392 protein-coding genes, 13 tRNA genes, 2 rRNA genes, 2 other RNA genes, 2 pseudogenes, 1 riboswitch and 1 other annotated feature are annotated in these 442,444 nt (G+C 54.8%); of the genes and pseudogenes, 255 read left to right on the top strand and 156 right to left on the bottom strand.

Translation table 11 applies throughout. From position 1 onward, the window contains the following. The first annotated feature begins 11 nt into the window (after positions 1 to 11). From rrf (P2R09_RS21580) to rrf (P2R09_RS21570), 3 genes are all read left to right on the top strand, one after another. Positions 12 to 127: ribosomal RNA gene (gene rrf, locus P2R09_RS21580) — 5S ribosomal RNA — on the top strand. A 14-nt stretch (positions 128 to 141) separates the two neighbouring features. After that, a tRNA-Thr gene (locus P2R09_RS21575) sits at positions 142 to 217 on the top strand. A 34-nt stretch (positions 218 to 251) separates the two neighbouring features. Then, positions 252 to 367 (top strand): 5S ribosomal RNA (gene rrf, locus P2R09_RS21570). 219 nt (positions 368 to 586) lie between these two features. Here the strand turns inward: rrf (P2R09_RS21570) and P2R09_RS21565 are convergent. The 14 genes from P2R09_RS21565 to msrP form a co-directional block, all read right to left on the bottom strand. After that, complete coding sequence (locus P2R09_RS21565; RefSeq protein WP_003855214.1) at positions 587 to 1,348, bottom strand: amino acid ABC transporter ATP-binding protein; 762 nt, start codon at positions 1,346 to 1,348, stop codon at positions 587 to 589. 8 nt (positions 1,349 to 1,356) lie between these two features. Further along, positions 1,357 to 2,457 carry an amino acid ABC transporter permease gene (locus P2R09_RS21560; RefSeq protein WP_275772814.1) on the bottom strand — a complete coding sequence of 367 codons (1,101 nt, stop codon included), beginning with the start codon at positions 2,455 to 2,457 and terminating at the stop codon, positions 1,357 to 1,359. 15 nt (positions 2,458 to 2,472) lie between these two features. Beyond that, positions 2,473 to 3,651 carry an amino acid ABC transporter permease gene (locus tag P2R09_RS21555; RefSeq protein WP_275772812.1) on the bottom strand — a complete coding sequence of 393 codons (1,179 nt, stop codon included), beginning with the start codon at positions 3,649 to 3,651 and terminating at the stop codon, positions 2,473 to 2,475. 67 nt (positions 3,652 to 3,718) lie between these two features. After that, entirely contained in the window at positions 3,719 to 4,744 is a 1,026-nt protein-coding gene (locus P2R09_RS21550) for an amino acid ABC transporter substrate-binding protein (RefSeq protein WP_275772810.1), read from the bottom strand. Positions 4,745 to 5,289: 545 nt separating this feature from the next. Next, entirely contained in the window at positions 5,290 to 5,586 is a 297-nt protein-coding gene (fis, locus tag P2R09_RS21545) for a DNA-binding transcriptional regulator Fis (RefSeq protein ID WP_003855228.1), read from the bottom strand. Between the two features lie 23 nt (positions 5,587 to 5,609). Then, positions 5,610 to 6,575, bottom strand: a complete 966-nt coding sequence (gene dusB, locus P2R09_RS21540; protein WP_275772808.1) for a tRNA dihydrouridine synthase DusB — start codon at positions 6,573 to 6,575, stop codon at positions 5,610 to 5,612. 367 nt (positions 6,576 to 6,942) lie between these two features. After that, a complete protein-coding gene (prmA, locus tag P2R09_RS21535) occupies positions 6,943 to 7,824 on the bottom strand; it encodes a 50S ribosomal protein L11 methyltransferase (protein ID WP_275772806.1) in 882 nt (293 codons plus the stop codon). A gap of 16 nt (positions 7,825 to 7,840) precedes the next feature. Next, the gene (panF, locus tag P2R09_RS21530) at positions 7,841 to 9,286 is read right to left on the bottom strand and encodes a sodium/pantothenate symporter (protein WP_275772804.1); all 1,446 of its coding nucleotides are present in this window, start codon (positions 9,284 to 9,286) and stop codon (positions 7,841 to 7,843) included. After that, positions 9,276 to 9,518: a YhdT family protein gene (locus P2R09_RS21525; protein WP_140916426.1), complete on the bottom strand. Its 243-nt coding sequence runs from the start codon at positions 9,516 to 9,518 to the stop codon at positions 9,276 to 9,278. Before P2R09_RS21525 ends, panF begins: the two co-directional genes overlap by 11 nt. 71 nt (positions 9,519 to 9,589) lie before the next feature. Further along, the gene (gene accC, locus P2R09_RS21520) at positions 9,590 to 10,939 is read right to left on the bottom strand and encodes an acetyl-CoA carboxylase biotin carboxylase subunit (protein WP_003855240.1); all 1,350 of its coding nucleotides are present in this window, start codon (positions 10,937 to 10,939) and stop codon (positions 9,590 to 9,592) included. An 11-nt stretch (positions 10,940 to 10,950) separates the two neighbouring features. After that, a complete protein-coding gene (accB, locus tag P2R09_RS21515) occupies positions 10,951 to 11,412 on the bottom strand; it encodes an acetyl-CoA carboxylase biotin carboxyl carrier protein (protein ID WP_003855242.1) in 462 nt (153 codons plus the stop codon). A 25-nt stretch (positions 11,413 to 11,437) separates the two neighbouring features. Further along, the gene (gene aroQ / locus P2R09_RS21510) at positions 11,438 to 11,890 is read right to left on the bottom strand and encodes a type II 3-dehydroquinate dehydratase (protein WP_008925813.1); all 453 of its coding nucleotides are present in this window, start codon (positions 11,888 to 11,890) and stop codon (positions 11,438 to 11,440) included. A gap of 232 nt (positions 11,891 to 12,122) precedes the next feature. Further along, a complete protein-coding gene (msrQ, locus tag P2R09_RS21505; protein ID WP_003855248.1) occupies positions 12,123 to 12,728 on the bottom strand; it encodes a protein-methionine-sulfoxide reductase heme-binding subunit MsrQ in 606 nt (201 codons plus the stop codon). Further along, positions 12,729 to 13,733, bottom strand: a complete 1,005-nt coding sequence (gene msrP / locus P2R09_RS21500) for a protein-methionine-sulfoxide reductase catalytic subunit MsrP (protein WP_275772801.1) — start codon at positions 13,731 to 13,733, stop codon at positions 12,729 to 12,731. It lies immediately after the preceding gene. Between the two features lie 284 nt (positions 13,734 to 14,017). On the opposite strand from msrP, the gene csrD reads away from it, so the two are divergent. From csrD to tldD, 8 genes are all read left to right on the top strand, one after another. Beyond that, positions 14,018 to 15,967 (top strand): RNase E specificity factor CsrD, encoded by a 1,950-nt coding sequence (gene csrD / locus P2R09_RS21495; RefSeq protein WP_275772799.1) that lies wholly within the window; start codon positions 14,018 to 14,020, stop codon positions 15,965 to 15,967. Between the two features lie 311 nt (positions 15,968 to 16,278). Next, a complete protein-coding gene (mreB, locus tag P2R09_RS21490; RefSeq protein ID WP_003855260.1) occupies positions 16,279 to 17,322 on the top strand; it encodes a rod shape-determining protein MreB in 1,044 nt (347 codons plus the stop codon). Positions 17,323 to 17,470: 148 nt separating this feature from the next. Continuing rightward, positions 17,471 to 18,490 (top strand): rod shape-determining protein MreC, encoded by a 1,020-nt coding sequence (gene mreC, locus P2R09_RS21485; protein WP_003855263.1) that lies wholly within the window; start codon positions 17,471 to 17,473, stop codon positions 18,488 to 18,490. After that, complete coding sequence (mreD, locus tag P2R09_RS21480; protein WP_003855265.1) at positions 18,487 to 18,975, top strand: rod shape-determining protein MreD; 489 nt, start codon at positions 18,487 to 18,489, stop codon at positions 18,973 to 18,975. The genes mreC and mreD overlap by 4 nt, the downstream gene beginning before the upstream one ends. Before the next feature lie 8 nt (positions 18,976 to 18,983). Next, positions 18,984 to 19,577: a Maf family protein gene (locus tag P2R09_RS21475; RefSeq protein WP_003855266.1), complete on the top strand. Its 594-nt coding sequence runs from the start codon at positions 18,984 to 18,986 to the stop codon at positions 19,575 to 19,577. Further along, positions 19,567 to 21,036, top strand: a complete 1,470-nt coding sequence (gene rng, locus P2R09_RS21470; protein ID WP_003855268.1) for a ribonuclease G — start codon at positions 19,567 to 19,569, stop codon at positions 21,034 to 21,036. Before P2R09_RS21475 ends, rng begins: the two co-directional genes overlap by 11 nt. A gap of 150 nt (positions 21,037 to 21,186) precedes the next feature. Then, positions 21,187 to 25,026 carry an AsmA2 domain-containing protein YhdP gene (gene yhdP, locus P2R09_RS21465; protein WP_275772798.1) on the top strand — a complete coding sequence of 1,280 codons (3,840 nt, stop codon included), beginning with the start codon at positions 21,187 to 21,189 and terminating at the stop codon, positions 25,024 to 25,026. Between the two features lie 64 nt (positions 25,027 to 25,090). Then, positions 25,091 to 26,536, top strand: a complete 1,446-nt coding sequence (gene tldD, locus P2R09_RS21460) for a metalloprotease TldD (RefSeq protein WP_275772797.1) — start codon at positions 25,091 to 25,093, stop codon at positions 26,534 to 26,536. 33 nt (positions 26,537 to 26,569) lie between these two features. On the opposite strand, the gene aaeR is transcribed toward tldD, so the two are convergent. Next, positions 26,570 to 27,487, bottom strand: a complete 918-nt coding sequence (gene aaeR / locus P2R09_RS21455) for an HTH-type transcriptional activator AaeR (RefSeq protein WP_275772796.1) — start codon at positions 27,485 to 27,487, stop codon at positions 26,570 to 26,572. Positions 27,488 to 27,719: 232 nt separating this feature from the next. Between aaeR and aaeX the strand changes: the two genes are divergently transcribed. The 5 genes from aaeX to P2R09_RS21430 all read left to right on the top strand — a co-directional run bounded on the left by aaeX (position 27,720) and on the right by P2R09_RS21430 (position 32,717). Continuing rightward, entirely contained in the window at positions 27,720 to 27,923 is a 204-nt protein-coding gene (gene aaeX, locus P2R09_RS21450) for a p-hydroxybenzoic acid efflux pump operon protein AaeX (protein ID WP_003855277.1), read from the top strand. A 7-nt stretch (positions 27,924 to 27,930) separates the two neighbouring features. Next, a complete protein-coding gene (gene aaeA / locus P2R09_RS21445) occupies positions 27,931 to 28,863 on the top strand; it encodes a p-hydroxybenzoic acid efflux pump subunit AaeA (RefSeq protein WP_008925808.1) in 933 nt (310 codons plus the stop codon). Between the two features lie 9 nt (positions 28,864 to 28,872). Beyond that, positions 28,873 to 30,825 (top strand): p-hydroxybenzoic acid efflux pump subunit AaeB, encoded by a 1,953-nt coding sequence (gene aaeB / locus P2R09_RS21440; RefSeq protein ID WP_275772794.1) that lies wholly within the window; start codon positions 28,873 to 28,875, stop codon positions 30,823 to 30,825. 113 nt (positions 30,826 to 30,938) lie between these two features. Continuing rightward, entirely contained in the window at positions 30,939 to 32,390 is a 1,452-nt protein-coding gene (locus tag P2R09_RS21435; protein ID WP_275772793.1) for an NAD-dependent succinate-semialdehyde dehydrogenase, read from the top strand. Positions 32,391 to 32,447: 57 nt separating this feature from the next. Then, positions 32,448 to 32,717 (top strand): hypothetical protein, encoded by a 270-nt coding sequence (locus P2R09_RS21430; RefSeq protein WP_003855285.1) that lies wholly within the window; start codon positions 32,448 to 32,450, stop codon positions 32,715 to 32,717. Between the two features lie 65 nt (positions 32,718 to 32,782). Here the strand turns inward: P2R09_RS21430 and yhcN (P2R09_RS21425) are convergent, their stop codons facing one another. The 4 genes from yhcN (P2R09_RS21425) to argR form a co-directional block, all read right to left on the bottom strand. Beyond that, positions 32,783 to 33,046: a peroxide/acid stress response protein YhcN gene (gene yhcN, locus P2R09_RS21425; RefSeq protein WP_003855286.1), complete on the bottom strand. Its 264-nt coding sequence runs from the start codon at positions 33,044 to 33,046 to the stop codon at positions 32,783 to 32,785. Between the two features lie 92 nt (positions 33,047 to 33,138). Continuing rightward, positions 33,139 to 33,405 (bottom strand): YdgH/BhsA/McbA-like domain containing protein, encoded by a 267-nt coding sequence (locus tag P2R09_RS21420; RefSeq protein WP_003855289.1) that lies wholly within the window; start codon positions 33,403 to 33,405, stop codon positions 33,139 to 33,141. A gap of 88 nt (positions 33,406 to 33,493) precedes the next feature. Then, the gene (yhcN, locus tag P2R09_RS21415; RefSeq protein WP_003855290.1) at positions 33,494 to 33,757 is read right to left on the bottom strand and encodes a peroxide/acid stress response protein YhcN; all 264 of its coding nucleotides are present in this window, start codon (positions 33,755 to 33,757) and stop codon (positions 33,494 to 33,496) included. 474 nt (positions 33,758 to 34,231) lie between these two features. Then, a complete protein-coding gene (gene argR, locus P2R09_RS21410) occupies positions 34,232 to 34,702 on the bottom strand; it encodes a transcriptional regulator ArgR (protein ID WP_003855293.1) in 471 nt (156 codons plus the stop codon). 440 nt (positions 34,703 to 35,142) lie between these two features. Between argR and mdh the strand changes: the two genes are divergently transcribed. Beyond that, positions 35,143 to 36,081, top strand: a complete 939-nt coding sequence (gene mdh / locus P2R09_RS21405; RefSeq protein WP_275772792.1) for a malate dehydrogenase — start codon at positions 35,143 to 35,145, stop codon at positions 36,079 to 36,081. A 49-nt stretch (positions 36,082 to 36,130) separates the two neighbouring features. On the opposite strand, the gene mscM is transcribed toward mdh, so the two are convergent. The 3 genes from mscM to rsgA all read right to left on the bottom strand — a co-directional run bounded on the left by mscM (position 36,131) and on the right by rsgA (position 41,595). After that, complete coding sequence (mscM, locus tag P2R09_RS21400; RefSeq protein WP_275772791.1) at positions 36,131 to 39,460, bottom strand: miniconductance mechanosensitive channel MscM; 3,330 nt, start codon at positions 39,458 to 39,460, stop codon at positions 36,131 to 36,133. Positions 39,461 to 39,474: 14 nt separating this feature from the next. Continuing rightward, positions 39,475 to 40,374 (bottom strand): archaetidylserine decarboxylase, encoded by a 900-nt coding sequence (gene asd / locus P2R09_RS21395; RefSeq protein ID WP_003855296.1) that lies wholly within the window; start codon positions 40,372 to 40,374, stop codon positions 39,475 to 39,477. A 171-nt stretch (positions 40,375 to 40,545) separates the two neighbouring features. Continuing rightward, the gene (gene rsgA, locus P2R09_RS21390; protein ID WP_275772790.1) at positions 40,546 to 41,595 is read right to left on the bottom strand and encodes a small ribosomal subunit biogenesis GTPase RsgA; all 1,050 of its coding nucleotides are present in this window, start codon (positions 41,593 to 41,595) and stop codon (positions 40,546 to 40,548) included. A 101-nt stretch (positions 41,596 to 41,696) separates the two neighbouring features. On the opposite strand from rsgA, the gene orn reads away from it, so the two are divergent. The 4 genes from orn (at position 41,697) to P2R09_RS21370 (ending at position 42,681) form a co-directional block, all read left to right on the top strand. Continuing rightward, positions 41,697 to 42,245, top strand: a complete 549-nt coding sequence (orn, locus tag P2R09_RS21385; protein ID WP_275772789.1) for an oligoribonuclease — start codon at positions 41,697 to 41,699, stop codon at positions 42,243 to 42,245. A gap of 154 nt (positions 42,246 to 42,399) precedes the next feature. After that, positions 42,400 to 42,475 (top strand) — tRNA-Gly (locus tag P2R09_RS21380). 28 nt (positions 42,476 to 42,503) lie between these two features. Continuing rightward, positions 42,504 to 42,579, top strand: a tRNA-Gly gene (locus P2R09_RS21375). Positions 42,580 to 42,605: 26 nt separating this feature from the next. Beyond that, positions 42,606 to 42,681 (top strand) — tRNA-Gly (locus tag P2R09_RS21370). Positions 42,682 to 43,030: 349 nt separating this feature from the next. Here the strand turns inward: P2R09_RS21370 and queG are convergent. Continuing rightward, on the bottom strand, positions 43,031 to 44,170 hold the full coding sequence (gene queG / locus P2R09_RS21365) for a tRNA epoxyqueuosine(34) reductase QueG (protein ID WP_275772788.1): 1,140 nt from the start codon (positions 44,168 to 44,170) through the stop codon (positions 43,031 to 43,033). Between queG and nnr the strand changes: the two genes are divergently transcribed. The 15 genes from nnr (at position 44,169) to P2R09_RS21290 (ending at position 62,466) form a co-directional block, all read left to right on the top strand. Beyond that, a complete protein-coding gene (gene nnr, locus P2R09_RS21360) occupies positions 44,169 to 45,689 on the top strand; it encodes a bifunctional ADP-dependent NAD(P)H-hydrate dehydratase/NAD(P)H-hydrate epimerase (protein WP_275772787.1) in 1,521 nt (506 codons plus the stop codon). The two genes, queG and nnr, sit on opposite strands and share 2 nt — an antisense overlap. Then, on the top strand, positions 45,686 to 46,162 hold the full coding sequence (gene tsaE / locus P2R09_RS21355) for a tRNA (adenosine(37)-N6)-threonylcarbamoyltransferase complex ATPase subunit type 1 TsaE (protein WP_275772786.1): 477 nt from the start codon (positions 45,686 to 45,688) through the stop codon (positions 46,160 to 46,162). Before nnr ends, tsaE begins: the two co-directional genes overlap by 4 nt. Further along, entirely contained in the window at positions 46,159 to 47,829 is a 1,671-nt protein-coding gene (gene amiB / locus P2R09_RS21350; protein ID WP_275772785.1) for an N-acetylmuramoyl-L-alanine amidase AmiB, read from the top strand. The genes tsaE and amiB overlap by 4 nt, the downstream gene beginning before the upstream one ends. Positions 47,830 to 47,875: 46 nt before the next feature. Continuing rightward, positions 47,876 to 49,741 carry a DNA mismatch repair endonuclease MutL gene (gene mutL / locus P2R09_RS21345; RefSeq protein WP_275772784.1) on the top strand — a complete coding sequence of 622 codons (1,866 nt, stop codon included), beginning with the start codon at positions 47,876 to 47,878 and terminating at the stop codon, positions 49,739 to 49,741. Further along, on the top strand, positions 49,734 to 50,684 hold the full coding sequence (gene miaA, locus P2R09_RS21340) for a tRNA (adenosine(37)-N6)-dimethylallyltransferase MiaA (RefSeq protein ID WP_033743148.1): 951 nt from the start codon (positions 49,734 to 49,736) through the stop codon (positions 50,682 to 50,684). The genes mutL and miaA overlap by 8 nt, the downstream gene beginning before the upstream one ends. A gap of 103 nt (positions 50,685 to 50,787) precedes the next feature. Continuing rightward, positions 50,788 to 51,102 carry an RNA chaperone Hfq gene (gene hfq, locus P2R09_RS21335; RefSeq protein WP_003855314.1) on the top strand — a complete coding sequence of 105 codons (315 nt, stop codon included), beginning with the start codon at positions 50,788 to 50,790 and terminating at the stop codon, positions 51,100 to 51,102. Between the two features lie 71 nt (positions 51,103 to 51,173). Then, positions 51,174 to 52,454: a ribosome rescue GTPase HflX gene (gene hflX / locus P2R09_RS21330; protein WP_003855317.1), complete on the top strand. Its 1,281-nt coding sequence runs from the start codon at positions 51,174 to 51,176 to the stop codon at positions 52,452 to 52,454. 225 nt (positions 52,455 to 52,679) lie between these two features. Further along, positions 52,680 to 53,918 (top strand): FtsH protease activity modulator HflK, encoded by a 1,239-nt coding sequence (gene hflK / locus P2R09_RS21325; protein ID WP_275772781.1) that lies wholly within the window; start codon positions 52,680 to 52,682, stop codon positions 53,916 to 53,918. Between the two features lie 3 nt (positions 53,919 to 53,921). Next, positions 53,922 to 54,926, top strand: a complete 1,005-nt coding sequence (gene hflC, locus P2R09_RS21320; RefSeq protein ID WP_003855319.1) for a protease modulator HflC — start codon at positions 53,922 to 53,924, stop codon at positions 54,924 to 54,926. Between the two features lie 56 nt (positions 54,927 to 54,982). Then, positions 54,983 to 55,183 carry a DUF2065 domain-containing protein gene (locus tag P2R09_RS21315; protein WP_010256126.1) on the top strand — a complete coding sequence of 67 codons (201 nt, stop codon included), beginning with the start codon at positions 54,983 to 54,985 and terminating at the stop codon, positions 55,181 to 55,183. Between the two features lie 164 nt (positions 55,184 to 55,347). Further along, positions 55,348 to 56,646: an adenylosuccinate synthase gene (locus P2R09_RS21310; RefSeq protein ID WP_008925795.1), complete on the top strand. Its 1,299-nt coding sequence runs from the start codon at positions 55,348 to 55,350 to the stop codon at positions 56,644 to 56,646. Positions 56,647 to 56,864: 218 nt separating this feature from the next. Then, the gene (nsrR, locus tag P2R09_RS21305; RefSeq protein ID WP_003855325.1) at positions 56,865 to 57,308 is read left to right on the top strand and encodes a nitric oxide-sensing transcriptional repressor NsrR; all 444 of its coding nucleotides are present in this window, start codon (positions 56,865 to 56,867) and stop codon (positions 57,306 to 57,308) included. Positions 57,309 to 57,324: 16 nt separating this feature from the next. Next, a complete protein-coding gene (gene rnr, locus P2R09_RS21300; RefSeq protein WP_003855326.1) occupies positions 57,325 to 59,814 on the top strand; it encodes a ribonuclease R in 2,490 nt (829 codons plus the stop codon). Between the two features lie 68 nt (positions 59,815 to 59,882). Next, positions 59,883 to 60,617, top strand: a complete 735-nt coding sequence (gene rlmB, locus P2R09_RS21295) for a 23S rRNA (guanosine(2251)-2'-O)-methyltransferase RlmB (protein ID WP_003855328.1) — start codon at positions 59,883 to 59,885, stop codon at positions 60,615 to 60,617. Between the two features lie 220 nt (positions 60,618 to 60,837). Then, entirely contained in the window at positions 60,838 to 62,466 is a 1,629-nt protein-coding gene (locus tag P2R09_RS21290; protein WP_275772778.1) for an isovaleryl-CoA dehydrogenase, read from the top strand. On the opposite strand, the gene bsmA is transcribed toward P2R09_RS21290, so the two are convergent. After that, complete coding sequence (bsmA, locus tag P2R09_RS21285; RefSeq protein ID WP_275772776.1) at positions 62,440 to 62,766, bottom strand: biofilm peroxide resistance protein BsmA; 327 nt, start codon at positions 62,764 to 62,766, stop codon at positions 62,440 to 62,442. The genes P2R09_RS21290 and bsmA overlap by 27 nt on opposite strands. Before the next feature lie 56 nt (positions 62,767 to 62,822). Further along, the gene (locus P2R09_RS21280) at positions 62,823 to 64,754 is read right to left on the bottom strand and encodes a methyl-accepting chemotaxis protein (protein WP_275772774.1); all 1,932 of its coding nucleotides are present in this window, start codon (positions 64,752 to 64,754) and stop codon (positions 62,823 to 62,825) included. A 159-nt stretch (positions 64,755 to 64,913) separates the two neighbouring features. Here P2R09_RS21280 and yjfP point away from each other — a divergent pair, with 159 nt between their 5' ends. Next, positions 64,914 to 65,663: an esterase gene (gene yjfP, locus P2R09_RS21275; RefSeq protein WP_275772773.1), complete on the top strand. Its 750-nt coding sequence runs from the start codon at positions 64,914 to 64,916 to the stop codon at positions 65,661 to 65,663. Between the two features lie 49 nt (positions 65,664 to 65,712). Here the strand turns inward: yjfP and P2R09_RS21270 are convergent, their stop codons facing one another. After that, positions 65,713 to 65,919, bottom strand: a complete 207-nt coding sequence (locus P2R09_RS21270) for a hypothetical protein (protein WP_003855333.1) — start codon at positions 65,917 to 65,919, stop codon at positions 65,713 to 65,715. Positions 65,920 to 66,323: 404 nt separating this feature from the next. Between P2R09_RS21270 and rpsF the strand changes: the two genes are divergently transcribed. Genes rpsF through rplI form a run of 4 tightly spaced genes read left to right on the top strand, consistent with a single transcriptional unit; the run spans position 66,324 to position 67,764 of the window. Beyond that, entirely contained in the window at positions 66,324 to 66,719 is a 396-nt protein-coding gene (gene rpsF, locus P2R09_RS21265) for a 30S ribosomal protein S6 (protein WP_003855334.1), read from the top strand. A 6-nt stretch (positions 66,720 to 66,725) separates the two neighbouring features. Next, positions 66,726 to 67,043: a primosomal replication protein N gene (gene priB / locus P2R09_RS21260; protein WP_010256154.1), complete on the top strand. Its 318-nt coding sequence runs from the start codon at positions 66,726 to 66,728 to the stop codon at positions 67,041 to 67,043. Between the two features lie 4 nt (positions 67,044 to 67,047). Then, positions 67,048 to 67,275: a 30S ribosomal protein S18 gene (gene rpsR / locus P2R09_RS21255; protein WP_002210155.1), complete on the top strand. Its 228-nt coding sequence runs from the start codon at positions 67,048 to 67,050 to the stop codon at positions 67,273 to 67,275. Between the two features lie 39 nt (positions 67,276 to 67,314). Then, entirely contained in the window at positions 67,315 to 67,764 is a 450-nt protein-coding gene (gene rplI / locus P2R09_RS21250) for a 50S ribosomal protein L9 (protein ID WP_003855506.1), read from the top strand. A gap of 82 nt (positions 67,765 to 67,846) precedes the next feature. Here the strand turns inward: rplI and P2R09_RS21245 are convergent, their stop codons facing one another. Beyond that, entirely contained in the window at positions 67,847 to 68,521 is a 675-nt protein-coding gene (locus P2R09_RS21245; RefSeq protein WP_275772614.1) for a LysM-like peptidoglycan-binding domain-containing protein, read from the bottom strand. A 220-nt stretch (positions 68,522 to 68,741) separates the two neighbouring features. Here P2R09_RS21245 and fklB point away from each other — a divergent pair, with 220 nt between their 5' ends. Then, positions 68,742 to 69,362: an FKBP-type peptidyl-prolyl cis-trans isomerase gene (gene fklB / locus P2R09_RS21240; protein ID WP_003855508.1), complete on the top strand. Its 621-nt coding sequence runs from the start codon at positions 68,742 to 68,744 to the stop codon at positions 69,360 to 69,362. A 44-nt stretch (positions 69,363 to 69,406) separates the two neighbouring features. Here the strand turns inward: fklB and P2R09_RS21235 are convergent, their stop codons facing one another. Next, a complete protein-coding gene (locus tag P2R09_RS21235; protein WP_275772611.1) occupies positions 69,407 to 71,350 on the bottom strand; it encodes a bifunctional 2',3'-cyclic-nucleotide 2'-phosphodiesterase/3'-nucleotidase in 1,944 nt (647 codons plus the stop codon). Between the two features lie 295 nt (positions 71,351 to 71,645). On the opposite strand from P2R09_RS21235, the gene cysQ reads away from it, so the two are divergent. Continuing rightward, positions 71,646 to 72,389 carry a 3'(2'),5'-bisphosphate nucleotidase CysQ gene (cysQ, locus tag P2R09_RS21230; RefSeq protein ID WP_275772609.1) on the top strand — a complete coding sequence of 248 codons (744 nt, stop codon included), beginning with the start codon at positions 71,646 to 71,648 and terminating at the stop codon, positions 72,387 to 72,389. Positions 72,390 to 72,445: 56 nt separating this feature from the next. On the opposite strand, the gene P2R09_RS21225 is transcribed toward cysQ, so the two are convergent. Next, positions 72,446 to 73,003, bottom strand: a complete 558-nt coding sequence (locus tag P2R09_RS21225; RefSeq protein ID WP_275772607.1) for a YtfJ family protein — start codon at positions 73,001 to 73,003, stop codon at positions 72,446 to 72,448. A gap of 314 nt (positions 73,004 to 73,317) precedes the next feature. Here P2R09_RS21225 and P2R09_RS21220 point away from each other — a divergent pair, with 314 nt between their 5' ends. Beyond that, the gene (locus P2R09_RS21220; RefSeq protein WP_003855513.1) at positions 73,318 to 73,524 is read left to right on the top strand and encodes a DUF1107 domain-containing protein; all 207 of its coding nucleotides are present in this window, start codon (positions 73,318 to 73,320) and stop codon (positions 73,522 to 73,524) included. A 178-nt stretch (positions 73,525 to 73,702) separates the two neighbouring features. Here P2R09_RS21220 and P2R09_RS21215 read toward each other — a convergent pair whose 3' ends face one another. Next, positions 73,703 to 75,025: a hemolysin family protein gene (locus tag P2R09_RS21215; protein WP_008925787.1), complete on the bottom strand. Its 1,323-nt coding sequence runs from the start codon at positions 75,023 to 75,025 to the stop codon at positions 73,703 to 73,705. A 491-nt stretch (positions 75,026 to 75,516) separates the two neighbouring features. Here P2R09_RS21215 and P2R09_RS21210 point away from each other — a divergent pair, with 491 nt between their 5' ends. From P2R09_RS21210 to P2R09_RS21200, 3 genes are read left to right on the top strand one after another with little or no spacing between them, the layout of a single operon-like run. After that, positions 75,517 to 77,256 carry an autotransporter assembly complex family protein gene (locus P2R09_RS21210; protein ID WP_140916440.1) on the top strand — a complete coding sequence of 580 codons (1,740 nt, stop codon included), beginning with the start codon at positions 75,517 to 75,519 and terminating at the stop codon, positions 77,254 to 77,256. Continuing rightward, a complete protein-coding gene (locus P2R09_RS21205) occupies positions 77,253 to 81,020 on the top strand; it encodes a translocation/assembly module TamB domain-containing protein (protein WP_275772603.1) in 3,768 nt (1,255 codons plus the stop codon). Before P2R09_RS21210 ends, P2R09_RS21205 begins: the two co-directional genes overlap by 4 nt. A 2-nt stretch (positions 81,021 to 81,022) precedes the next feature. Further along, the gene (locus tag P2R09_RS21200; RefSeq protein ID WP_275772601.1) at positions 81,023 to 81,376 is read left to right on the top strand and encodes a gamma-glutamylcyclotransferase; all 354 of its coding nucleotides are present in this window, start codon (positions 81,023 to 81,025) and stop codon (positions 81,374 to 81,376) included. Between the two features lie 60 nt (positions 81,377 to 81,436). Here P2R09_RS21200 and ppa read toward each other — a convergent pair whose 3' ends face one another. The 3 genes from ppa to P2R09_RS21185 form a co-directional block, all read right to left on the bottom strand. Further along, positions 81,437 to 81,967 (bottom strand): inorganic diphosphatase, encoded by a 531-nt coding sequence (gene ppa / locus P2R09_RS21195; RefSeq protein WP_003855519.1) that lies wholly within the window; start codon positions 81,965 to 81,967, stop codon positions 81,437 to 81,439. Between the two features lie 100 nt (positions 81,968 to 82,067). Further along, on the bottom strand, positions 82,068 to 82,517 hold the full coding sequence (locus P2R09_RS21190) for a DUF441 domain-containing protein (RefSeq protein ID WP_275772599.1): 450 nt from the start codon (positions 82,515 to 82,517) through the stop codon (positions 82,068 to 82,070). A 61-nt stretch (positions 82,518 to 82,578) separates the two neighbouring features. Continuing rightward, positions 82,579 to 82,989, bottom strand: coding sequence for a lysozyme inhibitor LprI family protein (locus tag P2R09_RS21185; RefSeq protein ID WP_275772597.1), 411 nt, complete (start codon positions 82,987 to 82,989; stop codon positions 82,579 to 82,581). A 168-nt stretch (positions 82,990 to 83,157) separates the two neighbouring features. Between P2R09_RS21185 and P2R09_RS21180 the strand changes: the two genes are divergently transcribed. Then, positions 83,158 to 84,717 carry a methyl-accepting chemotaxis protein gene (locus tag P2R09_RS21180; RefSeq protein WP_275772595.1) on the top strand — a complete coding sequence of 520 codons (1,560 nt, stop codon included), beginning with the start codon at positions 83,158 to 83,160 and terminating at the stop codon, positions 84,715 to 84,717. Positions 84,718 to 84,776: 59 nt separating this feature from the next. Here the strand turns inward: P2R09_RS21180 and fbp are convergent, their stop codons facing one another. Further along, the gene (gene fbp, locus P2R09_RS21175) at positions 84,777 to 85,784 is read right to left on the bottom strand and encodes a class 1 fructose-bisphosphatase (protein ID WP_003855523.1); all 1,008 of its coding nucleotides are present in this window, start codon (positions 85,782 to 85,784) and stop codon (positions 84,777 to 84,779) included. Between the two features lie 168 nt (positions 85,785 to 85,952). Between fbp and mpl the strand changes: the two genes are divergently transcribed. Then, positions 85,953 to 87,305 (top strand): UDP-N-acetylmuramate:L-alanyl-gamma-D-glutamyl-meso-diaminopimelate ligase, encoded by a 1,353-nt coding sequence (gene mpl / locus P2R09_RS21170; RefSeq protein ID WP_275772593.1) that lies wholly within the window; start codon positions 85,953 to 85,955, stop codon positions 87,303 to 87,305. A 130-nt stretch (positions 87,306 to 87,435) separates the two neighbouring features. On the opposite strand, the gene yjgA is transcribed toward mpl, so the two are convergent. Beyond that, positions 87,436 to 87,981: a ribosome biogenesis factor YjgA gene (yjgA, locus tag P2R09_RS21165; protein ID WP_003855525.1), complete on the bottom strand. Its 546-nt coding sequence runs from the start codon at positions 87,979 to 87,981 to the stop codon at positions 87,436 to 87,438. A gap of 102 nt (positions 87,982 to 88,083) precedes the next feature. On the opposite strand from yjgA, the gene pmbA reads away from it, so the two are divergent. From pmbA to P2R09_RS21110, 11 genes are all read left to right on the top strand, one after another. Further along, positions 88,084 to 89,436, top strand: coding sequence for a metalloprotease PmbA (pmbA, locus tag P2R09_RS21160; RefSeq protein WP_275772591.1), 1,353 nt, complete (start codon positions 88,084 to 88,086; stop codon positions 89,434 to 89,436). Positions 89,437 to 89,497: 61 nt separating this feature from the next. Further along, a complete protein-coding gene (gene cybC / locus P2R09_RS21155) occupies positions 89,498 to 89,884 on the top strand; it encodes a cytochrome b562 (RefSeq protein ID WP_275772833.1) in 387 nt (128 codons plus the stop codon). Between the two features lie 294 nt (positions 89,885 to 90,178). Then, the gene (locus P2R09_RS21150) at positions 90,179 to 90,514 is read left to right on the top strand and encodes a glycine dehydrogenase (RefSeq protein ID WP_275772589.1); all 336 of its coding nucleotides are present in this window, start codon (positions 90,179 to 90,181) and stop codon (positions 90,512 to 90,514) included. Positions 90,515 to 90,527: 13 nt separating this feature from the next. After that, positions 90,528 to 90,884, top strand: a complete 357-nt coding sequence (locus P2R09_RS21145) for an SFCGS family glycine-rich protein (protein WP_003855529.1) — start codon at positions 90,528 to 90,530, stop codon at positions 90,882 to 90,884. 2 nt (positions 90,885 to 90,886) lie between these two features. After that, on the top strand, positions 90,887 to 91,186 hold the full coding sequence (locus tag P2R09_RS21140) for a DUF4312 family protein (protein ID WP_008925781.1): 300 nt from the start codon (positions 90,887 to 90,889) through the stop codon (positions 91,184 to 91,186). Positions 91,187 to 91,313: 127 nt separating this feature from the next. Further along, positions 91,314 to 92,090 (top strand): DUF4311 domain-containing protein, encoded by a 777-nt coding sequence (locus P2R09_RS21135; protein WP_008925780.1) that lies wholly within the window; start codon positions 91,314 to 91,316, stop codon positions 92,088 to 92,090. A gap of 11 nt (positions 92,091 to 92,101) precedes the next feature. Continuing rightward, the gene (locus P2R09_RS21130) at positions 92,102 to 92,743 is read left to right on the top strand and encodes a DUF4310 family protein (RefSeq protein ID WP_275772583.1); all 642 of its coding nucleotides are present in this window, start codon (positions 92,102 to 92,104) and stop codon (positions 92,741 to 92,743) included. A gap of 43 nt (positions 92,744 to 92,786) precedes the next feature. Continuing rightward, positions 92,787 to 93,917 carry an amidohydrolase/deacetylase family metallohydrolase gene (locus P2R09_RS21125; protein WP_275772581.1) on the top strand — a complete coding sequence of 377 codons (1,131 nt, stop codon included), beginning with the start codon at positions 92,787 to 92,789 and terminating at the stop codon, positions 93,915 to 93,917. Beyond that, positions 93,901 to 95,022 (top strand): DgaE family pyridoxal phosphate-dependent ammonia lyase, encoded by a 1,122-nt coding sequence (locus tag P2R09_RS21120; RefSeq protein WP_275772579.1) that lies wholly within the window; start codon positions 93,901 to 93,903, stop codon positions 95,020 to 95,022. Before P2R09_RS21125 ends, P2R09_RS21120 begins: the two co-directional genes overlap by 17 nt. After that, positions 95,019 to 95,762, top strand: coding sequence for a KDGP aldolase family protein (locus tag P2R09_RS21115; RefSeq protein WP_275772577.1), 744 nt, complete (start codon positions 95,019 to 95,021; stop codon positions 95,760 to 95,762). Before P2R09_RS21120 ends, P2R09_RS21115 begins: the two co-directional genes overlap by 4 nt. A 104-nt stretch (positions 95,763 to 95,866) precedes the next feature. Next, positions 95,867 to 97,777, top strand: coding sequence for a PRD domain-containing protein (locus tag P2R09_RS21110; protein ID WP_003855534.1), 1,911 nt, complete (start codon positions 95,867 to 95,869; stop codon positions 97,775 to 97,777). A 4-nt stretch (positions 97,778 to 97,781) separates the two neighbouring features. On the opposite strand, the gene P2R09_RS21105 is transcribed toward P2R09_RS21110, so the two are convergent. Next, positions 97,782 to 98,681: a LysR family transcriptional regulator gene (locus P2R09_RS21105; protein ID WP_003855535.1), complete on the bottom strand. Its 900-nt coding sequence runs from the start codon at positions 98,679 to 98,681 to the stop codon at positions 97,782 to 97,784. A gap of 129 nt (positions 98,682 to 98,810) precedes the next feature. On the opposite strand from P2R09_RS21105, the gene P2R09_RS21100 reads away from it, so the two are divergent. After that, positions 98,811 to 99,515 carry a pirin family protein gene (locus P2R09_RS21100; protein WP_275772573.1) on the top strand — a complete coding sequence of 235 codons (705 nt, stop codon included), beginning with the start codon at positions 98,811 to 98,813 and terminating at the stop codon, positions 99,513 to 99,515. A 51-nt stretch (positions 99,516 to 99,566) separates the two neighbouring features. Here the strand turns inward: P2R09_RS21100 and dolP are convergent, their stop codons facing one another. The 4 genes from dolP to P2R09_RS21080 are packed head-to-tail and all read right to left on the bottom strand — an operon-like array spanning position 99,567 to position 103,142. Beyond that, positions 99,567 to 100,139 carry a division/outer membrane stress-associated lipid-binding lipoprotein gene (gene dolP, locus P2R09_RS21095; protein WP_275772571.1) on the bottom strand — a complete coding sequence of 191 codons (573 nt, stop codon included), beginning with the start codon at positions 100,137 to 100,139 and terminating at the stop codon, positions 99,567 to 99,569. Between the two features lie 14 nt (positions 100,140 to 100,153). Beyond that, positions 100,154 to 100,741 carry a DnaA initiator-associating protein DiaA gene (diaA, locus tag P2R09_RS21090; protein WP_003855538.1) on the bottom strand — a complete coding sequence of 196 codons (588 nt, stop codon included), beginning with the start codon at positions 100,739 to 100,741 and terminating at the stop codon, positions 100,154 to 100,156. Positions 100,742 to 100,755: 14 nt separating this feature from the next. Continuing rightward, on the bottom strand, positions 100,756 to 101,151 hold the full coding sequence (locus P2R09_RS21085; protein ID WP_140034121.1) for a YraN family protein: 396 nt from the start codon (positions 101,149 to 101,151) through the stop codon (positions 100,756 to 100,758). Continuing rightward, complete coding sequence (locus P2R09_RS21080) at positions 101,109 to 103,142, bottom strand: penicillin-binding protein activator (protein WP_275772567.1); 2,034 nt, start codon at positions 103,140 to 103,142, stop codon at positions 101,109 to 101,111. Before P2R09_RS21080 ends, P2R09_RS21085 begins: the two co-directional genes overlap by 43 nt. A gap of 62 nt (positions 103,143 to 103,204) precedes the next feature. Here P2R09_RS21080 and rsmI point away from each other — a divergent pair, with 62 nt between their 5' ends. Continuing rightward, the gene (gene rsmI, locus P2R09_RS21075) at positions 103,205 to 104,071 is read left to right on the top strand and encodes a 16S rRNA (cytidine(1402)-2'-O)-methyltransferase (protein WP_275772565.1); all 867 of its coding nucleotides are present in this window, start codon (positions 103,205 to 103,207) and stop codon (positions 104,069 to 104,071) included. Positions 104,072 to 104,104: 33 nt separating this feature from the next. After that, positions 104,105 to 104,483: RNase P RNA component class A (gene rnpB, locus P2R09_RS21070), an RNA gene on the top strand. 180 nt (positions 104,484 to 104,663) lie between these two features. On the opposite strand, the gene P2R09_RS21065 is transcribed toward rnpB, so the two are convergent. The 10 genes from P2R09_RS21065 to P2R09_RS21020 form a co-directional block, all read right to left on the bottom strand. Next, the gene (locus P2R09_RS21065) at positions 104,664 to 105,638 is read right to left on the bottom strand and encodes a glutathione S-transferase family protein (RefSeq protein ID WP_275772563.1); all 975 of its coding nucleotides are present in this window, start codon (positions 105,636 to 105,638) and stop codon (positions 104,664 to 104,666) included. A 91-nt stretch (positions 105,639 to 105,729) separates the two neighbouring features. Then, positions 105,730 to 106,125, bottom strand: a complete 396-nt coding sequence (locus tag P2R09_RS21060; protein WP_008925770.1) for a DoxX family protein — start codon at positions 106,123 to 106,125, stop codon at positions 105,730 to 105,732. A 202-nt stretch (positions 106,126 to 106,327) separates the two neighbouring features. Continuing rightward, the gene (locus tag P2R09_RS21055) at positions 106,328 to 106,612 is read right to left on the bottom strand and encodes a YqjK-like family protein (RefSeq protein WP_275772561.1); all 285 of its coding nucleotides are present in this window, start codon (positions 106,610 to 106,612) and stop codon (positions 106,328 to 106,330) included. Continuing rightward, a complete protein-coding gene (locus P2R09_RS21050) occupies positions 106,612 to 107,007 on the bottom strand; it encodes a phage holin family protein (protein WP_275772559.1) in 396 nt (131 codons plus the stop codon). The genes P2R09_RS21055 and P2R09_RS21050 overlap by 1 nt, the downstream gene beginning before the upstream one ends. 2 nt (positions 107,008 to 107,009) lie before the next feature. Continuing rightward, positions 107,010 to 107,315: a YqjD family protein gene (locus tag P2R09_RS21045; protein WP_275772557.1), complete on the bottom strand. Its 306-nt coding sequence runs from the start codon at positions 107,313 to 107,315 to the stop codon at positions 107,010 to 107,012. 35 nt (positions 107,316 to 107,350) lie between these two features. Continuing rightward, the gene (locus P2R09_RS21040) at positions 107,351 to 107,725 is read right to left on the bottom strand and encodes a DUF1090 domain-containing protein (protein WP_033743157.1); all 375 of its coding nucleotides are present in this window, start codon (positions 107,723 to 107,725) and stop codon (positions 107,351 to 107,353) included. Positions 107,726 to 107,916: 191 nt separating this feature from the next. Then, positions 107,917 to 108,264, bottom strand: a complete 348-nt coding sequence (gene mzrA, locus P2R09_RS21035) for an EnvZ/OmpR regulon moderator MzrA (protein WP_003850221.1) — start codon at positions 108,262 to 108,264, stop codon at positions 107,917 to 107,919. Further along, positions 108,264 to 108,938 (bottom strand): DedA family protein, encoded by a 675-nt coding sequence (locus tag P2R09_RS21030; RefSeq protein ID WP_275772554.1) that lies wholly within the window; start codon positions 108,936 to 108,938, stop codon positions 108,264 to 108,266. The genes mzrA and P2R09_RS21030 overlap by 1 nt, the downstream gene beginning before the upstream one ends. A 324-nt stretch (positions 108,939 to 109,262) precedes the next feature. Further along, positions 109,263 to 110,039, bottom strand: a complete 777-nt coding sequence (gene exuR / locus P2R09_RS21025; protein ID WP_275772552.1) for a transcriptional regulator ExuR — start codon at positions 110,037 to 110,039, stop codon at positions 109,263 to 109,265. A gap of 86 nt (positions 110,040 to 110,125) precedes the next feature. Further along, positions 110,126 to 111,430: an MFS transporter gene (locus P2R09_RS21020; protein WP_275772550.1), complete on the bottom strand. Its 1,305-nt coding sequence runs from the start codon at positions 111,428 to 111,430 to the stop codon at positions 110,126 to 110,128. 399 nt (positions 111,431 to 111,829) lie between these two features. On the opposite strand from P2R09_RS21020, the gene uxaC reads away from it, so the two are divergent. Genes uxaC through P2R09_RS21005 form a run of 3 tightly spaced genes read left to right on the top strand, consistent with a single transcriptional unit; the run spans position 111,830 to position 116,191 of the window. Further along, on the top strand, positions 111,830 to 113,245 hold the full coding sequence (uxaC, locus tag P2R09_RS21015; protein ID WP_275772548.1) for a glucuronate isomerase: 1,416 nt from the start codon (positions 111,830 to 111,832) through the stop codon (positions 113,243 to 113,245). Positions 113,246 to 113,247: 2 nt separating this feature from the next. Next, positions 113,248 to 114,696 (top strand): tagaturonate reductase, encoded by a 1,449-nt coding sequence (locus P2R09_RS21010; protein WP_275772830.1) that lies wholly within the window; start codon positions 113,248 to 113,250, stop codon positions 114,694 to 114,696. Between the two features lie 4 nt (positions 114,697 to 114,700). Then, positions 114,701 to 116,191, top strand: coding sequence for an altronate dehydratase family protein (locus P2R09_RS21005; protein WP_275772546.1), 1,491 nt, complete (start codon positions 114,701 to 114,703; stop codon positions 116,189 to 116,191). Between the two features lie 194 nt (positions 116,192 to 116,385). Here the strand turns inward: P2R09_RS21005 and sstT are convergent, their stop codons facing one another. The 3 genes from sstT to P2R09_RS20990 all read right to left on the bottom strand — a co-directional run bounded on the left by sstT (position 116,386) and on the right by P2R09_RS20990 (position 120,065). Further along, positions 116,386 to 117,618, bottom strand: coding sequence for a serine/threonine transporter SstT (gene sstT / locus P2R09_RS21000; RefSeq protein ID WP_275772544.1), 1,233 nt, complete (start codon positions 117,616 to 117,618; stop codon positions 116,386 to 116,388). A gap of 235 nt (positions 117,619 to 117,853) precedes the next feature. Beyond that, on the bottom strand, positions 117,854 to 118,822 hold the full coding sequence (locus tag P2R09_RS20995; RefSeq protein WP_078805000.1) for a TerC family protein: 969 nt from the start codon (positions 118,820 to 118,822) through the stop codon (positions 117,854 to 117,856). A gap of 256 nt (positions 118,823 to 119,078) precedes the next feature. Beyond that, positions 119,079 to 120,065, bottom strand: a complete 987-nt coding sequence (locus P2R09_RS20990; RefSeq protein ID WP_275772542.1) for a Gfo/Idh/MocA family oxidoreductase — start codon at positions 120,063 to 120,065, stop codon at positions 119,079 to 119,081. Between the two features lie 146 nt (positions 120,066 to 120,211). Between P2R09_RS20990 and P2R09_RS20985 the strand changes: the two genes are divergently transcribed. After that, positions 120,212 to 121,900 carry a chloride channel protein gene (locus P2R09_RS20985; protein WP_275772540.1) on the top strand — a complete coding sequence of 563 codons (1,689 nt, stop codon included), beginning with the start codon at positions 120,212 to 120,214 and terminating at the stop codon, positions 121,898 to 121,900. On the opposite strand, the gene P2R09_RS20980 is transcribed toward P2R09_RS20985, so the two are convergent. Further along, positions 121,897 to 122,400 carry a M48 family metallopeptidase gene (locus tag P2R09_RS20980; RefSeq protein ID WP_008925761.1) on the bottom strand — a complete coding sequence of 168 codons (504 nt, stop codon included), beginning with the start codon at positions 122,398 to 122,400 and terminating at the stop codon, positions 121,897 to 121,899. The two genes, P2R09_RS20985 and P2R09_RS20980, sit on opposite strands and share 4 nt — an antisense overlap. Before the next feature lie 83 nt (positions 122,401 to 122,483). On the opposite strand from P2R09_RS20980, the gene rlmG reads away from it, so the two are divergent. Further along, complete coding sequence (rlmG, locus tag P2R09_RS20975) at positions 122,484 to 123,602, top strand: 23S rRNA (guanine(1835)-N(2))-methyltransferase RlmG (RefSeq protein ID WP_275772538.1); 1,119 nt, start codon at positions 122,484 to 122,486, stop codon at positions 123,600 to 123,602. On the opposite strand, the gene P2R09_RS20970 is transcribed toward rlmG, so the two are convergent. Continuing rightward, complete coding sequence (locus P2R09_RS20970) at positions 123,603 to 125,621, bottom strand: NADPH-dependent 2,4-dienoyl-CoA reductase (RefSeq protein WP_275772536.1); 2,019 nt, start codon at positions 125,619 to 125,621, stop codon at positions 123,603 to 123,605. 243 nt (positions 125,622 to 125,864) lie between these two features. After that, positions 125,865 to 126,572 (bottom strand): polyphenol oxidase family protein, encoded by a 708-nt coding sequence (locus P2R09_RS20965; protein WP_275772534.1) that lies wholly within the window; start codon positions 126,570 to 126,572, stop codon positions 125,865 to 125,867. Between the two features lie 106 nt (positions 126,573 to 126,678). Here P2R09_RS20965 and P2R09_RS20960 point away from each other — a divergent pair, with 106 nt between their 5' ends. From P2R09_RS20960 to P2R09_RS20945, 4 genes are all read left to right on the top strand, one after another. Further along, positions 126,679 to 127,488, top strand: a complete 810-nt coding sequence (locus P2R09_RS20960) for a 5'-nucleotidase, lipoprotein e(P4) family (protein ID WP_008925757.1) — start codon at positions 126,679 to 126,681, stop codon at positions 127,486 to 127,488. A gap of 569 nt (positions 127,489 to 128,057) precedes the next feature. Beyond that, positions 128,058 to 128,693, top strand: a complete 636-nt coding sequence (locus tag P2R09_RS20955) for a carbonic anhydrase (protein WP_275772533.1) — start codon at positions 128,058 to 128,060, stop codon at positions 128,691 to 128,693. Continuing rightward, positions 128,690 to 130,165 carry a SulP family inorganic anion transporter gene (locus tag P2R09_RS20950; protein ID WP_275772531.1) on the top strand — a complete coding sequence of 492 codons (1,476 nt, stop codon included), beginning with the start codon at positions 128,690 to 128,692 and terminating at the stop codon, positions 130,163 to 130,165. The genes P2R09_RS20955 and P2R09_RS20950 overlap by 4 nt, the downstream gene beginning before the upstream one ends. A 269-nt stretch (positions 130,166 to 130,434) precedes the next feature. Further along, positions 130,435 to 131,856 carry a sensor domain-containing diguanylate cyclase gene (locus tag P2R09_RS20945; protein WP_275772528.1) on the top strand — a complete coding sequence of 474 codons (1,422 nt, stop codon included), beginning with the start codon at positions 130,435 to 130,437 and terminating at the stop codon, positions 131,854 to 131,856. 19 nt (positions 131,857 to 131,875) lie between these two features. Here the strand turns inward: P2R09_RS20945 and ddlA are convergent, their stop codons facing one another. Continuing rightward, entirely contained in the window at positions 131,876 to 132,973 is a 1,098-nt protein-coding gene (gene ddlA, locus P2R09_RS20940) for a D-alanine--D-alanine ligase (protein ID WP_275772526.1), read from the bottom strand. A 1,296-nt stretch (positions 132,974 to 134,269) separates the two neighbouring features. Here ddlA and P2R09_RS20935 point away from each other — a divergent pair. Further along, on the top strand, positions 134,270 to 135,574 hold the full coding sequence (locus P2R09_RS20935) for a site-specific integrase (RefSeq protein ID WP_275772524.1): 1,305 nt from the start codon (positions 134,270 to 134,272) through the stop codon (positions 135,572 to 135,574). An 893-nt stretch (positions 135,575 to 136,467) separates the two neighbouring features. Here the strand turns inward: P2R09_RS20935 and P2R09_RS20930 are convergent. Continuing rightward, a complete protein-coding gene (locus P2R09_RS20930) occupies positions 136,468 to 137,385 on the bottom strand; it encodes a hypothetical protein (RefSeq protein ID WP_275772522.1) in 918 nt (305 codons plus the stop codon). Positions 137,386 to 137,476: 91 nt separating this feature from the next. Between P2R09_RS20930 and P2R09_RS20925 the strand changes: the two genes are divergently transcribed. Next, on the top strand, positions 137,477 to 138,181 hold the full coding sequence (locus P2R09_RS20925) for a bacteriophage abortive infection AbiH family protein (protein WP_275772520.1): 705 nt from the start codon (positions 137,477 to 137,479) through the stop codon (positions 138,179 to 138,181). 242 nt (positions 138,182 to 138,423) lie between these two features. Here the strand turns inward: P2R09_RS20925 and P2R09_RS20920 are convergent, their stop codons facing one another. Beyond that, entirely contained in the window at positions 138,424 to 139,536 is a 1,113-nt protein-coding gene (locus P2R09_RS20920) for a hypothetical protein (protein WP_275772517.1), read from the bottom strand. 744 nt (positions 139,537 to 140,280) lie between these two features. On the opposite strand from P2R09_RS20920, the gene P2R09_RS20915 reads away from it, so the two are divergent. Then, entirely contained in the window at positions 140,281 to 141,282 is a 1,002-nt protein-coding gene (locus P2R09_RS20915) for a hypothetical protein (RefSeq protein ID WP_275772516.1), read from the top strand. An 83-nt stretch (positions 141,283 to 141,365) separates the two neighbouring features. Here P2R09_RS20915 and P2R09_RS20910 read toward each other — a convergent pair whose 3' ends face one another. Then, positions 141,366 to 141,497: a hypothetical protein gene (locus tag P2R09_RS20910; RefSeq protein WP_275772835.1), complete on the bottom strand. Its 132-nt coding sequence runs from the start codon at positions 141,495 to 141,497 to the stop codon at positions 141,366 to 141,368. A 5-nt stretch (positions 141,498 to 141,502) separates the two neighbouring features. Between P2R09_RS20910 and P2R09_RS20905 the strand changes: the two are divergent. Continuing rightward, positions 141,503 to 141,842 (top strand): annotated as a pseudogene (locus P2R09_RS20905) (IS3 family transposase); the annotation flags it as partial. Between the two features lie 15 nt (positions 141,843 to 141,857). Here P2R09_RS20905 and P2R09_RS20900 read toward each other — a convergent pair. The 11 genes and pseudogenes from P2R09_RS20900 to P2R09_RS20850 all read right to left on the bottom strand — a co-directional run bounded on the left by P2R09_RS20900 (position 141,858) and on the right by P2R09_RS20850 (position 154,388). After that, positions 141,858 to 142,634, bottom strand: coding sequence for a SprT family zinc-dependent metalloprotease (locus P2R09_RS20900; RefSeq protein WP_275772514.1), 777 nt, complete (start codon positions 142,632 to 142,634; stop codon positions 141,858 to 141,860). Further along, a complete protein-coding gene (locus tag P2R09_RS20895) occupies positions 142,634 to 145,915 on the bottom strand; it encodes a type I restriction endonuclease subunit R (protein ID WP_275772512.1) in 3,282 nt (1,093 codons plus the stop codon). Before P2R09_RS20895 ends, P2R09_RS20900 begins: the two co-directional genes overlap by 1 nt. A 64-nt stretch (positions 145,916 to 145,979) precedes the next feature. Beyond that, positions 145,980 to 146,663: pseudogene (locus P2R09_RS20890) on the bottom strand (YecA family protein). After that, positions 146,663 to 147,919, bottom strand: coding sequence for a restriction endonuclease subunit S (locus tag P2R09_RS20885; RefSeq protein ID WP_275772510.1), 1,257 nt, complete (start codon positions 147,917 to 147,919; stop codon positions 146,663 to 146,665). Before P2R09_RS20885 ends, P2R09_RS20890 begins: the two are co-directional and overlap by 1 nt. Continuing rightward, the gene (locus P2R09_RS20880) at positions 147,909 to 149,432 is read right to left on the bottom strand and encodes a type I restriction-modification system subunit M (protein ID WP_275772508.1); all 1,524 of its coding nucleotides are present in this window, start codon (positions 149,430 to 149,432) and stop codon (positions 147,909 to 147,911) included. Before P2R09_RS20880 ends, P2R09_RS20885 begins: the two co-directional genes overlap by 11 nt. 551 nt (positions 149,433 to 149,983) lie before the next feature. Further along, entirely contained in the window at positions 149,984 to 150,688 is a 705-nt protein-coding gene (locus tag P2R09_RS20875; protein WP_275772506.1) for a hypothetical protein, read from the bottom strand. A gap of 20 nt (positions 150,689 to 150,708) precedes the next feature. Beyond that, positions 150,709 to 151,803 carry an inovirus-type Gp2 protein gene (locus P2R09_RS20870; protein ID WP_275772503.1) on the bottom strand — a complete coding sequence of 365 codons (1,095 nt, stop codon included), beginning with the start codon at positions 151,801 to 151,803 and terminating at the stop codon, positions 150,709 to 150,711. Positions 151,804 to 151,919: 116 nt separating this feature from the next. Then, positions 151,920 to 152,138 carry a helix-turn-helix domain-containing protein gene (locus P2R09_RS20865; protein ID WP_071591677.1) on the bottom strand — a complete coding sequence of 73 codons (219 nt, stop codon included), beginning with the start codon at positions 152,136 to 152,138 and terminating at the stop codon, positions 151,920 to 151,922. Between the two features lie 102 nt (positions 152,139 to 152,240). Beyond that, complete coding sequence (locus P2R09_RS20860) at positions 152,241 to 153,077, bottom strand: hypothetical protein (RefSeq protein ID WP_275772500.1); 837 nt, start codon at positions 153,075 to 153,077, stop codon at positions 152,241 to 152,243. Positions 153,078 to 153,318: 241 nt separating this feature from the next. Continuing rightward, positions 153,319 to 153,394, bottom strand: a tRNA-Ile gene (locus tag P2R09_RS20855). A gap of 202 nt (positions 153,395 to 153,596) precedes the next feature. Then, positions 153,597 to 154,388, bottom strand: a complete 792-nt coding sequence (locus P2R09_RS20850; protein WP_275772498.1) for an SDR family oxidoreductase — start codon at positions 154,386 to 154,388, stop codon at positions 153,597 to 153,599. 136 nt (positions 154,389 to 154,524) lie between these two features. On the opposite strand from P2R09_RS20850, the gene P2R09_RS20845 reads away from it, so the two are divergent. Further along, positions 154,525 to 155,109 (top strand): TetR/AcrR family transcriptional regulator, encoded by a 585-nt coding sequence (locus P2R09_RS20845; protein WP_275772496.1) that lies wholly within the window; start codon positions 154,525 to 154,527, stop codon positions 155,107 to 155,109. Further along, entirely contained in the window at positions 155,106 to 155,624 is a 519-nt protein-coding gene (mug, locus tag P2R09_RS20840) for a G/U mismatch-specific DNA glycosylase (RefSeq protein WP_275772494.1), read from the top strand. Before P2R09_RS20845 ends, mug begins: the two co-directional genes overlap by 4 nt. Before the next feature lie 73 nt (positions 155,625 to 155,697). On the opposite strand, the gene rpoD is transcribed toward mug, so the two are convergent. The 3 genes from rpoD to rpsU form a co-directional block, all read right to left on the bottom strand. Next, positions 155,698 to 157,539 (bottom strand): RNA polymerase sigma factor RpoD, encoded by a 1,842-nt coding sequence (rpoD, locus tag P2R09_RS20835; RefSeq protein ID WP_003848431.1) that lies wholly within the window; start codon positions 157,537 to 157,539, stop codon positions 155,698 to 155,700. A gap of 371 nt (positions 157,540 to 157,910) precedes the next feature. Beyond that, positions 157,911 to 159,656, bottom strand: a complete 1,746-nt coding sequence (gene dnaG / locus P2R09_RS20830; RefSeq protein ID WP_039659379.1) for a DNA primase — start codon at positions 159,654 to 159,656, stop codon at positions 157,911 to 157,913. A gap of 118 nt (positions 159,657 to 159,774) precedes the next feature. Beyond that, positions 159,775 to 159,990, bottom strand: a complete 216-nt coding sequence (gene rpsU / locus P2R09_RS20825; RefSeq protein WP_001144069.1) for a 30S ribosomal protein S21 — start codon at positions 159,988 to 159,990, stop codon at positions 159,775 to 159,777. Positions 159,991 to 160,268: 278 nt separating this feature from the next. Between rpsU and tsaD the strand changes: the two genes are divergently transcribed. Continuing rightward, entirely contained in the window at positions 160,269 to 161,282 is a 1,014-nt protein-coding gene (gene tsaD, locus P2R09_RS20820; RefSeq protein ID WP_275772490.1) for a tRNA (adenosine(37)-N6)-threonylcarbamoyltransferase complex transferase subunit TsaD, read from the top strand. Between the two features lie 29 nt (positions 161,283 to 161,311). On the opposite strand, the gene plsY is transcribed toward tsaD, so the two are convergent. Further along, the gene (gene plsY / locus P2R09_RS20815) at positions 161,312 to 161,917 is read right to left on the bottom strand and encodes a glycerol-3-phosphate 1-O-acyltransferase PlsY (protein ID WP_003848436.1); all 606 of its coding nucleotides are present in this window, start codon (positions 161,915 to 161,917) and stop codon (positions 161,312 to 161,314) included. Positions 161,918 to 162,025: 108 nt separating this feature from the next. On the opposite strand from plsY, the gene folB reads away from it, so the two are divergent. Next, entirely contained in the window at positions 162,026 to 162,385 is a 360-nt protein-coding gene (gene folB, locus P2R09_RS20810) for a bifunctional dihydroneopterin aldolase/7,8-dihydroneopterin epimerase (protein ID WP_003848437.1), read from the top strand. A gap of 190 nt (positions 162,386 to 162,575) precedes the next feature. Further along, on the top strand, positions 162,576 to 163,394 hold the full coding sequence (gene bacA, locus P2R09_RS20805) for an undecaprenyl-diphosphate phosphatase (RefSeq protein WP_013359067.1): 819 nt from the start codon (positions 162,576 to 162,578) through the stop codon (positions 163,392 to 163,394). Between the two features lie 15 nt (positions 163,395 to 163,409). Here bacA and P2R09_RS20800 read toward each other — a convergent pair whose 3' ends face one another. Together P2R09_RS20800 and P2R09_RS20795 are read right to left on the bottom strand one after the other, a co-directional pair. Further along, positions 163,410 to 164,642: a multifunctional CCA addition/repair protein gene (locus P2R09_RS20800; RefSeq protein ID WP_275772487.1), complete on the bottom strand. Its 1,233-nt coding sequence runs from the start codon at positions 164,640 to 164,642 to the stop codon at positions 163,410 to 163,412. 158 nt (positions 164,643 to 164,800) lie between these two features. After that, entirely contained in the window at positions 164,801 to 165,421 is a 621-nt protein-coding gene (locus P2R09_RS20795; protein WP_008925741.1) for a TIGR04211 family SH3 domain-containing protein, read from the bottom strand. 272 nt (positions 165,422 to 165,693) lie between these two features. On the opposite strand from P2R09_RS20795, the gene P2R09_RS20790 reads away from it, so the two are divergent. The 3 genes from P2R09_RS20790 to hldE all read left to right on the top strand — a co-directional run bounded on the left by P2R09_RS20790 (position 165,694) and on the right by hldE (position 171,385). Beyond that, entirely contained in the window at positions 165,694 to 167,004 is a 1,311-nt protein-coding gene (locus P2R09_RS20790) for an inorganic triphosphatase (protein ID WP_275772484.1), read from the top strand. Positions 167,005 to 167,037: 33 nt separating this feature from the next. After that, positions 167,038 to 169,890, top strand: a complete 2,853-nt coding sequence (glnE, locus tag P2R09_RS20785; RefSeq protein ID WP_275772482.1) for a bifunctional [glutamate--ammonia ligase]-adenylyl-L-tyrosine phosphorylase/[glutamate--ammonia-ligase] adenylyltransferase — start codon at positions 167,038 to 167,040, stop codon at positions 169,888 to 169,890. Between the two features lie 70 nt (positions 169,891 to 169,960). Next, positions 169,961 to 171,385: a bifunctional D-glycero-beta-D-manno-heptose-7-phosphate kinase/D-glycero-beta-D-manno-heptose 1-phosphate adenylyltransferase HldE gene (hldE, locus tag P2R09_RS20780; protein WP_275772481.1), complete on the top strand. Its 1,425-nt coding sequence runs from the start codon at positions 169,961 to 169,963 to the stop codon at positions 171,383 to 171,385. A 40-nt stretch (positions 171,386 to 171,425) separates the two neighbouring features. Here the strand turns inward: hldE and P2R09_RS20775 are convergent, their stop codons facing one another. Next, positions 171,426 to 171,815: an accessory factor UbiK family protein gene (locus P2R09_RS20775; RefSeq protein WP_275772479.1), complete on the bottom strand. Its 390-nt coding sequence runs from the start codon at positions 171,813 to 171,815 to the stop codon at positions 171,426 to 171,428. Positions 171,816 to 171,985: 170 nt separating this feature from the next. After that, positions 171,986 to 172,143, top strand: a riboswitch (FMN riboswitch). A gap of 110 nt (positions 172,144 to 172,253) precedes the next feature. Here P2R09_RS20775 and ribB point away from each other — a divergent pair. After that, complete coding sequence (gene ribB, locus P2R09_RS20770; RefSeq protein ID WP_003848447.1) at positions 172,254 to 172,910, top strand: 3,4-dihydroxy-2-butanone-4-phosphate synthase; 657 nt, start codon at positions 172,254 to 172,256, stop codon at positions 172,908 to 172,910. A gap of 235 nt (positions 172,911 to 173,145) precedes the next feature. Then, positions 173,146 to 173,931 carry a 4,5-DOPA dioxygenase extradiol gene (gene ygiD, locus P2R09_RS20765; RefSeq protein WP_275772477.1) on the top strand — a complete coding sequence of 262 codons (786 nt, stop codon included), beginning with the start codon at positions 173,146 to 173,148 and terminating at the stop codon, positions 173,929 to 173,931. Positions 173,932 to 173,983: 52 nt separating this feature from the next. On the opposite strand, the gene P2R09_RS20760 is transcribed toward ygiD, so the two are convergent. From P2R09_RS20760 to tolC, 3 genes are all read right to left on the bottom strand, one after another. Then, on the bottom strand, positions 173,984 to 175,144 hold the full coding sequence (locus P2R09_RS20760) for a glutathionylspermidine synthase family protein (protein WP_275772475.1): 1,161 nt from the start codon (positions 175,142 to 175,144) through the stop codon (positions 173,984 to 173,986). 7 nt (positions 175,145 to 175,151) lie between these two features. Next, complete coding sequence (locus P2R09_RS20755; RefSeq protein WP_275772473.1) at positions 175,152 to 175,823, bottom strand: DUF1190 family protein; 672 nt, start codon at positions 175,821 to 175,823, stop codon at positions 175,152 to 175,154. 142 nt (positions 175,824 to 175,965) lie between these two features. Continuing rightward, positions 175,966 to 177,432, bottom strand: a complete 1,467-nt coding sequence (gene tolC, locus P2R09_RS20750) for an outer membrane channel protein TolC (protein WP_275772471.1) — start codon at positions 177,430 to 177,432, stop codon at positions 175,966 to 175,968. A 213-nt stretch (positions 177,433 to 177,645) separates the two neighbouring features. Between tolC and nudF the strand changes: the two genes are divergently transcribed. The 6 genes from nudF to P2R09_RS20720 all read left to right on the top strand — a co-directional run bounded on the left by nudF (position 177,646) and on the right by P2R09_RS20720 (position 183,096). Continuing rightward, positions 177,646 to 178,281 carry an ADP-ribose diphosphatase gene (gene nudF, locus P2R09_RS20745; protein ID WP_033761442.1) on the top strand — a complete coding sequence of 212 codons (636 nt, stop codon included), beginning with the start codon at positions 177,646 to 177,648 and terminating at the stop codon, positions 178,279 to 178,281. Beyond that, the gene (locus tag P2R09_RS20740) at positions 178,278 to 178,703 is read left to right on the top strand and encodes a DUF1249 family protein (RefSeq protein WP_008925735.1); all 426 of its coding nucleotides are present in this window, start codon (positions 178,278 to 178,280) and stop codon (positions 178,701 to 178,703) included. The genes nudF and P2R09_RS20740 overlap by 4 nt, the downstream gene beginning before the upstream one ends. A gap of 42 nt (positions 178,704 to 178,745) precedes the next feature. Continuing rightward, on the top strand, positions 178,746 to 179,573 hold the full coding sequence (gene cpdA, locus P2R09_RS20735; protein ID WP_275772468.1) for a 3',5'-cyclic-AMP phosphodiesterase: 828 nt from the start codon (positions 178,746 to 178,748) through the stop codon (positions 179,571 to 179,573). 3 nt (positions 179,574 to 179,576) lie between these two features. Continuing rightward, positions 179,577 to 180,158, top strand: coding sequence for an esterase YqiA (gene yqiA / locus P2R09_RS20730; RefSeq protein WP_003848456.1), 582 nt, complete (start codon positions 179,577 to 179,579; stop codon positions 180,156 to 180,158). 48 nt (positions 180,159 to 180,206) lie between these two features. Then, positions 180,207 to 182,102, top strand: coding sequence for a DNA topoisomerase IV subunit B (parE, locus tag P2R09_RS20725; RefSeq protein ID WP_003848457.1), 1,896 nt, complete (start codon positions 180,207 to 180,209; stop codon positions 182,100 to 182,102). A 94-nt stretch (positions 182,103 to 182,196) separates the two neighbouring features. Further along, complete coding sequence (locus tag P2R09_RS20720) at positions 182,197 to 183,096, top strand: LysR substrate-binding domain-containing protein (RefSeq protein WP_003848458.1); 900 nt, start codon at positions 182,197 to 182,199, stop codon at positions 183,094 to 183,096. 379 nt (positions 183,097 to 183,475) lie between these two features. Here P2R09_RS20720 and P2R09_RS20715 read toward each other — a convergent pair whose 3' ends face one another. Both P2R09_RS20715 and P2R09_RS20710 read right to left on the bottom strand, forming a co-directional pair. Then, on the bottom strand, positions 183,476 to 183,784 hold the full coding sequence (locus P2R09_RS20715) for a putative quinol monooxygenase (protein WP_003848459.1): 309 nt from the start codon (positions 183,782 to 183,784) through the stop codon (positions 183,476 to 183,478). 47 nt (positions 183,785 to 183,831) lie between these two features. Beyond that, complete coding sequence (locus tag P2R09_RS20710; protein WP_275772463.1) at positions 183,832 to 184,413, bottom strand: NAD(P)H-dependent oxidoreductase; 582 nt, start codon at positions 184,411 to 184,413, stop codon at positions 183,832 to 183,834. A gap of 167 nt (positions 184,414 to 184,580) precedes the next feature. Between P2R09_RS20710 and P2R09_RS20705 the strand changes: the two genes are divergently transcribed. The 4 genes from P2R09_RS20705 (at position 184,581) to ftsP (ending at position 190,163) form a co-directional block, all read left to right on the top strand. Further along, positions 184,581 to 185,345: a transporter substrate-binding domain-containing protein gene (locus P2R09_RS20705; RefSeq protein ID WP_192378086.1), complete on the top strand. Its 765-nt coding sequence runs from the start codon at positions 184,581 to 184,583 to the stop codon at positions 185,343 to 185,345. Between the two features lie 189 nt (positions 185,346 to 185,534). Further along, positions 185,535 to 187,808 carry a DNA topoisomerase IV subunit A gene (gene parC, locus P2R09_RS20700; protein ID WP_275772458.1) on the top strand — a complete coding sequence of 758 codons (2,274 nt, stop codon included), beginning with the start codon at positions 185,535 to 185,537 and terminating at the stop codon, positions 187,806 to 187,808. A gap of 45 nt (positions 187,809 to 187,853) precedes the next feature. Continuing rightward, entirely contained in the window at positions 187,854 to 188,591 is a 738-nt protein-coding gene (locus tag P2R09_RS20695) for a 1-acylglycerol-3-phosphate O-acyltransferase (RefSeq protein ID WP_003848465.1), read from the top strand. Between the two features lie 141 nt (positions 188,592 to 188,732). Continuing rightward, on the top strand, positions 188,733 to 190,163 hold the full coding sequence (gene ftsP, locus P2R09_RS20690; RefSeq protein ID WP_003848467.1) for a cell division protein FtsP: 1,431 nt from the start codon (positions 188,733 to 188,735) through the stop codon (positions 190,161 to 190,163). A 99-nt stretch (positions 190,164 to 190,262) separates the two neighbouring features. Here the strand turns inward: ftsP and dkgA are convergent, their stop codons facing one another. After that, positions 190,263 to 191,087, bottom strand: coding sequence for a 2,5-didehydrogluconate reductase DkgA (gene dkgA / locus P2R09_RS20685; protein ID WP_275772455.1), 825 nt, complete (start codon positions 191,085 to 191,087; stop codon positions 190,263 to 190,265). A 204-nt stretch (positions 191,088 to 191,291) separates the two neighbouring features. On the opposite strand from dkgA, the gene P2R09_RS20680 reads away from it, so the two are divergent. Continuing rightward, complete coding sequence (locus P2R09_RS20680; RefSeq protein WP_003848469.1) at positions 191,292 to 192,200, top strand: AraC family transcriptional regulator; 909 nt, start codon at positions 191,292 to 191,294, stop codon at positions 192,198 to 192,200. Between the two features lie 50 nt (positions 192,201 to 192,250). On the opposite strand, the gene P2R09_RS20675 is transcribed toward P2R09_RS20680, so the two are convergent. From P2R09_RS20675 to P2R09_RS20655, 5 genes are all read right to left on the bottom strand, one after another. Continuing rightward, a complete protein-coding gene (locus tag P2R09_RS20675) occupies positions 192,251 to 192,913 on the bottom strand; it encodes a DedA family protein (protein ID WP_275772452.1) in 663 nt (220 codons plus the stop codon). Positions 192,914 to 193,088: 175 nt separating this feature from the next. Further along, on the bottom strand, positions 193,089 to 194,279 hold the full coding sequence (gene metC, locus P2R09_RS20670) for a cystathionine beta-lyase (protein ID WP_275772450.1): 1,191 nt from the start codon (positions 194,277 to 194,279) through the stop codon (positions 193,089 to 193,091). Positions 194,280 to 194,412: 133 nt separating this feature from the next. After that, on the bottom strand, positions 194,413 to 195,699 hold the full coding sequence (locus tag P2R09_RS20665) for a TRAP transporter large permease (protein WP_003848476.1): 1,287 nt from the start codon (positions 195,697 to 195,699) through the stop codon (positions 194,413 to 194,415). Positions 195,700 to 195,712: 13 nt separating this feature from the next. Next, positions 195,713 to 196,219 carry a TRAP transporter small permease gene (locus P2R09_RS20660; RefSeq protein WP_008925730.1) on the bottom strand — a complete coding sequence of 169 codons (507 nt, stop codon included), beginning with the start codon at positions 196,217 to 196,219 and terminating at the stop codon, positions 195,713 to 195,715. 49 nt (positions 196,220 to 196,268) lie between these two features. Beyond that, complete coding sequence (locus P2R09_RS20655) at positions 196,269 to 197,240, bottom strand: TRAP transporter substrate-binding protein (protein ID WP_275772446.1); 972 nt, start codon at positions 197,238 to 197,240, stop codon at positions 196,269 to 196,271. Between the two features lie 350 nt (positions 197,241 to 197,590). Between P2R09_RS20655 and exbB the strand changes: the two genes are divergently transcribed. From exbB to P2R09_RS20640, 3 genes are all read left to right on the top strand, one after another. Next, a complete protein-coding gene (gene exbB, locus P2R09_RS20650; RefSeq protein ID WP_181162245.1) occupies positions 197,591 to 198,313 on the top strand; it encodes a tol-pal system-associated acyl-CoA thioesterase in 723 nt (240 codons plus the stop codon). Between the two features lie 6 nt (positions 198,314 to 198,319). Next, positions 198,320 to 198,742: a TonB system transport protein ExbD gene (exbD, locus tag P2R09_RS20645; RefSeq protein ID WP_008925727.1), complete on the top strand. Its 423-nt coding sequence runs from the start codon at positions 198,320 to 198,322 to the stop codon at positions 198,740 to 198,742. A gap of 236 nt (positions 198,743 to 198,978) precedes the next feature. After that, positions 198,979 to 200,304 carry an MFS transporter gene (locus P2R09_RS20640; RefSeq protein ID WP_275772444.1) on the top strand — a complete coding sequence of 442 codons (1,326 nt, stop codon included), beginning with the start codon at positions 198,979 to 198,981 and terminating at the stop codon, positions 200,302 to 200,304. Here P2R09_RS20640 and P2R09_RS20635 read toward each other — a convergent pair. Genes P2R09_RS20635 through P2R09_RS20615 form a run of 5 tightly spaced genes read right to left on the bottom strand, consistent with a single transcriptional unit; the run spans position 200,301 to position 205,561 of the window. After that, complete coding sequence (locus P2R09_RS20635; protein WP_275772442.1) at positions 200,301 to 201,278, bottom strand: spore coat U domain-containing protein; 978 nt, start codon at positions 201,276 to 201,278, stop codon at positions 200,301 to 200,303. The genes P2R09_RS20640 and P2R09_RS20635 overlap by 4 nt on opposite strands. Next, positions 201,275 to 203,722, bottom strand: a complete 2,448-nt coding sequence (locus P2R09_RS20630; protein ID WP_275772440.1) for a fimbria/pilus outer membrane usher protein — start codon at positions 203,720 to 203,722, stop codon at positions 201,275 to 201,277. The genes P2R09_RS20635 and P2R09_RS20630 overlap by 4 nt, the downstream gene beginning before the upstream one ends. A 7-nt stretch (positions 203,723 to 203,729) precedes the next feature. Then, positions 203,730 to 204,428, bottom strand: a complete 699-nt coding sequence (locus P2R09_RS20625; RefSeq protein WP_275772439.1) for a molecular chaperone — start codon at positions 204,426 to 204,428, stop codon at positions 203,730 to 203,732. A gap of 25 nt (positions 204,429 to 204,453) precedes the next feature. After that, on the bottom strand, positions 204,454 to 204,945 hold the full coding sequence (locus P2R09_RS20620) for a spore coat U domain-containing protein (protein ID WP_275772436.1): 492 nt from the start codon (positions 204,943 to 204,945) through the stop codon (positions 204,454 to 204,456). A 46-nt stretch (positions 204,946 to 204,991) separates the two neighbouring features. Continuing rightward, positions 204,992 to 205,561 carry a spore coat protein U domain-containing protein gene (locus P2R09_RS20615; protein WP_275772434.1) on the bottom strand — a complete coding sequence of 190 codons (570 nt, stop codon included), beginning with the start codon at positions 205,559 to 205,561 and terminating at the stop codon, positions 204,992 to 204,994. Between the two features lie 543 nt (positions 205,562 to 206,104). Between P2R09_RS20615 and P2R09_RS20610 the strand changes: the two genes are divergently transcribed. The 3 genes from P2R09_RS20610 to P2R09_RS20600 all read left to right on the top strand — a co-directional run bounded on the left by P2R09_RS20610 (position 206,105) and on the right by P2R09_RS20600 (position 212,013). After that, complete coding sequence (locus P2R09_RS20610) at positions 206,105 to 208,189, top strand: bifunctional diguanylate cyclase/phosphodiesterase (protein WP_275772432.1); 2,085 nt, start codon at positions 206,105 to 206,107, stop codon at positions 208,187 to 208,189. Positions 208,190 to 208,335: 146 nt separating this feature from the next. Continuing rightward, the gene (locus P2R09_RS20605; RefSeq protein ID WP_275772430.1) at positions 208,336 to 210,480 is read left to right on the top strand and encodes a bifunctional diguanylate cyclase/phosphodiesterase; all 2,145 of its coding nucleotides are present in this window, start codon (positions 208,336 to 208,338) and stop codon (positions 210,478 to 210,480) included. Positions 210,481 to 210,609: 129 nt separating this feature from the next. Further along, positions 210,610 to 212,013: a PLP-dependent aminotransferase family protein gene (locus P2R09_RS20600; protein ID WP_105099908.1), complete on the top strand. Its 1,404-nt coding sequence runs from the start codon at positions 210,610 to 210,612 to the stop codon at positions 212,011 to 212,013. Here the strand turns inward: P2R09_RS20600 and P2R09_RS20595 are convergent. Beyond that, complete coding sequence (locus P2R09_RS20595; protein ID WP_003848494.1) at positions 212,010 to 212,492, bottom strand: YlaC family protein; 483 nt, start codon at positions 212,490 to 212,492, stop codon at positions 212,010 to 212,012. The two genes, P2R09_RS20600 and P2R09_RS20595, sit on opposite strands and share 4 nt — an antisense overlap. 309 nt (positions 212,493 to 212,801) lie before the next feature. On the opposite strand from P2R09_RS20595, the gene P2R09_RS20590 reads away from it, so the two are divergent. Next, positions 212,802 to 213,413, top strand: a complete 612-nt coding sequence (locus P2R09_RS20590) for a cupin domain-containing protein (protein WP_275772427.1) — start codon at positions 212,802 to 212,804, stop codon at positions 213,411 to 213,413. Positions 213,414 to 213,685: 272 nt separating this feature from the next. Then, positions 213,686 to 216,535 carry a bifunctional diguanylate cyclase/phosphodiesterase gene (locus P2R09_RS20585; protein ID WP_275772425.1) on the top strand — a complete coding sequence of 950 codons (2,850 nt, stop codon included), beginning with the start codon at positions 213,686 to 213,688 and terminating at the stop codon, positions 216,533 to 216,535. A gap of 41 nt (positions 216,536 to 216,576) precedes the next feature. Here P2R09_RS20585 and P2R09_RS20580 read toward each other — a convergent pair whose 3' ends face one another. Continuing rightward, positions 216,577 to 217,641: a LacI family DNA-binding transcriptional regulator gene (locus P2R09_RS20580; RefSeq protein WP_275772423.1), complete on the bottom strand. Its 1,065-nt coding sequence runs from the start codon at positions 217,639 to 217,641 to the stop codon at positions 216,577 to 216,579. A 223-nt stretch (positions 217,642 to 217,864) separates the two neighbouring features. Between P2R09_RS20580 and P2R09_RS20575 the strand changes: the two genes are divergently transcribed. Next, entirely contained in the window at positions 217,865 to 219,175 is a 1,311-nt protein-coding gene (locus P2R09_RS20575; RefSeq protein WP_003848505.1) for an MFS transporter, read from the top strand. Between the two features lie 10 nt (positions 219,176 to 219,185). Then, positions 219,186 to 221,549 (top strand): glycoside hydrolase family 31 protein, encoded by a 2,364-nt coding sequence (locus P2R09_RS20570; protein WP_275772420.1) that lies wholly within the window; start codon positions 219,186 to 219,188, stop codon positions 221,547 to 221,549. Between the two features lie 60 nt (positions 221,550 to 221,609). On the opposite strand, the gene ftnA is transcribed toward P2R09_RS20570, so the two are convergent. Further along, complete coding sequence (gene ftnA / locus P2R09_RS20565; RefSeq protein WP_003848509.1) at positions 221,610 to 222,116, bottom strand: non-heme ferritin; 507 nt, start codon at positions 222,114 to 222,116, stop codon at positions 221,610 to 221,612. Positions 222,117 to 222,604: 488 nt separating this feature from the next. On the opposite strand from ftnA, the gene P2R09_RS20560 reads away from it, so the two are divergent. The 13 genes from P2R09_RS20560 (at position 222,605) to mrdA (ending at position 236,491) form a co-directional block, all read left to right on the top strand. Continuing rightward, complete coding sequence (locus P2R09_RS20560) at positions 222,605 to 223,273, top strand: nucleoside recognition domain-containing protein (protein ID WP_275772418.1); 669 nt, start codon at positions 222,605 to 222,607, stop codon at positions 223,271 to 223,273. Continuing rightward, the gene (locus P2R09_RS20555) at positions 223,263 to 223,736 is read left to right on the top strand and encodes a YjiG family protein (RefSeq protein ID WP_003848518.1); all 474 of its coding nucleotides are present in this window, start codon (positions 223,263 to 223,265) and stop codon (positions 223,734 to 223,736) included. The genes P2R09_RS20560 and P2R09_RS20555 overlap by 11 nt, the downstream gene beginning before the upstream one ends. Before the next feature lie 4 nt (positions 223,737 to 223,740). Then, positions 223,741 to 224,844 (top strand): M20 peptidase aminoacylase family protein, encoded by a 1,104-nt coding sequence (locus P2R09_RS20550; RefSeq protein WP_275772416.1) that lies wholly within the window; start codon positions 223,741 to 223,743, stop codon positions 224,842 to 224,844. A gap of 293 nt (positions 224,845 to 225,137) precedes the next feature. Next, entirely contained in the window at positions 225,138 to 226,724 is a 1,587-nt protein-coding gene (prfC, locus tag P2R09_RS20545) for a peptide chain release factor 3 (RefSeq protein WP_105099925.1), read from the top strand. A gap of 258 nt (positions 226,725 to 226,982) precedes the next feature. Then, positions 226,983 to 227,597 carry a molecular chaperone OsmY gene (gene osmY / locus P2R09_RS20540; protein ID WP_275772413.1) on the top strand — a complete coding sequence of 205 codons (615 nt, stop codon included), beginning with the start codon at positions 226,983 to 226,985 and terminating at the stop codon, positions 227,595 to 227,597. Positions 227,598 to 227,696: 99 nt separating this feature from the next. After that, positions 227,697 to 227,858, top strand: a complete 162-nt coding sequence (locus P2R09_RS20535; RefSeq protein WP_003848537.1) for a DUF1328 domain-containing protein — start codon at positions 227,697 to 227,699, stop codon at positions 227,856 to 227,858. Positions 227,859 to 228,077: 219 nt separating this feature from the next. After that, a complete protein-coding gene (locus P2R09_RS20530; RefSeq protein WP_008925707.1) occupies positions 228,078 to 229,130 on the top strand; it encodes a patatin family protein in 1,053 nt (350 codons plus the stop codon). Beyond that, positions 229,127 to 229,924: a TatD family hydrolase gene (locus tag P2R09_RS20525; protein WP_275772410.1), complete on the top strand. Its 798-nt coding sequence runs from the start codon at positions 229,127 to 229,129 to the stop codon at positions 229,922 to 229,924. Before P2R09_RS20530 ends, P2R09_RS20525 begins: the two co-directional genes overlap by 4 nt. 248 nt (positions 229,925 to 230,172) lie before the next feature. Then, positions 230,173 to 230,952: a deoxyribose-phosphate aldolase gene (gene deoC / locus P2R09_RS20520; RefSeq protein WP_275772408.1), complete on the top strand. Its 780-nt coding sequence runs from the start codon at positions 230,173 to 230,175 to the stop codon at positions 230,950 to 230,952. 61 nt (positions 230,953 to 231,013) lie between these two features. After that, a complete protein-coding gene (gene deoA / locus P2R09_RS20515; RefSeq protein ID WP_078804968.1) occupies positions 231,014 to 232,342 on the top strand; it encodes a thymidine phosphorylase in 1,329 nt (442 codons plus the stop codon). Between the two features lie 95 nt (positions 232,343 to 232,437). Then, a complete protein-coding gene (deoB, locus tag P2R09_RS20510; RefSeq protein WP_275772405.1) occupies positions 232,438 to 233,661 on the top strand; it encodes a phosphopentomutase in 1,224 nt (407 codons plus the stop codon). Positions 233,662 to 233,687: 26 nt separating this feature from the next. After that, positions 233,688 to 234,401: a purine-nucleoside phosphorylase gene (gene deoD / locus P2R09_RS20505; protein ID WP_003848553.1), complete on the top strand. Its 714-nt coding sequence runs from the start codon at positions 233,688 to 233,690 to the stop codon at positions 234,399 to 234,401. Between the two features lie 218 nt (positions 234,402 to 234,619). Further along, positions 234,620 to 236,491: a penicillin-binding protein 2 gene (gene mrdA / locus P2R09_RS20500; RefSeq protein WP_275772403.1), complete on the top strand. Its 1,872-nt coding sequence runs from the start codon at positions 234,620 to 234,622 to the stop codon at positions 236,489 to 236,491. 27 nt (positions 236,492 to 236,518) lie between these two features. Here mrdA and P2R09_RS20495 read toward each other — a convergent pair whose 3' ends face one another. Next, complete coding sequence (locus P2R09_RS20495; RefSeq protein WP_275772401.1) at positions 236,519 to 237,838, bottom strand: PAS domain-containing methyl-accepting chemotaxis protein; 1,320 nt, start codon at positions 237,836 to 237,838, stop codon at positions 236,519 to 236,521. Between the two features lie 223 nt (positions 237,839 to 238,061). On the opposite strand from P2R09_RS20495, the gene P2R09_RS20490 reads away from it, so the two are divergent. The 5 genes from P2R09_RS20490 to P2R09_RS20470 all read left to right on the top strand — a co-directional run bounded on the left by P2R09_RS20490 (position 238,062) and on the right by P2R09_RS20470 (position 241,830). After that, a tRNA-Phe gene (locus P2R09_RS20490) sits at positions 238,062 to 238,137 on the top strand. A gap of 312 nt (positions 238,138 to 238,449) precedes the next feature. After that, complete coding sequence (locus P2R09_RS20485) at positions 238,450 to 239,415, top strand: sensor domain-containing diguanylate cyclase (protein ID WP_275772399.1); 966 nt, start codon at positions 238,450 to 238,452, stop codon at positions 239,413 to 239,415. A gap of 749 nt (positions 239,416 to 240,164) precedes the next feature. After that, positions 240,165 to 240,329 carry a general stress protein gene (locus P2R09_RS20480; protein WP_004571242.1) on the top strand — a complete coding sequence of 55 codons (165 nt, stop codon included), beginning with the start codon at positions 240,165 to 240,167 and terminating at the stop codon, positions 240,327 to 240,329. A gap of 501 nt (positions 240,330 to 240,830) precedes the next feature. Beyond that, positions 240,831 to 241,313 carry a DUF892 family protein gene (locus tag P2R09_RS20475; RefSeq protein ID WP_004571241.1) on the top strand — a complete coding sequence of 161 codons (483 nt, stop codon included), beginning with the start codon at positions 240,831 to 240,833 and terminating at the stop codon, positions 241,311 to 241,313. 10 nt (positions 241,314 to 241,323) lie between these two features. Further along, a complete protein-coding gene (locus P2R09_RS20470; protein ID WP_275772396.1) occupies positions 241,324 to 241,830 on the top strand; it encodes a DUF892 family protein in 507 nt (168 codons plus the stop codon). 72 nt (positions 241,831 to 241,902) lie between these two features. On the opposite strand, the gene treF is transcribed toward P2R09_RS20470, so the two are convergent. Beyond that, entirely contained in the window at positions 241,903 to 243,561 is a 1,659-nt protein-coding gene (gene treF / locus P2R09_RS20465) for an alpha,alpha-trehalase TreF (RefSeq protein WP_275772825.1), read from the bottom strand. A gap of 356 nt (positions 243,562 to 243,917) precedes the next feature. Further along, positions 243,918 to 244,775 (bottom strand): SDR family oxidoreductase, encoded by an 858-nt coding sequence (locus tag P2R09_RS20460; RefSeq protein WP_275772394.1) that lies wholly within the window; start codon positions 244,773 to 244,775, stop codon positions 243,918 to 243,920. A gap of 97 nt (positions 244,776 to 244,872) precedes the next feature. On the opposite strand from P2R09_RS20460, the gene P2R09_RS20455 reads away from it, so the two are divergent. From P2R09_RS20455 to P2R09_RS20420, 8 genes are all read left to right on the top strand, one after another. After that, a complete protein-coding gene (locus P2R09_RS20455; RefSeq protein ID WP_004571237.1) occupies positions 244,873 to 245,253 on the top strand; it encodes a helix-turn-helix domain-containing protein in 381 nt (126 codons plus the stop codon). A 780-nt stretch (positions 245,254 to 246,033) separates the two neighbouring features. Next, the gene (locus P2R09_RS20450) at positions 246,034 to 247,446 is read left to right on the top strand and encodes a cytochrome ubiquinol oxidase subunit I (RefSeq protein WP_008925698.1); all 1,413 of its coding nucleotides are present in this window, start codon (positions 246,034 to 246,036) and stop codon (positions 247,444 to 247,446) included. A 1-nt stretch (position 247,447) separates the two neighbouring features. Beyond that, positions 247,448 to 248,452, top strand: a complete 1,005-nt coding sequence (gene cydB, locus P2R09_RS20445; RefSeq protein WP_275772391.1) for a cytochrome d ubiquinol oxidase subunit II — start codon at positions 247,448 to 247,450, stop codon at positions 248,450 to 248,452. 1 nt (position 248,453) lies between these two features. Then, on the top strand, positions 248,454 to 248,627 hold the full coding sequence (locus P2R09_RS20440) for a DUF2474 domain-containing protein (protein WP_004571235.1): 174 nt from the start codon (positions 248,454 to 248,456) through the stop codon (positions 248,625 to 248,627). 218 nt (positions 248,628 to 248,845) lie between these two features. Continuing rightward, positions 248,846 to 249,715: a helix-turn-helix domain-containing protein gene (locus P2R09_RS20435; protein ID WP_275772389.1), complete on the top strand. Its 870-nt coding sequence runs from the start codon at positions 248,846 to 248,848 to the stop codon at positions 249,713 to 249,715. A 223-nt stretch (positions 249,716 to 249,938) separates the two neighbouring features. Further along, positions 249,939 to 250,121: a hypothetical protein gene (locus P2R09_RS20430; RefSeq protein ID WP_275772387.1), complete on the top strand. Its 183-nt coding sequence runs from the start codon at positions 249,939 to 249,941 to the stop codon at positions 250,119 to 250,121. Between the two features lie 333 nt (positions 250,122 to 250,454). Next, the gene (locus tag P2R09_RS20425; protein WP_275772823.1) at positions 250,455 to 251,237 is read left to right on the top strand and encodes a siderophore-interacting protein; all 783 of its coding nucleotides are present in this window, start codon (positions 250,455 to 250,457) and stop codon (positions 251,235 to 251,237) included. A gap of 72 nt (positions 251,238 to 251,309) precedes the next feature. Beyond that, a complete protein-coding gene (locus P2R09_RS20420) occupies positions 251,310 to 251,849 on the top strand; it encodes a PadR family transcriptional regulator (RefSeq protein WP_275772385.1) in 540 nt (179 codons plus the stop codon). On the opposite strand, the gene P2R09_RS20415 is transcribed toward P2R09_RS20420, so the two are convergent. Next, positions 251,850 to 252,146 (bottom strand): SelT/SelW/SelH family protein, encoded by a 297-nt coding sequence (locus P2R09_RS20415; RefSeq protein ID WP_275772383.1) that lies wholly within the window; start codon positions 252,144 to 252,146, stop codon positions 251,850 to 251,852. A 490-nt stretch (positions 252,147 to 252,636) separates the two neighbouring features. Here P2R09_RS20415 and P2R09_RS20410 point away from each other — a divergent pair, with 490 nt between their 5' ends. Beyond that, positions 252,637 to 253,125 carry a CinA family protein gene (locus tag P2R09_RS20410; RefSeq protein ID WP_275772822.1) on the top strand — a complete coding sequence of 163 codons (489 nt, stop codon included), beginning with the start codon at positions 252,637 to 252,639 and terminating at the stop codon, positions 253,123 to 253,125. A gap of 36 nt (positions 253,126 to 253,161) precedes the next feature. Here P2R09_RS20410 and P2R09_RS20405 read toward each other — a convergent pair whose 3' ends face one another. After that, positions 253,162 to 254,145, bottom strand: a complete 984-nt coding sequence (locus P2R09_RS20405) for an MDR family oxidoreductase (protein WP_275772381.1) — start codon at positions 254,143 to 254,145, stop codon at positions 253,162 to 253,164. Positions 254,146 to 254,706: 561 nt separating this feature from the next. On the opposite strand from P2R09_RS20405, the gene P2R09_RS20400 reads away from it, so the two are divergent. Continuing rightward, on the top strand, positions 254,707 to 256,860 hold the full coding sequence (locus P2R09_RS20400) for an ornithine decarboxylase (protein ID WP_275772379.1): 2,154 nt from the start codon (positions 254,707 to 254,709) through the stop codon (positions 256,858 to 256,860). A gap of 898 nt (positions 256,861 to 257,758) precedes the next feature. Here the strand turns inward: P2R09_RS20400 and mltC are convergent. Genes mltC through mutY form a run of 3 tightly spaced genes read right to left on the bottom strand, consistent with a single transcriptional unit; the run spans position 257,759 to position 260,250 of the window. Continuing rightward, a complete protein-coding gene (gene mltC / locus P2R09_RS20395; RefSeq protein WP_003853410.1) occupies positions 257,759 to 258,838 on the bottom strand; it encodes a membrane-bound lytic murein transglycosylase MltC in 1,080 nt (359 codons plus the stop codon). A 54-nt stretch (positions 258,839 to 258,892) separates the two neighbouring features. Further along, positions 258,893 to 259,165, bottom strand: a complete 273-nt coding sequence (locus tag P2R09_RS20390; RefSeq protein WP_275772376.1) for an oxidative damage protection protein — start codon at positions 259,163 to 259,165, stop codon at positions 258,893 to 258,895. After that, the gene (gene mutY / locus P2R09_RS20385; protein ID WP_003853407.1) at positions 259,165 to 260,250 is read right to left on the bottom strand and encodes an A/G-specific adenine glycosylase; all 1,086 of its coding nucleotides are present in this window, start codon (positions 260,248 to 260,250) and stop codon (positions 259,165 to 259,167) included. Before mutY ends, P2R09_RS20390 begins: the two co-directional genes overlap by 1 nt. 154 nt (positions 260,251 to 260,404) lie before the next feature. Between mutY and trmB the strand changes: the two genes are divergently transcribed. From trmB to P2R09_RS20370, 3 genes are all read left to right on the top strand, one after another. Next, positions 260,405 to 261,124: a tRNA (guanosine(46)-N7)-methyltransferase TrmB gene (gene trmB / locus P2R09_RS20380; RefSeq protein WP_008925689.1), complete on the top strand. Its 720-nt coding sequence runs from the start codon at positions 260,405 to 260,407 to the stop codon at positions 261,122 to 261,124. Then, positions 261,124 to 261,450 (top strand): YggL family protein, encoded by a 327-nt coding sequence (locus P2R09_RS20375; RefSeq protein ID WP_003853403.1) that lies wholly within the window; start codon positions 261,124 to 261,126, stop codon positions 261,448 to 261,450. Before trmB ends, P2R09_RS20375 begins: the two co-directional genes overlap by 1 nt. Before the next feature lie 65 nt (positions 261,451 to 261,515). Beyond that, positions 261,516 to 262,232, top strand: coding sequence for a DUF2884 domain-containing protein (locus P2R09_RS20370; protein ID WP_275772373.1), 717 nt, complete (start codon positions 261,516 to 261,518; stop codon positions 262,230 to 262,232). A gap of 48 nt (positions 262,233 to 262,280) precedes the next feature. Here the strand turns inward: P2R09_RS20370 and hemW are convergent, their stop codons facing one another. The 4 genes from hemW to P2R09_RS20350 are packed head-to-tail and all read right to left on the bottom strand — an operon-like array spanning position 262,281 to position 265,302. Continuing rightward, on the bottom strand, positions 262,281 to 263,420 hold the full coding sequence (gene hemW, locus P2R09_RS20365) for a radical SAM family heme chaperone HemW (protein ID WP_275772371.1): 1,140 nt from the start codon (positions 263,418 to 263,420) through the stop codon (positions 262,281 to 262,283). Continuing rightward, complete coding sequence (locus P2R09_RS20360; protein ID WP_275772369.1) at positions 263,413 to 264,006, bottom strand: XTP/dITP diphosphatase; 594 nt, start codon at positions 264,004 to 264,006, stop codon at positions 263,413 to 263,415. Before P2R09_RS20360 ends, hemW begins: the two co-directional genes overlap by 8 nt. Positions 264,007 to 264,027: 21 nt before the next feature. Further along, on the bottom strand, positions 264,028 to 264,582 hold the full coding sequence (locus P2R09_RS20355; RefSeq protein ID WP_003853395.1) for a YggT family protein: 555 nt from the start codon (positions 264,580 to 264,582) through the stop codon (positions 264,028 to 264,030). Positions 264,583 to 264,594: 12 nt separating this feature from the next. Next, a complete protein-coding gene (locus P2R09_RS20350) occupies positions 264,595 to 265,302 on the bottom strand; it encodes a YggS family pyridoxal phosphate-dependent enzyme (RefSeq protein ID WP_008925687.1) in 708 nt (235 codons plus the stop codon). Between the two features lie 14 nt (positions 265,303 to 265,316). Here P2R09_RS20350 and P2R09_RS20345 point away from each other — a divergent pair, with 14 nt between their 5' ends. Then, positions 265,317 to 266,324, top strand: coding sequence for a type IV pilus twitching motility protein PilT (locus P2R09_RS20345; protein ID WP_275772365.1), 1,008 nt, complete (start codon positions 265,317 to 265,319; stop codon positions 266,322 to 266,324). Here P2R09_RS20345 and ruvX read toward each other — a convergent pair. From ruvX to P2R09_RS20315, 6 genes are all read right to left on the bottom strand, one after another. Further along, positions 266,318 to 266,737: a Holliday junction resolvase RuvX gene (ruvX, locus tag P2R09_RS20340; RefSeq protein WP_003853387.1), complete on the bottom strand. Its 420-nt coding sequence runs from the start codon at positions 266,735 to 266,737 to the stop codon at positions 266,318 to 266,320. The two genes, P2R09_RS20345 and ruvX, sit on opposite strands and share 7 nt — an antisense overlap. Continuing rightward, positions 266,737 to 267,300, bottom strand: coding sequence for a YqgE/AlgH family protein (locus tag P2R09_RS20335; protein ID WP_275772362.1), 564 nt, complete (start codon positions 267,298 to 267,300; stop codon positions 266,737 to 266,739). The genes ruvX and P2R09_RS20335 overlap by 1 nt, the downstream gene beginning before the upstream one ends. A gap of 87 nt (positions 267,301 to 267,387) precedes the next feature. Then, the gene (gene gshB / locus P2R09_RS20330) at positions 267,388 to 268,332 is read right to left on the bottom strand and encodes a glutathione synthase (RefSeq protein ID WP_003853383.1); all 945 of its coding nucleotides are present in this window, start codon (positions 268,330 to 268,332) and stop codon (positions 267,388 to 267,390) included. A gap of 87 nt (positions 268,333 to 268,419) precedes the next feature. Further along, a complete protein-coding gene (gene rsmE / locus P2R09_RS20325) occupies positions 268,420 to 269,151 on the bottom strand; it encodes a 16S rRNA (uracil(1498)-N(3))-methyltransferase (protein WP_179898512.1) in 732 nt (243 codons plus the stop codon). Positions 269,152 to 269,221: 70 nt separating this feature from the next. After that, positions 269,222 to 269,926, bottom strand: coding sequence for a deoxyribonuclease I (gene endA / locus P2R09_RS20320; protein WP_275772357.1), 705 nt, complete (start codon positions 269,924 to 269,926; stop codon positions 269,222 to 269,224). Positions 269,927 to 270,001: 75 nt separating this feature from the next. Next, positions 270,002 to 270,514 (bottom strand): SprT family zinc-dependent metalloprotease, encoded by a 513-nt coding sequence (locus P2R09_RS20315; RefSeq protein ID WP_275772355.1) that lies wholly within the window; start codon positions 270,512 to 270,514, stop codon positions 270,002 to 270,004. Here P2R09_RS20315 and P2R09_RS20310 point away from each other — a divergent pair. From P2R09_RS20310 to P2R09_RS20300, 3 genes are read left to right on the top strand one after another with little or no spacing between them, the layout of a single operon-like run. Continuing rightward, positions 270,513 to 270,671: a hypothetical protein gene (locus tag P2R09_RS20310; RefSeq protein ID WP_275772353.1), complete on the top strand. Its 159-nt coding sequence runs from the start codon at positions 270,513 to 270,515 to the stop codon at positions 270,669 to 270,671. The two genes, P2R09_RS20315 and P2R09_RS20310, sit on opposite strands and share 2 nt — an antisense overlap. Before the next feature lie 55 nt (positions 270,672 to 270,726). Then, positions 270,727 to 271,875: a glycosyltransferase gene (locus P2R09_RS20305; RefSeq protein WP_275772351.1), complete on the top strand. Its 1,149-nt coding sequence runs from the start codon at positions 270,727 to 270,729 to the stop codon at positions 271,873 to 271,875. Continuing rightward, on the top strand, positions 271,865 to 273,133 hold the full coding sequence (locus P2R09_RS20300) for an O-antigen ligase family protein (RefSeq protein WP_275772349.1): 1,269 nt from the start codon (positions 271,865 to 271,867) through the stop codon (positions 273,131 to 273,133). The genes P2R09_RS20305 and P2R09_RS20300 overlap by 11 nt, the downstream gene beginning before the upstream one ends. Positions 273,134 to 273,213: 80 nt before the next feature. Here the strand turns inward: P2R09_RS20300 and P2R09_RS20295 are convergent, their stop codons facing one another. Together P2R09_RS20295 and metK are read right to left on the bottom strand one after the other, a co-directional pair. Continuing rightward, positions 273,214 to 274,611, bottom strand: coding sequence for a sugar porter family MFS transporter (locus P2R09_RS20295; RefSeq protein ID WP_003853371.1), 1,398 nt, complete (start codon positions 274,609 to 274,611; stop codon positions 273,214 to 273,216). A gap of 534 nt (positions 274,612 to 275,145) precedes the next feature. Beyond that, positions 275,146 to 276,297 carry a methionine adenosyltransferase gene (gene metK / locus P2R09_RS20290; RefSeq protein WP_003853369.1) on the bottom strand — a complete coding sequence of 384 codons (1,152 nt, stop codon included), beginning with the start codon at positions 276,295 to 276,297 and terminating at the stop codon, positions 275,146 to 275,148. A gap of 840 nt (positions 276,298 to 277,137) precedes the next feature. Here metK and speA point away from each other — a divergent pair. The 3 genes from speA to P2R09_RS20275 all read left to right on the top strand — a co-directional run bounded on the left by speA (position 277,138) and on the right by P2R09_RS20275 (position 280,807). Continuing rightward, positions 277,138 to 279,114 carry a biosynthetic arginine decarboxylase gene (gene speA, locus P2R09_RS20285; RefSeq protein ID WP_275772345.1) on the top strand — a complete coding sequence of 659 codons (1,977 nt, stop codon included), beginning with the start codon at positions 277,138 to 277,140 and terminating at the stop codon, positions 279,112 to 279,114. Between the two features lie 170 nt (positions 279,115 to 279,284). After that, the gene (speB, locus tag P2R09_RS20280) at positions 279,285 to 280,205 is read left to right on the top strand and encodes an agmatinase (RefSeq protein WP_275772343.1); all 921 of its coding nucleotides are present in this window, start codon (positions 279,285 to 279,287) and stop codon (positions 280,203 to 280,205) included. A gap of 191 nt (positions 280,206 to 280,396) precedes the next feature. Beyond that, on the top strand, positions 280,397 to 280,807 hold the full coding sequence (locus tag P2R09_RS20275; protein ID WP_275772341.1) for a YidB family protein: 411 nt from the start codon (positions 280,397 to 280,399) through the stop codon (positions 280,805 to 280,807). A gap of 64 nt (positions 280,808 to 280,871) precedes the next feature. Here the strand turns inward: P2R09_RS20275 and P2R09_RS20270 are convergent, their stop codons facing one another. Next, a complete protein-coding gene (locus P2R09_RS20270) occupies positions 280,872 to 281,630 on the bottom strand; it encodes a M48 family metallopeptidase (protein ID WP_003853364.1) in 759 nt (252 codons plus the stop codon). Between the two features lie 271 nt (positions 281,631 to 281,901). Here P2R09_RS20270 and tkt point away from each other — a divergent pair, with 271 nt between their 5' ends. The 7 genes from tkt to P2R09_RS20235 all read left to right on the top strand — a co-directional run bounded on the left by tkt (position 281,902) and on the right by P2R09_RS20235 (position 290,339). Then, positions 281,902 to 283,896 carry a transketolase gene (tkt, locus tag P2R09_RS20265; protein ID WP_008925680.1) on the top strand — a complete coding sequence of 665 codons (1,995 nt, stop codon included), beginning with the start codon at positions 281,902 to 281,904 and terminating at the stop codon, positions 283,894 to 283,896. Positions 283,897 to 284,210: 314 nt separating this feature from the next. Beyond that, the gene (gene epd / locus P2R09_RS20260) at positions 284,211 to 285,230 is read left to right on the top strand and encodes an erythrose-4-phosphate dehydrogenase (RefSeq protein WP_275772337.1); all 1,020 of its coding nucleotides are present in this window, start codon (positions 284,211 to 284,213) and stop codon (positions 285,228 to 285,230) included. Between the two features lie 51 nt (positions 285,231 to 285,281). After that, positions 285,282 to 286,445, top strand: coding sequence for a phosphoglycerate kinase (gene pgk / locus P2R09_RS20255; RefSeq protein ID WP_003853361.1), 1,164 nt, complete (start codon positions 285,282 to 285,284; stop codon positions 286,443 to 286,445). A gap of 105 nt (positions 286,446 to 286,550) precedes the next feature. Beyond that, positions 286,551 to 287,630 (top strand): class II fructose-bisphosphate aldolase, encoded by a 1,080-nt coding sequence (gene fbaA / locus P2R09_RS20250; RefSeq protein ID WP_003852838.1) that lies wholly within the window; start codon positions 286,551 to 286,553, stop codon positions 287,628 to 287,630. Between the two features lie 208 nt (positions 287,631 to 287,838). Beyond that, the gene (gene mscS, locus P2R09_RS20245; RefSeq protein WP_003852840.1) at positions 287,839 to 288,720 is read left to right on the top strand and encodes a small-conductance mechanosensitive channel MscS; all 882 of its coding nucleotides are present in this window, start codon (positions 287,839 to 287,841) and stop codon (positions 288,718 to 288,720) included. A gap of 125 nt (positions 288,721 to 288,845) precedes the next feature. Beyond that, positions 288,846 to 289,469 (top strand): arginine exporter ArgO, encoded by a 624-nt coding sequence (gene argO / locus P2R09_RS20240; RefSeq protein WP_003852843.1) that lies wholly within the window; start codon positions 288,846 to 288,848, stop codon positions 289,467 to 289,469. 144 nt (positions 289,470 to 289,613) lie between these two features. After that, positions 289,614 to 290,339, top strand: a complete 726-nt coding sequence (locus P2R09_RS20235) for an oxidative stress defense protein (RefSeq protein WP_003852844.1) — start codon at positions 289,614 to 289,616, stop codon at positions 290,337 to 290,339. Between the two features lie 30 nt (positions 290,340 to 290,369). Here the strand turns inward: P2R09_RS20235 and P2R09_RS20230 are convergent, their stop codons facing one another. Beyond that, a complete protein-coding gene (locus tag P2R09_RS20230; RefSeq protein WP_008925678.1) occupies positions 290,370 to 291,275 on the bottom strand; it encodes a LysR family transcriptional regulator ArgP in 906 nt (301 codons plus the stop codon). A gap of 181 nt (positions 291,276 to 291,456) precedes the next feature. Here P2R09_RS20230 and rpiA point away from each other — a divergent pair, with 181 nt between their 5' ends. Together rpiA and serA are read left to right on the top strand one after the other, a co-directional pair. After that, positions 291,457 to 292,116, top strand: coding sequence for a ribose-5-phosphate isomerase RpiA (gene rpiA, locus P2R09_RS20225; RefSeq protein ID WP_003852846.1), 660 nt, complete (start codon positions 291,457 to 291,459; stop codon positions 292,114 to 292,116). Between the two features lie 279 nt (positions 292,117 to 292,395). Then, entirely contained in the window at positions 292,396 to 293,634 is a 1,239-nt protein-coding gene (gene serA / locus P2R09_RS20220; protein WP_003852850.1) for a phosphoglycerate dehydrogenase, read from the top strand. 344 nt (positions 293,635 to 293,978) lie between these two features. Here the strand turns inward: serA and P2R09_RS20215 are convergent, their stop codons facing one another. The 3 genes from P2R09_RS20215 to zapA all read right to left on the bottom strand — a co-directional run bounded on the left by P2R09_RS20215 (position 293,979) and on the right by zapA (position 295,216). Next, positions 293,979 to 294,572: a 5-formyltetrahydrofolate cyclo-ligase gene (locus tag P2R09_RS20215; RefSeq protein ID WP_275772820.1), complete on the bottom strand. Its 594-nt coding sequence runs from the start codon at positions 294,570 to 294,572 to the stop codon at positions 293,979 to 293,981. 92 nt (positions 294,573 to 294,664) lie between these two features. Further along, positions 294,665 to 294,847: non-coding RNA, 6S RNA (gene ssrS / locus P2R09_RS20210), on the bottom strand. 39 nt (positions 294,848 to 294,886) lie between these two features. After that, positions 294,887 to 295,216 (bottom strand): cell division protein ZapA, encoded by a 330-nt coding sequence (gene zapA, locus P2R09_RS20205; protein ID WP_008925677.1) that lies wholly within the window; start codon positions 295,214 to 295,216, stop codon positions 294,887 to 294,889. Positions 295,217 to 295,386: 170 nt separating this feature from the next. Between zapA and P2R09_RS20200 the strand changes: the two genes are divergently transcribed. The 8 genes from P2R09_RS20200 (at position 295,387) to P2R09_RS20165 (ending at position 305,429) form a co-directional block, all read left to right on the top strand. After that, the gene (locus P2R09_RS20200) at positions 295,387 to 295,965 is read left to right on the top strand and encodes a YecA family protein (RefSeq protein ID WP_003852855.1); all 579 of its coding nucleotides are present in this window, start codon (positions 295,387 to 295,389) and stop codon (positions 295,963 to 295,965) included. 46 nt (positions 295,966 to 296,011) lie between these two features. Next, positions 296,012 to 297,334 (top strand): Xaa-Pro aminopeptidase, encoded by a 1,323-nt coding sequence (pepP, locus tag P2R09_RS20195; protein ID WP_275772330.1) that lies wholly within the window; start codon positions 296,012 to 296,014, stop codon positions 297,332 to 297,334. Then, positions 297,331 to 298,509, top strand: a complete 1,179-nt coding sequence (gene ubiH, locus P2R09_RS20190) for a 2-octaprenyl-6-methoxyphenyl hydroxylase (protein WP_275772329.1) — start codon at positions 297,331 to 297,333, stop codon at positions 298,507 to 298,509. Before pepP ends, ubiH begins: the two co-directional genes overlap by 4 nt. Before the next feature lie 13 nt (positions 298,510 to 298,522). Further along, complete coding sequence (ubiI, locus tag P2R09_RS20185) at positions 298,523 to 299,725, top strand: FAD-dependent 2-octaprenylphenol hydroxylase (RefSeq protein WP_275772327.1); 1,203 nt, start codon at positions 298,523 to 298,525, stop codon at positions 299,723 to 299,725. A 432-nt stretch (positions 299,726 to 300,157) separates the two neighbouring features. Continuing rightward, positions 300,158 to 301,255: a glycine cleavage system aminomethyltransferase GcvT gene (gene gcvT / locus P2R09_RS20180; RefSeq protein ID WP_275772325.1), complete on the top strand. Its 1,098-nt coding sequence runs from the start codon at positions 300,158 to 300,160 to the stop codon at positions 301,253 to 301,255. A gap of 23 nt (positions 301,256 to 301,278) precedes the next feature. Next, a complete protein-coding gene (gene gcvH / locus P2R09_RS20175; RefSeq protein ID WP_275772323.1) occupies positions 301,279 to 301,665 on the top strand; it encodes a glycine cleavage system protein GcvH in 387 nt (128 codons plus the stop codon). Positions 301,666 to 301,745: 80 nt separating this feature from the next. Next, the gene (gcvP, locus tag P2R09_RS20170) at positions 301,746 to 304,619 is read left to right on the top strand and encodes an aminomethyl-transferring glycine dehydrogenase (protein WP_275772321.1); all 2,874 of its coding nucleotides are present in this window, start codon (positions 301,746 to 301,748) and stop codon (positions 304,617 to 304,619) included. A 66-nt stretch (positions 304,620 to 304,685) separates the two neighbouring features. After that, positions 304,686 to 305,429, top strand: a complete 744-nt coding sequence (locus P2R09_RS20165; protein WP_275772320.1) for an SDR family oxidoreductase — start codon at positions 304,686 to 304,688, stop codon at positions 305,427 to 305,429. Between the two features lie 30 nt (positions 305,430 to 305,459). Here P2R09_RS20165 and P2R09_RS20160 read toward each other — a convergent pair whose 3' ends face one another. Both P2R09_RS20160 and P2R09_RS20155 read right to left on the bottom strand, forming a co-directional pair. Continuing rightward, positions 305,460 to 306,899: a 6-phospho-beta-glucosidase gene (locus tag P2R09_RS20160; RefSeq protein WP_275772319.1), complete on the bottom strand. Its 1,440-nt coding sequence runs from the start codon at positions 306,897 to 306,899 to the stop codon at positions 305,460 to 305,462. A 115-nt stretch (positions 306,900 to 307,014) separates the two neighbouring features. Further along, complete coding sequence (locus tag P2R09_RS20155) at positions 307,015 to 307,734, bottom strand: MurR/RpiR family transcriptional regulator (RefSeq protein ID WP_275772317.1); 720 nt, start codon at positions 307,732 to 307,734, stop codon at positions 307,015 to 307,017. 169 nt (positions 307,735 to 307,903) lie between these two features. On the opposite strand from P2R09_RS20155, the gene P2R09_RS20150 reads away from it, so the two are divergent. Further along, positions 307,904 to 308,569, top strand: coding sequence for a hemolysin III family protein (locus tag P2R09_RS20150; protein WP_275772315.1), 666 nt, complete (start codon positions 307,904 to 307,906; stop codon positions 308,567 to 308,569). A gap of 49 nt (positions 308,570 to 308,618) precedes the next feature. Here P2R09_RS20150 and ygfZ read toward each other — a convergent pair whose 3' ends face one another. Beyond that, complete coding sequence (ygfZ, locus tag P2R09_RS20145; protein ID WP_275772313.1) at positions 308,619 to 309,605, bottom strand: tRNA-modifying protein YgfZ; 987 nt, start codon at positions 309,603 to 309,605, stop codon at positions 308,619 to 308,621. A gap of 226 nt (positions 309,606 to 309,831) precedes the next feature. On the opposite strand from ygfZ, the gene sdhE reads away from it, so the two are divergent. Both sdhE and P2R09_RS20135 read left to right on the top strand, forming a co-directional pair. Beyond that, positions 309,832 to 310,098, top strand: coding sequence for an FAD assembly factor SdhE (gene sdhE / locus P2R09_RS20140; protein ID WP_003852881.1), 267 nt, complete (start codon positions 309,832 to 309,834; stop codon positions 310,096 to 310,098). After that, positions 310,073 to 310,483, top strand: a complete 411-nt coding sequence (locus P2R09_RS20135; RefSeq protein ID WP_275772310.1) for a protein YgfX — start codon at positions 310,073 to 310,075, stop codon at positions 310,481 to 310,483. The genes sdhE and P2R09_RS20135 overlap by 26 nt, the downstream gene beginning before the upstream one ends. A gap of 79 nt (positions 310,484 to 310,562) precedes the next feature. On the opposite strand, the gene fldB is transcribed toward P2R09_RS20135, so the two are convergent. Continuing rightward, positions 310,563 to 311,081: a flavodoxin FldB gene (gene fldB, locus P2R09_RS20130; protein ID WP_275772307.1), complete on the bottom strand. Its 519-nt coding sequence runs from the start codon at positions 311,079 to 311,081 to the stop codon at positions 310,563 to 310,565. Between the two features lie 102 nt (positions 311,082 to 311,183). On the opposite strand from fldB, the gene xerD reads away from it, so the two are divergent. The 5 genes from xerD to lysS all read left to right on the top strand — a co-directional run bounded on the left by xerD (position 311,184) and on the right by lysS (position 317,405). Beyond that, positions 311,184 to 312,077 (top strand): site-specific tyrosine recombinase XerD, encoded by an 894-nt coding sequence (xerD, locus tag P2R09_RS20125; RefSeq protein WP_003852887.1) that lies wholly within the window; start codon positions 311,184 to 311,186, stop codon positions 312,075 to 312,077. Positions 312,078 to 312,098: 21 nt separating this feature from the next. Next, complete coding sequence (gene dsbC / locus P2R09_RS20120) at positions 312,099 to 312,812, top strand: bifunctional protein-disulfide isomerase/oxidoreductase DsbC (protein WP_275772305.1); 714 nt, start codon at positions 312,099 to 312,101, stop codon at positions 312,810 to 312,812. 3 nt (positions 312,813 to 312,815) lie between these two features. After that, positions 312,816 to 314,552, top strand: a complete 1,737-nt coding sequence (gene recJ / locus P2R09_RS20115; protein WP_275772303.1) for a single-stranded-DNA-specific exonuclease RecJ — start codon at positions 312,816 to 312,818, stop codon at positions 314,550 to 314,552. Positions 314,553 to 314,783: 231 nt separating this feature from the next. After that, positions 314,784 to 315,882 (top strand): peptide chain release factor 2 gene (gene prfB, locus P2R09_RS20110; RefSeq protein ID WP_099257461.1). Its coding sequence is split into 2 segments (ribosomal slippage): positions 314,784 to 314,858 and positions 314,860 to 315,882, totalling 1,098 coding nucleotides; the frame shifts between segments, so codons are not numbered across the junction. Positions 315,883 to 315,884: 2 nt separating this feature from the next. Continuing rightward, the gene (lysS, locus tag P2R09_RS20105; RefSeq protein ID WP_275772300.1) at positions 315,885 to 317,405 is read left to right on the top strand and encodes a lysine--tRNA ligase; all 1,521 of its coding nucleotides are present in this window, start codon (positions 315,885 to 315,887) and stop codon (positions 317,403 to 317,405) included. Between the two features lie 304 nt (positions 317,406 to 317,709). On the opposite strand, the gene P2R09_RS20100 is transcribed toward lysS, so the two are convergent. Beyond that, the gene (locus P2R09_RS20100) at positions 317,710 to 318,336 is read right to left on the bottom strand and encodes a serine protease (RefSeq protein ID WP_275772298.1); all 627 of its coding nucleotides are present in this window, start codon (positions 318,334 to 318,336) and stop codon (positions 317,710 to 317,712) included. Positions 318,337 to 318,696: 360 nt separating this feature from the next. Between P2R09_RS20100 and P2R09_RS20095 the strand changes: the two genes are divergently transcribed. Further along, positions 318,697 to 319,860, top strand: a complete 1,164-nt coding sequence (locus P2R09_RS20095; protein ID WP_275772296.1) for an MFS transporter — start codon at positions 318,697 to 318,699, stop codon at positions 319,858 to 319,860. Here P2R09_RS20095 and P2R09_RS20090 read toward each other — a convergent pair. Continuing rightward, positions 319,857 to 320,777 (bottom strand): LysR family transcriptional regulator, encoded by a 921-nt coding sequence (locus P2R09_RS20090; protein ID WP_275772294.1) that lies wholly within the window; start codon positions 320,775 to 320,777, stop codon positions 319,857 to 319,859. The two genes, P2R09_RS20095 and P2R09_RS20090, sit on opposite strands and share 4 nt — an antisense overlap. Positions 320,778 to 320,879: 102 nt before the next feature. Between P2R09_RS20090 and lysA the strand changes: the two genes are divergently transcribed. Beyond that, positions 320,880 to 322,136, top strand: coding sequence for a diaminopimelate decarboxylase (lysA, locus tag P2R09_RS20085; protein WP_275772292.1), 1,257 nt, complete (start codon positions 320,880 to 320,882; stop codon positions 322,134 to 322,136). A 3-nt stretch (positions 322,137 to 322,139) separates the two neighbouring features. Next, complete coding sequence (locus P2R09_RS20080) at positions 322,140 to 322,589, top strand: GNAT family N-acetyltransferase (protein ID WP_275772290.1); 450 nt, start codon at positions 322,140 to 322,142, stop codon at positions 322,587 to 322,589. Positions 322,590 to 322,629: 40 nt separating this feature from the next. On the opposite strand, the gene P2R09_RS20075 is transcribed toward P2R09_RS20080, so the two are convergent. The 4 genes from P2R09_RS20075 to mutH all read right to left on the bottom strand — a co-directional run bounded on the left by P2R09_RS20075 (position 322,630) and on the right by mutH (position 325,635). After that, a complete protein-coding gene (locus tag P2R09_RS20075) occupies positions 322,630 to 323,670 on the bottom strand; it encodes an NADP(H)-dependent aldo-keto reductase (RefSeq protein WP_275772289.1) in 1,041 nt (346 codons plus the stop codon). 140 nt (positions 323,671 to 323,810) lie between these two features. Beyond that, positions 323,811 to 324,029, bottom strand: coding sequence for a YgdI/YgdR family lipoprotein (locus P2R09_RS20070; RefSeq protein ID WP_003853956.1), 219 nt, complete (start codon positions 324,027 to 324,029; stop codon positions 323,811 to 323,813). A 118-nt stretch (positions 324,030 to 324,147) separates the two neighbouring features. Then, a complete protein-coding gene (locus tag P2R09_RS20065; protein ID WP_008925658.1) occupies positions 324,148 to 324,858 on the bottom strand; it encodes a TerC family protein in 711 nt (236 codons plus the stop codon). Between the two features lie 99 nt (positions 324,859 to 324,957). Next, complete coding sequence (gene mutH / locus P2R09_RS20060; protein WP_078804927.1) at positions 324,958 to 325,635, bottom strand: DNA mismatch repair endonuclease MutH; 678 nt, start codon at positions 325,633 to 325,635, stop codon at positions 324,958 to 324,960. A 684-nt stretch (positions 325,636 to 326,319) separates the two neighbouring features. On the opposite strand from mutH, the gene rppH reads away from it, so the two are divergent. The 12 genes from rppH (at position 326,320) to recD (ending at position 344,645) form a co-directional block, all read left to right on the top strand. Beyond that, positions 326,320 to 326,847, top strand: coding sequence for an RNA pyrophosphohydrolase (gene rppH, locus P2R09_RS20055; protein WP_275772285.1), 528 nt, complete (start codon positions 326,320 to 326,322; stop codon positions 326,845 to 326,847). Positions 326,848 to 326,859: 12 nt separating this feature from the next. Continuing rightward, positions 326,860 to 329,106, top strand: a complete 2,247-nt coding sequence (gene ptsP, locus P2R09_RS20050) for a phosphoenolpyruvate--protein phosphotransferase (RefSeq protein ID WP_003853951.1) — start codon at positions 326,860 to 326,862, stop codon at positions 329,104 to 329,106. Positions 329,107 to 329,248: 142 nt separating this feature from the next. Further along, the gene (gene lgt / locus P2R09_RS20045; protein WP_003853950.1) at positions 329,249 to 330,130 is read left to right on the top strand and encodes a prolipoprotein diacylglyceryl transferase; all 882 of its coding nucleotides are present in this window, start codon (positions 329,249 to 329,251) and stop codon (positions 330,128 to 330,130) included. Continuing rightward, positions 330,127 to 330,921: a thymidylate synthase gene (gene thyA / locus P2R09_RS20040; RefSeq protein WP_008925655.1), complete on the top strand. Its 795-nt coding sequence runs from the start codon at positions 330,127 to 330,129 to the stop codon at positions 330,919 to 330,921. Before lgt ends, thyA begins: the two co-directional genes overlap by 4 nt. A gap of 191 nt (positions 330,922 to 331,112) precedes the next feature. Next, a complete protein-coding gene (locus tag P2R09_RS20035; protein WP_275772282.1) occupies positions 331,113 to 331,583 on the top strand; it encodes a prepilin-type N-terminal cleavage/methylation domain-containing protein in 471 nt (156 codons plus the stop codon). Beyond that, complete coding sequence (locus tag P2R09_RS20030; protein ID WP_275772280.1) at positions 331,574 to 332,107, top strand: prepilin peptidase-dependent protein; 534 nt, start codon at positions 331,574 to 331,576, stop codon at positions 332,105 to 332,107. Before P2R09_RS20035 ends, P2R09_RS20030 begins: the two co-directional genes overlap by 10 nt. Beyond that, positions 332,104 to 332,508: a DUF2509 family protein gene (locus tag P2R09_RS20025; protein WP_275772278.1), complete on the top strand. Its 405-nt coding sequence runs from the start codon at positions 332,104 to 332,106 to the stop codon at positions 332,506 to 332,508. The genes P2R09_RS20030 and P2R09_RS20025 overlap by 4 nt, the downstream gene beginning before the upstream one ends. Beyond that, positions 332,459 to 332,794 carry a prepilin-type N-terminal cleavage/methylation domain-containing protein gene (locus tag P2R09_RS20020; protein ID WP_275772276.1) on the top strand — a complete coding sequence of 112 codons (336 nt, stop codon included), beginning with the start codon at positions 332,459 to 332,461 and terminating at the stop codon, positions 332,792 to 332,794. The genes P2R09_RS20025 and P2R09_RS20020 overlap by 50 nt, the downstream gene beginning before the upstream one ends. Positions 332,795 to 332,895: 101 nt before the next feature. Next, complete coding sequence (recC, locus tag P2R09_RS20015; protein WP_275772274.1) at positions 332,896 to 336,273, top strand: exodeoxyribonuclease V subunit gamma; 3,378 nt, start codon at positions 332,896 to 332,898, stop codon at positions 336,271 to 336,273. A 106-nt stretch (positions 336,274 to 336,379) separates the two neighbouring features. Then, on the top strand, positions 336,380 to 339,271 hold the full coding sequence (ptrA, locus tag P2R09_RS20010; RefSeq protein ID WP_275772272.1) for a pitrilysin: 2,892 nt from the start codon (positions 336,380 to 336,382) through the stop codon (positions 339,269 to 339,271). Then, a complete protein-coding gene (recB, locus tag P2R09_RS20005) occupies positions 339,268 to 342,807 on the top strand; it encodes an exodeoxyribonuclease V subunit beta (protein WP_275772270.1) in 3,540 nt (1,179 codons plus the stop codon). The genes ptrA and recB overlap by 4 nt, the downstream gene beginning before the upstream one ends. Then, positions 342,804 to 344,645: an exodeoxyribonuclease V subunit alpha gene (gene recD / locus P2R09_RS20000; protein ID WP_275772268.1), complete on the top strand. Its 1,842-nt coding sequence runs from the start codon at positions 342,804 to 342,806 to the stop codon at positions 344,643 to 344,645. The genes recB and recD overlap by 4 nt, the downstream gene beginning before the upstream one ends. A gap of 49 nt (positions 344,646 to 344,694) precedes the next feature. Here the strand turns inward: recD and argA are convergent, their stop codons facing one another. Beyond that, on the bottom strand, positions 344,695 to 346,023 hold the full coding sequence (gene argA, locus P2R09_RS19995; RefSeq protein WP_003853937.1) for an amino-acid N-acetyltransferase: 1,329 nt from the start codon (positions 346,021 to 346,023) through the stop codon (positions 344,695 to 344,697). Positions 346,024 to 346,255: 232 nt separating this feature from the next. Here argA and amiC point away from each other — a divergent pair, with 232 nt between their 5' ends. After that, positions 346,256 to 347,500 carry an N-acetylmuramoyl-L-alanine amidase AmiC gene (gene amiC / locus P2R09_RS19990; protein ID WP_003853935.1) on the top strand — a complete coding sequence of 415 codons (1,245 nt, stop codon included), beginning with the start codon at positions 346,256 to 346,258 and terminating at the stop codon, positions 347,498 to 347,500. 111 nt (positions 347,501 to 347,611) lie between these two features. Here the strand turns inward: amiC and P2R09_RS19985 are convergent. The 3 genes from P2R09_RS19985 to P2R09_RS19975 form a co-directional block, all read right to left on the bottom strand. Then, positions 347,612 to 347,688, bottom strand: a tRNA-Met gene (locus tag P2R09_RS19985). 54 nt (positions 347,689 to 347,742) lie between these two features. After that, positions 347,743 to 347,819: transfer RNA gene (locus P2R09_RS19980), tRNA-Met, on the bottom strand. A gap of 65 nt (positions 347,820 to 347,884) precedes the next feature. Next, positions 347,885 to 347,961 (bottom strand) — tRNA-Met (locus P2R09_RS19975). Between the two features lie 203 nt (positions 347,962 to 348,164). On the opposite strand from P2R09_RS19975, the gene mltA reads away from it, so the two are divergent. Then, on the top strand, positions 348,165 to 349,313 hold the full coding sequence (gene mltA / locus P2R09_RS19970; protein WP_275772265.1) for a murein transglycosylase A: 1,149 nt from the start codon (positions 348,165 to 348,167) through the stop codon (positions 349,311 to 349,313). Between the two features lie 48 nt (positions 349,314 to 349,361). Continuing rightward, the gene (tcdA, locus tag P2R09_RS19965; protein ID WP_003854645.1) at positions 349,362 to 350,174 is read left to right on the top strand and encodes a tRNA cyclic N6-threonylcarbamoyladenosine(37) synthase TcdA; all 813 of its coding nucleotides are present in this window, start codon (positions 349,362 to 349,364) and stop codon (positions 350,172 to 350,174) included. On the opposite strand, the gene csdE is transcribed toward tcdA, so the two are convergent. Next, entirely contained in the window at positions 350,153 to 350,608 is a 456-nt protein-coding gene (csdE, locus tag P2R09_RS19960) for a cysteine desulfurase sulfur acceptor subunit CsdE (RefSeq protein ID WP_275772263.1), read from the bottom strand. The genes tcdA and csdE overlap by 22 nt on opposite strands. 2 nt (positions 350,609 to 350,610) lie before the next feature. Beyond that, complete coding sequence (gene csdA, locus P2R09_RS19955; protein ID WP_275772261.1) at positions 350,611 to 351,819, bottom strand: cysteine desulfurase CsdA; 1,209 nt, start codon at positions 351,817 to 351,819, stop codon at positions 350,611 to 350,613. Positions 351,820 to 352,028: 209 nt separating this feature from the next. On the opposite strand from csdA, the gene P2R09_RS19950 reads away from it, so the two are divergent. The 4 genes from P2R09_RS19950 (at position 352,029) to rlmM (ending at position 355,042) form a co-directional block, all read left to right on the top strand. Then, positions 352,029 to 352,250 (top strand): YgdI/YgdR family lipoprotein, encoded by a 222-nt coding sequence (locus tag P2R09_RS19950; RefSeq protein WP_003854643.1) that lies wholly within the window; start codon positions 352,029 to 352,031, stop codon positions 352,248 to 352,250. 335 nt (positions 352,251 to 352,585) lie between these two features. Then, positions 352,586 to 353,503, top strand: coding sequence for a transcriptional regulator GcvA (locus tag P2R09_RS19945; protein ID WP_275772258.1), 918 nt, complete (start codon positions 352,586 to 352,588; stop codon positions 353,501 to 353,503). 50 nt (positions 353,504 to 353,553) lie between these two features. Next, positions 353,554 to 353,949, top strand: a complete 396-nt coding sequence (locus P2R09_RS19940) for a DUF423 domain-containing protein (RefSeq protein WP_003854633.1) — start codon at positions 353,554 to 353,556, stop codon at positions 353,947 to 353,949. Next, complete coding sequence (gene rlmM, locus P2R09_RS19935; RefSeq protein ID WP_275772257.1) at positions 353,942 to 355,042, top strand: 23S rRNA (cytidine(2498)-2'-O)-methyltransferase RlmM; 1,101 nt, start codon at positions 353,942 to 353,944, stop codon at positions 355,040 to 355,042. Before P2R09_RS19940 ends, rlmM begins: the two co-directional genes overlap by 8 nt. Before the next feature lie 24 nt (positions 355,043 to 355,066). On the opposite strand, the gene xni is transcribed toward rlmM, so the two are convergent. The 3 genes from xni to queF form a co-directional block, all read right to left on the bottom strand. Beyond that, on the bottom strand, positions 355,067 to 355,822 hold the full coding sequence (xni, locus tag P2R09_RS19930; protein ID WP_275772255.1) for a flap endonuclease Xni: 756 nt from the start codon (positions 355,820 to 355,822) through the stop codon (positions 355,067 to 355,069). A gap of 34 nt (positions 355,823 to 355,856) precedes the next feature. After that, positions 355,857 to 357,221, bottom strand: a complete 1,365-nt coding sequence (gene ppnN / locus P2R09_RS19925) for a nucleotide 5'-monophosphate nucleosidase PpnN (protein ID WP_003854629.1) — start codon at positions 357,219 to 357,221, stop codon at positions 355,857 to 355,859. 169 nt (positions 357,222 to 357,390) lie between these two features. Then, positions 357,391 to 358,236 (bottom strand): NADPH-dependent 7-cyano-7-deazaguanine reductase QueF, encoded by an 846-nt coding sequence (queF, locus tag P2R09_RS19920; RefSeq protein WP_003854628.1) that lies wholly within the window; start codon positions 358,234 to 358,236, stop codon positions 357,391 to 357,393. Between the two features lie 62 nt (positions 358,237 to 358,298). Between queF and syd the strand changes: the two genes are divergently transcribed. The 4 genes from syd (at position 358,299) to P2R09_RS19900 (ending at position 361,002) form a co-directional block, all read left to right on the top strand. Continuing rightward, entirely contained in the window at positions 358,299 to 358,847 is a 549-nt protein-coding gene (syd, locus tag P2R09_RS19915) for a SecY-interacting protein (RefSeq protein ID WP_110411046.1), read from the top strand. Between the two features lie 587 nt (positions 358,848 to 359,434). Then, on the top strand, positions 359,435 to 359,764 hold the full coding sequence (locus P2R09_RS19910; RefSeq protein ID WP_275772252.1) for a YqcC family protein: 330 nt from the start codon (positions 359,435 to 359,437) through the stop codon (positions 359,762 to 359,764). Beyond that, positions 359,764 to 360,543, top strand: coding sequence for a tRNA pseudouridine(65) synthase TruC (gene truC / locus P2R09_RS19905; protein ID WP_275772250.1), 780 nt, complete (start codon positions 359,764 to 359,766; stop codon positions 360,541 to 360,543). Before P2R09_RS19910 ends, truC begins: the two co-directional genes overlap by 1 nt. 12 nt (positions 360,544 to 360,555) lie before the next feature. After that, complete coding sequence (locus tag P2R09_RS19900; RefSeq protein WP_033763211.1) at positions 360,556 to 361,002, top strand: flavodoxin; 447 nt, start codon at positions 360,556 to 360,558, stop codon at positions 361,000 to 361,002. 67 nt (positions 361,003 to 361,069) lie between these two features. Here the strand turns inward: P2R09_RS19900 and garD are convergent, their stop codons facing one another. Then, entirely contained in the window at positions 361,070 to 362,629 is a 1,560-nt protein-coding gene (gene garD, locus P2R09_RS19895) for a galactarate dehydratase (protein WP_275772246.1), read from the bottom strand. Positions 362,630 to 363,203: 574 nt separating this feature from the next. Between garD and P2R09_RS19890 the strand changes: the two genes are divergently transcribed. From P2R09_RS19890 to P2R09_RS19865, 6 genes are all read left to right on the top strand, one after another. Further along, positions 363,204 to 364,565, top strand: a complete 1,362-nt coding sequence (locus P2R09_RS19890; protein WP_275772244.1) for an MFS transporter — start codon at positions 363,204 to 363,206, stop codon at positions 364,563 to 364,565. Beyond that, entirely contained in the window at positions 364,562 to 365,908 is a 1,347-nt protein-coding gene (locus P2R09_RS19885) for an enolase C-terminal domain-like protein (protein WP_008927116.1), read from the top strand. The genes P2R09_RS19890 and P2R09_RS19885 overlap by 4 nt, the downstream gene beginning before the upstream one ends. 10 nt (positions 365,909 to 365,918) lie before the next feature. Continuing rightward, complete coding sequence (gene gudD / locus P2R09_RS19880) at positions 365,919 to 367,250, top strand: glucarate dehydratase (protein WP_008927115.1); 1,332 nt, start codon at positions 365,919 to 365,921, stop codon at positions 367,248 to 367,250. A gap of 45 nt (positions 367,251 to 367,295) precedes the next feature. Then, positions 367,296 to 368,066 carry a 2-dehydro-3-deoxyglucarate aldolase gene (garL, locus tag P2R09_RS19875; RefSeq protein ID WP_003854622.1) on the top strand — a complete coding sequence of 257 codons (771 nt, stop codon included), beginning with the start codon at positions 367,296 to 367,298 and terminating at the stop codon, positions 368,064 to 368,066. A 19-nt stretch (positions 368,067 to 368,085) separates the two neighbouring features. Then, positions 368,086 to 368,970: a 2-hydroxy-3-oxopropionate reductase gene (garR, locus tag P2R09_RS19870; RefSeq protein ID WP_275772240.1), complete on the top strand. Its 885-nt coding sequence runs from the start codon at positions 368,086 to 368,088 to the stop codon at positions 368,968 to 368,970. Positions 368,971 to 369,044: 74 nt separating this feature from the next. Then, positions 369,045 to 370,184: a glycerate kinase gene (locus P2R09_RS19865; protein ID WP_275772238.1), complete on the top strand. Its 1,140-nt coding sequence runs from the start codon at positions 369,045 to 369,047 to the stop codon at positions 370,182 to 370,184. 180 nt (positions 370,185 to 370,364) lie between these two features. Here P2R09_RS19865 and barA read toward each other — a convergent pair whose 3' ends face one another. Beyond that, positions 370,365 to 373,094: a two-component sensor histidine kinase BarA gene (barA, locus tag P2R09_RS19860; RefSeq protein ID WP_275772236.1), complete on the bottom strand. Its 2,730-nt coding sequence runs from the start codon at positions 373,092 to 373,094 to the stop codon at positions 370,365 to 370,367. 94 nt (positions 373,095 to 373,188) lie between these two features. Here barA and rlmD point away from each other — a divergent pair, with 94 nt between their 5' ends. The 6 genes from rlmD (at position 373,189) to queE (ending at position 381,911) form a co-directional block, all read left to right on the top strand. Further along, entirely contained in the window at positions 373,189 to 374,505 is a 1,317-nt protein-coding gene (gene rlmD / locus P2R09_RS19855; protein ID WP_275772234.1) for a 23S rRNA (uracil(1939)-C(5))-methyltransferase RlmD, read from the top strand. A 29-nt stretch (positions 374,506 to 374,534) separates the two neighbouring features. Beyond that, positions 374,535 to 376,766 carry a GTP diphosphokinase gene (gene relA, locus P2R09_RS19850; RefSeq protein WP_003854613.1) on the top strand — a complete coding sequence of 744 codons (2,232 nt, stop codon included), beginning with the start codon at positions 374,535 to 374,537 and terminating at the stop codon, positions 376,764 to 376,766. A 158-nt stretch (positions 376,767 to 376,924) separates the two neighbouring features. Further along, entirely contained in the window at positions 376,925 to 377,713 is a 789-nt protein-coding gene (gene mazG / locus P2R09_RS19845) for a nucleoside triphosphate pyrophosphohydrolase (protein ID WP_008927113.1), read from the top strand. Between the two features lie 230 nt (positions 377,714 to 377,943). Beyond that, the gene (pyrG, locus tag P2R09_RS19840; RefSeq protein WP_003854607.1) at positions 377,944 to 379,581 is read left to right on the top strand and encodes a CTP synthase (glutamine hydrolyzing); all 1,638 of its coding nucleotides are present in this window, start codon (positions 377,944 to 377,946) and stop codon (positions 379,579 to 379,581) included. 76 nt (positions 379,582 to 379,657) lie between these two features. Continuing rightward, positions 379,658 to 380,953 carry a phosphopyruvate hydratase gene (gene eno, locus P2R09_RS19835; RefSeq protein WP_008927112.1) on the top strand — a complete coding sequence of 432 codons (1,296 nt, stop codon included), beginning with the start codon at positions 379,658 to 379,660 and terminating at the stop codon, positions 380,951 to 380,953. Positions 380,954 to 381,239: 286 nt separating this feature from the next. After that, positions 381,240 to 381,911, top strand: a complete 672-nt coding sequence (gene queE, locus P2R09_RS19830) for a 7-carboxy-7-deazaguanine synthase QueE (protein WP_033761597.1) — start codon at positions 381,240 to 381,242, stop codon at positions 381,909 to 381,911. A gap of 94 nt (positions 381,912 to 382,005) precedes the next feature. On the opposite strand, the gene queD is transcribed toward queE, so the two are convergent. Continuing rightward, positions 382,006 to 382,365: a 6-carboxytetrahydropterin synthase QueD gene (gene queD, locus P2R09_RS19825; RefSeq protein ID WP_013358878.1), complete on the bottom strand. Its 360-nt coding sequence runs from the start codon at positions 382,363 to 382,365 to the stop codon at positions 382,006 to 382,008. 298 nt (positions 382,366 to 382,663) lie between these two features. Here queD and cysJ point away from each other — a divergent pair, with 298 nt between their 5' ends. The 3 genes from cysJ to P2R09_RS19810 are packed head-to-tail and all read left to right on the top strand — an operon-like array spanning position 382,664 to position 386,921. Beyond that, complete coding sequence (cysJ, locus tag P2R09_RS19820) at positions 382,664 to 384,469, top strand: NADPH-dependent assimilatory sulfite reductase flavoprotein subunit (RefSeq protein ID WP_275772229.1); 1,806 nt, start codon at positions 382,664 to 382,666, stop codon at positions 384,467 to 384,469. Then, the gene (gene cysI, locus P2R09_RS19815) at positions 384,469 to 386,190 is read left to right on the top strand and encodes an assimilatory sulfite reductase (NADPH) hemoprotein subunit (protein ID WP_275772227.1); all 1,722 of its coding nucleotides are present in this window, start codon (positions 384,469 to 384,471) and stop codon (positions 386,188 to 386,190) included. Before cysJ ends, cysI begins: the two co-directional genes overlap by 1 nt. Further along, a complete protein-coding gene (locus P2R09_RS19810; protein ID WP_004571209.1) occupies positions 386,187 to 386,921 on the top strand; it encodes a phosphoadenylyl-sulfate reductase in 735 nt (244 codons plus the stop codon). Before cysI ends, P2R09_RS19810 begins: the two co-directional genes overlap by 4 nt. A gap of 71 nt (positions 386,922 to 386,992) precedes the next feature. On the opposite strand, the gene P2R09_RS19805 is transcribed toward P2R09_RS19810, so the two are convergent. Next, positions 386,993 to 387,277, bottom strand: coding sequence for a YciI family protein (locus P2R09_RS19805; RefSeq protein WP_275772224.1), 285 nt, complete (start codon positions 387,275 to 387,277; stop codon positions 386,993 to 386,995). Between the two features lie 9 nt (positions 387,278 to 387,286). After that, positions 387,287 to 388,300 carry an aminopeptidase gene (locus P2R09_RS19800; RefSeq protein ID WP_275772223.1) on the bottom strand — a complete coding sequence of 338 codons (1,014 nt, stop codon included), beginning with the start codon at positions 388,298 to 388,300 and terminating at the stop codon, positions 387,287 to 387,289. Positions 388,301 to 388,664: 364 nt separating this feature from the next. Between P2R09_RS19800 and cysG the strand changes: the two genes are divergently transcribed. The 13 genes from cysG to rpoS all read left to right on the top strand — a co-directional run bounded on the left by cysG (position 388,665) and on the right by rpoS (position 400,029). Continuing rightward, positions 388,665 to 390,080: a siroheme synthase CysG gene (cysG, locus tag P2R09_RS19795; protein WP_105099862.1), complete on the top strand. Its 1,416-nt coding sequence runs from the start codon at positions 388,665 to 388,667 to the stop codon at positions 390,078 to 390,080. A gap of 9 nt (positions 390,081 to 390,089) precedes the next feature. After that, complete coding sequence (cysD, locus tag P2R09_RS19790; protein ID WP_033733611.1) at positions 390,090 to 390,998, top strand: sulfate adenylyltransferase subunit CysD; 909 nt, start codon at positions 390,090 to 390,092, stop codon at positions 390,996 to 390,998. A gap of 11 nt (positions 390,999 to 391,009) precedes the next feature. Further along, positions 391,010 to 392,437, top strand: a complete 1,428-nt coding sequence (cysN, locus tag P2R09_RS19785) for a sulfate adenylyltransferase subunit CysN (RefSeq protein ID WP_275772219.1) — start codon at positions 391,010 to 391,012, stop codon at positions 392,435 to 392,437. Further along, positions 392,437 to 393,042 (top strand): adenylyl-sulfate kinase, encoded by a 606-nt coding sequence (gene cysC / locus P2R09_RS19780; protein ID WP_275772217.1) that lies wholly within the window; start codon positions 392,437 to 392,439, stop codon positions 393,040 to 393,042. The genes cysN and cysC overlap by 1 nt, the downstream gene beginning before the upstream one ends. A 54-nt stretch (positions 393,043 to 393,096) precedes the next feature. Further along, positions 393,097 to 393,417, top strand: a complete 321-nt coding sequence (locus tag P2R09_RS19775) for a DUF3561 family protein (RefSeq protein ID WP_003849111.1) — start codon at positions 393,097 to 393,099, stop codon at positions 393,415 to 393,417. A 169-nt stretch (positions 393,418 to 393,586) separates the two neighbouring features. Beyond that, positions 393,587 to 393,904, top strand: a complete 318-nt coding sequence (ftsB, locus tag P2R09_RS19770) for a cell division protein FtsB (protein WP_003849108.1) — start codon at positions 393,587 to 393,589, stop codon at positions 393,902 to 393,904. Between the two features lie 3 nt (positions 393,905 to 393,907). Further along, a complete protein-coding gene (ispD, locus tag P2R09_RS19765; RefSeq protein WP_003849105.1) occupies positions 393,908 to 394,624 on the top strand; it encodes a 2-C-methyl-D-erythritol 4-phosphate cytidylyltransferase in 717 nt (238 codons plus the stop codon). Further along, positions 394,624 to 395,106 (top strand): 2-C-methyl-D-erythritol 2,4-cyclodiphosphate synthase, encoded by a 483-nt coding sequence (gene ispF / locus P2R09_RS19760; RefSeq protein WP_008927107.1) that lies wholly within the window; start codon positions 394,624 to 394,626, stop codon positions 395,104 to 395,106. The genes ispD and ispF overlap by 1 nt, the downstream gene beginning before the upstream one ends. Further along, entirely contained in the window at positions 395,103 to 396,143 is a 1,041-nt protein-coding gene (gene truD / locus P2R09_RS19755) for a tRNA pseudouridine(13) synthase TruD (RefSeq protein ID WP_275772215.1), read from the top strand. The genes ispF and truD overlap by 4 nt, the downstream gene beginning before the upstream one ends. A 191-nt stretch (positions 396,144 to 396,334) precedes the next feature. Beyond that, entirely contained in the window at positions 396,335 to 397,096 is a 762-nt protein-coding gene (surE, locus tag P2R09_RS19750) for a 5'/3'-nucleotidase SurE (protein WP_003849099.1), read from the top strand. Beyond that, positions 397,090 to 397,716, top strand: coding sequence for a protein-L-isoaspartate(D-aspartate) O-methyltransferase (locus tag P2R09_RS19745; protein ID WP_003849097.1), 627 nt, complete (start codon positions 397,090 to 397,092; stop codon positions 397,714 to 397,716). The genes surE and P2R09_RS19745 overlap by 7 nt, the downstream gene beginning before the upstream one ends. A 162-nt stretch (positions 397,717 to 397,878) precedes the next feature. Continuing rightward, entirely contained in the window at positions 397,879 to 398,979 is a 1,101-nt protein-coding gene (gene nlpD / locus P2R09_RS19740) for a murein hydrolase activator NlpD (RefSeq protein WP_275772212.1), read from the top strand. A 57-nt stretch (positions 398,980 to 399,036) separates the two neighbouring features. After that, positions 399,037 to 400,029 carry an RNA polymerase sigma factor RpoS gene (gene rpoS, locus P2R09_RS19735; protein WP_003849090.1) on the top strand — a complete coding sequence of 331 codons (993 nt, stop codon included), beginning with the start codon at positions 399,037 to 399,039 and terminating at the stop codon, positions 400,027 to 400,029. 130 nt (positions 400,030 to 400,159) lie between these two features. Here the strand turns inward: rpoS and mutS are convergent, their stop codons facing one another. After that, positions 400,160 to 402,721, bottom strand: coding sequence for a DNA mismatch repair protein MutS (gene mutS, locus P2R09_RS19730; RefSeq protein ID WP_008927102.1), 2,562 nt, complete (start codon positions 402,719 to 402,721; stop codon positions 400,160 to 400,162). A gap of 304 nt (positions 402,722 to 403,025) precedes the next feature. Further along, the gene (gene narL, locus P2R09_RS19725; RefSeq protein ID WP_275772208.1) at positions 403,026 to 403,694 is read right to left on the bottom strand and encodes a two-component system response regulator NarL; all 669 of its coding nucleotides are present in this window, start codon (positions 403,692 to 403,694) and stop codon (positions 403,026 to 403,028) included. A gap of 295 nt (positions 403,695 to 403,989) precedes the next feature. On the opposite strand from narL, the gene P2R09_RS19720 reads away from it, so the two are divergent. The 7 genes from P2R09_RS19720 to P2R09_RS19690 all read left to right on the top strand — a co-directional run bounded on the left by P2R09_RS19720 (position 403,990) and on the right by P2R09_RS19690 (position 413,832). Further along, positions 403,990 to 405,381, top strand: a complete 1,392-nt coding sequence (locus P2R09_RS19720; protein ID WP_275772206.1) for a NarK family nitrate/nitrite MFS transporter — start codon at positions 403,990 to 403,992, stop codon at positions 405,379 to 405,381. Between the two features lie 101 nt (positions 405,382 to 405,482). Beyond that, the gene (locus P2R09_RS19715; RefSeq protein ID WP_275772204.1) at positions 405,483 to 409,244 is read left to right on the top strand and encodes a nitrate reductase subunit alpha; all 3,762 of its coding nucleotides are present in this window, start codon (positions 405,483 to 405,485) and stop codon (positions 409,242 to 409,244) included. Then, a complete protein-coding gene (gene narH / locus P2R09_RS19710) occupies positions 409,241 to 410,785 on the top strand; it encodes a nitrate reductase subunit beta (RefSeq protein ID WP_275772202.1) in 1,545 nt (514 codons plus the stop codon). The genes P2R09_RS19715 and narH overlap by 4 nt, the downstream gene beginning before the upstream one ends. Beyond that, entirely contained in the window at positions 410,782 to 411,510 is a 729-nt protein-coding gene (gene narJ, locus P2R09_RS19705; RefSeq protein WP_275772200.1) for a nitrate reductase molybdenum cofactor assembly chaperone, read from the top strand. The genes narH and narJ overlap by 4 nt, the downstream gene beginning before the upstream one ends. After that, positions 411,507 to 412,184, top strand: coding sequence for a respiratory nitrate reductase subunit gamma (narI, locus tag P2R09_RS19700; protein WP_275772198.1), 678 nt, complete (start codon positions 411,507 to 411,509; stop codon positions 412,182 to 412,184). The genes narJ and narI overlap by 4 nt, the downstream gene beginning before the upstream one ends. Before the next feature lie 149 nt (positions 412,185 to 412,333). Next, positions 412,334 to 413,416: a lytic murein transglycosylase B gene (gene mltB / locus P2R09_RS19695; protein WP_003849072.1), complete on the top strand. Its 1,083-nt coding sequence runs from the start codon at positions 412,334 to 412,336 to the stop codon at positions 413,414 to 413,416. A gap of 80 nt (positions 413,417 to 413,496) precedes the next feature. Continuing rightward, positions 413,497 to 413,832 carry a zinc ribbon domain-containing protein YjdM gene (locus P2R09_RS19690; protein WP_003849071.1) on the top strand — a complete coding sequence of 112 codons (336 nt, stop codon included), beginning with the start codon at positions 413,497 to 413,499 and terminating at the stop codon, positions 413,830 to 413,832. A 33-nt stretch (positions 413,833 to 413,865) separates the two neighbouring features. Here P2R09_RS19690 and P2R09_RS19685 read toward each other — a convergent pair whose 3' ends face one another. Then, on the bottom strand, positions 413,866 to 414,753 hold the full coding sequence (locus P2R09_RS19685; RefSeq protein WP_275772195.1) for a dihydrodipicolinate synthase family protein: 888 nt from the start codon (positions 414,751 to 414,753) through the stop codon (positions 413,866 to 413,868). Between the two features lie 166 nt (positions 414,754 to 414,919). On the opposite strand from P2R09_RS19685, the gene tam reads away from it, so the two are divergent. From tam to luxS, 14 genes are all read left to right on the top strand, one after another. Further along, positions 414,920 to 415,696, top strand: a complete 777-nt coding sequence (gene tam, locus P2R09_RS19680; RefSeq protein WP_275772817.1) for a trans-aconitate 2-methyltransferase — start codon at positions 414,920 to 414,922, stop codon at positions 415,694 to 415,696. A gap of 105 nt (positions 415,697 to 415,801) precedes the next feature. Further along, positions 415,802 to 416,296, top strand: a complete 495-nt coding sequence (gene pncC, locus P2R09_RS19675) for a nicotinamide-nucleotide amidase (RefSeq protein ID WP_110411058.1) — start codon at positions 415,802 to 415,804, stop codon at positions 416,294 to 416,296. Positions 416,297 to 416,391: 95 nt separating this feature from the next. Beyond that, complete coding sequence (gene recA, locus P2R09_RS19670) at positions 416,392 to 417,462, top strand: recombinase RecA (RefSeq protein ID WP_003849064.1); 1,071 nt, start codon at positions 416,392 to 416,394, stop codon at positions 417,460 to 417,462. Positions 417,463 to 417,586: 124 nt separating this feature from the next. Then, the gene (locus tag P2R09_RS19665; RefSeq protein WP_275772191.1) at positions 417,587 to 418,105 is read left to right on the top strand and encodes a regulatory protein RecX; all 519 of its coding nucleotides are present in this window, start codon (positions 417,587 to 417,589) and stop codon (positions 418,103 to 418,105) included. Positions 418,106 to 418,238: 133 nt separating this feature from the next. Continuing rightward, positions 418,239 to 420,866 (top strand): alanine--tRNA ligase, encoded by a 2,628-nt coding sequence (alaS, locus tag P2R09_RS19660; protein ID WP_275772189.1) that lies wholly within the window; start codon positions 418,239 to 418,241, stop codon positions 420,864 to 420,866. Positions 420,867 to 421,115: 249 nt separating this feature from the next. Continuing rightward, complete coding sequence (gene csrA, locus P2R09_RS19655; RefSeq protein ID WP_008927091.1) at positions 421,116 to 421,301, top strand: carbon storage regulator CsrA; 186 nt, start codon at positions 421,116 to 421,118, stop codon at positions 421,299 to 421,301. Positions 421,302 to 421,583: 282 nt separating this feature from the next. Next, positions 421,584 to 421,676: transfer RNA gene (locus P2R09_RS19650), tRNA-Ser, on the top strand. 8 nt (positions 421,677 to 421,684) lie between these two features. Continuing rightward, positions 421,685 to 421,761, top strand: a tRNA-Arg gene (locus tag P2R09_RS19645). 84 nt (positions 421,762 to 421,845) lie between these two features. Beyond that, positions 421,846 to 421,922: transfer RNA gene (locus P2R09_RS19640), tRNA-Arg, on the top strand. Positions 421,923 to 421,993: 71 nt separating this feature from the next. Then, positions 421,994 to 422,070, top strand: a tRNA-Arg gene (locus P2R09_RS19635). A gap of 595 nt (positions 422,071 to 422,665) precedes the next feature. Next, a complete protein-coding gene (yqaB, locus tag P2R09_RS19630; protein ID WP_275772185.1) occupies positions 422,666 to 423,232 on the top strand; it encodes a fructose-1-phosphate/6-phosphogluconate phosphatase in 567 nt (188 codons plus the stop codon). Next, on the top strand, positions 423,229 to 423,657 hold the full coding sequence (locus tag P2R09_RS19625) for a YqaA family protein (RefSeq protein WP_275772183.1): 429 nt from the start codon (positions 423,229 to 423,231) through the stop codon (positions 423,655 to 423,657). The genes yqaB and P2R09_RS19625 overlap by 4 nt, the downstream gene beginning before the upstream one ends. Positions 423,658 to 423,688: 31 nt before the next feature. Beyond that, the gene (gshA, locus tag P2R09_RS19620; RefSeq protein ID WP_003849050.1) at positions 423,689 to 425,296 is read left to right on the top strand and encodes a glutamate--cysteine ligase; all 1,608 of its coding nucleotides are present in this window, start codon (positions 423,689 to 423,691) and stop codon (positions 425,294 to 425,296) included. Positions 425,297 to 425,449: 153 nt separating this feature from the next. Beyond that, a complete protein-coding gene (gene luxS / locus P2R09_RS19615) occupies positions 425,450 to 425,965 on the top strand; it encodes an S-ribosylhomocysteine lyase (RefSeq protein ID WP_003849049.1) in 516 nt (171 codons plus the stop codon). Between the two features lie 61 nt (positions 425,966 to 426,026). Here the strand turns inward: luxS and P2R09_RS19610 are convergent, their stop codons facing one another. Together P2R09_RS19610 and P2R09_RS19605 are read right to left on the bottom strand one after the other, a co-directional pair. Further along, a complete protein-coding gene (locus P2R09_RS19610) occupies positions 426,027 to 427,313 on the bottom strand; it encodes an HlyC/CorC family transporter (protein ID WP_275772181.1) in 1,287 nt (428 codons plus the stop codon). A 15-nt stretch (positions 427,314 to 427,328) separates the two neighbouring features. Continuing rightward, a complete protein-coding gene (locus P2R09_RS19605; protein WP_275772179.1) occupies positions 427,329 to 428,129 on the bottom strand; it encodes an inner membrane protein YpjD in 801 nt (266 codons plus the stop codon). A 166-nt stretch (positions 428,130 to 428,295) separates the two neighbouring features. Here P2R09_RS19605 and ffh point away from each other — a divergent pair, with 166 nt between their 5' ends. The 5 genes from ffh (at position 428,296) to rplS (ending at position 431,807) form a co-directional block, all read left to right on the top strand. After that, entirely contained in the window at positions 428,296 to 429,657 is a 1,362-nt protein-coding gene (gene ffh, locus P2R09_RS19600; RefSeq protein ID WP_275772177.1) for a signal recognition particle protein, read from the top strand. Positions 429,658 to 429,799: 142 nt separating this feature from the next. After that, positions 429,800 to 430,048 carry a 30S ribosomal protein S16 gene (gene rpsP / locus P2R09_RS19595; protein ID WP_003849041.1) on the top strand — a complete coding sequence of 83 codons (249 nt, stop codon included), beginning with the start codon at positions 429,800 to 429,802 and terminating at the stop codon, positions 430,046 to 430,048. A gap of 18 nt (positions 430,049 to 430,066) precedes the next feature. Then, positions 430,067 to 430,615, top strand: coding sequence for a ribosome maturation factor RimM (gene rimM, locus P2R09_RS19590; protein WP_003849039.1), 549 nt, complete (start codon positions 430,067 to 430,069; stop codon positions 430,613 to 430,615). 35 nt (positions 430,616 to 430,650) lie between these two features. Next, positions 430,651 to 431,415 (top strand): tRNA (guanosine(37)-N1)-methyltransferase TrmD, encoded by a 765-nt coding sequence (gene trmD, locus P2R09_RS19585; protein ID WP_003849037.1) that lies wholly within the window; start codon positions 430,651 to 430,653, stop codon positions 431,413 to 431,415. A gap of 44 nt (positions 431,416 to 431,459) precedes the next feature. Further along, positions 431,460 to 431,807, top strand: a complete 348-nt coding sequence (rplS, locus tag P2R09_RS19580) for a 50S ribosomal protein L19 (RefSeq protein ID WP_003849035.1) — start codon at positions 431,460 to 431,462, stop codon at positions 431,805 to 431,807. Between the two features lie 95 nt (positions 431,808 to 431,902). Here the strand turns inward: rplS and P2R09_RS19575 are convergent, their stop codons facing one another. Continuing rightward, positions 431,903 to 432,439: a GNAT family N-acetyltransferase gene (locus P2R09_RS19575; RefSeq protein ID WP_275772168.1), complete on the bottom strand. Its 537-nt coding sequence runs from the start codon at positions 432,437 to 432,439 to the stop codon at positions 431,903 to 431,905. Between the two features lie 289 nt (positions 432,440 to 432,728). Here P2R09_RS19575 and P2R09_RS19570 point away from each other — a divergent pair, with 289 nt between their 5' ends. After that, positions 432,729 to 433,808, top strand: a complete 1,080-nt coding sequence (locus P2R09_RS19570; RefSeq protein ID WP_003849031.1) for a 3-deoxy-7-phosphoheptulonate synthase — start codon at positions 432,729 to 432,731, stop codon at positions 433,806 to 433,808. A gap of 5 nt (positions 433,809 to 433,813) precedes the next feature. Continuing rightward, positions 433,814 to 434,935, top strand: coding sequence for a bifunctional chorismate mutase/prephenate dehydrogenase (gene tyrA / locus P2R09_RS19565; RefSeq protein WP_010248465.1), 1,122 nt, complete (start codon positions 433,814 to 433,816; stop codon positions 434,933 to 434,935). A 32-nt stretch (positions 434,936 to 434,967) separates the two neighbouring features. Here the strand turns inward: tyrA and pheA are convergent, their stop codons facing one another. The 4 genes from pheA to bamD form a co-directional block, all read right to left on the bottom strand. Then, positions 434,968 to 436,143: a bifunctional chorismate mutase/prephenate dehydratase gene (gene pheA, locus P2R09_RS19560; protein WP_039660790.1), complete on the bottom strand. Its 1,176-nt coding sequence runs from the start codon at positions 436,141 to 436,143 to the stop codon at positions 434,968 to 434,970. Between the two features lie 22 nt (positions 436,144 to 436,165). Next, positions 436,166 to 436,290, bottom strand: a sequence feature (Phe leader region). After that, positions 436,242 to 436,289 (bottom strand): pheA operon leader peptide PheL, encoded by a 48-nt coding sequence (gene pheL / locus P2R09_RS19555; protein WP_197066373.1) that lies wholly within the window; start codon positions 436,287 to 436,289, stop codon positions 436,242 to 436,244. Its footprint overlaps the feature before it by 48 nt. An 88-nt stretch (positions 436,291 to 436,378) precedes the next feature. After that, entirely contained in the window at positions 436,379 to 436,714 is a 336-nt protein-coding gene (raiA, locus tag P2R09_RS19550) for a ribosome-associated translation inhibitor RaiA (protein ID WP_003849030.1), read from the bottom strand. A gap of 280 nt (positions 436,715 to 436,994) precedes the next feature. Further along, positions 436,995 to 437,726 (bottom strand): outer membrane protein assembly factor BamD, encoded by a 732-nt coding sequence (bamD, locus tag P2R09_RS19545; RefSeq protein WP_003849029.1) that lies wholly within the window; start codon positions 437,724 to 437,726, stop codon positions 436,995 to 436,997. A gap of 129 nt (positions 437,727 to 437,855) precedes the next feature. Between bamD and rluD the strand changes: the two genes are divergently transcribed. The 3 genes from rluD to clpB all read left to right on the top strand — a co-directional run bounded on the left by rluD (position 437,856) and on the right by clpB (position 442,260). Further along, the gene (rluD, locus tag P2R09_RS19540) at positions 437,856 to 438,833 is read left to right on the top strand and encodes a 23S rRNA pseudouridine(1911/1915/1917) synthase RluD (protein ID WP_003849028.1); all 978 of its coding nucleotides are present in this window, start codon (positions 437,856 to 437,858) and stop codon (positions 438,831 to 438,833) included. Next, positions 438,833 to 439,561, top strand: a complete 729-nt coding sequence (gene yfiH / locus P2R09_RS19535; protein ID WP_275772158.1) for a purine nucleoside phosphorylase YfiH — start codon at positions 438,833 to 438,835, stop codon at positions 439,559 to 439,561. The genes rluD and yfiH overlap by 1 nt, the downstream gene beginning before the upstream one ends. Before the next feature lie 113 nt (positions 439,562 to 439,674). Beyond that, positions 439,675 to 442,260 carry an ATP-dependent chaperone ClpB gene (clpB, locus tag P2R09_RS19530; protein WP_275772156.1) on the top strand — a complete coding sequence of 862 codons (2,586 nt, stop codon included), beginning with the start codon at positions 439,675 to 439,677 and terminating at the stop codon, positions 442,258 to 442,260. Positions 442,261 to 442,444 lie beyond the last annotated feature (184 nt).

Raw genomic sequence — 442,444 nt, 5'->3', positions numbered from 1 at the left:
AACAGAATCTGCCTGGCGGCTTTAGCGCGGTGGTCCCACCTGACCCCATGCCGAACTCAGAAGTGAAACGCCGTAGCGCCGATGGTAGTGTGGGGTCTCCCCATGCGAGAGTAGGGAACTGCCAGGCATCAAATTTAGTGTGCTGATATGGCTCAGTTGGTAGAGCGCACCCTTGGTAAGGGTGAGGTCCCCAGTTCGACTCTGGGTATCAGCACCAGTTAAGACACGAGTTCGGTAAATAAAAGAATTTGCCTGGCGGCTGTAGCGCGGTGGTCCCACCTGACCCCATGCCGAACTCAGAAGTGAAACGCCGTAGCGCCGATGGTAGTGTGGGGTCTCCCCATGCGAGAGTAGGGAACTGCCAGGCATCAAATAAGAGAGAGCCCTTCGCGTATGCGAAGGGCTTTTTTCGTTGTGGAAGTCCGCAATAAAACGCCCTCATAGCAGTCCATCACTCTTCACGTTTATCATCAGTGCATCAGTGCATCAGTACATCAGTACATCCACGCAATGAGCGCATTCAGACAGTTTTCAGGAAATAAAAAACCCGGCACCAGGCCGGGTTGTAAGATCACTGAGCCAGTAATCAGTGAATAACCTGCGATAAAAACGCCCGTGTGCGCTCCGATTTAGGGTTCGCAAAGAACTCCTGCGGTGGCGCAACTTCGACGATCTCACCCCGATCCATAAAGATCACCCGGTCAGCCACGGTTCGGGCAAAGCCCATCTCATGGGTGACGCACAGCATGGTCATCCCGTCTTCAGCCAGACCAATCATCGTATCCAGCACTTCTTTAACCATCTCAGGATCCAGCGCTGACGTTGGCTCATCAAACAGCATAATTTTAGGCTTCATACAGAGTGAGCGGGCGATGGCGACACGTTGCTGCTGTCCACCAGAGAGCTGGCCTGGAAATTTATGGGCATGCTCGGCAATGCGCACGCGTTCCAGATAATGCATGGCCAGTTCATCTGCTTCCTTCTTAGGGATCTTTCTCACCCACGAAGGTGCCAGCGTACAGTTCTGCAATACGGTCAGATGCGGGAAGAGGTTAAAGTGCTGAAATACCATGCCCACTTCGGTGCGCACGCGCTCAATGTTACGCACGTCATCGTTTAGGTGGATACCGTCAACAACAATGCGACCCTGCTGATGCTCTTCCAGATGATTAATACAGCGGATCGTCGTCGATTTGCCGGAGCCGGAAGGCCCGCACAGCACGATGCGTTCACGGGGTTTGACCTGCAGGTTGATGTCTTTCAGTACGTGAAACTGCCCGTACCATTTATTCACGTTCTCAAGCGAAATCATCAACGCGTCGGAAGTGTGTGTCATAGAGTCAGTCATGTAAAACCTCAGTGCGATGTACGCCCGGTGTGAAAGCGCTTTTCCAGATACTGGCTGTAGCGCGACATGCTAAAACAGAAAATCCAATAGACCAGTGCAGCAAAGACATAACCTTCAGTCGACATCCCCAGCCAGGTCGGATCGACCGTTGCCTGCTGGACGCTGCTGAACAGATCGAAAAGACCAATGATGATGACCAGGCTGGTATCTTTAAACAGTGCAATAATGGTGTTAACCAGACCGGGAATGGTGAGTTTCAGCGCCTGTGGCAGAATCACCAGCATCTGCGTCTTCCAGTACCCCAACGCCAGAGACTCGGCTGCTTCATACTGGCCTTTAGGCAGTGCCTGAAGACCACCGCGAACCACCTCTGCCACATAGGCGGACTGGAACAGAATGACGCCCACCAGTGCGCGCACCAGCTTGTCGATGTTAGTGCCTTCAGACATAAACAGCGGCAGCATCACTGATGACATAAACAGCACGGTAATCAGCGGCACGCCACGCCAGAACTCAATGAAGATAATCGACAGCGTGCGGACCACCGGCATACGTGAACGACGGCCAAGCGCCAGCAAAATACCTAACGGCAGCGCACCGGCAATACCGACCGAAGCGATAATCAACGTCAGCGTTAATCCGCCCCACTGACGTGTTTCGACACGCTCCAGCCCCAGATACCCGCCATACAGCAGGAACCAAACAATCACCGGATAGATCACTGCCCATGCCGCAATGTAGCGTCCACGATACGGCAGGCTCTTCAGGAACATCGGCACAATCGACACCAGGCCGATCACCAGCGCCAGATTAATACGCCAGCGCAACTCATGCGGATAAAGCCCATACATGAACTGGCCGAAACGCGCATGGATAAAGACCCAGCAGGCTCCCTCTTTGGTGCAATCGGCGCGCGTGGTGCCAATCCAGTTTGCCTGAAAGACCAGCCAGTTCAGCGCGGGCGGAATAACGTGCCAGATTACCCAGATGCAGAACAGCGTCAGTAACGCGTTAAACCAGCTGGAAAATAGATTTTTACGAGCCCAAAGCCAGGCGCGACTGACAGGCGTCGTCGGGACGGGGGGCGTTTCATGCGTAGTCACAGACATAGTTATCCCGTTCTCTTAACGCTCAACTAGCGCAATTTTGCGGTTATAGAAGTTCATAAGCATCGATATCAGCAGACTGATAATCAGGTAAACGCCCATCGTGATAGCGATCGTCTCAATAGCCTGACCGGTCTGATTGAGCACCGATCCGGCAAACAGCGACACCATGTCGGGATAACCGATAGCGGCGGCGAGTGAGGAGTTCTTTACGATGTTCAGATACTGGCTGGTCAGCGGCGGAATAATGACGCGCATGGCCTGAGGGATGATGACCTGGCGCAACGTTACCGGATTCGGCAGACCCAGCGATCGGGCGGCTTCATGCTGACCATGTGGCACAGACTGAATCCCTGAGCGGATCACTTCAGCGATAAACGATGAGGTATAGATCGACAGTGCCAGCGTCAGTGCCGCCAGCTCCGGTATCATCACCGAGCCGCCGCGGAAATTGAATCCACGCAGTTGCGGCACATCCCAGTGCATCGCTGCGCCAAACCCAAGATGCGCAAGCAAAGGAAAGAGAACCAGCATTCCAACGGCTGCGGGCCAGGTGCGACGTAACTCACCGGTTTTTAACTGGTGCTGGCGGTTAAAGCGGTATAGAGCATAGCTCACCGCTACCGCCAGAAGCAGTGCGATAACAAACGGCCAGCTGCCAGGTGCATAGGTCGGCCACGGAACATAAAGTCCGCGATTACTGACATACGCCAGATCAAACGCATTCAGCGCCTGGCGTGGGCCTGGCAGATTGCGTAATACCGCGAAGTACCAGAAGAAGATCTGAAGCAAAGGCGGGATATTACGGAAAGTTTCAATATAGATATTTGAGAGCTTCCGCAGCAGCCAGTTGTCAGACAGGCGGGCAAGACCGACCGCGAATCCGAGAATCGACGCGAAAACAATACAGAGCGCAGAGACCAGCAGCGTGTTGGTTAATCCGACCAGAAACACGCGCGCGTAGGTATCTCCCTCCGTATACTCGATAAGATGCTGAACGATGCCGAAGCCGGCAGTGCGTTCAAGAAATCCAAACCCCGATGTAATGCCGCGATTGTCCAGGTTAATAATGGTGTTATGCACCAGATAACCCACCACACCAAGCACCGCGACGACTGCTATGAGCTGATAAATCCAGGCGCGAACCGTGGGATTACCAAATGAAAAATCCCTTTTCACGGTTGGGCGTTGTGACATGTTGAAACCTCAATACGAGAGCTGGGGCAGGGCACCGCAGAATACGGTGCCCGATTGGTGAGGTCTGTTAACGTACCGGTGGTGCGTACTGGATACCGCCCTGATTCCACAACGCATTCTGGCCACGTGCGATCTTCAGTGCGCTATCTTTACCGACGTTACGATCGAAGCTTTCCTGGTAGTTACCTACCTGCTTAACGATGTTGTAGGCCCACTTATTATCCAGTTTCAGGTCTTTACCAAAATCACCTTCGGCACCCAGGAAGTGTGCCATGTCTGGTGTCGTTGGTTTGGCTGTCATCTGGTCGACGTTTTTCGAGTTAATCCCCATCTCTTCCGCATTCAGCATGGCATAGAGCGACCATTTGACGATGGTGAACCAGTCATCATCACCACGACGTACCAATGGCCCCAGCGGCTCTTTGGAGATCACTTCTGGCAGAACAATAAAGTCGTCAGGCTTGCCGAGCTTAATGCGTAAGGCGTAAAGCTGAGACTGGTCAGATGCCAGCGTATCGCAGCGTCCACTATCCAGTGCTTTCGCAGATTCATCAGAGCGGTCAAAGGTCACTGGCGTATATTGCATTTTGTTGGCTTTAAAGTAGTCCGCCACGTTCAGCTCGGTATCGGTACCTGACTGAATACAGACCGTCGCGCCATCCAGCTCTTTCGCACTTTTCAGACCGGCTTTCTTGTGAGTCAGGAAGCCGATACCGTCGTAATAGTTCACGCCCGCAAACAGAAAGCCCATGCCGCCATCGCGCGATGAAGTCCAGGTGGTATTGCGTGAGAGCACATCCACTTCGCCTGACTGCAGCGCGGTGAAGCGCTCTTTCGCAGTCAGCGGGGTATATTTCACTTTGGTCGCATCGCCAAACACAGCGGCAGCCGTCGCCCGACACACATCTACATCGATACCGGTAAACTTGCCACCCGCATCTGCGTAGGAGAAGCCCGGCAGGCCGTCACTGATACCACATTGAACAAAACCTTTTTTCTTTATCGCATCCAGAGTGGTGCCTGCGTGTGCTTGCTGAGCAATGCCAACCAGTGAGGCGGCGGCGATCAGCGTAGAGAGCATCATCTTTTTCATAAAGCATCCTGTGTGGCGGGATCATGTTGTTATGTTTGCGCACTTTAATGTGCGTTTTTTTCCTGTCTATGGCGGTCAGCCATCCACGACTTTGCAAAGCTGATGCCAGTTTTGCAGAATCCTGAATTCCTATGAAAGAACGGTTAATAATCGGAAGTACTTAGAAAGTTTCGCTAATATGGCGCACCAAAAGGAAGCAATGCGAGTCGACTCGATCACAATTAGTGCAAATAGTTTCACTATATGGGAGCAGTGTGAGCAATCGCTCATGCGTATATGTACGAAGGGATGGTATTGCTTTTTAATGCGTAGAAAGTCACATCCCCAGCACTGACGGGGATTGGGGCTGGGTGGTGCTCAGAAGAGAGATTAAGTCAAATCAGCACGAGCAAAAGCGAGAAGGTGAAATATCACGCCAGCGATTGCAACTATAGTTACCATATTACCTGCAAATGTTTCACTAGTCTGGCGGTGAATTTGTGTGAACAGGCACAAATAAAAACGCCAGCCCGAAGGCTGGCGTGATTAACAGACAGAACTAAAAATCAGTTCATGCCGTATTTTTTCAATTTCTTACGCAGCGTACCGCGGTTGATACCCATCATCAGGGCAGCACGGGTCTGGTTGCCACGGGTATACTGCATCACCATGTCCAACAGAGGCTGCTCGACTTCAGCCAAAACCAGCTCATACAGGTCGCTCACATCCTGACCATTCAGTTGAGCAAAATAGTTCTTCAGTGCCTGTTTAACCGAATCACGCAAAGGTTTTTGAGTTACCTGATCCTGTGAGTTAACGGTAGAAACGGTCAGTACGTCAGAATTTACGCGTTGTTCGAACATAGTTCTTTCAGCTCTTTATTTCGTTACGCAAGATTTTCGAAGTATGCCTCCAACGCCTCCAGCTGTTCGCTGGCATCCTCAATGGCGTTGAATGTGCGCCGAAACTGGTCATTAGGGGCGTGCTCCTGCAGGTACCAGGAGACGTGCTTTCGCGCTATACGGTATCCCTTGCCTGAACCGTAAAAGTCGTGCAGCTCACGTATATGCGAAACAAGCAAGCGCTTGACCTCTGCCATTGGCAGCGGGGCAAGCAACTCCCCAGTGTCCAGATAATGCTGGATTTCCCGGAAGATCCACGGTCTTCCCTGAGCAGCGCGTCCTATCATCAGAGCATCGGCCCCTGTATAGTCGAGCACCACTCTGGCTTTATGCGGGTCAGTTATGTCTCCATTCGCGATAATCGGAATGGAAACACTCTGCTTAACTGTCCGAATGCTGTCATATTCAGCTTCTCCGTTGAACAGGCAGGCACGAGTGCGACCATGTATCGTCAGAGCCTGTATACCGCAGCGTTCAGCCAATTGGGCAATCGCGACACAGTTCCTGTTTTCAGGATCCCAGCCAGTACGAATTTTCAGCGTAACCGGCACATTCACTGCATTAACCACTGCGGAGAGGATAGACTCCACCACGGTGGGATATTGCAGCAAGGCTGAACCCGCCATTTTGCGGTTAACCTTCTTGGCAGGGCATCCCATATTAATGTCGATAACCTGTGCACCAGCCTCAACATTAATGCGTGCAGCTTGCGCCATTTCACTGGGATCGCAACCGGCAATTTGCACAGCGCGAATGCCTGGCTCATCACTGTGAACCATGCGTAATCGGGATTTGTCGCTAGCCCACACTTCCGGGTTAGAAGACAACATCTCAGAAACTGCCATACCTGCACCCATTTCGTGACACAGCGCCCTGAACGGCCTGTCGGTAATACCGGCCATCGGTGCTGCAATCAGTCGATTTCTCAGCTGGAGGTTTCCAATACGCATGAAGTCAGAATGGCCATACTGTGTCTGCAAGGCGGCGTATATTACGCATTTTTGCAGGAAGATGAAAGGCCAAACTTTGAACAATCAGCAAGAAAGATCAATGAAATCCGGATGATGATCGGGGATTATGATTATTAACCTTAAATATCAGTCAGTTAATTTTTTATGCTGAAATTGTGAACAAAAGTTTTTCCAGAAAAGTACGTCAATTCACCAGATAAAAAACGTCACATAACGTGATTAACGATACAAGCATCCATTTCAAATCGCAAAATCCCGCAGCTTACGCTGCGGGCTGGTTGAATGTTCTGTTAAGGCACTGTGGGCCGGTCAGTGCGATATCAGAAGGGGTAGACAGGCGCCAGATTCAGGATTTAATCCCAGTAATTCGGCACCACTCCTCTTTAACGGCAACCGGGTCGAGTGTGAACTCGCTGACATATGCTTCACAGACGCTCTCAGCCTGGCTCTCCAGGACGCCCGAAAGGCCCAGGTGTCCACCAGACTTCGGCAGTACACTGATCAGCGGTGCCAGTTCACGTAGCGGACCGGCCAGAATATTCGCGACCACCACGTCAGCCTGCAGGTTGTCAGGTTGCTGGTGGGGCAGATAAAGTGACAGGCGGTCAGAGACGCCGTTGCGCTCTGCATTATCCCGGCTGGCCTGAATGGCCTGCGGATCAATATCAATGCCAATTGCCTGAGCCGCACCCAGCTTCAATGCGGCGATCGCCAGGATCCCCGATCCACAGCCAAAATCGATCACTGTTTTGCCGTCCAGATCCAGACCGTCAAGCCAGGTGAGGCAAAGTGAGGTAGTGGGGTGGGTACCCGTTCCAAACGCCAGTCCCGGGTCAAGCATCACGTTGACGGCATCGGGATCCGGCACGTCACGCCAGCTTGGGCAGATCCAGAGGCGTTCGCCGAAGCGCATTGGGTGGAAGTTTTCCATCCATTCGCGTTCCCAGTCTTTGTCTTCGATCTGTTCGATCCGGTGGCGAAAACCGGCGCCCAGCAGCGGATGCTGCTCCAGCTCGGCAGTAATGACAGCCATGTCAGTTTCCGCATCGAACAGGCCGATCACATCAGTATCACCCCACAGACGCGTTTCGCCTGGCAGTGGCTCATACACCGGCGTGTCATGGGTATCCTGAAAAGTCACTGAAACCGCACCGATGTCCATCAGCGCATCGCTCAGCGTTTCCGCATGTTCACCTGAGCTGTTAATTTTGATTTGAATCCACGGCATAACGTCTCTCTTTCCGTCAGTGTTGCGGCGCGTCGACCGCTTGCGGCGCGCGTCCAAACAGGTTGCCCACTAAAAATGCCAGCAGGCTCAAAAGCAGTGAGGGCACAATGGGGTGAAAACCCAGTATCTGCAGGTTAAGGCTCGCCAGAAAAGCGTAGCAGCCTCCCCCCACCACCATGCCGGTGATGGCCCCAGCGGCATTAGCGCGTTCCCAGTAGAGGCCCAGAACCAGCGGCCACAGGAAAACCGCCTCAAGGCCGCCAAATGCCAGCAGGTTGAGCCAGATAATCATATCGGGTGGATTCCATGCCGCAATCAGCAGCAGGAGACCCAGTGCGAAGGTAATGGTGCCAGATAACAGTCGTAGCCGCGTCTCATTTTCCAGCTGTTGCGGTGCAACACGCAGATAGAGATCTTTAATCAGCGTGGCTGAAGCCTGTAACAGCTGGGCATTAATGGTCGACATGATCGCGGCCATCGGTGCTGCCAGAAACAATCCGGCGGCTAACGGTGGCAGTACGGTAATCATCAGGACAGGAATAACACTATCCGGCACAGTCAGGTTAGGCAGAATTGCCCGGCCCAGCGCACCGGCCAGATGCATCCCCAGCATCAGAATCACCACCACAATAGTGCCGAGAATAATGGCACGATGTACGGCTTTGCTGTCTTTATATGAGATGCAGCGCACCGCAGTATGCGGCAGGCCAATTACGCCAAAGCAGACCAGCACGACAAACGAGCTGAGGAAGGTGGGTGTAATGATTTCGCCGGGCCCCTGCGGCGACAGCAGAGCAGGGTCGATGTCATGCAGTTTCTGCACGGCCGTGCTCAGGCCGCCAGCCTGATGAATCACCGCGAACAGCAGCAGAAAGGTGCCAATCAGCATCACAATGCCTTGCATCGCGTCATTCAGCACGCTGGCACGGAATCCGCCGAACGCAGTGTAAAGCGCGATAGTGCCGCCAAAAATCAGCAGACCAGTGTCATAGGGGATACCTGCGGCGTTTTCAAGCAGCCGCGCCCCGCCAATAAACTGCACTGTCATGGCACCGATAAAGGCGATCAGCAGGCTCAGGCTCGCCAGCCAGATCAGCAGCGGGCTCTGATAGCGGGCGTAGAGCATGTCATTCAGCGTCACCGCATTATGCTTACGCGCCAGAATGGCAAACTTTTTCCCCAGCACACCTAACGACAGCCAGACGGCGGGCACCTGCACCATCGCCAGCAACACCCATCCCAGCCCATATTTATAGGCAGCACCGGGGCCACCAATAAACGAGCTGGCGCTGATATAGGTGGTAGTAAGCGTCATTGCCAGTACAAACCCGCCCATGGAGCGGCTGCCAAGGAAATATTCCGTCAGGAAACTGCCTTCGCGTCTTTTACGAACGGCAAATACCGACAGCGCGGCAATGACGACAAGATAAATTAGCAATGGCAGGATAATTTCACTGTTCACTTTTATCCTCCAGCGGCATGTCGCGGAAAATGACCCGCACCATCATCCAGCACAGGAAAATGAACAACAGGGGAGCAAACAGGCAGGAGAGTTCGAACCAGCGCGGCAGACCGGTGACACCGATTTCACTGCCACCCAGCCAGGCAGAGAGCCCCCAGGCCGCGAGCCAGAGCAGGGTGAGCCAGAGCGACCAGCGCGCCTCTTTATGAGCCTGTACAAAACGAGCGTCCATGATTCAACCTTAACGCCAGCGGAAAAAGAAAAAGGCCGGATTAACCGGCCTCTGACTACTCAGCGTTGCGATTACTTCTCGTGCAGGCCGAGTTTTTTCTCCAGATAGTGGATATTGGTTCCACCGTGCTGGAAGTTTTCGTCGGACATGATTTTCATCTGTAGTTCAACGTTGGTTTTGATACCGTCGATGATCAGTTCCGCCAGTGCATTTTTCATGCGGGCGATGGCCACGTCGCGTGATTCGCCGTAAGTGATCAGCTTACCGATCATAGAGTCGTAATAAGGCGGCACGGTATAGCCTGAATAAATATGCGACTCCCAGCGCACGCCAAAACCGCCTGGCGCGTGGAAGCGAGTAATTTTACCCGGGCTTGGCAGGAAGGTCACGGGATCTTCGGCGTTGATACGGCACTCGACCGCATGTCCGCGAATGATCACATCTTCCTGTTTGATCGACAACGGCTGGCCTGCGGCGATACGCAGCTGCTCTTTGATCAGATCAACACCGGTGATCATCTCGGTCACCGGATGTTCCACCTGAATACGGGTGTTCATCTCAATGAAGTAGAACTCACCGTTTTCATACAGGAACTCAAACGTACCTGCGCCACGATAGCCAATTTCAATACAGGCTTTAGCACAGCGATTGCCGATAAACCGACGCTGTTCCTCAGTGATACCTGGGCCTGGCGCTTCTTCGACCACTTTCTGGTGACGACGCTGCATTGAGCAGTCACGTTCGCCCAGATAGATCGCGTTGCCCTGACCATCAGCCAGTACCTGAATCTCAATGTGGCGTGGATTCTCCAGATACTTCTCCATGTAAACCATGTCGTTGCTGAATGCCGCTTTGGCTTCCGCTTTCGTCATGTTGATGGATTGTTCCAGATCTTTGTCGCTGCGCACGACGCGCATACCACGACCGCCACCGCCGCCAGAGGCTTTGATGATGACCGGATAACCGATGCGCTTAGCAAAGGCACGGTTCTTATCCATATCATCGGTCAGTGAACCGTCAGAACCCGGAACGGTTGGGACGCCAGCTTTCTTCATCGCATTGATCGCAGAGACTTTGTCGCCCATCAGGCGAATAGTGTCTGCTTTCGGGCCGATAAAGATAAAGCCGGAGCGCTCAACCTGCTCGGCAAAATCGGCATTCTCAGAGAGGAAGCCGTAGCCTGGGTGAATCGCCACCGCGCCGGTAATCTCTGCAGCAGAGATCAGCGCCGGGATATTGAGGTAACTTTTAACTGACTGCGCCGGGCCGATGCAGACAGTTTCGTCTGCCAGCAGCACGTGCTTCAGGTCACGATCCGCGCTTGAGTGTACCGCGACAGTCTTAATGCCCAGCTCTTTACAGGCACGCAGAATGCGCAGTGCGATCTCACCACGGTTAGCAATAACAATTTTATCCAGCATGATCTGCCCCGTTACTCGATGATAACCAGTGGCTCGTCAAATTCGACCGGCTGACCGCTTTCAACCAGGATAGCTTTCACTACGCCTGACTTATCAGCTTCGATCTGGTTCATCATTTTCATGGCTTCGACGATGCACAAGGTATCGCCAGCATTCACTTTCTGGCCAACTTCCACAAAGGCTTTCGCATCCGGGCTCGGCGTACGGTAGAAGGTCCCTACCATCGGTGAACGCACGATGTGACCACTGATTTCAGCCGGTGCCGCTTCGGCAGCCGCTGCAACAGGGGCTACAGCTGTTGCCAGAGCAGGCTGTTGAACCGGCGCAGCGTAAGCCTGCTGCATCATCGGGTAACCCGTATTGACAGGGGCACGACTGATGCGAACGGACTCTTCACCTTCAGAGATTTCCAGCTCAGAAATGCCAGACTCTTCAACCAGTTCGATCAGTTTTTTAATTTTACGAATATCCATGAGTGGGGTTCCGTACTCAGTTTGATTAATGAGATTGAGACAGGCGTTTTACTGCCGTTTGTAAAGCCCATGTGTAGCCGTCAGCGCCAAGCCCACAGATCACGCCAGCAGAAACATCAGAAAGATAGGAGTGATGGCGGAAGGGCTCGCGGGCATGCACATTAGAGAGATGAACCTCGATAAACGGTATTTCTACCGCCAGCAGGGCATCACGCAGTGCGACACTGGTATGGGTAAACGCGGCAGGATTAATGATGATGTAATCCACATTGCCTTTGGCCTCATGAATGCGATCAATCAGCTGAAATTCAGCATTGGTCTGCAGGTGGCTCAACTCCACATTCAGCTGGTCTGCCTGACGCGTCAAATCGTCCACGATCTGACTAAGCGTGGTATGACCATACTTCTCAGGTTCACGTGTTCCCAACAGATTAAGGTTGGGCCCGTTCAAAAGCAGAATATGTAATTTATGCGCCATCGTGCTGCCATCTCCCGCAATCATTGAGGCATCGCGTAAAATACCTTGCGAATCTTCATTTGTCACCTTTCGGGGCTAAAAAGAAGACCCGACGAGCAATAAAGCCGGGCATTATATCCGTTTCGTGTCATTTCGCAGCAAAATACTGGTCTTATCTGCGAAGATGATCGGATGTAGCCTGCGGGCCACATCTTTTATCAGAAAACGGCAGAGGAAAACAACGGGTGAAGCGCTAGCGGGACCACCATTTGAGAAATTTTTTGTAACGCCAGGCTAACAGTATCGCAGCAAGCAGGGCATAGATAAGTGGCTGGGGTGACAGGATTTTCACCGACCAGATATAGTGAATCGGCACAAGGATCGCGACAAGATAGACCGCGTTGTGCAGGGTTTGCCAGCGCTTACCGAGTCTGCGCTGAGCGCGCTGGAAAGAGGTTACCGCCAGGGCCAGTAATATCAGCCAGCTGATAATACCCAGCGTCAGGTAGGGACGGGAGATCAGTTCGCTGCCCAGCAGACGCAGATTGTCCACGCCCAGCTCCAGCAGGTAATAGCTCAGCAGATGAAGGGACGCCCAGACAAAGGTCCATACGCCGAGCAGACGACGCGTACGGATTAACAGCGGCTGCCTGCCGTAACGTGCCAGCGGTGAAACCAGTAGCGTCCCCAGCAGCAGTTTCAGCGCCATGCGGCCGGTAAAATGCTGAATATCTTTTGCCGGATCCGCACTCAGTCCACCCTGCATTGCTGCCAGAATCAGATAAACCAGCGGCAACAGGGCCGCCAGATGCAGGATCACCTTGAGCCATGTGATCTGTTTTAGCGACAGGCGGACCACCTAGTAATTCTCCCGTAAATCCATGCCCCGGTAGAGTGACGCTACCTGTTCGGCATAACCGTTAAACAACAGCGTTGGCTGGCGTTCGACCTTCAGACTGCCGCCAGGGCCAATGAATCGCTCTGTCGCCTGCGACCAGCGAGGGTGATTAACATGGGGATTCACATTGGCATAAAAGCCATACTCGTCGGCAGCAATCTGATTCCAGGTCGTTGGCGGCTGTTTGTCGGTCAGCGTGATTTTCACAATCGACTTGATGCCTTTAAAACCATATTTCCACGGTACCGTCAGACGAATCGGTGCGCCATTTTGCGGCGGCAACGCTTTGCCATAGACACCGGTGGTCAGTATCGTCAGCGGGTGCATCGCTTCATCAATGCGTAAACCTTCTACATAGGGATAGTTGAGCCCGCCGCCAATAAAGCGATCTTTCTGGCCCGGCATCTGCTCCGGGTCGTAAAGCGTCTGGAAGGCGACAAAGCGCGCTTTGCTGGTGGGTTCCGCCAGCGAAAGAAGCTTATTCAGCTCAAAGCCTATCCAGGGCACGACCATCGACCAGGCTTCCACGCAACGCATGCGATAGATTCGCTGTTCCATAGCAAACCGCTTGAAGATGTCATCCATGTCCAGCGTCACAGGCTTAGCCACTTCGCCATCAATGGTCAGTTTCCAGGGGGCAGTTTTCAGCGTGCCTGCATTGGCAGCCGGATCGGCCTTATCCAGCCCGAACTCATAGAAGTTGTTGTAGCCGGAGACTTTATCCTCAGGTGTTAAGGTCAGTTCGGCCTGATATTTCGCCGGTTTAGTAAAGTCCAGCGCCCGGCCAGCGGGCGCGGGTGGACGGTCATTACCTTTAAACCAGCTAAGAATATCGGCATTCGCCACGCCCGGCATACCCATTGCCGCCGCGCTCAGTCCCAGCGTTTTCAGCACCTGGCGGCGCTTCAGGTTAAAAATGCTTTCCGGCGTTACGTCGGCTTCGGTCAGGTGGGATATGCGTTTCATTGGGCTTCTCCAGACAGGATGTCATCATCCAGCATGATGACTATCGCTGATATCAGCCAGTTTCGCTGTGAAAATGTGAAATTTCCTGGCTGAGCACGGCGATGAGAATGCACTGAAAGTTGCCGGGATTAACACCTGCGATGATATCCCGAGGATATACTTCGGCTTCATGCGTCCAGGCGCTGTCGGCAGGGGCAAATTATGCTATTTTGCTCGCGTTTTCGTCAGGCTAAGGGTACAAGGTCGGATGATCCGGTTATCACCGCAGTAATATAGGCACAGGGATGCGATTAACCACAAAATTATCTGCGTTTATTACCTTTTTAAGCTTGCTGGCAATGTCGTTGATGCTGGCTGGCTGCGCATTAAGTGTTTTCTGGTTCAGCCATCAGCGGGTTGAGCATCGGGCGCAGGTGCTGGCGACGGAGGTCGATCAGGCGATGTTCACTGAGTCGCCCGCAGCGTTGCACGGCTGGCTTACGCGTTTGATGCCGATAATGAATGCTGAGCAGATTTCTCTTCACGACGGCAGACAGACTTTTCTCACTCTCTCCCGACACGAAAATCAGATGCTGGAAGACGAGCCCAATCGTTTTTTTCAGGTCGATGTGCCGTTAATGCATCAAACCGGCTTACAGCTGCGGGTCGTTACCCTGGATCCTGCTAAAACCTGGCTACGTTCTATCACCGGAACCTACACGCTGGGCATCCTGTTTACCGTTGTGCTGGTGATGAGTCTGTTGTTGCTGATGATGCATCGCTGGCTCAGTCGGCAGTGGCGCGGCATGGAAAATTTTGAAGCACGGGCAGAGGCGATTATCAACGGTGAGCGTGGAATCGTGCCAGACCGTGGTACGGATGAGTGGCCTCCCAGGGCGAGCCGTGCCATGGATCTCTTGCTGGCGGATCTGCAGGAAGCGGGCGAACAGCGACTGCGTATCGACACGCTAATCCGCACCTTTGCCGCACAGGATGGGCGTACCGGTCTTAATAACCGACTTTTCTTTGACAACCAGCTCGCGACTTTGCTGGAGGATCAGGAAAATGTCGGCACTCACGGTGTTGTGATGATGGTGCGTCTGCCCGATCTGGACACACTGAAAGACAGGCTGGAGCAGGGACTGGTTGAAGAGTACCTGTTTAATTTCGTCAACATGCTCTCTACTTTTGTGCTGCGCTATCCTGGCGCTTTACTGGCACGCTATTTCCGCAGTGATTTTGCCGTATTACTGCCGCATCGCAGCCTCAAAGAGGCTAACAGTATTGCTGATCAACTTATTAATGCTGTCGATTCTCTGCCGCCGATGCGCATGGTGAATCGTGATGATCTGATCCACATCGGTATCAGTGCCTGGCACAGCGGGCAGACCGTGCCGCAGGTAATTGAAAATGCTGAAATGGCCACCCGACGAGCGGCACTGCTGGGCGGTAACAACTGGACTAACGGTGCTGGAAATCCTCAGGATGCCGGACGCGGAAGTGTGCGCTGGCGAACCTTGCTGGAGAACACACTCAGCCGGGGTGGCCCAAGGCTTTACCACAAACCCACCGTTAATATTGAAGGTAAAGTTCAGCATCGGGTGATGCTGACCCGCATCTTCGATGGCGATAAAGAGGTGCTGGCCGCAGAATATATGCCGCTGGTTCAGCAACTGGGGATGGCTGATGCCTGGGATCGCCAACTGATGACCCGCATTGCCGCACTCTCAGAACTCTGGCCGGAAGAGACGCTGGTCATCCCGGTGACAATAACCTCGCTCCTGCAGCGTCCATTTGTCGTCTGGCTGCAGAATATGCTGCTGCAGTGTCCGAAAGCACAAAGAAAACGATTTTTATTTGAACTTGCCGAGGCAGATGTATGTCAACACATCAACCGTTTAGCGCCAGTATTCCGCGCACTTAAAGCCTTTGGCTGCCGGGTTGCCGTCAATCAGGCGGGTCTGACTGTGGTCAGCAGCGCCTATATACGACAGCTGCCACTGGAACTGATCAAGCTTGATGCGGGTCTGGTCCGTAATATTGAGCGGCGAACAGAAAATCAGCTGTTTGTGCAGAGCCTGCTTGAAGTCTGTAAATGCACTGGCATTCAGGTGTTTGCAACGGGTGTTCGTACAAAGGCGGAGTGGCAGACATTAGTGGCGCTGGGTGTCGCAGGCGGACAGGGAGACTTTTTTGCCTCTTCGCTTCCGGTAAACAGTAACGTGAAGAAATATTCTCAACGTTACCGTATTTAATGAATTGCCGTCGTAACAGCGACAATTTGCGGTTTTTTTTAATGTTTAGCCGCATCTGAATCCCTGACCTTGCTGCCGGAAATGTTAGATTTTATGTCGGGCATGGCGCAGGGAAAACGCGTGAAAAGCAGTGCTGATGGCGTCTGGTCGGCATTCTGCTGTTGCAGATCGTCGGTTCAGATGACTTAAACGCAATCAGGCGTCTTTTTTCACCGAAGCAGAACGTTTTTGCGCCTTGTGGCAGCTTCGTGTGGTTGGTAAAGTAAGCGGATTTTATTTTCCGCCCCCAGCTTGCAGGATTATCCCTTAGTATGTTTAAAAAATTTCGTGGCATGTTTTCCAACGACTTGTCCATTGACCTGGGTACCGCGAATACCCTGATTTACGTAAAAGGACAGGGCATCGTGCTGAACGAGCCTTCCGTGGTCGCTATTCGACAGGACCGTGCCGGTTCGCCGAAAAGTGTCGCGGCCGTGGGTCATGACGCCAAACAGATGCTCGGCCGTACGCCAGGCAATATCGCAGCTATCCGTCCGATGAAAGATGGCGTTATCGCTGACTTCTTCGTGACCGAAAAAATGCTGCAACACTTCATCAAGCAGGTTCACAGCAACAGCTTTATGCGTCCCAGCCCACGTGTGCTGGTCTGCGTGCCCGTTGGCGCGACCCAGGTAGAACGCCGTGCGATTCGTGAATCGGCTCAGGGCGCAGGCGCGCGTGAAGTCTTTCTGATTGAAGAACCCATGGCTGCGGCGATTGGTGCAGGTCTGCCCGTTTCTGAAGCAACCGGTTCAATGGTCGTCGACATTGGTGGTGGTACAACAGAAGTGGCCGTGATCTCCCTGAACGGTGTGGTCTACTCCTCATCAGTCCGTATTGGTGGTGATCGCTTCGATGAAGCTATTATTAATTATGTGCGTCGTAACTACGGTTCACTGATTGGCGAAGCGACCGCAGAACGCATCAAGCATGAGATCGGTTCAGCGTACCCGGGCGATGAAGTCCGCGAAATTGAAGTCCGTGGTCGTAACCTGGCAGAAGGTGTACCGCGCGGCTTTACGCTGAACTCCAACGAAATTCTGGAAGCGCTGCAGGAGCCATTAACCGGCATCGTTAGCGCGGTGATGGTTGCCCTTGAACAGTGTCCGCCTGAGCTGGCTTCAGATATCTCGGAACGTGGCATGGTGCTGACCGGTGGTGGTGCATTACTGCGTAACCTGGATCGCCTGCTGATGGAAGAGACGGGCATTCCGGTTGTGGTTGCTGAAGATCCGCTGACCTGTGTGGCTCGCGGTGGCGGCAAGGCGCTGGAAATGATCGACATGCATGGCGGCGATTTGTTCAGCGAAGAATAATTGCCTCAACCGGCTGAGAACGCAATGATCATGCGAGGGAGTGGCATGTGAACCGGCGATATCTGTGCCGGTACAGTGCGTTCAGCCCAGGGAGGCACGGTTTTTTGCCGTCGCTTCCTCTCCTGTTGTCGAGGATCACGCAGATTATATGAAGCCGATTTTTAGCAGGGGGCCTTCCCTGCAGTTGCGTCTTTTTCTGGCGGTAATTGTGGCGATTGCCATTATTATTGCCGACAGCCGTGTGGGTTCTTTTACCCAAATACGCAACTATCTGGATACGTCGGTCAGTCCGTTTTACTTCCTGGCCAATGGACCACGTCAGCTGTTGGATGGCGTATCCGAGTCGCTGGCATCGCGTCAGCAACTGGAGCAGGAAAACAAAGCGTTACGTCGTGAACTCTTCCTGAAAAACAGTAACCTGCTAATGCTGGGGCAATATAAGCAGGAAAACGCACGTCTGCGTGAACTGCTGGGTTCACCGCTGCGTCAGGATGAGCAAAAGATGGTGACGCAGGTGATCTCCACCGGCACCGATCCTTACACCGACCAGGTTGTGATCGACAAAGGCAGCGTGAACGGTGTCTATGAAGGTCAGCCGGTCATCAGTGACAAAGGTGTGGTGGGGCAGGTCATCGCGGTCGGACAACTCACCAGCCGTGTTCTGCTAATCTGTGATGCATCTCATGCCTTGCCGATTCAGGTGCTGCGTAATGACATTCGTGTGATTGCCGCCGGCAACGGCTGTAATGAAGATCTTCAGCTTGAACATCTGCCGGGTAATACTGACATTCGTGTCGGCGATGTGCTGGTGACGTCTGGCATTGGTGGTCGTTTCCCTGAAGGTTATCCGGTGGGTGTGGTTTCCTCTGTGAAAGTGGACACCCAGCGCGCTTACACGGTGATTCAGGCCCATCCGACCGCCGGTCTGCAGCGTCTGCGTTACCTGCTGTTGCTGTGGGGCGCTGACCGCAATGGCGATATGCCACTGCCGCAGGATGAAGTGCACCGCGTTGCGAACGAGCGTCTGATGCAGATGATGCCGCAGGTTTTACCGCCTGCCGGTGAAATGGGCCCGCCAGCGCCTGCCGCTCAGATGGGACCGCCTGCTCCGTCTGCCAGCAGCAGCGGACAGAGCAACTCCTCGCGTTCACGCGGGGGCCAGCCTTGAGTCGATATCGTAGCCAGGGACGCTGGGTCATCTGGCTCTCTTTCCTGGTTGCGTTAGTCCTGCAAATCATGCCGTGGCCGGAAGAGATTTATATGTTCCGGCCCTCATGGCTGCTACTGATCCTCATCTATTGGGTTCTCGCACTGCCACATCGGGTCAATGTCGGTACTGGATTTGTGCTGGGTGCCATCATGGATCTGGTTGCCGGATCGACGCTTGGCGTGCGTGCGCTGGCGCTCAGTATCATCGCCTACCTGATTGCCTTTAAGTTCCAGTTATTCCGCAACTTAGCGTTGTGGCAGCAAGCGTTAATGGTTATGGTGCTGTCACTGGCGATGGATGTGATTGTCTTCTGGGCAGAATTCCTGGTAATCAACGTTTCATTCCGACCTGAAATTTTCTGGAGCAGTGTCGTCGACGGTATTCTCTGGCCCTGGCTATTCTTATTAATGAGAAAAATTCGTCGTCAGTTCGCTGTTCAATAAGGAAATTTATGGTAACCCTTTATCTTGCTTCCGGTTCACCGCGTCGTCGTGAGCTGTTAACTCAACTTGGCCTGACATTTGAGCGCATCGTGACTGACGTTGAAGAGCAACGTCAGCCAAACGAAGCGGCGGAAATTTATGTCCGCCGTCTGGCAAACGACAAAGCGCAGGCAGGTGTCAGACTGGCCGCGCAGGATCTGCCGGTGCTGGGCGCGGATACCATCGTGGTGCTGAATGGCGACGTGCTGGAAAAACCCCGCGATGCCGCCCATGCCCACGCGATGCTGCGCAAACTCTCGGGCCATACACATCAGGTGATGACGGCGGTAGCGCTGGCCGACAGCCAGCAGGCGCTGGATTGCGTTGTGACCACTGATGTGACATTCCGCACCTTAACGGAGACCGACATCGACGACTATATCGCTACCGGCGAACCGATGGATAAAGCAGGTGCATACGGTATTCAGGGCAGGGGAGGAAACTTTGTCCGCAAAATTAATGGAAGCTACCATGCAGTGGTCGGATTACCTCTGGTTGAGACAGCGGAGCTGATCAGCCATTTCCAGTCACTGCGTGCTGTAAGAGGTCAACATGACGGCTGAATTACTGGTTAACGTCACGCCTTCTGAAACGCGTGTAGCCTATATTGACGGCGGCATCCTTCAGGAAATACATATTGAGCGTGAAGCGCGGCGCGGCATTGTTGGCAATATTTACAAAGGACGTGTCAGTCGTGTTCTGCCCGGCATGCAGGCCGCCTTTGTCGATATCGGTCTGGAAAAAGCGGCTTTTCTGCACGCCTCTGACATCATGCCGCATACTGAATGTGTGGCGGGTGACGAAAAGAAAAACTTCATCGTGCGTGATATCGCTGAGCTGGTGCGTCAGGGACAGGATCTGGTGGTTCAGGTCGTCAAGGATCCGCTGGGTACTAAAGGTGCCCGGCTGACGACAGACATTACCCTGCCTTCGCGTTACCTGGTCTTTATGCCGGGCGCATCGCATGTTGGTGTCTCTCAGCGTATTGAGAGTGAGAAAGAGCGCGATCGGCTTAAAGCGGTGGTGGCTGACTACTGCGACGACCTCGGTGGCTTTATCATCCGCACCGCCGCAGAGGGAATTGGAGAAGAGGAGCTGGCGCAGGACGCGGCTTTTCTCAAACGTCTCTGGACCAAAGTCAGCGAACGTAAAAAGCGCAACCAGACCCGCTGCCTGCTTTACGGCGAGCTGGCGCTGGCCCAGCGTATTCTGCGTGATTTTGCGGGCGCTGCGCTGGATCGCATCCGGGTCGACTCCCGTCTGACCTGCGACATGCTGGTGGAATTTACCGGTGAGTATATCCCGGAAATGGCCGGCAAGCTGGAGCTTTACAACGGTAAACAGCCTATTTTCGACCTGTTTGATGTCGAAAATGAGATTCAGCGCTCGCTGGATCGCAAAGTTGAACTAAAGTCAGGCGGATATCTGATCATCGATCAGACCGAAGCGATGACGACTATCGATATCAACACCGGTGCGTTTGTCGGCCATCGCAATCTGGATGAGACGATCTTTAATACCAATGTTGAGGCCACTCAGGCGATCGCGCGTCAGCTGCGACTGCGTAATCTGGGAGGCATTATCATTATCGACTTCATTGACATGAGCAATGAAGACCACCGGCGCCGGGTACTGCATTCGCTGGAAAGCGCACTCAGTAAAGATCGGGTTAAAACCGGTATCAATGGGTTCTCGGCGTTGGGTCTGGTGGAAATGACGCGTAAGCGTACCCGTGAAAGCATTGAGCACGTTCTATGTCAGGATTGCCCGGTCTGCAAAGGGCGCGGCACGCTGAAAACTGTTGAAACGGTTTGCTATGAGATCATGCGTGAAATTGTCCGGGTTCACCACGCCTATGATTCTGACCGTTTCCTGGTCTATGTTTCACCGACGGTCGGTGAAGCGTTAAAAACCGATGAGTCTCATGCACTGGCTGAAGTTGAAATCTTTGTCGGCAAGCAGGTTAAAGTCCATGTCGAAGCGCTCTACACTCAGGAGCAGTTCGATGTGGTGATGATGTAGCACCAGTCCGAATACCGGTTTCTTCGGAAATCGGGCTGAAAAATCGCCCTTGTTTGAGATAAAATGCGCGCTTTTAACGCTTTCATCTGAAGACGGTCGGGTATTAAGAACCAACTATCCGTCGTTTACGGAACACAAGGAGAGGCGTGCGTGAGGCAGTTGCCGAGGATTTTGTTACTGCTGGTCGCGGCAATCATCGTGATTGTCGCGCTGCTGGTCAGCGGATTGCGTCTGGTGATGCCGCATCTCGACAGCTATCGCAGCAACCTTCTGCAATTCATCTCTGACCGCACGGGTGTGCCGGTTAACGCCAGCCAGTTAGAGGGCAAGTGGGAGAACTTTGGCCCGACTCTTCAGGTACGCGATCTCAACGTTGATCTGCAGGAGAACGGTAAACTCTCGATCAATCGCATCAATCTGGCGCTCGACGTCTGGCAATCCCTGCTGCACTGGCGCTGGCAGTTTCGCGATCTGACCTTCTGGCAGCTGCACCTCGAGACTAATCGTCCTTTACTCGACAACGACAAAGAGAAAAACAGCTTCCGTCCGGCGCAGATTAATGAACTCTTTCTGCGTCAGTTTGACCACTTCGACCTGCGGGATAGCACCATCCGTTTCCGCACCCCTTCCGGCCAGCATGCTGAACTGGCGATTCCGCGACTCTCCTGGGTCAATGAAGACAACCGCCACCGGGCCGAGGGTGAAGTCAGTCTGTCGAGCTTTACCGGCCAGCATGGCGTGGTTCAGGTGCGGCTCGATCTCAATGACAGCAACGGTTTACTCAATGATGGCCGCATCTGGATGCAGGCCGACGACGTCGACATGCGTCCATGGCTGGGCCGCTGGGTGCGCGATAACACCCGTCTGGACAGCGCCCGCTTCAGCCTGGCAGCCTGGGTCAACCTGCGTGATGGCGACATTTATGCCGGTGATCTGCTGTTGCGCAAGGGGGGCGCCAGCTGGCAGGGCGAGACCGGACGACACCGCATAGACGTCGATGGGCTGACCGCGCATTTGTCACGCTTCCAGAATGGCTGGGTCGTCAATGTGCCGCACACGCGGCTCAGCACTGACGGCCAGTCATGGCCCGCCGGCCACTTCTCTCTGTTATGGCGTCCTGAGGATAAACAGCTGCTGGGGCCGGATGGTCAGCCGGAAGTACGTGTTCGCGCGACACAACTGGTTTTGAGTCATATTGCACCTATCGTTCCGCTGTTTGCGCCGCTCTCTCCGGCGCTGTTTGAAAACTGGCAGACGCTGCAGCCCCAGGGCACCGTCGATGGCCTGGCGCTGGATATTCCCTTACAGCAGCCTGAAAAAACCCGCGTCCAGGTAAAGTGGCGTGATTTCAGCTGGCAGCCCTGGAAATTGTTGCCGGGCATCAGCCATTTAAGCGGTGAAGCGCGCGGCAGCCTGAGCAATGGTCAGGTCAGTGTAGATATGGGAGCGGCAACCGTTCCCTATGGCGATATGTTCCAGGCCCCCTTAGAGATTAAGCGCGTGACCGGTGCGGTGCGGTGGCTGCGTGATGAACATGGCCTCACGCTGGCGGGTGAAAACCTTGACCTGCAGGCTCGCTCGCTCTGGGCGCGTGGGGATTTCAGCTATCAGCAGAATAGCGGTGGTGAACCCCGTCTGGATATTCTGGCCGGTATCCGGCTTACCGATGCGGGCGATGCCTGGCGCTACTTCCCGGTACCGCTGATGGGTAACAGCCTGACGCACTATCTGAGTGGGGCAGTGAAGGGTGGCAGGGTGGACAATGCCACGCTGCTGTTTGCCGGTAATCCGGCGCTATTCCCGTTCAAGCACAATGATGGCATGTTCCAGGTCTGGGTGCCGCTTCGCCAGGCGACCTATGCGTTTCAGCCCAAATGGCCGGCGTTGAGCAATCTCGATATTGACCTTAACTTCCTGAACGACGGTCTGTGGATGAAAGCACCCATTGCCCGACTGGGCGAGGTGGACGCGCATAATGTCACGGCGGTGATCCCGGACTACCTTAAAGAAAAACTGATCATCGACGGGGATATCAGCGGCGAAGGCCCGCAGATCGCGGACTATTTCGATCAGACGCCGCTGAAACCTTCATTGGGTGCCGCGCTGTCGGAGCTGGAAATCAAAGGCCGCGTCGGGGGGCATCTGAATCTGGATATTCCATTGGATGGCCAGCAGGTGCACGCCCGTGGCAATGTCGATCTGAACAATAATTCACTGTTTATCAAGCCGTTAAAAACCACGATCAATAACCTTTCAGGCCGCTTCCGTTACGACAATGGCAATCTGGAGAGTGAGGATCTGCGGGCAAACTGGTTTGGTCAGCCGATGGGCGTCCGTTTCAGCACCAAAGAGAACCCGGACGACTTTGGCGTGAACGTCAAACTTCAGGGCGACTGGCAACCCGCTAAAATCAGCGAGGTCCCGGCAGCTGTCAGTAAGCAATTGGGCGGGCATCTCCCCTGGCAGGGCGACGTAAATATCACGCTGCCCCATTATGGCGGGGCGCGTTATGACGTGGCGCTGAACGGTAATGCCAAAGAAGTAAGTAGTCACTTACCTGCACCGCTCGATAAAAATGCCGGTGAGGCAATGCCAATTGCCATTCAGGCCAGCGGTGACCTGAACCATTTCGATCTCAGTGGCAGCATAGATGAAGACCACCGTTTTAACAGCCGCTGGTTGCTGGAGCCGACGTTGCGTGTTGACCGCGGCATCTGGCTGAATGATGCCCGGAAAACGCCTGCTCTGCCCGATCATGCTGGCATGGTGCTGAACCTGCCTGCGCTGGATGGCGAGGCCTGGGTCGCGATGATGGCTGCCGGAGGTTCTGCGGGGACGCGCGCATCAGGCGGCGGTAGCGATTTCCAGACGGGCGGCGTCACGCTGCCGGGTAACATCACGCTGCGCAGTCCGGCAGTCACGCTGGCCGGGCAGCAATGGCATGATGTTGAGGCGACACTGGCGCAGGGTTCAGCCGGCAATAGCCAGGTCAGCGTCAATGCGAAAGAGTTGCGTGGTGCGCTGCTAATGGCACCTAAAGCGCCGTGGCAGGTGAACCTGGATTACCTCTACTACAATCCGCAGTGGGGTAATGATGCAGGTGATGCCGATAAAGGCGGCAAAGCGTCTCCTCAGCAAGCCAAAAACATTAATTTCAGCCAGTGGCCCGCCCTGCAATTACGCTGTAAAGAATGCTGGGTGCTCGGCCAAAAATATGGTCAGGTATCCGCGGCGCTGCAACCTGAAGGAGATAAGTTAGCGCTTACTAATGGCAAAGTGGATACCGGCAGTTCGCAGCTTAAAATTAACGGTGAGTGGATTAACCGTCCCGATGACCAGCGCACCTCGCTGAAGGGGACGCTTAAAGGCCCGAATATCAATAACGCGACCAACTGGTTTGGTGTCAACACGCCGCTGCGCGATGCGCCATTTGATATTGCTTACGACCTGCACTGGCGCTCTGCCCCCTGGCAGCCCTCCGCAGAGACGCTGAGCGGTACCCTGAAGACCCACTTTGGCAAAGGCCAGATTGCGGATGTAAACACGGGCACAGCGGGAAAAATCCTGCGACTGGTGAGTTTTGATGCGCTGCTGCGTAAGCTGCGCTTCGACTTCAGCGACACCTTTACCAACTCGTTCTATTTCGATTCAATTAACGGCACCGCCTGGATCGAAAACGGCAGGATGCGCACCGATAACCTGCTGGTGGATGGGCTGGAAGCCGATATCGCCATGCAGGGCAATCTCGACCTGGTAAAACGTCAGATTGACATGGAAGCAGTGGTGGCGCCCGAAATATCCGCTTCAGTCGGCGTGGCAACCGCCTTTGCCATCAATCCGGTGATTGGCGCGGCGGTGTTTGCCGCCAGTAAAGTTCTGGGACCCCTTTGGAACAAGATATCGCTGCTGCGTTATCACATCAGTGGCCCCCTGGATAAGCCGGAAATCAATGAAGTGCTGCGTAAACCGCGTGAAACAGACAACAAGTGAATTTGACGCAGTACCGGAATTACCGCAGGCTATGATTATCTGAGCACATAATGAGTGAGAAACGATGACTCTGAACCTGGTAAGTGAGCAGTTACTGACTGCTAACGGCATTAATCAGCAGGACCTATTTTCCCTGTTAGGGCAGCTTTCAGAACGTCGTCTGGATTATGCCGATCTCTATTTTCAATCCAGCTTTCACGAATCCTGGGTGCTGGAAGATAAAATTATTAAAGATGGCTCATACCATATCGATCAGGGTGTGGGCGTGCGCGCGGTCAGCGGGGAGAAAACCGGCTTCGCCTATGCAGACCAGATCACACTGAATGCACTGCGTCTCTCCTCTGAAGCGGCACGTAGCATCGTACGTGAACAGGGAAATGGCAAGGCACACACGCTCTCTGCCGTAATGAACCGTTCGCTCTACTCTGCGGTCGATCCGCTGAGCAGCCTGACACGTGAAGATAAAATTGCCCTGCTCCATCGCGTTGATAAAGTGGCCCGTGCGGCTGACCCGCGCGTGCAGGAAGTCAATGCCAGCCTGACCGGTGTTTACGAGCATGTGCTGGTGGCCGCGACTGACGGCACACTGGCGGCTGACGTTCGTCCGCTGGTTCGCCTCTCTATCAGCGTTCAGGTTGAAGATCAGGGCAAGCGTGAACGCGGCGCAAGCGGCGGCGGTGCGCGTACCGGTTATACGTTCTTCCTTGAAGATGAAAATGGCGAAGTGCGCGCTGATGCCTGGGCGCGTGAAGCGGTGCGCATGGCGCTGGTTAATCTCTCTGCGGTGGCGGCACCTGCCGGCGCATTGCCGGTGGTGCTGGGTGCGGGCTGGCCTGGCGTCCTGTTGCATGAAGCAGTTGGTCACGGTCTGGAAGGCGACTTTAACCGCCGTGGCACCTCAGTATTCAGCGGTAAAATCGGTCAGCAGGTTGCGTCTGAACTCTGTACCGTGGTGGATGACGGCACGCTTGAAGGGCTGCGCGGTTCACTGGCGGTGGATGATGAAGGCGTTCCCGGCCAGTACAACATGCTGATTGAGAATGGTGTGCTGAAAGGCTACATGCAGGACAAGCTCAATGCGCGACTGATGGGCGTCAGCCCGACCGGTAACGGACGCCGTGAATCCTACGCACATCTGCCGATGCCGCGCATGACCAACACCTATATGCTGGCAGGCAAATCATCGCCGCAGGATATTATTGAAAGCGTTGAGTACGGCCTCTATGCGCCAAACTTTGGTGGCGGTCAGGTGGATATCACCTCCGGCAAATTTGTCTTCTCAACCTCAGAGGCTTATCTGATTGAGAACGGCAAAATCACCAAACCGGTCAAAGGTGCCACGCTGATTGGCTCCGGCATTGAAGCGATGCAGCAGATCTCGATGGTGGGTAACGACCTGGCGCTGGATAAAGGCGTGGGCGTCTGCGGTAAAGAGGGCCAGAGCCTGCCGGTCGGTGTCGGTCAGCCTACGCTGAAGCTGGATAAACTGACCATCGGCGGCACCGCCTGATGTGACCTCAACAACCCGCCACCTGGCGGGTTGTTAGCTTTTACGGTGCTGCTGATACTGTTCAGCCACCTGTTCAAAATAGCCGGTCAGGTAATCGATACAAACCTGCACCTTAAGCGGCAACTTATCCTTCTCGGTATAGAGCGCGTAGACCGGTCGCGGATCGGACTGATACTGCGGAAAAAGAATATCGATCTCGCCCGCGTTGATCTCATTAATCACCCACATCATTGGCACATAGGCGATGCCATTGCCCGACTTCAGCCAGCGGATCAGCGTCAGTGAATCATTCGTCACGAATCGTCCCTGCGGTGACAGGCGGGTCACCAGGCCTTCCGGCGCAATCAGCTCGAAATTGTTGTCGGGACGTACGCTATATTCCAGCCAGGAAAAATTATCGATGTCAGCTGGTTTCTCGGGCGTGCCATGCTGCGTCAGATAGCTTTTTGCAGCGCACACCACCATTGGCATGGCACCAAGACGACGTGAAAAGAGGCTGGAGTCTTTTAGTACGCCCACCCGAATCACCAGATCCAGACCATCTGCAATCAAATCCGGCGCCGGTACACCGGTAACCAGATTCACACTCAGTCCCGGGTATTCCCGCAGCATATCGCTGGTCATGCCGGCTAACACATTCTGCGCCATGGTTGAGGAACTGCCAATTCGCAGTTCGCCAATTGGCGTATTGTTAAACGCGTAGAGCTGCTCATGCACCTGCGTCGCTTCGGCCAGCATACGCCGACAACCCTGATAATAGATTTTACCCGCTTCGGTCAGCCCGATACTGCGGGTGCTGCGATTCAGCAGCTTAACCTGCAATGCATCTTCCAGTTTCGCGACAATCTGGCTAATTGATGAGACGCTAAGATGAAGCTGGCGTGCCGCGGCGGTAAACGAACCCAGTTCGACCACTCTGGCGAAGACAGACATGCCTTTCAGTCGTTCCATTATTTACTCTGGCTTAAAAGTGATTTAGATCACATTCTGTAGAAAACGTATAGTCAGGCGCGTTACTATATGCGCGCCGGGGTATTTCCCGGTGATTCTTCATTGCCTGATACCCTTCGATGATACGCTATTATTAAGCCAGCTGCGGTTCGGATAGCGCTGCCAGATGGTTTTCCCGCGACATCTGAAAAGGCAAAGGAGTATCCCGGCAAGGTCGAACTAAGGATTTTTGATGAGTGTGCTTCCGGTATTTGTCATGTTTGGGCTCTCTTTTCCGCCCGTTTTCATCGAACTTATTATTTCACTGATGCTGTTCTGGTTAGTGAAACGTGTGCTCACGCCGAGCGGTATCTACGATCTTGTCTGGCATCCGGCACTTTTTAATACAGCGCTTTACTGCTGTGTGTTTTACCTTGTCTCCCGTTTATTAGTCTGAGGTTGAAGTGAAAGCACTCATAAGAAAAATCGCGCGCTACGCGATCACTATTCTGCTGGTCATCATCGCTGTGGTAATCATTTTCCGCGCCTGGGTGTTCTACACCGAATCGCCCTGGACCCGGGATGCACGTTTCGCGGCAGACGTGGTGGCGATTTCACCTGACGTCACCGGCCTCATTACCGATGTTCCGGTACACGACAATCAGCTGGTTAAAAAGGGCGATACGCTGTTTGTGGTTGATCGGCCGCGCTATCAAAAAGCGCTTGATCAGGCACAGGCGGATGTTGAGTACTATCAGGCGCTGGTGAGTGAGAAACGTCGCGAAGCCGGACGCCGAAATCAGCTTGGCACCTCCGCGATGTCGCGCGAGGCTATCGAGCAATCCAATAACGATCTGCAAACCAGTGAGCATCAGCTGGCGAAATCGGTGGCAACACGCGATCTGGCGGCGATTGACCTTGAACGCACCACTGTAAAAGCGCCATCCGACGGCTGGGTCACTAACCTTAATGTCTACCAGGGTGAGTTTATTACCCGCGGTTCTGTGGCAGTAGCGCTGGTTCAGCAACACTCCTTCTATGTACTGGCTTACCTGGAAGAGACCAAACTGCACGGTGTTGAGAAGGGTTACCGTGCGGAAGTTACGCCGCTTGGCAGCAACATTGTATTGCGTGGCACGGTCGATAGTGTGGCGGCTGGCGTAACCAATAGCAGCAGCTCGGTCGACAGTAAAGGCATGGCAACAGTGGACTCTAACCTGGAGTGGGTCCGTTTGGCGCAGCGTGTGCCTGTGCGAATTCGGCTGGATGACCAGCCAGGTAACCGCTTCCCGGCAGGAACTACGGCAACGGTGGTGATAACGGGTCAGGTCGATCGTCAGCCTGAACAGGTGTCACCGATGATCCGACTGTTTAATCGCCTGCGTGAGTTTGGTTAAGAGGGCGATATGATCCAGTTTCTGCGTTTCCCGGTAAAACTCACCTTTGCGCTGGTGTTAGCGCTGATGGTGGGGTTCCACCTGAACCTTGAAACGCCACGCTGGGCAGTGATGACCGCCGGGATCGTGGCGGGCGGCACCGCGTTTGCGGCCGGTGGTGATCCCTATTCCGGGGCGCTGCGTTATCGCGGTGTTTTGCGTATTATCGGGACATTCATTGGTTGTATTGCCGCGCTGACCATCATGATTGCCACCGTTCGTGCGCCGGTCGTGATGCTGCTGCTGTGCTGCATCTGGGCAGGGCTCTGCGTCTGGCTTTCGTCGCTGATCAAAGTTGAAAACTCTTACGCACTGGGACTGGCGGGCTACACGGCGCTCATTATTGTGGTCACGGCCAACGCCAGCGGCGGTCTGACACTGGTGCCGCAATACGCCGTTGAGCGTTGCAGTGAAATCGTTCTCGGTATTTTGTGTGCCATTCTGGCCGACATGATCTTCTCGCCACGTTCAATCAAAAAAGTGATCGACGCCGAAGTCGATTCGCTGCTGGTGGCGCATTATCACCTGCTGCAACTCTGTTTCGCACATGGTGATAAAGAAGAGGTCGACAAAGCATGGGGAGCCCTGGTGCGTCGCACTTCAGCCCTGAACAGCATGCGCAGCCAGCTGATGATGGAGTCATCACGCTGGAAGAACAGTCACCGCCGCTTGCAGATGCTGAACACGTTGTCGCTGACGCTGATTACGCAGGCTGCCGAAACCTTCCTCATTCAGAATTCTCGCCCTGACTACATTCCGCCTCAATATCGTTTGATGGTTGAAAAGCCCGCGTCGACGGTTGAAGAGGTGCATAAGCGGATGAAAGTGATGCGGCGGGTGATCGGCGCCAGTGGCAAATCGACGCCGGTCACGCTGGCCAGTTGGGTTAGTACTGCCACTGAATATCTCCTGCTGCTCAATGGTATCAAAAGCAACAGCCGAATCACCTCGCTGGAAGAGGAGATTTTACAGCGGGAAGTGGTAATTCAGGCGCGTTCCGCTGAAACACATCATGCCATGATCAACGGTATTCGTACCTTCGTTGCCACCGCGCTGGGTTCACTGTTCTGGCTTTATACCGGCTGGACCTCAGGCAGTGGCTGTATGGTGATGCTGGCGGTAATCACCGCACTGGCAATGCGTATGCCTAATCCACTGATGATGGCCAAAGATTTTCTCTACGGCATGACAGTCGCGGTTCCGCTGGGTGCGCTCTACTTTATGTATGTTCTCCCTGCTACTCAGCAGAGCGCATTGCTGCTCTGTATCGCAATTGGCGTGCTGGGCTTTATCGCTGGCATCTTTATTCAGCGGCGTCAGATCGGCACCCTGGGCGCGTTAATTGGTACCCTCAACGTCGTGGTTCTTGATAATCCGATGCAATTTCACACCAATGTCTTTCTGGACAACGTGCTCGGACAGGTTATCGGCTGCTTTGTGGCGATGATGGTGATCCTGTTAATTCGTGATAAATCAAAGGCGCGCACCGGACGCAAACTGCTTAATCGCTTTATGTATGCGGCCGTCTCCGCCATGACCACCAATCAGGCGCGGCGGCGTGAAAACCATTTGCCAGCGCTCTATCAGCAACTGTTTTTGCTGCTGAATCTGTTTCCAGGCGATATCAATAAATATCGCATCGCTTTGACACTGATTATTGGCCATCAGCGCTTACGTGATGCAGACGTGCCGGTTAACGCAGACCTCTCTGCGTATCACCGACAACTGCGTTACACCGCAGATCGGGTGATCTCCGCCAGCAGCGACGACAAGCGCCGTTACTACTTTGAGCGTCTGCTGAAGGAACTGGATGTCTATCAGGAGAAACTGGTCCATTACGATGCACCCGTCAGCGTAACCGAACCCGTAAAACGACTGGCGATGATGCTGGATAAGTATCAGAACACGCTCATCCAAATCTGAAACTGGCCGCTGTCACCTGCAGCGGCCAGCGCAATCCCCGCCCGACACAAAATCTGTCGCTTTTGCCAACTATACTCTTCAGACGGAAGCGTAAAACTGACAGGAGCAAATCAATGAAATCACTGCAAGAGAGCGAACTGTTCCGAACCGGCTATTTAGCGGACGGTCAGTGGCATCAGGCTGCCTCCACTTTTGACGTCACTAACCCGGCAACCGGTGAGGTGATTGCACAGGTGGCAAAAGCAGGTAAAGCTGAAACGGAACAGGCAATCGCCGCCGCAGAACGTGCCTTTCCTGCCTGGCGGGCGAAGACCGCGAAAGAGCGCGCTGACATTCTCACTCGCTGGTATCAGTTGATCATTGAGAATAAGCGCTGGCTTGGACAGCTAATGACGACCGAACAAGGCAAGCCCCTGAAAGAGGCGGAAGGGGAAGTCGAGTATGCCGCCAGTTTTATCCAGTGGTTTGCCGAGCAGGCGAAACGAGCTAATGGTGAGATCATTCCACCCGCAAAACCAGGCTCCCGTATTCTGGCAACCCGCGAGCCGATTGGCGTAGTGGCTGCCATCACGCCGTGGAATTTTCCGATGGCAATGCTGACCCGCAAACTGGGCCCGGCTCTGGCAGCAGGCTGTACCGGCATTATCAAACCCGCCAACAACACGCCACTTTCCGCCTTTGCCTTGCTGGCACTGGCGGAGCAGGCTGGCGTGCCAGATGGCGTACTGAACGCGGTCGCGGGTGATACTCATGCTATCAGCGATGCAATCATGGCCAGCAAAGTGGTGCGCAAAATCTCGTTCACCGGCTCTACCCAGGTGGGCAAGCTGCTGATGCGCAATGCCGCCGAAACCATGAAAAAAGTATCGATGGAGCTTGGCGGGAATGCCCCTTATATCGTGTTCGACGATGCCGATATTGATGCTGCCGTTCAGGGTGCGATTGCCAACAAATTTCGTAATGCGGGCCAGGTGTGCGTCAGCGTTAATCGCTTTTACATTCACAATGCCGTCTATGATCGCTTCACACAACAACTGGTTGCCGAAGTAAACGCGCTGAAGGTGGGCAATGGGATGGAAGAGGGCGTCATTGTCGGCCCCTTAATTGAAGCATTAGCAGTGGAGAAGGTTGAGCAGCACGTTAAAGACGCGGTAGCGAAAGGTGGCAAACTACTGGCGGGCGGCGAACGTCATGCACTGGGCGGCAACTTCTGGCAGCCGACCGTAATTACCGAGGCACACGAAGGTATGCAACTCGCCCAGGAAGAGACGTTCGGTCCGGTGGCCGCCTGTTTCCGCTTTGATGACGAAGAGGATGTCATCCGCCGGGCCAACGATACGCCGTTTGGCCTTGCCGCTTACTTTTACACTCAAAATCTGCAACGGGTGTTCCGTGTTTCAGCGGCGCTGGAAAGTGGCATGATCGGTATTAATGAATGTGCTGTTTCAACCGAGCTGGCACCCTTTGGTGGTGTTAAAGAGTCGGGTCTGGGCCGGGAAGGCTCGGTACTTGGCATGGAGGAGTATCTGGAAGTCAAAGCGCTGCATCTGGGCGGTTTGAACTAGCGGACATGAACGGGGGCGGCAAAGGCCGCCCGCAGACGGAGCATGGGAGCCGTCAGCATGAAAATCGAGCGTTTTGATTTTAATGAAATTGTCGATCAGGCCCATTTTTTCCGCCAGTTCAGCGAGCGCTTTACGCTGGAGGAACGCCGCATCTGCGACCTGGATGGATTATGGGATGTCGTGACGAGCGATCTGTTACCCATGCCACTGGAGATTGAATTTATTAATCTCGGCAGGGGACAGCGGCGTCGCTATGGTGCGCTGATTCTGTTATTTGATGAAGCGGAAGAGGAGCTGGAAGGCAGGCTGCACTTTAACGTCAGATAAAACGTCAGATAAAAAAAGGCCCCGGCGAGCGGGGCCAAAGGGTTCGTCATAAATCTGACGAGGAATTACTTATAAAGCTGTGCGGTGATGTGGTAGTTGTCACCCGTGCGCGCTTCAATGACTTTGTAGGCGCTGGCACCTTGTTCATCCGCTTTCTGTGAAAGCGCGGCACGGTAATCCATTGGTGCACCCGCGGTTCCACTGATGCTTACGGTGCCCGCAGGCTGCAGGTTCTGCGTCTGATCGCCGGTTACCAGCTGCGCAGCAGATGCGCCGAACGCCATAACGGAAAGCAGACTGACTGTAGCGATGGTTGTTTTGATATTCATGATTATCTCCTCAATACAATCAACAACCTGCGGTTACTCATAAAGGCGGGTCGTCGATATTTTCATGCGCCTTCAGGCGCCATCACGGTTAATTATTTATAAAGCTCAGCGGTGACATGCCAGGTGTTATCCTGGTTGTTTTCGATGATGCGATAGTGGCTTGCACCCTGTGCGTCCGCTTTCTCAGACAGGACCTGACGGACATGCGTCTGGTCGCCGTTACGTCCACCAATACTGATGGTCTGATTCATTGATTGCAGGCCCTGTGCCTGCTCATTGGACACCAGGCTTGCAGCACTGGCACCTACTGAGAACAGTGAAGCCAGACTCAGTGCGGCAATTGCTAATTTCGTTTTCATGGTCAAATCTCCTGAATTATTTGCTTCAGCTCTCCGGAGCGCAAAGGGCGCGTCAGACGGAGAGCCACTGGCATTATGGGGCTACGCCTTAGTTATACAGTGCGGCGGTCGCGTGATAATTGCCGTTGTTGTAGGCCTCAATCACGCGATAGGCTTTTGCGCCCTGCTGATCGGCTTTGTCACTGAGTTGCTGCTTGATATCCATCGGTGAACCGGCAACGCCGCTGACACTGATGGTGCCGACTGCCTGCAGATCCTGTGCCTGAGAGGCATCGATAGATTCTGCGGCAACTGCACCAAATGAAAGGGCAGAGAGAATGCTCAGGGCAGCGATGGTAGTTTTTACGTTCATAGATATTTCCTCGTCGTCTATTTTTATCTTTTTAGTTAGTGTGATTTGCATCACGAAAAGAAGTATAGAACTAATAACGACAGAAATTAATACTCCGCTAATAATGTTTTTTTGTGATTCTTTATCCTTATGGCTACTTTTAATAACTTAACGTTATAAAAACGGGTTGAAAAGTAGACTTTGAGGGTTTTTTAATCACAAAAACAGTGAGATAGATCACTTTAACGTTTAGTGCGAAAGTTGGCGGGGATTGGACTGGAGTTTGATCTGGATCCGGGCAATGTTACCGGATCGGTGATGTAAAGCAGTGTAAAATAGCGCAAATAGTGAAGCAGAGTAAGCGATATGTCTGACGGTCAGGCGCATGAAAGCGGGCTTATGACATATTAAGCAGCGGAACAGTGTGATGTAACACGGTGAGAAGAGAAAACAAACTGACGACCTGGCACGGGAGTGCAGGTCGTCAGTCAGCAATCAGAGTTCCTGTTCAAACAGGTTCAGGATTGCGCTGTGGAGTTGCTTGACCGTGAAGTCGCGCGCACGGGTGATAAAGATCGTGTCATCGCCAGCAATGGTGCCAAGAATCCCTTCCGACTTACCCAGTGAATCCAGCAGGCGTGCAATCAGCTGCGCTGCCCCCGGGCTGGTGTGAATTACCACCAGCGCATCGTTGTAATCGATATCCAGTACCAGGTTTTTTAACGGACTTGTCGTGGTCGGCACACCCAGCTCAGCAGGCAGGCAATAGACCATCTCCATCTTGGCATTGCGGGTACGCACAGCGCCAAACTTGGTTAGCATGCGCGAGACTTTGGACTGATTGATATTTTCAAAGCCCTGATCCTGAAGCGCCTGAACAATTTCGCCCTGGGAACTGAATTTTTCTTCTTTTAATAAGGCTTTAAAAGCCTTGATCAGATCGTCTTGTTTCGATGGGTTTCGCATAGGTTACCAATAAATAGAGAGAATAACCGCGCAGCCGCCTGCGGCAGAGTAATGATTATGCATTTTAATGCATTTTTATGCAATCGGTCGATTGATGAGCAGGGTTCGGGCGGCTAGCGGGCGGCGATAATAGCAAATAAATACGCTCAGACCAAAACCCCCGTCACAGCCCCGGAAGGCGAAGGTTGCAAAGTTGTTATATTATTGGTGGTGTAGTAACAGAAATAGCAACAGAAAACGCTCACAGCCGTTCTCTGTCTGACGACGGCAAAGTTGTCGGTCATTCAGGCGCAATGATAAGTAACTTTTGAATCCGGCGATTAACTGTGAAAACACGTAGAATTAACAGCGGATATTTATCATCGCCTGAGCAGTTGATTAAGGTCTGACACAGATAGAATTTCGGCCCATCTCTGCCCCACCTTAATAAGGAGTTAAGAATGAAAGTTGCCGTTCTCGGTGCCGCTGGCGGCATAGGCCAGGCGCTCGCACTTCTGCTCAAAACCCAGCTTCCCGCAGGTTCAGAACTCTCACTGTATGACATCGCGCCGGTTACACCGGGCGTTGCCGTCGATCTCAGCCATATTCCTACTGCAGTGGCTATCCAGGGGTTCAGTGGAGAAGATGCCACCCCCGCCTTACAAGGTGCAGATGTGGTACTGATTTCCGCGGGTGTCGCACGTAAACCTGGTATGGATCGCGCAGACCTGTTTAACGTTAACGCTGGTATTGTTCGGAACCTGATCGAACAGGTCGCTACCACGGCGCCTAAAGCGTTGATTGGTGTTATTACCAATCCGGTTAACACTACCGTTGCTATTGCGGCAGAAGTCCTGAAAAAGCATGGCGTTTACGACAAAAATCGCCTGTTTGGTGTCACCACACTGGACATCATCCGTGCCAATACCTTTGTGGCAGCGCTGAAAGGCAAACAGCCAGATCAGATTGAAGTACCGGTCATTGGCGGTCACTCTGGTGTAACCATTCTGCCGCTCCTGTCACAGGTCAAAGGTGTCAGCTTCAGCGATCAGGAAGTGGCTGATCTGACCAAACGCATTCAGAACGCCGGTACCGAAGTGGTGGAAGCCAAAGCGGGTGGCGGTTCGGCCACGCTGTCGATGGGCCAGGCAGCTGCACGTTTCGGTTTATCACTGGTTCGTGCACTGAAGGGTGAGGCGAATGTGGTGGAGTGTGCTTACGTGGAAGGTGAGGGTGAACATGCCCGCTTCTTCTCTCAGCCATTGCTGTTAGGTAAAAACGGCATTGCTGAACGCATGCCAATTGGTACTCTCAGCGCGTTCGAACAGCAGGCGCTGTCAGGCATGCTGGACACGCTGAAGAAAGATATCGCTCAGGGCGAAGAGTTCGTTAAGCAGTAACTGACGGCTCAGAGTTGTAATAACGCCCGGCTTTGCCGGGCGTTTTGCATTACAGGCCGCCAGATTTATAGGCGCGGGCTGCAGGCGCCCCGTTGCTGGCAGGGACCTTCTTGCCCAGGGTCTCCATACGCATCTGGAATGGCGGGAACGGCATCTCAATACCGTGCTGGTCAAATCCGCTGAGAATCAACTGATGCAGCTCGTGGCGCAGCGGCATTCGGTGTCCCATCTCCGCAGCATGCACACGGAGTTCAAACAACTGAATTCCCTGCTGCAGATCGACCAGGAAAGCTTCTGGCTGAGGCGTGTCCAGCACATAGCTGCAGCGCTCAGCCGCCTGAATCAGAATGGTTGTGACCTGCTCACTACTCACTTTCGCCGGTGCCGGAATAGTCAGTACCACGCGCGTGACGGAATCGGACAGCGACCAGTTAATAAACTGCTCGGTGATAAAGGCCTTGTTGGGCACGATGATCTCTTTGCGGTCCCAGTCGGTAATGGTGGTCGCACGGGTATTAATCCGCGTGATACTGCCAGTGAGGTCACGGATCGTCACGGTATCGCCGATACGAATGGGTTTTTCGAACAGGATAATCAGGCCAGAGATAAAGTTGGCAAAAATCTCCTGCAGACCAAACCCCAGTCCTACACCCAGTGCGGCAACCAGCCACTGCAGTTTCGACCACTCAATGCCGATCATTGAGAAACCAATCAGTCCGCCAATCAGCAGCAGCAGATATTTGGTCAGTGTGGTGATGGCATAACCTGTGCCAGGCGTCAGATTGAGATGCTGCAACAACGCCAGTTCAAGCAGTGCGGGCATGTTACGCACAAGCTGCGTGGTGATAATAAACACCAGAATAGCGATCAGGACTGACCCCAGCGTGATGGGTTGAATCGACTCGACGCCCTGTACGGACGTACTGACATCCCACAGCTGAATATTCTCCAGGAAGCCGAAGGCCGAGTGGATCTCTGACCACAGCACAATCACAGAGACCAGAGCGATCAGCGTCAGGATCGAGCGCACCAGCCGCAGCGACTGCGCACTGATCGCATCCAGGTCGATCACAGGCTCTTCGATCTCAATCGCATCGGTATTGAGAGAGCCTTGCTCCTTCTCTTCTTCGCTGCGCGCACGGTTAGCCAGCATATCGGCACGGCGCTGACGGGCGCGATCAAAGCCAAGACGGCGGCGCTGAATCAGCATCCAGCGGCGGATGATGTGATAGATAACCAGAAGCAGGAACCAGATGGCGACGGAGGTCTCGAGTCGCGCCAGCAGCGCCTGTGCAGTAGCAAGATAACCCACAGCAGAGGCGAGGGCAGCCATCAGTGGCATGGCTATCATCAGGTTCCACAGCATCCGGTTCACCATGTTCTCGCCATTTCCTTCTTTATCGAGATAAAGCGGAATGCCGGAACGTTTCAGGCTGACGGTAACAATGCTGATTGCCCCGCAAATCAGGATGAAACAGAGACGGCCCAGTGACGAGGAGAACTGTCGATCCTCCAGATTGCCAAAGGCGATCAGCAGCATAATAAGCGGCACAATCAGGCCGATACTCAGCGAGTAGTAGCGCATGGCGCGCGCCACCCGATTTTGCGGCCAGCGGAAATGCACAATGAAGAGTCCGTTGGGACGGGCAAAGGCGGCGCTGATCATAAACGCCCACAGCAGCGGCAGCGTGGCGGTAATACCATCACCAATTGCCACGGCGATAGGGTAGGGCCAGGCGTTCTGCAGACCATAACCCAATGCCCCCCACAATACCGGGAGCGGTAGCGCGACCAGGATCGACCAGAACACGGTGCGGATGGTCAGGCGGAAACGATCCTGAGTGACCTTGCCGACTTTGCTGGCGGAACGATCAAGGAAAGCATTGAAGTGACGACGAGAACTGATGCTGAAGCCGACCAGCAGCAAGGCACCCATAATGGGGATCACCGAATTGCGGCTGGTAAACATCATCGCCATCGCTTTGCCAAGCTGACCCAGCGTATCCAGCGACAGCAGACGGGAAAGATCTTTGGCCAGATCCAGCGGATAACTTAAACCGATCGGACTGACATCGGCGGTCCAGAAAAGATAGCGGTGCGTCGCGTCTTTGACTTCCGTCAGCGCATCCTGCAACTGGGTGTTGCCGACTTTAAGCTTGGTAATCTCCAGAATCAGCGTGTCACAGCCAGATATCAGCGAATTAAGCAGTTCCCGCTGGGTGCGTAGCTGTGCATCAAGAATACGCTTCTGTTCAGCAGTAAAGGGTTGACCATCGGCCTGTCGTCCCTTGCGCAGCGTCTCCTGGCGCTCCAGCAGATCTTCATAATAGAGACGCTGTACGCGAAGCTGTGCCATCTCATTATCAATCTGCTGCGACTTAGGCATCTCCGGCAGGCGCGCAACCTGTGCCCGAAGCGCTTCGCCCAGCAGATTAGAAGCCCCCAGCCACTGGGACTGCTCGCGCAGTGTAGAGAGCGCCTGACGGACCTGAATAATCTGATTAGTCGCCAGCCGCTGCTGCGATGCCACCAGATCCATGCGCTGCGCCTGTTGATTCAGGGCAACCGAGAGTTCACGGTTAACCCGAAACTGATCGCTAATCTCTGGGGGCAGATCGCCACTGTTTTCCGCCAGTTGCTCGGTACGGGCCAGTGCAACTTCCGCTTCGCGTTGCCGCTGATCGTTGAGCTGGTTACGCAGTGCCTGCAGATAGTTGTCGAGCTGAGTGGCTTTGCGCTGGTGGGCTTCAGCCCGCATCCGCGCCAGTTCCTGACGATTATTGGCAGAGAGCTGTGCCAGCTCAAGTTCATCGACGAGTGCTTTATTCGCGGCGCTTTCAGCCTGACGCGCTGCCAGCTGCAACTGCCCCTGCGGTGAACTGCTGCTGACGCCCTGCAGCCGGCGTTCACTCTCCGTCATCGCCCGACGCGCTTCCGTCTGCTGCTGTGGAAGCTGCGACAATGAATCACTGATTTCCCGCGCACGATCCTGCTCCTGGCGCGCCTGACGGCCCTCTTCCAGCAACTGGCTGCTAACCTGCAGGATCTCCTGATCCAGCTCGGCGCTGCTCATGTTGCTTCGCACCGTTTTTCCGTTGTCACTCAGCGCAGCAATCTGCTGACGCAATTCGCGCGCCAGACGCGGGAAGTCATCAATCACCTGCTGATATTGCGCCGCACGCTCCAGGGAATCATCACGTTCTGAAAGGAAGTTTAAGGCGGCTTCAATCGTCTGGATCTGTTCGGCCTGAGCCGGAGAGCTTTTGGCCGATTTTATCTCTTCCAGCTGCTGTTTGAGCTGGCTGGCGTCAGGAAGGCTGGCCGCAAAGGCCGGGCTGCTGAGCCACAGGCTCAGCAGCAGGAGGAGAATCAAACGCACAGAGGACACTCAATTTAATCGACAATGACGTCGGAAATGTCTGTGGCGACCGGCAGCGCAATCGCCAGCGGTTGACCCAGACGGGTTTTGCTTTCTGCTTCCAGGCTTTCCGCCAGCTTGACGCGACCTGGCGCGAACAGGTTGATGACGGTAGAGCCGAGTTTAAAGCGGCCCATTTCCTGACCTTTCAGCAACACCACGGCGCCTTCGTCGTCCGCAGCCGGATAATGCCAGCGCTTAATTACGCCTTCACGAGGCGGCGTTATCGTGCCAGCCCAGACGGTCTCAATACTGCCGACAATGGTGGCACCCACCAGGATCTGCACCATCGGGCCGATATCGGTTTCGAAGTAGCAGATAACGCGCTCGTTACGGGCAAACAGGTTAGGAATATTACGCGCGGTCAGCGGATTTACAGAGTAGAGGTCTCCGGGCACGTAAATCATCTCACGCAGGATACCGTTACACGGCATGTGGACGCGGTGGTAATCGCGTGGAGCCAGATAGGTGGTGACGAACTCACCCTCCACAAATTGAGCGGCCATCCGCTCATCGCCAGCCAGCAGGGCATCAATAGTGTAGTGATGACCTTTAGCCTGGAAAATCTGATCGCCATGAATATGGCCGAGCTGACTGATCGCACCATCCGCAGGAAGGGCAATGAGGCTGGCGTCAGCATCCAGCGGACGCGCATCGTCTTTGAGCGGACGAACGAAAAAGTCATTAAACGTGCGATAGCTTGCGGTATCAGGCTTACGCGCTTCCGCCATATCGACTTTGTAAAACCAGACAAAGATGTCAATGACCAGTTTGGTCAACCAACCACCGCGGCGACTGGCGCCCCAACCGGCAAGTTCAGTCAGCCATTTCTTCGGGAGAATATGATTCAAGCCGAGTTTTAAACGATCAAACACCTTAGCCTCCTGGCTATTTCAGGACGTTGTAAAAAAGGGGACGGATTGTAGCAGCGCCCCGTTCAGATGGCGACTATACGCGATTTCCGGCACGCTGCACGGCCTGAACGCACCACTGGAACGCACTTCGCAAAAAGCGCCGGCTTATCCGTTCAGACGCGGTTATACCGATTAACTTTCGCTATCAGGGAAATTTTTACGCGTTTTTACCTGCGCCATGCTCTCCAGAATGCGGTGGTAGTTAGCGAAACGGGACCGGTTGATTTTTCCCTGTTCGACCGCTTCACGAATGGCACAGCCCGGATCGCTGTCATGTTTACAATCGCGGAATTTGCAATAGCCCAGGAAGGGGCGGAATTCGATAAAGCCGCGTGTTACCTGTTCCGGCTCCAGATGCCACAAACCAAACTCACGGACGCCAGGAGAATCGATCACGTCGCCGCCGTGCGGGAAGTGATACAGCCGCGATGCGGTCGTGGTGTGCTGGCCTAAGCCAGAGCCATCCGACACTTCGTTGGTCAGAATCGCGACCTGCTCTTCTTTGTCGAAGCCGAGCAGGGCATTCAACAGACTCGATTTACCCACACCTGACTGACCAGCAAAGATACTCACGCGGTCGGTCAGGGCCGCTTTCAGATCGTCCAGGCCGTTTTTTGCCCGGCTGGAGACCATCACTACGCGGTAGCCAATGTTGCGATAGATATCCATCTGTTGATCGACAAAGGCGCGCGCCTTGTCATCCAGCAGATCGGTTTTGTTCAGGACCAGTAACGGTTCGATGTCCAGCGTTTCGCTGGCGACCAGATAGCGATCGATGATGTTAAGCGACAGTTCCGGCAGGATCGCAGAGACGATAATGATCTGATCGATATTCGCCGCCATGGGCTTCACGCCGTCGTAGAAATCGGGGCGGGTTAACACGCTGGTGCGCTCATGCACCGCTTCAACAATGCCTTTGCCGCCGCTGGTGGCCGGACGCCACATCACCCGGTCGCCCGTTACCAGAGAACGGATCGTGCGGCGGATATTGCAGCGGTGGGTGACGCCTGCGCTATCCTCAACATCAGCATGCATGCCAAAACGACTGACAACGACCCCATCTGCAGCTTCACCAAACATGTTGTCATCCGCTTCCGGACGCTCTCTGCGTTGGTTGAGACGGCGATCGTGGTTAGCGCTTACGCGACGTTGTTGGCCCTTCGACAGTTTATTTTTACTCACTCACCCTCACAGCGTTAGCCAGATTTCGCCCGGCTGGGCAAAACGTCTATGATACACCTTATTCATCGTGAATGACGACTACAGCAACCGCAGGAAAAAGCATGGCTACTGGAAATGAACAGAATCTGATCTGGATTGATCTTGAGATGACCGGACTGGATCCGACGCACGATCGCATTATTGAGATTGCAACCCTGGTGACTGACGCCAACCTGAACATCCTGGCAGAAGGGCCGGTCATGGCGGTCCATCAGTCCGATGCGCAGCTGGCGCTGATGGATGAGTGGAATGTCCGCACCCATACCAACAGCGGTCTGGTTGCGCGGGTGAAGGAGAGTCATATTGACGATCGCGCAGCAGAGCTGGCGACCATTGAGTTCCTGAAACAGTGGGTTCCGGCGAACACGTCGCCTATCTGTGGTAACAGTATCGGGCAGGATCGTCGCTTCCTGTTTAAGTACATGCCTGAACTGGAAGCGTATTTCCATTATCGCTATCTGGATGTCAGTACGTTGAAAGAGCTGGCACGTCGCTGGAAACCGGAGATCCTGCCTGGCTTCAAAAAAGGCGGTACGCACCAGGCGCTGGATGATATCCGTGAGTCTGTCGCGGAGCTGGCTTACTACCGCGAACACTTTTTGCAGCTTTAATCCACTGTGGGTGCGCATGAAATCACCAGTTTGCTGTTTTAATCATCAAACGCGCTGAAAGCGAAAATATTTGCTTTCAGACGCTTGCAGCAGCAACGATTTCTCGTATAATGCGCACCCCGTACCGGTGAAGAATTTATTAACGGTACAAGGCGCGGGAATAGCTCAGTTGGTAGAGCACGACCTTGCCAAGGTCGGGGTCGCGAGTTCGAGTCTCGTTTCCCGCTCCAGTTTTAAAATGTAAGCAGTAACCTCTTTGCGGGAATAGCTCAGTTGGTAGAGCACGACCTTGCCAAGGTCGGGGTCGCGAGTTCGAGTCTCGTTTCCCGCTCCAGTTTTGATTAAGCAGTGCCCTTCTATGCGGGAATAGCTCAGTTGGTAGAGCACGACCTTGCCAAGGTCGGGGTCGCGAGTTCGAGTCTCGTTTCCCGCTCCAGATTTTACATCACCCTGTTTCAGTCCGTTTTCCGGCTGTTTTACGTCGCGGGGTTTTGATTGTTTCCTGAAGGTTATCCACAACACTGCATCCCATCATCTGCGCCCTTTACGGCGATCTGTAAATTGTTTTTGAACAGAGTTATCCACAGCTTTGTACGCTAACCGAAGCGATAGCCTCATTATCAAATAAACACAAATTTTGCATAAGTTATTGATATTTAGACACATGAAGATATTTCAATGTGTTATTTCGCAGCGAAATCAGTGTTATTGCATTTGAATGACAACAGCTTTTTATTTTTATTCACAGCATGTGGAAAACGATAATTCTCGATCGGGCTGTACAATCACGCATCACGCGGTAAACCCTTCTCTACTGCACGAACCAGCCGCTTCTGCTGGGCAGGCTGCACTTCAACCACGATTTGATCGCGTTTCTGCTGCTGCTGTGCGATTGCCCACAGAATGTGTTCATCCAGTAGTTCACTCTCACCCAGTCTTTGCTTCAGAATCTGAATAATTTCGGGCGACCAGGGCGCATTGCCCAGCGCGACAGCGATGTTACGCAGCCAGCGTAAATGACCAATGCGGCGAATCGCTGAGCCTTCTGTTATGCGTAAAAACTTCGCCTCATCCCACTGAAACAGATCGATCAGTTCCGGTGCATGTAACGCCGCTCGCGGTGAAAAATCGCTTTCGTCACTGAGTTGTCCATAGCGATTCCACGGACAGATCAGCTGGCAGTCGTCGCAGCCATAAATCCGGTTGCCCATCAGCGGACGAAACTCTTCCGGGATAGCCCCTTCCAGCTCAATGGTGAGATAGGAGATACAGCGACGGGCATCGACGACGTAAGGCTCAACGATAGCGCTGGTGGGGCAGATGGTCATGCAGGCGACACAGCGACCACATTGTTCCTCCTGCGGGGCATCTAACGGTAGCGGAATATCGATGAGCAGTTCGCCGAGGAAAAACCACGAGCCCGCTTCCCGATTAAGAATCAGAGAATGTTTGCCCGTCCACCCCAGTCCTGCTTTAGCCGCCAGTGGGCGCTCAAGCAGCGGCGCCGAATCCACGAACGGTCGAAAATTCAGCTCACCACAATGCTGCTGGATCATTTCTCCGAGCTTTTTCAGTCGATTGCGCAATACTTTGTGGTAATCACGACCGAGTGCATAACGGCTGACATAGCCCAATTGAGGATTTTTCAGCGTGCTGGCAAAGGCGGCTTTGGCCGGAAGGTAGTTCATGCGAACGCTGATGACACGCAGCGTGCCGGGTAGCAGTTCATGAGGACGTGCCCGCATCATGCCGTGTCGCGCCATCCACGCCATCTCGCCTTGATATTGTTTGTCCAGCCACGCCTGCAGGCGCGGCTCTTCTGCGCTGAGATCGGTATCGGTGATGCCGACCTGCTGAAAGCCGAGATCCAATCCCCATTGTTTAATCTGTTGTGCGAGTTGATGAAGATCGAGAGGGTATGACATGAGTGACCAGGATTCGAAGAAAAACAGCCGTAGTTTACCATATTCTGTCTGGCCTGCGCAGGCTGTGCCAAAGCTTGAGCAACAGGGCGCTGATGTACTCGGAATTACCCTGTATGAGCTCATGCTGCGAGCCGGGCAGGCTGCTTATGACCATCTGAATGCGTACTGGCCTGATGCCAGCCACTGGCTGATTCTGTGCGGTCACGGCAACAACGGTGGTGACGGTTATGTCGTGGCGCGGCTGGGGCAGGCGGCTGGGAAAACCGTTACGCTGCTGGCGTGCGAAAGTGAAAAAGCGTTGCCGGAAGAGGCGCAGCGCGCGCGGGAGGCATGGCTGGATGCGGGAGGCGAAATTCATGCGGCCGATGCCGCCTGGCCAGAGCGGGTGGATGTGATTGTTGATGCGCTGCTGGGAACCGGCTGTAATCGTGCGCCCGGGAAACCCTATGTCTCACTTATTCAGCGGGCCAACGCCCACGCTGCACCCATACTCGCCATTGATATGCCTTCCGGCTTATCCGCCCGCAACGGCACCGCACCTGGTGAGGTGATTAATGCCAGCCATACGCTGAGTATGGTCGCACTGAAACCGGGTCAGATCACCGGCAAGGCGCGAGACTATATCGGACAGCTCGCCTATGCCGATCTCGGCCTGGCCACCTTTCTGGCGGGCGAAGCGGCGCCCATCGCGCGTTATGACGCCAGTGCATTAACCCGCTGGCTAAAACCGCGTAAGCCGACCTCCCACAAGGGCAGTCATGGGCGACTGCTGGTCGTCGGGGGCGATGCCGGTACCGCAGGCGCGGTACGAATGACCGCAGAAGCCGCCCTACGCAGTGGCAGCGGATTAGTGCGAGTACTTACTCACAAAGATAATATTATTCCGATTCTTACCGCCCGGCCCGAAGTTATGGTCGATGAACTGACCGATGAACGGCTGACTGAGGCGCTGGAGTGGGCCGATGTAATCGCGATTGGGCCTGGTCTGGGTCAGCGTGAATGGGGCAAGCGGGCGCTGGAGCAGGTCGCGCGTAGTGAAAAGCCGATGCTTTGGGACGCGGATGCGCTTAACCTGCTGGCAATCAGTGCGGAGAAACGTCAGAATCGCATTATTACGCCGCATCCTGGTGAAGCGGCGCGTTTACTGAATATCGAGACCAGTGAAATTGAGAGTGACCGCTTACATGCAGCGCAGACATTGGCGCAGCGTTATGGTGGCGTAGTGGTTCTGAAAGGTGCCGGCACGATCATTGCCAGCGAGCAGGGCGAACTGGCCTTTGCGGATGTGGGCAATGCTGGCATGGCTTCTGGTGGTATGGGCGATCTCCTGAGTGGAATTATCGCCTCGCTGGTGGGTCAGAAACTCACGCTGTTTGATGCAGCCTGCGCTGGCTGCGTGGCACATGGTGCAGCGGCCGATGCGGTGGCTGCAGAACGCGGAACACGCGGTATGCTGGCAACTGATTTACTGGATCTGCTGTGGCAATTTGTTAATCCTGAGATGAATAAAGAAGCATGAAGACCTGTGTTATCTCTTTGCCCGATGAGGCGGCTACGCTCGATTTGGGCGCTCAACTGGCGCGCGCCTGTGGCAGCGCGGCAGTCATTTATCTCTATGGCGATCTGGGGGCGGGTAAAACCACCTTCAGCCGCGGCTTTCTGCAGGCGCTGGGCCATCAGGGCAACGTCAAAAGCCCCACTTATACGTTGGTTGAGCCTTACTCGCTTAACAACCATACACTCTATCATTTCGACCTCTATCGACTTGCCGATCCTGAAGAGCTTGAGTTCATGGGCATCCGTGACTACTTCAGTGGCGATGCCATCTGTCTGGTAGAATGGCCGCAGCAGGGTGCCGGTTTTCTGCCCTCGCCCGACCTTACGTTAACGCTGCGCTACGTGGGCGAAGCGCGTGAAGCGGAGCTGACGGCACAGTCGGCATCGGGCCAGAAATGGCTGGAACTGTTTGACCAGAGCAGGGATAAGGCATGATGTCACGGATGAAAATAGCGCTGGTAACACTGCTGCTGCTGGTCTGTACGCCTCTTTTTGCCGCTACCCTGTCAGATATCAAAGTGGCCAATGGCGACAGTCAGGCCACCATCACCCTGAACTTTGCAGGACAGCCTGCTTATGCCTTTTTCTCACTGCACAACCCGAATCGTGTGGTGCTTGATGTGAACCAAAGCGGCGTGGTTCAGGGACTGCCACTCAATTTCAGCGGCGAAAATATCGTAAAGCGGATTCGTACCAGCACTCCTAAAGATAAACAGAGCGTGCGGCTGGTGTTTGAACTGACGCAGGCGGGTAAAACCCGTGCGGTCACCCAGCGCAATGGCAACAGCTACAGCGTGGTCTTCACCATTACCGGTAAGGCGCCTGCTATTACGCGCAGTGCTCCTGCGCCGGTCACGGCCCCGAGGCCTGTGCCGACACAGAGTGCCGACGCGGTTAACCCGTTTAATTCCAATCCAGTGACCTCGGTGACCAGCACGGCCAGCACCGTACGTCCTGGTCGTGCGGTCAGCCAGAATGACACCGTGATTGTGGCGATTGATGCCGGACATGGTGGTCAGGATCCCGGCGCTATCGGACAGCGCGGGTTGAAAGAGAAGAACGTCACCATTGCGATTGCCCGCAAACTGCGGGTGTTGCTAAACAACGATCCGATGTTCAAAGGCGTGCTGACGCGTGATGGCGATTATTTTATCTCGGTCATGGGCCGCTCTGATGTCGCGCGTAAAGCCAATGCCAACGTGCTGGTGTCAATACACGCTGACGCCGCGCCGAGCCATGCGGCGACTGGCGCATCAGTCTGGGTATTATCCAACCGTCGCGCAAATAACGAGATGGCTAACTGGCTGGAGCAGAAAGAGAAACAGTCTGAGCTGCTGGGCGGCGCAGGTGACCTGCTGGCCAACAGCCAGGCCGACCCTTACCTCAGCCAGGCGGTACTGGACCTGCAGTTTGGTCACTCGCAGCGCGTGGGTTATGACATCGCCCAGAAAGTGTTGCAGCAGATGCGCAGCGTAACGTCGTTGCATAAACGTCTGCCTGAGCATGCCAGCCTGGGCGTGCTGCGTTCGCCAGATATCCCTTCTTTGCTGGTGGAAACCGGCTTTATCAGTAATTCCTCGGAGGAGCGACTGCTTGGCAGTAGCGCGCACCAGGATAAGATTGCGCAGTCGATCTACAGAGGTCTGCGCACTTATTTCCTGGCGCACCCGCTACAATCCATCCCAAAGGAGGAAAACCGGCCGCTGGGCTCGTCGCCAGTGGTCAGCGTAGCCAGTAACCCGGCGACAGGCGTGACGCAATATACCGGTGAGGTTCAGCGTCACACGGTTGCCCGCGGTGAGACACTTTCCGGCATTGCCGCAAAGTATGGTGTCAGCATGGACACGCTGCGTGGGATGAACGCGCTGAAGCGTGATGTGGTGTGGGTCGGACAGCGATTAAAAGTTCCGGCCAGCGCAACGGCCAGTCGTACCACGCGCGCGGCACCACGCGGTGTAGTACGCCATAAAGTGGTGGTCGGTGATTCGCTGACTGGCATTGCCGCACATTATGGCGTCAGCCCGAAAGCGATAATGCAGACTAATAATCTGAAGTCGACCAACGTCATGTTGGGGCAGAACCTGAAAATTCCCGCATCCTGATTGCTTGCCCGGCCGCTGCGCCGGGCTACCAGTTAAAAGGAAAACCATGCCGATTCAAATTTTACCGCCACAGCTGGCCAACCAGATTGCGGCGGGTGAAGTCGTTGAGCGTCCTGCATCGGTGGTCAAAGAGCTAGTGGAGAACAGTCTGGATGCTGGCGCTACGCGCATTGAAGTTGATATTGAAAAGGGTGGCGCAAAGCTTATCCGCATTCGTGACAACGGCTGCGGCATCGTTAAAGCTGAGCTGTCGATGGCGCTGGCCCGACACGCGACCAGCAAAATAGCTTCACTGGATGACCTGGAAGCGATTATGAGTCTGGGCTTTCGCGGTGAAGCGCTGGCCAGCATTAGTTCGGTCTCCCGGCTGACCTTAACCTCACGTACCGCCGATCAAACTGAAGCCTGGCAGGCCTATGCGGAAGGGCGTGACATGACGGTGACAGTTAAACCGGCAGCGCATCCCTGCGGCACCACGCTGGAAGTGCTGGATCTTTTTTATAACACCCCGGCACGCCGCAAGTTTATGCGCACGGAGAAAACCGAATTCGGCCATATCGACGAAGTGATTCGTCGTATTGCGCTGGCACGTTTTGACGTGGCGATATCATTAAGTCACAACGGTAAAATGATGCGTCAGTACCGTGCTGTCAGCGAGGAGAGTCAGCGCGAACGGCGACTGGCGGCAATCTGCGGCACCACCTTTATGCAGCATGCGCTGCGAATTGACTGGCAACATGATGACCTCTCGCTGCGGGGCTGGGTTGCCGATCCCGCAGGGTCGCGACAGGTCACCGATCTGCAGTATTGCTACGTCAATGGCCGGATGATGCGCGACAAGCTGATCAATCATGCTATCCGCCAGGCATTCCAGACACAGCTTCAGGATGACCAGCAGCCCGCTTACGTGCTTTATCTGGAGATCGATCCGCATCAGGTGGATGTCAACGTTCATCCGGCCAAGCATGAAGTACGGTTTCACCAGTCACGTCTGGTACATGACTTTATTTATCAGGGCGTGGTCAGCGCGCTTCAGGCGATGGCGGCACCCACCTTACCCGCGCTTAAGGCCGAAGAACCCGCGCCACGCTGGCAGCCTGAAAATCGTCAGGCGGCCGGGGGAAATCATTTTGCGCAGCCTGCAGCGTCTGCCAGTGAGACGAAGTCCTCGTCCGCGCGTGAAACTCCGCCTGTCTGGCAAAACAAAGAGAATGTTTATCGTCAACGCGAAGGCGCAGTTTATCAGCAACTGCTGAAAACCCCTTCCGGCACCCCATCGTCCGGCACCACACCGCCGCTGAGCGCCCGTGAGCCAGCACCGCGTCCGGCCGCGAAACCCTCGCCGCTGGCCCCCCATGCCCAGAGTTTTGGCCGGGTGCTGACGATTTTGCACAATCACTTTGCGCTGCTGGAGCAGGACCAGACATTAATGCTGATGTCGCTGCCGGTTGCGGTACGCTGGCTGAAACTGGCTCAGCTTGAACCGGGTGAAGAGGGGCTTAAGCCGCAGCCGCTACTGATTCCGGTCAGGCTGAAAATTGCGCTGAATGAACGACAGGCAGCAAAAGAAAACAGTAGTCTGCTTAATCAGATGGGTATTGATCTTCAGATCGACGGTGACCACGTGACGCTGCGCGCGGTGCCTTTACCGTTACGAACACAAAATTTACAAATCTTGATTCCCGAGCTGTTAGGCTATCTCGCCCGGCAGCAGGAGAACACTGCGACGCAACTGGCCCAGTGGCTGGCGCAGCGTCAGGAAACAGCGTCCTCCGACTGGAATCACTCACAGGCGATCAACCTGCTGGCAGAGCTTGAACGGCTTTGCCCACAGCTGCTGAAATCGCCGCCTTCAGGCTTATTACAGCCCATAGAGATTGAGAGCGCGGTCAACGCGTTGAAGCATGAGTGAATTAAACCAGGCTGGCCGGCCAAAGGCTATTTTTTTGATGGGGCCTACGGCTTCGGGTAAGACCGCTTTAGCGATTGAGTTGCGTAAGCACTTACCCGTGGAACTTATCAGCGTTGATTCTGCCCTTATTTATCGTCAGATGGATATTGGTACGGCGAAACCGTCGGCTGAGGAGTTAGCAGTGGCGCCCCATCGTCTGCTCGACATCCGCGATCCCGCAGAAGCCTATTCGGCAGCGGAGTTCAGGCGGGATGCTTTAGCAGAAATGGCGGAAATCGTTGCAGCCGGACGAATACCGTTGCTTGTTGGTGGAACCATGCTCTACTTCAAGGCGTTACTTGAAGGATTGTCGCCGTTGCCCTCGGCCGATCCTGATGTTCGTCAGCGGATAGAGCAAACGGCGCGTGAAAAAGGCTGGGATGCTTTACACCGCCAGCTGTGTGAAATCGACCCGGTTGCCGGCAGTCGTATTCATCCGAATGATCCGCAGAGACTTTCGCGAGCACTGGAAGTTTTTTTTATTTCGGGTAAAACTTTAACGGAACTGACAAAAACATCCGGTGAAGCGTTACCCTACGACGTGCAACAGTTTGCCATCGCCCCGGCGAGCCGCGAATTGCTGCACCAGCGCATCGCGTTGCGTTTTGAGCAGATGTTAGCGTCAGGATTTGAAGCGGAGGCTCGGGCCCTGTTTGCACGAGGTGATTTGCATACGGACATGCCTTCCATTCGTTGTGTTGGCTATCGTCAGATGTGGTCTTATTTATCGGGCGAAATCGATCACAGCGAAATGGTTTATCGGGGAATTTGCGCGACCCGGCAACTCGCTAAGCGACAGATAACCTGGTTACGCGGTTGGGAAAATGTTCACTGGCTTGACAGTGACGAGCCCCGGCTGGCGCTTGATACAGTGTTACAGGTTCTTAGTGCGAAGCATGGGTGATTGTGTACAATTGATGGGTTATCGTGCGCAAATTTTTACGCAGTATTTTTCGAACCATAGGTTCTACTAGCAACAAACAACAAGCATATAAGGAAAAGATAGAATGGCTAAGGGGCAATCATTACAAGACCCGTTTTTGAACGCACTGCGTCGTGAACGTGTTCCGGTTTCGATTTATCTGGTTAACGGTATTAAGCTGCAGGGTCAGATTGAGTCATTTGATCAGTTCGTCATTTTGTTGAAAAACACGGTAAGTCAGATGGTTTATAAGCATGCCATTTCTACCGTTGTTCCTTCGCGCCCGGTTTCTCACCATAGCAATAATACCGGCGGCGGCGGCAGCAACAATTATCATCAGGGCGGCAGCAACACAACTGCGCAGCCACAGCCACAACAAGACGGTGATAGCGCAGAATAACGCGTCATCGTACAGCCAGGCACGGAAGACAAACGTTTTCCGTCCTGGTCTTTATTTAGCGAGGTTATAGCTTGTTTGACCGTTATGAAGCCGGTGAGCAGGCCGTACTGGTACACATCTGGTTCTCCCAAGACAAAGAAGTAGAAGATTTACAGGAGTTTGAAACCCTGGTTTCTTCTGCTGGCGTTGAGGCGCTGCAAGTGGTTACTGGCAGCCGTAAAGCGCCGCACCCCAAGTATTTTGTCGGTGAAGGAAAGGCCGTTGAAATTGCCGATGCGGTAAAAACAACTGGAGCATCGGTCGTGTTATTCGATCATGCCCTTACGCCCGCTCAGGAAAGAAACCTTGAGCGCCTGTGCGAATGCCGCGTCATTGATCGCACTGGTTTAATTCTGGATATCTTCGCCCAGCGTGCACGTACCCACGAAGGTAAATTGCAGGTTGAGCTGGCACAGTTACGCCATCTTGCGACACGTCTGGTACGTGGCTGGACTCACCTTGAACGCCAGAAAGGCGGGATCGGCTTGCGTGGTCCGGGTGAAACACAGTTAGAAACAGACCGACGACTGCTGCGCGGACGAATCAGTCAGATTTTGTCTCGTCTTGAGCGGGTTGAAAAACAGCGTGAGCAGGGACGTCAGTCTCGTGCCAAAGCGGATGTGCCAACGGTTTCGCTGGTGGGTTATACCAACGCCGGCAAGTCGACCCTCTTTAACGCCATGACTTCTGCCAACGTCTTTGCCGCAGACCAGCTGTTTGCGACCCTTGATCCCACACTGCGCCGCCTGAATGTTGCCGATGTCGGAGATGTGGTGCTGGCAGACACGGTCGGCTTTATTCGCCATCTTCCTCACGATCTGGTTGCCGCTTTTAAAGCCACACTGCAGGAGACGCGTCAGGCGACGCTGTTAATGCACGTGATTGATGGCGCTGACCTGCGCGTGACAGAAAATATCGCCGCTGTTGATGCCGTACTGGAAGAGATTGAAGCGGATGAAATCCCGACGTTACTGGTAATGAATAAAATCGATATGCTTGACGGTTTTGAACCGCGCATCGATCGTAACGAAGAGAATCTGCCCATTCGCGTCTGGCTCTCCGCTCAGACCGGTGTGGGTATTCCGCTGCTATGGCAGGCGCTCTCTGAACGTCTGGCGGGTGAAATTGCCCAGCATGCGTTACGTCTGCCACCGGAAGCGGGGCGGCTTCGTAGCCGTTTCTATCAGTTGCAGGCGATTGAGAAAGAGTGGAATGAAGAAGACGGCAGTGTAGGATTGCAGATACGTATGCCCATCATTGAATGGATGCGTTTATGTAAGCAGGAACCGTCGCTGACCAGTTATATCGTTTGATATTGCCCGACGCACTTACCTCAAAAATTGAAGATTGTCGCATTTTCGTTGCAGGCCAGATACGCAGGATTTACCCGGGTATTTCGGATTTCAGCAAGGCGGCAACTGAGTGAATCCCCGGCTGCTTACTGCTGTACGTAGCCGGGATGAGCGAAGGCAGCCAACACCGCTGCAATCCGAAAGATGAAGGGTAAAAACCGTAATTACAATAAATGGAGTAGAGACATGGCGTGGAATCAGCCCGGAAATAACGGACAGGACCGCGACCCGTGGGGAAGCAGCAATAATCAAGGCGGCAACTCTGGGGGGAATAAGGGAGGACGGGAATCCGGGCCTCCTGATCTGGATGATATCTTCCGTAAGCTGAGCAAGAAGCTTGGTGGACTGGGCGGTGGCAAACAGAGCGACAACGGTCAACGCGGCTCCGGCAGCGGTGGCAAAATTGTTGGCATCGTGGCTGTTGCTGCTGTAGTCATCTGGGCTGCAAGCGGTTTCTACACCATCAAAGAAGCGGAGCGTGGCGTAGTGACGCGTTTCGGTAAGTTCAGTCACCTGGTCGAACCCGGCCTGAACTGGAAACCTACATTCATTGATCAGGTTCGTGCGGTTAACGTTGAATCAGTCCGTGAACTGGCGGCTTCAGGTGTCATGCTGACCTCGGACGAGAACGTTGTGCGTGTCGAAATGAACGTGCAGTACCGCGTGACCGATCCGGAACGTTATCTTTATGCGGTCACCAGCGCGGACGACAGCCTGCGTCAGGCAACTGACAGCGCGCTGCGCGGCGTGATTGGTCGTTCGACCATGGACCGCATTCTGACCGAAGGCCGTACCGTAGTGCGTAGCGAAACGCAGCGTGAAATTGACGAGACGATTCGTCCTTATAACATGGGTATCGCGGTGCTCGACGTCAACTTCCAGGCTGCACGTCCGCCGGAAGAGGTGAAGTCTGCGTTTGATGACGCCATTGCCGCACGCGAAAACCGTGAGCAGTATGTTCGTGAAGCTGAAGCCTACGCTAATGAAGTTCAGCCTCGTGCAAATGGTCGCGCGCAACGTATTCTGGAAGAGGCGCGCGCGTACAAAGAGCGTACCGTTCTGGAAGCGCAGGGTGAAGTGGCGCGTTTCGCCAAGATTCTGCCTGAATATAAAGCCGCACCTGAAATCACCAAAGAGCGTCTTTATATCGAGACGATGGAACGTGTGCTGAGCCATACCCGCAAAGTCCTGGTTAACGATCGGGGTAATAACCTGATGGTTCTGCCGCTGGATCAACTGATGCGTGGCACCCAGGCTGCACCGGGCCAGAGCGGTCAGAAGGGCAGTAACAGTTCTTCGCTGCCGGCTATCTCCGATCGCGGCGCCAGCCGCAATGACACGTCGTCATACAGTCCGGACAACATCATGGATCAGCGTCGGGCCAATGCTCAGCGCAGCGACAGCCAGCGCGAAGGGAGAGAGTAATCGATGCGTAAGCCAATAGTATTTTTGATCATTGTCGTGCTGGTGGCGCTCTATGCGTCGCTGTTTGTGGTGCAGGAAGGGGAGCGAGGCATTGTTCTGCGCTTCGGCAAAGTCCTGCGCGATGGTGAAAACAAACCGCAGGTGTTTGCGCCGGGCCTGCATTTCAAGATCCCATTCCTGGAAACGGTTAAAACGCTGGATGCGCGCATTCAGACTATGGATAACCAGGCCGATCGCTTTGTCACTAAAGAGAAGAAAGATCTGATCGTCGACTCTTACATCAAGTGGCGTATTAGCGACTTCAGTCGCTACTACCTGGCTACCGGCGGCGGCGATGTCTCTCAGGCGGAAGTGCTGCTGAAACGTAAGTTCAGTGACCGCTTGCGTTCTGAAATGGGCCGTCTGGATGTGAAAGATATCGTAACGGACTCACGTGGTCGCCTGACGACGGATGTCCGTGACGCGCTGAACACCGGTTCTGCTGGCAGCGATGATGAAATCGCAACCCCTGCGGCCGATGACGCCATTGCCAGTGCAGCGGCCCGTGTAGAGCGTGAAACCAACAGCAGCGAGCCGGCACCCAATCCGAACAGTATGGCGGCATTAGGTATTCAGGTGATGGATGTGCGCATCAAGCAGATCAACCTGCCGACTGAGGTTTCCGATGCGATCTTCAACCGTATGCGTGCCGAGCGTGAAGCGGTAGCACGTAGTCAGCGTTCTCAGGGTCAGGAAGAGGCTGAAAAACTGCGTGCTCAGGCCGACTATCAGGTTACACGTACTCTGGCTGAAGCCCAGCGTGAAGCGCTGATTACACGTGGTGATGGTGATGCGGAAACGGCGCGGTTGTTTGCCGATGCGTTCAGCAAAGATCCTGACTTCTACGCGTTTATTCGTAGCCTGCGCGCCTATGAAAACAGCTTCAGTGAAAATCAGGATGTGATGGTGTTAAGCCCGGATAGCGACTTCTTCCGATATATGAAGGCGCCCTCTAACGCGACACGTTAAGAACTGATATAACCTGTAGGCCGACAATGTTGTCGGCCTTTTTTTTGGGTATCAGAATGAAAACGAGCATCTGGATGGCACTGGCGCTGGTATTAGTGCTGGAAGGGTTGGGACCGATGTTTATGCCACGCGCCTGGCGACGCATGATCCTGACGATGACCCGTTTACCCGATCGCCTGCTGCACCGCTTTGGTGGCGGACTGGTGGTGGCTGGCATGGTGATCTATTGCATGCTGAGTCTGCACGGCAACCTGTAAACCGGGAGAAGATCGGCTAAATTGTGCCTCTTTGCGCCGTTATCCCCAATATGTTGTAGTGATCAAAACGCAGGCAAAAAAGCGCGCAATCGTATGCTAAAAGTGCTGAAAAGCATAGGATCAGATGGTAGAATCCTTTTTTAAGCAATCGGTGATTTTGAGAAATGGGTAAGAACGTCGTCGTACTGGGCACCCAATGGGGTGACGAAGGTAAAGGTAAGATTGTAGACCTTCTGACTGAGCGCGCGAATTACGTTGTGCGTTATCAAGGCGGCCACAATGCGGGCCACACGCTTGTCATCAACGGTGAAAAAACCGTCCTCCACCTGATCCCTTCTGGCATTCTGCGCGATAACGTGACCAGCATCATTGGTAACGGCGTAGTGCTCTCTCCTGAAGCCTTAATGAAAGAGATGAAAGGCCTGGAAGCGCGCGGAATTCCGGTACGCGAGCGTCTGCTGATTTCTGAAGCCTGTCCGCTGATCCTGCAATATCATGTTGCGATGGATATGGCGCGTGAACGTGCCCGTGGTGCCAAAGCGATTGGTACGACTGGCCGTGGCATCGGTCCTGCTTATGAAGATAAAGTTGCCCGTCGTGCACTGCGCGTCAGCGACCTGTTTAATAAAGAAACATTTGCCGCCAAACTGAAAGAAGTCGTCGATTTCTACAACTTCCAGCTGGTGGAGTACTACAAAGAGCCGGCAGTCGACTTCGATAAAGTGCTGAGTGATGTGATGGAAGTCGCTGACATCCTGACTGGCATGGTGGTTGACGTCTCTGAACTGCTGGATGTCGCGCGTAAGCGTGGCGATCTGATTATGTTCGAAGGTGCGCAGGGTACGCTGCTGGATATCGATCATGGGACTTATCCGTACGTGACCTCATCCAACACGACCGCAGGTGGTGTTGCAACCGGTTCCGGCATTGGTCCGCGTTATGTCGACTACGTTCTGGGTATTGTGAAAGCTTACTCAACTCGTGTTGGTGCAGGCCCGTTCCCGACCGAACTGTTCGACGAAACCGGCGAATTCCTCTGTGCGCAGGGTAATGAGTTTGGTGCGACCACCGGTCGCCGCCGCCGTACCGGCTGGCTGGATGCAGTAGCGGTTCGCCGCGCGGTTCAGATCAACTCTCTGTCAGGTTTCTGCATGACCAAGCTGGACGTGCTGGATGGCCTGAAAGAGGTGAAAATCTGTGTGGCTTACCGTATGCCTGATGGTCGCGAAGTGACCACCACGCCACTGGCGGCAGAGAACTGGGAAGGTATTGAGCCGGTTTACGAGACCCTGCCAGGCTGGAGCGAGACAACGTTTGGCGTGAAGACGCTGGAAGGTTTGCCTCAGGCCGCGCGTGATTACATCAAGCGTGTTGAAGAGGTAACAGGTGTGCCGATTGATATCATCTCAACCGGTCCCGATCGTAGTGAAACGATGATTCTGCGCGACCCGTTTGACGCATAATCATTCAGGCCGGACACTGTCCGGCCCTTGTTTTTCCACTCTCAGATGCCACTTAATCTCCCTTCGCTTGTCAAACCTCGTGCTGGCTTAAAAAAACGCACGGCTGATCAGACTCTGGTTTATCATCGTAGTTAATCGAATGGCGATCCGATTCAATCCTGACATCAATCGTAAGGCGAATAACCTAATGGCACGCCTGAAGGTTCACCGAGGTTACTGTGCAGCTCACGAGTTTTACTGATTATGGCTTACGCGCCCTGATTTATCTGGCATCGTTGCCTGAAGGTCAGCAGACCAATATTACAGAAGTGACAAACACCTATGGTTTGTCCCGCAATCATATGGTCAAAATCATCAATCAGCTGAGCCGGGCGGGCTATGTCGCCGCCACGCGTGGTAAAAACGGCGGCATTCGTTTGGGTATGCCAGCGCGTCAGATTGTCATTGGCGACGTGGTACGTAAGATGGAGCCACTACAACTGGTTGATTGCGCCTCCTGTTCCATCACGCCAGCCTGTCGTCTGAAGCAGGCATTACATGATGCAGTGCAGCGATTTTTGCAGGAGCTGGATAACTATACCCTGGCAGACCTGGTCGAAGGCAATACACCACTTTATGAGATCATCTTGTCCAGATCGCCAGTGGCAATAAATATTAAATGACATCGGAGGAACCGCTATGTCAAAAGATCCCTTTCAGGATAGAGAAGCTGAAAAATACGAAAACCCTATTCCGAGCCGTGAATTTATTCTGGCTCTGCTAGAAAAACGTGAAAAACCGGCCAGCCGTGAAGAGCTGGCTGAAGAGATGAATCTGCAGGAAGAAGAGCACCTTGAGGCGCTGCGTCGCCGCCTTCGCGCTATGGAGCGTGATGGTCAGCTGGTGTTCACCCGCCGTCAGTGTTATGCCCTGCCAGAACGTCTTGATCTCCTGCGCGGTAAAGTCATTGGCCATCGTGATGGCTACGGCTTCCTGCGGGCAGAAGGCCAGAAAGATGACCTTTACCTCTCCGCAGAACAGATGAAATTCTGTATGCACGGTGACGTGATCCTGGCGCAGCCGCTGGGTGCCGATCGCAAAGGCCGCCGCGAAGCGCGTGTGGTTCGCGTGCAGGAACCCCGCAACAATCAGATCGTTGGCCGTTACTTTACCGACGCCGGCGCAGGTTTTGTGGTACCGGACGACAGTCGCCTGAGTTTTGATATTCTCATCCCGCCTGAAGAGACGATGAATGCCCGTATGGGTTCCGTGGTGGTGGTTGAGCTGGTCCAGCGTCCGAACCGTCGCAGCAAGGCGATCGGTAAAATCGCTGAGATTCTGGGCGATGACATGGGCACCAGCCTGGCCGTGGATATGGCGCTGCGTACCCATGAAATTCCGCACACCTGGCCGCCAGAAGTGGAAGCGCAGATCAGTAAACTGAAAGAAGAAGTGCCGGAAGAGGCCAAAAAAGGCCGCGTCGATCTGCGTAAACTGCCGCTGGTCACCATCGATGGTGAAGATGCCCGTGACTTTGATGATGCTGTCTACTGTGAGAAGAAGCGCGGTGGCGGATGGCGTCTGTGGGTGGCGATTGCCGACGTGAGTTACTACGTCCGTCCTGGCACGCCACTGGATGACGAAGCGCATCAGCGCGGCACCTCAGTTTACTTCCCGTCGCAGGTTGTCCCTATGCTGCCGGAAGTGCTGTCGAATGGCTTATGTTCGCTTAACCCGCAGGTCGATCGTCTCTGTATGGTGTGTGAGATGACCATTTCGACCAAGGGCAAGCTGACAGGCTTTAAGCACTACGAAGCGGTGATGAATTCCCATGCGCGTCTGACCTATAACAAAGTCTGGAACATCCTGCAGGGCGACAAAGAGCTGCGTCAGCAGTATGCACCGCTGGTCAAAGACCTCGAAGAGCTGAATAACCTCTATCATGCGCTGGAAGCTGCCCGTGAAGAGCGTGGCGGCATCTCGTTTGAAACGGAAGAGGCGAAGTTCATCTTCAACGCCGAGCGCCGTATCGAACGTGTTGAGCGTGCATCACGTAACGACGCCCACAAACTGATTGAAGAGTGCATGATCCTGGCGAACATCGCCTCGGCACGCTTCGTTGAGAAAAATCAGGAACCGGCACTGTTCCGCGATCACGATCGCCCGACCGACGAGAGCATCAAGAGCTTCCGTACCGTGCTTAATGAGCTGGGACTGACGCTGCCTGGCGGCAATAAACCGCAGCCGGTTGATTATGCGGCGCTGCTGAAGCAGGTTGCTGATCGTCCTGATGCGGAAATGCTGCAAACCATGCTGCTGCGTTCGATGAAGCAGGCCGTTTACGATCCGGAAAACCGCGGTCACTTTGGTCTGGCACTTTCGTCGTATGCGCACTTTACTTCGCCGATTCGCCGCTACCCGGATCTGACGCTGCACCGCGCTATCAAGTATCTGCTGGCGAAAGAGCAGGGTGAAGGCAAGGGACTAGTACAACGTGCCATCAAGTACCTGATGCCTAAAGATAAAAATGCCAAAGATCTCACCACGGCAACCGGCGGCTATCACTACGAGATGCCGGAGATGCTACAGCTGGGTCTGCACTGCTCCCTGACCGAGCGCCGTGCGGATGAAGCGACCCGCGACGTCGCGGACTGGCTGAAGTGTGACTTCATGCAGGATCAGGTTGGCAATGTCTTCAACGGCGTCATCTCCAGCGTCACCGGATTTGGCTTCTTTGTCCGCTTAAGCGATCTGTTCATCGACGGTCTGGTGCACGTTTCGACGCTCGACAACGATTACTACCGTTTTGATCCGGTCGGTCAGCGTCTGATTGGTGAATCGGGCGGTCGCACCTATCGTCTGGGTGACACGGTTGAAGTGCGTGTTGAAGCGGTACACATGGACGAGCGTAAAATCGACTTTGCTCTGATCTCCAGCCAGCGTCAGGTACGTGGTGAAGGTAAAACCGCGCGTGACCGGGCAAAACGTGACGATAACGCCCCAACGAAACGCCGTCGCAATGCGAGCAAGAAGTCTAACTTCGAGCCGGATTCTGCGTTCCGGGGTGATAAAGGCAAGCCCGCCGCTGCGGATTCCGCGAATAAAAGTAAAAATGTCTCGGAAAAAACCCGTAAAATCGCCGCCGCCACCCGGGCGAAGCGCGCCAGAAAAAAGGCGCAGCCTGACTGATGCGCGCACCCGCCCTTTCTCCTGAGAAAGGGCGGTCATTTATTCATTTCCAAACACTGAGCAGATCGATGAGCGAAATTATTTTTGGTATCCATGCCGTGCAGGCGTTGCTGGAACGTGACCCACAACGTTTCCAGGAAGTCTTTATCCTCAAAGGCCGCGACGATCGTCGCCTGCAACCCGTGGTCGCCGCGCTGGAAGCTCAGGGGATTGTTATTCAGCTGGCTGAGCGCAAGTGGCTCGACAGCCAGGTTGAAGGCGGTGTGCATCAGGGTATCGTAGCCCGGGTGAAACCGGGCCGTCAGTATCAGGAAGGCGATCTGCCGGATCTTTTGCAGAGCCTGGACAAACCGTTCCTGCTGGTGCTGGATGGTGTCACCGATCCCCATAACCTGGGTGCCTGCCTGCGCAGCGCCGATGCTGCCGGTGTTCACGCGATCATCGTGCCAAAAGATCGTTCGGCTCCCCTGAACGCCACCGCTAAAAAAGTGGCCAGTGGCGCGGCAGAGAATGTGCCGTTGATCCGCGTCACCAACCTGGCGCGTACTCTGCGTCTGCTGCAGGAATATAACATCTGGGTCGTTGGCACCGCAGGTGAAGCGGACCATACCGTCTTCCAGAGCAAAATGACCGGCCCGATGGCGCTGGTGATGGGCGCAGAAGGGGAAGGCATGCGTCGTCTGACCCGTGAGCATTGCGATGAGCTGATCAGCATTCCGATGGCGGGCAGCGTCTCTTCGCTGAATGTCTCGGTCGCCACCGGCGTCTGCCTGTTTGAAGCAGTGCGTCAGCGCAACGCCTGATCCCCAATGTGATCCTCGCCACAAATTAGTTTTTGTACCAGGCATAACTGCGCGTCATTCGTATATACCCAAAGAATTTCGGGTTGCATTGAGGCGGCAAGAGAACGAATCCCGATGAGCTTACATGAGTAAGTGATTCGGGTGAGTGAACGCAGCCAACAAAAATGTAGCCTGAAAGACGACGGGTATACTTACTGAGTGACATCCGCGAGGAGCCGTTATGACCTGGACAACACACACCGTTTTTAATCAGCCTCATCCTCTGAGCAACAGCAATCTGTTTCTTTCTGATACGCCGCTTGGCGAGGCACTGTCACGCGAAGGTGCCGGATGGGATCGGGAATGGCTGGCATCGGTAGGCCGTCAGCTGGGCAGCGCCGAGTCTCTGGAGCTGGGCCGACTCGCCAATGCAGAGCCGCCTGAACTGCTGCGCTACGACGCCCGTGGCGAACGCATGGATGAAGTTCGTTTCCATCCCGCCTGGCATCTGCTGATGCAGGGTGTCTGCGCCAGTCGCCTGCACAACCTGAGCTGGCAGCCCACGGTTCGTGAACAGGCCAGCGTGGCGCGCGCTGCGCGCTTTATACTGCATGCGCAGGTTGAAGCGGGCACGCTCTGCCCGGTGACCATGACACACGCGGCCATTCCCCTGCTACAGACTTATCTGCCGGCCGCCTTTGAAGGCTGGCTCGATCCGCTGCTCAGTGATCGCTACGACACCCATGCACAGCCCGGCGACCAGAAGCGGGGTCTGCTAATCGGAATGGGTATGACGGAAAAGCAGGGCGGCAGCGATCTGCTCACCAGCACCACCCACGCTGAACCGCTGGGCGCGCGTGGCGCAGGTGAAGCCTACCGCCTGACGGGCCATAAATGGTTTTTCTCCGTGCCACAGAGTGATGCGCATCTGGTGCTGGCTCAGACGCCTGCCGGATTAAGCTGTTTCTTCCTGCCGCGGCTATTACCCGATGGGTCACGCAATGCCATCCAGCTGGAGCGGCTAAAAGATAAGCTGGGCAATCGTTCCAATGCCAGCTGTGAAGTGGAGTTTCGCGACGCGACTGGCTGGCTGCTGGGTGAGGAGGGCGAAGGCGTGCGGCTGATCCTGAAGATGGGCGGCATGACGCGTTTCGACTGCGCCCTTGGCAGTCACGGTCAGATGCGCCGCGCTTTCTCGGTAGCCATCTCGCATGCCCATCAGCGTCAGGTAATGGGGAAGAATCTGGTGGAGCAGCCGCTGATGCGTCAGGTTCTGGCTCAGCAGGCATTGCAGCTGGAGGGGCAAACTGCACTGCTGATGCGTCTGGCGCGCGCCTGGTCACAACCGGCAAAACCGCATGAAGTCACCTTTGCCCGCCTGTTTACGCCTGCGGCAAAATATGAGATCTGCAAAGCGGGTGCGCCGTTCGTCGCGGAGTCGATGGAGGTGCTGGGAGGGATCGGCTATTGCGAAGCCAGTGAGCTCCCGCGCCTCTATCGTGACATGCCGGTCAATAGCATCTGGGAAGGATCGGGCAACGTGATGTGTCTTGATGTGCTGCGCGTGCTTGCCCGTCAGGCAGAGGTTACGGCGATGCTAAGTCAGGAATTTGAAGCAGTGAAAGGGAGTAACCGCCATTTTGATACGCGCTGGCGTCAGCTGCGTCTGAGGCTGAGCCACGTTCCTGAAGAGCAGGCGCGTGAGGTTACCCGCACGCTGCTGCTGCTGGCAATGGGTGCACAGCTACTGAAATATGCCGAACCTCCGCTGGCGGATGCATGGTGCCAGCAGTGGCTCGACCAGCGTGGGTCGCGCCCGCTTGAGGCCGCGATGACCGATCGTTTACTGGATCGTGCCTGTGGCAGGTGATGCGCCGTACAGAATCGCACTGGCGTACCAGAAGCCCGGCATGACCGTTTCGCTCACCATCACGATCTGATAGTAAGCGGCTCCGGCCTGATTGGCCTGGGCGGCAACGGCACGCTGGGCATCATCAGGTGAGCCGTGTACGTTAACGGTAATATTGCCCAGCTTCGGCAAACCGCCACTCTGCGCCCGTGAAATCTCCTGTGCCTGTTGAGTTGGCGCAGGCGGGGCTTTTGGCGTGGTGTCAAACGCTGAACAGCCTGCCAGCAGCAGACTGAACACCAGTAAATAAGCAGAACGCATAGCAAAACCCTTTTTCAGGACGAGACAATGAGTGTACGTCATCGTCCTGAAAGACGTCAGGATTTCAGGCTGAATACGCTGACCAGCTGGGTCAGGTGGTGCCCTTTATCACTCAGGTTTTGCGCGCTGTTTTCCGCCTGTGCCACCAGTTCGCTGTTCTGGTGCGTCGCCTGACTGATCTGGTTCATCGCAATATTAACCTGACCGATACCTGCCGCCTGCTCCTGCGCCGCCACGTTGATCTCGCCCATCAGCGCCTGCACCTGCTCAATGTGCGTCACAATGTCGGTCATTGCATCGCGCGTCTGCTCAGAGAGCTGATGGCCCTCTGCCACGTTGCTGATAGAGGTCGCAATCAGTCCGTCGATCTCTTTAGCGGCTTGCGCGGAACGCTGAGCCAGCGCGCGCACCTCGGCGGCCACCACGGCAAAACCCCGGCCCTGTTCGCCAGCACGCGCCGCTTCAACCGCAGCATTCAGCGCCAGGATATTGGTCTGGAAGGCGATCGACTCAATCACATGCGTGATATCCGCAATGCTTTGCGATGAAACCTTAATGGCTGACATGGTATTGACAGAGCGCACCACGGTTTTGCTGCCGTGACTGACGATATTGCTGGCTTCGGCCACCAGTGACATCGCCTGACGCAGGCTTTCGGCGGTGTGTTCAACCGTGGCACCAAACTGCTCCATGCTGGCAGAGGTCTGCTCGACGCTGCTGGCCTGACGCCCGATCTGCTCGCTGATGTTATGGCTGCTGGCCGCGATGGTGTCCGTGCCGTCGCTGATCTCCTGCGCTGCGCCGCGCACCTGGCCGACAATTTTCTCCAGGCCATCGCCAATGCCGTTAATTGCAATGATCAGCTGGCCAACCTCGTCGCGACGATGCGTATCCATATGGACCTGCAGGTTGCCGGCAGCATACTGCTCCGCCAGATGAATCACCTGCTGCAGCGGACGGGTAATGGCCCGACGGCTGTACCAGACAAAGCCCAGCGCAAAGACGATTACCAGAACCAGTCCGGTAATCAGGAACAGGTTACGACTATGCGTAATCGGCGCAAGCAGGCTGTCGCGGTTAACTTCGCCGGTAATCACCCAGTTCCAGTCCGGCAATTGCTCCCAGGCCAGAATCTGCATCTCACCGTTGATCTCCACCTGCTGCATACCCTTCGGCTGCGTCAGCAGCGGTTTCAGCGTTGCATCATCCCAGGCGGGGCGTTTTCCTTGGTCGTGCTGATCGAACAGATACGCTCCCTGCGTTTTACCGGGCGTGCCGTTGAGCACGAAGAAATGACCGCTATCACCCAGCTTGCGCGCCAGGATTTTTTCTCGCATCAGCGCATACTGTTTATCAATACCCACACCGACGAACAGAATGGCAACGACTTTACCACTCTCATCTTTTACCGGCTGATACTGTGTGATATAGCGATGGCCAAACAGCATCGCCAGCCCGCGGTAGACTTCGCCCTGGTGAACACGTTTCCAGGCCGCACCGGTGCGGTCAAGCTGCGTACCGATTGCGCGACTGCCATCCTCTTTTTTCAGCGAGGTTGAAACACGGACAAAATCATCGCCATCGCGCACGAAAATGGTCGCCACGGCGGCGGTGCGCTCGGTGAAATCGTCTACGGCAGTTTGATCGAGATTCAGTGTTTTCAACCCGGCACGCAGCACTGGCGTCGAAAAGGCACCAACCTGCACCCGCGAGCTTTCATCCACGCTAAAGCGCTTAGGCAGGAAGCTGGTAAACAGATCGGTATAGTGAGCCACCTCTTCGGTGAGGGTGGCATTAAACATAGTGGCCATTTCACTGATGCCCTGCACCTGGTTGTGCATGTCATCGATGGCGAGATTTTCCAGCTGGCGCGAGGCGTTGTGGCTTTGAGTTAGTGTCAGTACCAGCAACAGAAGTGCAACGCTGAGAGACGTCAGTACAGACAGCTTAACTCCGAGACTCAGTCCGCTGAGAGAGAGACGCTTCATAAATTACCTTTGATCAAGTTAGGGGAATACACGATCAACGGCAGAGCTGGGGAAAAGTTTAGGGAGAAGTTAGACAGCTAAGCGGAGCGGGTGATTTCGCAAATCAACCCGCAGAACACAGACTTGATCGGCATGACTTGCTGCCTCTCAGGAGAGACCATGATTGAACTCACTACAGAAACACTGGCCGGTATCGAATGCCTGCACGCCACGCCTGCCGGACAACGGCATCAGCCACTGCCAACCGTGCTGTTTTATCACGGCTTTACCTCCTCAAAAGAGGTCTACGCCTATTTCGCCGTGGCGCTGGCACAGGCGGGGTTTCGGGCGGTGATGCCGGATGCGGAGCTGCACGGCGCGCGTTACCACGGTGATGCCAATACACGCCTGGGCCGCTTCTGGGAGATTCTGAAACAGAACATTGATGAGCTGCCATTGCTGGAGGCTGCGCTGCGTAGAGACAATCTGATCGCTGACAGGCGTTTCGCAGTGGCGGGTGCGTCGATGGGTGGCATGACGGCACTGGGCGCGATGGCGCGTTATCCGCAGATCCAGAGCGTCGCCTGTATGATGGGATCGGGCTATTTTATGCAACTGAGCGAATCGCTGTTTCCACCGCTGGTGGTTGATACGCCGGAGCAGAAATCGCAGTTTGCGGCCCGTATGGCTCCCCTGACGGACTATGATCCCTGCAACCATCTGGAGGCACTGGCTAACCGTCCGCTACTGTTGTGGCATGGCGAAGCGGATGAGGTTGTGCCCTGGGCGGAGAGTGTCCGGCTGGAGAGGGCGCTGCGTGACAATGGACTGGCGCAGCATCTGACCTCACTGTCGGAAAAACAGATCGGGCATAAGATCACGCCCTCTGCATTAACGGCGCTGGTCAGCTTTTTTAAACAGCAGCTATAAATAATGAACGGGCGGAGAAGGACTCTGCCGCCCGTAAAGTTACCAGCGCTTACCAGAAAGCAGACGCTTTTTCTGCTGCGCTGGCAGGCGCATTAACCGGGTTTCTTTCCGGCGTATCCAGCCGGTTAACGTAAACATAACCCGATGCCGCTTCGCTGCTGTGACTTCTCATCTGCTGCGCACAGTCAGCATGGCTGGCAAGAGCGGGTGGAGACAGGAAGAGACCCAGTAAAGTGGCGATGACGAACGTTTTCATGCCCGACTCCTCACTTCAGGGAACACACTCTGCGCGACGCCACTAAGCGAACCGTAACGTCTCTAATCAGTTTAGCGACTGAGTAAATTATCGCCAGAACATCCACCTGAACCTCTTTGTCAGCATTTTTGAACCTTCGCAGCCCAACCCGCTGTATTTACGTCATTAGCACAAAAAGCGCCGATATCTGGCACGACGCCTGCGATTTGTTTAAATGTGCGCTTGAGTTCAGGCACCTTCGCCGGTATGATTACGCGTCAATTTTTCAGCCGCATTCTCAGGCTGTGTCCCACAAAGGCTCGTCATAGCGAACCTTTGTGGGACACAGCCTATAACGTTCCTTGCTTCCATGGGCCGCGGTTGACCCCGACAGGAGGCTGAATAATCCGTAAGGAGCAATTTCGATGCGTCATTACGAAATCGTATTTATGGTTCATCCTGACCAGAGCGAACAGGTTCCTGGCATGATCGAGCGTTACACTGGTGCTATCACTGGTGCTGAAGGCACGATTCACCGTCTGGAAGACTGGGGCCGCCGTCAGCTGGCTTACCCGATCAACAAACTGCACAAAGCGCATTACGTTCTGATGAACGTTGAAGCGCCGCAGGAAGCGATCGATGAGCTGGAAACGAACTTCCGCTTCAACGACGCCGTTATCCGTAGCATGGTTATGCGCGTTAAAAACGCGGTAACTGAAGCATCGCCGATGGTTAAAGCGAAAGATGAGCGTCGTGATCGCCGCGAAGATTTTGCTAACGAATCCGCTGATGAGTCAGATGCTGGGGATTCTGAAGAGTAATCCATCGTGACGGTCAATCGACTTCGCCTGTCTGGCACTGTGTGCAAGACACCGGTTCGAAGAGTTAGCCCGTCAGGAATTCCTCACTGTCAGTTTGTGCTTGAGCACCGCTCAGTGCAGGAGGAGGCCGGGTTTCACCGGCAAGCCTGGTGTCGTATGCCTGTTATTATTAGCGGCAGCGCCCATCAGGTGATTACTCAACATATAACGGTCGGCACGCAACTCACACTCGACGGTTTCATTAGTTGCCATCAGGCACGAAATGGCCAGAGCAAAGTGGTGTTCCATGCCGAGCAGATTGAATTGATAGATTCTGGAGACTAGCCTAATGGCACGTTATTTCCGTCGTCGCAAGTTCTGCCGTTTCACCGCGGAAGGCGTTGTTGAGATCGATTACAAAGACATCGCAACGTTGAAAAACTACATTACCGAAAGCGGTAAAATTGTCCCGAGCCGTATCACCGGTACTCGTGCAAAATACCAGCGTCAGTTGGCTCGCTGCATCAAGCGTGCGCGTTACCTGTCTCTGCTGCCGTACACTGATCGTCATCAGTAATCGGCAACTGTCCATTAACGACTTTAAGAGGATAAGGTAATGCAAGTTATTCTGCTTGATAAAGTAGCAAACCTTGGCACCCTGGGTGATCAGGTTAACGTTAAAGCGGGCTATGCTCGTAACTTCCTGGTACCACAGGGCAAAGCTGTTCCTGCTACCAAGAAAAACGTTGAGTTCTTCGAAGCACGCCGTGCTGAACTGGAAGCCAAACTGGCTGACGTTCAGTCTGCAGCAACTGCACGCGCTGAGAAAATCAATGCACTGGGCACTGTAACCATCACGTCTAAAGCGGGCGATGAAGGTAAACTGTTCGGTTCAATCGGTACCCGCGACATCGCTGATGCAGTTACTGCAGCTGGCGTTGAAGTCGCTAAGAGCGAAGTTCGTCTGCCGAACGGCGTTCTGCGCACTACCGGTGAGCATGAAGTAAGCTTCCAGGTTCACAGCGAAGTCTTCGCTAAACTGAACGTGAAAGTTGTTGCTGGTTAATTTTATTAACTGAGCACGACATCAACGCCGGCCTTGTGCCGGCGTTTTTGTTTTTATGCCTTTCAATAGACCGCTTTTGGCGTTACTGCGCGCGTATAAAGCTGCCATCTGGCTGACGCGTAAACAGCACCGGGCCATTTGCGCCATCAACGGTCAGACCGGTTACCACACCCTGCGCATCCTGACGGATTTTCACCTGCTGACCACTTTTCAGTGAGCTGAGCGGCTGGTCACTGCCTTCCACCCGCGCCATCGCAAACACATCATTGACCGGCAGACTGTTGTCACGAAACAGCTGCGCCAGCGTCTGACCAGACGCAATGGTCATATTGCGCCATTCGCCCTGAGAATCAGCTTTTGGCGTCTGCTGAGACGCTGAGGATGTAGGCTGACGGGCACGGTTGTTATCATAAATATCCGCCTGCATCGGCACCTCTTTCTCCGCAGAAGGCGAAGACTGCTCGACCGGATAGCGCAGGGTACTGGTGGGCCAGAGAAACGCCACCAGCATCACCAGCAGTGCCGCCACAATGCCACGACGGTGCGGCGCAGGCAGCGGGTCCATCCAGCGAATATGGTCGGTAAAATGCCAGATACGCTGAAGCCATGTCGGCAGGCGGGATGACGTGTCTGAAGCCATTCGGGTTTCCTCCTCTCCGGCAGTCTGCTGTAGCCTGCGTGCGGCCAGCCAGGTCTGCAGCCGGGATACCATTTGTTTTGCACGCATCCTGCGGCGGCGTGGGGCAATCTGGCCCATGTTTGCTCTCTTATTCAGGTGCTACAGATGAGGTGATCCCCATCAATAGTTATAGTATGGGCAATACCGGCGCGAAGTGCCTGCCAGCATTGATAAATTTGACGTGGCTATTGTTTCTCTTTCATCAGCAAAAGTCATCTGCGACGCAGGGCATTTTACGCCAGCGGCCTGCGCTGCTATGCTGCCGGTTCGAATTTATCCGAGAGTGAAAGGAACGAAGATGACTACCCCTTCTTTCGACAGCGTCGAAGCACAAGCAAGTTACGGTATTGGTTTACAGGTTGGCCAGCAGTTGCTGGAATCTGGTCTGCAGGGTCTGCAACCAGAAGCACTGCTCGCGGGTCTGCGCGACGCGCTGGAAGGGAACTCGCCGGCCGTACCGGTTGATGTGGTTCATCGCGCACTGCGTGAAGTGCACGAACGCGCGGAAGGCGTGCGTCGTGAACGTACCGAAGCTATGGCCGCAGAAGGTCAGGCATTCCTGCAGGAACATGCGCAGCGTGAAGGCGTGAGCAGCACCGAATCAGGCCTGCAGTTCAGCGTGATTACTCAGGGTGAAGGTCCAATCCCATCACGTCAGGATCGTGTACGCGTTCACTACACCGGCAAACTGATCGACGGCACCGTGTTCGACAGCTCAGTTGCCCGTGGCGAACCGGCAGAATTCCCGGTGAGCGGTGTTATCCCTGGCTGGATTGAAGCGCTGACGCTGATGCCGGTTGGCTCCAAATGGGAACTGGTGATCCCACAGAACCTCGCGTATGGCGAGCGCGGTGCGGGTGCCTCTATCCCACCATTCAGCACGCTGCTCTTCGAAGTTGAGCTGCTGGAAATCCTGTAATATAAGACGCTGCAACCACCCCGGTTGCAGCGTTTTCTCCCGCCTTATTTCTGCTGTAAATTCACCTGCCACAGCGCAAAGCCAATCGCATCTGTTCCTTTGGGCTGAAGCGGATATTGCGCATGCTGCTTAATAAATCCGGTCGCCTTATCGCCCGGTGCCGTTTCAAACTGAATATCGAGCGGAGTGGATGAGGTAATCGCTGCCAGACGCCAGTTATTGTCCGCCTTCGGCTGAACTGCGCCATGCGCTTTAGTTTCCGCACTGATATAGGCTGCTACTACCGAACGGTTCTCATCTGGTGAGGCAAAGGCGATGTACTTATCTCCGGTTCCGGCAAACTTGCCGCCATAGGCGCGATAGTTATTGGTCGCCACCAGGAAGAGAGCCTGCGGATCGATGGGTTTACCCTGCCAGGTAAGCTGACGGATGCGTGAGGCGTCAGGATGGATCAACTGACACTCTGCGTCATAACGCGCGGGCTGGGTCACATCAATCTGATAATTGACCCCATCAATCACATCGAAGTTATAGGTGCGGAAATCCCAGTTAATCAGCGACTGCGTTTTGCTGCTGTGCGGATCGATCTGGTTAAACTGGCCTGCTGAGCATTCCAGCCACTCTTTCACCTGCGCACCCGTGACTTTCATCACGACCAGTGTATTGGGATAGAGATAGAGATCGGCCGCATTACGGAAGGTCAGGGCACCTTTCTCCACTTCGACATAGCTGGCAGGATCGTTTTTACGTCCGCCCGCTTTAAACGGCGCGGCAGCAGAGAGCACCGGCAAATGGCCCAGATCCGGATCGCCCTGAATGAAATGCTCCACATAAGCGCGCTGCGCATTATTGACGATCTGCACCGTTGGATCGTCCTGTACCAGCGACAGATAGCTGTACATTACGTCAGCGGACTTGCCGATGGGCTTCGCCACAAACTCCCGCGTGGCGCGGTGATCGTCAGCCAGCACTTTCACCAGTGCCGGATCTTCCGCCGCCAGCGATTTCTTCGCGGTAGTGTCGTAGATGGGTCGCGCCTCTGCTTTGCCGCTGCTCACCTGCCAGCGTCCGCCCTCATTGTTCATCACCAGATCGACCACGCCAAGATGATCGCCCCACATGCCTGGCATCACCGCCGGAATCCCGTTCAGCGTGCCGTTAGCAATGTCTGCGCCTTTGATGCCAGCAAACTCCTTGCTGGGGAAGATGGCATGCGCATGACCAAACAGGATGGCGTTAATACCTTCCACCTGGCTGAGGTAGTAAACCGAGTTTTCTGCCATTGCGTGATACGGCTCGCTGCTCAGGCCGGAGTGAGGGATAGCAATAATCAGATCGGCACCCTGCGCGCGCATCTCAGGCACATAGCGGCGAGCTGTTTCGGTGATGTCATCCACCCGTACCTTGCCCTGCAGATTGGCTTTATCCCACACCATGATCTGCGGCGGCACAAAGCCGATATAGCCAATTTTCAGGGTCTGCGATTTGCCCTCGCGATCAACCACCGTAGTGGATTTGATGAGGTAAGGGGTAAATAGCGGTTTGCCGCTCTTCACATCAATCACGTTGGCGTTCACATAAGGGAAGCGCGCACCCGCCAGCGCTTTTTTCAGGTAGGGCAGACCATAATTGAATTCATGGTTACCGAGGTTGCCGACAGCGTAATCCAGCGTATTGAGCGCCTTGTAGACCGGATGAATTTCACCCTCACGCAGCCCTTTAGCCGCCATGTAGTCGCCCAGTGGGCTGCCCTGAATGATGTCGCCGTTATCAACCAGCAGGCTGTTCTTCACCTCCTGCCGGGCGGCGTGAATCAGCGTGGCGGTTCGCACCAGACCAAATTTCTCGGTTGGCGTATCTTTGTAGTAGTCGAAATCCATCATATTGCTGTGCAGATCGGTGGTTTCCAGTACGCGCAAATCCACCGTCGCGGCCTGGGTGGCGACGGAAACGCTCAGGGCCAGTAACATCATTCCGGGCTTAAACATGCTTGCTCCTGCTGCAAATTAAATTCAGGCTCTCAAAATAATGTAAAAGCATGACAGATAGTCATTTTAAATCGTGATGGGTATAACGTTTTGATGCATCGGCCTGCGGCTCATTCTTATACGATAAAGGCTCACTGGCGCCAGCATGGCGATAAGCACATAACTATGGTATTGATATATCTATAAATTGAATTGCCGCCGGACCAGTGAACAGGCTAGTCAGGCGGAACTGCTAAAATGTCACTATCTGAAGATGGGCTGATCCTGCAGCAGACAGACAAAAACGAGGTGAAAAATGTTAGAGCAAATCTGCCAACTGGCACGCGAAGCTGGCGACGCGATTATGCAGGTCTATAACGGTGCCGCGCCGCTTGACGTTTCTCACAAATCGGACGATTCGCCGGTGACCGCTGCGGATATCGCGGCGCATGAAGTCATCATGAAGGGGCTGAAACAGCTATCGCCTGAGATACCGGTACTTTCAGAAGAAGATCCACCCGCCTGGGAAGTCCGTCAGCACTGGCAACGCTACTGGCTGGTTGATCCGCTGGATGGCACCAAAGAGTTCATCAAGCGTAACGGTGAATTTACCGTCAATATTGCGCTGATTGAAGCGGGCAAGCCGGTGATGGGCGTAGTCTATGCGCCAGTGCTGGGCGTAATGTATTCCGCGGCAGAGGGTAAAGCGTGGAAAGAAGAGGGCGATCATCGCGAACAGATTCATGTCCGTGACGCGCGTCCTCCGCTGGTCGTAGTCAGCCGCTCACATGGTGACGACGACGAGATGAAAGAGTACCTGAAGCAGTTGGGTGAGCATCAGACCGTTGCGACCGGCTCCTCACTGAAATTCTGTCTGGTGGCAGAAGGTAAAGCTCAGCTCTATCCCCGTTTCGGGCCAACCAACATCTGGGATACCGGCGCGGGTCATGCCGTGGCGATGGCCGCGGGTGCGCATGTACATGACTGGCAGGGCAAAACCCTGGACTATGCGCCGCGCGAATCCTTCCTGAATCCCGGCTTCCGCGTTTCGCTCTTTTAAGACGGTCTGAGCATTAACTCCTGGCGAGCGATTCTCTCGCTGCCGGGAGTCCAGCATTACTCTTTCAGCAGTGAGTTGACCAGCGCGATAACTTTTGTCACTTCGTCCTGCGTCAGCGATCCATCCTTCACAAACTTCACGTTGCCCTGCTTATCCAGCACGACGATGGCGGAACCTCCAGGCTGTAACTGCCAGCTGTGCTGCACGTTGCCTTTGCTGTCTACGACAAACTGCGACCAGGGATATTGCTGCTTGTTGGTCTCGACGCTGCTGCGCACAAACATGCCGGTGCCCGGAATCGCATCATCGGTATTCACGATGGTGGTGGTCTGATAGCGATCATGCGGCAGCTTCGCGGCTTTGATCGCTTCTACCAGTGCCGCGTTCATCTCTTTCGCAGATGAGCGACCGGCAATATGCTGGACCACGCGAACTTTTCCGCTGAGCTGCGCGCTATTCCAGTTTTTGTAGCTAAACTTCTCCTGTTGCAATAACAGCTCGCCTTTGTCATTCACGCCTACAGCCGGTACCCGCATATCCAGTCTGAGGTTATGAGCCATCGCGCCTGCCGGTATCAATAGAGATAACGCCACAGCTGCCAGGGTTATACGCATTGCTATTTCCTTAGGTGATCAGACCAGTCAGTCATTTTACTGCAATAGTAAGCAGGGATGATGCGCCTGTCCTGGAAAGGTGTCAGGTTTGTTATGGCCGCCACAATTCCTTAACCAATGAAGGTTTATACTGTGTTGTGTGAGCCTGATAACAGAGTGTTCTGTAATGATGTGTCAATTCAGTAAAAAAATTCACTTTTAGGAACATCAGTCAGTTTTAGTGTTCTATAGTTATCGCGAATTCGCGCTTCATGGGCTGGAACCAAATTTGGAAACGGCGAAGCGTGCTTAAAAATGTACAGGAGTTAAACAGCATGAAGATCTTCCAGCGCTATAATCCGCTACAAATAGCGAAATATGTAAAAACGCTGTTCAAAGGAAGGTTGTATATCAAGGACGTGGGCGCGTTCGAGTTCGATAAAGGGAAAGTATTAATCCCTCGCGTCAAAGACAAACAGCACCTGAGCGTGATGTCAGAAATTAACCGCCAGGTCGTTCGTCTCAAACTTGAGTTCAACTAATAACAAGGGCGCCGATGGCGCCCTTAGTGTATGACCCATCAGGCTATTCCCTTTGCCTGTCCGAACACGGACGGTGCCCACAATCCCCACCTGCTACGTAAACGTTCCGGTTGTTCCGCGCGCTCTGTATCCAGGACTGTTGTGACAATAATAGCCGCCGGGATACGCTCTGAGTCATTTACTCTTCTTCGGTTTTGGTCAGGTTCAGCACGGGTGGTCGTTCATCAATGCGGGTGACCAGCAGCTGATCGATACGGTAGCTATCGATATCTACCACTTCGAACTTATAGCCAGCAAACTTCACAAAATCGGTACGCTTTGGAATCTTACGCAGCATATACATCATAAAGCCGCCGATGGTTTCGTAGTTGCCTGACTGCGGGAAATCATCGATGTCCAGCACGCGCATCACGTCATCAATCGGTGTGCCGCCTTCAACCAGCCATGAATTCTCATCGCGCGCCACGATTTGCTCTTCCATGCCCTGACCGACCAGATCGCCCATCAGTGTGGTCATGACGTCATTCAGCGTAATGATGCCCACGACCAGCGCATATTCGTTCATGATCACCGCGAAATCTTCACCAGCGGTTTTAAAACTTTCCAGCGCTTCTGAGAGCGTCAGCGTGTCCGGCACGATTAGCGCAGAGCGAATCTGCAGGCCGCTGTTCAGCGCCATACTCTGATTGCCGAGTACGCGCAGCAGCAGCTCTTTTGAGTCGACATAGCCAACGATATGATCGATGTCGCCGCTGCAGACCAGAAACTTCGAATGAGGATGCTGGGCGATTTTGGTCTTGAGGCTGGTCTCATCTTCGTGCAGATCAAACCAGACAATATTCTCGCGTGAGGTCATTGAAGAGGGAACGGTACGTGACTCCAGCTCAAACACGTTTTCAATCAGCTCATGCTCCTGCTTGCGCAGAACGCCCGCCAGCGCACCGGCTTCCACTACCGCGTAGATATCGTCGGAGGTGATGTCATCTTTACGCACCATCGGCAGCTTGAAAATGCGGAAGAAGACGTTGGCCAGGCCATTAAACAGAAACACCAGCGGACGCATCACTAACAGGCAGAAACGCATCGGATTGATGATGCGCAGCGCGATGGTTTCCGGTGCAACCATGCCAACCCGCTTTGGCGTTAAGTCGGCAAACAGGATAAACAGGCTGGTAACGATGGTGAATGAACAGATAAAGCTGAGCTGTTCCGCCAGTTCCGGCGAAACAAAGCGGTTAAACAGGCCGCTGAAAACCGGTGAAAATGCCGCGTCGCCGACAATACCGCCCAGGATGGCGACAGCGTTAAGGCCAATCTGCACCACGGTGAAGAACATGCCCGGCGTTTCCTGCATTTTCAGCACACGCTGGGCATTGACGTTGCCTTCGTCGGCCAGAAGTTTCAGTTTGATCTTACGGGCGGCCGCCAGCGAGATCTCAGACAGGGAGAAAAAGGCACTGATTACAATCAGCAATAAAATGACAAGCAAGCTATCTAACATATGAGATCCAAAGGGTTATCCACTTGTCATTTTTGGCCTGGGCAGCGTGGGTAAGCGCAAACAGAGTTGGTTTATCCGTGAAACAGAGCTATCCGTGCCAAAAATGTCTGCGCCAGTTCGACAACGTACATGTCGGGGCAGAAATGAAAACAGGCGGAATGCCTGTGGTGGCAGATTATAGCAGGAGCGCTCATCGGGCCGCCAGAGGGCAATCTGCCGCTTCCCTCAGGATTAGCAGGCAGAACGGTACGTTATCGACTCAGATTTATCTGAGTGAATCATTCCGGAACGATCATTCCCGCCTGCAGGAGTTGTATCAATCCCCCCATTTACCGACAATAGCCGCGTTATTTGAGTTAGAAGTCGATTTTGCGCCGCCGTTTGCCATAAAGTGCGGCTATGATGAGGATGTTGCCGTTGCGGTAGTGCGGGCAAAGATGATTAATAAGTGCCCCGCGGAAAAGGGGCCGGCATGATTAACAGGAGTACAGGTGCCACGATTTTATGTTTATTGCATAGCTGGCCTGCTGCTTGCCGCGCCCGCCCTTGAGGCGGCGACCGTGCGATTACAGGTAGATGGCTTAACCGGGGATCTGCAAAAGAATGTCAGAGCGCGCCTTTCCACCATCGGCAGCGACGAGGTCTCGAATGATGGCCGTTTTCGTGCACGTGTCTCTGTTGCAATAAAAGAGGGGCTGCGCGCCCTTGGTTATTACGAGCCGACCATCGACTTCGAATCCCGCCCCGCGCCTGCGAAGGGAGGACGGCCGGTATTAATCGCACATGTGACGCCGGGCGAGGCTGTCAAAATTGGCGGCAGCACCATTGTGGTGGAAGGTGATGCGCGCAATGATCCTGATTACAAAGCCTGGGTAAAGCAGGGACGGCCCAAAGTGGGCACGCAGCTTAATCACGGGCAGTATGACAAATTTAAAAGCGGCTTCTCTAATCTTGCGCTGCGTAACGGCTACTTCGACGGCACCTTTAAAAAAAGCCAGCTCGGCGTCTCGGTTGAGCGCCATGAAGCGTTCTGGGATATCGACTACGACAGCGGCGAGCGCTATCGCTTTGGTGACGTCACTTTTCAGGGATCGCAGATTCGTGAAGAGTACCTGCAAAATCTGGTGCCCTTTAAAGAAGGGGATTACTACAGCTCACGCGATCTGGCCGAACTGAATCGCCGCCTCTCTGCCACCGGCTGGTTTAATTCGGTGGTGGTCGCGCCGGAATTCAGCAAGGGACGACAGACTAAAGTGCTGCCGCTGAGTGCCGTGATGTCACCCCGCACCGAAAACACCATTGAAACCGGCGTCGGCTACTCAACTGACGTCGGTCCCCGGCTGAAAGGAACGTGGAAAAAACCGTGGATCAACGACAGCGGCCACAGCCTGACAGCCAGCGCCTATGTGTCTGCGCCAGAACAGCAGGTCGACCTCAGCTATAAAGTCCCGTTACTGAAGAGCCCACTGGAGCAGTACTACACCTTCTCCGGAGGCCTCAAGCGTACCGACCTTAACGACACCAAAGCCGACACCACCACGCTTGCGATGTCGCGCAACTGGGACAGCAGCAGCGGCTGGCAGAAGGCAGTCAACCTGCGCTGGAGCCTGGATCACTTTACGCAGGGCAGTGTGACCAATACCACCATGCTGCTCTATCCCGGCGTCAGCGTAAACCGCACCCGCTCGCGCGGCGGTCTGATGCCGACCTGGGGCGACTCACAGCGCTACTCCGTCGACGTTTCCGATACGACATGGGGCTCCGACGTCGACTTCCTGATTCTGCAGGCGCAAAACGTCTGGATTCGCACTCTCGGTGACAGTCATCGCTTTGTGGCGCGCGGCAATCTTGGCTGGATTGAAACCAACGACTTCGACAAGGTGCCACCGGATCTGCGCTTCTTCGCGGGTGGTGACCGCAGTATTCGCGGTTACAAATACAAAAATATTTCACCGCGTGACGACGACGGCAAACTCACCGGGGCATCAAAACTCGCCACCGGATCGCTGGAATATCAGTACAACGTCACCGGTAAATGGTGGGGCGCGGTGTTTGTCGACTCAGGCGAAGCGGTTAACGACATTAAACAGAGCAATATCAAAACCGGTGCGGGTGTCGGTGTGCGCTGGTCTTCACCGGTTGGCCCCATCAAATTTGATATCGCCAGACCTATCGGGGATGACGAGGAGCATGGATTGCAATTTTACGTAGGACTGGGGCCTGAACTATGAAGCTGTGGAAAAAGGTCCTGATCGGTATTCTGATCTTTCTGGTGGTGCTGTTGGGTGGCGTGGCATTTTTAATCGGGACCACGCCGGGACTGCATTTAGTGCTCAAGGGCGCATCGCGCTGGGTGCCTGGCCTGTCGATCAAACAGGTCGATGGTGGCTGGCGTAACCTGACCCTTAACGGTCTGCGCTTTGAGATGCCCGGCGTCAGTGTTGATGCCGGGCAGATTCACCTGGCGGTGGATCTCAACTGTTTGCTGCACTCCTCCGTGTGCGTCAACGATGTCTCCCTGCGCGATATCAGCGTGGTCGTCGACAGCAAGAAAATGACACCAGCCGCCGCCGCACCGGAAGAGGAGAGTAGCAACACTAACCTCAGTACACCATACCCCATCACGCTGCGTCATCTTGGCATGCACAACATCAATGTGAAGGTTGATGACACCGCGATCTCGCTGCTTGATTTCACCACGGGCCTGCAGTGGCAGGATCGTGCGCTGACGCTGAATCCGACCCATATCCAAAGCCTGCTGATTGCGCTGCCAAAAGCGGCAAAAGTGGTGAAGGAAGAGGTGGTCGATCCGAAAGTTCAGCAGCCGCACCCCGCTGAGAAACCGCTGGGCGAAACGCTGCAGGCGATGTTTGCGCAACCGCTGCTACCGGCATTGCCTGATTTCCGTCTGCCGCTGGATATTGACGTACAGCAGATTCTGGGCGAGCAGCTGCGCGTTACCGGCGACACCGATATCGCTGTCAGCCGGTTGTTGCTAAAAGCCAAAACCGCCGATCGGCAGATGCAGTTAACGACGCTGGAAGTGGACTCGAATCTGGGCAATCTGAAGGGGAGTGGGCAGGCGACGCTGGCGGATAACTGGCCGGTCGATTTCTCCCTGAATGGCACGGTCAATACCGATCCGATTAAAGGCGAAAAGCTGGCGCTGAAGCTTAACGGTGCGATGCGCGACGCGCTGAAGCTGGGCCTGAATCTCTCAGGTCCGGTCAATGCGCAGCTGGATGCGACGACCCAACTGGCTGTCGCGGGACTGCCGCTGTCACTGCAGCTGACCAGTCCGCAACTGCGCTGGCCGCTGACCGGACCGATACAGTATCAGGCCGATAACCTGGACTATCAGTTCAAAGGCAAAGCCACCGACTATGTGATGTCACTGCAGACAGCCGTGAAGGGCGAATCTGTGCCACCGGCCACTGTCTCGCTGACGGGTAAAGGTAACGTTGAGCAGTTCAGCCTCGATCGCCTGCGCGTCGCCGCGCTACAGGGTAATATCGACCTCACCGCGCTGGTGGACTGGAGTAAGGCAATCAGCTGGCGCAGTGAGCTGACGCTGGCAGGGATCAATACTGCGAAACAGTATCCCGACTGGCCCGCGCGGCTGGATGGCAAAATTACCACGCGCGGCAGTCTGTATGGCGGCACCTGGCAGCTGACCGTGCCGCAGCTTCAGCTAAAAGGCAACGTGAAAAAGAACGCCGTAACCGCTGACGGCTCACTGACCGGTAACAGCTACAACCAGTGGACGGTGCCGGGTATTAAGCTGGCGCTGGGACGCAACCATCTGGATGTCAAAGGCGCGCTGGGCGACAGTCTGGATCTTGATGCCAGTATTGATGCGCCACAGCTCGACAATGCGCTACCGGGTTTGGGCGGCGTGGTCAACGGCACGATTAAAGCGCGTGGCACTCTGAAGGCACCGCAGCTGCTGGCCGATCTCAATGCCCGTGGTCTGCGCTGGCAGCAGATGCAGATTAATCGCGTCACCCTGAATGGCGATGTCCGCTCCGGCGAACAGGTGGCCGGTAAACTGCAACTTCGCGTTGAGCAACTGAAGCAGGATGCGCTGAACATCGGCCTGCTGACGCTGAATGCAGAGGGGAATGAGCGCCAGCATCAGCTGAAGCTGACTGTGCAGGGCAAACCGGTCTCGGGTCAGTTGGCGCTCAACGGCAGCTTTGATCGCCAGACCGAGCGCTGGAAAGGCTCGCTAAACGATACCCGCTTTGACACGCCCGTGGGTGAATGGCATCTGACCCGCGCGATGGCCATCGACTATCTGAACAGCCGTCAGACGGCGACCATCGGGCCGCATTGCTGGCAGAACCCGAATGCACAAATTTGTGTACCGGAGCCGATTGAAGCGGGCCCGGCAGGTAAGGCGCATGTGGTGCTGAACCGCTTTGACCTGGCGATGGTCAAGCCATTTATGCCGGAGGCGACCCAGCTCAGCGGCCTGTTCAGTGGCGATGTACGCGTTAACTGGACGGCGGATGGCAGCCTGCCAACCGGTACTGTGGCGCTGAAGGGTAACGGCGTAAAAGTGGTGCAGGATGTTCAGGGTAACAGCCTGCCGATCGCCTTTGACACGCTGAACCTCAATGCCGCACTGCGAAACGGTCGCGCGCAGCTCGACTGGCTGATCCGCATTGCCAAAAACGGGCAGCTGGATGGCAACGTGCAGATCGACGATCCGCAAAATCGCCGCACGCTGGGCGGTAACGTGAACATCCGCAATATCTCGCTGGCGATGATCAATCCTGCGCTGATGCAGGGCGAGAAGATCAAAGGCAGCCTGAACAGCAGCCTTCGCCTGGGGGGAAGTGTGCAGCAGCCGCAGGTGTTTGGGCAGCTGGGTCTGACGGGTGTGGATGTGGATGGCAACTTTATGCCGGTCGATCTGACCGCCGCCAACCTGAATCTGGTGTTCAACGGTATGAGCTCGACCCTGAACGGACTGGTCCAGACTGCACAGGGCAACATCAATCTTAGCGGTAACGCCGACTGGAGCCAGCTCGATAACTGGCGTGCGCGCATTGCGGCGCAGGGCAGTCGGGTTCGCGTCACCGTGCCGCCGATGGTGCGTATGGATGTCTCGCCGGATCTGGTGTTTGAAGCGACGCCAGCCGCCTTTAACCTTGATGGCAGCGTCGATATTCCGTGGGCGCGCATCACGGTGCAGGAAGTGCCGGAAAGCGCGACGGGCGTCTCGTCAGATGAGGTGATGCTGGATAAACAGCTGAAGCCGATTGCACCGCAAACTGCTGCGATTCCGATTAACAGTAACCTGGTGATCCACGTCGGCAACGATGTGCGCCTGTCTGCATTTGGTCTGAAAGCGAAGCTGAATGGCGATCTGAAAATGGTGCAGGATAAGTCAGGACTGGGCTTAAACGGCCAAATCAACATTCCGTCCGGTCGCTTCCACGCCTATGGTCAGGATCTGATTGTGCGTAAAGGTGAGCTGCAATTTGCCGGGCCGCCTGATCAGCCTTACGTTAACCTGGAAGCTATTCGTAACCCGGATGCGACTGAAGATGGCGTCACTGCCGGTCTGCGCGTGACCGGCCTTGCCGATGAACCTAAAGCGGAAGTCTTCTCCGATCCGGCGATGTCGCAACAGGAAGCGCTTTCCTACCTGCTGCGTGGTCAGGGATTAGGCAGCGACGGCGACAGTAACGCTCTTACGTCGGCACTTGTTGGCTTAGGGGTTGCACAAAGTGGTCAGGTTGTGGGTAAAATCGGAGAGACCTTCGGTGTGAGCAATCTCGCCGTTGATACTGCCGGTGTTGGCGATAGCCAGCAGGTGCAGGTCAGCGGCTACGTGCTACCGGGTCTGCAGGTAAAATACGGTGTTGGCATATTTGATTCACTGGCGACGTTAACCTTGCGTTACCGCCTGATGCCTAAGCTCTATCTGGAAGCCGTGTCCGGTGTGGATCAGGCTCTCGATTTGCTCTATCAGTTTGAGTTTTAGCAATGCGAATAATTGTCTATGGCAGTTTACGGCGCAAACAGGGAAACAGTCACTGGATGACTAATGCGCAGTGGCTGGGTGATCACCAGATTGAAGGCTTTGAGCTGTATAGTCTGGGCCATTATCCCGGCGTAATAGAGGGCAATGGAGCGGTACATTGTGAGGTGTACCGCATTGATGCCTCAACCCTGGCGGAGCTGGATGCGCTTCGCACCAAAGGGGGAGAGTACAAACGATTTCTGACTCAGACGCCGTTTGGCAGTGCATGGCTTTATGTCTATCAACGCTCAGTGGCAGGACGCCAGCGCATTATGAGTGGTGACTGGCTAAAGCGTGATGAGGAGTCAGAGGCCTGAACAAAAACACCGTCCATTTGGACGGTGTTTTTTTTTTCGACTTACAAACCGGCAGCAGAATTACTTCTTCTGTGCGCGCTCATAAGAGGAGATGATTTCAGCTTTAGCGGCTTCGGCATTATCCCAGCCATCCACTTTCACCCATTTGCCTTTTTCCAGATCTTTGTAGTGTTCAAAGAAGTGGGTGATCTGTGCACGCAGCAGTTCTGGCAGGTCGTTCACATCTTTGATGTGATCGTACTCTTTAGAAAGCTTGGTGTGCGGAACGGCAACCAGTTTGGCATCTTCGCCAGACTCGTCGGTCATTTTCAGCACGCCAACCGGACGGCAGCGGATCACGGAGCCTGGGACCAGTGGATACGGGGTCGGAACCAGTACGTCAACCGGATCACCATCCAGAGAAAGGGTATGGTTGATGTAACCGTAGTTGCACGGATAGAACATGGCGGTAGACATGAAACGGTCTACAAACAGGGCACCAGACTCTTTATCAACTTCATATTTGATCGGATCAGCGTTCGCTGGGATCTCAATGACAACGTAGATATCTTCTGGCAGGTCTTTACCTGCTGGCACCTGGTTCAAACTCATCTGGTATTCCTTCAGTAGTCGTATGTTGAGTGTCGGCTATTATAGCCAACTGACTCTGAATGTATGCCCCCTTTTTGGCGTTTCGGAATGCGCCCAAACGCTACTTAGCTGCCACAAGCAGCGAAACAATGCCTGCGGCAATCAGTGGCCCTACCGGCACGCCACGAAAGAACGCGACGCCTATCACCGTACCAATCAGCAGACCTCCGATTACAGAGGGTTGCACGCTCATAAAATTCACGCCACGACCGCCCAGCCAGGCGACAAAAATCCCGACCAGAATCGCCACAATCGACTTCCAGTTGGCAAAGGATTTGATCAGGGCGGAGGCGGGCAGTGAGCCACTGGCCAGCGGCGCCATTACCGCCACGGTAAGAATAATGATGCCTAAGGTAATGCCCTGTTTTTCGACGTAGGGGAAGAACTGCGCCAGCGGGGTAATTTTAATCGCCAGCAGCACCAGAATCGAAATCGTGACCGCATTGTTGTGTACGAAATAACTCAGCACGGCGAGGCAAATCAGAATGATGGTCGAGGCGTAAGCAGCCATGGTTTCTCCCTGAAGGTTATGGAATGCACTGACTTCCGCCAGTGCAAAAGCCAGTTATCGATCAGCAGTCATCGGGATTCGCACAACTGCCTGAAGCCTGTGACTGCAGCATCAGCGCCTGATTACGTACCAGACTCAGACTCTGCGCGCTCAGGGTCACGCTACCTAGTGTTCCCTGAGAACTGAGCTGACTGCGACTCGCCTCCAGCCAGTTGTCGCGGTAGATCAGCCAGGCACGCTGAGCGGCACGCAGTTTGTTTTTTGGTTCGCCGGAGAGCGTTTTCATCAGCTTGTTGTACTGCTTATTCATTGCCTGATCCCAGACCTTGCTTGCTGCCGCGTAGCACTGATTCAGGGCAAGAGTCGTTGAGGCATTATTGAGGCAGCGATCAGGCGAAGCGTCTGACGGCATATCCTCTGCCAGCGCCGATGTGCTGAGGCAAATCAGCATCAGAAACAAACCTGGTTTCATTCTTTTCTCCGGATAACGGATGGGCGGCAATCAGCTTGATGGATGTTTCTGTGATGATCAAGTTGTTAACACTAATTAGCGTTAAAGTTTCGGACCGTTACTGCCGATAATCCCTCCGCTTTGAGGCCGCTTGAAATTCGCCTTTTCACATACACGGAAACTATCAGGATGAAACAGTTATCACTTCGCACGGGGTTGCTGGCTTTGCTGGCATTTATGACACTGCTGCTGTTGGCGGTGAGTTCTATGGGTATCGTGGCAATTAACAAAGGAAACCGCTCGCTGGATGTGATCAACCGCATTCAGGGGATCGAGCTGAACAGTCTTTATAAGAGCAATTCAGATCTGATGCGTGCCCGCGCTAACGCGGCGCTGGCAGTGCGTAAAATTGAAATTGGTATGCTGGAAGAGGGCGCGGCAGTCACAAAAATCTCGCAGGCGGATGTGGTCTCATCACAACTAAACCTGAAGCGCTTTGTGGACGCAGGAACAGTGACGGCGCACGGAAAGATGCTGGCGGATGCGGTTTCAGCCAGTTATAAAGCCTATCTCGACCAGGGCATCAAACCGATGATGGACGCGCTGGACAAGCAATATACCGACGAATATTACCAGCTGCTGGAAGGCAACCTGGCAACGCTGGCGGCCAGTTACGATAAGGCGGTCAATGACTTCAGTCAGCTGGCCGATCAGATCACCCAGGCCCAGCTGGCAGAGGCGGCCCACAACGAAACCAAAATGAAAATCCTGATCGCCGTGGCGGGAGTCTTAACCCTGTTGCTGCTGGTGCTCGCCTGGCAACTGCTGCGCCGGATGCTGCTGCAGCCGCTGAACCTGGCGATTGTCCATCTTGAGCAGATCGCGGCGGGCGATCTGTCGCAGGTGCTGCCACCGTCCAGCAACAATGAGCTGGGTCGGCTGAACCATGCGCTGAGCGGGATGCAGCAGTCGTTGCGGACCTCGGTGAGTCAGGTGCGCGAAGCGAGTATGCAGATCGACATCGGCAGCCGTGAACTGGCGGCCGGTAACGTCAATCTGTCTCAGCGCACCGAAGAGTCCGCTGCCTCGCTGGAGCAGACGGCGGCCAGTATGGAGCAGCTTACGGCCACCGTGCGACTTAACGCCACAAATGCTCAGCAGGCGAACCAGCTGGCAAGCGCGGTCTCCGATACTGCCGATCGCGGCGCTGAAGTCGTCAGCTACGTGATGGAAAAAATGAATGAGATCACCGAAAGCGCCAACCGTATCGGCGACATTCTCAGCGTGATTGATGGAATCGCTTTCCAGACTAACATCCTGGCGCTCAATGCCGCCGTGGAAGCGGCGCGTGCAGGCGAGCAGGGCCGTGGCTTTGCGGTGGTAGCAAATGAAGTGCGCACGCTGGCACAGCGAAGTGCAAACGCGGCTAAAGAGATCCGTACGCTGATCAGTGACTCACAGTCTCGGGTGAAAGAGGGCAGTGAGATGGCGACGCGCGCCGGGGAAACCATGGATGAGATTTCTGGCGAAGTGATGCGCGTCACGGCACTGATGAAAGAGATCTCGATGGCCTCCGACGAGCAGAGCCGTGGCATTGAGCAGGTAAATCTGGCCGTCACGCAGATGGATGCGGCGGCTCAGCAGAACGCCGCGCTGGTGGAGCAGGCAACGGCTGCGACCCAGTCGCTGGAAGCGCAGTCCGATCAGCTTCAGGCAACCATGGCGCAGTTCAGATTGCAGACGGCGTAAAAAACAGAAAGGGCGCGAAATCGCGCCCTTTCTATATGACTTTTTATACTACTTCCAGATTAACCCTGACGGCAATCCGGGAACTCAGCCAGGAAACGCTCAACGTCGTTAACCATCGCCTCATTACCGCAGTAGAACGGGCAGCGCTGATGCAGCGTGACCGGTGGAATATCCAGAATACGTCTCTGACCGTCGGTCGCTTTACCGCCCGCCTGCTCGGCCAGGAACGCCATCGGGTTGCACTCATACAGCAAACGCAGCTTGCCCTGAGGATGGCTGGCGGTGCTTGGATAGAGGTAGATACCGCCTTTCAGCAGATTACGATGGAAATCCGCAACCAGCGATCCGATGTAACGTGAGGTATAAGGACGATGCGTTGGCAGATCCTCTTCCTGACAGAACTTCAGATATTTTTTCACACCCTGCGGGAAACGAATGTAGTTACCTTCGTTGATCGAATAGGTGTATCCGGTTGGCGGATAGGTCATACGTTCGTGACTGAGGCAGAATACACCCAGTGACGGATCATAAGTAAACGCATGCACACCTGCGCCGGTGGTATAAACCATCATGGTGGATGAGCCGTAGACCACGTAACCGGCAGCAACCTGCTTGTTGCCTGGCTGCATGAAGTCCGCTTCAACCACTGGCGTGCCGGGTTCGCTAACGCGATGATAAATAGAGAAAATGGTGCCGACGGAAACGTTAACGTCGATGTTAGAAGAACCATCCAGTGGATCCATTAACACCACGTACTTACCGTTTTCCTCACCTTCAAAGATAACGAACTCGTCTTCTTCCTCAGAAGCGATACCGGCGACGATGCCACGTGCTTTCAGTGCTGCCTTCAGTTTTTCGTTGGCAAACAGATCAAGCTTCATCTGCTGTTCACCCTGAATATTCTCCACGCCGCTGGCACCGAGAATATCCACTAAACCGGCTTTGTTGATGTCGCGGTGGATAATTTTGGCACCCAGCTTGATAGCTGAAATCAGCGCCGTCAGTTCACCTGTGGCGTGCGGAAAGTCGTGCTGCTTCTCGACGATAAATTCGCCCAACGTTTTCATAACACATTCCCTGAATCTTCGATGGAGTGGCAGCACGCGTAACAGTCTGCCAACGGATGCGTACGCAGTTTAGCCGAATGAACTTCAAAAACCATAGTCCTAATCCGTTTCTTCCGTCTGCGAGCGGCGTTACACTGTGCGCCGAACTTTTGAGTAATGGATCATGTTATGCGCATTCACATCCTCGGGATTTGTGGCACTTTTATGGGCGGTCTGGCGATGCTGGCACGTTCACTTGGTCATCAGGTGACCGGTTCAGACGCCAACGTTTATCCGCCAATGAGTACTCTGCTCGAACAGCAAGGCATTGAATTAACGGAAGGTTATGACGCCAGCCAGCTGGATCCGATGCCTGACTTAGTCATCATCGGCAATGCGATGACGCGGGGTAATCCTTGCGTGGAAGCGGTACTGGAACGCAACATTCCCTACCTCTCTGGCCCACAGTGGCTGCACGATTTTGTGCTGCGCGATCGCTGGGTACTGGCAGTGGCCGGAACCCACGGTAAAACCACCACAGCAGGCATGGCAGCGTGGATTCTCGAGGCCTGCGGCCTTGAACCCGGCTTCATTATTGGTGGTGTGCCTGGAAACTTCGATGTCTCAGCAAAATTAGGAAAAAGTCCATTCTTCGTCATAGAAGCGGATGAGTATGACTGCGCGTTTTTCGACAAGCGTTCCAAGTTCGTCCATTACTGTCCGCGTACCCTGATCCTCAACAACCTTGAGTTTGATCATGCCGACATCTTTGATGATCTGCGGGCGATCCAGAAGCAGTTCCACCATCTGGTGCGGATCGTGCCGGGTCAGGGCAAGATCCTGCTGCCGGAACATGATCCTAACCTTAAGCAGGTAATGGCGATGGGCTGCTGGAGTGAGCAGGAGAGCGTCGGCGAGCATGGGCGCTGGCAGGCGAAGAAGCTGACCAACGATGCCTCTCACTGGGAAATCTGGCTCGACGGCGAAAAAGTCGGGGAAGTGAACTGGGGCCTGGTTGGCGAACACAACATGCACAATGGCCTGATGGCGATTACGGCCGCGCGGCATGTCGGTGTGAAGCCGGAAGATGCAGGCCAGGCACTGAACACTTTTATCAATGCACGTCGCCGCCTGGAGCTGCGCGGTGAAGTGAACAGCATCAAAGTCTATGATGACTTCGCGCATCACCCGACCGCGATTCTGGCAACGCTGGCTGCGCTGCGCAGCAAAGTGGGCGGCAGAGCACGTATCCTGGCGGTACTGGAGCCACGCTCCAACACGATGAAGATGGGCGTCAGCAAAAACGATCTGGCCCCGTCTCTGGCGCGGGCTGATGAGGTCTTCCTGTTCCAGCCACACCATATTCCGTGGCAGGTTTCAGACGTGGCAGAAGCGTGTATACCGCCTGCGCACTGGAGTGTGGATATCGATACCCTGGTCGAAATGGTGGTCAAAGCCGCTCAGCCAGGCGACACGATTCTGGTCATGAGCAACGGCGGGTTCGGCGGTATTCATCAGAAGCTGCTGGACAGGCTGGCCTGATATGACAGGCGCCCGGCAGGGCGCTTATTTTGCAGGAAAATCCTGGTAAATCCTTTCATTTCTTGCCGTTACAAATCCGCTCAGACTTCCTGCCCTGGCCGTGCTCTGTCTGAGCACGTCTGCCATGACATTACTTCGCTTCGGCCAGCTCGCGCAGATACTGGAAAATCTGACGTGCAGACTTCGGCGGCTTATTGCCCGCTTTCTCTTTCTGCGCGTTACGAATCATGCTGCGTAACTGCTGACGATCGGCTTCGGGATAGAGCGCGATCACGTCGCCCATCGCCTCATCGCCCTGCTCAATCAGACGATCGCGCAACATTTCCAGTTTATGGAACAGTGCAACCTGCTGATTGTGGCGATTATTGAGCTTGTCCAGCGCAACACGAATCGGCTCCACATCTATACTGCGCAGCAGTTTACCGATCAGCTGCAGCTGACGGCGGCGGCCTTCTTTCTTAATGCGCTGCGCCAGTTCTACTTCGTTACGCAGGCGCTCATCCAGCGGGATTTTATCCAGCGAGTTTTTACCCAGATCAACCAGTTCGGCACCCAGGCGCTTTAACTCTTCTGCATCGCGTTTAATTTCACTCTTACTGACCCAGATAATCTCTTCATCTTCTTCTTCGTCATTATCTGGCACATCGTCGAGCCACTCATCGGGCTGTTTGGTCATTTCCGGGCTCCCAAAAAAAAGAGGCTAATCGTACCAGTTTATCGGGTGACTGCGAAATTGTTCTCTGACTCTGATAGACTCAAATCATTCACACATAAGATTATGGGCAGGTCGATGAACGTATCTACTCAGGTTGCAGAACAGCGAAAAGTCCTGGAGCAGGCCATTGCGCAGGTACTTGAACTGGCTAAAGCAAGCACTGACAGCGCGGAAGTGGCAGTAAGTAAAACTACCGGCATCGGGGTCAGCACCCGCTATGGCGAAGTGGAAAACGTCGAATTCAACAGCGATGGTGCGCTGGGCATCACCGTCTATCATCAGAATCGTAAAGGCAGCGCCTCATCGACCGACCTCAGTCCGGACGCCATCAAACGCACCGTGCAGGCGGCGATTGATATTGCGCGCTACACGTCGCCCGATCCGTTTGCCGGCCCGGCTGACGCGGAGTTACTCGCGTATGATGCGCCGGACCTGGATCTCTACCATCCGTGGGAGATTGACGCCGACCGCGCCATTGAACTTGCTGCGCAGGCGGAGCAGGCGTCGCTGCGTGCAGACAAGCGTATTACGAACACTGAAGGGGGCAGTTTCAATAGCCACGTCGGCATTAAAGTCTTTGGCAACAGCCACGGTATGTTGCAGAGCTACTGCTCAAGCCGCCACTCACTCTCCAGCAGCGTCATTGCCGAGCAGGATGGCAATATGGAGCGCGATTACGCCTATACCATTGGCCGTGCGTTTGAGGATCTGAAAAGTCCGGAGTGGGTAGGTGCAGAGTGCGCCCGCCGGACGCTCTCCCGTCTGGCTCCGCGTAAACTGCCGACCATGAAAGCCCCGGTGATTTTTGCTTCTGAAGTGGCGACCGGCTTGTTTGGTCATCTGGTGGGCGCGATCAGCGGTGGCAGCGTGTACCGTAAATCGACCTTCCTGCTGGATTCCATGGGGCAGCAGATCCTGCCGGAGTGGCTCACTATTAATGAGCAGCCGCATCTGCTGAAAGGGCTCGCCTCCACGCCATTCGACAGCGAAGGTGTGCGAACTCAGGCGCGCGACATCATCAAAGATGGTGTGCTGCAGACCTGGCTGTTGACCAGCTATTCAGCCCGTAAACTGGGCCTGACCAGCACCGGTCACGCTGGCGGCATCCATAACTGGCGCATTGCGGGCCAGGGACACAGCTTTGACGAACTGCTGAAGCAGATGGGCACCGGATTAGTGGTGACTGAACTGATGGGCCAGGGCGTCAGCGCCATTACCGGCGACTATTCACGCGGTGCAGCCGGTTTCTGGGTCGAGAATGGTGTTATTCAATACCCGGTCAGCGAAGTCACTATCGCCGGAAATCTCAAAGAGATGTGGCGCAACATGGTGACCATTGGTGACGATATTGAAACCCGCAGTAATATCCAGTGCGGTTCAGTATTACTGCCTGAGATGAAAATAGCGGGACAATAAGATGGATTTCTGAAGCAGCCTGCAGGCTGCTTTTTTTCATCACAATAAAAAGGAAATAATGATGCGTAAGCATGTGATTGCAATGTTGTCGGCTTCTCTGTTGTTCTCCAGCGTCAGTCTCTATGCGGCAGATCTGGAAAAGGATATGGACACGCTGAATGCGAATCTGAAAATCGTCAAGAAAAGTGACAATGCTCAGGAGATGCAGCAGGCGTTAACTAAAATGCGTGCCGCGGCGCAGGATGCCAAAAAATCAACGCCGGATAAGCTGGAAGGTCAGCCTGCTGACAGCGCGCAGGTCAAAGATTACCATGCAGGCCTCGATTCGCTGATTGCGCAGATCGACGTGGTCAGTGCACTGGCGAAAGCCAACAACGTGGATGGTGCTAAGCGCGAAGCCGCTAAATTTGATGACATCCGCAATACCAACCATAAGAAATTCCGTTAATCAGATCGCCGGTCACCCCGACCGGCGATTTTTACCATCACTTCTGCTTATTACCGCGCCGTAAAGCCTCTTGCAACGCGCCTGTCGCCGCACAACATCGTCGTCTTTACCTGTTAAAACCCGCATTTTGCGCATTATGCGATGCCTGTCGCACTAAGCGTGCAGGCTGCGATCTGACGCACAACCTTCACTTCAATTTCCACTTACTGCTGGAAATGTTGCCTCTCCACAGCCGGGGTGATGATCGTTAATTTATTTCTAACGCGAATTATCCGGTTTAACAGGAGTAGCAAGGTGAGCAATAAGGGCGTCCCGGTGTATGAAGCGCCACCGGAGAAAGTGCAGCAACTGGCTGACAGCGTAATGACGCAGATCGTGGCGATCTATCAGCAGCATGGCATTCAGCCCAACGCGGTCCAGCAGCAGATGCTGCAGTCCCATGTCGGCGCCATGGCGTCACGCTCGCTGAGCGGTGAGCCGCTGCCGGACGTGGAAGCGGAGCTGTTTGAAGATATTCCACCGGAAACCGTGGCACTGGCGCAGCAGGTGGTCGATCTGTTTGGCAATCTCCCCCGGGAAGAGGCCTGGCTGCTGTCAGTGCATATTGAAGTCGCGCGATCAAACAACTAGAGAGGAACGCAACATGGTAACAGTAGTGATTGGCGATCGTTTAGGTAAAGGCCAGAAAGTGGCTATTGGCATCGAAAAAGCAGGTGGCCGTGCCGTTGTGGTACCCGGTGTGGCGGCTGATATGAAACTGGGTGACGTGATGAAGGCAGAAAATGCCGATTTCGGTATCTCCTTCTGCGGCAGCGGCGGCGCTGGCGCCATTACCGCCCAGAACAAATATGGCTACAAAGCAAAGCATGGTATGCGCTCTATCGATGAGGGCGTCACCGCCATTAATGAAGGTGCCACGGTACTGGGTTTTGGTTTCATGGATAAAGAAGAGTTAGGCGAGCGGCTGGTGCAGGCCTGGAACAAGAAGCACGGCAGCTGATTATGAAAGAACAATACGTTACTCAGGTGACGGTCGAAGGCAAAGGCGATACCAAAGCGAAAGCCTTTGCAGACGCGCTGAGTCGGGTGCAAAACCAGGTTCTGCGCGCGACGCAAAAAATTCTGCTGCGCATCGAACCGCAGGATGTCCGGGTGCTGCGCGCGCAGGAGAGCGTCAAAACCGAGAAGTTTCTCTTCTTCTTTCTGGCACGTCAGCGGCGAAGCTTCAGCGTCACCCTGGAGATCACCGTCAGCGTCACCGTTTTCGACACCGAACGGGTGACGTTTACGGCGGCATCGTAAAACAGAACCTGTTTACATCAGCCCGCTACTGAACCGAATCTCAGCTGTCGCGATAGCGCGACGCTAAGACCGGAGCGACGCGGGCGCTGAGGCAGGATGGGTAAAAACGACAACAAGGTACAACAACATGTTTTTAATCATTTTGTTTAAGTCGTTGATCATTGGCGGACTGGTCGGTGTGGGTGTGGGGGCGGGTGCTGCACGCATGTTCCACGCGCCCACCACCCAGGGCATGGGCGCCTTTCGTACGCTGGGCGAGCTGAACTCGTGCGAAGGCGATCCGGCCTCTCATTTCTCCTTTGGTCTTGGCTTCTTTTTCAATGCCTGGGCATCGTCGGTTGCAGCCGGTTCATTCACGCAGGATGTCGATCACCGCATCATCCCAAACTGGGGCGCGGCCGCTCTGATGGTGAAGAATCGTAATGTGGCAGAGACGCTGCACGACCCGAAAAAAATGGCCATCGCCTGCGGCATTATCGGCATGATCGTCGTTGCCTTTCTCAACTCTACCGCGTCCGCTGTTCCCGCTGCGCTGCAGGTTACCGCAGTCAAAGTGCTGGTGCCCGCCGCTAACCTGCTGGTGAACACGGTGATGCCCGTAATCTTCTGGCTGGCAGCAATCGACGCAGGTAAAAAGTCAGGCTTCTGGGCCACCATTTTTGGCGGTCTGGCACAGCTAATCATGGGCAACGCCGTGCCTGGGCTGGTGCTGGGTATCCTGATCGGCAAAGGGGTGGAAGAGAGCGGCTGGAATCGGGTTACCAAAGTGATGATGACCGCTATCGTGCTGCTGTTTGTGCTGAGCGGCTTCTTCCGTGGTTTCGATATGAAGCTGCTGCAGTCCTTCCAGCTCGGCATTCCCGGCTGGCTCGACATGATCCACAACTCAGTCAGCGGCAAATAAGAGGCGATGCGATGAACGAAAATAAAGGCTTCTGGTATGCCGACTGGTCTTTCCCGATCTTTGTTGGCCTGCTCTCGTCTGGCGTCTTTGCCGGGACGCACATGTATTACCTCTACGGTATCGGCGCGTTCAACGAAGTGGCATTTGTGTCGATGCTGCGCGCAGGCATGGAGACCGGCGTCTACGGCGCAGTCGCCGCTTTTGGTGCCAGTTTCCTGTTTGCCCGCATTATTGAAGGTTCACTGGTGGGCATTCTGGATATCGGCGGGGCGATTCAGACCGGCGTCGGCCTGGGCGTGCCGGCACTGCTGCTGGGCGCGGGCATCGTCTTTCCGGTAGCAAACTTCGCAGCGTCGCTGGCAACGGGGCTGGTGATTGGTGTGGCGATTGGCTACCTGATTATTCTGGCGCGTAAATTCACTATCAATCAGAGCGACTCCACCTACGGCGCAGACGTGATGATGGGAGCAGGTAATGCCTCAGGGCGCTTTCTGGGTCCGCTGATTATCCTGTCCGCCGTGGCGGCCTCCATTCCGATTGGTCTGGGTTCGCTGCTGGGTGCGCTGCTGTTCTATCTCTGGAACAAGCCGATCACCGGCGGTGCGATTCTCGGCGCGATGATCCTGGGTGCGCTGTTCCCGATTGCTCTCTGATCTCACCGGCAGCCCGGCAGCGGGCTGCCGTTAAGGAGAAACCATGTACGACTTGATTATCCGCAATGCGCGCCTTAGCGATGAGCAGGTGGTCGACATTGCGCTGCAGGATGGCCGCATCGCCGCCGTGGGCAACGTGCAGGGCACGGCACGGCGCGAGCGCGATCTGGCGGGTCGCTTCTACCTCAGCGCGGGCTGGATCGACTCCCACGTTCACTGCTATCCCAAATCGCCCCTTTATCATGATGAAGCGGACGCGATTGGCGTAGCACACGGTGTCACCACGGTGGTTGATGCAGGCAGCACCGGCGCAGAGCACATCGATGATTTCTACCAGCTGACGCGCGTGGCACAGACCCAGGTTTATGCGCTGATTAATATCGCCCGCACCGGCATCGTCACCCAGAATGAGCTGGCCGACATGACGCAGATAGACGGGGAGGCGGTGCAGCAGGCTGTAGCGCGACTGCCCGATTTTATCGTCGGCCTTAAGGCGCGCATCAGCAGCAGCGTGGTCGGTCAGAACGGCGTCCAGCCGCTGATAAAAGCGAAGGCTATTCAGCAGGCGAGCGGCGGTCTGCCACTGATGGTTCATATTGGCAATAATCCGCCCAATCTTGACCAGATTGCCGATCTGCTCACCACGGGCGACATCATCACGCACTGCTTTAATGGCAAACCCAACCGCATCCTGACGCCGCAGGGTGAACTTAAAGCAGCGGTTAAACATGCCATTGCGCGCGGCGTAAAACTTGATGTCGGCCACGGCAGCGCCAGCTTCAGCTTTGAGGTCGCCCGGGTGGCGATTGCGCAGGGCATTCTGCCCGACACCATCAGCTCTGACATTTACTGCCGCAATCGTCTGGCCGGGCCGGTTCACAGCCTGGCGCATGTGATGTCGAAATTTTTCAGCGTCGGCATGACGCTGCCGCAGGTCATCGACTGCGTGACGGTGAACGCGGCCGCCGGATTGCGCCTGCTGCGTAAAGGCCAGCTGAAAGTCGGCTACGACGCCGATCTGACTGTTTTTAGCATCAAAGAGGAAACCCGGCCCTTTATCGATTCCGAAGGTGAAGAGGTCGCCGGTGAGAAGCATCTGGTTCCGCTGGCGGCGGTGGTCGCTGGTACGTGGATCGCCACTGAAGAAGGAATAGCGCATGACCTCGGTTTATGAAAAGTATGGCCTGAAGCCGGTGATTAACGCCTCTGGCCGTATGACGATCCTCGGCGTATCGACCCCATCGAGTGACGTGGTCGATACGGTGAAGTATGGCCTCGATCACTACTTCGAAATGAAAGATCTGGTGGATAAGACCGGTGCGTATATCGCCGGTCTGCTGAAAGTGGAGAACGCGCTGGTGGTCTCCTGCGCCTCGGCCGGAATCGCCCAGTGCGTGGCGGCGGTGATTGTAAAAGACAACGACTGGCTGGTGGATAACCTGCACGCCACACCGCTGACCGTTCCGCACCAGATTGTGGTGCCGAAAGGGCACAACGTGAACTATGGCGCGCCGGTCGGCAGCATGGTGGCGCTGGGTGGCGGGCAACTGGTGGAAGCGGGTTACAGCAACGAATGCTCACCTGCCCAGCTGGCGGCGGCGATCACGCCACAGACGGCGGCGATCCTCTATGTGAAATCGCACCACTGCGTACAGAAGAGCCATCTTGATGTCGGGCAGGCCGCGGCAGTTGCGCGAGAGCATGGCCTTCCGCTGATCGTCGATGCGGCAGCAGAAGAGGATCTGCAATGCTATTACCAGGCGGGAGCCGATCTGGTGATCTACAGCGGCGCAAAAGCGATTGAAGGGCCGACCAGCGGGCTGGTGATTGGCAGACACCACTACGTTGAGTGGGTCAAACGCCAGACCAACGGTATTGGCCGCGCAATGAAAGTGGGCAAAGAGGGGATTCTGGGGCTGACCCAGGCGATTGAAAACTATCTGTCACAGCCAAAAATCAGCGGCGCACAGATGGTGGAAAAAATGACGCCGTTTATTGAACAGCTTAACAGCCTGAACGGCGTGACGGCCCGCGTCGTGTGGGACAGTGCCGGACGCGATATCGCCCGCGCTGAAATGAAGTTCGATGAAGCCGCGATCCAGCAACGCACCGGCGATCTGGTGCAGGCGCTGAAAAAGGGCGATGTAGCGATCTACTTCCGCGGCTATAAAGCCAACGAAGGAATCATTGAAGCGGATGTGCGCAGCGTCAGCGCCGATCAACTGCACACTATTTTTACCCGCATTCAGGCACTGTTAAACGGAGAGAAACACGCATGACGCTGACACCTAATTTTTATCAGGATCGTCTCTGCCTTAACGTCCTTGCGGGATCAAAAGAGAATGCGCGTGCTATCTGGCAGGCAGCAGAAGGGCACGTGCTGGTCGGCGTGCTGTCAAAAAACTACACCAGCAATGACGCCGCTATCGCTGATATGCGTGAATATGCTGCGCTGATCGATAATGCCCTCTCGGTGGGCCTGGGCGCGGGCGATCCAAATCAGTCACAGATGGTCAGTGAGATTTCGGCGGTGCTGCAACCGCAGCATGTGAATCAGGTCTTTACCGGTGTCGCCACCAGTCGTGCGCTGCTGGGCCAGTCACAGACTATTGTGAACGGTCTGGTCTCGCCAACCGGCACGCCAGGTCAGGTAAAAATTTCTACCGGACCGCGCAGCGCAAAACGGCGGGATGGGATTGTGTCCATCGAAACGGCGATTGCGATGCTGCAGGATATGGGTGGCAGCTCGGTGAAATATTTCCCGATGGGCGGTTTGCAGGCGGTGGATGAGTACCGCGCTGTGGCGGAAGCCTGTGCAAAACAGGATTTCTGGCTGGAGCCCACCGGCGGCATCGATCTGGAAAACGTCGGCGAGATCGTGCGCATTGCGCTGGACGCGGACGTCAGCAAAGTGATCCCGCACGTCTACAGTTCGATCATTGACAAAGCCAGCGGAGAGACCCGCATTGACGATGTGAAGCAGCTGCTGGCCATCTGTAAAACAGTACTGGCCCGGTGATCGACACGATCTGCCTTTGACAGGCGGATCGTGCAGCATGGACGTTGCGTGACGAACGCCGTAGGCTGAAGTTTTCACTCTCTGCCAGCAAACAGGTAACGCTTGTGAGATTTCCCAATCAGCGCCTTGCGCAACTGTTCGATGCCCTGCAAAACGAAACGCTGCCTCAGGATGAGCTGGCGCGGCGTTTTGCCGTCTCGACACGCACCGTGCGTACCGATATTACGGCGCTGAATGCGCTGCTGGCAGATCATGGCGCGCAGTTTATTCTGAGTCGAGGCGCGGGCTATCAACTGAAGATTGAGGATGCTCAGCGCTTTCAGCATCTGCAGCAGCATACTGCCTCACCGCTGCGGGTGCCGCGTACCTCGCAGGACCGGGTTCGCTACCTCCTGACCCGTTTTCTTACCGCTGCCTATTCACTGAAACTTGAAGAGCTGGCGGAAGAGTGGTTTGTCAGCCGCGCCACCCTGCAGAACGATATGGCAGAAGTGCGCGAGTGGCTGGGTCGCTATCACCTCACCATTGAGAGCAAACCGCACTACGGCATGAAGCTATTTGGCAGCGAAGTGGCGATTCGGACCTGTCTCACCGACCTGTTATGGCAAATCGATCAGGCGATGCCAGAGAGTCCGCTGCTGACTATTGAAGCGCTGAACAGCGGCATGCTGGAGACACTGCGTCCGCTGCTGCAAAGCTGCTTTGCGCAGCACAACATTCGCCTCAGCGATGAGGGCGAACGCTATCTGCGGCTCTATTGCGCCGTTGCTGTGCGTCGCATCAGCGAAGGTTATCCGCTTAACGATCCCGGTGCTGAGGAGATTGGCGATGAGGTACGTGAAGCGGCACATCAGCTGATTAATCTGATGCGTCCACTGGTCAGCAAACCAATTTCACCCGCTGAAGAAAACTGGCTGCGGGTTAACATTGCCGCGCGGCGCATTCAGGCGATCGCTCCCAGCGCCATCAATGCCGATGACGCCGACGCGCTGGTGGATTACCTGCTCAGCTTTATCAACACGCACTACAACTTCAATCTGCAAAACGATCAACAGCTGCGAGCCGATCTGCTTACCCACATCAAAACCATGATTACCCGGGTGCGCTATCAGATTCACATCCCTAACCCGCTGCTCAGCAACATCAAGCAGCACTATCCGATGGCCTATGATGTCACCCTGGCGGCGGTGACCAGCTGGGGGAAATATACGCCTTACGTCATTACCGAGAATGAGATTGGCTTTCTGGTGCTGCATATTGGTGTCGGACTGGAGCGCCACTATGACGTGGGCTATCAGCGTCACCCACAGGTGCTGCTGGTGTGCGACAGCGGTAACTCCACGCTGCGCATGATTGAAGCGATGTTGCTGCGGAAATATCCGCAGTTGCAGGTCACGGCCCGCCTGTCACAGCGCGAGTATGAGGCGCGCAGTCGCATTGACGAAGATTTTGTCATCTCAACCATCCGGCTCAGCGAAAAAGAGAAACCCGTGGTGGTGATGTCACCGTTTCCCACCGGTTTTCAGCTGGAGCAGATTGGCAAGCTGGTGCTGGTCGATCGTACCCGGCCCTATATGTTGGCGAAATTTTTTGATGCCCAGCACTTTCATATTGTGGATCAGCCGACGACCCGGTCTGAGCTGTTTCGCCAGCTGAGCGATCAGCTACAGGAGGAGGGGTTTGTGGATGAGGCGTTCTATCCGTCGGTCGAAGAGCGTGAAGCGATTGTCAGCACGATGCTGGGCGAAGGCATTGCGCTGCCGCACTCGCTGGGACTCCTGGCAAAGAAAACCGTGGTCTATACCGTGCTGGCCCCACACGGTATTCCCTGGGGAGACGATACCGCCTATGTCATCTTCCTGCTAGCGATCAGCAAAAGTGAATATGAAGAGGCGATGGCGATATACGATCTGTTTGTGACGTTCCTGCGTGAAAGGGCGATGACCCGCCTGCGGGACTGCACCGATTTCACCTGCTTCCGGGCGGTGGCGATGGATTGCCTGAGTCGGCCATAGGCTTTTAGTTTTTCTTCGCCAGCAGGCGGGGGATCTCGCGCAGGCACCAGGATTTGGCTTCGCCCATGCTGTCGCGCCGCCACGCCATAATAATATCAACCTCGCGAGTGTATTCCGGACTCACCACGCGCAGACGGCCTTCCGCGATATCCTGCTCCACCAGTGAATAGGGCATGGTTGCGACACCCAGCCCCGCCAGCAGGGCACGGCGCTTATCATCCATGCTGCTTACGGTCAGGCGCTGCTGTTTATCCAGTAACTGCACGGTCAGCACCGGACGCTCACGCGCGGTATCTGCCACTGCAATGCCCCGGTATTTCACCCGCGTCACTTCAGACTGAGGTTCAGGCTCGTTATGGATTGGATGGTCAGCACTGGCGACATAAACACTCATCATGGTGTAGAGCTTACGGGTGTTGATCTCGGTGGAGGCACGGAAGTGCATATCGGGGGCGATCACGATATCGGCACGGCCCTGTTCCAGCCGCTCCCACGCGCCTGCCAATACTTCGGTAACCAGCGAAAATTGTGTATTGGCTTTGTCAGCCAGCTTTGTCACCAGCGGAAACAGTGCATCAATGGGCACCAGCGCTTCAGTAACGATGGTCAGATGGGTTTCCCAGCCACGCGCCAGCGCTTCCGCATCGGTGGTGAGCTTATCGGCCGCTTCCAGCAGTACCCGGCCACGCTCCAGCAGCATGCGTCCCACGTTGGTAAATTTAGTGCGGTGACCGGAGCGGTCAAACAGCACCACATCCAGCTCCTCTTCCAGCTTTTGCATGGTGTAGCTGAGGGCAGAAGGGACACGCCCCAGTTCATCTGCTGCTGCTGCAAAACTGCCACGTCGATCAATCGCATCCATAACGCGTAAAGATTCAAGGGTTAACGCACGCTCTTTGGCCATCCCGGTTCTCTGTCAGGAAATTTGAACATGCCGGGCAGATTAACTGGCTAACAATCCGGCGTCCAGACTTTTACCATGGGTGCATAAAGTCCGTGGCCGATCCTCGTCACCGGATGCCGGAGGTAAATAATGATAACGACACGCAGTGCGTCCGCATGTGGTCAGGCCGATTTCGGCTGGTTGCAGGGGCGCTACAGTTTCTCTTTTGGCCACTATTTTGATCCCAAACTGATGGGCTACGCATCGCTGCGTGTTCTGAACCAGGAAGTACTGGCACCGGGCGCCGCATTTCAGCCGCGTACCTATCCTCAGGTCGATGTGCTGAACATTGTGCTGCAAGGTGAAGCCGAATATCGCGACAGCGAAGGTAACACCATTACTGTACGGGAAGGGGAGGCGCTACTGCTCTCTGCCCAGCAGGGGGTGAGTTACACCGAAATCAACCTGAGCAAAGATCGTCCGCTGACACGCATGCAGCTGTGGCTTGCCGCCTGTCCGGAGCGTGAAAATCCCAGGATGCAGAAAATTGCCCTGACGGAAGGCCGGTTGTGTCAGATGATAGCCTCGCCGGATGGCGCGGACGACAGTCTGCAATTGCGTCAGCAGGTGTGGATTCATCAGGTCGAGCTGGCGCCAGGCGAGCAGTATTCGCTGCGGATACAAGGACCGCGGGCCTATCTGCAGTCAATTCACGGTTCGCTGGAGGCGATGTCCGGCACGGAGCATCAGGAGAAGCTGGGCTGTGGCGATGGCGCGTTTTTGCAGGAGGAGAAACTTTTGCAGCTGAAGGCCAAAACCGCGACCCGCGCGCTGGTCATTGACATTCCGGTCTGAAAACCGGGCAATAAAAAAGGCGGCCATGGCCGCCTTTTTGCGTTTTATGTATTACTTCAGCATGGTAAAGGCGGTGGTAACGTGCTTCACGCCACTGACGCGGCTGGCGACATCCGCCGCGGCCTGCGCTTCCTGCGGTGTCACCAGACCCAGCAGGAACACTTCGCCATTTTCCGTCGTCACCTTCACATTGGAGGATTTCACCTGATCGCTGCCCAGCAGTTGCGAGCGGATTTTGGTGGTGATCCAGGTGTCTGACGACGTGGTACCCAGCGTGACTTTCTGGCCGATGCGGATCTCGTTATAGACCTCGGTTGCGCCATCAACACCCATGGTGATCTGTTTGGCTCGGTTGGCGATCTCCTGCGAAGGCGCCTGACCAGTCAGCAACACTTTGCCCTGATAGGCGGTGGCGACAACGCGGGCATCGGTTTTAATCTGCTGATCTTTAGCCAGCGCGTTAGTGACACGTAACTCCAGCGTGCCGTCATCAACCTGCGTACCTACCGAGCGAGGATCGGTAGCCGTTTTGGTAGCAACGGCTGCGCCACCTGCCACAACTGCGACACAGCCCTGCAGCAGCATAGCGATTAACAGAATAGCTATAGCATTCAATGCTTTCATTCGTGCTCCTTCAGTCATTCCTGATGGGGAAAGAGAGTGTTATCGATCAGATCGCATAGGCAATTAACGGTCAGCATATGCATCTCCTGAATACGGGCGCTGCGGTGCGAAGGAATACGGATTTCCACATCCTGCGGACCCAGCAGTCCGGCGAGCTCTCCGCCATCATACCCGGTAAGCGCAACGATAGTCATATCGCGCGTCACCGCCGCTTCTACGGCCTTAACGATGTCACGGGTGTTGCCTCGTGTCGAGATAGCCAGTAACACATCGCCTGCGTGTCCCAGCGCGCGTACCTGCTTTGCATAGATTTCATCGTGCAGGCGATCGTTACCAATCGCGGTCAGCATCACGTTGTCCGCACTTAATGCCAGCGCCGGTAGGCTGGGGCGCTCAGTCTCGAAACGGTTGATCATGCTGGCTGCGAAGTGCTGAGCATTAGCAGATGAAGCACCGTTGCCGCAGCTCAGGATTTTATTGCCATTCAGTAACGACTGCACCAGCGTCATAGCCGCGCGAGAGATGGCATCGGGCAACGCCTCGGCTGCGGCAATCTGAGTTTGAATACTTTCGGTAAAACACGCTTTAATTCTTTCCTGCACACGACCACCTGGTTCTAAACGTCTGCATTAAAGGCATTCGGCAGCCACTCGAGCGCCGTGCCGGTAATGGCGATGATGTCGAAACGGCAATTCACTGTTTCAAAACTGCCGCCGCGTTGCGCCAGCCAGAGAGCGGCAGCGCGCAGCAGCTTTTGTTGTTTATTCCGGGTAACGCTGGCGAGCGCGCCACCATAACGCGCATCGCGTCGGTAGCGGACTTCAACAAACACCCAACAGTGCCCGTCACGCATAATCAGGTCAAGTTCACCATTGCGAAAGTGAACATTACTGGCGACCCATATCAGGCCAGCCTGCTCCAGATAGCGCCGGGCATCGTCTTCATGCCCGGCACCAATCTGACGGCGATTTAGTTGGCCGGTGCGATTTCGCCCCGACGATACTGGTTCCATGTCAACTTCCTGTTGATCACACAATCCGTGTCGGCGCTGAGCTTGCCGGTATTGCCATCCAGCGTGAAGCCAGGTGACTGACGCATCTGGTTAAAGTGATTCGCCAGCGTCCAGGCATCCATCCCCATGGCATAGAGACGCACCAGCGAGTAGTCATTATTGAATGACTTCGACGTCTGCTGCATCAGGCCTGGGTTGCTGCCGGAGAGCAGCGGGATATCACTGAACTGCAGGCCATCCATTTCAAGCCGGAAGTCCGGGCCAGCACCGGCCTGCGCGCTGCGCGAACTGGCGTAGAGCGAGATGTTGCTGCGACTGCCGGTGCGCATGGTGATCATCGGTTTGATCAGCTGCAGTTCATCCTGGGTTGAGACGATGTAGACCGCATCAATGCCACCGCCGCTGCTGGTGCTGACCACATCAGGCGTGCTCTGTTGCGGTGCCGGAATGGTCAGGCCCGCAATGGAAACGCCCTGCGACTCAGCAGGTGCCGCAGGTGCAGCATTGACCGGCGTACCTGACAGGCTGATGCCCGCGCCGCTGTTAATGCCCTGTTTCAGCTCAGCGGTCGAGCCAAAGCGCTGCTGCATGACGGTGCTGCCACCCAGCGTCTGCCACTCCTGTGCAAAAGCGTTGGTAACACGATCGCCCAGGCCGCTGCGCGGAACCAGAAGCAGCGGCTGACGTTTGCCCTGGTCCCAGATATGGTGCGCGGCATCGCGTGCTTCGTCTTCAGGAGAAAGCGCAAAGTAGCAGATATTCGGATGGTTCTGGATCTTTTCCGGCTCGTTGAGCGCCAGCACGTTTAAGGGGGTCTGGCTGTTGGCGACCTTCTCAACGTTGCTCTTCAGCAGTGGGCCAACCACGATAGTGGCGCCATCCTGCTGTGCCTGCTGCATCACCTGCTCAATCGGCTGGCTGCTGGTATCATAGACCTTGATCTGAGCGTTGCTGGCCGGTGCGGCAGCAGCAGGCTGAGATTGAGGCTGTGGTGTGGTGGTGGCAGATTGCTGCGGTGCGCTGATCGGATCGGCAGACGATCCCGCAGCGGCGGCAGGTTGCGTGCTGGCTGTTGCATCCGCAGCGGCCGGCTGGGCAGTTGCCGCCGCAGGCTGTGCGACCGGCGCGGATACGCCGTTCTTCGCGTCGTTAAAGCCTTTCTGGATGGCATTCGCGAACACCTGTGCCTGGCCATTCAGCGGCAGCAGCAGCGCGATGATGCTGGTAGAGGCTTTGGTGTAGTTCTGCATCTGGCTCAGCTGCGTCGGCAACGTTTTGGCCGCCGGGTTCTGCGGATAGCGAGTCTGCCAGTCTTTGATGCCGGACTTCAGCATTTCTGCATCCTGGGCATTAGCACGCCAGACCGTGAGCAGATCCAGCCAGCCCTGCAGCACATTTTCGTCGGCATTGATCACCAGGTTGCTGGCTTCCTGTGGCGACATCTGCGTCAGAGTCTGCCAGGTAGCGTCAATATTGCTCTGATGATCGGCGTCTTTCAGCAGCGGTTCCTGAGCAATATAGTTGCGCAGCAGTGAGAGTGAAGGGCGGCCCTGCGCGCTGGCAATTTGCAGGCTGTAGTAACGCGCCAGCTGATCCTGCGACAGTGCGCTGGTTTTTACCGCTGCTAACAGCGGTTCAGCGTCTTTGATTTTCTGCTGGGCAATCAACAACTGCGCTTTCAGCAGCAGAGATTCCTGTTGCTGCGTCTCAGAGAGCTGCTGCGGCAACTGGCTCAGTTGCTGAGTGGCCTCGGGATACTTTCCTTCCTTCAACAGGGCGCGGATTGCGAGTAATTGCCAGTCGGTCTTGCTATCATCGCTGCTTTGCTGCGCTTGCTGCAGATAGTAAGCGGAGCTGGCGGTGGCTGGCCCCTGAATATTGACGGTTGAGGTTTGCGGCGCCTGACCGCTACATGCGGCTAAAATCAGCCCGGCAAGAATGACAGGCAGAAAGCGTCCTGCTTTATGACGAACGACTTTTGAAGGAAGCATACTGTATCCAGTGATGTTTTTTTCAAGATGCTCAATATTAAATCGGCAATTCGGATGAAACAATGAAACAACTCGATCGGGCAGAGATTTCTGCCAGCACGCTCTACATCGTTCCAACCCCGATTGGTAATTTGGGTGATATCACCCAGCGGGCGCTGACGGTGCTTTCGAGCGTCGATCTGGTCGCTGCGGAAGATACACGTCATACCGGGCTGTTGCTACAACATTTCGCCATCAATGCGCGACTCTTCTCACTTCATGACCACAACGAGCAACATAAGGCTGAGCTGCTGCTTACGAAGCTGCAAGAGGGTCAAAGCATAGCCTTAGTTTCCGATGCTGGCACGCCGCTGATTAACGATCCGGGCTACCATCTGGTGCGCCGCTGCCGTGAAGCGGGCATTCGTGTAGTGCCGCTACCGGGCGCCTGTGCCGCCATTGCCGCATTGAGCGCCGCAGGACTGCCATCCGATCGTTTCTGTTACGAAGGGTTTCTGCCCGCAAAAACCAAAGGCCGTTGCGATGCTCTGCGAGCACTGGTGCAGGAGCCACGCACGCTGATTTTCTATGAGTCGACTCACCGTCTGATCGACAGTCTGCAGGATATGGTGAGTGAGCTGGGGCCTGAGCGCTACGTTGTGCTGGCTCGTGAGCTGACCAAAACCTGGGAGTCGATTTATGGTGCGCCGGTTGGCGAGCTGCTGGCCTGGGTCAAAGAAGATGAGAATCGTCGCAAAGGCGAGATGGTGTTGATTGTTGAAGGGCACAAGGTTGACGATGACGATGCGTTACCGGCCGATGCGCTGCGTACGCTGGCGCTGCTGCAGAAAGAGCTGCCGCTGAAGCGCGCGGCTGCACTGACCGCTGAGATTCACGGCGTGAAGAAGAATGCCCTTTATAAGTATGCGCTGGAGCAGCAAGAGGCGTGACAAATGCCTTCGGATGTCCTATTATCCCGCGCCGAAGCTGACCAGACAGTCGCCGCTTTGTCGTCGTCCTCACTTGTGGGGAGACGGGCAGAGGGGAGGAAAGTCCGGGCTCCATAGGGCAGGGTGCCAGGTAACGCCTGGGAGGCGCAAGCCTACGACCAGTGCAACAGAGAGCAAACCGCCGATGGCCCAGAAATGGGATCAGGTAAGGGTGAAAGGGTGCGGTAAGAGCGCACCGCGCGACTGGCAACAGTTCGTGGCACGGTAAACTCCACCCGGAGCAAGGCCAAATAGGGGTTCACAAGGTACGGCCCGTACTGAACCCGGGTAGGCTGCTTGAGCCAGTGAGCGATTGCTGGCCTAGATGAATGACTGTCCACGACAGAACCCGGCTTAACGGTCAGCTTCGACTTTTTACCAGAAACCCCGCTCCGGCGGGGTTTTTGCTTTGCGGGCTATGTGCAGGCAGCGATGAATGACTGTCCACGACGCTCTCTATGAAAAGAACGCGGCTTAACGGTCAGCGTCGACTTTTTACCAAAAACCCCGCCCCGGCGGGGTTTTTGCTTTGCGGGCTATGTGCAGGCAGCATTTAACCGCGGCCGTGCGGTTCATCCCAGTCAAACGCTGGCCCAAGCGAAATCACGCCGTTCGGGTTGATAGTCTTGTGACTGCAATAGTAGTGGTGACGGATATGCGGCAGATTGACCGTCTCAGCAATGCCCGGCATCTGATAGATATCACGCAGGAAACCGCTCAGGTTTCTGTAATCACTGATCCGGTGGCGATCGCACTTAAAGTGAGTCACATAGACGGGATCAAAGCGCACCAGCGTGGTCCACAAACGCAGATCCGCTTCGGTCAGCTGATCGCCGGTAAGATAGCGATGCTGGCCCAGGATCTGCTCCAGCCGCGACAGCGAGTGGAACAGCGCCGTTACTGCTTCATCGTATGCGGACTGCGAGGTAGCAAAACCCGATTTATAGACGCCGTTGTTCACCGTGTCGTAGATCCAGCCATTCAACTCATCAATCTTTTCGCGCAGTGCAACGGGATAGTAGTCTCCGGCACGGGCACCCACCGCATCGAAAGCGCTGTTGAACATGCGAATGATATCGGCCGATTCATTGCTGACGATGGTGTTCTGCTGCTTGTCCCACAATACCGGCACGGTGACGCGCCCACTGTATTGCGAATCGGCATGCAGATAGAGCTGATAGAGGAATTCGTTCTGATAGAGCTTATCGCCCGTCGCATCCTGAAAGGTGTCATCGAAGGTCCAGCCGTTTTCCAGCATCAGCGGATGCACCACGGAGACATCGATCATACTGTCCAGACCCTTTAACTGACGCATCAGCAGCGTGCGGTGCGCCCAGGGACAGGCCAGCGAGACATACAGATGATAGCGGTCACGCTCGGCAGCAAACCCCGCTTTACCCACCGGGCCGGCGCTGCCATCCGGCGTAACCCAGTTGCGAAAAGCCGACTCTGAACGTTTGAAACGTCCGCCGGTAGATTTAGTATCGTACCAGGTGTCATGCCAGACACCGTCAATTAACTGTCCCATAATGGCTCCAATGCAAGCAGGGCGGGGAAATGTCCCCGCCCTGCTAAGTATATGTGGCATTACGCTTTATGTGAGATTAGCGTGCAATCGCCTATGATTTTCTTTTGCTGATCAGGCGATCAATGCTGTATGCGCCTGGACCCACCAGACCTAACACCAGGAAACCACCCGCGATAGAGAGGTTTTTCATGAACATCAGCTGGTTCACGCCTTCTGCAAAGTTACTGTGAAACAGAAACGCGGTCAGGATAGTGAAGCCTGCGGTGAACAGCGCTGTGAAACGGGTCAGGAAACCAAACAGAATGGCCAGACCGCCGCCAAACTCCAGCAGAATAACCAGCGGCAGCATAAAGCCTGGGACGCCCATTGCTTCCATGTATTGCTGCGTGCCTGCATAACCAGTGATTTTGCCCCAGCCGGCCGTAATAAACAGGATTGGCATCAGGATACGAGCCACTAATAAACCAACGTCTTCGAATTTTTTCATCATTTACTCCAGCGCTATCAGGGATGCAGGGCAAGCTGCCCACAGGGTTTATGCCCGCTGAAAGCAGTGCTGCATTCATTGGGTTTATGGCTGGAGATGATAGTCGCGGAGTGGAAAGGTTGTAAGCGAGATATACTGTCAGTGTTTTTCAGAAAATCTGATGAAGAAAAGCCGGCCTTTTCAGGACCGGCTTTAAGCAGGATTAACGCGGAGGTAATGCCGACTTAATCATACGCCAGGTACTCCAGGCGCTGAATCCCCGTTTTACCCAGCGCAACAGCATGTTGGGACTGCGAACTGAGTAGATGGCCAGTGCGCTGCTGCCAATAGCCAGATAGCGACGTAAGCTGAGAAAAGTGAACCAGCCACGATCGTAATGGGCGGTACCTTCCAGCCAGTCGCGCCGCGCAGCGCTTAAATCCAGCCGCTGCTGCTGCACGTGCTTAAGCAGTTCATGGATGCGTTCTTCACGCTCGCGGCGGCTCATTAGCGCTGCTCCTCAAGCAAATTACGATCAGTTTCAAGCTCTTTGCGCGTGTGACGCAACAGCGTGGACTGACGTGATTTACGCAGCGTCCAAAGCCCCAGAATAAGCGCGAGCAGCAGCAGTGTGCCGGTCGTGATGCCAATGGCCATCAGGCGGTACTGCGCATCCACTGCCCAGATAATCAGAACCATCAGGCTCATCAGACCAAATGCAGTGAACAGCATTGTCAGGCCAACCATCAGCAGCAGCTGAATCAGGTTAGCTTTCTCGTGCTCCAGTTCCACCACTGCCAGACGAACACGCGTCTCGACCATGCCAACCAGCGTGGTCACAATACGCTGGCCGATGTTAATGACCCCTTTAGCCGGGCCGTGGTTATGCTGTGAGTCAGCCATAGTTAACGACGCGAGATGAGCATGCCCAGTGCGACGCCAATCGCTGCACCGATGCCCACACCATGCCATGGATTTTCACGCACATAGCCTTCGGCTCTCTGCGCCGCTTCACGCGTAGTCGCAGCAATGCGCTCGCTTGATTCGCCCAGACGTTCACGTGAGCTCTCCAGCGCATCACGCGCTTTACTGCGAAGTTTATCCAGCTCACCTTTGGATTTTTCGGTACTGCTACTCAGTACTTCTTCCAGGGTATCGGCGAGGTTTTTCAGTTCAGCACGCAAATGTTCCGATGATGTGTCTTTAGACATAAAATACTCCTTTAACATCAGTTGGTTAATTCCAATTAATAGGGCTCCGCCTGTAACTTTTTCAGTTCCCGGCGCGCTTCATCCAGTTTTTGTTGTCGCTTAGCAATCTTTTCCCTGTCATGGCCCTCTTCACGCTCTTCCCTGAGTGCGTGCTCACGCTCTGCAACTTTCTGCTTTTGCGCGTTAATTCTTTCCAGATGGGCGGCTTCAAGCTTTTTATCGCTGCAATCTGCCCGGACTTCGGTCAGCGCGCGCTCCAGACCATTAACCCGGCGCTGGTTGTTATGCTTTTGCGCCATCCCAATTTCACGCTGAATATCCTGCTCTTTCTGCTCACACAGCGATTCTGCCGCCAGCAGCGAACCCGATAGCGAAAACAGAGCAATGCCCATCAATACTTGATATTTCATCGGTCCTGAACCTTCCATTGCGACCTGACTCCTCATCACCTGCGCGATCTTATGCCTGCGGGTGCCAAGAATCGACTCTCGCTTAAGCATAGACACCCCTGGTAAAAAGTTCAAAGAAGACCGGGAGATAGAGTGGCTTTCAGACCGTCGCGGCATACTGCAACGGTCTGAAAAAAGAGGGAAGCGGGGGATTAAGCCAGTGAGAGATGCTGAGAGTGATCGTGCTGCGCCACAATAAAGCCTTGTGGCAGCAGGCGGCGCAACACCTTCTGTGCTGCCAGGCTCTGTTCTTCGCTGTCAAAATGAATGATCAGCGCATCACCTGCAGGCGTTATGCTTTTAATACGAATGCCCTGCGCACTTAATTGCTGATAGAGATAAAAACCATCTGGCAGCGTTGCACCTGCATGAGAAACCCGAATCTGCACCACTGTCTCGTGCTTCATCAGAGGCGGGATCGCACAAAGCGCAACCAGCGCAAACGCGCCAGCAATCAACCACGGTAACCACCGTTTAGGAATAGCCTGCAGCAGTTTCATTACTCTGCTTTCCCGTTTTGATTCGCCTGTCGTTTACGCCATAACACCACCAGCGATCCCACCAGGCCAAATACCAGCAGCGCCAGTGGCAGCATCATCAGGAAAAACATCATCTCATCTTCGTAACGACGGAAAATCGGGGTTTTTCCCAGCGCGAAGCCGATAACGGTCAAAATTAACACCCACAGAAATGCACTGACCCAGTTAAAGAACTGAAAGCGGGCATTGCTGAGGCCTGACAGCCCGGCAATAGTGGGCAGCAGCGTTCGCACAAACGCGATAAAGCGACCAATCAGCAGGGCGGATAAGCCGTGACGGTGAAACATGCTGTGCGCGCGCAGGTGGTACTGGGCAGGTAAATGAGAGAGCCATTTCTGAACCGTGGGCGTATTACCCAGCCAGCGGCCTTGTATGTAACTTACCCAGCAGCCAAGACTGGCGCCGGTTGTCAGAACCAGAATCGTTAAAGGGAAACTCATGGTGCCTTTGGCAATCAGTACACCGACCAGAATCAGCAGACTGTCACCCGGCAGAAACGCGGCGGGAAGAAGGCCATTTTCTAAAAATAAAATCATGAACAAAACGCCGTAAATGGCCCATACGAGCGTGGGATCGGAGAGAGTTTCATAGTCCTGTTGCCACAGGGCATGCAGCAACGCTTGCAAAATATCCATCAATCATTCCTGAACATCATTGTTAAACATGTCCCACAGGGACTTAAACGCAGACCGGCATTTCGTTATAAATTTTAGGCGCGCAGCCTGGGCGGGATTTTTCCGGATCCTTCCAGAATCGATTGTTAAATCAGCAACTTTATAAACCCTTGTCGCAAAGGGTAATAAAAGGGCGATAACTGTAACAAAAATCGCCTGTCTGAGACAGTAAAACTCTCTTGCGAACAGGAGTTTTACCTTGTGAAACGCCCTGTAAAAAGGAGCTTTACATGACCTGACACTATTGCAGATTAACTGACCATCTCAGGCTGTTTTCAGGCGCTTTTAGAGGGCGTTATTGGACCCATCAGGCAGGATGACCGGATTCTCACCGAACATGTAACGATCCACGTTAAATTCAAAATCATCCGCCGTCGCGTTAAACAGCATCTGTTTAGTATTTTCCAGATGTTGCCACATCGCCAGTTTGCTGGCGGCGGGATCTTTACGCATCAGCGCTTTGAGGATCTGATCGTGGTCTTCGCACCAGCTGAGAATGCTGCGCTGGTCGATATGTTCGTGAAGTTTGAGCCAGTAGGGATTGTGCAGGCGGTGCAGCCACATTTTTTCAACGATGGCGGCTAAAGCACTGTTCTGGGTGGATTGCGCGATGCGCACATGAAACTGCATGTCCCACTCGGAATCACGGAAGTGATCTTCCTGGCGGGCTTTTTCCTGAATTGCCATCAGGTCGATAATGTCCTGACGCGTGACCTGGGTGGCCGCGAACTCGGCCACGTTACTTTCAATCAACTGGCGCGCCTGCAGTAACTCAAACGGGCCAAAAGTGGCAAATTCCAGCTGGCTGCTGGTGGAGGTGATGCGGTTCTGCTGCTGGCTGGCAATGACGTGAATACCCGATCCTTTGCGAACCTCAACATAGCCTTCTACTTCCAGCATGATGATCGCTTCACGGACAACGGTGCGGCTCACTTCCATCTCTTCGGCAATCAGGCGCTCAGCAGGCAGTTTGTCGCCCACCGGATAGATTCCGGTTTCAATGCGGCTTTTAAGCTCGCTGGCAAGCTGTTGGTAGAGTCGACGGGATTCAGTGAGGTCCATAGCACAATCCTGGTAGCAGACAGATAAGTTGTTATACCACTTCAGGCGGTGCGAGGAAATGGGCTGGCTCGCGCCAGCCCGTCAAATCAATTGTGAACAGCGCTGGCTGGTGGAATCACCGTTTCCGCTTCCAGCTCTGAAATCGGTTTATTTTTCAGGACTGTCCAGATCACCACGGCACCCAGCAGATCGAACACCGCCAGGGCAGCAAACAGCGGGCTGAAGCCCAGCGTATCGGCCAGGGCACCCACGACCAGCGCAAACATCGTGCTGGCGGTCCAGGCTGCCATGCCAGTCAGACCGTTAGCCGTCGCGACTTCATTACGGCCGAAAACGTCTGACGACAGGGTAATGAGCGCACCCGAAAGCGCCTGATGCGCAAAGCCGCCGATGCACAGCAGACCAATGGCGACGTAAGGGCTGGTGAACAGGCCAATGGTGCCTGGCGCAATCATTAACACCGCACCCATCGTCACCACCATTTTACGTGAAACGATCAGGTTAACGCCGAACCAGCGCTGAAACAGCGGCGGCAGATAGCCACCCAGGATACAGCCGAAGTCCGCGAACAGCATCGGCATCCAGGCGAACATCGCAATCTCTTTCAGATTGAAGCCGTACACCTTAAACATGAACAGCGGAATCCAGGCGTTGAACGTTCCCCATGCCGGTTCTGCCAGAAAACGCGGCAGGGCAATCCCCCAGAACTGGCGGTTACGGATAATCTGCAGGGCCGACATTTTGCGGGTGTTACCGGTCTGATGCTGTGCTTCCTGACCGGAGATAATGTAGTCACGCTCTTCATCACTCAGCTTCTTCTGCTGTTTCGGATGTTTGTAAAACACCAGCCAGCAGAGTGCCCAGACCATGCTCAGCACACCGGTCATGATAAAGGCCATCTGCCAGCTGTGCGCTACGATTGCCCAGACCACCAGCGGCGGAGCCAGCATCGCACCGATAGATGAACCGACGTTAAAGTAGCCCACCGCGACCGAACGCTCTTTGGCCGGGAACCACTCACTGCTCGCCTTCAGACCCGCCGGGATCATCGCCGCTTCAGCCGCACCGACGGCACCACGCGCCAGAGCAAGGCCGCCCCAGCTGCCTGCCATCGCCGTGGCGGCACAGAAGATTGCCCACAGTACAGCAAACACGGCGTAGCCGACTTTGGTGCCCAGCAGATCCAGCACATAACCCGCAACCGGTTGCATCAGCGTGTAGCAGGCTGAATAGGCCGCAATGATGTATGAATACTGCTGTGTAGTGATATGCAGCTCTGTCATCAATGTCGGGGCCGCCACGGCGATGGTATTACGGGTCAGATACCCTAATACCGTACCGATCGTCACCAGTCCAATCATATACCAGCGTAACCCTTTGATCTTACGCATCCTCTACCTCTTCCAGTTCTGTATGCGGTCTTGCCGCTGTTGTTATCTGGAGCGGGACAGCCCGTGATGCAGCTTTGCTCACGCCCGCAGGTTCTGTCTGAGCAACCCTGTTCTTACCTTGCCATTTGTGGGCCGCTAACGACCTCACGATAGGACGAGAGCCTAACTTGTTATACAACTTTAAAAGTTGAGAGCCATCACAAAAACCCTTTCTGCACTGTGGGATACTGGAAACCTGCGTAATGACAGCCATTTAGCGCGCTGCGGACGACAAAAATGTCCATAACGGTAGCCAGACATCGCCGTTTATGTGAGCAGGATCGCAAATAAATCCGTAACGGACTAAAATTGGTATGATAACTTTGGGCCATCAGTGGTTCAGTAGATGAGGAAGCATGTATGTCACGTTTCATGACCGAGGATTTTTTGCTGGATAGTGAATTCGCCCGCCGTCTCTATCACGACTACGCGAAGGATCAGCCGATTTTCGACTATCACTGCCACTTACCGCCGCAGCAGATTGCCGAAAATTATCGCTTTGCCAATCTTTATGACATCTGGCTGAAGGGCGATCACTACAAGTGGCGGGCAATGCGCGCCAACGGTGTGGCTGAGGCGTTCTGTACCGGCAACGCCAGCGATCGTGAAAAGTTTGACGCCTGGGCGCGTACTGTGCCGCACACCATCGGCAACCCGCTCTATCACTGGACCCATCTGGAATTACGCCGGCCTTTCGGCATTACCGACACGCTGCTTTCTGAGAAAACGGCTGACAATATCTGGCATCGCTGCAATGAACTGCTGGCGCAGGATAGCTTTACCACGCGTGGCATCATGCAGCAGATGAAGGTGAAGATGGTCGGCACCACGGACGATCCGCTGGATGACCTGCGCCATCACCGCGCGCTGGCAGACGACACCAGTTTCAGCGTTAAAGTGCTACCGAGCTGGCGTCCGGACAAAGCCTTTAATATCGAAGCCGACACCTTCCTGCCGTGGATTGAGACGCTGGAACAACTGACCGACATCAGCGTGCAGCGTTTTGACGATCTGCGCAGCGCACTGTATCAGCGGCTGGATCACTTTGCGGCGCACGGCTGTAAAGTCTCGGATCACGCGCTGGATGTCGTCTGTTATGCCGAGGCGGACGACGCCACGCTGGATGCGATTCTGGCGTGCCGTCGCAGCGGTACTGCACCGAATCCGCACGAAACGGCACAGTTTAAAACGGCGGTACTGGTGTGGCTGGGCAGCGAATATGCCCGCCGTGGCTGGGTACAGCAGTATCACATTGGCGCACTGCGCAATACCAACCCACGTCAGTACCAGTTGCTGGGGCCGGACGTGGGCTTTGACTCCATCAACGACCAGCCGCTGGCTGAACCGCTGGCCCGCCTCCTGGGCGCACAGAACCTGAATAATGCGCTGCCGAAAACCATCCTCTATTGCCTGAACCCGCGCGACAACGAAGTACTGGCGACGATGGCAGGCAACTTCCAGGGTGAAGGTCAGGCGGGGAAAATGCAGTTTGGTTCCGCCTGGTGGTTCAATGACCAGCTGGACGGTATGCAGCGTCAGATGACCCAGCTGGCGCAGATTGGCCTGCTGAGCCGCTTCGTCGGGATGCTGACCGACAGCCGCAGCTTCCTCTCTTACACCCGCCACGAATATTTCCGCCGGTTGCTGTGCCAGATGATTGGCCGCTGGGTAGAGCAGGGTGAAGCGCCAGCCGATGAAGCGCTGTTAGGCCAGATGGTTCAGAACATCTGCTTCAACAATGCCCGCGATTACTTCGGCATCGAGCTGGGAGCCTGATGATGAAAAGGCTAAACCGCCACGACTTCCCGGGCGCACGCTATCGCGACAGGGTGATTCAGTTCGGCGAAGGTAACTTCCTGCGCGCTTTTATTGACTGGCAGATTGACTGGCTAAATGAACATCAGGACACCGATGCCGGGATTGTGGTGGTGCGGCCGCGCAACCGTGAAGTCAGCGACAGCCTGAATCAGCAGGATGGCCTCTACACCACGCTGATCCGCGGACTCAACGATCAGGGCGAGCAGGTCAGTGAAACCCGGCTGATCCGCAGCCTCAACCGTGAGATCCAGCCCTGGCAGCAGTTTGGTGAATTTATGGCGCTGGCCCGGAATCCCGACCTGCGCATGGTTTTCTCCAACACCACTGAGGCGGGCATCGCCTTTGTCGGCACGGATCAGCTTACCGATCAGCCTGCCAGCAGCTTCCCCGGCAAACTGACGCAGCTGCTGTGGGCGCGCTATTCCCATTTCAATGGTGCCAGCGATCGTGGCTGGCTGGTGGTGCCGTGTGAACTGATTGACCATAACGGCGACGCGTTGCGCGATCTGGTGCTGCGTTACGCCGATCACTGGCATCTGCCATCCGAATTTAAAACCTGGGTTCATGAGCACTGTGCTTTCTATAACACTCTGGTTGACCGCATCGTTACCGGCTTTCCGGCGGAAAGCGAACAGTTGCAACGTGAACTGGGTTATGAAGATCGCTATCTGGTGGCGGGCGAAGTCTACTACCAGTTTGTGATTCAGGGGCCGTCGGCGCTGTTCAGTGAACTGAAACTGGCGGCGCTGTCGCCACACGTGCGTCATGTGGATGACATTGCGCCCTATAAAGCGCAGAAAGTGGCGATCCTCAATGGCGCACATACCGCGATGGTGCCGGTGGCGTTTCTGGCCGGTCTTGAAAGTGTTGGGGAGGCGATGGCCGATCCGGCGATTGCCGGATTTGTGGATAACCTGCTGCGTCATGAAGTGATCCCGACGCTGGATCTGCCAGCCGATGAACTGCACGCCTTTGCTGATGCGGTACAACGCCGCTTCCGCAATCCGTTCATTCGCCATGCGCTGCTGTCGATTGCGCTTAATGGCATGACCAAGTTCCGCACCCGTCTGTTGACGCCACTGCTTGCCGCGCATCAGCAAACGGGCAAGTGGCCGACACACATCACTTTTGCGCTGGCGGCGCTGATCGCCTTTTATCGCGGCGAGTCAGCCGGTCAAAGCTGGCCATTACAGGATGAGCCGCAGTGGTTACAGCACTACGCCGACGCCTGGAAAGCACTTGATGCGGATCAGCTGTCACTGCAACAGCTGGTGCACGGCGTGCTTAGCGACGCGCAACACTGGGGCGAAGATTTAACCCGTCAGCCCGGACTGGCTACGGTTGTCACCCAACACCTGCAAAATATCATCGCCCACGGAATGCGTGAGGCGCTGAGCCAACTGAGATAACGCTATGCAAGACGCAATTAAAATTGATCCCCGCGACAATGTCGCCGTGGCGTTACGTGACTTAGAGGCGGGCGCCACCATAGAGCTGCCGTCACTGAGTGTGTCGGTGCAACAGGCGGTCGGGCGCGGGCATAAATTTGCCCTGCAGCCTATCGCCCGGAATGAGCTGGTGATCAAATATGGGCTGCCGATTGCCCATGCCACCCAGCCTGTGGCCGCCGGTGAGTTAATCCATTCGCAGAACGCCCGCACCAATCTCAGCGATCTGGATGAGTATGCGTATCAGCCTGAGTTCGTGACCTTACCGCCGCAGCCGGGTGACCGTGAGGTTCAGATCTACCGTCGTGCTAACGGCGAAGTCGGCATCCGCAATGAGCTGTGGATCCTGCCGACCGTCGGCTGTGTAAACGGCATTGCGCGTCAGATCCTGCAGCGTTTCCTGAAAGAGACACAGGAGGCCGAAGGTATCGATGGTGCATTCCTGTTCAGCCACACCTTCGGCTGCTCGCAGCTGGGACAGGATCACGAAAATACCCGCACCATGCTGCAGAATATGGTGCGCCATCCTAATGCGGGTGCGGTGCTGGTGATTGGTCTCGGCTGTGAAAACAATCAGGTCGATGTTTTCCGTGACACGCTTGGCGCGTTTGAAAGCGACCGGGTCGAATTTATGGTGTGCCAGCAGCATGATGATGAGGTTGAAGCCGGGCTGGAGCGTCTGCATGCCTTGTATGAAAAAATGCGGCATGACCGGCGTGAACCAGGCAAACTCAGCGAGCTGAAGTTTGGTCTGGAGTGCGGCGGTTCGGACGGTTTGTCTGGCATCACGGCCAACCCGTTACTGGGGCGTTTCTCGGACCAGATGATCGCTAATGGCGGCACCACCGTGCTGACTGAAGTGCCAGAAATGTTTGGCGCAGAGCGGATTCTGATGAGTCGCTGTCGCGACGAAGAGACCTTCGGCAAAACAGTAGCCATGATCAACGACTTCAAGCAGTACTTTATCGATCACCAGCAGCCCATCTACGAGAATCCATCGCCGGGAAATAAAGCGGGCGGCATCACCACGCTGGAAGAGAAGTCGCTTGGCTGTACTCAGAAAGCGGGGCAGAGCCAGGTCGTCGATGTGCTGAAATATGGCGAGCGGTTAAAAACGCCTGGGCTGAATCTGCTGAGTGCGCCGGGCAATGATGCGGTCGCTACCAGTGCGCTGGCAGGAGCCGGTTGCCATATGGTGCTGTTCAGTACCGGACGCGGCACGCCGTATGGCGGTTTTGTGCCAACGGTGAAGCTGGCGACCAACACGCCGCTGGCGGAGAAGAAACCGCACTGGATCGACTTTAATGCCGGACGGTTGATCGAGGGGATGAGCATGGATGCGCTGCTGGAAGATTTTGTCGATAGCATTGTCGCGATTGCCAGCGGTCAGCCGACCAACAACGAGAAGAACGACTTCCGCGAGCTGGCGATTTTCAAAAGCGGTGTGACGTTATAGTTTGCCGGGCGAAATGGCGGCGTTGGGGTCGTCATTACCGTCGGTTAATCCTGTGCCCTTCGCGGATGGCAGAGTCCGATCGCAAAGTCGCTTAAAGCATCCCTGCTCGCTCGTCCCGCGCCTTCCCTGGCGCGGGACGCTTTGCTCTTCGGACTCTGCCACCCGCTCTTTTAGCTTTTGAGCTATCTGAAAGATTAAGCCCGGCTGGTTTCGCGCTCTGCTTCTGCCTGACAGACGGCGGCCGTAAACAGAATATCAGTAGAGGAATTCAGCGCGGTTTCCGCCGAATCCTGCAGTACGCCGATAATAAAGCCCACCGCCACGACCTGCATCGCCAGATCATTCGGAATGCCAAACATATTACAGGCTACCGGAATCAGCAGTAGCGAACCGCCCGCCACGCCTGATGCACCGCAGGCGCAGAGTGACGCCACCAGACTCAGCAGAATCGCCGTCGGCACATCAATGCTGATCCCCAGCGTATGCACCGCCGCCAGCGTCAGCACGGTAATCGTGATCGACGCACCCGCCATACTGATGGTTGCGCCCAGCGGAATCGACACCGAATAGGTATCCTCATCCAGGTCCAGACGTTTCGCCAGCGCCATATTCACTGGAATGTTGGCAGCAGAACTGCGGGTAAAGAAGGCGGTGACGCCACTTTCGCGCAGGCAGGTGAAGACCAGCGGATAAGGGTTACGGCGGATTTTAGAGAACACCAGCATCGGGTTCACCACCAGTGCCATCAGCAGCATACAGCCGATCAACAGCGCCAGCAGATGCGCATATTGCCACAGCGCCCCAAAGCCGGTTGAAGCCAGAATCGATGCCACCAGACCGAAAATACCGACTGGCGCGCAGCGGATGACGCAGCGTACCAGCCAGGTCACGGCATGAGACGCATCATTCAGCAAGGCGCGGGTGCTGTCACTGCTGTGACGGAACGCCAGCCCCAGGCCAATGGCCCACACCAGGATGCCAATGTAGTTAGCCTGCATCAGCGCGGTGATTGGGTTAGCAACCATGCTCATCAGCAGCCCACGGAGCACTTCGGTGATGCCGGAAGGAGGAACGATTTCCGTGGTGCCTGCCGCCAGTGTAAGTGTCTGCGGAACCAGATGGCTGAAGACCACCGCGACCACCGCCGCGAAAAAGGTGCTCAGCAGATAGAGCATGATAATTGGCCGGATATTACTTTTCTGACCCTGCTGGTGGTTGGCAATCGAGGCGATCACCAGCATCAGTACCAGCAGTGGTGCGACCGCTTTCAGCGCACTGACAAACAGTTCACCCAGCAGACCGACTGCCAGCGCGGCATCGTGTGAAATCCAGGCGAGCGCCACACCAGCGATCAGCCCAATCAAGATTTGCTTCACCAGGCTTCCGGCGAGCAGCCTGCCCAGACGTGCGGAGAAAGTTTTCTGCATAATATTTTCTGTATTTTGTCGCGGATGTAGTTTCAGACGCGATGTTTTACATCGGCTAAAACGGTTTGCCCGGCGGAGTATAAGGAAAACATCAGATGAGAAAAGAGAAAGTTCTGTCAGTGTGGCACAGGTCAGATTTTAATTATGCTGAATAGTGGAAGTGTGACAGAGGGATGAAATGGCACGACAGTCTGTCGCAAAATAAAACAGGGGCATACGCTGCCCCTGCAGGTAATTATGGTGCGATCTTTTTCTGATCTCTTTTGCGGTTAACCCAGGCATTAATCAGCAGGGTTGAGGCCAGAATGGCGCCGACCACACCCAGTGAGATACCAACCGGGATATGGTACAGGTCCACAATCAGCATCTTAAAGCCGATAAACACCAGCACAATCGCCAGACCATACTTCAGCATCGAGAAGCGTTCCGCTACGTTTGCCAGCAGGAAGTACATGGCACGCAAGCCCAAGATAGCGAACAGGTTTGAGGTCAGCACGATGAACGGGTCGGTGGTCACGGCGAAAATGGCCGGGATACTGTCGACGGCAAAGATCACGTCGCTGAGTTCCACCATGATCAGTACCAGCAGCAACGGGGTCGCAAACAGCACGCCGTTTTTGCGGGTAAAGAACTTCTCGCCGTCGAGATCATCGGTCATGCGTAAATGCTTACGTAACCAGCGCACCACCGGTTTGTCGCCCACTGCACTGTCATCCTCTTTTGCCAGCGCCATCTTCACACCCGTGAAGAGCAGGAAGGCACCAAACACATAGAGGATCCAGCTGAACTGGGTGACCAGCCAGCTACCGGCAAAGATCATGATAGTTCGCAGCACGATAGCGCCTAACACGCCGTAGATCAGTACACGGCGCTGCAGGTTGGCCGGAATAGAGAAGTAGCTGAACAGCATCAGCCAGACGAAGACGTTATCTACCGCCAGCGCTTTTTCCAGAACGTAGCCGGTCAGGAAGGCGAGCGTCTGGGTGTTAGCGACTTCGCGTCCCACGCTGCCCTCCAGATACCACCAGAAAGCGGCGCTAAACAGCAGTGAGACGGAAACCCAGATCAGCGACCAGACAGCCGCCTGTTTGAAAGACATGGTCTGCGCGCCGCGGCGTCCCTGCAACAGCAGGTCGATAGCCAGCATGATAAGCACCACAACCGCAAAGCTGCCCCAGAGTAAAGGCGTACCCACAGTTTGCATATTCGTATCCTGTCTTAAAAAGAAAAAAAACGGCTGAAGTCAGAAGACGTCAGCCGCTTATTTTTGTGTAAGCAAACCTCGCCTTCCGGCAAGGTCTCACTTACAACACAGAAATCGATTCCGGGTTGCCTGATGACCGGATGCTTTCGCAACGTAGTGACGATCAATCAGCTTACAAGTTACTCCCCTTTGCAGGAGGGTAAGTTACGGTTTAGCCGCACAGGAAGCAACCTATCTCAGACATATTTAGAAATATTTACACAGCAGCCTGATCGGCCGGGAAGATGACACCAGTCTGGCGGCGGATTTCGGTCAGAAGCGCGGCGGTAATCCGCGAAACCTCCAGTCCGGGATGGTCCACCTGACGCTGCTCAACCAGCCGGGCAAACGCGGCCGCTTCATATAGCATGGTGTTGATATGCTGTGGCTCACTCAACGCCTGCTTTTCAGCACCACGAGGAATAAAGTTCAGCTTCTGGCACTCCGAAAGCTTCTCAATGACCAGCGTACCCGCTTCACCCTGAATTTCGCTGGGCAGTGAAGAGTCACTCACCTTGGAATGCAGAATCGTCACGTCGAAATCGCCGTAGCTCAGCACCACCACGCCATGGGCATCCACGCCGCTCGCCAGCAACGTCGCGGTGGCCTGCACACGGTCTGGCTCGCCCCATAGTGCTACTGCCGACGCCAGGCAGTAATAACCGATATCCATGACTGAGCCATTCGACCAGCGGGGATCAAAGGTATTGGGGTTCTCGCCGTTGAGATAACGCGGATAACGTGAGGAGTACTGGCAGTAACTCAGCAGGGCTTTTCGCAGTGTACCCACGTCTGGCAACGCCTGCTTTAGCCGCTGGAAGTTTGGCAGGCTGGCGGTTTTAAACGCCTCGAACAGCACCACCTGATGCTCACGGGCGCAGGCGATCATCTGCTCCACTTCCGCCAGGTTAGAGGCCAGCGGTTTTTCGCAAATCACATGCTTGCCGTGCGACATAAACAGCAGCGCCTGCTGGCAGTGCAGGGCGTTGGGGCTGGCAAGATAGACTGCGTCGATCTCCGGGCTGGCGGCCAGGGCATCCAGTGAGGTAAAGGTCTGTTTGCAGGGATAATCAGCAATAAAGGCGTCGGCCTGCTGCTGACTGCGTGAATAGACCGCACAGAGCTTCATCGCTCCGGTTTCATGGGCGGCATCAATAAACTGGCGTGTAATCCAGTTTGTTCCCACAATGGCAAAACGAATCACGTCATCTCTCCGGCAGCGTTAAAGCGGCAGAGTAACATCTCCCCGAGGCGGTGCAAGGGGGCCGGGTACGCAAGGATTGATCCTGCGATCCGCATTCCAATAATATGCTGAAGCCATGATATTCAGGCATCAACCAGGGAGCGAAGGTGAAAGCAAGTAAGCACGCATTAAACTGGACCACACTCCTGATCGCAATTCCGGTCGGGTGTGCGGCGTCGCTGGTGACGCTGGCTTTTCGCGGCGTGATAGAACTGATCAACCATCTGCTCTTTGCCCGCAGTGGCGAAATTACCGAGTCTCTGCATCTCTGGCCGTGGATCTTCTGGCCGCTGCTGGTGGGGGCGGGCGGGGTGCTGGCGGGCTATTTTTTGCGTTATGCGGTTGCCATTGAGCAACAGCAGACGGTGAAAACGGATTATCTTGAAGTGATCAACGCCCGACTCGATGCGGTACCGACGCGAACCTCGCTGTTCCGTGCCTTATCGTCGATTGCCAGTATCGGCAGCGGTGCGTCGATCGGTAAAGAGGGGCCGATGGTGCAGCTTTCGGCGCTGTGCGGCAGTGCGATTGGCCGCCTGTTACCGGCCTCACTGAACCTGAAAAACAGTGACGTGGTGGCGATGGCGGCTGCGGCGGGCCTGGCGTCGGTCTATCATGCGCCGCTGGCCTCGGCGATTTTTGTGGCGGAGATTGCGTTTGGCATTTCTGCCTTGCAGCGGCTAATTCCTCTGATTATCGCGTCGGCGACAGCGGTGATGACCATGTGGACGCTGGGCTTCCGCAGCGCGCTCTATCCACTGGCAGACGCGAACTTCGCCATGGATCTCAGCAGCCTGTTGATGACGGTGGTTATAGGTTTGAGCGCCGGTCTGGCGGGCTGGCTACTGATTAAATGCATCGCCCGCAGCAAAGTGCTGTTCAGCGGCATCGCTTCTCTGCCCTTGCGCCTGGGCGCGGGTGGATTCGCCGTCGGCTTACTTGCGCTGATCTCAACTGATATTCTCGGCAACGGCTACGAAGTGATCGTCAAAGTCATGGCAGGCGATTATCTGCTGCCGGGATTACTGCTGTTGCTGGTGCTGAAAACCCTCGCCACCAGCCTGTCTGTGGGGTCGAACGCTGTCGGCGGACTCTTTACGCCTTCGCTGCTGATAGGTGCACTGCTTGGGGTGATTATCGCGATGATCGGGGCGGCGCTGCATCTGCCGCTGGGTAATGTGCTGCTTTATGCCGCGATTGGCATGGCAGCGGTGCTGGCGGCGGTCAGTCAGGCGCCATTGATGGCGATGCTGATGGTGCTGGAGATGACGCTCAACAGCAGCCTGCTGTTTCCGCTGATGATAGCAACGGTGCTGGCGTCGATGGTGGTTTATCGCCTGCAATCCGCCAGTACTTATCCAGTGGTGAGTCATCACTTCAGCCGTTCAGAAGCGAAATACGATTTCGATAACATGCGCATTGCCGAGCTGATCATTCCTGGTGCGGCGTTGCAGCCTGAGGAGTCAGTGGGACAGGCGCTGGCAGTCAGCTCGCTAAAACGTGAACGCTACGTCTATGTGATCAACGCTGCAGGGGCGTTCCTCGGCGTAGTGTCGATTCATGAGATCTCACGGCGGGTGCTGGCGCAGGAGATCACCCTCGACTCACCGGTGGAGTGCGTCATGGATCAGGATTTCCCGGTGGTCTTTCAGAATCAGAGCATGCGTGAGGGATGGGAGGCGTTTGCCGCGGTCACGCTGGAGCGTCTGCCGGTGCTGAATAATCCTCAGGAGCGACGCTTTCTGGGGGCGCTGACTAAAACCAGCCTGATTCAGAAAGCGCAGGAGTTTCTTTAAGCCGCATTGCCGCGCATCGCCTGGTCAGTCATCCACAGGCGTGCGTCAAATTCGAGCTGGTGGTAATCCGGCTCCATGTGGCAGCAGAGCTGGTAAAACGCTTTATCGTGGTCTTTCTCTTTCAGGTGGGCCAGCTCATGCACCACGATCATCCGCAGAAACGGCTCAGGGGCGAGGCGGAAGAAGGTCGAGATGCGGATTTCCGCTTTCGCCTTGAGTTTGCCGCCCTGAATCCGCGAGATAGCCGTGTGCAGCCCGAGTGCATGCTTCATCACCTTGATCTTGTTATCCCACATCACTTTGCTGATTGGCGGCGCGTTGCGCATATAGCGGTTTTTCAGCGCCTGCGTGTAGTCATACAGCGCCTTATCACTGATCACGTCGTGGGTGTCAGGATAGCGTTCCTGCAGAAATGCACCTAAGCGCTGATGGGCGATTAGCGTCTGGACCTGCTCAAGAAGAGGGGCAGGATAACCCTGAAGGTAGATCAGTGAGGACATTAGGGATTCCTGGCGAAAGACAGTATACTGCGCCCCCGATTTTGGGGCGAAAATCAATCAAAGTGTACCACGCCGGAGAATTCATGAGCCAACTTGAACTGAACGATCGCACACTGATCCTGCATCGCTTCCCGCAGATGCGTGACGAAAGTCCATTACAAGCCTGGGATGCGGCTGATGAATACCTGTTACAGCAGGCGCTGCCAGAAGGACCTGTGCTGATCTTCAACGACAGCTTCGGGGCGTTAACCTGCTCACTGAATCCGCGCACTGTCTGGCACGTCAGCGACTCCTGGCTGAGCCAGCAGGCCGCCCGTCAAAATCTGAGCTTCAATGAGATGGATGACAGCAACGTACACTTTGTTGATAGCCTGGCTGAGCTGCCCGCGGCTCCGGCGGCGGTGCTGATTAAAGTGCCTAAAACGCTGGCGTTGCTGGAGCATCAGCTGCGTGCCATTCGTGAAGTCGTCACGCCAGATACGGTGATTGTGGCGGCGGCGCGCGCCAAAGAGATCCACAACTCTACTCTGCAGCTGTTCGAACAGATCATCGGTGAAACCAAAACCTCACTGGCCTGGAAAAAAGCGCGCCTGATCTACAGCCAGTTCAGTAAGCCTGAACTGCGTGAGGCCACGCCGACGCTGGTCTGGCCGCTGGATGGCACCCCTTATCAGATCCACAACTACGCTAACGTCTTCTCGCGTTCTTCGCTGGATATCGGCGCACGGCTGTTTGTGCAGCATCTGCCTGAAAACATTGAAGGTGAGATTGTCGATCTGGGCTGTGGCAATGGTGTGGTAGGGCTGGTGGCGCTGGAGCAGAACCCGCAGGCCGAGGTGCATTTTCTTGATGAGTCTTATATGGCGGTCGCCTCCAGCAAGCTGAACGTGGAAGTAAACCGTCCTGATGACCTGTCGCGCTGTCAGTTCCTGGTCAATAACGTGCTGAGCGGCTATCCATCAGATCGGCTGCACGCGGTGCTGTGCAACCCGCCATTCCATCAGCAGCACGCTGTTACCGATCATCTGGCATGGCAGATGTTCCGCGATGCGAAACGCTGCCTTCAGTATGGCGGCGAGTTGCGCATTGTCGGCAACCGCCACCTCGATTATCACCACAAGCTGAAGAAGTTGTTCGGCAACTGTACGCTGATCGCCTCAAACCAGAAGTTTGTGGTGCTGCGCGCGGTGAAAATGCGCTAGTCAGATCGTCAAAGCGAGTTGCGTTGCCTGCGCAATCGCGCGGCGCGCATCCAGTTCCTCCGCGACATCTGCGCCGCCTATTACGGTTACCACCTGTCCTTTTGCACGCAGCGCGGCTTCCAGTTCGCGCTGCGGCTCCTGTCCGGCACAGATAATCACGTTATCGACCTCCAGCAGCAGCGTTTCACCGTTACGCCGCAGGTGCAGGCCGCTGTCATCAATTGCCAGATATTCAATGCCGCCCCACATCTCAACGCCGCGCGCCTGAAGGCTGGTGCGATGAATCCAGCCGGTCGTTTTTGCCAGCCCGGCACCCGGTTTCCCCGTCCGGCGCTGCAATAGCCAGATTTGCCGTGATGCGGCAGGCGGCTGTGGGGCAACCAGGCCGCCGCGCTGCGTCAGGCTGTGGTCGATGCCCCATTCGGCGTAAAACGCCGCCAGATCCTCGTCATGCGACGGCTGAGACAGATACTCCGCCACATCAAAGCCAATCCCACCCGCGCCAATAATCGCCACCCGTTTACCCACCGGGCGCTTATCGCGCAGCACCTCCAGATAACTCAGCACACTGGGGTGATCGATGCCGGGAATAGCCGGTGTACGCGGCTTAATGCCGGTCGCCAGCACCACCTCATCGGCGTCACTCAGCTGATCGGGCGTGACCCAACAGCCCGTCTGAACCGTCACGCCTGCGGCCGCCAGCTGATAGCGGAAATAACGCAGCGTTTCACTGAACTCAGATTTGCCGGGGATCTGCCGGGCAATATTGAACTGACCGCCAATCTCGGGCGCGGCCTCATAGAGCGTCACCTGATGTCCGCGCTGCGCCGCCTGCAGGGCAAACGCCATTCCGGCCGGGCCGGCTCCCACCACTGCCAGTCTGCGCGGTGCGGTGCTGGCGATGACCGGCATCAGCGACTCATGGCAGGCGCGCGGATTGACCAGGCAGGAGGTGATTTTACCGGCGAACACCTGGTCGAGGCAGGCCTGATTACAGGCGATGCAGGTGTTGATGCTGTCGGGTTCGCCGCGCTGCGCTTTGCTGACAAAGGCAGGGTCGGCGAGGAAAGGGCGCGCCATTGACACCATATCGGCACAGCCCGACTGCAACAGTGCCTCAGCGACAGCGGGATGGTTAATACGGTTGGTGGCGATCACCGGCACCGAAACGTGGGCACGCAGGCGCTGCGTCACCCAGGCAAAAGCCGCGCGTGGCACGCAGGTGGCGATGGTCGGGATGCGCGCTTCGTGCCAGCCGATACCGGTATTGAACAGCGTGACGCCGCACTGTTCCAGCTCGCCCGCCAGTAATAAGGTCTCCTCCAACGAACTGCCTTCTTCAATCAGGTCGAGCATTGATAGCCGGAAGATAATGATAAAGGCGTCACCGGTAGCTGCGCGAACGGCACGGGTAATTGCCAGCGCGAACTGCATCCGCTGCCGGAAGTCGCCGCCCCAGCGGTCGGTGCGCTGATTGGTGTGTTTCACCAGAAACTGATTAATCAGGTAGCCTTCGGAACCCATGATCTCCACACCATCGTAACCTGCCTGCTGGGCCAGCCGGGCGCAGCGGGCGAAGTCATCAATGGTCTGTTCAATCGCCGCCTCGCTCATTGCCTGCGGTGTAAACGGATTAATCGGTGCCTGACGAGCGGAGGGCGCGACCAGATCGGGCTGATAGCTGTAACGGCCGGTGTGCAGAATCTGCAGGGCGATTTTGCCCTGATGCTGATGCACCGCCTCCGTAATCTGCCGGTGCCAGCTGCACTGCGCCTCGTCAGTGAGCATCGCGCCATGCGCGGTCGTGACACCCTGCGCATTGGGGGCGATGCCGCCGGTGACGATCAGCGCGACGCCTTCACGCGCCCGCTCGCCATAGAACGCCGCCAGACGGGCTGCACCATCCGGATGCTCTTCCAGGCCGGTGTGCATCGATCCCATCAGAAAGCGGTTTTTCAGTCGGGTAAAGCCAAGTTCCAGCGGCGTAAACAGCGCAGGATAATCAGGATTGACGGACATAATTGTCACTCACAGTAAAGTGGTCGGATGAGTTTACTCTAGCCACTTCTGCGTTAAAAAAAAGTGAAAGAATGTCAGGGTGTGAGTGAAATCATAAACAACGGCAGGGGAACAGGGTGAGCGGGCGGGGAGCGTCTGTGCCTTGCGCAGAACCGCCATCCACGGCCCGCGCGGCTTTGCCACTGGCGTCGCTTTTAATGTCCGGCACGCGTATGGCAGCCCTGATCACCCGCTGTGAAACCGTTAACGTCGCCGGATCCACGAATAGCGCGAGCGATAGCCGCTGCCATGGTGAGTATTGAAGCGGTAGCTTGAACCGCTCTCTGCCATGCAGTAGGTGCAGACAGTGACGTTATCGATCTGTGCTTCTGGCACACCTGCATTCACCAGCAAGTGCGTTGCCAGCGCAGGCAGATCGAACCAGACACCGTGCTGATGAGCAGAAGCCTGCGGGCGTTGTGCCAGGGGATTGACCGGCTGAAACGGGTGCCAGCGCAGCCCCCTGGCAAACGCCGGATTCTGCGCAATCTCCGCCAGTTGGGGTTCGGCCAGTTCATAGCAGCAGGGTCCCATTGCCGGGCCGATCGCGACCACCAGGTCCTGCGGCTTGCAGCCCTGTTCGCCGAGCTTTTCCACGGCGCGGCTTAGCACACCCGCCAGCGTTCCTTTGAGTCCGGCATGAACCGCGGCCACGATCCGCTGCTGGCGATCAGCGAACAGCACCGGCAGACAATCGGCGGTGTAGACCGCCACCGGTCGCGTTCTGCTGCCGATCACGCCATCGGACTCACAGCTTTTGGGCGGAATGTTCTCACTATCGGTGACCACGGTTGCGCTGTGGCGCTGATGTCCATAGGCGGCATCGGCGGGAGGTGGCTCACCGGCTGGCTGAAACGCATAATCGAGCCACTCCAGCGAATCGAGCAACGGCGAGCGCGGGATCACGGCCATAAGAATCTCCTGTTATAACAGCGTGCGTTGGGCTGCCCACAGCTTACGTTAACTGCTACATTTTTGAAGCTTCTCCTCAGACCTTTCTCACCTTAAGGATGAAATGATGAAAACCTCCGCAAAACTCGCAGCATCCGGACTGGTCGCGCTGCTTCTGACCGGCTGCGCCTCGTCGACACATCAGACCGCGCAACAGCAACTCGGTCAGCAATCGGTGCTGGCTGTAAACTGGTTCCAGCAGTCTGGCGAATATCAGGCGCTGACCTGGCAGGCGTTTAACACCGCGCGCATGGCATTTGATCAGGCACCGTCGCTGACCGGCAAACCTAAAGCGGTAATTGTCGATCTGGATGAAACCATGCTGGATAACAGCGCCTACAGCGCGTGGCAGGCGAAAAACGGCCAGCCGTTCAGCAGCAAAACCTGGTCAGCCTGGACGCAGGCGCGTCAGGCGAAAGCGGTGCCGGGCGCGGTTGAGTTCGCGCGTCATGTGACAGAAAATGGCGGCACGCTGTTTTATGTCTCGAACCGCGATCAGAAAGATTACGCTGCCACGGTCGCCAACATGCAGCAGCTCGGCTTCCCCGACGTCAGCGATAAAACGGTACGTCTGAATACCGACAGCTCCAACAAGCAGGCACGTTTCGATGCCATCAAAAATGCGGGCTATAACGTGGTGCTTTACGTCGGCGATAACCTCAACGATTTTGGTGGGGCGACCTGGCATAAAGGGAATCAGACGCGTCGCGATTTCGTGAATCTTAATCATCAGCAGTTCGGGACGCAGTTTATCGTGTTACCTAATCCACTCTACGGCGACTGGGAGAGCGGAATGGCGGAAAACTACAATAAGCTGACCCCGGAACAGCAGTTGTCGGTGCGTGAATCACGTCTGCAGAGCTGGAACGGTAAATAATTCGTCAAGAAAAAGAGCCTGCTCGTTCAGGCTCTGTTTATTATTGGTCCTTATTTACTTACCGCCGGCACTATTCTCCTGCAAATTAAATTAATCATCTCTTGCTCCCTTCTTAACTCAATACAGGTATATCTGACTGGCTTATACCCATTAAGCCGGTTTATTGTGCTAATGGTTAATTTTTTAATTAAGAGGATTCCTGGTGAAATGAGCGCTGGTTGGTATGGTGCTGAAAAACCCCTTTGTTAATGCTTGTATTTATTTGTCAGCATTAACTTTAGTTAATTTTCTAACTACATGTTTTTCATTCATTAAAAATGAATTCTGGCTTTTCCCTTTCGTCTTTGCTGCTTAATTAAATTTACGTAACCCTGACTCTTACTGACGGCAAATTGACAAAATCTGTGAGGTCAAAGCGTTGTGAAATATTGCCCGTGCATTGGCAATGGTTAGCGTCTATAACCTTTTTCTGTGACTCAGTTCTTATTTCCCTGGCGGCTCATGCTTTATTTGTGTGCCGACACATGTTGTGGTTAGCCAGGATGCGACATCCCGGTAGTAGAGAGAAGATGATTGTGACGACACTTAAACCCTTATTAGCGAAAAATCGCAGTTGGGCCTTGCAGCGCCGCCAGCGTAATCCGGATTATTTTAAAAAATTCCTTCATCAGCAAAAGCCGCACTCACTCTGGATAGGTTGCTCTGATAGTCGCGTTCCGGCTGAGGTATTAACCGGCTCCCATCCTGGCGAACTCTTTGTACATCGTAATATCGCCAACATGGTGATTGAGGACGACGACAATTTGCTGAGCGTACTGCAATACGCGCTCTTCTTTCTCGGTGTGAAACGCATTGTCCTGAGCGGCCACTATGGCTGTGGCGGCGTAGAAGCCGCGCAAAACCTGCCGGGCAGCGTGCTGGACGGACAGGAAAGCGCGCTGGCGAGACGTATTCAGACGCTGCGAAATGATATTCAGCAGCGGCTGGCAGAAAGCCCGCCCTCAGACGCGGCGCCGGGTGAACAGCTTGATCGGCTGGTTGAGGCCAACGTGAAGGCGCAATTCGCCAGACTGGTGAAATCTGAACCGGTTCGGCAAATCTGGCAATCGGGCCAGGAACTGGAGGTGTTTGGTTGTGTTTATGACCTGCGCTCCGGTCATCTCAAAGAACTGATTCATCAATCTGCAGAGGAACCTTCACTATGAACCTCGATACCCTGCGTCGCGATATTCCTGCGGGTCTGGTGGTGTTTCTGGTCGCCTTACCGCTCTGTCTTGGCATTGCACAGGCCAGCGGATTACCGCCGTTTGCCGGTTTGCTGACGGGTGTGATTGGCGGTCTGGTCGTAACGTCGCTGAGCCCATCCCGATTTGCCGTCAGCGGCCCGGCAGCGGGCCTGGTCACTATCGTGGTCGCCTCAATGGCGTCGCTAGGCAGCTTCTCCGCGTTTCTCACTGCACTGATTATTGCCGGGGCGCTGCAATGCCTGTTTGGTCTGCTGCGCGCCGGTCGGTTTATTTCGCTGGTGCCGGGCAGCGTCATCAAAGGGATGCTGGCGGCGATTGGTTTGCTGCTCATCATGCAGCAGATCCCGGTGGCACTGGGTGCCGCTGGCGATGCGGAGCTGGTGTCGCTGGTGACCGGCGAGATTACCTTCTCGCTGCCCGCAATCGTGGTAGCGGGTGTCGGTCTGGCCATTTTATGTCTCTGGACCACCGCACCGGTCAAACGGATCAAAGCACTGGCCTGGATCCCCGGCCCGCTGATTGCCGTGCTCATCGGCTGCCTGGCAACCGTGATGGGTGGGAGGCTGTTTCCTGAGATGACGCAGGGTCTTGCACGCATTTCGCTGCCCGCTTTTGACAGCGTCTCTGCGCTGGTGGCGGAGCTGGAAACGCCTGACTGGATGGCCTGGCAGAATCCGCAGGTCTGGGTGGTTGCGGTGACCTTAGCACTGGTCGCCAGTCTGGAGACGCTGCTGAGCCAGGAGGCGCTGAAAAAATTGCGTCCTCAGACGCCCACGCCGTCGCCCAACAAAGAGATGTTCGCGCAGGGTATTGGTAACCTGGCTGCCGGTTTCCTTGGGGCGATGCCGATCACGGCGGTGATCGTGCGCAGTTCGGTTAATGTCAGTGCGGGCGCGCAGACCAAACTGTCGATCTTCATTCACGGTGTGCTGCTGCTCATTTGCGGCATGTGGTTCAGTGAGATGCTGAACGCCATTCCGCTGGCCAGCCTCGCTGCCGTGCTGCTCTATACCGGCTACAAGCTGGCGACACCCAAACTGTTTATTGAGCAGTTCCGGATGGGCGCACAGCAGTACATGCCGTTTCTGGCCACCATTATCGGGATTATCACGCTGGGTATGCTGGTCGGTATTGGCATCGGCATCGCCACGCAGATCCTCTTCAGTATCTACAAAAGTCATCGCAACGCGCTGCAACTCACCCGTTATGACGACCATTACGTGCTGCGTTTTCAGCAGAACCTGACCTTTATGCATAATCCAAAGCTGCAAGGCTTACTGGATGAGATCCCGGAGAACAGTGTGGTCATCGTCGATAATGATAATGCTGAATATATCGATCCGGACGTCAAAGCGGTGCTTAAAGATTTTGGCGATAATGCCGATAAACGTGGCATTCGTCTGAGTCAGTGGCCGGTTGCCGTAAAATAGACTTTAGCGCAACGGTAAAGTCGTCAGAGAGGCAAAAATCGGATATCTCGGATAGCCGATTTTTTTATGTGCGAGGCATAATAAGGCCCCAGTTTCTACTGTCATCTGATGGGGTTAGCCTCAAAACGGTAACTTTCCTGAGTTAGCCCATGAAACGAGGTTTTATCGCCGGATGACATTGAGGATATTCAGGATTTAATCATTCTGACACCACGCGCCTGTGCAGGCTGGCGTGGACAGCCAGCCTCTCTGTGACAAGGTCCGGATGTATGCGCATACAGCTGTTTGAAGAGCACAACGTTAAGAAGAACGCATTTTTACTGTTTTTAATCACGTTGCTGTTTTGCTTTATCGGCGGACACCTGCGCTTTCCACAGGAGCTGTCGCTGTTCTGGCCGGTCAACGCGATCGTCACTGGCGTGATCGTCCGGAATCCTTTTCTGCATCAGACCCGCTATTACCTGGCCACCTTTGCTGCGATGGTGTTTAACGACATCGTTTTTTCAGGCTGGGCGCTCTCTGCTTTTACCCTCAACATGGCGAATCTTCTGTTTGTGCTGGTGGCGGTGACGCTGCTGGTAAAACATCTTCAGCACGACTCCGGCAGCGAGCGTATAACCAGCGTGCTGCGTATTTTTCCGGCCTGTCTGCTGGCCGCGCTGGTCTGCGCCAGCTGGGGGGCGCTGGCGCAGCAGGCCGATTTTAACAGCGGGCTGGTGACGGCCTGGGGCGAATGGTTCAGCGAACAGTTCTCAACCGGGCTGATGCTGCTGCCCTTTTTGCTGACGCGCGACTGGTCGTCGCTGTCGCCCAGCCAGTTTTTGCAGATGCGCAAGCTGGCACCCGTTATCGCCCTGATCTTTTCAATGATAATCGGGACGATGATGGGCGGCGCGGGCAGCCTGACGTTTCCGGTTCCGGCGCTGATCTGGTGCGCCATCGTGTTGCCGATGCCGCTGACCAGCCTGGTGATTCTGCTGAGCGGCATTGCCGAAATTATTCTGGTCTCTCATGGCGTGATGAACATTCAGGGCGATGACTCGCTGCTGCCCGTCAGCCATCTGACGTCGGCGCGACTGGGCGTGGCGACCATCGCGATTAGTCCGCTGATTGTGGCCGCGAGCATGGATGCGATCCGTCAGCTGAATCAGCGACTGGCACTGCGCGCGAATTATGATTTCCTGACCCGGCTGCTGTCGCGTTCAGGCTTATATGAAAGCCTGCATGTGGAGCCCATCTTCCCGGAGCGTAAAGTGGGCGTGATCCTGCTGGATGTCGACTACTTCAAAGCCATCAATGACAATTTTGGTCATGATGCAGGCGACAGCGTGCTGGAAGAGATTGCCCGCCGGATGCAGCGGGTGGTGGGCAAAGAGGGGCGCATCTGCCGGTTTGGCGGCGAGGAATTTGTGGTAGTCCTGTTCGACCATAATCCCGAAAAGCTCTATTTCCTTGCTGAGAGTATCCGGCAGAAGATGGCCAAAGAGAAGTTCTGGCTTCAGGGCAGTACGGCCACGGTGACCGTCAGCCTGGGGCTGGCTCATGGCTGTGCCGAAGAGGCGACAGAGTGGCATCGGGTGATTAACCGGCTCATCTCCGCGGCGGATAAGAATCTCTATCTGTCGAAACGCAATGGCCGCAATCAGACATCGCCGGTTAACTATCGCACTATCACCAGCGACGTGGCATAACACCACGCCGCGGGGCGGGTCAACTGACGCTGCTCTTCAGCGTGCTGGCCTGCTGATGGCGTTCAATTGCCAGGTCAATCAAACGGCTGATCAGATCCTGATAGCTCAGTCCGGCCGCCTGCCAGAGTTTGGGATACATACTGATATTGGTGAAGCCAGGCAGAGTATTCACTTCATTGACGATAATATCGCCGTCATCGGTGAGGAACACGTCAACACGTGCCATGCCAAAGCACTCCAGCGCGGTAAAGGCCTTGATGGCGACGGCACGAATCGCATCGCTGGTTTCCGGTGCGATGGCCGCCGGCACGACCGTCTGTGCACCGCTTTCAGAGATATATTTGGTGTCATACGAGTAGAAGGCATCATGCACCACCACTTCTCCGCAGGGACTGGCTTCCGGCGCATCGTTGCCTAGCACTGCACACTCAATCTCCCGGCCTTTGATGCCCTTTTCAATCAGTACTTTGCGGTCAAAGGAGAAGGCCAGCGTCAGTGCGGCATCAAATTCTTCAATGCTATCTACTTTGCTCACGCCCACCGAAGAACCCTGGTTAGCGGGTTTGATAAACAGCGGCAGACCAAAGCGGGCAATCACCGCTTCTGCGTCCAGCTGGGGTCGTTGTGCCTGGGTGACGCTCAGCCACGGCGCGACGTTGAGGCCGGCATCGCGCAACAGGCGTTTAGTGAAATCTTTGTCCATGCTCACCGCAGAACCCAGCACATCGGAACCGACGAACGGTAAAGAGGCCATACGCAGCAGACCCTGCAGAGAACCATCTTCACCCAGCGTACCGTGAACAATCGGGAAGATAACGTCGATTTGCGACAGTGGATGGGCGTTGTGACGGGTGATGATCTGCTGCTGCGTCTTACCCGGCACCAGCGCCACATCTTCAGCGGCGTGATTCAGTGCGATCAGCGCCGGATTTTCAGCGTTAAGTAAGAAGTTGGACGCATCATTCAGACGCCAGTGTCCCTGTTTGTCGATGCCCAGCAACACCACGTCAAACCTGGTTTTGTCGATCGCCTCAAGGATATTTTTGGCCGATTGCAACGACACCTCATGCTCGGCCGACTTCCCGCCAAACACGATCCCTACCCGCAACTTTGTCATCTGTTTTGCCCACTGAAAAAATCAAAACCACAAGATAGCATGGGGTTTGCACGGGTTAAATTACCTGAAATCTAAATGCTGGCGACAGTAATTGCCTCGTCAGGCTGTTTTAATCGCAGCTACCTTTTCTCCATACGGTATCGACAGGTCGCAGAGATGACGTCGGATGAAGAGCGGTTGCAGATCAGAAAGGATAAGAGATGACTAAATCTGACGATCAGGCAGAGGGCAATGCGGGATATCGCCAGGTTCGGCTGGAGAATATCACAACCCGTTGTCGTACCTTACTCAGTATGGTGTTGCGGGCGCTTTCGGGATAATGATCTGCGATGTGGCGATGACGCCACATTCAGGACTATGGCTGACGATTCGCGGTGCCGCTTGAGAGGATGAAAACTGTGAGCTGAGGTAAAACGGTCAGCGTGGAAGATAGCTTCTGCCAGATTCGCTTGTGTTCACACCAGCAAATATGAGGATGAGTACGTTTTCTCAGTTGCTCTCATCTTTGTGCGGCACATCATTTCTTTTTTGGTCGGGCGTTATCTTGCATAGAGGTTCGTAGGCAAGACCTGAGATCTTCCTGGTGTCCCTGACGGGCTTCTTCTCCTTTCGCTTTCCCGACATGACAGGCCATGCGCTAAATAACTCTGAGAGTATTTCGAAAATCTGATGCATAGCTGTTGCTCACTTGTTCGGGTCAGGCAATGCCAGTGACTTTAACATGAAGCTAATATTTAATGGGCCGGATTTATGAGAGGCGTTGAGGGTTAGTTACAGGTGAGAAACCGGGTCGCTGTTTCCGGCTTCAGCCATTATTGATGCGTGGTGGACTCTTTGAAACCGTCTACTGATTCTGCTGTGTGGCGCCAGCCGTGCCATTGATGATAAAGACTCGCAGAAGGCTCTACAATTCACGGTCTTGATTCGGGCTGCTCAGGATAATCAGTTGAGGATTTCCCATGGCAGTGAAAAAGCATCGCCACTTTGCCGCTACTCGAAAAGCCAGTAACAAAAAAGCCGCTTCAACGAGCGGCTTAACTATATGTTTTTATAGCTAAATTTGGTGGCCCCTGCTGGGTTTGAACCAGCGACCAAGCGATTATGAGTCATATGAATAGTTTGTTTCATCATTTTCCACCTTTAATCATATTCACCTTTTAAATAATATAAATCAGTAGGTTAACTTTGCTTCTTCGTTTCATGTTGTTCCGGGTTTTTCCTTTCAGTATCATCCTTACGTCACCTGCTACATCACCCAGAAAACGGCAGTAAAACTTTTCTCGTAAGGACTCTCTTTTGGCAGACAATCTAACGGACTCAATGGTGCGCGGTCTTAAAGCTCGCGACTCGGCTTATCAGGTATGGGACAAAAGTGGTGAGCGAGGAGCAGGGCGCCTGGGCGTGAAAGTTGAGCCATCTGGGCAGCGGGTTTTCTACTATCGCTACTACTGGGATGCTAAGCGCCACTTTATTCAGTTGGGTCGTTACCCTGAAATGTCATTAGCTCAGGCTCGTCAGCTTGCGAAAGGTTATGCCGGTACGCTGAAGGAAGGGAAGAACCCTAAGGTCGAAAAGGCTGAACAGGAAATCGCACTGGAAAAGCAAAAGCGTGCCGAACAGCTAAAGGGCAGCATCGAGCAGCTTATTCAGGGCTACACCAACAAAATGCGGGAAGATGGAAAGCGGACCTGGCAGCAGGTGCTCTACCGTCTGGAGAAAGAAACCTATTCCTTTATCGCCAAAGATACGAAAGCTAACGAAGTCACCCCGCTACATATCAAACAGATTCTGTCCGCTATCATTCAGCGCGGTGCGAGCGTTGAAGCAAACCGTGTCCGCTCTTATCTGATGGCGGCGTTCAATTATGGTCTTAAAGCGGATAACGATCCGGCCAACCACCAGCAGAACGTGATGTTTGGACTTGAGATGAACCCGGTAAGCGTCATTCCTAAGCAGTCTGCTGCAGAGAAAGCGGGAACCAACTGGCTCAAGTTGAATGAACTACAACAGCTGATGGGTGACTTTCCTAAAACGCCAAGCGTCGGCAGCACGGTGAGTTTGCTGCTTAATTTATGTGTTTACGCTGGTGGTCAGCGCCCACATGAACTGGCTTCTAGTCGGTGGGATGCAGTGAACTGGGAAGAAAAAACGCTGTTGATCGTCGCTGATGTATCAAAGAATAAGCGTGACCATCTGGTTCCGTTAACGGATTCAGCGGTCGAAATTCTGGAAAGGCTGAAGGTGGAAAACGTTAACGATAGTCCGTTTATCTTCCCGCAGCGACTGGATACGGGCAAGCATCTACGAACTGACAGTTTTGCTCAAGCCATCATCTATTATCGCGAGCATTTTCCTGACAATCCGGTGTTTGTTGCAAGAGATTTACGGCGGACCTGCAAAACGTTGATGGGCGAAATCGGTGTCTCGAAAGAGCTGCGCGACCGTATTCAAAACCATGCATTACAGGATGTCAGCTCGAAGCATTATGACCGTTATGATTATCTTAGCGAGAAGCGTAAGGCGCTGAAGTTATGGGAAAGGCGCGTTAATAGGATTGAACAAGCCACCAGCAATGTGGTGAATTTGTTCCAGAGAGCATAAATAACCGGCTGAGCATAATATTAACTTTTAGCAAAAATTAGCTGATGCGTAATTTTTCAGATATATCGTTATATATCTAAATCACAAGCTCTGAACTGTGCTCCATGAAAAACGTTATCATTGAGCGGTGAAAAATTTAGGTGCATTTTATTATAAGGATGGGCATAGATAAATAATCTATACCCATCCATTCACTTACCTGAGGACTTGCTCGGTTTTAGTCCCGGAGTGTTGCCCGGAGTATCTTTGTTATCACGTCTGCGCTGATCAGGTTTTCCGGTCGATTTTGCAATCGGCTTTGGACCAGGTTTGAGACCCATGTTTGCCATCCTTCTTAGAGGTAACCTTCAATTTTTGTACATTGGATGTTGAAAGAAATAACAAGTTAGATTATGTCGAAAAAGTTAGTTCGTGACGTGTGAGCTATGTCTACTTCTGACGAAAAGTGTAATGATTTTCAGGCACTGTCCGCTTTGAGCGAAAGCGGATAGTGATGACAGCATTCTTTTTGAATCAACGGCGGGGCAGATGGTAATGACACAGGCTTTATGGTCTGGTAATGGTCGCTCTGAAAGAAATCATCCCTGCAATGCCGCGTATTCTTGTTCCGGAAAGCGATTTTATAAGCGTGAGAGGTTTGTGTGAAGTATCTCAACGGAAATTGTTCTTAGGACCGATGATTGAGCGACGTCGCACACAATGAACGCCTCGGCTCGCTGGCCAGCCTGAGTATCTGCCGACTGCGCTTACCGGCAGGCCGATAAATTTCATCGGATTGCTTGAGTAGGCATTTCGCGCCTGCGGCTGTGTTTCGATGGCTTTCAGGTAAAGCCCGTTTGCGGAGCCTTATCACGTTGATTCACTGCCGATGAGTTGAAGAAACAGCTGGAATATTATGAAACTTTTTTACGTAGCCATCTTGACAAACCACTGTCCAGAATAAGTCCAGCTAACTTGTCGGGGCCGATTAACGTGATGCCTTCGGCTTTAATATTTTCGGATAACGGTCCGCTGTGCCAGATAAAAAACATTCGTTCATAAGCACTGGTTTCTCTGAACCGTTTTGCGTAATCGTTGAAAGCATGCGCGTCCGCAGATGATTTAATTTGAACAAAAGCTTTCTCGCTGGTGGTGGTTGATTCAAGCTCAAGATCCAGCGTTTTTTGGGTTTTACCGACAATACTGGTACGCCGCCATCCGCTGGTTGAAAAAACAAGGTCTACTAGTAGCTCGAAATCCTGCCAGGTCAGCATCTGGCACAGATTTTTTATCGCGAACAGGTACGTTGCTTCAGCCTGCTTAGCATCAGACACCGCAGGGAGATCTTCATCATTGATTTTTCGTACAACGTAATCATATGCGCTTACGTTACAGATCGTACCCCGGTATCCCTGAACCTTTAAGAGGTCTCCGCTCAGGTGATCCGTGGTTAATCGTGCGCCCCCTACACTGGTGTTTTGCCACCCCTCTTTTGTTTTTCTGATCCGGCTACTATCTGCCAGTACCTCAACCGGCCCCATGGGTCGACACCAGTAAAGAAATCCCCCCCTGATGGTAATGAATAATGTATCTTCATCTGCCGTGTAGAAAGTTTTGATCTGTCTGACGTCACTGCTGGCGCTGGCCTTATTTCCCTTCCGCTCTTTAAGCCATATCTCGTGAACTTCTTCCCATTGGTCGTCAACGCAAAGATTGTCTGGGGTTTTATGATAACCAAATCGAAGCGTGCCCTCCGATAGGCACTGCTGCTCCCATTCACCGGCCTCACCAAGTTTGATGAACTGAACTGTTGCGGGGCTAATTTTTTCCATAATTTTCCGGGGATATAAGATATCTGCTGTTATAAAACACGAGATATTCTGGTATTTCAACGTAAACAGGTTATCTGTTGTGAGAGGGGCTATGCAGACAGCTACACTCTATGTCATTGGAAATGGCTTCGATCTCAGGCATAACATGCCCTCTAGCCTGTGGCATTTTAAGGAATTTCTTTTTGCCATGGATTCGGATATTTATCGGGATGTGGAAGAGTGCCTTCTAGTGGATAATGACTGGAGTGATCTCGAAACCGCGCTTGAAGACCTCGATGTTGACATGCTCATCAACAACCTCGGCCATTTCATGAGTTCATACGGTGATGAGGATTGGGGTGATGCAGGTCATCATGATTTCCAGTATGAGGTGGATCAGGTTATAAGAGGCCTCTCAAAGGGCATGCGTAGCCGATTCGGTCAGTGGATACGTCAATTGCCGATACCTTCTTGTGAAGGTTTGTCTAACCGCCTGACTAAACTTGATTCGCAGGCACTTTTTCTCACCTTTAGCTACACCAGCACACTGAGACGCGTTTATGGCGTCGGGACAGATCGTGTGCTCCATATCCATGGTTCTGCCGAAGCAAGGGACGATGAACTGATCCTTAGACATGCCTGGGAGCCTGAATCCCGCGCCTCTCTCAACTACAGGGCAAATATTGCAGATATGGATACACGGCTCATGGTGGCTAACAGCATCATTGATGATTACTTCTGTGCGGCGTCTAAACCCTCACAGAAACTTATCGCTAAACACCGACACTTTTTCGAGGGGCTGAGCGGAGTTAAGTGAGTGATGATTTGGGCCATTCTCTGTCTAAGGTGGATGAGGATTATTTCCGAAATCTTTTTCTTCAGAAATCTGTTGCAGCGGCACAGTGGTCGATAACGTGCCGCAGCGAAGAGGAGTGGATAGAAAAGTCTCGCAAACTTGACCTGATGTCAGACCGGTCTCTGTCAGGCAAGTCTTTTGGGATACGTTGTAGGCCTGCTCTTCTCGCACCAGCTCTAGGTCACAGCACGATCGTCAACTGGTTACCCATTACCGGAGGAGGCATCATGTTCTACCGCGCTTTTGAGCGTTCTGGTTTTAATCCGGGCAGTATGCCATTTAACCCGTTGTACTATACGTTGCAGAAGCGGCAAGACCAGTTCTGCTGTAAGGAACTTTATCACCAGCAGCGTGTTGTGACTGATAAACCTTATACCGGAGAGCAGCCATGAGCGAGGGCGAACCGTATCATGGCTGACCATCGACCTGGACGTATTTGCAAGCTTACCCCCCGCGACAAAGGCCAGCATAAGAAACACAAAATAGCGCGTGTTATGCCCCTGCTCGATATCTTTTATGCGTGAGTCGGCTTTTTGCATGGATTCATGCAGTCGCAGAAGTCTCTGGGCATAGACTGGGGTTAGAAAGGCCCCGGGCGTTTTATAATCCACACCGTCAAGAGCTATCTCGATGGGGACAACCTCACAGTTACCCCTGAACGCATGCGCAGAACATGCCAGAGCATTGAACATCTCAATCTGTTTGCCGATGCCCCGATCGTACGCAACTCTTGTCACCCAGTCGGGTAAATCAATTCTGGCGCGCAAAATATCTTTTGAAGCAAAGCTGTCCTGTAGCGACCACCGCATCTCAGACGACAGGTTGCATAAATCTGGAACCTGATTTATCACGTCCGGTTCTTTACACAAATCTTCCAGGTTTTGCTCTCCGTTGCGATAGTGCTGCATGATTAGGGTGGTGCGTTCACCAGCTTCTGACAGGTCCTCTTTATAGGAGGGCAGGCCGCTGTCCGTAACGTAATAAAGAGCTGCGATAAGACCCAAGACGTACCAGATGTGGTCATAAGCATTTTTGAAGGTATTTTTCTTCCAGAGCGCGCTGAAAAGCATAATGATTGACCAGCCGGCAACCATTGATATAAGCAGATTGGCTGCCGCAGAAGATACACTGCCCGTAAAGTCGCTCCCAAACCGGAACACATCAGGACCGAAACTATTAAAGTCAGGAACATAACCCATCAGGCTGAACGTCCCTGGCGAGATCCAGAAAAACAGGCTTATCCAGCCCATGCTCCGATTAAGGTAAAATCCGGCACGGATATTCAGTAGTGCGATCGGGAGGAGCAAGATAGTCATTAAACCCGATAATCCATTAACGCCGTGCGTCGGGCTTAGATTCCAGGGATAGATAACGTCATTTCCAACATGTAAAGGTAGGTCATTTATAGAGTGAAAGAGCCCGAGGCCCTCAAGGTTCTGAGCCAGGCCCCAGGCTGCCAGATTTGAAAACATCAAATAAGGATGAAGAAATTTCAGAAGAAGGAGCATTTATAGTATGCATCCAAATGAAGGACAGTGAGTTTTCAGAATACAAAAAATATCAGTGCCATTCTAATGTTTCTTCCCGCTAATATTTGATGCATATCCTTAGCTTCTTCACTGCAAAGCCTGCCTCTGTATTTTAAGAGCTGTGTTTCTGCGCGGGTTCTTTCACCTTTCAGATAAGATGATTTGGCTCACCGACCGCACGGTCCGGCGCTGGCTGAATGAAGCGGAGGCGGAGCGCGACGGCGTCACCTTTCCGTTTAAGGCCTGACTCAAGGCGCTGCGGCATTCATTTGCGATGCACCTGTTCTATAGCCATACGCACAAGAAGGTGGTGCAGACCTTAATAGGGCACAAGAAGGAGGAGATCACCGACATCTACATGTAAGTATTTGGGCTGGACGTGGCGGCGGACATTCAAGTGTAGTTTACATGAAAGGTGGGCAACGCGCGGTAGCTGCTGCTTGAGTTAGCGTTCAAAACATAAGTTTATCTTGATATTCAATCCCGCTTCGCTAGACTGCCTGTTTCTTAACTGCACGCATGGAGGCGGGTATGGACACGCTGAAAAAATTCTTTGAGCTGACAGAGAAGGCACTGACCGTTCTTACCAAAGTTTCGTTCCTGATGGGCGGGGCGATCTTGCTGATTTACTGTGGCCGCTACGGCGGCTTTCCTGACGGGCTGACGATAGGAGATACGTTACGCATTTTCCTGACCGTCACGGTCTTTTCTGTCGGCACGCTGGTGACCTACTTTTTCCTAATGTGCCTCGGCGTGGCTATGTGGTATCTGCTTTTCAGGTTGTCACGGCTGGATCGCACATCCCGCTGCGTTTCCAGGCTTGAGGCGCTGTTGCGCGAGGCACGACGCAGAAAAACTGTACTGCGTTACGGCCACTCTGAATTCTGCCGGAACTATAAACGCAGGCGACCGATCCTCTATCACTACAGATTTCCATCGTTTACTCCCATGTTTTATCTGATGTCAGTACTGACTGTACTTGGGATGCTGACGATAGTTCGCGAAGACCACGCCCTATGGTACATAAAACTTATCTGTGCGGCACTCTACCTAGGTGCTTGGTACATCCTGATTGACCTGAATCGGCAGCGGGGTGCACAGATGGACCTGATTTTCAGGGATCAACAAACGCCCGTTAAGCTCAGGTCTGAAATACGGCTGGTGAATACCTTGGGCACGGCCTTTATTTTTATCAGCGTCACCTTTTATCTTGGCCTGTTTGACACCACGGCCAACCAGACCATGCGGTTGCTGGGCATTCGTCACGATCACGCGACAGTGTACTTGCAAGAGACCTGGAGTAACGTGTTGGCTGAGCACGGTATTACAGGAACGAAAACCGACTATAAACCTTATGCCTCACGTTATGAGGATGTGACCGTTGCCATCTCTTCGTTTGGTTCTTCAGTAGCACTTGAGTTTTATACTAACGGAAAGAAGCAGATGCTTCGCGTGCCGGGTACAGCGATACTTATCGATCCGCTGCCCCGTTCAGATGAGGATAACAATGCTGGCCGCAAGAGACAAAATTAAAATGTCCGGCTTGCGGTCCTTTTTCAATGATGTCACCGTGCCTTTTATAATTCATCCTGAATAAAATCAATAAACTCTGCGCCCTAACTTCCGCGGCGAAACTCAGGTTGCTTTTCAAAGTCCAGGTCGGGAATAAAGTGGATTATCTGGTCATCACTGTAGAGCTTCAGGGGCGAATAGAAAGAGAGTGACTTCTCTTTCATCAGCAGTTCCATCGCGCTGGCGCCGCATTTGGCAACTGCTGCGTCGGGAGGGCCTTCACGCAATCACAAGCGGGTATACCGTATTAACCACCTTAATGGACTGAGCGTAAAACGCAGACGACGCCATAAAGGGCTGGCAACCGAACGCTTTCCGCTTCTGCGACCGGATGCGCCGAACCTGATCTGGTCGATGGATTTCGTCATGGACGCACTGGCCACCGGTTGCAGGATAAAATGCCTGACCTGCGTGGACGACTTCACGAAGGAATGCCTGACGGTCACTGTTGCCTTTGGGAGTTCAGGTGTTCAGGTGTTCAGGTCACGCGTATTCTGGACAGCATTGCACTGTTTCGAGGCTAACCATCCTGCATATCATGAGTCTTCCTCTGTCTGTAACATCCCTGACAGCAGCATCTCCGCCATGCCGTCCAAGCGTTTTTTTACCTTTTCCCATCCAGGCATCACTTGCCCCATCAGGCGATAAAAGGCCTCGCTGTGGTTATGCTCTGCCACATGGCAAAGCTCATGCAGTAAAACATAATCGATACAGTCTGAAGGGGCTTTGACCAGCCAAGGGTTGAGTGTTAAGCAACCTTTAGCAGAGCAGTTACCCCACTGGGTCTGCATCGCCCTCAGGCGGATCGGAGGGCGTTCGCTGACCCAAAGCGTTTGTGGCACCAAGATATCGAGGCGGCGTTGAAATACATCTCTGGCGCGTTCTCGATACCACTCATCCAGCAGTGACTTCACTTTCTCTGCCGATTTATGTCTGACAGTGACCTCCAGGCATCCCCGTGACATTTTCACTTTCTGCGGCAGGGTTGGGGCTTCGATCACTTTCAACTGATATTGCTTGCCTAGATAGTAGTGGCTTTCTCCGCTCACATACTGGCGAGGAATGACATGCGCCTGTTGTGCTCTGAAGTCACGCAGTTGTTGGTATATCCAGCGGCTTCTTTTTTTCAGAGCGCTCAGTACCGCCTGTTCCGGAGTCTCTGCAGGCACGGAGGCGACCACCCGACCATCAGGGTGGACCTTAATAAGCAACCGGCCTTTTACCATCCGGCGCGGAACGCACTGGACGGTAATCGACTCACCAGCATAAAACAGCTGTAGCGCCTGTAAAGATGATGGCGTTTTCTCATTCATTATTTATTCAAACCCACACGCAGTATCTGGATTAGGGATTCGGTGATACGGTTGACCTGATTCATACCAGCCCCCGCTTCCCTGCAGGCCGCAAACAATAAAGGCAGTAGTCGGGTTTTCACGACTTTTTCAATGTCCTGTGGGTTGAGGGAGTTTTCTGCCACCGCACTGATAATAATTCCGTCCACCTCAAAGGCCAGTTGTGTCCATTTGTCCTGTACCTGCGGATCATTGAGATCAAACACTTCGGGTAACTCTTTTTTAAACACACCGTAGTAGGCTTGGGCATGCCGATTGACTGACAATGCTTCCGGGATATCGCTGAGCTTACGGGCTTGTACCTGCTGCTCAAACTCCTGAAACAACAAGTACTGCTTCAGTGGATGGTCGAACAGTTTTTCTGCCTCTTCAATCGCCATGCGTAACAGTTTTGAGAAACGTTCCTGCGCGTACGGATCATCACGCAGGTCCTGTTCAATCATTTTCGTCACACGGGTTTTGATGATATCGGTCTCATTGCGGGTCTTGTCGGTTTCCCACTCTTCGGGCTTTTCACTTTTTCCCATCAGCCCGACATCATAAGCCCCGCTGGGTTCACGCACCTCCACGCCGCTCACATGCTTGTCCAGCAGCTTTTTCACCTGCTCAGCATAGTCATCGTAGTTGACCTGTTCGCCGCTGACCTGCATCGCCCACTGGCGCAGGCTGGACATCTGCTTCACTGTCTCCTTGTAAAGATTGCGGTCCTGCTCGGTAAAGCTTTTATCCGCAAAGAAGGTAGCGGACTGCAGGGCCACCTTCAGGCATCCGGCAAAGGCGGTTAATGCCTCAAAGAAATCGTCCCGGGTTTTCTGGTGAATATCGGTCAATTCTCCGTCACGCTCTTCCATCCGGGGGACCAGTACCGCCCGCAGCTGTTCTATGTCCTGCTTGTTTTTGACACCCGCAAAGATGGCCCATAACTGGTTGTAGAGATGGGGCAGGCGTTTATATTCGGTACTCATGGCGCTGTAGAGCCCGTCAATATCGCTGATGTCATAGCCTCCCTGCGTCCGGGAGGCCAGGTCCTGATACTGACCGATGGTTGTATCCAGCTCGGCCAGAATGCCGCGATAATCAATCAGCAGGCCAAACTTCTTCAGCGGATGTAAGCGGTTGACCCGCGCTATCGCCTGGATAAGGTTATGGGACTTCAGCGGCTTGTCGATATATAGCACGGTATTTTTCGGCTCATCAAATCCGGTAAGCAGTTTATCCACCACGATCAGCAGCTTCAGGCTGTCGTCGGTATCGAAACGGTTGATGATGTCGCGGGTGTATGTCGTCTCATCCTGCGAGCCCACATTTTCTTTCCACCACTTTGTCACCTCCGGCTGTCGGCTTTCATCCACACTGGTATTACCTTCCCGGCTATCCGGGGCACTGATAACCACGGCAGATTCGAATAATCCAGCTTCATCCAGGTATTTTTTATAACGAATGGCCGAGGCTTTACTGTCACAGGCCAGCTGTCCTTTTAGCCCTTCATCGATATTTTTTGAGAAGTGCGTAGCGATATCCAGAGCAATCAGACGGATACGGTCATCGGCACTGTACACCTCACCTTTGCGGGCATATTTGCGTTTGAGGTCAGCGACCTGCGCCTCACTCAGTCCGTCCGTGATGCGGTCAAACCAGGCATCAATGGCCCGGTCATTGACCTCAAGGTCAGGAATGCGCTCTTCATACAGCAGTGGCGTGACGGCCTGGTCCTCTACGGCCCGCTGCATGGTATAGGCATGGACAATCGGACCAAACTTGCTGGTGGTTTTATCTTCCTTCAGCAGTGGGGTTCCGGTAAAGGCCACAAAGGCGGCATTCGGCAGCGCCAGCTGCATGCGGACGTTATTTTCCCCGCCCTGGCTGCGGTGGCCCTCATCAATCAGCACGATGATATCGGGGTTGGTATTCACGCATTCAGGTAGTTTTGTGGCTGAGTTGAATTTCTGGATAAGCGTGAAGATGATGCGATCCTTGCCGGAGCCAATTTGCTTTGCCAGTTTCTGGCCGGAAGTCGCCATGGCTTTATTTTTGTCATCGGTGCCCGACAGCTCACCACCGGACGCGAAAGTGTTGCTGAGCTGGCTTTCCAGGTCTGTCCGGTCTGTCACCACAATAATGCGGCACTGTTTAAGGCTGTCATGAAGAATCAGCGCTTTGCTGAGAAAGACCATGGTGTAAGACTTACCGGACCCAGTGGTATGCCAGATAACACCGCCTTCCCGGCCACTATCAGGACGGCGAGTATTGATTCGCTCCAGCAGACGTTTAATACCGAACACCTGCTGATAGCGGGCCACAATTTTGCCGGTTTTGGTATCAAACAGCGTAAAGAGGCGGGTCATCTCCAGCAGGCGCGACGGGGAGAGCAAGCTAATAAGCAGCTTATCCTGCCCGCTGACCGCCAGCTCGCCCCCGGCCATCAGTTGCTGATACCACTGGTGATCTGCCTCGTTACGATGGGTAAACAGGGCAGCAGTTTGTGTCGGAGTCAATGGGGTATTACGCAGGGCAAGCATCTGCCCGTCGGTAATATCTTCTTCGCGCCAGGCAGCCCAGAATTTCATCGGGGTGTGGCAGGTTCCGTAGCGGCCATCATGGCCGTTGATGGACAGTAATAGCTGGCTGTAGACAAACAACTGCGGGATTTCATCGTTGCGCTGATTGCGGATGCTCTGGGATATTCCTTCATCCGTGGTAGGCCCCTTATTACCGTGACCGTCCGGGCGTTTCGCCTCAAGCACCGCCAGAGGGATACCATTCACAAAGCATACGATATCCGGGCGGCGAGTCTCCACACCGCCTGAGCGTAGCACGGTAAATTCTTCGGTAAAGTGGAACTGGTTGTTCTCAGGGTGTGCCCAGTCAATCATAGCAACAGTCGGGTTAACCTTTTTACCGTCAACAAACTCCGTCACGGCAATACCATAGAGCAGGTGGTTATACATCCGCTCATTGGCTTTCAGAAGCCCTTCATTCAGGGCGGGCGAGCAAATCTGTGATATCAGGTTATCTATCGCCTTATCGGACAACCGACAAACCTTTCCGTCGGCCATAAAGGTGCGGGCTGACAATACCTCGCGCAGAACCGGACGCAGCACCACCTCATCCTGTTTGCCACCCCGGTAAGCCATGCACTGCTTCGGAGACAAAAACGTCCACCCCAGACCGGACAATAACGTCAGGGCCGGGATTTTAGCGCTGTATTCTTCCTGAAACTTCGGGGTGTTGGTCGGGGTCATTGCTTATCCTTTTTATCACCGCTGACAACCGTGCTCCTTCAGCGGCAAGTCACGCCCTGCACATTCAGTGCAGGCAGCATTTTTTAAATTTTTTACCACTACCGTACGGGCAGGGGTCATTACGTCCCGTCACTTCAGCCTCACGCCTGACGGGGGCAGGGCGCACAACATCCGCAGACATCCGCTGCGCCAGCCAGTGCTGATACAGGGAAAGCGTGGCAAGCTGAATAAGCGCAATATTCTGTTCAAACTATGTGGGCGAAAGCTTCTCAACCATAGGGAAATTCTTTTCGAAACCATGCAGGGCTATCGCTTCCAGTGAGGGACGTAAGGCCTCCGGCGGGGCTGACCAGTCGTCCAGTGACCGGTCTTTCATATACCCGAAACACAATTCTTCGACGATGGTATATGTCGTCCCCTTCACTTCACGACCATTGAAAATCGGCTGAAACTGCTCAGGTGCCTCATACAGACAGCCCGCGATATCATTCATGCGCCGAAAACACAGCTCCACAAAACGCGTCATCTCTTTCTCGAAGTCCCAGTGAGGATGGTAGTCACCCCGCCCCTAAAGGGCGCTGAGCCAGATATTCGGGGAAACCATATTCGGACCGGAGACAATCGCTGTCAGGAAGCCATCCAGCTCAGAAAAACAGAGCATGGAGTCATCATTGCCGTACTTCAGCAACACCTCTTCGAGCCAGTCGATTTCGGCGTCGGTCAGGGGTGCATTTTTGGTCAGCTTCATCACGCGGCATCCACATCGACAGTCACCCGGCGTTTACCGGTCAGCAGCTGTTGCATCAGGGCTTTTTTCTCATCCTTCAGACAGGTGAGTTTTCTCTCCAGCGTGGCGATTTCAGCATCGGCGGAGGAGAGGACGGCGGCGATTTTCTGTTGTTCTTCCACACAGGGGTGGTTAAGTTCTAACTTAATTAATTGTAATTTTGAAAGGTTATAGCGAGTTGCTCCCTGACCTAATGTCGAAATCTGACGGCGTACATGTTCACTACGGAACAGATAACGAGCAAATTCTGGAATAAGAGTTTCGAAATTATTCAATCGAAAACCGAAGCAAAATGAGTTTAAAAATACCTCACCAACTTCATCCAATAGAACTGAAGACATACCAACCTCATCTGGCGTCTCCGATGATGTAGTAAAAAATATATCGCCGTATTTTACAACAGATTGTCGTTCATCATCATGAACCTGCACGTACTCTAAGCTTTGAGTATCAATTCTGGAATTTTTGAAAATATTGATGTAAGGGATATATGGTTTACCCGCACCAAAGTCCTCCTTGGTCTTCCCTGTCAAACCAGTATAGGTATCACCTAAATCCCCGAATATGGTGTATTCCCACTCCCCACTAAACCTCCCTCCATTTTCATCCAGCAGGCGTTTTTTACCCGTGAGCAACTGCTGCATCAGGGCTTTTTTCTGCTGCTGGCTGTTGGTGAGAAGCTTTTCCGTCACTGAAATCGCGCTATCCCAGGTGGATAGGATTTGGGCGATTTTTTTTTGTTCGGGGAGGGGGGGCAAACTAATTTGAAGTACCTGATAAGCTCCTACATTCAAATGTTTTTGTGCCATTCCTCCCTGAAGATTTAATACTTGGCTTTTACCAATGTGACTGTTTGTATAAGCACATAAGTATTCAGGAATGATTTTGCCAATATCTGGTCTGGCAATAACAATGTCTATGGCATTTGAACCTTCGAACTCTGGCGTAACAACACATGCTGTACCTGGATAACCCGTACGCACAATTAAGACATCACCTTTTTTTAAATGACTCTTTTTATTGACTGCATGACCTTCATAAGAAAAATAAACCCAATCACGATCGTTAATAAATCCTTCCCTGACATTTGCCGAACGGAAAGCCTTAACCCCATTCATTTCATCAACATAGTACTGTGAAGGTTTTATAACAACACCAACAAAGATAGACTTACATACGTCTTGCGCTTGAACTGAAGACCACCCCTCAGGCACCATAACCTAACTCCTTTAGATAACCCGCCATCTCGGCTTCCAGCTTAGCCAGTTCAGTTTTAAGTTGCTCACGTTCAGCGCGCACTGCCAACAAATCAATCTCGCCTTCTTCCTCAAAGGTATCGACATAGCGCGGAATATTGAGGTTGTAGTCGTTATCCTGAATCTCTTTCAGGCTGGCAAGGTAAGCGTATTTCTCAACGTTATCGCCTTCGCGGTAGGTCTTCACAATCTTGCGGATATTTTCTTCACTAAGCTGATTCTGGTTTTTACCCGCCTTACATTCCCGGCTGGCATCAATAAACAGCACCTTGTCATCCACTTTTTTCTTTTTGAATATCAGAATCGCCGCCGGAATACCGGTACCGTAGAACAACTTCTCCGGCAGGCCAATCACCGCATCCAGCAGATTTTCATCAATCAGCTTCTGGCGAATTTTCCCCTCACTAGAACCACGGAACAGGACGCCGTGAGGAATTACCACACCCATGCGTCCACTGCCCGGTTTCAAGGTTTCAATCATGTGGAGGATAAAAGCGTAGTCTCCTTTGGTTTTCGGCGGTACGCCACGGCGGAAGCGACCAAACTTATCGTTTTCGGCCTCGTCATGGCCCCACTTATCCAAGCTGAATGGTGGATTGGCGGTCACAATATCAAACAGCATTAGGTCGCCGTGTTTATCAAGTAGTTTCGGGTTGCGGATGGTATCGCCCCACTCGATTTTGTGGTTGTCCTCACCGTGCAGAAACATGTTCATCTTAGCCAAGGACCAGGTCGAGCCAATCGCTTCCTGACCGAACAGGGCATAGTTGCGGCTGTTATGTTCAGAGACAATTTTACGACCACACTTCATCAGCAGCGAGCCCGAACCACAGGCTGGATCACAAATAGTATCTCCCGGTTGGGGCGCCAGCAGCTCGGCAATCAGGTCGGAAACTTCCGGCGGGGTATAGAACTCACCGGCTTTCTGACCGCCGCTGGCGGCAAAGTTCTTGATCAGGTATTCATAGGCATTACCGATAACGTCCAGCTTACCAACGCGTCCCGGCCGCAGGTTAAGGGCTTCACCGGCAAAATCTTCCAGTAGCTGGCGCAAAATGGTGTTTTTCTGCTTTTCATCACCCAGGCGATCGGTGTTAAACGAAATGTCCTGGAACACGCTTTTGCCAGCATCTTTCAGTTTGGTGCCATTAGCTTCTTCAATTGCATGCAGTGCCTGATCGATACGCTCCCCATTACCTGGCTCATGGCGGCGCTCGTAGAGGGCATAAAAGCTGGCGCTTTCCGGCAGGACAAAACGCTCGTTCGCCATCATCGCGTCGATCAGCTCCGGCGCATCACCGTACTGTTTTTTATAACCGTCATAGTGGTCCTGCCAGACGTCCGAGATGTACTTCAGGAACAACATGGTGAGGATAAAGTCTTTGTAAGTATCGGCGCTGATGGTGCCTCGGAAGGTATCGCAGGCGGCCCACAACGCTTTATTGATGGTGTACTGGGTGATGGGATTAGGCATGTCTGTTCTTGTCATTTACTTTCCGAAAGTGGAGCGTGAGATATTGAAAATATGATTTCAATAATTGTACCCGATGCCGAGCTGGCAGCCCATCACATCCACCACATCATGTGGAAATGACTAAAGATATCTGCAACTGATGAAACGCTAGCTAAGGTGGGCGGCTCTCTGCATGCTAATCAGTATGCGTTGTTCTACGCAGATTACGATGATCAGGTAGCAGAGGCTTTAGCCATGGTGTGTGCGTTCAAAAAGGGCGAGGTCAGGTATGACAGAAAGCGTGAGTATTGCCTGACAACTAAAGCCAGTTACAGGAATGTTTACTCCAAAACTGATTTATTCAATCAAGCCGTTCATGTGTTGAGGAGCTGCCGATAGCCTCTTTGCACTGAATTGATATGGTATATCAACGAAAAGGTGGTTTAACACTATATTATGCTTGCTGATATTCACTTCATGATCATTGCGTTGTTTACCGTTTGAAGGTTTTGATCATTTTTTCAATGATCATTTTTTATGATCATATTTTCACACTGCTCCTTGTCGGAAAATCACATCCAAGGCTTAATCAGCATTGGGTCAAATAGCCCCTTCGGAAAGTTGAATAGATACTGACGGGCGGTAGTGACGTTCAAATCATAGAAATCCGCATATTCTCTTACATTACACTTTCTCAACCACGCATCGGTGTAGTACCTATCAAAATGCTCAGCCCAGATTGCATCCATTGGGCGACGTGACAACTGACGATGCGCTGTACGTTGGGGAAGCTGATGCTCAGAAATGTATTCCTGAACCGTGTGTCGCTGCTGCTGGTGGAACTGCCGACGATGATAAACCCAAAACAGCACACGGATCGCTGCACCTCCGCATTTATGCAGATTGCCGTACATCACACGGTTGGGAAGCTTATGCACTTCTGCATATTGCTGCTGTGTTACGCCATTCAAAATCGCCTCACGACGATAATTTTGTTTGTGGTAAGCCCACTGGATGCGCCACGTATCGCTCCAGAAATTGTAGTCCTTGTAATGCGTGTCGCACTCAATGGCAGGCAGTAGGAAACGCTCAAACAACTCATCCAGCGTTGCAGGCAAAGCATGCAGATGCTGCTTTCTTTGCAGCCGCTGTGCATCAGTCAGCGGCGCAATTTCATAACCGGTTAGCCAATCAATTCCGCCCACATGCGTCTTCAACTTACGATTAAGTGAATGGGGGATCGAAATCATAATATTACTCTTTCTTGTGTTTTCCATTTTCCTGCCTTGATTCGTACTTATAGCCAGCGAGCCAATAGCCAAGGATTAATTAAATTGGCCGGATAGTTGCATAAATAGCGGCTTGCTGTAGACGGATTCAGGTAATACCAACGGCAATACTGTGAAACACTGATATTGCATGGCCAGTAATAGCGGTAGTAGCGCTCAAAATGACGGTACCAGTGAGGGTTCAGTTTATTGCCAGCCACGGCGCTATTACCGTCAGGCAGGCGGCCTCTGAGTATACTAAAACGCTGCAACGCTCGTCTGAGCGCCTTCATTGTCAGTGAGGCAGCCTCATCCAATCGTTGGCTATCTTTCAGGGGCAGTGTCGCAGGCTTACCAGCAGAAGGCTCTGCGGGAGTGAAAAACGAATCCAGCTTTCCGGGAAGAGGGCAATGCGCTTGTGCCCGATCAAAATCAGCAATCTGAGTACGTAATTGCACAGTTTTAATGTGTTTGGTTTTTTTTAAAAATGGGTAATGCTTAGTTCCTGAACGCGCAATGTCTTTAGCAATTCCTTCCTTAGAGTGCCGCTTAGCAAAGTAACTCACCCGCAGTAGCAACGCGGCCATAGCCTCAGTGTCGTTCTTTCGAATTAAGTAGTAACCATGCTTTGGAAACCAGACCGTTCCGCCCGTTGCAATTTTCCAGCAGCTCTCCACCAGCTTATTAATTTTAAGAGGATGACGCACGCAGTTGCCATCAACCATCAGCAGGTAATGATAATGTTGAGCTGGTGCCCGATTCTGTTCTCTCACCCAAAACACCCGAGCAAAGCTTTTGGGATACTCCTTCCTTAGAGCAGGAATCAATAGCTGATGAAAGCGGGTAATAACGCGGTTGTCAGCCGTGTACTGAGGCAGATGAAAATCATATCGGATTGCCAGAAAGCGAGAGCAACTGACATAGGTTCTATCAACTGCCTTGAACAAAGAATTCATGATCTTCACATCCTGCTGACACTCTTCAGGCATGACTGGCCAGAGAACATCGTCATACAGAAACTCGCCTTTAGCCTGGATATCCGGATAAACCGTACTGCGCGCAATATTATTAATTACCGGTTCCTGATGGGCTGAATCCAGACTGCCAATTTTACTTTTTATCATAGGGTTACGGCTGTATCAGAATCACTGATTGATAACGATTTGATGCGCTGATTGTTTCAAATGGTTGCATCAGCACATAAAAAGAAAGGCTGGAAATTCCAGCCCTGCTTAGAGGTTTAGCAGCAGTTATCGAGCCACTGTTCATATTGCGTGACTGTCCAGCCCATGGTTCTTCCGGCGCGTTTTTTTGGCGCAGGGAATTCACCACTGTTTGCCCAGCGGTAAAGAGTAGTACGACTGCAATTCAAAAGAGCCATCATTTCATGAATGCGGATCAGGCGTTGGGGGCCGGGGAGGTGGCTGACAGTTGTTGATAAAGAATTGATGTGTTTCATGTTTAATCTCTCGGTAGCGAATCAATATGAAACGTATCTTAAAAATCGAGAGAGTTTATGTCGTGGATACCCTAGAAAGATACCTTGGTGACCTTTGTTATCCTACTGATTAATAAGATTTAATTTTCTTGTTTTTTGCATCTGTCTCTTTTCAACCCGCAACTGATGAAGATCCGTCACGTCGCGTTCAAGCAGGCTAATCGCTTCCCGAAGAATTTTCAGGCATTGCTCTTCACTCATTGGAAAACACCCTTCCGCTGGCCAGAATAGCGGGATCTTATTTTCGACCAACCTCAAAAGCTCCGGTGCTTTTGGCAGTAAATCCTTTGCAAAGGTGAGTCTGTTTTTGTCGTACAAACTGGCTATAACAGCGATGAAAAACTCTTCCCGTTTAGCTGCATAAGTTTCGGCTTTGTCTATAGGAGCAGCCAGACGTTTTTCCAGCGCCTCAATTTTTTCTTTAAGTACCAGGTTTTCGGCTTTTATGTCCGAGCTATCTTGTTCACTTGCCAGCTCTTCTGGTCTTGCCGTATCAAGCGTAATCCCAAGCGAAGCAGTAATTTCTGTACGAAGAAAACCACAATCAGCCAGCTTATTAGTATTCATGACATCATCTCTCACTGCTCGCAGTGCTGCCTCAGCATTCGGATAGTAATCAGGGGCACCTATGTTTGGTGCGCCGTGTTTATCTAAAAGCTGAAAAAAGGCAACTGGCGGAATGTCGCTCCAGCGTCCATCACTAAACCAGTGAAGTGATGGCTGCACTTTTGCACTTCGATACTTTTTCAATGCCAGAAGACATAAGGCATTGTAACTTTGATCTGCGTAGAGTTGTTTAAGCTGTTCAAAAAGCGTTTTAACACTGATAAAGCGTTCTGCATCTGATTGGTGCGCGAGCTGTTCTTTGCGCAGTTGCTGAATGGAATCGTCGAAACTCATAACTTGTTTTTGACCTGTAATCCTGGGATGGTTCAGGTAAGGCTGTTTTGATGATTGAGCGCGAACGGCTGTCAGGCTTTTGAAGATAGGAAATCAGATTTCTGGCGACCGGCCAGCCAGACATTTAAACCCACACTACTTACGTCATCCAGCCATTCACTTACGTCACCCACTACATCACCTGATTCGCGCCCAAAGAAAAAGGAGTCAGACGATTTCTCATCTAACTCCTTGTTTTATTTGGTGGCCCCTGCTGGGTTTGAACCAGCGACCAAGCGATTATGAGTCGCCTGCTCTAACCACTGAGCTAAGGGGCCAGCGGAGCGGGGATTATAAAGTATCTCTTCAGGACGATCCAGCACTCAGCTACCGGTTGCTGAAATAAGCAGCAGCGATTTACCTGCTGATTTATATAACAAATCTGGCAACGCCTGGCGCAGTGGTCGCAAATCGGCACGGATAATGCTTCTCCGTGCCTTAAGCAAAATCCGATGTCAGATGCTATGTCAGATGACTGACTCAGCCCTGACGATAGCGGGATGCTGATTTATCCCACGAAAGATGCGGTATCATCGCGCCACGTGCCTGATCATAGTCGTACCACATCTGCAGATCCTCAAGCGCCGGAATAGTTACCGCTTCTTTGCTGTCGAGACCAGCCAGTGCTGCATCCACCATCTCATCAACATCCATCAGCATTTCAGCCGGGATATTATTAATTGAATTTCCGGCACGCTCGAAAATTTCGGTACGGGTTGCGCCAGGTAATACCGCCTGAACCTGTACGCCGCTCTCAGCAAGTTCACGCTGCATGGTGCGCGTCAGAGTCAGCACATAAGATTTAGTGGCATTGTACGCGCCGTTAAACATCTCGTGCACCAGCGACAGCACCGAGGCGACATTGATAATAATGCCGTGACCGCGTGCTTTAAACGCCCGCCCAGCGATCTGTGCCAGACGGGTTGGAGCCAGAATATTTAATGCCAGCATGCTGTTGATGCGCGAGCTATCTGCCTCAAGAAATCCGCCTTCAACATCCATACCCGCATTGTTCAGCAGCAATGTAATCTGTGCATTGTTCGCAAGCTCCGACTCCACGCGTTGCAGATCCTGCTCATCTGTTAAGTCAGCAGCCATCACCGTCACGTGAATAGCGTGCTGTTGAGTCAGCACATCCGCCAGTGCAGTCAGCCGTACCTGATCCCGTGCGACCAGGATGAGGTCATAACCGCGTGCTGCCAGTCGTTTTGCGTAAGTCGCGCCGATACCACTTGATGCGCCGGTAATTAATGCTGTGCCTGCTTGTGACATGATCTTTCCTCGTATGATGGTCGTCATAACTATAGTTAATATGACGATCATCATATTTGCCGTCAAGCTGGAATATGATGAGCGTAATAATTACTATAATAGCCAGAAGCCATGCAGCAAAACGGCAGGAGATGATATGGAAAAGCAGGGCAGCAAAGCGCATACGCGGCAGCGTATCCTGAGCGAAGCGGCGCATGTGATGCGTGAAACCGGCACTGAAGGGATCGGTGTAGCGGCGCTGATGAAGCGGGTTGGCCTGACACACGGCGGCTTCTATGCGCATTTTGCATCGCGGGAGGAGCTGGTTGAAGAGGTGCTGAAGTATATGTTTGCTGAAGCAGATACCTTCAGGCCTGAGAACGCCGTGACTCAGCCCGCGCAACAGCTGGCTGACTTTATTGATAGCTATCTTTCCGAGGCGCATCGCAATACACCGGCTCAGGGCTGTCCGCTGGCCGCACTGGTGAGTGAAGTGGCGCATCTTCCGCAGCCTACGCGGCAGATCTTCGCACAGGGCTTTACTACCCTGCACACCGATCTGACGCAGATATTGCGTGCATTGAGGTTGCCCGAAGCGGAAGCGCTGGCCTCCAGCATGCTGGCAGAGATGGTGGGTGCACTGGCGCTGGCGCGGGCCTGTCCGAATGCAGAGCAGGCCAGCCAGATGCTGCAACGCAGCCGCGATGCGCTGAAGCAGCGTACGCTGGAGGTGGCAGCATGAGTGAGCACGCTATCCGCGACATTATCACTTCAGGTCTGGATGTGCTGTTCTGCGGCATCAATCCAGGTCAGTCAACTGCCCATCAGGGATTTCACTTTGCGCATCCCGGTAACCGGTTCTGGAAGGTTATTCATCTGGCGGGATTCACCCGGCAGCAGCTGAAGCCGGAAGAGGAGCAGCGCCTGACGGAAACCGGCTGCGGCATCACCATGCTGGTAGAACGGCCAACTGTGCAGGCAAATGAATTGGCGCCTGATGAGCTGCGGGATGGCGGTAAACGCCTGATGGAGAAGGTACTGGATTATCAACCCGCAGCGCTGGCCATTCTGGGTAAGGATGCATTCCGTCGTGCTTTTAAACAGAGTAAGGTCGAATGGGGCAAACAGCCGATATGTATGGGGAAAACCCAGGTGTGGGTGTTGCCGAATCCCAGCGGACTGAATCGTGCATCACTGGACGAGATGGTCGGGGCGTATCGTCAGCTCTGGCTGGAACTGCATCCGGAGAGTCACTGACGTCGGGCAGGGCAGGGGAGTGGCGCGAACAGGCAGGCATAAAAAACCCCGGCGAACCGGGGTTTTGTCGGACTTAATCGTCGAGGAAGCTACGCAGCACTTCCGAACGGCTCGGATGGCGCAGTTTACGCAGGGCTTTCGCTTCAATCTGACGAATACGCTCACGCGTAACGTCGAACTGTTTGCCCACTTCTTCCAGCGTATGGTCCGTGTTCATATCGATACCGAAACGCATGCGAAGCACTTTGGCTTCACGCGCGGTCAGGCCAGCCAGCACGTCGTGGGTGGCAGAACGCAGGCTCTCTGAGGTAGCAGAATCCAGCGGCAGCTCCAGCGTGGTATCTTCGATAAAATCGCCCAGATGCGAATCTTCATCATCACCAATCGGCGTCTCCATAGAGATTGGCTCTTTAGCGATTTTCAGCACTTTACGGATTTTATCTTCTGGCATCAGCATACGCTCAGCCAGCTCTTCCGGCGTTGGTTCGCGGCCCATCTCCTGCAGCATCTGGCGCGAAATACGGTTGAGCTTGTTGATGGTCTCAATCATATGCACCGGAATACGGATGGTACGCGCCTGGTCGGCGATCGAGCGGGTGATAGCCTGACGGATCCACCAGGTCGCATAAGTCGAGAACTTGTAACCACGGCGATATTCAAACTTATCAACCGCTTTCATCAGGCCGATATTACCTTCCTGAATCAGGTCGAGGAACTGCAGACCACGGTTGGTATATTTCTTGGCAATCGAAATAACCAGACGCAGGTTAGCTTCCACCATCTCTTTCTTAGCGCGACGCGCTTTGGCTTCACCGATCGACATGCGACGGTTAATGTCTTTGACCTGTTCAATGGTCAGGCCGGTCTCTTCTTCAACCTGCGCCAGTTTCTGCAGGGAACGCATCACGTCATCCTGCACTTCCAGCAGCTTCTCAGACCATGGCTTGTTCATCGCCAGAGCGGCTTTGAACCAGCTTTCGTTGGTTTCGTTGCCGGTAAACAGCGTGATGAAGTTCTTCTTCGGCATTTTGCACAGCTCAATACAGAGCTTCATGATCAGACGTTCCTGAGTACGGACACGTTCCATCATAGTGCGCATGCTGCCTACCAGGTAGTCGAACTGCTTCGGTACCAGGCGGAACTGTTTAAAGACGTCAGAGAGGTTCTGGATTTCGGCAACGGCAGCAGCATGACTGCGACCTTTGCTCTTAATCACGCTGCGGGTCGCTTCATACTGCTTACGCAGGTCAGAAAACTTCTCGCGCGCCAGTTCCGGGTCGATTGAGTTATCGTCGTCGGAGCTGTCATCATCCTCTTCATCTTCTTCTTCATCGTCGTTACGATCGGCTTCAGAAAGTTCAGAGCCTACGTGCGTTGCCGTTGGGGCAATATCTTCTTCTGCGTTAGGATCGACGAAACCAGTGATCAGATCAGAGAGGCGTGATTCGCCTGCTTCAACTTTGTCATACTGATCCAGAAGATAAGTAATGGCTTCAGGGTATTCGGCGACAGAACACTGAACCTGGTTGATACCGTCTTCAATACGCTTAGCGATGTCGATTTCGCCTTCGCGCGTCAGCAGTTCAACGGTACCCATTTCACGCATATACATGCGAACCGGGTCGGTAGTGCGCCCGATTTCAGATTCAACGCTGGATAACACCTGAGCGGCAGCTTCTGCGGCATCTTCATCAGTATCGGAGCTGTTTTCGTTCAGCATCAGATCGTCGGCATCCGGGGCTTCTTCAACCACCTGAATACCCATGTCGTTAATCATCTGGATGATGTCTTCGATCTGATCTGAGTCGACGATATCTTCCGGCAGATGGTCATTGACCTCAGCATAGGTCAGATAGCCTTGCTCCTTACCACGGGTGACAAGAAGCTTGAGCTGTGACTGCGGGTTTTGCTCCATAAGACGGTATCCACACTTCTGTTAAATTAGATTGGTGTCGGTCGGCAGCGCGCCAACAATAAGCAGTGAAGGCGTTTAGTTCTTGCCGCTGCCTTCGTCGCGGCGTGGGCTTTGCCCATCAGTAATCGGCACTTAAGCCGCTTGTTAACTCTGTGCTAAGGGCCTGGCTTACTCGCCATTCTGCTCCCCGGCAGTGCTCGCTCTCCTCACGTACATCAGTACGCTCCGGGAGCTGTGCGCTGGCGGTAACCAGACTGGCATCGACGCCTACGGCCTTTAAAATTTGTGCTCAGGGCCTGGCTTACTCGCCGACCCCTAAAATTCGTGCGGCTGCCCTTTCATCGTTCAGACGGGCAGCATGCTGAAAACGGTTATTTCCTGGCAAACGCCTGACTGAGTGTCCAGAATTCACGGCGCTCATCGGCGCTGAGTCCCTGAGTGCGCTCACGCGCAATCAAAAACTCCAGGCGCTCTTCAAGAGCAGCATCATAGATGCTGGCCAGCGAGTCCTGAAACACCGCTTCGGCTTCTTCATCTACTATCATGTGGTTCCAGATCGCCAGTGTTTCAAGCGTCTGACTAAAATTTGTTCCGCGATATAACTCTAGTAGCTGACCGGTGGTCAATCCAGGATTCTCATTACAACGACCCACTAATTCAATAAATAGCGGTAAACCCGGCATCTTTGACTCAGACAGCCCATCCAGAGAAGGCACCATCGTGGCCAGTTGCGGGTTCTGAATCAGTAACGCAATCAGTACACGCATAGTGGTACGCTTCAACGGAGGCGCAACCGGCGCGGTTCCGCTTGCGGCCTGCTTCGGCATCAGCTTTTCAAGCTGATTATCGTCAAGAATACCCAGTTTATTCCCCAGCTCCTGACGCATATAAATACGTAAGGTCTCACCGGGGATCTGCGTTATAAGCGGTAAAGCCAATGTGCTCAGGCGCGCTTTTCCATCGCGTGAGCTCAGATCCACCTGCGGCAGCAGGCTATCAAATAAAAACGAAGAGAGCGGCATCGCCTGCTCCATCCTCGCTTCGAAGGCGACTTTACCCTCTTTACGTACCAGCGTATCCGGATCTTCACCATCGGGTAAAAACATAAAGCGTAGCTGACGACCATCATTCATGTAAGGCAATGCGGTCTCGAGCGCACGCCAGGCCGCTTCACGACCCGCTCTGTCGCCGTCGTAACAGCAGATCACGGTGTCGGTACTGCGAAACAGCAACTGAATATGTTCAGCAGTGGTTGAGGTGCCTAATGACGCAACGGCATAATCGATGCCGTACTGCGCCAGCGCAACCACGTCCATGTATCCCTCGACCACTAACAGGCGGGCGGGTTCAGGATGGTTCTTAACGGCTTCATACAGGCCATAGAGCTGACGGCCTTTATGAAAAATGGGTGTTTCCGGTGAGTTCAGATACTTCGGCGTATCGTTACCCAGCACGCGTCCGCCAAAACCAATGACGCGTCCACGTTTATCGCGGATCGGAAACATGACGCGGTCGCGAAACCGGTCATAGGTACGGCCTTTGTCATTGCTGACCAGCATGCCCGCTTCCATCAATGACTCGCGGTCTTCCGATTGCTTGCCAAAACGTTTGAGAACGTTGTCCCAGCCGGCTGGCGCATAACCTATAGCGAAATGATTGATGATGTCGGCGCTCAGACCACGACGATCAAGATAGTCGCGTGCTGGCTGCGCACTGGATTGCTGCAGGCCCTGCTGATAAAAACCGTTCAGGTTCTCCATCAGCTGATACAGGCTCTGGCGCTGATGGCGTTCCATCTGGCTGGGCCCGCTGCCTGCTTCGTAAGGCACGTCTAAACCGTGGGAAGTGGCCAGCTCTTCAATACTTTCAACGAACTCCAGACGATCAAAGTTCATTAAAAAGTCGATAGCATTGCCGTGTGCACCACAGCCGAAACAGTGATAGAACTGTTTTTCGCCGTTTACGGTGAAAGAGGGCGTTTTTTCATTATGGAAAGGACAGCACGCATGGAAATTCTTACCCTGCTTTTTCAGCTTAACGCGGGCATCGATAAGATCCACGATATCCGTGCGGGCAAGTAAATCGTTGATAAATACGCGTGGAATTCGTCCAGCCATACGCCCCAGATTTTCAGCTCATAAACGGCAACAAGCCGCGCTTCCTTTCGGAAAGCACGGCCTTTTACTTGACTCTGTCTGCGCGAATCACGCGGTGGAGGCGAACCTCCGGAACGACTTAGTACAGACGAGTGCGGCGTGCGTTTTCGCGAGCCAGTTTCTTGGCGTGACGCTTAACTGCTGACGCTTTAGCGCGCTTACGTTCGGTAGTCGGTTTTTCATAGAACTCACGACGACGAACTTCAGCCAGAACGCCTGCTTTCTCGCATGAACGCTTGAAGCGACGCAGTGCTACGTCAAATGGCTCGTTTTCACGTACTTTAATTACCGGCATGTAACTCTCACCTCGATAAAATTCGGTTTTTGCTGCTGACTGCGGCGCCAGCACATTTCAAAATGGTGCAGCATTTTACTCCAACTCGCGTTGGTTTGTAAAGCACCAAGGATAATTTGAAACCAACAGGAGCGTTTGCCTGTGCGGCTGCCGGTTTTTCCAGGGGCGGGAGTATAGCGCACTCTTTAGCCGACAGAAAATGACTTTTTACGCCGGATGTCCGCGCTGCACATCCAATTGCTGTGATAAACTGCGCGCCGCAAGAATGAGGTGATGCAATGCGAATTCTGGGTATTGAAACGTCGTGCGATGAAACTGGCATCGCTATTTATGATGACGAGGCCGGATTACTGGCTAACCAGCTCTACAGCCAGGTAAAACTGCACGCCGATTATGGCGGTGTGGTACCGGAACTGGCCTCACGTGATCACGTGCGTAAAACCGTGCCGCTGATTCAGGCTGCACTGAAAGAGGCCGGTCTGGCGCCGCAGCAGATTGATGCCGTAGCCTACACAGCGGGTCCCGGACTGGTTGGTGCGCTGCTGGTCGGTGCCACCATTGGTCGCGCCCTGGCATTTGCGTGGAAAGTGCCTGCGGTGCCGGTCCATCATATGGAAGGTCATCTGCTGGCACCGATGCTGGAAGAGAATCCACCGGAATTTCCGTTTGTCGCCCTTCTGGTCTCAGGCGGACATACTCAGCTGATTAGCGTTACTGGCGTCGGTGAATATGTGCTGCTCGGTGAATCGATCGATGATGCCGCGGGTGAAGCCTTTGATAAGACGGCGAAGCTGCTCGGTCTGGATTATCCGGGTGGGCCAATGCTGTCGAAGATGGCGCAGCAGGGCACAGCGGGACGCTTTACCTTCCCGCGTCCGATGACTGACCGTCCGGGCCTGGATTTCAGCTTCTCCGGCCTCAAAACCTTTGCTGCGAATACCATTCGCGGCAATCCTGACGATGATCAGACCCGTGCTGATATCGCCCGTGCGTTTGAAGATGCAGTCGTCGATACGCTGTCGATCAAATGCAAGCGTGCACTGGATGAGACAGGCTTTAAGCGTCTGGTGATTGCAGGCGGTGTCAGCGCTAACCGCACACTGCGCGAGCAGATGGCGATCATGATGCAAAAGCGCGGCGGAGAGGTGTTCTACGCCCGTCCTGAGTTCTGTACCGATAACGGTGCGATGATCGCGTATGCGGGCATGGTGCGGTTAAAAGGCGGCACCCGAGGCGAGTTGAGCGTCAGCGTGCGACCGCGCTGGCCGCTGGCGGAACTGCCCGCCATCTGATGTGAAAAAAGCCGGCTTGCCGGCTTTTTTTATGGTTGAGATTTCTTTTTGCGCTTCCAGATCTTGCCTTCCTGACCCCGCCACAGCCGCTGAATATTGTCGTGATGACGCAGCAGGATGAGACACGAGAGCATGGAGACCGGGAACGTGAACTGCGGTTTGAACCACCAGACATAAAAGGGCGCGATCAGGGCGCTGACGATGGCACCCAGCGAGGAATAGCCGCTGAGTAAGACCGTTAACAGCCAGGTCCCGGTAACCAGCCCGGTTAAGTCCCAGCCAATTGGCGCTATCGCGCCGAATGCCGTCGCCACGCCTTTGCCGCCGCGAAAGTGAAAGAACACCGGGTAGATATGACCCAGACAGGCCGCAATGGCGGTCAGGCCGAGATAAAGCGGCGTGACGTGCATCAGATAGGCCAGCCAGACCGGCACCATCCCTTTCAGCACATCAAACACTAATACGGTTGCTGCGGCGGCTTTGCCGCCCAGACGCAGTACGTTGGTCGCACCGGGATTCCCGGAACCGTGTGTGCGCGGATCGGGCAGGCCAGCGAGTTTGCAAACCAGAATCGCACTGGAAATCGAGCCGCAAAGATACGCGAAAATAATCATACCAAGCGCGAAAGCACTCATAACACCGTACCGTTCCCTTTAGGGTCGTTTTGATCTCATCAACCGTGGATAATACGCATAATCCGCCGGAAGTGGTATCCGGCTTAGCCAAAAACAGAGACCCTCATCATGGATATCGTATTTATTGAACAACTCACGGTGTTCACCACCATTGGCGTTTACGACTGGGAACAGGGCATACAGCAGAAGCTGGTGCTCGATGTCGAAATGGCCTGGGATAACCGTCTGGCGGCCAGCAGCGACGATGTGAAAGATTGCCTGAGCTATGCGGATGTCTCATCGGCGATCCTGACGCATCTGAACGGGGGTCGTTTTGCCCTGGTTGAGCGGGTTGCTGAAGAAATCGCGGATCTGTTGATGAACCGTTTCAGTTCGCCTGGCGTGCGTATAAAGGTAAGCAAACCGGGGGCTGTAGCCCAGGCGGCGCAGGTTGGCGTGCGAATTGAGCGCGGGACTATTCCTAAATAAATACGATGTGATTGCCATCACAATGAAACCAAACCAAATTACTGTCTGTCATAGCGTGTGCCGTTTCGTTACAGCAGGCGAAACGGTGTAGACCTTAAGGTTTAATTCAGGCTTATAGCGGCATAATTTCAGGCGATAGCAGTGCGCTACCGCCTTTTTAATGGTTTGAAACGGATAGAGGGAACATTTGATGGCAGATATTCATCAGCTTTGGGTAGCTGCAATCCTGGGCGTTGTGGAAGGGCTGACCGAGTTTTTACCGGTCTCTTCCACAGGGCACATGATTATAGTGGGTCACCTGCTGGGCTTTGAAGGTGAAAAAGCCGAGACCTTTGAAGTTGTGATTCAGTTAGGATCAATTCTGGCTGTGGTAGTGATGTTCTGGCGCCGTCTGTTTGGCCTGATCGGCATCCACTTTGGCGAAGTTAAACATGAAGGTGTCGGCACCGGCCGTCTGTCGTTGATCCACATCCTGCTGGGTATGGTGCCGGCGGTGGTCGTGGGTCTGGTGCTGCACGATCAGATTAAAACGCTGTTTAACCCGATCAACGTGATGTACGCGCTGGTGGTGGGGGGCGTTCTGCTGCTGGCTGCTGAGTACCTCAAGCCAAAACAGCCGAAAGCCGTCGGCGTTGATGATATTACCTATCGTCAGGCGTTCATGATTGGCTGTTTCCAGTGCTTAGCACTGTGGCCGGGCTTCTCACGTTCTGGTGCAACCATCTCGGGTGGCATGCTGATGGGCGTGAGCCGTTATGCCGCGTCAGAGTTCTCCTTCATCCTGGCGGTGCCAATGATGATGGGTGCGACCGTGCTGGACATGTACAAGAGCATCGGTTTCCTGACAATGGCGGATTTCCCGATGTTCGCCGTCGGCTTTGTCACGGCGTTTATCGTGGCGCTGATTGCGATCAAAGCCTTCCTTGAGCTGATTAAGCGTATCTCTTTCGTCTCGTTCGCAATTTATCGCTTTATCGTGGCGGCAGCGGTTTACATGATCTTTATGTAAACCCTGGGCAGCCTGCTAGTCAGGCTGCCTGATCGCCAGACCCTGCGCGACGGCGTCAATTCGTCGCCGCGTCATCTCTTCCCGCACCTCTGCACCTTTAAACCCTGCTTCGACGACCGCTTTGGTCGGCACCGCCTGCGCCAGCGCAAAAGCATGACGCAGATAGTCGCCCTGCGGATAAGGCATGCTCTCCAGTCCAGCCCGCCCACGTGCATCCGCTTCGCTGGTCAGCGCCATCTGCTCAATGCGCTGCGGCTTACGCCAGGCATCGATCCGATCAAACAGTGCCACAAGTGATGCCGGGGATTGCCGTTCGATGGTGTGCACAATGTCGTGGAATTCGGTCACGATTAACGCCAGATCGCGAATCGCGTTGGGTACCCGCAGTCGCTGACACAGCGCCTCGACCAGTGGAACGCCCGCCAGTCCATGACCGTGGTGGCTCGGCCACAATTCAGGCGGCGTCAGCGCCTTGCCGACGTCATGGAACAATGTGGCGAAGCGCACATCGATCTCGCTGGAGAGGGCCGCTGCCATCGCCAGTGTCATTAGCGTATGAACACCGGTGTCGATTTCCGGATGCCATTTAATCGGCGCAGGAATACCAAACAGATTATCCAGTTCAGGAAACAGTACCTGCAACGCACCGCAGTCACGCAGAACCTGAAAATAGACCTGAGGATTACGGGAACTCAGCGCTTTTTCCGTCTCTTTCCACACGCGTTCTGCAGTGAGATTTGACAGCTCGCCGCTTTCGGCCATCTGCTGCATGAGTTGCTGGGTTTCGGGGGCAATACGAAAGTTGAGATGAGCAAAACGCGCAGCAAAGCGCGCGACGCGCAATACCCGCAGCGGATCTTCACTGAAGGCTTCAGAGACATGACGTAACAGGCGCAGGGCAATGTCACGCTGGCCATTATAGGGATCAACCAGCTCGCCGTTTTCATCCTGCGCGATAGCATTGATGGTGAGATCGCGGCGCTGCAAGTCCTGCTCCAGCGTCACGTCGGGCGCGGACCAGGTGACAAATCCAGTGTAGCCTTTCCCGTTTTTCCGCTCGGTCCGTGCCAGTGCATACTCTTCGCGACTGACGGGATGCAGGAAAACGGGAAAATCACGACCGACCTGTTGATAACCCTGCTCAAGCATGGCTTCGGGTGTGGAACCAGTGACAACCCAATCTTTGTCTGTAACCGGCAGATTCAGCAGCGCATCACGCACCGCACCGCCAACAAGAAACGTCTTCACGCAAAACTCCAGAGAAAAAGAAATGATCTGCATGCCGGGCACGTCCCGCGCCTGAAATCAGCAGTGCATCTCATTTTATTGTTGCACAGATTCCCCGGATTGCAGACATGCCAAAAGGGGGATCCTGCGATCCCCCGCGAAAACCCGACAGAATGGGGTCAGTTCATCCAGCGATCGCTTTTCTTACGGCGCGGCAACATATGCGGCAGCAGCAGTCCCAGCAGCAGGCCGACACCCAGCACGCCGCCACCATACATAAACCACTGCATAATGATGGTGCGCTGTTTGTCATCCAGCTGAACGTTGGCGGCGCTGACTTTCTTTTGCGCGACGATCAGCTCATTTTTGAGCTTCTGATTTTCGCCTTTCAGCCCATTAATTACGCCGTCGCTGCTGGCGACTTTGTTCTGCATCTCAGCGGTGCGCTGGTTCCAGCTGTTGTCGATATTATCCAGCTTGGCCGTCAGATCCTTCACTTGCTGCTCAAGCTGCGGCACCCGAGTGCGCAGGCTCGGATTTGCGCTGAGCTGAGACAGAGGAATCCAGGTGGTGCGGCCTTCCGAATCACGGATCTGGCCATAATGAGTATCGTTGTTGGTCTGTAACAACTGTACTTCTTCCCCGGCATTCAGCTTACCGAGCAGGCGGAACTGATCGCCCGGCCCGCTACGAACCCAGGTCGAAAGCTCATCAGACACATAACGTTTTTCGTCGGCATGGGCAGGTGCAAGGGTGCTAAGGGCCAGCAAAGTGAGTCCAGCGAGTGTAATTTTTTTCATTCGATTTCGTTTGGCTTAGTCTGACTTAAAATTTACCGGCACAGTCTGGAGAGGCCTCGCATAAATCTGAATGAGAACTATCCTGGTCTCATGAGAGTGCGAAAAGGTCTGCGAAAGAGCAAAGAAAGCAGAGACAGCGCGGCTTCTGTGCATTAATCTTCGCCTGATAACCCCTTGCCCTCCAAGCGACAGCGTGAGTAACCTGCTGATAATCGCCTGAAATATGCAGGAAAAACCCTCTTAAGTGCCAGCGGCGTAGTGAATAAAAAATTATGACCATCGAAATCGAACTAAAGTTCATTGCAACTCCACAGGCAGCCGGGAAACTGGCTGAACTCCTCTCCACTCTGCCGCATCAGCATCAGGCTGCTCGCGAGCTGACCAATATCTACTTCGAAACCGACGACAACCAGCTGCGACGATGGGACATGGGATTGCGTATCCGTGGCGTTGACCAGCGCTATGAAATGACGCTGAAAGCCGCGGGGCAGACGCTTGGCGGACTGCATCAGCGTCCGGAATACAATGTAGAACTCAGTGAGCCAGTACTCGACATTGCGCGCCTGCCCGCAGAGATCTGGCCGCAGGGCACCGATGTCACTGCGCTGCAGCCGCGCTTACAGCCGCTGTTCACTACCCATTTCCAGCGTGAAGTCTGGCTGATCACCGCAGGCAACAGTGAAATTGAAGTGGCATTTGATCAGGGCGAAGTCACGGCGGGTGAGCTCAGCGAACCGTTGTGCGAGATCGAATTAGAGCTGAAACGGGGTGAACGCCAGGATTTGCTGGCCTTTGCGCAGCAGCTGGTGGCGCTGGGCGGTCTGCGTATGGGCAGCCTGAGCAAAGCCGCCCGTGGCTATCAGCTCGCTCAGGGTAATCCACCGCGTCAGGTTGAGGCATTCCCGCTGCTGAAAGCCGGTGCGAAAGCGACCGTGGAGCAGGGCATGGTCGCCTCAATGTCGGCGGGACTTCGTCACTGGCAATATCATGAAGAAGTCTGGCTGCGTGGTAACGCGGCGGCGCAGGACGCAGTGCGCGAAGCGCTGGATCTGCTGCGTCAGGCGTTCAGTCTGTTTGGTGCGCTGGTGCCGCGTAAAGCCAGCAGCGCTCTGCGTCAGCAGCTGACTACGCTGGAAGAGACGCTGGTGAATGAAGAGCAGGAAGCCACCACGTTCTGCTTATCTTCCCTCTCTGTTGAGACGCAACTTGCGCTGACCCACTGGCTGGCGGAATCGCAATGGCGTCAGTGGATCGACGCTAAAGGAGAAGCCAAGCTTCAGGGGTCATTTAAACGCTTCAGCGATATCATGCTGAGCCGAGTTAATGCCGATCTGAGAGAAACCTTCATTACGGTAAAACAGCCTAATGAGTATCAGGACAAAGCCACCCGCCTGGCGCGTCAGCTGCTGACCGTGCACCTGCTGGCGGGTTCTTATCCTGTGGAAACGGTGATGGCCTGGCTCGATCCCTGGCAGCAACTGCAGTCAGCGATTCACGAAAAACAGACGTCCGGATTAGCCTGGCTGGCGATGCAGGCGCTGAAACAGCAGCCGTTCTGGCTCACCAGCGGTGCTGCCCGCTAAGGGACATTCCGTCACGCCATCAAGGAGGGAGTTATGTTGTCAGCACTGCCCGCGTTGCTACGCGACCAGGCCGAAGCGGCCGCCCGACAGCTGGAGATTCCGCTGGATTCGCTCAGTCTGGAGCAGGCCGCCGGACTGGCTTTCAGCGATTTTGTGCTGGAAAACCTGCAACAACATCCCGACTGGTGGCAGACGATGCTCGACCAGCCGCCTCAGCCTGAAGAGTGGCAACACTATTCTGCGTGGCTGAATCAGGCGCTGAATGCAGTCGACAGCGAAGCGAGCCTGATGCGCGAACTGCGGCTGTTTCGCCGCCGTATGCTGGTGCGTATTGCCTGGATGCAGGCTCTGCAGCATGCCACCACTGAACAGAGCCTGCAGCAGCTCAGCGTCTTAGCTGAAGTGCTGATCAGCCGGGCGCGTGACTGGGTCTATCAGGATTGCTGTCGCGATTTTGGTACACCCTGTAATGCGGAGGGTGATGCTCAACCGTTGCTGATTCTGGGCATGGGCAAGCTGGGCGGCGGCGAACTCAACTTCTCCTCTGATATCGACCTGATTTTTGCCTGGCCGGAAAACGGCACCACACGCGGCGGACGGCGTGAGCTCGACAACGCCCAGTTCTTTACCCGCATGGGACAGCGGCTGATCAAAGTGCTGGATCAACCCACCATGGATGGCTTTGTCTATCGGGTAGATATGCGGCTCCGTCCGTTTGGCGACAGCGGCCCGCTGGTGATGAGTTTTGCCGCGCTGGAAGATTATTACCAGGAGCAGGGACGCGACTGGGAGCGTTATGCCATGGTCAAAGCACGGCTGATGGGGGATGACCACGATCGCTGGAGTCTGGAGCTCCAGCAGATGCTGCGGCCCTTTGTTTACCGGCGCTACATCGACTTCAGCGTGATCCAGTCCCTGCGTAACATGAAAGGGATGATCAGCCGCGAAGTTCGTCGACGTGGGCTGAAAAACAATATCAAACTGGGCGCGGGCGGCATCCGTGAAACCGAGTTTATCGTGCAGGTGTTCCAGTTGATTCGTGGCGGACGAGAGCGCTCGCTTCAGCTGCGATCGCTGTTGCCGACGCTGGAGGCGATCAAAAATCTGGCCCTGCTTCCTGCTGAGCAGGTCGATGCACTTCGCGACGCTTATCTCTTCCTGCGGCGGCTGGAGAATCTGCTGCAAAGCCTGGGCGACGAGCAGACCCAAACGCTGCCAGAGGATGAACTGCATCGTGCCTGTCTGGCATGGGCGATGGATTGTGTCGACTGGGATGCTCTGATGACGCGGCTCGACGGTCAGATGGCGGCGGTACGCGCCATCTTTGACGAGCTGATTGGTGAAGATACTCCAGACATTGGCGATCAGCGTGAGCTGGCAGAATTTCAGGTGTTGTGGCAGGACCAGCTGGAGGATAGCGAGCTGGCGCCGCTGGTCCCGCAGCTCAGCGACGATCAGCGATTAACGCTGCATCAGACGCTGGAGGCGTTTCGTCAGGATATCAACCGACGCACTATCGGTCCGCGTGGTCGTCAGGCGCTGGATCAATTGATGCCGCGACTGCTGAGCGAAGTCTGCCCGCGTGACGATGCGGCTGTCACGCTGAGTCGCCTGACACCGCTGCTGATCGGCGTGCTGACCCGCAGTACCTATCTGGAGCTGCTGACCGAATATCACGGTGCGCTGCGTCACCTGATTCGCCTGTGCGCCGCCTCACCGATGGTGGCCAGCCAGCTTGCGCGTCACCCCTTGCTGCTGGATGAATTGCTCGATCCCGCCACGCTCTATCAGCCGACTGCCACCGACGCCTATCGCGATGAGCTGCGTCAGTACCTGCTGCGCATCCCCACTGAGGATGAGGAGCAGCAGCTGGAAGCCGTGCGGCAGTTTAAGCAGGCGCAACACTTGCGCATTGCTGCGGCTGACATCGCTGGCACGCTGCCCGTGATGAAAGTCAGCGACCATCTTACCTGGCTGGCAGAGGCGATTATCGAATCGGTGGTCCGCCAGGCGTGGAATATGATGGTACAGCGCTACGGTCGTCCTTCGCATCTGAGTAATGAACATGAGCGCGGCTTTGCGGTGCTGGGCTACGGCAAGCTGGGTGGCTGGGAGCTCGGTTACAGTTCCGACCTGGATCTCGTCTTTTTGCATGACTGTCCGGCTGACGCGGTAACAGAAGGGGAGCGCAGCATTGATGGCCGTCAGTTCTATCTGCGCCTCGCCCAGCGCATTATGCATCTTTTCAGTACCCGTACTTCGTCCGGCATTCTTTATGAAGTCGATGCGCGGCTGCGTCCTTCGGGTGCGGCGGGCATGCTGGTCAGTACCTTTGAGGCCTTTGAGGAGTATCAGCGCAGTGAGGCCTGGACCTGGGAGCATCAGGCGCTGGTCCGGGCGCGCGTAGTATTTGGCGAGGCGACACTGGGTGAACGTTTTAACGTAATCCGTCAGGCGATTCTCTCACTGCCACGCGCCGCGGATGCGCTGCAAACCGAAGTACGCGAAATGCGTGAAAAAATGCGTACTCATCTCAGTAACAAACATAAAGGGCGCTGGGATATCAAAGCCGACGCGGGCGGCATCACCGATATTGAATTCATCGCCCAATATCTTGTCTTACGCTACGCCGCTGAGCAGCCTGAACTGACGCGCTGGTCTGACAATGTGCGCATTTTTGAGCTGATGGCGAAGTACCATAAAATGCCCACAGATGAAGCGCAGGCGCTGACGCAGTCCTATGTGACGCTACGCGACGCACTGCACCATCGCGCCCTGCAGGAGTTGCCGGGTCATGTAGAACCTGAGGCGTATGCAGCGGAACGGCAGACGGTGATGAGCAGCTGGCAGCGCTGGCTGGTAACCCCTGCGTCTATCCTGGCGTGATGCTGATAGCACAGATCGCAACTGTGCTATCATCCGCGCACTATTTTTAATGCAGTCTGGAGTGTCTGGAATGAAAGTGACTCTGCCCGCGTTCGGCCAAGCCTCAGTGCTGGTTGTAGGCGATGTAATGTTGGATCGTTACTGGTATGGCCCAACCAGCCGTATCTCCCCTGAAGCGCCGGTGCCGGTGGTGAAAGTGGACACGGTTGAAGAGCGCCCTGGCGGCGCGGCAAACGTAGCGATGAACATTGCAGCACTCGGTGCCGCGTCGCGCCTGATTGGCCTGACCGGTGAAGATGATGCGGCGCACGTGTTGAGTAACACGCTGAAAGACGTCAACGTTCATTGTGACTTTGTGGCGATCAAAAGCCATCCGACGATTACCAAACTGCGCGTGCTTTCCCGCAATCAGCAGCTGATCCGTCTCGATTTTGAAGAGGGATTTGATCAGGTTGATCCGGCGCCGATTCATCAGAAAATGCGTGAGTCACTGGCCGCAGCGGGTGCGCTGGTACTGTCCGACTACGCCAAAGGCGCGCTCTCCAGCGTGCAGACCATGATTACGCTGGCGCGCGAAGCGGGCGTGCCGGTATTAATCGATCCGAAAGGCACCGATTTTGCGCGTTACCGGGGCGCGACGCTTCTGACGCCGAACCTCTCTGAATTTGAAGCCGTGGTCGGCAAATGCAAAAACGAAGAAGAGATCGTCGCGCGCGGTGCGCAGTTAATTGCAGATTTTGATCTCGCTGCGCTGCTGGTGACCCGTTCCGAAAATGGCATGACGCTGCTTCAGCCGGGCAAAGCACCGCTGCATCTGCCGACCCAGGCACAGGAAGTTTATGACGTGACCGGTGCCGGCGACACGGTGATCGGCGTGCTGGCTGCGGCGCTGGCTGCGGGTGACTCGCTGGAAGAAGCCTGTTTCCTGGCTAATGCCGCGGCGGGTGTGGTGGTGGGTAAACTGGGTACGTCGACTGTCAGCACCGTTGAGCTGGAAAATGCGATTCACGCCCGCCCGGAACAGGGTTTTGGCATCATGACGGAAGCGCAGTTAAAAGCCGCCGTTGAGATGGCCCGCCGTCGCGGTGAAAAAGTGGTGATGACTAATGGCGTATTCGACATTTTGCATGCCGGCCATGTCTCCTATCTGGCAAATGCCCGTAAGCTTGGCGATCGACTGATTGTTGCGGTGAACAGTGATGCGTCAACTAAACGTCTGAAAGGCGAAAGCCGCCCGGTGAATCCACAGGAAAACCGGATGATCGTGCTGGGCGCACTGGAAGCGGTCGACTGGGTGGTGGTATTTGAAGAGGATACGCCGCAGCGTCTGATTGCCGGGATTCTGCCGGACCTGCTGGTCAAAGGTGGCGATTACAAGCCGGAAGATATCGCGGGCAGTAAAGAGGTCTGGGCAAATGGCGGCGACGTGCAGGTGCTGAACTTCGAAGACGGTATCTCTACCACCAACATTATTAAAACCATTCGCGGTAGCTGAAGCAGAGCAGTAAGCGGGAGCCGGGCTCCCGCTAAACCGCTTATTCTGGCTTATTGTCCGCAACAGGCTTCGCCACGTCGGCAACCGATGCCGGTGACGCCGCTGGCGAACTCGCTACGGAGGCAGAAGGGGTGACTGCTGCAGAAGCGGTGACAGGTGCCGTTGCGGTCGGTGGCGTACCGGCTGACGAACCCTGACTTTCCAGCTGGGCCAGACGTTGTTCCAGCGCCGCCAGTTTCTCACGCGTACGCAGCAATACCTGCGTCTGCACATCAAACTCTTCACGGTTGACCAGATCCATACGGGTCAGCTGCGCCTGAAGAACCTGACGAATTTTCTTCTCGACATCATCACCAAACTCACGAACACCTTTAGGCATAGCTTCGTGAACCTGACGGGCAAGTTGTTCAATTTTTTTCGTGTCGATCATGATGATTTCCTGGTTACGGGAGCTGTGTCAGCGTGTTTACCAACGTAATAAGTGTTAAGTGTAATGCCAGAAATGAAAAGGATAAACCTCAAATCGGTAACGCAGGAAATGCAAAAGCAATTGCGCTATTGATGATTGCCGCTTCAAACGATCGGCGTTATAGTTGAAAGGCTTATTCTCAGGGCGGGGCGCAATTCCCCACCGGCGGTAAATCAGCTTCGGCTGAAAGCCCGCGAGCGCTTTATCTTGATGAAAAGAGAGATAAAGGTCAGCAGATCCGGTGTAATTCCGGGGCCGACGGTTACAGTCCGGATGGGAGAGGGTAACGACTTCTGTCGGACAATTGTGTCTGCTTCACGTTATTGCCACGTCTTTTTGACGTCACTCCTAAGCACGCCCTGATTCTGGTAACCCATACATTTTAAGGTTTTTATTACCATGAATCAGACGCTACTTTCTGAATTTGGCACGCCTGAACAGCGTGTAGAACGTGCTATCGCCGCCCTGCGTGAGGGACGCGGTGTGATGGTACTCGACGATGAAAATCGTGAAAACGAAGGCGACATGATCTTCGCCGCAGAAACCATGACGGTTGAACAGATGGCGCTGACCATTCGTCACGGCAGTGGCATCGTCTGCCTCTGCCTGACCGAAGCGCGTCGCCAGCAGCTCGATCTGCCTATGATGGTGGAGAACAACACCAGCTCCTTTGGCACCGGATTCACTGTGACCATTGAAGCCGCAGAAGGCGTCACCACGGGTGTCTCCGCTCAGGATCGTATCACCACTATCCGTACAGCTATCGCCGACAATGCCAAACCTTCTGACCTGCATCGCCCGGGCCATGTTTTCCCGTTGCGCGCCAGCGAAGGCGGTGTATTAACACGTGGCGGACATACGGAAGCGACTATCGATTTAGTGACGCTGGCCGGCTTCAAGCCTGCCGGTGTCCTGTGCGAACTGACCAACGATGACGGCAGCATGGCTCATGCACCCGAAGCGATTACTTTCGCTCGCCAGCACAACATGCCAGTGGTGACTATCGAAGACCTGATTGCATGGCGTCGCACGCACGAAACGCGCCACGCCAGCTAATCGTTCTGCTGCATTTAACGGGCCCATTTCGGGCCTGTTTGCTTTCTGCCGTCCTCAGTATGGCCCGGTTTTATTCCTCGCTTTCCTTCTCTTTAGTCCGATAAATATCTGAAAATCCTGCCACGTTAAATTTCATTCAAATTTCCTGATGATCTCCATCATGCTTATCAGCGTGATAAAGCGGCGAATGCGCGTATCGTAGTGGCTATCAAATAGACGATCCCGGGGATCACGAATGAGCCAGTTACGTATGCCAGCGCTGTTTTTGGGTCATGGCAGCCCAATGAATGCCCTTGAAGAGAACCGCTATACCGCCGCATGGCGTCACGCGGGTGACACTCTGCCACGTCCACGTGCGATTATTGCGGTTTCAGCGCACTGGTATACGCGCGGCACCGACGTGACAGCAATGGCTCACCCTAAGACGATTCATGATTTTGGTGGCTTCCCGCAGGCGCTGTTTGACACACGCTATCCGGCGCCGGGATCGCCTGAACTGGCCCAGCAACTGGCAGAGCTTTTAGCGCCTGTCGACGTAAAGCTTGATCAGGAATGGGGACTGGATCATGGATCATGGGGCGTCCTCATCAAGATGTATCCCGATGCCGACATTCCGGTCGTGCAGCTAAGCATTGATGGCACTAAACCAGCGGCGTGGCACTTTGAGATGGGCCAGAAACTGGCTGCGCTGCGCGATCAGGGTGTAATGATTGTCGCCAGCGGCAACGTGGTGCATAACCTGCGTAAAGTGCGCTGGGACGGCAACAGCGAAGTCTATCCGTGGGCCAGCAGTTTTGAGCAGTTTGTCCGCGATAACCTGGCGGTGCAGAGCGATGCGGCTTCTCATCCGCTGGTTAACTTTATGGACCATCCGGGTGCGGCGCTGTCTAACCCGACACCTGAACACTATCTGCCGCTGCTGTATGTGCTGGGCGCACGTCAGCCGGATGAAACCATCAGCATTCCGATTGATGGTATGGAGATGGGTGCAATCAGCATGTTGTCGGTTCAGGTAGGTTAGGGCAAAGCTAAGAGAATACAGGCCAGAAGCTGACCTGTATTCTCGCGGCGCGTTAGCCGATAAACGCGTGCGGGTAGAAACGGGAGAGATCCTGAGTGATCAAATCGCGATCTTCACGCAGGCCAATACCCGCCGGTTGATCGTCAATGAGCCAGCAGCCGATCAGCGTATAGCTGTCGCCAAATTTGGGCAGCGGATGGAACTGCTGGACGATCATCCCCTCTTCACCGTATGGCCCATCAACGCGGGCAATCTCCTGACCATTTTCTACGATCCGGATATTGGCACCTTCACGCGAAAACAGCGGCTTCACCACATATTTGTCCATGTGCGGAACGTCATCTTCGGCGAACCAGGCGGGCAGCAGGTTAGGGTGATTCGGGAACATTTCCCACAGCAACGGCAGCAGGGCTTTGTTCGAGACGATGCTTTTCCATGCCGGTTCAAGCCAGCGTACGCCAGCATCACCCAGCTTGGTTGAGAACATCTCACGCAGCATAAACTCCCACGGATAGAGCTTGAACAGGTTACTGATCACCTGATCCTGAGCGTCGGTAAATTCCCCTTTTTCGCCCAGGCCAATTTCATCTATATAGAGAAATTCACTCGGCAGCCCCGCTTCAGTAGCGCAGTCCTGAAGATATTGCACGGTGCCACGATCTTCGTCGGTGTCGCGGCAGCAGGCGAAGTGCAGCCAGTTAAAGCCGTGCTGCTGATGTAATGCGGCAAAACGTTCAATCAGCTTTTCCTGCAGGCTATTAAACTGGTCACTGCCTGCCGGGAGCTGACCTGCGTTGAGCTGGTCTTCCAGCCACAGCCACTGGAAAAATGCCGCTTCATACAGTGAGGTCGGCGTATCGGCATTGTTCTCCAGCAGCTTCACATCGCCTTTGCCATCCCAGGCAAGATCAAGGCGTGAGTAAAGCGACGGCTGACGCTGATGCCATGAATCGCGCACGAAGTCCCAGGTGTGTTTTGGAATGCGGAATTTGGTCAGCAGCGCTTCGCTGTTTACGACCTTATCCACGACCTGCAGGCACATCTGATGCAGTTCTGCAGTGACATCTTCCAGATGCTCGATTTGCGCCAGCGTGAACTGGTAATAAGCATCTTCACACCAGTAGGGTTCGCCATGCATGGTATGAAAACGAAAACCGAACTCGGTGGCTTTTTCACGCCAACCTGGGCGTTCTGAAATGGCAATGCGTTCCATCGGGGCGTTAGCCTCCCATTGAGCGGCTGGATGTACCGCTGGCGCTGCTTCGCTGCATGCTGTTCTGTTTCGCGACGGTTTCACCAAAGCCACCACGGGTAATGGTGGAGGTCGTTGCCGGTTTCGGTGCCAGCGCCGTTTTAGGCACGGTCATGGTTTTGCCGGAAGTGGCAGCACCATAGTTACGGCCGGAGGCATCAACAAACTGGCCGTTGGCCGGGCTGCGGGCATTTTTCGGTGAGAACAGCGGTTGCTGCGCAAAGGCCGAACCACCGCCCATCATGCGGCCCATCATGTAACCGGCCATTAGTGGCATCCAGAAGCTGCCGCCACTCTGCTGCGATTCAGCATTGGTGGTGCCAACGCCCGCCTGAGCCGGTGTCTGCTGACACTGATTTTCACCAAATTCAGCGACACAATCTTCACGCGTGGCATATTTTGGCGCAGTACGTTCAGCCTCTTTTTTAGCCTCATTGAATGCGGTAGTACACTGCGCACTCTGGCCAGGATTGGCTTTCGAACAGTCATCCGCATTCTGGTACATCGAAACCGTTTCATCGTTCTGTTCGCAGCCAGCCAGCATAAATACGGCTGAAACGGCGATAGCAACGGGCGTCAAGTGGCGTGCCTGCCAGCTTTTACGAAAAGCGGCATAGCGAATAGATTTTGTGCGTTTCATTATGATTATCCTGTGCCCAAAGGTAGCGCATAGAATAGGGGAAGGGGGGGTAAAATTGAAGCTGGAGGCCTGATACAACAGGGATCTTTACTTAGTTATACGTTCAACAGAGAGACGGGCCGCAAAGCAGCCCGTCCACTGATTATTGACCGAAAGGATTACCGCTGCTGTGGCGAGCCGCAGGACGCGCTGCCTCAGACGAGCCAGTTGCCACCGGACCGCTATCCACACGAGCGGTCTGCTGGGCATTCTCCGGCGCTACCGTTTCCGGGGACGTTGGGATCTCTTTACCCAGCTGGCTGTTCAGTTTCTGCAGGCTCTGCTCGTTGAGCGTACCCAGTGCATAGCTGATATTCAGCTGGTTAATCAGGTAGCTATAACGCGCATCAGAAAGCTGCTGTTTCGCGTTGTAGAGCACGGTCGTTGCATCCAGCACATCGACGATGGTACGTGTACCCACCTGATAGCCCGCTTCGGACGCATCCAGTGAGCTTTGCGCAGAGACGACTGCCTGTTTGTAGGCGTTGATGCTGCTGATAGACGCATTCACGTTGTTAAACGAGGAGCGTACCGTCTGAACCGCTGTGCGGTGAGCGCTTTCCAGCTGTTCGCTGGCGCTGACAAAATTGTATTGCGCCTGTTTCACCTGAGAGGTAACGCTGCCGCCGCTATACAGTGGCAGTGAGAAACTCAGGCCAACCTGATTTGAACCGGTAATTGAATCGGTAGAACCCTGGCTCTGGTTTGCACGGCTGCCGCCATATTTGCTGTTCGACATGCCGGTGGAGGCGGTCAGATCCAGCGTCGGCATATGGCCGGTTTCCGCTGAGCGAATCTGCTCACGCGCCAGATCCTGAGTCAGACGCGCAGAGAGCAGTGACAGGTTACGGCTTTCAGCCTGCTTAAGCAGCCCGCTGACCGCTTCAGGCTTATCGGTTCTGAAACGATCGATGTTCAGCGAAGCCAGCGACATATAGTCCATGCCGGTGATCTGGCGCAGCGTTTCAACACTGTTATCGAGGTTGTTACGGGCAGTTACCTCGTTAGCCAGCACGCTGTCATACTGCGCACGGGCGTTCTGAACATCAGTGATGGCAACCAGGCCAACGTTAAAACGCTGGGTGGTCTGATCTAGCTCGCGGTAGATAGACTGTTTCTGCGCTTCAGTGTAAGAAAGGGTATCAATCGCTTTCAGCACGTTGAAGTAGGCCGTTGCGGTGTTCAGAATCAGATCCTGCTGCGCCACCTGATAGGTCACATCCTGAATACCGGCGGTCTTTTCCTGCAGAGTCAGCGCGCGCCATTTCGACATGTCGAAAATAGTCTGGGTTAAATTCAGAGAGCCGCTGGTCGTGTTGGAATGAAGACCACTACTGTCGCGATAACCGTTATTATAGGTGTAGTCTGCACCCAGTCCGAGCTGAGGTAATAATGGGCTACGCGCTTCGTTGATTTTCTCAAAAGCAGAATCACGATCGGCAGCGGCGCTGCGCAGATCCGGGTTGCTCAGACGTGCTTGCTGGTAAACCTGAAGCAGGTCTTCGGCCTGGCTGGCGAAGCTGAAACCGCCCAGGCTAAGCCCAATAAAAAATGGGAGCAGTTTTTTCATTTGCATTCCTTTTGTTGCAGCAAATTGCAGTGGGTGCGCTGCCGGGTAAGCCAAAAAATTATCGCCGATTCTAGCAGAGGGCAACTGTGAGATAAGTTGGCTGAAAGTGCCTTCTATCTCTAATCTACGTAAATATTTCAGAAAGAACTACTTACATGGAGCACGGTTACAGGCTTTTTTCGCTCCACCCCAATCTGCACAAGGAACCTGATGATGCCGGAAGAAAAAAAATCCCCTGTGACTTTCACAAAAAACGATGTAGAAATTATTGCACGAGAAACACTCTACAAAGGTTTTTTTTCCGTTGAGCGATACCGCTTCCGCCACCGCCAGTTTAATGGCGAAATGAGTGGAGAAGTGCAACGCGAAGTTTTTGAGCGCGGACATGCTGCCGTGCTGCTACCTTATGATCCCTTACGCGATGAAGTGGTGCTGATTGAACAGATCCGCATCCCGGCTTATGACAGTAGCGCTTCACCCTGGCTGCTGGAGATGGTCGCCGGTATTATCGAGCCCGGTGAATCGGTCGAGCAGGTTGTGCGCCGTGAAGCCGTTGAAGAAGCAGGACTGGACGTCGGTCGGGTTAAGCCCATGCTTAGCTATCTGGCCAGCCCTGGCGGCACCAGCGAACGTTTATCGGTGCTGATTGGGGAAGTGGATGCCAGCCAGGCAGAGGGATGCCATGGTCTGGAGGAAGAGAATGAGGATATTCTTGTCCATGTGGTGAGCCGCGAACAGGCGTACCGCTGGGTGGAAGAGGGGATAATTGATAATGCGGCGTCTGTCATCGCCTTGCAATGGCTGGCGTTGCACCATGAAAAACTACGCGAAGAGTGGATACAAAAATGAAACAGCGCTATACCCCTGACTTTCCCGAAATGATGCGGCTCTGCGAAACCAATTTCGCCCAGTTACGCCGCCTGCTGCCGCGTAACGATGAGGCGGGAGAATCGGTGATCTATCAGGTGAGTGGCGCCCGTTATCAACTGACGATTCAGGAGTCGACACGCTACACCACGCTGGTGGAGATCCGCCAGGTCGCACCTGCCGTGAGTTACTGGAGTCTGCCCTCGATGTCGGTCAGGCTCTATCACGATGCGATGGTCGCCGAAGTGTGTTCAACTCAACAGATCTATCGGTTCAAAGCGCGCTATGATTATCCTAATAAAAAATTGCATCAGCGCGATGAAAAACATCAGATAAACCAGTTTCTCGCAGACTGGCTGCGTTACTGCCTGGCACATGGCGCGATGGCGGTTCCGGTCTGCTGATGCGTATAATGCAGTAAATGGCGTGGAGACGAAGGAAACGCTTTGGATAGCCTGCTAACTCTTCCTGCAGCGAACGGTTCCGAAATCAGGATTTTGCAAATCACGGATACCCACCTGTTCGCGGGAAAACATGAATCGCTGCTTGGGGTGAACACCTGGTCGAGCTACGACGCCGTGCTGGATGCGATTATTGCGCAACATCGCGACTATGACCTGATCATCGCCACGGGCGATCTCGCCCAGGATCACTCTATCGAAGCCTATCAGCATTTTGCTGAGGGCATCTCTCGCTTACCGCGGCCCTGCGTCTGGCTACCCGGTAATCACGATTTTCAGCCCGCAATGGTGGATACACTGGCGGCAGCGCACATCAATGCCCATAAGCAGGTGCTGGTGGGTGATGAGTGGCAGATTGTGTTGCTCGACAGCCAGGTCTACGGTGTTCCGCATGGAATGCTGAGCGACTATCAGCTGGAGTGGCTCGACAACGCGCTGGCCCGCTTTCCGCAACGGCATACGCTGGTTATGCTGCATCACCATCCGCTGGCCTCTGGCTGCACCTGGCTCGATCAGCACAGCCTGCGCAATTCGCATCAGCTTGATGCCGTGTTGCAGCGCTACCCGTTAGCCCGGACGCTGGTCTGTGGCCATATTCACCAGGAGCTGGATATGGAATGGCATGGCCGTCGGGTGCTGGCGACGCCGTCTACCTGTGTCCAGTTCAAACCGCACTGCACCAGTTTTGCGATTGACACCGTGGCTCCCGGCTGGCGCTGGTTTACACTGCATCCGGATGGCGGCTTTGAGACCGAAGTGAACCGGCTTGATACCGACGCTTTTCGTCCCGATTTAGACTCCGAAGGATACTGACGCGTGGCAGCACTGCTCTATCTGCACGGTTTTAACAGTTCGCCGCAGTCCGCGAAGGCGACTCAGTTCCGGCAATGGTTAGCGATGCAGCACCCGGAGATCGACATGATCGTGCCACAGCTGCCGACCTTTCCCGCTGATGCGGCGGCAGTGCTGGAAGACCTGGTGCTGAGCCGCAGTGGCGAAACCCTGGGCGTGGTAGGATCGTCGCTGGGCGGTTATTACGCTACCTGGCTGTCCCAATGTTTTATGCTGCCGGCCGTTGTCGTCAATCCCGCAGTACGCCCTTTTGAACTGCTGGTGGATTTCCTTGGCGAAAATCAGAATCCCTACACGGGCCAGCAATATGTGTTAGAGTCACGCCACATTTACGATCTCAAAGTAATGCAGATTGAACCGCTGGAAGCGCCCGATTTACTCTGGTTGCTGCAACAGACTGGCGATGAAGTTCTCGATTACCGACAGGCACTCGACTATTACAGCGCGTGCCGTCACACGGTAGAAGAGGGCGGAAATCATGCATTTACTGGATTCGAGCGCCATTTCCCGCAGATTCTGGACTTTCTTGGTCTGAATCATCCCTGAGTAATGCGGAAATCGCACCAATTTCACCCTTCTAATCAGACATTTACGATGAGTCAATCAAACTATAACGCGGATGCCATTGAGGTCCTGACTGGCCTTGAGCCTGTTCGCCGTCGTCCGGGCATGTATACCGATACGACGCGGCCCAACCATTTGGGTCAGGAAGTGATTGATAACAGCGTCGATGAGGCGCTGGGCGGCCACGCGAAGCGGGTTGAAGTGATTCTGCACGCTGACCAGTCGCTGGAAGTTATTGATGATGGGCGCGGCATGCCGGTGGATATTCACCCGGAAGAGGGCGTGCCCGCTGTCGAGCTGATCCTGTGTCGTCTGCATGCGGGCGGCAAGTTCTCCAATAAAAACTATCAGTTTTCGGGCGGTCTGCACGGCGTCGGCATTTCTGTGGTTAACGCCCTGTCAAAACGCGTCGAAGTCACGGTGCGCCGTAATGGCGAAATCTATGACATGGCGTTTGAAAATGGTGACAAAGTTCAGGATCTCACGGTTACCGGCACGGTGGCGAAACGCAACACCGGTACGCGCGTCCATTTCTGGCCTGATGAAAGCTTCTTCGACAGCCCACGCTTCTCGGTATCACGCTTATCCCATCTGCTGAAAGCCAAAGCGGTGCTCTGTCCTGGCGTTGAGATTGTCTTTAAAGACAAACTGAACAATACCGAACAGACCTGGTGCTACGAAGATGGCCTGACGGACTATCTGTGCGAAGCGGTGAATGGCTTACCGACACTGCCGGAAAAACCCTTTGTCGGTAGTTTTGCCGGCGATGTGGAGGCGGTGGACTGGGCGCTGTTATGGCTGCCAGAAGGCGGTGAACTGTTAACGGAAAGCTACGTTAACCTCATCCCGACGATGCAGGGCGGGACACACGTTAACGGTCTGCGTCAGGGACTGCTGGATGCGATGCGCGAGTTCTGCGAATACCGCAATATCCTGCCGCGTGGCGTCAAACTCTCAGCGGAAGATATCTGGGATCGCTGTGCCTATGTGCTGTCGGTCAAGATGCAGGATCCCCAGTTTGCCGGGCAGACCAAAGAGCGTCTCTCTTCACGTCAGTGCGCAGCCTTTGTCTCTGGCGTCGTCAAAGATGCCTTCAGCCTGTGGCTGAACCAGAACATTCAGACGGCAGAACAGCTGGCTGAACTGGCGATCTCCAGCGCCCAGCGGCGTATGCGGGCAGCCAAAAAAGTGGTGCGTAAAAAACTCACCAGCGGTCCGGCGCTGCCGGGCAAACTGGCGGACTGCACCGCGCAGGATCTGAATAAAACTGAATTGTTCCTTGTCGAAGGGGATTCGGCAGGCGGATCGGCCAAGCAGGCGCGCGATCGTGAATATCAGGCGATCATGCCGCTCAAGGGCAAGATCCTGAATACTTGGGAAGTCTCGTCCGATGAGGTGCTGGCATCGCAGGAAGTCCATGATATTTCTGTGGCGATCGGCATTGATCCTGACAGCGAAGACCTTTCGCAGCTGCGTTACGGCAAAATCTGCATTCTGGCGGATGCGGACTCAGATGGTCTGCATATTGCCACGCTACTCTGTGCGCTGTTCGTCAAACATTTCCGCTCACTGGTCAGCAATGGTCACGTCTATGTGGCCATGCCGCCGCTTTACCGTATTGATCTCGGTAAAGAGGTTTACTATGCGCTGGATGAAGATGAGAAAGAGGGCGTGCTGGAGCAGCTGAAACGTAAAAAGGGTAAACCTAACGTTCAGCGCTTTAAAGGACTGGGTGAGATGAACCCGCTGCAGTTGCGCGAAACCACGCTGGATCCGAATACCCGCCGCCTGGTACAGCTGACTATCAGCGAAGAGGATGTCGATCAGACGATACGCATGATGGATATGCTGCTGGCGAAAAAACGTTCCGAAGACCGGCGCAACTGGTTGCAGGAAAAAGGCGACACGGCCGATATCGACGTGTAAAAGACAGGACGCGAAAGCGTCCTGTTTTGTTTATGCTTGCACCTGTACACCTTCATCGAACCTGGCTGATTTAGAGAGCAGAGACAGCAATCTTGTGAAAATTACCCTGGAAGAGCTACGTGCCTGGGTGGCGGTGGTAGACAGTGGTTCCATTACTGCGGCGGCATCCCAGCTGGCGCAGACCAGTTCAGGCATCAGTCGGGCACTCTCCCGGCTGGAGAGCAAGCTGCAGACCACGCTGTTGCATCGCACCACCCGACGGCTGGCGCTGACCGAAGAGGGGCAGGTTTTTCTGGAGCATGCGCGCCAGATCCTGGCCTCCGTTGAGCAGGCCGAAGAGCAGATTGCCCTGCGGCGCGAGATGCCGTCAGGACGGCTTCGGGTGAACGCTGCCACACCCTTCATGCTGCATGTGATTGTGCCGCTGGTAGACGATTTCCGCGCCCGTTATCCGCTGATCCAGCTTGAGCTGAATACCGACGATATTATGATTGATTTGCTGGAGCAGCAGACGGACATTGCTATTCGTATCGGCGAACTGCGTGACTCTACATTACATGCACGGCTGCTCGGCAGTAGTGCGATTCAGCTAATGGCCAGTCCGGCCTATCTGGCAAAAGCGGGCACGCCACAAAGCGTGGCCGATCTCGCACAGCATCAAAAAATCGGCTTTAGTCATCCTGAATCCCTCAACGTCTGGCCGGTCCTGCAGCCTGATGGTGATTTCATGCGTATTAAGCCAACTATCTCAGCTTCCAGTGGCGAAACCATCCGGCAGCTGGCGCTGGCGGGACAGGGGATTGCGCGTATCTCCGACTTTTTCAGCCGGGAGGATTGCGCCACTGGCCGGCTGGTGCCTGTACTCTCCGCGGAAACCCGCGATCTGCGCCTGCCGGTGCATGCGGTTTATTATCGAAACACCACGCTCTCTTCGCGCATCGGCTGCTTTCTGGATTTTCTTCGCAGTGAGATTGATCGGCGGCAACTGCTGTAAGCCGGTCTGCCAGAAACAAAAAACCTCTGTCGCAGGACAGAGGTTCAGATAGATGACAATTACGCATTCGGGCACATCTGACCGCAGTAAATAAGCCCAATGCGCAGGAAACACGGGCAGAGGAGGAAAGCGTCCCGCGGCCTGGGACAAAAACGCCGGGAGCGTTTTTGAACAACGCAACGCGTTGGCCCTGCTACGGGCGCACCTCAGGGATGAGGTGCGTAATCGCGCGGGCCGAGCATGTCATGGATGACGGCTTTTGCGTTTTTCCGATCTGACCCTGATCCCTGTGCCGGCTCGATCTCACAGCGACGGTGGCCGGAATTTATCACCAGCCTTAACCCCAGCTACACAACCGCAGTAAAGCCTTCAGCACTAATCAGGCGCTGGGTTCCAGCACCAGAATCTTCACATCCACCACATCATCTTTAATGATACTGCGATGCGCATCCATGTGCGGCATCTGCTGATGCTGCTCAAGATGGCGCAGGCTTTCCCACTGCTCCAGCATGAAAATCGAGTCCGGCGAGTTCTGCTTCCACGGCACCTGTGCCTGATGGTCCAGCAACGCGTCATACTGATGGCAGCCATCTTCTTCTAACACCAGCGGGATCAGCTTTTTCACCGCATCCAGCACGGCCTGACGGCGACCGGGTTTAACACAAATTTCAGCAACGACGGTTAACATTCGTGAATTCCTCTTTCGTGGGAAAATAGGGGGAGCCCCTCATCATCTTACGCAAAAACGCGGCTAAGATGGGTCCGATAAGCGGCAATATCGCGCGGCACGTCCGGTGCTTTGATCACGTCGTTGCAGATAAAGGTCGGCAGCGCTTCCATTCCCAGGAACTGGTTGGCTTTGTGGAAGTGCAGATAGAGACCATCGACGCCAACACCTTCAAAGAACTGCTCCGGGTCAGTAAAGGCCTGTAGCGGCGCATTCCACGTCAGTGACAGCATATATTTTTTGCCCTGCAGCAGACCGCCGGAACCGTACTTCTTCGCCGCATCAGAACGGGTTCGGCCATCGCTGGCGTAGAGCGAGCCGTGACCTTCGGTAAAGACCTCATCAATGTAACGCTTCACGGTCCAGGGTTCGCCCATCCACCAGCCCGGCATCTGATAAATCACGACATCGCTGTCGACATATTTCTGCACTTCATCGGCAATCACGTAGTTGCTGTCGGCCACGGTCACTGACACTTCATGGCCCATATCACGCAGCTGACTGGCTGCAACATCGGTCAGAGTGTGGTTCAGTTCGCCTTTAGAGTGGGCAAACGTTTTGCCGCCATCGATAATTAAAATCTTGTTCATGCACAGGTTGCCTCGTTTTCTGAATATGGCACCTAGCTTACGCGTGCTCCATTCCCGGAAAAATGGGAGATAGATCACAACACTTTTGCTGTGGCAGCAACAATACGCCGGTTTATGGCACCATCGTTGGGCAAACTCATCATGAAAACAGTCAAGAAAACATCAAAATGAAAAAAATCGTTTTCTCTTTACTGCTGGCCAGCAGTGCGGTTCAGGCACAATCTCATCTCGACACCATTCTCAGTTCTAAAACGCTCAGGGTCTGCACCACCGGAGATTACAAGCCTTACAGCTTTCTTCGCCCGGATGGTCAGTATGAAGGGCTGGATATCAGCATGGCGAACGCACTGGCGACGTCGCTCGGCGCGAAAGTGGAGTGGGTACCGACCACCTGGAAAACCCTGATGCCTGACTTTCTGGCAAAACAGTGTGATATCGCCGTCGGCGGCGTCTCCGTCACGCTGAAACGTCAGCAGACCGCCTGGTTCGCCCGGCCGCTGGATGTGGATGGCAAAATCCCGCTGGTGCGCTGCACAGATAAAGATCGCTTCCAGACCCTCGAACAGCTCAACCGGCCTGAGGTGCGGCTGATTGAACCGGCGGGCGGCACCAACGAAGCCTTTGTACACAGCCACCTGCCAAAAGCCTCACTGACGCTGTTCCACGATAACGTCACTATCTTCCAGCAGCTGGTGGACAATAAGGCAGATGTGATGATCACGGATGCCTCTGAAGCGCGTTATCAGCAACAGCATTACCCGACGCTCTGTGCGCTCAACCCTGACAAACCGCTGCAGTATGGCGAAAAGGCTTACATGATTCCGCGTGATGACATCAGCTGGAAGCTCTATGTCGACCAGTGGGTGCATCTCAGCACCGCCACCGGCGAATATCGTGATATTGCCCGCCAGTGGATGGGCGCAAAGCCCTGACGCACTCGCGCTGAGAGTCCATGCACCTGGCGCGAGAATCAGGTACTTCCGGCGACTGAAATCGCGCTGAGTGACGCCTGCTGTCCCGCGCTTCCCCTGTGACTAACACTGGCGAATAAGGTACTATCCTCGCCAAACCACCGCCGGGTGTCCCGCCGTTGTGGGCCACGATGTGAGGATGAGAAATTCATGAGTGAACTGACGCAGGATGGTGCAGAGCGTCTTGCCCTGCATACCTTTACCGAGGATGCGTATTTAAAATATTCGATGTACGTCATCATGGACCGCGCGTTGCCTTATATCGGTGACGGGCTGAAGCCTGTACAGCGACGCATTATCTACGCCATGTCGGAACTGGGTCTCAATGCCAGCGCCAAATTTAAAAAGTCCGCGCGCACCGTGGGTGATGTGCTGGGTAAATACCATCCGCATGGCGACAGCGCCTGTTATGAAGCAATGGTATTAATGGCGCAGCCATTCTCTTACCGTTATACGCTGGTCGATGGACAGGGTAACTGGGGCGCACCGGATGATCCCAAGTCGTTTGCAGCCATGCGTTACACCGAATCACGCCTGTCAAAATATGCCGAGCTGCTGTTAGGTGAGCTAGGCCAGGGAACGGTGGAATTTCAGCCGAACTTTGACGGCACGCTGCAGGAGCCAAAAATTCTGCCGGCGCGTCTGCCTAATATCCTGCTCAATGGCACTACCGGCATTGCCGTCGGTATGGCGACCGATATTCCGCCGCACAATCTGCGCGAAGTCGCTCAGGCCGCCATTGCGCTGATTGACGCACCAAATACGACGCTGGAAGCGCTACTGGATATCGTTCAGGGACCGGATTACCCGACCGAGGCGGAAATCATTACGCCGCGTGACGAGATCCGTAAAATGTATCAGACCGGTCGCGGCTCTATTCGCCAGCGTGCGGTATGGAAAAAGGAAGAGGGTGAGGCGGTCATTACCGCGCTGCCGCATCAGGTCTCCGGCGCACGCGTGCTGGAACAGATTGCTAACCAGATGCGCAATAAAAAGCTGCCGATGGTTGAGGATCTGCGTGATGAGTCTGACCATGAGAATCCGACCCGTCTGGTGATCGTGCCACGCTCCAATCGTGTCGATCTCGATCAGATAATGAACCATCTGTTCGCCACCACCGATCTTGAGAAAAGCTACCGCGTTAACCTCAACATGATCGGGCTGGATAACCGCCCGGCGGTGAAAAACCTGCATGAGATCCTGACCGAGTGGCTGGTGTTCCGCCGCGACACGGTCAAGCGTCGTCTTAATTACCGACTGGATCGTGTGCTGCGCCGCCTGCATATCCTGGAAGGATTGCTGGTTGCGTTCCTGAACATTGATGAAGTCATCGACATCATCCGTACGGAGGATGAGCCGAAGCCGGTTCTGATGTCACGTTTTGGCATCAGCGAAACCCAGGCCGAATCGATCCTCGAACTGAAGTTGCGCCATCTGGCGAAGCTCGAAGAGGTGAAGATCCGTGCCGAGCAGGCGGATTTGGAAAAAGAGCGCGATCAGCTGCAGGCCACGCTGGCCTCTGAACGCAAGATGAACACCCTGCTGAAAAAAGAGTTACAGGCTGATAGCGTCAGTTACGGCGACGATCGCCGTTCACCACTGCGTGAGCGTGAAGAAGCCAAAGCGCTGAGCGAAACCGAGCTGGTGCCGTCTGAACCAGTCACCATTGTGCTGTCGCAGATGGGCTGGGTGCGCAGCGCCAAAGGTCACGATATCGATCCGGCCGGACTGAGCTACAAAGCGGGCGACAGCTATCTGGCTGCGGCACGCGGCAAGAGCAATCAGCCGGTGGCCTTTATCGACTCCACCGGCCGCAGCTACACACTGGATCCGACATCACTGCCTTCCGCGCGCGGTCAGGGCGAGCCGCTGACCGGCAAGCTGACGCCACCGCCGGGTGCCGTCGTTGAACAGGTGCTGATGGAGCCGGATGACCAGCGTCTGCTGATGGCTTCTGATGCAGGCTACGGCTTTATCTGTACTTTCAGCGATCTGATATCACGTAACCGCGCCGGTAAAGCGCTGCTGACGCTGCCGGAAAATGCCCGCGTGATGACGCCGATGGCCGTCCATCATGAAGATGACATGCTACTGGCGATTACACAGGCGGGACGGATGCTGATGTTCCCGGTTGGCGAACTGCCGCAAATGTCGAAAGGCAAGGGCAATAAAATCATCTCGATTCCGTCAGCGGAAGCGGCTGCCGGTCAGGATAAACTGGCCTGGCTGATGATTCTGCCGCCGGGCAGCGCTATCACGCTGCACGTGGGCAAGCGTAAAATGCTGCTGCGAAGTGAAGAACTCCAGAAATTCCGCGCCGATCGCGGACGTCGCGGCACGCTGTTACCGCGCGGCCTGCAAAAAATTGATCGTGTTGAACTGGATGCGCCTGCGCGTCCGGCGAGCCCGGATAGCGAAGCGTAAACTACCCGGCTGACCCTGCGTCAGCCGTGGCTCAATGAGGGAACTATGTTACTGATTCTGCGTGCCATTATCGTCATCATTTATTCGATTTTAATCTGTATCTTTGGCTGTATCTGGTGTCTTTTTTCACCCCGCGATCCGCGACACGTCGCGACGTTTGGTCGTCTGTTCGGCAAATTGTCGACGGTGTTTGGCCTGAAAGTAGAGTTGCGCAGACCGGAAGGCGCAGAGAATTATGGTAATGCGATCTACATCGCCAACCACCAGAACAACTACGACATGGTGACTGCGGCTAAAATGGTGCAGCCCTATACGGTCACCGTGGGCAAGAAGAGCCTGCTGTGGGTGCCGTTTTTTGGCCTGCTCTACTGGCTGACCGGTAATCTGCTGATTGATCGCGATGACCGGGCTAAAGCGCGCGGCACCATCGGTGAGCTGGTGGATCAGTTCAACAGCAAGCGCATCTCGATCTGGATGTTCCCGGAAGGGACGCGCAGTCGTGGTCGTGGCTTGCTGCCGTTTAAAACCGGTGCCTTCCACGCTGCCGTGGCGGCCGGTGTGCCGATCATCCCGATTGTGGTCTCGAACACACACGGCAAGATCAATCTTAACCGCTGGAACAATGGACTGGTGATCGTTGAAATGCTGCCACCGGTTGATGTTAAAGCGTTCGAGTCGTCGTCGGTACGTAAGCTGGCAACCCACTGTCGCGAACAGATGGCGGCAAAGCTGGAAGAGTTGAACGCCGAAGTCGCCGAACGCGAAAAAAACGGAAAAATCTGACCGGCGAATCACTCGCCGAACTCACCTGCAGGGATGCAACCCGGCGAGCCTTTACCGGCTTGTCGTGAACGCAGCACAGCAAAACAGATCAATAAAAACAGGGTCGGCGCTCAGCGCCACGCGTAAAGGGTCAGAAGTTTTATGTCTTTCAGCAGACGTCAGTTCATCCAGCTTTCTGCCGGAGCGGCGCTTAGCGCCAGTGTACTACCTCATGCGGCGCGCGCCGCTTCTCCAGCTAATGGCGATACGCCACTGCCCATTCCGCCATTACTGGAGTCCCGTCGTGGCCAGCCGCTGTTTCTGACGATGCAGCGCAGCCACTGGTCCTTTAATGGTGACAATAATAAAGTGCCGGTATGGGGCATTAATGGCCTCTATCTGGGTCCGACCGTTCGGGTTTACAGCGGCGATGACGTTAAGCTGATCTACAGCAATCGGCTGAATGAGTCAGTCTCCATGACGGTCAGCGGTTTGCAGCTGCCAGGGGCGTTAATGGGCGGTGCGCCACGTATGATGTCGGCCGGTGTGGACTGGTCGCCGGTGCTGCCGATTCGTCAGGCGGCTGCAACCTGCTGGTATCACGCTAACACCCCAAACCGCATGGCCCCGCACATCTATAACGGTCTGGCGGGCATGTGGCTGGTTGAAGATGATATCGGCAAACAGCTGCCGCTGCCGAAGCATTACGGCGTCGATGACTTCCCGATTATCATTCAGGACAAACGGCTCGATAACTTCGCCACGCCAGTCTATGACCCGCCACAGGATGGCGGCTTCCTGGGTGACACCCTGCTGGTGAATGGCGTACGCAATCCCTTTGTCGAGGTGTCACGTGGCTGGGTGCGTCTGCGCTTGCTGAACGCCTCAAATGCGCGACGTTATGAGATGGTGCTAAGCGACAACCGTCCGTTTATGGTCATCGCCAGCGATCAGGGCTATCTGCCTGCACCGGTGGCGGTGCAGCGTCTGTCACTGGCACCTGGCGAACGCCGCGAAGTGCTGATAGATATGTCGCAGGGTGATGAAGTGTCGATAACGGCGGGTACGGCGGCGGGCATCATGGACAGGTTGCGCGGTTTCTTTGAGCCATCCTCTATTCTTACCTCTACCCTGATCCTGACGCTGCGACCCACCGGCTTACTGCCGCTGGTGACAGATAATCTGCCGATGCGGCTTTTAGCCGATCAGATTCTGGATGGTGTGGCGGTTCGCACACGCGAATTCCGCATTGGCGACAGCATGCCGGGCATTAATGGCGCGCTCTGGGATATGAACCGCATTGACACGACCGCGCAGCAGGGCACTTTTGAGCGCTGGATCCTGCACGCTGACCGGCCACAGTCACTGCATATTCAGGGCGTGATGTTCCTGATTAAAAGCGTGAATGGGGCACAGCCGATGGGCGAAGATCGTGGCTGGAAAGATACGGTCTGGGTGGATGGCAGCGTGGAGCTGATGGTCACCTTCCCGCAAAGTTCATCCGATCATTTCCCGTTCGTCTATTACAGCCAGACGCTGGAACTGGCCGATCGGGGTACGGCGGGACAACTTGAGGTGCAGCCAACCTCATAACAGCGCGGTCAGGCAGAAAAGACCGGCCTGACCGCGTTAATTACACGCTACTCTGCAGTTCCAGGGCAGCGTGTAAGCATCACCGGGCGACGCATCCCCTTAGTTAAACGTCTCCGGATCCGGACCCAGACGATTGCCGCTGTCCAGTTTCGCAATATCACTCACTTCATGCTTATCCAGACGGAAGTCGAACACCCTAAAGTTCTCTTCGATACGCGCTGGCGTCACCGACTTCGGAATCACCACCAGGCCGCTATCCAGATGCCAGCGGATCACGATCTGCGCAGGTGTCTTGCTGTATTTCTTCGCCAGCGACTTAATGATCTCCTGATCGAAGACCCCTTTGCCGCCCTGAGCCAGAGGACTCCAGGATTCGGTCTGGATCTGATGCAGCGCGTTCCACGCATGCAGCGTACGCTGCTGAAGCATCGGGTGCAGCTCAATCTGGTTTACGACTGGCGTCACACCGGTTTCATCCAGCAGGCGCTTCAGGTGGGCTTCATGGAAGTTACAAACACCGATGCTTTTGGTCAGTCCCTGCTGCTGCAGTTCGATCATCTTCTTCCAGGCATCAACGTAGTTGTCTTTTTCCGGGCACGGCCAGTGCATCAGATAGAGATCGACCTGATCCAGTTTCAGTTTCTCCAGGCTGGTTTCCATCGCCTGCTGAACGTTCTGCTGATCGTCGTTCCACAGTTTGGTGGTCACGAAAATCTCTTCGCGTGGCACGTCTGTTTCCTGGAGCGCCAGGCCAATCGCCTCTTCATTTTTATAGGCGGCGGCAGTATCGATTGAACGATAGCCGACCTCAAGCGCTTTCAGCACCGCATGACGTGCATCTTCGATGCTGGCCTGCCATACGCCGAGTCCCAGTTGCGGCATCATATTGCCATCGCGCAGTTTGATAATGGGTTGGTCTGCCATAGTTGCTCCTTTCCGTTGCGGTTAATCCGTGAGATTTCACTGTGCTTAAGTCTAGCCAACAATTTTCAGCCTGCTTAGCTCAGTCGATAACAGCACGCCTGGTCTTATGCCCGATTCGGTAAATTTATTGCCTGATTCTCCTGGCTGCTGGCGATTCAGGCATTCGCACGGCAAACTAACTTTTTGTCCGAATAAGGAGTCGCTATGGCGCACGATGCACTGTGTCACCGGCTGGCACAGCAGGTCGTCACGTTAATGACCCACGGTCACGACCGTCTCTGTCCGGTCGAAAATGTGTCGCTAATTTATGCGAATCAATATCGTCCGCGTACGCCGATGATGTATCAGCCCGGCATTGTGATCCTGTTTCAGGGCAGCAAAACCGGTTATCTCGGCAGCACCGTGTTTCAGTATGACGCCAGCAAGTATCTGATGCTCACCGTGCCGCTGCCGGTGGAGTGCGAAACCTGGGCTTCGCCGGAGATACCGATTGCCGGGCTGTGCCTCAACGTCGATACCGCCAGTCTGCAGGATCTGCTGATTGAAATTGGTGATGACGATCAGTTTCAGCCGCAGCCACAGACCTCGGGCATTCACTCGGCCTGGCTGACGGAGCCGATGCTGTGTGCCGCTGAGCGACTGCTGGATGTGATGACCCAGCCGCGCGATGCGCGGGTGCTGGGACCGCACATCGTACGGGAAATTATCTACTATGTGCTGACTGGCCCGATTGGCGGCGCGCTGCTCTCTCTGGTGAGCCGACAGACGCAGTTCAGCCTGATCGCGCGCGCCCTCCGGCGGATTGAGAATCACTATGCGGAAAACCTCAGCGTCGATGCGCTGGCGGCAGAAGTGAACATGAGCGTTTCAGCCTTTCACCATAACTTCAAAGCGGTAACGCAAACCTCGCCGTTGCAGTATCTCAAGCGCTATCGCCTGCATCAGGCGCGATTGCTGATGCTGCACGATGGACTGAAAGCGAGTGCGGCGGCGGTGCGGGTTGGCTATGAAAGTCCTTCGCAGTTCTCGCGGGAATTTAAACGTTATTTTGGCGTGACGCCGGGGGAAGAGGTTAATCGTGTCAGGCAGACGGTAGCGGATTCATCTTTATAGGTCGCCGATCCGGCCGCCCGGAGGCGGCGGATCCGGAGGCTGTGGGCACGTCAGGCGCGTTTCTGCCGACGCTGTTTCCAGATCACCAGAATGCTGCCGAACAGACCGAGCACCAGCAACACCATCGGCAGTATCATCAGAATCGCCATCACCTGATCTTCATGACGTTTAATGAACGGCACCTGGCTGATGCCATAGCCAAAGGTCACCACAATGCCGACCCACAGCACGCCACTGAGCCAGTTAAACAGCTGAAAACGACTGTTCTGTAAGCCCGCAATGCCCGCCATGGTAGGCAGGATGGTGCGGATAAACGCGAGGAAACGGCCGACCAGCAGCGCCATCAGACCGTGGCGGTTAAACATATTCCAGGCACGCTGGTGATACTGCGCGGGCAGATGCATCAGCCAGCTCTTAACCAGTCGGGTATTACCCAGCCAGCGACCCTGCAAATAGCTCAGCCAGCAGCCGAGGCTGGCAGCCGTCGTCAGGATCACCATGGTCGGTACAAAATCCATCACCCCTTTAGCCACCATCGCGCCTGCCAGCAACAGCAGACTGTCTCCCGGCAGGAAAGAGGCGGGTAACAGACCATTTTCCAGAAACAGCGTCAGAAACATCACGCCATACACTACCCATACCACATCCGGATTTGCCAGTGCGGCAAAATCCTGATGCCAGAGCGCCTGGACAATCTCGTGTAAAACACCCATTAGCGATTCCATCACGTCACAAGGAACAATCCGTCTGCGTTCAGACAGTACAGTGAACTCACCAACAATCTGAACGATGCGGGATAAATTTTAACAACAAATGAGCCGCTGCCCGGCAAACACTGCGGGCCACTGCGACCCGGTTTATCTTCTGTTTACTTTCTGTTGAGCTGACTCAGCGCGTCAGGCGCGTAAAACCGGCTTCCAGGTCAGCCAGCAGGTCATCAACATGCTCCAGGCCAATATGCAACCGCACCAGCGTGCCGGTGAAATCCACACCGCCCGCCGGACGAATCTCTGCCAGCTCTTCCGGCTGATTCGCCAGAATCAGCGATTCATAGCCGCCCCAGGAGTAAGCCATGCTGAAATGATGGAAGTGATCGAGATATTCCGCCAGCTGGGGTGCGTCTAATTTTTCCTGCAGGATAAATGAGAACAGGCCGCTGCTACCGCTAAAATCGCGCTTCCAGAATTCATGACCTTTGCTTTGCGCCAGCGCCGGGTGATTCACCCGCGCCACTTCGGGACGCGCCGCCAGCCACTCTGCCACCTGAATTGCGCTCTCTTCATGCTGGCGCAGACGGGTGCCCAGCGTGCGCAGACCCCGGCTTGCCATGTAAGCGGTATCGGCATCGGCCATCTGGCCCATAAGATAGGAGTTCTCGCGCAGCTGATCGATGCAGCGCGCATTAGCGACTGCGGTGCCAATCATCGCATCGCTGTGACCAATCAGATATTTGGTGCCGGCCTGAATGGAAATATCGATACCGTGCGCCAGCGCATTAAACAGAATACCGGCCGCCCAGGTGTTGTCGATCATAATGATCGCCTCGGGCGCTTTGGCGCGTACAGCCGCCACAATCGCTGGAATATCCTGAACTTCCATGGTGATAGACGCGGGGGATTCCAGGAAAACAACCCGGGTATTCGACTGAACCAGCTCACCGATTTCGCTGCCGATGCAGTGATCGAACCAGCCCGTAGAAACCTGCAGCTTAGCCAGAATTTTCGTACAGAAGTCCTGCGTCGGTTCATAGACCGCGCCACTCATCAGCACGTGGTCACCCGCTTCAACAAATGCCAGAATCGCATTGGCCACGGCAGCCGCGCCGCAAGGGTAGAGCACGCAGCCTGCGCCGCCTTCCAGCTCGGTCATCGCATCCTGCAGCGCAAAGTGCGTCAGGGTGCCACGACGGCCATAAAAGAGTTCACCTTTTGCCCGACCGGCGGTGGCGCGTTTTTTCTCCGCGACGGTATCAAAAACCAGCGAGGAGGCCCGTTGAATCACGCTGTTCACCGAGCCCTGGGTATAACGCTTGCTGCGTCCTGCATTGACGAGCGTGGTATCAATTTTTCTGGTGGTCATGAGTCGCCTTTACCGCTTCGGACTAAGCTCTCACGTTACCACGAAACAGCCAGCAGGGTTGAGACTCAATGGTGATTATCAGAGTGCATCGCAGGAAAAAAAACGGCCCGCTCACGGGCCATTTTTCTTTGCGTTACATCACGCCCATCAGGCGCGGTAACCAGAGCGAAATGGCGGGAATATAGGTAATCAGCATCAGAACGATAAACAGCATGCCGTAGAACGGTAGCATCGCCCCGACCACCTGCTCAATCTTCTGTTTACTTACCGCGCTGGCGACAAACAGTACTGTGCCGACCGGCGGCGTAATCAGCCCGATGCCGAGATTGGTCAGCATGATCATGCCGAAGTGCACCGGATCGATACCCAGTGAGGTCGCCACCGGCAGCAATACGGGCGTGAGAATCAGAATCAGCGGCGCCATATCCATCAGCGTGCCCACCACCAGCAGCAGGATGTTGATGCACATCAGAATCACATATTTATTATCAGAGAGGCTGGTAAAGGCTTCGGTGATCATCGTCGGCAGTTGCATGAACGTCATCACCGCACCAAATCCGGCGGCGAAGGCGATCAGCACCATCACGATGGTGACGGTTTTAATGGTACGAAACAGCAGGATATGCAGCTGATTCCATTTAAAGTCGCGATAGATAAACATGGTGACGAAAAAGGCCCAGATACAGGCGATCGCCGCGGACTCTGAGGCGGTGAAAATACCGGAGAGAATACCACCCATGATGATGACCACGGTAAACAGGCCCCAGAACGCGTCGAAGAAAATCTTCAGCGCCTGACGAAACGGAATGCGCTCGCCTTTGGGATAGCCGCGTTTGCGCGCGAACCCCAGGCACATCACCATCAGGCAGCCTCCCAGCATCAGTCCCGGCAGGATACCTGCGACAAACAGCGAAGAGATGGTGACCATGCCGCCGGTTGCCAGCGAGTAAATCACTGAGTTGTGACTGGGTGGCGTCAGCACGGCCTGAACGGAGCCACTGGCCGTTACCGCAGCGGCAAAATCACGCGGATAGCCTTTCTCCTCCATCTGCGGGATCATCACCGAACCAATCGAAGCGGTGTCCGCGACTGACGATCCGGAGATGGCACCAAAGAAGGTCGACGCGACGATGTTAACCAGTGAGAGGCCACCGCGAATAAAGCCGACAAAGATATAGGCGAAATTGACCAGCCGCCGGGCAATCCCACCCTCCGCCATGATCGCACCCGCAAGAATAAAGAACGGGATGGTCAGCAGCGAGAATTTGTTAATGCCATTAGTTATCTGAATCACCACCGCTTCCAGGGGCAGATCGATCCACCAGGCGCCGATAAAAGCGCTCAGGCCGACCGCAAACGCGACCGGAAACCCCACCAACAGCAACACCAGCAAACTGCCTATCAAGATTAATGCATCCATCTTCTGCTCCGGATTAGTGGGTGCCGCCCAGTGTGACAATGGGTCGCTGACTTTGATCGCCAGTCAGCAATCGCTCAACAACAAACAGCAGGGTGAAGATCGCGCCAATCGGGATCGGCAGATACATTTCGCCGTAGGTCACCGCCGGCAGTGAGGCGAGCGTCTGCACCCACATCGCTTCACACAGGCTGTAACTGGCCTGGAAGATCACCAGACAGGTGAGGATCATCAGCAGATCGCAGACCCTCAGCATCAGGCGCTGGCGGGCAGGTGACAGACGATCGGTGACCATCGACACGCAGATATGTGTTCCGGCACGAAAGCCGACCGGCGCGCCGATAAAAGTGAAAATGATCATGCAGATAATGGCGACCGGTTCTGGCCAGGAGAGTGCGCCGTTCATCACGTAACGGGCGAAGATGCCAACAGGAATGACCGTCACCATGATTAACAGCGCCACGGCGGCCACCAGCATGCACAGCAGATAAAGCCCATCCATCAGACGCGTATAAGCAGACATAATTAATACCTGATTAAGCACGCCACACGGCAGTGTGGCGCGGGAAGGGTTATTTCACGTCGGCGATTCGGGTCATCAGATCCTGATATTTGCCGCCGAATTGATCGCGCACCGGCTGGGTAGCCTTAACGAAGTAGTCGCGATCGGTCTGCTGGAAGGTCACGCCACCGGCCTTCATTTTGGCGATCGACTGTTCGGTGTAGGTCGCCCAGAGCTGACGCTCTTCATCCTGTGCCTCTTTGCCGAGCTTTTTCAGCAGTGTCTGATCGTCGGGTTTCAGGCGATCCCAGGCACGTTTCGAAAACAGAATCATCTCTGGCTGAATAAAGTGGCCGGTGAGGGTGTAGTACTTCGCGACCGGCATGTAGTTGTGGGCGACAAAGGTAGGTGGGTTGTTCTCGGTTCCATCGACCACGCCGGTCTGCATCGCACTAAAGACTTCGCTGACGCCCATCGCCACCGGATTTGCGCCCATCGCTTTCAGCGTCGCCAGTGAAATGGCGCTGTTCTGCACCCGGATCTTCATACCTTTAAGATCGTCGGGTTTTGCCAGCGGCTTCTTGGTGATCATGTTGCGCTCACCGGCATCCGTCCAGCCCAGGAAGACCATGCGGGCGTTGGGATCCTTATCAAACTTGCTGGCAATCTCGCTGCCTATCTCACCATCCAGCACTTTATGCATGTGGTCGATGTCGCGAAAAACGTAGGGCAGGGTCAGCACGCTGGTTTCCGGGGCGATAGACGTGACCGGAGCCAGTGAGACGCGGATCATATCGATGGCGCCCAGCTGCACCTGCTGCAGCGTCTGGTCTTCATCACCCAGCACGCCACCGGCGTAGATCTTCATCTCCAGCCGTCCATCAGTGGCCTGTTTGAGTTTGTCGCCCATGTGTTGCAGGGCAACCACAGTGGGATAACCGGCAGGCTGGACTTCAGCCACTTTAATCACCTGTGCCGTGGCGGCGGCGCTCATCATCATCGCCGCCAGGGCACTGGCCACGCATGTTTTTGTCAGTCTCATTATTTTGTCTCCCGCAGAGGTAGGACGGCCTGGAGTCTGGGCTAACCGCAGAGTGCCGTGTGGAGCCAGCATAGTGAAAATGCGTCTGAGTAAAATGCGGTAATGTTGATTGAATGAATGGCGTCACATTTTGAAACGTTGTTTTAATAAATTTTCATGCAGCTTCACATTTTCGAAACGTCTCTGACGGGAAGTGTGTAAAGCCGGTCAAAGCGAGGTCTGTGACCAGGGTTGGGTTTGTAAATACTAATGAGAACTACTATCAATTCGCCGCCATTTTGCTATTATTCGCGCTTGTTTCGCATCCCTGAATCAGAAGTTGGAGAAGCAGCGTGGTAGCCAGTGATTTGATGCAAACGGACCTCTCCGTTTGGGGCATGTATCAACATGCCGATATCGTGGTAAAAGTCGTCATGATTGGGCTGTTGTTGGCATCGGTCGTGACATGGGCGATCTTTTTCGGCAAATATGCTGAACTCAGCGCCGCTAAGCGCCGCCTGAAGCGTGAGCAACTGGCGCTGGGCGAAGCCCGCAGTCTCAATGACGCCGCCCGCATTGCTCAGTCGTTTACCGGTCACAGCCACAGCGTCGTGCTGCTGAACGATGCGCAGAATGAACTCGAATTGTCGGCAGGTGTGGAAGATACCAACGGCATTAAAGATCGCACCAGTTTCCGCCTTGAGCGCCGCGTGGCTGCTTTCAGCCGCCATGCAGGCCGGGGCAATGGCTTCCTGGCAACCATCGGCTCTGTCGCCCCGTTTATTGGTCTGTTCGGCACGGTCTGGGGCATTATGAACAGCTTTATCGGTATTGCGAAAACCCAGACGACGAACCTTGCGGTGGTGGCTCCCGGTATCGCCGAAGCGCTGCTGGCAACGGCGGTGGGTCTGGTCGCTGCGATTCCGGCGGTGGTGATCTACAACGTCTTTGCCCGCATGATCGCGAACTACAAAGCCTCGCTGGGTGATGTTGCCGCTCAGGTGATGCTGTTGCAGAGTCGTGACATCGACCTGGGCACTGTGGCCAAAGAGGTTCCGCGTCCCGCGACCGCCCAGAAACTGCGCTTAGGGTAAGCTGTTATGGCCATGCGATTAAACGACGATCTGCAAACCGACGGTGAAATGCATGAGATTAACGTGACGCCGTTTATCGATGTCATGCTGGTTCTGCTGATCATCTTTATGGTAGCCGCGCCACTGGCGACGGTCGACGTGCGCGTCAATCTGCCCGCCTCAACCAGCGCGCCGCAGCCGCGCCCGGAGAAACCGGTTTACCTGTCGATTAAAGCGGATAAGCAGCTCTACGTCGGTAACGATCAGGTTACGCCTGACTCGCTGGTGAACGTGCTGACCAGCCAGACGCAGGGCAACAAAGAGACGACGATTTTCTTCCAGGCGGACAAGTCGGTGGATTATGAAACCCTGATGAGCGTGATGGATAAACTGCGCACGGCGGGCTATCTGAAAATCGGGCTGATGGGCATGGAAACCGTGAAGAAATAGCGAATTATCGGGCATCCTTAGAAGGCGACTATTGAGGTCGCCTTTTTTTATGACTGCTCTCTGCCCACATAAAATCGGGTAAAGCAGTGCTCAAGCCGATCACTTATGCTGCCTGATTTGAATTGTTAATTTGTTGTTACTTATGTACATAGATTTGTAAAGTGCAATGGTGACTCACGTCACATTAATCCCGCTTCAGTCAGGCTAAAACGGCTAAAAAACAACAGGAAGCCGTTATGAGTCACACCCCGTCTTTACAAAAGCCGCCGAAAAGTGCTGCCCGAACTATCTTCAACGTCACCAGTGGTAACTTCCTGGAGATGTACGACTTCATGGTGTTTGGCTACTACGCGACCGCCATTTCAAAAACCTTCTTCCCGGGTGATGACCCGTTTGCCTCCCTGATGCTGACCCTGATGACCTTTGGTGCCGGTTTCCTGATGCGCCCGCTGGGGGCGATCATTTTGGGTGCCTACATCGACCATCACGGTCGTCGCAAAGGCCTGTTGCTGACGCTGGGCTTGATGGCGATTGGTACTCTGACCATTGCGGTGGTGCCGGGTTACGCCACCTTAGGCGTGGCAGCACCGATTCTGATTCTGCTGGGGCGGCTGTTGCAGGGCTTCTCGGCGGGGGTTGAGCTGGGTGGCGTATCGGTCTATCTGGCCGAAGTTGCACCCAAAGGACGCAAAGGCTTCTTCGTGAGCTGGCAGTCGGGCAGTCAGCAGATTGCGGTGATCTTTGCTGCCCTGCTGGGCCTGATGCTGAATCATCTGCTGGCGAAAGAGGCGGTAACGGAGTGGGGCTGGCGTATCCCGTTTGTGGTTGGCTGTCTGATTGTGCCGTTCCTGTTCTATATCCGCCGGATGCTGGAAGAGACTGAAGCGTTCAGTAAACGTAAACATCATCCGAGCATGACGGAAATCATGCGGTCGGTCGCCAGCAACTGGGCGCTGGTGCTGGCGGGCATGCTGATGGTGGTCACCACCACGGTGATGTTCTACATGATCACCGCTTTTACGCCGACCTTTGGCAAAACCGTACTGATGATGAGTGACAAGCAGGCGTTTCTGGTGACGCTCTGTGTGGGTGTTTCCAACCTCTTCTGGCTGCCGCTGATGGGTGCGCTGTCTGACCGCGTGGGACGACGTCCGCTGCTGATCATTTTCACCCTGCTGATGATTGTCACCACCTGGCCGGTACTTCACTGGATGGTGGGATCGGCCAGCTTCGCTCACCTGCTGGAAGCAGAGCTGTGGCTGTCGTTTCTCTATGCCAGCTATAACGGTGCGATGGTGGTTTATCTGGCAGAAATTATGCCGGCTGAAGTGCGCGCTGCCGGTTTCTCCATGGCTTACAGTCTGGCGACTGCGCTATTTGGCGGCTTTACACCTGCCATCTCCAGCTATCTGATTCACGCCACCGGTGACAAAGCGATGCCTGGCGTCTGGCTCACCTTTGCGGCGGTCTGCGGGCTGATCGGTACGCTGTTGATTGGCCGGATGGTGAAGCAGTATCAGAGGCGTCACAGCGTCACAACGACGGTCAGCGCGTCACTTTAAAACGATAAATCGACGACCACGCTGTCGCTGTAATTTCCCGCAGGCGGCGTGTTCTGAGTGTTCAGGATGCGCGCGGTGTAGTTAAAGCCGCGCGTCAGTCCATCCGCTGATACCGCTGTTGAGGTGGTACTGCTCCAGCGTTCAGTGCCTGCCGCTCCCCAGCGATTGCTGGTGGCACTTTTATAAATCTCATAACTCAGACGGTTCGCTCCGCTCGCCATGTTCCTGACGCTGCCCGCCGGATAACTGCCATTGTTCAGCCCGACGGTATAGGTACTGCCTTTACTGCACAGCACGTTAATGGTCTGCGATACAGCGGAGAAGCTACTCACCAGTGGCGCACTGCCAAAGCTGATGTTGGGTGCGGTGATCGTGGTGCAATCGTTGGTGAGGACAGCGGTAACGTTAATCGGAATCACGCCGCTGCCGTTCTGCTCGCTTAAACAGAGATTGCCCACGCCAATGCTGGTGCAGATGCGGTAAGTCACCGCCATATTTAGCGTAACGGAATAGGTTCCCGCGGCAACCACCTGACCGGGAACAGTGCGCAGATAGACGGGAATGGCAAAGTTAAGACTGCCCAGCAAACCGGCCAGATTTATCAGGGTTTGTGAGCTGTAAACAAACGGCGTGCTGCCAATCGTCAGTTCGCTGGCGCAGGCGCTGTCGGCGCAGAGCCGTACTGGCACATTATCGCTGCCGGTGTCACCACTGCGTTTCAGGACGCCCCGCGTGCCGCTGATGTTGGTCGCGCCGGTCAGCTGAAACGTTATCTGGTTATTGCCAAGCAGTGACAACGCCGAGCCTGCGCCACAGTTGACGTTGGCGTTAGTGGTCACCGAGCTGACGGTGGTATTCGCCACAAACGTCGAGACTGAGCCGAAGCTGGCGGTCGACGCGGGCAGACCGCAGGCGGCGTAGCTCAGCGACGGCAGTGTCAGCAGCAGGGCAGCCAGTAACAGAGATTTAATCATGGTTGGGTTCCGGACGTGAAAGATTCAGCGGGAGAGGCGGCGCTGCCTGCGGCGGGCGCGGGCAGCGCGCAGGTCAGAGGGCCATAGGTTTTCAGCGCCTGCGGCTGACCGCTGGCGATGCGCAGTTCGGTTTCACAGCGGCGGCCATCGGGCGTCACCACCTCCATGGGGTTTCTGGCAGTGAGATTTTCCATCCAGACGATGCCATCCCAGCCGACATACTCAGTGGCATGATCCGCACGCTGTACCAGGCTTGAGACGGGCAGCGGCTGGCCCTGTGCATCAACCAGAATCACGCTGGCAGAGCGCAGTTTTTCCACCGGGAAGTTAAGCAGGTAGCCGCTCTGACGTTTCACCGCAAAACGCTGCTCAACATGGGGCGTGGTCATATCGGCGGGGAGGTCGAGGGTGTCGATATCATATTTGGCCGGGTAGTAGCTGCTGATGGCGGGGACCAGCAGATAGCCCTGTTGGTTAGTGCGTCCCATCGACTGATTCTCATAGCGGACATTAACGTCGGGGTAGCCCGTTTTCACCAGCACAAAAGCGTCGTTGATGGCGTTGGCGGCAAAGACGCTGTTGTCCATCAATACCAGGGCACCGGCGACATCGGCCCATTGAGTCAGATTGTCATCATCACCGTAGAAGCCCCCCGAGGTGTCGATATGGTTATTGCGGTAGCGCAGACTGCCCTGCCGGTAGTCGCCACTGTCGCCACTCTGATTCGCCCATGAGGCATCCCAGGCGAATCCACCGTCGCTGGGCATGGCACTGGAGGCATAGAGGCGCTGGCTATCGCGACCGCGCTGATCGCGCTCGGTGCTAATCGCCGCGCTGCCCTGCTCGCCAAACGGGATCACCAGCGAGAGCGCACCGGTCCAGCTCTTCTCATCCTGATCGCGGCTGGCGGAGACATAGAGGCTGCTGTTTCCCCACAGATTCTTACTCCATGAGAGGTTCCACAGACGGGTGCGATCGCCCTGGCCGTCGGTGATATCGATGAAGGCGGCGCCGACGCTGCCAAAGCGGTTTAGTGAGACGCTGGCGCTGTATTGGGCAGTGCGGCGCGACAGCGCGTAACGGCTATCCGCCTGACTACCTGCACGGCTCCCGACCAGGGCCAGATTGCCGAAGTCGCTGCTGCGCTGGGTCTGCTGCGTGCCGATGTTGAACCAGCGATTGTTATACTGATAGCCCCAGCTATATTGCCTGCCGCTGTCGCTATCAAGATGACTTTGCGCCACCGCGCCGTTAACCACGCCCCAGCTGCCAACCCGAAGCTGACCTCCCAGCCCGCCCATCGCCAGATTTTCACTGCCCTCGGCGTGACTCTCCAGCGTCAGCCAGTCGGTCATGCCGTAGCGATATGAGCCACTGGCGGCAGCCGCACCGTAATCGAAGTTTTTAATGCCGTAATTTTCGCGAATCGCCCCGGCGGAGATAGCGTAGTCAGCCAGCCCCGATTTCAGCAGATTGCTGGAGACATAAAACGGCATGGTGGTGGTGACGCGTCGGCCGACCGCATCCGTGGTGGTGATCACCGCGTCACCCGCACCATTGACGAATGGCACATTGGTTAATGACCACGGTCCAGGCTGCACATTTGCCTGACCGGATCGATAGCCATTGATAAAGAGATCGACGGTGGAGGGGACTGCAGCCTGGCCAGAGAAGGCGGGGAGCGGATAGGTCACCAGGTCAGGACGGACGCTGAAGTCGCGACCCACACTGATGCCGCCGAGTCGGATGCTGCTGCTCCAGGCAAGCGAGTTAGTCACCAGATCCCCGACCCGCCAGCTCACCGCCGCGTTCTCATCTTCATTGCTCCACCAGCTGTCATAGCGGATATAGCCATTGTCCTGATATGTAGTACTGCCTTCCAGCTGTTGCTGCCAGACGCCGTTGGTAGAGACGTGTCCGGCATCACCGAACAGGCGCAGTTCATTCCAGGCAGAAAGCCGGGTGCCGGTGGTATCAGTACGGCTGGCGTAGAGATCGTAGTTAATCAGCGCGCCGCCGCTGGTGCGCCCCGGATAGCGCGGTCCGTTCTTCGCCTCGCCAATCACCTGACCGGGAAGCCATTCCGGTGGTACGGTGAGCAGCAGCCGCTGACGGGAGGCGTCATATTCCACACTGACGGATTGCAGGCTGCTGACATCGATCTGCGCCTGCTGACCCAGCTTATCCAGTGGCAGACCGGCACGCTGCAGATCGCCGCTGCGCAGCCAGAAATGGTCGTTGCGCTGCTCGACTGGTACAATGTTGCCGTTTTCCTGCTGGTTAATCACCAGCTCCAGCATATATTGCTGACCGCTGCTGCTGGTCTGCAGGCTGGGCGGTGGTGGCAGGGATGAATAAGTCTCCGCCAGCACAGGATCCGGCGTTAAGGCGTAAATGACGCTGGCTACCGCCAGCGCGCAGGGATGCAGGGAAAAAGGTCTCATTCAGCGCTTATTTCTGGGCAGCGCTGCGCCACGGGCTCTTGTTGACCTCTGCAGTGAGTTCGCCGCTGACCGGCGTGGTGAGTGGCCAGCGATATGTGCTGTCCGCCAGCACATAGCCATATAAACCGTCGCCCAGTCTGCGACCGCCGATAGTCACATTGCTCAGTCGGGCATGGCCATTGCCACTGTTGGTCAGCTGCAGCCAGCGCTTGCCTCCTTCGCTAATCTGTTGCCAGCGCAGAGCCGGACGGGCACTGTCGGTGGAGAGCCCGGTGCCATAGACGAACAACGGCACTGAGTAGCGCATCTGAAAGGTCAGCCCGGCCTGATTCTCGCCAGGATTGCGCGGCGTGGGAATCTCATCCAGCACCACCCGATAAGCCCGCTCTTTACCGGCCGCAGGCGGCGTCTGTTTAATCAGTCTGACCAGCTGTTTTTGTCCTGGCTCCATTCGCACCATTGGCGGGCTGGCGACCACCCGCTGCTGGGTCTGGTACTGTTCCTGTCCATTGATTTGCTGCCAGCTGAAAACACGGATCTGCATCATCGTGGTCGTGTTACCGCGATTCTCCAGCCAGAGTTCGCTGGCTTTCTCTTCAGGATTAATGGCGGGATCGATAGGCCATATCATCACAGAGTTAGCAGCAAAGGCTGCATGGAATAGGGGAGAACTTAACAGCAACAGCAGGGCGCGCAGTGGCTTCATGATCGTATCCTTGTTTTCTATCGCCTCACCAGCTCAGGGTGACGGTCAGCGTATCGGTATAAACGCCGGCGCGCGCAGTGCCGGGCAGTTGCAGCTGGCCATAGATCGGCAGCGTAATGTTATTGGCATTGCTATAGCTCAGCGGCACCGCCTGATTGACCGGGATCACCGTGGTGCGGCTGGCATTACTAAAGAGCGTATAGGGAACGGTATTGCTGAAGTTGGGCAGTTTCAGGTTGCGGGTGGTCGTGAAGTTGGCGCCCTGATTAATGCTCATGCTCAGCGTGGTGCCCGGCGTGCAGGCAAGATTTATCGAGGTACTCTGCACAAAGCTGGCGCTGGCGGAAGTGGCCGCCACGCCAGACTGTGTGCCGAAGTTAAGTGTGCCGAAAACACCGGTATTGGTTCCGGATATTACGCAGCCTGCCACGACAGAAGCCGTGACCTGAAAGGTGCTGGTGGGCAGACCCCAGGCGCTGAAACACCCTGACAGCAGAGGCAGACCGCATGCGATCATCAGGCTGGATCGCCAGAGAACCACCCTTATCTACCTGCGACAGTCGTTAATAGTTCACGGCAACGTTAATCGTATCGGTATAAGTTCCGGCAGGAATCAGGGGATTAAAACCGCCACCGACAACCCGGCCATAAATGGCGTAGTTGGTGCCCAGTGTTGGGTCCGTGGTTCCACTGGCGGCGATTGGCGTATTGTTGGCGATAGCCGTGGTAAAAGAGGCGTCACTGTAGAGGGTATAGGCGATGCCCTGCGCATTATTCGATCCCAGAATCAGGTAACGCGGCGATGTGGAAGCTGTGCCATAAATCGTCGCTGGCGCAGCGTTGCTGCTGGTCACCACCACGTTATAGTCCTGACCCGTAGTACAGCGGACAAAAATACCGTTACCCGCCGCTCCGACCAGCGTGGCGTTCAGGGTGTCGAAGGTCGCTGCACTGCTACCAAAATTCAGGGTACCGAAGTTAACGCCCGCCGTCGCTGACTGACCGTTAACCAGGCAACCCGTGGTTAGCGTTAACGTGGCATTGATGGTTCCCGAGGTCGTTGCCGCCTGGGTTAAGGGTGTCATTGCGACAGTTAATCCTGCAGCGGCACACAGAAAAAGCTTGAGTTTCATAATATTTCCTTACGGATTATCGAGAGTCAGTGCTTTTTCACCCGGTGTTTATTAACGATTCAACTCAAAATGATGAAATAAAAATTACAAGGCGGTTAGTGCCGCTGTCCTGAGGAAAATCTTAGACTTAAGAATGATGATTTATATTAGTTTTACTTACTATAGATCAGTTAAAGCGTTACGCGAAGCCCTGCCATTTATTTTTCATTAATCAAATGGCTTAAGTGGCCGATAACCCAGTAACAGCAAGGCATAACAGCAAGAAAGAAAAAGAAAACTCTTTGTTTTTTCGGTCTCTGGCATGCTTTCCGCTTCGGTGATATGTTCCTGTACCAATCAGACATAATAACGATTTGCCGGCTGTCTCAGCAGGCGGGTAATAAGATGCAGGTTTAAAATGCCCTGCGTCTGGGGGCGCGCTTTACCGGGCCTCCGGGACAATAAAAACCGACATTTAATGACTTTCACCCAACGGGTGTTTTTTTAAATCATTTTCTGACTTTACACAGCACCCGTTTCTCAGCGGGTGGTGAGGAGCTGCACATGTTGCTTGTCACCTGGGATAGCGTTTTGATCTGCGTTTCGCTGATCGTCGCGTTTATTGCCTCATTTACAGCGCTGGATACTGCCGGAAGGGTGGCGGTATCCCGTGGCTGGAGCGCCCGATTCTGGTTGCTGGCAGGCGGAACTGCGATGGGGATTGGCGTCTGGGCAATGCATTTCATTGGTATGCTGGCGATGATGATGCCGATGACGATGCGCTATGACACGCGGCTGACGATCCTCTCGCTGCTGGTGGCGATCATGGCGTCAATGCTCGCTTTTGGCCAGACAGTGGGCGGCCTGCATCTCACCCGTTATCGGTTACTGCGCGGCGCACTGATCCTGAGTTCAGGGATTGTCGTGATGCACTACCTCGGCATGTATGCCCTGCTGATTGAGCCGCGACCTGAGTGGAATGTGCTGCGGGTGGTGCTCTCCATGATCATTGCGTTTGTTGCTTCGGGCGTGGCGCTGTGGCTGGCGTTTCATCTGCGCCAGGGTGACCATCATCTGCTGCTGATGCGGGGACTGGCCTCACTGGTGATGGGGATGGCCATTGCCGGTATGCATTATGTCGGCATGTCGGCAGCGCGATTCAGCGAGAGCAGTATGATGCAGCCGGGTGGTGTGAGCAATCCAGGACTGGCGGTTTGGGTAACGCTCATTACGCTGATTATTCTGGGCATTACGCTGCTGAGTTCCATGCTGGATGCCCAACTGCGTGCCGCGCGACTGGCGACCCGACTCAGACGCGCTAACCAGGAACTGCGTCAGCTGGCAATGCATGACAATCTAACCGCGCTACCCAATCGGGTCATGCTGGAGCAACAGCTCGATCTGGTGATTAAACAGGCTATGCTCAATGAGAATCGCTTTGCCGTGATCTATATGGATCTTGATGGGTTCAAAGCGGTCAATGACACCTGGGGACACCACGTCGGTGATCGGTTGCTGGTGGCTGTGTCGGAACGGCTGCGAAGCCAGCTCAGCAACACGATGCTGCTGGTGCGTCTGGGAGGCGATGAATTTGTGCTGATGGCGGAGGCATGCGATATCAATCCAGCCCGTCAGCTGGCGCAAAAACTGGTCAAAGTGATCAGTACGCCGTTTGAACTGGATCGCTATGTGTTACACGTTTCCCTCAGTGCGGGCATTGCGATATTCCCGCTGCACGGTCGTAACCGGCAGGAGCTGTTATTCAATGCCGACTCGGCGATGTACCACACCAAACACAGCGGACGTAACGGCTGGTGCCTGTTTGAACCGGCGATGAGTGATGCGACGCAGCATCAGCTGGCGCTGGCAAACGATCTGTGGGAGGCGATCGATCGGCAACAGATGCGGCTCTTCTATCAGCCCAAATTCCGTTCCGGCGGCACACGGCTAATGGGATTTGAAGCACTGCTGCGCTGGCAGCATCCGCAACGCGGGTTACTGACGCCTGAGCTGTTTCTGCCGCGCGCCGAAAAAACCGGCCAGATCGTTGCACTGGGCAACTGGGTGATTGATGAAGCCTGCCGTCAGCTGAAAATCTGGCATAACCAGGGTAACAGCGACTGGACGGTCTCGGTCAATCTCTCCGCGTTGCAGTTTCACCAGCGTGATTTACTCAACACGCTAATGCAGACGCTGGCGCGTTACCAGCTGTCAGGCAGCGCACTGATGCTGGAAATCACGGAAGCGATTGCCATGCGCGATCCCCTCTTCAGCCAGCAACGTATTCGTGAACTGCAGCAGGCGGGCGTCAGTGTGGCCATCGATAATTTTGGCATCGGCTATGCCAACCTGTTGCATCTGAAAGATCTGGATGCCAGCGAACTCAAAATCGATCGCAGCTTTATTAACTGCCTGCGACCCGGCAGTGAAGATGCGACCGTGGTCAGCGCCATGCTGACCCTGGCGCAGAGTCTTAACCTGCGCATGGTGGCGGAAGGGGTTGAGACAGAAGAGCAGCAGCACCTGCTCACCAGCCTGGGCTTTGATGCGCTGCAGGGGTATCTGCTGGGCAAGCCGACGCCAGCGGATCGGATAGAGGCGTTTCGTTTTCCCGTACTGCGACCGCCTCTGGCATCAGCATCCGTCTGACGCTGACGATAGATTTCAGCACTCAGAGTGAGTGGAAAGATGCAGGGTTCGCGGCTCATTAACCGCCAGGCAGTGCCGATAATTAAGAAAAGAAGTTTAAAAATCCCTTACCTAAACACAAGCACGGCTTTTCGCGGGAACGCACTATGTTAGCAACCTCATACGACTCTTTTATCGTCATCGTCTCCGTTCTTGTCGCGATGCTGGCTTCGTTTACCGCCTTAGATATGGCGGGACGGGTGGTGCACTCCACGGGCAAAGTCGCGCTGGTCTGGCTGTTTGGCGGCGGTTTCTCCATGGGCATCGGCATCTGGGCGATGCACTTCATTGGCATGTTGTCGATGAACATGGAGATGGTTATGAGCTACAACGCCGGGCTGACCGCCTTCTCCGCTGCCATCGCGGTCTGCGCATCGATATTTGCCCTGTGGCTGGTCTGCAGTGGCGATTTGCCCCTGCCGCGCCTGGCGGGCGGCGCACTGATTCTCGGCAGCGGTGTCGTGGCGATGCACTATACCGGTATGGCAGCCCTGATGTTCTCGCCGGGCATTGTCTGGCGGTGGGGCTGGATAGGCCTTTCGGTGGTGATCGCGCTGGCCGCTTCTGGCGCAGCGCTGTGGCTGGCGTTTAACCTGCGTGAAGGTCAGACTGGCCGGGTGACCCTGTTGCGCATTGGCGCATCCGTGGTGATGGGCTGTGCGATTGCGGGCATGCACTACACCGGCATGATGGCGGCAGAGTTTCCCGCTCACAGCCATTCGATGGGGCAGGGCGTTAACAGTAACTGGCTGGCGATTCTGGTCACGGTAGTCACTATCTCAATCCTGGGGATTACTCTGCTGGTCTCGATGCTGGATGCACGTATGCAGGCCCGCACCTCCATTCTCGCCAGTTCACTGGCTGAAGCGAACCGCGAACTGGCACAGCTGGCGCTGCACGACAATCTGACTCGCCTGCCAAACCGCATTCTGCTGGAAGATCGGCTGGAGCAGGCGATCAACAAAGCGAATCGTGAGCAGACGCTGTTTGCCCTGATGTTTATGGATCTGGACGGATTTAAGGCGGTTAACGACGCGTTCGGGCATCACATTGGCGACCGTCTGCTGGTGGGCGTGACTGAGCGGATGAGCCAGCAGATGGCTGGCTATTACACGCTGGCGCGACTCGGCGGTGATGAGTTTGTGCTGCTGGTGGAGATCGACGATCCCAATGATGCGGCGGCCATTGCCGATAAACTGGTGAAAGCGGTGGACCGTCCGTTTGATATCTCACGCTATGAGCTGGTGGTCTCGCTGAGCCTCGGCATCGCCGTCTATCCTGGCGATGGCGAGGATGAGCGTGAACTGATGTTCAACGCCGATGCGGCGATGTATCACACCAAAAATAATGGCCGCAATGGTTACACCTTTTTTCAGCCCTCAATGAACATTCAGGCGCAGAGCCAGCTTCAGCTGAACAATGATCTCTGGCAGGCGCTGGATAACAATGAGCTGCGCCTGTTCTATCAGCCAAAATATTGCGCGCCACGCGGCCCGCTTCTTGGTTTCGAAGCGCTGCTGCGCTGGGAACATCCAAAACGGGGTCTGTTATCGCCTGACAAATTTCTGCCAATGGCGGAAAAAACCGGGATGATTGTCAACATCGGCAATTGGGTGATTAATGAAGCGTGTCGCCAGTTGCGCCAGTGGCATTTACAGGGCCATACGGACTGGTCAGTGGCGGTGAACCTGTCGGCGCTGCAGTTTGAGCAATCGAATCTGGTAGAGACAGTGGTGAATGCGCTGGCAAAACATCAGATTCCGGCCGAACTGTTGACGCTGGAGGTGACGGAAACCACCGCGATGCGCGATCCCGATGAGAGTGTGCGTATTCTCACCGAGCTGACTCAGCTTGGGGTGAAAGCCTCGATTGATGACTTTGGTACCGGCTACTCCAGCCTGCTCTACCTGAAAAGGCTACCGGCCAGCGAACTTAAGATCGATCGGGCCTTTGTGAATGAACTCCAGCATCAGCCGGAAGATGCCACCATCGTGTCGGCGATTGTGGCACTGGCGCAGTCACTGCAGCTGAAAGTGGTGGCCGAGGGCGTTGAAACCGCTGAACAGCAGGCCTTTCTGACCGGCCTGGGTTGCAATACGCTGCAGGGCTTCCTGCTGGGCAGGCCGGTTCCCGCGGAACAGGTGCCGGAGCTGGCGAACTTTGTGGTAGCAGAAGATGAAGAGGTCGTTACGGATATCCGCCAGATGAGTGAAGCTGAACCGCTGCTGACACCGCAGGTTGCTGCAATCTGACACACCTGACACAGCAGAGTATCCGCGTGAATTGAGACGATAAGCGATTCGCACCGCCTGTCATTGATCGCCTGCCGTGGTAAAGTCTCGCGGCCAGATTATTCACGGTAAAACAGGGAGAGGCGACCCGTGGCGAAATACCAGCGATTGATGGATGAGATTCAGCAGCAAATAGAGGCCGGCATCTGGCTGCCTGGCACCCGTTTACCTTCGTTGCGTCAGCAGGTTGCGCAGCAGGGTGTCAGCCTGATGACCGTGTTGCATGCCTATGAGTTGCTTGAAAGCCAGGGCTGGATCGTTTCTCGTCCACAATCAGGTTACTACGTGGCACCGCGTGCCCTGGCGCCCGCACCGCTGAGCGTGGCGATCAGCGAACAGGTCGATATCAACGACTTTGTGTTTGATGTATTGCAGGCCACGCGCGATCCCGCCATCGTGCCGTTTGGTTCTGCTTTTCCTGATCCCGCGCTCTTTCCGCAGCGCCAGCTCATGCGCTCGCTGGCAAACGTCTCTCACCATCTCACCCCAACGGATGCGCTGCACAATCTGCCGCCTGGCAACGCCACGCTGCGACAGCTGCTGGCCCAGCGCTATGCGCGGCAGGGCATTACGCTGTCGCCGGATGAAATTGTCATCACCAGCGGGGCGCTGGAGGCACTCAACCTCAGTCTGCAGTCCCTGACCGAGCCGGGCGATTACGTGATAATTGAGCATCCGGGTTTTTATGGTGCGCTGCAGGCGATTGAACGGCTCAAACTCAAGGCGCTGGCGATTCCGGTCGATGCAAAGCAGGGCATCGACCTTGCCCAGCTGGAGGAGGCCCTGCAGCGCTGGCCGGTGAAAGCCTGCTGGCTGATGACGACTCTACAAAATCCGCTCAGCGTGACCTTAACCCCGGAGCGTAAACAAGAGCTGGTCGAACTACTGGCGCGTTATCAGGTGCCGATGATTGAAGATGATGTCTATGCCGAACTCTGGGCGGGTGATGTTGCGCCGCTGCCGGCTAAAGCCTGGGATCGTCAGGGGAACGTGCTGCATTGCGGCTCGTTTTCAAAGTCGCTGGTGGCAGGATTTCGCGTTGGCTGGGTTGCGGCAGGACAACATGCGCAGCGCATTCAGCGGCTTCAGCTGATGAGCACGCTTTCTACCAGCGCGCCAATGCAGCTGGCGCTGGCCGATTTCCTCGCTACGCGGCGTTACGACACCCATCTTAAGCGGCTGCGACAGATTCTGGCGAAACGACAGCAAATGGTGCGCCAGGCATTACTGAAAGTACTGCCACCGCAGTCAACGGTCAGTGAAGGGCGCGGGGGCTATTTCCTTTGGGTGACACTGCCGGACCATATCAATACGACCCGGCTCTATCAGCAGGCGCTGGCGAAGGGGATCAGCATTGCACCGGGGCAGTTATTTTCGGCAGGAGAGCAGTTCAGCCACTGTTTTCGGCTGAATACCGCCTGGCCGTGGGATAGCCGGGCCGAGGCGGCAATAGAAACGCTGGGTCAGTTGATGGCGAAGCCGCTGGCAGATTAAACCTGCGCCGCTTCCTGGTGACCCCAGGTCAGGTAGTAGACATCATAGAAGTCCACTTCCCCTTTTTGCGTCAGCAGACGCTGGATGCCTGTCTTCACCCGTTCCGGCGCTTCAGGCAGCGACAGAATGCGAGAGATAGCCTGCTCGCGCACGGGCTGAATGTAATACCACTCGCCGTTGTAGCAGACGCGCAGATCGAGTGCATCAATATCTTCAAAGCGATATTTCGGGTTGATATCCAGCAGCATCAGAACACTCATCACCAGCACAAATGCGGTGGCAAACCAGAAGGCGGGCCAGCCGAGCATCTCGGTAGAGAAAATCAGCGCCACGCACAGGCCATAGCAGAGATACATGACTGCCCAGAGGCCAGGGTGTTTTTTCAGAAACGAGAGGCTAAAGCGCGGCAAATTGTCGCGACGTTCTTCGCGATTAAGCGTAGCGATCTCGTCAATCAGGATTTGTTTAATAGCGTCCATTTGTTACCTCACTGTCATCTGTTAGCTATTACAACAGATAACAGTCAAGCATATCAGAAACAGATTCGTGCATTTTTTATATAACAGTTGATAAAACCGTTGTTGGTCATCCTGCCACCTGACATTTTGCAACACTTTGCCGCAGTAAAAACCGCTACCCTCTGCCACCCATACACAGCCTTGCCCTATTGTTAACGACACATTTGGCTTTAGGCAGCAATATCAGTCAATTATCCAAAATGTGTTGTCTGGCGCACATTGCATTGTGCCGCGGGTTTGCCACACTTAATAAAAAACCGGAGAACCTGTATGTGTGCCTCATCCTCCAGCCTGATGTTAATGATGTCCTTTGCCGCAGGCACTTTCTCGGCCGGGGCTTCTGATAATCCTCAGCATCTTATGCTTGGCATCCCGTCGGGTGGCGTCCCGAATAACCCGTTACCTCTGATTATCTGGCCGCGCGTGGTGCCGGAAGATGAGGAAATCGCGACGTGGTTTGAGAAAACGTTTGAAGAGAACGGCTGGCCACCCGCCTGGCGCTATCCGATTTTTCCCTACACCCACTTTCATCCCAACACCCACGAATTGCTGGGCGTGGCGGAGGGCTGGGCAGAAGTACTGTTTGGCGGCGACAGTGGCCGGATGGTGACGCTGCGCGCCGGTGATGCGGTGCTGATTCCGGCAGGCGTCGGGCATCGTCAGGTCAGCGCCAGCGACGACTTCATGGTGATTGGTGCCTATCCGCACGGCATGTCGCCGGAGACGCTGCCCGATGAACCGGCTAAGCTGAAAATGGCCCAGGAACAGGTAAAAAAAGTGCCACTGCCGACGCAGGACCCTTTCACCGGTAAAGAGGGCGCATTGACGGAGATCTGGCAGCCGATTGCCGCCATGCATTTACAGCAACAGATGGACCTGTAAAGACCTGCGTCCGTCGTGAAATGATTAAGCGCGAGCACGGCTCGCGCTTTGCTTTTCTGGCCTGAAACCTCTTTTAAACGTTAATGCCATGGGCCTAATCCTGTTGTCATTCCATTGAATATTTGTCCGCCGCTGCCGATATATCACCTGCTAATATTAGTTATTCTTCTTAATGCGCTTGTGTTTGCAGACCTTTTCCGCTTTAGTCTCGGCCAGTTTATTAAGAACATTCCTAAGCCACTACCCGGCTATCGAGCAGCAGGCAAATAACAATGGATAATAACTCTGATGTCATCTATCGCATGCTGGTACAAAGCGTGATCGATTATGCGATCACCATGCTTAAACCGGACGGAACCGTCGCCAGCTGGAACGGCGGAGGCCTGCACGTCCTGGGTTACAGGCCAGACGAAATTATTGGTCAGCACGCCACCCTGTTTTACAACGAAGAGGATCGTCGTCGCGGTCAGCTGCAGCGTGAACTCGATATTGCGGCGAACGCCGGACGGTTTGAAACCGAAGGCTGGCGCTGTCGTAAAGATGGCAGCACCTTCTGGGCGCATGTGGTGATCTATCCGATCCGCAATGAAGTGGCCCGGCTGGTCGGATTTGCCGCTATCTGCCGTGACTGTACCCGGCAGCAGGAGCAGCAACACAAAGAGCGGGAGCAGGAGTCGCGCTTCCGTCTGCTGGTGGAAGGCGTCACCGATTACGCCATCTACATGCTCGATCATGACGGCAACGTGGTGAACTGGAACGCGGGTGCACAGCGGGCCAAAGGCTATGTGGCGGAAGAGATCGTTGGTCAGCATTTCTCCCGCTTTTACAGCGCGCAGGATCGGCTGAACCATGTCCCGGAGCAGAACCTGCAAACCGCGTATCGCACCGGCCGTTTTGAGGATGAGGGCTGGCGCTATCGCAAAGATGGCAGCGCCTTCTGGGCGCACGTCGTGATCGACACGATCCGCGACGATCAGGGACAGTTGTTGGGCTACGCCAAAATCACCCGTGACTGCACCGAACAGCAGCGCATTCGCAGTGAGCAGCGGGAGCAGGAGCAGCGTTTCCGTCTGCTGGTAGAGGGCGTCACTGATTACGCCATCTATATGCTCGACGTCGATGGTGTGGTGGTGAACTGGAATGCCGGTGCCGAGCGCGCCAAAGGGTATAAGGCAGAAGAAGTGGTCGGTCAGCACTTCTCACTGTTCTACAGTTCCCATGAGCGGCTGAACCGGACGCCGGAAGCCAACCTCGGTATCGCGCTCAAAACTGGCCGCTTTGAAGATGAGGGCTGGCGTTACCGCAAAGATGGCAGCGCTTTCTGGGCGCATGTGGTGATCGACGCCATCCACGATGATCACGGTAAGCTGATCGGTTTCGCCAAAATCACGCGTGATCGCACCGAACGCCGTGAGCAGGAGCAGCAGATTCTGCGCGCCCGCGATCTGGCTGAAGCTCAGAGCACTCAGAAAACCGCGCTGTCCAAATTTCTCGATAACATCATCGCGAACATCCCCTCCTGCGTGATTGTGGAAGATGCGATCACACGTGAAATTCTGCTGGTTAACGACCGCACTCAGCAGCTGTTCGGCCTGTCGAAATCGCTGATCGTCAACAAGCGCCCGCACGAATGCATGTCGCCTGAACTCAGTGACTACTTTAATAATCTGGCCGATGTTGCGCTGCGCAGTGAGGGCATGCATGAGCGTGAGCAACTGCTGATGACCGCCAGCGGCGAGCGTATCCTGCATACCCGCGCGACCGCGATTAATGGTCAGGATGCACGTCGTAACTACTTAATGCTGTTAGTGGAAGATGTCACTGACCAGCGCGCAGCCGATGCCCGAATTCACCATATGGCGCATCATGACAACCTTACCAGCCTGCCTAACCGCATTTTGTTCCGCCAGCGTCTGAGCGAAGCCTTACGCACCGCTGGACAGATGCAACGCCAGACTGCTGCGCTCTGCCTTGACCTTGATAACTTTAAAAATGTGAACGATGCGCTGGGTCACCAGATTGGCGATGAGCTGTTGCGCAGCGTGGCTAAGCGTCTGCGCAACGCGCTGCGTGATCAGGATACGCTGGCGCGTATTGGTGGCGATGAGTTCGCCATTGTGCTGCCTCACGTCGCCGGTAATGATGAGGCGAGCACTGTGGCGCAGCGGCTGATCGAGGCGATTCGTCCACCGGTTAACATTGAAGGCCATAATCTGTCGGTGGGGCTGAGCGTGGGCATTGCGCTTAGCACCACCATCACTAACACGCCGGAGCAGCTGCTGCGCTGTGCTGACATGGCGCTGTATGAAGCCAAGCGCAACGGTCGCAACCGCTATGAGCACTTCACGCTGGAGATGGACGATGTGGCGCGCAGTCGGCGCCTGATTGAAAACGATCTGCGTGATGCGATCAGCGGCGGACACCTTCGACTCTACTATCAGCCCATCACCAACGGCGATCATCACACCATTATTGGCTACGAGGCGCTGATGCGCTGGCATCATCCGATTCGTGGCTTGATCATGCCTAATGACTTCATCCCGATTGCAGAAGAGACCGGCCTGATTCATATGCTGGGGGCGTTTGCACTCTATGAAGCCTGTCGTGAAGCGGCGAGCTGGGAAGGGGAGCAGTCGGTTTCGGTCAACCTCTCTCCGCTGCAGTTTAAAAACAGCTCGCTGGTGCCGGTGGTGGAAGGTGCGCTGAAGGAGTCGGGTCTTGATCCGGCGCGGCTGGAAGTCGAGATTACCGAATCGGTGCTGCTGGATGACTCACTGGGAAACATCCGGACGCTGCAAAATCTCAAGGCGCTGGGCGTACAGATTGCGCTGGATGATTTCGGCACCGGCTATTCGTCGCTGAGCTATCTGCGATCTTTCCCGTTCGACAAAATTAAAATCGACAAATCGTTTATCAACGATATGGGCGACAGTCGCGAGGCGCTGGCGATTATCCGCGCCATCACCGGCATGAGCCGCAGTCTGGATATCCAGATCACCGCCGAAGGGGTAGAGAGCGATGAGCAGTTTGCTAAGCTGCGCGACGAAGGCTGTACGCTGTTCCAGGGCTTCCTGTTTGGACGGCCTCAGCCATCGGAACTGCGGCTGAAAACGCTGGGTTGACCCGCGCGAAATGAGTCGACGCTGGGATAATCAATGCTGAATCAATCATAAAGGCCATGCTGCTGGACCGGCGCATGGCTGAGATTATCGCGGATGCGTCGCACCGACTCACGCACCACCAGCCTGCCATTCAGTAGCAGACTGCCGGTCGGCGTACCGGGATTCAGCCGCATCTCCTGCAGCATTCTCACTGCCGCCGCACCCAGCTCATCACGCGGCACCTGCACCGAGGTCAGCGGAATATCGTGGATAGCGGCCAGGTTAAACCCATCCATACTCATCACCGAAATATCCTGCGGTACCCGTAAACCAGCCTGCTCCAGGGCCGTGACGGCACCTGCTGCAATGTAATCGCCGCTGGCGAGAATCGCCGTAGGGCGCAGCGCATCAGGACAATGGCGCAGATATTCACCCAGCCGTTCCGCTGCCTCATTGCTGCTGAAACTGTTGAGGGTCAGCAGATGCTGACGACTGTCAAAGCGCAGGTTCATGGCGTGCCAGGCATCCCGGACGCCCTGAAGCCGCTGCTCCATGGTGTAGCGGCGCAGGCAGTGCAGCGAGAGAATTTGCCGGTGTCCCTGCTCAAACAGATAACGCGCTGAAAACTCTCCGATCAGCTGATGATGCGGCGAGACCGAGGGCAGGCGCATACGACGATCGCGGGCGTTAATCAGCACGCAGGGTTTGTTCATCTCTGCCGCCAGCTGATGAATATGCTCATCATCAATGCCAATCAGCAGCGCCGCTTCGGTCTGCTGCATCTTATCGATAAACAGCGCCGCATCACTTTCCACCTCTTCCAGTGGGCAGTAGCGCAGCCGCACTTCATGCGGCTCCACCGCCTGACTGATCCCCTGAATGACCTTGTAATAAAAAATATCACTGCGCACGTCGAAGGCGCGGGGCGGGGCAAAGACCATCAGGTTATTCAGCAACAGGCGACCGCTATGCAGGTTGGTCAGCACGCCCTGCTGCTGCGCCACGGCCAGCACTTTATCGCGGGTGGCGGGCCGGGTATTAGCTTTACCCGCCAGTACACGCGACACCGTGCTGATCGAGACGCCGCTCAGTGCTGCAATTTCACCCACTTTCAGCCTTTTTTTCATTCTGTGATCGCCTTCAAATCTGCTAATGAAAAATTTTTCATAGTCTGCTGAATCGCGTCAGATAAGCGTTTCAGTGCCCATTTCTGTCGGGTTAAAGCCTGCCATGAAAATCGTTGCAAAAAAGTGGCTGTACCCACGTTTCGCACTTTTCTAAGTTCGTGAAAAGGACACGCGGTACGCCAGCTGGCGGTGTGCGTCATCAATGGTAATCAGGAGTGGCACAATGAGCCTCGAATCAACAACGAAACCCATCAGTGCCTCACGCACGGTGCGCGTGATTAAAAATTTACGCTGGTGGATGCTGGGAATGTTCCTGCTGGGTGTGACCGTCAACTACATCACCCGCAACTCGCTCGGCATTCTGGCACCTGAACTGAAAAACAGTCTGCATATGAGTACCGAGCAGTACTCCTGGGTGGTCGCTGCGTTTCAGCTGGCTTACACCCTGTTTCAGCCTGTTTGCGGCTGGCTGATCGATGTGATCGGACTGAAGATGGGGTTCCTGATTTGCGCGCTTATCTGGTCGGTGACCTGTCTGCTGCACGCCGGTGCGGGAAGCTGGCTGCATCTGGCACTGCTGCGTTTCGTCATGGGTGCGTCGGAAGCGGCGGCCACACCGGCTAACGCCAAAGCGATTGGTGACTGGTTTCCCAAAAAGGAGCGCCCGGTTGCGGCGGGCTGGGCGGGCGTCGGCTTTTCGATTGGTGCCATGCTGGCTCCCCCGATTATCTATGTCGCGCATATTACTTTTGGCTGGCAGGGCGCGTTTCTGCTGACCGGCGGCCTGGGCCTGCTGTGGGTGGGACTCTGGTGGTGGGGCTATCACTCGCCGGAGAGCCATCCTCGTCTTTCAGATGAGGAACGTGCCTTTATTAATCAGGATAATGAAGCCATCGGTGAAAAACTGCCGTTCTTCACCGCGCTGAAAGTGATTGGCAAAGAGAAGAAATTCTACGGCATCGCGATTCCTGCGTTTCTGGCCGAACCGGCCTGGGCGGTGCTGAGCTTCTGGGTGCCACTCTATCTGGCCAATGAGCGCGGCATGGATCTCAAGCAGATCGTGATGTTCGCCTGGCTGCCATTCCTGGCTGCCGACCTCGGCAGCGTCGCCAGCGGTTATCTGACCAAAATCTATGTGCGCTGGTTTGGCATGACCCGCGTCAACTCGATCGTCGCCAGTTCGGTGACCGGCGCCCTGCTGATGGTTTCGCTGGCGTTGATGACGCTGGTGAAAGATCCCTGGCTGGCGATTGCCCTGATTTCCGTTGGTGGCTTTGGTCATCAGGTGATCTCCTGCATGCTGAGTGCGCTGGTGGTCGAGCGTTTCGATCGCCGCCAGATGGCCACTGTCAACGGCATGCGCGGCTCCTGCGCCTGGATCGCCAGTTTTATCTTCTCGCTGATTATCGGTGTCACCGCCGATACCATCGGCTTTAATCCGCTGTTTGTGGCGATGGGCTTCTTTGACCTGATTGGTGCCGTTTTCCTGGTGATGCTGATCGCCGAACGCCGCCAGCGCCCTGCTAACCCATAAGGATATCGCGATGAAAACCCTGAAGAACTGGACGCTGCATCAGCAGGCCGATCATTTTGTTGAGCTCAAGGTCGACGATCGTCATTTCCTGCGGCTTTATGTGCTGGAAGAGAAGCTGATGCGTGTGCTGCTGAAACGCGACGGTGAGCTGGCGCTGAACCGCACCTGGAGTATTGCGCCCGGTCAGGACGTGCCCTGGGAAGGACGTGACCGCGAGGCGCTGGATGGTTTTACGTTACCGACGTTTCAGGTGGAGCACGATGCGCAGCAACTGCGTCTCAGCACTCAACAGCTGCGCGTCACTGTGCATCAGCCGCTCTGCCTGAGCTGGGAGCAGTTTGATGGCGAGAGCTGGCAGCCCCTGACAGCCGATCGGCACACCGGCGCTTATCTGCTAAATGCACACGGCGACGGGGTCGAGCACTATCAGCGTCGTCAGCCGCAGGATCGGGTGTATGGTCTGGGTGAGAAGAGTGGCGACCTGAACCGCGTTAACCGTCGCTTTGAGATGCGTAATCTTGATGCCATGGGCTACAACGCCGCCAGTACCGATCCGCTCTACAAACATATTCCGTTTACCCTGACGCAGCGCGATGGCGTCAGCTTCGGCCTGTTCTATGACAACCTCAGCAGCAGCTGGCTCGATCTGGGGAATGAGCTGGATAACTACCATCTGCCTTATCGCCGCTACCGCGCCGAGGCGGGCGATCTCGATTACTACATGATGCTCGGCCCGACGCTGCTCGACGTGACCAAAGCGTTTGTACGCCTGACCGGACGCACGCTGTTTCAGCCGAAGTGGAGCCTGGGTTACAGCGGTTCAACCATGCATTACACCGACGCGCCGGACGCACAGCAGCAGCTGCAATCCTTTATCCGTCTGTGTCGCGAGCATGAGATTCCCTGCGACTCGTTCCAGCTCTCATCCGGTTACACCTCGATTAATAACAAGCGTTACGTCTTCAACTGGAACTACGACAAAGTCCCGAATCCTAATGCGCTGAGCGACGCGTTTCACCGTGCCGGCATGAAGCTGGCGGCCAACATCAAGCCCTGTCTGCTGCAGGATCATCCGCGTTATCAGGAAGTGGCGGCACAGGGACTGTTTATTCGTGACTCTGAGCAGGATCGCCCGGAGCGATCGGTGTTCTGGGATGATGAGGGATCGCACCTTGATTTCACCCATCCGCAGGCGGTGCGCTGGTGGCAGGAGAATGTGACTCAACAACTGCTGGAAAAGGGCATCGATTCCACCTGGAACGACAACAACGAATATGAGGTGTGGGATGGCGAAGCGCGTTGTCACGGTTTCGGTCAGCCGATCGCTATCAAGCATATCCGTCCGGTAATGCCGTTGCTGATGATGCGCGCCTCGATGGAAGCGCAGCAGCAGTTTGCGCCAGACAAACGCCCTTATCTGATCTCCCGTTCCGGCTGTGCCGGAATGCAGCGCTATGTGCAGACCTGGAGCGGCGATAATCGCACCAGCTGGCAGACTTTGCGCTACAACATCCGCATGGGGCTGGGCATGAGCCTGTCCGGGCTGTTTAACGTCGGACACGATGTCGGCGGCTTCTCTGGCGATAAGCCGGATGCCGAGCTGTTTGTACGCTGGGTTCAGAATGGCGTGATGCATCCACGCTTTACCATCCATTCATGGAATGACGATCACACGGTGAACGAGCCGTGGATGTACCCGGAAGTGACACCGATGATCCGCGAGGCCATCCGCCTGCGTTATCGGCTGATGCCTTACCTTTACAATCTGGCGTGGCAGGCCAGCGAAGAAGATGAGCCAATGCTGCGCCCGACCTTCCTCGATCATGAACAGGACCCGCAGACTTATCAGGAGTGTGATGACTTTATGCTGGGTCGCGATCTGCTGGTTGCCAGCGTCGTAGAGCAGGGCGCGCGTAGCCGCGATGTCTATTTGCCGCGTAACCGTGGGGGCTGGTATGACTGGCACAGCGGCAAAGCGTTTGCGGGCGGCGAAACCATCACGCTGGATGCACCGCTGGATCGGCTGCCATTGCTGGTGCGGGCTGGTGCGATCATCCCACTGGGCGAGTGTGAAACCACGACGGATGCCCGCCGCGACACGGTACGGCAGTGGCAACTGTGGCCAGCGCCAGAAGGCATAACTACTCAGGGCGAAATGTTTGATGATGATGGCGAGAGCCATGGCTGGCAGCAGGGCAATGCACTGTGGCTGAGCTGGACATTGTGCAGCAGCGCCACCCGAATCGACCTGACGGTGGAAAAACGCGGCGATTACCAGCCCGCCTGGCGCGAGATCGCGCTGTTATTGCCTGAAGGTGAACGTCGTGAGCTGTGGGTGAATGGCGAGAAAGCGGCAAGTTACCGGCTGGAATAGCGGTGCAGTAGTGTCAGCAAGACGGAAATAAGATCGGCCCCGAAAAGGGGCCGATAAATATTATTCTGCGTGATTCTCAGTGCTCATGCGGCCCAGATCTTTATCGACCAGGAACAGACCGTTGCCGCTGTTGCTGACCAGCGCCAGTTTATCCAGCACAGTTTTGAACAGCTTCTCTTCTTCGTGCTGCTCAGCCACATACCACTGCAGGAAGTTGAAAGTAGAGTAGTCCTGTGAAGTCATGGCAGCGTGGGCCAGCTCATTGATTTTGCTGGTGATAAGCTGCTCATGCTCCAGCGCCTGCTGCAGAATTTCATTCAGCGAGGTAAAGGCGACGGGTGGTGCGGCAATGGTGCCCAGCACCGGCATGCCGCCGGTATCGCTCAGGTAGTCAAACAGACGCTGCATGTGCTGCATCTCTTCGCGTGAATGCATCTTCAGGAAGGAAGCGGCACCCTCAAAGCCTTTGTCGCTGCACCAGGCGCTCATTTGCAGATAAAGATTGGCAGAGAAAAATTCCAGGTTCAGCTGGTCGTTTAAACGCCCAGTCATTTCAGCAGTCAGCATGGCCGAGTCCTTTTAAGAAGATGTTAAATACAGATGTAAAGTCGGTGAATTATGCATCAAACATGTACGTAATGTGAAGCCTTTTCGGCAAAATAAGCTATTTTATCTGATTGATTTAAATAGAATTATTTCGGAAATTGAATGCGACCAATTCTCATCCTGCATCATACTTTGCCGGCCAATTAATTCAGGGTAATCAGCACCATGATAGTGCGACCGGGGGTGTTCATGCTGGTGCAGGCGCTGCAGCAACAGGTCAAATAACCGCATTCTGATGACGACCCGAAAATATAACGTTGCGGTATGACAACGTTATTCCGGAGAAAAGTATATAGCCGGTATGAATAAAACGTCCCATCGCGACAGACGAGTCAGTAATAATCATATTCACAACTGCTCTGGCATAAATCCTGCTTGAAACTCACTTCCCAACGTTGAAATTTGCAATGCCAGGGAACTTGCGGCAAGGCAGTTATCAGGAGAAAGAAATGTCAGACGAGAGTGTGGTTAATCCGGTGAAAATGACGGCGACCAAAGGCAGTTATGTGTCGTTAATTTTTGCCATTCTGTTTTTTTCAGGGCTGTTTTATCACGTCGACGGCCTTTCATGGTTGGGTGCGTTCGACTTCACCACCCTGGGCGGCAGCTTTGGTACCATGAAAGATCCCGCCAGTAACACCTTTCTGGGCGCAGGCGGACTCAGCGCCAAAGCGGGTTTCCTGTTTGCGCTGTCGCTGACGCCCACGGTGATGCTGGCGCTGGGCGTGCTGGAAATCTTCACCCACTATGGCGCGATTCGCGCAGCGCACCGGTTGCTGACCCCTTTACTTAAACCGCTGATGGGATTACCTGGCCATTGCGGTCTGGCGTTAATCACCGACCTGCAAAGCACAGATGCGGGCGCGGCATTAACCAAAGAGATGGCTGATCAAAAGCAGATCAGCAAAAAAGAGGTGGTCGTCATGAGTGCCTGGCAATATTCCGGTGCCGGGTTAATCAATAATTACTTCGCCATCGGTTCAGCGCTGTTCGCCTCCATGACCCTGCCGATTATTATTCCGCTGTTATTAATGTTTGTTCTTAAATTTGTCGGTGCGGCGATAACGCGCGCTGTGTTAAACAGTGTTTATAAGAAGGATTTCGCTGATGGAAAATAAAATCGCAACCAGCAGTAATCCCTTTGATGTGTTTGTAACTGGCGCGCGTAAAGGCTTTCACATCGCCATTCATAATCTGATGCCGAATGTGGTGATGGCGTATGTGCTGGCTGAGGTGCTGAATCTGCTCGGCATCATGCAGTTTCTCGGGCATGTTTTTGCGCCGGTGATGGGGCTGTTTGGTCTGCCGGGTGAGGCGATTACTGTGCTGCTCACCGCGTGGCTCTCGTCGTCGGCAGGCACGGGTGTCGCGGTCAGCCTGCTGACCAAAGGACTGCTGACCGGTGCGGATATTACGATTCTGGCCCCGGCAATTTTCCTGATGGGATCGCAACTGCAATATATGGGACGGCTGCTGGGCGTGGCTGATGTGCCCAAAAAATACTGGCCGCTGCTGATGCTGGTGAGCATCATTAACGCGCTGATCGCAATGTCTGTTATGCGTCTGTTTATTCAGGAGTAAAGCTGTGTCTGAGGTTTTAGAGCATTACCACTATTTGCATGAAATTCCGGAGCTGGGTTTTCAGGAGGTGAAAACCTCGGCTTATATCGCGGACCAGTTGGAGAAAGCGGGCCTGAAGGTAACGCGTAACATCAATAACACCACCGGTATTGTGGCGGAGATCGACAGCGGTGTTCCGGGTCCGGTGCTGGCACTGCGCGCAGATATGGATGCACTGGGCCACATCATTGATGGCGTGCCGTGCGCGCGTCACACCTGCGGTCACGACGGTCACTCATCGGTCGTGCTGACGGCGGCGACGGCGCTGCTGCAGGAGGGCACGGTGAAACGTGGCCGGCTGAAGATCCTGTTCCAGCCCGCCGAGGAGCTGGGCGCCGGGGCGCTGGCAATGATCGAAGGTGGTGCTCTGGATGATGTGGAGATGATTCTTGGCTTCCACCTTCGTCCGCTGGAGGAGTGTGTCGTCGGCCAGGCGGTGCCTGCGGTAATGTACTCTGCCTGTAGCACGCTCGAAGCCACCATCAAAGGCCAGCCCGCCCATGCGGCGCGTCCGCATCTGGGTGTGAATGCGCTGGATGCGGCCGTACAGGCAGTGCAGGCGGTTAACGCTATCCATCTTTCGCCCGGCCTGACCTGGAGCGTCAAAGCGACTCGCTTCCTGTGCGATGCGGGTGTCACCAACTCGGTGCCGGATGAAGCGCGCGTAGTCTGGGATCTGCGTTCGCAGGAGAACGGTCCGATGACGCTGCTGAAAGAGCAGGTTACGCGTGCCATCACTCATAGCGTGGCGGCACTGGGTGCCACCGCGGAGGTCCGCGTGCTGAAAGAGATGCCCGCCGCCGAAATTGATGATGAGGCAACGGCGGTGATCCGCGCCGCCATCGTCGAGGTGCTGGGTGAAGAGGGCACATTGTCGAGCCGCACCACGCCGGGCAGCGAGGACTTTTTCTACTATCCGGTGAAGCGTCCGGGTGTGAAAGCGGGCTTCTGGGGGCTGGGTACCAACCTGACGCCAGGACTGCATCATCCTGATATGCGTTTTGATCTCAGCTCACTGGAGATTGGCGTGCAGATCTTTAAAGCCTGTGTCAGAAAGGTGCTGGGATAATGGCGGCGGGGCGGATGCAGATCCGTCCTGCCCTGTTGCGGCATCCACTGTTCCCCGATTTCCCTCCCATGAAATCCTGCCCCCTTCCCTGTAGGCCGGGCGCGCAAAATATTGTATGCTATGCCGCCTTAAAGCTGACCAGGTAACCGGACTTCACGCCAATGTAACGTCGCGCTGACCCGCCAACGATAAAAGATCGTTTTTGGCACCGTTTACCCGCCGGTAAGGTTCTGCCGGCCACCGTGATTTATCAGCAGCGCCAGTACGTTGCGCTGCCTATTGAGAAGAATTCCATGTCTAATCCCTTTTTAGAAGAGGTGGCACGCCGCCGCACCTTCGCGATCATTTCGCACCCGGATGCCGGTAAAACCACCATTACCGAAAAAGTGTTGCTGTTCGGACAGGCTATCCAGACCGCCGGTACCGTAAAAGGCCGTGGCTCTAACCAGCACGCCAAGTCGGACTGGATGGAGATGGAGAAACAGCGTGGTATCTCCATTACCACCTCGGTGATGCAGTTCCCTTACCGTGATAGCCTGGTAAACCTGCTGGATACCCCAGGTCACGAAGACTTCTCGGAAGATACCTATCGCACGCTGACCGCCGTTGACTGCTGTCTGATGGTGATTGATGCCGCGAAAGGCGTCGAGGATCGTACCCGTAAGCTGATGGAAGTCACCCGTCTGCGCGATACGCCGATCCTGACCTTTATGAACAAACTTGACCGTGATATCCGCGATCCAATGGAAGTGCTGGATGAGGTGGAAAGCGAGCTGAAAATTGCCTGCGCACCGATCACCTGGCCTATCGGCTGCGGCAAGCTGTTCAAAGGGGTTTATCACCTTTACAAAGATGAGACCTATCTCTACCAGACCGGTAAAGGCCACACCATTCAGGATGTCCGCATCGTGAAGGGGCTGGATAATCCGGATCTCGACACCGCCGTCGGTGAAGAGCTGGCCGCACAGCTGCGTGAAGAGCTGGAGCTGGTGCAGGGTGCCTCGCACGAATTTGAGCAGGAAGCTTTCCTGAGCGGCAAACTCTCACCTGTCTTCTTCGGCACCGCGCTGGGTAACTTTGGCGTTGACCATATGCTGGACGGCCTGGTTGAGTGGGCGCCACGTCCGATGCCGCGTGATACCGACACCCGCAGGGTCGAAGCGAAGGAAGAGAAGTTCAGCGGCTTCGTGTTTAAGATCCAGGCCAATATGGACCCGAAACACCGCGACCGTGTGGCCTTTATGCGTGTGGTCTCCGGTAAATATGAAAAAGGGATGAAGCTGCGTCAGGTGCGTACCGGCAAAGATGTGGTGATCTCAGACGCCCTGACCTTTATGGCGGGCGACCGTTCACACGTTGAGGAAGCCTATCCCGGCGATATCATTGGTCTGCACAACCACGGCACGATTCAGATTGGCGACACCTTCACGCAGGGTGAAAACATGAAGTTCACCGGTATTCCGAACTTCGCGCCAGAACTGTTCCGTCGTATTCGTCTGCGCGATCCGCTGAAGCAGAAACAGCTGCTGAAAGGGCTGGTTCAGCTGTCGGAGGAGGGTGCCGTGCAGGTGTTCCGTCCGGTGCATAACAACGATCTGATCGTTGGCGCGGTCGGGGTACTGCAGTTCGATGTGGTAGTGGCACGTCTGAAAAGCGAATATAACGTTGAAGCCATTTACGAAGCGATTAACGTCTCAACGGCGCGCTGGGTTGAATGCGACGATGCTAAAAAGTTTGATGATTTCCAGCGTAAGAATGAAGTTAACCTGGCGCTTGATGGCGGTGATAATTTGACTTATATCGCACCAACCATGGTTAATCTTAATATTACTCAGGAACGTTATCCTGACGTCCGTTTCCGCAAAACGCGCGAGCACTAATCGCCTGTTTCCGGGCCATTCCAGCTGGGAATGGCCCTGTTTTCACCCTTCCAGACTCCTCCTAAAAACCCTGTTTTCCTTCTGTTTTGACGTGTGATCAACCAGTTAGCCAGGCAAATTGCAAAATGCCGTCTATGATTACTCTATCGGACGGCGGAAGAGACTTCTCTTGTCCTTACGTCCTGTTACGCAGCGGCCTTAGTTGCCTCTGTTTCGCCCACAGTTTTGGGTGAGTTAACTGATAGAAGGAAGATATCGATGAACAAGACTAAGATTGCTAAAACCCTGATGGCCGCCATGATTGGCTCAGCACTGATCAGCGGCAGCGCACTGGCTGACGAATCAATGTCGCAGAAAGCGTCACAGACAGCCGACAGCGCGGGTTCGAAAATCGATAGTTCTATGAAAAAAGTCGATGGTTTTATGGATGACAGCGGCATCACTGCCAAAGCTAAAGCAGCGCTGGTAGATGACGACGCAATTAAAAGCACGGATATATCGGTAAAAACGCATAGCGGCGTCGTGACCTTAAGCGGTTTCGTCACCTCACAGGACCAGGCTGAAAAAGCGGTCGCTGTGGTGCAGAAAATCGAAGGTGTTAAATCCGTCAGCGACAAACTACACGTCAGAGACAGCAAATCATCTTCAGTGAAAGGTTATGCCGGTGATGCCGCAACGACCAGCGAAATTAAAGCTAAGCTATTAGCAGATGACATTGTTCCGTCGCGCAACGTAAAAGTTGAAACTACCGACGGTGTTGTTCAGCTTTCAGGGCATGTTGCTAATCAGGCACAGTCAGATCGTGCAGAAAGCATCGCTAAAGCCATTGAAGGCGTGAAAAGCGTTAAGAATGACCTGACGGTTAAATCTTAATAGCTAACGTGTGGCCGCTCAGGTGGCCACACGAATAAAAGATACCCATCCGGGGATAAACTAAGCAGTTCGATTTTTAAATAGGGTAAGGAGAGGCTTATGTTTCGTTGGGGCATTATTTTTCTGGTGATCGCACTGATCGCTGCAGCATTAGGTTTTGGCGGTTTAGCGGGCACAGCAGCATGGGCAGCTAAAGTTGTCTTCGTCGTTGGTATTATCCTGTTCCTCATCAGCCTGTTTACTGGCCGTAAAAAGCTTTAGCCGATGAGTTCTGCAGTCTAATGCAACGCAAAGCATAGAGCGGAGACCAGTCATCTGTAGCGACTGACGTGAAGAGAGGGACACTTTCACATCGCTGCAAGGTAAGCCAGCACCGCTGGCCTGCCGGTTAAAGGAATAGTTGACTGGTTCTCCGGCATGCTGCCGTCATAAACGGATCGATCCTCCAGCATACCCGGAACCCTTTTTGAGGTTCGCACAGTGGGTATACGCATTCCTGTTACACTCGGCGCCATTGAACCTCTGGCCCTGACACCCTTTAAATCTCAGAAAATTGCGTTGGTGTGTGAAGGCGGCGGTCAGCGCGGCATTTTCACCGCAGGCGTTTTAGACGAATTCCAGCGCGCCCGATTTAATCCCTTTCATCTGATGCTCGGCACCTCTGCCGGTGCGCAAAATCTCTCAGCGTTTGTCTGTGGCCAGCATGGCTATGCCCGTCGTGTCATTACCCGCTACACAACCAGTAAACTCTTTTTTGATCCGCTGCGCTTTGTGCGTGGGGGCAATCTGATCGATCTCGACTGGCTGATCGATATCACCCGCAGTGAATTCCCGCTGGCGATGAGCAGTGCGGAACCGTTGTTCTCCAGCGGCCGCGAGTTCTATATGTGCGCCTGCCGCAGTGATGACTATACGCCCGGTTATTTCAATCCCACGGCGGATAACTGGCTGGATCTGATTAAAGCCTCCAGTGCCATTCCCGGTTTTTACCGGCTGGGCGTCAATCTGGAAGGGATTAGTTATCACGATGGCGGCATCAGCGATGCCATTCCGGTGCGTGAAGCCGCCCGACGCGGGGCCGATACGATTGTGGTGATCCGCACCGTGCCGTCGCAGATGTTCTATACCCCGAAATGGTTTAAGCGCATGGAGCGCTGGCTCAGCACCGGCGCGCTGCAGCCGATGATTAACGTGCTGAATAAGCATGAGCAGAGCTATCGGGAAATTCAGCAGTTTATTGAGAATCCCCCCGATGATTTGCGCATCATTGAAATTTTCCCGCCCCACGTACTGGCCAGCAGTGCGTTGGGCAGCAGCATCGCGGCACTGAATCAGGATTACCATCTTGGGCGTCGCTGCGGTCGCTATTTCCTCGCTACGCTGGGCCAGTGGCTGAGTGATGCAGAACCGATGGTCTCAGCGCGGGTTGTTACGCCGCCTGCGCCGGTCGCCAATGCGCCCGATACCCGGTTGATCATCACACCTCCGCTGGCGGACAATGATGCGGATTACGACAAAGGATCGCTGGCATGAGGTTTATCGACACGCACTGTCACTTCGACTTTCCACCGTTCGAAGGGGATATCGCCGCCAGTCTGGCGCGCGCCGCTGAGGCGGGCGTGGAGAAGATCATCATCCCGGCGATTGATGCCAGCCGTTTTGAACGGGTCTGTGCGCTGGCCGCAGCACATCCGCCGCTGTACGCGGCGTTGGGCCTGCATCCGATTGTCATCGAACATCACCAGGACGCCCATCTCGATCAGCTGGAAACCTTACTGCAACAGCGGCCGCGTAAACTGGTGGCGATCGGTGAGATCGGGCTGGATCTCTATCGCGACGATCCGCAGTTTGATAAGCAGCAGCGCTTTCTTGAATCACAGCTTAAGCTGGCAAAACGTTATGCGTTGCCGGTGATCCTGCATTCGCGCCGGACCCATGACAAGTTGGCACAGATTCTGCGTCGTCACGATCTGCCGCGCCGTGGCGTGGTGCACGGTTTCGCTGGCAGCCTGCAACAGGCGCAGGCCTTTATTAAGCTGGGTTATGCGATTGGCGTTGGCGGAACCATTACCTATGAACGCGCCAGCAAGACCCGTCAGACCGTGGCGCAACTGCCGCTCTCTTCGCTTTTGCTGGAAACCGATGCACCCGATATGCCGCTGCAGGGGTTTCAGGGCCAGCCAAACCGTCCGGAGCGGGCGCGTCAGGTGTGGGAAGTGCTCTGCAGCCTGCGCAATGAGTCACCTGAAGAGATTGCCGATGCGCTATGGCGCAACAGTCAGCAGCTGTTTCAGCTCGATCCCGCTTTCCCGGCGCTGCGTAACTGACTGTCCGCCTTTCGCCTGAACGCTACCCCTTGCGCTAAAATGTGATAATAGTAACATTGCACCCGCTGGCGTATAATCGTCCTCAACTAGTGTAATTTGCGATTTTAGTCACGTTATATGTGGCGGAATCGCACCATTTTCTTATTCCAATGTGACTGCTGGCACATATCAGGCCGCTTCAGAGTGTTATTATTATAACATTCCGCCGGCAAGCCGGTGGGTTGCACCCCAATCCTTTGGAGAGCCTCATGACCGATATCAAACACCTTGCCCTGCGCGCCCTGAAACTGATGGATTTGACCACCCTGAATGACGACGACACCGATGCAAAAGTGATCGCCCTGTGTCATCAGGCTAAATCCCCGGCAGGCAACACCGCGGCAATCTGTATCTATCCGCGCTTTATTCCGATCGCGCGTAAAACGCTGCGCGAGCAGGGCACCCCGGAGATCCGCATCGCCACGGTGACCAACTTCCCGCACGGCAATGACGACATCGACATTGCACTGGCAGAAACCCGCGCCGCTATCGCTTACGGTGCCGATGAAGTGGACGTGGTGTTCCCGTACCGCGCGCTGATCGCCGGTAACAGTCAGGTCGGGTTCGATCTGGTGAAAGCCTGTAAAACCGCTTGTGCTGAAGCGGACGTGCTGCTGAAAGTGATCATCGAAACCGGTGAGCTGAAGCAGGAATCGCTGATCCGTCAGGCCTCTGAAATTGCCATTGATGCGGGTGCCGACTTCATCAAAACCTCTACCGGTAAAGTGCCGGTTAACGCTACGCCAGAAGTGGCGCAGATCATGATGAATGTGATCCGTGACAAAGGCGTCAGTAAGCAGGTTGGCTTCAAACCTGCGGGCGGCGTGCGTACGGCTGAAGATGCCGCGATCTATCTGCAAATGGCAGAAGATACGCTGGGTGCAGAATGGGCCGATGCGCGCCATTTCCGCTTTGGTGCATCAAGCCTGCTGGCGAGCCTGCTTAACACGCTGGGTCACGACAGCGACACCAGCAAAGCGGGTTACTGATCCCTCAGGCGGTCGCTGACCGCCTGTTCCCCATCCTGTTTTCCCTGACCAGGGGGCTACCTTGTTCCTGCCACAAGAAATTATTCGCAAAAAACGTGACGGCCATGCGCTGACTGAAGAGGAGATTCGCTTCTTCATTAATGGCGTGCGTGATAACACCGTCTCAGAAGGTCAGATCGCCGCGCTGGCGATGACCATCTACTTCCACGATATGACGCTGCCAGAACGGGTCGCGCTGACGATGGCAATGCGTGATTCCGGTACGGTGCTTAACTGGAAATCACTCAACCTTAACGGGCCGGTGGTGGATAAGCACTCGACCGGCGGCGTCGGCGATGTAACATCGCTGATGTTAGGTCCGATGGTTGCCGCCTGCGGCGGATATGTTCCAATGATCTCCGGTCGCGGCCTCGGCCATACCGGCGGCACGCTGGATAAACTGGAGGCGATTCCGGGCTTCGATATCTTCCCCAGCGATGACCGCTTCCGCGAAATTATTAAGCAGGTTGGTGTGGCGATTATCGGCCAGACCAGCTCGCTGGCACCAGCGGATAAGCGCTTCTACGCCACGCGTGACATCACCGCTACCGTCGATTCCATTCCGCTGATCACCGCTTCGATTCTGGCGAAGAAGCTGGCAGAAGGGCTGGATGCGCTGGTGATGGATGTCAAAGTGGGTTCCGGCGCGTTTATGCCCACCTATGAAGCATCAGAGAGTCTGGCTCAGTCCATTGTGGGCGTCGCCAATGGTGCCGGCTGCCAGACCACTGCGCTGCTGACAGACATGAATCAGGTTCTCGCTTCCTCAGCCGGTAACGCACTTGAAGTGCGTGAAGCGGTTCGCTTCCTCACCGGCGAGCAGCGCAATCCGCGCCTGCTGGAAGTGACGCTGGCGCTCTGCAGTGAAATGCTGATCTCCGGCAAACTGGCTGCCAGCGATGCCGAAGCACGTCAGAAGCTGATGACGGTGCTGGATAACGGCAAAGCCGCCGAGGTGTTTGGTCGCATGGTGGCGGCTCAGCAGGGACCGGCTGATTTCATTGAACGCTACGACACTTATCTGCCCCAGGCGATGCTGAGCAAACCGGTCTACGCCGACCAGCCAGGCATCGTCAGCAGCATGGATACCCGTGCGCTGGGCCTGGCGGTTGTGGCGATGGGCGGCGGACGTCAGCGTGCCAGTGACAGCATCGATTATAGCGTTGGCTTCAGTGAGATGATCACCCTGGGCGAGCGTGCCGATGCGCAGCGTCCGCTGGCGATGATTCACGCCAGCAGCGAAGACAAATGGCAGCAGGCTGCCGCTGCGGTTAAAGCCGCACTGGTGCTCGGAGATTCCGCGCCAGCTGAGACGCCGGTTGTCTATCGCCGTGTGAGCGATATCAGCTAACTGACCAGTAACCGGTGCCAGCCGTGATGCATTCGGGTATACTGATCTGATCGCTTTTTTTTGACTTGTCACGCGCCATAGCGCAGGAGACTTGCATGAAACGTGCTTTTATTATGGTGCTCGATTCCTTTGGAATTGGCTCCAGTAAAGATGCCGATAAATTCGGTGACGTGGGTTCAGATACCTTAGGTCATATCGCCGAAGCCTGTTTTAACGGTGAAGCAGACAAGGGGCGTAAAGGTCCATTATATCTGCCTAATCTCACCGCGCTGGGTCTGGGCAAAGCCGCAGAGCTGTCTACCGGCCGCTTCCCGCCAGGCCTGGATCCTGAAGCGAAGATCACTGGCGCGTACGCGTACGCCAGCGAGCTTTCGTCAGGTAAAGATACACCGTCAGGCCACTGGGAGATCGCTGGCGTGCCGGTGCTGTTTGACTGGGGCTACTTCAGCGACAAAGAGAACAGCTTCCCGCAGGAACTGCTGGACAAGCTGGTTGAGCGTGCAGACCTGCCGGGCTATCTCGGTAACTGCCACTCTTCCGGTACAGTGATTCTCGACCAGCTGGGCGAAGAGCACATGAAAACCGGCAAGCCGATTTTCTATACTTCTGCCGACTCGGTGTTCCAGATCGCCTGTCACGAAGAGACCTTTGGTCTGGATCGTCTCTATGCGCTGTGCGAAATTGCCCGTGAAGAGCTGACTGAAGGTGGCTACAACATTGGCCGCGTTATCGCCCGTCCGTTTGTGGGTGACAAAGCGGGTCAGTTCGAACGTACCGGCAACCGTCACGACCTGGCCGTCGAGCCGCCATCTGCCACTATGCTGAAAAAGCTGGTGGACGAGAAGGGCGGTCATGTGATCTCCGTGGGTAAAATCGCGGATATCTATGCCGAGCAGGGCATCACCAAAAAGGTCAAAGCGACCGGTCTGGATGCGCTGTTTGATGCGACGATTCAGGAGATGAAAATCGCGCCGGATCAGTCGATAGTCTTCACCAACTTCGTTGATTTCGACTCAACCTGGGGACATCGTCGCGATGTAGCCGGTTATGCAGGTGGTCTGGAGCTGTTTGACCGCCGTCTGCCTGAGCTGATGGCGCTGGTTGGCGAAGATGACATTCTGATTCTGACGGCTGACCATGGCTGTGACCCGACCTGGCACGGCACCGAACACACGCGCGAGCACATTCCGATTCTGATCTACGGACCGAAAGTGGAGCCGGGTTCACTGGGATACCGTGAAACGTTCGCCGATATTGGTCAGACAATTGCACACTACTTTGGCCTGTCCGAGATGGACTATGGCAAGAACATGCTGTAAATCAGCACTTTAATAAGGATTAAACAATGGCAACCCCACATATTAATGCTGAAATGGGCGATTTCGCTGACGTCGTACTGATGCCTGGCGATCCGCTGCGTGCAAAACACATCGCAGAGACCTTCCTGGAAAACGCGGTTGAAGTGAACAACGTGCGCGGTATGCTGGGCTACACCGGCACCTACAAAGGCCGCAAAGTCTCTGTAATGGGTCACGGAATGGGTATCCCTTCCTGTTCCATCTACACCAAAGAGCTGATCACGGACTTCGGCGTTAAAAAGATCATCCGTGTGGGCTCCTGTGGTGCCGTACGTGCCGACGTAAAACTGCGTGATATCGTGATTGGTATGGGTGCCTGCACCGATTCCAAAGTAAACCGTATGCGTTTTAAAGATCACGACTTCGCTGCGATTGCTGACTTCGACATGGTGCGTAACGCGGTTGATGCGGCGAAAAACCTGGGCGTTGAAGCGCGCGTGGGTAACATCTTCTCTGCCGATCTCTTCTACACCCCGGATCCGCAGATGTTCGACGTGATGGAAAAATATGGCATCCTCGGCGTAGAGATGGAAGCTGCGGGTATCTATGGTGTGGCCGCTGAGTTCGGTGCAAAAGCGCTGACCATCTGTACTGTATCCGACCACATCCGTTCCGGCGAGCAGACCACCGCTGCTGAGCGTCAGACCACCTTCAACGACATGATTAAGATTGCGCTGGAGTCTGTTCTGCTGGGTGATTAATCCACGCGGCGGGTAACCGTTCCCGCCCGCTGTCCGATCCCCTTCAGATCCTCCTTTGCGGGAGGATCTGATTTTCCCGCCTCGCCGTCCCGGTAACATTCACATCAAATGACACACTTTTGCTGAGGCTTGTGCATCTTCGCGCTGGCACCTCTGCGTCCGGGCCTTATCATAGTGCGCAATAACAGATAAAAATTAATCGCCTGATATGCCTCCTGATGAACTTTCGTAACTTCGATGCTGAAGAGAAGCTGTTTGCCCGTCGTGCCGCAATAGCCTTTGCACTGGTCTGTATCTGTTTCACCATTCTTGGCGTAAACCTTTATCGCCTGCAGGTGCGCGATCATAGTTACTACCAGACGCGATCCAACCAGAACGACATCAAGATGATCCCCATCGCCCCGACGCGTGGGCTGATTTATGACCGCAACGGTATTCCGCTGGTGCGCAACGTCAGCTGGTACGCCATTACGCTGACCCCATACAAAATCACCGATATGGACGCCACACTACGGGCGCTGACACCTTTAATTAATCTGACGCCCGATGAGATTGATACGTTTCGCCGTGCCCTGAAACAGACCAGTCGTTACAAGCCGGTGGTGCTGAAAGAGGAGCTGAATGAAGAGCAGGTCGCGCGCTTTGCGGTTAATCAGTTTCGCTTTACCGGTGCCAGTCTTGAAACCTATCAGGATCGCCAGTATCCCTATGGCGCGGATCTGGCACACGTGCTCGGTTATGTGTCGAAAATCAACGACAGCGACTACAAACGGCTGAACGCAGAAGGCATTGCCGAAAACTATGCCGCTGACCACAATATTGGTAAGCAGGGGATTGAGGGCTATTACGAATCGCTGCTGCACGGCAAGCCGGGTTATCAGGAAGTGGAGGTGGATAACCACGGCCGCATTGTGCGGGTGCTGAAAGAGGTGCCGCCGGTGGCGGGTAAAAACCTGACGCTGACGCTGGACCTGCATCTGCAACAATATATAGAGAGTCTGCTGGCGGGACAGCGTGCGGCGCTGCTGGTTGAAGATCCGCACGACGGCTCAGTGCTGGCGATGGTTTCCAGCCCCAGTTACGACCCCAACCCCTTTGTAAAAGGTATCAGCTATCAGGCCTACAAAAAGCTGCTGCAGGATAAAGACCTGCCGCTGATTAACCGCGTCACGCAGGGCCTTTATCCGCCAGCCTCCACGGTGAAACCCTATATGGCGATGTCGGCGCTGCTGACGCATGTGATTACGCCACAAACGCAGTTCTTTGGCGCGCCGACCTGGACGCTGCCAGGCACGGACCGGCGCTATCGCGACTGGAAAAAGAGCGGGCACGGCATGCTGGATGTCACCCGGGCGATTGAAGAGTCTGCCGATACCTTCTTCTATCAGGTGGCATTCATGATGGGCATCGACCGGATTCACACCATGCTGAGCCAGTTTGGCTATGGCAAGTCGACCGGCATCGACCTCAATGAAGAGTACAGCGGCTTACTGCCGAGCCGTGAATGGAAGCAGAAGGTCCATAAAAAGACCTGGTATCAGGGCGATACGGTGTCTGTGGGTATCGGACAGGGCTACTGGGTTGCGACGCCGATTCAGATGGTGAAGGCGATGGTGGCGCTGATTAATAATGGTCGGGTTATCGCACCGCATCTGCTGGAAAAAACCCAGCGCGGCACGCTGGTTGAGAACTACCATCCCGCGCAGCGCGAGGCACAGATTGGCGATCCGCATTCACCCTACTGGTCGCTGGTTCGACACGCGATGTTTGGCATGGCTAACGCGCCAAACGGCACCGGGTATAAATATTTCCACACGGCACCTTATGGCATCGCTGCGAAGAGTGGAACATCACAGGTGTTCAGCCTGCGCCAGAACCAGACCTATAACGCGAAGATGATCCCGGTGCGGCTGCGTGACCATATCTTCTACACCGCTTTTGCGCCGTTTAATGACCCGAAAGTGGCGGTGGCGTTGATTCTGGAGAATGGCGGTAACGAAGGGATTGTTGCGGCACCCGTAATGCGGGCGATTCTGGATCACATCTTTATTCCTTCAGCACCCGAATCAACTTCTCAGCCTGCACCGTAAAAAGGGGGCGATTGCCCCCTCAACGTGTCAGGCTTTAAGTGTTTTAGTCACCTGACTGATGGCGCGCACGACGTCGGTTGCGCCTTCACGGATTTCCGCAATCACGCCGCCCGCCTCCTGGGCCAGCTGCACGCCCAGATCGGCGCGCTTCAGGTTCGATTCAATCCCTTTCAGTGCCCGGTTCGCCAGCAGGTGGTTTTGCTGTACCCGATTTTCAATGTCGCTGGTGGCGCGATTGATGTTCGCAGCCAGCGTGCGGACTTCGTTAGCGACCACCGCAAAGCTGCGGCCATGAGCCCCGGCCCGCGCGGCTTCGATTGCGGCATTCAGCGCCAGCAGGTTAGTCTGATCGGCTATCCGGCGGATACCTTCCACAATCGCGCCGATACGATCGGAGGATTCACTCAGGCCAGTGATATCACCCGAGATCCCCTGCAGTTCACCGGCCAGGGCGTTCATGGTCTGCACACTGCTGGCGATAACATCAGCCCCCAGCTTTGTGCTGTGATCGGTTTGCAGCGCGGTGTGATAAGCCCGCTGTGCCGCGTCATGCTCCTGCTGGTTTTTTTCCACCTGTGCGGTGACATCGGTGGCGAATTTCACGATCTTGTAGAGCCTGCCCTGTTCGTCAAATACCGGATTGTAGGTGGCGCGCAACCAGACCGTTTCTCCGCGTTTATTCACACGGGGAAACTGACCCGAGACAAATTCTCCCCGGTTCAGCTGCTGCCAGAATTCACTGTATTCGCGGCTCTCACGCAGGGCCTGCGAACAGAAGCGACTGTGATGAATGCCTTCCACCTCTTCACGACGGTATCCCATGGTTTTCAGGAAGTTGTCATTGGCTTTCAGCACTTCACCTTTAAGGTTAAAGGCGATGACTGCCATTGACCGTTCAATGGCGGTGGTGATGGCGCGCTGCTCATGCGCATCGTTAATATGACCGGTGATGTCGGTAGCCAGTTTGACGATTTTGATCACCCGGCCATGACGGTTCTGTACCGGCACATAATTGGCTTCCAGCCAGATTGGGCGGCTGTTTTTTGCCATACGCAGAAACTTATTGCTGAAGCTTTCGCCCCGGTTCAGTCGCAGCCAGAAATCCTGATACTCCCGCGACTGCAGCTGTTCCGGGGTGCAAAACAGGCTGTGGTACTGGCCTTCAATCTCAGCCAGCGTGTAGCCCATGCGCGCCAGAAACAGCGCGTTGGCGCTGAGAATGGTGCCATCGGGAGAGAACTCAATCATGGCGATGGAGCCGTTGAGAGAGCTCAGCGTGGCGACTGAGTGTGAGCGCTTCTGCCAGCTATGGCGCGAAGCGATGCCTGATGTAATGGTGGAAAACATGGCGATCCTTATTATTAGTGTTGGTCTCGCATGCTATATCGGCAAAATCGCGGCACAATGCAGCCTTAACTCACTCCGCTGAGTGAAATTTATCCGGCTGGCCGTGAGGTTTTTGCGGCGGATCAAAACCAGTCATTGAGTTGATGGAAAAGCGGTCAGTCGATTAGATTTTGGCGAAAAGCGTTTGACGCTGCCGGGCCGCTTTGGTTTAATGCGCCCCGTTGCCCGAATAGCTCAGTCGGTAGAGCAGGGGATTGAAAATCCCCGTGTCCCTGGTTCGATTCCGGGTTCGGGCACCATCTTTAAAGAACCCGCCTCTGGCGGGTTTTTGCGTTTGTAGCGCTAATCCGGTCCACCTGACTCCATACCTTCCCGAACAATCCGAATTTCGTCTATAGCCGCTCATTCCGGCTCTTAATTCAGTAGCAACACAAATAGATTTCACGTCGAAATCACTTTGCCGTCCCGGCTCTGTGCTGCGTTGCAAGAGCGTTGCCGCCTGAAATCCTGTCCAGCCTGCAATTGACCGGGGCTAATCGTGTTTTATAAGGCACTCTTTACAGAATCAACCTGACAGGCACAATAGCCCTTTTTCCAGCTCCGTCACGGTCATGTCAGAAGAAGCGCTGCGTCTGCAGATACAGAACCTGAAAAAGCATAATGCGCGTCTGAAGCGTATAGCGCATGACGCCCGTACAAAACTTAACGCGGCGCTCGATGGTACCGGACTGTTCCTGTGGCAGCTTGATATTCCCAGTGGCAAGCTGGTGATCTTCAACCGGCGCTGGGGAGCGATGCTCGGGTTCCAGCCGAAAGAGACCGACGCCAATTTCGAATCCTGGAAGGAGAGTCTGCATCCCGAGGATGCCGATGAGGTTTTGCAGGCCTTTAACGATCACATCGCCGGGAAAGCGCCTTATTACGAAGCACTTCACCGCATGATTGCTAAAAACGGCAGTATTACGTGGGTGCTGGATCGGGGGCGGGTCAGCGAGTGGAATGCCCATGGCGAGCCTGTCAAAGTCATTGGCACGCATATCGACATGACCAAAGAGAAGCAATATGAAGAGCAGCTTGCCCTGCTGGCGCTTCACGATCCCCTGACGATGCTTAACAATCGCCATGCTTTGCAGAACTATTTCTGTGAGCTGAAAGCGCAGGGGCCACTCTGCGTTGTCTTTATCGATCTGGATAACTTCAAACACGTCAACGACACCCTGGGTCATCGCAGCGGTGATGAAGTGCTGATCCAGCTAAGCCATCGGTTTACAGAACTCGCGCCGGCAGAAGTGATGATTGGCCGACTCGGCGGTGATGAGTTCGTGCTGTTATTGCCGTTTGCGATTGACCATCCGCAGGTCAGACAACTGGCAAATGCCTGCCTTGACGCGGTGCTTGCCCCATTTGATATGGCAAATGGTCATGCCCTGATAGGGGCTTCTGTCGGGGTGTCACAGGTACAGGGAAGAGATGATTTTGATACTGCCCTTGCGCGCGCAGATGAAGCGATGTACTGCATTAAGAAAAACGGCAAGCGCGGCGTGGCGTTTGCTCCCTTCCTGCCTGATTTAATCTGATGTTCCTCTACTGATGAAACGCGCAGAGGCCTGGATGCTGGCTGCGCAGAATATTTTTCCTGACACGTCCTCCGTCTACGCACCGACTTTGTATCAGGTACTTTTCCGTCCGAATGATGCCTTCTATCTCCGCAGAACTCGTTTTTAGTACTATTCCGAAATCCTGACGTTGTTCAGTTAAAACGCCTATTCTCCCGCTCCGCCTATCCTGAAATAAAAAACGTTATTACTGGTACTTTATTCTGCTCAAAATTTTCTCTGGCTCAGTGTTGTCGGTTATTTATTGATCAATATTGAGCCTTTTAAGATGATGCAGACGCACTTTCACGCTTCGCTTATTAACGCGGTTTTAAAGGAAACAGTGTCATGTTATTTCACGCTGCGCTTAGTTAAATTGATCGTTTATTGATCATATTCACCATCTGATATTGATAAGCTTGTCATATTGCCGCTTCGCTTATCGATTTTCAATTGGACTTTTTTTGAAAATGATCGATTAATAGGGCGCGGCGATTTTCGTTATAAGTTTTTTCGCGCCGCTGCTCTTTTTTTTGAATACAAGGGAGCAATAGTTGAATTGCGTTATCGTCCCTGAAAAGGGTAGTGCCACCAATAAAGAAAACCGCGACGGATTTTTTATTTCTGGTGCTTGATCGGTTCAATATTCTGTCTACATTTATGTTGTTGAATCGGCCTGATGAAGCGTTAACTGTGACAATTCTAATTTTAAATTCAAAGAGGAACACAGAATGACTCAATATCGCGGTGGAGCGGGAAACTTTGCAGCTGACAAAGAGCGTGCTGCTGAAGCCGGACGCAAAGGCGGTCAGAAAAGTGGAGGTAACTTCAAAAACGATCCTGAACGCGCCATTGAAGCAGGCCGCAAGGGGGGCAAGGTGAGCCGCAGGAGCTGAGCGCCGTTGATAGTGCTGAGATGACAACTTGCTTCATCTGCCGGGCTATACAGTATCTCTCGCTTATCCATAAAGATAATAACCTGCTGAATTATGCCGGTGGTAAATTATTGGTAATCCCAATTGCTTTTAATTAAACCGGATGGATATTCCCGTCCGGTTTTTTTATTTTCCACGCGTTAAATCTGTACGGCATAATAAAAACTTGTACAGCTAAGTTTTAGCTGGCCCATTTTTTGAAGGCGTGCTTTCAAAAATTCATACACGTTTTTTTACTTTGTATAAATTCAAGCCCGGCTAGCGAAGCCGCAGTCATAAAAATATTTCTTAGCTAACACGTTGCTGTAAAAAGGAAAATGCATTTGATATGCCACTTTTGTGTCCACTTCATACTGATGCGGCGTGTGATATTAAGAATCTCCACTAGACTTTTCAGGTGTCAACGATATGACTGGCGTTGCGTTATTACCGATGCAGCGTTTTAAACAATGAGGCTATCTTATGACAGTGAAAACGTTAAACGACCTGTTCATCCATGACCTATCCGATGTTTACAGCGCTGAGAAACAGATAACCCGTGCATTACCTAAAATGGCGCGTGCAGCCAGTGACGAAAATCTTATCGCTGCGTTTAATCAGCATCTGGAAGAGACCCGTGCGCAGATTGAACGACTCGACGAGCTGGTGGAAGTGACACCTGAAGTCAAAATTAAAAGAATGAAATGTCATGCGCTTGAAGGTCTGGTTGAAGAAGCACAGGAAATTATCGACTCGGTTGAAAAAGGTGAGATTCGCGATCAGGGGCTGATCGGCGCTGCACAGAAAGTTGAGCACTATGAGATCGCGACCTACGGCACTCTGCATGCGCTGGCACTGAAGCTGGGTTACACCAAAGCGGCAGAGCTACTGGAAGCTACTCTGAACGAAGAGAAGCAAACGGATGAGAAACTCACCCAGGTAGCCGAGTCTATTACCGTCTCTTAAGGAGTAATACATGACTGCGATAGAACATTATCATGACTGGCTGCGCGATGCGCATGCCATGGAAAAGCAGGCTGAAAGTATGCTGAGCAAGATGGCTGGCCGTCTTGAGCACTATCCGGCGCTGGAACAGCGTCTGGCGCAGCATCTGGAAGAGACTAAACATCAGCTGACACTGCTGGAGCAGTTGCTCGACACTCACGGTATCGATCACTCTGTGATGAAAGACGCGATGGGCAAAATGGCGGCGGCCGGTCAGGCTGTTGGCGGTATGTTCAACTCGGATGAAGTCGTGAAGGGCGCTATCAGTGGTTATGTCTTCGAGAATGCTGAGATCGCCAGCTACACCAGCCTGATTGCCGCGGCAGAGCAGGTAGGTGATACGCAGGGCGTACGGATACTTAACGAGATCCGTGACCAGGAAGTGGCGATGGCAGAGTGGCTGCTGCAGAACCTGCCAGAGGTCACTCAGCAGTTTCTGCAGCGTGCGTCACAGCCGGGCGTGGAAGCGAAGAAGTAGTGCTGAACAGCGCGCATGAAAAAGCCGGGGATTCCCGGCTTTTTGCGTTAGTGCTTTTCAGGCTGGTGATGTTCAGTCAGCCATTAAATGTCCATACATCGTCATCAGCTTACGCGTCACGCCGTTAGTCCAGCCAAAACCATCCTGTAACGGATATTCCCCGCCGCCGCCAGGACGCGCACGCTCACCGCTGATGTCATATTTCTCTACCAGCTTGTGATGCAACTGATAGAAGTTATTGACTGTATTCAGCCAGTTCACAGCCACTTCTGTTGCCAGCGTCTCTTCGCCATAGTTATTCAGGCCAACAATTGCCATCCACTGCATGGGTGCCCAGCCGTTAGGCCGATCCCACTGCTCGCCGCTTTCGACCATTGAGGTCAGCAGGCCGCCGTTGCTCAGCAGCAGATGACGCAACGAGATCGCCTGCAGATGCGCCTGATGCGGCGTCGCCAGGCCCACAAACAGCGGAACCACTGAAGCTACGGTAAAGGCACCGAAACGCTCACGACGCCAGTCATAATCGCGGAACACACCGGCGGTGCTGTCCCACAGATAACGGGTAATCGCACGTTTACGCGCTTCCGCCTTTTTCTGCCACGCCAGCGCCGTCAGCTCTTCACCTTTGGCGTGCGACAGAGTCGCGATCATCAGCTCCAGCTTGTACAGGAATGCGTTCAGATCGATGGGGATAAACTGTGTCGTACGGATGCTCGACAGGCGTTTCGGATTTCGCAGCCAGCGAGAGGAGTAATCCCAGCCAGACTCCGCGCCAGCACGCAGATCACGATAGACTTCGCTAGCCGGACGTTTAGATTCGCGGGCGGTTTCAACATCTTCGATCCACGACTCATCACGCGGCGTATCGCGATCATCCCAGTAGCGGTTCAGCAGGGAGCCGTTTGGCATCCGCACCACGTGACGATAAGCCTGATTCGGCATCAGTGAACCCGCGCCATCCATCCAGAACTGATACTCCTTCATCAGCTGTTCCTGATAGCGTTTCGCACCGCGCACGCCATCTTCTTCGAACAGCTCTACCATCAGTGCAAACACGGGCGGCTGAGAACGGCTGAGATAGTAGGTACGATTGCCGTTTGGCACATGACCGTAGTTATCGATCAGCCAGGCAAAGTTGTCCGCCATGTGACGGAGCAGGTCATCGCGGCCTGATTCTGCCAGGCCGAGCATGGTGAAGTAGGAGTCCCAGTAATAGGTTTCGCCAAAGCGTCCCCCTGGCACTACATAAGGTTTTGGCAACGGCAGCAGTGATGAGTGCGGCATATGCTGTTGTGGCATTTTGGTCAGAACCGGCCACAGGTCATCAATATGCTCGTTGAGAGTTTTATCCGGGTTAGAGACATAAAAGCTTTCGTTTACGCCAGGCAGATAAAAATGATCGGCGACAAAACGCGACAGGTCGAAATCACTGCTGCGTTTCTGTCGACGATAGCGCATCAGCACGTCCAGCGGATCGTACTTAGGCGAACAGTCGGGGAAGGTTTTGCTATCCTCGAAAATCCGCGACATCTGGACATGTTCAAACAGTTCCAGATAACGATCGGCAGGGGTGAGTGCATCCGGAGCCGGTAAGCCTTCAATCAACTCCGGCTCGGGCTCAGAATCCTGCATGCGTTCCAGTTTCAGTTCATGGGGATCGTATTGATACTCAACTTCCGCCCCGGCACGAACCTCTTCAAGTGCATTTTGTTGCTGGCGATGGGTATTAATAACGGCCTCCTGAGCGGTCGTGGTTGCACAAAAGAGAAATTATAGACCTCTCATTCAGCGGAACAACAATGCAGAATATCTATGAACGTAATAAAAATTGTCTATTAATCGAGGTTTTTTGATAAATCCCAGACAATTCAACCAAATATAGCAGTGTTCACAAAAAATACATTTCAGATGAATCTCTTAACGGAATGGATAAAAAAATTCAAACTGAAGAAAACTGGCGTTTATTCACATTTTGTAAAAGATAGCCGGGCCGAAAAGGGTGCAGAAAATGGCATACGTAACGGAAAGCCGCGCAGAAAAGAGCAGGGAAGTAAGCGGGCCTGCGTGCCCGCTCGTTGACAGCAGAATCAGGTGTTCGCCAGCGCTGCGCGAACGACTGTCTGCCAGGGCGTGGTCGGGCGACCAATCAGTTTGCTCAGCTGACGGGAGTCATCATACAAACCGCCTTTTTCTGCACCGGCATCCGAATCTGCCAGCATCTCCGCCAGACCCTCTGGCAGGCCAGCACCTTTAAGCGCGGCGGCAAAATCAGCCTGAGACAGATTGACGTAATCAACCTTCTCACCACTCTGCGCGGCGATCTCCGCAGCAAACTGCGCCAGCGTGTAGCTGTCGTCGCCTGCCAGTTCATACACTTTGCCCGCCTGATCCTCACGGGACATGACTTCAGCCGCCGCTTCCGCGTAATCCTGACGGGCTGCAGACGCGATGCGACCTTCACCCGCCGCGCCGATAAATGCATGATGCGCCAGCGCAGGTGGAATGCTGGCGGCATAGTTTTCGGTGTACCAGCCATTACGCAGCAGGGCGAATGGGATGCCGGAGGCTTTCAGCAGCGCTTCTGTGGCGCGATGTTCAACGCCTAAGCCCAGTGGTGAGGTGTCCGCATGCAGCAGGCTGGTATAGGCGATGAAGCCTACGCCCGCCGCCTGTGCCGCTTCAATAACGGCTTTATGCTGCGCTTCACGCTGACCCACCTCACTGCCGGAGATCAGTAACAGTTTATCGACGCCTGCAAAAGCGGCCCTGAGCGTTTCTGGCTGACTGTAGTCGGCCTGTCGGACCGTGATGCCCTGCGCCGCAAGATCGGCCGCTTTGACGGGTGTACGGACAGCAGCGACGATCTCTTCTGCCGGAACTTTTTTCAGTAAAGCATCGATAACGAAACGGCCCAACTGGCCGGTCGCACCTGTTATTGCAATCATGCTATGACTCCTGTGGCTGTTGTTGAAATCCAGACTAAGATATAAGCTAATCTTTAGTAAGTACTTACAGAAATGTTAGTTAAGGTGTGCTGATTAAATGTCTGATAAATTGAGTGAAAAATTTAGTCGCGGTGAATTACTTAACGTTAATTGTCCGTCGCGTGATGTGCTGAAACGCGTGACCAGTCGCTGGAGTGTATTGATTCTGCTGGCCCTTCAGGATCAAACGCTGCGCTTCAGTGAATTGCGCCGCACGGTCGGGGGCGTCAGTGAGCGGATGCTGGCTCAGAATCTGCGTTACCTGGAAGAAGATGGCTTCGTCCAGCGAATTGCTTACGATGTGGTGCCTCCGCACGTGGAATATCGCCTGACCCCGCTTGGACGTGAAGTCGGTGAGCAGGTTGTGGGCCTGGCAGACTGGCTGGAACTAAACCTGGGCAGGATTCTGGCGCAGCGCGAAAAATCTGCAGCAGAGTAAAGCTACCCCGTCTCAGCCGTCAGAATGTGACGGCATCGATATTTTTACCTGAAAATTTCTGAGCCCACTTTTGTTTACTGCCTCTCTGATGCCGCAGCCATGCGATAGCAATGCAAATAAATCCATCAGGCTTTTCGTTCTGTTGCTGATTATTAAGTCGTTTTATCAATCTCTGGATCGAAATATAGGAGAGTGAGTTGAGTGCTGTTAATAATGAGGCGTTTTTTGACTCATTTATTTAACATCTTAATGTGTGTTTAACTTCGTGGATTCTACTTTATTTTATCCATACTCACCTCAGGATTAGTAAGTATTAAACAAAAAAGAAAACAAAGCGGCAGAGATAAGGGTTTAAGGATTTAACCTGTTAAAATATAATGGTATTTAGATCTTCGCTTCTCACTTATAACCTTAAAGAACTCCAATTTTTATAGCAAAAAAGTGCCTGAAAACAGGCCGTTGACGATACTTTACGTGCAGGCATTGCTTTCGTGCGTTCGACTTTTAAAGTGAGAAAATACGTAACATTAACGACACATAAGCACCCTCTGATTAACCTTTCAGCCTTATTTTTAAATAAAAATTTCCCGCCAAAAACAATGACCAAAATCAATAAAGACTGTTATAGTTTTCATTAACCCCACTGTTTCTTTTTCCTCGTCGCAAATAGCTCTAAATTTGCGGCGGGAATTTCAATAAGCGCAGAGAAGTCAGCGCATCAGGCTTAAGTTGTTAATTATAAGTAAATACATGGTGTTCTATGTGGCAAAGAGGTAAGCAATGTTCGGATTAGATGCCTTTCATCTGGCCAGGATTCAGTTCGCATTTACTGTATCCTTCCATATTATCTTTCCCGCCATCACCATCGGTCTCGCCAGCTTCCTGGCAGTACTTGAAGGTATGTGGCTTAAAACACGCGATCAAACCTATCGCGATCTCTACCACTTCTGGTCGAAAATCTTTGCCGTTAACTTCGGTATGGGTGTGGTATCAGGGCTGGTTATGGCTTATCAGTTCGGGACGAACTGGAGCGGCTTCTCTGCGTTTGCCGGCAGTATCACCGGCCCGCTGCTGACTTATGAAGTGCTGACGGCGTTCTTCCTGGAAGCAGGCTTCCTGGGCGTGATGCTGTTTGGCTGGAATCGCGTGGGGCCGGGTCTGCACTTCTTCGCCACCTGCATGGTTGCTCTGGGAACACTGATTTCGACCTTCTGGATTCTTGCCTCCAACAGCTGGATGCAGACGCCTCAGGGCTTCATCATCGAGAATGGCATTGTGGTGCCGCAGGACTGGTTGAAAATCGTCTTCAATCCCTCTTTCCCTTATCGCCTTTTCCATATGTCAGTGGCGGCGTTCCTGGCGAGTGCCTTTTTTGTGGGATCGTCAGCGGCCTGGCATTTGCTGAAAGGGAATAACAATCCTGCTATCCGTAAGATGTTCTCCATGGCGTTGTGGATGGCGCTGATCGTTGCGCCGATTCAGGCGATGATTGGGGATGCACACGGTCTGAACACCCTTGAGCATCAGCCAGCCAAAATCGCGGCGATTGAAGGACACTGGGAAAACCCACCGGGTGAGGCCACACCGCTGATCCTGTTTGGTATTCCCGATATGGAACAGGAGCGCACCAAATATGCGCTGGAAGTGCCTTATCTTGGCAGCCTGATTCTGACGCACAGTCTGGATAAACAGGTTCCGGCGCTGAAGTCGTTCCCGAAAGAGGACCGCCCTAATTCTACGGTGATCTTCTGGTCATTCCGCGTGATGGTGGCGCTGGGGCTGCTGATGATTACGCTGGGTGTAGTCAGCCTGTGGCTGCGTTTCAAAGGCCGTCTTTACGAGTCGCGTCCTTTCCTGTGGTTTGCTCTGTTAATGGGGCCATCGGGTCTGATTGCGATTCTGGCGGGCTGGTTTACCACTGAAATCGGTCGTCAGCCGTGGGTGGTGTATGGCGTGCAGCGCACCATCGATGCGGTCTCGGCACATGGCGATATGCATATGAGCATCAGCCTGCTGGCCTTTATTCTGGTCTACAGCTCGGTGTTCGGTGTGGGATATCACTACATGATGCGCCTGATTAAGCAGGGACCGGTTGTCGGCGAAGGTCATATCACCGAAGAAGGTGGACCGGGTCAGAAGAAAACGCCAGCGCGTCCGCTTTCCGCTGCCACCTTTAAGGATGGAGACCACTAAGATGATCGATTATTCCGTTATCTGGTTTGTGATTATCGTCTTCGCAACCCTGATGTATATCGTGATGGATGGTTTTGACCTGGGTATTGGTCTGCTGTTCCCGTTCAATAAAGATGCCGGCGAGCGCGACATGATGGTTAACACCGTCGCACCGGTCTGGGATGGTAATGAAACCTGGCTGGTTCTGGGAGGCGCGGGCCTGTTCGGGGCATTCCCGCTGGCTTACGCGGTGATTACCGATGCGCTGTCGATTCCGCTGACCGCCATGCTGATTGGCCTGATTTTCCGGGGTGTCGCCTTTGAATTCCGCTTCAAGGCGGTTGAAGGTCATCGGGCATTCTGGGACAAATCCTTTATTGCCGGTTCAGTTATCGCCACGTTCAGTCAGGGCGTCGCAGTCGGCGCGTTTCTGGATGGCATTCCGGTTGAGGGACGCCGTTTTGCCGGTTCCGCACTGGACTGGCTGGCACCGTTCCCGCTGTTCTGCGGCGTGGGTCTGGTGGTGGCCTATGCGCTGCTGGGCTGCACCTGGCTTATTATGAAGACCGAGAATGAGCTGCACCGTAAGATGTCCGCGCTGGCAACGCCACTGGTCATCGCGCTGTTAGTGATTATTGGTATTGTCAGCCTGTGGACGCCGTTTACGCATCAGGACATCGCACATCGCTGGTTCAGCAAGCCAAACCTGTTCCTGTTCCTGCCGGTTCCGGTGCTGGTGCTGCTCTGTTCATGGGGCATTGTGCGCGCCATTAAGCGTGAGGCGCACTATTCACCGTTCCTACTGACGCTGGCGCTGGTCTTCCTGGGCTTCTCCGGTCTGGGCATCAGTGTGTGGCCCAACATTATTCCGCCATCCGTAACCATCTGGGATGCCGCATCGCCACCGCAGAGCCAGGCCTTTATGCTGGTGGGTAGCCTGCTGATTATCCCGATGATTCTGGGTTACACCTTCTGGAGCTACTACGTGTTCCGTGGAAAAATCAAAGCAGATGAAGGATATCATTGATATGAAAAGCCTCAGCAGCATGAAAGACCACAATCACAGTGAAGAGACGAAAGCGCCGTGGTGGAAACGGGTAATGTGGCTGGTGTTTATCTATGCCGCCAGCGTACTGGCGCTCGGCGTGGTCGCCTCGCTGTTCCGCATGATGATGACGGCAGCGGGTATGCGTAGTCATTAATTGTCGCAGACTCCGCCTTACAGTTATCAGGCGCATTTTTTATCAGGAATCAAAAGGCTGACGTCAGTCAGCCTTTTTTAGTTAGTAACCTAAGCAATTAATGCGGAATTGCCCCGAACGGACGTGCACGGCTTACCCTTTCCTTACACTGATTCGCCATATTTGTTATCCTTTTTTAATTAAAACCTCAGTCTTAACCCGCGTCGTAAATCGCCATCATGCTCAGTCAGGCCATTAAAAAAAAGCACATCAACGATCTGGTTGAGTGGATTGAAGCCCATCTCACTGACGATCTCAATATCGATCAAATTACCCTGAAATCAGGATATTCAAAGTGGCACATGCAGCGCATGTTCAAGGAGATGACCGGACAAACGCTGGCAGCCTATACCCGCAAACGGCGCCTGACGATGGCCGCCATGGCACTGCGTCTGACGCGCATGACACTGATTGATATTGCCGTACGATTTGGTTTCGATAACCAGCAAAACTTCACCCGGGTTTTCAAAGGTCACTTTTCACTGACGCCTGGCGCATTTCGGCGTATTCCCCATTTGCCGGTCAAAAACTTTCATGGACGCATTCTGGCGCGATCGCTGGCAGAGCGCGCCACGCTGGTTGAACGCGAGGAAGCGTTGCACCTGTGCGGAGAGAAGCTGGAGTGGGAGTGTAAGTTCGGTGATTATTTTGCCGACCACGATCACCGGGTTGCCGGGCTGGCGCGTCATCTGGTGTCGCTGGCAGGAAGCCATGTAACGCATGGCTGGTTAGGCTTTCAGTATGGCCCCGGGCATAGCTCTGCCGACCAGCAGAATATTAGCCTGTTTCAGGCGCTGGAGCCGCAACATGCCAGGCTGCTGGGTGACAATACCGATAACTGGCGTGAAGTGCGGGGGCTTTATGCGTCAATTCGCTGGAGCGGCAAACCTGAACAACTGACGCGTTTTATTGAGGATATTTACTATCAACATCTGCCAGCGCTGGGTGTAGCGCGCCGTCCTGGCAAAGACCTGCTGCGTCTCGACTTTGCACATTGCAAGCCTGACTGGCTGAGCGGCGTTTTTTCTATTCCGGTGATGCAGGCGTAGTGTGAAGGGCAAGGTACAGGACGCCAAATGCATAATTCGTGCGGTAAACCGTGACAAACCGCACGATTTTATAAAATAACTCCCCAGTCTGGCGTAAAATCTTCCCCCGAAACCCTGTCATACCTGAATCATCGTGTATCTGTGGCGGGGCTGGAACATTCATCTGCATTTCAGGCCTTTTCTGGCCAAAAGGCAAATAAAGACAACTATTATGCGACGCTTAATGATTTCACTGATTCTGGCATTGCCTGTGATGGCAATGGCGCAGCAGGCTGAACCTTTTACACCGCCAGCCGGACTGCATCCGCACTCTCAGGTTTCTCAACATGAAATTCTGGGTGACGGTGAGCTGCCGGAACACACCACCAGCAACTCATCCCTCTCCGGATTCAACGACACGCTGTAAATGTCAGTGCGCTGCCAGCCTCTGCGGCGCAAAATTGCCGGCTCCTCAGGAGCCGGACAGCCTTAGCTTTATCTGCCTGCTTCGATATCCCCACCCATAACGTCTCTTTAAACGCGCTTAGCCGGGCGGTTTAGCGCCTGTTCTTCGCACACCTCAATGTTTATAAAATATATCTTAAGCGGGCGGATCGCATTTTTCGTTCTTGTGCCTAAGATATATCATAGCTAATCTTGCGCCTTAAGATGAGAATGATTTTTATTCCAGAATCATTATTTTAATGATGGTCAGCATGCCATAGATCACGGGCAGAGATCCCGTTTGAGGAAAGAAATGATGGTTGCATCAGCTAATCAACGTTTACCGCAGCGTGTCCGTAATACGCTGCGTTTTCGCCAAATCCACGTCGTGAGTAAAACGAAGATTGCCGGCAAATTCTGGCGTATCCGGTTCAGCGGCACCGACCTGGCCGGCTTTACGTCACCGGGTTTTGACGACCACATTAAGGTCTTCTTCCCTTCCGTTGACGGTGCCACGCTGGCGCTGCCGGAGATGACTGACGAGGGCATTGTCTGGCCTGAAGGTTTACGTCCTCAGGCGCGCGATTACACCCCACTGGAATTTGATGGTGAATCTTCACTTACCCTCGATTTCTATATTCATCAGCAGGGCGTAGCCAGTGACTGGGCAACGCAGGCTCAGGCTGGCGATCAATTAATTGTGGGCGGCCCCCGCGGTTCGCTGGTGGTGCCAACGGATTATGCATTTCAGCTTTACGTCTGCGATGAAACCGGCCTGCCAGCCTTTGCGCGCCGCCAGCGTGACGTCAGTGCACAGGCGCTGCATCTTTATGCCTTCACCGATGAAACGACGGGCTGCGACTATTTATCCGATACGGCTAATGTGACGGCCAACTGGCTTGGCAGTGGTCAGATGCAGCATGCGCAGCTCAGCCAGCTGATTATCCGCCTGGATCAGATCACACTCCCTGCGGAAGATTACTTTATCTGGCTGACGGGTGAAGGTGAGTTTGTTAAAGCACTGTCTGACTACTTCACCGTACAGCGTGGCCTCAACAGTGATTTTGTTCGGGCAGTGGCTTACTGGCATCAGAAGTAAGCGGTTCTGACAATTGAGTTTTGCCTGGTGGCGGACTACCATCAATCCGACTTTTTCCCCGCAGGGCAGGCCATGAAACAGTATCCGAATTCCACATCATCTGACGATCAGACGGCGCCTGCAGGGAGTTGCAGCGGCCGACGCAAACGACGTGAAAAGATGCTTGAGGCAAGTGAGATTCGCCTGCTGATGCTTCATTTTCTGGCGCAGAATGCAGCGCACGGCTATGAGCTGATCAAATCGGTTGAGGAGCTGTCGAAGGGAGAGTATTCCCCCAGTCCGGGCATCATCTATCCCAATCTGACGCTGCTGGAAGAGATGGAGGCGATTGAGGTGGTGGATGCGCAGGCAACACGAAAAGCGTACCGCCTGACGGCAGTGGGAGAGGCCCAACTGGCAGAAAGCAAAGAAACGGTGAGCAGCCTTATTACGCGGCTCTCGACGCTGGCTATCCTGGTCAATAATCGCAGCATTCCTGCTGTTGAGCAGGCCATTCATGGATTGAAGGTCGCCCTAAACCGGCGGCTGGCGCAGGAAGATATCTCAGAAGCCGCGCTGCAGACGCTGATTAAGGCGCTGCAGGACGCGGCTAAAAAAATCACGCACAGTTAATTAGCTGATTTCGGTTTTGTTCTTGTCAATGTGGCCCAGGGTACGGTCCGGGAAACAGATGTCACGTACGCGCTGTTTCAGCGTGGTCGCATCCGGGAAGCCACCATCACGCTTACGCTCCCACAGCAGATGCTCATCCAGCGTAATCTCAAAGATACCGCCGGTGCCCGGTTTCAGCGTGACCTCCGCCAGATCCTCAGCGAAAGTGTGCAGAAGTTCCTGTGCCATCCACGTTGACCGCATCAGCCAGTTGCATTGCATACAGTAGTGAATAACAACCACAGGTTTTTGCGCCATAACTCTATTCCTTTACGTGTTGATAAATGCCAGTGCATTCGGGTTAAAAAAGTGTGCGCTGTGGTTATTTATGAATTCATAAAGCTTTAGAAAACGGCTTTTAATTGCATTTTATCGGGTACGCGCCTCGCTTGATCAGCATGCTGAGCAGCTTTTTATGGCTTTATGCCGCGCCATTATTGTTATTCCAGCAAGCAAGGGAGTGAATACTAACAACTAATCAGGTGATTCGCGCCTGTGTCACCTCGTTTTAGGAGATTGACTAAACCGCTTAAGCTTTAACAGGCGTTACCCGCCACTCTCAGAGAGACATAAAATGGGGCAACACTGTTTTCAGCATTTGTTTCTGAGGGGAGACAGGTGAAGCGTAAGTCGCCCGCTATTCTGTTGTTAACTCTGACCGTTTCGTTTTAAAAACATTGGCTTGCGAACTTATGTTCGCTGATTTTGCGCTATACCTGGAGTTCAGGACAGCCTTAAGGAGACCATGATGGCAAAATCATTAGATCAAACCGCTGAGCAACTGGGTAACATTTTACTTTCCTCCGGACTTCATCTGGCGACCGCGGAATCCTGTACTGCCGGGTTGATCAGCATTACGCTGGCTGCCGTGGAAAATAGCGGCGACTTCTACACCAGTGGTTTCGTAACCTACAGCGAAAATGCCAAAATCCGTCTGCTGGGCGTAAAGCCCGAAACGCTGAAACAGCACACGGCGGTGAGTGAGCAAACGGCGCGGGAGATGGTGCAGGGAGCCTGCGCCCGCTCTGGTGAACCGGTGGGATTATCGATCACCGGCTATGCCGGACCGGGTGGCGGTGAAGATGGCACACCAGCAGGCACCCTCTGGTTTGGCTGGGTGTTGCCCGACGGCAGGGTCGAGGCGGAGTGCCATCAGTTCAGCGGCGATCCAAAATCGGTGATGGAACAGGGCACGCAGTTCGCACTGGAAGGACTGGTCAAAAGGCTAACGAGCTAATAGATAAAGGCGCTAAGTGCGCGCCTTTAAAAACAGTTAGCGGCAGTCGACAATCAGGCGACCCTGCACATTGCCCTCCAGCAATGCCTGCGCGCCTTCTCTGGCTTCACTTAGCGGGATGACGCGACTCAGCTTGCTGAGCCTGTCGCTGTCCATCAACTCACCGAGTCGCTGCCACGCCTGCTCACGAAGCGGCTTCGGACACATCACGCTATCGACACCGGCCAGCGTCACGCCACGCAAAATAAAGGGAGCAACGCTGGCTGGAAGATCGAGTCCCTGCGCCATACCGCAGGCGGCAACTGCACCGTCACGCTGCGTAGCGGCCAGCACATTCGCCAGAGTATGGCTGCCGACGCTGTCTATCGCGGAGGCCCAGCGCTCTTTTGCCAGCGGTTTGCCAGGCTGGGAAAGCGCTTCACGGTCAATGACCGATGCCGCGCCCAGCGTCTCGATCAGATACGCAGGGTCGCTGGTGCGTCCGCTCGACGCAACTACCTCATAGCCCAGACGCGCCAGCAGGCTGACGCTGTAGCTGCCGACGCCACCACTGGCCCCGGTCACCAGCACCGGTCCGCGTTCCGGTGTGATGCCCTGTTTTTCCAGCGCCATCACACAGAGCATCGCGGTCAGTCCCGCTGTACCAATGGCCATGGTTTGCAGCGGACTCAGCGCAGCGGGCACACGGACCAGCCAGTCGCCGCTGACGCTGGCTTTCTGCGCCAGGCCACCCCACTGTTTTTCGCCCACGCCCCAGCCCGTCAGCAGCGCCACATCATCCTCTTTCCAGTCGGGATGGCGGCTGGCGGTCACACGCCCCACAAAGTCGATACCTGGCACCATCGGGAACTGGCGCACTATCGGGCCTTTGTTGCAGATAGCCAGGGCATCTTTGTAGTTCAGGGATGAGTAGCTGACGTCGAGTGTGACATCGTGGTCGGGCAGTTGAGATTCGGGGAGATCTTTCAGCAGGGAACGGTAACCTTGTTCGTCATTTTCAATGACCAGTGCCTTGAACATGCAGCCTCCGGCAGAGTGGGAAAGAGGGATCAGTTTACGCTTGACAGCAGTAATGCGGTAGGGCAATGGCCACCTCGCCAGGTGAAGCGGGTGGCTGGCGCGGAAAAGCGTGCTGACAGGAGTGTAGAGGTTGATGCATAAATTTGCATATAATTCAGATAATTAGTCGTATTATGAAGTTTTTATGATAAATAGGCTATAAAAATCATGTTGTTACATTTTTGCAGTGTGACTGAATAATTGTCCGGGTCGGGTTGTTCACGTATAAAAAAGATGACATTATGACCGCCACTTTTTGACCCTGCTTCTTCATCACAGAGGACGTCGCCATGTCCGGTTCACCGCGCATTCGCCCGGATTACCGTTCGCTTTTTCCGGCGCACATCGTGTTTTCCACATTGCCGAACGCTTCGTTTTTTCTCATGCGGTGAGGCCAGCCAGGCCGCGGTTGTGGGGCTTTTCTCCATGGGCTGCGTAATGCCTTTCTGTTAATAATTCGCCGGGGCGCTGTCCCCATGATTGTGCCTCAGGCACTTCCTCCCTGACGTTAGGGATTCTGTTATGACTCCACTGAAAATTGCTGCCAGCGCCGCTGTTGCGCCCAGTCTGACCCTGAACACCGCGCGTGACGTAGTGACGCTGGATAACACCGACTTTACTGATGTGGCAGCGGTTGTCGTTTCGCTGGCAGATACCCGTAGCGGTGTGCTGGCGCTGCTGCGTCACACCGGCTTTAATCTGCCGGTGTTTGTCGCAAATGCGTTTGAAGAAGAGGTGATGCATCTGCCCGGCGTCAGCGGTGAGCTGAATGGCGAGCCGCAGGAGTGGATAGCGCTGGAAGCGGCTGCGCAGGCGTATGAAGCTGAGCTATTGCCACCCTTTTTCGAGACGCTGACCCGCTATGTCGACATGCAGAACAGCACCTTTGCCTGTCCCGGCCATCAGGGCGGCGCGTTCTTTAAAAAGCATCCGGCGGGTAAACAGTTTTATGACTTTTACGGCGAGAATGTTTTCCGTTCTGATATGTGCAACGCCGACGTCAAACTGGGCGATCTGCTGATCCACGAAGGCTCAGCTAAAGATGCGCAGAAGTATGCAGCAAAGGTGTTTAACGCCGACAAAACTTACTTTGTGCTTAACGGCACCTCCAGCGCCAATAAAGTAGTGACCAATGCGCTGCTGACCCGCGGCGATCTGGTGCTGTTTGACCGCAACAATCATAAGTCTAATCATCATGGCGCATTGATTCAGGCGGGCGCGACCCCGGTTTATCTTGAAGCGGCACGTAACCCCTTCGGTTTTATCGGCGGCATTGACGCGCACTGTTTCGATGAAGCCTATCTGCGCGAGCAGATAGCGACAGTGGCACCAGAGCGCGCGACAGAGGCGCGGCCTTTCCGTCTGGCGATCATTCAGCTGGGCACCTACGACGGCACAGTCTACAACGCGCGTCAGGTCGTAGATCGTATTGGTCATCTGTGTGATTACATCCTGTTTGACTCCGCATGGCTTGGCTATGAGCAGTTTATTCCATTGATGGAAGGCTGTTCACCGCTGACCCTGGAGCTGAATGAGAACGATCCCGGCATCTTTGTCACGCAGTCTGTGCATAAGCAGCTGGCAGGTTTTTCTCAAACCTCGCAGATCCACAAAAAAGATAATCACATTCGCGGACAGCGGCGTTTCTGCCCGCACAAGCGACTGAATAACGCTTTTATGCTGCATGCATCAACCAGCCCGTTCTATCCGCTGTTTGCCGCGCTCGATATCAACGCCAGAATGCATCAGGGCGAAGCGGGGCGTCGCATGTGGGATGAGTGCGTCATGGTGGGCATTGATGCACGTAAAGCGATCCTGGACCGCTGTGAAATGATCCTGCCGTTTGTGCCGGAGATGGTAGATAGTCAGCGCTGGCAGGATGCGCCCACTGAAACGATCGCCCGCGATCTGCGCTATTTCAGCTTTGAACCTCAGTCGAAGTGGCACGGCTTTGCGGGTTACGCCCGCGATCAATATCGGGTCGATCCCTGCAAACTATTGCTAACCACGCCGGGCATCGATGCTGCCAGCGGCGAATACAGTGATTTTGGGATCCCCGCGACCATTCTGGCTAACTACCTGCGTGAGAACGGCATTGTGCCGGAGAAGTGCGATCTCAACTCGATCCTGTTCCTGCTCACCCCGGCTGAAAGTCCGGAGAAGATGGCGAATCTGGTGGCGATGCTGGCGCAGTTTGAGCAGCATGTAAAAGAGGATGCGCCGCTGGCCGAAGTGCTGCCGACGATTTATCGCAAGAATGCGCAACGCTATGCTGGCTATACTCTGCGTCGCCTCTGTCAGGAGATGCACGATCTCTACGTCAGTCACAACGTTAAGGATCTGCAGCGTCTGATGTTCCGCGCTGCGGAGTTCCCGCCAGTGAGGGTCAATCCGCAGGATGCGCATCAGGCTTATATTCGCGGCGAAGTGGAGTTGGTCCCCATCGCCGATGCAGCCGGGCGTGTCGCTGCTGAAGGCGCGCTGCCTTATCCTCCGGGCGTGCTGTGTGTTGTGCCAGGGGAAGTCTGGGGTGGCGCGGTGCAGCGTTATTTCCTGGCGCTGGAAGAGGGGCTTAATCTGCTGCCGGGCTTCTCGCCTGAGCTGCAGGGCGTTTACACCGAAGAGGATGACCAGGGGCAGAAGTATCTGGTGGCGAATATGATAGTGGAGCGCTGATCTGAGCGGGGGCAGAGGCGGGTAGCGGCCCGCCGGGCCTTTTTGTTCGTGTGGTGCAGCGCTAAAGCTGAAGTTGTTCGCTGCGCGAACGGGCGCTGAGAAGTTTTCGTTCGCCTGGCAGCGAGCTGGCACTGAGCGGGTTCCGCCCGCCAGGCGTGAGGGAGTTTCAGTTCGCTTGAACAGGCGGACGTGTTAAGGGGCGTACGCCCGCCCCTTAACAATCCCGGCGTCCGGCTGCCTGCGCGCCCCGCTTTGCGGGGTGCCTTCGTCACGCCCTGCGGCCGACGGACCGTCCGGACTCGCCATCCCTGGCTCGTTCCGTCCTTTCGCCGACGTCCTGTCGGCTCATCCTGGCCTCCGGTTGTTCCTCAGCGCTTCGGACGCCTCTCCCAAACCCCCCGCCTGCAAAATTTTTATGTTTTTTGTTGCTGCGTTGTCTGCTGTCCAAGGACAGTTCCGGAAACGTAAAACGATGAGATACCCCACACAGAAAGAAGAGATAACAGCGAGGGGTTGGGGAGGCCGTCAGAACCGCTGAGCGGATGAGGGATTTCAGGACGAGCGACAGGGATGTCGCGAAGAGGCGGGTTCGCGCCAGGGATGGCGCGTCCCGACGGTCCGTGAGAAATCCTGAAGAAGCGAAGGGACCGCGAAGCGGCGGTGAAGCAGGCCGGAGCCCGGGGTCAAGGGGGCGCGGCGACTGGCGCCCCCTTGTTGGTCGCCTGCAGAGGCGTGACTGAAACTGCCCAGCATACCAGGCGAACGAAAACTTCTCAGCGCCTGTTCGCGCAGCGAACCATCGGCCTGGCGGTCGGAACCCACTCAGTGCCAGCTCGCTGCAAAGCGAAACTCATAGCCCGTTCGCGCAGCGAACAACAACCCCGCTTCAGCGGGCCGATCAGAATCCCCGATAACTCTTCTGCGCAGTACTCACCTTATACAGATAACGACGCGACTCCGCCGACGGGTGCTGGTTCGCCAGGGTCGAGTAAACCTTGCTGGATGACATACCGTTGATCATCGAAAACGCCCGATCTTTATCGCTGGAGAAGACGCGCAACACGCTGCCTGCGCCGCCGTTATAGGCGGTGATCACCGCATAGCGACGTGATACCGGATCCTGAATGCCGCCCAGATAGCTGCGCTGCAACAGCGACAGATAAGCCGTACCGGCATCGATATTGTTCTCTGGATCCAGCAGATAACTGCGACTCGGCTTGCCCCATTTACCCTTCATGCGGAAGACGTCAACACCGGCGGTGTGCTGCACCACCTGCATCAGACCCAGCGCATCAGAGTGGCTTACGGCGTAGGGGTTAAAGCTCGACTCGGTCTGCATAATCGCCAGGATCAACGAAGCATCGACACCATACTGTTCGGAAGCTTTACGCACCATCGGCAGGTATTTGTGCGCACGTTTGTCCAGGTGGTTCGGCACCATCGGAATCGAAATGCTGTAAATCACATGCAGACCCGAAGTGCGACGCATCAACTTATTCTGGATCAGATAGTCAGCAAAAGCTTCCGCGCGGCCCTGCCAGCGAATCGGCTGACCGGTGTTATCCAGCACCTGACCATAGAGCAGTGGCTCTTTACTGATCTCGATGTCGTTGGCGTCAGAATAGAGATCGACATTGCCCGGATCTTCACCAATCAACAGCGTGGTCACGATCGCCTGACGCAGACTTGCCATCGGATCGGTGCCAGAAATCGTCTCGATGGTCAGCTTACCGCTTTCAAAGTTGATGTGGCTGCGGGTGTAATAGTTGTCGCTATATTTGACGTAATCTTTTGGTCCGGCGATCAGGACCTCATTGATACCCCAGATATTCTCAATATTGTGAGCAAACTGCCCCATCAGAATATCAAAGGCGTTGGTATCTTTTACCCACTCCTCGTGGGTCTGCTGCTTCTTTGACCCGGAGCAGGAAACCAGAAGTGGTGCTATCACCAGCAGGGCGATTAATTTTTTATTCATTGGGAATGCAAGCCTGACCTGGATAACCGGCCTCAGTGATGAGGCCCGGAATGTTTACGCTTCTGGCGGTGTATAGCCTTCGATATGAACGTCTTTACCTTCGAACAGGAAATTGAACATCTCCTTCTCCAGCACTTTACGATCTTCGGGATTCATCATGTTGAGCTTTTTCTCGTTGATCAACATGGTCTGTTTCGCCATCCACTTCTGCCAGGCTTCTTTGGAGATGTCGTTGTAAATACGCTTACCCAGGTCGCCCGGATAGAGCTGAAAATCCTGACCTTCCGCGTCGCGCTGTAAAAAAGTACAAAAAATGGTGCGGCTCATTACTCTTCCTCATTAATCTCACAACTGTCCAAAGCCAGTTGTCGGGGATGGCGCAGCTCGTGTAACAGGCGCTCAACGGGTGCAGCTAATCCCACAGATGGTGGCAGCGCTAAGTTATACCAGAGACCGCCTGCTTCATCCATCGCCGCCCCGGCAGAAGGCCATGACAGCCACATTGGCACGATATCAAGATGGAAATGGCTGAAGGTGTGACGAAACGCGGTTAGCTGCTGCGGTTTTGCATGGATGCCACGCGCCGTCAGCCAGTCGGTGAGCGCCGTTTCGGTGGTGAACTGCGGGAAGCAGAACAGACCGCCCCACAGGCCCACAGGCGGACGCTGCTCCAGCCAGACATCATCGCCATCCTGCATCATCAGGAACCAGCCGCTGCGTTCCGGCAGCACCTGCTTAGGTTTCTTGCCGGGATAGCTCGCCCAGCTGCTGCTGGCGTACGCCTCACAGCCGCTGTTCAGCGGACAGATTTCACACTTCGGCTTCGATCGGGTACAGACGAGAGCACCCAGATCCATCATTGCCTGATTAAACTGGCTGACGCCCTCGGCAGGGGTGACCTCTTCACTGATCTGCCAGAGACGCTTTTCGACCTCTTTTTTACCCGGCCAGCCGCCAATGGCATAGCAGCGAGCCAGCACACGCTTGACGTTGCCATCCAGAATCGGGAAGTGCTGGCCCAGCGACAGCGACAGGATTGCGCCGGCCGTGGAGCGGCCAACGCCGGGCAGGGCAGAGACATCATCAAAATTACGTGGGAACTCGCCCTGATGCACTTCAACGATCTGCTTTGCGGCTTTATGCAGATTACGCGCACGGGCATAGTAGCCGAGCCCGGTCCAGAGATGCAGCACCTCATCAAGGGGTGCCGCAGCCAGATCGGTAACCGTGGGGAAGCGCGCCATAAAGCGTTCAAAATAGGGGATTACCGTGGCAACCTGGGTTTGCTGTAGCATCACTTCAGAGAGCCACACCTTATAAGGCGTTTTCTCCAGCTGCCACGGCAGGGTTTTGCGACCAAAGCGCTGATACCAGTCCAGCACCTGTTGCGCGAACTGCGGCGCTTGCATCATAAGAAGGAAATTTTCCGTGTTTACTCTACACTCAGGCAGGAATTCCAGCACATGCGCACCTGGGTGTAAACCGGAAGATTGCAAAGGCTTGCTTCTGCTTATGAACTTTGCATAATGCCCGTTTCCCGGAACAGGCTAACCAGCAGGCTTTTACATGATTAATGACGTCATCACCCCAGAATTTGATGAGAACGGGCGGCCATTGCGCCGGATCCGTAGCTTTGTGCGCCGCCAGGGTCGCTTAACAAAAGGCCAGCAGCAGGCGCTGGACACCCTGTGGCCGATCATGGGGGTGGAATATCAGCCGGAGCCTGTCGATCTGCCCGCGTTGTTTGGCCGCGAAGCCCCGGTGACGCTGGAGATTGGCTTTGGCATGGGTGCCTCGCTGGTCACTATGGCGCAGAACACGCCGCATCAGAACTTCCTGGGTATTGAAGTGCATGCGCCAGGCGTAGGTGCCTGTCTGGCTTCCGCGAAAGAAGCCGATGTGCAGAACCTGCGGGTAATGTGTCATGACGCGGTGGAAGTGCTGGAGAAGATGATTCCGGATAACTCACTGCGTATGGTTCAGCTTTTCTTCCCCGATCCATGGCATAAAGCGCGCCACAATAAACGCCGTATCGTTCAGGTGCCTTTCGCCGAGCTGGTGATGCGTAAACTGAAGCTGGGCGGCGTTTTCCACATGGCGACCGACTGGGAAGCCTACGCGGAACATATGCTGGAAGTGATGAACAGCATTTCTGGCTACCGCAACCAGTCAGAACAACAGAATTACGTGCCGCGTCCTGAGACGCGTCCACTGACCAAGTTTGAGCAGCGCGGGCAGCGTTTAGGCCACGGCGTATGGGATTTAATGTTTGAGAGGGTGAAATAATGGCCACACAACGCAGCCGCCGTTTACGTAAAAAACTGCACATCGATGAATTTCAGGAACTGGGCTTCTCGGTTGCCTGGCGTTTCCCGGAAGGCACCAGCGAAAGCGAAATTGATGAGACGCTGAACCAGTTCATCAACGAAGCGATCGATCCTAACGGTCTGGCTTTCGATGGCAGCGGTTACCTGGTGTGGGAAGGTCTGGTTTGCCTGCAGAAAACCGGTAAATGTACTGATGAACATCGTGCACTGGTTCGCAAATGGCTGGAAGACCGCAAGCTGCAGGACGTGCAGATGACTGAACTCTTTGACGTCTGGTGGGACTAAGTCGTCACACCGTGTCGGGCTGAGGCCCGATCAGAGGGTTTCAGACCCGATCTTAGGGAGTAGATATGATGCGTAAAACGCTTCTTGCTGTGTTGCTGGTAGCAGCAACTCAGGCTCAGGCAGCCTATGAATGCAGCGTTAAGCCTCAGGACGATGTGGTCATCAGACCACAGAGTGTGCAGGTGGTCGGTGCCAACGGCAATATGGAAATCTCGCCGCAGGGCGACGTGCAGTTCAATGGACAGAAGGTCACGCTGGATAATGCTGACCGCCAGAAAGCGATCGACTATCAGAACGCGCTGCGTCGCGATCTGCCGTGGATCGACAGCGGGGCGACGTCACGTCTGGAGAAAGGGCGGGCAGCACTGGATCGGGTCATCGTTGAGAAACTGGGCACCGACAGCAACGTGCGCAATCGCCTGACCACACTGAATGGCCAGCTGAAACAGCAGATGAATCGCATCATTGAACACCGTGAAGACGGACTGACGTTCCACCATCAGGCGATTGATCAGGTGCGCGCCGAAGGTGAAAGGCTGGTGCAGTCGACGCTGGGCGGCGTGATGCAGGATAGTCTGAATGAGATGGGCAGTAAGCAGGGCAGTGGCGGAAGTAATCCGCTGCAGGCGATTATGGGGAATCTTGGCGGTTTGCAGCAGTCGATTCAGGCTGAGTGGAGCAAACAGGAGCAGGATTTCCAGAACTTCGGTCACGAGGTGTGTAATCGCGTTATTTCGCTGGAAGACCAGCGTAAACAGCTTACTGGCGCACTGAAAAAATAAAAAACGCCTCAGCCTGCCGGGCTGAGGCGTTTTTTTACCCTTTCTCTCTTATTCTTCCGCTAAAAACAGCTCCAGCAGCGAGTTCAGGAAGAGTTTTCCTTTCTCCGTGATCTGCCACTGCTCAGCGGTTTCTATCACGTAACCGGCGGCAATCGCGGCATCCATCTGTGGACGAATCACCTGCTCTGACAAGCCGGTGTAGCGGCTGAATTCGTCACGCGGCGCGGCCTCCAGCAGGCGAAAGCGGTTCATAAAATATTCAAACGGCTTGTCGCTATCGGCAACCTCATACTGCTTTTCGCGATAGTTGCCCTGCATAAACCCACGCGGATGACGGGTTTTCACCGTGCGAACAATGCGGCCATCTGGTTGCGTCAGCTTGCCGTGCGCGCCACACCCAATCCCCAGATAGTCGCCGAAGCGCCAGTAGTTGAGGTTGTGTTCACAGCGATAACCCGGCTTCGCGTAGGCGGAGGTCTCATACTGCTGATAACCGGCCGCCTGCAGCAGCTGATCGCCCTGTTCGAAAATATCCCACAGCGCATCATCATCCGGCAGCACCGGCGGGCGTGAGCCAAACAGGGTGTTGGGTTCGATAGTGAGCTGATACCAGGAGAGATGCGGCGGATTCAGCGCAATCGCCTGACGTAAATCATCAAGCGCCTCTTCCAGCGACTGATCGGGCAGGCCATGCATCAGGTCGAGGTTAAAGCTCCGCAGCGACAGAGACTCCGCCAGTTCAGCGGCGCGGACGGCCTCTTCCGGGCCATGAATGCGGCCAAGACGCTGCAGCTTTTGCGGGCTGAAACTTTGCACGCCAATCGAAATACGGTTAATACCGGCGCGCTGATAGGCACTGAACCGGTCCGCTTCCACGGTGCCCGGATTGGCTTCCATGGTCACTTCGGCATCAGGGGAGAGCGTCAGACGCGCCCGCACGCCATCCATCAGCATCTGCATCGCGCTGCTGCTCAGCAGGCTGGGCGTACCGCCACCGATGAAGATCGTGCGCACTTCACGGTCACCGATCAGCGGCAGGTCGATCTCCAGATCGCGCAGCAGGTGCTGTACGTATTCAACGTGCGGCACCTCATCTTTTAGCGCATGGGAGTTAAAATCACAGTAGGGACATTTCTGTACGCACCACGGAATGTGGATATAGAGACTTAACGGCGGCAGATTAGGCATTACGCATGGCTTCCAGCAACAGCGTCAATGCTTTACCCCGGTGAGAAACTGCACCTTTTTCCGCTTTGCTCAGCTCGGCCGCCGTTTTACCCAGCGCCGGGACAAAGAAAATCGGGTCGTAACCAAAGCCACCGGTGCCAGAGGCGGAGCGGGTAATCTCACCCTGCCAGCTGCCGTGGAACACCAGCGGGGTCGGGTCTTCCGCATGACGCAGATAGACCAGCACGCAGTGAAACTGCGCCTGGCGCTGCCCGTCAGGCACATTTTCCAGCGCCTGCAGCAGCTTCTCCAGGTTCTCTTGATCGCTGGCCTCTTCACCGGCGTAGCGCGCCGAGTAGATGCCAGGCGCGCCGCCCAGCGCATCCACGGCCAGGCCGGAGTCATCGGCAATGGCCGGTAATCCGGTGATCTGTGCCGCGTGACGCGCCTTGAGAATCGCGTTCTCAATAAAGGTCAGGCCGGTTTCATCCGCCGATTCAACCCCGAGGTCAGTCTGAGCGACGATATCCAGACCAAAGGCGGAGAGTAACTCCGCCAGCTCACGCACTTTGCCGGGATTGCCGGTTGCGAGGACAACTTTTTGCATAACAGTTCCAGTTTGATTCATTTACAGCAGATACCAGAGACCCGGGAACAGGTCCATGCCGAGAAAGTTCAGGGCATACAGCACCAGGATGACGATCATCGCTGAGAAATCGATGCCGCCCATCGCAGGCAGAATACGGCGAATCGGTGCCATCATCGGCTCGGTTAACTGCACCAGCAGATAATCGACAGGACCCCGACCCTGGCTAATCCAGCTCATCAGAGAGCGTACGATGATGACCCAGAAGACCAGATAGCCGGCGGATTTGACCAGCGACAGCAGGCCGACCAGCAGATTAGTCGGATCGACCGAGAACACACCCACCTGGATTAGCAATAAAATCGGGTATTTCAGCGTGGTCAGCACAAAGGCCAGCAGCAGTGAAGCAGTATCAATCGGCCCCAGAGCCGGCAGTATGCGGCGCAGTGGCTTAACAACTGGCTGTGTCACTTTAACGACAAACTGTGCCACTGGATTGTAAAAATCGCAGCGGGACCACTGCATCCAGATGCGTAACAGCAGCACCATGACGTAGAGATCGATCAGCGTTTTTACTAAAAACGTCAATGTTAACATGAAGTTCCTCTATTATTGTTGTGAGTTGTGCGCATAATCTCGTGCGCCAAAAATGGCGGTGCCGATACGCACCATCGTACTGCCTGCGGCGATTGCCGCCTCCATGTCATCGCTCATTCCCAGTGAAAGCGTATCAATATCCGAATACTGCTGTTGCAGCTGCCGGAAGGCTTCCGCCATCTGCTGACACACCGCCAGCTGACGCTGATAATCGCTCTCCGCAGCCGGAATCGCCATCAATCCCCGCAGCCGCAGTTGTGGCAGCGCAGCAATCTGCTCCGCCAGCCCGGAAACGGCCTCCAGCATGATGCCAGATTTGCTGTTCTCGTCACTGATATTTACCTGAATTAACACATTCAGCGGTGGCAGCGAGGCGGGCCGCTGATCGCTGAGCCGCTGCGCAATACGCTGGCGGTCAATGGTGTGACACCAGGCGAAATTTTCTGCCACCAGACGACTTTTGTTGGACTGCAGCGGACCGATGAAGTGCCACTCCAGCTCAGGATGTGCGGCCAGTGCCTGGACCTTTTCAACCCCTTCCTGAACGTAATTTTCACCAAAGCCAATCTGGCCTGCGGCAAAGGCTTCTTCGACCGCGCTCGCAGGTTTGGTTTTACTGACTGCAAGCAGGGTAATTTCTTCTGGTGCGCGGCCGCACTGCGCGGCAGCGGCGGCGATTCGCTGCCGCACTTGCTGTAGGTTCTGCTGGATTGAGGTCATAGTCAGGAGAAATTATGAATCTGGATGAAATGGTGGAGCTTAGTGTAAAGCATAATGCCGCCGATCTGCACCTTTGCAGCGGACATTTGCCCTACTGGCGACGGCAGGGACGGCTGGAGGCTATTCCACAGCAGGCCGTGCTCTCTGCTGACTGGTTGGCGCAGTTTATGGCCCGCTGGCTCAGTGACCCGCAGCGTCAGGAGCTGGCGAGCACAGGGCAGCTCGATTTCGCCCTGAGCCTGGCCTGTGGCCAGCGTCTGCGCGCAAACCTGTTTAAGCAGCGTAACGGCCTGTCACTGGCGCTGCGCATTATTGCCTCTGTGTGCCCGACGCTGGAGAGCCTGCAACTGCCTGCTATTGTGCCGACGTTACTGACGCAGCAGGATGGGCTGATTCTGGTGACCGGCGCCACGGGCAGCGGTAAATCCACCACGCTGGCGGCGCTGGTCGATGCCCTGAACGGCCAGCAGGCGCGCCATATCATTACGCTGGAAGACCCGATTGAATTTATTCACCACAGCCAGCAGTCGCTGATTCAGCAGCGCGAAATCGGCCTGCACTGCAGTTCGTTCGCGCAGGGGATAAAGGCGGCACTGCGTGAAGATCCTGATGTCATTCTGCTGGGCGAACTGCGCGACAGCGACACGATCAGACAGGCGCTAACGGCGGCAGAGACCGGCCATCTGGTGCTGGCAACACTGCACACACGTGGCGCAGCACAGGCGGTGGATCGGCTGGTGGATGTCTTCCCGGCGGAGGAGAAGCATCTGGTGCGCACTCAACTGGCAGGCAGCCTGAAAGCGGTGATTGCACAGAAACTGGTGCCGTCTGCTGCGGGGTCGTGCATCGGACTGTTTGAGCTACTGATTGCCACGCCCGGCATCACGAATCTGATCAGGGAAGGCAAGATGCACCAGATCCCGGCAATGCTACAGACCGGCGCACAGGCCGGTATGCAGACGTTTGAGCAGAGCAGGCTGGGGCGTCAGGCTGACGGGCTGATTAAGCCGGAAGGTCAGTAATGGTTTTCGAACCAGTCCTGCAAAATGATGGCAGCAGACTGTGAATCAACCGACCCTTTATTGAGCGCACGATAACCACCACGTTCAAACAGGCCAGCACGCGCTTCTACCGTGCTGAGTCGTTCATCCTGAAGCTCTACACGAATGCCAAAGCGACCGTGCAGGCGGTTAGCAAATTTACGCGCGCGGTCAGTTAACGGCTGCTCAGTGCCATCCATATTGAGCGGTAAGCCGACGACCACGAAATCGGGCTGCCACTCTTTCAGCAGCTTTTCGATCACCAGCCAGTCCGGAATGCCATCCTGTGCTTTCAGGGCGGTCAGCGGTCTGGCGCTGCCAGTGAGTTGCTGCCCTACGGCGACACCAATACTTTTGGTGCCGAAATCGAAACCTAACAGAGTTTGAGTTGACATCAGGCGTGTCCGGCGTCGCTGGCCATGTTGTGAATATCGACGCCAATACTGCGCGCCGCTTCGCGCCAGCGCTCTGAAATCGGCGTCTGGAACAGGATGTTGCTGTTAGCTGGCGTCGTCAGCCAGGCATTTTCCATCAGCTCATTCTCCAGCTGATCTTTTTCCCAGGCACAGTAACCCAGCGCGACCAGCACATTGGTGGGCTGAGACGCCGTGCCGATGGACTCCAGCACGTCACGTGACGTAGTGATGATCGTGTTATCGGACACACGAATGCTGGAGGTAAACGTGCGTTGGGCTGAGTGCAGGATAAAGCCACGATCTTCTGCCAGCGGCCCGCCGGTAAACACCGGTTTATCCAGCTTGATCGACGGATCGCGATCCTCAGCCGTGATTTTCAGCTTCTTCAGAATGCCTTCAACCGTCAGGTTTTCCATGGGTTTATTAATGATCAGCCCCATTGCACCCTCTTCGTTATGTTCACAGATATAGACTACGGAACGTTTGAAGAAAGGATCCTGCAATGAAGGCATGGCAATCAAAAAGTGATGTTGTAAATTCATTGTCACACGATGTACCAAAAAAATAACCGGCACGCGACGACCGCACCGGTATTGGGTTGATCACGGAGCCTCGCCCCGGCGTTTTGCTCAGCCCAGGCGTTTCTCAATGGCATCCATCAACATGCCGGTGATGGAGATCGGGAACGCAGCCTCAATTTCACGTATGCAGGTTGGGCTGGTCACGTTAACTTCTGTCAGTTTATCACCGATGATGTCCAGACCGACAAAAATCAGTCCTTTTGCTTTCAGCGTCGGGCCAACACGACGTGCAATTTCCCAGTCGCTTTCGCTTAAGGCACGAGCTTCACCACGGCCACCAGCCGCGAGGTTGCCACGCGTTTCACCGCCCTGCGGAATACGCGCCAGGCAGTAAGGCACCGGCTCGCCATCCACCACCAGCACGCGTTTGTCACCCTCTTTGATTGCCGCAATGTAGTTCTGCGCCATGCAGAAACGACTCTCATGCTCGGTCAGGGTTTCGGTAATCACGCCAAAGTTAGGATCGTCTTTCTTCACGCGGAAAATAGACGCACCGCCCATACCATCCAGCGGCTTCATGATGATATCACCATGCTCCTGCCAGAAATCACGCAACTGCGCTTTGCTGCGGGTGACCAGGGTGTCCGGCGTAAACTCGGCGAACCAGGCGGTGTAGAGCTTTTCGTTACAGTCGCGCAGGCTCTGCGGCTTATTCACGATCAGCGTACCCAGCTCTTCAGCGCGCTCCAGAATGTAGGTCGCATAGATGAACTCGGTATCGAATGGCGGATCTTTACGCATCAGCACCACGTTCAGATCAGCCAGCGGGATCACCTGCTCGCTGCCGAACTGGAACCAGTTCTCAGGGTTCTGCTCAACGGTCAGCAGTCGGGTGCGGGCAGACGCCACGCCACCACGCATGGAGAGATCGTGCATCTCCATGTAGTGAATTTCGTAACCACGGCGCTGTGCTTCCAGCAGCATGGCGAAGCTGGAGTCTTTTTTAATATTGATGGACGAAATAGGGTCCATCACGATGCCAAGTTTAATCATTATTATCTCCTCGGTGAGGCGGCATTGACCACCTCGTCTGGTTCGGTCTGCAGTGGGCCGATGAGTCAGGACCGCTGAAAGTATCGCTTAACCCAGGTCGCCAAACCTCACCTGAAGTGCCGTAATGGCCGTCAGCGCGGTAGTTTCGGTGCGTAATACCCGTGGGCCAAGCAAAATGTCAGTAAAATCGTGCTGCGCCGTCATCGCAATTTCGTCCGCAGACAAACCGCCTTCAGGACCAATCAGCAGGCGTACCCGCTCAACAGGCTGTGGCAGCGTGTTGATGCTGTGGCTGGCGCGGGGATGCAGGTTGAGCTTTAAACCGCTGTCAGCTTCCGCACACCAGGCTTCCAGTGTCATCGCTTCACGAATCTCCGGCACGCGATTACGACCGCACTGCTCGCAGGCGGCAATCGCAATTTTCTGCCACTGCTGGATTTTTTTCGCCAGACGCTCAGCATCAAGCTTTACGCCACAGCGCTCGGAAAACAAGGGTGTAATGACATTCACGCCCAGTTCGATCGATTTCTGGATAGTGAATTCCATTTTTTCACCGCGCGACATCACCTGACCTAAATGCAGATGTAAAGGCGACTCGCGATCGTCCGGCTGGCTCTCTGTGACGGATACTTTTACACGCTTTTTATCAACATGCGTGATCTCTGCTGCAAAAGTCAGATTAGTGCCATCAAAGAGTTCCAGACGCTGACCTGCCGTCATCCGGAGCACGCGGCCTACATGGTTGGATGCATCTTCATCCAGGGTAATTTCACTGCCGATGTCCAGGGGCCCGGCGTGATAGATGCGAGGTATGCGCATAAGATTCCTGAGACCGGACGCCGCGCTGCAGCGGCGTCATGGGAAAAAGAGCTAGTGTAGGGCAGGGATTTTAGCGCTGGCAAGCCTGCTGCACATAAGGATTGTGATTGCCCTGAACCTTTGCAATGCGCTGGTCGCGTTCGCACTCCCATTGGGTGACGGGATAGAGCCTGTCCCAGGCGGTAAACAGCTGCGTCTGCTGGCGCGAAAGGCGCAGATGATACTGGTCGCGCATGTAGAAATAGGTGCGGGCAATGGCGCCACGCGCACGAGCGGGAGGCTCTGCCTGTTTGAGTTTAAAATCGATCTTCATCTCACACTGGCCGTACTGCTTCTCGCTGCCGTTCCATTGACTGTAGGCGAAGTTGCCACGGTCGCCATTCACTTCACCCACCGCAGGTTCCAGATTGTGCAGGTCAGTTTCAATGCGGCGATAGTCGGGATCTTTACTGCAGTTTTTGCGACCTCCCTCCTGCCAGCACTGGCGCTGATGACCGAATTCCCATGCCGGCATCACATGTTCCCACTCAATACGTGCAGCACGGTTCGCGTTTTTGCGCACCTGGTAACCACAGCTGTTGAGATCGGGCGTGCCTTTTTTTCCCTGCCACTGAATTTTACAGCCGCAATAAAACGAACCTGGCGCATCGGCATTGATCGCCGCCGCAAAGGTTTTGGCCTGCTGAAAGTTATTCTGATGATAGTTATTCAGGTTGAGGGCGTCAGCGGCGGGGGCAAACAGCAGTGCAACCGCCAGACTTAAAATGCGAGACATATTCCAGCTTCTACCTAATACGAAAAAGGGCGGCAGGTTAACAGAATGTGGAATAGGGCGGAATGGGGAGTGTTCTCAGGAGGCGATAAACTCGCCTGCGACCAGCAGGCTGCCACAGTGCACACAGCGATATTCACTCTCTTTGCGCATCACACGATTGTGGCGGCGCACCGTCAGCTGATGTTGCTGGCACTGACAGCGGTAAGCGAAAGTGGTGCTGCGCACGGAGGCGATCTCAAACTGATGGGTGCGTCGTGCCGGAACGCCCAGCACATTCTCCATCATCCACTTCCACTCTTTGCCGTGGGGTGCGACGCGACCAAACTGCTTCCAGACCAGCAGATGCGCCAGCTCGTGCGGCACCACTTCATCGATAAATGCCTGCTGATTTTCCAGCAGCAGCACCGGATTGATACGGATTTCCCAGGCGGTCAGCCACGCAGTGCCCGCCGCCGTTCCGCGTTGCTGGTAGAGCAGTTTCGGTTCCGGATAAGCGGTTTTCAGTGCCTGATTTGCGCGCTCAAGCGACTGACGCAGTGAGCGCATCACGGCCTGCTGCAGGGCAATGGGGAGACGAGGTGTTTTCATGGTGCTCAGAATAATCGCCGCCGCGCAGGAACTCAACGTTAGCCGCAAACAGGGCGGCGCAGAGTCTATACTTCGCCAGCTGTCTCCGGATAAGCAATACGCCGTCCCGCCGATGGTCGGGAATAGCGAGGCCCATTGGCTGAAATTGCTGGATTAAATAGGGTTATGGCTTTTTTTAGAATAATCTATTGCAGACATTCACTGGCGAGTGAATGGATGAAAAGCGAACGGCACTGAGCATGGATAAAGCAATGAAAAATAATGATAACGTCAGGAAACAACGGATTGTGCTGGTGACGGATTTGATGGCCGGTCGCGGCGGTATGGAAAATGTGACCTGTCAGTTGATCACCGCCCTGAATGCGGAAGCCGGAACGGAAGCGGGGCTGTTTATTATTAACAGCGGAGAGGAGAGCCACTCCCGCGCCTGGACCGCCAATGCCGTACTGGCAGAGAGCGTCTGCACGCTGCGGAATAAGAAAATTAAAAATCTTATTCACACGCTGAGAATGGCTGCTTTCTTTCGTCGCTATCAACCCGATCATGTTCTGACCCTCAACACCATTCCCTGTCTGATGACGCGTCGGGCCATTACGCTTTCAGGCTGCAGAATCGTGCTTTCGAGCTGGATGCACCTGCCACCGCGCGAACGATATCGCCCGCATTATCTGCTGCGGGCCGATCACCATTTTGCTATCAGTCATGAAATCAAAGCGCAGCTGGTTGAGTTAGGCGCCCGTGCCTCTGACGTTGATGTCATCTATAACCCCATCAGGCGCAATGATGAGGTTATCGGCAGACCGCAGGCGCTGAAGTTTCTCTATATTGGTCGCGTCCATTTTCAGCGACAGAAACAGCTCAAAGACCTGTTTGATGCCTTGCAGAAACTCGATATGCCCTGGACGCTGGAGATCGTGGGGGACGGGGAAGATCTGACGCGCTGTCAGCACTACGTGGCGGAACTCGGGATTCAGGATCGCATTACCTGGCATGGCTGGCAGGAGAACGCCTGGGCGTATGTCAGCCGCCATATTAAACAGGTCACCTGCCTGGTGATGACCTCTAACTTCGAAGGCTTCCCGCTGATTCTGCTGGAGGCGATATCACGTGGTGTCTACTGCGTCTCATCCGACTGCATCAGCGGCCCGTCAGAAATTATTCAGAATGGTCTCAATGGTCAGCTCTATCCCACTAATGACAGCATGGCACTGGCCGCTATTCTCAACACCATGAGCGGGGATTTTCACTTTCCTGATCATCAGGTTATTAAAGCGAGCATTACCGGTTTTTATGAGGAAAATTATATGAAGCACCTGATGAGTGTGTTTAACCGCCTTACTGAGGTTAAGCATGACGAATAAAACCAGTCGCAATGGATTAACGTTAATGGTTAATTTTTCAGTTATTGCGCTCTGTCTGGCGCTGTCACTGAATATGTTTGTTACCGGCCTGCCGCAAAAAATATTCTATCTGGTCTCCTATCTTTCCGTTGCGTCCGTGTTGTATGGCCTGGTGCGCAGGCGAGAGGACTTTAAAGAGAACGGTTTTTATATCGCCCTGTTTGCTGTACTGATTATTTTCGCTCTAATCCGTCTCTTCTGGGCGATACACGCTAAAGGGATCGAAACCGCGCCTTCAAAAGATGCCATCACCAATATCGGCAACTATCTGCTGGGGGCGAAGCGACTGTTACTGGGCGCCTTTGTGCTGCTCAGTCTGGCGATTTATGGTCATCGGGTCTCTGCCACCACGCTGCGCATCGGAAAAGTGTTAATTCTGGTGGGACTGTTGATTACGCTGGGCTTTGGTATTCACGAGCATCTTTATACCGAGAATATCCGCATCAAACTCACCACCGAAGCGGCCTCGATGTCCTCCTACATGATTCTGTTTATCTACTGTGCATGGCTATGGCTGAGCCGCTTTGAGACGCACGCATACTGGAAGATTGCCGATATCGCTGTGCTGGCGGTGACCTTTGCCTTGCTTTACCTGTGCGGTACACGGGTGACCCTGATTGCGCTGATTGCCGCAGGATTGCTGTTCCTGGTGCAGACTTATCGGCTGTCGTTGCTGACCAACTGGCGGATTAGTGCTTTGCTGGTGGGCGTGCTGGCTGTGCTGATTCTGATGACCAGTAACCGCTGGGTGGAGGGTGTGCAGGATATCGAGAACTATGGCTCAAACAGCTCAACCTCCCTGGGCGCACGTGTGGCTATCTGGGGCGGGGCGATGAATTTTATTGAGCATCATGGCGGTTTTGCGACGCCGGATGCGCGCACCACCGAGGCCCGACAGTTCATCACGGCGCACTATCCTCACAATACTGAGGGCTATACCAACGTTAAATACAACATGCACAACGAGTTTCTTGAAGTGACGACGCTGCAGGGCTGGCTGGGTGCGCTGTCGCTGGCGCTGCTCTATCTGACCGTGCTGGCAGGCGTGCTGAAGAAGTGCGATCTGCGCGGTGTTGCGCTGCCGATGCTGGGATTGTTTATCTGCGGACTGACCGATTCGGTACTGCCCTATAATCAGACCGCCACCATTTTTATTATGGCTCTGGCGCTCTGCTGTATACGGCGGCCGCTGCCGGTCACGCACGTCACCGCTGCATAGTCTCTGTCTGAACCTATAAAAAAGGCGGGGTTTCTTTGGAAACCCCGCCTTTTTATTACCGCGATTTTTACGACGTAACGTTAGTCGCGTGAACCGATGTCGCGCAGTTTCTTACCTGCCATCAGATTACGTTCAATGTGCTCCAGCGAGACGTTTTTGGTCTCAGGAATCAGCATCAGCGTCAGCAGAATGAAGAACAGGTTAAGCAGTGCGTAGACCCAGAAGGTGTTCGCATTGCCCAGCGTATTCAGCATGGTCAGGAAGGTTGCACCCACGATCATGTTTGCGATCCAGTTGGTGGTCGTAGAGACAGTGATACCGAAGTCGCGGCCTTTCAGCGGCTGAATTTCGGAACAGAGTACCCAGATCAACGGACCGGCTGACATGGCAAAGCCAACGATAAACATCAGCAGCATACCGATTGCAAAGTACTGTGCGCCTGCTGAGTGAATACCGAAGTGCAGCATCGTACCCAGCACGCCCATACCGGCTGCCATCACCATAAAGCCCAGAATCAGGGTAGGTTTACGACCCCAGCGATCCACCAGACCAATAGCAATAAAGGTTGCCAGAACGTTGACCAGACCCACAATCACCGTGCCCCACATCTGCTGGGTGGTGTTAGTGAAGCCTGCGATTTCAAAGATTTTTGGCGCGTAGTACATGATGACGTTCATGCCGGTAAACTGCTGCATCACCTGCAACAGGATGCCGAGATAGACCGCGCGACGGAAGTGGCTGCTGCTGGTGAACAGACCCCAGCCAGACTGCTTGACCTTCAGGCTCTCACGAATCTCTTCCAGCTCACGTTTTGCCTGCTCGCTGGTGTCACGCAGACGATCCAGTACACGTTGTGCATCGCGGAAGTTGCCTCGCGCCGCCAGCCAGCGTGGGCTGTTTGGCAGGAAGAAAACACCGACCAGCAACAGCAGTGCCGGAATCGTAATGATACCCAGCATCCAGCGCCAGTTGCCGGTAAAGCTGAATGCGGTATCGGTCAGGTAAGCACCCAGAATACCGATAGTAATCATCAGCTGGTAAAGCGAAATCATACTGCCGCGAATTTTTTCCGGTGCGATCTCAGAAAGATAAAGCGGGGCGGTATAAGAGGCGATACCGACAGCCAGACCCAGCAGAACGCGGGCGCTGATCAGCATTTCCGGGTTTGGCGACATTGCTGACCAGAGTGAACCGATCACGAACAGGATCGCACCGGCCATCAGGCTTTTCTTACGGCCCAGGCGGGATGACATCCAGCCGCTGCCGATAGCACCGACCGCCGCACCGAACATCATGGAACTGACGATCCACTCCTGCTGATGAGGGGTGACGTTAAAGTCCTTTGCGATAAACGGCAGAGCACCGGCGATGACGCCGATATCCAGACCGAACAGCAGTCCCGCAAGGGCCGCCAGAAAGCAGACAAATAAGGTCATCGCCTTATTTGAAGTTCTGCTTTTGTGTGTATTGCCAGGCATTGTAGCCTCCAGGTTTATCCATCATTGTTTTTATCAATGTTAAAAAACCATTTGCGGGAAAAAAGTGAGCCTGATCACATCAGTGTAATCGCTTACACACGCTGAAACCCTGAAATTCAGCATATTTTTCCCGGAAAGATTAATTAACCAGTGAGGTATAGCACTCATTAAGTTTCTGACAATGCTCTATTTAGTGGCTATCAGACGACGCTGAAAATAACGCATTTTCAGCATAATAACTACGTGCGTTAATTCTTAAATGTCAGATATACAAAGAATTTCGATTTGTAATCGTTAACATTTTGTCGTCAGAAAAAGCGAAAGGAAGTGTAGCTGAGAACTGAAAATTTGCTGCAGAGGAAAGAGGATGTCATTCAGGTTCGTTTTTTTCGTCTTTAGACGTCTGTAATAAACAGCAGGGTTATCGTATTCCGGTGCCGGGCGGAGGCAAGTATTCTCTGGTGAGCAATGGGGCTGATCGGGCGATAAAAAACCCCGCCACCGGGGCAGGGTTTTTATCAGCAGCCGCTAACCTTACAGGCCAGCTGCTTCACGCAGCAGGGCAGCTTTGTCGGTTTTTTCCCATGGGAAATGTTCGCGACCAAAGTGACCGTAAGCCGCGGTCTCTTTGTAGATTGGGTGCAGCAGGTCCAGCATCTGAATCAGACCGTATGGACGCAGGTCGAAGAACTCGCGTACCAGCAGCGTCAACTGTTCAGTTGAGATTTTCTCGGTGCCGAAGGTTTCCACCATGATAGAGGTCGGTTCAGCCACGCCAATAGCGTAGGAGACCTGAATTTCACAACGGTCAGCCAGACCCGCCGCCACGATGTTTTTTGCCACGTAACGCGCTGCATAGGCGGCAGAGCGGTCAACCTTAGAAGGATCTTTACCAGAGAACGCACCGCCACCGTGACGTGCCATACCGCCGTAGGTGTCGACGATGATTTTACGGCCGGTCAGACCGCAATCGCCCATCGGACCGCCAATCACAAAGCGACCTGTTGGGTTAATGTGATATTTGGTCGAGGCACTCAGCCATTCTGTTGGCAGAACCGGTTTGATGATCTCTTCCATCACCGCTTCCTGCAGATCTTTCTGACTGATGGATTCAGCGTGCTGGGTAGACAGGACGACTGCATCAATGCCAACGATTTTGCCATCGTCATACTGGAAAGTGACCTGGCTTTTAGCATCCGGACGCAGCCACGGCAGGGTCCCGTTTTTACGCACTTCAGCCTGACGCTGAACCAGACGGTGCGCATAGGTCACCGGCGCAGGCATCAGCACGTCAGTTTCGTTGGTGGCATAGCCGAACATCAGACCCTGATCACCCGCGCCCTGTTCCAGCGGATCGGTGCGGTCAACGCCCTGATTAATATCCTGAGACTGTTTGCCAATGGCGCTTAATACCGCGCAGGAGTTGGCATCAAAGCCCATATCGGAATGAACATAGCCGATGTCACGTACGGTCTGACGGGTGATCTCTTCAATATCGACCCAGGCGCTGGTGGTGATTTCACCGCCAACCAGAACCATTCCGGTTTTAACGTAAGTTTCGCAGGCCACGCGCGCTTTAGGATCCTGTTCGAGGATCGCATCCAGCACAGCATCGGAGATCTGGTCGGCGATTTTATCGGGATGTCCTTCTGATACGGACTCGGACGTAAAAAGGTGTTTAGCCATTCTGTTCTTTACCTTAAATATGGTTTGAGTACGACTGCATAGCGCCAGTGAGGTTGTCTGACCTGACGCCCCTTCAGGCAAAGCCGCGAGCAGTGAGGTAGTATCAGCACAGCAGACTGACACCGCCTGGATAGTAACCTGTTTAGATGGAAAACCATCTGGACGGCTATTTTAGGATAGAGGATAAACCAATTACCAGCCCTTTTTCTGTTTAAGCGCTTAACCTGTAACCGTTATCGGCATAATTTGCTGACACTGCACGCAATTCCCGGATAATCTTTTTGCATTTTAGCGCTGTAAACTGTATAAAACGCCGCTGCTTCGATAGCAGCAGCAAGGATGACGCCACTGTTTGCGTCGCGCCTGTCAGACTCTGGTCTGGCTTTCACCCAGGTTGTTTTCCATGTGCCCCTGGCATGTGCGGAGGTGATACAAGTAATGAACCACGCTTTTTCTTCTTCCGGTTCCTTGCGCTGCGGCGCTGCACTGGCTCTCTCCTGCCTCCCATCTGTTTCTTTGTCCTGCCGACACTATGTCCGATGCGGTAATTTTACCGACACAGGCGCCGGCTAATCTTTATCTCTGTTCTGCTGGTTTGGTCTCTTCTCTGCGCCCGCGTAGCGGAACGACGCAGGTTATCCATGGTCAATACATAACTAAATGTTCTCTGTTTAAACGGAGATGGCCAGGGTGTTTTACACTTAACTCTCATGCGTGAATCGCGCTGATGGCAACGTCAGGTGAACAGGACATTGTGTTTAATGTGGCAACAGGTTTTCAGATTAGCGGCCATAAAGCCGGTTAGCAGTTCTATCTTTCAACGGAAAATTGAGGTTCGCGATGTCTGACGACATGAAGAATATCAAAGGTTCGTCAGCTGGCGAACAGGGTGCACTCCGCTCCATGCAGGAGGTGGCAATGAACGATCTGGATGCGAGCAAAATGTTGCGTACGTACAACATCGCCTGGTGGGGCAACAACTATTATGACGTTAACGAACTGGGCCATATCAGTGTCTGCCCCGATCCGGATCGTCCGGATGTGCGCGTCGACTTAGCCCGCCTGGTTAAAGAGCGCGAAGCACAGGGTCAGCGTCTCCCCGCCTTGTTCTGCTTCCCACAGATTCTGCAACACCGTCTGCGCTCGATTAACGCCGCGTTTAAACGTGCGCGCGAATCTTACGGCTACAAAGGCGACTACTTCCTGGTTTACCCGATCAAAGTTAACCAGCACAAACGCGTTATTGAGTCGCTTATTCACTCTGGCGAACCGCTGGGACTGGAAGCAGGTTCGAAAGCCGAGCTGATGGCCGTGCTGGCGCATGCCGGTCAGACCCGCTCAGTGATCGTCTGTAACGGCTACAAAGATCGCGAATATATTCGTCTGGCGCTGATTGGCGAGAAGATGGGCCACAAAGTCTATCTGGTGCTGGAGAAGATGACGGAAGTGCGGCTGGTGCTGGAAGAAGCGGAACGTCTGAATGTCGTGCCGCGTCTTGGCATCCGTGCGCGTCTGGCTTCGCAAGGCTCCGGTAAATGGCAGTCGAGCGGCGGCGAAAAATCGAAGTTTGGCCTCTCCGCTACTCAGGTGCTGAAACTGGTTGAGATCATGCGCGAAGCGGGTCGCATCGACAGCCTGCAACTGCTGCATTTCCATCTGGGTTCGCAGATGTCCAACATTCGCGACATTGCGACCGGCGTGCGTGAGTCGGCGCGTTTCTATGTCGAACTGGCGAAGCTGGGCGTTAACATCAAATGTTTCGATGTCGGCGGCGGTCTGGGCGTCGATTACGAAGGCACGCGCTCGCAGTCTGACTGCTCGGTCAACTATGGCCTGAATGAGTATGCCAACAACGTGATCTGGGCGATTGGTGCAGCCTGTGATGAGCACGGTCTCGAGCATCCGACCGTCATTACCGAGTCGGGTCGTGCTGTGACCGCGCACCACACGGTACTGGTCTCCAATATCATTGGTGTCGAGCGTAACGAGTTCAGCGAACCTGAAACGCCGGATGCGGATGCGCCGCGCCCGATTCTCAGCATGTGGGAAACCTGGCAGGAGATGCATGAGCCAAGCACCCGCCGTTCGCTGCGTGAATGGCTGCACGACAGCCAGATGGATCTGTCTGATATCCATACCGGCTACGCCTCCGGTACTTACGATCTGAAGCAGCGTTCATGGGCTGAGCAGCTCTATCTGAGCATCTGCCACTATATTCAGCAGCATCTTGATCCAAGCAACCGTGCGCACCGTCCGATCATCGACGAACTGCAGGAGCGCATGGCAGATAAGATCTACGTTAACTTCTCGCTGTTCCAGTCCATGCCGGATGCGTGGGGTATCGACCAGCTGTTCCCGGTACTGCCGCTGGAAGGGCTGAACAAGAAGCCGGAGCGCCGCGCCGTGCTGCTCGACATCACCTGTGACTCCGATGGCACCATCGATCACTATGTGGATGGCGACGGTATCGCAACGACCATGCCGATGCCGGAATATGACCTGGATAACCCGCCAATGCTGGGCTTCTTCATGGTCGGTGCTTATCAGGAAATTCTGGGCAACATGCACAACCTTTTCGGTGACACCGAGGCGGTGGATGTCTACGCACGCGAAAATGGTGATGTGGAAGTCCAGCTCTCTGATGAAGGCGATACCGTGGCGGACATGCTGCGTTACGTGCAGCTTGATCCCAACGAGCTGATGGCGCTGTTCCGTAATCAGGTGCAGGCGTCCGATGTCGACGAAGAGCTGCGCGCGCAGTTCCTGGAAGAGTTTGAGAGCGGCCTCTACGGTTACACCTATTTAGAAGATGAATAATCGGCGCTGGCAGCCCGCAATCGTATATTGCAGTTGCCGTTAACTATGCCGATAATCTGACCCACTCAATCCCTTCCTCGTCGGGCCTAACGACGCGGAGGGGATTTTTTTCATCTCAACCTTAATGGCTTGCGGGCCTGGCCCGACTTACGCACATAGAGAGAGCAATTATGTATAACACCCTTGGCAATCAGTATGACAACTCCCTGGTTTCTAACGCCTTTGGTTTCATGCGTTTTCCGCTGAATTTCCAGCCTTACGACAGCGACGCCGAGTGGGTTATCACTGGCGTGCCATTTGATGCTGCAACATCGGGCCGTCCGGGCAGCCGCCTGGGTCCGGGCGCGATTCGTCAGATCTCCACCAATCTGGCCTGGGAAGGCTGCCGCTGGCCGTGGGATTTTGACCTGCGTCAGCGTCTGAACGTCGTCGACTGTGGCGATCTGGTTTACGCCTTCGGTGATTCGCAGGATCTTTCCGACAAGTTGCAGGCTCATGCAGAAAAACTGCTGGCCAGCGGCAAGCGCATGATGACCTTTGGCGGCGACCACTACGTTACGTTGCCACTGCTGCGTGCCCATGCAAAACACTTCGGTAAGATGGCGCTGGTGCATTTCGATGCGCATACCGACACTTATTCCAACGGCCCGACCTTCGACCACGGCACCATGTTCTTTACCGCGCCGAAAGAAGGTCTGATCGATCCACAGCATTCTGTGCAGATCGGTATCCGCACCGAATTCGACAAGAGCCTTGGCTTCAACGTGCTGGATGCGGCGCAGGTCAACGACCGCAGCGTTGACGATATCCTTGCGGAAGTGAAACGCACCGTCGGCGATCTACCGATCTATCTGACCTTCGACATCGACTGTCTGGATCCGGCGCATGCGCCTGGCACCGGCACGCCAGTGATTGGCGGCCTGACCACAGATAAAGCGACCAAGCTGATCCGTGGCCTGCAGGGCATGAACATTGTCGGCATGGATCTGGTGGAAGTGGCACCGGGATACGATCATGCTGATCTGACAGCACTGGCGGCGGCGACGCTGGCGCTGGATATGCTGCATGTTCAGGCTGCAAATAAGGGTTAATCCCGTCCTGAGCCTGCCGGGTTAACCTGGCAGGTTTTGCGCCGCCGGCTAATGCGGCACAGTGCCAGTAACGACCTCCATCCGCTTTTCCTCCTCAGGATTGTTTCCCTTTATCACAACGCCCGCTGCTCAGGCGTAACCGCGCATCAGCAGCTAAACTGACTGATATCAATTCTCACGTGGAGGCAATCATGGGCTTTCTTGATGAACTGGCGGGATCGCTACAGGGCGCGCAGAGTGATGGGCATCTGCCCGGACAACTGCAGGCGGTCTGGCACTGGGTGCAGGAGCAGGGCGGTATAAAAGTGCTGCTGCAAAAATTCCAGCAGGGCGGGCTGGGTGAGGTGTTTGGTTCGTGGATCGGCACCGGGGCAAATCAGCCGGTAGAACACAGCGACATCCACTCTGCATTTGGACAGGCTGAGCTACAGTCACTGGCGGATAAGCTGGGAACCGACATTAAGGGCGCCGCGGGCACGCTGGCGGTTATTCTGCCGCAGCTGATCGATAAAATGTCACCTCAGGGGCATATGGATGAAGCCTCGCTGCACGAGAACAAACTTGATTTAGGTTCGATGGTGGATCAGATATTCAAACGTTAGGTCAGTGATTCTGACCTGATCCGTACTGCAGGCGCATGCTGTGTGCATGCGCCTGTATCAGACGTTACTTCTTCGCGTCAGCCGCAATACGTTCACGGATGTGCTCGGCACGCGCTTCAGAAGCGGGGTGCGAGTCAAACATCGAGCTCTGACGTCCCTGTTCCAGCTTCGCCAGTTTCTCAAAGCTGGTCACCAGGCCTTCCGGATTAATATTGCGCTTCTTCATCAGATCGTAGGAGTAGTCATCCGCCTGCGATTCCTGAGTCTGAGAGAACTGTGCGTTAACCAGTTTTTCACCCATCTCACCCAGTTGCGACTGCGACAGTGAACCGATCACGCCGCCAACTGATGCGGCTGCCGTGCGGGCGGCGGTTGTGGCATACGCCAGCTGCATTGCTTTACGCGTATGACCCAATGCAACGTGGCCCATCTCATGGCCCAGCACGCCTTCCACCTCATTGTCAGTCATCATATCCATCAGGCCGCTGTAAACGCGGATACAGCCGTTTGCCATCGCCCAGGCGTTGACATCTTTAGTCTGATAAACCTTATAGTTCGCCGGAACGCCATTGATATTATCGCCCAGCGCGGCTGCAATCTTATTCAGACGCTGCTGATACTCACTGTTAGCAGGCGCCAGCTGATTATCCTTGTCCATCTGCTCACAGGATTTATCGCTCAGTTGCTTTACCTGATCGTCGCTCAGGCTATAAGCCTGATAGGCCTGCGCGCCAGATTGCATCAGTGCATTATTGTCTAAACCCTGACAGCCGCTGAGCATCGCTGTCAGGCCAAGTGCTAACACCATTTTTTTGGTTTTCATGCTGTATCCCATCCATAACAAGGTAAGAAAAACAAACACCTGAAACTCACTCAGATGAATAAACGATTTGGTTATAGCGTGCCAGTCTGCACTTTGCTAGCAGACCTGGCCGAAAAAGCCATACGAAGCGGTGACATTTAGCGTTTTACAACATGTACTTTTGACCTGACTTTCATGTACATTGATGGGCAACTTTTTCCTTGTTTTGCCCGGTAACTCATTAATAACAATCAGTTAAGGTGCGAAGCATTAATCCGACCTGGAGTAGAAAATGCCCTCTCGTAAAGAGCTTGCCAACGCCATTCGTGCGTTAAGTATGGATGCAGTACAGAAAGCGAAATCGGGACATCCGGGTGCCCCAATGGGCATGGCGGACATCGCTGAAGTACTCTGGCGCGGCTACCTGAACCACAACCCGACCAACCCGCTGTGGGCCGACCGCGACCGTTTCGTCCTCTCTAACGGTCACGGCTCAATGCTGATCTACAGCCTGCTGCACCTGACCGGCTACGATCTGCCACTGAGCGAACTGGAAAACTTCCGCCAGCTGCACTCAAAAACTCCAGGTCACCCTGAATATGGCTACACCGTGGGCGTTGAAACCACCACCGGTCCGCTGGGGCAGGGCATCGCCAACGCCGTCGGCTTCGCCATTGCTGAACGCACACTGGCCGCGCAGTTTAACCGTCCGGGTCATGACATCGTAGACCACAACACCTATGTCTTCATGGGTGATGGTTGCATGATGGAAGGTATTTCTCACGAAGTCTGCTCACTGGCGGGTACGCTGAAGCTGGGCAAACTGGTTGCCTTCTATGATGACAACGGTATTTCCATCGATGGTCACATTGATGGCTGGTTCACTGATGACACCGCTAAGCGCTTTGAAGCGTACGGCTGGCATGTCGTGCGCGGCGTAGACGGCCATGATGCAGATGCGATTGCTAAAGCGATCGACGAAGCGAAGAGCGTCAGCGACAAGCCTTCACTGCTGATGTGCAAAACCGTTATCGGCTTCGGTTCACCGAACAAAGCGGGCACCCATGATTCACACGGCGCGCCGCTGGGTGATGACGAAGTGGCACTGACCCGCAAACAGCTGGGCTGGAACCACGCACCGTTCGTTATTCCTTCAGACATCTACGCTGAGTGGGACGCAAAAGAAGCGGGCCAGGCGAAAGAAGCGGCATGGGATGAGAAATTCGCTGCGTATGCGCAGGCCCATCCTGAGCTGGCTGCTGAATTTAAACGTCGCGTGAGCAACGAACTGCCAGCTAACTGGCAGGAAGAGTCTCAGAAGTTCGTTGAACAGCTGCAGGCGAACCCGGCGAAGATCGCCAGCCGTAAAGCGTCACAGAATGCTATCGAAGCCTTTGGTAAAATTCTGCCGGAATACCTGGGCGGCTCAGCTGACCTGGCGCCGAGCAACCTGACTATCTGGTCTGGTTCTAAGCCAATCAACGAAGATGCTGCGGGTAACTACATCCATTACGGCGTGCGTGAATTCGGTATGACCGCTATCGCCAATGGTCTGGCACTGCATGGCGGCTTCCTGCCATACACCGCTACCTTCCTGATGTTCGTTGAGTATGCGCGTAACGCAGCGCGTATGGCGGCACTGATGAAGATCCGTCAGATCATGGTCTACACTCACGACTCAATCGGTCTGGGTGAAGATGGCCCGACGCATCAGCCGGTTGAGCAGATGGCGAGCCTGCGCACCACACCAAACATGAGCCTGTGGCGTCCATGTGACCAGGTAGAATCTGCGGTGGCGTGGAAATATGCTATCGAACGTCAGGATGGCCCAACGGCACTGATCTTCTCCCGTCAGAACCTGGCGCAGCAGGAACGTGATGCTGCACAGCTGGCTAACGTGGCGCGCGGTGGTTACGTGCTGAAAGATTGCGACGGCACCCCTGAGCTGATCCTGATCGCAACCGGTTCAGAAGTTGAACTGGCTGTCGGTGCCTGGGACAAACTCACCAGCGAAGGCCGCAAAGTGCGCGTGGTCTCGATGCCGTCAACCGATGCTTTCGACAAGCAGAGCGATGAATACCGTGAATCTGTGCTGCCGAAAGCCGTCAGCGCTCGCGTTGCTATTGAAGCGGGCATCGCTGATTACTGGTTCAAATACACGGGCCTGAATGGCGCTATCGTGGGTATGACCAGCTTCGGTGAATCTGCACCTGCAGATCAGCTGTTCGAGCTGTTTGGCTTTACCGTTGACAACGTCGTCGCGAAAGCGAAAGCGCTGCTGGCGTAATAACTGGCCAGGCGGGTCTGCTCCCGCCTGGTTGTGAAATTAAAGGGGCGATCCTTTCGTCCCTTTTGCTCTTTTATTCCTGCAGTAATAACACTTTCTGGCTTAAATTTGTGACGCAGATCCAAATTTATGCAGTCAGATTGATCGCAATCATTCCTGTTATTCCTTCCTTCTATTATTCTGGCTGAACCGTTTCAGTCGTCGGGCCAGCCGCCCTGATTTCGGACAATGCCGGGCAAGAATCTCCTGTACAAAATGCAGTGAAGCGCTCAGGCTAACGGCACGTTTTTTCAGTCTGACGTGGCAGGAGAGAAATGACGGTACGGATAGCGATAAATGGTTTTGGCCGGATTGGACGCAATGTTCTGCGCGCGTTCTATGAAACGGGCCGACGTGCAGAGATTACCGTGGTCGCGATTAATGAGCTGGCTGAAGCCACCGGTATGGCGCACCTGCTGAAATACGATACCAGCCATGGCCGTTTTGCTTTCGACGTTCGTCAGGAGCGCGATGTTATGTGGGTGGGTGGCGATACCCTGCGCATTTTGCACCGTGCAGACATAGCCGATTTGCCGTGGCGTGAACTCGATGTGGATGTGGTGCTGGACTGTACCGGCGTCTATGGCTCACGGGCTGATGGCGAAGCCCATCTGCAGGCGGGTGCCAAAAAAGTGCTGTTCTCTCATCCTGGCGGAAACGATCTCGACGCGACTGTCGTGTTCGGTGTTAACCAGCAGGATCTCACCGCCAGCGATCGCATCGTCTCCAATGCGTCCTGCACCACAAACTGCATTATTCCGGTCATTAAACTGCTGGATGATGCGTTTGGTATCGAATCCGGCACCGTCACGACGATCCACTCGGCGATGCACGATCAGCAGGTGATCGACGCCTATCACAGCGATCTGCGCCGGACCCGTGCGGCCAGTCAGTCCATCATTCCAGTGGATACGCGTCTGGCGGCAGGCATCACCCGTATTTTTCCGAAATTCAACGATCGCTTTGAGGCGATAGCCGTTCGCGTCCCGACGATTAACGTGACGGCCATTGATCTCAGCGTTTCTGTGCATAACGCGGTAACGGCATGTGACGTTAACACCTTGTTGCGAAGCGCGGCAGAAGGGGCATTTCGTGGTATAGTTGACTACACGGAATTACCGTTAGTCTCAGTAGATTTTAACCATGATCCGCACAGTGCCATTGTGGACGGAACACAAACGCGGGTCAGCGGTCAACACCTTATCAAGACACTGGTCTGGTGTGACAATGAATGGGGCTTTGCTAACCGAATGCTCGACACGACGTTAGCGATGGCCGCAAGCGGTTTCAGGTAAGACGCGGTTTGCGTCTGGCAAAACTTATGAGAATCAACGAGAGGATTCACCATGTCTGTAATTAAGATGACCGATCTGGATCTGGCTGGTAAACGCGTTCTGATCCGTGCCGATCTGAACGTACCAGTTAAAGAAGGTAAAGTGACGTCTGATGCACGTATCCGTGCTTCTCTGCCAACCATTGAAGCGGCGTTGAAACAGGGCGCGAAAGTAATGGTTACCTCTCACCTGGGTCGTCCGACCGAAGGTGAATACAACGAAGAGTTCTCGCTGCTGCCGGTAGTTAACTACCTGAAAGAGAAGCTGAGCGGCACCACTGTGACCCTGGCAAAAGATTACCTCGATGGCGTTGAAGTGGGCGCTGGCGAACTGGTTGTGCTGGAAAACGTTCGCTTTAACAAAGGCGAAAAGAAAGATGACGAAGCGCTGTCTAAAAAATATGCCGCCCTGTGCGACGTATTTGTGATGGACGCGTTTGGTACTGCGCACCGCGCGCAGGCTTCTACCCACGGCGTTGGCAAATTTGCCCCTATCGCCTGTGCCGGTCCGCTGCTTTCTGCAGAACTGGAAGCGCTGGGTAAGGTCATGAGCAACCCTGAGCGTCCGCTGGTGGCTGTTGTTGGTGGTTCTAAAGTCTCTACCAAATTTGATGTGCTGCAGTCTCTGGTCAAAATCGCGGACACCGTGATTGTCGGCGGCGGCATTGCGAACACCTTCGTGGCTATCGACAACAATGTCGGCAAGTCACTGTATGAACCCGACTTCGTTGAAGCGGCTAAAGGCCTGCGCGATCAGCACGGTATCCCGGTTCCAACTGACTCTCGCGTCGGCACAGAATTCTCTGAAACTGCGCCAGCGACCGTGAAAAAGGTTTCGGAAGTAGCAGATAACGAAGAGATTATGGACTTCGGTGATGAAACCGCTCAGGCCATGGCTGCCATCCTGAAAGAGGCTAAAACCATCCTGTGGAATGGCCCGGTGGGCGTGTTTGAGTTCCCTAACTTCCGTAAAGGCACCGAGATCGTGGCTAACGCGATTGCAGACAGCGATGCCTTCTCTGTTGCAGGCGGCGGCGATACCTTAGCGGCTATCGACCTGTTCGGCATTGAAGACAAAATTTCCTACATCTCTACCGGCGGTGGTGCGTTCCTGGAGTTCGTGGAAGGCAAAAAACTGCCAGCAGTTGCCATGCTGGAAGAGCGTGCGAAGCAGTAATCCTTTGGGGGCGATGCCTCGCGGCATCGTCTGAAGTCTTGCCCATCTGGGCGTTTAAATCGACGTTCCTTTAAGGGAACAACGGTCACGAAACAGGACACAATCATGTCTAAAATTTTTGATTTCGTAAAACCCGGCGTTGTCACTGGTGATGACGTACAGAAGATCTTCAAAGTTGCGAAAGAGAACAAATTCGCACTGCCAGCAGTGAACTGCGTCGGCACCGACTCCATCAATGCGGCACTGGAAGCGGCAGCGAAAGTGAAAGCGCCAATCATCATCCAGTTCTCTAACGGTGGTGCTGCATTTATCGCCGGTAAAGGCTTCAAGACTGACAAACCACAGGGCGCGGCAATCTTCGGTGCTATCGCCGGTGCACACCATGTTCACCTGATGGCAGAGCAGTATGGCGTGCCGGTTATCCTGCACACTGACCACTGCGCGAAGAAACTGCTGCCGTGGATCGATGGTCTGCTGGACGCGGGTGAAGAGTACTTCCAGAAAAACGGTAAGCCACTGTTCTCTTCTCACATGATCGACCTGTCAGAAGAGTCACTGGAAGAGAACATCGAAATCAGCAGCAAGTACCTGGCGCGCATGGCGAAACTCGACATGACGCTGGAAATCGAACTGGGCTGCACCGGTGGTGAAGAAGATGGCGTGGATAACAGCCATATGGACGCATCTGCTCTCTACACCCAGCCAGAAGATGTGAACTACGCATACGAAAAACTGAATGCTATCAGCCCGCGCTTCACCATTGCGGCTTCATTCGGCAACGTACACGGCGTTTACAAGCCAGGTAACGTGAAACTGACCCCAACCATTCTGCGTGATTCGCAGAAATTCGTGTGTGAAAAACATGGCCTGCCGCACAACGCGCTGGACTTCGTTTTCCACGGCGGTTCAGGTTCTTCAGCTGCAGAAATCGAAGAGTCTATCAGCTACGGCGTGATCAAGATGAACATCGATACCGATACCCAATGGGCAACCTGGGACGGCATCCTGCAGTACTACAAAAAGAATGAAGGCTATCTGCAGTCGCAGCTGGGTAACCCGGAAGGCGACGACAAGCCAAACAAAAAATACTACGACCCACGCGTCTGGCTGCGTTCAGCCCAGGCCTCAATGGTCGTGCGTCTGGAGCAGGCTTTCAAAGAGCTCAACGCTGTCGACGTTCTGTAACTGATATTGAGTTACGGTATAAACTGTCTTCTGTATAAAAAAGGCCCGAAAGGGCCTTTTTTTTGATCTTTTTTCGCCGGATTTGCGTCAAAGGTCATGCAGGTTTGGCACACCGGCATTTATTGTTTACCCTTTTGTCAGGGATTGTCAGAGCTGTTCTGACAATCTGTTGTTACTTCCCTTGGGAATTTAATTACAGGATGGTTCCATGCAGGATACGGGTATGTTTGATGAGCTTAACAACGCAGGTAACTGGATAGTACGCAATCAGGAGCTGCTGATAAGCTATGCGGTGAACATTGTCGCAGCTATTGCGATTATCTTTGTGGGTATGATTGTTGCACGCATCATCTCCAACACCGTTAATCGTCTGCTGTGCGCACGTCATATTGATACGACCGTTGCTGACTTTTTGTCGGCGCTGGTGCGCTACGGCATTATCGCCTTCACACTTATCGCGGCGCTGGGTCGCATTGGCGTACAGACCACCTCGGTTATTGCCATCCTCGGTGCGGCCGGTCTGGCTGTGGGTCTGGCCTTAAAAGATTCACTGTCAAACCTGGCTGCCGGCGTACTGCTGGTGATTTTCCGCCACTTCCGCACCGGTGAGTTTGTGGATCTGGGTGGCATCATGGGTACAGTCATGAACGTGCAGATCTTCTCTACGACGCTCAAGTCAGCGGATGGCAAGCGCGTGGTGGTGCCGAACGGTAAAATCCTTGCCGGAAACATCGTTAACTTTTCCCGTGAGCCGGTACGCCGCAATGAATTTATTATCGGCGTCTCCTACGATGCCGATGTGGATCAGGTTCTGACGCTGCTGCGGGAAGTCGTTGAAGCAGATGAACGTGTACTAAAAGATATGGGTATCCAGATTGGGCTTAATGAGTTAGCCGCATCCTCAATGAATTTTGTCGTGCGCTGCTGGAGCAACAGTGGAGACCTGCAAAACGTCTACTGGGATCTGATGAAGAACTTCAAGCGTACGCTGGATGGCAAAGGAATTGGTATTCCTTATCCGCAGATGGATGTGCATCTGCACCGCGTCAGACCGTCAGATACACCTGCACCAGAGACACAGCCGCAGTAATTTGTTCAATGGGCGGCGTCTGTCGCCCATTAATTTTGCTAATCGTGGATTAATTCTTTCAATTACCGCTAATCATCTCCTCTCTTTATACTTCCCCACATCTGACCATGTGAGGACGTAATTCTGTGATATCTCTCTACTTTCAGGGGCTTGCCCTGGGCGCTGCGCTGATCCTGCCATTGGGGCCACAAAACGCATTTGTGATGAATCAGGGCGTGAAACGTCAGTATCATCTGATGACGGCGGCACTCTGCTCACTGAGCGATATTCTGCTGATATGCGGCGGCATCTTTGGCGGCAGCGCCCTGCTAAGCCAGTCTCCGCTGCTGCTGATGGTCATCACCTGGGCAGGCGTAGCCTTTCTGCTCTGGTATGGCTGGGGTGCGCTGCGAAGCGCTTTTCGTGGCAACGCCGATCTGGCGGATGGCGAGCCACTGAAGCAGAGCAGGGGACGCATTATCGCAACATTGCTGGCGGTAACTTGGCTCAATCCGCACGTCTATCTCGACACTTTTGTGGTGCTGGGCAGTCTTGGCGGCCAGTTGCCCAGCACCACGGCGCGTCAGTGGTTCGCGCTGGGCACCGTCAGCGCGTCGATCCTGTGGTTTTTCGGCCTGGCGCTGCTGGCCGCGTGGCTGTCACCGCGCCTGCGCACCGCGAAAGCACAGCGTGTGATTAACCTGCTGGTCGGCGCGGTAATGTGGTTTATCGCCCTGCAACTGGCGCGTCAGGGTATTGCCGGTTTTTGATCTTAGCCTCGATCCCGGGCGGTAATTGCCGCGCTGCGGACGAACTTTTGGCATAATGACCACTCAAAGCATGGCGCATACCGATGCGCTGTTGGGCTTCGCCGGTTGGAAGCCGTCATAGTGACCTTTTCAAGGAGGACTTTCATGAAACTGAAAGCATTGGCTCTGGCCGCAATCATGAGCGCCGGGGCATTGCCTGGCGTACACGCTGATGAGTTACCGAACGGACCGCACGTGGTGACCTCAGGCAAGGCAACGGTCGATGCTCGTCCCGATATCGCGACCCTCTCTATCGTTGTGAACGTGTCATCGAAAGATGCCGCAGATGCGAAAAAACAGGCAGATAGCCGGGTTGCGCAATATTTCGATTTTCTGCAGAAGAATGGCATCGAGAAAAAAGATATCGATGCGGCTAACCTGAGCACGCAGCCAGAGTACGACTACACCAAAGAGGGTAAATCCGTACTGAAAGGCTATCGTGCTGTGCGTCAGGTACAGGTCACCCTGCGTCAGCTGGACAAACTGAATGATCTGCTGGACGGAGCACTGAAATCCGGTCTGAATGAGGTGCGTAGCGTCGAGTTAGGCGTGGCAAACCCGGAAAGCTATAAAGAGCAGGCGCGTAAAGCGGCGATTAAAAACGCCACTCAGCAGGCATCGCAACTGGCTGAAGGCTTTAACGCGAAGCTGGGATCGATCTACAGCATCCGTTATCAGGTCGCCAACTATCAGCCAATGCCGATGAACCGCATGTACAAAGCGGCGGCAGCGGCAGATACCTCGGCGCAGGAGACTTATGACCAGCAGAGCATCAACTTTGACGATCAGGTTGATGTAGTGTTTGAGATTAAGCCCAACGCGGCACAATAAAAAAACGGGGCTTTTGCCCCGTTTTTGTTTTCAGGCGGCGACGTCATTCTGACGCAGCACCCGATGTCCATGCGCAATCAGCGCATCGGTCACCCGACGCATTAACCGGCTTTCAGGCGCAAACCGATGCCAGTAGAGCATCCGGCGCTGATACAATCCCGGCGTCAAATCGATTAACTCACCGCTCGCCAGCTCACGTTCAATCTGAAGATGTGGAATCATACAGCAGGTCGATCCCTGTCGGGCCATCTGCACAAAGGCTTCAGACGAGTTCACAATGTGGCAGGGCACACTGCCAGGTGAAAGGTCAAAGTTCTGCTGCAGGAAAGCCTGGTGCATATCATCAAGATGATCAAAAGCCACGGCAGGCGCTTTCAGCAGGGCAGAGCGGGTAACGCCGTTTGGAAAGAAGCGTTCAGCAAAGTCGCGTGACGCCACAAACAGGTAGTCGAGCGCACCCAGCTGATCCACCAGGCAACTCGGCAGCGGCTGCGGCTGAATACTCACCGCACCCACCACTTCACCCCGACGCAGACGCTCCTGAGTGCGTGTTTCATCTTCAACCTGCAGATTCAGGCGAACGGGGGAGTCAGCCAGCACATCTTTTAGCGCAGGCAGCAACCAGGTCGCCAGACTGTCGGCGTTGACCGCCAGCGACAGCAGCAGCGGCGTGGTGCCACTGTTCTCATCGCCCAGCCACTCCTCTTCCAGCAATTCCACCTGATGCAGTAACGCCAATAGTTTTTGGCCCTGTTCGGTCGGGCGCGGCGGCACAGTGCGCACCAGCAGCGGCTGACCAAACAGGTTCTCCAGCTGCTTGATTCGCTGTGAAACTGCAGACTGAGTGATACACAATTTTTGTGCGGCACGCTCAAATCCGCGTTCGCGGATCACTGAATCCAGCGCCTGAAGCGTTCGATAATCCGGGCGTTTCATTAATATTCATTCTCCTTCAGGATGGACGTCACTATGCCACAAAACTGTTATCTGTGATGGTTCTCTTGTTTTTGTGGACTGGCTTGCAAAGCGATAAATCCACGTCGGTCAGCCGAGCATTTTCAGCAAGCCTTGTTTTATACTACGCGCACTTCGTTGTCGCACAGGTTTTAAACATACCATGACCCAGGATGAACTGAAAAAAGCCGTTGGCTGGGCTGCACTTGATTACGTGCAGCCGGGCACCATTGTTGGCGTAGGCACCGGCTCCACCGCTGCCCACTTTATCGATGCGCTTGCCACGGTCAGGCATCAGATCGACGGTGCCGTCTCCAGCTCAGATGCCTCCACCCAGAAGCTGAAAAGCCTGGGCATTCAGGTTTTTGACCTGAATGAGATTGATGTGCTGTCGGTTTACGTCGATGGCGCGGATGAGATCAACCCTCAGATGCAGATGATTAAAGGGGGCGGCGCGGCGCTGACGCGTGAAAAGATTGTGGCTGCAGTGGCTGAAACCTTTATCTGTATCGCTGACGCCTCGAAAGAGGTGGATGTACTGGGCCGCTTCCCGCTGCCGGTTGAAGTGATTCCGATGGCACGCAGTTATGTGGCGCGTCAGCTGGTGAAAATGGGCGGCTTACCGGAGTATCGTCAGAACGTGGTAACGGATAACGGTAACATTATTCTCGACGTGCATAATCTGCGTATCCTGGATCCGATTGAGCTGGAAAAAACCATCAATGCGTTGCCTGGCGTCGTCACTGTCGGCCTTTTTGCCGCGCGCGGTGCCGATATTGCACTGATTGGCGGACCTGATGGGGTCAAAACTATCAAAAAATGATCTGTCTGGCGCCGTAAAGGCGTCAGTTATTTCTGCCTGAAAATCATCTTTTCTCACACTGGTGAAATTTGGTGACTTATGTCACATAAGCGTCATCGGCAGCGGGTTCGTTCTCTCTTCTTTGCCTCTCTCATGATTTTGTCCGGCAATGTACTGCTGGCAGCCGCTGCCGTGCTGGCTGCCGGGCAATCGTTTGTATTGCCGGACGCGATTTTTTTGATATTTTGACAGAAGGCTGGCTTATGGTAGTCCTCATTGAATGCTGAATAGGATTGGGAAATGGCAAAGGTATCACTGGAAAAAGATAAGATTAAGTTCCTGCTGGTGGAAGGTGTCCATCAGAGCGCGCTGGATAACCTGCGGGCTGCAGGCTATACCAACATCGAATTCCACAAGGGCGCGCTGGACTCCGACGCGTTAAAAGCATCGATTCGCGATGCGCACTTCATTGGTATCCGTTCCCGCTCCCAGCTTACTGAAGAGATTTTTGCGGCCGCTGAAAAGCTGGTCGCCGTTGGCTGTTTCTGTATCGGCACCAACCAGGTTGATCTGCAGGCTGCTGCCAGCCGGGGTATTCCGGTGTTCAACGCGCCGTTCTCCAATACCCGCTCGGTTGCGGAGCTGGTGATTGGTGAGATGCTGCTGATGCTGCGTGGCATCCCGGAAGCGAACGCGAAAGCGCACCGTGGCATCTGGAACAAGATTGCCAAAGGCTCATTTGAAGCACGTGGCAAAAAGCTGGGTATCATCGGTTACGGTCATATCGGGATGCAGCTGGGCGTGCTGGCAGAAAGCTTGGGCATGCATGTTTTCTTCTACGACATTGAAAACAAGTTGCCGCTTGGGAATGCTACCCAGGTACGCCATCTGGCCGATCTGCTCAACATGAGCGACGTTGTCAGCCTGCACGTGCCGGAAACTGCCTCAACACAGGATATGATCGGTGCAGAACAGCTGGCGCAGATGAAGCCCGGTGCGCTGCTGATTAACGCCTCACGCGGTACCGTAGTCGATATCCCGGCGCTGTGTGATGCGCTGGCCAGTAAACATGTTGGTGGCGCGGCCATCGACGTCTTCCCGACAGAACCCGCCACCAACAGCGAGCCGTTTATCTCTCCACTGAGCGAATTCGACAACGTGATCCTGACGCCGCACATTGGCGGTTCGACGGAAGAAGCGCAGGAGAACATCGGGATTGAAGTGGCGGGCAAGCTGGCGAAATATTCCGATAACGGCTCGACGCTGTCAGCTGTTAACTTCCCGGAAGTCTCACTGCCGATTCACGGTATCAGCGCCAGTCGTCTGCTGCACATCCATGAGAACCGTCCAGGCGTGCTGACAGCCATCAACCAGATCTTCGCAGAGCAGGGCATCAACATCGCTGCCCAGTATCTGCAAACCTCGCCGTTTATGGGCTATGTGGTTATCGACATTGATGCCGAGCCAGAAGTGGCCGAGAACGCGCTGCAGTTGATGAAGGCGATTCCGGGTACTATCCGCGCCCGTCTGCTTTACTAAGCGATAAAAACCTGGAGAGGCGCTTAGTCGCGTCTCTTCAGGTAGTTCATACAGGCTGTGCCGATTTGCTGTAAGACCGGGACTGTGAAGAGAACACGGTCAGATCGGAAAGACGCAAAAGCCGCCATCCATGGCATGCTCGGCCCGCGTGATTACGGACCTCATCCCTGAGGTACGCCCTTAAAAGGGCCAACGCTTTACGTTGTTCAAAAACGCTCACGGCGTTTTTATCCCTTGCGCGGGACGCTTTCCTCTTCTGACCCTATTCTCTGCGCGTTGAGCTATTTCATTGCTGCCAGATGCGCCCAGGTGTGGGTTTTCACTTGTCTGAAAAAGCGGCTCTGCTACTCCCACTGCCAGAGCTTTGACGGCGTCATTACCGCCGGCAAAGGCACATCCCATTCTGCCACCGGCAGGCTATCGACCTGCTGACAATCGTGGGCCAGACCGACCGGCAAAAAGCCGTGCTGTCGCCAGTTCTGCAGGGTACGATCGTAGAAGCCGCCGCCCATCCCCAGTCGCTGCCCATGTTGATCAAACGCCACCAGCGGCACCATCATCAGATCAAGCTGATCAAGCGTGATCAACTGCCGGATATCCAGCGGCGGTTCAGGAATACGCAGTTTATTCGGGCGCAACGAGGTCTCGGGGGAGTAACGCAGAAACAGTAAATGACCGGGCGAGAAGGGATGCAAAACGGGCAGATAGACCGCTTTCTTCAGATGCCAGAGCCTGGCAATCAGCGGACGGGTATTCAGCTCACCATCAACTGACAGGAACAGGGCAATGTTGCGCGCGTGAGTAATCGGCGCATAGTTAAGGGCAAGTTCAGCGAGCTGTTCAGCCGCCTGGGCCTGCTGATCTTCAGTCATTGCACGGCGCAAATGGCGTACCTGCTGACGGATAACCTGACGCTGTATCATTGAAGGTGATGACATGGAAGATTCAGACATGATTTCCCCGCCTGATAAGTCGCTGAACAGCGACTATAACATGTCGGTATGGGGATGAAAGCAGGACTGCAGGAAGAGAGATCTCCGAGATGCCGCCGTAGGCTGTAACCCTTGAACCCTTGGTTCAAGGTGAACATGCCGTCATAACCATCAGGCTTCTCGGACGAACCGAGCATGCACACAGGTTACGAGCGTCACATTCTGTTTTTTCGAAATATCGGCTCAGGGGACTGGCCCACATGCAAACATCTCAGAGAAAATTTACCTCACCGTTACTTTAGTATAGCAACCATGAAGTTTTATTCGAACTTCGCACCCTCACGCTCAGAGATGCGACCTTGCTCAACTAATGCCTGTTCAATCGTCTGCTGCAACATACGGATACGCTGTTCCATATTAGCAGCATAATCGCGCGTTTTCACTTTCTCTTGCGCCAGCTCGTGGCAGACGTTTAACGCGGCGATGAACACCAGTTGTTCTGTATTGGTGACTCTAGTGCGAACTTTTAGATCTTGCAACCGTTGATTGAGATCTTCAGCCGCGCTATTGAGCGCATCTTGCTGCTCTGGCGGACAATTCACTCTCAACGAACGACCAAAAATTTGTAAATCTACCGGTTGTGCAGACATGCCACCTTCCTGACTGATTACTTCGCTCGCAACTCCCTTAGCTGTCAATGGCTTGGGAGGCGGGCAACTATATAGACCCACGAAATAAGATACAACCCCTTTTCTGGAAACCTTGAGGCAGCTAGTGGTAGCATAACACGAACTTATTCTGCCAACGACGATGAAAACTTATGTCCTTACAGAACGCAACCCCCGATTACAACGCGCTCGCGGCAGTGCTCTCACAGCAGGGTGTTGGTATGACGCCTGCAGAAATGCATGGCCTGCTAAGCGGCATCCTCTGCGGCGGTAACCAGGACACCAGCTGGAAGACGCTGGTACACGATCTGGCTAACGAAGGCATGGCGTTTTCACACACGCTTGCGGTCCCGCTGGCGGCGCTGCACGAGCACACGGCCACTACGCTGGAAGATGAGGGTTTCCTGTTTCAGCTCATGCTGCCTGCGGACGACGACATCACCGTATTTGACCGTGCCGATGCGCTGGCAGGCTGGGTTAACCATTTTCTGCTCGGTCTGGGCGTAACACAGCCTAAACTGGATAAAGTCACCGGCGAAACCGGCGAAGCAATCGATGATTTGCGTACGATTGCCCAACTCGGTTACGAAGAGGATGAAGACCAGGAAGAACTGGAGCAGTCGCTGGAAGAGGTGATTGAATATGTGCGTGTCGCTGCACTGCTGTGCCACGATACCTTCACTCGTCCGCAGCCAACCGCGCCAGAAGTGCAAAAACCGACGCTACACTAATTTCAGGTCAACGCGTTTAACCGGTCAGTTTACAGGGAGTGCAGAGATGATTTCACTGGAACGATACCTGCAGCGTCGTCAGGCGCTGCTGGCGAAGATGGTGCCTGGCAGCGCAGCGCTGATTTTTGCTGCGCCTGAAGTGACGCGCAGTAACGACACCGAATATCCCTTCCGCCAGAGCAGCGACTTCAGTTATTTCACCGGCTTTAATGAGCCGCAGGCACTGCTGGTGCTGATCAAAAGCGATGAAAATCACAACCACAGCGTGCTGTTTAACCGCGTGCGTGACCCCGCAGCGGAAGTCTGGTCTGGTCGTCGATTGGGTCAGGAGGCCGCGCCCGATAAACTCGGCGTGGATCGCGCCTTACCCTGGACCGATATTGGTGAACAGCTGCACCTGCTGCTGAATGGCCTGGATGTGATTTACCATGCGCAGGGCGAATATGCTCACGCAGACACTCTGGTGTTCAGCGCACTGGATAAACTGCGTCGCGGTTTCCGCCAGAATCTTAGCGCGCCAGCCACCGTCACTGACTGGCGTCCATGGGTGCATGAGATGCGCCTGTTTAAAGATGCGGATGAAATTGAGTTGTTACGCCGCGCCGGGAAAATCAGTGCACTGGCGCATACTCGCGCGATGCAAACCTGTCAGCCGGGCATGTTTGAGTATCAGCTGGAAGGGGAGATCCATCACGAATTTACCCGTCACGGCGCGCGTTATCCCTCCTATAACACCATTGTGGGGGCCGGCGAGAACGGCTGCATTCTGCACTACACCGAAAACGAAAGTGAGATGCGCGACGGCGATCTGGTACTGATCGATGCAGGCTGTGAATTCCACGGCTATGCCGGTGATATTACCCGTACCTTCCCGGTTAACGGCCGATTCAGCCCGTCGCAGCGCGCCATTTATGACATCGTTCTGGCTTCGCTGAAGCGATCGCTTGAGATGTTTCGGCCTGGCGTCAGCATTCGTGAAGTGAATGACGAAGTGGTGCGCATTATGATCACCGGTCTGGTGGAGCTGGGTATCCTGGAGGGTGACATCGATACCCTGATCGCCGAAGACGCACATCGCCAGTTCTATATGCATGGCCTGGGCCACTGGCTGGGGCTGGACGTTCACGACGTAGGTCACTACGGCACCCCGAGTCGCGATCGGATTCTGGAGCCGGGCATGGTGTTAACCGTTGAGCCGGGTCTCTATATCGGGCCGGATGCGGATGTACCCGCGCAGTATCGCGGCATTGGCATCCGAATCGAAGATGACATTGTGATCACGGAAGAGGGCATTGAGAATCTCACCGACAGCGTTGTGAAAGAAGCCGATGAGATTGAAGCACTGATGGCGGCGGCAAAACAGGCATGACAATTCTGATTGCCGGAGGCGGCATGACCGGGGCGACGCTGGCGCTGGCGATCTCCCATCTCACCCAGGGCACACTGCCGGTAACGCTGATTGAAAGCAGTGAGCCAGGCAGCCGGGCGCATCCCGGTTTTGACGGCCGCGCTATTGCCCTCGCGGCCGGAACCTGCCAGCAACTGGCGGATATCAACCTGTGGCAGCGCATTGCCAGTTGTGCCACGCCGATTACCCATATCCATGTCTCCGATCGCGGTCACGCGGGCTTTGTGTCACTGGCGGCGGCTGATTATGACATTCCGGCGCTGGGGCAGGTTGTCGAGCTGTTTGATGTCGGTCAGCGGCTGTTTGCGGAACTGAAAAAAGCGCCAGGCGTGACGCTGCGCTGTCCTGCACGCGTTACCCAGGCTCACCGAAGCGAACAGCAGGTTGAGGTGACACTGGACAGTGGCGAACAACTCAGCGGCAAGCTGCTGGTGGCCGCCGATGGCACGCGCTCTGCACTGGCCGCCTCGTGCGGCATTCAGTGGCAAAGAGACGAGTATCAGCAGCTCGCGGTAATTGCCAATGTCTCCACTGCGCTGCCCCATCAGGGCCGGGCTTTCGAGCGTTTCACCGAGCATGGCCCGCTGGCGCTGCTGCCGATGTCTGGCAACCGTCTCTCGCTGGTCTGGTGTCATCCGCTTTCGCAGCGCGAACGCATTGAGCAGTGGAGCGAGGCTGAATTCCTGAGTCAGCTGCAGCGTGCCTTTGGCTGGCGGCTGGGCAAATTTACTCACACGGGTCAGCGAGAATACTACCCGCTGGCGCTACACCGGGCGATGTCGCCGGTGACGCATCGTGTGGCGGTGGTGGGCAATGCAGCCCAGACGCTGCATCCGATTGCCGGGCAGGGTTTCAATCTTGGCCTGCGCGATGTGATGTCGCTGGCTGAAACGCTGGCAGCCGCCCATCGTCAACAGCAGGATCCCGGCAGCTATACCGTGCTGCATCATTACCTGCAGCGTCGTCAGCCCGATCGCGCCGCCACTATCGGCATCACCGACGGACTGGTGCGCGTTTTTGCAAACCAGTATGGTCCACTGGTGGCAGGACGTAACCTGGGCCTGCTGGCAATGGATCATCTGCCGTGGCTACGAAATCAACTGGCTGAGCGTACGCTTGGCTGGGTTAAGCGTTAATAAAGAGGCTCAGATGCAAACTTTTGATGTGGTGATCGCCGGTGGCGGTATGGTGGGGCTGGCGGTGGCCTGCGGCTTGCAGGGCAGCGGACTGCGCATCGCCGTGCTGGAAAAATCGCCGGAGCCACCGCTGGCGCTGAGTGCGTCACCGTCGATTCGCGTGTCGGCGATAAATGCCGCCAGCGAAAGGCTGCTGCAGAAGCTGGATGTCTGGTCGACCATTCTTTCGCTGCGCTGCTGCGCATATCACGGCATGGAAGTGTGGGATAAGGACAGCTTTGGCTCCATCGCTTTTGATGATGAGCAGCAGGGCTTGTCACATCTGGGCCATATCATCGAAAACCCGGTGATTCACACTGCGCTCTGGCAACGTGCCAGCGCCTGCAGCGACGTGACGATAATGGCACCTTCGCAGTTACAGCAGGTGGCATTTGGTGACAACGAAGCCTTTGTTACGCTGCAGGATGGCAGCATGTTAAGCGCGCGATTACTGATTGCCGCTGACGGTGCTAACTCCTGGCTGCGTAATAAAGCTGACATTCCGCTGACTTTCTGGGATTACGATCACCGTGCGTTAGTGGCTAACGTCCGCACTGAGAAGCTGCACGACGCGGTGGCCCGCCAGGTGTTCCACGGCGACGGTATTCTGGCTTTCCTGCCGATGCAGGATCCGCATCTGAGCTCCATCGTCTGGTCGCTCTCGCCACAGGAAGCGAGCCGTCTGGAAACCATGCCGGAAGCGCTGTTCAATCAGCAACTCTCAGTGGCGTTTGATATGCGCCTCGGCCTGTGCCAGCTGGAAAGCGAGCGCAAATCGTTCCCGCTGGTAGCGCGCTATGCCCGCAACTTTGCGGCACACCGTCTGGCGCTGGTGGGCGATGCGGCTCACACCATTCATCCGCTGGCGGGGCAGGGCGTAAACCTTGGCTTTATGGATGCCGCCGAGTTGATTGGCGAGATTCGCCGTCTGCATCAGCAGGGCAAAGATATTGGTCAGCATCTCTATCTGCGTCGCTACGAGCGCAGCCGTAAACACAGCGCCGCAATGATGCTGGCAGGCATGCAGGGCTTCCGGGAGATGTTCGCCGGCAATAATCCGGCGAAAAAACTGCTGCGTGACGTCGGTCTGAAGCTGGCTGATCGTCTGCCAGGGGTAAAACCTATGATGCTGAAGCAGGCGATGGGCCTGAATGATTTACCCGCCTGGCTTCGCTAAATTCTCGCCTTTTGATAAGCCAGCGTCTGCTGGCTTTTTTTATGTCTGAATCCCTCTGCACCACCAAAAGGCAATGCTGCACCAGTCCGGGTCTTCGTTTGATTTATTCTAATTTTGCGAGCAATTTCGCATTACTTTTTCTCATTCCTCTCTTTGCGGGTAGCGGGATTTTTTTAACATCCTGAACGCCTTGCCGCATAAATTTGCTGTGTATATTTAAATTACCTGCATTTATTGCGCGATTAATCACAAAATTGCAGTTTTTTATCCTGTCACCGGCGGTTTCTGGTTAGGCTGTGCATCTGCGTTCGACCCCGGTTTTCTTATGGTTAATCGTCAGATTCGGTGGTAACGTCAGTCGTAAGAGAACGTTTGCGTCGGTACTCAATTCCGACGCACTTTTGCCCTCACTCGCTTCTGCACAGGATGGTTATGACTCAGCAAACACCTCTGTTTGAACAGCATCAGGCCTGCGGTGCCCGCATGGTGGATTTTCATGGCTGGATGATGCCATTGCACTATGGCTCCCAGATGGATGAACATCATGTGGTGCGCACTGACGCCGGGATGTTTGATGTCTCTCACATGACCATCGTCGACCTGACAGGACCGCGTACCCGCGAATTCCTGCGCTACCTGCTGGCGAATGATGTGGCAAAACTGACGCAGCCGGGCAAAGCGCTCTACACCGGGATGCTGAATGCGTCGGGTGGCGTCATTGACGATTTGATTGTTTACTTTATGAGCGAATCGTTCTTCCGGCTGGTGGTGAACTCCGCAACCCGTGAAAACGATCTCGCCTGGATCACGCAACATGCGCAGGGTTATGGCATTACGCTGACGGAACGCGATGACCTGGCGCTGATTGCTGTGCAGGGTCCGCAGGCGCAGCAGAAAGCGCAGACGCTGTTCAGCGAGGAGCAGCGTCAGGCTGTGGCTGGCATGAAGCCGTTTTTTGGTGTGCAGTCAGGTGACCTGTTTATCGCGACCACCGGTTACACCGGCGAAGCGGGATATGAAATTGCGATGCCCGCCGGTGAGGCAGCCGATTTCTGGCAGCGCCTGCTGGCAGCTGGCGTAAAACCTGCCGGACTGGGCGCACGCGACACACTGCGCCTGGAAGCCGGAATGAATCTTTATGGTCAGGAGATGGACGAAGGCGTTTCACCGCTGGCCGCCAACATGGGCTGGACGGTGTGCTGGGAACCTTCTGACCGCGATTTCATTGGCCGGGAAGCGCTGGAACTGCAGCGTGAACGAGGCACAGAAAAGCTGGTGGGGCTGATCCTCACAGAAAAAGGGGTGCTGCGTAACGGCCAGCCGGTGCGTTTCACCGATGACCAGGGGCAGCCACAGAAGGGGATCATTACCAGTGGTTCTTTCTCACCGACGCTGGGTTGCAGCATCGCCCTGGCGCGCGTACCGGCCTCGGTCGGCAGCACCGCCATCGTTGAGATCCGTAACCGCCAGATGCCCGTCCAGGTTACTCGTCCCGTTTTTGTCCGCGCCGGTAAACCGGTCGCTCAGTAAATTTTATTCAGGAGAAATGGCCAATGAGCAATGTGCCGAATACGTTGAAGTACCGCGACAGCCACGAATGGGTGCGCAAAGAATCCGATGGCAGCTACACCGTGGGTATTACTGAACATGCGCAGGAGTTACTGGGCGACATGGTATTTGTCGATCTGCCTGAAGTGGGCGCGACGTTTGCCGCCGGTGAAGAGTGCGCTGTGGCAGAGTCCGTTAAAGCGGCGTCAGATATCTATGCGCCAATTAGCGGTGAGATTGTGGCGGTCAACGATGCCCTGACTGACTCACCGGAGCAGGTCAACAGTGAGCCTTATGACGGCGGCTGGTTATTTAAAATCAAAGCCAGCGACGCGTCTGAAATCGACACGCTGCTGGATGCGGATGCTTATAAAGCCTCCATCGACGAGTAATCGTCAGGCGGCCTCAGACAGAGGCCGCAGATTTCTGTTTGCTCTCCGGTTCCCCCAGCCCGATTCAGGATTTACTGCTAATGACTCAGACTCTCAGCCAGCTTGAACACAACGGTGCATTCATTGAGCGCCATATCGGTCCTTCACCTGAGCAGCAGGCGCAGATGCTTGACGCGATTGGTGCCCGTTCGCTGGACGCGTTAATCAGCACGATTGTGCCGGCAGACATTCAGCTGCCGGGCCCACCCGCCGTTGGCGAAGCCGCGACTGAACAGCAGGCGCTGGCCGAACTGAAAGCCATTGCCAGTCAGAATCTGCGTTACAAATCCTGGATTGGTATGGGATACAGCGCGGTCATCACTCCGCCGGTTATCCTGCGTAATATGCTGGAAAATCCGGGCTGGTACACTGCCTATACCCCGTATCAGCCTGAAGTCTCGCAGGGCCGCCTGGAAGCACTGCTGAACTTCCAGCAGCTGACGCTGGATCTTACCGGCATGGATATTGCGTCCGCCTCTTTGCTGGATGAAGCCACGGCTGCAGCCGAAGCGATGGCGATGGCAAAACGCGTCAGTAAGCTCAAAAACGCCAATAAATTCTTCATTGCCGACGATATTCATCCGCAGACGCTGGATGTGGTCCGGACTCGTGCAGAGACATTCGGTTTTGAACTGATCATCGACAGCGCCGACAAGGCAGCGGATCACGACGACCTGTTTGGTGTGCTGCTGCAACAGGTGGGAACGACAGGCAACGCGCACGATTACAGCGCGCTGATTGCCGGGCTGAAAGCACGCAAAGTCGTGGTCAGCGTGGCGGCAGACTTTATGTCGCTGGTGTTACTGGAAGCGCCAGGCAAACAGGGCGCAGACATTGTTTTTGGTTCTGCTCAGCGCTTCGGCGTGCCGATGGGTTACGGCGGTCCGCACGCAGCCTTCTTCGCCAGCCGCGACGAGCATAAACGTTCTATGCCAGGCCGCATCATCGGTGTGTCACGTGATGCCGCAGGCAACACAGCACTGCGCATGGCGATGCAGACCCGTGAACAACATATCCGTCGTGAAAAGGCTAATTCCAACATCTGTACGTCGCAGGTGCTGCTGGCAAACATTGCGGGTCTCTATGCGGTTTTCCACGGCCCGGCTGGTCTGAAACGTATTGCCTCACGCATTCACCGCTTCACCAGCATCCTGGCAGCCGGACTGCAGCAGGGCGGCCTGAAACTGCGCCATCAGCACTGGTTCGATACGCTGACGGTGGAAGTGGCGGATAAAGCCGCTGTGCTGAACCGCGCTCTGTGCTTTGGTGTTAACCTGCGCAGCGACATCCATAATGCCGTTGGCATCACGCTGGATGAAACCACCTGCCGCGAAGATATTCTGGCGTTGTTTGCTATTCTGCTGGGTGATGAACATGGCCAGGATCTGGAAAAACTCGACAGCGAAGTCGCTAGTGAAAGCCACGCGATTCCTGCTGGCCTGCAGCGTCACAGCGAGATCCTGACCCATCCGGTGTTCAACCGTCATCACAGCGAAACCGAGATGATGCGTTATATGCACAGCCTTGAGAAAAAGGATCTGGCGCTGAATCAGGCGATGATCCCGCTCGGATCCTGCACCATGAAGCTCAACGCTGCCGCTGAGATGATCCCGATCACCTGGCCGGAGTTTGCTGAGCTGCATCCATTCTGCCCGGCTGAACAGGCTACCGGCTATCTGCAGATGATCGGCCAGCTGTCGCAGTGGCTGGTGCAGCTCACCGGCTATGATGCACTCTGCATGCAGCCTAACTCTGGCGCGCAGGGGGAATATGCCGGGCTGCTGGCGATCCGCCGCTATCACGAAAGTCGCGGCGAGGGCGATCGTCATCTCTGTCTGATCCCGAGTTCGGCACACGGTACGAACCCGGCCTCAGCCCAGATGGCGGGCATGGACGTGGTCGTGGTCGCGTGCGACAAACAGGGCAACATCGACCTTGGCGACCTGCGTGAAAAGGCGGCGCAGGCGGGCGACAAACTTTCCTGTATCATGGTGACTTATCCATCTACCCACGGCGTCTATGAAGAGACCATCCGCGAAGTGTGCCAGATCGTGCATCAGTACGGCGGTCAGGTGTATCTGGATGGCGCGAACATGAATGCGCAGGTCGGCATCACCACGCCAGGCTACATCGGCGCAGATGTCTCGCACCTCAATCTGCACAAAACCTTCTGCATTCCGCACGGCGGTGGTGGTCCGGGTATGGGACCGATTGGCGTGAAAGCGCACCTGGCTCCCTTTGTTCCGGGGCACAGCGTGGTGCAGATCGACGGTGTACTGACGCAGCAGGGCGCGGTCTCCGCAGCGCCGTTTGGCAGCGCCTCTATTCTGCCGATTAGCTGGATGTACATTCGCATGATGGGCGCCGAAGGGCTGAAACAGGCCAGTTCGGTCGCGATTCTGAATGCTAACTATATTGCCAGCCGCCTGCAGTCTGCTTATCCGGTGCTCTATACCGGCCGCGATGGCCGTGTGGCGCACGAATGTATTCTCGACATCCGTCCGCTGAAAGAGCAAACCGGCATCAGCGAGCTGGATATTGCTAAGCGCCTGATCGATTACGGATTCCATGCGCCGACCATGTCCTTTCCGGTGGCGGGCACGCTGATGGTGGAGCCGACCGAGTCAGAGAGCAAAATCGAACTGGATCGCTTTATTGACGCAATGCTGGCGATCCGTATGGAGATTGACCGGGTGGCGGCAGGGGAATGGCCGCTGGACGACAACCCACTGGTTAATGCGCCACATACCCAGCTGGAAATCGTCAGTGAATGGTCACATCCTTACAGCCGTGAACTGGCTGTCTTCCCGGCGGGCAGCCATAACAAATACTGGCCGACAGTAAAACGCCTGGATGATGTGTTTGGCGACCGCAATCTGTTCTGCTCCTGCGTGCCGATGAGCGATTATCAGTAATCTCCCTACGGGCAAGCGTTAATCATCAGGGGCCGATTCGTCGGCCCTTTTTTATGGAGAATCAGCATGAAACTGGCACTGGTTACGGGTGGCAGCCGCGGTATCGGGCGGGCCACGTCACTGTTACTGGCAGCCCGGGGTTATCGGGTTGCAGTGAACTATCGTCAGCGCGAGGCCGAAGCGCAACAGCTGGTGGCCCAGATCCAGCAGCAGGGCGGTGAAGCCTTTGCGGTTCAGGCGGATATCAGTGATGAAGCGCAGGTGATGGCGATGTTTGCGCAGCTCGACAAGGACTCTTTGCCGCTGGCGTTGCTGGTGAACAACGCCGGGATTCTGTTTCAGCAATGCCGCACCGAACAGCTTGAGGCGGCGCGACTGCAAAAGGTCTTTGCGACCAACGTCATCGGATCCTTTCTCTGCTGTCGTGAGGCGGTTAAGCGGATGGGCACGCATCACGGCGGTCAGGGCGGCGCGATTGTAAACGTCTCGTCGGCCGCGTCGCGTACCGGTGCGCCTGGCGAATATGTTGATTACGCCGCCTCAAAAGGGGCGATGGATACGCTGACCAAAGGATTGTCGCTGGAAGTGGCGCAGCAGGGGATTCGGGTCAATGGCGTACGTCCGGGATTTATCTATACAGAGATGCATGCCGATGGTGGAGAGCCGAGCAGGGTGGACAGGCTTGCCAGCGCAATTCCGATGGGGCGCGGCGGTGAGGCAGAAGAGGTGGCGGAAGCGATTGTCTGGCTGGCCAGCGATGCGGCCTCATATGTCACCGGCAGCATCATTGACGCTGCCGGTGGTCGTTAACTAGCTTCGAAGCTTATGCGGCTTCAGGAATCAGAGGTTTTCGCCGTTGCTGGCGATAACCTGCTGATACCAGCTGAAGCTTTTCTTCTTCGCACGAGAAAAGTCGCCGCTGCCATCATCGTTTTTATTCACATGAATAAAGCCGTAGCGCTTATCGTACTGGCCGGTGGTAAAAGAGACGCAATCCAGGCAACCCCATGGTGTGTAGCCCATTAAATCCACACCATCATACGCTACGGCTTTCTTCATCTCTTCGATGTGCGCACGCAGGTAGTCGATGCGGTAATCATCTTCAATCAGCCCGTCAGCGCCGGGCTTATCGATCGCACCAAAGCCGTTTTCGACAATAAACAGCGGCTTCTGGTAACGCTCGTAGATCTCGTTCATGGCATAACGCAGGCCGACCGGATCAATCTGCCAGCCCCAGTCTGACGCTTTCACATGCGGGTTTTTCACCACACCTTCAAAGCCGGTGATCGGATCGTCAACGCCGCTGGCATCGCTCTTCACGGCGTTGCTCATGTAGTAGCTGAAACCGACATAGTCTGCACAGCCCTGGCGCAGCGTCTCAGCATCGTCCGCTTCCATCTGAATGTCATAACCTTTACGTGCCCACTCCCTGAGCGTGTAGGCCGGATAGTAGCCACGCATCTGCACGTCACTGAACACATAGCGCTGATGCATCGACTCCTGCGCCAGCACCACATCGTCCGGGTGGCAGGAGAACGGGTAGACAGGGACCATGGCGATCATGCAGCCAATCTGGAAGTCAGGATTGATGTCGTGACCGAGCTTCACCACTTTAGCGCTGGCAACAAACTGGTGGTGCATGACCTGATACATTGCCTGTTCAGGTTTCTCATGCTCGGTAAAGATCACACCTGAACAGCAGTAACCAAACAGCGGATACTGCCAGTTGCGCTGGTTGTTGATCTCGTTAAAGGTCATCCAGTATTTCACTTTGTTCTTATAGCGGTTCAGCACCACTTCGCTGAAGCGCACAAAGAAGTCGACCACTTTGCGGTTGTGCCAGCCGCCATACTCTTTGACCAGGTGATAAGGCATTTCGAAGTGCGAAAGCGTGATGACCGGTTCAATGCCATACTTCAGCAGTTCATCAAACAGATCGTCATAGAATTGCAGGCCCGCTTCATTAGGCTGCTGCTCATCTCCGTTGGGGAAGATGCGGGTCCAGGCAATGGAGGTGCGGAAGCATTTAAAGCCCATCTCGGCAAACAGCGCGATATCCTGTTTATAATGAGAATAAAACTCCACGCCTTTGTGGTTCGGGTAGAAATGACCAGGCTGTACGCCGTCGGTGATCACGCGGTCAACGCCGTGTGAACCGCCGGTCAGCACGTCAGCAATGCTGACGCCTTTGCCGCCCTGATCCCAGCCACCTTCAACCTGATGCGCCGCGACCGCACCGCCCCAAAGAAAGCCTTTTGGTAACTGCAATTCTGCACTCATGCTTTACTCCATTACGGATATTGAAATTGAGCTGAGTGTAGCAAGGCAATATTGAAAGTCACGATATAACAGCGCGCCTGGAATTACGTTTGTTACATCCAGAAAACAGGCTGTTTTATTTCCCCAGCTGGCGGCCTATTGCTTCAATAATATAGGTCACCGGTACCTGAGTGGTAATGTCAGAATTGTCGGCCATGCGAATAATCGGCACGTGATAGCAGAGGTTAAAATCACCAATCTTCGCCAGAGAGCAGCTTTCCGTATTCGTTATCGCAATGATTTTGCACTTCTTCAGGCTGAACTGACTGGCAATGCGCAGGATCTCTTCCGTTTCGCCGGAGACCGATAAAATAATGGCGACGGTATTTTCATACAGGTCAGTGCTGACCGGATAGTAGGGGTCGTCAATGGCGTGACTGAATTTACCGAGGTTAGAGAAAAATCGCGCGCCATATTTTGCCAGACTGCCGGAGGTGCCGACGCCAATAAAGAAAACCCGATCCGCCTGATTAATTTTCTGCGCAGCCTGCGTGATGAGCTGTTCAAACTCCGGGTTATTAATGCTCTTGAAAAAACTCAGCATTTCACTGACGCCCGCCGTGTTGAGCAGCGGTGCACTCTGTTGTTCGCTTAAGCGCAGGCGGATGCGGAACTCTGACCAGCCTTCACAATCCATCTTGCGGCAGAAGCGCAGCACGGTGGTGGTGGAGACGGCAGCCTGCTCAGCCAGCTCGCGAATCGTCATATAGCTGACGCCCTCGCGGTGCTTAATGATGAATTGATAGACCTGCATTTCCAGATCGTTAAGGCGGGCGAGATCGCGATGCGAAAACATGAATGACTCATTGAACAGTTGACCGAAGGTCAGTTTACCAGATTCAGTACGTGGTTTAAGGGATAGTGAATTTCTGTGAGCATTTTTAGCGTACACGTGTACACTGAAAAAATTATTGGCTACGCTGGGTAACAGTGACTACTGCTATGGAGCTGTTCAGGAAACTAATATGACCACCACACTCTCTCAAAAACATCGACCCTCTGCGGGCTATTCCATCACCGAGGAGATTGCCAACAGTATCAGTCACGGTCTTGGCTGCCTGTCTGGCATCGTCGGGCTGGTGCTGATGCTCCATCAGGCCACTGAGAGGCAGGCTGACACCATCACCTTTATCAGCTACAGCCTCTATGGCGGCAGCATGATTTTGCTGTTTCTGGCCTCAACGCTCTATCACGCGATCCCGGATGGGCCCGCCAGACCCTGGCTGAAAAAGCTCGATCACTGTGCCATCTATCTGCTGATTGCGGGGACCTATACGCCGTTTCTGCTGGTCGGATTGAGGACGACCCTGGCGTATGGGTTAATGGCGGTGATCTGGGGGCTGGCGCTGGCGGGTATTGTGTTCAAGCTCACGATTGCACATCGCTTTAAAGCGCTGTCGCTGGTGACCTATCTCTGCATGGGGTGGCTGTCGCTGATTGTGGTTTATCAGCTGGCGATGATTCTGCCACCGGGCTGCATCTGGCTGCTGGCCGCAGGCGGAATTATCTATTCGCTTGGAGTGATTTTCTATGTGGCACGCCGCATTCCCTTTAACCACGCCATCTGGCATTTGTTTGTGCTGGGCGGCAGTCTCTGCCACTTCTGCGCCATCTATTTTTATGTGCGCTGAGTAGCTTGCGGCATGGCCCTTCCGTTAATGAAAGGGCCATGCGGTTACATCACTCTTCAGCCAGCGAGTAGGGCAGCGGCTGAATGGTCAGATGCCCGCCTTCGTCACCTTCAACCCGCAGCACGCTGTCCGGCTCCAGATCGTTATTCAGCACTACCTGAATCCAGCTGATTCCATCATCTAACTGCACCGCAGCCAGCACGCTGCCGGTACGACGCCAGCGCTCACCCATCTGTATCTCCAGCGGAGCATTGGCTTCGGGCAGATGACTTGCCTGACCCGCCAGCCAGTAGAGCGCGCGTTTATTGGCACCGCGATATTTCGCTCTGGCGACCATCTCCTGACCGGCATAGCAGCCCTTTTTGAAGCTGATAGCATCCAGCGCCTGCAGGTTGGTGGCCTGAGGAATAAACTGCACACTGGTGGCCGGATCGATTACCGGAATGCCCGCTTCAATGTCCAGCGCCAGCCACTGCTGACTGTCATTGAACTGCGCATCATCGTTGAGCTTCTGCTTCAGGGTTTCTGCCATAGCCTGCGAGGTAACAATCAGAAAACGTTCGGCGGGATGGGCAAACCACAGCAGCGTGGTTTCTCCCTGCTGCACGACCGGTTTCTCACTGTTGGGCAGGCTATCAAACAGATTCGCCAGCGCGGCGCGGGCCTGAAAACCGGCCAGGCCCAGCAACACGGACTCATCGTCAGCTGCCATCGTCACTTTCGAAAACACCGCGTATTTTTTTAACTCAGTCAGCTGGGTGTCGCGCAGTTCACGGCGGATCACGTAGACGTAGCCTTCGCCGCGATGGAACAGGCGCATATTGCTCCACATTTTGCCTTTGGCATCGCAGTGTGCGGCGGGCGAATGGTGGTCTGCATCCAGCGCCGCGACATCCAGCGTTAGCTGACCCTGCAGGTAAGCGGTACTGTCAGCACCGGTAACGGAAACCAGCGCCCAGCTATCCAGTGACATCAGGGTTAATGGCAGACGAGACGACGCGGCAGGCTGGCGCGGCGGTAAAGTAAAAGTGGGCATGGAGATATCCTGTATTAGAAGGTTCATCCGGAACATTGTCTTCAATGTTAAAAGAGCCGACTGGCAATGCAACCTGTTTACGGAAAACGGCGCACAAAAGGCGTGATAACCCTGAAAAGCTACAATCTGAAATGTGGCAGGTTGCACAGCCTGCGACGCTGCGCCTGCGAGCTGCATTAAACCAGGTTACACTAGCGGCCACGTTGTGAATTGTGGAAATTGATGCATGGATATTAATGATAAATCACGTATTCAGTGGGCTTGCCGTCGCGGCATGCTGGAACTGGATGTGGCTATTATGCCGTTCTTCAAATTTGAGTATGACACGCTTAATGACACTGATAAGCAGGTCTTTGTTAACCTGCTGAAGAGTGACGATCCTGACCTGTTTAACTGGCTGATGAATCACGGTGAGCCAAAAGATCCAGAGCTTAAGCGGATGGTGAATTTGATCCAGCAGCGTAACCATGATCGCGGCCCCGTGGCAATGTAAGCTGCAGCCCTCCCGCATGGCGTGCGGATGTCTGTGCGCCTGGCTGGTGGCAGCCGTGACTGGCGTCGCGTTGATGACGCTGCCGGTGGGCGGCTGGCTGATTAAAGTGCCGGTTATTCTGTTGTTGCTGGCTGAAGGCTGGTGCAGCTTCCGACGATTGCGTCAGCGGCACGGTGAGTTACAGCGGGAAGGCGGTCATTGCTGGATCTGGCAGGGAAAACGCTGGCGACCGACCCAGCCGCTGCGCTGGTTACCGATTGGCGTCTTGCTGGTGGCCAGGAGTGAAAAGGGCGCTACGCTGCGATGGTGGCTGATGCGGGACAATATGCAGCCCGGCGAATGGCGAGCATTACGCGCCTGCTGTTTCAGCAAAGCGCGGCATTAACGGCAACAGGGCAGACTATTATCTGCAGGCATCTGCAGGCGCTCGGGTTCTACAGCGGCAATCCAGAGCACGGAATCGTTCAGAGCAGTGCAGCGGTTTCGGTTAATACCTGCTCGCACCACTGCTCAACGCGCTCATCGGTGACCTCGAACTGATTCACATCATCCAGCGCCAGACCCACAAATTGCGAGCCATCGGCACTCAGCGGTTTAGGACTGGTGAACTCATAGCCCGCAAGCGGCCAGTAGCCGACAAACCGCACGCCCATGGGCTGCAGCAAATCGTGCAGCATGCCGAGCGCATCTAAAAACCACTCGCCATAGCCAATCTGATCGCCCATGCCATACAGCGCAACAATCTTGTTTTGCAGATTCAGCGCGGGCAGTTGCGTCCAGATCGCCTCCCAGTCCTCCTGCAACTCACCGAAATCCCAGGTCGGGATGCCCATGATCAGCAAATCGTACTGTTCCATCAGGCGTGGGTCGTCATCTTTCACGTTATGCAGCGTCACTAACTCTTCGCCAATAAAATCGCGAATTTTCTCCGCTACAATTTCGGTGTAACAGGTACTTGAACCGTAAAAAAGACCGATTTTCATGCAGATAACACTCTGTAAATACTGACTTTGGCGCAATTGTACCAGAAGCGCTGCTGAATCAGGCATAATGAGCATGATTTTACACCAGACGGCGGAGACAACGTGCAGGACAGCGATCTGACAGAACAGTTTCTTGATGCGCTCTGGATTGAACGCAATCTGGCGCAGAATACTCTCTCCTCTTATCGTCAGGATCTTCAGACACTGACCGGCTGGCTGGCGCATCACCAGCTGACGCTGCTCAGCGTGACGCCGCTCGATCTGCAGCAGTTCCTGGCCGAACGGCTGGAGGGCGGTTACAAAGCGACCAGCTCAGCGCGGTTGCTCAGCGCCATGCGTCGACTGTTCCAGTATCTTTATCGCGAAAAGCTGCGACCGGACGATCCGAGCGCGCTGCTGTCCGCGCCAAAACTACCGCAGCGTTTGCCGAAAGATCTCAGTGAAGCGCAGGTCGAACGACTTTTACAGGCGCCGAATATCGATATTCCGCTGGAGCTGCGCGACAAAGCAATGCTGGAGCTGCTCTACGCCACCGGCCTGCGTGTCTCCGAACTGATTGGCCTGACGCTCAGCGACATCAGCCTGCGGCAGGGCGTTGTCCGGGTTATCGGTAAAGGCGATAAAGAGCGGCTGGTGCCTTTAGGTGAAGAAGCGGTTTACTGGCTGGAGCAATATATGGAACATGGTCGTCCGTGGCTGCTCAATGGGCAGACGCTGGACGTGATGTTTCCCAGCAATCGGGCGCAGCAGATGACGCGCCAGACCTTCTGGCATCGCATCAAGCATTACGCCACGCTGGCGGGGATCGACAGCGAAAAGTTATCGCCGCATGTAATGCGTCATGCCTTTGCGACCCATCTGCTGAACCACGGTGCGGATCTGCGTGTCGTACAGATGCTGCTGGGACATAGCGATCTCTCCACCACCCAAATTTATACGCACGTCGCCACTGAGCGCCTGCGTCAGTTGCATCAACAACACCATCCGCGAGCCTGATTCGCGGCCATAAGGATAAAAATGAACAAGCATTTTGCCATGCTGGCCCTGTTAGCCAGCGCCTTTTCCGGTCTCGCACAGGCCGATGACAGCGCCATTCAGCAATCCCTTAAAAAACTCGGTCTGAACCAGACGGAGATCACTCCATCCCCGCTGCCTGGCTTTAAAACCGTGCTGTCGGAAAGCGGCGTGCTCTATGTTACCGATGACGGTAAACATATGATCCAGGGCCCGCTCTATGACGTCAGCGGCAAACAGCCGGTCAACGTCACCAACCAGCTGCTGGATAAAAAAGTCGAGGCGCTGGTGCCGGAGATGATCGTCTACAAAGCCCCGAAAGAGCAGCATGTGATCACCGTCTTCACCGACATCACCTGTGGTTACTGCCACAAGCTGCACGAGCAGATGGCCGACTACAATGCGCTGGGCATTACCGTGCGCTACATGGCGTTTCCGCGAGAGGGACTGAATGGTCAGATCGAACCGGCAATGAAGGCGATCTGGTGCAGCGCTGACCGCAATAAAGCGTTTGATGAGGCGATGAAAGGCAATGCGCCGAAGATGGCCGCACCAGACAGCTGCAAAATCGATATTTCTCAGCATTACAAACTGGGCGTGCTGTTTGGCATTCAGGGCACCCCTGCGATGCTGACTGACACCGGCATGATGATTCCGGGTTATCAGTCGCCGCAGGAGCTGAAGCAGGTGCTGGACAATCAGAAGCGTGGTGGTTAATCGGTGGTAAAACAGGAAGTGGAACTGCGTCGCCGTGAGGTGACGGTTGACGATGCGCTACCGGCCACGCTGCCGCCTTTGCTGAAGCGGCTCTATCTCCAGCGCGGCGTGCGTGACGCCGCCGAGCTGGAGCGCGGTGCGAAAAACCTGCTGCCGTACCAGTCATTAAGCGGGATAGAGAGTGCAGTGGAACTGCTGCATCAGGCGCTGCTGGATGGGCGTCGCATTATGGTAGTGGGCGACTTTGATGCCGATGGTGCGACCAGTACCGCGCTGACGGTCATGGCGCTGCGCAGCATGGGCGGTGGCAACGTGCAGTATCTGGTGCCTAACCGCTTTGAAGATGGTTATGGCCTTAGCCCGGAAGTGGTTGAGCAGGCGCGTGCGCGCGGTGCGGCGATGATCCTGACGGTCGATAACGGCATCTCCTCCCACGCTGGCGTTGATTTTGCTCATCAGCACGGGATTCCGGTGCTGATTACCGACCACCATCTGCCCGGCGAGACGTTACCCGCCGCTGAGGCGATCGTGAATCCTAATCTGCCGGACTGCAACTTTCCCTCGCGCGCGCTGGCGGGCGTGGGCGTCGCGTTCTATCTGATGCTGGCGCTGCGCGCCCATCTGCGCACTAAGGGATGGTTTGGCACCACCCGCACGGAACCGAATCTGGCGGAGATGCTGGATCTGGTCGCGCTTGGCACGGTAGCCGATGTGGTGCCGCTCGACGTCAATAACCGCATTCTGGTGTGGCAGGGGCTCAGCCGCATTCGTGCCGGAAAATGCCGGCCAGGCATCCGCGCGCTGCTGGAGATTGCTAATCGCGATGCCCGTCAGCTGGCGGCCAGCGATCTCGGCTTTGCGCTGGGACCACGACTCAACGCCGCGGGCCGGCTCGACGATATGTCGGTGGGCGTTGCGCTGTTAATGACCGACGATCTCAGCCAGGCGCGCATGCTGGCCAGCGAACTGGACGCGCTAAACCAGACGCGTAAAGAGATCGAGCAGGGCATGCAGAGCGAAGCGCTGGCGCTGTGTCAGGCGCTGGAGCGCGAGCAGCGCGATCTGCCGCTGGGGCTGGCCTTCTATCATCCCGAATGGCATCAGGGCGTGGTGGGGATTCTGGCATCACGTCTTAAAGAGCGCTTCCATCGTCCTGTTATTGCCTTTGCGCCAGCGGGCGACGGCACGCTGAAAGGCTCGGGCCGCTCGATTGCCGGACTGCATCTGCGCGATGCGCTGGAGCGTCTGGATACCCTGAATCCTGGTCTGATGCTAAAGTTTGGCGGTCACGCCATGGCAGCCGGCTTATCGCTGGAAACCGCACGCTACGAGGAGTTTCGTCAGCGCTTTGCCGATCTGGTCGGTGAGTGGCTGGATGGCGAATCGCTGCAGGGCATCATCTGGTCAGATGGCGCGTTACAGCCGCAGGAGTTTTCCCTGCAGACCGCAGAAATGTTGCGCGAAGCCGGGCCCTGGGGCCAGGCGTTTCCGGAACCCGCTTTTGACGGCAAATTTAAGCTGCTGCAACAGCGGCTGGTGGGCGAGCGACACCTTAAAGTCATGGTCGAGCCGCTGGACGGCGGTCCGCTGATCGACGGTATCGCCTTTAATGTCGATACCACGCTGTGGCCCGACAGCAGCATTCGTCAGGTTGAGCTGGCCTATAAGCTGGATATCAATGAGTATCGTGGTAACCGCTCGGTGCAGCTGATTATCGACCATATCTGGCCGCTGAACTGAGTTAAACAGGGTGCGCGCGTCTCCGGTTACGACAGATGCGCGACCGCCCGATTATTTTCTGCGTTATTCTGCTGCGCGCGAGGATGTCACCGCGATCCGATAAGCAAATGCGACACGTCACGCAACCCCGGTATCAGCCCGCTGTCTCAGCGCTACAATCTGCCGCCAGTTTCGGGTAAACTTGTGCGTTAATTTTCCTGTCCCATCGAACATAAGAAAGACGCTAAAGCCATGTTTGAAATTAACCCGGTCAAAAACCGTATTCAGGACCTCAGTGAGCGCAGCGACGTTCTTCGGGGGTATCTTTGACTACGATGCCAAGAAAGAACGCCTCGAAGAAGTAAACGCCGAGCTGGAACAGCCCGATGTCTGGAACGAACCTGAGCGCGCTCAGGCGCTGGGCAAAGAGCGCTCCTCGCTGGAAGCGATCGTGCAGACGCTGGATCAGATGTCGCAGGGCCTGGAAGATGTGCAGGGTCTGCTTGAACTGGCTGTAGAAGCGGAAGACGAAGAGACCTTCGACGAAGCGGTTGCCGAGCTGGATGTCCTTGAGGGCAAGCTGGGTGAACTGGAATTCCGCCGCATGTTCTCTGGCGAGTATGACAGCGCCGACTGCTATATCGATCTGCAGGCGGGTTCCGGCGGCACCGAAGCGCAGGACTGGGCCAGCATGCTGATGCGTATGTATCTGCGTTGGGCCGAAGCGAAAGGCTTCAAAACTGAAATTATCGAAGAGTCTGAAGGTGAAGTTGCAGGCATCAAGTCTGTGACCATTCGCGTGTCAGGCGACTACGCTTTTGGCTGGTTACGCACCGAAACCGGCGTGCATCGCCTGGTGCGTAAGAGCCCGTTTGACTCCGGCGGCCGTCGTCACACCTCATTCAGCTCTGCCTTTATCTACCCGGAAGTGGATGACGATATTGATATCGACATCAACCCAGCCGATCTGCGCATTGACGTTTATCGTGCGTCGGGTGCGGGCGGCCAGCATGTTAACCGGACGGAATCTGCGGTACGTATTACCCATATTCCAACCGGTACTGTCACCCAGTGTCAGAATGACCGTTCTCAGCACAAGAACAAAGATCAGGCGATGAAGCAGATGAAAGCGAAGCTGTACGAGCTTGAGATGCAGAAGAAAAATGCTGAGAAACAGGCGCTGGAGGACAACAAGTCCGACATTGGCTGGGGAAGTCAGATCCGTTCTTACGTTCTTGATGATGCACGCATCAAAGATCTGCGCACCGGCGTAGAGACACGTAACACCCAGGCGGTGCTGGACGGCGATCTGGATCGATTCATTGAAGCTAGTTTAAAAGCAGGGTTATAGACATGTCTGAACAACAACCGCAGAGCGCTGATGCCGCCGTTGAGTTAAATAACGAACTGAAAACGCGCCGCGAAAAGCTGAGTGCGCTGCGTGCCAACGGTCTGGCGTTTCCCAACGACTTCCGTCGTGACAGCCTTTCAAACCAGCTGCTGGAAAGCTATGGCGAGAAGAGCAACGAAGAGCTGGAAGCGCTGGATATCGAAGTCAGCGTCGCCGGACGCATGATGACCCGCCGTATCATGGGTAAAGCCTCTTTCGTCACTCTGCAGGATGTGGGCGGCCGGATTCAGCTTTACGTCTCTCGTGACGATCTGGCTGAAGGCATCTACAACGAGCAGTTCAAGAAATGGGACCTCGGCGATATCCTGGGTGCGCGTGGCAAACTGTTCAGAACCAAGACCGGCGAACTGTCGATTCACTGTTCAGAACTGCGCCTGCTGACCAAAGCCCTGCGCCCGCTGCCGGACAAATTCCACGGCCTGGCCGATCAGGAAACCCGTTATCGTCAGCGTTACCTTGATCTGATCGCCAACGAAGAGTCACGCAACACCTTCAAAATTCGTTCGCAGATCATGGCCGGCATTCGCCAGTTCATGGTAGGCCGCGACTTTATGGAAGTGGAAACCCCGATGATGCAGGTGATCCCGGGCGGCGCCTCTGCGCGTCCGTTCATCACCCATCACAATGCGCTGGATATCGACATGTATCTGCGTATTGCACCAGAGCTTTACCTGAAGCGTCTGGTAGTGGGTGGCTTCGACCGCGTGTTCGAGATCAACCGTAACTTCCGTAACGAAGGTATTTCGCCACGTCATAACCCAGAGTTCACTATGATGGAACTCTATATGGCCTATGCGGATTACAAAGATCTGATCGAACTGACCGAAAGCCTGTTCCGTACTCTGGCGCAGGATGTGTTGGGCAGCGCGGTCGTGCCTTACGGTGAGCAGGAGTTTGATTTCGGCAAGCCGTTTGAAAAACTGACCATGCGTGAAGCGATCAAGAAATATCGTCCGGAAACGGATCTGGCCGATCTGGAAGACTTTGATAAAGCGGTGGCGATTGCACAATCCCTGCATATCAAAGTGGAGAAGAGCTGGGGTCTGGGCCGCGTCGTGACCGAGATCTTCGAAGAGACGGCAGAAGCGCATCTGATTCAGCCAACCTTCATCACTGAATATCCGGCTGAAGTCTCGCCACTCGCCCGTCGTAACGACGAGAATCCGGAAATCACCGATCGCTTTGAGTTCTTCATTGGCGGTCGTGAAATCGGTAACGGCTTCTCCGAGCTTAATGATGCGGAAGATCAGGCTGAGCGTTTCCTGCAGCAGGTGAATGCCAAAGATGCCGGTGACGACGAAGCGATGTTCTACGACGAAGACTATGTTACCGCGCTGGAACATGGCCTGCCGCCAACCGCCGGTCTGGGTATCGGGATTGACCGTATGGTGATGCTGTTTACTAACAGCCACACGATCCGCGATGTGATTCTGTTCCCGGCACTGCGTCCAGGCAGCAAGTAAGTCTGACTGTTCTCAGAAAAGGCCGGGCATACCGGCCTTTTTTATGTCTGCTGAAAGAGTATGGCCCGGTTCGCTATGAGATCGAGCCTGCTCAGGGAACACGGTCAGATCGGAAAGACGCAAAAGCCGTCATCCATGACCGCTCGGCCCGCGCCATCCCTGGCGCGGGACGCTTTCTTTTTCTGACCGTATTCCCTGCGCGCTTACTTTATCCGTTGCTGTCAGATGCACTCTGATTCGGCGTTGTCAGCACGAAAAAGGCCGGAAGTTCCGGCCTTTTTTACCACTGTCCATTCAGCACACATCAGGACTTGATCGCCTGATCCAGCCAGCTCTGAAAGCGGGAATAGGGCACATAGAGCGCAACGTTTTTATAGAGTGTCTTACCGCTGACATTGTCATTAATGTTATTGCTGTAGCCAATAATCACACCCGCCAGCGTATCATCAGAGGCGTTATAGACCGCGCCGCCTGACATCCCTTTCACCACACCCGCATTCGCAGCCACTACAACGCAGTCCGGCTTATTCCAGCTGTTCGCCAGCGTGGTATTAATCAGGTTTTGCCCGCTGGAGCTGACCGGCATGGCCGAAATAAAACTGTAGCCGTAGAGATTTACCTGGTCGCCGATATGGCTGTTACGAAAGCTGGGTGGCAGATTCATTTCGCTGTTTTTATGGTAGACCACGGCCAGATCGCATTGCGGATGCCAGGCTTTAACCCGGTAAAGAGAGAACTTCGCCACATGTGCAGCGGTCAGGCTGTACTCCGGCGTCAGCGGGATGGTGGTACCCAGCGTGCCTAAACCCAGCACGGTAGGAATGCCGGTCACGGTCATATCAACGCGTTTTTCCGCTTCTTTACTGTACTCATAATGCCCCACCGAGCAGCCAGTTAAGCCTAAAACCATTAAGGCTATGAGTCGTTGCATTCTCTCTCCCTGCGTCAGCAGTTGATTACATCACCTGGCAATTCATTAGGGATATATCGGCAACTTTAAGGATTTATTAATTAAATACGCATTAAAAAGCGTAATCGGTTCACGGAGAATGACAACCTGGACCGGGTTCGCCGGGGTCTTTCAGGTATGGTCCGCAGGCAGAGAAGGAAAGTTGCGACAGGCACAGCGACACGATTATTGCGGCCTCAGCAATAATCCTTTGCTGCATACAGGCTATGTCGTGCACCAGCGCTATGCTGTAATACTCACTGTGACGCAGATCAAATTTAATAAGCGTCGAGGGGCTGCGTGTCCGCGCGGTTCACCTGCAAATGAAACCGGGAGAGTGTTATGCCTGTAGCATTAATGGCGCTGGCGTTAAGTGCGTTTGCCATCGGAACCACCGAGTTTGTCATTATGGGATTGCTGCCGGAGGTGGCGCGTGACCTTCAGGTGTCGATTCCGTCGGCGGGCTGGCTGATCAGCGGCTATGCGCTGGGGGTAGCAATTGGTGCGCCGATTATGGCGTTGCTGACCGCCAGACTGCCGCGCAAAAAAACGCTGATTCTGCTGATGGTGATCTTTATTGTCGGCAACCTGCTGTGTGCGCTGGCTTACAACTATAACCTGCTGATGCTGGCCAGAATCGTTACCGCACTCTGCCACGGTGCCTTCTTCGGGATTGGCGCGGTGGTCGCCGCCAGTCTGGTGCCTGCCGGGCGTCAGGCTTCGGCTGTGGCACTGATGTTTACAGGGCTGACCTTAGCTAACGTGCTGGGCGTGCCGCTGGGAACCAGTTTCGGACAGATGTTTGGCTGGCGAGCGACCTTCTGGGGCGTGGCGGTGATCGGCGTGCTGGCGTTTATCGCGCTGATCGTCAGTCTGCCCAACAACAAACAGGAAAAACCGGTTCATCTGGCGAGTGAAATTGGCGCACTGGCCAACGGCAAACTGTGGCTGTCGCTGCTGATGACGGTGTGCTTTGCGGCGGCGATGTTTGCACTGTTCAGCTACATTGCGCCGCTATTGTTAGAGGTGACGGGCATTAGCGACCGCGGCGTCAGCTGGACGCTGTTCCTGATAGGTGCGGGCCTGACAGTTGGCAATATTCTCGGCGGTAAACTGGCTGACTGGAAAGTCTCTTTCAGCCTGATCCTGAGCTTCTCACTGATCGCCATCTTCTCGCTGCTGTTCAGCTGGACCAGCCATGCGCTGTGGCTGGCGGAGATCACCCTGTTCCTCTGGGCGATGGCAACCTTTGCCACGGTGCCGGGTCTGCAAATCAACGTAGTGCGTCACGGCAAAGAAGCACCGAACCTGGTCTCAACCCTTAACATTTCGGCATTCAACGTTGGTAACGCGCTGGGTGCCTGGGTCGGTGGCGCAGTGATTGGCCGCGGATTCGGCCTGACGGCGGTGCCGGTTGCTGCGGCTGCGCTGGCCGCCATCGGTCTGCTGGTCTGTCTGATTACCTTTCGTAAATCGGGCCGTGCGACCGCCAGGGTTCACGCTTAAGCCAGGCGGGCGGTGATGCGTGCCGGAAAATCAGCCACCTGTTGTTGCAGATGGCTGACAAAGGCATCCACCAGCGCCGACGCAGGGCGGTGCTGCGGTCTCACCAGGCTGACGGTAAACGGAACTGCCACGCTGAACTTACGCATCACCACACCGCTGTCGGCGTAATCCAGCGCCGTCAGCGGATTCACAATCGAAATTCCCACGCCCGCCCTGACCATCGCGCATACCGAAGCGGCGCTGTGTGTCTCCATCACCAGCCGCCGTTCCACTCCCTGCTCCTGAAACAGCGCATCCAGCAGCTGACGATAGCTGTCGCTGCGCGACAGGCTCACATACTTTTCACCCGCAAAGTCGTGCGGCGTCAGCACCTCACGCTGACTTAAGGGGTGATTCTGCGGCAACACGCACACTTCATCGCAGGTCAGCAGGGCGAGGCGGTCAGTTCCGGCCGGCGCGTGCTGGGTTTCGGTTAAGCCGATATCGTAGCGCTGCGCCGACAGCCACTCCTCCAGCAGCGGCGACTCCTGCGGAATCACATTCAGACTTACATCCGGGTAGCGCTGTAAAAAGGGCTGACACAGCAGCGGCAGCAGCGACTGCGAAAAAACGGGCAGACAGGCGATCGACAGCTCGCCCTGACGAAACTGGCGCAGGCCTTCTGCCGCTTCCATGATGCGGTCCAGGCCATACCAGGAGCGCTGTACCTCTTCAAACAGACGCAATCCCTGCACCGTCGGCTGCAGGCGACCGCGTACCCGCCCGAACAGCTCTAATCCCAGCTGCTGCTCCAGACGTGCCAGCTCCCGACTGACCGTTGGCTGCGATGTGTGCAGCAGTGTGGCAGCCTGCGTCAGATTACCGCTGGTCATCACCGCATGAAAAATTTCGATATGCCGCCAGTTAATATTCGCCACGCCGTTTATCTATATCCATTCTGCATAGATGCTATTAAAACAGATATTTTTCGCTATGACACGAATCTGGCTTAATGCGGTTAACGCCACAGGAGAATTGTTATGCCACGTTCCTTACAGAATACCGAAACCGCACTCAACGCCGCTAACCTGCTGCCACTGGCACGTCGTTATAACGGACCGTTCTGGGCCTATGATGCGCAGATTATTCAGGCGCGTATTGCTCAGCTGCAGGCGTTTGATGTGGTGCGTTTTGCACAGAAAGCCTGCTCGAATACGCATATCCTGCGCCTGATGCGGGCAGCGGGGGTAAAAGTGGATTCGGTATCGCTGGGCGAGATCGAACGTGCGCTGGCTGCGGGATACCAGCCAGGTGGTGACGAGATCGTCTTTACTGCCGATCTGTTCGATCAACCGACGCTGGAGCGGGTGACTGCGTTAAAAGTGCCGGTGAATGCCGGCTCGATCGATATGCTGCATCAGCTCGGCGCGGTGTCACCTGGACACGCGGTGTGGCTGCGGGTCAACCCTGGCTTTGGTCACGGCCACAGCCAGAAAACCAATACCGGCGGCGAAAACAGTAAGCATGGGATCTGGCATGGCGACTTAGCAGAGGCGCTGGCAGCGATTAAACAGTACGGTCTGCAGCTGGTGGGCATCCACATGCATATCGGTTCAGGTGTGGATTATGCGCATCTTCAGCAGGTCTGTGATGCGATGGTGGAACTGGTGATGGCGTCAGGTCAGGATCTGACGGCAATCTCTGCGGGCGGTGGTCTTTCTATTCCTTATCGCTACGGTGAAGAGGCGATTGATACTCATCACTATTTCGGCCTGTGGGACGCAGCACGGCAGCGCATTGCTCAGCATCTGGGCCACGCGGTCAAGCTGGAGATCGAACCGGGTCGCTTCCTGGTGGCCGAGGCTGGCGTACTGGTGTCGCAGGTTCGGGCAGTGAAGTCGATGGGCAGCCGTCACTTCGTGCTGGTTGATGCCGGTTTCAGTGATCTGATGCGCCCATCCATGTATGGCAGCTATCACCATATCTCGCTGATGGCGGGCGATGAGCGGGCCATTGATGAGCAGCAGAAGATCGACACAGTAGTTGCCGGTCCGCTGTGCGAATCAGGCGATGTCTTTACTCAGCTGGAGGGCGGCATGGTCGAACCGCGCGCGATCCCGGCGGCGAAAGTGGGCGATTATCTGGTGTTCCACGACACCGGCGCTTACGGTGCTTCCATGTCTTCTAACTACAACAGCCGCCCCCTGATCCCGGAAGTGCTGTTTGAGCAGGGCCAGCCGCGCGAAATCCGCCGTGCACAAACTATTGAGTCGTTGCTGGCACTGGAAATCAGCTAATCCATGAAAATCGTCTCGCTCAGCGATGCACCGCAGTTTGCCGATCAGATCATCGACTGGCAGTGGCGCGCATTTGGTGACGCCACCAGTCGCGCGTTCTTCACCAGCGTGGTGAACAGCAGCCTGACCGGTGCTGACTTTCCGGTTACCTTTGTTGCTGTGGAAGCGGACAGGGCAGTCGGCACCGCGGGATTCTGGCGCTGCGACCTGATCAGCCGTCAGGATCTTTTTCCCTGGCTGGCTGCGCTCTATGTTGATGAGTCGTCGCGCGGCAAAGGTGTCAGCGAGGCGCTGCAGCAGCATGTGATAACTTATGCACAGGCGCGTGGCTATCCACGGTTGTGGCTCTGGTCAACGTTTGAGGGCTACTACGAACGATCTGGCTGGCTGCCCCAGGGAGAGGCCCTGGAGTATCCGGATAAACCAGTAAAACTCTATTATCGCGACCTGTAAGAGAGGCCAGCCACCAGGGCGGCAGCTGGCAAAGGCGCACTTATGGCGCCGGATAGGTATAGCGACGATGAATCGCCTCAATACCTTCCAGAATCTCGGCATTTAAGGTCAGATTGAAACTGTCGATATTAATCTGCAGCTGTTCAAGCGTGGTGGCACCCAGCAGTGTGCTGGCCACAAACGGCTGCTGACGCACATAGGCTAAAGCCATCTGCGATGGGTCAATCTGATGCTGTTGCGCTAACGCCACATATTCTGCAACGGCCTGCTGTGATTGCTCGCCGCTGTAGCGGGTAAAGCGGCTGAACAACGTGTTACGTGCGCCCGCAGGCTGCGCGCCATTCAGGTATTTGCCACTTAGCGTACCAAATGCCAGGCTGGAATAGGCCAGCAGCTCCACGCCTTCATGCTGGCTGATTTCGGCCAGACCCACTTCAAAGCTGCGGTTCAGCAGGCTGTAGGGGTTCTGAATGCTGACAATGCGCGGCAGCTCATGCTTCTCTGCCAGTTGCAGATAACGCATCACGCCCCATGCCGTTTCATTCGACACACCAATATAACGAATCTTACCGGCGCGCACCTGTTCGGCCAGCGCTTCCAGCGTCTCCAGCAGTGTGACCTGTGCGGTGGTTTCGCTGTACTGATAGCCAAGCTTGCCAAAAAAGTTGGTCTGACGCTGAGGCCAGTGCAGCTGGTAAAGATCAAGGTAGTCGGTATTCAGGCGCTTCAGACTGGCATCAAGCGCGGCACGGATATTTTTACGGTTCAGCGCCATATCCGGGCGAATGGACGCATCATTGCCGCGCGACGGTCCGGCGACTTTACTGGCCAGAATGATTTTGTCGCGGCTGCCGCGCTGTTTGAGCCAGCTGCCAATATATTGTTCAGTCAGACCCTGGGTTTCCGGGCGCGGTGGCACCGGATACATCTCGGCAGTATCAATAAAGTTGATGCCGGAACGGAGTGCTAAATCCAGTTGAGCATGGGCGTCGGCTTCGCTGTTCTGTTCGCCAAACGTCATGGTACCCAATCCCAGCTGACTCACTTCCAGCGTGCTGTGAGGAATACGATGATAGTGCATTGCCAGCTTCCTTTTCTTTATGGAATGGAATGTTGTGTTCTCAGGGACTATAGCGCGAGCAATGGCGGGGAAGGAAGGGGGAAAAGTCGGGGAAATCGCCTGCCAGCGGGGAATTGATGGCAGGCGATTATACAGGGCACTTAACGTTCAATGATTGTTGAAACCTCATCGCTGTTAATCTGCACCATGTGACCCGTCTGATCCGTGTACTCAACCAGACCGGTCTCTTTATCAATGCTTGGCTTACCTTCGGTCATAATCATACGACCATCTTTAGTCGCCATGACATAATCAGAACTGCATCCACTTAAGAATGCTGCGGTTACCATCACCAGTGCTACTCCTGCCAACCCTTTCATCACGCCTTATCCTCACAAATGGTCACGTGCAAACAGTGTAGTAATAAATGTTTTTGCCGGCAGGGTTAATCGCAGAAATCTGAAAGTAACCGGGCGAGCAGGCTCGCCCTTGACTTTATCAGGCGTGCTTTTTCTTACTGCGCATCAGGTTAAGACACTCAACCGCCATCGAAAAGAACATCGCGAAATAAATGTAACCTTTTGGTACATGGACCGCAAAACTCTCCAGAATCAGGGTAAAACCGACCAGAATGAGGAAGGAGAGGGCCAGCATTTTCACCGACGGATGGCGTTCAACAAACTCACCAATGGCGCGCGCGGCGAACATCATCATCAGCACCGCAATGACGACGGCTGCCATCATAATGAACAGATGATCGGAGAGGCCGATAGCGGTGATAACAGAGTCGAGACTGAAAATAATGTCGAGCATCATAATCTGTACAATCGCGCCGAGGAACGAATGAACGCGGGTGTTATGTTCGCCTTCACTGCCTTCGATCGTTTCATGGATCTCCATGCTCGATTTCCACAGCAGGAAAAGTCCACCAAACAGCAGAATCAGATCGCGCGCTGAAAACGCATGATCCATCAGCGTAAACAGCGGATTAGTCAGACGGGCAACCCATGCAATTGAGGCCAGCAGGCCAAGACGCATCAGCATCGCGCCCATCAGACCAATGCGACGTGCGCTGGCTTGCTGGTGCTTTGGCAGTTTAGCGACCACCAGCGACAGGAAAATGATGTTATCAATACCCAGCACCACCTCAAGGATGGTCAGGGTGCCCAGCGCCAGCCAGGCGTTGGGATCAGCAATCCACTCAAACATACCGACATTCAATCCTAAACGAAAAGTAAACGGCGATTATACGCATTCAATTCACCGATCTCCCACAAAATTGCGATTGATCAGCGCGAGTGGCGCGATTCACAGGAGAAAATGCCGCGCCAGCAGTGGTCCGGTGAAGCTCTTTTTGAGGTAGAAGCCGCGCGGCAAGGTCATAATTGGCTGGCCCTGATCGCCAATACCTTCTGTCAGCGCCTTACTGTTGGCGGCTTTCGGGCGGATTTGCAACCAGGCACCATGCCGTGCGGTAATCTGCTCAACGCGTCCCAGTACAATCATATCCATCAACTCTTCCCAGTCCTGACGCAGCATCTCATCTTCTTCTGCATCCGGGCTCCATAACAGCGGCGCGCCCACACGACGTTCCCGCAGCGGAATCTCACGCCCGCCTTCAACCGGAATCCACAACACCCGCGCCAGTTTATGGCGCACATGACTGGTGAGCCAGGTGACGCCGCTGTTGCCGGTTAGCGGGGCGACGCAGACAAAGGTGGTTTCCAGCGGTTTTCCCTGCGCATCAATCGGGATGGTTTTCAGTTCGATACCCAGATGGGCAAAGTCCTGTTCCGCCTTGCTGCCCGCGCTGGCACCAAGATGTAACTCCAGCAGCATGCCGACCCAGCCTTTATCACGTTTAAGATCCGCAGGCATGGGCAGCCCGGCGCGAGCGGCCAGCGTTTCCAGTGTTAATCCGGCTAAATCCTGCGCACGCGCCAGCAGGCTGGCTTCATCGTCAGGTGGTCCTGGCAGGTAACTCATGTTGATAACTCGCAATGATTAAAATTTGTACAGTTGAGGGTGAGGAAATCCTTTCACTAAAATTCACCGCATCAGGGATCGATAATAACATGATAGATCGCACTTTTTTTAACGGATAACCCTTGCGCCATCATCAGGCAGGCATTGTTATCCCAGCTTACGCGCAACAATGAACAGGATCTCCATCCCGGTTATCCACAGAAAAATGGGATAACCCCCGTATTAGTGCGGTACTGGTTCCATTTACAGCCTTGACTTTTCTTTGTTTGAGCATAATTTCGCCGCTCTGACCTAACCCTGAGCGATTATCTGTGGATAAAAAAGGGTGTGGTTATATTTTAATCAATTGTCAGTTGTCGCGAGAATATTGGCAGTTTATGAAAGTCTCAGGGAGAGCCAGAATGATTTATTTCCATTAAATATCATAATGATGACTTACTGTTTCTTTTGAGTCCTTCTGCGAGCAGTGAAAATGTTATTCAGTTAACTCCCGCGTTCTGCACAAAGCTATCCACAGAAAAAGTGAATAAGATCGATCTTTTTCACGCTGTTTGTTTATAACTTTGCCGTTTTCTGTGAGTTATCCCGCATTTGATGGTCTGATACCCCATGAATCCAGTGGTTTACCGCCTGTAAGGAGTGTGAAACAATCAGCCCATTCAAATTTTGCTTTGAGGTAGTCCGGTGATCGATGATGATGGCTACCGCCCGAATGTTGGTATCGTAATCTGTAACCGGCAGGGACAAGTGTTATGGGCCAGGCGCTTTGGACAGCACTCCTGGCAATTTCCTCAGGGAGGCATCAATCCCGGTGAAACCGCAGAACAGGCGATGTATCGCGAACTGTTCGAAGAAGTCGGATTACATCGGCAAGATGTTCGAATACTTGCCTCTACCCGCAACTGGTTACGTTACAAGTTGCCAAAACGTTTGGTGCGTTGGGACACAAAGCCGGTATGTATCGGCCAGAAACAAAAGTGGTTTCTTCTGCAGTTAATGTGTAATGACGCGGATATCAATGTGCAGCGCAGCAGCACGCCTGAATTTGATGGCTGGCGCTGGGTCAGCTTCTGGTATCCGGTGCGTCAGGTTGTCTCCTTCAAGCGCGATGTTTATCGTCGGGTGATGAAGGAATTCGCTGGCGTGGTGATGTCTATGCAGGAGAGTGCGGGGCAGCGAAATAATACTGCCCATCGTCGTAAGAGAGGATAGGCCACGCCCTTTATGCTCACTCAGTTGCGTGAAATTGTAGAAAAAGTGGCGAGTGCGCCGCGTCTCAATGAAGCACTCGACATCCTGGTCAATGAGATCTGTCTGGCGATGGATACGGAAGTCTGTTCCGTTTACCTCGCCGACCAGGACCGTCGCTGCTATTACCTGATGGCGACGCGCGGACTCAAAAAACCGCGTGGCCGCACCGTAACGCTGGCTTTTGACGAGGGTATCGTCGGTTTAGTGGGCCGTCTGGCCGAACCGATTAACCTTGCTGACGCCCAAAGCCATCCCAGCTTCAAATATATCCCCGCAGTGAAAGAGGAGCGCTATCGCTCCTTCCTCGGCGTGCCGGTTATCAGCCGCCGCCAGCTCCTTGGCGTGCTGGTGGTGCAGCAGCGCGAACACCGTCAGTTTGATGAAAGCGAAGAGTCATTTCTGGTCACGCTGGCTACGCAGATGGCGGCTTTGCTGTCGCAATCTCAAATGGGCCAGCTGTTTGGACAGTTCCGACAGACCCGGGTGCGTGCGATTGCGGCAGCGCCTGGCGTGGCGGTGGCACCAGGCTGGGTCGATGAGACGCAGCCTCTGCTCGATCAGGTCTCAGCTGCCTCAACGCTGGATGTTCATCGTGAACGTGAGCGTCTGTCGCTCGCCATGAGCGAAGCAACCAATGAATTTCGCCGTTTCAGCAAACGTTTCAGCGCCAGCGCACAAAAAGAGAGCGCGGCCATTTTCGATCTCTACTCTCACCTGTTAACCGATGCCCGTCTGAAGAAAGATCTGTTCGATGAGATCGAGCGCGGATCGGTCGCGGAATGGGCGGTGAAACAGGTGATCGAGAAGTTTGCTGAACAGTTCGCGAGCCTGACTGACAACTACCTGCGTGAACGTGCAGGCGATCTGCGGGTACTGGGCCAGCGTCTGCTATTCCACCTCGATGACACCCTGGTCGGCACCAATGCCTGGCCGGAACGTTTTGTGCTGGTGGCTGATGAGCTGACCGCCACGACCTTAGCTGAGCTGCCGCAGGAGCGGCTGGCGGGCGTGGTGGTGCGTGACGGTGCAGCTAACTCCCATGCGGCGATCCTGACCCGCGCGATGGGGATCCCGACAGTCATGGGCGCTGACATCCAGCCTCATCAGCTCAACAAACGCCTGCTGATCGTCGACGGTTATCGCGGTGAGCTGCTGATCGATCCTGAGCCGGTGCTGGTCCAGGAGTATCAGCGGCTGATCAGCGAAGAGAACGCGCTGAGCAAAATGGCGGAAGGCGTGGTCGATCAGCCGGGTGAGCTGAAAAGTGGCGAGCGCGTGCAGGTGATGCTCAACGCTGGCTTAAGCCCGGAACATGAGCAGACGGTGGGCGACTGGGTGGATGGCATCGGTCTCTACCGCACCGAAATCCCGTTTATGCTGCAGAATGGCTTCCCGTCGGAAGAGGAGCAGGTGGCTCAGTATCAGGGTATGTTGCAGCTGTTTCGCAACAAGCCAGTGACGCTGCGAACGCTGGATGTGGGTGCCGATAAACAGCTGCCTTACATGCCGATCAGTGAAGAGAATCCCTGCCTGGGCTGGCGCGGCATTCGCCTGACGCTGGATCAGCCGGAAATCTTCCTGGTGCAGGTACGCGCAATGCTGCGCGCCAACGCCGCCTCTGGCAACCTCAGTATTCTGCTGCCGATGATCAGTCATATCGACGAAATCGATGATGCAAAAGAGCTGATCGATCGCGCCGGTCGCGAAGTGGAAGAGATGCTGGGCTTCCCGATTCCCAGACCGCGAATCGGGATCATGATCGAAGTGCCGTCGATGCTGTTTATGATCCCGCATCTGGCGTCACGCGTCGATTTTGTCTCGGTCGGCACCAACGACCTGACGCAGTATCTGCTGGCGGTGGACCGCAATAACACCCGTGTTGCAAACCTTTATGACTCGCTGCATCCGGCGATGCTGCGCGCGCTGAATGCGATTGCACAGGAAGCCCGCCTGGCCAATCTGGAATTGTGCCTGTGTGGTGAAATGGCGGGCGATCCGATGTGTGTCGCACTGCTGGTTGGCCTGGGTTATCACCATCTCAGCATGAACGGTAAAAACGTACCGCGCGTTAAATACCTGCTGCGCCATCTGGATCACGAAGAAGCGCAGAAGCTCAGCGAGCAGGGGATGAAGGCCGACACCGCCACGGAAGTGCGCCATCTGGTCTCGGCTTTTATGGAGCGGCGTGGATTAGGCGGGCTGATTCGCGGTGGTCGTTAGTACCACACCGGCTCAGGCTTTGCGCGTTATCCGCGTTTACATTTGCAAGACAATTCAGAAAACCGGCTGTGCTATTATGCGCAGCCTTAATTTATGTGCCTGACAATGCCCCTTTTCAGGGTTGAAAAATAGACGGTGAATGATGAATAACGGCTATATTGCATTTCCGCAGTTCGATCCGGTGATCTTCTCGCTCGGACCGGTTTCGCTTCACTGGTACGGTTTGATGTATCTGGTGGGCTTTGTTTTCGCCATGTGGCTGGCTGTACGTCGTGCCAATCAGCCTGGCAGCGGCTGGAAAAAAGAGGAAGTTGAGAATCTGCTTTATGCAGGTTTCCTGGGTGTCTTCCTGGGCGGACGTATCGGCTATGTGCTTTTCTACAACTTACCGTTGTTCCTGGAAAATCCACTCTATCTGTTTAAAGTCTGGGATGGCGGCATGTCGTTCCACGGTGGCCTGATCGGGGTGATTGTGGTGATGCTGGTCTTTGCCCGCCGTACCAAACGACATTTCTTCCAGGTTGCTGATTTCATTGCGCCGTTAATCCCGTTTGGTCTGGGTGCCGGTCGTCTCGGTAACTTCATTAACGGCGAGCTCTGGGGCCGTGTCGATCCGGGCTTCCGCTACGCCATGCTGTTCCCGGGCTCCCGCAGCGAAGATGTCGCGCTGGCCGCCACCAATCCACAATATCAGGCGCTGCTCAACACTTATGGCGTACTGCCGCGTCATCCTTCCCAGCTCTATGAACTGGCGCTGGAAGGCGTGGTGCTGTTCATCATCCTGAACCTGTTTATCCGTAAGCCACGCCCGATGGGTAGCGTCTCTGGCCTGTTCCTGATTGGTTACGGCGCTTTCCGTATTATCGTTGAGTTCTTCCGCCAACCGGATGCCCAGCTTGGCCTGTTTGAAGGCGGAATCAGTATGGGACAGATCCTCTCTGTGCCAATGATTGTTGCCGGTATTATTATGATGATCTGGGCGTATCGTCGTCGCCCGCAGCCACAATTTCGCGAGGAAAAATGAAACAGTATCTGGATTTAATGCAACATGTGCTGCACGAAGGCACACCAAAAGCTGACCGTACCGGCACCGGTACGCTTTCAATTTTTGGTCACCAGATGCGTTTCAATCTGCAGGATGGTTTTCCGCTGGTCACCACCAAAAAATGCCATATCCGCTCCATTATTCATGAGCTGCTGTGGTTTCTGAAAGGTGACACCAACATCGCTTATCTCAGGGAAAACAAGGTCTCAATCTGGGATGAGTGGGCGGATGAGAACGGCGATCTCGGCCCGGTCTATGGTAAGCAGTGGCGCAGCTGGGGAACAGCCAGCGGTCAGGAAATTGACCAGTTAAGTCAGGTGATGGAGCAGCTAAAGCGCGATCCTGACTCTCGCCGGATTATCGTGTCTGCGTGGAACGTCGGTGAACTCAGTGAGATGGCGCTGGCTCCCTGCCATGCGTTCTTCCAGTTCTACGTGGCGGACGGCAAGCTCTCCTGCCAGCTTTATCAGCGCTCGTGCGACATCTTCCTTGGCCTGCCGTTTAACATTGCCAGCTATGCGCTGCTGGTGCATATGGTGGCGCAGCAGTGCGATCTGCAGGTGGGCGATTTCGTCTGGACCGGCGGTGATACGCACCTTTACAGCAACCATCTGGAACAGGCGCGTCTGCAGCTGACTCGTGAGCCACGTCCGCTGCCAAAACTTGTTATCAAACGCAAACCGGCATCACTGTTTGATTATCAGTTCGACGATTTCGAGATTGAAGGCTACGATCCGCATCCTGCGATCAAAGCCCCTGTCGCTGTCTGATTTGCGATAGATAGAAAATAACGCCCTGGCAACGTCGCCGGGGCTTTTTTTTGCCTGCAAACCGGCAAATCTGCGGCACCGCTCGTTCTTTTTTGCCACTGTCTGCTGATGGGGCATATTCTCTGCAATGCGCTTTCCAGTCTGCTAAAACACGCCTTGTTTCACCTTTTCATACCCCGCACTCTGCAGTGATGAAAACAGCATACTTACGTGGTTTTACTCTGCCGGAACTGCTGCTGGTGATGGTCGTTGCTGGCATGCTGAGTTTTGCCGCGATCAATGGCTGGCAGCGCTGGCAACAGCGGCAGGCGCTACTTGACAGTGCTCAGCAACTGCAGGGATTCCTGCTACGGCTGCGCGCCCAGGCCAACAGGCAGAATAGCGACCTGGTGCTATGGTCACTGCCTGGCGAGCCCTGGTGTGTCGGTGCCGGACGCCGGCCTGTGACGGGTTGTGGCCAGGGGAAACGGCTGCATTTCATCGCGCCGCACCCGGATGTTGTGCTCTATGGCATCCGGGGTGAACCGGGTTTCTATGGCCGCCGCAATGTCGCCAGAGCGGGCAGCATTGAACTGGGAAATCGCGCCGGACGCATCCGTCTGATTATCTCAGCCAGAGCCCGTATTCGCCTCTGCATGATCGATGAGGAAACATGCCGTTGAAAATCGCAGGATTCAGCCTGCTGGAGATGCTGATCGCCATGGCAATCAGCGCCGTCATCATGCTCAGCGTTGGCCGTTTTCTGCCATTGCTGCTGGCAGAGAACGCGGGTGTGCTGCAACGGGCACAGCTGCGTCAGGAGTTACAGCAGATGATGGCAACGCTGGAAAAGTCGGTGCGGCGTGCGGGTTATTGTCACGGAGAGTGTGGCAAGGGGGCACTGAAAATCAGTGAAAATTGCCTGCTGCTGCGCTGGGATGAAAACAGCAACGGTCAATGGGAAGGGGTGGGCCATGCCGAGAGTGACTATTACGGTTATCGCCTGCGACAACAGCAGCTTGAGATTCAGCGTGGTGTTGATCAGTGTCAGTCAGCAGGCTGGGAGCGGCTCTCCGATCCCGCGTTTATGACGCTGGAGCAGTTCAGCGTGAGCCAGCAGGGCAGGCAGGTCAGGATCGTGTTGCAGGGTCGGGCCGGTCGCTGGCTTGAAACCGTGGAGAGCTGGGTTGAGGGAGAGAACCTGTGAAGCAGCGAGGCAGCAGCGCCATGGGCATGGTGTTAATGATTATGGTCATCGGGAGTTTTACGCTGCACGCCAGCCGAAAGATGTCAGAGCAGGGAATGCGACTGCTGGCCGATGAGCAGCAGTTTGTGCAGGATTTCTGGCGGGCGCAGTCGGCGCTGCAATGGGGTTTATCCCTGAGCTGGCCAGCCAGTGAGGCGGCCCGCTGTCAGCAGGATGATCGCCAGGGCTGGCGCAGCTGTTTACAACGAGGAGAAAAGGATGAAGGTCTGCTCAAAGGTGAGGCAAGCGGCAGTGGCATGGCGGTCTGGCATTGGGTCCGGCTACAAGGCAATCAGATTACCGCGTTGCCGCATGGCTGGATCGACTATTGCCCGCTCACGCCTCCGGCAGCCTGTTTGTAAGCGCGATGGATTCAGCCTGCCGGAAGTGTTGTTTGCTCTGCTGTTAATGGCATTAAGCAGCAGCACCCTGTTGCACTATCATCGCGCACTGGCAGTGGGATTCAGCCAGCAATGGTATCAGCGTGAGGCATGGCGGGTTGCTGAGCAACGTCTGGCAGGGCATGAAGTGGCAGGCTGGAAATCCACGCTGCAAGAGCAGAGCAGTCCCTCAGGCTGCACTCTGGAGCGGGCTGACGTAACGGGGCCTTATCAGCGTAGTGCCAGCCTGACACGCCTGCGTTGTTAAACGTCGCGGGTCGCCCTTTTGATGGGTTTCAACGGCGATACGCGGTAAAGTGAGAGTGCCGCAATACCGCAGTCATGTTCTGAGTTATCACAGGAGTTTTCATGTTTCACGTTTATCACTCAAATCAGCTTGATGTTCTGAAAATTCTGGCGGCTGCGGTGATTAAACATGATCCTCTTGATGATCCTTTCGCCTCAGAAATGGTGCTGGTGCAGAGCCCGGGGATGGCGCAGTGGCTGCAAATGGAGCTGGCGCAAACCTTTGGTATTGCGGCCAATATCGAATTCCCGCTGCCTGCCAGTTTTATCTGGGAGATGTTCGTCCGCGTTCTGCCTGATATTCCGGTTGAAAGTGCCTTCAGTAAGGCAAGCATGGGCTGGAAGCTGATGCACCGGCTGCCGGTGATGCTGGAGCAGGAAGAGTTCACCTCTTTACGCCACTATCTCCATGACGACGGGGATAAGCGAAAGCTGTTTCAGCTCAGCGCCCGCGTAGCCGATCTGTTCGACCAGTATCTGGTCTATCGCGCCGACTGGCTCAATAGCTGGGAGCGTGGCGAAACCATTGAGGGGCTGGGCGAGGCGCAGCGATGGCAGGCCGCACTGTGGCGCGATCTGGTGAGTTATACCCAGGCGCTGGGTCAGCCTGAGTGGCACCGTGCCAACCTCTATTCACGATTCATCCAGACGCTCGGGCAGGCGAAAAGCACGCCGGAAAATCTGCCCAAACGCGTCTTCATCTGTGGCATCTCTGCGCTGCCGCCGGTTTACCTGCAGGCGTTGCAGGCGCTGGGACGGCACATCGACATCCATCTGCTGTTCACCAATCCCTGCCGCGATTACTGGGGCGACATTCAGGACTATGCGTTTCTGGCAAAACTGCAAAGCCGTCAGCGCCGACGTCATGGTGCTGATGAATCTCGCGGACTCTTCCGGGATGCAGAGCAGGCACCCGCGCTGTTTAACGACGCGGGTGAACAGCAGCTGACCAATCCGTTGCTCGCCTCATGGGGCAAGCTTGGGCGCGATAACCTGTTTCTGCTCAGTCAGATGGACTCTAACGACGATATCGATGCGTTTGTGGATGTCGAGCCAGACAACCTGCTGCACTGCATGCAGCACGATCTTCTCAATCTGCAGGATAACGCCGTTATCGGCTTGAATGCGGCGGAACTGGCGCACAGCGATCAGAAGCGCTGCCTGGATCCGGCGGATCGCTCAATTGCGGTGCAGGTCTGTCACAGTGCGCAGCGTGAAGTTGAAGTATTGCAGGATCATCTGCTGGCGATGATGGAGGCCGATCCGACGCTGAAAGCGCGTGACATCATCGTCATGGTGGCGGATATCGACGCCTACGCCCCGTTTATTCAGGCTGTGTTCGCCAACGCACCTGTCGATCGCTATCTGCCGTTTGCCATTTCAGATCGCCGTGCCAGTCAGGCGCATCCGGCCATTGTCGCGTTTCTTCATCTGCTGGCACTGCCGGACAGCCGTTTTGTCTCAGAGGATGTACTGGCGCTACTGGATGTTCCGGCGCTGGCCTCCCACTTCGCCATTGATGAAAGCGGCCTGCGCTTACTGCGGCGCTGGGTCAGCGAATCGGGTGTGCGCTGGGGGCTGGATGATGCCAGTGTTGAAGCCCTGTCTCTTCCTGTCACCGGGCAGCACACCTGGCGTTTTGGCCTGCAGCGTATGCTGCTGGGCTATGCGATGGAGAGCCACAATGGAGACTGGGAGGGGATTCTGCCTTATGACGAGTCGGGTGGTCTGGCAGGCGAACTGGCGGGCCATCTCGCAGAGCTGCTCTCCCGGCTTAATCACTGGCGACAGCGGCTGGCTGAACCGCGGCCACTGGCGGCCTGGCTGCCCCTGTGCCGGGAACTGCTGAACGCCTTTTTCAGCCCCGATGCAGAAACCGAGGCCGCCTTGCTGCTGGTGGAAGAGCAGTGGCAGCAATTGATTGAATATGGCATGGATGCACGGTTTGAAGAGGCGATTCCGGTGGCGCTGTTGCGCGATGATCTGCGTAGCCGGCTTGATCAGCAACGCATCAGCCAGCGATTCCTGGCAGGACAGATTAACTTCTGTACCCTGATGCCGATGCGCTCCATCCCTTTTCAGCTGGTCTGTTTGCTGGGCATGAATGACGGCGTCTATCCGCGCACCCTGGCGCCATTAGGCTTTGATCTGATGCAGCAACAGTCCCGCAAAGGCGATCGCAGTCGCCGCGATGATGACCGCTATCTCTTCCTGGAAGCGATGATTTCGGCACAGCGGCAGCTCTATATCAGCTATATCGGCCGGGCGATTCAGGATAATACGGAACGCTACCCTTCGGTGCTGGTCACAGAATTACTGGAGTACATCGGACAAAGTTTTTATCTGGACGGTGAGGGGCACCTTGAGCTGGATGAAAGTGCTGAACGGGTGCGGATGCATTTGCAGCACCTGCACAGCCGGATGCCCTTTGCTGCGGAGAACTTTAAGCCGGCGGCCAGACTGCAGAGTTTCGCGCGTGAATGGCTGCCTGCCGCGCAGGGGATGGGGCAGCCCCAGCCCGATTTTGTTCAGCCACTTGAGGCGCCGGTAACGGATGCGCTGACACTGGAGGCGCTTCTGCGCTTCTGGCGGCATCCGGTGCGTGCCTGGTTTCATCAGCGGCTTGGCGTGAGCTTCTGGCTGGAGGAGGACGAACTGCCCGACAGCGAGCCGTTTGCGCTCGACAACCTGGAACGTTATCAGATCAACGCACAATTGCTGAATGCTCTGGTCGAAGGCGAGGATACGCAGCGGCTCTATACATACCATCGTGCGGCCGGCAATCTGCCTTATGGCGCCTTCGGTGAGCTGTTCTGGCAGGCGCAGCGTGATGAGATGCAGGAAGTGGCGGCAGAAGTCGTGACGCAACGCAGCGACGGCGAGAGCTGGGAAGTGAATCTGCAACTTGAGCAGGTCAGCTTAACCGGCTGGCTGACACAGGTGCAGGGTGATGGATTACTGCGCTGGCGACCTGGCGTGCTCAATATGAACGACGGACTGCTGCTCTGGCTGGAGCACCTGGTTTACTGCGCGCTGGGAGGCACCGGCAGCAGCCGGATGTTTGGCCGGCAGCAAAGCCGCTGGTGTTTCCTTGCCGTATCGCAACAAGAGGCGATCGCTGCCCTGAATGAGTATGTCGCTGGCTATCTTTCCGGTATGCGTCAGCCGCTGATGCTGCTTAACAGGAGCGGCGGCGCATGGCTCACCGCCAGCTACGACAAAAAAAGTCAGCAGTTGCTGACTGATGAGGCGACTCAGCTCAAGGCGCGCAATCGCCTGCTGACGGCCTGGTCTGGCAACTATCAGGTTGAGGGTGAAGGCAGCGATCCCTATCTGCAACGTCTTTGCCGGGTACTGGATGTGCCACAATTACAACAGATAACTGAGGCGGCACAGCGCTGGTATTTACCGGTGCTGGCTGCACATCAGGATGATGAATAGCCATCAGAAAGCGTTTTGCTAACTGATTCATTACACAGCAATTTTGCTCTGCTTTGAGCCGCCGCGTCCGATATTGGCGGCTTATCGGGAAATGAAAGGGGTTTACATGCGGGTACACGCACGCTGGATAGCGGCGCTAATGTTAAGCCTGGTGGCTTGCACGGCACAGGCGCAGACATCTTCAGGCTGGCAGCCAGTTAACGACACCATTCACAAAAGTGAACAGGATCCTCGTCATTATCAGGCTATCCGGCTGGACAACGGGATGACGGTGTTACTGGTTTCCGATCCTGTGGCGCCGAAATCGCTGGCGGCGCTGACGCTGCCGATAGGATCGCTGGACGATCCCGATCAGCAGGCGGGGCTGGCTCACTACCTTGAGCATATGGTGCTGATGGGCTCAAAACATTATCCGCAACCCGACAATCTGGCTGAATTCCTGAAAAAGCATGGCGGCAGCCACAACGCCAGCACGGCCTCTTACCGCACCGCTTTTTATCTTGAAGTGGAAAACGATTCGCTGGAGCCTGCGGTAGATCGCCTGGCGGATGCCGTGGCCGAGCCGTTGCTGGATCCGGTTAATGCCGACCGTGAGCGCCATGCTGTGAATGCGGAGCTGACCATGGCCCGCTCGCGTGATGGCCTGCGTATGGCACAGGTCGGTGCTGAAACCCTGAACCCGGCACATCCGGCATCACGTTTCTCGGGCGGCAATCTTGAAACCCTGAAAGATAAACCCGGCAGCAAACTGCACCAGGCGCTGCTCGATTTTTACCATACTCATTACTCCGCCAACCTGATGAAGGCGGTGATCTACAGCAATAAACCGCTGCCGGAAATGGCGTCAATTGCAGCTAAAACCTTTGGGCGGGTACAAAATCATAACGCCAGCGTGCCCGACATTACGGTGCCGGTGGTGACCGATGCCCAGCAGGGCGTCATTATTCATTACGTTCCTGCACAGCCGCGCAAGCAGCTTAAAATTGAGTTCCGCATTGCCAACAACAGCGATCGCTTCCGCAGTAAAACCGACACGCTGATTAGCTACTTAATCAGTAATCGCAGTAAAAACACGCTCACCGACTGGCTGCAAAAACAGGGACTGGCCGATGGAGTGAATGCAGGCGCGGACCCAATGACCGAGCGTAATAGCGGCGTGTTTGCTATTACCGTCTCACTCACGGATAAAGGCCTGGCACAGCGTGACGACGTGGTGGCGGCGATCTTCAGCTACATCAATCTGCTGCGTCAGCAGGGCGATGATAAGCGTTATTTCGACGAAGTTTCACACGTGCTGGCACTCGACTTCCGCTACCCCTCTATTACCCGCGATATGGATTATATTGAATGGCTGGTTGATACCATGCTGCGCGTACCGGTGGAAGATACGCTGGATGCACCTTATCTGGCGGATCAGTACGATGCCGCGGCGATCAAATCCCGGCTTGAAGAGATGACCCCGCAGCATGCGCGAATCTGGTACATCAGTCCGCAGGAGCCGCACAATAAAACCGCCTATTTTGTGGAAGCGCCTTATCAGGTTGAGAAGATCACGCCACAAACGTTTGCCGACTGGCAGCAGCGCGCCAGTCAGATTTCGCTGGCGATGCCGGTGCTGAACCCCTATATCCCGGATGACTTCACCCTGTTGCCATCAGACGGTAAAACGTATCAGCATCCGGTGAAGCTGGATAACGAAGATGGTATGCGCATTTACTGGATGCCCAGCCGCTATTATGCCAGCGAGCCCAAAGCGGCCATAACCCTCGCGTTACGTAACCGGCATGCTATCAGCGATGCCCGTCAGCAGGTGCTGTTTGGCCTCAATGACTACCTCTCAAGTCTGGCACTGGACACGTTAAACTCACAGGCCTCGGTGGGCGGCATCAGCTTCTCAACTGGTGAGGATGACGGGCTGGTGTTCAGCGCCAGTGGCTTTACTCAGCGCCTGCCCACGCTGCTGAAGAAACTGGTAGAAGGTTATGCCACCTTCCAGCCGACAGAACAGCAGCTGGCGCAGGCTAAATCCTGGTATCTGGAGCGGCTGGACGCGGCGGAGAAAGGCAAGGCGTTTGAACAGGCGATTCAGCCGATGCAGTTGCTCTCACAGTTGCCTTATACCCAGCGCGAAACCCGTCGCAAGCTGGTGAGCCAGCTCACACTGAAGGATGTAACGACCTATCGCGACTCGCTGTTCCGCGACGCGACCCCGGAGATGCTGGTGGTGGGTAATCTCAGTGCGGAGAGTGTGAAGCAACTGGGACATGAGCTTAAACAGCAGGTGCAGAGTAGTGCGACCCGTGACTGGCACAGCCAGTATGTGGCCATCAAAAAACCGCTGAAAGCCAACCTGCAACAGCAGGGCAGCAGCACTGACTCCGCCCTTGCCGCGCTCTATGTTCCACTGGGATACAGCGAATATCAGAGCATGGCGCACAGTTCTATGCTGAGTCAGATTGTGCAGCCCTGGTTCTACAATCAGTTGCGCACCAAAGAACAGCTCGGCTATGCCGTCTTTGCCTTCCAGATGCCAGTGGGCCGTCAGTGGGGCATCGGTTTCCTGCTGCAGAGTAATAGCAAGCAACCGGGCTGGCTATTGCAGCGCTATCAGGCCTTCTATCCGCAGGCAGAAAAGCGTCTTCGCAGCATGAGTCAGGCAGACTTTGTTCAGTATCAGCAGGCGATGATCAATGATTTGCAGCAGCGTCCTCAGACGCTCTTTGAGGAAGCGGACCGTTATAGCCGCGACTTTGATCGACAGAATGATCTGTTTAACACCCGGCAAAAAATGGCCGAGCAGGTGGCGCTCTTAACCCCGGCCAGCCTGGCTGACTTTTTCCGGCAGGCGGTGATCGAACACAAGGGCATGGTGATGACGTCGCAGATTGCCGGCACCGGCAACGGCAAGGTTGAATTTGCCCACCAGCCTGGCTGGAAAACCTGGAAAGAACTGGCGAAACTGCAGCAGTCGCTGCCGGTTAAGAGTGAGACCCAATGACGCAGTTACCGCCCGTATCGCTGAATCCCTTAACGCTGCCGCTCAGAGGCGAGCGGCTGATTGAGGCATCAGCAGGCACCGGAAAAACCTTTACCATTGGTCTGCTCTATCTGCGCCTGCTGCTGGGACTCGGCGGCGAAAACGCGTATAGCCGGCCACTCTCGGTAGAAGAAATTTTAGTGGTGACCTTCACCGAGGCCGCGACGGCGGAGTTACGCGGCCGCATCCGCGAGAATATTCATCAGCTGCGGCTGGCCTGTATTCGCGGCGAAAGCCGCAATCCGATGCACCAGTTGCTGCTGGCGCAGATGCCCGATCTGAGTCAGGCCGCTGCGCAGCTGCTGGCGGCTGAACGCCAGATGGACGAAGCCGCCATCTTCACCATTCACGGCTTCTGTCAGCGAATGCTGAATCTCAACGCATTTGAATCGGGCATGCTATTCGAGCAGGAGTTGATTGAAGATGAACAGGCGCTGCTGAAGCAGTCCACTGCCGATTTCTGGCGGCGTCAGTGCTATCCCCTCAGTCTGGATGTGGCACGGATTATCGCCGAAGAGTGGAGCGGACCCGACAGCCTGCTGACGACACTGCGCCCCTGGCTACAGGGTGAGTCGCCAGTGCTGAAACGGCCGCCCGCTGCCGATGAGGATCTGGCGTCACGTCACGCCCGCAATCTGGCGCGCATCAACGCCATGAAGCAGCAGTGGCAGGCGCTGAGCGCCGATGTTGAAGGGATGATCAGCGCATCTGGCGTTGATAAGCGTAGCTACAACAGTAAACACCTGCCCAACTGGGTCGCCCGCGTCACGCAGTGGGCCAGCAGCGAAACGCGTGATTATCAGCTACCTAAAGAGCTGGAGCGTTTTGGACAGCAGGTGCTTGATGAGAAAACCAAAAAGGGTGAGGCCCCGCGCCATTCGCTGTTTGAGGCTGTTGATAAGTTTCTGTCAGAAACGCTGTCGCTGCGGGATGTGATCATTGCGCAGGCGCTGACCGATGTCCGTGCCACAGTTCAGCGCGAGAAACGGTTACGTGCGCTGTTAGGTTTCGATGACCTGCTCAGTAAGCTGGATGAAGCGTTGCAGCAGCCGGGCGGCGTGTTGCTGGCTGAAACTATCCGGGCGCGTTTCCCGGTGGCACTGATTGATGAATTTCAGGATACCGATCCACAGCAGTATCGCATCTTCCGTACGCTCTATATTAATCAGCCAGAACAGGCGCTGTTTCTGATCGGCGACCCCAAGCAGGCCATCTATGCCTTTCGCGGAGCGGATATTTTTACCTACTTGCGGGCCAGAAACGAAGTCAGTGCTCACTACACTCTTGATACTAACTGGCGCTCTTCACCTGAGATGGTCGAGAGCGTTAACCGCCTCTTTTCGCAGATCGATTCGCCTTTTCTGTTCTCGGCGATCCCCTTTCAGCCGGTAATGCCCGCTGCGCCCAACCAGTCACTGAAGCTGATTTTTGACGAGCAGCAGCAACCGGCGTTACGGTTCTGGCTGCAGCCCGGTGAGGGCGTCGGTAACAGCGATTACCAGCAGTTTATGGCGCAACAGTGTGCGGCGGATATCAGCCGCTGGCTGGTGGCCGGACAGCAGGGACGTGCCTGCCTGGGCAAAGGCGACGCGCTACAGCCAGTGCGGGCTTCTGATATTACCGTGCTGGTGCGCAGTCGCAATGAGGCCGGTTTGATCCGCGACGCGCTGAATGCGTTGTCAATTCCCTCGGTCTATCTCTCCAGCCGGGACAGCGTTTACACCACGCCGGAAGCGCGCGAATTACTCTGGTTACTTCAGGCGATTCAGGCTCCTGAACAGGAACGGCTGCTGCGCAGCGCGCTGGCCACCTCTATTTTTGCTATTGATGCCGCGACGCTGGATGCGCTGACACAGAATGAACGCGAGTGGGATGCGCTGGTGGAGCAGTTTGCCGTCTGGCAGCAATTGTGGCACCAGCGCGGCGTGTTACCGATGCTGCGTGATGTCATGATCAAGCGGCAGCTGGCGGAAAATATGCTGGCCTCGGAGAACGGGGAACGTCGCCTGACGGACCTGATGCATCTGGGTGAACTGCTGCAGGAAGCCTCAGTACAGCTGGAGAGTCCTCACGCTCTGGTGCGTTTTCTGGCGCAGCAGATTGCCCGACCAAACAGCCAGGCCGCCAGCCAGCAGCTGCGTCTGGAAAGCGACCGCCATCTGGTGCAAATCGTCACCATCCACAAATCGAAAGGGCTGCAATATCCCCTGGTATGGCTGCCGTTTGCTGCCGGATTCCGCGAGGCGGCCAGCGCGCTTTATCACGATCGTGACAACTTCACGGCGCTGCTTGATGTGCAGGGCGATGCACAGAGTCTGGCATTAGCCGAAGAGGAGCGTCTGGCGGAAGATTTGCGTCTGCTCTATGTGGCGCTGACCCGCTCGATCTTTCACTGCAGCGTCGGCATTGCACCGCTGATTAAAGGCACCCGAAAAAAAGAGGGCGAAAGCGATCTGCACAAAAGCGCGCTCGGGTATCTGGTGCAGCAGGGTGTGGCGGCGGATGCGCAGCAGCTCAGCCAGAAACTGAATGCGCTGACCGGTGAGGGGATTGCGCTGGTTGAAGCCGATCTGATGCCGGGAGAAAGGTGGCAGGACGCTGAGCACGGCAATGAGGTATTGAGCAGTCGCGACGTGACCCGCGCACTGGCGGATGCCTGGCGGGTCACCAGCTATTCCGGCCTGCAACAGCATCACAGCTCGTCACTTCTTGATGCATTGCCAAACTTCGATATTGATGCGGCGGGCGAGGACGAGAGTGGTGAAGAGGCTGCATTGACACCGCACCATTTTCCGCGCGGTGCGGCGCCGGGCACCTTCCTGCACGGTTTGTTTGAGTCGATCGACTTTACCGAACTGCCGGATCGCGTCTGGCTGGAGGATCAGCTGCAGCATAATGGCTATCCGTCAGACTGGTTACCGGTCCTGGAACAGTGGATTGAGCGGGTATTGCATACGCCGCTTAACGCGGAAGGGCTGACGCTATCGGCAATTAAAAGCAGCGAACGACTGATCGAAATGGAGTTCTATTTGCCGATCAACAATCTGCTGACGGCGGCCGATCTTGACGATCTGCTGCGCCAGCACGACAGCCTCTCTCTGCAGGCCGCCCCGCTGGATTTTCGTCAGGTGCGCGGCATGCTCAAGGGTTTTATCGATCTGGTATTCCGCTGGCAGGGAAAATATTATCTGCTCGATTACAAATCGAACTGGCTGGGCAATAGCCATGCCGCTTACACACCCGAGGCGATGGCGCAGGCCATGATCGGCCACCGTTATGATCTGCAATACCAGCTCTATACGCTGGCGCTGCATCGCTATCTGCAACATCGCCTGCCGGACTACCACTATGAGCAACATTTTGGCGGCGTCTTTTATCTGTTTTTACGCGGGATGGACGGCAGCTCGCCGGACAACGGCATTTTTGCCACCCGACCTGACGAAGCTTTTGTGGAAGCGATCGATGCACTGTTTGGTGAAACCGGGGAGATGCCATGAGTGACATGCTGAGTCTGCTGCAGCAGGCAGTAGAGAAGCGTCTCCTGCGTCCGCTTGATATTCAGTTTGCACAACTCGTGGTGCCGGAATCACAGCCTGCGCGGCTGCTCGCTGCCGCCTGCGTCAGCGCTGAGGCAGGTGAAGGGCACGTCTGTTTTCCGCTGAGCAATCTCTGTGAGGCGCACCTGTTTGCCGGACGTCAGCCTGCGCTGGCCCAGGAGATCTGGCAGGCTGCTGGCGCGCCGGATGACTGGTTATCACACTTCGCTGACTGGCCGGCGGTGAGTGATGGAAGCCGGGTGACGCCACTGGTTCTAAGCAACCAGCGTTTATATCTGCATCGGCTATGGCAAAGCGAAGGTCGCGTTGTCGATTTTTTTGCTGCCCAGGAAGTGAAAACCGCGTTTGATATCCGTGCCGCAGGAGATGTCCTTAACAGCCTGTTTGACGACCAGCCAGAGAACTGGCAGAAAATTGCTGCGGCAGTGGCGCTGACCCGCAAAACGGCAGTCATTTCTGGCGGTCCCGGCACCGGCAAAACCACCACCGTAGCGAAACTGCTCGCCGCCCTGATTCGCCTGAATCCGGGCGCGCTGCGCATCCAGCTGGCGGCACCGACGGGCAAAGCTGCCGCGCGGCTGACCGAGTCACTGGGCAGGGCACTGCAGGATCTGGCCGTCAGCGACGAAGAACGGCAGCGTTTTCCTGCCGAAGCCACTACGCTGCATCGCCTGCTGGGCGCTCAGCCGGATACCCAGCGGCTACGCTACCATGCCGGTAATCCGCTGCATCTGGATGTGCTGGTTGTCGATGAAGCGTCGATGGTCGATCTCTCAATGATGGCAAAACTGATCGCCGCGCTGCCTGCCCATGCCCGCGTGGTGTTTCTGGGCGATCGCGATCAGCTGGCCTCTGTTGAAGCCGGTGCGGTGCTGGGCGATATCTGCCGCTGCACGGAAAGCGGCTACAGCCTGGCGCGGGCAGAACAGCTCGCCCTGCTGACCGGCTGCACGTTACAGGGCAGTGATGATGCGCAGGCACCGGCAGTGCGCGACAGCATCTGCCTGCTGCAAAAGAGTTATCGGTTTGACGCCGCATCCGGCATCGGCCAGCTGGCAAAAGCGATTAATCAGGGTGATGCCGACCAGGTCAGAGCGGTGTTTGCAGCGGCCCATAAAGATGTCAGTTACCAGCCGCTGAACAGCGCGGAAGCGTATCAGGGGATGCTGGACGAAGTCGCACAGGGCTACCAGCCCTTCCTGCAGCTCATCAGGCAGCACGCACCACCCGCTGAGATCATAACCGCTTTTGGTCGTTATCAGCTGTTGTGCGCGTTACGTGACGGACCCTTTGGCGTTCAGGGTCTGAACCAGCGTATTGAGCAGCGACTGATGCAACTGCAGCGCATCCGGCGTCCTGGCATGGGTAGCCGCTGGTATGAAGGTCGTCCGGTGATGATTACCCGAAACGACAGCGCACTCGGCCTGTTTAATGGCGATATCGGCATTACGCTGCGGGATGAAGAGGGCAACCTGAAAGTCTTTTTCCCGCTACCCGATGGGTCGATCAAGGCAATTCAGCCGAGCCGGTTGCCTTCGCATGAAACCGCCTGGGTGATGACGGTGCATAAATCGCAGGGGTCGGAGTTTGATCACACCGCGCTGGTGATGCCCACGCAGTTTCTGCCGGTTCTGACCCGTGAACTGGTCTATACCGCGATTACCCGTGCGCGTAAACAACTGACTATTTACAGTGAACCTGGCGTGTTTCAGCGTGCCGTGCAGCAGCAAACGCAGCGGCGCAGCGGTCTGGTAGAGCGACTGGCGGAAACGCGCTGAGAAGAGAGGGACAGATCACGATGTGGGTGATTGTCCCTTCTGCGGTAAATCAGGTGAGGTCGGCCATCAGCACTTTTGAACGGCGCTGATAGTTATACATCTCTTTTTTACTTTCGGGCAGTGACTCAATATCAACCGGCGTAAAGCCGCGCTCCTGGAACCAGTGGATACTGCGCGTGGTCAACACAAACAGCTTTTCCAGTCCCATCTGCTTTGCCTGCAACGCCACGCGCTGCAACAGCATCTCTCCGCGTGAGGAGCTGCGATAATCAGGATGAACCGCCACACAGGCCATCTCGCCAATCTTCTCATCCATAAACGGATAGAGTGCGGCACAGGCGATGGTCAGATTGTCGCGCTGAATAATCGTGAACTTATCGATCTCCATTTCCAGTTGCTCGCGAGAGCGACGCACCAGAATGCCCTGTTGCTCCAGCGGCCGGATCAGTTCGAGAATGCCGCCGATATCGTTGATATTGGCGCGGCGGATCTGCTCTGCCGACTCCATAACGATCTGCGTGCCGATACCGTCGCGTGAGAAGAGTTCCTGCAACAGTGCGCCATCTTCCTGATAGCTGATTAAATGGCTGCGGCGCACACCACTTCGGCAGGCCTTCACCGCGCCACGCAGAAAGCGGACCGTGCCGGAAAGATAATCGCCTTCCTTTTCAATCTCGTCGATACGGGCCTGCGCGTCATTCGGGAACAGCTCAGAGATGATTTCACCTTCGCTATTCAGGACGCCTTGCTCAGAGCAGAAGCCGATCATTTTTTCCGCTTTCAGCTTAATCGCCAGCTGCGTGGCCACTTCTTCCGAGGTGAGGTTGAAGCTCTCGCCCGTAACAGACACCGCCACCGGGCCCATCAGCACAATGGCATCGTTATCCAGCTGGCGATGAATCGCCTCTTCATCGATACGACGGATACGCCCGCTATGGCAGTAATCCACGCCATCATCCACGCCCAGCGGCTGTGAAATAATGAAGTTGCCGCTGACCACATTGATATGTGCGCCCTGCAGCGGGGTGTTGTTGAGACTCATAGAGAGGCGGGCAGTGATATCCAGCTGCAGCCGGCCGGCGGCCTGTTTGACCAGCTCCAGCGATTGCGCGTCGGTCACCCGGGTAAATTTATGATAAACCGGCTCCAGCTGCTGCTGCGCCAGGCTGGCATCAATCTGCGGCCGGGCACCATAAACCACCACCAGGCGGATGCCCAGGCTGTGCAGCAGGCCGATGTCATTAACGATGCCAGAGAAGTTCTCATGCTCAATCGCTTCGCCACCCAGCATGATGACAAAGGTTTTACCCCGGTGGGCATTGATATAGGGAACGGTATGGCGAAAACCCTGAACCAGTTCGGTACTACGTTCCTTCACGGCCAACCCTCAGTGAATGTTTATTCGTATTTTTTGTATTTTTATGCTTTTACGTTCTGTTTTGCAAGTCTTAATCCTGACGAAAATTTACGTTTTTATGGGTGTCAAAGCCGCTAACAGCCTGCATTATTTAGGGTTTCCGGGGTGACATCATGCTACGGATTGGATAAAGTTTTCGCCGCCATTTTATTAACTGGCGCTTTTTTAGACATAACACAGCAGCTGGAGCGGCATGTCAGACGTTAATTCCCATTTTTCACGCAGACGATTTTTACAGGGGACGGGCGCCTTACTGCTGTTAAGCGTCAGCCGCACAGGACTGGCGGCAAAAAACCACATTGTGGCGGTGCGTATCTGGCCCTCATCCACTTACTCGCGGATGACGCTGGAGTCAAACGTCGCGCTGAAATACAAGCAGTTTGCGCTGAGCAATCCCGAACGGCTCGTAATAGATATTCAGGGCCTGCATCTCAATTCGGCCCTGAAAGGGGTGGATAAGCAGGTACGGGTCGACGATCCTTTTATTAAAAATGCCCGGGTCGGCCAGTTCGACAGCAATACGGTGCGCGTCGTTCTGGAGTTAAAGCGCAACGTCGCGCCAAAGATTTTTAACCTTTCGCCGGTCGCCGGGATCAATCACCGGCTGGTGGTCGACCTCTATCCGAGTCAGAACCCGATAGAAGATGATCCTCTGCTGGCCCTGCTGAAAGACTATAACCAGGGCGATCTGGAGAAAGATGAAGGCGTGCAGGCACCCTTGCCGGGTAAAGCGGGGCGCGATCGTCCGATCATTATCATGATCGATCCCGGTCACGGCGGGGAAGATCCGGGTGCGCACGGCAAATATAAGACCCGCGAGAAGGATATTGTGCTGAAGATTGGACGGCGGCTCAAAGCGCTGATCGACAAAGAGTCCAATATGAAAGCCTATATGACGCGTAATGAAGATGTCTTTATTCCGCTGCGCGTCAGGGTTGCGAAAGCCCGAAAACAGCGCGCTGATCTTTTTGTCTCGATCCATGCGGATGCCTTTACCAGCCGTGCAGCTCGCGGCTCGTCAGTGTTTGCCTTATCAACCAGCGGTGCGACCTCGGCGGCAGCCCGTTTCCTGGCGCAGACCCAGAATGAATCCGATCTGATTGGTGGCGTCAGCAAAAGCGGCGACCGCTATCTTGATCACACCATGTTCGATATGGTGCAGCGCCAGACGATTCATGACAGCCTGAAGTTTGGCAAAGAGGTGCTGCATCGCATGGGGCGCATCAATCATCTGCACAAACGTACCGTGGATCAGGCTGGATTTGCGGTGCTGAAAGCCCCGGATATCCCGTCTATTCTGGTCGAGACCGCGTTTATCAGTAATGTGGAAGAGGAGCGTAAGTTGCGAACCACCCGCTATCAGCATCAGGTTGCGGAGGCGATTCTGGACGGCATTAAGGCTTATGTGAAGAGTGGGGCGGCGCTGGCCCATCGGTAACGGTTTGCGGGTAGTTACGGCTATCCGTGCACTTTTCAGGGCAGGAGAGAGACTAACGAGGTTTCAGGAACGTCAGAAACAAAAAAACACCCTTTCAGGTGTTTAAATGATTGGTTGCGGGGGCCGGATTTGAACCGACGACCTTCGGGTTATGAGCCCGACGAGCTACCAGGCTGCTCCACCCCGCGTCCGTATCATACTTTTTTCACATTGTGACTTCTGTAAAACAACTGCAGAAGTATTGGTTGCGGGGGCCGGATTTGAACCGACGACCTTCGGGTTATGAGCCCGACGAGCTACCAGGCTGCTCCACCCCGCGTCCGTATTGCTTCTATTACTTTTACTTCTCACACTGTGACTTCTGTAAAACTGCTGCAGAAGTATTGGTTGCGGGGGCCGGATTTGAACCGACGACCTTCGGGTTATGAGCCCGACGAGCTACCAGGCTGCTCCACCCCGCGTCCGTGGAAGCGCACTATACTCTCCGCGCTAATTCATGCAACCCCTTTTTGAAGATAAAAGCCAAATTAACAGCCAGTTGCTGAAGGATTCAACCATCTGATTAATTATTGAACTGATATGCACCAGGTCAAAGCGGATGCATTTCATTCTGTCGGGGGCTTTGCTATCGTCGCGGGGCGAACAGTTATAAAAAGAGAAGATAATGAAATCACATTGGGTGAAGTATGCACTCACTGGCGCGTTAATTACGCTGCTGGCGGCCTGTAGCTCTAAACCGACCGATCGCGGTCAGCAATATAAAGATGGCAAACTGGAACAGCCGCTGGCGCTGGTAAATCAGCCCAATGCCAAAGGTGCGCCAGTTAATGGTAAAGACTTTGGCGATCAGGTGCGCCAGATTCAGTCCGCCTCATCTGCCCTTTATAGTCGTCAGAACGGCACCTATAGTGCAATTGAAAGCTGGCTGATGGCGGGAGCCGATACCCGACAGCTTCGTCAGTATGGCCTGAACGCCTGGCAGATGGAGGGCACGGACAACTACGGTAACGTGCAGTTCACGGGTTACTACACGCCGGTCGTGGAAGCGCGCTACACCCGTCAGGGTGAGTTCCAGTATCCGATCTACCGCATGCCGCCGCGCAAACGCGGAGAAAAATTACCGAGCCGCGCTTCTATCTATAGTGGCGGACTCGATGACCGCTATGTCATTGCCTACAGCAACTCGCTGATTGATAACTTCATGATGGATGTGCAGGGCAGTGGTTATGTCGACTTTGGCGATGGCCGCCCGATGACCTTCTTTGGTTATGCCGGTAAAAATGGCTGGGGCTACCACAGTATTGGTAAAGAGCTGATCGATCGCGGCGAAGTGAAACGCGAAGATATGTCGATGCAGGCGATTCGCCAGTGGGCGCAGGAGCACTCACCGCAGGAAGTTCGCGCACTGCTGGAAACCAACCCATCCTTTGTCTTCTTTAAAGCTGAACCGTTTACGCCGGTGCGTGGAGCCAGCGCCGTTCCGCTGGTAGCAAAAGCCTCGGTTGCCTCTGACCGCTCAATTATTCCGGCGGGCACCGTACTGCTGGCTGAAGTGCCGCAGTTAAATGAGAAGGGCAAATTCAACGGCAAATATGAGATGCGCCTGATGGTCGCACTCGACGTGGGTGGCGCGATTAAAGGCCAGCACTTTGATATCTATCAGGGTATCGGCCCGGACGCCGCGCATCTCGCCGGCTTCTATAATCACTATGGCCGCGTCTGGGTACTCAAAGCTGCACCGGGTGCCGGACAGCCGCTGTTCTCCAGTGCGCAAAACGGTAATAATGGTTCACTGCTTCTTGGCTCTAACTAATTTCTTCTCTGCGGGCCTTCGGGCCCGCACGACGTAACAGGTTCAACTATGAAAGTGTTAAACGACGCCTGGCATCAGCGCTTTGGCGGCACGGCGCGTCTCTATGGTCAGAATGCGCTGCAACGTTTTGCTGACGCACACTTCTGCGTCATCGGTATTGGCGGCGTCGGTTCCTGGGCGGCGGAAGCACTGGTGCGCACCGGGATTGGTAAAATCACCCTGATTGATATGGATGATGTCTGTATCACCAACACCAACCGACAGCTTCATGCGCTGCAGGGCAACGTGGGCAAAGCCAAAACGGACGTGATGGCAGAGCGGCTGCGTGCGATTAATCCGGACTGCGAAGTGATCTGCATAGATGACTTTATTACGCCGGAGAACACTGCTGAACTGATGGCTGCCGGTTTTGACTACGTGATCGACGCTATCGACAGCGTGCGGCCTAAAGCGGCGCTGATTGCCTGGTGTCGCCGGAATAAAATCCCGTTAATCACCACCGGTGGTGCGGGCGGGCAGATTGATCCGACGCAAATCCAGGTCGCCGATCTGGCGAAAACCATTCAGGATCCACTGGCGGCGAAGCTGCGCGAACGATTGAAAAGCCTGGGCGTGGTGAAAAACAGCAAAGGTAAACTCGGCATCGACTGTGTTTTTTCAACTGAAGCGCTGGTTTATCCGCAGGCAGATGGCAGCGTCTGTGCTTCACGCAGCACGGCGGAAGGTCCGAAGCGAATGGATTGCACATCCGGCTTTGGTGCGGCAACCATGGTTACCGCTACGTTCGGCTTTGTTGCCGTTTCACATGCGCTGAAGAAGTTTCTGGCGCGCGCTGTTCGTCAGGACGCTGTCAGCGCCTGACGCGCGGCATGCTCCACGGCGGTAGCCAGCGCCTGCAGGCCGCTGCTGCGGGAAGCGCTGAGCTGGGCGCGCAGGCCCAGTTCATCAAACAGCGTTAAGGGATCGCTGGCCAGTAACTGTTGTGGCGTCTGGCCCTCAACCGCAGTCAGCAGCACGGCCAGCAGGCCGCGCACAATCCGTCCTTCACTGTCACCATAGAAATGCAGCGTGTCATCCTCGCATAACTGGCAGCCCAGCCAGACCCGATTCTCACACCCGCTGAGTTCAATTTCTGCGGTTTTCAGTTCCTCCGGCAACGCAGGTAACTGTCGGCTCAGCTGAATCAGCTGACGATAACGATCCTCCCATTGATGAAAGCGGCCAAAGCTCTCTTTCAGGCTGGCAACGGTAATCTGTTCGCCAAACGGGTGTGGCGCTAACAGCGATGAACACATAATCAAAACTCCGATAACAGCGAGATGGCACCTTTCATGGCGCACACCAGCGCATCAACATCCTGCAAACTATTATAGGGTGCAAAAGAAGCCCGCAGCGTGCCGCTGACGCCCAGCGCTGCCAGCAACGGCTGCGCACAATGCTGGCCAGCACGCAGGGCGATTCCCTGCTCAGCCAGCAGCGTCACCAGATCGCTGTGATGCAGGCCAGCAAATTCAAAGGCCAGCAGGCTGGCGTTGCCACTGCGGAAGCTGCGGAAGCTAGGCAATTCTGCCAGCTGCTCCTCCGCCAGTGTCGCCAGATGCTGACTCCAGCGCTCCGCGTCGGCCATATCGTACTGCGCCAGCCAGCTCAGTGCTGCACTCAGGCCCACTACGCCCGCCACATTCGGAGTACCTGCCTCAAAACGCCAGGGCACTGGCTGTGGTGTGAAGCCACTGAAATCGACATCCGTTATCATTTTTCCGCCACCCTGCCAGGGTGCCATCGCTTCCAGCAGGTCCGCTTTGCCATATAACGCGCCAATGCCCATCGGGCCGTAAATCTTATGGCCGGAAAAAGCGTAAAAGTCGATATCCAGCGCCTGTACGTCAGGCGGGCAATGCACCACCCCCTGCGCGCCATCGACCATCACTTTCGCGCCCACGGCGTGTGCCAGCGGAATCGCTCTGGCGAGATCGGGACACCCTCCGGTGACGTTCGACATCTGACCTATAGCCAGCAGGCGGGTACGGTTGTTGAGCAGATTGGGTAACAGGCTGATATCGGGCAGGCGATCTGGCCCTAACGGCCATTTTATGACGTGGGCACCGCATGCCTGTGCAGCCATCAGCCAGGGGACCAGGTTGGCGTGGTGTTCAGCCTCACTCACCACAATCTCATCACCGGGCTGCAGGCGCGGGCGCAGCCAGCTGTTCGCCACCAGGTTTATCGCTTCGGTGGTGCCGCGCGTCCAGACAATCTCACGATCGTCTGCGGCATTCAGCCAGCGGGCAACCTGATGACGCGCCTGTTCATAACGATCGGTTAAGGCCTGCGCAGCGGCAAACTGGCTGCGATGAACCGTCCCTGCACTGAGGCTGTAAAACTGCTGTGTACTGTCAATGACGGCCTGCGGCTTCAGCGTGGTCGCGGCGCTATCGAGATAAACGCCGGCATCGGCGAGCGCGGGAAACTGCTGGCGAAAGTCACTAGGGTTAAATGGGATCATGCCGGGTCCATGATAAGAAAAATTAGGACCACACTGAAAGAATGGTCTGCGTCTGGCAAAGCTGGAAAAGCGCGTTATGCTGAATATTGCAAGGTTTGAACCAAACCCGCATAACGAGTGGACGCTTAATAGTCGATCTCACTTATCGGCTGCCTCTGGTTAGCGTAGCGCGGGTGGTTTGATGCAATCAATCTACAAGGAGATAGCAGATGAAAAAACTTACCGCAGTTCTGGCCGTGTGTACTCTTGCTTTTACCCTGAGTGCCTGTTCAAGCAATTATGTGATGCATACCAACGATGGCCGCACTATCGTGGCTGCCGGCAAGCCTAAAGTTGATAATGATACCGGCATGATCAGCTATAAAGATGCGAATGGCAACGAGCAGCAGATTAACCGCTCAGACGTCAAAGAAATGGTCGAGTCAAAGTAAGCAGCAAAAAAAAAGCACCGCAATTTGCGGTGCTATTTAAAAATCACTATGGACAGACAGGGTAAATCTACAGGAATTAAGCGCTCGATCCGCAATCGTCGGATCAAAAATTTGCAAACACAACATCACGACCACAAGCCAAAAGCTTTCAGAAAATCTGCGAACTCACTCACAAATCTAAAAACTTTTCGTTCCGGCTCAGGAAGTGCGGCAACTATAGGTATTTGCTGGAGGTTCCTCAACGGACAAATTATAATGCCTCGGATTAAAAATTCTAATACGTAAACGCTTTGTATTAGCCTGCGTATTTTTCGCCGATCCGGATACGGAAAACCATGTCGAAACGCCTTCCTCCTCTTAACGCACTGCGTGTTTTTGATGCAGCTGCACGCCATTTAAGCTTTACCAAAGCGGCTGAAGAGCTGTTTGTCACCCAGGCTGCTGTAAGCCATCAGATAAAATCTCTGGAAGATTTTCTGGGGTTAAAGCTGTTTCGCCGGAGGAATCGTTCGCTGTTACTGACCGAGGAAGGACAAAGCTACTATCTCGACATCAAAGAGATTTTCTCGGCGATAAACGAAGCGACCCGCAAATTGCAGGCGCGCAGTGCCAAGGGGGCGCTGACGGTCAGTTTACTGCCGAGCTTTGCCATTCAGTGGCTGGTTCCCCGCCTCTCCAGCTTTAATATGGCTTATCCGGGAATTGATGTGCGCATCCAGGCGGTGGACCGTGACGAAGAGAAACTGGCAGACGATGTCGATGTAGCGATTTTTTACGGACGGGGCAACTGGCCCGGACTGCGGGTGGAAAAACTTTATGCCGAATATCTGTTACCGGTCTGTTCGCCGTCGCTGATGGCCGGGGATAATCCGCTGAAAACGCCAATGGATCTGTCGCGTTTTACCCTGCTGCATGATGCCTCCCGCCGCGACTGGCAATCCTATATCCGCCAGCTGGGCCTGCAGCATATTAATGTGCAGCAGGGGCCAATTTTCAGCCACAGCGCCATGGTTCTGCAGGCGGCTATTCATGGTCAGGGCGTGGCGCTGGCCAACAATGTTATGGCGCAGAGTGAAATAGAAGCCGGACGATTAATCTGCCCATTTAATGATGTATTAGTCAGTAAAAACGCTTTTTATCTGGTTTGTCATGACAGTCAGGCAGAACTGGGTAAAATAGCCGCCTTCCGACAGTGGATTCTGGAAAAAGCTGCAACCGAACAAGAAAAATTCCGCTTTCGCTATCAACAATAACGTATTGATTTATTTGCATTCAGATGCAAAAGCACCCTGAGGGTCAGTTCATGTCCAGTCGTGCCATGTTTGTTTTTGCGGCTATCAGCGGATTTCTGCTGGTGGCTTTTGGCGCATTTGGTGCCCACGTTTTGAGTCAGTCGCTTGGCGCGGCTGAAATGGCCTGGATTCATACCGGGCTGGAGTATCAGGCTTATCATACCTTAGCGGTGATGGGGCTGGGCGCTGCGATGTTACGTCGCGCCAATATCTGGTTTTACTGGAGCAGTGCGTTAATGGCGCTCGGCACCGTGCTATTTAGTGGCAGCCTCTATTGTCTGGCGCTGTCACATCTTAAGTTTTGGGTTTTTATCACACCTGTGGGTGGAGTCTGTTTCCTCGCCGGTTGGGTATTGATGTTGATTGGCGCTTTGCGTCTTAAACGAAAGGCAGAACGCCATGAATAAAGTTTTACTCTATTGTCGCCCCGGTTTTGAAAAAGAGTGCGCGGCAGAAATCAGCGCCAAAGCCGCGGAACGCGAAATCTACGGCTTTCCACGGGTTAAAGATGACTCTGGCTACGTGTTGTTTGAGTGCTATCAGTTCGAAGATGCTGATCGCCTGGCGCGTGAGCTGCCATTTGACGAGCTGATCTTTGCCCGTCAGATGCTGGTCGTCGGCGAAATGCTGCGTGACCTGCCACAGGAAGATCGCATCACCCCGATTGTCGGCATGCTGACCGGCGTGGTAGAGAAGGGTGGCGAACTGCGTGTTGAAGTGCCGGACACCAACGAAGCCAAAGAGCTGACTAAATTCTGCCGCAAGTTCACCGTGCCGCTGCGTTCAGCAATGCGTGAAAGCAACATCCTGCTGAACTATGAAAGCCCGAAACGCCCGGTTGTTCATGTGTTTTTCATCGCACCTGGCACCTGTTACGTCGGTTACTCCATTCGGGAAAACAGCTCGCCGTTTTATATGGGTATACCACGCCTTAAGTTCCCTTCTGATGCGCCAAGTCGTTCGACGCTTAAGCTGGAAGAGGCGTTTCACGTCTTTATTCCTGCGGATGAGTGGGATGAGCGTTTAGCCAGCGGCATGTACGCGGTAGATCTGGGAGCCTGTCCGGGCGGCTGGACCTATCAACTGGTCCAGCGCAGCATGATGGTTTATGCGGTAGACAACGGACCGATGGCGCCGAGCCTGATGGATACCGGCCAGGTGATGCACGAGAAAGCGGATGGATTTAAATTCCGTCCGCCTCGCACCAACATCAGCTGGCTGGTGTGTGACATGGTGGAGAAGCCGGTTCGCGTGGCTAACCTGATGACCGACTGGCTGGTCAACGGCTGGTGCCGTGAAGCGATCTTCAACCTTAAGTTGCCGATGAAAAAGCGCTATGAGGAGGTCACGCAGAATCTGGCCATGATGCAGGAGCGTTTTGATGAGAATGGCATCAACGTGCAGATTCGTGCCCGTCAGCTCTATCATGACCGCGAAGAGGTAACGGTTCATGTACGTCGTATGTGGGCTGCGACCGGTGGCCGTCGCGACGAGCGCTAATCGACTGGCTGAGTGCCGTTGCACTCAGCCGGTATAACGCAGCGTGTTCAGATTTCCCTGCAACACCAGATCCTTTTTCAGTGTGGCCACCTGACGGCTAATCTCTGCCATATGCTGCCCTTCAGCGAGTTTTTCCCGCCATTTGGCGGGCACCTGGTCCAGTTGCTGGTAGATCCCCTCAAGCGTCTGAAACGTTGTCAGCAGCTGCTTTGCGCTTTTAGGGCCGATGCCGGTGATGCCCGGAATTTTACTGCTGCTGATGCCGCATAATCCCCAGTAGTCAGGTAACCGCTGTGGCGCCACGCCAAACTCTGCCTCGATAAAAGGCAGGTCGAGCCACCGTTTCTGAAAGTAGTCGCGGATGCGGATCTCGGGTGCCAGCAGCTGGCAGTAGCCTTTGTCAGTGGAAACAATGGTGGCCTGATGTCCGGCCTGGGCCATTTTAACCGCCAGCGTCGCCGCTAAATCATCCGCTTCATCCTCGCCCGCAATCCAGCAGCTTACGCCTGCTGCGCGAAAAGCCTCCTGTAACGCCGGCATCTCTGCCTGTAAATCGTCTGGCATCGGCGGACGACCGCTTTTGTAGTCGGGAAGCAGCTGATGCCGCCAGCCCTGATGACGCGCTTCGCCATCAAACACCGCCACGGCATGGGTCGGACGAGCGTGACCCAGTACCTGGCGCAGCGCAGCCACACAGCCGTCGACACAGGGGGAGCCTTGTACCGCATGCAGACGGCGAATCAGATTCAATGCGTCAACAATAACAAGATGAAAAGCCATGAGAGTATGGGCAGCCCGGGGGCTGCCTCCTGGTTTATTTGATAATTTCGTAGCAGGGGATGTAAGCGGTGCCTGGCAGCTTCATGCGCTGCTGGGCAACAAATCCCTGCAGCAGTTCATCCATGCGGTGCATGATGTCGGGGTCGCCATGCAGTTTAAAGCGTCCCTTCTCACGGATTTCGCGGATGCCCATCTCTTTAACGTTACCCGCGACGATGCCTGAGAAGGCGCGGCGCAGGTCGGCGGCCAGCTTCTCAGGAGGCTGATTCGTGTAGAGATTGAGGTTAGCCATATTTTCATGGGTGGGCAGGAACGGCACCTGCAGATCGGGTTCAATGCGAATCGACCAGTTAAAGCTGTAAGCATCGCCGGTTTCGCGACGATTCTCTTTAACCTGCGGCATCGCTTTCTTCATCAGACGCGCCACTTCTGCCGCATCATCGATAATAATCTGATAATGCTTACGCGCCTGTTCACCCAGCGTGTTGACGATGAAATCATCCAGCACACGGAAATAATCGGCGCTCTCTTCTGGTCCGGTCAGAATCAGCGGCAGCACCTGGTCGTTGTTCTGCGGATTCATCAGAATGCCCAGCAGATAGAGCAGCTCTTCTGCCGTGCCGACCCCGCCCGGGAAAATAATGATGCCATGGGCGATACGCACAAACGCTTCCAGACGTTTTTCGATATCTGGCATGATGATCAGCTCATTCACCAGCGGATTCGGCGGTTCAGCCGCAATGATTGAGGGCTCTGTCAGGCCGATAAAACGGCTGTCACGATAGCGCTGCTGGGCATGGCCAACGGCGGCCCCTTTCATTGGCGCTTCCATCACGCCCGGCCCGCAGCCGGTACAGATATTCAGCTCGCGCAGACCCAACTGCGTACCAACATTGCGGCAATACTGGTACTCAACGGCGTTGATCGAGTGTCCACCCCAGCACACCACGGTGTTGGGATACTCGCCAATGTGCAGTGCCCGTGCATTACGCAAAATGGAAAACACGGTGTTGGTGATCGTGGCGGAATCGTTCTCTTCGGCTGCCGTGAAACGGCCCGGCATGTTGAGCTGGCCGCTGACAAACAGGATGTCACGCAGCACCGCAAACAGGTTTGCCTGCAGGGAACGGATGATGCGGCCATCTACGAACGCTTCTTCCGGTGGATTAATCAGTTCCAGTTTGACGCCGCGCTCACGGCGCAGCACGTTGATATCAAAATTCTCAAAGCGGGAGAGCAGTTCGTGGCTGCTGTCAGTCTGGCTGCCGGAGTTGAGTACTGCCAGAGAGCAATTGCGAAACAGCTGGTAGAGGTCGCTGCTGGCTGTGCGCTTGAGCATATCGACTTCCAGTTGCGAGAGCAGATCCATTGAGCCAAGTGGACTGATATGGGTAATCAAATGAACTCCTTTACACCCGCCTGGGTGCCTGTTGGCACTGCAACCGCAGTGACGAAAATCCCTGGTCGGCAATCCGCAGATTGCCGCCTTCATCAGAGTAGCCTTGTCGGCCTGCACAGCTCAAGCGAAACTGCGCATACAGCACGCAGCCTGCGAGAAGTCTCGCAAACTACTGACGAACCAGCCGTGAAAAACCGGGAGAGAAGGGCACATTGGTGCGCCACGGGTTAATATCCAGTCCGCCACGGCGGGTGTAGCGTGCATAAACGGTCAGCGCTTCAGGATGACAGAAACGCATCACATCATTAAAGATGCGCTCGACGCACTGCTCGTGAAATTCGTTATGCTGGCGGAATGAGACCAGATAGCGCAGCAACGCTTCACGGTCGATACGCGGGCCTGTGTAGCGGATCATCACCGAGCCCCAGTCAGGCTGATTGGTGATCAGGCAGTTTGACTTGAGCAGATGGCTGACCAGCGTCTCCTCAACAATTTCGCTGCCTGCGGCATCAGCCAGATAGTCGGCATTAAAGCGATAATCGTCGATAGCAATATCTTGCTCATCAATACAGCAACCGTCAAAATGACCGACAGGCTGACCTTCAATTTCACTCAGACGGAACAGCGCAACCTGCACTTCACCTTCTGCACAGGCGCTCAGATCCCGCTCCAGCGTCTGACGGACCTCGCCCCAGTCCGCAAAGCGGGTCTGGTTAAAACTGTTAAGGTAAAGCTTAAAGCTTTTCGACTCGATCAGATTGCGGCTCTGTGCATCCAGCACCACTTCGCCGACGGCAACCTGGGGTAGCCCTTTACTGTTGAGCCACGAGAGTTCATACAGGGTCCAGATATCGCTGCCGGTAAAGGGCAGGCTGTCGGGAAACAGGCCCAGCGGTTCACGGTTCAGACTGCGTGGCACCGACTGCAGTAAGCTGTTGTCATACTGATCGTGATAGGCTGTGGGTTTGCCCAGCGTCAGGTTACTGAGTGCCTGATCCTGTTCGTGAGTAGTCATTGCGGTTACCACCAAAATTAATCAAAGTGGCTAAGTGTAACCCATCAGAAGTGAGAATATGAATGATGCAGCAAACTGCCGCCGCGTTGCGCGACTTTACCACCCGATACTGCCAGCACTGGCTTCAGCAGGCGGGGCATGCGCCGGCCAGCAGCGATCTTTATGGCGTTCCCTCGCCCTGCGCACTTGAGGATCGCGATCAGCGTGTGCTCTGGCAGCCGCAGCCTTTTAGTCTGCCACCGACGCTGGATGCTGTTGAACGGGCGGTCGATATCCAGCTTCAGCCGTCGGTCACAGATTTCTATACCGCGCAGTTTGCCGGGGATATGCAGGCCACTTTTGGCGAGAATCAGCTGACACTGTTGCAGGTGTGGAGTGAAGAGGATTTCCTGCGGTTACAGGAGAACCTGATTGGTCATCTGGTGATGCAGCGCCGCCTCAGGCAGTCGCCTACGCTGTTTATTGCCACAACCGATTCAGAAGAGGAGATCATCTCGCTTTCTAACCTCAGTGGTGAAGTGATTCTGGAGCAGCCTGGCCGCAAACAGCGTGCGGTATTAGCCGAAAGTCTTGAGATATTTCTTAAGTCATTACAACCGGTTATCAACTGATTTGCAGTGATCGGCTGCTGACCTTGTGAGATATCTCTTACATCTTCTGTGAGAGATCGCCATATAACAGATGAGATATTCGGAAAACTGAAATGTAAAAATATTGTGAATCATAAACTTAATGGCGTTTATCTGAATATCTGCAGCACATTTCGTAAAGTTCCCTTCTGAGTACCTTGTTTGCGTAACGGTTTCTGTCAAAATGTTTCTCACTGCAGGATGCTCAGGAAACAGATATCGTCAGGATGATGGTAAGCCATGAGGCAGGAACGTAACGGAGTTTACGGCACAGTGAAGGTTTCAGGACGAAACAGGATCGCTCAGGATTGAGTAAGGGACACCTCCAGGATGGAGAATGAGAACCCCTCAGAAGAGGCGGTGGGCCAGGAGGCTAAGGATACATCAGGACGATGCGCGACAGGAGTTCGCACTGGACAAGTTGTCATGGAAGAGCAGGGAGCATAAACGTAGCAGGATAGCTGCAAACGAACCGGGAGCACTGTTTATACAGTGCTCCCTTTTTTTGTGCCTGTCCCAACAAGTGATATGCTTGCCGCCCATTTTTGACTGCTCGCTGGAGGTGGCGCATGACGCCTGAACAATTAATTACGCAACGGCTGGAGCAACTGGAAGCGGTGATGCGTGAGCACCATCTCTGGCAAAGCACTTCTCCGGCCGAGGGCGCGCTTAAGAGCCAGGAACCTTTTTGCCTGGATACACTGGAGCCGCTGCAGTGGCTCCAGTGGGTCTTAGTCCCGCGGATGCATGCCCTGATTGCCGCGGGACATCCGCTGCCGCAAAACTTTGCCGTTGCCCCCTATTATGAAGTGGCGCTGGTACCTGACCAGCCCGGCATTGCGCCGCTGCTGCTGACCCTGCGTCAGCTGGATGCCTTGATGAAGGATGCTGCCCACTGATGCTGGAGATACTCTATCAGGATGAGTGGCTGGTGGCCGTCAACAAGCCTAGCGGCTGGCTGGTTCATCGCAGCTGGCTGGATCGCCATGAAACGGTGTTTGTGATGCAGACTGTTCGTGATCAGATCGGACAGCATGTCTTTACCGCGCATCGACTGGATAAACCCACGTCAGGCGTGCTGCTGATGGGGCTTTCGAGTGAAGTAGGACGTCTGCTTTCCCTGCAGTTTGAACAGCACCAGATGCAGAAAACCTACCACGCCGTAGTGCGTGGCTGGCTGGAGAGCAGTGGAACGCTCGATTATCCGCTGGTGGAAGAGCTGGATAAAATTGCCGATAAACATGCCACTGAAGCGCGCACCGCACAGCCCGCCGTCACCGATTATGAGTCACTGGCTACCGTTGAGATGCCGGTCGGCATTGGTCGTTATCCCACGTCGCGCTACAGTCTTGTAGAGATGGCCCCTAAAACCGGTCGCAAGCACCAGCTGCGTCGACATATGTCACACCTGCGTCATCCGATTATTGGTGATTCTGCACACGGTGATCTGCGTCAGAACCGGGGTGCCGCCGAACATTTCGGCGCTAACCGACTGATGCTGCACGCCAGCAGCCTGGCATTGACCCATCCGGTGACCGGTGAACCATTGCTGATTCGCGCCGGACTGGATGGCGTCTGGCAGAATCTGATGAATCAGTTTGGCTGGCAGGATCAGATTCCTGAGGTGCCGCGGGTTGAGTTTGACGCAGCGCCAGGACAGGATAGCGTTTCAGAATAAGGGAGAAAGCAGATGGCAAAGATTGGCATTTTTGTAGGTACGGTATACGGCAATGCATTGCTGGTGGCGGAAGAAGCGGAGCCGTTACTGCAACAGCAGGGGCACAGCGTCACTGTGTTTGATGATCCGACGCTGGCAGACTGGCAGAACGGTGCCGGCGATGTGGCGTTAATCGTCACCTCAACCACCGGTCAGGGTGATTTGCCCGATTCGATTTCCGGTCTGTTCCATGCGATCAAAGATAAGCTGGGTCATCAGCCTGCGCTGCGCTACGGCGTGATTGCGCTGGGTGACAGCAGTTATGACCATTTCTGTGGCGCGGGCAAAGCGTTTGATGCGCTGCTGCAGGAGCAGGGCGCTCAGCGGGTTGGCGAAGTATTACTGGTTGATGCCACTGAAAACCCTGAGCCGGAAGCGGTCACCTCTCCATGGGTTGAAGCCTGGGGCGCGCAGCTCTGATTGCGGTGCCAGGCTTATCTCTGCCTTCGCAGGGTAATAATAAGCCTGGCCTGTACTGGCGACGATATCAGGTGACTGGCGCCGGGTTAAACACTGCCAGCTGATTACGGATACCCCAGCGATCGGACCAGGTCTGCTTTCTGCCGCTGGCAATGTCCAGAATCAACTCAAACAGTCGCCAGCCCACCTGCTCAATACTTTCTTCACCCGTCGCAATCGTTCCGGCATTGATGTCCATCAGATCGTGCCAGCGCTCTGCCAGCGCATTGCGCGTCGCCATTTTGATCACCGGAATCGCGGCCAGACCGTAAGGCGTTCCGCGCCCGGTAGTGAACACCTGCAGAGTGATACCGGATGCCAGCTGCTGCGTACCGCAGACAAAATCGCTGGCGGGCGTCGCCGCATAAATTAATCCACGCCGCGTAGGCCGCTGACCCGGCGAGAGCACTTCGACAATGGCACTGCGTCCCGATTTGGCGATCGATCCCAGAGCTTTTTCCACTACGTTGGCCAGGCCGCCTTTTTTGTTGCCTGGCGAGGGATTAGCGCTGCGATCGGTCTGGCCCTGGTCGAGGTAATTGTCATACCAGGCCATCTCCTCCAGTAAGCGCTTACCAACTTCCTGATTGATCACCCGTGGCGTCAGCAGGTGAATGGCATCACGCACTTCAGTGACTTCAGAGAACATCACGGTCGCCCCGCAGCGCACCAGCAGATCAGAGGCGAAGCCCACCGCCGGATTCGCCGTGACGCCTGAGAACGCATCGCTGCCTCCACACTGCATCCCCACAATCAGTTCTGCAGCGGAGCAGGTTTCGCGCTGGCGCGCATTGAGCCGCTGAAGATGACGTTCTGCGACCTGCAGAATCTCATTCACCATCGCACCGAAACCCACCAGCTTTTCATCCTGCAAACGCACGATGTCATGGTCGTCCAGTGAAATGGCCTGCACGTCAGGCGTGCCGGTCAGCAGGCGCTCAGGCTGCAACTTTTCGCAACCCAGACTGACGATCATCACTTCGCCGCCGAAATTGGCATTCAGTGCCAGGTTATGAATGGTGCGAATCGGCACCACCGCAGCAGGCGCGTTGATCGCCACACCACAGCCATAAAGATGGTTCAGGGCGACGACGCCATCCACATTCGGATAGCGTGGCAGCAGATCCCGTTCAATGATCTGCACGACATGATCCACCACACCGGCCACGCAATGGACGCTGGTGGTGATGCCGAGCAGATTACGCGTGCCTACACTCCCATCCGCATTACGGTAACCTTCAAAGGTGTAACCTTCTAACGGTGGCAAATCAGGCGGAACCTGCGTGGCTAACGGCAGGCTCTCCAGCGGAGGGGCTTCTGGCAGCGCGACAAGAGATTCATCAATCCAGCTGCCCTGGGCAATATCCCGCAGTGCATAGCCGATAACTTCACCATATCGCACGATCTCCGCACCCTGGTTAATGGCGCTTAACGCCACTTTATGGCCCTGCGGCACATGCTCAGTGAGCGTCAGGCCATCCGCAAACTGCGTGCCGGCTGGCAGACCCAGGCTGTTGACCACAATCGCAACATTGTCGTGCTCATGGACTTTGATATAGAGCGGTTGTTCATCTGTATTGGGTTTCATCGCTCACCTTCCTGTCTGTCGTGCCGTACTTGTGCGGCACGTTGTAATGTTCTGATCTGTCACACGCTTGTTTGCCAGCTTCAGTATAGGGAGGCGTCGCACGTGGCGCATTGTGCAAATGACCACCATTGAGGTATTTCACCGCGTTGTTTTGGGTCGCTTATCCAAAAGCAAGTGAAGAACCTCACAAACAGCGGGGGAAAGCGTCGTCAGCGGCTAATTTCGCCATGGTATTTGCCACTTTCGTGAGCCACACCGCAGCCTTTTGTGCATCCGCAAGATAATCACTTCATTAATAAGTTTATTCCAGGGCGATACGCCAATGTGATCGCTACAGGCTGTTCTTATACTGAGTTTCGTTAGCCAAAGTCAGGTTATCTGTCACGACGTATTCCTCATCTGATGCAGGGGCAAAGGCGCGTTAATGACCGCAGCTGTCAGCAGCCGGATGAATAAATAAAAGTTTGCCAAAACAAAAAGATCGCCGTGTTTAACCCAATTTCTCTCTGATACCCAACGCGATGTGTATGCAGTCAGAGCGGATGTAGCTCACGCTATATTTCAGGAGTGCATCATGAATAGTTTCAGCCAGACCGCGGAAACGGTGCAGAAGCGCACCAATGCCCGTTACTGGATTGTGGTGATGTTATTTATCGTCACCTCATTCAACTACGGTGACCGCGCAACCATTTCAATTGCCGGTTCGGCGATGTCCAAAGATATCGGCCTCGATTCGGTCGGACTTGGCTATATCTTCTCAGCGTTCTCATGGGCGTATGTCATTGGTCAGATTCCGGGCGGCTGGCTGCTCGATCGCTTCGGCTCAAAACGCGTCTACTTCTGGAGCATCTTCACCTGGTCGCTGTTTACCTTTCTGCAAGGGTTCGTCGATCTGTTCAGCGGCTTTGGCATCATCATGTCGCTGTTTATTCTGCGTTTCCTGGTCGGCCTGGCGGAAGCTCCTTCCTTCCCGGGCAACAGCCGCATAGTCGCAGCCTGGTTCCCGGCGCAGGAACGCGGCACGGCGGTGGCGATCTTCAACTCCGCCCAATACTTTGCCACCGTGATCTTCGCACCGATTATGGGCTGGCTGGTCTCTTCCGTGGGCTGGGCGCACGTGTTCTGGTTCATGGGCGGCCTGGGCATCATCCTCAGTTTCATCTGGCTCAAAGTGATCCACGATCCCACCGATCATCCTGGCGTGAATAAAGCTGAACTGGAGTACATGGAACAGGGCGGCGCGCTGATCAACATGGATGTCAAAAAGAACACCCGAAAAGTGAGCTGGAGCGAGAAGTGGTTCCAGATCAAACAGCTGCTGACATCACGCATGATGCTGGGCATCTATCTCGGTCAATACTGTGTTAACGCCTTAACCTACTTCTTTATCACCTGGTTTCCGGTCTATCTGGTGCAGGCGCGCGGCATGTCGATTCTTAAAGCGGGCTTTGTTGCGTCGATTCCGGCGGTGTGCGGCTTCCTCGGCGGCGTACTGGGCGGGGTGATCTCTGACTGGCTGATGCGTAAAACGGGCTCGCTGAATATCGCACGTAAAACGCCAATCGTACTCGGCATGCTGCTCTCTATCTCAATGGTGATGTGTAACTACACCGATACCGAATGGGTGGTGGTGTTCTTTATGGCACTGGCGTTCTTTGGTAAAGGCATCGGTGCGCTGGGCTGGGCAGTGATGGCAGATACCGCGCCGAAAGAGATCAGCGGCCTGAGCGGTGGCCTGTTCAATATGTTCGGTAACTTCTCCGGCATCGTCACACCTATCGCCATCGGTTACATCATTGCCACCAGCGGTTCATTTGAAGGCGCGCTGGTTTATGTCGGGATTCACGCCTTTGTCGCGGCATTCAGCTTCCTGGTCATTGCCGGCGATATCAAACGTGTCGAACTGAAAACCTGGCCTGGTAAGGATGCATCATGAATACGCAAAGTTCGCCGGTGATTACTGACATGCGGGTTATCCCGGTCGCCGGTTACGACAGTATGCTGCTCAATATTGGCGGTGCGCACAACGCCTGTTTTACCCGCAACATTGTGGTGCTCACTGATAGTGCCGGTCACACCGGCGTCGGTGAAGCGCCGGGCGGCGACACCATCTATCAGACGCTGGTGGAGGCGATTCCGCAGGTGAAAGGCCAGCAGATTGCCCGAATGAATCGTCTGGTGCAGCAGGTGCACAAAGGCAATCAGTCCGCCGACTTCACCACTTTCGGTAACGGTGCATGGACCTTTGAATTGCGGGTCAATGCGGTGGCCGCACTTGAAGCTGCGCTGCTCGATCTGCTGGGACAGTGTCTGGGCGTACCGGTGGCTGAACTGCTGGGGCCAGGCAAACAGCGTGATGAAGTCACGGTGCTGGGCTACCTGTTCTATCTTGGCGACCGCCGTAAAACCGACCTCCCTTATCTGAGCGGTGATCAGGCCAGCCACGACTGGTATCACCTGCGTCATCAGGAAGCCCTGACCAGCGATGCTGTCGTGCGCCTGGCTGAAGCGGCACAGGATAAATATGGCTTTAAAGATTTCAAGCTCAAAGGTGGCGTGCTGCCGGGTGAGCAGGAGATCGCCACGGCGGCGGCGCTCAAGCAGCGTTTTCCCGATGCCCGTATCACCGTCGATCCCAATGGAGCCTGGCTGCTGGATGAAGCCATCGCGCTGTGTAAAGGAATGCAGGATGTGCTGAGCTACGCCGAAGATCCTTGTGGCGCCGAGCAGGGCTATTCGGGCCGGGAAGTGATGGCTGAGTTCCGGCGCGCAACCGGCCTGCCCGTCGCCACAAATATGATCGCCACCAACTGGCGCGAGATGAACCACGCGGTGATGGTCAATGCGGTCGATATTCCGCTGGCCGATCCGCATTTCTGGACGCTGAGCGGTGCTGTTCGGGTCGCGCAGCTGTGCGATGAATGGGGCCTCACCTGGGGCTGTCACTCCAATAACCACTTTGATATTTCGCTGGCGATGTTCACCCATGTGGGTGCAGCAGCGCCAGGCAACCCGACCGCAATTGATACCCACTGGATTTGGCAGGAGGGCGATCAGCGCCTGACGAAAAATCCGCTGCAAATCCGCAACGGCAAAATTGCCGTACCGGATGCGCCTGGCCTGGGCATTGAGCTCGACTGGGAGCAGGTAAACAAAGCCCATCAGCTTTATCAGTCACTGCCGGCCGGTGCGCGTAACGACGCCACGGCGATGCAGTATCTGGTCCCTGGCTGGACTTTTGATCGCAAGCGTCCGGCATTTGGCCGTGCAACAGCATAAGGAGCAAGAGATGAGTTCAACACCGAAAGTGACCGCCATGCAGGTTATTCCGGTCGCAGGCTATGACAGCATGCTGCTAAACCTCAGCGGCGCTCACTCACCATTCTTTACCCGCAACATTGTGATTATCAAAGATAACGCCGGACACACTGGCGTTGGCGAAATTCCGGGCGGCGAGAAGATTCGCCAGACGCTGGAAGATGCGGCCTCGCTGGTGATCGGCAAAACGCTGGGTGAGTACAAAAATACCCTCAGCCTGGTGCGCAGCACCTTTGCTGACCGAGATGCCAACGGGCGCGGCAACCAGACCTTTGATCTGCGCACCACAATCCATGTGGTGACCGGTATCGAAGCGGCGCTGCTTGATTTGCTGGGTCAGCACCTGGGCGTCAACGTCGCCTCGCTGCTGGGTGACGGTCAGCAGCGTGACCGCGTGGAGATGCTCGGCTACCTGTTCTACATCGGCGACCGCAATAAAACCTCGCTCTCTTATCAGAACCAGCAGAATGATCCGTGCGACTGGTATCGCCTGCGCCATGAAGAGGCGCTCACGCCGGATGCGGTCGTGCGTCTGGCGGAAGCGGCTTATGAGAAATATGGCTTCAACGATTTCAAACTCAAAGGCGGCGTGCTGCGCGGCGGTGAAGAGGCTGAAGCCGTTACCGCGCTGGCAAAACGTTTTCCTGAAGCCCGCATCACCCTCGATCCCAACGGAGCCTGGTCGCTCAACGAGGCGATCATGCTTGGCAAACAGCTTAAAGATGTGCTGGCCTACGCAGAAGATCCTTGCGGAGCCGAACAGGGCTACTCCGGTCGCGAAGTGATGGCTGAGTTCCGCCGCGCCACCGGCATGCCAACGGCCACCAATATGATCGCCACCGACTGGCGGCAGATGGGCCATACCCTGTCGCTGCAGTCAGTCGACATTCCGCTGGCTGACCCACATTTCTGGACCATGCAGGGTTCGGTGCGCGTGGCGCAGATGTGTCACGACTTCGGCCTGACCTGGGGCTCGCACTCCAATAACCACTTCGACATTTCGCTGGCGATGTTCACCCACGTTGCCGCTGCCGCGCCGGGTGCGATTACCGCCATTGATACCCACTGGATCTGGCAGGAGGGCAATCAGCGTCTGACCAAAGAGCCGTTCCAGATTAAAGGCGGTATGGTGCAGGTGCCGCAGAAACCGGGTCTCGGCGTAGAGCTGGATATGGATCAGGTGATGCAGGCCAATGCGCTCTATCAGAAGCAGGGACTGGGTGCACGTGACGATGCTGAAGCGATGCAGTTTTTAGTGCCGGGATGGACGTTCGACAATAAGCGCCCGTGCCTGGTTCGTTAACCTTTTCGGCTCCCTAAGCGGGGCCATCGTCACAGGAGTTCAACCATGAGTAATGCAGCCTGGCCCAATGGATTTCGTCGTCGCCTGTTAGCGGGCGATACCCTGATTGGCAGCTGGTGCGCGCTGGCCAGTCCGATCTCGACTGAAATTCTGGGGCTGGCCGGTTTCGACTGGCTGGTCCTGGATGGAGAGCACGCGCCCAACGATATCACCACCTTTGTACCGCAGCTGATGGCGCTGAAAGGCAGCCACAGTGCGCCCGTGGTGCGTCCGCCCTGCAACGAGCCGGTGATCATTAAGCGTCTGCTGGATATCGGGTTTAACAATCTTCTGGTGCCGTTTGTCGAAACCGAAGAGGAAGCCCTGCGGGCTGTTGCCTCAACCCGTTATCCGCCAGCCGGGATTCGTGGTGTTTCAGTGTCGCATCGCAGCAACATGTACGGCACGCTGCCGGATTACAACAGCACGATCAATGACAACATCACGGTGCTGGTGCAGATCGAAACTCAGCAGGCGGTTGACAACATTGATGCCATCGCAGCGGTGGACGGTGTCGACGGCATTTTTGTCGGGCCGGGCGATCTCTCTGCTGCGCTGGGCTATCTCGGTCAGCCCGCACATCCCGAAGTACTGAAAGTGATTAAGCACATTTTTGAACGAGCCAAAGCCGCCGGTAAGCCGAGCGGCATTCTGGCACCGGTAGAAGCGGACGCGCGTCGTTATCTGGAGTGGGGCGCCACCTTTGTGGCTGTCGGCAGCGATGTCGGGATGTTCCGCAACGCCTCGCAGGCGTTATGCGACAAATTTAAGCGTTAATCGATTAAGGGGAAACGTAATGAAAATTGGATTTATCGGCCTGGGCATCATGGGCAAACCCATGAGTAAAAATCTGGTGAAAGCCGGGTATTCGCTGGTAGTGCGCGACAATAACACCGAAAACGAAGCGGAACTGGTTAAACTGGGCGCAACCGTGGCGAAAACGCCAAAAGAGGTGGCTGAGCAGTGCGATGTGGTGATTACCATGGTGCCCAACTCACCGCAGGTTATTGACGTCTGCCTGGGGAAAAACGGCATTATCGAAGGAGCGAAGCCAGGTCTGGTGGTCATCGACATGAGTTCCATTGCGCCGCTGGCGAGCCGTGAGGTACACGATGCGCTGGCAGAAAAGCAGATCAAAATGCTCGATGCGCCGGTCAGTGGCGGCGAACCCAAAGCGATTGAAGGCACGCTTTCGGTGATGGTCGGCGGTGATAAAGCCGTGTTCGATTCCTGCTATGACATCATGAAAGCGATGGCGGGCTCGGTGGTGCATACCGGCGACATCGGTGCGGGCAACGTGACTAAGCTGGCTAACCAGGTGATTGTGGCACTGAACATTGCGGCGATGTCTGAAGCGTTATCGCTGGCGACCAAAGCGGGTGTGAATCCGGATCTGGTTTATCAGGCGATTCGTGGCGGCCTGGCGGGCAGCACGGTACTGGATGCCAAAGCGCCGATGGTGATGGATCGCAACTTCAAGCCCGGCTTCCGGATTGACCTGCACATCAAAGATCTGGCGAACGCGCTGGATACCTCGCACAGCATCGGCGCGCATCTGCCGCTGACGGCAGCAGTGATGGAGATGATGCAGGCGCTGCGCAATGACGGGCAGGGTAACGCCGACCACAGCGCACTGGCCTGCTATTATGAGAAGTTAGCGAAGGTTGAAATCGCCCGCTAAAACCCGATGCCGGTCTCCCCAACACCGGACTGGTTCAGAGCCGTTTCAATCACTCAACTGCGCTCGGATTGCCTATGAAAATCGTAATCGCACCGGATTCATATAAAGAGAGTTTATCCGCCCTGGATGTGGCATCGGCGATTGAAGCGGGTTTCCGTGACATCTTCCCCGATGCACATTACGTGAAAATACCGGTCGCCGACGGTGGCGAGGGCACGGTAGAAGCGATGGTGGCGGCGACGAAGGGAAAAATCGTCAGGCTGAAGGTGACCGGACCGTTGGGCACGCAGGTTGATGCCTTTTATGGCCTGTCCGGCGATGAGTCCACGGCCTATATCGAAATGGCCGCGGCCAGCGGACTGGAACAGGTGCCTGCAGCACAGCGTGACCCGCTGATAACGACCTCATTCGGCACCGGCGAGTTGATCAGGCATGCGCTGGATAAGGGCGTCGGCCATATCATCATTGGTATCGGCGGCAGCGCCACCAATGATGGCGGTGCCGGGATGATGCAGGCGCTCGGCGCCCGACTGCTGGACGCCCATGGCGGCGAGATTGGTCACGGAGGCGGTGCGCTCTCTGCGCTTGCCAGCATTGATATTGATGCACTGGATGCCCGCATTCATCAGTGCCGCATCGAAGTGGCGTGTGACGTTTCTAATCCGCTCACCGGAAAAGAGGGCGCATCGGCCATCTTCGGTCCGCAGAAAGGTGCGACACCGGCCCTGGTGCAGCAGCTCGATCAGGCATTGGTGCATTACGCCGCCATTATTCATCGCGATCTGGATATTGATGTCCTGCACATTCCTGGCGGCGGCGCAGCGGGCGGGATGGGGGCGGCACTGCACGCCTTTTGTCGGGCGGAACTGCGACGCGGCATTGAAATTGTCACAGAGGCGCTGGGGCTGGCTGAACAGGTGAAAGATGCTGATCTGGTGATTACCGGCGAAGGGCGTATCGACAGCCAGAGTATTAATGGCAAGGTGCCAATTGGTGTCGCCAGCGTGGCAAAACGTTTTAACAAGCCAGTGATTGGTATTGCCGGCAGCCTGACGGCGGATGTTGGCGTGGTGCATCAACATGGAATCGATGCGGTATTCAGCGTGCTTTACACCATCTGTTCGCTGGAAGAGGCACTGGCCAGTGCCGGAAAAAATGTTGAGATGACGGCGCGTAATGTGGCTGCCACGCTGAAACTGGCCGGATTCAGGTAACCGGCAGGCGCACCTTATTATAAAGCCCGAGCCGGATTGAGCGGACATTGAGCAGACTGAAAAGGGCGTTGATATTCAGAATGTCTGCCACGCTCTTTTTGGCCTGACCGTTGTCAGTTAGCCCTGCAAGCCGGTTAGCGTTTGCGACAGTGGCAGGTTTGGCGGCAGCTGCCGCCAGCCTTATCCAATTCCTAACAGCTGGCGGGCTTCTCTGGCGACGTTCTCCATCTCATCCTGCAACTCCAGCAGCTCCGGTTCCAGTGCCGCGATGTCGCTGGCCTCCAGCAGTCCTCTCTCCAGCTGATGGCAGAGTTGTTTCATGCGCGGTACGCCGCTATAGCTGGCGCTGCCGTGCAGCTTGTGAATAATCTCACGCAGGGCGTTGACCTCATTGGTCGCCATAAACTGCGCCATCTTCGCATGCACTTCCGGTAAAAATTCCAGCAGCATCCGCAGCAGATCGCGTGCCAGATCGGGTTTATTCGCCGCCTGTCGCAGCGCCAGTTGCCAGTCGAGCGTGGGTAATATTGGCAGCAGTTCAGGCACAGGGACCACCGGCGGCGGCGTATAGCGCGCCAGAAGCTGTCTTAACTTACTCTCATCAATTGGCTTCGCAAGGTAGTCATTCATGCCTGCCTTAATCAACTGTTCGCGCTCGCCATCAATGGCATGGGCGGTCACTGCCACAATCGGTGTACTGGCGTGTTGAGGCAGGCTACGGATAATTTCGCTGGCGCGAATGCCATCAATCTCAGGCATCTGAATATCCATCAGAATCACATCCAGCGGCTGCTGGCGAGCCTCGCGAATAGCGTGTTCAGCGCTGCTGCACAGCAGGATATTCTGCACCTGCTCCTCAAGCAGCGCGCCAATCAGTTTAAGATTGGCAGGATTATCATCCACCGCCATCACCGTCAGCGGCAGGCGGGGAGATGGCGGCAGCTCACTCATCTGACGGGTATGGAGATCCAGTAACATCGGCAGGAGTCGCGTCAGAGAGATTGGTTTCGCAATGCAGCCGTCAATGCCACGCGCCTTCAGCTCATCAGCCAGCAACATCATCGGGCTGGGAAGCGCCATCAGCACATTGTCAGCCCGATCCAGCAGCCCATTAATCCTGCGCTCGTTGAGCAGTTCGGGCTGGCTGATATCGACGGGCATCGCCATCAGCAGCAGCGGATAGTGAGGTGCTTTTAATCCCTCCAGCGTTTCGCTGTAGTCAATCTGCAACGGTGTCGCGCTCAGCATCTCCAGCGCTGCGCTGGCAACGTAAGTATCCGGTTCCACGTAGGCAATGCGCGCATGTGACAGCGCATCCAGCACACGCGGCATGCCGGGCGCATTAGGATTGAGATCCAGCTGTACGCGAATGACAAAGACAGAGCCTTGATCCGGCTGGCTGCTAAAGGTGATTTCGCCGCCCATCTCCCGTACCAGTTTCTGGGTGATGACCAGCCCCAGCCCGGTACCGCCATGACGGCGCGAAATACTGGCATCAGCCTGACGAAACGCCTGGAACATCTGGGTCTGTTGCTGCTCAGAGATGCCGATGCCGCTGTCCTCAACCTGAATCTCCAGCTCGACGCGCGACTGCGTAATCACCCGTTGTCCGACGCGCAGGCCGATGTATCCCTTCTCGGTAAACTTGATGGCGTTTCCGATCAGGTTGATCAGGATCTGTTGCAGGCGCAGCGCATCGCCAATCACATTGTCCGGCACGCTGCTGTCACACACCACCGTCAGCTCCAGCCCTTTGTCATGTGCCGACGGCGCCAGCAGCACCAGGGTTTCATCCAGCGTGGCGCGTAGCGGGAAGGGGATGGCCTCCAGCATCAGCTTGCCCGCTTCCAGCTTCGAGAAATCGAGCACGTCATTGATGATGCTGAGCAGGTTATTAGCCGAACGTTCAATGGTTTGCATATAGTCACGCTGCGTCGTGCGCAGCTGGGTTTTCAGCATCTGGCGGGTAAAGCCCAGCACGCCATTCAGCGGCGTTCGCAGCTCATGGGACATATTGGCCAGAAACTCAGATTTGATGCGCGCCGCTTCCTGGGCGCGTTTCTTCGCCAGATCCAGCTCAACGTTCTGAATCTCCAGCTGTTCCAGCGTCTCGCGCAGATCGTAAGTCGCCTGGTCGATGTTGTGCTGCATCTCTTCGTGATAGGCGGTCAGCGACATGGCCATCGCATTAATCCCGTTTTTCAGAATGCTGAGTTCACCCAGCATGTAACCCTCAACGCGGCTATCAAGCTGGCCGCGACGGATGCGGTCAACGGTGGTGACCATATTGCGGATCGGGCCGGTGACATCGCGCATCAGACGGTAAGCAAACAGCATGGCGAGGCAGAGGCAGAAGAGCAGCATCAGCGTGGCGACAAACACCTCTTTATACTGCTGTAAACGCACTGACTGCAGATCCAGCTCTATTGCCACATAGCCCAGCGGATTGCCCGATGGCTTGGCATCTTCATCCGGTAATTCATCCACATCGTAACGTTCGGTGGTAATCGGCGTGCGTAGAATCAGTATGCTGCCGTGACGTTCCATTGAAACATCGTCGGGCAGGCCGCGGATATCATCCTGTTGCGACAGGCTGAGGTTTTGCTTGTGATTGGAGGTGACGTAGAGCTGATTGTGGTTATCAAACACCGAGATCGCCCGAACAATGGCGGAGTGGCGACGATGCAGCAGGCTGACCAGTTCACGCATGGCATCACGATTGTGCCAGGTCATGCTGTATTCGCTGGAAATCGCCAGGGGTTCGATGATGTTGGCCCCGGCATCGATTACCTGTCGCTGTAGCTCATTGTAGCGGTGCACCACAAAAAATGAGCTGAGCAGCAGGCCAACCATCAGCGTGGGTGCCAGAATTAAAATCATCATTCGCGCCCGAAGGCTGTATTTGGTCATAATAGTCGCCTGGCTACTCCGGCATTAACGTCCCTGTGCATGCTGTCGATAAAGCTATGCAGGTCGTTTTTCGATAAAGAGAATGAATAACACTATGGCGCAATTCTACGTTGCAAAACAGCGCGTGACGACGCAACAACGCCTCACCGTAACCATTGAGGAGCTTGACCCGTTTGGACAAGGTGTGGCACGCCACAAGGGCAAAACCCTTTTTGTCGCGGGTGCTCTGCCGGGTGAACAGGCTGAGATTGTGCTGACAGAGGATAAACGTCAATTTGCCCGGGCGAAAGTGACACGGCTGATTAGCCGCAGTCCGGCTCGGGTGACACCGCGCTGCCCGCACTATGATCGCTGCGGCGGTTGCCAGCAGCAGCATGCCGATGTGGCACTGCAACAGCAGAGCAAAACGCAGGCACTGAGCCGGATGCTGAGCCAGGCCGCCTCACAGAGTGTCGCGGTGGATGAGGTCATTGCCGGTCAGCCCTGGGGTTACCGCCGTCGTGCGCGTCTGGGTCTGCAATGGCAAAATAAAGCGCAGCGATTGCAGATGGGATTCCGGCAGGAGTCCAGCAACGATCTGGTCGATGTACAGCACTGCCCCGTTTTAGTGCCCGAACTTGAGGCATTGCTGGTTCCGCTGCACCAGTGTCTCAGCGACCTGCGAGCCGTCAGGCGTCTCGGGCATGTGGAACTGGTGCTGGCGGACAATGGCCCGCTGATGATTCTGCGCCATCTTGATGCGCTGCATACAGATGACCGTGAAAAACTGGAACAGTTTTCGCATAAACATCAGCTGATGCTGTTCCTGGATGCGGGTGATGAAAATCTGACGGCGTTAAGCGAATCGATGCCCTTTTATCACTCTCATCAACTTAAGCTAACCTTCAATCCACAGGATTTTATCCAGGTTAATGATGGGGTGAATCAGCAGATGGTCGCGAAGGCGATCGCCTGGCTGGATCTGCAGCCGGAAGACCGCGTGCTGGATCTGTTTTGTGGCATGGGAAACTTCACACTTCCTGTAGGAATCTTCGTACAAAATGTGGTTGGTGTGGAGGGGATTGCAGCATTAGTGCGGCAGGCAGCGTATAATGCTGATTTGAATAATCTTAAAAATGTAAGTTTCTTTCAGCATAATCTGGAAGAAGAGGTGTCGCGACAGCCGTGGGCGACACAGGGGTTTAACAAGGTATTACTCGATCCGGCACGCGCCGGGGCTGCGGGCGTAATGGCGCATGTGGTTAAACTTGCACCAGAACGTGTGGTCTATGTTTCGTGTAATCCCACAACACTCGCCCGCGACAGCCAGATATTGCTGTCAGCAGGCTACCAATTGGAAAGGGTCGCGATGCTGGATATGTTTCCTCATACCCGTCATCTCGAATCCATGGTGCTGTTCAGAAAAACATAAGCGATGAATGTCGTTGTGCAGGAGAGGTTATGGTTGCGGTCAGAAGTGCGCATTTAAATACCGAGGGAGATTTCGCCCTCGACCAGTGGATCGCCAGTCTCGGTATTGCCAACCCGCAATCATGTCAACGCGTTGCCGAGACCTGGCGCTACTGCGAAGCGCAGACGCAGGGCCATCCCGATCAGTCGCTGCTTTTGTGGCGCGGTATCGAGATGGTGGAAATCCTCTCAATGCTCAGCATGGATATTGAAAGCCTGTGTGCGGCACTGATTTTCCCGCTGGCTAACGATGAAGTGGTCAGTGAAGAAGAGCTGGAAACCGCCGTCGGTAAAGGCATTGTCTCGCTGGTGCACGGCGTACGTGACATGGACGCCATCCGCCAGCTGAAAGCGATTCACAACGACTCCATGGCCTCTGAACAGGTGGATAATGTCCGCCGCATGCTGCTGGCAATGGTGGAAGATTTCCGCTGCGTGGTGCTGAAGCTGGCCGAACGCATCATGAACCTGCGCGAAATGAAAGATGCGCCGGAAGATGAGCGGGTGCTGGCGGCCAAAGAGAGCACCAACATCTATGCACCTCTGGCCAACCGTCTGGGTATCGGTCAGCTCAAATGGGAGCTGGAAGATTATTGCTTCCGCTATCTGCACCCCGACGAATATAAGCGCATTGCCAAACTACTGCATGAGCGGCGAATTGATCGTGAGCAGTATATCGACAATTTTGTCAGCAACCTGCGCAAAGAGATGGCGAAAGAGGGTGTGCGCGCCGAAGTCTATGGTCGTCCGAAACATATTTACAGCATCTGGCGCAAGATGCAGAAAAAGTCGCTGGCCTTTGATGAGCTGTTTGATGTGCGTGCGGTGCGTATCGTCGCCGACCGCCTGCAGGATTGCTACGGCGCACTGGGTACGGTGCATACGCTTTATCGCCATCTGCCCAGCGAGTTCGATGATTACGTGGCCAACCCCAAGCCCAACGGCTACCAGTCGATTCATACTGTCGTGCTTGGGCCGCAGGGCAAAACGGTTGAGATCCAGATCCGTACCCGACAGATGCACGAAGATGCCGAGCTGGGCGTCGCGGCACACTGGAAGTACAAAGAGGGACCCACCTCCAGCAGCGCGCGTGGCGCAGCGGGTCACGAAGAGCGCATTGCCTGGCTGCGTAAGCTGATCAGCTGGCAGGAAGAGATGGCTGACTCCGGCGAGTTGCTGGAAGAAGTCCGTAGCCAGGTGTTTGATGACCGGGTCTACGTCTTTACGCCAAAAGGCGACGTCGTGGATCTGCCCGCAGGTTCGACACCGCTCGACTTCGCCTACCACATTCACAGTGACATCGGTCACCGCTGCATCGGCGCAAAAATTGGTGGCCGCATCGTGCCGTTCACCTACCAGCTGCAGATGGGCGACCAGGTTGAAGTGATTACCCAGAAACAGCCGAACCCGAGCCGTGACTGGCTCAACCCGAACCTGGGCTACATTACCACCAGCCGTGGACGCTCGAAGATCCACAACTGGTTCCGCAAGCAGGATCGCGACAAGAACATTATCGCCGGACGGCAGATTCTGGATAACGAACTGAATCAGCTTGATATCAGCCTGCGCGAAGCGGAAAAACTGCTGCTGCCGCGCTATAACGTGACCTCGCTTGAAGAGTTGCTGGCGGCGATTGGTGGCGGCGATATTCGTCTGAATCAGATGGTTAACTTCCTGCAGGCGAAGCTGAATAAGCCGAGTGCTGAAGAGGAAGATCGTGAAGCGCTGCGCCAGCTGACTCAGAAAGCCTACTCTCAGCCTGCGCGCAAAGAGAGTGGGCGCGTAGTCGTAGAGGGCGTAGGCAATCTGATGCACCACATCGCCCGCTGCTGCCAGCCGATCCCGGGGGATGACATTGTCGGCTTTATCACCCAGGGGCGCGGCATCTCGATTCACCGCGCCGACTGCGACCAGCTGGCTGAACTCACGTCGCACGCGCCGGAACGTATCGTCGATGCGGTGTGGGGCGAAAGCTACTCCAGCGGTTACTCGCTGGTGGTGCGTGTCACCGCCAACGATCGCAGCGGCTTACTGCGCGACATCACCACCATTCTCGCCAACGAGAAAGTGAATGTACTGGGCGTCTCAAGCCGCAGCGACACCAAAAAGCAGCTGGCGACTATCGATATGGATATTGAGATCTACAACCACCAGGTTCTGGGACGTGTCCTGGCGCGACTGAACCAGGTCTCTGATATCATTGACGCCCGCCGCCTGCACTGATATTCAGTCAGGCTCTGAAGCAACCGGCAACAAGAGGTTGCGCGGGCGTTTTCTGCACCCTGAAACCCGGCCGGATGCCGTTCACCACATCCGGCCGGGTTGCACGCCTTGCTTCTCTGATCGTTGCCCATCACCTGACTCATCAAGGAACCGCCTGAATGAACGCTATTGAGCGCCTGCTTGGCATAATGAAAACGCTGCGCGATCCACAACATGGCTGCCCATGGGATCGTGAACAGACCTTTGCCACTATTGCGCCCTATACCCTGGAAGAGACTTACGAAGTGCTGGACGCTATTCAGCGCGAAGATTTTGACGACCTGCGCGGCGAACTGGGCGATCTGCTGTTTCAGGTAGTGTTCTATGCGCAGATGGCCAGCGAACAGGAACGCTTCAATTTCGAGGATATCTGTGTTGCTATCAGCGACAAGCTGGAGCGACGTCATCCGCATATTTTTGGCGATGCCACAGCAGAAACCAGCAGCGACGTGCTGAAAAACTGGGAAGCGATTAAAACTGCCGAGCGTGCGGACAAAGCCCAGCATTCCGCGCTGGATGATATCCCCAAAGCGCTGCCCGCATTGATGCGGGCCCACAAGATTCAGAAGCGCTGTCACAACGTCGGCTTCGACTGGACTACGCTGGGACCGGTGGTGGCGAAAGTGCACGAAGAGATTGATGAAGTGATGCACGAGGCGCAGCAGAGCGTGGTGGATGGCGAGAAGCTGGAAGAGGAGATTGGCGACCTGCTGTTTGCCACGGTTAACCTGTCGCGTCATCTTGGCAGCAAAGCGGAAACCGCACTGCAAAAGGCGAATGACAAGTTTGAGCGCCGGTTCCGTGAAGTGGAAGCAATTATCAATGCACAAGGTCTCAGCATGCCGGGCGCCACACTGGAGCAAATGGAGGCCGCCTGGCAGCAGGTGAAACAGGGCGAGAAGCGCTGATTATTCCACCACTGTGCATAAAGTCGCCGTTTACGCTTACTCGATTCAGCGCGGCGGCAACTTTGTGACGCACATCAACATTTCATCGGCAGCTATCCGCTATGTTAAGACGCAGCAATGCGTTGGAGGATGGCTGTGATTCATCAATTGTGGCTGATAGCGGTTTCCAGTATACTGTTTTCCCGTCCTGGTTATTCCACCGTCTTTAAACCTAAACTCTCAGGTTCAGCATGACAACGAATTATATTTTTGTGACCGGCGGGGTCGTTTCCTCTCTGGGTAAAGGCATTGCCGCAGCCTCCCTCGCAGCAATTCTCGAAGCGCGTGGTCTGAACGTGACCATCATGAAGCTGGACCCGTATATCAACGTGGATCCAGGCACCATGAGCCCGACACAGCACGGTGAAGTTTTCGTCACTGATGACGGCGCTGAAACCGATCTGGATTTGGGTCACTACGAACGCTTCATCCGCACCAAAATGTCGCGTCGTAACAACTTCACCACTGGCCGTATCTACTCAGAAGTCCTGCGCAAAGAGCGCCGTGGCGACTATCTGGGCGCAACTATTCAGGTTATCCCGCACATCACCAACGCCATCAAAGAACGCATCATTGAAGGCGGTGAAGGTCATGATGTGGTGCTGGTTGAAATCGGCGGCACGGTAGGGGATATCGAATCACTGCCGTTCCTGGAAGCGATTCGCCAGATGGCCGTTGATGTGGGCCGCGAACACACGATGTATATGCACCTGACGCTGGTGCCTTATATGGCGGCAGCGGGTGAAGTGAAAACGAAACCGACTCAGCACTCTGTAAAAGAGCTGCTGTCGATTGGTATCCAGCCAGATGTGCTGATTTGCCGTTCTGACCGTGCCGTACCGGCCAATGAACGTGCCAAAATCGCCCTGTTCTGTAACGTCCCTGAAAAAGCGGTTATTTCGCTGAAAGACGTTGATTCCATCTACAAGATTCCTGGCATGCTGAAGTCGCAGGGCCTGGATGACTATATCTGTAAGCGCTTCAACCTGAATGCGCCGGAAGCCAACCTGGCTGAGTGGGAGCAGGTGATTTACGAAGAAGCCAATCCGGGTGGTGAAGTCACCATCGGTATGGTGGGCAAGTATGTTGAGCTGCCGGATGCCTACAAGTCAGTCATCGAAGCGCTGAAACATGGCGGCCTGAAAAATCGCGTCACTGTGAACATCAAACTGATCGATTCGCAGGATGTTGAGTCACGTGGTGTCGAATTACTGAAAGATTTGGATGCGATTCTGATTCCAGGTGGCTTCGGTTACCGTGGCGTGGAAGGCAAGCTGATGACCGCGCAATACGCACGTGAAAACAACGTGCCTTACCTCGGCATCTGCCTGGGTATGCAGGTCGCGCTGATGGAGTTTGCCCGCAATGTCGCTGGCATGCCTGGCGCCAACTCCACTGAATTTGTGCCAGACTGTAAATATCCGGTGGTGGCATTAATCACCGAATGGCGTGACGAAGATGGCAACGTCGAAGTCCGCAGCGAGCAGAGCGATCTGGGCGGCACCATGCGCCTGGGCAGCCAGCAGTGTCAGTTAACGCCGGGCAGTCAGGTTCGCCAGCTCTACGGCTCTGACACCATCGTTGAGCGCCATCGCCACCGCTATGAAGTGAACAATATGCTGTTAAAGCAGATTGAAGCAGCCGGTCTGCGCGTAGCAGGTCGCTCGGGTGATGATCAACTGGTTGAGATTATCGAACTCCCGAACCATCCGTGGTTTGTGGCTTGCCAGTTCCACCCTGAGTTTACCTCGACCCCACGCGACGGCCATCCGTTGTTTGCCGGCTTTGTTAAAGCCGCGCATGAGCATCAGAAGCGTTTAGCGAAGTAAGTTTCACAGGCAGCGCGCGAACTTTTCGCGCGTTGTCTGTCTTAGGATTGACTAACTTGTACTGAGGAAAATCGTAATGTCCAAAATCGTAAAAGTCATCGGTCGCGAAATTATCGACTCACGTGGTAACCCGACTGTTGAAGCTGAAGTGCATCTGGAAGGCGGTTTCGTTGGCCTGGCCGCTGCGCCATCAGGTGCCTCTACCGGTTCACGCGAAGCGCTGGAACTGCGTGACGGTGACAAATCACGTTTCCTGGGCAAAGGCGTAACCAAAGCCGTTGCTGCAGTAAACGGTCCGATTGCTGAAGCGGTAAAAGGCAAAGACGCGAAAGATCAGGCGAACATCGATAAGATCATGATCGACCTGGACGGTACTGAGAACAAATCTAACTTCGGTGCTAACGCCATTCTGGCCGTTTCACTGGCAGCAGCTAAAGCTGCTGCAGCCTCTAAAGGTCAGCCGCTGTATGAGCACATCGCTGAACTGAACGGCACCCCAGGCAAATACTCTATGCCACTGCCAATGATGAACATCATCAACGGCGGCGAGCATGCCGACAACAACGTCGACATCCAGGAATTCATGATTCAGCCGGTTGGTGCAGCAAACCTGAAAGAAGCCATCCGTATGGGTTCTGAAGTTTTCCACAACCTGGCAAAAGTGCTGAAAAGCAAAGGCATGAGCACTGCAGTGGGTGACGAAGGTGGCTACGCGCCTAACCTGGGTTCTAACGCAGAAGCCCTGGCCGTTATCGCTGAAGCGGTAAAAGCAGCAGGCTACGAGCTGGGTAAAGACATCACCCTGGCAATGGACTGTGCAGCATCTGAGTTCTACAAAGATGGCAAATACGTTCTGGCCGGTGAAGGCGGTAAAGCGTTTACCTCTGAAGAGTTCACCCACTTCCTGGAAGATCTGACTAAACAGTATCCGATCGTTTCTATCGAAGATGGTCTGGACGAATCTGACTGGGACGGCTTCGCTTACCAGACTAAAGTGCTGGGCGACAAAATCCAGCTGGTGGGCGATGATCTGTTCGTCACCAACACCAAAATCCTGAAAGAAGGTATCGATAAAGGTATCGCTAACTCCATTCTGATCAAATTCAACCAGATCGGTTCTCTGACCGAAACTCTGGCTGCGATCAAAATGGCGAAAGACGCGGGCTACACTGCCGTGATCTCTCACCGTTCAGGCGAAACCGAAGATGCAACCATCGCTGACCTGGCGGTAGGTACTGCAGCGGGCCAGATCAAAACCGGTTCAATGAGCCGTTCTGACCGTGTTGCTAAGTACAACCAGCTGATCCGTATCGAAGAAGCGCTGGGTTCTAAAGCGCCATTCAACGGTCTGAAAGAAGTTAAAGGTCAGTAATGACCGCGCGTTGATGTCGCGCTAAGTGACATCATCGGCCTCTGAAGCCCCGCCTTGTGCGGGGCTTTTTGTTGGGAGCAGTGTGCAGAAGCAGATGACAGGGCCCGATCGCAAAGGTATAAAAGTAGCATCCCCGTCAGCCACGTTTTGAGCCTGTTAACCGTCTGACGTCCCTCCCTTGCGACGTTTTGCTTTAGTCCTGCGCGGATAAAAGGCACAACGCGTGATTGAGCTGCGCGGCAAATCTGCCATAATCAGCGCCCTGTTTTTTTCAAGCGAGTCCGTAATGCAATACCCGATCAATGAAATGTTCCAGACACTGCAGGGCGAAGGTTATTACACCGGCGTGCCTGCCATTTTCATTCGCTTACAGGGATGCCCGGTGGGCTGTAGCTGGTGCGATACCAAACACACCTGGGAAAAGCGGACAGATCGGGAAACGTCGCTGGGCGATATTTTGATCAAGACAGTGGAAAGCGATGCATGGGGTGACGCCGACGCGGCGACACTGGTGAATGCCATTGCACAGCAGGGCTGGACGGCCCGGCACGTGGTGATTACCGGCGGCGAACCGGCGATTTATGATCTGCGTCCGTTAACGACTGCGCTGGAACAGCACGGTTTCCAGTGCCAGATTGAGACCAGCGGAACGCACGAGATTCACTGTTCCGAACAGACCTGGGTGACCGTCTCCCCGAAAGTCAACATGCGCGGCGGTTATGATGTGCTGCCTCAGGCGCTGAGCCGGGCCGATGAAATCAAGCATCCGGTGGCGCGCGAGCGTGATGTGGACGCGCTGGATCTGCTGCTGGCTGGTATAGACGACACTAAAGCCCGAATCATCGCGTTACAGCCGATCAGCCGCAAAGATGATGCTACCCGACTCTGCATCGAGACCTGCATTGCACGTAACTGGCGTCTGTCGATGCAGACCCATAAATACCTGAATATTGCCTGATTAAGCGTATTGCGTGGTTAATCGCGGGGAAACGAGCGTGAAGGGCGGGACGGAGAGGAAATAGCGTCGGATCGAAGGGTTCGATCCGACAGGCTTAGCCGCGGTAAACGCAGCCTGCAGTGCAGGTTTCTTTGATCATCACCGCGCTTAACAGCGGCAGTTGTGGCTTCATCTGATCCCAGATCCATTTCGCCAGCACTTCGCTGGTGGGATTTTCCAGGCCAGGAATATCATTCAGATAGTAGTGATCCAGCCGATTATAGAGGGGTTTAAACGCCGCCTTCAGTTCAGCAAAATCCATAACCCAGCCGGTATGCGCATCCACTTCGCCGGTAATCTCCAGACGAACCAGGAACGAATGACCGTGCAGACGGCCACATTTGTGTCCGGCCGGCACATTCGGTAGATGGTGCGCGGCTTCGAACTGGAACTCTTTAAACAAGGTGGTAGACATAGTGGTTCTCAGACATTAAAAAACCGCTGAATTCTACCTGATTACGGCTTTTTTCGCACCCGCACCGCACAAACCGATAGGTTTCTTGCTGCGTTAATTCCCGTTAACAAGCTAATCAACTGATATATCACCGCTTTGCTTACCACTTTTAACGATTATGTCTACCTGGAAAACCCTTTAGTCATTTTGGTTATTTGATATGTCGAAGGTGTATTTAATCGTTAATATACAGACCGGTAACCTACGCACTCTTCCGCCATTTACGGTCCGGACTTCTGATACTGGAATTTTTAACGCGATGACGACTCAGGCACCTGGTTCTATGCTTCCGCTCTCACCGGAACAACTCGCCCGCTTACAGGCGGCGACGACAGATTATTCCCCGACTCAACTGGCGTGGTTGTCCGGCTATTTCTGGGGTCGGGTAGAACAGACGCCGGGTAGCGCCGTCGCAAGCAGTACACCCGCTCCGGTAGATGTGCCCGCCATTACGCTGCTTTCGGCCTCCCAGACTGGCAATGCCCGTCGTCTGGCTGAGCAGTTGCGTGACGACCTCCTGGACGCGAAGCTCAACGTAAACCTGGTGAACGCCGGTGATTACAAGTTCAAGCAGATTGGCCAGGAAAAAATGCTGGTGGTGGTGACCTCCACCCAGGGCGAAGGTGAGCCGCCGGAAGAGGCGGTGGCACTGCATAAATTCCTGATGTCGAAAAAGGCACCGAAAATGGCCGGTGCAGCCTTTGCGGTGTTTGGCCTGGGCGACACCTCGTATGAATTTTTCAGTCAGGCGGGCAAAGATTTTGACAACCGTCTGGCAGAGCTGGGTGGCGAGCGTCTGCTGGAGCGCGTCGATGCAGATGTTGAGTATGCTGAGCAGGCTTCCGCCTGGCGCAGTGCGCTGACGGAGATTCTGAAAAAGCGCGTGCCAACCGAATCCCCGGCGCAGGCTGCGGCGACAGCGGCAGGCAGCGTCAACGAAGTCACCACCAGTCCCTACAGCAAAGAGTCTCCGCTCAGCGCCAGTCTGGCGGTAAATCAGAAAATTACCGGACGTGACTCAGACAAAGATGTGCGCCATATCGAAATCGATCTGGGCGACTCGGGTCTCCGCTACCAGCCTGGCGATGCGCTGGGCGTCTGGTATGAAAATGACGCGGCGCTGGTCAGCGAGCTGCTGGAGCTGGTCTGGCTGAAAGGAGATGAGACAGTTGAGGTTCAGGGCAAGACCCTGCCGCTGGCTGAGGCGCTGCAGAAGCATTTCGAGCTGACGGTGAATACTGCGCAGATCGTGGCGCAGTATGCCCAGCTGTCCCGCAACGCCGAGCTGCTGTCGCTGGTGGATGATAAAGCCAGGCTGCAGCAGTATGCGCAGCACTATCCGATTGTGGATATGGTGCGTCTGGCCCCGGCTGAACTCACCGCAGAACAGCTGACCGGCCTGCTGCGACCGCTGACGCCGCGACTCTACTCCATTGCCTCCTCGCAGGCCGAAACCGAGTCCGAAGTACACATCACCGTAGGTGCGGTGCGCTTTGATATTGAAGGTCGCCAGCGCGGTGGCGGCGCTTCGACCTGGCTGGCCGATCGCATCGAAGAAGAGGGCGAGGTCCGGGTCTTCATCGAACACAACGACAATTTCCGCCTGCCGGCTAATCCGGACGCGCCTGTTATTATGATTGGTCCGGGCACCGGCATCGCGCCGTTCCGCGCCTTTATGCAGCAGCGCGACAACGACGGTGCCAGCGGTAAAAACTGGCTATTCTTTGGTAATCCGCACTTCACCGACGATTTCCTCTACCAGGTGGAGTGGCAGAAATATGTGAAGGATGGCCTGCTGACGAATATCGACCTCGCCTGGTCACGCGATCAGGCAGAGAAGATTTACGTACAGGATAAGATCCGTGCGAAAGGGGCCGAAGTCTGGCGCTGGATTGAAGAGGGCGCGCATCTTTATGTCTGTGGCGATGCGAACCGTATGGCAAAAGACGTCGAGCAGGCACTGCTGGATGTGGTGGTCGAACACGGCGGAATGGATCGTGAAACGGCCGACGAATTTTTAAGTGAGCTGCGCATTGAGCGCCGTTATCAGCGAGACGTTTACTAATGAGCGATAAACACCCTGGACCGCTGGTTGTCGAAGGCAAATTAACAGACGCTGAGCGTCTGAAGAAGCAGAGCAACTATCTGCGCGGCACCATCAAAGAAGATCTGGAAGAGGGTCTGACCGGCGGTTTCACCGGCGACAACTTCCTGCTGATCCGCTTTCACGGCATGTACCAGCAGGATGACCGCGACATCCGCGCCGAACGTGCCGAGCAGAAGCTGGAACCGCGTCACGCAATGATGCTGCGCTGCCGACTGCCGGGCGGCATCATTACGCCGACTCAGTGGCTGGCCATCGACAAATTTGCTACCGATAAAACCCTCTACGGCAGCATCCGTCTGACCAACCGTCAGACCTTCCAGTTTCACGGCATTCTGAAGAAGAACGTCAAGCCAACGCATCAGATGCTGCATGAAGTGGGACTGGATGCGCTGGCGACCGCCAACGACGTAAACCGTAACGTGCTCTGTACCTCGAACCCGGTAGAGTCTGAGCTGCATCAGGAAGCCTATGAGTGGGCGAAGAAGCTCTCTGAGCATCTGCTGCCGCGCACCCGTGCCTATGCAGAGATCTGGTGGGATAAAGAAAAAGTCGCAACCACGGATGAAGAGCCGATTCTCGGTGAAACCTATCTGCCGCGTAAATTCAAAACCACAGTAGTGATTCCGCCGCACAACGATGTGGATCTGCACGCCAACGATCTGAACTTTGTTGCGGTCGCTGAGAATGGCAAGCTGGTGGGCTTCAACCTGCTGGTGGGCGGCGGCCTGTCGATCGAGCACGGTAACAAAGCGACTTACGCGCGCACCGCCAGCGAGTTTGGGTACTTCCCGGTAGAGAAGATCCTTGATGTGGCCGAGGCGGTTGTGACGACTCAGCGCGACTGGGGCAACCGTACCGATCGTAAAAACGCCAAAACCAAGTACACCCTGGAACGCGTTGGCGTCGAGACCTTTAAAGCGGAAGTTGAAAAACGTGCTGGTGTGACGTTTGAGCCGATCCGTCCGTATGAGTTCACCACCCGTGGCGATCGTATTGGCTGGATCAAAGGCATTGACAACAAATGGCACCTGACGCTGTTTATTGAAAATGGCCGTCTGCTCGATTATCCGGGCCGACCGCTGAAAAGCGGCATCGCTGAAATTGCGAAAATTCATCAGGGTGATTTCCGTCTGACCGCCAACCAGAATCTGATTGTGGCAGGCGTGCCGGAAAGTGAGAAAGCGCAGATCGAAGCGATCGCCCGTGAGCATGGTCTGATGGATCAGGTTACGCCTCAGCGCGAAAACTCGATGGCCTGCGTCGCGTTCCCGACCTGTCCGCTGGCGATGGCAGAAGCCGAACGTTTCCTGCCAGCGTTTGTGACCAAAGTAGAAGGCATCATGCACGCGCATGGCGTCGGCGATGAGCACATAGTGTTACGCGTTACCGGTTGTCCGAACGGTTGCGGCCGTGCCATGCTGGCTGAGCTGGGTCTGGTGGGTAAAGCGCCAGGCCGCTACAACCTGCATCTGGGCGGAAATCGCAGCGGAACGCGTATTCCCCGTATGTACCGTGAAAACATTAACGAAAGCGAAATTCTCGCCACGATTGATGAGCTGGTGGGACGCTGGGCCACCGAGCGCCAGGCCGCAGAAGGCTTTGGTGACTTCACCATCCGCGCGGGCATTGTTGCGCCGGTGCTGGACCCGGCACGCGATTTTTGGGAGGAAGCAAAATGAGTCAGCCCGACCTCGCAGCACTGAATGAGATGTCCAAAGTCCAGCGTGCTATGGCGCTGGCCGCGACCAATGCGCAGCTGGAGAAGTCTTCAGCGGAAGAGCGGGTCAGCTGGGCGCTGGAGAATCTGCCGGGTGCTTATGTGCTCTCCTCCAGCTTCGGTATTCAGGCCGCAGTGTCGCTACACCTGGTGACGCGCCAGCAGCCTGATATTCCGGTGATCCTGACCGACACCGGCTATCTGTTCCCGGAGACCTATCGTTTTATTGATGAGCTGGCGGACCAGCTCAACCTCAACCTCAAAGTGTTTCGCGCCGAGACCTCACCGGCCTGGCAGGAAGCGCGTTACGGCAAACTGTGGGAGCAGGGCGTCGAGGGGATTGAGAAATATAACGAGATTAACAAAGTCGAGCCGATGAACCGCGCCATCGAAACCCTGGGCGCGCAGACCTGGTTTGCTGGCCTCCGCCGCGACCAGTCAGGCAGCCGGGCGAATCTGCCGGTGCTGGGTGTACAGCGTGGCGTCTTTAAGCTGCTGCCGATTATCGACTGGGATAACCGCCAGATTCATCAGTATCTGGAGCAGCACAAGCTTAAGTACCATCCGTTGTGGGACGAAGGCTATCTTTCGGTGGGCGATACCCACACCACCCGCAAGTGGGAGCCAGGTATGGCAGAAGAAGAGACACGCTTCTTCGGTCTCAAGCGCGAGTGTGGTCTGCACGAAGGGTAATACCGTGCTTCTCTCCCTGAAATCAGGGAGAGAAGTGCTTCGTGACCGCTTCGTGACCGTCAGGGGTAAAGTTAAACGCCTTTTAATCCGGCAAACGCCTCCGCTGCACGGGTCACATTCACTTTCGTCACCTCATACTCTGCCACCGCCACAAACGGATCTTCCGCTAAGATCGCATCCAGCGCTTCACGCTCCATCTCCCTGACCAGCAGCATGCCACCTGTGCGTGGATCTTTACGTCCTGCGGCAATAAAACTGCCTGCCTCAAAATAGCGGTCAAGCCATTCAATATGGCCTGCCAGCAGCGCCTCAACCTCTTCTATCGGACGAATGTAACTCAGAAAGACCACATACATGTCAGATCCTCACACTTTGGGATTGGTCAGTTCGCTGATCAGCGGCAGCAGCACGCGAACGCTGTCGCGGGTGCGCAGGGCTATCTGGTCCGGCAGCCAGCGGTCGAGATAGTTCAGATTATCCAGGTCAGTCTGATGACGGGTCACGCCATCAGGAAAGTGGTGGCTACGATGACGCTGTAGTGCGCCATCTTTGTTACCCAGCGTCCAGTTACTGGCAGTCACATTCAGCAGCGGAAAGCCTGCCTTGTCAAAGGCATTCAGGCCATTGAAGTCCTTGCGATTCAGCTGATGACTGGCAGCGGGAATGCCTTGCTGACGTGCCAGTAGCAGGGCGCGATCGCTGGTCTGTTTGCGCACCGCCCGGGGCGTGTTCATGCCGCTGTTGAAATAGAGATGATCGCCGGTGATCAGGCTATTCAGATTGATGACCAGCAGCGTGTTCTTCTTCTCACGGGTGCTCATTCGCTCAACATAATCATCCAGGCCGTGCAGATCCGCTTCTCCGGCGCTCAACGCCACAAAGCGAATGCCATAGTGAAGCGGCTTGCGACTCAGTTGCTGCGCAAGCTCCAGCATCACGCCAAGACCTGACGCATTGTCATCAACGCCCTGCAGGCGTAAGCCGCCCAGATTGTGATGGACCTGCTTGCTGTTTTGCGGCGTCCAGGTATCCAGGTGCGCCACGATCAGAATCTCCTGTGGCACGCTGCCTGCGCGCGCAGCAATGACGGAGGTTGCCGTCAGTTTATGCCAGCGCTGCGTGCCGTCATCTTCCTGCCATTTATAGCCCGTGTTGAACTGGCGGGTATCGGTTTTATAACCCAGCGCGGTAAATTGTTGCTGCAGATAGTCCGTGGCCATCAACTCAGCTGGACTGCCGCTCATGCGGCCAGGAAAATAAGTGGCGATGTGCCGGACCTGCTGTTCGGCAAACTGACCTGTCGGCGTGGCTAAAACCAGCGGGGAAATGAGTGCGCTAAACAAAACTGTCGCTACCCTCAGGCGGAGGGAACAAAACATAATGCGTCCTTTTTTCATTATTCGATAGGCATTCAACATGCGGACCTGAGTCAGTCATGCCGCACGCATTATACCCTCTTTGTTCTGCGACCGGGTTAACGGAATAGGGGGCTGCCTTAACGTAATGGGGTAACGTGTGTTTATTGGTGGCACTTATCTGCTTTTACAGTTGCAGGCACGGAGGCGAATCTGTGAACCTGTTCACGAAAAAGCCATTATATTTCATCTGCTAAGACCAAATTGTTCTGTGCTTTGCGAAGTCTTTATTCCATTCGGTAACTACTCATTCCAATTCGTAATTTCAACTGCATAAACCCGGCGACGTATAGTCGCGTTAATACAAAGTTAAAACATCAGGGTTAACGTGGACTATTTGCCTCTTTTTGCCGATCTCTCTGGCCGCCCGGTTCTGGTTGTCGGCGGTGGAGATATTGCGGCGCGAAAAATTGAACTGCTGCGCCGTGCGCGTGCGCGCGTTCTGATCGCCTCGCGTGAACTCTGCCCTGAACTGCAGGCACTGCTGGAAAAGCAGGAGCTGGAGTGGCTGGCGACTGAATTTGACCCGGCTCAGCTGGATGGGGTTTTCCTGGTGATCGCCGCGACCGACGACAACCATCTCAACACCCAGGTCTTTGAAGCTGCAAACGCGCGGCAGAAGCTGGTTAACGTGGTTGATGACCAGCCAAAATGCACCTTTATCTTCCCCTCGATTGTTGACCGCTCACCTCTGGTGGTGGCGATCTCCTCCAGCGGCACGGCACCGGTGCTGGCACGTATGCTGCGCGAAAAAATCGAAACGCTGTTGCCTGCCAGTCTCGGCCAGATGGCTGAGGTAGCCGGGCTCTGGCGCGATAAAGTTAAAGCGCGCTTCAGCCGCATGTCTGATCGCCGACGCTTCTGGGAACGCGCTTTTGATGGCCGGTTCGCCAGTGAGATGTCAGCCGGTAACGTCGAAGAGGCGAAACGTACGCTAGACCGTGAACTGCAGGAAGAGCCAACCCGTCAGGGCGAGATTTTCCTGGTGGGTGCCGGACCGGGCGACAGCGGCCTGCTGACGCTGCGTGGCCTGCAGGTTATGCAGTTAGCGGATGTGGTGCTTTACGACCATCTGGTCAGTGAAGAGGTGCTGGACCTGGTGCGCCGCGACGCCGACCGCATCTGCGTCGGCAAACGGGCCAGCGCGCATACGTTACCGCAGGAAGAGATCAATCAGTTGCTGGTTTCACTGGCGCTGAAAGGTAAGCGCGTCGTCCGCCTCAAGGGCGGGGATCCCTTTATCTTTGGCCGTGGCGGCGAAGAGCTGCAGGCGGCTCAGCAGGCGGGCATTCCGTTCCAGGTGGTGCCGGGCGTTACCGCGGCTGCCGGTGCGACGGCCTATGCCGGTATTCCGCTGACCCACCGCGATTACGCGCAGAGCGTAATGTTTATTACGGGTCACTGCCGTCCCGATGGGGATGACATTGACTGGCCATCACTGGCGCGTGCGCGTCAGACGCTGGCGATCTACATGGGAACGGTTAAAGCGGCTGCCATCAGCGCGGCGCTGATTCAGCACGGTCGCGCGCCATCAACGCCGGTGGCGGTGATCAGTCGCGGCACCCGTCAGGATCAACAGGTGCTGACCGGCACCTTAGAACAACTTGAGGCGCTGGCCGCCTCGGCACCTACTCCGGCGCTACTGGTGATCGGAGAGGTGGTTAATCTGCACGGGCAACTCGCCTGGTTTAAACATTCGGCACAGCAGGGGGCTCGCGAGTCCGCCGTTGTCAATCTGGCTTGAGGGAAAATCATGGACCAAAAACGACTCACTCATCTGCGTCAGCTGGAGGCGGAGAGTATCCACATCATTCGCGAAGTCGCAGCCGAGTTCAGCAATCCGGTGATGATGTACTCCATCGGTAAAGACTCCTCGGTAATGCTGCATCTGGCGCGTAAAGCCTTTTATCCTGGCACGCTGCCGTTCCCGTTGCTGCATGTAGATACCGGCTGGAAATTCCGTGAAATGTACGAGTTTCGCGACCGCACCGTGAAAGCGATGGGCGCAGAGTTGCTGGTTCACCGCAACCCGGAAGGCGTGGCGATGGGGATTAACCCGTTTGTCCACGGCAGTGCCAAACACACTGACATCATGAAAACCGAAGGGCTGAAGCAGGCGCTGAATAAATATGGTTTTGATGCGGCCTTTGGCGGCGCACGCCGTGATGAAGAGAAGTCTCGCGCCAAAGAGCGTATCTACTCTTTCCGCGACCGCTTCCATCGCTGGGACCCGAAAAACCAGCGTCCTGAGCTGTGGCACAACTACAACGGCCAGATCAACAAGGGCGAGAGCATCCGCGTCTTCCCGCTGTCGAACTGGACTGAACTGGATATCTGGCAGTACATCTTCCTGGAAAACATCGAGATCGTGCCGCTCTACCTCGCCGCGCCGCGTCCGGTGCTGGAGCGTGATGGCATGCTGATGATGATCGATGACGATCGCATCAACCTGCAGCCGGGTGAAGAGATCACCCAACGGATGGTTCGCTTCCGCACGCTCGGCTGCTGGCCGCTGACCGGCGCGGTAGAGTCCGAAGCGCAGACGCTGCCTGAGATCATCGAAGAGATGCTGGTCTCTACAACCAGTGAGCGTCAGGGCCGTATGATCGACCGCGATCAGTCCGGTTCGATGGAACTGAAAAAACGTCAGGGTTATTTCTAAGGAGACGCCAGATGAATACCGTAATTGCACAACAGATTGCCGACCAGGGCGGCGTTGAAGCCTGGCTGACCGCGCAACAGCATAAGAGCCTGCTGCGTTTTCTGACCTGCGGCAGCGTTGACGACGGAAAAAGTACCCTGATTGGGCGTCTGCTGCATGACACCCGTCAGATCTATGAAGATCAGCTTTCATCGCTGCATAACGACAGCAAACGTCATGGCACCCAGGGCGAGAAACTCGATCTGGCGCTGCTGGTGGATGGTCTGCAGGCTGAGCGTGAGCAGGGCATTACTATTGATGTAGCCTACCGCTATTTCTCGACTGAAAAGCGTAAATTTATCATCGCCGATACGCCGGGCCATGAGCAGTACACCCGCAATATGGCGACCGGTGCATCAACCTGTGACCTGGCGATTCTGCTGATCGATGCCCGTAAAGGCGTACTGGATCAGACCCGCCGTCACAGCTTTATTTCGACGCTGCTGGGGATCAAACATCTGGTGGTGGCGATTAATAAGATGGATCTGGTTGAGTACGATCAGGCGCGCTACGAGCAGATCAAACAGGATTACCTGGACTTTGCAGGCCAGTTACCGGATGACCTCGATATCCGCTTTGTGCCGATGTCGGCGCTGGAAGGGGATAACGTAGCATCCGCCAGTCAGACCATGCCATGGTACAGCGGCCCGACGCTGCTGGATGTCCTGGAAACAGTGGAACTGAACCGCGTGGTGGATCACCAGCCGATGCGTTTCCCGGTGCAGTATGTTAACCGTCCTAACCTGGATTTCCGTGGCTATGCCGGTACCCTGGCGTCAGGCAGCGTGCAGGTGGGCCAGCGCGTTAAAGTGCTGCCGTCTGGCGTAGAGTCGACCATTGCCCGCATAGTGACCTTTGATGGCGATCTGCAGGAAGCGGGCGCTGGTGAAGCGCTCACCCTGGTGCTGCAGGATGAGATTGATATCAGTCGCGGCGATCTGCTGGTTGATGCCAGCGAAACGCTGGCTGCGGTTCAGTCTGCCAGCGTTGACGTGGTCTGGATGGCAGAGCAGCCTCTGCAGGCGGGTCAGAGCTATGATCTGAAAATCGCCGGTAAGAAAACCCGTGGCCGGGTAGAGAAAGTCCTGCATCAGGTGGAGATTAACTCGCTGGAGACGCGTCAGGTCGATGCGCTGCCGCTGAACGGTATTGGTCGCATTGAGTTAACCTTTGACGAACCGATGGTGCTCGACAGCTATCAGCAGAATCCGGTGACCGGCGGCATGATCTTTATCGATCGACTGACCAACGTGACCGTGGGTGCCGGCATGATCCATCAGCCAAACCATGACGCCCCGGTTAATACCGGCGAGTTCAGCGCGTTTGAGCTGGAACTGAATGCACTGGTGCGCCGTCACTTCCCACACTGGAACGCGCGCGACCTGCTGGGCGGTCAATAATGGCTCAGCACGATGATAACGTGGTGTGGCATGACCATCCGGTAACTCGTGCTTCACGCGAACAGCAGCATGGCCATCAGGGCGTGGTGCTGTGGTTCACCGGGCTTTCGGGCTCGGGGAAATCCACGGTCGCAGGCGCGCTGGAGCAGGCGCTGCACCGTATTGGCGTCAGCACCTATCTACTGGATGGTGACAATGTGCGTCACGGCCTCTGTCGTGACCTCGGCTTCAGCAACGATGACCGCAAGGAGAATATCCGTCGGGTCGGCGAAGTGGCGAAACTGATGGTGGATGCCGGACTCGTGGTGCTTACTGCCTTTATTTCACCGCATCGCGCCGAGCGCCAGATGGTGCGCGACCTGCTGGAGCCGGGTAAGTTTATCGAAGTGTTTGTCGATACGCCGCTGGCGGTGTGTGAAGCACGCGATCCAAAAGGGTTATACCGCAAAGCACGCGCCGGTGAACTGCGTAATTTCACCGGTATCGACAGCGTCTATGAAGCGCCCGATAGCCCGGAAATCCAGCTGGATGGCGAACAATTGGTTACAAAACTGGCCGCCCAATTGTTAGACGTGCTGCGCGACCGCGATATCATCAGATCCTGAAGAGACAGCGGCAAATCGCTTCGGGTTTGCCGCCCTCGCAACAACAGGATGCCTATGCAGAACATCACACCCATGCTCGCTCGTAAAGATGACTCCTCCCAGGATGAGCCACGCTCATTGCTGCCGGGTGGCGTTATCGGCTTACTCGCTTACTGGTGTGCGCTGGCGCTTCCTTTCCTGCTGTTCGGCTCTAACACGCTGTTCTTCTTTCTCTATACATGGCCATTCTTTCTGGCGCTGCTGCCGGTTGCCGTGGTCACGGGCATCGCACTGAATACGCTGCTGAGCGGACACTGGATTTGGGCCGCCCTCGCCACAGTCATTATGGTAGTGACTCTCTTCTGGTTAATGTTCTCCTTTCTCTCCGGCTGGTAAGCCTTAACGGCGCCCGTGCTGATGTGCAAACGCATCGGCAGGTTACAAAACTTTTCCCGTCAGAATCGGTACTGATTGCGCAGAGGCGCAGCAAAGCGCGCCATTTTCGCTGCTGGTGTGGAGTCCTGTGCAAAGTTATGGGATGATTGGGCCGTTTTTAGGGGGCGGGATGGGAAAACTGACGTTACTGTTATTGGTGCTGCTTGGCTGGCTGCAATATTCATTGTGGCTGGGGAAAAATGGCATCCATGACTATACGCGCGTCAATGATGATGTCGCGGTACAACAGGCAAACAATGCCAAACTTAAATCGCGAAACGATCAGCTGTTTGCCGAAATTGACGATCTCAATGGCGGCTCGGAAGCGATCGAGGAGCGTGCACGCAATGAACTGGGCATGATTAAGCCCGGTGAGACCTTCTATCGTCTGGTGCCTGACCAGAACAAACGTAACGCGCAACAATCAGCGCAAAACCTACAACGATAAAACATGAACACTCTGGCCTCCCTTGCGGATGTGATTGCCGTGGTGCCCGCTGCCGGAATCGGCAGCCGCATGCAGGCAACCTGTCCGAAGCAGTATCTGACGATTGGTCAGCATACCCTTCTGGAACACAGCATTGCACGTCTGTTTTCCCATCCCGCCATCAGACAGGTGATTGTCGCCCTCAGTCCCGATGACCAGCACTTCGCTTCACTGCCGCTGGCACGCGATCCGCGTGTGCTCAGGGTCACAGGCGGCGAGACCCGCGCTGAATCGGTGCTGGCCGGATTACAGGCCGCACAGGGTTCCGCCTGGGTGCTGGTCCATGATGCTGCGCGTCCCTGTCTGCATCCCGACGATCTTCAGAAACTGCTTAACGTGCGTGAACAGAGCCACGTGGGCGGAATTCTGGCTGCGCCAGTGCGTGACACCATGAAACGGGGCGAGCCGGGCAAAGCCGCAGTGGCCCATACCGTGGAACGCGACGATCTCTGGCACGCCTTAACGCCGCAATTTTTCCCGCATGCGCTGCTCACTGCCTGCCTGACGCGGGCGCTGACAGAAGGCGCAACCATCACCGATGAAGCATCGGCGCTGGAGTATTGCGGCTATCATCCGCTGCTGGTCAGCGGACGCAGTGATAACATCAAAGTCACCCGGCCAGAAGATCTGGCGCTGGCGGCTTTTTATCTGAGTCAGATTCAATTAAAGGAGAGCGCATGATGCGTATCGGTCACGGTTTTGACGTTCACGCCTTTGGCGGAGAGGGTCCGTTAGTGATTGGTGGTGTGCGGATCCCATTTGAACACGGTTTTATCGCCCATTCGGATGGCGATGTGGCGCTGCATGCGCTGACTGATGCGCTGCTGGGCGCTGTGGCGATGGGCGACATCGGCAAGTTATTCCCCGACACCGATCCGGCTTTTAAAGGGGCGGACAGCCGCGGCCTGCTGCGTGAGGCCTGGCGTCGTATCGAAGCCAAAGGCTATCGCATCGGTAATGTCGACGTCACAATTATTGCTCAGGCTCCGAAAATGCTGCCGCACGTGCCACAGATGCGCATCAACATCGCAGAAGATCTGGGCTGCCATATGGATGCGGTCAACGTCAAAGCGACCACCACCGAGAAACTCGGCTTTACCGGGCGCGGTGAAGGCATTGCCTGTGAAGCGGTCGCGTTAGTCCTGAAAGCTGACAGCCAATGAGTCTGAATTACCTGCACGGCACCCCTGTGGCCTCTGGCGTGATCAAAGCCAATCCGGAAGATTTCGTGGTGGTTGAAGATCTCGGCTATGGCGCGGATGGTGAAGGTGAGCACCTTCTGGTGCGGATCCGTAAAACAGGTGCGAATACCCGTTTTGTGGCAGAAGCGCTGGCTAAGTACCTGGGTATTCATCCGCGCGACATGAGTTATGCCGGAATGAAAGATCGCCATGCGGTGACGGAACAGACCCTCTGTTTTCGCCTGCCGGGTAATGCGATGCCCGACCTGCGCGGTTTTACGCTGGAAGGGGTCGAGATTCTGCAGGCGGTGCGCCACAAACGTAAGCTGCGCATCGGCGCACTGGCGGGAAATGCGTTCCGGCTGGTCATCCGTCAGATCAGCGACCGTGATGCAGTTGAAGCGCGTCTGGCGCAGATCCGCGATGCGGGCGCGCCCAACTATTTTGGTGAGCAGCGTTTTGGTCGCGGCGGCAATAATCTGGTGATGGCAGAAAAGTGGGCGCGCAATGAGATCATTGTCCGTGACCGCAACAAGCGCAGCCTGATGCTCTCTGCCGCGCGCAGTGCGCTGTTTAATCAGGTGACCAGTGCACGTCTGCAGCAGCAGGGCAGTCTGACTCAGGTGCTCAACGGCGATGCATTGCAACTGACCGGTCGAGGCAGCTGGTTTGTGGCCCAGCCTGAAGAACTGGCCGACTCACAACGGCGGGTTGATCACCATGAGCTGCGGATTACCGCGCCGTTGCCGGGACGCGGGGACGCTGGCCCGCAGGCTGATGCACTGGCGTTTGAACAGCAGACGCTGGCTAATGATACGCTGCTGCTGAGCCTCATTGAACGCGAGAAGGTCGATGCAGCCCGCCGCGCCATGCTGGTGGTGCCACGCGATATGCAGTGGCGCTGGTGGGATGACGTCACGCTGGAATTGTCATTCTGGCTGCCCGCGGGGAGCTTTGCGACCAGCGTGGTCCGGGAGCTGCTGACCTCCGCAGACTCGCTCGATCAGATTGATGAGTAATCTTCGCTGCAACATTACCCGCAGTGTGGGTAATGTTGCGGCAAACCCCCACCGCTGTGTGATTTACGCCTACCACTTCCTTGCGCGCCTCGTTAGAATGCAAAAATCGCTGTCCATTCCTCACCTGTTGCCATGCCGTTAAAACAGGTTCAGTCACGGCGACCAGTCGAATAAAAAAAGGTCAGAACGAAATGCGGATATTGCTCAGCAACGATGACGGCATTCATGCACCGGGTATTCAGACTCTGGCGAAAGCCCTGCGGCAGATTGCTGACGTGCAGGTTGTTGCCCCCGATCGTAACCGAAGCGGTGCCTCTAACTCATTAACGCTGGAAACACCTCTGCGTACCTTTACCCATGAAAACGGCGATATCGCGGTTCAGATGGGAACGCCGACCGATTGCGTCTATCTGGGGGTGAATGCGCTGATGCAGCCACGCCCTGACATTGTGGTGTCAGGCATTAATGCCGGTCCCAATCTGGGCGATGATGTGATCTATTCCGGTACGGTAGCAGCAGCAATGGAAGGGCGGCATCTTGGCCTGCCTGCAATCGCTGTGTCGCTCAATGGCCATCAGCACTACGCGACCGCAGCGGCAGTAACCTGTGCGCTTCTCCGGGCGCTGACGCATGAACCCCTGCGCACTGGCCGCATTCTCAATATCAATGTCCCCGATCTGCCACTCTCCGAGCTGAAAGGTATCCGCGTGACGCGCTGTGGCAGTCGCCATCCGGCTGATCAGGTGATCGCGCAACAGGATCCACGCGGCAATACCCTCTACTGGATAGGTCCACCGGGCGAAAAACTCGATGCAGGCCCGGATACAGATTTCGCTGCCGTTGATCAGGGCTACGTTTCTGTCACCGCGCTGCATGTTGATTTAACGGCGCACAGCGCGCAGAACGTGCTCAGCGACTGGCTGGCAAAAGCTGAGGTGAACCTGGCATGGTGAATCGGCGTATTGAGACATTGCTGTCACAACTGCGTCAGCAGGGCATTGATGATGAAAACCTGCTGAAAGCCATTAGCGAGGTGCCGCGCGAACGCTTTATCGACGAGGCGTTTGAGCATAAAGCCTGGGACAATGTTGCCTTACCTATCGGCTCCGGTCAGACGATATCACAGCCTTACATGGTCGCGCGGATGACCGCGCTGCTCGGGCTTAATCCGCATTCGCGTGTGCTGGAGATTGGCACAGGTTCTGGTTACCAGACGGCGATTCTTGCCCATCTGGTGGACCATGTTTATTCAGTGGAACGCATCAAAGGCCTGCAATGGCAGGCTAAACGCCGTCTGAAACAGCTGGATCTGCACAATGTCTCTACCCGTCATGGCGATGGCTGGGAGGGCTGGCCTTCACGGGGCCCGTTCGACGCCATTATTGTCACGGCAGCTCCACCGGAAATTCCGATTGCGCTGATAGCACAACTGGCAGAAGGCGGCATTATGGTGCTGCCGGTTGGCGAAGAGCAGCAGGTACTCAAGCGGCTGCGTCGTCAGGGCGAAGAGGTCATCGAGGAGATCATTGAGCCGGTGCGTTTTGTTCCGCTGGTACAGGGCGATCTGGCCTGACGCTCTTCGTATTTCTTCACAACTGTTTCATGGCACCACGTACCTGATGTTGTTACTATCCAGTTTATTCAACAAAAATGCAGAAATTATTGCGCCGCGCAGAGCATTCTGCTGGCAGGTACAGTGAAACAGATAGATCAGAGTTGCCATCACGGGGGATTAATGAGCACGGGAAGCACACTTTTTCAGTTACGCCGTCTGGCGGCGCTTTCACTGGTAGGTTTTTGGCTGGCAGGCTGCAGCTCCAGCGACAATTCTCAGGCCCCTATCAGTCGCGTTGGCGATGAGGGTGGCATGATGAACAGTCAGGCCGGAGGAGGCCAGGTTTCAGGTGGCATTCCAGTCGCGCCGTCTCAGGGACAAATGTTAAGCAGAAATTCATCATCTACCCCCAGCAATGGTGGAATGATTAGTACCAGCAGTAATGTTGAGACGCAGAATGGCCGGATAGTGTACAATCGCAGTTACCAGAATATTCCTAAGGGTAGCTATTCCGGTGAAACATATACCGTTAAGCGTGGCGACACGTTGTTTTATATTGCCTGGATTACCGGCAATGATTTCCGTGACTTAGCCCAGCGCAACAACGTTCCCGCGCCTTATAGCCTGAATGTCGGCCAGACTTTACAGATTGGAAATGGGTCGGGTCAGCCGATTACCGGTGGCAATCCCATTACCGTTGCTGATGCAACGCAGGGCGGTGTCCCTGTGGCACCACAAATTAAATCGCCTGTTGTTGCACAGCAACCTGTTATTACGTATTCTGATGATTCGGGTAATTCGGGTGGCAGCAAATTGTTGCCTTCGAAAGGAGCAAATGTTGCAACGACAACAGCTCCAGTAGTTACCGCACCCCCAACGGTTAGCAGTACAACTAACAGTTCAACGCCGGTCGGAAGCTGGCGCTGGCCGACTGACGGGAAGATTATCGATAACTTCTCTGCCGCCGAAGGTGGCAATAAAGGTATCGATATCGCCGGGACGCGCGGACAATCTGTTGTCGCCACTGCTTCAGGACGAGTGGTTTACGCAGGTAACGCACTCCGGGGTTACGGTAATTTAATCATCATCAAACACAATGATGATTACCTGAGCGCCTACGCCCACAACGATACAATGCTGGTTCGGGAACAACAGGAAGTTAAGGCGGGGCAAAAAATCGCTACCATGGGTAGCACCGGAACCAGTTCAGTCAGATTACACTTTGAAATTCGTTACAAGGGGAAATCCGTAAACCCGTTGCGTTATTTGCCGCAGCGATAATCCGGCAGAACAAAACAGATGTATGTTCTGCCCTGGAATCACGGGTAGGAGCCGCTTATGAGCCAGAATACGCTGAAAGTAAACGAGTTACATGAGAACGCGGAATTCGATGAGAACGGAGCTGAAATTTTTGACGAGAAGGCACTCGTTGAAAACGAAGCCAGTGATAGCGACGTAGCGGAAGAAGAGTTGCTTTCACAGGGTGCGACGCAGCGTGTATTAGATGCGACGCAGCTCTATCTCGGGGAGATTGGCTATTCTCCGTTGTTAACGGCAGAGGAAGAAGTCTTCTTCGCTCGCCGTGCATTGCGGGGTGATATCCCTTCCCGTCGCCGTATGATCGAAAGTAACTTACGCCTGGTGGTGAAAATCGCCCGTCGTTACAGCAATCGTGGTTTAGCTCTGCTGGACCTGATTGAAGAAGGTAACCTCGGCCTGATTCGCGCCGTAGAGAAATTTGACCCGGAGCGCGGGTTCCGTTTCTCAACGTACGCCACCTGGTGGATTCGTCAGACAATTGAACGGGCGATCATGAATCAAACCCGTACCATCCGTCTGCCGATTCACATTGTAAAAGAACTGAATGTTTATCTGCGTACAGCGCGTGAACTTTCCCACAAGCTCGACCATGAGCCAAGTGCGGAAGAGATCGCCGAACAGCTGGATAAGCCGGTTGATGACGTAAGCCGCATGTTACGTCTTAACGAACGCATTACCTCGGTTGATACGCCATTAGGCGGTGATTCTGAAAAAGCGCTGCTGGACATTCTGGCCGATGAAAAAGACAACGGCCCGGAAGACACCACGCAGGACGATGATATGAAACAAAGCATCGTCAAATGGCTGTTCGAACTGAACGCCAAGCAGCGTGAAGTGCTGGCTCGTCGTTTCGGCCTGTTGGGCTATGAAGCGGCAACACTTGAGGATGTAGGTCGTGAAATCGGCTTAACCCGCGAGCGTGTACGCCAGATTCAGGTTGAAGGTTTGCGCCGTCTGCGCGAAATCCTGCAGGCGCAGGGCCTCAGCATTGAAGCACTGTTTCGTGAATAATCGTATTTAAGATGGTCTGAGTAAGAATGCAAAAAGCGATGGTGAAAACCATCGCTTTTTTTATGTCTGCAGAAAAGTTTTGCTGTTGATTAACGGCGCACCGCGCAATAACGCGCGGTGCGCCACACTGTCAGACCAGCGATTTAAGACGATAAATCCAGTCGAGCGCCTGGCGCGGTGTCAGCGTATCCGGATCCAGCGCCTCAAGCGCCTCCACGGCAGGCGAGGTCTCTTCAACCAGCAGCGGCAGCTGAGAACCATCGACCGTCGATGAAGCCGAATGGTTTGAAACGTTCTCAAGTTCTTTGAGCTTATTGCGCGCCCGCTTAATCACCTCTTTAGGCACGCCCGCTAGCGCTGCTACCGCCAGACCATAACTCTTACTCGCGGCCCCTTCCTGCACGCTGTGCATAAAGGCGATAGTGTCACCGTGCTCAACCGCATCCAGATGGACGTTGACCACGCCTTCCATTTTTTCCGGCAGGGTGGTCAGCTCAAAGTAGTGGGTGGCAAACAGTGTCATCGCCTTGATGCGATTCGCCAGGTTTTCGGCACAGGCCCAGGCCAGCGACAAACCGTCGTAGGTGGAGGTTCCGCGCCCAATCTCATCCATCAGCACCAGGCTGTTTTCGGTGGCGTTGTGCAGGATGTTGGCGGTTTCGGTCATTTCAACCATAAAGGTCGAGCGCCCGGAAGCGAGATCGTCTGCGGCACCGACTCGGGTAAAGATGCGATCCAGCGGACCAATCAGCGTCTCATCGGCGGGAACAAAACTGCCGATCCATGCCATCAGCGCAATCAGCGCTGCCTGCCGCATATAGGTACTCTTACCGCCCATGTTTGGGCCGGTAATGATTAACATCCTGCGCTGGGGTGCCAGAGAAAGCGGGTTGGCAATAAACGGCTCTTTCAGAACCTGTTCAACCACCGGATGGCGACCCCCGCTGATTTTAATCCCGGCTTTTTCCTGCAAGACCGGACGGCAATAGTTCAGTGACCAGGCGCGTTCCGCCAGGTTGCTCAACACATCCAGTTCTGCCAGCGCGGCAGCACTCAGCTGCAGCGCTTCCAGATGCGGCAGCAGCTGGTCGAACAGCGCCTCATACAGACTTTTCTCCAGCGACAGCGCTTTGCCCTTCGAGGTGAGGACCTTGTCTTCGTACTCTTTCAGTTCCGGAATGATGTAGCGCTCAGCGTTTTTCAGCGTCTGACGACGGACATAGTGCATCGGAACCTGATGACTCTGTCCTCGGCTGACCTGGATGTAGTAGCCATGCACACCGTTAAAGCCGACTTTAAGGGTATCCAGTCCCAGCTTTTCGCGTTCGCGAATCTCAAGACGGTCAAGATAGTCGGTTGCGCCATCGGCCAGCGCACGCCACTCATCCAGCTCTGCGTTATAACCGGGCGCAATCACTCCGCCGTCACGGATCAGCACAGGCGGTGATTCAATCACCGCCTGCTCCAGCAGCTCACGTAACGCGGTGAACTCGCCCATCTGCGCGCGCAGTTTCTGCAGCTGCGGGGCTTCGACATCGGCCAGCAGCTGGTTCAGTTCTGGCAGTTGCTGAAACGCATGACGCATGCGGGCCAGATCGCGCGGACGAGCTGTACGCAGCGCCAGGCGGGCCAGGATTCGCTCAAGATCGCCGACCTGACGCAGCACTGGCTGCAATACGTCGCTGAGATTTTGCAGCTCAGCAATCGACTCCTGACGCTGGTTGATGATGCGCGCATCGCGCAACGGCATATGCAGCCAGCGCTTCAGCATCCGGCTGCCCATCGGCGTGACGGTTTTATCCAGCACGGCCGCTAAGGTGTTGTCGGTGCCGCCGGCCAGGTTCTGGGTGATCTCCAGATTACGGCGGGTGGCGGCATCCATGATGATGCTGTCCTGCTGCCGCTCCATGCTCAGCGAGCGGATATGGGGCAGTGTAGTGCGCTGGGTATCTTTGACATATTGCAGCAGGCAGCCCGCTGCACTCAGTCCGAGATGCGCGTTCTCCACGCCGAAGCCATTGAGGTCGCGCGTCCCAAATTGCAGGTTCAGCTGCTGACGCGCGGTGTCAATTTCAAACTCCCACAGCGGACGGCGGCGCAGGCCACGTCGCTGATCAATCAGCGACATCGCCTGAAAATCTTCGGGGTAGAGCAGTTCAGCGGGATTGGTACGCTGCAGCTCTGCCGCCATGGTTTCTGCATCGGCAGGCTCGCTCAGGCGGAAACGGCCTGAACTGATATCCAGCGTGGCGTAGCCAAAACCGCGCGGGCTTTGCACGATCGCGGCCAGCAGATTGTCGTGCCGCTCCTGCAGCAGTGCCTCGTCACTGATGGTGCCTGGCGTGACGATTCGCACCACTTTGCGTTCAACCGGGCCTTTGCTTAGTGCCGGATCGCCTATCTGCTCACAGATGGCCACAGACTCGCCCAGCTGCACCAGTTTGGCCAGATAACCTTCAACCGCATGATAGGGCACGCCAGCCATCGGGATCGGTTCACCTGCTGACGCACCGCGTTTAGTGAGTGAAATCTCCAGCAGCTGAGAGGCGCGCTTTGCGTCGTCATAAAACAGCTCGTAGAAGTCACCCATACGGTAAAACAGCAGAATGTCAGGATGCTCTGCCTTGAGGCGCAGGTACTGCTGCATCATGGGTGTGTGAGAAGGAAAGTCCTTTTCGGTTGGCTCTTGCATAAGGTTTTAGCTCATCTGTAATGCGGTAAATTTCTGGCGATCAACGCCCATGAAACCGAAAGGATTCCAGGCGCGCTGGATGATCAGATGATAACGAATAGGGCAGTGCATATGCCAGCCTGATAATCACCCCGATCCTGACCGGGTATAACCTGGCTGGCATCCTGACAAATGTGGCGGCGATTGGCGACAGAAAAGTACCTGGTTTCCTGATTCTGATGTGGGGCTGCGAGACAGCTCGCGGTTTCTGCGACAGCTTTCGGCGGGCAGGGCGGCAACACGCCGCATCAGGGCGTGTTGCAGATCAGTGCAGCCCGTTTTGCAGCGCCCAGACGGCGGCTTCAAGTCGCGACTTAAGGTTCATTTTCTTCAGCAGGTATTTGACGTGGACCTTGACCGTACTTTCACTGATGTCCAGTTTGCGGGCGATGGCTTTGTTGGTCATGCCGTCGCTGATCAGTTGCAGGATCTCGCGTTCGCGCCGGGTCAGCTGATTAATGTCGCGTGTCTGACCAGGCTGCGCTTCGCGTAATCGGGCGACCAGAATCGGCGTCAACGCTTCGCTCAGCACGATCTGTCCGGCAGCCGCCTGATGCAGCGCTTTCAACAAGGCTTCCGGTTCCATGTCTTTCAGCAGATATCCATCAGCGCCGCGTTTCAGCGCGCTGATCACATCCTCTTCATTATCTGAAACGCTAAATACCACTACCCGGCCAGAGAGGGCGATTTCACGCAGCTGGGTCAGCGTATCCAGTCCGTTCAGGCCTGGCATATTGAGATCAAGCAGGATCAGATCGGGATCGTGCAGCTGTGCCAGCGCCAGGCCATCAATGCCATTACCCGCTTCGGCAACGACCTGCAGTCGCTCATCCAGCGCAATCAGCTGCTTCAGTCCGCTACGCAGCATGGGATGGTCATCGATCAATAAAAGCGTAAATTTCCCGTCCGTCACTATGGCTCCTGTTGCTGTCATCTGCGTCAGCCCCAGCAGGCGACAATGCCTATCTTAACGGGGAAGCCCGGTCGCTATATACCCCTTATGGACTACTCCTTTATTTCCATTCAGACACCCTTTTGCTGACGGCGCTTGCGGCTGCCATTAAACCGCATGATTTATAAGGATTATAAGCAGCCAGCTAACTACTTAACCGGGATGGTCAGGGATTACCCCACTTTTATAACCTGCATTACCGTTGATTTGTATCAAGCAAGCCGCCAGGCCGGATACGCAGGATATGCACAATTATTATTCTGCTGATGAGAAATTTATGACCCAATCCGCTCCTTTGCAAACTCCGATGCGCGGCGCATTAATTCAGGACTGGCAGCCGGAAAACGAGGCGTTCTGGCAGGCGTGCGGTAAGCGTATCGCCAGCCGTAACCTGTGGATTTCTGTTTTCTGCCTGTTGCAGGGTTTCTGTGTCTGGATGTTGTTCAGCACCGTCGCGGTTAACCTCAATAAAGTGGGCTTTAATTTCAGCACCGAACAGCTCTTTTTACTGACCGCACTGCCGTCGGTCTCCGGCGCCTTGCTGCGTGTTCCTTACTCTTTTGTTATTCCCATCTTTGGCGGACGCCGCTGGACAGCCTTCAGCACTGGCATCCTGATCATTCCCTGTCTGTGGCTTGGTTTTGCTGTACAGGACAGCCAGACTTCATTCACCACTTTTATGGTGATTGCTCTGCTGTGCGGTTTTGGCGGTGCTAACTTCGCTTCAAGCATGGGCAACATCAGCTTCTTCTTCCCCAAAGCCCGTCAGGGCGGCGCGCTGGGCATCAACGGCGGTCTGGGTAATCTGGGCGTCAGCGTGATGCAGTTTGTTGCACCGCTGGTCATCTCCTGCGCCATTTTTGGTTTTGCGGATACAGGCCATACTACCGTCACCGGCGACAGCATATGGCTGGAAAATGCGGCCTGGATATGGGTGCCGTTTCTGGCGATTGGCACGCTGGCGGCCTGGTTTGGCATGAACGACCTGGCAGCGGCGAAATCCTCGCTGCGTGAACAGTTGCCGGTGCTGAAACGTCCACACCTGTGGGTTATGGCATTGCTCTATCTGGCGACCTTCGGTTCATTTATCGGTTTCTCGGCCGGTTTTGCCATGCTGGCGAAGACGCAATTCCCTGATGTTGTGATCATGCATTACGCCTTTTTCGGCCCGCTGATTGGCGCGCTGGCCCGTTCAGCAGGTGGCATCATCTCTGACCGTCTCGGCGGCACCCGCGTCACGCTGGTCAACTACATCCTGATGGCGCTGTTTACCGCGCTGCTGTTCCTGACGCTGCCAGATGCCGGACAGGCGGGTTCGTTTATCGCCTTCTTCGCCGTGTTTATGGGCCTGTTCCTGACCGCGGGTCTGGGCAGTGGTTCCACCTACCAGATGATCGCCGTGCTCTTCCGTAATCTCACGCTGGACCGTATCAAAACGGAGGGCGGCGACGATGCACTGGCACAGCGCGAAGCGGCAACAGAAACGTCGGCGGCGCTCGGCTTTATCTCCGCGATTGGTGCGCTGGGCGGTTTCTTTATTCCCCAGACCTTTGGCCTGTCGCTCGCCATGACCGGTTCACCCGCAGGCGCGATGAAAATCTTCCTGGTCTTTTACCTCTGCTGCATCGCGGTGACCTGGGTGGTTTACGGACGAAAAGCACGCACCTGATAACAACTAAGCCGGTGTGACGCATCGGCAAAATTTTACTTTCTGTGTCGCGACAGATGCAGGGTCAGCAATGTCATACCAGGCCTTCAGGAGTATTCCGGATGAGCAAGTTTCTTGATCGATTTCGTTATTTTAAACAGCTGGCAGAGCCCTTTTCGGGTCAGCATGGACAGACGTTAAACAGCAACCGCGACTGGGAGGATGGCTACCGCAGCCGCTGGCAGCACGATAAAATCGTGCGCTCTACCCACGGTGTTAACTGTACCGGCTCATGCAGCTGGAAAATCTATGTGAAAAACGGTCTGGTCACCTGGGAAACCCAGCAGACCGACTATCCGCGCACCCGTCCCGATCTGCCCAACCATGAGCCGCGCGGTTGTCCACGCGGTGCCAGCTACTCCTGGTATCTCTACAGCGCTAATCGCCTGAAATATCCGCTGATGCGCAAGAAGCTGATTCAGTTGTGGCGCGACGCGAAAGCGCAGCACAGCGATCCGGTGGAGGCCTGGGCATCCATCATTAGCAATCCGGAAAAAGCAAAAAGCTATAAGCAGGCGCGTGGCCGCGGGGGCTTTGTCCGTTCCAGCTGGCAGGAAGTCAATGAGATGATCGCCGCCGCGAACATCTGCACCGCGAAAACGTACGGCCCTGACCGCATTGTCGGATTCTCGCCGATTCCGGCGATGTCGATGGTCTCTTATGCGGCAGGCGCACGTTACCTGTCGCTGATTGGTGGTACCTGCCTGAGCTTTTACGACTGGTATTGTGACCTGCCGCCAGCGTCGCCGATGACCTGGGGCGAGCAGACCGACGTGCCGGAATCGGCTGACTGGTACAACTCCTCTTACATCATCGCCTGGGGCTCTAACGTGCCGCAGACCCGTACCCCGGACGCCCACTTCTTCACTGAAGTCCGCTACAAAGGGACGAAAATCGTGGCGATCACCCCGGACTACGCTGAAGTCGCGAAGCTGTGCGATCAGTGGCTGAGTCCGAAGCAGGGCACCGACAGCGCGATGGCGCTGGCAATGGGCCATGTGATGCTGAAAGAGTTTCATCTTGATCGCGAGGTTGGCTATTTCCGCGACTACGTGCGCCGTTATACCGATATGCCGATGCTGGTCATGCTGGAACCACGCGAGGGCGGCTATTTCGCGGCAGGCCGTCAGCTGCGCGCCAGCGATCTGGTGGATGGTCTGGGTCAGGAAAATAACCCGGAATGGAAAACCGTGGCGCTGGATCAGGCGACCGGTGAACTGGTTGCGCCGCAGGGCTCTATTGGTTTCCGCTGGGGCGAAAAAGGCAAATGGAACCTGGAGCAGCGCGACGGCCTGTCACAAAAAGAAGTGGAGCTGCAGCTTAGTCTGCTCGGCAGCCACGATGAGGTGGTTGAGGTCGGTTTCCCTTATTTTGGCGGCATCACCAGCGAGCATTTCAACAGCGTCGCACTGGATGAGATCCTGCTGCACAAACTGCCAGTGAAACGCCTGCAGCTGGCCGATGGCAGCGAAGCGCTGGTCACCAGCGTTTACGACCTGACCCTGGCAAACTATGGTCTGGAGCGCGGTCTGGGTGATGCCAACTGCGCGCAAAACTACGATGAGATCAAGGCCTATAGCCCGGCCTGGGCGGAGCAGATTACGGGCGTCTCCCGTCAGAACATCATACGCATTGCCCGTGAGTTTGCCGAAAACGCTGAGAAAACCCGTGGCCGTTCAATGATCATCGTCGGTGCCGGTATGAACCACTGGTATCACATGGACATGAACTATCGTGGCCTGATGAACATGCTGATTTTCTGCGGCTGTGTAGGGCAGAGCGGGGGTGGCTGGGCGCACTATGTCGGCCAGGAAAAACTCCGTCCGCAGACCGGCTGGGCCCCGCTGGCCTTTGGACTTGACTGGCAGCGTCCGCCACGTCAGATGAACAGCACCTCCTTCTTCTATAACCACTCCAGTCAGTGGCGCTATGAAACCCTGGCCACCAGCGAACTGCTGTCACCGCTGGCGGACAAAAGCCGCTACAGCGGCAGCCTGATCGACCTTAACGTACGGTCCGAACGTATGGGCTGGCTGCCGTCCGCACCTCAGCTTAACGTCAACCCGCTGCACATCGCGGCGCAGGCGAAAGCCGCCGGTCAGTCAACGCTGGATTATACCGTGGAGAGCCTGAAGCAGGGCACCATGCGGTTCGCCGCTGAACAGCCGGACGATCCGCAGAACTTCCCGCGCAACCTGTTTGTCTGGCGTTCCAATCTGCTTGGCTCGTCCGGTAAAGGGCATGAGTACATGCTGAAATACCTGCTGGGTACCGAAAACGGTATTCAGGGCAAAGATTTGGGCCAGCAGGGTCGCGTTAAGCCCGAAGAAGTGGAATGGCTGGACCAGGGCGCCGAAGGCAAACTGGATCTGGTGGTCACACTCGACTTCCGCATGTCGAGCACCTGTCTCTATTCCGACGTGGTGTTGCCTACCGCCACCTGGTATGAAAAAGACGATATGAATACCTCGGATATGCATCCGTTTATTCATCCGCTTTCGGCTGCTGTCGATCCTGCCTGGGATTCAAAAAGCGACTGGGAGATCTATAAAGGCATTGCCAAAGCTTTCTCCGATCTCTGCCCTGGCCATTTAGGCGTTGAAACTGACGTGGTTACGCTGCCGGTATTGCATGATTCGCCAGCCGAACTGGCGCAGCCGTTTGAGGCAAAAGAGTGGAAAAAAGGGGAGTGCGACCTGATTCCAGGCAAAACCGCGCCACATATTATGGTGGTCGAGCGCGACTATCCGGCGACCTGGGCGCGCTTTACCTCGCTGGGACCGTTGCTGGATAGCCTGGGTAACGGCGGCAAAGGCATCAGCTGGAACACCAGCAAAGAGGTCGATTTCCTCAGGCAGCTGAACTACGTCAAAGCGGATGGCCCGGCGGCGGGACGGCCGAATATCGACACGGCGATCGATGCAGCAGAAGTGATCCTGGCGCTGGCACCGGAAACCAATGGTCAGGTGGCGGTGAAAGCCTGGCAGGCGCTGGGCGCTATTACGGGTCGTGACCACACGCATCTGGCACTCAACAAAGAAGACGAGAAAATCCGCTTCCGCGATATCCAGGCGCAGCCGCGCAAAATTATCTCCAGTCCGACCTGGTCAGGTCTTGAAGATGAACACGTTTCTTACAACGCCTGCTACACCAACGTTCATGAGCTGATCCCGTGGCGCACCCTGAGTGGCCGTCAGCAGCTTTATCAGGATCATGAGTGGATGCGCGCCTTCGGGGAAAGCCTGATGGTCTATCGTCCGCCCATTGATACCCGCGCGGCGAAGCCGTTGCTGAACAGCAAGCCCAACGGTAATCCGGAGAAGGCGCTGAACTTCCTGACGCCACACCAGAAGTGGGGCATTCACTCAACCTACAGCGACAACCTGCTGATGCTGACGCTGTCACGTGGCGGACCCATCGTCTGGATGAGTGAAGATGACGCCCGCGAGCTGGGCATTGTGGATAACGACTGGATCGAGGCGTTCAACGCCAACGGCGCGCTGACTGCGCGTGCGGTCGTGAGCCAGCGCATCCCGGCCGGTATGACCATGATGTATCACGCCCAGGAGCGCATCGTGAATATCCCCGGCTCGGAGATCACCAGCCAGCGCGGCGGTATTCATAACTCGGTGACGCGAACCTGCCCGAAACCGACCCATATGATCGGCGGCTATGCGCAGCTCTCCTGGGGCTTTAACTACTACGGCACTGTCGGCTCCAACCGCGATGAATTCGTGGTGGTGAGAAAAATGAACAACGTTAACTGGTTAGATGGGGAAGGCAACGATGCCTGCCAGGGCAGCCAGCAGGAGGTAAAACCATGAAAATTCGTTCACAGGTCGGCATGGTGCTGAACCTCGACAAATGTATCGGCTGCCACACCTGTTCGGTGACCTGTAAAAATGTCTGGACCAGCCGCGAGGGCATGGAATACGCCTGGTTCAACAACGTCGAAAGTAAACCTGGCGTCGGCTATCCGCACGCCTGGGAAGATCAGCAGAAGTGGAAGGGTGGCTGGATCCGTAAGATCAACGGCAAGCTGGAACCGCGTATGGGCAGTCGCGTCGGCCTGCTGTCGAAGATCTTCGCCAACCCGGATGTGCCGGCGCTGGATGATTATTACGAGCCGTTCGATTTCGATTATCAGCATCTGCACACTGCGCCGGCCGGTAAACATCAGCCGATCGCACGTCCGCGCTCGCTGATCACCGGTCAGCGGATGAAAAAGATCGAAAACGGCCCGAACTGGGAAGAGATCCTCGGCGGCGAGTTTGCCAAACGCGCACAGGATAAGAACTTCGATAACATCCAGAAGGAGATTTACGGCCAGTTTGAACACACCTTCATGATGTACCTGCCACGCCTGTGTGAGCACTGCCTTAATCCAGCATGTGTGGCGACCTGTCCCAGCGGCGCGATCTACAAGCGCGGCGAAGATGGCATCGTGCTGATCGACCAGGATAAATGTCGCGGCTGGCGCATGTGCCTGACCGGCTGTCCGTACAAGAAGATCTACTTCAACTGGAAAAGCGGCAAATCAGAAAAATGTATTTTCTGTTATCCACGTATCGAAGCGGGTCAGCCCACCGTCTGCTCAGAAACCTGTGTTGGCCGTATTCGCTACCTCGGCGTGCTGCTCTATGACGCTGACCGCATTGAAGAGGCTGCCGCCGCAGAAAACGAGAAAGATCTCTATCAGAGCCAGCTGGATATCTTCCTTGATCCTAACGATCCCGTGGTGATTGCGCAGGCGCTGAAAGATGGCCTCGCGCAGAGCGTGATCGACGCAGCACAGCGATCCCCGGTTTATAAAATGGCGATGGAGTGGAAGCTGGCGCTGCCGCTTCATCCTGAATACCGCACGCTGCCGATGGTCTGGTATGTGCCGCCGTTGTCACCGATTCAGTCGGTGGTGGATGGTGGGGCGCTGGCGCACACCGGCGTGCTGCCTGATGTGGAAAGCCTGCGCATTCCGGTTGAGTACCTGGCGAACCTGCTGACCGCGGGTGACACCGCACCGGTGTTGCTGGCGCTGAAACGCATGCTGGCGATGCGCCATTACAAGCGCGCAGAAAGTGTGGACGGTGAGCATGATATCCGGGCGCTGGAGCAGGTCGGTCTGACCGAAGCGCAGGCGCAGGAGATGTACCGCTATCTGGCGATCGCAAACTATGAAGATCGCTTTGTGGTGCCCTCCAGCCACCGCGAACTGGCGCGTGAAGCCTTCCCGGAAAGCAAAGGCTGCGGTTTTAGCTTTGGCGATGGCTGCCACGGCAGTGACACCAAATTCAATCTGTTCAACAGCCGGCGTATTGATGCCATCGATGTCAGCAAAAAAACCAGCCGTCCCGAGGAGGCCTCATGATGACGCTGCGTGTTCTGTCACGCCTGCTGGACTACCCGGACGAGGCGTTGTTTACGCACTATCCCGACCTGATTGCGGCACTGGAAGAGGCCAGTGAACTTAACCTGCAGCAGAGCGCACGGCTGGTGCGCTTTATCCATGAGTTCTGCGCCCGGCCAATACTGGATGTGCAGGCTGATTACTGCGAGCTGTTTGATCGCGGCCGCGCCACCTCGCTGCTGCTGTTTGAACATGTACACGGAGAATCCCGCGATCGCGGTCAGGCGATGGTCGATCTGCTTGAACAGTACCGGGCCGACGGTCTGGAGCTGGACAGCAAAGAGTTGCCCGATTATCTGCCGCTCTACCTGGAATATCTCGCCTGTAAAAGCGATGAAGCCGCGCGTCAGGGGCTGGATGACATCGTGCCGATCCTGGCTTTGCTGGCTGCGCGGCTGGAAGCGCGTCAGAGTCCTTATGCTGACCTTTTCAGGGTGTTACTGACGCTATCCGGTAGCGCGGTCGATCCTGCGGCCCTCAAGCCCCAGGTGGCGCAGGAAGCGCGGGACGATACCCCGACAGCACTGGATGCGGTCTGGGAAGAGGAGCAGATTAAATTTCTCGGCGAACAGGGTTGCGCCTCGGCGCAGCAGGCGATGCATCAGCGTCGCTTCGCCGATGCGGTTGCGCCGCAGTATCTGGATATTGCCGCGGCGACGGCGCGCAGCACGGGAGAATCAGCATGAATTTTATTAACACTTTTTTCTTCGATATTTACCCCTATCTCGCCGGAACGGTCTTCCTGATGGGGAGCTGGCTGCGCTATGACTATGGGCAGTACAGCTGGCGGGCCGGCTCCAGTCAGATGCTGGACAAAAAAGGAATGCGTCTTGCCTCTAACCTGTTCCATATCGGCATCATCGGTATTTTCTTCGGCCATATTGTCGGGATGCTGACGCCGCACTGGATGTATGAATCGTTCCTGCCAATCGACGTGAAGCAGAAGCTGGCGATGATAGCCGGAGGCCTGTTTGGTGCATTGACGCTGGCGGGTGGCGCGCTGCTGCTGAAGCGCCGTCTGACCAATCCTCGGGTGCGGGCCACCAGTAGCGTCGGCGACATTCTGATCCTGACACTGCTGGTGGCTCAGGCCACGCTGGGCCTGCTGACCATTCCGTTCTCCGCTCAGCATATGGACGGCAGTGAGATGATGAAGCTGGTGGGCTGGACTCAGGCAGTGGTGACCTTCCACGGTGGCGCGTCGCAGCATCTGGAAGGCGTGGCGTTTATCTACCGCGTGCACATGGTGCTGGGCATGACGCTGTTCCTGCTGTTCCCGTTCTGCCGACTGGTGCATATCTGGAGCGCGCCGGTTGAGTATCTGACCCGTCGTTATCAGCTGGTGAGAAACCGCCGCTAAACGCTCAGGGCTGCGGGTGAGACACCGCCCCGCAGCCCTGTTTGAACCACTGCGGCGTTGACGTTTTTTTAAGATTCCGGACTGTATGTCACTGCGCTGAACGACTACTATTACCGCATCTGAATTTACCCCTCGTTTATGGATAACCGATGCGTCTCAAGTTAGCCCTCCTTGCGTTCATCCCGCTTCTGGCCTCCTGCAGCAGCAAACCTGAAGTTCCGTCCCAGCAGAAGATGCTGGCTGCACCACAGGGCGGTTTTTTACTGCAGCCGTCCCACAGCGGACAGGCGATGTTCGGCGACTTCGCCGGTAATCCGGCAGCAGAGCAATTTATTGATAAGATGGTGGAGAAGCATGACTTTGATCGTGAGCAGCTGCACAACATCATCGGTCAGGCTAAGCGACTGGATTATGTGCTGCGGCTGATGGATCGTCAGGCGCCGAGCTACACGCCTGCGCCGGGACCTAACGGCGCCTGGATCCGCTACCGTAACAAGTTTATTACGCCCGATAACGTACAAAACGGTGTGGCGTTCTGGAACCAGTATCAGGATGCGCTGCAACGTGCGCAGCAGGTCTATGGCGTGCCGCCAGAAATTATTGTCGGCATCATTGGCGTGGAAACCCGCTGGGGTCGCGTAATGGGGAAAACGCGGATCCTGGATGCGCTTGCAACCTTATCGTTTAACTATCCGCGCCGCGCCGAGTACTTCAGCAGCGAGCTGGAAACCTTCCTTCTGATGTCGCGTAAAGAGCAGGATGACCCGCTGGCGCTCAAAGGCTCCTTCGCCGGGGCAATGGGCTATGGCCAGTTTATGCCGTCGTCTTACAATGATTATGCGGTTGACTTCAACGGCGACGGTCACGCAAACCTGTGGGATCCGGAGGATGCTATCGGCAGCGTGGCGCACTACTTCCAGAAGCACGGCTGGCGCAGCGGCGAAAATGTGGCGGTTCCGGCCAGCGGTCAGGCACCGATGCTGGAAGATGGCTTCAAAACCCGTTACAGCGTGAGCATGCTGGCGGCGTCAGGCCTGTCACCACAGGGATCGCTGGACGGAAACGATCAGGTCAGTCTGCTGCGCCTCGACTTAGGCACCAGCTACCAGTACTGGTACGGCTTACCGAATTTCTATGTCATTACCCGCTACAACCACAGCACCCATTATGCGATGGCGGTGTGGCAGCTGGGTGAGGCGGTGAGCAAGGCACGGCAGGGTGGCCTGTTATAAAGGCTATCCTTGTTAACTGTAAGGTTATATGATGACGCCCTTTTTCAGGCCACACAGCCACTGATATCTCTGGAGTCGTTATGTCTTTACCTGCCTGCCCAGCTTGTCACGCCGATTACACCTGGCAAGATGGCGATAACCTCAACTGCCCCTCCTGCGGTCATATCTGGACCGAAGGAGAGGGGGACAGCAGCAACGGATCGCTGGAAGTGCGTGATGCCAATGGCAATCTGCTGGCAGATGGCGACAGCGTCACGGTGATTAAAGATCTCAAGGTGAAGGGCAGCTCCTCATCGCTGAAGATTGGCACCAAAGTGAAAAGCATCCGTCTGGTGGAAGGGGATCACAACATCGATTGTAAAATTGACGGTTTTGGTCAGATGAAATTGAAATCTGAGTTCGTGAAAAAGAACTGAGATCCGGGGCGCAGGGATGCGCCCGTTATTCTATTAGCTGAAAAGCCGATCGATCGCGGCACACTGTTCCGCATTCAGCGCACCACCGTAGTTGCGTGAGGCGCTGTTCATTGAGTCATAACGACGTGCTACGGCCGTCTTAATCGTTGTCACAAAATCATCGCCAATACTGTAAATTGCCATCAGCCTGCCGATCTGCTGCTGCAGACGCGTCAGCTCAGACAGATTGCCATTTCGCCACGCGGCCATCATCTGCGCAAAGTACTCTGGCACAAGATTATTCAGACCTGAAATCACCCCGGCGCCGCCCGCCAGCAGATTGGGAAGCAGATATTCGTCATAGCCTGACAACACGGCGAAATCACTGCGCACTTTGCTGGTCTCCTCAATCATCGCCCGGTTATGCGACAGGCAATCCACCGTATCTTTGATACCCATAAAGTTAGGTAACTTTGCTGCCAGCGCGGCAATCAGCGCCGGCGTCAAATCACAGCCGGTGCGTGCCGGAAAATTATAGGCAAACCATTTTCCCCCAAGCTGCGCGTCAAGTGCCTCGAAGTAGTGCATCAGCTGCTGTTGCGTCTGGCCGTAATAGTAGGGCGGCAGCACCATCACTGCGTCAAAGTTATTTTTCCAGGCGGCTTCAGTCAGTTCCAGCATGTCAGGGATACAGGTCGCCGAGACATTCGCCACCATTTTTAGGGGTGACAACGGCCTGGCTTCCCTGATCAGCTGTAAACGCTCCTGCTGTGTCAGTGAGGCGAATTCACCAATGCTGCCCATCACCAACAAGGTATCCAGACCGGAATCATTGAGGCGGGCAAAATGTCGTCCGAGCGCGTCGATATCGAGTTCACCCTGCGCATTGAACGGGGTGACGCTAGGGCACCAGACGCCGGCAAAAGCCGATTTTTCACTCATAGCGAACTCCTGGATGAGGCGTTAAAAAATGAAACGGTGTTTTAACTTAATTATTGCAGTCCGTCTCTGCCAGCACATGATTCAAAAGTGAGCAACGTGTCGCACTTTTTCGTCTTTCATCCGTCTCAGTAAGCGGATGCATCTGATAACTGAGCGAGAGGTCATGATGAAAGAGTGGGATCCTGTGCTGTATCGTAAATTTGAAGCGGAACGAACCCGTCCAGCCCGCGAATTGCTGGCGCGCATTAGCCTGGAACAGGTTGAGCAGGTAACCGATCTGGGATGCGGGCCCGGCAACAGTACCGAGCTGCTCGCCGATACCTGGCCGCTGGCGCAGGTCACCGGACTCGACAGTTCAGCGGCGATGTTATCTCAGGCCAGCGAACGCCTGCCGCACTGCCGTTTTGTTCAGGCAGACATTCGCAGCTGGCAGGCAGAGGCGCCGCAGCAGGTTATTTATGCCAACGCTTCTCTGCAATGGCTCGACAACCACACCCTGCTGTTTCCTCATCTTGTCAGCCAGCTGGCGATCGGAGGCGTGCTGGCTATCCAGATGCCTGATAACCTCAATGAGCCCTCGCATCAACTGATGCGTGAGGTGGCGGCAATGGATCGCTGGCGTTCACGTATCAATGCCAGTGCAGTTGAACGTACAGAGCTGCTTTCCACAGGCGAGTACTACAATCTGCTGGTGCAGGCCGGTTGTGAGGTGGATATCTGGCGTACCACCTACTATCACGTAATGGCCGATGCGCAGGCGATTATCAGCTGGCTGCAGGCGACGGGCTTACGGCCTTTCCTGGCGACGCTGGATGCGTCTGAACAGACGACTTTTCTGTCTGATTATCATCAGCGTCTGCTTACCGCCTATCCGGCTCAGGCCGATGGTCAGGTTCTGCTCGCCTTCCCGCGTCTTTTCATGGTTGCGATGAAAAAAGAGTAAGTACGATGGAAAGCCGGTCGCAAAAACAGTGCAATGGGGATAAGCGTCCTTGAAAAAGCAGATTTTCTGCACCACCTTCAACCCACAGCCCAGGGAGAAATGGCAATGGATGATCAGCAGTTGCAGGCGCTTAGTGCGCAGATAGGTGAGAAGCTGAAGCAACGCAATGCCACCGTAACCTGTGCGGAATCCTGCACGGGGGGATGGATTGCTAAAGTCTTTACCGATATCAGCGGCAGTTCCGCCTGGTTCGAACGCGGTTTTGTGACCTACAGCAATGAAGCAAAACAACAGATGGTGGATGTGCAGGCTGACTCGCTGGCGCAGTATGGCGCGGTCAGTGAAGCGGTGGTGCGCGAGATGGCGCAGGGAGCCCGCAAGGCGGCCCATGCTGACTACGCGATCTCTGTCAGCGGTATTGCGGGCCCGGATGGCGGCAATGAAGAAAAACCGGTGGGTACGGTGTGGTTCGGCTTTGCCGGTCCCCAGGGCAACGTGTTGGCGTTGAAGCAACATTTTAACGGCGATCGTGAGGCCGTTCGCCGCCAGTCGGTGGCATGGGCCTTACAGACGCTGTATGGCGAATTTCTGACAAATTAAACTTGATACTGTATGACTATACAGTATAATTACTGGCAACAGAAAGAGTACAGGCACCCTGAGTGCGTGTTTACCCGGCTTGATTAGGAGTTGAAATGGCGATTGATGAAAACAAACAGAAGGCTTTAGCTGCCGCGCTTGGCCAGATTGAGAAACAATTTGGTAAAGGCTCCATCATGCGCTTGGGTGAAGACCGCTCAATGGATGTGGAAACCATCTCTACTGGTTCGCTGTCGCTGGATATTGCATTAGGCGCAGGCGGTCTGCCAATGGGTCGTATCGTTGAGATCTACGGACCGGAGTCTTCTGGTAAAACCACGCTGACCCTGCAGGTTATCGCGTCTGCGCAGCGTAAAGGCAAAACCTGTGCCTTTATCGATGCTGAGCATGCGCTCGATCCGGTTTACGCCAAGAAACTGGGCGTAGACATTGAGAACCTGCTCTGTTCTCAGCCCGATACGGGTGAGCAGGCGCTGGAAATCTGTGATGCGCTGGCGCGCTCTGGTGCGGTTGATGTCATCATCGTCGACTCCGTTGCCGCTCTGACGCCTAAAGCAGAAATTGAAGGCGAAATCGGTGACTCACACATGGGCCTCGCGGCACGTATGATGAGCCAGGCCATGCGTAAGCTGGCCGGTAACCTGAAGCAGTCTAATACCCTGCTGATCTTCATCAACCAGATCCGTATGAAAATTGGTGTGATGTTTGGTAACCCGGAAACCACCACCGGTGGTAACGCGCTGAAGTTCTACGCTTCTGTCCGCCTTGATATCCGTCGTATCGGCGCAATCAAAGAGGGCGACAACGTGGTCGGCAGTGAGACCCGCGTTAAAGTGGTGAAAAACAAAATCGCCGCGCCATTCAAACAGGCTGAGTTCCAGATCATGTATGGCGAAGGTATCAATACCTTTGGTGAGCTGGTCGACCTGGGCGTGAAGCACAAGCTGATTGAAAAAGCGGGTGCGTGGTACAGCTATAACGGCGACAAGATTGGTCAGGGCAAATCGAATGCCGGCAACTTCCTGAAAGAGAATGCTGCTGTGGCAAACGAAATTGATCTGAAGTTGCGTGAGATGTTGCTCAACGGCGCGGATGAAAAACTCGCAGCAGCTGACAAGGCTGCCGAGAAAGAAAACGCAGCAAGTGAAGCGAACGAAGACTTCTAATCACTGATGCGGGAGGGGCGAAAGCCTCTCCCATCGTTGTTTCCCCCCGCCATTACTCTTCTTGCCTTCCCTCTGTCCTGTTCTGTCGCCATAATCTCACTCCTGTTTGTACAAGGTGCGCAGTATGACTGAACCCTCTCAGCCCCAACCTTATGTCGTCTCCTATTCCCGTCTGCTGGACCGTGCGATGCGTATTCTTAGCCAGCGCGATCACAGCCGTGCAGAATTAGCCCGTAAGCTGCAACAGTCAGCGCAGCGTGCCGCATGGGCACAGAAAAAAGAGCCTGAAATTGTTACCGAAGCGCTGCTTGAACAGGTACTGGATTGGTGCCAGGAGAGCGGCTGGCTCAATGACGAACGTTTTACCGAGCGTTTTATTCAGAGCCGAAGCCGCAAAGGTTTTGGGTCGCAACGTGTGCGCCTCGAACTGGCCCAGAAAGGCATTGACCGTGAATCCATTGATCTTGCGATGGAAGAGACGGAAGTCGACTGGGCGGTGTGCGCGGCTCAGCTGGCGGAACGAAAATTCGGACACCCATTGCCCACAGAGTGGAAAGAGAAAGCGAAAGTACTACGCTATCTGCAGTCAAAGGGCTTTATGACCGAAGATATCCAATCCGTTTTCAGAAATTTTGATGACTAAAAGCCGATGTAATTTTACTTCCCACTGAAGAAAATTTATCTTATTCCCACTTTTTGTTCCGCTAATCAGGCACCACGAAAATGTGGTCGCGCCGATCAGAGGGAACGTTCGTTAGCGTGATTCCAGGACATATATGAGCAAGAGCACTGCTGAGATCCGTCAAGCGTTTCTCGACTTTTTTCATAGCAAGGGACATGAGGTTGTAACCAGCAGCTCCCTCGTACCGAATAACGATCCAACCTTGTTGTTTACCAACGCCGGGATGAACCAGTTTAAAGATGTGTTCCTCGGGCAGGACAAACGTGATTACACACGTGCGACCACGTCACAGCGCTGCGTACGCGCAGGCGGTAAACACAACGATCTTGAAAATGTCGGTTACACCGCACGTCATCACACCTTCTTTGAAATGCTGGGTAACTTCAGCTTTGGTGACTACTTCAAGAGAGAGGCGATTGGTTTTGCCTGGGAACTGCTGACGAGCGAGCAGTGGTTCAGCCTGCCAAAAGAGCGTCTGTGGGTGACGGTCTATGAAACCGACGATGAAGCCTTTGATATCTGGGCGAATGAAATCGGTGTGCCGCGCGAGCGCATTATTCGCATCGGTGACAACAAGGGCAGCGCATACGCGTCTGATAACTTCTGGCAGATGGGCGATACCGGTCCTTGTGGTCCATGCAGCGAGATTTTCTACGATCACGGCGATCACATCTGGGGTGGCCCACCAGGCAGCCCGGAAGAAGATGGCGATCGTTACATTGAAATCTGGAACATTGTCTTTATGCAGTTCAACCGTCAGGCGGATGGCACCATGCTGCCGCTGCCAAAACCGTCGGTTGATACCGGAATGGGCCTTGAGCGTATTTCCGCCGTTCTGCAACATGTTAACTCCAACTATGAAATCGACCTGTTCCAGAAACTGATTCAGGCCGTTGCACAGGTTACCGGTGCAACTGACCTCAGCAACAAATCGCTGCGCGTTATTGCTGACCACATCCGCTCCTGTGCTTTCCTGATTGCCGATGGTGTGATCCCGTCGAATGAGAACCGTGGCTACGTGCTGCGTCGTATCATTCGCCGTGCCGTGCGTCATGGCAACATGCTGGGCGCCAAAGAAGCCTTCTTCTATAAGCTGGTTGCACCACTGATTGAGGTCATGGGCGCGGCAGGCGAAGAGTTGCAGCGTCAGCAGGCTCAGGTTGAGCAGGTGCTGAAAAGCGAAGAAGACCAGTTTGCCAGAACGCTGGAGCGCGGACTGGCGCTGCTGGATGAAGAGCTGGAAAAACTGCAGGGCGATACGCTGGATGGCGAAATCGTCTTCCGTCTTTACGATACCTTTGGCTTCCCGGCTGACTTAACGGCTGACGTCTGCCGCGAACGTAATCTTAAAATCGACGAAGCGGGCTTTGAGCAGGCGATGGAGCAGCAGCGTCAGCGCGCCCGTGAAGCGAGTGGTTTCGGCGCTGACTACAGCAATGTTATTCGCATTGATGCCGCCTCATCATTCAAGGGTTACGACCAGCTCGATTTAGCCGCCACGGTAAAGGCGCTCTATGTTGCGGGCGAGGCGGTGGACGAAGTGACCGCAGGTCAGGATGCCGTGGTCGTGCTGGATGAAACACCATTCTATGGCGAATCAGGTGGTCAGGTAGGCGATACCGGTCTGCTGAAAGGGAAGAATGCTGAATTTAGCGTCCAGGATACACAAAAATATGGTCAGGCAATCGGTCATGTCGGTAAGCTGACCGCAGGGCAGTTGCGTATCGGTGATCGTCTTGAGGCGCAGGTTGATGCAGCACGTCGTGCGCGCATCCGTCTGAACCACTCTGCTACCCACTTATTGCATGCCGCATTGCGTCAGGTTTTAGGTGAACATGTGGCGCAGAAAGGCTCGCTGGTTAACGACAAATACCTGCGTTTTGACTTCTCGCATTTCGAAGCGATGAAACCTCAGGAGATTCGTCAGGTCGAAGATATCGTCAATGCGCAGATTCGTCGCAACCTGCCGGTTGAAACGGAAGTAATGGATCTGGATGCGGCGAAGTCTAAAGGTGCAATGGCACTGTTTGGCGAGAAATATGATCAGCGCGTGCGCGTTCTGACCATGGGTGATTTCTCAGTCGAACTGTGTGGTGGTACTCACGCTGCACGCACCGGTGATATCGGCCTGTTCCGTATTCAGGCTGAGTCAGGTACGGCAGCAGGTATCCGTCGTATCGAAGCTATTACGGGTGAAGGCGCGCTGGCACAGGTTAATGCGCAAAGCAGTCAGTTGCAGGATCTTGCGCAACTGGTTAAAGCGAACAGCAGCAACCTGAACGAGAAAGTGCGTGGTCTCGTTGACCATGTGCGGGCTCTGGAGAAAGAGTTGCAGCAACTGCGGGACCAGCAAGCTGCCCAGGAGAGCGCTTCACTGAGTAGCAATGCCATCGATGTTAAGGGCGTGAAACTGCTGGTCAGTGAGCTCAACAATGTCGAGCCTAAGATGTTGCGTACCATGGTTGATGACCTCAAGAATCAACTCGGGTCTGCGATTATCGTGCTGGCGACGGTTGCCGAAGGTAAGGTGTCGCTGATTGCCGGTGTGACCAAAGATCTGACTGACCGTGTTAAAGCGGGCGAGTTGATCGCCGGTCTGGCACAGCAGGTAGGCGGGAAGGGCGGTGGCCGTCCTGATATGGCACAAGCGGGTGGTACGGATGCTGAAGGGCTGAAAGGCGCTCTGGCAGGCGTTGAGAGCTGGGTTAACAGCCGCCTTTAATGACTTAGAACAAGGCATTGTAAAAAGCGTCAGAACTCTGGTTCCGGCGCTTTTTAATACGATGCTAAAGCAGCAAATGACAAAGTCAGGCTGATGTAGTGTATTTCGGCTAAACTAACTATCAGCAGAATGTATTGGCGCATCGATGTGCATTGGTGTATCTCTCATAGTCAATGTGCAGCGTTAAATGATGGATAATGCCGGGAGCCTGTACAAGCCCGACTCTTTTAATCTTTCAAGGAGCAAAGAATGCTTATTCTAACTCGTCGAGTTGGTGAAACCCTCATGATCGGTGATGAGGTAACTGTAACGGTGCTGGGTGTTAAAGGTAACCAGGTACGTATTGGGGTTAACGCACCGAAAGAAGTGTCTGTGCATCGCGAAGAGATCTATCAACGCATCCAGGCTGAAAAAACGCAACAAACCAGCGTTTAACGGATTCAGCGTCTCGCACCTGTGCGAGGCGCTACCGCTTTGTCTAAAAATCCTGTCTTTTCTTTTCTCCCGCTTTCTCCCTGTTTAGTTAACGTCATCCTCTTTCATTGTTGATAATTCACTCTTTTTGTCTTCATTTTGCCCCAATTGTGTGTGATTTGCTCAATCAAACAAAGTTTCGGAAAAATTGTTTGACTTAAAAGTCCGGGAAAGTAATATGTGCGCCACGCAGTGCCGATGAGCAGAAACAAGTTCAGACGCACGGTTCGAAAGAAAGCGTAAGGTGAGGTGGCCGAGAGGCTGAAGGCGCTCCCCTGCTAAGGGAGTATACGGTCAAAAGCTGTATCGAGGGTTCGAATCCCTCCCTCACCGCCATTTTCGATGCATCCATAGCTCAGCTGGATAGAGTACTCGGCTACGAACCGAGCGGTCGGAGGTTCGAATCCTCCTGGATGCACCATCGAAAATAAAGAATTAAAGCGAATTAGCAATTCCTTTCATGGTGAGTAGTTAGCACCCTGCGTTGTACAAGAATTAGATTTATGCATCCATAGCTCAGCTGGATAGAGTACTCGGCTACGAACCGAGCGGTCGGAGGTTCGAATCCTCCTGGATGCACCATTCTTTGTAACATCCTCAGGTTGGTTTCTGTTAGTCCATAAAAAGTTGTACCCCAAAAGATATACCCCAATGCATCCATAGCTCAGCTGGATAGAGTACTCGGCTACGAACCGAGCGGTCGGAGGTTCGAATCCTCCTGGATGCACCATCTTCTGCAATATGGATAGCGCCTCAGTGTGTCATGACGTGATAAGCGTTCCGGCCGCACTAAGGAGGATAACGTTGCATCAGCAACGGCCCGCAGGGCGAAGCGCAAGCTGAGTAATCCTCCTGGATGCACCATCTTCTTCAGTTTTAAAAAATCCCCTGGTTTATTGTGATGTAAAAATCGTTCACTACTTGCACCCAGAGATCAGCTTTTATCATCTCCGTAGAACGAAGTGCGAATTAAATCACTATTTAGAGCTTTCCCCTGCAGTTACCCTCTGGCTTTACCCACACTGTTTTCCTGGCTGATTTGCCCCATTGATTCATCATCCTGACTTAAGCGACACGTAACCCTTTTTTCTGCCTCAGAGATCGCCATTTTACTGCCCACGCCCGTACGCCACCGCTTGCGTGTCAGAGTAATGTTAAAAAATCGCTGAAAATTCGTACGGTTATCGCTGGCCGCGCACGATCACCTTTATCTGAAAACAAAAATTGCTAATGCTTTCAAAGCATTTGCTGTTCATCCACCCTGGCGACAACCTGTCCACATTAGGCTAAAGTAATGTCTCATTTGGTGAATGTCCGGAGTGACAATGTACGATCAATATGACGGCCTGATTTTTGATATGGACGGCACGATTCTTGATACTGAGCCGACACATCGAAAAGCGTGGCGTCAGGTGCTCCAGCGTTACGGATTAACGCTGGATGAAGCACGTATTATCGACTTTAATGGCGCACCCGCCTGGCGGCTTGCGCAATTCATCATTGAATCCAATCAGTCGTCACACGACCCTCATCTACTTGCTGCAGAAAAAACCGCTGCTGTGAAAGCGATGCTGCTGGAAAACGTTAAGCCGCTGCCTTTATTGGAGGTGGCGAAGGCGTATCACGGGCGTCGTCCTATGGCTGTGGGGACTGGAAGTGAACATAGCATGGCAGAGGCGTTACTGACGCAGCTTGGCGTGCGTGAGCTCTTTACGGCAGTCGTCGGCGCTGACGACGTACAGCGTCATAAACCTGAGCCTGAGACCTTCTTGCGCTGCGCTGAGTTGATGGGTGTGGCGCCGGCACGTTGTGTGGTGTTCGAAGATGCAGACTTTGGTATTCAGGCCGCTAAAGCGGCAGGCATGGCAGTGGTGGATGTTCGTTTACTGTGAGTGACGTACTTACCTATGCCTCGATGTTTGGCAGCAGTTTTCTGAGTGCGACGCTCCTGCCGGGAAGTTCTGAAGCATTACTGATAGCACTATTGATAGCAAAAAAGACATCAGTTTACGGGTTGCTTGTAGCCGCATCACTGGGAAACACCTTGGGCGGTTTAACCAACATTCTTATTGGTCGCCTGCTGCCGTTAAAACGTCAGGGGCGATGGCATGACACAGCAATGACGTGGTTGCACCGACTGGGACCAGCAGCACTTTTATTCAGCTGGCTACCGGTGATAGGTGATCTGCTCTGCGTTCTCGCGGGCTGGTTACGTTTCGCCTGGCTGCCAGCGCTACTGTTTCTCGCTGTCGGTAAAACACTGCGTTATATCGTTATCGCGACTGCCACATTACAGGGTATGCAATGGTGGCATTGATTCGCACAGATTCGGGGCTACGGTTAACATTATGCTGAACAAAAATAAATTATTATCACAGCGGGGGGGTAATGTGATCCCGGACGTATCTAAAGCGCTATCCTGGCTGGAAGCGCATCCCAATGCCCTTAAAGGGATTGGTCGTGGCATTGAGCGTGAAACGCTGCGTGTACAGGAAAATGGCGATCTGGCAAAAAGCGGCCACCCGGAATCTCTGGGCTCGGCGCTGAAACATGACTGGATCACCACTGATTTTGCCGAAACGTTACTGGAATTTATCACGCCAGTGGATCACAGCATTGATCATATGCTGGCGTTCCTGCGCGATATTCACCGTCACGTTGCCCGTGAACTGGGTGATGAACGCATGTGGCCATTCAGTATGCCGTGCGTCATTGACGATGCTGACAATATTGAGCTGGCGCAATATGGCACATCCAATATCGGTAAGATGAAGACCCTTTACCGCGAAGGTCTGAAAAACCGCTACGGCGCGTTAATGCAGACGATCTCTGGCATTCACTATAACTTCTCGCTGCCACTTTCTTTCTGGCAGGAGTGGGCTGACGTGAAAGATCAGGAAAGCGGAAAAGAGACTATCTCCGCAGGTTATCTGCGGTTGATTCGTAACTACTATCGCTTCGGCTGGGTGATACCTTATCTGTTTGGCGCATCACCGGCTATCAGCTCCAGTTTCCTGCAGGGTCGTGAGAGCGCGCTGCCATTTGAAACCAATGACAAAGATACGATGTGGCTGCCGTATGCCACCTCGCTGCGTCTGAGCGATTTAGGCTACACCAATAAATCGCAGAGCGCTCTGGGCATCACGTTTAACTCGCTGGAAGGCTATGTCACTGCGCTGAAAAAAGCGATCAAGACGCCGTCAGATGAGTATGCAGCAATGGGCACCAAAGATGCTGACGGTAACTGGCTTCAGCTCAACACTAACGTGCTGCAGATTGAGAACGAGCTCTATGCGCCCATCCGGCCTAAGCGTGTTACACGCTCGGGTGAAGCGCCTTCTGATGCGCTGCTGCGCGGTGGCATCGAATACATTGAAGTACGTTCACTGGATATCAATCCGTTCTCTGCCATCGGCGTCGATGAGAATCAGGTTCGCTTCCTCGATCTGTTCCTGATCTGGTGTACCCTGGCGGATGCACCGGAAATGAGTGCAGATGAGTTGCAATGCACCCGCAAAAACTGGAATCGGGTGGTGCTCGAAGGGCGTAAACCGGATCAGAAAATTGCGGTGGGTTGTGGAGAAGCGGAACATTCGCTGGTTGAAGTGGGCAAAACTTTGTTTGCCGACCTGCGCCGGGTTGCTGAAGTCTTAGACAGTCACAATCAGGACAGCACAGAATATCAGCAGGTTTGTGATCAACTGGTAGCATCCTTCGATGATCCTGAGCTAACCTACTCGGCGCGCATCCTTCAGGCAATGAAGGATAATGGTGTAACCGGCACCGGCGTGGCACTGGCTGAACAGTATCGCCATATGCTCTGTGAAGAACCGCTGGAAGTGCTGACAGAAGAAGATTTCACGCGTCAGGCGCAGGAATCTGTTGCTGCACAGCAGCAGCTGGAAGCAAATGATAAGCTGGATTTTGAAGCGTATCTGGCGAGCCGGGAAGGGTAGAAAAGAAAAAGGCCACATCAATGTGGCCAAATTAACATCTCTGTTGTCAGGGATGATGATGATAACAAATGCGCGTCTTTCATATATTCAGACGTTGGGCGAACAGAAAAGTTTCATCGTTTTAAAAAAAATTCTCAGAACAGGAGGTGACGTATGCCACTACTGGACAGTTTTACCGTTGATCATACCATCATGGGCGCACCGGCAGTCCGCGTTGCGAAAACCATGAAGACTCCGCATGGCGATACGATTACCGTTTTTGACCTGCGTTTTTGCCGTCCGAACATTGATATCCTCACTGAGCGTGGCATTCATACGCTGGAGCATCTCTTTGCCGGCTTCATGCGTGATCACCTGAATGGTGACGGTGTGGAAATCGTCGATATCTCGCCAATGGGCTGCCGCACCGGCTTCTACATGAGCCTGATTGGTACGCCAGACGAGCAGCGCGTTGCGAAAGCGTGGAAAGGGGCGATGGAAGATGTTCTGAAAGTGAAAGATCAGAACCAGATCCCTGAGCTGAATGAATATCAGTGTGGCAGCTACAAGCTGCACTCACTGGATGAAGCGCAGCAGATTGCCCGCAATGTGCTGGCGCATGAGATCGGCGTTAACCGTAATGACGATCTGAAACTGCCTGCTGAAAAGCTGAAAGAACTGCACATCTAGTCAGGACTTCTCTGCTAAAAAAAACGCCGCATCATGTTGATTGCGGCGTTTTTTTATGGCTTCAGGAACCGACCGATTTTTTCAGCGGCGTCTTCGGCGTGATGCGGACCTGTTTTATCATGTTGTCCTGCACGTCCAGAATATCGACGTTGTAGTAACCAATCTGAACACGTGTGGCAATAGAAGGGATCTCCTCCAGCGCTTCCAGCAACATGCCGTTGATGGTACGCGCTTCCTGCTCTGGCAGATGCCAGTTAAAGGCCTTATTGATTTCGCGCACGCTGGCACTGCCTTCAATCAGCACGGAGCCATCATTCTGCGGCATCACTTCTTCCGCCAGCGACGGTGACATGGAGGTGGTGAAGTCACCGACAATCTCTTCCAGAATGTCCTCGATCGTCACCAGCCCTTTAATGTCGCCATATTCATCCACCACCACGCCCGCTTTCTCTTTATTGCGCTGGAACTTCACCAGCTGGGTGTTCAGCGGTGTTCCTTCGGGGATATAGTAGATTTCATCGGCGGCGCGCAGCAGCGTCTCTTTAGTGAACTCTTTTTTCTCCGTCATCATGCGCCAGGCTTCACGCACGCGAAGCATGCCGACGCAGTCATCCAGTGAGTCTCTGAACAGCACAATGCGCCCATGTGGTGAATGGCTTAGCTGGCGCACGACTGACTTCCAGTCATCGTTGATGTTGATACCAACAATCTCATTACGCGGCACCATAATGTCGTCAACGCTGACTTTCTCCAGGTCGAGCACGGAGAGCAGCATGTCCTGGTTACGGCGTGACATCAGGCTACGCGACTCATAGACAATGGTGCGTAACTCCTCTTTGCTCAGCGCAGAGTTAATTGTACCGTCAGCGCGGATACCCGCCATTCTCATCAGCAGACGGGTAATAGTATTGAGCAGCCAGACCAGCGGGAGCATGATGTATTGCAGCGGGACCAGTAGCAGACTGCTGGGAAAGGCGACGCGCTCGGGATAGAGCGCTGCGACCGTTTTCGGCAGCACTTCAGCAAAGACCAGTACGACAAAGGTCAGGATACCGGTCGCGATCGCGACACCCTCATCACCGTGAATACGCATGCCAACGATGGTGGCGAGTGCAGAGGCGAGAATATTCACCAGGTTGTTGCCGATTAACACCAGACTGAGTAACCGGTCAGGACGACGCAGTAGTTTTTCAACCCGGCGTGCAGGACGACTCCCGTTTTTTGCCTGATGGCGCAACTTATAGCGGTTAAGCGTCATCATGCCGGTTTCCGACCCGGCAAACCAGGCGGAAACCAGTACCATGACGCAGAGAATAATAATCAGCGTGGTGGTTGAAACATTCTCCAACGCAAAACTTCCTTTTTAACGAGAACCAGGGACAAGCAGATGCTGCAGGATGCGGCTGCCGAAGTAAGCCATGGTCAACAGCACCGCACCGCTGCAGTTAAACCAGACGACGCGGCGACCACGCCAGCCTTCATGATAGTGCCCCCAGAGCAAAACGATATAAACAAACCACGCGATGATCGAGAGCACGGCTTTATCGACTTTTTCTGCGCTGAAGAGATCCTGCATATAAAACAGACCGGTGCAGAGCACCAGCGTTAACAGCACGACGCCAACCTGGGTGATGTGAAACATCTTACGTTCGATGGTCAGCAGCGGCGGCATATCCTGGGTGAACGCCAGTCGCTTGTTTTTTAACTGATAATCGATCCACGCCAGCTGCAGCGCATAAAGCGCGGCGATGATCAGCGTTGCGTAGGCGAACAGCGACAGGCCGATATGGATCATCATGCCTGGCGTAGTTTCCAGATGCGTGATGAACGCATTGGGGACAAAGGTGGCAAAGGCCAGATTGATCAGCGCGAAGCTATAAACAATCGGCAGCAGTAACCAGCCGCGGTTGCGTGACGCCACAATGGTCATGATGGCGCAAATCAACAGGCTGACCAGTGAACCAATGTTAAGCAGGCTTAAGTTCTGTCCGCTATCAACAGCAAATATGCGTTGCTGCAAGGCCACCGCGTGTGTCACCAGCGCCACACAGGCAGAGAGCATCGCCATTCGCCGCCAGCCGCCGTTACGTTTCAACAGGCTGGGAATGATCAGGGCAAGACTTAAGGAGTAGGCGAATAGCGCCACTATCGCGAAAACGAACATAGATCCTTTCAGGTTCAGTCAGATAAGGAAAAAGGCAGTATAGCGCCAGCCGAAGCAGGCTCCAAACGATCTGAGGGGCAATTGCAGAGATCGCCGAGGCTTCGTGTTATAATCCGCCGCATTCTGCCGATCAGGCGCCTCGCGATCTTTTTTTTAGTGAGAGACCATGTTTGATAATTTAACCGATCGTTTGTCGCAAACCCTGCGAAATATCAGCGGCCGCGGAAGGCTGACTGATGAGAACATCAAAGAGACCCTGCGTGAAGTGCGCATGGCACTGCTTGAGGCTGACGTTGCGTTGCCGGTGGTGCGTGACTTCATCAACCGTGTGAAAGAGAGCGCGGTCGGTCATGATGTGAATAAAAGTCTGACGCCAGGTCAGGAGTTTATCAAAATCGTACGTAACGAACTCGTTGCGGCGATGGGTGCAGAGAACAATGCACTCGACCTGGCAGCACAGCCACCAGCCGTGGTGCTGATGGCGGGCCTGCAGGGTGCCGGTAAAACCACCAGTGTCGCTAAGCTGGGTAAATTCCTGCGCGAGAAACACAAGAAGAAAGTTTTAGTGGTTTCTGCCGACGTCTATCGTCCGGCGGCAATTAAACAGCTGGAAACGCTGGCACAGCAGGTTGGCGTGGATTTCTGTCCGTCCGATCTCAGCCAGAAGCCGGTCGATATCGTCAACAATGCGCTGCGTGAAGCTCGTCTGAAGTTCTACGATGTGCTGCTGGTGGATACCGCCGGTCGTCTGCACGTTGACGAAGCGATGATGGACGAAATCAAACAGGTTCATGCCGCGATCAAGCCGGTAGAAACCCTGTTTGTGGTCGATGCCATGACCGGTCAGGATGCCGCAAACACGGCAAAAGCCTTTAATGAAGCGCTGCCGCTGACCGGTGTTATTCTGACCAAAGTTGACGGTGATGCACGCGGTGGTGCGGCGCTGTCAATTCGCCATATCACCGGCAAACCGATCAAATTCATGGGCGTTGGTGAAAAGACCGAAGCGCTTGAGCCATTCTACCCGGAGCGTATTGCTTCGCGTATCCTCGGCATGGGTGATGTACTCTCCCTGATTGAAGATATCGAAAGCAAAGTTGACCGCGATCAGGCGGAGAAACTGGCTAAAAAGCTGAAAACCGGCGACGGTTTTGATCTCAATGACTTCCTTGAGCAGCTAAAGCAGATGCGCAACATGGGCGGCATGGCCAGCCTGATGGGTAAACTGCCGGGTATGGGACAGCTGCCAGATAACGTAAAGTCGCAGATGGATGACAAAGTGCTGGTGCGCATGGAAGCCATCATCAACTCGATGACGCGCAAAGAGCGTGAGAAACCAGAAATCATCAAAGGCTCGCGCAAGCGCCGTATTGCTACCGGTTCCGGTATGCAGGTGCAGGACGTTAACCGCTTATTAAAGCAGTTCGACGACATGCAGCGTATGATGAAGAAAATGAAGAAGGGCGGTATGGCGAAAATGATGCGCGGCATGAAGGGTATGATGCCGCCAGGTTTCCCTGGCCGCTAAAGCGTTCCACAAAAAAGCCCGAAAAGGCACGGTTTGGGTTGCTTTTTTCGCCAAAATGAGTAAAATTTTCGGGCTTTTTATACAGCACCCGGACCCCGTTCCTCGATGGGGGCCGGGTGTTTTATTAACTGAAGAGGATGTTATGGTAACAATTCGTTTGGCACGTCACGGCGCTAAAAAGCGTCCGTTCTATCAGGTCGTCGTCACTGACAGCCGCAATGCACGCAACGGTCGTTTCATCGAGCGCGTTGGTTTCTTCAACCCGATCGCATCTGGTCAGGCTGAAGGTCTGCGTCTTGATCTGGATCGTATCGAGCACTGGGTTGGCCAGGGCGCAACGCTTTCTGACCGCGTTAACGCGCTGGTCAAAGAAGCTAAGAAAGCAGCTTAATCTGTCACGGTGGTGAGCATGAGCAGACAACTTGCCGCACAGCCTCCTGTTAACCCAATTGTGTTGGGTAAGATGGGAGCCGCCTACGGTATTCGCGGCTGGCTCAAAGTGTTTTCCTCCACTGAAGACGCTGAAAGCATCTTCAACTACCAACCCTGGTTCATCCAGCGCGCCGGTAAATGGCAGCAGGTCGAACTGGAAGGTTGGAAGCACCACAATCAGGACCTGATCATCAAAGTCAAAGGCATTGAAGATCGGGATGCGGCGGCTCAGTTAACCAATTGCGAAATTCAGGTTGACTCGACGCAGTTGCCATCGCTGGAAGAGGGCGACTACTACTGGAAAGACCTTATGGGCTGCCAGGTAGTTAACCTTGAAGGCTACGAGATGGGTAAAGTCATCGATATGATGGAAACCGGCTCGAATGACGTTCTCGTCGTTAAGGCAAACCTGAAGGATGCGTTCGGTGCTCAGGAGCGGTTAATTCCGTTTCTTGATGAACAGGTTATCAGGAAAGTCGATCTCTCTACTGGCGTCATTGAGGTAGATTGGGATCCTGGTTTTTGATCTCCGAATCGAACGGTAACGTAACGGCGAATACAATGTGGATTGGTGTTATTAGCCTGTTTCCAGAAATGTTTCGCGCTATTACCGATTACGGGGTAACTGGCCGGGCTGTAAAAAACGGTCTGCTCAGCATTCAGAGCTGGAGTCCTCGTGACTTCACTCACGACCGGCACCGTACCGTGGATGATCGTCCTTACGGCGGCGGACCGGGAATGCTGATGATGGTACAACCCTTACGGGATGCCATCTCCGCAGCGAAAGCAGCGGCAGGTGAAGGGGCCAGGGTGATATATCTTTCACCTCAGGGTCGCAAACTGGACCAACAGGGCGTTTGCGAACTGGCGGCACGGGACAAGTTAATTCTGGTCTGTGGCCGTTATGAAGGGATTGATGAGCGCGTAATCCAGACCGAAATTGATGAAGAATGGTCAATCGGTGATTACGTTCTCAGTGGCGGGGAACTGCCAGCGATGACGATGATTGACGCAGTCGCCCGGTTTATTCCCGGCGTACTCGGCAAGCAGGCGTCGGCCGATGAGGATTCGTTCTCTGAAGGTTTGCTGGATTGTCCGCACTATACCCGACCTGAAGTGTTAGACGGCGTGGAAGTCCCGGCAGTATTACTGTCAGGTAACCATGCTGATATTCGCCGCTGGCGTCTGAAGCAGTCGCTAGGCCGTACCTGGCTGAGAAGACCTGAACTTCTGGAAAACCTGGCTCTGACTGAAGAGCAAGCAAGGTTGTTGAATGAGTTCCAGCGGGAATCTCAGCAGCAACAAAACGATGATGTGGAAGAGTAAGCTCTTCCCCGACTATCAGTTTACCCAGGATATGAGATTTAATTATGAGCAACATTATCAAGCAAATTGAACAAGAGCAGATGAAACAGGACGTACCTTCCTTCCGCCCGGGTGATTCCGTGGAAGTGAAAGTATGGGTCGTTGAAGGTTCTAAAAAACGTCTGCAGGCATTCGAGGGCGTGGTTATCGCTATTCGTAACCGCGGTCTGCACTCTGCATTCACTGTTCGCAAAATTTCTAACGGCGAAGGCGTTGAGCGTGTATTCCAGACTCATTCACCTGTAATTGACAGCATCGCTGTTAAACGTCGTGGCGCTGTGCGTAAAGCCAAACTGTACTACCTGCGTGAGCGTACTGGTAAGTCTGCTCGTATTAAAGAGCGTCTTAACTAAGGTATCGCTAACGCGACATCTAAAAGTTAATAGCAAACAAGGGGTTGGCATCTGCCAGCCCCTTTTTTTGTCAGTGACAACCTTGCTGCCTGCAGTCAACCGGCGTCCGGCCGGTGAAAATGATAAATCGCCGTATTAACCGGTCCCGCCGCTAATACGATCAGGCCATAGCGACAGCCAATAAACTGCCCGCCGCACTTTTCAGCGACTCTCCGGCTGGCCAGATTGTCCTCCGCCGCCAGAATTTCAATCAACCGGGTCTCCGGTCGTGAAAACCCCAGAGGGAGTAGCTTTGCCACCGCGCGGCTGGCAATTCCCTGACGCTGGACGTCACTGCGAACCCAGTAACCTATTGCGCTGGGGTCACCCGGATGGCGGGCAAAGCGTATTCCTGCGCCCCCCAGCAGCTGGTCATGCTGATCAACAATCGCAAACTCTTCCGCTTCCTCCTTCATCCGTTGCCAGTGGGTAAAGCGGATCCAGCTTTCGGCATCATGAGGCTGGTAATCGTGATGCGCCCAGACCATCCACGGAATCAGGCTGTCCAGAGAAGCATTGACCGAAGCGGTAAACGCGGAGACGTCGCTTAGCAGAAACGGTCGAAGTGAGATGTTCAGTGGGGAGGCGTGCATTATGGACTCAGCCTGAAAATAAACAATATTCTCATTTTGCCTGCAACAGACAGAAACGCAACAAGAGTATATGTAAACTTTATTTTACATTAAGGAGGCTGTCATTAATTCCGTCATTAAATTTAAATAAATGATATGTATGATTTTATTTGTCAGTTGGTTGGTTTATTCAGACCTGTGGTAATAAATATGTACATGTAATCTTGCGCTATGTATTGTCTGTGATACAGTATTTGCAATCCTCAATGAGGAGCCCTTATCCGCTATATCGAGCCAAAGGATCGCCATCATGCAAAAAGACGCGCTGAACAATGTGCATATCGCCGGTGAACAGGTATTGATCACGCCTGAAGAACTGAAAGCGAAGTTTCCACTGACCACTGAACAGCAGGATCAGGTCGCGGCGTCCCGCCAGACTATCTCTGACATTATTGCCGGCCGCGATCCGCGTCTGCTGGTGGTGTGCGGACCCTGCTCGATTCACGATACCGAAGTGGCACTGGACTATGCTCGTCGTCTGCAAACGCTTTCTGAACAGCTGAAAGATCAGCTCTATATTGTGATGCGCGTCTATTTTGAAAAACCCCGTACTACCGTTGGCTGGAAAGGGCTGATCAATGATCCTTACATGGATAACTCGTTTGATATGGAAGCGGGTCTGCATATTGCGCGCCAGCTGCTGGTGAACCTGGTTGAAATGGGCTTGCCGCTGGCCACAGAAGCGCTGGATCCGAATAGCCCGCAATACCTGGGCGACCTGTTCAGCTGGTCGGCGATTGGCGCACGGACGACAGAATCTCAGACACATCGTGAGATGGCCTCGGGCCTGTCGATGCCAGTCGGCTTTAAAAATGGCACCGATGGCAGTCTGGGTACAGCAATCAACGCGATGCGTGCTGCTGCAATGCCGCACCGTTTTGTCGGGATTAATCAGGCCGGTCAGGTCTGCCTGCTGCAGACTCAGGGCAATCCGGATGGTCACGTAATTCTTCGTGGTGGCAAAGCGCCGAACTACGGTCCCGAAGATGTCGCGCAGTGTGAAAAAGAGATGCTGAAGGCGGGACTGCGTCCAGCCTTAATGATAGATTGCAGCCATGGCAATTCGAATAAAGACTACAGCCGTCAGCCTGGCGTAGCGGAATCCGCTATTGCGCAGATCAAAGACGGAAACCGTTCAATCATTGGTTTGATGCTGGAAAGCCATATCAATGAAGGTAACCAGTCTTCTGAGCAGCCACGCAGCGAAATGAAGTATGGCGTTTCCGTAACCGATGCGTGCATCAACTGGGAAGTGACCGAAACGTTGCTGCGTGAGATGCATCAGGATCTGCAGGGAGTGCTGTCGGCGCGTCTGTCACAAGAGGTGTAAGAGCAATGGTGGCTGAACTGACCGCGTTACGCGATCAAATTGACAGTGTTGATAAGGCGCTGCTGGATCTGCTGGCTAAACGGCTGGAGCTGGTGGCTGAGGTAGGGGAGGTGAAGAGCCGTTACGGTCTGCCTATCTATGTCCCTGAGCGTGAAGCGTCAATGCTGGCTTCGCGTCGCAAAGAGGCAGAGGCGCTCGGTGTCCCCCCGGATCTGATTGAAGATGTGCTGCGTCGCGTGATGCGCGAGTCCTATACCAGCGAAAATGACAAAGGCTTTAAAACCCTCTGTCCTGAACTGCGCCCGGTGGTGATTGTCGGCGGCAAAGGCCAGATGGGCCGGTTATTTGAAAAAATGCTCGGCCTGTCAGGCTACACAGTTAAAACGCTGGATAAAGAAGACTGGCCTCAGGCTGAAACGCTGCTCAGCGATGCCGGTATGGTCATCATCAGTGTGCCGATTCACCTGACCGAGCAGGTTATTGCACAGCTGCCGCCACTGCCGGAAGATTGTATTCTGGTGGACCTGGCGTCTGTGAAAAACCGGCCTCTGCAGGCGATGCTGGCCGCCCATAATGGTCCGGTGCTGGGTCTGCACCCGATGTTTGGTCCGGACAGCGGCAGCCTGGCAAAACAGGTGGTGGTCTGGTGTGATGGCAGACAGCCGGAAGCGTATCAGTGGTTCCTGGAGCAGATTCAGGTCTGGGGTGCGCGTCTGCATCGTATCAGCGCTGTAGAGCATGACCAGAACATGGCGTTTATTCAGGCACTGCGTCACTTTGCCACCTTTGCCTACGGTCTGCATTTAGCCGAAGAAAACGTGAATCTTGATCAGCTGCTGGCACTCTCATCGCCTATCTATCGACTGGAGCTGGCAATGGTAGGGCGGTTGTTTGCTCAGGATCCGCAGCTTTACGCGGATATCATTATGTCTTCAGAGAGTAATCTGGCGCTGATCAAACGTTATTACCAGCGCTTTGGTGAAGCGATTGCGCTGCTGGAGCAGGGCGATAAACAGGCATTCATTGCCAGCTTTAACCGGGTCGAGCAGTGGTTTGGCGATCACGCGAAACGCTTCCTGGTGGAAAGCCGGAGTCTGTTACGCTCGGCTAATGACAGTCGGCCATAAACGAAAAAGGCATCCCTGCGGATGCCTTTTTGCTATTCAACGGTTTCATCGCCGGGTTCAGCGGGTATCACATTCTCGCTGGGGTAACAGCCCAGCACCTTCAGAGAACGGGTCATGGTTTGTAATTCCTGCAGAGCCTGCTGCATCCGCTCTGATTGCAGGTTACCCTGCACATCAATGTAAAACATCTCTTCCCACGGATTGCCATTAATCGGACGTGACTCCAGCTTGCTCATAATCAGGTTGTGCTGACGCAGCACCAGCAGTGCATCAACCAGCGCACCCGCCTGCTGGCCGGTTGCCATAATCAGTGTCGTTTTCGCTGGCACCTGATCTGAAACCTCAATGGCTTTGCGAGCCAGCACAATAAAGCGGGTATGGTTCTGCTGCTGGTTTGCCAGATTACGTTCCAGTACCTGCAACTGATAGAGCTCACCACCGGCTTCACTGCCTAATGCTGCCACCTTAGGTGAATTGAGCGCAGCCACTTTCTCCATTGCTGCTGCGGTACTCTCGGTGTATTCGATTTTCCAGTGCGGGAAACGGTTAATGAACTGGCTACATTGCTGGAAGGGCTGAGGATGGCTGTAAACCGTCTCAATCTGCTGCAGATCGGCAGGGCCATTCACCAGCACGCAGTGGTCGATAGGCAATGTCAGCTCGCCCACAATGGAGAGGCTGGTCTGTTGCAGCAGATCATAGACATCATTGATAGAGCCTGAACTGGTGTTCTCAATCGGCATCACCGCGTAATCAGCCACGCCGTTTTCTACCTGCTTGATGATGTCGTGAAACTTCAGGCAGCCACACTCCACCATGCTATCGAAATGACGTGACGCGTAGTTGCGAGCGGCAAGATGCGAGTAAGAGCCTTTCGGGCCGAGGAAGGCGATACGGGCGGCATGCGCATGGGGATGATTGAGGTTTTTCTGCAGCAGTGCTTGCTGAGTCAGCACTGAATCTTCAATAACCAGCTGGAACAGGCGGGTGATGTAGTGCGCATCCAGTTTATGCGCTTTACCCAGTACAATCAGATTCTCCAGCAGCGCACGTTCGCGTTCCACATCCCGAATCGGGCGATGCGTGGCAAGTTTTGCATGTGCGACTTCCACTGCCAGCAGACGACGCTCGGCCAGCAGCGTCAGAAGTTTTTTATCCACTGCGCTGATCTTATCGCGTAACGCCAGCAAGGGATTGTCGGGATTCATAGGGCTCACCTGTATGCTATCCAATAAAAAAGCCTCCCGGTTGGGAGGCTTCGTTGTTCGTCTTCGCTTTCATTTTCACACGACGAATAGCCTCCCGTTCAGGGGAAGGTAAAAAAGAAAGCGAAGAAAAACAGAGTGGGTTTCATCGTAATGTCCGAAATGTGAGTGACCTGAGAGTAACCGTACTGCTTAAAAGCTGTCAATAAAAAACGCGCCCGGAGGCGCGTTAAGAAAATCAGGACTCTTCGTCGGCGGGGATAATGTCTTTTACGCTGGCACTGGCGCGGCGGGCTTCAGACTTATGCTGAACTTTATTCAGCTGACGTTCGAGTTTCGCAATCAAATCGTTGATGGCGGTGTACATATCGTCGTGCTTGGCGCTGGCCACCAGAGTCCCGTTCGGTGTGTTAATAGTGGCATCAGCCACGAATTCTTTGGGCTCTTTGGACAGGACAATATGCGGATTAATCAGGTCGGTTTGCCATTTTTCGAGCTTGGCGAGACGGTCTTCAACATGGCTTCGGATTGCCGGGGTGATGTCCATTTGTTTACTGGTAATGTTCAGAATCATTATTCTTACCTCTCTGTCATTTCCGTCTTGGTCTTCTCAGCATAGCGCGAAAAAACGTTAAATGTGAGATTTTGATCACGAAAAAATGTCACTTTTTGTCAGTTACAACATTCTGTGAGAAAGGCAGAGAAACTCGCTGAAATGGCTTGAAGCGAAATGATTAACACGGCATGCTGGATGAGTTAGCTCGCTGGAATCAGATCCAAATCTGACTGTTCTTCGGGCAAAAAAAAGCAGCCATCGCAGGCTGCTTTTTTTGTGGCTGAAATCTGTCGGGCTATCAGCTTTTGTTGACTGCAATGATTTTCGCCACTTTGTCAGCTTCAGCGTTCAGCTGCAGATTACGGTAAGCATTTTCCATCAGCGGCAGGGCATCGTGTGTCGCCTGCGTATCCGGATAATCGCGCATCATACCTTCTACACGGTTAACAACCGCGACATAAGCCTCACGCTTAGTATAGAATTGCGCCACTGACAGCTCATATTTAGCCAGACGGTCTTTCAGATAGACCAGGCGTTTCTGAGCATCAGCCGCATACTGGCTGTTCGGGTAATTACGCAGCAGCTGGGAGAAGTCGCGGAAAGCATCACGAGCGTGCGTCGGATCGCGGTCAGAACGATCAATACCAAAGAAGCCCTGCAGCGCGGAGTCATCCAGCGCCATGTCCGTCAGACCTTTCATATAGATGACATAGTCAATGTTCGGATGCGTGGGGTTCAGACGCATAAAGCGAGCAATGGCAGCCTGCGCCAGGGGCAGATCGGCATTTTTATAGTACGCGTAGATTAAATCCAGCTGCACCTGCTGCGAATAAGGACCGAACGGATAACGATTATCCAGCGCTTCCAGTTGCTTAATCGCGGCTTTAAAGTTACCGTCCTGCAGCTTTTGCTGCGCTGTAGCATAGATTTCAGAAGGCGGGTTGTCCGGTACCGCGTCATTTGAGCCGGAACAACCAACAAGTGCCAGGCTCAGTGTGGCAGCAGCCACCAGATGTTTCATACGCGTCATGACGAAGTGATTATCCTCAAATGTTATGGCGGAAGCTGTCCGTATAGCTCCCGGTAATGACCAGGTACGATAGCACATTATATTAAACGGCATCGCCGTGAAAACCCAACGTTAACGAAGAAGCTGTATATGGCACAACAAGTTCAACTCACCGCAACGGTATCCGAATCACAACTCGGACAACGTTTAGATCAGACTTTGGCGGAATTGTTCCCTGATTATTCACGTTCCCGCATAAAAGAGTGGATCCTCGATCGTCGCGTTACTGTAAACGGCGTTATGGTCGATACACCCAAAGAAAAAGTGCTGGGCGGCGAGCTGGTCGCGATTGACGCTGAGATCGAAGAGGCACAGCGCTGGGAACCTCAGGATCTGCCACTCGACATCGTTTATGAAGATGAAGACATTATTGTCATCAACAAACCACGTGACTTTGTGGTTCACCCTGGCGCCGGTAATCCGGATGGCACGGTGTTAAACGCCTTACTTCATCACTACCCTGCGATTATGGATGTGCCACGCGCCGGCATCGTACACCGCCTGGATAAAGACACCACCGGTTTAATGGTGGTCGCGAAAACCGTTCCGGCTCAGACGCATCTGGTGGACTCGCTGCAGCGTCGCGAAATCACCCGTGAATATGAAGCGGTCGCGATTGGCAATATGACGGCGGGCGGCACGGTTGAGCAGCCTATCAGCCGTCACTCCACCAAACGTACCCATATGGCGGTTCATCCAATGGGCAAACCGGCGGTGACGCATTATCGCATCATGGAGCATTTCCGGGCTCATACCCGTCTGCGTCTGCGTCTGGAAACGGGTCGTACTCACCAGATCCGTGTGCATATGTCTCACATCAGCCATCCGCTGGTGGGCGATCCACTTTACGGTGGCCGTCCGCGTCCGCCTAAAGGGGCATCAGAGGCATTTATTACTACGCTGCGCGGTTTCGATCGTCAGGCACTGCACGCCACGATGTTGCGCCTCTATCATCCAATCAGTGGTATTGAGATGGAATTCCATGCTGCGCTTCCACAGGACATGGTTGATTTAATCGCGGCGTTAAAAGCAGACACTGAAGAATTTAAAGACCAGATGAATTGGTGATGAGTCTGATTACGCCGCAATGGCCCGCCTCGTCACGCGTTCGGGCCTGTTCGACGCAGCGACAGGGTGGCGTAAGCACGTCGCCCTGGGATGCGCTGAATCTCGGCGGGCACGTGGGAGATAATCCGGATGTGGTGGCGCGTAACCGTCAGTTGCTGGTGGATAAGGCGGATTTGCCCGCTATGCCGCAGTGGCTGGAGCAGGTTCATGGCACGGAGGTCGTGCGTCTGACTGCAGGCGGAAGTACGCCATTACGTGCTGATGCCTGCATTACCGATCAGTCCGGCGTCGTCTGCGCCATCATGACCGCTGACTGTCTGCCGGTGCTGTTCTGTTCGCAGGATGGGACGGAAGTGGCGGCAGCACATGCAGGCTGGCGCGGGCTTTGTGCCGGTGTACTGGAAAATACGCTGGCGCAGTTTCGTTCCCCGCCTGAGCAGATTCATGTCTGGCTGGGGCCGGCCATCGGACCAGATGCGTTTGAGGTTGGCGCAGAAGTGCGTGAGGCTTTTATGGCGCAGGATCCCCGCGCTGTGCAGGCTTTCCGTTCATCAGGCGACCGGTTTTACGCGGACATCTGGCTGCTGGCGCGTATGCGGCTGCAGGCAGCGGGCGTCAATTCAATCAGCGCCGACAGCCGCTGTACCTTTACGCAACGCGACGATTTCTTCTCCTTTCGTCGTGATGGGATCACCGGGCGTATGGCAACTTTGATCTGGCTGTTATAACCTTACGCCATAAGACGGTCCAGTTAGCGTATTTTTTACTCAAATCTCAGGTCATTAACCTTGAAATTTTGAGGGATGACCTCATTTAATCTCCAGTAGCATTTTGACCTGTAATGGGAGGAATTATGCGTCTGGATCGTCTTACTAACAAATTTCAGCTGGCTCTCGCCGACGCGCAGTCCCTGGCTCTGGGACACGACAACCAATTCATTGAACCTCTGCACCTGATGAGCGCGTTGCTCAAACAGGAAGGCGGATCGGTTTCACCTTTACTGACTTCGGCGGGTATCGACGTCACTCCTTTTCGCGCTCAGCTCGAGCAGGCTATCGATCGCCTGCCACAAGTTGAAGGCAGCGAAGGGGATGTACAACCCTCATCTGACCTCGTCCGGGTGTTAAACCTGTGCGACAAGCTGGCGCAGAAGCGCAATGACAACTTTATTTCATCCGAATTATTTGTTCTGGCTGCCCTGGAATCCCGTGGTTCACTGGCCGATCTGCTTAAAGCAGCAGGCGCAACGCGCGAAAAAATCACCAGTGCGATTGAACAGATGCGGGGAGGAGACAACGTGAACGATCAGGGGGCTGAAGATCAGCGCCAGGCATTAAAGAAATACACTATCGACCTGACCGAGCGTGCAGAAAAGGGCAAACTCGATCCGGTGATTGGGCGTGATGAAGAGATTCGCCGCACCATTCAGGTTCTGCAGCGCCGTACCAAAAATAACCCGGTGCTGATTGGTGAACCTGGCGTGGGTAAAACCGCGATTGTCGAAGGGCTGGCGCAGCGCATCATTAACGGTGAAGTGCCTGAGGGCCTCAAAGGTCGTCGGGTGCTGGCGCTGGATATGGGGGCACTGGTCGCCGGGGCGAAATATCGCGGTGAGTTCGAAGAACGTCTGAAAGGGGTGCTGAGCGATCTGTCGAAACAGGAAGGCAACGTCATTCTGTTTATCGACGAACTGCACACTATGGTCGGTGCGGGTAAAGCGGACGGTGCGATGGACGCGGGCAATATGCTTAAGCCTGCGCTGGCGCGTGGTGAACTGCACTGCGTGGGTGCCACCACACTGGATGAGTATCGTCAGTATATTGAGAAAGATGCCGCGCTGGAGCGTCGTTTCCAGAAAGTCTTCGTGGCTGAGCCAAGTGTGGAAGACACCATCGCGATTCTGCGTGGCCTGAAAGAGCGTTACGAACTGCATCATCATGTGCAGATCACTGACCCGGCCATTGTCGCGGCAGCAACGCTGTCTCATCGTTACATTGCTGATCGCCAGCTGCCGGACAAAGCCATTGACCTGATTGATGAGGCGGCATCCAGTATTCGTATGCAGATGGACTCCAAGCCGGAGTCACTCGATCGCCTGGAGCGCCGTATCATTCAGTTGAAACTGGAGCAGCAGGCGCTGAAGAAAGAGGCGGACGATGCCAGCATCAAGCGTCTTGAAATGCTGGAAACCGAGCTGAATCAGAAAGAGCGTGAATACGCCGAGCTGGAAGATGAGTGGAAGACAGAGAAAGCCTCGCTGTCCGGCACGCAGAACATCAAAGCTGAACTGGAGCAGGCGCGTCTGAATTTAGAGCAGGCCCGTCGTCAGGGCGATCTCGCTCAGATGTCAGAGCTGCAGTACGGTAAAATTCCGGCACTGGAAAAACAGTTAGCCGCAGCGACCCAGGCTGAAGGTAAAACCATGAAGTTACTGCGCAACCGCGTAACAGATGTGGAGATCGCCGATGTGCTGGCGCGCTGGACCGGTATTCCGGTGGCACGCATGATGGAAGGTGAGCGTGATAAGTTGCTGCGCATGGAGCAGGATTTGCATGGCCGGGTCATTGGACAGGATGAAGCGGTAGAAGCGGTATCGAATGCCATACGCCGTAGTCGTGCAGGTCTCTCTGATCCTAACCGGCCTATCGGCTCTTTCCTGTTCCTGGGTCCAACCGGGGTAGGTAAAACCGAACTGTGTAAGTCGCTGGCTAATTTCCTGTTCGACAGTGACGATGCGATGGTGCGTATCGACATGTCCGAGTTTATGGAAAAACATTCAGTGTCACGGCTGGTGGGTGCACCTCCGGGCTACGTCGGCTATGAAGAGGGCGGATATCTGACCGAAGCGGTGCGCCGTCGTCCTTATTCCGTCATCCTGCTGGATGAAGTTGAAAAGGCGCATCCTGATGTCTTCAACATTCTGCTGCAGGTGCTGGATGATGGGCGTCTGACGGATGGACAGGGCCGTACGGTCGATTTCCGTAACAGCGTGGTGATCATGACCTCTAACCTGGGATCAGATTTAATCCAGGAGCGGTTCGGTAATCTCAGCTATCCGGAAATGAAAGATATTGTGATGGGTGTGGTCGGACAGCATTTCCGTCCTGAATTCGTGAACCGTATCGATGAGGTAGTGGTGTTCCATCCGCTGGCGGAGAAACACATTGCGTCCATTGCGCAGATTCAGCTGCAGCGGTTGTACAAACGTCTGGATGAACGTGGCTATCAACTGCACATCTCCGATGATGCGATTAAACTGCTGGCGGAAAATGGGTATGACCCGGTCTATGGTGCGCGTCCGCTGAAACGTGCGATACAGCAGCAGATCGAGAACCCGCTGGCTCAGCAGATCCTTGCAGGTTCGCTGGAGCCGGGTAAAACCATCGAAATGGATGTCGTTAACGACGTCATAACGGCACATCAGTAATAGTGCGAATCGAAAAACGGGCCTCTGGCCCGTTTTTTTTACCCTTTTAAGGGTTTTTTGCTTACTTACTGTTCTTTTTGGCTGCAAAGTGAACGGTCAGAAAAAATGTCTTAATTTGCACTTGCGCTATCTCAGCCGTTCCCTATAATGCGCCTCCACTGACACGGCAAACCGCAAACGGAAA

The sequence above is a fragment of the Pantoea sp. Cr_R13 genome, from assembly GCF_029222565.1.
Classification (GTDB): domain Bacteria; phylum Pseudomonadota; class Gammaproteobacteria; order Enterobacterales; family Enterobacteriaceae; genus Pantoea; species Pantoea eucalypti.
This window is presented reverse-complemented; position numbering and strand designations above follow the sequence as displayed.

Bases quoted from the DNA above. Each gene is read 5' to 3' on its own strand.
- P2R09_RS21565 (WP_003855214.1), bottom strand. From the start codon at position 1,348: ATGACTGACTCTATGACACACACTTCCGACGCGTTGATGATTTCGCTT.
- P2R09_RS21560 (WP_275772814.1), bottom strand. From the start codon at position 2,457: ATGTCTGTGACTACGCATGAAACGCCCCCCGTCCCGACGACGCCTGTC.
- P2R09_RS21555 (WP_275772812.1), bottom strand. From the start codon at position 3,651: ATGTCACAACGCCCAACCGTGAAAAGGGATTTTTCATTTGGTAATCCC.
- P2R09_RS21550 (WP_275772810.1), bottom strand. From the start codon at position 4,744: ATGAAAAAGATGATGCTCTCTACGCTGATCGCCGCCGCCTCACTGGTT.
- fis (WP_003855228.1), bottom strand. From the start codon at position 5,586: ATGTTCGAACAACGCGTAAATTCTGACGTACTGACCGTTTCTACCGTT.
- dusB (WP_275772808.1), bottom strand. From the start codon at position 6,575: ATGCGTATTGGAAACCTCCAGCTGAGAAATCGACTGATTGCAGCACCG.
- prmA (WP_275772806.1), bottom strand. From the start codon at position 7,824: ATGCCGTGGATTCAAATCAAAATTAACAGCTCAGGTGAACATGCGGAA.
- P2R09_RS21525 (WP_140916426.1), bottom strand. From the start codon at position 9,518: ATGGACGCTCGTTTTGTACAGGCTCATAAAGAGGCGCGCTGGTCGCTC.
- accC (WP_003855240.1), bottom strand. From the start codon at position 10,939: ATGCTGGATAAAATTGTTATTGCTAACCGTGGTGAGATCGCACTGCGC.
- accB (WP_003855242.1), bottom strand. From the start codon at position 11,412: ATGGATATTCGTAAAATTAAAAAACTGATCGAACTGGTTGAAGAGTCT.
- aroQ (WP_008925813.1), bottom strand. From the start codon at position 11,890: ATGGCGCATAAATTACATATTCTGCTTTTGAACGGGCCCAACCTTAAT.
- msrP (WP_275772801.1), bottom strand. From the start codon at position 13,733: ATGAAACGCATATCCCACCTGACCGAAGCCGACGTAACGCCGGAAAGC.
- csrD (WP_275772799.1), top strand. From the start codon at position 14,018: ATGCGATTAACCACAAAATTATCTGCGTTTATTACCTTTTTAAGCTTG.
- mreB (WP_003855260.1), top strand. From the start codon at position 16,279: ATGTTTAAAAAATTTCGTGGCATGTTTTCCAACGACTTGTCCATTGAC.
- mreC (WP_003855263.1), top strand. From the start codon at position 17,471: ATGAAGCCGATTTTTAGCAGGGGGCCTTCCCTGCAGTTGCGTCTTTTT.
- P2R09_RS21475 (WP_003855266.1), top strand. From the start codon at position 18,984: ATGGTAACCCTTTATCTTGCTTCCGGTTCACCGCGTCGTCGTGAGCTG.
- rng (WP_003855268.1), top strand. From the start codon at position 19,567: ATGACGGCTGAATTACTGGTTAACGTCACGCCTTCTGAAACGCGTGTA.
- tldD (WP_275772797.1), top strand. From the start codon at position 25,091: ATGACTCTGAACCTGGTAAGTGAGCAGTTACTGACTGCTAACGGCATT.
- aaeR (WP_275772796.1), bottom strand. From the start codon at position 27,487: ATGGAACGACTGAAAGGCATGTCTGTCTTCGCCAGAGTGGTCGAACTG.
- aaeX (WP_003855277.1), top strand. From the start codon at position 27,720: ATGAGTGTGCTTCCGGTATTTGTCATGTTTGGGCTCTCTTTTCCGCCC.
- aaeB (WP_275772794.1), top strand. From the start codon at position 28,873: ATGATCCAGTTTCTGCGTTTCCCGGTAAAACTCACCTTTGCGCTGGTG.
- P2R09_RS21435 (WP_275772793.1), top strand. From the start codon at position 30,939: ATGAAATCACTGCAAGAGAGCGAACTGTTCCGAACCGGCTATTTAGCG.
- P2R09_RS21430 (WP_003855285.1), top strand. From the start codon at position 32,448: ATGAAAATCGAGCGTTTTGATTTTAATGAAATTGTCGATCAGGCCCAT.
- yhcN (WP_003855286.1), bottom strand. From the start codon at position 33,046: ATGAATATCAAAACAACCATCGCTACAGTCAGTCTGCTTTCCGTTATG.
- P2R09_RS21420 (WP_003855289.1), bottom strand. From the start codon at position 33,405: ATGAAAACGAAATTAGCAATTGCCGCACTGAGTCTGGCTTCACTGTTC.
- yhcN (WP_003855290.1), bottom strand. From the start codon at position 33,757: ATGAACGTAAAAACTACCATCGCTGCCCTGAGCATTCTCTCTGCCCTT.
- argR (WP_003855293.1), bottom strand. From the start codon at position 34,702: ATGCGAAACCCATCGAAACAAGACGATCTGATCAAGGCTTTTAAAGCC.
- mdh (WP_275772792.1), top strand. From the start codon at position 35,143: ATGAAAGTTGCCGTTCTCGGTGCCGCTGGCGGCATAGGCCAGGCGCTC.
- orn (WP_275772789.1), top strand. From the start codon at position 41,697: ATGGCTACTGGAAATGAACAGAATCTGATCTGGATTGATCTTGAGATG.
- nnr (WP_275772787.1), top strand. From the start codon at position 44,169: ATGAGTGACCAGGATTCGAAGAAAAACAGCCGTAGTTTACCATATTCT.
- queG (WP_275772788.1), bottom strand. From the start codon at position 44,170: ATGTCATACCCTCTCGATCTTCATCAACTCGCACAACAGATTAAACAA.
- tsaE (WP_275772786.1), top strand. From the start codon at position 45,686: ATGAAGACCTGTGTTATCTCTTTGCCCGATGAGGCGGCTACGCTCGAT.
- amiB (WP_275772785.1), top strand. From the start codon at position 46,159: ATGATGTCACGGATGAAAATAGCGCTGGTAACACTGCTGCTGCTGGTC.
- mutL (WP_275772784.1), top strand. From the start codon at position 47,876: ATGCCGATTCAAATTTTACCGCCACAGCTGGCCAACCAGATTGCGGCG.
- miaA (WP_033743148.1), top strand. From the start codon at position 49,734: ATGAGTGAATTAAACCAGGCTGGCCGGCCAAAGGCTATTTTTTTGATG.
- hfq (WP_003855314.1), top strand. From the start codon at position 50,788: ATGGCTAAGGGGCAATCATTACAAGACCCGTTTTTGAACGCACTGCGT.
- hflK (WP_275772781.1), top strand. From the start codon at position 52,680: ATGGCGTGGAATCAGCCCGGAAATAACGGACAGGACCGCGACCCGTGG.
- hflC (WP_003855319.1), top strand. From the start codon at position 53,922: ATGCGTAAGCCAATAGTATTTTTGATCATTGTCGTGCTGGTGGCGCTC.
- P2R09_RS21315 (WP_010256126.1), top strand. From the start codon at position 54,983: ATGAAAACGAGCATCTGGATGGCACTGGCGCTGGTATTAGTGCTGGAA.
- P2R09_RS21310 (WP_008925795.1), top strand. From the start codon at position 55,348: ATGGGTAAGAACGTCGTCGTACTGGGCACCCAATGGGGTGACGAAGGT.
- rnr (WP_003855326.1), top strand. From the start codon at position 57,325: ATGTCAAAAGATCCCTTTCAGGATAGAGAAGCTGAAAAATACGAAAAC.
- rlmB (WP_003855328.1), top strand. From the start codon at position 59,883: ATGAGCGAAATTATTTTTGGTATCCATGCCGTGCAGGCGTTGCTGGAA.
- P2R09_RS21290 (WP_275772778.1), top strand. From the start codon at position 60,838: ATGACCTGGACAACACACACCGTTTTTAATCAGCCTCATCCTCTGAGC.
- bsmA (WP_275772776.1), bottom strand. From the start codon at position 62,766: ATGCGTTCTGCTTATTTACTGGTGTTCAGTCTGCTGCTGGCAGGCTGT.
- P2R09_RS21280 (WP_275772774.1), bottom strand. From the start codon at position 64,754: ATGAAGCGTCTCTCTCTCAGCGGACTGAGTCTCGGAGTTAAGCTGTCT.
- yjfP (WP_275772773.1), top strand. From the start codon at position 64,914: ATGATTGAACTCACTACAGAAACACTGGCCGGTATCGAATGCCTGCAC.
- P2R09_RS21270 (WP_003855333.1), bottom strand. From the start codon at position 65,919: ATGAAAACGTTCGTCATCGCCACTTTACTGGGTCTCTTCCTGTCTCCA.
- rpsF (WP_003855334.1), top strand. From the start codon at position 66,324: ATGCGTCATTACGAAATCGTATTTATGGTTCATCCTGACCAGAGCGAA.
- rpsR (WP_002210155.1), top strand. From the start codon at position 67,048: ATGGCACGTTATTTCCGTCGTCGCAAGTTCTGCCGTTTCACCGCGGAA.
- rplI (WP_003855506.1), top strand. From the start codon at position 67,315: ATGCAAGTTATTCTGCTTGATAAAGTAGCAAACCTTGGCACCCTGGGT.
- P2R09_RS21245 (WP_275772614.1), bottom strand. From the start codon at position 68,521: ATGGGCCAGATTGCCCCACGCCGCCGCAGGATGCGTGCAAAACAAATG.
- fklB (WP_003855508.1), top strand. From the start codon at position 68,742: ATGACTACCCCTTCTTTCGACAGCGTCGAAGCACAAGCAAGTTACGGT.
- P2R09_RS21235 (WP_275772611.1), bottom strand. From the start codon at position 71,350: ATGTTTAAGCCCGGAATGATGTTACTGGCCCTGAGCGTTTCCGTCGCC.
- cysQ (WP_275772609.1), top strand. From the start codon at position 71,646: ATGTTAGAGCAAATCTGCCAACTGGCACGCGAAGCTGGCGACGCGATT.
- P2R09_RS21225 (WP_275772607.1), bottom strand. From the start codon at position 73,003: ATGCGTATAACCCTGGCAGCTGTGGCGTTATCTCTATTGATACCGGCA.
- P2R09_RS21220 (WP_003855513.1), top strand. From the start codon at position 73,318: ATGAAGATCTTCCAGCGCTATAATCCGCTACAAATAGCGAAATATGTA.
- P2R09_RS21215 (WP_008925787.1), bottom strand. From the start codon at position 75,025: ATGTTAGATAGCTTGCTTGTCATTTTATTGCTGATTGTAATCAGTGCC.
- P2R09_RS21205 (WP_275772603.1), top strand. From the start codon at position 77,253: ATGAAGCTGTGGAAAAAGGTCCTGATCGGTATTCTGATCTTTCTGGTG.
- P2R09_RS21200 (WP_275772601.1), top strand. From the start codon at position 81,023: ATGCGAATAATTGTCTATGGCAGTTTACGGCGCAAACAGGGAAACAGT.
- ppa (WP_003855519.1), bottom strand. From the start codon at position 81,967: ATGAGTTTGAACCAGGTGCCAGCAGGTAAAGACCTGCCAGAAGATATC.
- P2R09_RS21190 (WP_275772599.1), bottom strand. From the start codon at position 82,517: ATGGCTGCTTACGCCTCGACCATCATTCTGATTTGCCTCGCCGTGCTG.
- P2R09_RS21185 (WP_275772597.1), bottom strand. From the start codon at position 82,989: ATGAAACCAGGTTTGTTTCTGATGCTGATTTGCCTCAGCACATCGGCG.
- P2R09_RS21180 (WP_275772595.1), top strand. From the start codon at position 83,158: ATGAAACAGTTATCACTTCGCACGGGGTTGCTGGCTTTGCTGGCATTT.
- fbp (WP_003855523.1), bottom strand. From the start codon at position 85,784: ATGAAAACGTTGGGCGAATTTATCGTCGAGAAGCAGCACGACTTTCCG.
- mpl (WP_275772593.1), top strand. From the start codon at position 85,953: ATGCGCATTCACATCCTCGGGATTTGTGGCACTTTTATGGGCGGTCTG.
- yjgA (WP_003855525.1), bottom strand. From the start codon at position 87,981: ATGACCAAACAGCCCGATGAGTGGCTCGACGATGTGCCAGATAATGAC.
- pmbA (WP_275772591.1), top strand. From the start codon at position 88,084: ATGGGCAGGTCGATGAACGTATCTACTCAGGTTGCAGAACAGCGAAAA.
- cybC (WP_275772833.1), top strand. From the start codon at position 89,498: ATGCGTAAGCATGTGATTGCAATGTTGTCGGCTTCTCTGTTGTTCTCC.
- P2R09_RS21145 (WP_003855529.1), top strand. From the start codon at position 90,528: ATGGTAACAGTAGTGATTGGCGATCGTTTAGGTAAAGGCCAGAAAGTG.
- P2R09_RS21140 (WP_008925781.1), top strand. From the start codon at position 90,887: ATGAAAGAACAATACGTTACTCAGGTGACGGTCGAAGGCAAAGGCGAT.
- P2R09_RS21135 (WP_008925780.1), top strand. From the start codon at position 91,314: ATGTTTTTAATCATTTTGTTTAAGTCGTTGATCATTGGCGGACTGGTC.
- P2R09_RS21130 (WP_275772583.1), top strand. From the start codon at position 92,102: ATGAACGAAAATAAAGGCTTCTGGTATGCCGACTGGTCTTTCCCGATC.
- P2R09_RS21125 (WP_275772581.1), top strand. From the start codon at position 92,787: ATGTACGACTTGATTATCCGCAATGCGCGCCTTAGCGATGAGCAGGTG.
- P2R09_RS21120 (WP_275772579.1), top strand. From the start codon at position 93,901: ATGACCTCGGTTTATGAAAAGTATGGCCTGAAGCCGGTGATTAACGCC.
- P2R09_RS21115 (WP_275772577.1), top strand. From the start codon at position 95,019: ATGACGCTGACACCTAATTTTTATCAGGATCGTCTCTGCCTTAACGTC.
- P2R09_RS21105 (WP_003855535.1), bottom strand. From the start codon at position 98,681: ATGGCCAAAGAGCGTGCGTTAACCCTTGAATCTTTACGCGTTATGGAT.
- P2R09_RS21100 (WP_275772573.1), top strand. From the start codon at position 98,811: ATGATAACGACACGCAGTGCGTCCGCATGTGGTCAGGCCGATTTCGGC.
- dolP (WP_275772571.1), bottom strand. From the start codon at position 100,139: ATGAAAGCATTGAATGCTATAGCTATTCTGTTAATCGCTATGCTGCTG.
- P2R09_RS21085 (WP_140034121.1), bottom strand. From the start codon at position 101,151: ATGGAACCAGTATCGTCGGGGCGAAATCGCACCGGCCAACTAAATCGC.
- P2R09_RS21080 (WP_275772567.1), bottom strand. From the start codon at position 103,142: ATGCTTCCTTCAAAAGTCGTTCGTCATAAAGCAGGACGCTTTCTGCCT.
- rsmI (WP_275772565.1), top strand. From the start codon at position 103,205: ATGAAACAACTCGATCGGGCAGAGATTTCTGCCAGCACGCTCTACATC.
- P2R09_RS21065 (WP_275772563.1), bottom strand. From the start codon at position 105,638: ATGGGACAGTTAATTGACGGTGTCTGGCATGACACCTGGTACGATACT.
- P2R09_RS21060 (WP_008925770.1), bottom strand. From the start codon at position 106,125: ATGAAAAAATTCGAAGACGTTGGTTTATTAGTGGCTCGTATCCTGATG.
- P2R09_RS21055 (WP_275772561.1), bottom strand. From the start codon at position 106,612: ATGAGCCGCCGCGAGCGTGAAGAACGCATCCATGAACTGCTTAAGCAC.
- P2R09_RS21050 (WP_275772559.1), bottom strand. From the start codon at position 107,007: ATGGCTGACTCACAGCATAACCACGGCCCGGCTAAAGGGGTCATTAAC.
- P2R09_RS21045 (WP_275772557.1), bottom strand. From the start codon at position 107,315: ATGTCTAAAGACACATCATCGGAACATTTGCGTGCTGAACTGAAAAAC.
- P2R09_RS21040 (WP_033743157.1), bottom strand. From the start codon at position 107,725: ATGAAATATCAAGTATTGATGGGCATTGCTCTGTTTTCGCTATCGGGT.
- mzrA (WP_003850221.1), bottom strand. From the start codon at position 108,264: ATGAAACTGCTGCAGGCTATTCCTAAACGGTGGTTACCGTGGTTGATT.
- P2R09_RS21030 (WP_275772554.1), bottom strand. From the start codon at position 108,938: ATGGATATTTTGCAAGCGTTGCTGCATGCCCTGTGGCAACAGGACTAT.
- exuR (WP_275772552.1), bottom strand. From the start codon at position 110,039: ATGGACCTCACTGAATCCCGTCGACTCTACCAACAGCTTGCCAGCGAG.
- P2R09_RS21020 (WP_275772550.1), bottom strand. From the start codon at position 111,430: ATGCGTAAGATCAAAGGGTTACGCTGGTATATGATTGGACTGGTGACG.
- uxaC (WP_275772548.1), top strand. From the start codon at position 111,830: ATGTCACGTTTCATGACCGAGGATTTTTTGCTGGATAGTGAATTCGCC.
- P2R09_RS21010 (WP_275772830.1), top strand. From the start codon at position 113,248: ATGAAAAGGCTAAACCGCCACGACTTCCCGGGCGCACGCTATCGCGAC.
- P2R09_RS21005 (WP_275772546.1), top strand. From the start codon at position 114,701: ATGCAAGACGCAATTAAAATTGATCCCCGCGACAATGTCGCCGTGGCG.
- sstT (WP_275772544.1), bottom strand. From the start codon at position 117,618: ATGCAGAAAACTTTCTCCGCACGTCTGGGCAGGCTGCTCGCCGGAAGC.
- P2R09_RS20995 (WP_078805000.1), bottom strand. From the start codon at position 118,822: ATGCAAACTGTGGGTACGCCTTTACTCTGGGGCAGCTTTGCGGTTGTG.
- P2R09_RS20980 (WP_008925761.1), bottom strand. From the start codon at position 122,400: ATGTCCTCACTGATCTACCTTCAGGGTTATCCTGCCCCTCTTCTTGAG.
- rlmG (WP_275772538.1), top strand. From the start codon at position 122,484: ATGAGCCAACTTGAACTGAACGATCGCACACTGATCCTGCATCGCTTC.
- P2R09_RS20970 (WP_275772536.1), bottom strand. From the start codon at position 125,621: ATGTCCGTCAATCCTGATTATCCTGCGCTGTTTACGCCGCTGGAACTT.
- P2R09_RS20965 (WP_275772534.1), bottom strand. From the start codon at position 126,572: ATGGCCGTGATCCCGCGCTCGCCGTTGCTCGATTCGCTGGAGTGGCTC.
- P2R09_RS20960 (WP_008925757.1), top strand. From the start codon at position 126,679: ATGAAAACCTCCGCAAAACTCGCAGCATCCGGACTGGTCGCGCTGCTT.
- P2R09_RS20955 (WP_275772533.1), top strand. From the start codon at position 128,058: ATGATTGTGACGACACTTAAACCCTTATTAGCGAAAAATCGCAGTTGG.
- P2R09_RS20950 (WP_275772531.1), top strand. From the start codon at position 128,690: ATGAACCTCGATACCCTGCGTCGCGATATTCCTGCGGGTCTGGTGGTG.
- P2R09_RS20945 (WP_275772528.1), top strand. From the start codon at position 130,435: ATGCGCATACAGCTGTTTGAAGAGCACAACGTTAAGAAGAACGCATTT.
- ddlA (WP_275772526.1), bottom strand. From the start codon at position 132,973: ATGACAAAGTTGCGGGTAGGGATCGTGTTTGGCGGGAAGTCGGCCGAG.
- P2R09_RS20930 (WP_275772522.1), bottom strand. From the start codon at position 137,385: ATGGAAAAAATTAGCCCCGCAACAGTTCAGTTCATCAAACTTGGTGAG.
- P2R09_RS20925 (WP_275772520.1), top strand. From the start codon at position 137,477: ATGCAGACAGCTACACTCTATGTCATTGGAAATGGCTTCGATCTCAGG.
- P2R09_RS20920 (WP_275772517.1), bottom strand. From the start codon at position 139,536: ATGACTATCTTGCTCCTCCCGATCGCACTACTGAATATCCGTGCCGGA.
- P2R09_RS20915 (WP_275772516.1), top strand. From the start codon at position 140,281: ATGGACACGCTGAAAAAATTCTTTGAGCTGACAGAGAAGGCACTGACC.
- P2R09_RS20910 (WP_275772835.1), bottom strand. From the start codon at position 141,497: ATGGAACTGCTGATGAAAGAGAAGTCACTCTCTTTCTATTCGCCCCTG.
- P2R09_RS20900 (WP_275772514.1), bottom strand. From the start codon at position 142,634: ATGAATGAGAAAACGCCATCATCTTTACAGGCGCTACAGCTGTTTTAT.
- P2R09_RS20895 (WP_275772512.1), bottom strand. From the start codon at position 145,915: ATGACCCCGACCAACACCCCGAAGTTTCAGGAAGAATACAGCGCTAAA.
- P2R09_RS20885 (WP_275772510.1), bottom strand. From the start codon at position 147,919: ATGGTGCCTGAGGGGTGGTCTTCAGTTCAAGCGCAAGACGTATGTAAG.
- P2R09_RS20880 (WP_275772508.1), bottom strand. From the start codon at position 149,432: ATGCCTAATCCCATCACCCAGTACACCATCAATAAAGCGTTGTGGGCC.
- P2R09_RS20875 (WP_275772506.1), bottom strand. From the start codon at position 150,688: ATGGAAAACACAAGAAAGAGTAATATTATGATTTCGATCCCCCATTCA.
- P2R09_RS20870 (WP_275772503.1), bottom strand. From the start codon at position 151,803: ATGATAAAAAGTAAAATTGGCAGTCTGGATTCAGCCCATCAGGAACCG.
- P2R09_RS20865 (WP_071591677.1), bottom strand. From the start codon at position 152,138: ATGAAACACATCAATTCTTTATCAACAACTGTCAGCCACCTCCCCGGC.
- P2R09_RS20860 (WP_275772500.1), bottom strand. From the start codon at position 153,077: ATGAGTTTCGACGATTCCATTCAGCAACTGCGCAAAGAACAGCTCGCG.
- P2R09_RS20850 (WP_275772498.1), bottom strand. From the start codon at position 154,388: ATGTCACAAGCAGGCACAGCATTAATTACCGGCGCATCAAGTGGTATC.
- P2R09_RS20845 (WP_275772496.1), top strand. From the start codon at position 154,525: ATGGAAAAGCAGGGCAGCAAAGCGCATACGCGGCAGCGTATCCTGAGC.
- mug (WP_275772494.1), top strand. From the start codon at position 155,106: ATGAGTGAGCACGCTATCCGCGACATTATCACTTCAGGTCTGGATGTG.
- rpoD (WP_003848431.1), bottom strand. From the start codon at position 157,539: ATGGAGCAAAACCCGCAGTCACAGCTCAAGCTTCTTGTCACCCGTGGT.
- dnaG (WP_039659379.1), bottom strand. From the start codon at position 159,656: ATGGCTGGACGAATTCCACGCGTATTTATCAACGATTTACTTGCCCGC.
- rpsU (WP_001144069.1), bottom strand. From the start codon at position 159,990: ATGCCGGTAATTAAAGTACGTGAAAACGAGCCATTTGACGTAGCACTG.
- tsaD (WP_275772490.1), top strand. From the start codon at position 160,269: ATGCGAATTCTGGGTATTGAAACGTCGTGCGATGAAACTGGCATCGCT.
- plsY (WP_003848436.1), bottom strand. From the start codon at position 161,917: ATGAGTGCTTTCGCGCTTGGTATGATTATTTTCGCGTATCTTTGCGGC.
- folB (WP_003848437.1), top strand. From the start codon at position 162,026: ATGGATATCGTATTTATTGAACAACTCACGGTGTTCACCACCATTGGC.
- bacA (WP_013359067.1), top strand. From the start codon at position 162,576: ATGGCAGATATTCATCAGCTTTGGGTAGCTGCAATCCTGGGCGTTGTG.
- P2R09_RS20795 (WP_008925741.1), bottom strand. From the start codon at position 165,421: ATGAAAAAAATTACACTCGCTGGACTCACTTTGCTGGCCCTTAGCACC.
- P2R09_RS20790 (WP_275772484.1), top strand. From the start codon at position 165,694: ATGACCATCGAAATCGAACTAAAGTTCATTGCAACTCCACAGGCAGCC.
- glnE (WP_275772482.1), top strand. From the start codon at position 167,038: ATGTTGTCAGCACTGCCCGCGTTGCTACGCGACCAGGCCGAAGCGGCC.
- hldE (WP_275772481.1), top strand. From the start codon at position 169,961: ATGAAAGTGACTCTGCCCGCGTTCGGCCAAGCCTCAGTGCTGGTTGTA.
- P2R09_RS20775 (WP_275772479.1), bottom strand. From the start codon at position 171,815: ATGATCGACACGAAAAAAATTGAACAACTTGCCCGTCAGGTTCACGAA.
- ribB (WP_003848447.1), top strand. From the start codon at position 172,254: ATGAATCAGACGCTACTTTCTGAATTTGGCACGCCTGAACAGCGTGTA.
- ygiD (WP_275772477.1), top strand. From the start codon at position 173,146: ATGAGCCAGTTACGTATGCCAGCGCTGTTTTTGGGTCATGGCAGCCCA.
- P2R09_RS20760 (WP_275772475.1), bottom strand. From the start codon at position 175,144: ATGGAACGCATTGCCATTTCAGAACGCCCAGGTTGGCGTGAAAAAGCC.
- P2R09_RS20755 (WP_275772473.1), bottom strand. From the start codon at position 175,823: ATGAAACGCACAAAATCTATTCGCTATGCCGCTTTTCGTAAAAGCTGG.
- tolC (WP_275772471.1), bottom strand. From the start codon at position 177,432: ATGAAAAAACTGCTCCCATTTTTTATTGGGCTTAGCCTGGGCGGTTTC.
- nudF (WP_033761442.1), top strand. From the start codon at position 177,646: ATGCCGGAAGAAAAAAAATCCCCTGTGACTTTCACAAAAAACGATGTA.
- P2R09_RS20740 (WP_008925735.1), top strand. From the start codon at position 178,278: ATGAAACAGCGCTATACCCCTGACTTTCCCGAAATGATGCGGCTCTGC.
- parE (WP_003848457.1), top strand. From the start codon at position 180,207: ATGAGTCAATCAAACTATAACGCGGATGCCATTGAGGTCCTGACTGGC.
- P2R09_RS20715 (WP_003848459.1), bottom strand. From the start codon at position 183,784: ATGTTAACCGTCGTTGCTGAAATTTGTGTTAAACCCGGTCGCCGTCAG.
- P2R09_RS20710 (WP_275772463.1), bottom strand. From the start codon at position 184,413: ATGAACAAGATTTTAATTATCGATGGCGGCAAAACGTTTGCCCACTCT.
- P2R09_RS20705 (WP_192378086.1), top strand. From the start codon at position 184,581: ATGAAAAAAATCGTTTTCTCTTTACTGCTGGCCAGCAGTGCGGTTCAG.
- parC (WP_275772458.1), top strand. From the start codon at position 185,535: ATGAGTGAACTGACGCAGGATGGTGCAGAGCGTCTTGCCCTGCATACC.
- P2R09_RS20695 (WP_003848465.1), top strand. From the start codon at position 187,854: ATGTTACTGATTCTGCGTGCCATTATCGTCATCATTTATTCGATTTTA.
- ftsP (WP_003848467.1), top strand. From the start codon at position 188,733: ATGTCTTTCAGCAGACGTCAGTTCATCCAGCTTTCTGCCGGAGCGGCG.
- dkgA (WP_275772455.1), bottom strand. From the start codon at position 191,087: ATGGCAGACCAACCCATTATCAAACTGCGCGATGGCAATATGATGCCG.
- P2R09_RS20680 (WP_003848469.1), top strand. From the start codon at position 191,292: ATGGCGCACGATGCACTGTGTCACCGGCTGGCACAGCAGGTCGTCACG.
- P2R09_RS20675 (WP_275772452.1), bottom strand. From the start codon at position 192,913: ATGGGTGTTTTACACGAGATTGTCCAGGCGCTCTGGCATCAGGATTTT.
- metC (WP_275772450.1), bottom strand. From the start codon at position 194,279: ATGACCACCAGAAAAATTGATACCACGCTCGTCAATGCAGGACGCAGC.
- P2R09_RS20665 (WP_003848476.1), bottom strand. From the start codon at position 195,699: ATGGATGCATTAATCTTGATAGGCAGTTTGCTGGTGTTGCTGTTGGTG.
- P2R09_RS20660 (WP_008925730.1), bottom strand. From the start codon at position 196,219: ATGTCTGCTTATACGCGTCTGATGGATGGGCTTTATCTGCTGTGCATG.
- P2R09_RS20655 (WP_275772446.1), bottom strand. From the start codon at position 197,240: ATGAGACTGACAAAAACATGCGTGGCCAGTGCCCTGGCGGCGATGATG.
- exbB (WP_181162245.1), top strand. From the start codon at position 197,591: ATGCAAACGGACCTCTCCGTTTGGGGCATGTATCAACATGCCGATATC.
- exbD (WP_008925727.1), top strand. From the start codon at position 198,320: ATGGCCATGCGATTAAACGACGATCTGCAAACCGACGGTGAAATGCAT.
- P2R09_RS20640 (WP_275772444.1), top strand. From the start codon at position 198,979: ATGAGTCACACCCCGTCTTTACAAAAGCCGCCGAAAAGTGCTGCCCGA.
- P2R09_RS20635 (WP_275772442.1), bottom strand. From the start codon at position 201,278: ATGATTAAATCTCTGTTACTGGCTGCCCTGCTGCTGACACTGCCGTCG.
- P2R09_RS20630 (WP_275772440.1), bottom strand. From the start codon at position 203,722: ATGAGACCTTTTTCCCTGCATCCCTGCGCGCTGGCGGTAGCCAGCGTC.
- P2R09_RS20625 (WP_275772439.1), bottom strand. From the start codon at position 204,428: ATGAAGCCACTGCGCGCCCTGCTGTTGCTGTTAAGTTCTCCCCTATTC.
- P2R09_RS20620 (WP_275772436.1), bottom strand. From the start codon at position 204,945: ATGATCGCATGCGGTCTGCCTCTGCTGTCAGGGTGTTTCAGCGCCTGG.
- P2R09_RS20615 (WP_275772434.1), bottom strand. From the start codon at position 205,561: ATGAAACTCAAGCTTTTTCTGTGTGCCGCTGCAGGATTAACTGTCGCA.
- P2R09_RS20610 (WP_275772432.1), top strand. From the start codon at position 206,105: ATGTTGCTTGTCACCTGGGATAGCGTTTTGATCTGCGTTTCGCTGATC.
- P2R09_RS20605 (WP_275772430.1), top strand. From the start codon at position 208,336: ATGTTAGCAACCTCATACGACTCTTTTATCGTCATCGTCTCCGTTCTT.
- P2R09_RS20595 (WP_003848494.1), bottom strand. From the start codon at position 212,492: ATGGACGCTATTAAACAAATCCTGATTGACGAGATCGCTACGCTTAAT.
- P2R09_RS20590 (WP_275772427.1), top strand. From the start codon at position 212,802: ATGTGTGCCTCATCCTCCAGCCTGATGTTAATGATGTCCTTTGCCGCA.
- P2R09_RS20585 (WP_275772425.1), top strand. From the start codon at position 213,686: ATGGATAATAACTCTGATGTCATCTATCGCATGCTGGTACAAAGCGTG.
- P2R09_RS20580 (WP_275772423.1), bottom strand. From the start codon at position 217,641: ATGAAAAAAAGGCTGAAAGTGGGTGAAATTGCAGCACTGAGCGGCGTC.
- P2R09_RS20575 (WP_003848505.1), top strand. From the start codon at position 217,865: ATGAGCCTCGAATCAACAACGAAACCCATCAGTGCCTCACGCACGGTG.
- P2R09_RS20570 (WP_275772420.1), top strand. From the start codon at position 219,186: ATGAAAACCCTGAAGAACTGGACGCTGCATCAGCAGGCCGATCATTTT.
- ftnA (WP_003848509.1), bottom strand. From the start codon at position 222,116: ATGCTGACTGCTGAAATGACTGGGCGTTTAAACGACCAGCTGAACCTG.
- P2R09_RS20560 (WP_275772418.1), top strand. From the start codon at position 222,605: ATGTCAGACGAGAGTGTGGTTAATCCGGTGAAAATGACGGCGACCAAA.
- P2R09_RS20555 (WP_003848518.1), top strand. From the start codon at position 223,263: ATGGAAAATAAAATCGCAACCAGCAGTAATCCCTTTGATGTGTTTGTA.
- prfC (WP_105099925.1), top strand. From the start codon at position 225,138: ATGTCTAATCCCTTTTTAGAAGAGGTGGCACGCCGCCGCACCTTCGCG.
- osmY (WP_275772413.1), top strand. From the start codon at position 226,983: ATGAACAAGACTAAGATTGCTAAAACCCTGATGGCCGCCATGATTGGC.
- P2R09_RS20535 (WP_003848537.1), top strand. From the start codon at position 227,697: ATGTTTCGTTGGGGCATTATTTTTCTGGTGATCGCACTGATCGCTGCA.
- P2R09_RS20525 (WP_275772410.1), top strand. From the start codon at position 229,127: ATGAGGTTTATCGACACGCACTGTCACTTCGACTTTCCACCGTTCGAA.
- deoC (WP_275772408.1), top strand. From the start codon at position 230,173: ATGACCGATATCAAACACCTTGCCCTGCGCGCCCTGAAACTGATGGAT.
- deoB (WP_275772405.1), top strand. From the start codon at position 232,438: ATGAAACGTGCTTTTATTATGGTGCTCGATTCCTTTGGAATTGGCTCC.
- deoD (WP_003848553.1), top strand. From the start codon at position 233,688: ATGGCAACCCCACATATTAATGCTGAAATGGGCGATTTCGCTGACGTC.
- mrdA (WP_275772403.1), top strand. From the start codon at position 234,620: ATGAACTTTCGTAACTTCGATGCTGAAGAGAAGCTGTTTGCCCGTCGT.
- P2R09_RS20495 (WP_275772401.1), bottom strand. From the start codon at position 237,838: ATGTTTTCCACCATTACATCAGGCATCGCTTCGCGCCATAGCTGGCAG.
- P2R09_RS20485 (WP_275772399.1), top strand. From the start codon at position 238,450: ATGTCAGAAGAAGCGCTGCGTCTGCAGATACAGAACCTGAAAAAGCAT.
- P2R09_RS20480 (WP_004571242.1), top strand. From the start codon at position 240,165: ATGACTCAATATCGCGGTGGAGCGGGAAACTTTGCAGCTGACAAAGAG.
- P2R09_RS20475 (WP_004571241.1), top strand. From the start codon at position 240,831: ATGACAGTGAAAACGTTAAACGACCTGTTCATCCATGACCTATCCGAT.
- P2R09_RS20470 (WP_275772396.1), top strand. From the start codon at position 241,324: ATGACTGCGATAGAACATTATCATGACTGGCTGCGCGATGCGCATGCC.
- P2R09_RS20460 (WP_275772394.1), bottom strand. From the start codon at position 244,775: ATGATTGCAATAACAGGTGCGACCGGCCAGTTGGGCCGTTTCGTTATC.
- P2R09_RS20455 (WP_004571237.1), top strand. From the start codon at position 244,873: ATGTCTGATAAATTGAGTGAAAAATTTAGTCGCGGTGAATTACTTAAC.
- P2R09_RS20450 (WP_008925698.1), top strand. From the start codon at position 246,034: ATGTTCGGATTAGATGCCTTTCATCTGGCCAGGATTCAGTTCGCATTT.
- cydB (WP_275772391.1), top strand. From the start codon at position 247,448: ATGATCGATTATTCCGTTATCTGGTTTGTGATTATCGTCTTCGCAACC.
- P2R09_RS20440 (WP_004571235.1), top strand. From the start codon at position 248,454: ATGAAAAGCCTCAGCAGCATGAAAGACCACAATCACAGTGAAGAGACG.
- P2R09_RS20435 (WP_275772389.1), top strand. From the start codon at position 248,846: ATGCTCAGTCAGGCCATTAAAAAAAAGCACATCAACGATCTGGTTGAG.
- P2R09_RS20430 (WP_275772387.1), top strand. From the start codon at position 249,939: ATGATTTCACTGATTCTGGCATTGCCTGTGATGGCAATGGCGCAGCAG.
- P2R09_RS20425 (WP_275772823.1), top strand. From the start codon at position 250,455: ATGGTTGCATCAGCTAATCAACGTTTACCGCAGCGTGTCCGTAATACG.
- P2R09_RS20420 (WP_275772385.1), top strand. From the start codon at position 251,310: ATGAAACAGTATCCGAATTCCACATCATCTGACGATCAGACGGCGCCT.
- P2R09_RS20415 (WP_275772383.1), bottom strand. From the start codon at position 252,146: ATGGCGCAAAAACCTGTGGTTGTTATTCACTACTGTATGCAATGCAAC.
- P2R09_RS20410 (WP_275772822.1), top strand. From the start codon at position 252,637: ATGGCAAAATCATTAGATCAAACCGCTGAGCAACTGGGTAACATTTTA.
- P2R09_RS20405 (WP_275772381.1), bottom strand. From the start codon at position 254,145: ATGTTCAAGGCACTGGTCATTGAAAATGACGAACAAGGTTACCGTTCC.
- P2R09_RS20400 (WP_275772379.1), top strand. From the start codon at position 254,707: ATGACTCCACTGAAAATTGCTGCCAGCGCCGCTGTTGCGCCCAGTCTG.
- mltC (WP_003853410.1), bottom strand. From the start codon at position 258,838: ATGAATAAAAAATTAATCGCCCTGCTGGTGATAGCACCACTTCTGGTT.
- P2R09_RS20390 (WP_275772376.1), bottom strand. From the start codon at position 259,165: ATGAGCCGCACCATTTTTTGTACTTTTTTACAGCGCGACGCGGAAGGT.
- mutY (WP_003853407.1), bottom strand. From the start codon at position 260,250: ATGATGCAAGCGCCGCAGTTCGCGCAACAGGTGCTGGACTGGTATCAG.
- trmB (WP_008925689.1), top strand. From the start codon at position 260,405: ATGATTAATGACGTCATCACCCCAGAATTTGATGAGAACGGGCGGCCA.
- P2R09_RS20375 (WP_003853403.1), top strand. From the start codon at position 261,124: ATGGCCACACAACGCAGCCGCCGTTTACGTAAAAAACTGCACATCGAT.
- P2R09_RS20370 (WP_275772373.1), top strand. From the start codon at position 261,516: ATGATGCGTAAAACGCTTCTTGCTGTGTTGCTGGTAGCAGCAACTCAG.
- hemW (WP_275772371.1), bottom strand. From the start codon at position 263,420: ATGCCTAATCTGCCGCCGTTAAGTCTCTATATCCACATTCCGTGGTGC.
- P2R09_RS20360 (WP_275772369.1), bottom strand. From the start codon at position 264,006: ATGCAAAAAGTTGTCCTCGCAACCGGCAATCCCGGCAAAGTGCGTGAG.
- P2R09_RS20355 (WP_003853395.1), bottom strand. From the start codon at position 264,582: ATGTTAACATTGACGTTTTTAGTAAAAACGCTGATCGATCTCTACGTC.
- P2R09_RS20350 (WP_008925687.1), bottom strand. From the start codon at position 265,302: ATGACCTCAATCCAGCAGAACCTACAGCAAGTGCGGCAGCGAATCGCC.
- P2R09_RS20345 (WP_275772365.1), top strand. From the start codon at position 265,317: ATGAATCTGGATGAAATGGTGGAGCTTAGTGTAAAGCATAATGCCGCC.
- ruvX (WP_003853387.1), bottom strand. From the start codon at position 266,737: ATGTCAACTCAAACTCTGTTAGGTTTCGATTTCGGCACCAAAAGTATT.
- P2R09_RS20335 (WP_275772362.1), bottom strand. From the start codon at position 267,300: ATGAATTTACAACATCACTTTTTGATTGCCATGCCTTCATTGCAGGAT.
- gshB (WP_003853383.1), bottom strand. From the start codon at position 268,332: ATGATTAAACTTGGCATCGTGATGGACCCTATTTCGTCCATCAATATT.
- rsmE (WP_179898512.1), bottom strand. From the start codon at position 269,151: ATGCGCATACCTCGCATCTATCACGCCGGGCCCCTGGACATCGGCAGT.
- endA (WP_275772357.1), bottom strand. From the start codon at position 269,926: ATGTCTCGCATTTTAAGTCTGGCGGTTGCACTGCTGTTTGCCCCCGCC.
- P2R09_RS20310 (WP_275772353.1), top strand. From the start codon at position 270,513: ATGGTGCTCAGAATAATCGCCGCCGCGCAGGAACTCAACGTTAGCCGC.
- P2R09_RS20315 (WP_275772355.1), bottom strand. From the start codon at position 270,514: ATGAAAACACCTCGTCTCCCCATTGCCCTGCAGCAGGCCGTGATGCGC.
- P2R09_RS20305 (WP_275772351.1), top strand. From the start codon at position 270,727: ATGGATGAAAAGCGAACGGCACTGAGCATGGATAAAGCAATGAAAAAT.
- P2R09_RS20300 (WP_275772349.1), top strand. From the start codon at position 271,865: ATGACGAATAAAACCAGTCGCAATGGATTAACGTTAATGGTTAATTTT.
- P2R09_RS20295 (WP_003853371.1), bottom strand. From the start codon at position 274,611: ATGCCTGGCAATACACACAAAAGCAGAACTTCAAATAAGGCGATGACC.
- metK (WP_003853369.1), bottom strand. From the start codon at position 276,297: ATGGCTAAACACCTTTTTACGTCCGAGTCCGTATCAGAAGGACATCCC.
- speA (WP_275772345.1), top strand. From the start codon at position 277,138: ATGTCTGACGACATGAAGAATATCAAAGGTTCGTCAGCTGGCGAACAG.
- speB (WP_275772343.1), top strand. From the start codon at position 279,285: ATGTATAACACCCTTGGCAATCAGTATGACAACTCCCTGGTTTCTAAC.
- P2R09_RS20275 (WP_275772341.1), top strand. From the start codon at position 280,397: ATGGGCTTTCTTGATGAACTGGCGGGATCGCTACAGGGCGCGCAGAGT.
- P2R09_RS20270 (WP_003853364.1), bottom strand. From the start codon at position 281,630: ATGAAAACCAAAAAAATGGTGTTAGCACTTGGCCTGACAGCGATGCTC.
- tkt (WP_008925680.1), top strand. From the start codon at position 281,902: ATGCCCTCTCGTAAAGAGCTTGCCAACGCCATTCGTGCGTTAAGTATG.
- epd (WP_275772337.1), top strand. From the start codon at position 284,211: ATGACGGTACGGATAGCGATAAATGGTTTTGGCCGGATTGGACGCAAT.
- pgk (WP_003853361.1), top strand. From the start codon at position 285,282: ATGTCTGTAATTAAGATGACCGATCTGGATCTGGCTGGTAAACGCGTT.
- fbaA (WP_003852838.1), top strand. From the start codon at position 286,551: ATGTCTAAAATTTTTGATTTCGTAAAACCCGGCGTTGTCACTGGTGAT.
- mscS (WP_003852840.1), top strand. From the start codon at position 287,839: ATGCAGGATACGGGTATGTTTGATGAGCTTAACAACGCAGGTAACTGG.
- P2R09_RS20235 (WP_003852844.1), top strand. From the start codon at position 289,614: ATGAAACTGAAAGCATTGGCTCTGGCCGCAATCATGAGCGCCGGGGCA.
- P2R09_RS20230 (WP_008925678.1), bottom strand. From the start codon at position 291,275: ATGAAACGCCCGGATTATCGAACGCTTCAGGCGCTGGATTCAGTGATC.
- rpiA (WP_003852846.1), top strand. From the start codon at position 291,457: ATGACCCAGGATGAACTGAAAAAAGCCGTTGGCTGGGCTGCACTTGAT.
- serA (WP_003852850.1), top strand. From the start codon at position 292,396: ATGGCAAAGGTATCACTGGAAAAAGATAAGATTAAGTTCCTGCTGGTG.
- P2R09_RS20215 (WP_275772820.1), bottom strand. From the start codon at position 294,572: ATGTCATCACCTTCAATGATACAGCGTCAGGTTATCCGTCAGCAGGTA.
- zapA (WP_008925677.1), bottom strand. From the start codon at position 295,216: ATGTCTGCACAACCGGTAGATTTACAAATTTTTGGTCGTTCGTTGAGA.
- P2R09_RS20200 (WP_003852855.1), top strand. From the start codon at position 295,387: ATGTCCTTACAGAACGCAACCCCCGATTACAACGCGCTCGCGGCAGTG.
- pepP (WP_275772330.1), top strand. From the start codon at position 296,012: ATGATTTCACTGGAACGATACCTGCAGCGTCGTCAGGCGCTGCTGGCG.
- ubiH (WP_275772329.1), top strand. From the start codon at position 297,331: ATGACAATTCTGATTGCCGGAGGCGGCATGACCGGGGCGACGCTGGCG.
- ubiI (WP_275772327.1), top strand. From the start codon at position 298,523: ATGCAAACTTTTGATGTGGTGATCGCCGGTGGCGGTATGGTGGGGCTG.
- gcvT (WP_275772325.1), top strand. From the start codon at position 300,158: ATGACTCAGCAAACACCTCTGTTTGAACAGCATCAGGCCTGCGGTGCC.
- gcvH (WP_275772323.1), top strand. From the start codon at position 301,279: ATGAGCAATGTGCCGAATACGTTGAAGTACCGCGACAGCCACGAATGG.
- gcvP (WP_275772321.1), top strand. From the start codon at position 301,746: ATGACTCAGACTCTCAGCCAGCTTGAACACAACGGTGCATTCATTGAG.
- P2R09_RS20165 (WP_275772320.1), top strand. From the start codon at position 304,686: ATGAAACTGGCACTGGTTACGGGTGGCAGCCGCGGTATCGGGCGGGCC.
- P2R09_RS20160 (WP_275772319.1), bottom strand. From the start codon at position 306,899: ATGAGTGCAGAATTGCAGTTACCAAAAGGCTTTCTTTGGGGCGGTGCG.
- P2R09_RS20155 (WP_275772317.1), bottom strand. From the start codon at position 307,734: ATGTTTTCGCATCGCGATCTCGCCCGCCTTAACGATCTGGAAATGCAG.
- P2R09_RS20150 (WP_275772315.1), top strand. From the start codon at position 307,904: ATGACCACCACACTCTCTCAAAAACATCGACCCTCTGCGGGCTATTCC.
- ygfZ (WP_275772313.1), bottom strand. From the start codon at position 309,605: ATGCCCACTTTTACTTTACCGCCGCGCCAGCCTGCCGCGTCGTCTCGT.
- sdhE (WP_003852881.1), top strand. From the start codon at position 309,832: ATGGATATTAATGATAAATCACGTATTCAGTGGGCTTGCCGTCGCGGC.
- P2R09_RS20135 (WP_275772310.1), top strand. From the start codon at position 310,073: ATGATCGCGGCCCCGTGGCAATGTAAGCTGCAGCCCTCCCGCATGGCG.
- fldB (WP_275772307.1), bottom strand. From the start codon at position 311,081: ATGAAAATCGGTCTTTTTTACGGTTCAAGTACCTGTTACACCGAAATT.
- dsbC (WP_275772305.1), top strand. From the start codon at position 312,099: ATGAACAAGCATTTTGCCATGCTGGCCCTGTTAGCCAGCGCCTTTTCC.
- lysS (WP_275772300.1), top strand. From the start codon at position 315,885: ATGTCTGAACAACAACCGCAGAGCGCTGATGCCGCCGTTGAGTTAAAT.
- P2R09_RS20100 (WP_275772298.1), bottom strand. From the start codon at position 318,336: ATGCAACGACTCATAGCCTTAATGGTTTTAGGCTTAACTGGCTGCTCG.
- P2R09_RS20095 (WP_275772296.1), top strand. From the start codon at position 318,697: ATGCCTGTAGCATTAATGGCGCTGGCGTTAAGTGCGTTTGCCATCGGA.
- lysA (WP_275772292.1), top strand. From the start codon at position 320,880: ATGCCACGTTCCTTACAGAATACCGAAACCGCACTCAACGCCGCTAAC.
- P2R09_RS20080 (WP_275772290.1), top strand. From the start codon at position 322,140: ATGAAAATCGTCTCGCTCAGCGATGCACCGCAGTTTGCCGATCAGATC.
- P2R09_RS20075 (WP_275772289.1), bottom strand. From the start codon at position 323,670: ATGCACTATCATCGTATTCCTCACAGCACGCTGGAAGTGAGTCAGCTG.
- P2R09_RS20070 (WP_003853956.1), bottom strand. From the start codon at position 324,029: ATGAAAGGGTTGGCAGGAGTAGCACTGGTGATGGTAACCGCAGCATTC.
- P2R09_RS20065 (WP_008925658.1), bottom strand. From the start codon at position 324,858: ATGTTTGAGTGGATTGCTGATCCCAACGCCTGGCTGGCGCTGGGCACC.
- mutH (WP_078804927.1), bottom strand. From the start codon at position 325,635: ATGAGTTACCTGCCAGGACCACCTGACGATGAAGCCAGCCTGCTGGCG.
- ptsP (WP_003853951.1), top strand. From the start codon at position 326,860: ATGCTCACTCAGTTGCGTGAAATTGTAGAAAAAGTGGCGAGTGCGCCG.
- lgt (WP_003853950.1), top strand. From the start codon at position 329,249: ATGAATAACGGCTATATTGCATTTCCGCAGTTCGATCCGGTGATCTTC.
- thyA (WP_008925655.1), top strand. From the start codon at position 330,127: ATGAAACAGTATCTGGATTTAATGCAACATGTGCTGCACGAAGGCACA.
- P2R09_RS20035 (WP_275772282.1), top strand. From the start codon at position 331,113: ATGAAAACAGCATACTTACGTGGTTTTACTCTGCCGGAACTGCTGCTG.
- P2R09_RS20030 (WP_275772280.1), top strand. From the start codon at position 331,574: ATGCCGTTGAAAATCGCAGGATTCAGCCTGCTGGAGATGCTGATCGCC.
- P2R09_RS20020 (WP_275772276.1), top strand. From the start codon at position 332,459: ATGGCTGGATCGACTATTGCCCGCTCACGCCTCCGGCAGCCTGTTTGT.
- recC (WP_275772274.1), top strand. From the start codon at position 332,896: ATGTTTCACGTTTATCACTCAAATCAGCTTGATGTTCTGAAAATTCTG.
- ptrA (WP_275772272.1), top strand. From the start codon at position 336,380: ATGCGGGTACACGCACGCTGGATAGCGGCGCTAATGTTAAGCCTGGTG.
- recB (WP_275772270.1), top strand. From the start codon at position 339,268: ATGACGCAGTTACCGCCCGTATCGCTGAATCCCTTAACGCTGCCGCTC.
- recD (WP_275772268.1), top strand. From the start codon at position 342,804: ATGAGTGACATGCTGAGTCTGCTGCAGCAGGCAGTAGAGAAGCGTCTC.
- amiC (WP_003853935.1), top strand. From the start codon at position 346,256: ATGTCAGACGTTAATTCCCATTTTTCACGCAGACGATTTTTACAGGGG.
- mltA (WP_275772265.1), top strand. From the start codon at position 348,165: ATGAAATCACATTGGGTGAAGTATGCACTCACTGGCGCGTTAATTACG.
- tcdA (WP_003854645.1), top strand. From the start codon at position 349,362: ATGAAAGTGTTAAACGACGCCTGGCATCAGCGCTTTGGCGGCACGGCG.
- csdE (WP_275772263.1), bottom strand. From the start codon at position 350,608: ATGTGTTCATCGCTGTTAGCGCCACACCCGTTTGGCGAACAGATTACC.
- csdA (WP_275772261.1), bottom strand. From the start codon at position 351,819: ATGATCCCATTTAACCCTAGTGACTTTCGCCAGCAGTTTCCCGCGCTC.
- P2R09_RS19950 (WP_003854643.1), top strand. From the start codon at position 352,029: ATGAAAAAACTTACCGCAGTTCTGGCCGTGTGTACTCTTGCTTTTACC.
- P2R09_RS19945 (WP_275772258.1), top strand. From the start codon at position 352,586: ATGTCGAAACGCCTTCCTCCTCTTAACGCACTGCGTGTTTTTGATGCA.
- P2R09_RS19940 (WP_003854633.1), top strand. From the start codon at position 353,554: ATGTCCAGTCGTGCCATGTTTGTTTTTGCGGCTATCAGCGGATTTCTG.
- rlmM (WP_275772257.1), top strand. From the start codon at position 353,942: ATGAATAAAGTTTTACTCTATTGTCGCCCCGGTTTTGAAAAAGAGTGC.
- xni (WP_275772255.1), bottom strand. From the start codon at position 355,822: ATGGCTTTTCATCTTGTTATTGTTGACGCATTGAATCTGATTCGCCGT.
- queF (WP_003854628.1), bottom strand. From the start codon at position 358,236: ATGACTACTCACGAACAGGATCAGGCACTCAGTAACCTGACGCTGGGC.
- syd (WP_110411046.1), top strand. From the start codon at position 358,299: ATGATGCAGCAAACTGCCGCCGCGTTGCGCGACTTTACCACCCGATAC.
- P2R09_RS19910 (WP_275772252.1), top strand. From the start codon at position 359,435: ATGACGCCTGAACAATTAATTACGCAACGGCTGGAGCAACTGGAAGCG.
- truC (WP_275772250.1), top strand. From the start codon at position 359,764: ATGCTGGAGATACTCTATCAGGATGAGTGGCTGGTGGCCGTCAACAAG.
- P2R09_RS19900 (WP_033763211.1), top strand. From the start codon at position 360,556: ATGGCAAAGATTGGCATTTTTGTAGGTACGGTATACGGCAATGCATTG.
- garD (WP_275772246.1), bottom strand. From the start codon at position 362,629: ATGAAACCCAATACAGATGAACAACCGCTCTATATCAAAGTCCATGAG.
- P2R09_RS19890 (WP_275772244.1), top strand. From the start codon at position 363,204: ATGAATAGTTTCAGCCAGACCGCGGAAACGGTGCAGAAGCGCACCAAT.
- P2R09_RS19885 (WP_008927116.1), top strand. From the start codon at position 364,562: ATGAATACGCAAAGTTCGCCGGTGATTACTGACATGCGGGTTATCCCG.
- gudD (WP_008927115.1), top strand. From the start codon at position 365,919: ATGAGTTCAACACCGAAAGTGACCGCCATGCAGGTTATTCCGGTCGCA.
- garL (WP_003854622.1), top strand. From the start codon at position 367,296: ATGAGTAATGCAGCCTGGCCCAATGGATTTCGTCGTCGCCTGTTAGCG.
- garR (WP_275772240.1), top strand. From the start codon at position 368,086: ATGAAAATTGGATTTATCGGCCTGGGCATCATGGGCAAACCCATGAGT.
- P2R09_RS19865 (WP_275772238.1), top strand. From the start codon at position 369,045: ATGAAAATCGTAATCGCACCGGATTCATATAAAGAGAGTTTATCCGCC.
- barA (WP_275772236.1), bottom strand. From the start codon at position 373,094: ATGACCAAATACAGCCTTCGGGCGCGAATGATGATTTTAATTCTGGCA.
- rlmD (WP_275772234.1), top strand. From the start codon at position 373,189: ATGGCGCAATTCTACGTTGCAAAACAGCGCGTGACGACGCAACAACGC.
- relA (WP_003854613.1), top strand. From the start codon at position 374,535: ATGGTTGCGGTCAGAAGTGCGCATTTAAATACCGAGGGAGATTTCGCC.
- mazG (WP_008927113.1), top strand. From the start codon at position 376,925: ATGAACGCTATTGAGCGCCTGCTTGGCATAATGAAAACGCTGCGCGAT.
- pyrG (WP_003854607.1), top strand. From the start codon at position 377,944: ATGACAACGAATTATATTTTTGTGACCGGCGGGGTCGTTTCCTCTCTG.
- eno (WP_008927112.1), top strand. From the start codon at position 379,658: ATGTCCAAAATCGTAAAAGTCATCGGTCGCGAAATTATCGACTCACGT.
- queE (WP_033761597.1), top strand. From the start codon at position 381,240: ATGCAATACCCGATCAATGAAATGTTCCAGACACTGCAGGGCGAAGGT.
- queD (WP_013358878.1), bottom strand. From the start codon at position 382,365: ATGTCTACCACCTTGTTTAAAGAGTTCCAGTTCGAAGCCGCGCACCAT.
- cysJ (WP_275772229.1), top strand. From the start codon at position 382,664: ATGACGACTCAGGCACCTGGTTCTATGCTTCCGCTCTCACCGGAACAA.
- cysI (WP_275772227.1), top strand. From the start codon at position 384,469: ATGAGCGATAAACACCCTGGACCGCTGGTTGTCGAAGGCAAATTAACA.
- P2R09_RS19810 (WP_004571209.1), top strand. From the start codon at position 386,187: ATGAGTCAGCCCGACCTCGCAGCACTGAATGAGATGTCCAAAGTCCAG.
- P2R09_RS19805 (WP_275772224.1), bottom strand. From the start codon at position 387,277: ATGTATGTGGTCTTTCTGAGTTACATTCGTCCGATAGAAGAGGTTGAG.
- P2R09_RS19800 (WP_275772223.1), bottom strand. From the start codon at position 388,300: ATGTTTTGTTCCCTCCGCCTGAGGGTAGCGACAGTTTTGTTTAGCGCA.
- cysD (WP_033733611.1), top strand. From the start codon at position 390,090: ATGGACCAAAAACGACTCACTCATCTGCGTCAGCTGGAGGCGGAGAGT.
- cysN (WP_275772219.1), top strand. From the start codon at position 391,010: ATGAATACCGTAATTGCACAACAGATTGCCGACCAGGGCGGCGTTGAA.
- cysC (WP_275772217.1), top strand. From the start codon at position 392,437: ATGGCTCAGCACGATGATAACGTGGTGTGGCATGACCATCCGGTAACT.
- P2R09_RS19775 (WP_003849111.1), top strand. From the start codon at position 393,097: ATGCAGAACATCACACCCATGCTCGCTCGTAAAGATGACTCCTCCCAG.
- ftsB (WP_003849108.1), top strand. From the start codon at position 393,587: ATGGGAAAACTGACGTTACTGTTATTGGTGCTGCTTGGCTGGCTGCAA.
- ispD (WP_003849105.1), top strand. From the start codon at position 393,908: ATGAACACTCTGGCCTCCCTTGCGGATGTGATTGCCGTGGTGCCCGCT.
- ispF (WP_008927107.1), top strand. From the start codon at position 394,624: ATGCGTATCGGTCACGGTTTTGACGTTCACGCCTTTGGCGGAGAGGGT.
- truD (WP_275772215.1), top strand. From the start codon at position 395,103: ATGAGTCTGAATTACCTGCACGGCACCCCTGTGGCCTCTGGCGTGATC.
- surE (WP_003849099.1), top strand. From the start codon at position 396,335: ATGCGGATATTGCTCAGCAACGATGACGGCATTCATGCACCGGGTATT.
- P2R09_RS19745 (WP_003849097.1), top strand. From the start codon at position 397,090: ATGGTGAATCGGCGTATTGAGACATTGCTGTCACAACTGCGTCAGCAG.
- nlpD (WP_275772212.1), top strand. From the start codon at position 397,879: ATGAGCACGGGAAGCACACTTTTTCAGTTACGCCGTCTGGCGGCGCTT.
- rpoS (WP_003849090.1), top strand. From the start codon at position 399,037: ATGAGCCAGAATACGCTGAAAGTAAACGAGTTACATGAGAACGCGGAA.
- mutS (WP_008927102.1), bottom strand. From the start codon at position 402,721: ATGCAAGAGCCAACCGAAAAGGACTTTCCTTCTCACACACCCATGATG.
- narL (WP_275772208.1), bottom strand. From the start codon at position 403,694: ATGACAGCAACAGGAGCCATAGTGACGGACGGGAAATTTACGCTTTTA.
- P2R09_RS19720 (WP_275772206.1), top strand. From the start codon at position 403,990: ATGACCCAATCCGCTCCTTTGCAAACTCCGATGCGCGGCGCATTAATT.
- P2R09_RS19715 (WP_275772204.1), top strand. From the start codon at position 405,483: ATGAGCAAGTTTCTTGATCGATTTCGTTATTTTAAACAGCTGGCAGAG.
- narH (WP_275772202.1), top strand. From the start codon at position 409,241: ATGAAAATTCGTTCACAGGTCGGCATGGTGCTGAACCTCGACAAATGT.
- narJ (WP_275772200.1), top strand. From the start codon at position 410,782: ATGATGACGCTGCGTGTTCTGTCACGCCTGCTGGACTACCCGGACGAG.
- narI (WP_275772198.1), top strand. From the start codon at position 411,507: ATGAATTTTATTAACACTTTTTTCTTCGATATTTACCCCTATCTCGCC.
- mltB (WP_003849072.1), top strand. From the start codon at position 412,334: ATGCGTCTCAAGTTAGCCCTCCTTGCGTTCATCCCGCTTCTGGCCTCC.
- P2R09_RS19690 (WP_003849071.1), top strand. From the start codon at position 413,497: ATGTCTTTACCTGCCTGCCCAGCTTGTCACGCCGATTACACCTGGCAA.
- P2R09_RS19685 (WP_275772195.1), bottom strand. From the start codon at position 414,753: ATGAGTGAAAAATCGGCTTTTGCCGGCGTCTGGTGCCCTAGCGTCACC.
- tam (WP_275772817.1), top strand. From the start codon at position 414,920: ATGAAAGAGTGGGATCCTGTGCTGTATCGTAAATTTGAAGCGGAACGA.
- pncC (WP_110411058.1), top strand. From the start codon at position 415,802: ATGGATGATCAGCAGTTGCAGGCGCTTAGTGCGCAGATAGGTGAGAAG.
- recA (WP_003849064.1), top strand. From the start codon at position 416,392: ATGGCGATTGATGAAAACAAACAGAAGGCTTTAGCTGCCGCGCTTGGC.
- P2R09_RS19665 (WP_275772191.1), top strand. From the start codon at position 417,587: ATGACTGAACCCTCTCAGCCCCAACCTTATGTCGTCTCCTATTCCCGT.
- alaS (WP_275772189.1), top strand. From the start codon at position 418,239: ATGAGCAAGAGCACTGCTGAGATCCGTCAAGCGTTTCTCGACTTTTTT.
- csrA (WP_008927091.1), top strand. From the start codon at position 421,116: ATGCTTATTCTAACTCGTCGAGTTGGTGAAACCCTCATGATCGGTGAT.
- yqaB (WP_275772185.1), top strand. From the start codon at position 422,666: ATGTACGATCAATATGACGGCCTGATTTTTGATATGGACGGCACGATT.
- gshA (WP_003849050.1), top strand. From the start codon at position 423,689: ATGCTGAACAAAAATAAATTATTATCACAGCGGGGGGGTAATGTGATC.
- luxS (WP_003849049.1), top strand. From the start codon at position 425,450: ATGCCACTACTGGACAGTTTTACCGTTGATCATACCATCATGGGCGCA.
- P2R09_RS19605 (WP_275772179.1), bottom strand. From the start codon at position 428,129: ATGTTCGTTTTCGCGATAGTGGCGCTATTCGCCTACTCCTTAAGTCTT.
- ffh (WP_275772177.1), top strand. From the start codon at position 428,296: ATGTTTGATAATTTAACCGATCGTTTGTCGCAAACCCTGCGAAATATC.
- rpsP (WP_003849041.1), top strand. From the start codon at position 429,800: ATGGTAACAATTCGTTTGGCACGTCACGGCGCTAAAAAGCGTCCGTTC.
- rimM (WP_003849039.1), top strand. From the start codon at position 430,067: ATGAGCAGACAACTTGCCGCACAGCCTCCTGTTAACCCAATTGTGTTG.
- trmD (WP_003849037.1), top strand. From the start codon at position 430,651: ATGTGGATTGGTGTTATTAGCCTGTTTCCAGAAATGTTTCGCGCTATT.
- rplS (WP_003849035.1), top strand. From the start codon at position 431,460: ATGAGCAACATTATCAAGCAAATTGAACAAGAGCAGATGAAACAGGAC.
- P2R09_RS19575 (WP_275772168.1), bottom strand. From the start codon at position 432,439: ATGCACGCCTCCCCACTGAACATCTCACTTCGACCGTTTCTGCTAAGC.
- P2R09_RS19570 (WP_003849031.1), top strand. From the start codon at position 432,729: ATGCAAAAAGACGCGCTGAACAATGTGCATATCGCCGGTGAACAGGTA.
- tyrA (WP_010248465.1), top strand. From the start codon at position 433,814: ATGGTGGCTGAACTGACCGCGTTACGCGATCAAATTGACAGTGTTGAT.
- pheA (WP_039660790.1), bottom strand. From the start codon at position 436,143: ATGAATCCCGACAATCCCTTGCTGGCGTTACGCGATAAGATCAGCGCA.
- raiA (WP_003849030.1), bottom strand. From the start codon at position 436,714: ATGATTCTGAACATTACCAGTAAACAAATGGACATCACCCCGGCAATC.
- bamD (WP_003849029.1), bottom strand. From the start codon at position 437,726: ATGACGCGTATGAAACATCTGGTGGCTGCTGCCACACTGAGCCTGGCA.
- rluD (WP_003849028.1), top strand. From the start codon at position 437,856: ATGGCACAACAAGTTCAACTCACCGCAACGGTATCCGAATCACAACTC.
- yfiH (WP_275772158.1), top strand. From the start codon at position 438,833: ATGAGTCTGATTACGCCGCAATGGCCCGCCTCGTCACGCGTTCGGGCC.
- clpB (WP_275772156.1), top strand. From the start codon at position 439,675: ATGGGAGGAATTATGCGTCTGGATCGTCTTACTAACAAATTTCAGCTG.